This window comes from Bradyrhizobium manausense (assembly GCF_018131105.1).
Classification (GTDB): Bacteria; Pseudomonadota; Alphaproteobacteria; order Rhizobiales; family Xanthobacteraceae; genus Bradyrhizobium; species Bradyrhizobium manausense_B.
In genome coordinates, this window is record NZ_JAFCJI010000001.1 from 55764 (window position 1) to 508053 (window position 452290).

Sequence of the window (452290 nt, forward strand, 5' to 3'; positions counted from 1 at the left end):
GCCGAAGATGAACCGTGTGCTGCTGATCGCGGTGCTGCTGCGCTTCATGGACAGCTTCATGATCTATACCGAGCCGTTCGTCGTGACCGGCGGCGGACCCGGCAACTCGACCACCTTCGTGTCGATCGAGCTGGTCAAGATCGCGCTCGGCCAGTTCGACCTCGGCAAGGCCGCAGCCCTCTCGCTGGTCTACAATCTGATCATCCTGATCGTCTGCTGGATCTTCTACACCGTCATGACTAATGCCGGCAACGAACGCAAACCCCAGGAAGGAGCCGCGTGATGCACTCGATCCCCGGCCGCCGCTTCATCATGGGGCTGTTCCTGATCTTCCTGCTGTTGCCGATCTATTGGCTCGTCAACATGAGCTTCAAGACCAACGGCGAGATCGTCTCGACGATGACCTTGTGGCCGCATACCCCGACGCTTCAGCACTACAGGCGCATCTTCACCGATGAGAGCTGGTATTCCGGCTATATCAACTCGCTGGAATACGTCATCCTCAATACCTTGATCTCGATCTCGGTGGCGCTGCCCGCGGCCTACGCGTTCTCGCGCTACCGTTTCCTCGGCGACAAGCACCTGTTCTTCTGGCTGCTGTCGAACCGCATGGCGCCGGCGGCGGTCTACGCGCTGCCGTTCTTCAACCTCTATTCGGCGATCGGCCTGTTCGATACGCCGTGGGCGGTCGCGCTCGCGCATTGCATCTTCAACGTGCCGCTGGCGGTGTGGATTCTCGAAGGCTTCGTCTCCGGCGTGCCGCGCGAGATCGACGAGACCGCCTTCCTCGACGGTTATTCGTTCCCGCGCTTCTTCGTCCGAATCCTGGTGCCGCTGATCGCGAGCGGCATCGGCGTCGCCGCCTTCTTCTGCTTCATGTTCTCCTGGGTCGAGCTGCTGCTGGCGCGGACCCTGACCTCGGTGCAGACCAAGCCGATCGCGGCGATCATGACGCGCACGGTGTCGGCGGCCGGCATGGATTGGGGCCTGCTGGCGGCCGCGGGTGTGCTCACCATCATTCCGGGCGCGCTGGTGATCTGGTTCGTCCGCAACTACATCGCGCGCGGTTTCGCGCTCGGCCGGGTCTGAGGCTCGCATGATCCCGAAAAGTGGAAACCGGTTTTCGGACCGGATCATGCGAAAGGAGTAAGAGCTTATGGAATCCATTGCATGGATGGCCTGGACGCTGCCGACGGCGATCTTCTTCGCCGCGCTCGCCTGCACGCTCGCAACGATGACGTGGCTCGCGGCGACCTATCCCGAGACCGAGCGCGTCGGGATCCTGCGCATTCCGACCACGCGCGGCGATCGCCTGTTCATTTCGCTGATCGTGGCTGCCGTCATCCACCTCGTGTGGATCGGCCTCGTCGGCACCAATCCGATCGCTTCACTGCCGATTGGCGAGGAAGGGATCGAGATATCGAGCCTGTGGCTCGCAAGTGGAATTTCGCTGGTCACGGCCGCGCTTATTTTTCGCACGGTCTGAAGCTTGCGAAGGGACGGCCAGATCCGGGGGCAACCCGGGCCTGTATAAAAGTTTGTCGCTGCAACGGAGGAACAACATGCGACAGTTTAGGAGAAGGAAAGGTCCATTGACCAAGAATAGCTTTCTGACCATGTCCAGCGCCGCTGCAATTGTTGCAGTGTCGTTCGCCGTCTCGGCGCCGGTCCGCGCCGCCGACGATGCCGCTATCCAGAAGTGGATTGCGGAATTCCAGCCTTCGACCCTTTCGAAGGACGACCAGAAGAAGGAGCTGGAGTGGTTCGCCAAGGCGGCCGAGCCCTTCAAGGGCATGGAGATCAACGTCGTCTCGGAGACCATCGCGACCCACGAATATGAGTCGCAGACGCTCGCCAAGGCGTTCACCGAGCTGACCGGCATCAAGCTCAAGCACGACATCATCCAGGAAGGTGACGTCGTCGAGAAGCTGCAGACCCAGATGCAGTCCGGCAAGAATGTCTATGACGGCTGGATCAACGACTCCGACCTGATCGGTACGCACTTCCGCTACGGCCAGACCATCGCGCTGTCGGATTACATGACCGGCGAGGGCAAGGACGTCACCGATCCCATGCTCGACGTCAACGACTTCATCGGCAAGTCGTTCGGCACCGCGCCGGATGGCAAGCTCTACCAGCTGCCCGACCAGCAGTTCGCGAACCTTTACTGGTTCCGGTACGACTGGTTCACCAATCCGGAATACAAGGCCAAGTTCAAGGCCAAGTATGGCTACGATCTCGGCGTGCCCGTGAACTGGTCGGCGTATGAAGACATCGCCGAGTTCTTCACGAACGACATCAAGGAGATCAACGGCGTCAAGGTCTATGGCCATATGGACTATGGCAAGAAGGACCCGTCGCTCGGATGGCGTTTCACCGACGCCTGGCTCTCGATGGCCGGCAACGGTGACAAGGGCATTCCGAACGGCCTGCCGGTCGATGAGTGGGGCATCCGCATGGAAGGCTGCCGCCCGGTCGGTTCGTCGATCGAGCGTGGTGGCGACACCAACGGTCCCGCGGCGGTCTACTCGATCACCAAGTACCTCGAGTGGATGAAGAAGTACGCTCCGCCGCAGGCGCAGGGCATGACGTTCTCTGAGTCCGGTCCGGTCCCGGCACAGGGCAACATCGCCCAGCAGATGTTCTGGTACACCGCCTTCACCGCCGACATGGTGAAGCCGGGCATCGCCGTGATGAACGCGGACGGTACGCCGAAGTGGCGTATGGCTCCGTCGCCGCACGGTTCGTACTGGAAGGAAGGCATGAAGCTCGGCTACCAGGACGCGGGTTCGCTCACGCTTCTGAAGTCGACCCCGGCGGATCGCCGCAAGGCAGCCTGGCTCTATCTCCAGTTCATCGTCTCCAAGACGGTGTCGCTGAAGAAGAGCCATGTCGGTCTCACCTTCATCCGTGAATCCGACATCTGGGACAAGTCGTTCACCGAGCGCGCGCCGAAGCTCGGCGGCCTGATCGAGTTCTACCGTTCGCCCGCGCGCGTGCAGTGGACCCCGACCGGCAACAACGTGCCTGACTATCCGAAGCTTGCGCAGCTGTGGTGGCAGAACATCGGCGATGCGTCGTCCGGTGCGAAGACGCCGCAGGCCGCGATGGATGCTCTTGCCGCCGCGCAGGACTCCGTCATGGAGCGTATCGAGAAGTCGGGCGTGCAGGGCGCCTGCGGTCCGAAGCTGCACAAGAAGGAGTCGGCCGAGTTCTGGTTCGCCAAGGCCCAGAAGGACGGCACCATCGCGCCGCAGCGCAAGCTCGCCAACGAGAAGCCGAAGGGCGAAACGATCGACTACGACACGCTGATCAAGTCGTGGCCGGCCACCCCACCCAAGCGCGCCTCGCTGCAGTAAGCAACGTCTCATAACGACGAAAGGCCGGGAGCAATCCCGGCCTTTTTTGTTCTCGTGAGTTCGGAGTACTGCCTCTACGCCGTCATTGCAAACGGAGCGAAGCAATCCAGGATATTTCCGCGGCGGCAGTCTGGATTGCTTCGTCGCTTCTCGCAATGACGGAGGATGACGCAGCAAACTGGAAGACTTACTCCGCCGGCTCGGCCGCCAGCGCCGGATAATCCGTGTACCCCTTCGCGCTGCCGCCGTAGAACGTGTTCTTGTCCCAATCGTTCAGCGGTGCGCCCTTCTTCAGCCGCTCGACCAGGTCGGGGTTGGAGATGAACGGCTTGCCAAAGGCGATCAGGTCGGCCGCGTTCGCGTCGAGCACCTTGGTCGCGAGATCGAAGTCGTAACCATTGTTGGCCATGTAGGCGCCCGAGAAACGCTTGCGCAGGCTCGCATAGTCGAACGGCGCGATATCGCGCGGGCCGCCGGTGGCGCCTTCGACCACATGGAGATAGACCAGCTTCAGCGCGCTGAGGCCGTCGACGATGTGATCGAACAGGGCCTGCGGATTGGAGTCGGAGAGATCGTTGGCAGGTGTTACCGGCGAGATGCGGATTCCGGTGCGGTCCGCGCCGGCCTCGGCGGCGACGGCCTTGGAGACCTCCAGCATCAGCCTGGCGCGGTTCTCGATGGAGCCGCCATAGGCATCCACGCGCTTGTTGGCGCCATCCCTTGCGAACTGGTCGAGCAGATAGCCGTTGGCGCCGTGGATCTCGACGCCGTCGAAGCCGGCCCCCAGCGCATTCCTGGTGGCGCGCTTGAAATCGTCGATGATCCCGGGAATTTCGGAGAGCTCGAGCGCGCGCGGCTCGGAGACGTCGGCGAAGCCGCCGTTCACAAAGGTCTTGCCCTTCGCGCGGATCGCGCTCGGGGCCACCGGGGCTGCGCCGCCCGCCTGGAGGTCGACATGCGAGATGCGGCCGACATGCCAGATCTGGATGAAGATCTTGCCGCCGCGCTCATGCACCTTGTCTGTGACCTTGCGCCAGCCCGCGACCTGGTCCTTGGAGTAGATGCCGGGAGTGTCCTGGTAGCCCTGGCCCTGCTGCGAGATCTGGCTTGCTTCGGTGATCAGGAGGCCTGCGGAAGCGCGCTGGCCATAGTAATTCGCGGCGAGCGCGCCGGGTACGAACGTGCCCGGAACGGCGCGGTTGCGCGTCAGCGGGGCCATCACGAAGCGATTGGCCAGCGTGGTCGGGCCGAGCTTGTAGGTCTCAAACAATTTGGTCGGACGGCTCATTGGGGGGTGTTTCCAGGCGGTGAAAGGTCAGGGACACTTGTGCATCGCGACCTCAGGCGCAAGGGATGAGCCATACGGAAAGTGCAGGCGAGCTGCGCGGCGGGGTCCGCGCAGCATGATTCATGCGCAATTCTGGTCACGGCAGCGGATTCTCGCTGCCGTGGCCGTGCGAACATGCAAATCAGCTCACGCCAAGGAAATCGCGCTTGCCGATCTCAATGCCGTTGTGGCGCAGAATGCCGTGCGCGGTGGCGGCATGGAAATAGAAGTTCGGCAGCGACACCGCGCTGAAGAATTGCTGGCCCTTCAACGTCACGGTCCGATCGGGACCAGCGGGGAAGGTGACATCCTTGGCGTCGGCGCCCTCGAACTGCTCCGGCTTGAACGCTTTCACGAAGTCGATCGTCTTCGCGAGCCGCTGCTTCAGTTCCGCGAAGCTGGTTTCGGTGTCGGGCATGGACGGCACGTCGGTGTGCGTGAGCCGTGCACAGCCCTTGGCCGAAAAGTCGCTGACGAGCTGGATCTGCTTCGACAGCGGCAGCATGTCCGGGAAGAGGCGGGAGCCGAGCAGCACGCCCGGATCGATTTTTTTGGCCGCGCAATGTGCCTCAGCCTTGGTGAGCAGGCCGGTCAGGCTGTTCAGCATTTGCAGATAAGCGGGGACGACGGCGTCGTAGAAGGACATGTGATGCTCGCTTCAATGGTGGGAGTTCCAGGAGAAAACCTGAGCCACTCACATGGGAACCTCATGGAATAATACAATCGCCAAAGCCGCTTGTGCGGTGCGAAAATTCTACCGCACCGTCGCCTGGGGCTGCGCCTGGGCCGTGCCGCCGCGCATGCGCGCCAGCAGCTCGGCAGTTGGCCAGGAATCGGCCGGCAGGCCGTATTTGATCTGCATCGCCTTCACGGCGGCGCGGCTCTGCTGGCCCAGCACGCCGTCGACCTTGCCGACGTTGAAACCGGCCTGGACCAGAAGCTGCTGCAAATGCTTGAGCTCGTTGAACGGCAACTGCGCAACTGGCTGGGCCGGCTTGCGCATCGGCGCTGCGCCCGCGATGCGGGAGGCGAGATAGCCCGCGGTCGTCGAATAGATCAGCGAGTTATTCCACTCGGTATAAGCCGCGAAATTCTGGTAGGCCATGAAGGCCGGCCCAAAGCGTCCCATAGGCAGCAGCACCGACGCCGCGAGGTTGTCATTCGGCAGCGGACGACCGTCGGGATAGGTGACACCGAACTGCGCCCATTTCGCGCGCGGCAGCTGCACGCTGAGATCGGTCTGATCCCAAGGCAGGTTCTGCGGCACCTTGATCTCCTCCAGCCACGGCTCGCCGCGCCGCCATTTCAAGCCTTTGGCAATGTAGTTCGCGGTCGAGCCGATCACATCGTCCTCGCTGCGCAGAAGATCGCGCCGCCCGTCGCCGTCATAATCGACGGCGTAATTGACGTAATGCGTCGGCAGGAATTGCGTCTGGCCGAGCTCACCCGCCCAGGAGCCGATCATCTCGTCGGGCGTGAGATCGCCGCGATCGATGATCTTCAGCGCGGCAATGGTCTCGTTCACGAACATTTCCGAGCGGCGGCAGTCATAGGCCAGCGACACCAGCGATTTCAGCGTCGGCAGATTGCCCATGTTGACGCCGAAATCACTCTCCAGTCCCCAGAACGCGGCGATCACCGCCGGCGGCACGCCATACTCCTTCTCGGCGCGCGCGAACGCCGCCGCGTGCTTTTTGATGTGCTGCTGGCCGTTCTGCATGCGATAGGGCGCGGCCATGCGACCGGCAAATTCGGTGAAGAGCTGGCCGAACACGCGCTGGCCACGGTCGCGGTTGACGATGCCCTGGTCGTAGACGAGGTAGGGCGAAGCCTCCGATATCGTTCGCTGCGAGACGCCCGCGGCCACCGCCTGCTGCTTCACGTCGGCAAGAAAGCGATCGAAGTTCGCCCCGTTGTGGCACGACGCCGCGCGCGGCGAAGGCGCAGTGGCCTTGGGCGCAGTGGGCCTTGCGGGCGGTTGCGCAAACTGGGCTGAGGCGGGAAAGGAGCACGCTGCGAGGGTAACGGCCGCGATCGCGAATCGGGTCAGGAGCATAGGGATTCCAGCGGGGAGGGGAGGCGTGGGTTCGCCCGAAGTCTAGGGGAAGTGACGGCCTCAGGCCATCCCCTCAGGGCACGCCGGTTCTTCAGTTGAAGACGGAGGACGGAAGATTGAGTTACTGGGCCTCGGCGACCTTCGGTCCAGATGACGTCATCTGCGCGTTGGCTGCCGAGGAGCCGGCCGAGGCCGGAAGCACGATCACTTTCGCTCCGACTTTCACCCGCTCATAAAGGTCCGTAACGTCCTCATTGGTCAGCCGGATACAGCCCGACGAAACCCGCTTCCCGATCGTATCGGGCTTGTTGGTGCCGTGAATTCTAAATTCGGTTTCGCCCAGATACATCGCCCGGGCGCCGAGCGGGTTGCCGGGACCGCCTGCCATGAACCGCGGCAGATAAGGCTGACGCACAAGCATCTCCGTAGGCGGACGCCAATCCGGCCATTCTGCTTTGCGAGCCACAGTCTGTTCGCCGGACCATGCGAAACCTTCGCGGCCAACGCCGATGCCGTAGCGCATCGCTTGCGCGTCGTTCAGAACGAAATAGAGGAATGTGTTCCTGGTATCGATGATCACGGTGCCTGGCGCCTGGTGGCTGGCGTAGTCAACCACCTGCCGAACAAATGCTCCGGGACCGTCAGCGGCTTTCGGTGGTTCGACCAGGGGCGCCGGGGCCGGATTCGGAGCTGCAGTCGGAACTGGCACTGATGCATGGGCTGATGTTGCCACGTAAACCGGAGACGACGATGCCTGGGCCTCGTGCACGGACGGCTTCCGCGTCGATTGCACGCTCGCCGGCTGAGACAGCAAACCGTACCCCACTGCCGCGAGGGCCAAGGCGCCGATCGCAACTCTCCCGGCCATTGGCAGTGCAAGCGTCTCTGCCTTTCCACGTTTGGCCCGCTTACCCATATCGCTCCCCAGGTCGCTATGCCTGGAAGAGTTACCCAGCAAAATTTAACAAACTTCGAAGCGATTTCGCTCGGAATGGAACCCCAAGCACCCAGAACCGCCACGTGCACGTGCACACCCTAGCCAAACAGCCGCATTAGCAGCGCTTTTCCGACCGGAAGTGCTCGGATACCCCGATAGGCCCGCACATATTCGCCGGCATAGAACGCCCTGATGGCATGCACGCGCGTGTCCATGCCTTCCTCGAAACGCACCGCGAAGCCATCGGCGGTCCGTCGCACCACGACGGCCGCGATCGATCGGCCGTAGATGCGGCATTCGATCGTGCTGCCGGGGAGCGGCGGATCGGGATCGATCAGCCGCGCGCCGGTGATGGAGATGTCGGCAAGCCGCGCCAGATGCGACTTGCCGTCCTGGCGCAGCAGGACAGCTTCGTTGCGATCGAAGCGCTCGGCCTTTCGTTTGCGCGGCTGCTCGATGCAGACGAAGCAGACCACGGCGAGGATAAATGCGTTGTAGAGGCTCCAGGCCAGTGCCAGTCCGCCATAGGCGATGTTCTCGCCCCGCAGATGCAGAATGAAAGCATAGGCAATGGCTGCGAGCGTGATGGCGAGCGCGCTGCCATAGAGCCGCAGCAGCGGCCATTCGACAAATCGCTTGTCGCGGTCGCCGCCTTTCGCCGTGACTTTGAATTTGTGTCCCTTCGGCTGCAGCAGGCCCGCTGCTACGGCCTTGAGCACGGCGGGAGCGGCGATCAGTTGCGAGACGTCCGTCATCATCGCGAGCGAGCGGCCGCGCGACAGCCAGGCCATGGTCAGCCCGTGCCATACATAGAACGGCAGGAAGAAGTGCAATAGCTCGGTGAGATCCGCCTGCACCGCCTTGATGCCAAACAGCAGGAAGAGCCAGGGCACGACGAGGCCCGCGACTTTCGACGTGTAGACGGCGGACCAGCTCATGAACGCGTCGACCAGCGAAAGCCGGTCGATGAAGGAGAGTTTTGACGTTTGCGACAACGGTCCGCTGCGGCCGCGTATGATCTGCATGAAGCCAAGGCACCAGCGGGCGCGCTGGGTAATGTATTCCTTCAGCCCCTCCGGCGCGAGCCCGATCGTCAAGCGTTCATTGAGATAGATCGTGCTGAGGCCGTATTCCTTCAGGCGCAGCGTGACGAGATAGTCTTCGGTGACGGAGTCGGTCGGGAAGCCGCCGATCTGCATCAGCCCTTCACGACGAATGAGAGAGGATGTGCCGCAGCAAAAAGCGACGCCCCAGGCATCCTTGGCCGGCATCAGGATGTCAAAGAAGAAGCGCTGCTCGTCGGGCCAGACATCGGTCGCGGCGAGGTTGGTCTGGATCGGGTCGGGATTGATGAAATGCTGCGGCGTCTGCACCACGCCAACCGACGTATCGTCCATCAGCGAGATGGTACGTGCGAGGAAGTCGGGCCGAGGCACGAAATCGGCGTCGAGGATGGCGATGAACACCGGCGGCTCCGGCAGCTCGCCGACATGCCTGAGCGCATGATTGATGTTGCCGGCCTTGGCATGATGGTTGTCGGACCGCGTCAGATAATGGCAACCGAGCTCGCCCGCGAGCCGCCGCAGCCACGGGCGGCGACCGTCATCGAGCAACCAGACGCGGTAATTGCCGTACTCCATCCCGGTCGCGCCGATGATGGTGCGCTCGAGGATCGACCGCTCCTCGTTGTAGGTGCAGATGAAGACGTCGATCATCGGCGCGTGCGGATCGGTGGCGCGGCCGTCGATCCTGGCTATGCCGGTGCGGTCGATTGTTCGGCTGAGGAACAGAAGCGATAGAGTGACAGCAACGAGTGAAGCGGCCTCCAGCAGCATGAAAGGATAGCCGATCACGGCATCCGCGGTCAGGTGCGGCGTCGGCAGCGTCGACGTCACGCGCCAGTGGAGGTAGCGAAGCAGGAAGACCACCGACACGAAGGCCAGGAATGAACGCGCCATCGTACTGTCACGCCGGAGCAGCGGCACGATCGCCATGAATGCGCCGAGCGTGATCAGGCCGGGCGTGAGCGCCATCATCACGACGCGGACTCTTGCCTGGTAAAGACCACGCGGCCGGTGCGACCCACCGTGCAATCGCGGGCGGCGGGGTCGCGCGAGGCCACAGTCACGCGATAGGGCTCCTTGCTCAGCGCATCCGGATTGATGGCGAGATTGGCCGGCGCGCCGGCCGCGCCGGTCAGGTTGACCACGGTGCCGGAAATCGCCGCACCGCCGTCGTTCGGCTCGAAGCTGGCGCGGTCGCCGAGCTGCAGGCGATTGTAGACGCTCTCGGTGACGTTGGCAGTGATGACGGCGCCGCTGCAATCGAGCACCTTGAGCAGAGGCTGGCCGGCCTGCACGTCTTCGCCGGGCGAGGTCATCATCTCCCAGACGCGACCTGCGACAGGCGTGGTGATGTTGGCCTCGGAGAGATCGGCGAAGCGCACCTCTTCGACGATGATCTCGTTGGCGAGCCAGGCGATCTCCGTGTCGGTGCGCGCGAGATCGGCCTTGAGATCGCCGGCGCGCTGACGCATCTCCTCCTCGCGCTGCACCGAACTCGGACGATCGTTGTAGCTGTCGCCGAGGAACGAGCCGTTCTGGGCCGCGGCCAGCTCGACCTTGGCCGCGTCCAGACGCTTGCGCGCGCCGAGCTCGGTCTGCTGCGACACAGAAAGTTCGCGTGTCAGCCGCGCCAGTTCGACGGTCGAGACGTTCCCTGACTTCGCCAGCGAGGATGCGCGCTCGACCGCGGCGCTGGCTTCGTCGCGCCGTGCGGCCGCGGCCTCGATCGAGGTCTGGATCTCGGCGATGCGGGCTTCGAGCTGGAGCACGCGCCCGTCGCGGAATTGCGAGGCCTGCCGCGCCAGATCCTTCTGCGCAGCCTGGGCCGAGGTGAGTTTTGCGGCAAGGCTCGGCCGCTCGTTCTCCAGCCGCGATTTCTGCCGCCGGAGATCGTCGAGCCGGGTGCGATCGCCGCGGGAGTTGACGACACGCAGGACCACGGTTCCGGCTTCCAGCTTGGCCTGGTCGGTGATGTGTCGGGCAGCCGACACGCGTCCGCCGATCGGCGTGCGGAGCGTGACGAGGCGGGAATTGAGCACCGCCTCGACGCTCGAATTCTCCCAGACTGCGCGCAGCGGCAGCCAGCCGAAAACGGCGATGATGGCAAGCCCGATCGCAATCTTGGCGCCGCGACGCAGGCGCGGCCAGAGCCGGGCAGGCTCCGGCGCTGCCTGCGCTTCGTGTTCATGACTGGACTCGTCATGGGCGAACAGCTGCTCGTGCAGCGTGTCCTGCAAGCCTTTCGCGTCACTCTTGGTGTCTTGCGCGGAGGAAGCGGATCCTGGGTCGACGGAAGCGGCGCGCGCGCGGTCTGCCATGACGGTCACCTTGTGAGGCCAACGGAACCGGTCAATGCGCAAGGGTCGCGCAGCGTACCCGGGGACCGTGGATTAAGCCGAAACTGCGCTTTCCAGGTCGCTAAGCGTCCGCCCGCGTTTTTGCGCAAATCCCCTTCAAGCTTTAGCTAGGTGTGAGAGGCTGACGGATGGCCCATTATCTGCGGCCCGGCGACGCACGAGCCTTGCAGCGGCCCGCCGCGTTCATACGTCGAGGACGCCGGCCAGAGGCTCGCCCGCGGCCGCTCCGGGAGACGGCCATGAACTATCTGCGTACCGCAATGCTTCTTGCAGGCCTCACCGCCCTGTTCATGGGCGTGGGCTATCTGATCGGCGGCGCGAGCGGTGCCATGATCGCGCTCGTCATCGCCGCTGCGACCAATCTCTTCACCTACTGGAACTCCGACCGCGCGGTGCTCTCGATGTACGGCGCCCATGAGGTCGACCGTCACAGCGCGCCTGAGCTGGTCGGGCTCGTCGCCGAGCTTGCGGGCCGCGCCGGGCTGCCGATGCCTCGCGTGTTCGTGATGGACGAGGCGCAGCCCAACGCGTTCGCGACAGGCCGTAATCCCGAGAACGCCGCGGTCGCCGTCACCGTCGGCCTGATGAATCAGCTTAGCCGCGAGGAGCTCGCCGGCGTGATCGCGCATGAGCTCGCGCACATCAAGAATCACGACACGCTGCTGATGACCGTGACCGCGACCATCGCGGGCGCGATCTCGATGCTGGCGCAGTTCGGCATGTTCTTCGGCGGCAACCGTGACAACAATGGCCCCGGCATCGTCGGCTCGATCCTGATGATGATCCTGGCGCCACTCGGCGCCATGCTGGTGCAGATGGCGATCAGCCGCACGCGCGAATATGCGGCCGACAATCTCGGCGCGCGCATCGCCGGCCAGCCGATGTGGTTGGCGTCTGCGCTGGTGAAGATCGAAGGCGCTGCGCATCAGGTGCCGAACTTCGATGCTGAACGAAATCCCGCGACCGCGCATATGTTCATCATCAACCCGCTGTCCGGCCATGGCGTCGACAATCTCTTCGCCACCCACCCCTCGACACAGAACCGCATCGCGGCGCTCCAGCAGCTCGCGGCCGAACTCGGCACGCAGGCCGCGCCGTCGGTCGGTGCCAACGAGAACTATCCGCCGCAGGGCCCGTGGGGCCGCTCGTCCTCGCGCGGTCCTTCTCGTGGTCCTTGGGGCTGATCCGACCGGATTTTGCCCGGCTTTGTGACCTGGCGCACAGAGGGCTGGCCCGGCCGGTGTTAACACCCAACGAAAGTTTTCCTTCGAAAGGGGATGCGTGGCCGGCCCTCTGCCCGCCACCGTCGAAGATGACCAGAGCTGCGGTGCCATTGTTGATCGTCCTGGGCGTGGCCATTGGCCTGTCCACGCATACGGTCGTGAATTGCGGCGACGAGGACGAGCCGGACATCTGCTCGGCCGTGATCGGCTTCTCGCCGCTTCGTGGCTCCCTGATCGCCTTTGCCTATGAAGGGCGCGGCCGGATCGCGCTGCGCCACGGCGCCAACGTCCGGGCGATCACCGATTTCAACGAGGCCATCCATCTCAATCCCAACCGCGCTTCGCTCTATCGCGACCGCGCGCAGGCGTACCGGCAGAACGGCGATCTGGACCTTGCAATTGCCGACTACGACGAGGCGATCGCGCTCGATCCCAAGCCCGCCATGCCCTATCACGAGCGCGGCATTGCGCTCGCTGCCAAGGGCGATCTCGATCGCGCGATCCTGAGCTACAGCACGGCGGTCCGCCTCGATCCCGCCGACGCGCAGGCGCGCCTCGATCGCGGCCTTGCATTCCTCGCCCGCGGCCAGGCCATTGATGCCCGCGCCGATTTCGAAGCAGCGCTTGCGCTGCCGCCCGGCAAGGACGCCCGGACACGCGACGCCGCGCGTGCAAAACTCGCCGAGCTGACCCAGGTCTCGATGCCGCGGCGGTGAACTCTCTTTCCCTCTTCCACGCGGAGAAGGAAGAAGCCGCTACTTCGCCTTCTTGGCTTTGGCTTTCTTCGCCTTCGCAGCCTTCTTCGCCGGCTTGTCCTTGACCGGCTTCTCCGCCTTCACCGCAACAGGCGTGCTGGCGGCAATCCGCATGGCGCGGGCGTAGCTGTCGGCGACGTTGTCTGCGGACATCTGCAGGCGCCTTGCGGCGGCGGTGGCCTGCTCCATGGTGGCCTTGGCCATCATCTTGAAGCGGGTGCCGGTCTCCTTGCTCTTGGCCTTGGCCGCGAGGCCGCTGAAGCGGTCCCGCCGCTCCTTGGCGCGGGACATCAGGCCCGTCTGCAGCTGTCTGGCCAGTTGCCGGATCACGACATCCAGGTCGGCGTCCGCCATGTCTTCTATCCTCTTCGAAACAGTCTCAATCGATGCGGCGGGACTATGCAGATCGGGCCCCTGCTTGGCAATTCCCGCCGGGCCGTCATCCGCAGCTTCCGGCGCCCAAACAAAAAAGCCGCGCTTTTCGCGCGGCTTTTGAGGGCTTGGTGCCTGCCCTATTTCAGCGAGGCAACCGGTCCGCTCGAATTTGCCGCCGGATCGGGATCGAAACCGAACACGCCGACCAGATATTTGTAATAGTCGGGCATCTTGTCCTTGAGCACTTCGCGGGTCTTGGGATCCTGGAAATCGCTCTTTCCGGCCAGGAAGATGCTGGCGGTCACGGCGAAGAATTCCATGTGATTCTTCATCGCGTAGGACTCCTTGGGCAGGAGATCCTTGGACTTGGCATAGGCGTAATAGCTGATCACGCCCTTGTTGGCGTAGCCGTCGGGCAGCAGCCGCGCGTGATAGGCGTGCAGCATCTCGTGCAGCAGCACGGCCTCCTTCTCGTAACGCATCATGTCCGGCCGGACCATGATCACGCCGAGCCCGGAATCGACCGCAAGATCGACCGCATTCGGATTGGTCCAGCGCTGCTTGTCGTGGTCCCACACCGTCAGCGTCCGCGGTGTGGTGCGCTGGATGTCCGGCGTGACCCGGCCGTAGCACGCGGTCGCGGCGCCCTCGTCGAGGCAGGCGAGCTCACTCGCGATGATCGGAACGGTGCGGAAGAAGCGCATCACGCGCGGTGAGAGGCCGGCAGCCTCGACGACGTCGATCTGCTTCTTCAGATTGTCCGTGAGCTTGTCGATATCCTTGCGATCGGACGCCTCCGACACGTCGAACATGTAGCCGCGATAGCTCTGGAAGCCGGGCGGCAGCTTGGCGGCATCGGCGGACGCGACGTCGAGCGAGCCGGCGTAGGACGGATTGGCGAACAGCGCGCCGACAATGGTCGCGGTCAGCAGCAACGCAATGCGCATGATGAACCCCCTGATGTCACTTCACGCGGCAGGATAGGCCTGCCGTTGTTTGCGAAAAGTGAGTGGGGCGAGACTAAGGCACCGATGTTGAGGCGTGCTTAATCGTTGGTTGCAGAACGCTGAGGCGGGTTAGGCCCGGGTTAACCAAGCCATGGATCGGCTGCCCGCTTCGGCGTAACATGCCGCCGGGCACGATGCCTCACATCAGCAGCCGATAGGAGGATGCCATGTATGCCGCCATCCGTCAGGCCAAGGCGAAGAGCGGGAGCGCCGAGGAGCTGGCGCGCCGCATCAAGGACGGTGCCGTTCCGATCATCAGCGACGTCGACGGTTTCAGAGCCTATTACGTGGTCTATGCCGGCGACGACACGGTGACCGCGATCTCCATCTTCGACAAGTTCGAGCAGGCCGAGGAAGCGAACAAGCGCGCCATCGCCTGGATTGAAAAGGACCTGGGGCCGCTGCTGGCAGGACATGCAAGTGCTGCCGCGGGCCCGGTGATCGTGCATACGCTGGCATAGGTTGCTCGTCGTTGCGAGAAGCGAAGCGACGAAGCAATCCAGGCTGTTACTTCGAAAACGGCCTGGATTTGCTTCGCTTTGCTCGCAATGGCGGGATGGACGCAGATGCGTGCCTCACAGCTCCCGCGCATTCGAGAACGCGAAGCTCGACACCCGCCGCGTCGTCTCGTCCAGGATCAGCGTGCGCGTGATCGGCGGCTCGGCGCGCTGGGCGCAGTTTTCGCGCTCGCAGAGGCGGCAGTTGACGCCGATCGGCGTGCCCTCGGTCTTCTCGAGATCGATGCCGGCGGCGTAGGTCAGGCGCGCGGCGTGGCGGATCTCGCAGCCGAGGCCGATGGCGAAGCGCGGCTGCGGCAGCGGGTGCGGCGCCACGGGCCGGCGCACCATCTGCGCGATCGAGAAATAGCGTGTGCCGTCGGAGAGTTCGATCACCTGCTTCAGCAGCCGATCCGGCGTGTCGAAGGTCGAGTGCACGTTCCAGAGTGGACAGGTGCCGCCGAATTTCGAGAACGGGAACGTGCCGGAGGAAAAGCGCTTCGACACGTTGCCGGCATTGTCGACGCGGAGCAGGAAGAACGGAATGCCGCGCGCGTTCGGCCGTTGCAGCGTGGTGAGGCGATGGCAGACCTGCTCGAAGCCGGAATTGAAGCGCTGCGCCAGCACGTGAATGTCGTAGTTGAGCGCTTCGGCCGCCGCGAGGAAGGCCGGGTAGGGCATCATCACCGCAGCCGCAAAATAATTGCCGAGCGTGATGCGGAACAGCCGGCGCGGCGCGTCGTCGAGCGGACCGGCGCGGCCGATGATGGTTTCCAGGGCTTGCGCGCATTCCGCGAGGCCCAGCTGGAACGCGAGCTGGAAGGCGCGGCCGGCCGGATCGACCAGCTCCGAGATCAGGAGCTGGCGGCGATGGCGGTCGAAGCGCCGCAGCGTTTCGCGCATCACGTCGACAGGCATGATCCGGGTCTGGATCGAATGCTTTTCGCGCAGGCGCGTTGTGAGCGCCGCATAGAGCCCCTCGGCCGGCACGTCCAGCTCGTCGCGCAGGTTTTCCGCGGCCTGCTCGAGCTCCGGGAAATAATTGCGGTTGGCCTCGATCAGCTCGCGCACGCGCTCGACCGGATTGGCCTCGTAGCGCGTGCCGACATCGCGGTCGGCCATTTGGGCTGCCGCCAGCGTCTCGCCCTGGCGGGCCTCGGCATAGGCTGCATAGAGCCGTTGCAGCGCATGGGTGACGCCGGGACAGAGCTCGGCGAGGTCGCGCAGCTCCTGCTTGGGAACGTCGATCTGGCGGAACAGCGGATCAGAGAAGATCTCGTTCAGCTCGGCAAAGAATCGGTCTTCATCGGCGGTGGCGAGATCGCGCAAATCGAGGTCATAGGTCTCGGCAAGCCGCAGCAGGATCTGGGCTGTCACCGGGCGCTGGTTCCGCTCGATCAGGTTGACATAGCTCGGGGAGATCCCGAGCCCCTCGGCGATCTGGGTTTGCGACAGCCCCAATTGCTGACGGATGCGCCGGAAACGCGGGCCGACGAACAGTTTCTTCCCGGATTCGGCAGGCATCGTCACGTCTCCAGCAGCATCAAGGTCAGTAATTCTGACCTATAATTTACAAGATTTACAAAATAACATCTATTACATGTTCTGATGTTACATGACATCACCATTCAAATACAAGCACTCTGTACGAACTTATCTTTCTCGCGTTTATCTCACGACACGCATTTCGCAATGCATTGTCAAAAATGTCGATGACGGGGCGGATTGCATCGTCATCATCGAGAAGGATAAGGCACATGAACTACCAGCCCCGCGGCATCAGCACCCTCCAGGGCCCGGCCTCGTATCAGAACGAGGTCGAAGCGGCCCAGGCGCTCCTTCAGACCCAGCCGACCTGGAACGGGGTGTCAGCCGAGGCCGTCGCGCGCATGCGCCTGCAGAACCGTTTCAAGACCGGCCTGGACGTCGCTCGCTACACCGCGGCGCTGATGCGGGCCGATATGGCGGCCTATGACAAGGATCCGACCAAGTACACCCAGTCGCTCGGTTGCTGGCACGGCTTCATCGCCCAGCAGAAGCTGATCTCGGTCAAGAAGCATTTCGGCGGCAAGACCGATCGCACCTATCTGTACCTGTCCGGCTGGATGATCGCGGCGCTGCGCTCCGAGTTCGGCCCTCTGCCCGACCAGTCGATGCACGAGAAGACCTCCGTGCCGGCGCTGATCGAGGAGCTCTACACTTTCCTCCGTCAGGCGGATTCGCGTGAGCTCAACGACATCTTCCGCGCGCTCGACAAGGCGCGCAAGGAAGGTGACGCGACCCGCGAGAGGGAGCTGATCGCGAAGATCGACAACTTCCAGACCCATGTCGTGCCCGTCATCGCCGACATCGACGCCGGCTTCGGCAATGCCGAGGCGACCTATCTGCTCGCCAAGAAGATGATCGAAGCGGGCGCCTGCGCGCTCCAGATCGAGAACCAGGTCTCGGACGAGAAGCAGTGCGGTCACCAGGACGGCAAGGTCACTGTGCCGCACGAGGTGTTCATCGCGAAGATTCGTGCCTGCCGCCACGCCTTCCTCGAACTCGGCGTCGAAGACGGCGTCATCGTCACCCGCACCGACTCGCTCGGCGCCGGCCTGACGCAGCAGATCGCCGTCAGCCACAAGCCCGGTGACATCGGCGACCAGTACAACAGCTTCCTCGATTGCGAGGAAATCACCGCGGCGAACGCCCGCAACGGCGACGTCATCATCAACCGCAACGGCAAGATGATGCGTCCGAAGCGGCTGCCCTCGAACCTCTACCAGTTCCGTCCCGGCACCGGCGAGGACCGCTGCGTGCTCGACAGCATCACCTCGCTGCAGAACGGCGCGGACCTCTTGTGGATCGAGACCGAGAAGCCGCATATCGAGCAGATCGCCAAGATGGTCGACCGCATCCGTGAGGTCATCCCGAACGCGAAGCTCGCCTACAACAACTCGCCCTCGTTCAACTGGACCATCAATTTCCGTTGGCAGGTCTACGATGCGATGAAGGAAGCCGGCAAGGATGTGTCCAGGTACAACCGCGCCGAACTGATGAAGCCGGAATACGACGATACGCCGCTGGCGATTGAAGCCGACGAGCGCATCCGGACCTTCCAGGCGGATTCGGCCAAGCGTGCCGGCATCTTCCACCATTTGATCACGCTGCCGACCTACCACACGGCCGCGCTGTCCACCGACAACCTCGCACGCGAGTATTTCGGCGAGCAGGGCATGCTCGGCTACGTCAAGAACGTGCAGCGCCAGGAGATCCGCCAGGGCATCGCCTGCGCCAAGCATCAGAACATGGCCGGCTCCGATATCGGCGACGACCACAAGGAGTACTTCGCAGGTGAAGCGGCCCTGAAGGCGGGCGGCGCCCACAACACGATGAACCAGTTCGGCTAACGCACCTCGACAGGAGACTGACAATGACCAAAGGCAGCAATTTCTGGGTGATCGGCGGCGAGTTCGGCTCGATGAACTTCCACAAGCTCGTCGAAGGCTCCGCCCAGGTGCAGGGTCCGTTCAAGACCCGCAAGGAAGCCGAGGACGCCTGGCGCTCGGTTTCGGAAGAGAACCGCCATAAGGCCGGCGTCCGCTTCTCGATCGTGGAAGAGCCGTCGCGGGTCTCAGCCTGACGGCTGCCTGACAAACACAAAAAGACGTCCAAGGACGGAGGGTCCCATCCGGCGCAAGCCGGGTGGGATCGTCTGTTTTTGGCACACATCAGCAGCCTGTGGGCGCCGTAAGTATCTGGAATGATGGACCCTTTGCGGGCGCCGTGGTTGCTGATAGGTTAATGGGGAGAGTTGAGGACGAGGCCGACAATGTCAGAGCCCGAGACGAGCGGGACCCATCCCAGCCAGCCGCGCCCGGTGCGGCTGCGCGACGCGCTGTTGCGCGCGCGGATCGAGGCCGCCGACCGGACCGGCGTGGTCGTCGATCTCAGGGACGCCGAGGTGGCGCGGCTCGAGATCCTCAACGACGCGCTCGATCCGCTGTTCGCGCAGGTGCCCGACCAGATCGATTTATTCGACCGCGGCATCAGCCAGGGCGATACGCCCAGGCTCTGGATCGACGTCGTCGCCCACATCCTGATGGGACGCGACAAGCGCCAGTACCGCTTCGTCCAGGACACCCGCTTCGGCCGCATCGTGCTCGCCGAATCGCACGACACTGCTGTCATCGTCGAGGCGGTGACCGACTACGTCGCCCGCCGCATGATTGAGCGCGAACGCGCGATGGTGGTGTTGCCGGAGCCGAAGGAAGAGGTCGCCGCACAGCCGCCGCGCCGCTCGCGCGTCTGGCCGTTCCTGCTCGGCTTCATTCTCGGTGCCGCCGCGCTGTTCGGTGTCGCCGTGCTTGCGGCGTTGCGGAGCTGGTGAAGACTGCCTCGTCATTGCCAGCGAAGCGAAGCAATCCAGGACCATCTCCGCGAAGGGATTCTGGATTGCTTCGCTTCGCTCGCAATGAGGGCCGATTAGAGCAGCCGCGCGCGCTTGATCTCCCGGATCTGCAAGCCGTGATCGATGCTCCGCACGATCTGCTCGCAGCGCCAGCCGTCATTGTCCTTCTCAATCGCGAACAGATTGTACGCCGCTGCCGGATAGTGCCCATGCGCGAGTGCGGAGGCCGACGGCACGCCGATCGCTGGAATTTTGCCGATGGGGCCTTCGAACCACATCGTCGAATGAATGTGGTCGTGCCCGTGCAGGACCAGCTCGACGCCCCAGCGCTTGAGCAGCGCGAGCAGCGCAGCGGAATCCGTCAGCCGCTTCTGGCGCGCGTCGGATTTCAGCGGATGATGCACCAGCAGCACGCGGAACACATCCTCGGACGCCAGTTGTTCGAGTACGCGTTCGAGATCAGCGAGCTGATCGCGTCCGAGCGTGCCCGTTGCCATCAAGGGCGGCGTCGGCACGGCGCTGGAGAGACTGATCAGCGCAGCCGGTCCACGGCGGCGTATCCCGGGAAAGCCGACATTGCCGTCGTCGCCGGCAAGATAGGGCGCAAAGGCCTCGCCGAAGCGATGAAATGTAGCGCGGACATAGGCGTCATGATTGCCGGGGATCGTAGTGACGCGGTCGGGCGGGCCGACCCCGTCGAGCCAGGCACGCGCCGGCGCGAACTCCGCCTCCATCGCCAGGTTGACGAGATCGCCCGTCACCGCGATGTGGTCCGGCGCTTGCGCCTGCACGTCGGCCACCAGTGCGTCGAGCACCTCGCGGCGCTGATATTTGTGCCGGTTGCGCGTCCAGTTGACGTAGCCGAACGCGCGCTTGCCCGCGAGTTCGATCAGCCGCGGCTTCGGCAGCGGCGGCAGATGCGGGTCGGACAGATGGGCGAGCGTGAAAGGTGCCAAGAAAGATGTCATCGCGCGCGATTGCCTCGCTATTCCCCTGCTGTAATGGCAAGGTCGCCGGCAACGCGCAAGCGGAGCCTGCAAGCGCCTGAAGTGGCGTGCATCACGAGAGGCTAATGGGAAAGCGCCTGGACGAGATCCGACGAAGATTCGAGCCGCTGCTGCGGCGAATCTTCCACGCCTATTTCCTGGTGGTTCGCGGCATGACCCTGGGCGTCCGCGCCGTGGTGCTCGATGCCGACAACAAGGTGTTCCTGGTCAAGCACAGCTACGTCTCGGGCTGGTATCTGCCCGGCGGCGGCGTCGACTTCGGTGAGACCATGGAGCAGGCGATGCGCCGCGAACTCAAGGAGGAGGGCGATATCGACCTGACCGGGGAGGCGGTGCTGCATGGCATCTTCCTGAACAGCCACGTCTCCCGCCGCGACCATGTCGCGGTCTATGTCGTCAGGCATTTCCGCCAGGACCGCCTGCCGGAGCCCAACCGCGAGATCATCGAATGCGGCTTCTTCGATGCCGCCGCATTGCCGGAGGGCGCGACATCAGGTACGCGGCTGCGGATCGCCGAAGTGCTCGATGGCAGGCCCGCGACGGCGACGTGGCGTTGAGGGCCGGCCATGCTAGTAACCCGTCCGAATGGGCGCCGCGGAAACCTGATGAAAGCTGCAAAACTTGCCTTCGGCCTGATCTGCCTTGCGATCCTCGCCAGCAACATTTGGACAATGTCGCGCTGGAGCGAGGCGCGCGGGGTCTATGATGACATCTGCTATCTCAGGCAGGCGCATCTGTTCCAGCGCTTCGGCGCCGGCGGGCTCGATACCAATGCGGTCGGGGACGACGATCGCTATTTCGAAGGCAAGATGAAGGAGATCGGCTTCGCCGAGTGGAAGGATCCGATCCGCTGGCCGTGCCATAATCCGATGCCTGACGGCAAGGTCGTGATGCAATATCCGCCGGGCACCGGCTTTCTGCTGGCGCTGTTTCCCGAGGGGCATCAGGTGGTGCCGCTTTATATTGCCGCGAGCCTGATCGTCTGCGGCCTCGCGCTATCGGGCATTTTCCTGGCGCGGACGCTGCCTTCGGTCGTTGGAGCAGGCGCGTTCGGCGCGCTTGCGATCTATCTCATGATTAACCCGGCCAAGGCGAGCTATTCGGTCGCACCGACCATGGCGCTGTGCGCCGTGGCGGGCTTCCTCACCGCGCTGTGGCTGAGCAGGGACAAGCGCAGCGTCTTGCTGATTGCGCTGATCGGTCTCCTGCTCGGCGCGTCGGTCAATTTCAGACTGCCGAACGCGCTGCTCGCGGCCGGCTATTTCCTGTTCCTCGGCATTCCCTTTTTGTGGACGCGTTCGCTCGCGATCTTCGTGCAGGGCCTCGCCTTCGGTGCCGGTGTGCTGGTCGGCATGGCGCCGACGCTCGCCGCCCAGGCCATCAATGCCGGCAGCGCGCTGGCGACGACCTATGGCAGCGCCGACGTGGTGGCGCCGGCGTTCGATCTTGCGGTGTTTGGCCAGTATCTGCGCGACATGCAGTTCGTGCTGATCGTGCTCGCGATCGGCGCGACGCTCTGGCTGTTGCGGGCCGGCGAGGCGCATGTGCGGCAGGCAGCGTTCGTCGTCGTCGGCAACCTCGTCGTCAATCTCGGCTTCTTCATGAGCCACCCGATCTTCACGCCGTACTACGTCGTGCCGATCGCGATGCTGTCGCTGTGGACGCTGTCGTTCGCCCGGCTCCTGCAACCTGCCGAGGTGCGAGAGGCTGTGCCGGTCCGGAGCGAACCGGCCAACTTCGGAACGTCGTCGCGATGATTTCCGTGCAACCCCGCATCGCTGTGCTGGTGCCCTGCTACAACGAGGAGGCGGCGGTTGCGACCGTCGTCGCCAATTTCCGCAGCGCGTTGCCAGCGGCCGAGATCTATGTCTACGACAACAATTCGCGCGACCGCACTGCTGCCGTTGCGCGCGAGGCCGGCGCGATCGTGCGCAGCGAGCGGCGGCAGGGCAAGGGTAACGTCGTTCGCCGCATGTTCGCCGATGTCGAGGCCGACATCTACGTGCTGGTCGACGGCGATGCCACCTACGACGCACCTAGCGCCCCTGACATGATCGACAAGCTGCTCGACGAGCATCTCGACATGGTGGTGGGCTTGCGCATCGACCAGTCGCAGGCTGCCTACCGTCTCGGCCATCGCACCGGCAATCGCATGTTAACCGGGTTTCTGGCCTGGACCTTCGGTCGCGATTTCCAGGACATCCTGTCCGGCTACCGGGTGTTCTCGCGCCGCTTCGTCAAATCGTTCCCGGTGTTGTCGGACGGTTTCGAGATCGAGACCGAACTCGCCGTCTACGCGCTGGAACTGTCGCTGCCGGTCGCGGAAGTCGAGACGCCCTATTACGCGCGGCCCGAGGGCTCGTTCTCGAAGCTCAACACCTGGCGCGATGGTTTTCGCATTCTCGGCACCATGCTGAAGCTCTACCGCGCCGAAAAGCCGCTGCGCTTCTTCGGTGCCATCGGCATCCTGCTGGCGGTCGTGTCGGTGCTGCTCTCGATCCCGATCGTGATCACCTTCGTCGAGACCGGGCTCGTGCCGCGGCTGCCGACCGCGGTGCTGTCGATGGGACTGATGATCATGGCGATGCTGTCGGTCTCGTCAGGCCTCGTGCTCGACACCGTGACGCGGGGGCGGCGGGAGATGAAGATGCTGGCCTATCTGTCCCAGCCCGCGCCGAAAAGGAACTGACGTAGATCGGTCCCATGGACGACGGCACGTCCTGATGCTACTCCGATTCCTCTATTGACGCGTTTTTGGCAACATGACCGATCTCTCAATCACCATCCGCCCCGAAGCTCCAGGCGACGCCCAGGCGATCGAGCGGCTGCATGAGCGCACGTTCGGCCCCGGCCGTTTCGTGCTCAGCGCCTATCGCATCCGCGAGCACGTCGACCATCTGCTCGACGTTTCCTTCACTGCCCGCATCGGCACGCTGCTGGTCGGTTCGGTCAGGCAATTGCCTGTCATGATCGGCGAGACGCCGGCGCTGTTGCTCGGGCCGCTCACGGTCGAGCCGCCATTCCGCAGCCGCGGCATCGGCCGCATGCTGATGGAGCGGGCCCTGAAGGATGCCAAGGACAAGGGGCATCGCCTCGTGCTGCTGGTCGGCGACGAGCCGTATTACAGCCGCGTCGGCTTCAAGCTCGTGCCGAAGGGCCGCATCACCATGCCGGGTCCGGTCGATGCCGCCCGTGTCCTGGTGTACGAACTCGCCGACGGCGCGTTTGAGGGCGTCTCGGGCACAGTTGCCCCGGACTGGAGCAAGGCGCGCGGGTAACGCACCACCGACCGGTCGAGGCTCACATGTTCCGCGTCGTCGCTGATACATTGCAGGCCTACCTCGATTTCGATCCGGAACGAAAGCGCGACCTGACCGAGTTGAACGAGCTGGTCGTCTCGGCCGCGCCAACCCTCAAGCGCTATTTCCATGGTGGAACGCCCGCGGGAGAAGCGGGAATGCGCATGAAGATGATCGGCTACGGAAAGTTTCGCTATGCCGTCACATCGGGGAAAAGCACGGAGTGGCCGGTGATCGGTGTTGCGCTCCAGAAAAATTACATCAGCGTGTACGTGGCGGTCACCCGGCAAGGTGCGCCCGTCGTATCCAATTATGCCGGCAAACTTGGCGAATTGCGCATGGGGCGCAACAACTTCAGTTTCGAACGGTTCGACGACCTCAACCACGCTGCGGTATCGGCCCTCGTTGCAGAGGTTGCCGCCATCTTCAAAGCGGATCCTGAAAATCCCGTTCGCTACATGCAGGGCACCTGATCTGCCGGCACTGGGCCCAAGCGCGCGCCCCTGTGCGCGTGTCGCGCGGTCCTGTTGATCCGATGAAGTCGGAAATATTCCAGGCGGACGGACGATCATGATTGCAGCGACGCCCCCGACCGATGTCGGGCCGTCGAGTCCAAGCTCAGATCGTCCACCGCATGAGAACGCCAAATGCCCGTCAATCGTCGCCAGCTTCTCGCGATCGCGTCGTTGACGGTCGCAACCTCGATTGCGAGCGACTCCCGGGGAGCAAGCGCGCGGATCAAGGCGATCGCGTTCGACGGCTTTCCGATCTTCGATCCGCGTCCGATCTTCGCTCTTGCCGAGAACCTGTTTCCCGGGCACGGGGCCGAACTGTCAAATGTCTGGCGAACCAAGCAGTTCGAGTACACATGGCTCCGCACGATGACGGGACAATATCGCGACTTTCTCGACATCATTGACGATGCCCTGGTGTTCGCCTGCAAGTCGCTCGATCTTGAACTGACCGGCGTCAAGCGAAGTATGCTTGTCGAGAGCTACCTCAAAATGCGGACCTGGCCCGACGTATTGCCCGCCTTGTCCATGTTGAAGGAAAGCGGATTGCGGCTGGCGTTTCTGAGCAATTTCTCGTCCGCCATGTTCAACGGCAATATCAGCGGGACCGAGCTCGAGGGCATGTTCGAATTTCAGCTGAGCACGGATGCCGTCAGGGCCTACAAGCCCGATCCGCGCGCGTATCAAATGGGCGTCGATGCACTCGGGCTTAAGCGAGAGGAAATTCTGTTTGCCGCCTTCGCCGGCTGGGACGCGTCCGGCGCCAGGCTGTTCGGCTATCCCACGTTCTGGGTCAACCGGCAGAAACAACCGCGCGAGCCACTGGAGGCCGCTCCTGACGGTGAGGGGCAGGGCATGGCCGACCTGGTGCACTTTCTTTCGGCCTGACACGCTATACCGTCGGCGCGGTTTATGCCAAAACCGGTGGGCGAAGCTGTTGAAGGATATGCGAAGTTTGGCCGCACCCAGGAAGGGCACATCGCCCGCGGAACGCCAGAACGGGATTGATCGGACCATCGATCTCCTGGAAGCACTGCTGCATTTGCGCGAGCCCTCCAAGCTCAGCGATCTCGCCAAGCAGATGGGCGCGCCCCGATCGACGGTCTATGCCATCGCCAACCGCCTCATCGAGGCGGATCTGCTGGAGAGCGTCGGCGATGGCGGTCAGGTCTATTTCGGCAAGGCCGTGCATCTCTACGGGCGGGCCTATGCGGAGGCCAATCCGCTGCATCGCCGGTGTCGCGAAGCGCTCGACCGGCTGGCGACCCAGCATAGCGCCACCGCGCAACTCTGCGCGCTGCGCGGCCGCAAATACGTGGTGGTCGATACCAGGGACGGGTCGGGCCTGTTCCGGATCACGACGGATGTCGGCATCGAAGTGCCGCTGCCGTGGACCGCGTCCGGCCGGTTGCTGCTGGACCATATGAGCGCGGCGGATATCCGCGCGTTCGTTCCGAAGGAGGATTTTCGCCTTCCGGACGGCCGCGTGCTCGACGTTGATGATTTCGTCAAGGACGTCGCACGCGCGCGGCGCGACGGCAAATGCGTGACAACGGCGCTGTCCGATCGCTTCACGTCGTGTCTTGCAGCGCCGATCCGTGACAAAAAGGGTGTCGCGGTCGCGACGCTTTGCTTCGTCGTTCCCGCGGATTCGGTGAAGGAGCGCAGGACCGCGCTCCTCGACGATTTGGTCGCCACCGCAACCGAACTCTCGGATCGCTCCTGAACTGAGCCAAGCCGACCCGAAACGCTGCAACCGATGTTCCCGCATCGGTCGTCGCGCCGTCTTCGCGCGCAGATGTTCGCGCAGCACGCAACGCACAACGCTCAATCAATGCACGTCGGGGCGAGCAGGACTAGAATGTCCGGGCTTGACATCACGCCGCTGTAATCTCTAACGTGTCGCTATAAGATAATATTGTCCACTATAAGAGACAATATGATTGCAGGCACAGCGAGGTCCTCTCCGTCTCATGCCGGGGCGGGAGACGCGTCCCTGCGTTTTCAGGCGAGGATTCAACATGGCGAATGCAGCACAACAGGTACCCGGACGACGCTGGCTGATCGGTTGCCTGCTCGGCGTCGGAATTCTCATCAATTACATTGATCGTGTCGGTCTCTCTGCCGCGACGCCGGAGCTCACCAAGGAGCTCGGCCTCACCGCCACCGACATCGGGCTGCTCGGCAGCGCGTTCTTCTGGACCTATTCGCTGCTGCAAGTCCCCGGCGGCATGGTGCTCGATCGCTTCGGTGTCACCATGGTCGGCCGTGCCAGCACCTTCCTGTGGTCAGTGGCCGCCACCATCACCGCGCTCGCGAGCGGACTTTACGGAATCTTCGCCGCGCGTCTGCTGCTCGGCGTGGCGGAAGCACCGGCCTTTCCGGCAAGCCAAAAGGCGACCGGCCACTGGTTTCCGCTCGACGAACGCGCGCGTTCGACCGCGATCTTCGATTCCGCCGCCAAGTTCTCCAACGTGATCGGCGTGCCGCTGGTCGCCTATGTGATCTTTCTCTACGGCTGGCGCTGGGGCTTTGGCATCACCGCGCTGCTGAGCTTCCTGTATTTCGTCGCCTACTACCTCATCTATCGCAATCCGAGCGAGGATCCGAAGCTCTCCAAGGCGGAGCATGACTACATCATCGCAGGCGGCGGCACGCCGGAAGGCCCGGCGACAGCGGGGCAGAGCCGCATGCTCGGCTACCTCCTGCGCAACCGCAAGGTCTGGGGCCTGACCATCGGCTTCTCCGCCTATGGTTACACCTTCTATCTCTTCCTCACCTGGCTGCCGGGCTATCTCGCCCAGACCATGCATATGAACCTGATGTCGGCCGCGGGCTATTCGACCATTCCATGGATCTTCGCGACGTTGTCGGATCTCCTGATCGGCGGCTTCCTGGTGGATCATCTGATCGCGCGCGGCTACGACAGCACGCGGGTGCGCCAGTCCGTGATCATTGTCGGCATGCTGATGGGGCTCGCCGTCATCGGCGCCGCCTTCACCGTGAAGCCGGGTTGGGCTCTGCTGTGGCTGTCGATCGCAATCTCGGGGCTGTCAGCCGCCGCGCCGGTCGGGTCCTCGATCGTGTCGCTGATCGCGCCGAAGGGCGGCGCGGGAACCGTCGGCGGCATCCTGAATTTCACCAACAACATGATGGGCGTGCTCGCGCCGATCGTGACCGGGGTCGTGGTCGACTGGACACAATCCTTTGCCGGTGCCTTCATGATCGCTGGCGCGGTGCTGCTGATCGGCATCTTCTTCTATGTCGTGGTGCTCGGCCGGATCGAGTCGATTCCCGATTACGCCGAGGCCGCGCCACCAGACGCCGTGCCTGTTCACTGAGGAGAGGAGGGGCATATGCCCCAGAATTCCGAAAGCAAGGACACCCTCATCCGAAATGCGCGGCTGATCGACGGCACCGGCGCGCCGTGGTTCGAGGCCGACCTGCGCATCAGCGGCGGCCGCATCGCGGCGATCGGTGCCGCCTTGCCGGCTGAAGGGGCCGACATCGTCGACGCGCGCGGCTGCTACCTCGCGCCGGGCTTTATCGATGCCCACTGCCATGACGATTTGATCTGTCTGCGCGAGCCTGACAGGCCCGAGAAGGTGCTGCAAGGCGTGACCACGCTCGTGGTCGGCAATTGCTGCTTCTCGCTCTATCCTGCGACCGCGGCCTCCGCCGAGATGCTCCGGCTCCACTTCTCCGGGCTCGCGGGTGAAACGCAGGCCAGCGAAGTGTTCGGCAGTTTCGACGGCTATCGGCAGGCGCTGGAAGGGCCGGGCGTGGCGCTCAACCTCGTCTCGCTGGTCGGACATGCCGCTGTCAGGCTCGCCGTGCTCGGCTACGAGCGCCGCGCGGCGAGCGGAGAGGAGATCGCAGCGATGCAGGCGCTGCTGGCGCAGCAACTCGCCCAAGGCGCCGCCGGTCTGTCGCTCGGCCTCGTCTATCCGCCGAGTGCTTTCGCCGACAGTAACGAGCTCTGCGCGCTGGCAGAGACGGTCAAGGCGCACGGCAAGCTGCTCACCGCCCATATCCGCAGCTACGAAGCGGGCCTGCTGCAATCCATCGACGAGTTCATCGCGATCCTGCGCGCCTCGGGCGCGGCGGGGTTGCTGTCGCATCTGCAATCGGCGGGCAAGCCGAACTGGGGCGCCATCCCCAAGGCGCTCGACCGGCTCGAGGCCGCGCGCGCGGAGGGCATCGATATCTCCTTCGACATGTATCCGTATCCTGCCGGCAGCTCCTACATGCTGCAATTGCTGCCGCCGGCCGCGCTCGAAGGCGGCATCGATGCGTTGCGCGAACGGCTGCGTGATCCCGTCAAGCGCGAGGCGCTGCGCGTGCTGGTGGAGGAGGGCGATCCAGATCCGCATGCCGCCCAGTCCAAGATCGTGCTGATCGGGTGGCACAATGTGCGCATTTCCGGCACCGGCAATCCCGCGCTGAAGCCGCTCGAGGGCAAGTCCATGGTCGATGCCGCGCGCGAACTCGGCATCTCCGCGTTCGATCTCATGGTCCGCTGCATCGAGGAGGACCAGGGCCAGACCGGCATCATCATGTTCCAGCTCGACGAGGCCGATCTGCGCGCGGCCTTCACCCATCGCCTGCACATGGTCGGCTCCGACGGCATTCCGCGTCCGGGCACCAAGCCGCACCCGCGAGCCTACGGCAGTTTCCCGCGCGTCGCCGGCCGGCTGACGCGCGAGCAGGGCTGGTTCACGCTGGAAGATGCCGTGCGGCGGATGACCGCGATGCCCGCCCAGCGCTTCGGCCTGTCCGACCGCGGCATCCTTCGCCCCGGCATGATCGCGGATCTCACGCTGTTCGACGAAACCATCATGGACAAGGCGACGTTCGAGACGCCGACGGAAATGCCCGCAGGCATCCGTTCCGTGTTCGTCGCAGGCGAGGCCGTGGTGGCGGACGGACGCAGCACCTTCGCGCGGCCGGGCAAGGCCTTGATCGCGGGATGACGAGCCCGCAATCTTGGCCATCACACACAGGACGATTCGCAATGACGCTGAAACGATACGGCGCGGCCGGCGGCACCGGCACGGGCGGCCAGCACCTTCCTTTTTCCCGAGCGGTCGCGGCCGATGGCTGGCTCTACGTCTCCGGCCAGACGCCGATGGAAAACGGCGAGGTGATCGAGGGCGGCATCATCCCGCAATCGCACAAGGCGATCCGTAACATGCTCGCCATCCTGACGGAGGCCGGTTACGAGCCGAACGATGTCGTGCGTTGCGGCGTCTGGCTCGATGATCCCCGCGACTTTCAAAGCTTCAACAAGGTCTTCGCCGAATATTTCGGCGCCAATCCGCCGGCGCGGGCCTGCGTGGTGTCGAGCATGGTGGTCGACTGCAAGGTGGAAATCGACTGCGTCGCCTATCGCAAGTGAGCAGCCTCCTGCTGTGCCGGGGCCCGCTGGGCCCCGACGCACGCAAGTTGCGCAACTAGAAGCGCTGCGACATGCCGATATAGAAGCCGCGCCGCGGTCCGTATTGCGGGGCGAACACACCGATGCCGGAGCCGTCGCGGATCTGGTAGATCGTGTCGAACGCATTGACCACGTCGAACCGCACCGTCGTCGGCTTGTTCGGCCCGACGATGTTGAAGTCGTGCGACAGGCCGAAATTCACCTGCGTATAACCCGGCAGGTGATCGGTGTTGGCAAAGCCCGAGCGCAGGCCGCTGCCGTAGACCATCGACACGCTGTAGCGCGTGCCCTCCCAGAGATAGGAGGCGCCGGCCGACCCCGACAGCATCTGCGCGTGGTCGGTGTAGACGTAATGGCCGGAGATATAGGCAAGCTCGTCCGCGCCGAACAGATACTGGTTCGAGACCACATTGCTCGCGATCTGCTTGGCCCAGGCGACATTGGCATAGGCGCTGAAATTGCCGTTGCGATAGGTCGATTTCAGCTCGACGCCGACGTTCTCGGCGTGATCGTAGTTGAAGCCGCTCAGCACATAGGCCGCGCCGAACTGACCGTCATCGAGCAGGTCGCGCGCCTTCTTGTAATAGGCGTCGGCGCCGACCTCGAGACCGGGGATCGGATAGATCTTCTGCGTCACGCCGACGTCGAACACGTGCGACCGCTCCGGCAGCACCGGGCTGTTCTGCCCGACCTCCGGCGTTTGCGTGTTGGCCGGCGCGCCCGGCGGGGTCACCAGCGCGAGATTGACGGGTGCTGCGATCACCTGCGAGGGCGGCGTGAAGTTGCGCGCATAGCCGGCGTGGAACGTGGTGCCGTCGAAGGGCTTCCAGGTCAGGCTGACGCGCGGGCTGAGCTGGTTCGCATCGACATATTGAACCATCTGGTCGAAGCGCAGGCCGGCGTTCAGGGTCAGGTTGTTGGTGATTTTCCATTCGTCCTGGACGTAGGTCCCGATCAGCCAGCCGGTCTTGGCGCTGGAATCGAACACCGAGAACGGCGCGTCGATCGTGCCGGCCGAAGGATCGGCGGGATCGACCAGCGGCAGCACGGTGCTGCCGCTGTTGACCAGCGTCCGCTCCGCGCTCACCGACAGGCCGAAGCGCAGCGTGTGCGCATAGCCGATGCGCCATGCGGTGTCCTGCTGGATGCCGTTGACCACGCTCTGGCGATAGACGTCCGACGACACGCCGTTGAAGACGAGATCGCCGATCGGGTCAGGGTAGAAGTGCAGCAGGCTGGTGCGATTGAAGTAGGAGGTCTGCGTGTCGAACTCGCCGTTCGAGGTCTGGTAGGAGACGACGTTGAACTGGTTGAACTCGTTCTGATGCTCGTTCAGCCTGGACGAGTCGAAATTCGAGACGCCGAACGCCGTGTTGGCAGGCGCCTGACCGGGATTGTTCGGAATCTGGAACGTCGCATTCGACACGCCGCTCATGAAGGTGAGGCGGCTGGTCGGATCGATCATCGTCGACAGATAGAGAAAGCCCTTTTCCTGGTTGGTGCGGTCGTGAATCGCATTGACCGACGGCGTCGGGTTCTCGATGCCGAGATTGTTCTGGAGAAAACGTCCGGACAGGAAGTACTGGGTCTGTCCCACCGTCCCGCCATATTCGACGTTGGTCGAGATGGTGCCGTTGCTGCCGCCGTAGACGCCGACCACGCCGGAATTGTTGAAGGCGTCGGCCTTCGTCGTGATGTCGAGCACGCCGGCGGTCCGCTGGCCATATTGCGCCGGCAAGGCGCCGGTGAGCAGGCTGAGGCTGCCGACGATGCCGGTGTCGAGGATCTGCCCGAACGCGCCGACGCCGTCGGGAAGCATCACGCCGTTGATGCGATATTGCAGGTTGGCGTGCTCGTTGCGGATATGCAGGTCGCCGCTCGCCGCCGAATCCTGGGTGACGCCGGGAAATTGCAGCAGCACCTTGTCCAGCGAGGCGTTGCTACCCTGCGGCAGCGCCTCGATCGCCTGGCGCGTGAGCGTGTGGGTCGTGGCCCCGCCCGGCGGCAGAACGCTTTGGCGCGCGGCATCTAACCGGTCGCTCTGGCCTTCGACGGCGGCCGGCGCCTCGGTCTGGGGACGCGCCTGCGACGTCGAACGCCGCCTGTCGACGGCGACGCGAACCTTTGGGCGACGCTGTGCCTGCGTCCGCTTCGGTGCATCGACTTCGACGCTGGGCAGTGTCGTGACGGGGGCTGTCGTCTGGGCCACGGCATTGCCGGTGGGATAAAACAGCGTGAGTGCGGCAAGGCTCGAGCCCGCCAATATTGCTTTTGAAGACAGCATTGTCCTGATTTCCGATCGCGCGCCGTCGCGCTCGTTCAGAGCACTTGCAGGCGGCACGCGCCGTCGACACGCGACGGATCATCTTCGATAGCCTCGCGGAATCGGCGCAATGCGCGGCCGATGCCGAAGGCAGCTCAATCGATGGGGATCAGGAGGCAGGAGGGGCGCGCGGCTGGAACGCAGAGCCGGCCGATTCCAGATGGAGGAATTCGACATCGGTGGTGCGGTAGAGCAGTTCGACCGCGTGCGGCAAATGCAGCAGCGGCGGCGTCGCGAACACGACCGTGCCCGCCATCGCGACCAAAGCGCAGATCGCGCAATTGTCGTCGGCCGGCTGGTCGCGATCGGGATTGGTCGGCGATTGCTTCTGCACCGCCGCGCTGTCGGGCGACGCGATGCTCTTGGCAGTCCCCTTGGCGCTGTCCGCCAACTGCGATTGGGCGAGGGGCGCTGCCTGCGCGAACCAGTGGCTATGGCCGAACGTCAGCGCGAACTGCACCAGCATCGCGAACATTGCGAGCCGGGCGCCGTGCCTGATATTCGACCGAAACCACTTCATCTCAAAACGCCACCTCGCATCGCGAGGCGCCGACCGGGCGTCGCGATGTTATATTGTAACATCGCCCGATCGATCAGCGGATGTCAACCGGGAGAGGATCGGGCGCGCTCAGGCAGCCGATCCCATGTGTCGTTCGGGCAACTAGCGTCCCTCGCGCAACCAGGTCGCGGCAAACGCACCGAGCAGCAGCAAGAGCCCGATCAGGCCGGCGAAGATCGGCAGCACGCCGACGCCCTTGACCACGCTGGCGTCGCGCATCCGCACGCCCATCCAGCCGTCGCCGGAAAAGACGCTGGTCGAGCGGACCGGGACGATGCGCGGCAGTTCGACGCTCCCGCCGTCCGCGATCCGCACCGCGCTGCCGCCGGTCGCCTGCGTCAGCGGCTTCAGCGTGTCGGTGGTCGAGGTGACTTCCGAAAATTCCTTCGGATTGGTCGGGCCGACATTGATCAGCGCTTTCAGCGTGCCGTCGGTCGCCTGCCAAAGGCCGAGCTCGTTGGCCGGCAGGCTGGCGCGCCACTCGCCGGGGTCGCCGGGGCTGAGCGTCAAATCACGAGAGACGCCGGAGGGCGAGGTCACGCTCACCGGCTGTACGCTGTCAGCCATGGTCTGACGCACCACGACGAGATCCTTGCCATGCACCTGCAGGCGCAGCGCCTCTTCATCGAGGTCCGGCTGCTTCATCAGCCAGTGCGACATCCGCCTGAGCAGGTCGAGATGCGGCCCTCCGCCCTCATAGCCGCGCGCCCACAGCCAGATGTGGTCGGACAGCAGCAATGCGACACGGCCCTCGCCGAAGCGCGACAGGAACAGCAGCGGCTTGCCGTCCGCGCCCGTCATCACCGGCGGGTTGACCGAGTTGCGGGTGTCGACGGTGCGGAAGAACCGGCTCCAGTGCGGCGGCTCGAACGCCGAGCCTTCGAGTCCACGCGTCACGGGATGGCGTTTGCCGATGTCCGAGAGATGCGCATAGAACGGCTTCTCGGTGACGCCGACCGGCTCGGCCGGCAGCACCGTGTCGAGCGGCGTGCGCCAGATGCTGGTGTTGGAGGCATAATCGGGACCGGCCGAGACCAGCACCGCGCCGCCGCCGCGCACATAGCGCGCGATGTTGTCGAAATAGGCGATCGGCAGCACGCCCTGGCGGGCGTAGCGATCGAAGATGATCAGCTGGAATTCGTTGATGTGCTGCTGGAACAGCTCGCGGGTCGGAAACGCGATCAGCGACAATTCGTTGATCGGCGTGCCGTCCTGCTTCTCCGGCGGACGCAGAATGGTGAAATGCACGAGATCGACGCTGGCGTCGGACTTGAGCAGGTTACGCCAGGTGCGTTCGCCGGAGTGCGGCTCGCCCGAGACCAGGAGCACGCGCAGCTTGTCGCGCACGCCGTCGATGGCGACGACGGCGCGGTTGTTCACGGGCGTCAGCTCGCGCTCGAGCGGCGAGGCCTCGATCTCGACGATGTTCGGGCCGGCATGCTTGATCTCGACGTCGACGCTCGCGCTCTGGCCGCTGGAGAGCGTCCGCTCGTTGATGACCTCGCCGTCACGGCGGACCGTCACCTTGGCGCGCTCGCCGGAGACGCCCTGGTCGTCGAGCTTGTAGGTGATGGTCTGGTTCTGGCCGACGATGCCGAAGCGTGGCGCCGCCGTGATCGCGATGCGGCGATCGCGCTCGTCCTTCTGACCGGTGATCAGCGCCTGCACCGGCGCCTGGAAGCCGAGCGCGGCGGCGTTGGCCGGAATGTCGTGAACGCGGCCGTCGGTGATCAGGAACGCGCCGGCGACGCGGTCGACCGGCACGTCCGACAGCGCGGAGGCCAGCGCGCCGAACAGTTTCGTGCCGTCGGTCTCACCGTCGGCCTGTCCGGCATCGACGACGCGCACCTCCAGCCCCTTGATCTTCTTCAGGCTGTCGACCAGCGCCTCCTGCGCCTTCGCGGCCTCCTGGTTGCGCTTGCCGAAATTCTGGCTCGGGCTCTTGTCGACGATGACGGCGGCGACCGAGGTGAGGGGATCGCGGTCCTCGCGCGTGAAGGAAGGATTGGCGAGCGCCAGCAGGAACAGCGCCAGCGCAGCGACGCGCACGGCTGCACCGCGCGCCCGTGCAAGCAGCAGCACGATCGCGATGACCACGATCGCAGCGAGCGCGATCCACAGGACGATCGCGGGGACCAGCGGCGTAAAGGCGATGCCGTAGTTCATGGCGTCACTCTCTCGGCATCGTCATGCCCGGGCTTGTCCCGGGCATCCACGTTCTCCGTGCCTTGTGGCAAGGCGTGGATGGCCGGGACAAGCCCGGCCATGACGGCTTCATTCGCGCGGGCATCCAGCTTCAAGACCCGCATTATTGCCCCAGCCGTTCGATCAAAGCCGGTGCGTGCACCTGGTCGGCCTTGTAGTTGCCGGTCAGCGTGTACATCACGATGTTGACGCCGGCGCGGTAGGCGAATTCACGCTGGCGCGGCTCGCCCGGAGTCAGCGGCAGCATCGGCTGGCCGTCGGGGCGGAGCGCCCAGGCGCCCGCGAGGTCGTTGGAGGTGATGATGATCGGCGAGACGCCGTCGCCGCCGCGCGCGGGCCGCTGCGCGCTCTCGTCGTCGTCTTCGCGCGGCAGCGCCTCGACCCAGGTCTGGCCGGTGTTGAAGCGGCCGGGGAAGTCGCGCAGCAGGTAGAAGGTCTTGGTCAGCACGTGCTCGCGCGGCACCGGCTCGAGCTCGGGCACGTCGAGCGAGGACAGGATCTCGCGCAGGGTCTGCATGCCCGGCGTCTGCGATGCGCCGTTCTCGCCGGGCGGCGCTTCGACGGCGTCGCGGGTGTCGAAGATCACGGTGCCGCCCTGCTTCATATAGGCGTCGATCTTGTTGATGGCGTCCTGCGGCGGCTTCGGCGTGCCCGGCACGATCGGCCAGTAGATCAGCGGGAAGAAGGCGAGCTCGTCATGCGCGGGATCGACGCCGACAGGATCGCCGGCCTCGAGCGCGGTCCGCTGCGCCAGGAACAGGGTCAGACCGGTCAGGCCGGCCTTGACGATGGAATCGACGTCGGCATTGCCGGTGACGACATAGGCGAGGCGGGTCTGCGACGTCGACTTCATCGCGAATTCGTCCGATGCGCTGTCGGCGCGCGACGGCGTCGGCGAGAGAACCGCGACGCCTGCAAGGAAGAGCCCAAGCAGGATCATGGCGGGCGCAGCGCGGCGACGCAGCAGCGCGGCGAGACCGCCGCCGAGCAACGCGACGATGATGGCATCGACGAGGAACAGCGCGAGCGCGGTCGACAGCAGCCAGCCGCGCAGGTCCCGCGGCTCGGCATTGGTGTAGGTGGCGCGCCGGGCGTGCAGGGGCGCGGTGTTGAGAGCTGCGATGCGGTCGGCGCTGGCGAGCGTGTTCACGGCGAGCGGTCCTTCTGCCGGACCGTAGAAGCCGGGCGGATGGTCCGGCGTGGCGCGGTCACGATAATCAGCCGTCAGCGGCTTGGCGGTGGCCGGCGGCGGGCCAAAGGCACCGAAGCCGTCGAGCATGTGCAGCGGCGCGAGCGTCTCGGTGCTGGCTTCGCCGGCAACGCCGGCGCCGGGCTTGGCCGTGTAGCCGGACATGTCGACGACGCGCCTCAGCATCTCGACGAAGGTGCCGGACATCGGCAGATCCGACCAGCGCATGTCGGCGCTGACATGGAAAAGACTGACGATGCCCTTGCCGCGATGCTCGCCGGTCACGAGCGGCGTGCCGTCTTCGAGCGAGGCCCAGCTCTTGGTGGCGAGCACCGCATCGGGCTCGGCCAGCACCTGCCGGTTCACGGTGACGTCCTTGGGAACGGCGACGCCGGCAAACGGACCGTCGGCGGCGAAAGATGCGAGATGCTGCGGCTTCTCCCAGGTCAGGCTGCCGCCGAGCGTGCGGCCGCCCTTGCGCAGCTTCACCGGAACGAGATCGTCTTCAGCTTGCGCGAGCCGGGGGCCTGCGAAACGCACCAGCACGCCGCCCTGGTCGATCCAGGCGTTGAGCCGCTCGCGCAATTCGGGCGCGACGGTGCCGACATCGGCCAGGATGATCATCGGCAGCTTCTGGTCCAGGAATTGTGTGATGCCCTGCTGTGGCGAGCCCTTGTCGGCGAGCCGCACGTCGGCGAATGGCGCCAGCGCCCGCGTCAGGTAGAAGGTCGGTGCCAGCAGCGGCTGCGCGGTCTCGCTGCTTGCGCCTGAGACGATGCCGATGGCGCGTCGCCGCCAGCGCTTGTCGAGCAACTGCACCGCGCCGGCCGAACGCTCGCCTGATATCTCGAGCCGCGAGATGTCGTTGCGCAGTTCGACCGGCAGGTCGAACGCCGCTTCGACTTCCTTGTCCTGCGGTCCAAATGTGAAGCGCGCCTCGCCGATCGGCGAGGCCTTCTGGTCCAGCGCCCGCACGGTGCCGGCGAGAAGGCCGCCGTCGGTGCGCAGCACCTTCACCGTCATCTTCGCAGCCGCGTTTTCGGCCGCGACCAGCGCCAGCGGGGAGGAGGTGCCGCCTTCGAACACGGTCAAGCTGCGATCCCCTAAGGTCTTGCCGAGCCCAGCCACGAACTCTTCGCCGCGGCCGGTGTCGACACCGTCGGACAGCCAGGCGATCTCGCAGTCGCCGGTCGCCTTCAGGAAACGATTGATCGCGGTGAGGGTTTCAACGCGTTCGATCGAATAGGGCTTTGGCACGATCTGCCGCAGCGCAACCCGCGCGGCGCCCGCCGGCATCAGCGTGATGTCGCGGTTCGGCTCGGACAGCGGCACCAGCGCGATCGCGCGGCGGTCGTTGTCGGCGTTGGCAATCAGCTCGTCGGCGGCCCTGATCCTGGTGTCCCAGTTCGACGCGGCGCTCCAGCCGTCGTCGAACATGATCATCAGCGGCGCCTTGCTGCCGGCAAGCCCGGTTTGCGGATTCCAGATCGGGCCGGCGGCGGCGAAGATCACCAGCGCTGCGGCGAGCAGCCGCAGTGCCGTCAGCCACCACGGCGTCCGCGCAGGCGTCTCTTCGCGGGGCGCGATGTCGAACAGCAGGCGGGTCGGCGGAAACTCGATGCGGCGCGGCCGCGGCGGCATGACCCGCAAAAGCCACCACAGCGCCGGCAGGCTGATGAGGCCGATCAGGAGCAGCGGTTCGGTGAATGCGAGCGGCAATCCCATCATGCGGCCGGCCCCGCCTTGATCGAGGAGGTCCGGGCGCCCGACTTGCTCACCTGCATGCCGGCATGGAGGAACAGCAGCAGTTCAGCCGCCGAGCGGTCGGTCGCATGCGTCGTGAACAGCCAGTCGAGCTTGTTGGTTTCGGCGCGGATCTGGTCGCGGTGCAGTGCAAGACGCGCGGTGTAATCCTGTGCCCAGCTCTCGGCGCGGCCGGCGGTGATTACGCCAAAGCCCTCGGGCTCGACGAACTCGACGCGGCCCGAATAGGGGAAGCTCTCTTCGGCGGGATCGACGACCTGCACCAGCGTGCCATGCGCGCCGGAGCCGGAGAGCCCCGCGAGCGTGCTCCTGATTTCCGCGATCGGGGACCAGAAATCCGACAGCACGATGGTTTCGGCCAGCGCCGCAGGAACGAAGGACGGCGGCAGGCTCAGCCTGATGGCATCGTCATGCAGCATCGCCTGCGCCATCTTGTCGATGACGCTGCGGCTCGCGGTCGGTGCCATCAATCCGGGAATGCCGACGCGCTCGCCGCCCGCGACCAGCAGTTCGGCCAGCGCAAAAGCGACGATCAGCGTACGCTCCAGCTTGGACTCGCGCGCGGTCTTCGAGGCGAACGCCATCGACGGCGAACGATCGGGCCAGATCCAGACCGTATGCGAAGCTTCCCACTCGAGCTCGCGGACATAGAGATGGTCGTCGCGCGCCGAGCGGCGCCAGTCGACATTCTGCGAGGGCTCGCCCGACACGAAGCGACGGTATTGCCAGAAATTTTCGCCGGAGCCGGCACGGCGCCGGCCGTGCAGGCCGTGGATGACGTTGGCGGCGATGCGGCGGGCTTCGAGCACCAGGCGCGGTAGCGAAGCGGCGAGCGTACGGCTTTCGCCATCGGCACGTCGGATCGCGATGATCTCCTTCGCTGTGTGCCCGTTGTCTGCCGCCATCAACCGATCCGCGTCTTCAATTGCTTGATCACGTCCGAAATCGTGCGGCCTTCGGCACGTGCCTGGAACGTCAATGCCATGCGGTGCTTCAGCACGGGCTCGGCGAGGTCGAGCACGTCGTCGATCGAGGGCGCGAGGCGTCCGTCGATCAGCGCGCGCGCGCGCACTGCCAGCATCAGGGATTGGCTGGCGCGCGGGCCGGGGCCCCAGGCGATGAACTTGCCGGCCTCGCCGCTGTCGGCGCCCGGACGGGCCGAGCGCACCAGCGACAAAATGGCTTCAACCACGGAATCGCCGACCGGCAGTCGGCGGACCAGCCGTTGTGCGCTGATCAGCGCATCCGCGCTCATCGAGCCCTTCGCCAGCGTCTCTTCGGCGCCGGTGGTCTCGAACAGGATGCGGCGCTCGGCGTCGCGATCGGGATAGTCGACGTCGATCTCCATCAGGAAGCGGTCGAGCTGGGCTTCGGGCAGCGGATAGGTGCCTTCCTGCTCCAGCGGGTTTTGCGTCGCGAGCACGTGGAATGGTTTCGGCAGATCGTGGCGCGCGCCGGCGACGGTGATGTGCTGCTCCTGCATCGCCTGCAACAATGCCGATTGCGTGCGCGGGCTGGCGCGGTTGATCTCGTCGGCCATCAACAGCTGTGCGAACACCGGACCCGAGATGAAACGGAAGGAGCGCTTTCCCGCGGTGCTCTCATCCAGCACTTCGGCGCCGAGAATATCTGACGGCATCAAATCGGGTGTGAACTGGATGCGCTTGGCATCGAGACCGAGCGTGACACCGAGCGTCTCGACCAGCTTGGTCTTGGCAAGGCCGGGCACGCCGATCAGCAGCGCATGGCCGCCGGAGAGGATGGTGACCAGCGAATTCTCGACCACACGATCCTGGCCGAAGATCACGGAGCCGATCGCATCCTTCGCCGCGCGAATCTGCTCGGACACCTGCTCGGCCGAACGGACGATGCCGTCTTCGAGTTTCTCGACACTTTCCGCCATCCGTTAGCTCCTTAAGCCTGCCACGCGGCCTTCTTGCGTCGGTGAATTTATCGCATCAAATTGCGTCATGGGCCCTATGCTAGACTTGCAGGAACGCCATGTATTCGTTGAATTAACCTATCCCCACCTTATCGGCTTCGGGTTATGTACGGCATCACGAAGTGGAGACCTCCACACCGGACTTATCCGGGGTGGAACCGTACAGTTACGTACAACGTAGACCTGCACCAATCGTGCCAAAGACAGAGTCAGGGCAAACCATGGCGAACCAAGGGCAGAGCACACACGGTCTCGAGGGACTGACTGCCGCCGCCAACAACGCTGCCAGGGCCGAAGGCGCCAAAAAGGGCCTGCCTCCGGTGCATCTGTGGAATCCGCCGTTCTGCGGCGATCTCGACATCCGAATCGCCTCTGATGGTACTTGGTTCTACATGGGCACACCAATCGGCCGTCACGCGCTGGTCCGCCTGTTCTCGACCATTCTCAAGCGCGAGGGCGACAAGCATTTCCTCGTCACGCCCGTGGAGAAGGTCGGTATCCGCGTCGATGATGCGCCGTTCATGGCGGTCGAGATGCTGAAGCACGGCGAGGGCAACCAGCGCGTGTTGAGCTTCCGCACCAACGTCGACGATTGGGTCACCTGCGACGCCGCGCACCGGCTGCGTTTCGAGCAGGCCAGGGACGGCGGGCTGACGCCGTACCTGCATGTCCGCGCCGACCTCTGGGCCAAGGTCACCCGCGCGCTCTATTACGATCTGGTTGACATGGGTGAGGAGCGGATGGTCGATGGCCAGCCGATGTTTGGCGTCGAGTCGGCCGGCGAGTTCTTCGCCATGGCCGACGCGGAGCAGGTGAGGGCCGCGCTTTGAACAAGCCTATCCCGAGGAGCGAGTCGAAGAGTGAGCCCGTCGCGTTCCGCGCGGCGGATTTCTTCGCCCGCTCAAAGGCCAGGCTCGGCTTCGACGTTCCGCCCGGGCTGTTCGATCCCAACATCATCCCGGCCTCCGGCGATCCCGGCACCGACAAGATGCTCGAGATCGTCGCGCGCGAGCAGCCGGTGCGTCCCGCAGCGGTCCTGATCGCGGTGGTCGACCATCCCGAGCCGACGATCCTGCTGACGCAGCGCTCGGCCAATCTCAACGATCATGCCGGCCAGATCGCATTTCCCGGCGGCAAGATCGACGCGACCGATTCCTCGCCGCTCGCCGCCGCGTTGCGCGAGGCCGAGGAGGAGGTCGGGCTATCCAGGGATTTCGTCGAGCCGATCGGCTATCTCGATCTCTATGGCACCGCGTTCGGCTTCCGCATCCTGCCGACCGTAGCGAGGGTCCGCCCGGGCTTTCAGCTCACCATCAACCATTCCGAGGTTGATGACGCGTTCGAAGTGCCGCTATCCTTCCTGATGGATCCGGCCAACCACCAGGTGCATAGCAAGGAATTCCGCGGCATGGAGCGGTTCTATTACGCGATGCCGTTTGCGGAGCGCTACATCTGGGGCGCGACGGCCGGAATGCTGCGAGTGCTGTATGAGCGGATCTATTCGTCATGATCCGGCCGATTCTGACCGAGATCGGAATCTTCCTCATACCCTTTGCCGTCTATGCGCTGTTCCTGGCCGCCACGCGGTCCGGCCTGTTCGTGCAATCGTCATGGCGGATCACCGTCGTCGCGCGGCTGGCCCTGGCGGCGCTGGTGCTGGTGATCGCGGGATTGATCGGGTTCGCGCATTTCTCCGGCGCCGCGCCGAACTCGACCTACATTCCCGCCCATGTCGTGAACGGCAAGCTTGTGCCGGGCTCGGAAAAATAGGGGCCGGACGATGAGCGCGGAGCCAATTCTCGCCGGTGCGCCCTGGCTGACCGCAGGCGGGACGGCGCGCGTCCTGCAATTGCTCAACGCCGACGGCGAGGAGGCGCGCGTGGTCGGCGGCACCGTCCGCAACGCGCTGCTCGGCCTGCCGCCTGGCGACACCGACATCGCGACCACGGCGTTGCCGGAAGACGTGGTGCGGCGTGCGAAAAGCGCCGGCATCAAGAGCGTGCCGACCGGCATCGAGCACGGCACCATCACGCTGGTCATCGACGGCACACCATACGAAGTCACGACCCTGCGCGAGGACACCGAGACTTTCGGCCGCAAGGCCAAGGTCGCCTTCGGCCGTGATTGGGTGAAGGACGCCGAGCGGCGCGACTTCACCATGAACGGGCTGTCGGTCGACGCGAACGGCGTCGTCTACGATTATGTCGGCGGGATTGCGGATGCGCGGGCGAGGCGCGTGCGCTTCATCGGCGCGCCCGACCAGCGTATCGCCGAGGATTACCTGCGCATCCTGCGCTTCTTTCGCATCCATGCCGCCTTCGGCGTCGGCGAGCCCGATTCCGATGGCACTCTTGCCTGCATCCGCGGACGTGCCGGCCTTGCCACCCTCTCGGCCGAGCGGGTGCGCATGGAGATGTTGAAATTGCTGGTGGCATCAGGCGCATCCGCAGCCGCGCTTGCCATGGCCGATGCCGGTTTGCTGCAAGCGCTGATCGGCGGCGTCGCCTATACCGGGCCGCTCTCGGCGATGATCGCGGTCGAGCGCACGCTCGGCCTGCCCGCAAGCAGCACGCGCCGTCTCGCGGCGCTGACGGTCGCCGTCACCGAAGACGCCAAACGTGTCGCGACGCGTTTGAGGCTGTCCAACGCGGAAGCCAAGGCGCTGGATTCGATGGGCCATCGCTGGTGGCGCCAGCCCGCCAGGGACGAGGCCAGTGCGCGGCGGCTGGTGTATCGGCTGGGGGCCGAGCGCTTTCACGATCGCGTGTTGCTGGCCTGGGCGCGCAGCGGCGCCGACGCTGCCTCGTCGCGCTGGCGCGCGCTCGCCGAGCTGCCGCAGCGCTGGACCGCGCCGAAATTTCCGCTGAAGGCCGCCGACTTCATCGCGCGCGGCCTGGCGGAAGGGCCTGCGCTCGGACATGTGTTGACACTCGCCGAGGACGCTTGGCTTGCGGCGGATTTTCCCCTAGACGAGGCCGCGCTCGCTGCCATCGCCGATCAAGCTGCGGCACGCATCAGCCGCGATGAGAGAACGTGACGATCGTCTCAGGCTTCGCCGACATCTCGATTTTCCAGCTGCTGCTGGTCGCAATGATGGCGTTGTTTGCTTCGATCATCGGTGGTCTCGCCGGCTACGGCACCGGCGCCTTGATGCCGCTGGTGCTGGTGCCCCTGGTCGGCGCCGAGCCGGTGGTGCCGATCATCGCGATCTCCGCGCTCTTCACCAATTCCAGCCGCGCCATTGCCTATCTCCGCTATGCTGATCGCCGTCGTGCGCTGATCGTGCTCGCCTGCGCGGCGGTGACCACCGCGCTCGGCGCCTACGGTTACACGCGTCTCACCAATGCCGGCGCGGCACTCGTGATCGGCACCATGCTGATCCTGAGCGTGCCGCTGCGGCGCGTGCTTCGGCGCCGCCAGGTCAGGATCGGCGACACCGGCCTCGCGGCGGGCTCTGTCGGCTACGGCGTTCTCGTCGGCGGCACGTCGGGCTCGGGCGTGATCCTGCTTTCGCTGCTGATGGCCGCGGGCCTCGAAGGCGCCGCCGTGATCGCGACCGATGCGATGATCTCGCTCGGCACCGGCCTCATCAAGATCTCGGTGTTCGGTCTCGCCGGCGCCGTCACCGCACAGGTCCTCGCCCTGGCGCTCCTGATCGGCGGCATCGCCATCCCCGGCGCGTTCCTGGCAAAAGCCTTCGTCGAGCGGATGCCGGTGCACATCCACACCGCCATCCTCGATGTTGCCGTGATCACCGGCGGGCTGGTGATGATCTCGGCGGCGGCGAGGCAGCTTGTTGCCTAGATGATGCCGAACCAATGGCATGGGCGCCTGAGTCCAGAGCACCTTGAGTTCTCGTAGCGCCATCCCTGCGAGGAGCTTATAGGAAATCCCTCTTCTCTCGTTCTCTCGTTCGCTACTGGCCGATCCATGTCTAAGATCCTCGACAATCGCCGCCTTCGCTTCATTCGGGTCGTTTCGGTCCGGTGGCGGAGACGTATGACCTTTCTGCTCGGCGGCATCGCGGTGGGCGCCTCGGCCGTGGCGCTGGCCAAGCTCGCGGATTGGGCGCAACTGGCGTTCGCATTCCTGCTTTCGGAATCGCGATATGCTGCACTTTTGGTGACGCCCCTCGGGTTTACCTTGTCGGTCTATCTGACCAGCCGCTTCTTTCCGAATTCGCAAGGAAGCGGCATCCCGCAAGCGATCGCCGCACGTCAGCTCACCGGCCACGCGGCCCGTCAGAGGCTTGTCTCGATCCGCATCGCCGTCGGAAAGGTGTTGCTCACGCTGCTCGGGCTGCTTTGCGGTGCTTCGGCAGGTCGGGAGGGGCCGACCGTGCAGGTCGGAGCTTCAGTCATGTTCGCGCTCGGGCGAATGTCGCCACGCCATCAGCCCGGCCTGATCCTGGCTGGAGCTGCCGCGGGCGTCGCCGCCGCGTTCAACACGCCACTGGCAGGCATCGTGTTCGGTATCGAGGAGATGAGCAGAGCCTATGAGACCAGGACAAGCAGCCTGGTCATCGGCGCCGTGATAGCGGCAGGCCTGACATCCCTGGCTCTGGTCGGAAACTACGACTATTTCGGCAGCAGTTCGACGATGCTGCGGAACGGCACTGACTGGCTTGCGATTCCGTTGTGCGGCATCGCCGGCGGATTGGCCGGTGGCGCGTTCAGCAGGCTTCTCATCGAGGTCGCGCGCGGGCTGCCCGGTCGGCTGGGACCATTGACCAAGCAATTTCCTCTGGCATTTGCCGCGATATGCGGCCTTGGTGTTGCGCTTTGCGGCCTCGCATCCGGCGATATGATCTACGGCACCGGATATGCGCAAGTGAAGTCGGCGCTGGAGACCGACATTCCACTTCACTGGGATTTTGGCCTGCTGAAGCTCGCCGCGACCGCGCTCTCCGCGATCAGCGGCATTCCAGGCGGGATTTTCTCGCCATCGCTCGCCGTTGGCGCCGGCATCGGTGCCAACATTGCGCATCTGTTTTCGGGCGCTCCGCTCGGCGCGTTCATGCTTCTTGGGATGGTTTCCTATTTCGCCGGCGTCGTGCAGGCTCCCATCACGGCCTTCGTCATCGTGACCGAGATGACCAACAACCACGCCATGGTTGTGCCCTTGATGGCCTCCGCGCTGATCGCCCAGGCAACATCGCGCCTCCTGTGTCCCGAAGGAATCTACCACGCGCTGGCCAAGGGCTTCCTGCGTGCAAGCACGGCAGAAGCGTCTGGGCCGCGAGCGCCTGACGGCGCAGCCGCGCGATGACTTGCGGCAGCGACGCCGACATTGACCCCAACCCGCCGCGCCGATGAACCAATGGCCTTGCTGCCCCGACCAAGAGGACGGGATCGGCGCCCACGGGGATAGCGCATCGGCTGTCTCCTCCCGCGCATTGCGGAGACCACACAGGATGCGAATGCGTTCGTCCGCATACCGGCTGTTTCCATGGCTGACCGTGGCGGCTCTCGCAGGGGCGCCTACGATCGCTGTCGCCGACGATCTGGAGGCCTGCGCAAGGCAATCAGGCGACTCCGCCATCGTGGCGTGTTCGCGCGCCCTTGCGTCGGGCGAGTTCAGGGGCGAGGTGCTTGCGCAGATCTACCTGAACCGCGGCGTTGAATACAAACACAAGGGCGATTTCGATCGCGCCATCGCTGACGACAGCGAGGCGATCAAGCTCGACCCCAGGCGCGTCGCGGCCTACTTCAACCGCGGCAACGCCTGGCAGGCCAAGGGTGATCTCGATCGCGCCGCCGCCGACTACAGCGAGGCTATCAGGCTCGACCCTGGCTACGCCAAGGCCTACAGCAATCGCGGCGTGATCTGGTCGGTGAAGGGAGCGCCCGACCGCGCCATCGCCGACTACAATGAGGCCATCAGGCTCGATCCGAACTACGTCATGGCCTACAGCAACCGCGGCAATGCCTGGATCACCAAGGGCGACCGCGATCGCGCCATCGGCGATTACGATGCCGCGCTCCGCCTCGATCCGAAATATGTCGAGGCCTACGACAATCGCGGCGACGCCTTCCTTGCCAAGGGCGACCTCGACAGCGCCATCGCGGACTACAATGAAGCGATCCGGCTCAATCCGAAATTTGCCAAATCCTATTACAACCGCGGCGTGGCGCGGGAGAAGAAGGGCAGTCTGCAAGACGCGTTGCCCGACTTCGAAGCGTATGGGCAACTCGTTCCGTCTGATCCCGACGGCCCGAAATCCGTCGCGCGCGTCAAGGCGGAAATGAGTGCGATGACGGGGCGGCGCTGAGCGCTTGACAGCAAGCTGCGCCTCGATCGCTGGATGGCAATCGAGCGTTGAGCCGGACCGCACGGCTCGAAACCTTCAAGCCATGCGATCCCTTGTCTCTGATTCAGCCGGCGGGCGGCGTGGACTAGTGGCGGGCCGATTGCTTGATTTCGGCGACTCGCCTTTCGCCGGGCAAGTTGCCTCCGGCCTGCAGGCTGCTGCAGATCCACCTGGACTCCTTGGGCGTCGCACCGAGCAAGGTCTTGGTTTCGATGCACTGCGCGTAGGTGTTGTAGCTGAGCGTGTCCCGGCAGGTTGACGAGAAGTTTCCGATATAGATTTCCGTACTATGACTGCATCCGACCCAGGGGGCGTTGCCGACCCTGTAACTCGTTTCGCAGCCCCCGTTGCAACTGCTGGCAGATTTCTCCAGCCTGGCAATTTTCCCCAGGACTGTGTTCGGCCCGAATACCGGATTTTGAGCGGTCGGCGAGCCTGATGTCCGGTGGTGGGATGTTGCGATCGTTGGCCCCTGCCGCGGCACGACCGCCGGTCTTGCCTTCGGCGCCTCGACCGAGACGGCGGGCAGCGAGGAGCTTGGTGTGGGTTGCGACAGTGCCGTGCCTGACGTGCTGCACAGCAAAACAGCTGACAAGGTAACGATGAGTGACGGCACGGCGAAGTCTGACGACATTCTCATGAGGTGCCTCCCAAAATGGACGGAAATATTATCCCAACAGCCAAGGGTTGTATCATAAGGCTCCGATGCCGGCAATTTGGATGGCGCAGGACTGTCCGACGATTCGTTGTCATCATCGCCGGGACGGGAGCGCTCGATTGCCGCCGTCACGGATGACAGGTCCGGGCGAGGCGTCGTCCGACGTCGAAGCGCATGCGCAGCCCGACCTGTGTGACCTGCAACACGGTCATCCGAACCATCTTTGCGGCAGGCCTATGCCATGCTTGAATAGGTCGATCCGTATCGAAAGGGGAACGCGGAAATTCCTTTCAGCAGTCTTTTTGAATCAGGGATGTTCAGCAGGATGGCGAATACATTCGACCTCGACGCGTATCTCGGCCGTATCGGCTATGCTGGCCCGCGCACGCCGACCTACGAAACCCTGGCGGGCATCGTCGCCGGCCACGTCGCGACCATCCCCTTTGAAATCTTCGACGTCCTGCTCGGCCGTCCCATCAGGCTGGATCCCGAAGGACTTCACGCCAAGCTCATCAATGCCCGGCGCGGCGGACATTGCGTCGAACATGCAACGCTCATGTACAACGCCCTGCACGCGATCGGCTTCAGCCCCGTCAGGCACTCATCCCGCGTCGTCTTCTTCAAGCCGCGTCATGAGAGCGTGCGGGAGCACATGTTTCTCTCGGTCACGGTTGATGGCGCCGCCTACGTCGTCGATCCCGGCTTCGGTCCCTTTGCCTGTCCTCACCCGATACCCCTCGACGGCACTCCCGTGCCGGCCGGCGCCCCGACCCACAGGCTTGCCCACGAAGGTACCGATTGGATTCTCTGCCTGATGCGTAACGGCGGAGAGACGCGAGGATGGATATCCAAGATGGAAGAGGAGTATCCGGTCGATTTCGAGATGATGCACTACTATCTCGTCAGTCACCCGAATTCCTTCTACACCCACAACCTCGTTGCCAGCGCCATCACGAAGGAAGGCCGCATCAACATCACGAACCAGGACGTCAACTTCATTCGTGATGGTGCCGCTCAACCTGTTCAACTACCCGACCGGAAAGCGTTGCGCCGGCTGGTCGCACAGCATTTCGGGTTCGACCTCCCGGAACTCGAAACGATGAAAGTCGATGGCGTGCCAGGCTGGCAATAGCCGCTTGCACCGCGCGCGCCGTAGACGCGTCGCCCATGCATTTGCCTTGGTTGCTAGAAGGCGGTGGGCACAATATCGTCGATCGTCCAACACGAATCTCTTCAGGAGCCATCATGATGAATGCCGTCTCGGCGCCCGGGATCAATCGCCCTCCCGGCAAGGTCGACATCCCATCGGCCTGGCGAGGCGCCGAGATGAAGGCCAATCCTGACCGGTGGTTGACATCGCTTTCTGCCGGCGAGATCGCGGAACTCGAGAATGCGGCTGAAGCCTATCTTGGTCGGAGCAAGAAGATCGCCGAGATCACGAAGGAGAGCTTTCCGCTGCCGCATTTCGGCGCTCACCTGGCAGAACTCAGGACGACGCTGCTGGCCGGCCTGGGCTTCGAAGTGATCCGCGGCCTTCCGGTGGCGAACTACAGCCAGGAGTTTGCCGCCACGATATTTTGCGGCGTGGGCGCGCATCTCGGATCGGCGCGGTCGCAGAATGCAGCGGGTCACATTCTCGGTCACGTCCGCGACGTCGGCGCCGATGCGAAGGATCCGAACGTCAGGATTTATCAGACCTCGGAACGACAGACATTCCACACGGATTCGTCGGACGTGGTTGGATTGCTATGCATTCGCGAGGCGATGGAGGGAGGGGATTCCCTTCTCGTCAGCACGTCGACCATCTACAACGAGATGTTCGACAGGCGTCCCGACCTTGCCGCCCTGTTGTTCGACTCCATCGCGACCGACCGCCGCGGCGAAGTGCCGGAGAACGAAAAGCCATATCTCGAAATCCCGGTGCTGAACTGGCACGCGGGATTCCTGACCGGGTTCTATCAGCGTCAGTATATCGATAGCGCGCAGCGCTTTCCCGACGCGCTCAGACTGACACCGGCCCACGTCGAGGCGCTCGATCTGTTCGATACGCTAGCAAACGATCCCGCGCTGCATTTCGGCATGCGGCTGCAGCCGGGGGACATGCAGTTCGTCTACAATCATGCTCTGTTGCACGACCGGACCGGATTCCGCGATTGGCCGAATGCAAACCAGAAGCGTCATTTGCTGCGGCTTTGGCTCAGCATGGAAGGTGACCGGCCGCTGCCCGATTGCTTCAGGCAGCGCTATGGCTCGATCGAGATCGGCAACCGGGGCGGCATCATTGTCAAAGGGACCAGCCTGAACGTTCCGCTGGATTGACTGTCGTCGTGTTGCTTGCCAGTGCATCGATCGGCTGATGCGAGGAAAAATCCCGTGATCGTCGAACCAATGTTCCCTTCGGAAACTCGCTGACCAAATTGTTCAAGGCTGCACTACTGAAACGGTTGGAACGGGATCGGCAGCGATTCATTGGTTTCGATCCAACGACAGGAGAAGCCTATGACGATTGCAAAGACTCTGGGATTCGTCGCGATTGTGATTGCGGCAGTCGGAACATCCAGTGCGAGTTTCGCGGGGCCCGGACCCTGCACGCCCGGTGGCATGGCGGTTGGTGCGGCAGGCCCGGCCATGAGCGGCGGCCAGCGCATGGCAGGCGTCGGTAACTGCAGTTACGGCAGGTGGGGGAACAGCTACGGCTACTATCGTGGGCCGGTCGACAGCTCGTACGGCTATTACGACCGCGGTTACGGCTATGGGTATGAGCAACCCCGCGTCAGCGTCGACGTTGATGCGGACAACTGGTAGCGAAACAACGCGTGTAACGATCAAGGACCGCCGGCTGGCGGTCCTTGTCTTTTGAGGGGACGTTCGGCAGCCCCGAACTTCACATTCGCTTGCGCCGTTCGCGCGGACGCGAGTGGCGTCCTTCCCGCACTGTCGTCGTAACGGAAGCCTTTATGGGCCGTGCAGACTGTTGAGAAATCGCTCCTTCTCGCCGGGTGCATAACCCTGACAAGCGCCGTAATACGCTTCATGGTCACAGGATGACGTAGAGCGGAATTGCGCCGGCGGCTCAGATGGCGCGTAGGCAAAGCTCGAAGCAGAACCTGGTGCGCCCTGATGGGAGGGAACGGCAGCGTGCCGGTGGGTGTGGTGCGCCGGGGCCGCGTTCGCGGCGCCGCTCAGGGCAATCAAAAGGCTCAAAGCCAAAACAGAACGCATCGTTTTTCTCCCCGGATGCCGTGGTCTCCTTTAGTTAGCGCTCGACCGCAAACTCCCAACAGGTACCAGCGTCACGACTGGTCACATCCCCGGCATTACGTGAGCGCATCGAGCGAGCAATCGTGCGATTTGGCAAATGCTGCCTGGCTCCAGAAAGGGGCCGGTCCCCGAAGTGCTACTGAACCATAAAGCGAGAGTGGTAAGGCAAGCTGGCCGCGCCAACCGCCTTGGGTGCGGTCGAGTTGGGGCCGAGCAGAAACGCGATATCCGGCAACTCCCTGTGAAGCCTCTCGCACAAATCGTGTGCAAGCACAGCCGGCGCATAGCTGGACAAAACGACAGACTTGAAATTCACAAAGCTCAGAAGCGCGTGCGCCGAGTCTAAAATCTGGCGGCAGCAGGCGTCCTGCCACCGTTGATAGAACTCGCCGGCTGCGTCGGGGAGCTTCGCCGATCCGATATCGGACAGAGCGAGGCCATGCTTGTCCAGTCCCTGGAGCAGCGCCAGCAGCCCGACGTCGTGGCTGAGGTCGGATCTGCCGCTGTGGATCTGGTAGTTCAGGACCAAGCGGCTGTGCAGCCGCGACCCGAGATAAAAGAACAGGAAATCGGACAGCGACCGCGCCACGCCGAACAGGCTTTCGCCGCCGGCGGCGGCGGTGATCTCGTTCTGGATGTAGACGGACAGGCCGAGCTTGCGTTCGATGTTGGCCTGCACCTCCGCGAGATCGCGTCCCAACAGCTTCCTGATCTGACCGCTTGTGTTCGCGTCGTCGGGCACCGCCAGACCGATACCGGCAACCCGGGTTCGGCTGGCTGGAGGCAGCGCCAGCAATCCCTCCTCGATCTTTGCCGCGATTGCCACCGGCGAGTCCTGCAAGGTCGAATAGGGATGTGCCGCGTGATAGCGAACTTTTCCGACGAAATCGATCAGCGCGACGTCTGCGGCGTCGTTGCCAAAGCTCACCCCGACCGAGAAAGCGCCTTCCGGATTGAGCGAGAGCGGGATGGTCGGCGGTCCCACGCGTCCGCGCTGGGCTTCGCCCTTGGAAACCAGGGCCTCCTGTTCGAGCGAACGCACTATGACGGAGACGGTCTGTGCCGAGAGCCCGGTCTTCTCGCCGATTTCGAGGCGGGAAATGCCCGAGCTCTGCAGCAGCAGCGACAGCACCAGGCGCTCGTTATAGCTCCGCACCGTAGGCGCGTTGAGGCCGCTGGCGCGATCCGCGATCCGCAGCGGGTTCGGGGGCGCAAATCGCATGTCAGGCAAGGGAGGTGCTCCTCATATCGGCAGGCCGTCGCGCGGGACCGGTGTCAGCTCTTGCGCTCTTGTGTCGGCCAGCCGATTGCCTCGATCTCCTGCGCGAGCGCGGCGCCCAGCGCCCGGTGTGATTCCGCATTCAGATGAAATCCGTCGGCCGCGTCGCAACTGCAGACGGAGCCTGCGTTGAAGAAGTGCACGCCGAGCGAGTCGGCCATGATTTCGAATTCGAGCGCCAGTTGCCGCGATTTCTCCGGCGCGCCGGCGAAGATCGATTTCCATTCCTTGACGTCGTCAAGAATGGGAGGAGGGGCGACGATCATGATCTCGGGTACCCGGCCGTCGGGGCCCGGTGCCAGTTCGCGCAGATCGTAGATCAGGCAGCCGATGCCCATCGCCACTTCCGAGGCCGGCTTGTTGAAGCGGATCTTGAGGTCGTTGGTTCCGAGCATGATGATGACGAGATCGAGCACGGTATGACTCTGCGCGCAGGGGCGCAGGTAGGTCCGCCCGTTCTTGTGCGCGCCTTCGATCGGATCGTCGTGCACCGTCGTCCGTCCGCTCAGGCCTTCCTCGATGACATACCAGGACGGTCCGAGCTCGGATTGGAGCACGCCCGGCCAGCGGGTATTCCGGTCGTAACGCTCCAGGGGACCACGGCCCGGAATCTGGCCGTGCGTGTTGGAGTCTCCGAAACATAGAACGGAGCGCATCGGCATCGCTCTGAATCCTCATGCTTTTTAGCTGCCGCATCTTTGGTCGGGCCTCGCGCCGGTCGCAAGGCCTAATTGATCATTCAAGATGAATAATTATTGACAGCTTGCTTTGGCTATGTGCAACTAGCTCGTGCTGGTTTGCTGCTCGCAGCGCGCCGGCCTGGGAGATAGGGACGCCGTTGGCGCAAGCTCTTCGCGAAGAAGAGCTGCTCACCTTTTGAACTGCATCACCCCACGTACGTCGCGTGTCCGCGGCGGGCGCGCGGCGACCTGCGTCCTTCTCTCCAGCAAAGCAAAAGAACGCTGCACGTCATGTGCGATGAAGGAGGAGGATTTGATGCACCAGGGAATGAGGGCCCTCGGCCTCGGTTTGATGGCGACGATCTGGCTCGGCGTTGGCGTGGTCCAGGCCGAAGAGGTCAATCTCATGCAGGGCGTGACGCCGCGCCCGGGCGATGAGCGCATGACGGCGCCCAACCAGTTCAAGAAGAACGGTCCGTGGAAGATCGGCATGAGCCATTTCGGCGTCAACGCCAACACCTGGACCGTCGAGATGGCGCATGATGCGGAAGCGGCTGCGAAGCTCGACAAGAGAGTCGGCCAGTTCATTCTGCTCGACGCCAATATCAGTCAGGCCAAGCAGGTCGCCGACATCGAGGACCTGATCGCGCAGAAGGTCGATGCGATCATCGTGACGCCGCTGACGCCGACCTCGGCCGACGCCGGCATTGAAAAGGCCGTTGCCGCCGGCATCCCCGTCATCGTTCACACCGGCCTGACCGAGACCGACAAATACACCGTCGATATCCAGGGCGGCGGCGTCCATTTCGGCAAGGTGATGGGCGACTTCCTCGTCAAGCAGCTCAAAGGCAAGGGCAACATCTGGGTGCTGCGCGGCCTTCCGGCGCATCCCGAAGACATCAACCGCTACAAGGGCCTGCTCGAAGCGCTCAAGGGCACCGACATCAAGATCATCGCGGAAGATGCCGGCAAATGGCAGTACGACGTCGGCAAGCAGGTCTGCGAAACCTTCTACCTCAACAATCCCAAGGTCGATGGAATCTGGTCGTCGGGCGCCGACATGACACGGGCCTGCGTCGACGTCTTCCAGCAATATGGCGCGAAGATTCCGCCCATCACCGGCGAAGGCAATAATGGCTTCTTCGCCCGCTGGATCGAGCTCGGCTTCCCCTCGATCTCGCCGGAATACGGCCCCGAGCAAGGCGCCGCCGGCGTGCGCGCGGCCATCGCGCTCCTCGAAGGCAAGCCGCTCCACAAGCGTTACATCTACGAGCCGGAAGGCTGGGATCTCGAAAAGGCGAAGAAGTACTATCGCAAGGATCTCTCCGCCAACGCCTGGTTTCCGTCCAGCCTGACCGAGCAGGACCTCCAGAAGTATTACGGCAAGCATTGATCGCGGCAGCGCCGGCGGCAGGGTCATGCCGCCGGCGCTGCGTCTTTCTGCACTTCCTTGCGTCGGATCGAGACGATGACGATTGAGCCACTGGTCCGGATGACGTCGATTTCGAAGTCGTTTGGCGGCATTGCAGCGCTTGAAAACGTCGATTTTCAACTGCTCCCCGGCACCGTGCACGCCCTCATGGGCGAGAATGGCGCGGGCAAGTCGACGCTCATGAAGATATTGGCCGGCGTCGTTCAGCCGGATGACGGCATGATCAGGAAGGGCGGCCGCACGGTCCAATTCGCGTCGCCGCGCGAAGCGCTCAACGCCGGCATCTCGACTGTCTTCCAGGAGCACTCCCTGCTCGCCAATCTTTCGATCGCCGAGAACATGTATCTCGGCAAGGAGCCGCTGACGGTGCTCGGATCGGTCGACGTTGCACGGATGGAGCGCAACGCCCGCGATACGCTTCGCGGCCTCGGCCTGAACCTCGATCCTGCAACGCTTGTCGGCAACCTCACGATTGCCGAACGGCAGCTCGTCGAGATCGCGCGCGGAATCTCCGCCAACGCCGACGTCATCATCCTCGACGAGCCGTCGGCCGCCCTCAACGCAGCCGACGTCGAGATACTCAACGCGCAAATCCTCAGCCTGAAGCAGCAGAACAAGGCCGTCGTCTACATCTCGCACCGGATGGAGGAGATCTTCAAGATCTGCGACACCATCACCGTGCTGAAGGATGGGCGGAACGTCGACACCGTTCCCGTCGCCACGATCGCGCCGAAGCGCTTGATCGCGATGATGGTCGGACGCGAACTCGCCGAGCTGTTTCCGCCGAAGCCGGCCCGCACGGAAAGCGAAATTGTTCTCTCCATCGAAGGCCTTCGCCTGACGCCGGATTCGCCACCTTGCTCAATCCACTTGCGTCGCGGCGAGATCGTCGCGCTGGCCGGGCTCGAGGGGCAGGGGCAACGCGAACTGGTCCGGTCGCTCGTCGGCCAGCACGCGGCGCATGAGGGCCGGGTGCGGATCGGTAGCCGCGAACTCGCTCTGCCGTTGCCGGAAGACCATGGTATCCGCATGTTGCAGGCGCTGGGCGTCGGCTTCGTGCCTGAAGACAGGAAGCTCGAAGGCCTCTTCCTCGATCTGTCGCTCGCACATAATCTGACCATCGGCCTGCACAGTCGGCATTTCGAGCTGACGCCCGCAGGCAGCCATCGCGATGTCATCGCGAACTCGATCAGGAATTTATCGATCAAGGCGGCGACCCCCTCCACGCCGGTCGGCACGCTCTCCGGCGGAAACCAGCAAAAAGTGCTGCTTGGACGGTATCTGGCGCTCGGCGCCGACATCCTGTTGATCGAGGAGCCGACGCGCGGCGTCGACGTCGGCGCCAAGGCGGAAATCTACAAGCTGCTGCGGGCTTACACGAATGCCGGCGGGGCGGTGGTCGTGCTCTCGCGCGAGACCCTGGAGCTGATCGGCCTCTGCGATCGGCTCTATGTCATCCACGACAAGCATGTCGTCGCCGAGATGCCTGCCGGGCAGGCCACCGAGCACGCCATCCTCGAAGCCGCATTGCATCGCTGAGGGATCGGGAGAGATGTCGAAAGTCGGACGGATATTCTTCCCCGCCAATTCACGCCACGGCCTCTGGACGATTCCGCTGCTGGTCGCGATCTGCTGCTGTGTCGGCCTTGCGATATCGACGGCCGATTTCGTCAGCAGGCAGAATGTCCTTAACCTGTTTGCGCAGGCCGCCCCGCTGATTCTGGTCAGCATCGGCCAGATGATCGTCATCCTGGTGAAAGGTCTCGATCTCTCCGTCGGCTCGGTTGTCAGCCTCACCACCGGGATCCTGTCCCTGAACGCGCCCTTCTACGTGACGGTGCCCGCGGCGATGCTGACTGCCGCAGTGGTCGGGCTTCTCAACGGCGTCGCGGTGACGCGCTTTCGGGTGCATCCGATCATTGCGACGCTCTCGATCATGGGCATCACACAAGGCGCGGCCATGTTCGTGCGGCCGTCCGCCGGCGGCACGGTCGCATCCGAGATCGTTGCCCTCGTCAGCGGCGAGCTGTTCGGCATCTACATGCCGGTGATCTGGACCATCGCCGCGATTCTGGTCGGCTGGAGGATCGTGCATGGCTCGCGTTTCGGCCTGCACCTGTTCGCGATCGGCGGCGGCGAGACGGCCGCCACGTTCGGCATCGCCGAGCAGCGCAATGAGGTTGCCGCCTACGTGCTCAGCTCCTGCTTCGCGGCGGCGGCCGGCATCTTCCTTGCGGGCCGGATCGCCTCGGGCGATCCGAACATCGGCACGCAATATGCGGTGGATTCGATCACGGCGGTGGCGCTCGGCGGCACGCAGCTCGCCGGCGGCATCGGAAGCCTCCACGGCACCCTGATCGGCTGCGGACTTCTCGCCTTGATCGCGAACGGCATGAATCTCCTGAACGTGTCGGCCTTCGTCCAGACGATCGTGAAGGGGGCGATCCTGCTTCTCGTCATCGCACTCCAGCCACGCAAGAGCATCGGCCTGTAGATCATGACCTCCCGTTCGAGTCTGCTCCGCGCCGCGCTCCGGATCCCGCCGTCCTGCGTCGTATTTGCCGTGCTGCTGATCACCCTCTGGGTGCTGCGGCCGAACATGATGAATCCCGCGATCCTGGGAACGTTTGCTCGTCAGGTCGTGCCGCTCGGCATCGTCGTGCTCGGCCAGCTATTGGTGATCTCGTCGCGTTCAATCGATCTGTCGGCCGGCGGGATCATTCTGCTCGTCAATTATCTGATCTCGTCCGGGCTGCTCTACAGCTGGCCCCTGCTGCCAATCATTCTGCTTTGCCTCGGCGTCGGACTCGCGGTCGGTCTCGTCAACGGGCTGCTCGTCGGCAAGCGGCGCGCATCGGCCGTCATCGTCACGCTCGCGATCAACATCGTGCTGATCGGCCTCGTAGAATATCTCGCCAACGGCAAGCCGCCGGGCGACGTGCCGGCGGAATTCCGTGCGCTCTACAATCTGCGGTTCTGGACGATCCCGGCGCCCGTGATGTTCTGGATCGCGCTCGCCGGCATCATGAGCGCGTTCCTCGGCGCCTCCGTATTCGGACGCTTCGTGTGGTCGATCGGCAGCAATCCGACGTCGGCGTATTTCTCGGGCGTGCCGGTCGAGCGGACCGTTGTCGCTGCGCACGTGATCGCGGGCCTGATGTCCGCGGTCGCAGCCCTGGTGCAGACCTCATCGATTGCGGTCGGCAGCGTGCGGTTCGGTCCCGAGCTCGTGATGAACTCGATCGCCGCGACGATTCTCGGCGGCGTGGTTTTCGGCCGGCCTGCCGAGGTGTGGGGCCCGTTCGTTGGCGTCCTCTGCTTCGCGCTGCTGTTCGTCGTCATGACGACGATGGGCGTGCAGGAGCCGGGCAAGCTGATCGTCCAGGGCCTGATCATCCTGCTTGCCGCGATCTTCTACGGTCTACGATCCAAATCCAACTGAGTGAGGTCACGATGACGCGACGTATCCTGTGCTTTGGCGATTCCCTGACCTGGGGATGGATTGCCGTCCCGGAAGGGTCGCCGACGACTCGTTTTCCGTTCCACGAGCGCTGGACCGGCGCAATGGCCGCAGCGCTCGGCAAGGGCTACGAGATCATCGAGGAAGGCCTCAGCGCGCGCACAACGTCGATCGACGATCCCGTCGATCCGCGGCTCAACGGCTCGACCTATCTTCCCGCTGCGCTCGCAAGCCACATCCCGCTCGATCTCGTGATCCTGATGCTCGGCACCAACGACACCAAGAGCTACTACCACCGCACGTCCTATGAAATCGCGGTCGGCATGTCGAAGCTGGTTGCACAGGTCCTCACTTCGGCCGGCGGGGTAGGAACGATCTATCCGGCGCCGAAAGTCCTCGTCGTGGCGCCGCCGCCGCTCGCCGATCTGCCGGATCCCTGGTTTCAAGGCATGTTCGAGGGTGGTCGCGAGAAGACGGTTCAGCTCGCGGCACAATACAAGGCGCTGGCCAATTTCATGAAGGTCGAGTTCTTTGATGCCGGAAGTGTGGTGTCGACGGCGGGAGTGGATGGCATCCATTTTACCGCGAAGAACAACGCAGACCTGGGGACAGCCCTTGCGGCAAAGGTCGCCGCGCTCTTGCCTGGCTGATCGAGGCGACGCGCCGTGCGCCAGAAGTCGGCCTTATCATCCAGCGATGTCCGCTATTCGCCGTTCTCGGCGGAGAAGCGGACATCAGGTGCGCCGGAGCTGAGCGCGCCCGGTCCGATCAGGATGCGGACTCACTCGTCCTCGTCGTCTTCTTCCTCGTCGTCCTCGTCCTCATCCTCATCCTCGTCTTCTTCCACCTGGATGAGGGTGGCGAGTGGAAGCGTCTCGCGGAAGAGATCGCCTTCCATGCCCATCCAGAGGCAGAGCACGTCGTCGCCCTTGACCTCCGCGACGGTCAGCGGCTGGCCGCCCGACTTCAGCATGACGATATCGCCGGCTTTCAATTCCATGGATTGTCCTTTCGAGTTGATCGATCCGGACCACAGCTAGCAAGTTGTCATGACACGCCGAACACGGGCGATGATGGTCTGACGTTGCGCCGGAAAACAAGTCCTCGTGCCGAGGAGCCCGCGCGAGCGAGCGCCTCGAGGGATGGCCGCAAGCGAGCTGCTTGTCAGGGGACCGCGCTTCCATCGCCAGCATCCCGACGATGGCATCATGCGCCTGTGTTGCCCGACGGGTCAACGTGTTTTCGAAAAATCCGCAAGCCCTTGATCTTGCAGCAGCGCCTACTGTGCATGGGGTTGTTTTCGAGATTCAGCCCGGCACGAGTTCAGTCAGCGAGCGGATGATGCGATCGGGCTTGACCGTGGAGCCTTCGGGCAAGCCGTCGCCATGCACATCGATCCAGATCGCATAGATGCCGAGGCGCTGCGGCGTCACGACTTCCCATTCGAGATTGTCGCCGATCATCCAGGTGTCCGCAGGTGTGACGCCGAGCGCTTCCATCGCGTGCAGATAGGCGCGCTCCTCGGGCTTGCCGAAGCCGTGCTCGCCCTCGATCTGGATGTGGTCGAAGCGATGGGTCAGCTCGAAGCGCTCGACCTTGGCGCGCTGCATGTCGGCGGCGCCGTTGGTGACCAGCGCGAGCTTGACGCCGCGCGCCTTGAGCGCGTCGATCGCGTCATGGGCGCCGGGGAAGACGAAGATCGCTTCCTCGCGATAGGTGGTGAAGCGGTCGGCGAGACGCGCGGCGAGATCGTCGGAGAGCGCGCGATGCCCATTTGCGGCGAGCGCGGCAAAGCCGCCGCGCACCGTGAGCCGGCGTGCCTCGCCGAGCTTCATGCGCCACGCGGCTTCCGCAGTCGACCAGAACTGCCGCGCATAGGCCAGTACGGCCGTTGCGACCTGCGCCGGCGGCAGCGGTGCGAGTTCCTCTGCGAATTCTTCGGCGATCGTGTTCCAGGCGATCTCGGGCCGGCCATAGGCCGACAGGATGGTATCGTCCATGTCGATCAGCATGGCGCGGGGGAGGGGCTTCACTGCGGGCTTGGTCACGCTCATGGCCATTTCACCTCCGGCGGCAGCGACGACAGGATGGAGTCCACATTGCCGCCGGTCTTGAGCCCGAAGATGGTGCCGCGGTCGTAGAGCAGATTGAATTCGACATAGCGGCCGCGACGGATCAACTGCTCCTCACGGTCTTCAGCGGTCCAGGCGCTCGCGAAATTGCGTCTGACAAGATCGGGATAGATGTTGAGGAAGGCGCGGCCGACATCCTGAGTGAAGGCGAGATCGGCATCCCAGTCGCCGCTGTCGTGCCAGTCGTAGAAGATGCCGCCGATGCCGCGCGCCTCTTTCCGGTGCGGCAGATAGAAATACTCGTCGCACCATTTCTTGTACTTGTCGTAGTCGGCGACGCCGTTCGGACCGGTGCAGGCCTCCTTCATCGCGGCGTGGAAGGCGAGCGTGTCGGCGTCCTCCTGCGTGCGACGGCGGTCGAGCACCGGCGTCAGATCGGCGCCGCCGCCGAACCATGCCTTGGTGGTGACGACGAAGCGCGTGTTCATGTGCACGGCCGGCACGTGCGGATTGCGCAAGTGCGCGATCAGCGAGATGCCGGAGGCCCAGAACCGCGGGTCTTCGGCCGCGCCCGGAATCTGCGCGCGAAACTCCGGCGCGAACTCGCCATGCACGGTCGAGCAGTGCACGCCGACCTTCTCGAACAGGCGGCCCGACATCATCGACATCACGCCGCCGCCGCCTTTAGCTCCGCTGTGATCGGTGCGCTGCCACGGCGTCCGCCCGAAGCGGCCGGCGTCGCCTGGATAGAGGCCTTGCGGCGCGTCGTCTTCCAACTGCTCGAAGCTCGCGCAGATGTCGTCGCGCAGATGCTCGAACCAGGCGCGGGCGCGCGTCTTGCGGTCTTCAATCAGCTTGGGATCCAAGGTGGATGTCATGTGGTCACGCCTGCGGACCGTAATAGGTGCAGCTCTCGTAGCAACTGTCGCGGTGGATGCTGACGCGGGTCAGCTTGCCGACATGCGCCAGCCGCTCCCAGACGAAGCGCGACAGGTTTTCAAGCGTCGGGGTGCCCAGCGCCTCGATCTTGTTGAGGAACTTGTGGTCGAGCGTCAGCCTGACATCTTCGATCGCGCGCTGCAGCAGGCCGAGATCGATCACCATGCCGGTCGCAGGATCCGGCATCCCGCGCACCGTCACCTCGGCGCGGAAGGAGTGGCCGTGGATCTCTTCGCTCGCCTCACCAAAGGTCGTCCCCTTCAGCGTATGCGCCGCCTCGAAGCGGAACTGTTTCGTCAATTCCCACATCTGTCCGTTCAGTCCTATCTGATGCCGAGCGATTTATGCGTCTGCACGCTCAGCCGCCATTGCGGATGGCGCAGGCAATAATCGATCGCGCGCGCGGTGTTCTCGATGACCTCGGGCCCATCCATCGGCTGCAGCGAGAAGCGCTCGAAGGCGAGGCCCTCGAAAGTCTCGGGCACAGCGAGGGCCTGCGGATAGACCAGCTTCAGCTCGTGCCCCTGGCGCAGAACCAGTTCGCTGCCGCCCTTGGGGCTGACGCAGATCCAGTCGAGTCCCTCGGGCGGAGCCACCGTACCGTTGGTCTCGACGCCGATCTCGAAGCCGCGGGCATGGAGCGCGTCGACCAGGGCGTCATCGACCTGGAGCAGCGGCTCGCCGCCGGTCAGTACCACATAGCGGTTTTCGGCAGCGGCCGTCCATTGCGCAGCAATGGTGTCGGCAAGTTCCACGGCCGTAGCGTAGCGGCCGCCGAGCGTGCCGTCGGTGCCGACGAAATCCGTGTCGCAGAACTGACAAGTCGCGGCGGCGCGATCAGCCTCGCGGCCGCTCCAGAGGTTGCAGCCGGCAAAACGGCAGAACACGGATGCGCGTCCGGCATGGGCGCCTTCGCCTTGCAGGGTCAGGAAGATTTCCTTGACCGCGTAGCTCACTGGTCTCTCCTCAACAGTTCAATCTTGCGGGTTCCGGACCTGCCGGAGCGCTTCGCCTGCGGCCATCGCCGCGGTCATCGCCACATTCAGCGACCGCAGCCCCGGTGCAATCGGGATCACCAGCCGCGCATCCGCGGCCTCGACCACTGCGTCGGTGACGCCGGCGCTCTCGCGCCCGAATAGCAGGATGTCCGACGTCTGGTAATGGAAATCGCGGTAGTCGGTGGCGCCTTTGGTGGTGAACAGCAACAGGCGGTAGCCTTGTGCCGCCCGCCATTCCTCGAATTTCGACCAGGAATCGTGCCTGAGGATGCTGACGTGGTCGAGATAGTCCATTCCCGCCCGGCGGAAATGCCGGTCGGAGACCGGGAAGCCGGCCGGCTCGATGATGTGGGCGGCGATTCCCAGACAAGCGCACAGGCGGAGAATCGTGCCTGTGTTCTGGGGGATGTCAGGTTGGAAAAGTGCGATCTGCATGGGCGTCACAGGGGCGGTTGTGGGCCGGAAATGTCTCAATAAAACATCGCTGGCCGCGGAATTCGTGCATTGCACGCTCCCGCGCCGTTAGCGGGCTTGCGCTCGCCCGGCAAGGGTGCCAATAGAACGATTCTGGACTGCTGTTTTCGCCTTGTTTTGGCGAGGACGAGTGAAGTTCTGCCGCCGCGGGGGGCCGCGGGCGCCGGCAGCACTGTTCCGGGGACCTTGGGGGCTCCTGGAGCGGTTCCACCGGCCGCATAAGAAGAAAGGGTTGGAATCGTGACGACAGCGTCTTCGGCGGACCATCCGACACGCCGTGATTTCTTATTCGTTGCAACGGGGGCAGCTGCAGCAGTAGGGGGCGCGGCTGCGCTCTGGCCCTTTATCTCTCAAATGAATCCGGACGCCTCGACCATCGCCGCCGGTGCGCCGATCGAGGTTGATCTGAGCCCGGTTGCCGAGGGGCAGGACATCAAGGTGTTCTGGCGCGGCAAGCCGATCTACATCAGCCACCGCACCAAGAAGCAGATCGACGAGGCGCGCGCCGTTCCTGTGGCGAGCCTTCCCGATCCGCAGGCCGACGAAGCCCGGGTCAAGGCGGGCCACGACCAGTGGCTGGTCGTGATCGGCATCTGCACGCATCTCGGCTGCATCCCGATCGCCCATGAAGGCAATTACGACGGGTTCTTCTGCCCCTGCCATGGTTCGCAGTACGATTCGTCCGGTCGCATCCGTCAGGGGCCCGCGCCCGCGAACCTGCCGGTTCCGCCGTACCAGTTCGTTTCCGACACCAAAATCCAGATCGGCTGAGTTTCGGACCCGCGTCCGAAGCCTCCCGCCGTCTCGTCGTTTTATTTCCTCAGGATCGCATCATGAGCGGACCATCCGACTACCAGCCGAGCAATCCGGCACTGCAATGGATCGAGCGGCGCCTGCCGATCTTGGGCCTCGTCCATTCCTCCTTCGTCGTCTATCCCACCCCGCGCAATCTGAACTACTGGTGGACCTTCGGCGCGATCCTCTCCTTCATGCTGGGGATTCAGATCCTGACCGGCGTGATTCTGGCGATGCACTACACGCCGCATGCCGACCTCGCCTTCAAGTCGGTCGAGCTGCTCGTTCGCGATGTCAATTACGGCTGGCTGCTGCGCAACATGCACGCCTGCGGCGCGTCGATGTTCTTCTTCGCGGTCTACGTCCACATGCTGCGCGGCCTCTATTACGGCTCCTACAAGGAGCCGCGCGAGGTGCTCTGGATCCTCGGCGTCATCATCTATCTCTTGATGATGGCGACGGGCTTCATGGGGTACGTGCTGCCGTGGGGCCAGATGAGCTTCTGGGGCGCCACCGTCATCACCAATCTGTTCTCCGCCATTCCCTATGTCGGCGAGAGCATCGTGACCTTGCTGTGGGGCGGTTATTCGGTCGGCAATCCGACGCTGAACCGGTTCTTCTCGCTGCATTACCTGCTGCCGTTCCTGATCGCGGGCGTCGTCGTGCTCCACGTCTGGGCGCTGCACGTCGCCGGCCAGAACAATCCTGACGGCGTCGAGCCGAAGACGGAAAAGGACACGGTGCCGTTCACGCCGCATGCGACCATCAAGGATGGCTTCGGCGTCGCCTGCTTCCTGCTGCTCTACGCCTGGTTCATCTTCTACATGCCGAACTATCTCGGCGACGCCGACAACTACATTCCGGCGAACCCGGGCGTGACGCCGCCGCACATCGTGCCGGAATGGTATTACCTGCCGTTCTACGCGATCCTGCGCTCGATCCCGAACAAGCTCGCGGGCGTGATCGGGATGTTCTCGGCGATCATCATCCTGTGCTTCCTGCCCTGGCTCGATGCCGCCAAGACCAGGTCGTCGAAGTACCGTCCGCTGGCGAAACAGTTCTTCTGGATCTTCGTCGCGGTCTGCATCCTGCTCGGCTATCTCGGCGCGCAGCCGCCGGAAGGCATCTACGTGATCGCCGGCCGGGTCCTGACGGTTTGCTACTTCGCCTACTTCCTGATCGTGCTGCCACTGCTCTCGCGCATCGAGACGCCGCGGCCGGTGCCGAACTCGATCTCGGAAGCGATCCTCGCCAAGAGCGGCAAGGCGGTCGCCTCGATTGCGGTTGCGCTCGTTGCGGCGGGTGCGCTGTTCGTCGGCACCTTGCAGGATGCTCGCGCCGAGGAAGGCGGCACCAAGCCGCCCGGCAACAGCTGGTCCTTCGCGGGCCCTTTCGGCAAGTATGATCGCGGTGCGCTCCAGCGCGGCCTGAAGGTCTACAAGGAAGTCTGCTCGAACTGCCACGGCCTGTCCTTGGTCGCCTTCCGCAATCTCGGCGACCCCGGTGGTCCAGGCTATTCGGCGGCACAGGCCGCCGCCTTTGCCGCCGACTACAAGATCAAGGATGGTCCGAACGATACGGGCGACATGTTCGAGCGACCGGGCCGGCCGGCTGACTACTTCCCCTCGCCATTCCCGAACGAGCAGGCGGCTCGTGCGGCGAACGGCGGTGCGGCGCCGCCCGATCTGTCGCTGATCACCAAGGCGCGCTCCTATGGCCGCGGTTTCCCGATGTTCCTGGTCGACTTCTTCAGCCAGTATCAGGAGCAGGGCCCGGACTATGTCGACGCTGTGCTTCAGGGCTTCGAGGATAAGGTGCCGGCAGGCGTGACCATCCCGGAGGGCTCGTACTACAACAAGTACTTCCCGGGCCACGCCATCAAGATGCCGAAGCCGCTCAGCGATGGCCAGGTGACTTATGACGACGGCTCGCCGGCGACGGTCGCGCAGTACGCCCACGACGTCACCACATTCCTGATGTGGACCGCCGAACCGCACATGGAAGCGCGCAAGCGCCTCGGTCTCCAGGTCTTCGTGTTCCTGATCCTCTTCGCGTTCCTGATGTACTTCACCAAGAAGAAGGTCTGGGCCGACTCGCACTGAGCGGCCCATGCGAAACGAAACTGAAGAAGCCCCCGCAAGGGGGCTTTTTTGTTGATTTCTATTTGCCGTCATTCCGGGTTCGGCGCTGCGCCCCGTTCCGAATGACGGGAGTGTGGATTGCGCTACGCGCGTCCAGCGGCCAGAATGTGCGCAACCGCTCCCCCAAGAAACATCGTCGGAGGACACTATGGGAACCAGCATCACTTTCAAGCGTCCGGATGGCAAGGACGCCTCGGGCTATCTCGCCAATGCCGCTCGCGGCAATGCGCCGGGCGTGGTCGTGATCCAGGAATGGTGGGGCCTGTCGGACCAGATCAAGGGCCTGTGCGACCGCTTTGCGCTCGCCGGTTTCGATGCGCTGGCGCCCGATCTCTACAAGGGCAAGGTGGTGCCGTATCACGACACGGACGCGGCCGGCAAAGAGATGAACTCGCTCGACTTCATGGACGCCACCACGCAGACCGTGCGCGGCGCGACACAATATCTGTCGCGCAACGGCGCCAAGGTTGGCCTGACAGGCTTCTGCCTCGGCGGCGCTGTCACCATCATCGGCTCGGTGCATGTGCCGGAGCTCACCGCCGGTGTCGTGTTCTACGGCATTCCGCCGGAGCAGGCCGCCAAGCCCGCCGACGTCAAGATTCCGCTCCAAGCCCATTTCGCTAACAAGGACGATTGGTGCACGCCGGATCTGGTCAACGGGTTCGAGAAGGCCATGAAGGCTGCCGGCAAGTCGCTCGAACTGTTCCGCTATGACGCCGAGCACGCCTTCGTCAACGAGCAGCGCCAGGCCGTGCACGACCGTGAAGCCGCCGAGCTCGCCTGGGGCCGCGCGACGGAGTTTTTCAGGAAGCATCTGGGGTAATCGCCCGTAGCCCATAGTGCGGGGCGGCACCCTTGACGCCGTCCCCGGGCCATGGTGAGTATCCGGCCCATGAGCACCGCAGCCCGCCCATCCCGTCGTTGGTGGCGCACCTCCTAAGAGGTGGCCGGTGCGATTTATTTTCCAAAAATCGTCTGAGGTCGCCTGCACAGCGCGGCGGCCTGATCGTTTGTCCTGTGTGGCGTTCCCTCGGCAAGTTTCGTAAGAGGACGACATGAACAGGACAGTCTTTGCCCTTCCGGCACGAAGCGATTACGTCACCCGCGGCGGGCTTGCGATCACGCGCGTGGCCGAGCAATTCACCGGCGGCGCCAGCCGGCTCGACGATCTCGTCAACCTGCTCGATCGCCGCCGTGGCGTCGTGCTCTCCTCCGGCACGACCGTGCCGGGCCGCTACGAGAGCTTTGACCTCGGCTTCTCCGATCCGCCGCTCAAGCTCGAGACCACTGGCTTCAACTTCAAGCTGGAAGCGCTGAATGAGCGCGGGCAGGTGCTGATCGCCTTCCTCACTGAGGTCCTGCGCGAGCCCTGCGTCGTGATTTCCGAGAAGACCGCTTCGCGACTGTCAGGCCACATCATCCGCGGCGACGCGCCCGTTGAGGAAGACCAGCGTACACGACGCGCCAGCGTGATGTCGCTGGTGCGGGACCTCGTCGCCAGCTTCTCTTCCAATGACGACGGGTTGCTCGGTCTGTTCGGCGCCTTCGCTTACGACCTCGTGTTCCAGATCGAAGATCTGGTGCAGAAGCGTCGGCGCGAGGATGATCAGCGCGACATCGTGCTTTACGTCCCCGATCGCCTGCTCGCCTATGACCGCGCCACCGGCCGCGGCGCGATGCTCTCGTACGACTTCGCGTGGAAGGGAAAATCCACGGAAGGCCTGCCGCGCGAGACAGCCGAAAGCCCGTATCAGAAGACCCCGCGCCAGGGCTTTGCCGATCACGCGCCCGGCGAATATCAGGCCACCGTCGAGACCGCGCGCGCGGCCTTTGCCCGCGGTGATCTGTTCGAAGCCGTGCCCGGCCAGCTCTTCGCCGAGCCCTGCGGGCGCTCGCCAGCCGAAGTGTTCCAGCGCCTCTGCGTCATCAACCCGTCGCCCTACGGCGCGCTGATGAATCTCGGCGATGGCGAATTTCTCGTGTCGGCGTCGCCGGAAATGTTCGTGCGCTCCGATGGACGCCGGGTCGAGACCTGCCCGATCTCAGGTACCATCGCGCGCGGCACGGATGCGATCGGCGATGCCGAGCAGATCCGCCAGCTCCTGAATTCGGAGAAGGATGAGTTCGAGCTCAACATGTGCACCGACGTCGACCGCAACGACAAGGCGCGCGTCTGCGTGCCCGGCACGATCAAGGTGCTGGCGCGGCGTCAGATCGAGACCTATTCAAAACTGTTCCACACCGTCGACCATGTCGAGGGCATGTTGCGTCCCGGCTTCGACGCGCTCGATGCCTTCCTCACCCATGCCTGGGCCGTCACCGTGACAGGCGCGCCGAAGCTGTGGGCGATGCAGTTCGTCGAGGATCACGAGCGCTCGCCGCGCCGCTGGTATGCCGGCGCGATCGGCGCTGTGAACTTTGACGGCAGCATCAACACCGGCCTCACCATCCGCACCATCCGCATGAAAGACGGGCTCGCCGAGGTCCGCGTCGGCGCCACCTGCCTGTTCGACTCTGATCCCGCCGCTGAAGATCGCGAATGCCAGGTCAAGGCCGCGGCGCTGTTCCAGGCGTTGCGCGGCGATCCGCCGAAGCCGCTGTCGGCGTTTGCGCCTGATGCCACGGGTTCGGGCAAGCGCGTGCTGCTGATCGACCACGACGACAGCTTTGTGCACATGCTGGCCGATTATTTCCGCCAGGTCGGCGCCAGCGTCACCGTGGTCCGGTATGTGCACGCGCTCGACATGCTCAAGCAGAAGCGGTGGGATTTGCTGGTGCTGTCGCCCGGTCCCGGCCGCCCTGAGGATTTCGGGATCAAGACAACCATCGACGCGGCGCTGGAGAACAAGCTGCCGGTGTTCGGCGTCTGCCTCGGCGTGCAGGCAATCGGCGAATATTTCGGCGGCGAACTCGGCCAGCTCACCCATCCCGCACACGGCCGGCCTTCGCGGGTGCAGGTGCGCGGCGGGCGCCTGATGCGCAATCTGCCGAACGAGATCGTGATCGGCCGCTATCATTCGCTCTTCGTCGAGCGCGACAGCATGCCCGAAGTTCTGAGCGTAACTGCCAGCACCGAGGACGGCGTCGCCATGGCGCTGGAGCACAAGACGCTGCCGGTCGCCGGCGTGCAATTCCACCCGGAGTCGCTGATGTCGCTCGGCAACGAGGTGGGCTTGAAGATTGTCGAGAATGCGTTCCGGCTGGATGCGCCGGTCAATTGAGAGGCACCAATGACCTTTGACCACGATTTGAAGGCGAGCGTCCGCACCATCGTCGACTATCCCAAGCCGGGGATCATGTTCCGCGACATCACCACGCTGCTCGCGGATGCGCGCGCCTTCCGCCGGGCGGTCGACGAGCTGGTCAATCCCTGGGCCGGCAACAAGATCGACAAGGTCGCGGGCATGGAGGCGCGCGGCTTCATCATCGGCGGCGCGGTGGCGCATCAGCTCTCGGCCGGCTTCGTTCCGATCCGCAAGAAAGGCAAGCTGCCGCACACGACCGTGCGCATCGCCTATTCGCTGGAATATGGCATCGACGAGATGGAGATGCACGTCGATGCGATCCAGCCCGGCGAGCGCGTCATTCTGGTCGACGATCTCATCGCCACCGGCGGCACCGCGGAAGGCGCGGTGAAGCTGCTGCGCCAGATCGGCGCCAATGTCGTTGCCGCCTGCTTCATCATCGACCTGCCGGATCTCGGCGGCGCCGCCAAGCTGCGCGCCATGGACGTGCCGGTGCGCACGCTGATGACGTTCGAGGGGCACTGAAGGTCGACGCGATCGTCAGATCGCTTCCGCCTTCAGCTCGGCTCGCCAATGTGCCGCGCGCTCGTTCAGCAGCGCGTTCCTGACATAGGCGCTCTCCTCATCCTCCAGCCGCTCGCATTCGCCAAACGTCAGGCCGGCCTCACCGTGCGCGTTCCAGGCGGCCTGGAGGCTGCGGCAGGGGTGGTTGCCGTGGCGCAGGGTGAACCAGATGCGGTTCTGGATGGTCTCGACGTTCGGGGCCTGGCCGACCCAGGCTTCGCCTGAGGGCGTGCAGCGGACGACGAAAATGCCCGCAATGGTCTTCCGCTCCTTGTAGGCGGCGGTGGCTGCTTTCCGGTCGATGCTCACGAGGGGGCCTTGCTGAGGACGCTGTTGCGCCAACTCAGTACCTGCCGATCAGCCGCGCGTCAATATTACCCGGATAAATATTCAAGACCGCTGCAGGATCAGGCTGAGCTCGAGCTCGCGGAAGGCGAGGTAATTCCGCCGGACCCACTGGTGCAACTCGGTCGAGGAATCCTTCTCCTGGCGCAGATAGCCGGTGAAGGAGAAGTTCAGCCGGTCGATATAGGTCTTGAGGAAGCCGGGCAGCGCCGGCAGGCGGAACAGCCGGCCGCCGGCCATCGCGGGCGGCAGCTCGCCGCGGATGATGAATTCATTGTCGACGGTGATCAGGTTTACCCGCGGGATCTGCTGGCGCAGCATCTCATGAGCGCGAGCCGAGACGCGATCGGTGTCGGCGACGAACAGGATCATCGGCGCCACGTGCCGGCGTGCCGCTTCCTTCAGCAGGCCGATCTCGTCGGTCATCTTGAAGAACTCGTCGAAGGCGTGGAATCCGAGGTCGATCACCTTGGCGAGCCCGTCGTCGATGATGACGCGGTCCATCAGCTGCATCTTGCCGTAGGTGTCGACGACGTCAGCGGTCTCGGTCACCTTCGGCAGGTAATCGAGCAGCGACGGCTCTTTCAGATTGACGTCGAACGCCGTCACGTTGCCGTTCTTGAGCAGCAGGAATTCGGCGAGCAGCCGCGCCAGCAGGGTCTTGCCGACCTGCGGGCGGGGCGAGCAGATGATGTAAAGGGGCGTCGCGGACATCGACAGCTATATCAGGCCAACTGACCGCCCAATCCAGCCGTATCAGGCCGGCCTTCGCAACTATTTTTCGCTGTTGCGGGTCACGGGTTTCGAACCGACGATGTCGGTCAGCCGGATGCGGTCGAATTCGCTCCAGACGTTGGCCAGCCAGTGCCGGACATAGCCGCGCAGCACGAACGAATAATTCGCGGCCTCGTCGTTGACGCCCTTGTTGGCGACGAATTTCAGGAACGGAACGGACGACACCTCGACCTGCTCATAGGCCATTTCGTTGAGCTTCGGGATGGTCAGCTCTGTCGCGTCCTTGATGCGGTGGAAGTAGGAATTGTAGGTCGCCTGGTCCCACTGGAAGAACTGGGTGTCGTTGATGAAGTTCTTCACCAGGAAATATTTTGCGCCGGTCATGAAGCCCGCGGTTTCGGCGATCTCCTCGAGCGAGGCGATTGAGGGTCCGAGGATGTGGAACACCGCGAAGGTGATCTGGCCGGCCTTGGCGGCGTCGAGGAAGCCGATGTCGCGCAGCGAGGCCAGTGCGGGCGAGAGCAGGCCGGCGCGAACGTCGATCACGGTCACTGACGGGCTCACCGCATTGAGCGTATCGAAGATCTTCATCTGGTCCGACGTCGTCGTCATGTCGACGATTTCGGTGATGTCAGGGTGGAAGCGCTTCAGCGTTCCCCGCGGCGACTCCGTGTCGAACGCGCGGGTCGGCACGTTGTTGGCGGAAAAATAATCGAGCAAGGTACGCGACACCGTGGTCTTGCCGACCCCGCCCTTGTCCGCGCCCACCACAACCACTGCCGGCTTTGCCATTGCTGTCCCCTAACGCGCCCCCGATCGCGAGGTCGCAATCGGCCGGGCCCCAAATCGATGTCCCGAGTCTGCTGTTGGGCGCGAACATGGCAGAAACAAGGGAGAATTCAAATCTCAGGCCGTCCGTTGCGGCAATTCCCGGAGTTTTTCCCAAGGGCAGTGAAACCGGCTTGCGGTGCCGCAGATTGCACGCTCAGTGGCGGCCCCAAGGACCCATCGAGTTGCCCATGGGGTTGCCGATCGGATTGCCCAAGGGATTGCCGGCCGCGGTTCCGGACGCGCCCGGTGCGGGGATGGGCGGTGGCGCGGCCCGTCCGGCTGCGCCGTTCCACGGGCCCTGCGGCAGCGGAGGGTCCGGCTGATCGGCCTGCGCCTCGGGTTCGTCCGCGCTGGACTGTTCCGTCTCATCGGACGGCGGCGGCAGCGGACCGGGATCATGGCCGCCGGCGAACTTGACCAGCGCGTCGACGCGGGATTGCACGGAAGGGTGGGTCGCGAACAGATCGGAAAAGCCTTCGCGCGGATTGTCCAGGCACAGCTCCATCACCGCGGAGGTCGCGCCCGGCAACTCGCCGCGGCCTTCGATCTTGCGTAGCGCCGAGATCATGGCGTCGGGATTTTTCGTCAGCTCGACCGAGCCGGCATCGGCCAGATATTCGCGCGAGCGCGACAGCGCGAGCTTGACCACCTGCGACACCAGCCAGGCCACCACGATCAGCACCACGGCGATGATGATGACCACGATGGCGCCGCCGCCCGAGCTCTTGCTGTCGCTCGACGACGAGGACGACCGCGACGACGAGGAAGAGGAACCTGACGACCACGAGCCGCCGGAGCTCCAGCTCAAATTCGTGAACAGGCGGAAGAACAATTCGCCGAAGAAGCCGACCACGCCTGCGATGATCACGGCGACCACCATCAGCTGCACGTCGCCGTTCTTGATGTGGGTCAACTCGTGGCCCAGCACCGCCTCGATCTCCTGGTCGTTCAGCGCCTTCAGGAGACCCGTGGTGACGGTGACAGCGTATTGCCGCGGATTGAGGCCGGTCGCGAACGCGTTCAGCGCCGGACTGTCCATGATCTTCAGCTTCGGCATGGTGATGCCGCGCGAGATGCAGAGATTTTCGAGCAGATTGTAGAGCCGCGGCTCTTCCTGCCTGCTAACGTCGTGGCCGCCGGTGACCGCGTCGATCATCGACTGGTGGAAGAAATAGGCGATGATGATCCAGGCCACGGCCGCGATCGTCGCAAAGGGAAAGGCGACGATGAGATCGTGGAGGGCACGGTTCAGATAATAGGCAACGGTCCCATTGCCGTTGGTGACGACTTCGGCAACCAGCGCGCCGGCAAAGACCAGCACATAGACCAGCGCGAACAGGCCGCCGAGCAGCAGCATCGAACGAAATTTGTTCGAGGCGATGTGCGTGTAGAGACCATACGCGGCCATGACGCGTTGCCCTGCCGGCCTGTCGGCTCAGATCAGAATTTCACCTGAGGCGCGGCCTCGACCTCGGTGCGGCTGGCGCCGAGATCGAAGAAGTCCTTCCTGGTGAAGCCGAACATGCCGGCGAACAACGCGGCGGGCATCTGCTGGATGCCGGTGTTGTATTCCTGGACCGCGTTGTTGAAGAAACGGCGGCTCGCGGCGATCTTGTTCTCGAGATCGGAGAGCTCGGATGCGAGCTGCTGGAAATTGGCGTTGGCCTTGAGGTCGGGATAGGCCTCCGACAGCGCGATCAGCCGGCCGAGCGCGCCGGACAGCTGGTTCTCGGCGGCGGACACCTGCGAAGGTCCTTGCGCCGACATCGCCGAATTGCGGGCCTTGATGACGTCGTCGAGCGTGCCGCGCTCGTGCGAGGCATAACCCTTCACCGTCTCGACCAGGTTCGGAATCAGGTCGTGACGCTGCTTGAGCTGGACGTCGACGTCGGCAAAGGCCTGGCCGACACGCTGGCCCAGCGCCACCAGCCGGTTGTAGGCGCTGAAGGCGAACAGCACGAGGACGACGATGACGCCGAGAACGATCCAGCCGGTCGACATGGAAAACTCCTGAAGGGAAATTAGGGCGGACAGCGTAACCCAAATAGGGCCGGGGGGAGAGCCCCGCGCGGAGGGAAGGTAAGACTTGGTCGGATCGGGAGCCATCCGAGTTCAAGGGAAAGGCGCCGAAAGAGGTTAACTCTTGGACAGAACGGCATCACCCCAGCGCCAGCGACGGGCGCCTGCGTAAGCGGCCTTGTCGCGCCGAGGGACCTTGGCGAGTTCGACGCCGTCCTCGGTGCAGAGCTTTGCCGCGATCTCGGCCTTGCCGACGTCGGGCGGCGCCAGCACGCGCGCGGCGCGTGTCGTCGGCGGCGTGCGGATCAGCGCGACGTAGATGAAGCGCTCGTCCTCGAACGGCACATCGGCGCCTTTGATCTGGCGGTGCGCTTGCGAGCGCGGCAGGCGCTGGTTGAAATGGCACCAGTCGGGCGCCATGAGCGGACAGGCCTTTTCGTGCGGACAGGGGGCGGCGACATAAGCGCCCAGTCCGATCAACTGCTGGCGTAGCGCGAGGATGCGGGCATAGCCGGCGGGCGTGCCGGGCTCGATCACGACCAGCGCCTGGCGCGCTTTGGTCCACATTGTCTCGGCGAGCTTGCGCTGATCGCTCTCACCGAGCTCGCCGATGATGTAGCTCGCGACGACGAGATCGGCTTGCGAAGCTTCGGCGAGGTTCGTGGCGGCATCGCCGGGCAGATAACGGCACTCCGAGAGGCGTGAGCTGTCGCGCGCCAGTTCGAGTGCGAGCCGGCTCAGCGTCGCGTTGGCGTCGAGCAGCGTGAAATCCTGCAGTGACGAAAACGCTTCCGCTGCGGCCCAGCTTGCGGTGCCCGGGCCAGCGCCGACGTCGAGCAGCGTTTCCGGGGCGAGATCGGGTGCGATCTCGGTGAGTGCGTTCAGACTAGCGGCGACGGCGGCGTAAGTGGCCGGCATGCGCGCGAGCGCATAGGCGAGCGCATCGGCGTCCGACTTGATCGTGCCGGAGCCGCCGCCGGCGCGATAGGTGGTGGAGATTTTCTGCGAGCGCTGCGCGGCGTCGGTACGGGAAAAGCCCTGCAGCCTCGCGTCGAGCGCGGCCTTGAGTTCGGCGGGGAGGGTGGGTGAGATCATGTTGGCCTACCGTCATTCCGGATTCGACTGCGCGAGGTCCGGAATGACGGCAGAGATATCACGCCACGTTCTGGTCGAGAATGTCCACTGCCTCGGACAGGCTTACCGAGACGAGCTGGGAGACACCGCGCTCGGCCATGGTGACGCCGAACAAGCGGTTCATCCGCGCCATCGTGATCGGATTGTGCGTGATGATGACGAAGCGCGTGTCGGTCGAGCTGGTCATCTCGTGCAGCAGGTTGCAGTACCGTTCGACGTTGTGGTCGTCGAGCGGCGCGTCGACTTCGTCCAGCACGCAGATCGGCGAGGGGTTGGTCAGGAACACCGCGAAGATCAGCGCCATCGCGGTCAACGCCTGCTCACCGCCCGAGAGCAGCGACAGGGTCTGCGGCTTCTTGCCCGGCGGCTTGGCGATGATTTCGAGGCCGGCTTCCAGCGGGTCGTCGCTCTCGATCAGATGCAGCGCGGCCTCGCCGCCGCCGAACAGCTCGACGAACAGGCGCTTGAAGTGGTTGTTGACGACCTCGAACGAGGTCAAGAGGCGCTCGCGGGCTTCCTTGTTGAGGCTCTGGATACCCTGGCGCAGACGCTTGATGGCTTCCACGAGGTCATCGCGCTCGGTGACGAGGCCGGTGTGCTGGGTTTCGACCTCGCGCAGCTCTTCCTCGGCGCGGAGGTTGACGGCGCCCAGACGCTCGCGGTCGCGGCGCATCTTTTCGAGGTCTTCCTCGATGTCGTGCAGCGGCGGCAGCTCGGCACCGGGCTCGAGCTCGGCGAGGCCGGCAACGGCCTGCGGCTCGACTTCGAGCATGTCGCGGATCTCGCGCTCGATGTCTTCCAGACGACGCCGCGAACCTTCCATGCGCTCCTCGGCGCGGGCGGTGGCCTCGCGCGAGCTAGAGAGGGCTTCGAGGGTCAGCTTGGCGACGCGATCGGTTTCGGCCATCGCGGTCTCGGCGGTCGCGAGCGCGTCGGCCGCCATGCGGCGGTCGTTCTCGGCGTACTCGATCTCGGTGATCAGCGCGCTGCGCTTCTCCGCGAACACGGCGGGCGCGTTTTCGAGATCGCTGCGCTCGATGGTGAGTTCGGCGATACGGGCCTGAATGGTGTCGATATGGGAGGCCGCGCTCTCCTTGCGGTTCTGCCATTCAGTGCGCTCGGCGAGGATCGCCTGGACGCGGCGGTCGGCCAGCTCAGCCTCGCGCGCCAGCGCCTGCGCCTCGGCACGAACCTGCGCGGCGATGCGGCGCTGGCCTTCGATATCGCTGCGGACGGCGGCGAGACGGGTCTCGGTGTCCTCGCTCGACGGCAGCTCGCTGATGCCGGCCTCGGCATATTCGTAGGCGGCCTCGGCCTCGGCGCGGTCGGCGGCGAGACGGCTGTGGGCTTCCGACAGCGTCGCCTTGCGCGCGGCGTGACGGCTGATCTCGCGCTCGGCGGCCGCGTGGCGCTCACGCGCGATGTTCAGCTCGCGCTGCGCGGCGCGCCAGGCTTCGCGGCTGGCACCTTCAGTGCTGGCCGCCATCTGCAGCTCGGACTCGGCATTCTCCAGCGCCTGGCGCTTGATCTGCGCGTCGATGCGGGCCTGCTCCAGCTCGTTCTCGATGTCGACGAGGCGGGCGCGCTCGGCAAGGCGGCGTGCGGCGCCGGTCGGGGCGTGGGCGGCGGCGACAAAGCCGTCCCAGCGCCAGACGTCGCCTTCCGGCGAAACCAGCCGCTGGCCGGTCTTGAGCTGCGAGACCAGCTCGGCACCGCGCTCGCGGGGCACCACGCCGATTTGCGCCAGGCGGCGCGTCAGTTCGGCCGGGGCCTGAACGTGGTTGGCGAGCGGAGTGACGCCTTCGGGCAGCTCCGGATCGCCGTCGGTGACGCCGGCATTGGTCCAGCGCATCGGCGCGGAGGGATCGACCGGCGCATCGAGATCGTCGCCGAGTGCGGCGCCGATGGCCTTTTCAAAGCCCTTGTCGACGGTAATGCCGTCGATGATCGGCGGCCACAGATTCTTGGTCTCGCCGTTGACGATCTTCGAGATCGTGCGCGCCTCGGTGTCGAGCCGCTGCACGCGCTTGTCGGCTTCGACCAGCGGCGAGCGCGAGGCTTCCAGCGTCTGGCGGGCGGCGACATGAGCGGCTTCGCTCGCCTGGGCCGCGGCTTCCGATGCTGCCAGCGTCTGCTCGGCGGTCTCGACCGTTGCAGTCAGCTCGTCGAGATCGCCGAAGCCGCCGGTGTCTGCGGCAAGCTTCTGCTCTTCCGCGGTGACATTGCCGATCTCCTGGTCGAGCCGCGCGAGCTTGTCGCGATGGGTGCGGACGTTGGCTTCGAGTTGGTTGCGCTTTGCGGTGAGGTCGGCGAGCGCGGTAGTGAGTTCGGAGAATTGCTGCTCGGTCTCGGTCAGCACCGCCTCGGCTTCGCCGACCCGCTCGTCGACGCCGGAGCGCTTCTCGACGCGTGACTTGATCTCTTCCTTCAGCTCGGAATCTTCACTGTCGAGCCGCTGCAGGGCGACGTCGGCGTCCATGGTTTGCTGCTGAGCACGGGAAATGTCGCCTTCGAACTGGGCAAGGCGGCGCTCGAGCTCGGCGACGCGCTCCTTGGCACGCTCTTCCTCGCGGTCGAGCAGCTCGCGAGCATTGGTCAGGCGCTGAAGGCCTGCCGCGGCGCGCGCTTCGGCATCGCGCAGCGCCGGCATTTCAGCAGCGCGGATCGCCTGGATGCGGGCAGCTTCAGCCTGGTGCTGGGTGCGTTCGGCCATCTCTCGCACGGCGAGATCATGGGTCTGGCCGGATTCGTTGACGTCGGCATGGGCGCCGATCCAGCGCAGATGGAACAGCGTGGCTTCGGCCTTGCGAACCTTGGCGGCAACCTCGCGATAGCGCACGGCCTGGCGGGCCTGCTTCTTCAGGCCTTCCATCTGGCCGGAGAGCTGGCCGATCACGTCCTCGACGCGGGTAAGGTTGGTTTCGGCCGCCTTCAGCCGCAGCTCGGCTTCGTGGCGGCGGGCGTGCAGACCGGCAACGCCGGCGGCGTCTTCCAGCACGCGGCGGCGCTGCTCGGGCTTGGCCTGAATGATCTCGCCGATCTTGCCCTGGTGGACGAGAGCCGGCGAGCGCGCGCCGGTGGCAGCATCCGCGAACAGGATCTGCACGTCACGTGCGCGCACGTCGCGGCCGTTGATGCGATAGACCGAGCCCGCTTCGCGCTCGATACGGCGGGAGATTTCGAGCAGCTGACTGTCGTTCATCGCCGCCGGCGCAGTGCGATCGGCATTGTCGATCGTCATCGTCACTTCGGCGTGGTTGCGCGCGGGACGATTGCCCGAGCCTGCGAAGATCACCGCGTCCATGTCGGCGGCGCGCAAGCTTTTGTAAGACGTTTCGCCCATCGCCCAGCGCAGCGCCTCGACGAGGTTCGACTTGCCGCAACCGTTGGGTCCGACCACGCCGGTCAAGCCGGGCTCGATGACGAAGTCCGTGGGCTCAACGAAGGACTTGAAGCCGTGAAGGCGCAGGCGGGTGATTTTCATAAGCACGCATCTCTGTTGGCAGGCGCGAATCTCCCTGCCGTGACAATACCATGGAAGGCAATGTCGCTGTTGGGGCGAGTCGCGCGGGGCGCCTCATGCGGCGGACAATGGCCGCGGTGCGCCGCGAGGGCAACCTGCCAAAGCCGCTTTTCCCAAGGGATTTATGCCGGGAAAGCTACGGCTTTTGAGATGCGAATCAGAGTCTTGACGAGCGAATCAGCTCTTCAGCAGCGGATTGATCTTCTTGGCGAACTCCTCGAACGAGGTCTCGCCCTTGATCTTCTCGCCGTTGATGAAGAAGGTCGGCGTGGAATCGACCTTCAGCACCTCGCTCGCATATTTCTGGTCGGCGGCGATCTTGTCGAGCAGCGCCTGGTCCTTCAGGCAGGTCTCGACCTGCTGCTGGGTCAGGCCGGCCTGCTTGCCGATCCGCGTCAGGGTCTCCGTGGTGTTCTTCACCACCCAGTCGTTCTGCTGGCGGAACAGCATGTCGGTGACGGCGAAATATTTCCCCGCGTCGTCCTTGGCGATGCAGCGCGACAGCATCGAGCCGGCCGCGGCTTTGATGTCGAGCGGGAACTCGCGGAAGATGTAACGGATCTTGCCGGTGTCGATGTATTCCGATTTGATCTTGGGGAACACCTGCTCGTTGAAAGCCGCGCAGTGCGGGCAGGTCATCGAGGCGTATTCGGTGATGGTGACGGCGGCGTCCTTCGGGCCGAGCGCCATGTCGGGCAGCGACACCGGCTTGGCAACGTCGGCGGCGGACTGCGCCATGGCTTCAGAAATGAACCGCAGCGGCGAGAGCCCGGCGATCGCGGCAAGACCGGTCAGCGACAGCATCGTGGTGAAGGCGCGGCGGGTGATGATCAAGGTCGGCTCCCGAATTGGCGTGGTCTCGCCCCAAGCACGGGATCAAGTTCCCGCCCGGGCGGCCTGTCGCTAGCTTGAAACGTGGTTTGAGGCAATGGCGAGCGGCAAGGACGGGTCCAGATTGGCGTCAGAATAAGGCTCAATTTCGCTTGATGGCGGCCCCGAGCCGCGCCAGCGCCGACTTCAGTTCTTCATCCTCGATGTCCACCAGGCCCTCCGCCACCTTGGCGACGGCCTTGGGGTCGGGCGGACCGGGCCGCACCGGGCGCCGCGGGCGCGACAGGGGAGCCTGGCGAAAGGCGAGCTTGCCGACGGCGCTCCAGCCGAAGAAGCGGTTGACCCGCTCCAGGATCACGTCGGCGGAGTGCTGGATCTCCAGCGCCATCGGGCCCTCGACCCGCAGCACCAGCGTTGCCGGCTCCTGCGGCTGGCCCTCGACCGGCCGGGGCCATTGCATCTTCAGCGGCTCGGCATGCGCGGCAATCTCGGGCCCGGCGATCTGCGCCCAGCGCGTCACCAGTTCGCGCACCGCAAAGCCCTGCTTGGCATAGGCCTCGGCAAAGACGTCGTTGAGGAGGATCCCGAGCGGCTTGGCGCTGATGGGGCCGGGCTTGGGTGGGAATTTGGCCATGGGCCCCTATAGCACTTTGGCCCTTCGGCCGCATGCGCTTCGCCGTCATGGACGAGCTTTGTCCCAGCCATCCACTCTTTGGTGAAGAAAGGCGTGGATGCCCGCGACAAGCGCGGGCATGACGTGGAGAGGTCGGGGCGTTGTCGCTACAGTGAGAGCATGAGCCCGAAATCCGCCCTCAAGGCCAAGTCGGAACCGCCGCAGCCAGCAGCATCGTCGCGCCCGATCGCACTTCTGCAGTGGTACGACCGCTACCGCCGTCGTCTGCCCTGGCGCGCTGCACCCGGCGAGACGTCGGATCCCTATCGGGTCTGGCTGTCGGAGATCATGTTGCAGCAGACCACGGTGAAGGCGGTCGGGCCTTATTTCGAAAAATTCGTGGCGCGCTGGCCCGACGTCACGGCGCTCGGGAATGCCTCGCAGGATGACGTGCTGCGGATGTGGGCCGGGCTCGGCTATTATTCGCGTGCGCGCAATCTCTATGCCTGCGCCGTCGCCGTGACGCGCGAACATGGTGGCGTCTTCCCCGACACGGAGGAGGGCCTGCGTGCGTTGCCGGGGATAGGTCCCTACACGGCGGCGGCGATTGCGGCGATTGCGTTCGATCGTCACACCATGCCCGTCGACGGGAATATCGAGCGCGTGGTGTCGCGCCTGTACGCGGTCGAGGAGGAACTGCCGCAGGCAAGACCGCTCATCCAGCAACTGGCAGCAACGCTGCTTGCCAACTCCCGTGCGGGCGACAGTGCGCAGGCGCTGATGGATCTGGGCGCCTCCATCTGCACGCCGAAGAAGCCGGCCTGCTCGCTCTGTCCGTTCACCGAGGATTGCACGGCACGGGTGCTGGGTACGCAGGAGACGTTTCCGCGCAAGGCGCCAAAGAAGAGCGGGACGTTGCGGCGTGGCGCTGCCTTCGTCGTCACGCGTGGCAACGAACTGCTGGTCCGCTCGAGGCCCGAGAAAGGCCTGCTTGGCGGCATGACCGAAGTGCCGGGTTCTGACTGGCTCGCCGGCCAGGAGGATACGACTGCGAAGCAGCAGGCGCCGGACCTGAAGGGACTATCGCGCTGGCAGCGGAAGGTGGGCGTGGTCACCCACGTCTTCACCCATTTCCCGCTGGAGCTCGTGGTCTACACCGCGAAAGCCGAAGCCCGCACGCGTGCGCCCGAGGGCATGCGCTGGGTGCCGATCGCGACGCTGGCCGACGAGGCGCTGCCCAACGTCATGCGCAAGGTGATTGCGCACGCACTGGACTGACCGCTCAGGCGGCGCGCGCGGCGCGCTCGTCGCCCGCCGGCATCAGGAAGGTGCGGTTGCGCCCGGTTTTCTTGGCGACATAGAGGCCCTGGTCGGCGCGCTCGATGACGTCCTGCACGTCGCGGTCGCTTTCGTCGAACAAAGCGAGCCCGACCGAGACGGTGAGGCGGATGACGGTGTCGCCATGGCGCACCGTCGCGCTCTCGATCGAGGACCTGATGCGGTCGGCGAGCAGCACGGCGGTTTCCTGGTCGATCTCGCGCAGCAGCACCACGAATTCCTCGCCGCCGAAGCGGGCCGCCTTGTCGGTGGTCCGGATCGACTGGCTGACGATCTCGGCGACATGCCTGATCGCGCCGTCACCGGCCGCGTGTCCATAAGTGTCGTTGATCTTCTTGAAGTGATCGATGTCGATCATCAAGGTCGCCATGTTGCGCTTGTAGCGGCGGCTGAACGCGACGGCATCGTCGGCGACGGCGAGGAAGGAGCGACGGTTCATCAGGCCGGTCATGAAGTCGGTGTCGGCGAGCTCGCGCAGCTTCAGCATGTCTTCCTGGAGCTGCATCGCGTTTTCGCTTGCGCGCAGTTCTGCCTCCCTGGTGCGTTCCTCGGCATGGCCGATGCGCCGCAGCAGCGAACGCAGCGCGCGCGAGAGCTGCACGACTTCGACCGAGCCGCTCTGCCGCGCCAGCATGGTCGGGCCATGGGCACGCCCGATCCGGTCGGCTTCCTGCGTAAGGGCGATGAGCGGGCCCGCGATCCGGCGCGAGACCAGCACGGCCAGCGACAGAGCGATCAGCGCGGTCGCGGCACCGATCATCAGGATCAACTGCGCCGACGAGATCGCCGCCTTCAGCGCCACGCTTGCCGGCTGGCTCGCGGTGACGATCCAGTTCAGGCCCTGATAGTCGCGGTGACCGTTGCCGACGTGGAATGCGGTCAGCATCTGCTGCCCGTCCCGCGTTTCGCGAAAGCTGCCATCGCGGGCATTCAGGATGCCGGCGAGATCGTCGCCGCTGTAGCGGATGGTTTCTTTCTGCGGCCCGAGCAAGACCATGCCGCCCTTGCTGAGGATCGACAGCGTCGAGTCGGCGTTGTTGTCGGTGGCCTCCACGTCCTTGATCAGATTGCTGGCCCAATCCCAATTCAGATGCCCGCCGAGCACGCCGAGCAGCTTTCCGGCGGAATCGCGCACAGGCAGCGCGATGTCGACGAAGCGATAGGGCTCGTTGTTGGCACGCTGCGTCAGCAGCGACGACAGCAGCACGGCCTCATGCACATCGCCGACCGCGACCTTCTCGAGACCCTGCTTGAACCAGGGGCGTGCAGCAACGGACTTGCCTTGCAGCAAACCTCCGGTCGAGGCGACGACGTTGCCGTTGAGGTCGGCGAAACCGATCCAGGCGAATTCGGAGAACGTGCGCTGGAAATCCTCCAGCGAGCTGCGCAGCGTGTCCGCATTACCCTGCCACAACGTCTGCATCGGTTGCAGGTCGGCGAACAGCTTCATCTCCTGCTGGCGCGCCGCCATGAAGCGATCGAGCCGGCCGGAAGCCAGGGACGCGGTCCCGGCGAGGCTGCTCTCGATGAGCGCCGCGGTGTTTCTGTAGCTGATCATCGCGGCGCCGGCCGCGAGCGTGCCCACGAGCACGATGGACATGGCTGCCACGGCCGCAGCGATCTGCGTCCGCACCGTCAGATGATCTTCGATCGCGTGCAGGCGGTTGGCGACCTGCCGGAAGAGGGCTCGCATGGAAAGGCTCCGGTGTCACCGTCGCTCATGCCATGTCGTAACTTCCAACCGCTTACCGGCTGATTTCCGATTTGGATCGTATTGAATCGGTCGTGAAGCCGGTTGGTTGAAGGGAGCTTAATCGGACGCGCAATGTCTTGAATTCGTACAGTTTTCCGTAAGTCCCCGGGCTTTTGCGCGTCGACGGATCGCCTGCTGCCATGAGGGTGTCAGCAGGCCCGGACTATTGATCGACGGCAATGGAGGTTCGCATGGTCAAGACCGCGCTCGACAACTTCACGAGGCCGCCCTGCGCCGAGCTGCTCGGATGGCGCCTGCTCGAGGCCCGCCCCGAAGACGGCTGGATCAAGCTCGGCTTCGAGGGCAAGCCGGAGTTCTGCAACCCGGCGGGCTTCATCCAGGGCGGCATGCTCTCCGCCATGCTCGACGACACGATGGGCCCCGCGGTGCTGGTGATGAGCGAGGGCCGGCTCTACACGACGACCATCAGCATGACGGTGAATTTTCTCAGCCCCGCAAGGCCAGGGCCGATCATTGGTGAAGCCAAGGTGACGCAGCTCGGCAAGACGATTGCGTTCGTGGAGGCGAAGCTGATGACGGAGGACGGCGCGGTGCTGGCGACCGCGAGCGCGAGTGAACGCTTGCTGGAGGCAGCGAGGGCGGTGAAGTGAGGTCGATGGCTCGTTGATCAGCCCGCTCGCTTCGCGTCCTTGCTCACGATCGGCGGCTTCGCGTTCAGCGCTTCGACCTGGAATCCCGCGACGCGCTTGTAGTTCGCGGCGATGTCTTCCAGCTCCTTCTGCGACAGCACGTCGGTGACGACGCCATAGCCATCGGGTGCACGCTCCTCGACAAGCTGCATCACCTGCTCGGGGCCGTTCTTGCGGTTGAGCAGGACGAGATCGGTGGTCGCGGGGCGCCGTTCGGCTTCATAGGCGAGCAGCGCAGCCTGCGTGGGGCCGTGCGCCAGGATCTCGCGCGTGATGGTGCGGGCATCGAGGATCGCCTGCGAGGCGCCGTTCGAGCCGATAGGATACATCGGATGCGCGGCATCGCCCATCAGCGTGACCTTGCCGAAGGTCCACTGCGAGACGGGATCGCGGTCGACCAGCGGATATTCATAAGCGTGCGGGCAGTTCCTGATCAGGCCAGGCACGTCGAGCCAGTCGAACTGCCAGCTCTCGAACCACGGCAGAAACTCCTCCAGCCGCGCGGTGCGGTTGTAGTCCTCGCGCCGCCACTGATAGGTCGGTGGCATGTGCCGCTCGGCGACCCAGTTGATCAAATGATTTCCCGATGCGTCCGGCTCCTTCGAGATCGGATAGCAGACGAATTTCAGGATCTCGTGCCCGGCCATGATCATGGTGCGGCCGGTGAGGAACGCCTTTGACGGCGTCACGCCACGCCAGAGGATGCGGCCGTTCCAGATCGGCGGGCCCTCGTTGGGATAGAGCTTTTCTCTGGCGGCGGAATGGATACCGTCGGCGGCGATCATGATCGCGCCTTCGTGCGTTCCGGCGGCCTTGCCGGTCGCGCGGTCGATGAAGTCGGCGCGCACGCCGCCGGCCGTCTCGGTCCAGCCGGTCAGATGATGGCTGGTCAGGATGTTGTCGCGGCCGAGACGCTCGACCGCGGTGTCGAGCAGCAGTTGCTGGAGCGTGCCGCGATGGATCGAGAACTGCGGCCATTTGTAGCCGGCTTCCAGCCCGCGCGGCTCGCTCCAGATCGGCTTGCCGTGTTTGGAGAAATAGGCGAGCTCGCGGGTGCGCACGCCGCTGGCATCGAGCTTGTCCATCAGCCCGAGCTCGATCAGCTCGCGCACCGCATGCGGCAGCACGTTGATGCCGACGCCGAGCGGCTTCAGTTCCGCGACGCTCTCGAACACTTTTACGGGAATGCCGATCTGGTGCAGGCTGAGCGCGAGCGTCAGCCCGCCGATGCCGCCGCCGGCGATGAGTACCGTCATGACAAAACCCCTCCGATTGCAGGCGTCTTGGCACAGCCGGGCGGCGGTGGGCAACTGCGAAGAGCAAAGGCTCTGAGGGGCGTGCTATGGACCTGGCGCGCGGCAGCCGTTAACTTCCAGCTTTCGCATGAGGTTCGACATGATCAAGCTCTACTACGCCACCGGCACTTGCGCGCTCGCCACCTACATCACCCTGGAAGAGGCCGGCGCCGACTACACGGCTGAACGGCTGAGCTTCAAGGACAACCAGCAGAACAGCCCGGCCTATCTCGCGATCAACCCGAAGGGGCGCGTCCCGGCGCTGGTGACGGATCGTGGCGTCCTCACCGAGACGCCGGCGATGCTGGCCTATATCGCGCAGACCTTCCCGAAGGCGAAACTCGCACCGCTCGATGATCCCTTCGACTTCGCGCAAGTGCAGTCGTTCAACTCCTATCTCTGCTCGACCGTGCACATCAACCATGCCCACAAGATGCGCGGCGCGCGCTGGGCCGCGCAGGAGAGTTCGTTCGCCGACATGAAGGGGATGGTGCCGAAGACCATGGGCGCCTGCTTCTCGCTGATCGAGCAGAAGATGATGAAGGGGCCGTGGGTGATGGGCGATCAGTTCACCGTCTGCGATCCCTATCTCTACACGCTCTCGACCTGGCTCGAGGGCGACAGTGTCGACATCAACGCCACGCCGAAGATCGCCGATCATTTCAAGCGCATGTCGGATCGCTCCGCCGTGCGCAAGGTGATGGACGCGCAGAAGGCGTAAGGGTCTTGTCGCGCTTGGCGGGTGGGCGAAGGCGCATGGCGCCGTGCCCACGCTCTTTTGCCGTAACGATCAGGGGGTGGGTACGCTTCGCTTTGCCCACCCTACGATAGCTTGCGCTTGGCTTGCTCCAACTCTCGTCCCGTGTCCAGCATCAGCCGCCGCAGCCAGATCGAGCCCGGGTCCATCTGCGCCCGCGTCGGATAGAACAGGAACTGCTCATCAATCCCTGGGTCGAGCGGCGGCGTCACGGTGGCGAGCCCGAACTGCTTTGACAGCGCCGCGATCAGCCGGCGCGGCACGAAGGCGACGAGGTCGGTGCGTGCCGCGACGTGCAGGGCTTCGAGATAGCCCGACACCACCAGCGAAATGTGCCGCTCGATACCTTTGGAGCGCAGCCAGGTGTCGATGAGGTCTTCGGGCTGGCCGCGGATGATCACGCCGACATGCCGTGCGGCCAAAAATGCGTCGCGCCGCTTCAGCTTGGCACCCATGGGATGACCGCGCCGCACCGCCAGCGCGTCGCTGTCGGTGTAGAGCAGCTGGCGATGAAAGCCCTTGAAGGCGTTGCCGATCGAGATCACGAGGTCGATGGTGCGGGCGAATTCGGCGTGGAAGATCGCCGGCCCCCGCCACGGCACCACATCGATGCGGACGTTGGGCGCAAGGCGCGTCACTTTCTCCATCAGCGGCGGCATCAACAGCTCGACCGCGAGATCCGGCATCATCAGCCGGAATTGCCGCTCGCTGCGTGCTGCGTCGAACTCGTCCGGAACGAACAGCCCACGCACCTGGTCCAGCGCCTGTGCCAGCGGTGTGCGCAAGGCTTGCGCCCGCGGCGTCAGCTCCATCCGCGCGCCGGTGCGCACCAGCAGCGGATCGCCGAAGATGTCGCGTAGGCGCTGCAGGGCGTGGCTCGCGGCCGGCTGCGACAGCCCGATGCGCAGCGCGGCGCGGCTGACATTGGCTTCCCGCAGCAGCGCGTCGAGCGCGGTCAATAGATTGAGGTCGAGCGAATTCAAATTCATGGGGTGAATAGATATCATATTCACTATCGATTTGAAGAATTCTCGTCAGGCAGCGATGTTCTCCGTATCGCCACCAAAAGGAGATGCCGCCATGAGCGCGAGCGCCAACAAGAAACTGATGCAGGATATTTTCGCCGCTGCCGCCAGCCCCGATCCTGTTGTCCGCGACCGGTCGCTGTTCGCCGCAAGCCTGGCCGACGACGCCAAATGGATCGTCACCGGCCAGTATTCCTGGTCGCGGACCTTCACCGGGAAAGACGCGATCCTCAACGACCTGCACGGCTATGTGCGAACGCGCCTGCGCGACCGGACGCGCACGGTCGCCGAGCGCTTCATCGCCGACGGCGACATCGTCGTGGTGGAGGCCAAGGGCGACAACGTCACCCCTGAGGGTGTGCGCTACGACAACGACTATTGCCTGGTGTTCCGGCTCGAGGACGGCAAGATCAAGGAGATCCGCGAGTACTGCGACTCCGTCCTGACCGAAAAGGCGCTCGGGCCCTTCCAGCAACCGGCCCGGCGCGCCGCCGCCGGATAGGCGAAGTCCCGTCGGCAGGCCGGGAACGCGGCGGGAACCTTTTGATCCCGCCTGCGTTCCCTCGCTTCCGGGACAATTATGCCCCCGGCTTTGCACGCGTTTAGGAATTTCATGCTGGCGGGGGCTTCGGACGTTTCGATACAGGTGGGCCGCAGCTTTCCCGGACTCCGCGAACGATTGAGAGACGCGACCGCGGCCGCGCACCGCGAACTCGATGCGCAGATGTCCGCCTTCGATCTTGCGGTCCTGCCAGGCTATCGTCGCTTCCTTGAGGCCAGTGCAGGTGCGCTGCTGCCGCTCGAAGCGGCGCTCGTGGACGCTAACGTCGCCAAGATGTTTCCGGACTGGCCGGAGCGGACACGTCGTGACGCGATCACATCAGACCTCGCACGGCTCGGCAGGGACGCGCACGGCACCGTGTCGGTGCCGCCGCTGACGCCCAGCGGCATGATCGGCACGATGTACGTGCTGGAGGGCTCCCGGCTCGGCGCCAAATTTCTGCTGAAGGCTGTCGCGGATGCGGGCGATCCGCGCCTCGGCGAGGCCACAGCCTATCTCCGCCATGGCGCGGGAAAACGTCTCTGGCAGGGCTTTCTGGCAAGACTGGCCGATGAAGAGGCCTGCGACGAAGACGAGGCGATCGAGGCGGCGCGCAGCGCGTTTGCGGCGTTCGAGCAGGCGGCGGATCGGGCATGAACGAGGCGGTCAATCTCACCAATTGCGATCGCGAGCCGATCCACATTCCCGGCAATGTGCAGCCGTTCGGCTTTCTGCTGACGCTGCTATCGGACTTCACGATCTGCATGACGTCGGACAATGCCGCCGGCTTCCTCGGCGGCGACGTCGCCGATCTCCTGCAACGGCCGCTCGCCGAGGTGTTCTCTGCAACCGCGATCGAGACCATTCGCAGCCGCGTCGACCAGCTCGGCGGCCCTGACTCGACGGAGCGCGTGTTCGGCGTCGAACTCCAGCCCGGCAAGCCGCTTTACGATCTCTCGATCCATTTCTCCGGTGCCTATCTTGTCGTGGAGGCCGAGCCCAGCGTCATCGAGGCGGGAGTCAATTCCGGCGAGCTGGTGCGGCTGATGCTGGAACGCATCCGCAAGACCCGCGGCATGACCGACCTCGCCCGCGAGGCGGCGCGCCAGCTCAAGGTGCTGACCGGCTTCGATCGCGTCATGGTCTACCAGTTTCATCCTGACGGGTCGGGCGAGGTGATCGCGGAAGCTGCGGAGACAGGCCTCGAAAAGTTTCTCGGGCTGCACTATCCGGCCTCCGACATCCCAAAGCAGGCCCGCATCCTCTATCAACGCAACTGGCTGCGTATCATCGCCGATATCAACGCCAGGCCGGCCGCGCTGCTGTCGACAGCCACGCACAATGCGGGGCTGCTTGATTTGTCGATGAGCATGCTGCGCTCGGTGTCGCCGATCCATATCGAGTATCTGCGCAACATGGGCGTCGGCGCATCGATGTCGGTGTCGATCCTGCGCGATGGCAAGCTGTGGGGGCTGTTCGCCTGCCATCATTATTCGCCGCGCTACATCTCGTTCGAGAAGCGCACGGCGTCCGAATTGTTCGGGCAGATGTTCTCCTGGATCGTGGAGGGGCGCGAGCGCGAGGGCGACGTCGCCTATGAGGCCAGTGCCCATAAGATCCAGGAACGGTTGATCGAGACCGCAGGCACCCACGAACACAGCCGGCGCGCGATCGTCGACTTCGTCGGTGACTACCGCCGGATGATCGCCTGCGACGGCGTGGCGATCTGGTCCGACAACAACATCACGCTCGATGGCGAGACGCCGACCGAGGACGAAGTGAAGGAGCTCGTTGCCTTCATCAACCGGACGTCGCCGGGCCGCATCTGCGCCAGCGCGGAGATCGCAAAGCTCTATGCGGCCGGCGAGGTGTTTCGCGATCGCGCCGCCGGCTTCCTCGCCATTCCGATCTCGCGCACCCCGCGCGACTGCCTGATCTTCTTCCGGCGCGAGGTGGTGCGCTCGGTGAACTGGGCAGGCGCGCCCGAGAAGGTCTACGAGGAAGGCCCGAACGGGCCGCGCCTGACGCCGCGCAAGAGTTTCGAGCTCTGGCGGGAGACGGTCGCGGGCCAGTCCAAGCCGTGGTCGGCGGCGGACATCCGCATCGCCGAGAGCCTGCGCGTCACGCTGCTCGAGGTGATCCTGCAATTGTCCGATCTTGCCGCGCGCGAGCGCCGCGGCGCGCAGGAGCGGCAGGAGCTGATGATCGCCGAGCTCAATCATCGCGTCCGCAACATCCTGAGCCTGGTCCGCGCGCTGGTGGCGCAGAGCAAGGACACCGCCAGGAGCGTCGACGAATTTGCCAATGTGCTCGGTGGCCGCATCCAGGCATTGGCGCGCGCCCACGATCAGATCACCAATCTGAACTGGGCACCGGTGGCTCTGCGCACGCTGCTCGAATCCGAGGCCGGCGCCTATCTCGGCGCGCGCGCGGACCGCGTGAAGATCGGCGGACCGGACGTGGCGCTCGATCCCAAGGCGTTCGCGACGCTGGCGCTCGTCGTCCACGAGATGATGACCAATTCCGCCAAATACGGCGCGCTCGCCGATTCCACCGGCCAGGTCGAGGTGGTGTGGCGGGTCGATTCGAATTCGAGTCTCGAGATCGAGTGGAAGGAGAGCGGCGGCCCCCCGGTGCAGCCGCCGTCGCGCCGTGGCTTCGGCACCACCATCATCGAGCGTTCCGTCCCCTTCGACCTCAAGGGCGAAGCCGAAATCCGTTTCGATCTGCTGGGTGTGCAGGCAAGGTTCGTGATCCCGCCGAACTTCGTCGACCTGGTGCCGTCAATCGCAGGAGCCGCCATGCGCGTCGAGGAACAGCAACCCGCCAGCCCCCGCATTTCCGACACGGCGCTGATCGTCGAGGACAATCTCATCATCGCGATGGCGGCGGAGGTCATTCTGCTCGATCTCGGAGCCCGTCATGTCGACACCGCGGCGAACGTCGATCAGGCGCTGCGCGCGATCGAGCGCACGCGGCCGAGCTTTGCGCTGCTCGACCTCAACCTCGGCAATGAGAACAGCATTAAGGTGGCGATGAAGCTGAAGGAAATCGGCGTGCCCTTCATCTTCGCGACCGGCTATGGCGAACGCGCGCCGATTCCCGTCGATCTGGCCTCGGCGCCTGTGGTGCAGAAGCCGTACACGCTGGAAGTGGTCGAACACGCGCTCGGCAAACTGCAGCAGGCGACGGCCCAATAAAGCTTCATCCCGACAACAAGAGAAAAGGCCACGCGCATGCGCGTGGCCTTTAATGGCAGTGAAGTGTGATCAGGCCACTTTCGTCGACATGTGCCTGAACATGTTGGCGCGCGCCTCGTCGTCCATCTCGGCCTTGAAGGTGAACTTGTCCTTCAGCGCGATCGCGCGCGCCGCTGCCGGTCGCGCCGAGACCTCGTCGACCAGTCGCTTGACGTTCGGATAGCGCGCAAAGGCGTCGTCGCCGAGCTTGAACGGCACCATCCGCGCCCAGCCCCACAGCGCCATGTCGACGATCGAATAGGCATCGCCGACCATGTAGCTGCGGCCTTTGAGGCGACCGTCGAGGATCTGGTAGTGGCGGTCAGTCTCGTACTGGTAGCGGTTATGGGCGTAATCGTGGTTCTGGTCCTTCGGCGCGAAATGCTTGAAGTGCACGGCCTGACCTGAATACGGCCCGACGCCCGTCGCCACGAACATCAGCCAGGACAGCAATTCGGCGCGGTTCGCAGGCAGGAATTGTCCGGTCTTCTCGGCGAGATAGAGCAGGATGGCGTTGCTGTCGAACACGATGGTGCCGTTGTCGTCGATCGCCGGCACCTTCGCGTTCGGATTGATCTTCAGATAATCCGGCGCGAACTGGTCGCCCTTGCGGGTGTCGATCTTGACCGGCTCGTAAGCCAGGCCGGCCTCTTCGAGGAACAGCGCGACCTTGGTCGGGTTCGGCGATCCGTTGAAATAGAATTTGAGCATCTGGAATCTCCCAGGAGTGGTGCAAGTGTTGGTGGCCAACAGCGAACGCGGTTCGTCGTCGAGAGCGGACACAGCATCATAGCCGCGCGGCGGCTTCTCTTGCCTGAAGTGACGCTGGTCGCACAAGGGACGAGATTGACGGGTGGTGCCTGCGCCAGGCGCAGAGCCGCAGGGTGGGCAAAGCGACGGCGTGCCCACGAATTCCATCGATTTCCTGGAGACATGGTGGGCACGGCGCGTTGCGCCTTTGCCCACCCTACGAGATCATAACCATGGTCGGAGCGATTTATTCCGCCGCCATGCCGGCGCGGATCTCGGCGCGGAGCTCGTCGATCAGCTTGAGACCCTTCTTGGTCTCGACGTGCCAGAACGTCCAGCCGTTGCAGGCCTGCGCGCCTTGAGCGACGGCGCCCATGCGGTGGATCGAGCCGACCTTGTCGCCGAACATGATGGCGCCGTCGGCACGGACCAGCGCGCCGAGCTTCTTCTTGGCGTCGAACAGTTTTGCGCCGGGCATGATCATGCCGCGCTCGATCAGTTCTGAGAACGCCACCCGCGGTGCTTCGCGCGCCGTCATGAACGGGGCGAGGCTTTCTTCCGGCAGCGGTTCGACCGCGGCGATGCGCGCCTCGGCGGCTTTCGCGTAAGTTTTGTCGCGCTCGAAGCCGATATAGGAGCGGCCGAGGCGCTTGGCGACGGCGCCGGTGGTGCCGGTGCCGTTGAAGGGATCGATCACGAGATCGCCGGGCTTCGACGACGACAGCAGCACGCGCGCGAGCAGGCCTTCCGGCTTCTGCGTCGGGTGCACTTTCTTGCCGTCGGCGCCCTTGAGGCGCTCCTCGCCGGTGCAGAGCGGGATCAGCCAGTCGGAACGTGCCTGCACGTCCTCGTTGGCCGCCTTCAGCGCTTCATAGTTGAACGTATAGCCCTTGGCTTTCTCGTCGCGCGCGGCCCAGATCATGGTCTCGTGCGCGTTGGTGAAGCGGCGGCCGCGAAAATTCGGCATCGGATTGGTCTTGCGCCAGACGATGTCGTTCAGGAGCCAGAAGCCGAGGTCCTGCATGATCGCGCCGACGCGGAAGATGTTGTGATAGGAGCCGATCACCCAGATCGTCGCAGAAGGCTTCATCGCGCGGCGCGCGGCCAGCAGCCAGGCGCGGGTGAAGTCGTCATAGGCGGAGAATGAATCGAACTTGTCCCAATCATCGTTGACGGCGTCAACGTGGGACTCGTCGGGGCGCTTGAGATCGCCCTTGAGCTGTAGATTGTAGGGCGGATCGGCGAACACGAGGTCGACCGAACCAGCCTGGAGCTTCGACATCTCGGCGACGCAATCACCGAGGATGATGCTGTGCGAAGCGGACTCAAAGTTTGTGCGGGGCGCCCTTGCAGACGCCCCGCGACGCGACACTACCATGACTCAAGAACTCTGACTCAGGCGACGCTGTCGGCGACGCGGGACCAAACAACCGACTGACCGTTACAATGAAGCGGCAAAGTAAAAATCGACTTAACCCGCCGCTTTCGTGAGCAGATCTCGCATCGTGCGTTGCGCATGAGTCGCTGCACGCATTTGCCGTGTTTTGCAGTGTGTTTCGCATTTCTTCGCGTTGCGGGAGTGGCTGGAGCTGCAAAAGACTCCAAATTTCTCTCGGAAAAAAATGCATGGCCCTCGGAAAAAATTGCTGGCGTCGCACGCTGTCGCACTAGGCAATAATTGCCGAGCGGGATATTGATTAACGCAATGGAAATTTTAGGTATGTGGCGCGTTGAGGTTTTCGCGTGCCCACGCCATGCAATCGCCGACCTGAGGAAAGCCGCCATGCGCTACGATGATTTTCGCCGCAGCGACGATGTCGAGGACCGTCGCGACGACAGTGGCGGTGGGGGCGGAGGCGGCGGGTTCGGCCTCCCGATGGGTGGCGGCGGCCTTGGCATCGGCACCGTCATCGTGCTCGGGCTGGTCGGCTACGCCTTCGGCATCGATCCGCGCATCCTGATCGGCGGCGCCGAAATTCTCACCGGCGGCGGCCAGGCACCGAGCTACCAGAGCGATCGGCCGTCGTCCCAGGCCAAGCGCGGTGCGCCGACCGACGAGATGGGCAGCATGATCTCCGGTATCCTTGGCGAGATCGACGATCGCTGGAGCGAGATCTTCCAGGCCAGCGGCCAGTCCTACACCGGTCCGAAGGTCGTGCTGTTCCGTAACGCCACTAATGGTGGCCGCTGCGGCCGGGCCGAGTCGGCCATGGGGCCGTTCTACTGTCCGCCGGACCGCACCATCTTCCTCGACACCGGTTTCTTCCGCGAGGTCGAGACGCGCTTCCGCGGCTGCTCCGGCAAGTCGGCGTGCAATTTCACCACCGCCTACATCATCGCGCATGAGGCCGGCCATCACATCCAGAACCTGCTCGGCATCATTCCGAAGGTGACGCGGCTGCAGCAGCAGGCCGGCAGCAAGGCCGAAGCCAATGCACTCCAGGTCAAGGTCGAATTGCAGGCCGACTGTCTGTCCGGCGTCTGGGTCAATCGCGAGGCGAAGAAGCGTCCGAACTTCCTCGAACAGGGCGACATCGATGCCGCGCTGACCACCGCAAGCGCGATCGGCGACGACACGCTGCAGCGCCAGGCCACGGGGCGCGTCGTGCCCGACTCCTTCACCCACGGCTCGGCCGCGCAGCGCAAGCAGTGGTTCATGACCGGCTATCAGCAGGGCAGTCTGCAGGCCTGCAACACGTTCGGCGGCGGCGGGCCGTAGCGAAGGTCTCGTGCCCCGGACGCAGCACAGCACGAAGTGATGCGCTGCTGAGCCGGGGCCCATCTTGCCGGTCTCATGCAACTGGGGTCCCGGCTCTGCGCTGCACCGCCCACGCGTCGCATCGCGTCCGGGACACGAGAGGAAGCGAAATGGCCTCCATCGACGAATCCAAACAGTTCATCCCGCTCAACATCGCGGTGCTCACGGTTTCCGACACGCGTGCGCTCGCGGATGACAAATCAGGGCAGACGCTCGCCGATCGGCTCACCGCAGCCGGCCATCATCTCGCCGCGCGGGAGATCGTCACCGATGATGTCGAGGCGATCCGCGCCGTGATCCGCCGCTGGGTCGCGGACGCCGGCGTCGATGTCGTCATCACCACAGGCGGCACGGGCTTCACGGGGCGCGACGTCACGCCGGAGGCGATCGAGCCCTTGTTCGAGAAACGCATGGACGGCTTCTCCATCGCCTTTCACATGCTGAGCCATGCCAAGATCGGCGCATCGACGATCCAGAGCCGCGCCACCGCAGGCGTGACAGGCGCGACCTACATCTTCTGCCTGCCGGGTTCGCCCGGCGCCTGCCGCGATGGCTGGGACGGCATCCTCGCAGCCCAGCTCGACTACCGCACACGTCCCTGCAATTTCGTCGAGATCATGCCGCGGCTCGACGAGCACCTGCGCCGGCCGAAGGCGCAGGGCGCGACGGTGTGAGCTTCTTCCTTCTCCCCTTGTGGGAGAAGGCGGCGCGAAGCGCCGGATGAGGGGTATCTATCATCCGCACGGAATGCGCGGAGAAATACCCCTCACGCTGGTGAGATTGTGTCTACCTGCGGCGCAGCCCTCTCCCGCAAGGGGAGAGGGCGCAGTCATGCGCATCGCGCTCGTTGCGGAACAATCAGAGATCCCGCTCCCAGGTCTCGCCAACCAGATCATGCCCGAAGCTGTGATGTGGCTGCGTTGCGACCAGTTCGAAGCCGGCGCTCTTGTAGATGCCGCGGGCGGCCACCAGGATGCTCTGCGTCCACAGCGTCATCCTGTTATAGCCTCGCTCGCGCGCGCCCTGGATGCATTGCTCGACCAGCGCGCGGCCGACACCGAGGCCGCGTGCTTTCTTCTCAACCTGCAGCAGGCGAAGCTTGGCGATCTCGTCGGTCGCCTTCACCAGAAAGATCGAGCCAACCGGCTCACCGCCGACTTCCGCGATCCAGCAGTGCTCGCGTGCGGCATCGTAGTCCTTGATGAACTGCGCGCAGATCTCGGCGACCAGCGCCTCGTAGCTGATGTCCCAATTGTAGTCAGCGGCATAGGCAGCGCCTTGCTTTGAGATGACCCAGCCCATGTCACCGACGCGATGGCTGCGCAGCACCACAGAGGCGGGCTGGCTTCGACGCTGCTCCAGCACGGTCTCAATGGTTGCCATCGCCTGCGTGAGCCGCGCTGCATCGTCGGCCGGAAGCTGGGCCAGCATTGCTGCGACCTCATTTTGCGAGCTCAGGTTCAGCTTGGCGAAGGTCTGGCGGCCCTTGGCGGTGAGGCTGAGCTGGTACTGCCTGCGATCCGTGGGCAAGGGCGTTCGGGTGATCAGCCCTTTTTCGTCGAAGCTTTGGACGATGCGGCTGAGATAGCCGGGGTCGAGACCAAGCTCGTTGCCGATCTCTTTCGCCGAAACGTCGTCGCGATGCGCGAGTTCATAGATCACGCGGGCCTCGCTGAGCGAAAACGGGCTCCTTCCCAGGTGCTGGTCGAGCACGCCAAGCTTGCGGGTATAGAAGCGGTTGAAGGCGCGAACCGCGGCGATCTGTTCGTTGGTAGCGTTGTCGGGCATGGGACACCTCAATACTTGCCATTGTCAAGCAATCATTTGACTTTGGCAAGTATTAGATGCGCTCAACCGACCATGACAATCCGGCTGCGCAGCAGCGTCCGGGATGAACGGCCAAGACGCCTGAGCAGGCGCGCCTCGGAACGACGGGCCTGGGGCGGGTAGCCGCCAATCCGGTCGTAATGGTCACGCGCGATCAACAGCCCCTGATCGGCGAGAGGGCCGACCAGCTTGCGCGCCATCGACCACAGGACATCGCGAAGGCCGGTATCGGCGTAAGGGGAACGGGCATAATGGAACACGGCTGCACGATCCCGCCCGCTCGCCGCGACGGCCTGGATGAATTGGGTGGTTTCGTCGATCCAGCCAGTTTCCAGTACGGCCCCGGCGGGAAGGAACATCAGCCAGGGCGAACGGGCCTGGAGCGCGCCGGCGGCGAGCGCCGCACCTTGCGAAGATCCCTCGTAACCGATGAAACGGCAGCCGGCGACGTCCGCTACGCGCTCGATGACGCCGTTGCGGGTGCCGTCGACCAGCAGAACTTCCTTGATGATGCCCGCAGCGGCACCGGGTACCAACGGGGCCAGAGTTGCGACCGCCGTCTGTTCGACGCCTTCGGTCGGTATGATGACGCTCAGCATGATTGAGGCTTCAATATCCGCACTTCGGGAGAAGCGTAGCTCGTTATGATCTTGTCATAAACACGCGGCGCTGCCGAGCGCAACTTTCGCGCGGCGTTTCGGCGTGCGATGGTAAATCGCCGCCCGTCCATCGCAGCCAAATATGTCGTGCGCGGGTCCGTCGCGTTGCCGAATGTTTCGGCGAATCTCGGTTTCGTGAGCTGCAAATTGTCCGCCGACATTGCGCAGAACGAGATGTGTCCAATGAATGCCGATCAACATCCCATTGGTGTGACACCAGCAGCGCCGAAGCCGGACGCCACGCCGATCTTGCGGATCCGCGCCGTGATGCTGGGCGAACGCATCAATCCGTCGGGGCTCGAGATCGGTGCGGCCGTGTCCTCGACGCCCGCTGCCTTTCGCGTCCACGCCGGCCTCGCGGTGATCTTCCGCTATGGCGTCGTGGTGCTGATCGGCCTGCTTCCTTCGGAAGAGAAGGTGCTGCTCGACAGCCTCAAGTCCCGCGTGACCGGCGAGCTCAGCCCGATCGAGGAGGAGACCGCGCAGGCGCAGCTCTGCAAGGATGAAAACGCCGAGGCGATCCAGCCGGGCGGGCCGATCTGCCTCGCCAGGTTTTCCGACGAGCGGCTGCTGCTGATTGCGGACGCGCTCGCCAAGAGCACGTCGCTGGCGCGCGACGAACGGCGTGTTGCTGCGGTTTTCGATGTCATCGAGCCCTTCGCGCGGGAGCTCGCCGAAAAGGGTCGGACCTCGCGGCGGCGCAAGGGCATCTTGCAGCTGATCGGCAACGCGCTGCTGGTGCAGCAGCGCGTCGCCGGCCGCGTTGCCGTCGCCGAGAAGCCCGACGCGCTCTGGGAGAAGCCGCAGCTCGACCGCCTCTATGCGCGTCTCGAAGACGAATATGAGCTGAAGGAGCGCCTCGACACGCTCGAGCGCAAGCTCACCGTCATCGCGGAGACGGCCGATGCGCTGACCGACATCATCGACACCCAGCGCTCGCTGCGGCTCGAGATCGCCGTGGTGGTGCTGATCGTGATCGAAGTCGCGATCGGATGTTTCCAGATTTTTACGGGGACGCACTGAGCGCCGAGGAAATTGAAGCGCGTTGCGTGCGGCGGTCGATTGTTGTCGAGTTGTCCTGGGCTTGCCGAACTTCACCCCCGATCGCCATCGATCGTGTTCCCGCGCCGACGGCTACTGTGCATGGGGTTGTTTTCGCGTTTTTCATTCTTGTTCTTGATTTGTTCCTTTCTCGTGCTATCTTGCTGGCATGAGTCCAGCTTCTTCTTCTGCTCTCAAGCACCCGCCGGTCACGGCGCCCTCCGAGCCGGCGGGTGCGCCTTCCGATTTCCCCGAGCTTGGCGTCGCCATCGACCGTGCGCGCCGGCGCGGGCGGGGCGCGCAGTCCAATGCCAGCGGCCGTTACGAGGCCGAGGCACGCGTCGCCTTCGACGATGGCTGGCAGAGCCTGGAAGAGCTGCCGCCGTTCAGGACGACGGTGGCGGTGGACACATCGCGCAAGGTGATCACCCGCAACGACTCGCCCGATATCGGTTTCGACCGCTCGATCAATCCCTATCGCGGCTGTGAGCACGGCTGCGTCTATTGCTTCGCGCGACCGACGCATGCCTATCTCGGTCTGTCGCCGGGGCTCGACTTCGAGTCGAAGCTGTTCGTGAAGCCCGAGGCACCGGCGCTGCTCGAGAAGGAACTCGCCGCGTCAGGCTACGAGCCGCGGATGATCGCGATCGGCACCAACACCGATCCCTACCAGCCGATCGAGCGCGAGCGCAAAATCATGCGCGGCATTCTGGAGGTGCTGGAGCGCACCGGCCATCCCGTCGGCATCGTCACCAAATCCGCGCTTGTGACCCGTGACATCGACATTCTCGCGCGCATGGCCAAGCGCAACCTCGCCAAGGTCGCGATCTCGGTGACCTCGCTCGACCCGAAACTCGCGCGCACCATGGAGCCGCGCGCCTCGACGCCACCGAAGCGGCTGGAGGCGTTGAAGCAGCTTTCGGACGCCGGCATCCCGACTACCGTCATGGTGGCGCCCGTCATCCCCGCGCTGAACGATTCCGAGATCGAGCGCATCCTGGATGCCGCGACCCATGCGGGCGTCAAGGAAGCTTCCTACGTGCTGCTGCGGCTGCCGCTGGAAGTGCGCGATCTCTTCCGCGAATGGCTGATGGCGAATTATCCGGACCGCTATCGCCACGTCTTCACGCTGATCCGCGACATGCGCGGTGGCCGCGACTACGACGCGAAATGGGGCGAGCGCATGAAGGGCACGGGACCGATGGCCTGGACCATCGGGCGTCGCTTCGAGATCGCCTGCGACAGGCTCGGGCTCAACAAGCGCCGCTCGAAGCTGACCACGGATCATTTTGCACGGCCGAAGCAGAACGGCGAGCAGCTCAGCCTGTTCTAGGGTGCGGAGCGAACGAGGTGTGTGATGAGTAAGGAACTGCCGGCTCCGGTGCCCCGACTGACGGTGATCACGCTCGGCGTCCGCGACATCCGCGCCAGCATCGCCTTCTACGCCGCGCTCGGGTTTTCGCGCCGGTTGAAAGCGACGGGCGAGGCCGTTGCGTTCTTCGACACCGGTGGTCCGGTGCTGGGCCTGTTCCCCTGGGATCAGCTTGCCGATGACGCGAAGCTGCCGGACCAGCCGAGGCCGACGACCTTCCGCGGCGTCACGCTGGCCTGGAACTGCGCGACACGCGAGGAGGTCGATACGGTGCTGGCGTTCGCGCTCGGCAAAGGCGGAACATTGTTGAGGGCCGCGCACGAGACCGATTACAGCGGCTATTCCGGCTATTTTGCCGATCCCGACGGCCATCCCTGGGAGGTCGTCGTCGCGCCCGGCATCGAGGTCGGCGACGACAGGCGGGTGCATCTGGCGGAGTAGGGCGGTTCGTCTGAATAACGGGAATTGCGAGGGGTTCCCGGTTGCGCTGGCCGGGCGGCTTGCGCACGATCCCGGCCATGATTCGGGACAAGTCCGCCAAAAAGCCGGCCAAAGATGCGCCGGAGAAGGTCGCTGCGAAGAAGGCGGTACCCGCCAAGGCGAGCTTCCGCCGTGAGCGCGCGCTGATCAAGCGCGGCATCTGGCCCGTGGCTGGCTGCGACGAGGCCGGTCGAGGGCCGCTCGCGGGCCCCGTGGTCGCGGCCGCCGTGATTCTCGATCCCGACCGCATCCCGCGCGGTATCGACGATTCGAAGCGGCTGACTGCCGAAGAGCGCGAAAGGCTGTTCGACAAGATCTGCGCCACCGCGCAGGTCTCGGTCGCCGTCGCCTCGCCCGCCCGCATCGACCGCGACAACATCCTGCGCGCCTCGCTGTGGGCGCTGAAGCGCGCGGTGGTGGCGTTGCCCGAAGCGCCCAGGCACGTCTTTGTCGACGGCCGCGATCGCCTCGACACCGCCTGCGACTGCGAGGCCGTGATCGGCGGCGACGGCATCGTGCTTTCGATTGCGGCGGCCTCGATCGTCGCCAAGGTGACACGCGATCGGTTGATGTGTGCGCTGGCGCAGGACTGCCCGGGCTACGGCTTCGAGCAGCACAAGGGCTATGGCGTGCCCGAGCATCTCGACGCGCTCAGTCGTCTCGGCCCAACCATCCACCACCGCAGCTTCTTCGCTCCCGTCGCCGCCGCCCGCGCCAAGCACATGCCCTGGACCGTCGAGCCGGTGCAGGATCTGTTCGAGGTCGCCGAGGTCGAGGTGCAGGTGGAGACGACGGTTGAAATCGACGCTTCGGCGGGCCCCTAGCGTAGACTGTCGTTGCCACGACGCGTGGCGGCCTTTATCAAAACAGGCGTGAGCGAATAGGGCCGGCTGGACGGGTTGGCTGCATCTTGCGGGCGTTGCATGCGGTTTACCTCCCTGGTCATCGAGCTCATTCGCGCCCGGCCGCGGCTGATCGTCTGGATTGCCGTGCTGCTCCAGGCCGCGATGTGGCTGGTGGTGGCGCTCCTGTTCTACCGCAGCCCGCCCGGCAGCCTCGCGACCCTGCTGGCCTTCGGCCGCGAGTACCAGGTCGGCACCGATCTCGGCCCGCCGCTGTCGGTCTGGCTTGCCGATATCGCCTATCGCGCTGCCGGCGGCCACATGTTCGGCGTCTACGTCCTCGCCGAGCTCTGCGAGATCGCGACCTTCATCACGCTCTATCATCTGGCGCGCGCCGTGGTCGGCACCCAGCAGGCAGTGCTCGCCGTGCTCCTGACCATGACGGTGCTGGCGTTCTCCTCGTCTGCGCTCGATTTCGGCCCGCTGATTCTCGCACGGCCGCTCTGGGCGCTGTTGCTGCTCCATTCCTGGCAGATCATCGGGCAGCGCCGGGGCAACGCCTGGTTCGCCTGGTCGATTGAAGCGGGCCTCCTGCTCCTGACCACGCCGGCCGCGATCTTGCTGCTCGCACTGCTCGTCATCTTCGCACTCTCCACCGCCGGCGGGCGGCGGACATTGCGCGCGCTCGATCCGCTGTTCGCACTCGTCGTCGTCGCCGTGCTGGCGTTGCCTTATGCCGTCTGGCTGATGCGCGCCGAGACCCTTGTGCTGCCGCCCCTGCCGCAAGTGACTGATCTTGGCGCCCGCGCGATCCACGGCGCCTGGCTGCTCGGCGGGCTCGTGCTCGGCGCGATCGCAGTTCCGGTGCTGAGCTTCCTCAACACATCCCTGTTCGCGGGCAAGAGCGAGGAGGCGCCGATCATCTACCGGCCGCCGGTCGAGCCGCTCGCACGCAACTTCGTCTATTTCTTCGCGCTAGCACCGGCGATCGGCGCGGTCCTGATCTCCGGCCTGTTCGGGTTCGAGGCCGTCGTCGGCGGCGCCGGCGTTGTGCTGGTCATGTCGGGCCTCGCCATGGTCGTGGCAGCAGGCGATCTCATCGCCATGCGCGGCGCGCGGATGCTGCGCTCGGTGTGGGCGGCGGCCGTCGTGGCCCCCGCCGCCGGTGTCATGCTGGCCGTATTGTTCATGCCCTGGAGCGGCACCGGCGAGATCGCGACCTCGATGCCGGCGCGCGCGATCTCGGATTTCTTCGACGAGAGCTTTGCCCGCCGCACCAACCACCGCCTGCGCGCGGTCGCAGGTGAAACCCAGCTTGCCAGCCTGATCACGCTGCATTCCGGCCGGCCGCACCTCTTCATCGATGCCAATCCGGCGCGCACACCATGGATGTCGCAGGCCAAGTTCAGCGAGAGCGGCGGCGTCGTGGTGTGGCGCGCTTCCGATACTGCGGGGACCCCTCCGCCCGAAATCCTCGCGCGCTTCCCCGGCATCGTGCCCGAAGTGCCGCGCGCCTTCGAATGGCTGGTGACGGGACGCCAGCAATTGTTGCGCATCGGCTGGGCCATCGTGCGGCCGAAGGGAAGCTAGACCGCAGACATTGGCAGTCATTTGGGGGCTCGTGATGGATTTGAATCCGCCGACTGGCTCAGAGATTTCGATCAGGCGAGGTGACCAGGGCCCGCTTATCATCATTCCGGCGAAGGGAAGTCCGGCGCGCTATTTCGGCGGCTTGTTCCTGCTGTTCTGGCTGGGCGGTTGGGCGTTCGGCTTCAAATCGGTCCTGACGAAGCTGCTATCCGGAAACGGCAACGCCTTTGAAGTCTTTTGGCTCGGCGGCTGGACGGTTGGCGGCGTGCTTGCAGCCTACACGGCGTTTCGGATCTTTCGCCCCGGCGTGCCGGAGACGCTCCTGCTCAAGCGTGCCAGCATCGACTACGATGCCGGAATTCCGCCGCTGGAGCTGAACACCTATCAGAAACGAAGGAACTTCTGGAGCTCGCTCTTCGTGAAGCGGCTTCGCGCTGAGCTCGGTCGCCAGGAACTCATATCGCTCCGCCTACGCGAAACGGAGGAGGGCAATCGGCTGACCGTCGACATCGGTGCCAAGCGTGTCGAACTCGCAGCGCGGGCGAGCGAGGTTGAACGGGAATGGCTGGGCCGCCTGCTGGCGGACCGCTACGCGCTTCCTCAAATCATGTTGGGCACAGTAGGCAAGACCTGACAGAGCTCAGGCCGCCAGCGCCTTTGCGATCGAGCGCAGATCCTGCCAGGCCAGCCTCTTGTACGACGGCGAGCGCAAGAGATAGGCCGGGTGGAAAGTCGGCAGCGCGCGGATGGTACGTTGGCCGGTCTCGTATTCGAACCAGCGCCCGCGCGTGCGCATGATACCTTCGCGAGTCGAGAGCAGTGTCTGCGTCGAAGGATTGCCGAGCGTTACCAGCACATCGGGGTTCACCAGCTCGATATGACGCTGGATGAAGGGCAGGCAGATCTGCGTTTCCTGCGGCGTCGGCGTACGATTGCCGGGCGGCCGCCAGGGGATCACGTTGGTGATGTAAGCCGTAGCCCGGTTAAGCCCGATCGCGCCGATCATGAGATCGAGCAGCTTGCCGCTGCGTCCGACGAAGGGTAGCCCCTCGATGTCCTCGTCGCGGCCCGGCGCCTCGCCGACGAACATGATGCGCGCCTGCGGATTGCCGTCGGCAAATACCAGTCGTGTCGCGGTGTGCTTGAGCGCGCAGCCTTCGAAGTTTTGCATGAGCTCGCGCAAGGCCTCGAGCGTCGGTGCCGTGCGCGCGGCCTCGCGCGCCGAGGCGATCGCGATGTCGGGGGCCGGAGCTGCCTCGCCGCGCATCACCGCAGGCGCGGCGACAGGCCGCGGTGCTTCGACCGGCGCCACGCGCGGCGCCGGCGGCGGGGCGTCTAATTCCGCGAGGCGGTCGACCGGCTCCTCCGCGAGCGCGCAGTCGACTCCAGCCTCCAGATAGAAGGCGAGAAGCTCTCGGACGGTGGGGGCGGGCTCAGGGATCATTTTGGAAAGTCAGACTATTAGTTCATCTTAGGGCGCCTTGCATCCCAGCGGAACGCATTTCCGTAGTTGTCCTACCCGGAAAAATCGGAAACAAGGGAGCGCAAATGGCAAGGAACCGTCTCAAGGGCTGAGATCAGATGAGCACCGAAGAACTTCCCCCGCGCGAATCCATGGAATTCGACGTCGTCATCGTCGGCGCCGGCCCCTCGGGCCTGGCCGCGGCGATCCGGCTGAAGCAGATCAATGCCGATCTCAACGTCGTCGTGGTGGAGAAGGGGTCCGAGGTCGGTGCGCATATTCTCTCCGGCGCCGTGATCGATCCTGCTGGACTCGACAAGCTGATCCCGGACTGGCGCGAGGATTCTGATTGTCCGCTGAAGACGCAGGTCAAGGACGATCGCTTCTACTGGATGACCGGTGGCGGCGCGATCAAGCTGCCGAACTTCATCATGCCGCCGCTGATGAACAACCATCACTGCTATATCGGCTCGCTCGGCAATGTCTGCCGCTGGCTCGCGCGCAAGGCCGAGGCGCTCGGCGTCGAGATCTATCCGGGCTTTGCGGCCGCCGAAGTGCTCTACGACGAGCAGGGCGCGGTGAAGGGCATCGCTACCGGCGACATGGGCATCGGCCGCGATGGCAAGCCGAAGGACTCCTTCACCCGCGGTATGGAATTGCTCGGCAAGTACACGCTGTTCGCCGAAGGCGCGCGCGGCAGCCTGACCAAGCAGCTGATCGCGAAGTTCGCGCTCGACTCCAAGAGCGAGCCGGCGAAGTTCGGCATCGGCCTCAAGGAAGTCTGGCAGATTGATCCCGCCAAGCACCAGAAGGGCATGATCCAGCATTCGTTCGGCTGGCCGCTCGACCTCAAGACGGGCGGTGGTTCGTTCCTCTATCATTACGACGACAATCTCGTCGCTGTCGGCTTCGTCGTGCATCTGAACTACGACGATCCGTATCTGTCGCCATTCGATGAATTCCAGCGCTTCAAGACCCATCCCTCGATCCGCGGCACCTTCGAAGGCGCCAAGCGCCTTGCCTATGGCGCGCGCGCCATCACCGAGGGCGGCTACCAGTCGGTGCCGAAGCTGACTTTCCCCGGCGGCGCGCTGGTGGGTTGTGCGGCCGGATTCGTCAACGTGCCGCGCATCAAGGGCGTGCACAATGCGATGGGCACCGGCATGCTGGCGGCCGAACATGTCGCAGCCGCGCTCGCGGCCGATCGCGCCAATGATGAGATCGTCGACTACGAGAACGCCTGGCGGTCCTCGTCGGTCGGCAAGGATTTGTTCCTGGTCCGTAACGTCAAGCCGCTGTGGTCGAAGTTCGGCACCGTCCTGGGCGTCGCGCTCGGCGGCTTCGACATGTGGTTCAACACGCTGTTCGGCACCTCGCTGTTCGGCACGCAGTCGCACGCCAAAGCCGATCGCTCGACGCTCGACCCGGCCAAGCAGCACGCGCCGAAGAACTACCCGAAGCCGGACGGCAAGATCTCGTTCGACAAGCTGTCCTCGGTGTTCCTGTCCAACACCAATCACGAAGAGGACCAGCCCGTCCATCTCCGGGTCGCCGACATGAATCTCCAGAAGATGTCCGAGCATGACGTCTTTGCCGGTCCCTCGAACCGCTATTGCCCGGCCGGCGTCTATGAATGGGTCGAGGAGGGCGCTGCGCCGCGCTACCAGATCAACGCCCAGAACTGCGTCCACTGCAAAACCTGCGACGTGAAGGATCCCAACGGCAACATTACCTGGGTTCCTCCGGAGGGCGGCGGCGGCCCGAACTACGAGGCGATGTAAGGACGCGTCAGGCGACCAAATAGGTCCGAAGAGTGATGTAGCGCACGTTCGCGTGAGACCGGAAGCACCACGGGTGCCCGCGGCCACGATAAGGCCATAGTAGCGGCGTCTTGGGGCGCTCCTGACCGTCACTTGAACGGTTACTAGGCCGATTTGGGGCGTGCGAAGGGGATCGCCCGGTCCGAATCCTTGCGGTGAAGCGCCAAAAGCGGCATTGTCCCGACCCGACGGTTCCGGGTCCCTGTCGCCGGCGGCGTTCGCGTGCGAGACGGCCTTTTGCTTCAAACCCAGGCACTACCAACTCAAGGCGAGCCCTGATGTTTTCAAATCGTTTCAACCGCTGGACTGCTGCTGCCATCGCCCTTGCCGGCTCTGCGATCGTGGCGGTCCCCGGCGCGGTGCTGGCGCAGACGCCGGACCATCCGGCCGACACGGCGGCGCAGTTTCCGACCCGGAACGATCTGAAGTCGCTCACCACCGCCGGCAGTTATCTCGCCGCGCGTCACGCCAGTGTCGAGCGCGATGCGACCTCCGCCTCCGCCTTCTACCGGTCCGCGCTGCGCACCGATCCCAAGAACAACGAGTTGCTCGACCGCGCCTTCATCTCCTCGGTTGACGATGGCGACATTGACGAAGCGGTCAAGCTCGCCGAGCGCATCCTCACCATCGACAAGACCAATCGCGTCGCGCGCCTCGTGGTTGGCGTGCATGATCTGAAGCTGAAGAAATATTCGAGCGCGCAAAGCAACATCAACCAGTCGATTCGCGGACCGATCACCGACCTCGTCGCCACGCTGCTGTCCGGTTGGGCCGCCTATGGCGCTGGCGATGCCAAGGGCGCGGTTGCGTCCATCGACAAGCTGGCCGGTCCCGAATGGTATCCGCTGTTCAAGGACCTGCACGCCGGCATGATTCTCGAAAACGCCGGCAAGGAGAAGGACGCCGGCGTCCGTTTCGAGCGCGCTTACAAGCTCGACGATTCCATGCTGCGCGTCAGCGAAGCCTATGCGCGCTGGCTGTCGCGTAACAAGGACGCGGCCTCGGCGACGGCGGTTTATGAAGCCTTCGACAAGAAACTCGCCCGCCATCCGCTGATCGTGGAAGGTCTGCGTGAGACCAAGGCCGGCAAGAAGATGCCGCCGCTGGTCGATTCCGCGCAGGCCGGTGCAGCCGAGGCGCTCTACGGCATCGGCGCGACGCTGACCCGCCGCGGTGGCGAGGATCTCGCGCTGGTCTATCTCCAGCTCGCGCTCTATCTCCAGCCCGCGCATCCGCTGGCCTTGCTCTCGCTCGCCGACCTCTATGAATCGGTGAAGCGGCCGCAGATGGCGATCAAGATCTATGAGCGCGTGCCGTCGTCCTCGCCCCTGAAGCGCAACGCGCAGATCCAGCTCGCCATTGACCTGGATTCCGCCGACCGCACCGACGAGGCGATCAAGATCCTCAAGGGCGTGACCGCCGAGGATTCCAAGGATCTCGAAGCCATCATGGCGCTCGGCAATCTCGAACGCGGCCGCAAGAAGTTCGGCGACTGCGGTGCGACCTATTCGCAAGGTATCGCCGTGCTGCCGGCCGGCAACGACAAGGCCAACAGCGTCTGGTACTATTATCGCGGCATTTGCGAGGAGCGCTCCAAGGAGTGGGCCAAGGCCGAAGCCGACATGAAGAAGGCGCTCGAGCTCCAGCCCGACCAGCCCCATGTCCTGAACTATCTCGGCTATTCCTGGATTGACCAGGGCGTGAATCTCGACGAAGGCATGAAGATGATCAAGCGTGCCGTCGAGCAGCGTCCCGACGACGGCTACATCGTCGACTCCCTCGGCTGGGCCTATTACCGCATTGGCAATTATGAAGAGGCCGTCAAGAACCTCGAGCGCGCGATCGATCTGAAGCCCGAGGATCCCACCATCAACGATCATCTCGGCGACGCCTACTGGCGCGTCGGCCGCACGCTGGAAGCCAAATTCCAGTGGGCGCATGCCCGCGATCTCAAGCCCGAGGCGGAAGAGCTTCCGAAGATCGAGGCCAAGATCGCCAACGGCATGACGGATGACGCCTCGAATTCTTCGGCCGCGCAGGCGGACAAGAAGAAAGACGACGGCAAGGGCGGCTGATCCAAGTAACTGGATAGGTAACTGGGGGCGTATCGCCGATGCCGGCGTTGGTTGAAGAAGGGCGCGCGAAGGTCAATCTGAGCCTTCGCGTGGTCGGCCGTCGTGCCGACGGCTATCATGATCTCGAAAGCGTCGTTGCGTTTGCCGACTGCGCCGACCGGCTCACACTGGAGCCGGGGGGCGAGCTCAGGCTTGCGACCACGGGGCCGCTTGCGGCGGCCTGCGGCGAGACGTCGGACAATCTCGTGTTCAAGGCCGCGAAACTGCTGGCTGATGCGGTGCCGAATCTGAAGCTCGGCGCTTTCGCGCTCGAGAAGGTCTTGCCGGTGGCAGCCGGCATCGGCGGCGGCTCGGCCGATGCGGCCGCGGCGCTGCGTCTGCTCGCGCGCCTCAACGATCTGTCGCTCGATGATTCCAGGCTTCGGGAAGTCGCGCTCGCGACGGGCGCAGACGTGCCGGTGTGCCTGTTTTCGCGTGCCTGCGACATGACCGGCGTCGGTGAGCAATTGCTGCCGCTGGCGCTGCCGAGCATGCCCTGCGTGATGGTCAATCCGCGGGTGCCGGTTGCGACCAAGGATGTGTTCAGGGAGTTGGGCCTGCGCAACGGCGAGTTGCTGGTCGGCGCGACCGATGTACTTGAGGCTCCGGCCTGGCCGGAGCTGGGCGGGTCGATTTCCGATTGGGTCGAGGTTCTCGAAACCGTCGCCAACGATCTCGAGGCCCCTGCGCTACGCATCGAGCCCGTGATCGGTGACGTGCTGAGCGCCTTGCGCGACTCCGCCGGCGTCAAGCTGGCGCGCATGTCCGGTTCGGGCGCGACGTGCTTTGCGATCCATGGCACGGCTAACGATGCGAACGCCTCCGCGGAGAAGATTCGGCGCGACCACCCCGGCTGGTGGGTGCATGCGGGGACGTTGAGCTAAACGCCCTCTTCCTCGGCCAGCCCGAGAAACTGGCGGATCTCATCCAGCACCTCTTGTGGCTTGTCGTGTTGCAGCCAGTGTCCGGCGCCGGCGATGGTCTCGATGCGTGCCTGCTGGAAGTAACGCTCCAGGCCCGCTGACCGGGCGCCGGCGAGAAAGCTTTCGCCGGCATTGAGCAGCAGCGTCGGGCAGGCGATACGCGACCACAGCGCAACGTGATCGTCCGGCCAGAGCCGGTGCGGCGCTGAGGCGCGCTGATAGGGATCGAACTTCCAGCTATAGGTGCCGTCCTCGTTCTGCCGCGCACCGTGCGTGGCGAGGTGCAGCGCGAGGTCGCGGGTGAGGCGCTTGTTGTGAAGCACCATCTGCGCGGCTGCCTCCGCGAGGGTTGCGTACCGGCGCGGCGTGCGGTCGTGCAGCCGGTCGAGCTGGCTGACCCATTTGCCGATGCGTTCGTGCGTCGGTGGCTTCGGCGAATCCGGTAGCATCGTCACGCCGTCGAGCACGACAAGCTTCGAGACCTGCTCGGGGAATGACCCGGAAAAGATCAGGCTGACCATGCCGCCCATCGAATGGCCGATGAGAGTCACCTGGGGCGCTGCGATGCTGCGGACGAGCTGGGCGAGATCGTAGACATACTCGGTCAGCGCGTAGCTGCCGCCCTTGGTCCAGTCGGAATCGCCGTGGCCGCGCAAATCGGGCGCGATCACATGAAAATGCGGTTGCAGCGAGCCGGCGATGGCATCCCAGCTCCGGCAATGATCGCGACCGCCGTGGACCAGGAGAAGCGGCGGCGCTCCTTCATTACCCCAGTCGGCATAATGCAGCCGCAGGCCGTGGGACTCGTAATAGCGACTTTGCGGGGCAAGCATCGGGCCGCGATCCTTCGAATTGCCGGACATGACGACGGCAGGACTGAAGTAGCCTGCTGCCGGCCATTCCACAAGCAAGCGCGGAGATCAAGGGCGCCCCGGCGAGCTGGTGCTGGCTGCAGGGCGGCGCATGGCGACGCGCCGGCGCTTTCGGGTCTTGCGCGTCTTCATGTCGTGACGGCGATGCGCCGTGCGCGACAACGATCTTGCCAGGAGGTGATAACGCGACCAGGACATCATCCGCATTGGACTCTCCATCGCAATGTCAATGGGTGAGCCGCGAGCGATGAGCCGTTCGAATTACGCGCCTTACATCTTGGTCATGACGGCTCGGAAAGTTTTCCGGGGCGACCGCGACAATGTCGCGCCTACGCCGTCATTGCGCGCGATCGACTCATCGACATCGTTCATCGGTATTAAAACTGCGTAAGGCGCCGAACGCGTTTCGCTCCCATCGCCTCCAACTGATGCTAGGAGGTGAACATCATGAAGCTTGTATCTGCACTGATCGGCGTTGCCACACTTGGCGGCGTCGCACTCTCGAACGGGGCTGCGTCAGCAGCGCCGATCGAGGTGCCGGCCGGCTATGTCTGCAATGAATGGGGCCATTGCTGGCAGCGCCATTACGCCGGCGGCTACTACCACCCGCATTATTGGGGTGGTTACGGCTGGCACCATCATTGGGACGACGGCTGGCGCTGGCGCCGTTGGCATCACTGGCGCCACTGGTGAAATCAAGGAAAGGGGCTTCGGCCCCTTTTTTGACATGAACGACGCGCGCTACCCCTGCACCGGCCGCCGCGCCAGCGCGAGCGAGAGGCCGAGGCCTGCGATGAAGACACCGGAGCCTTGCGTGAGGCGGCGCATCAGAAGCGGTCGTCCGATCAGCTGCGTCCGCGTTGCCGACGCCATCAGCACCACCGCGACATCGGCCAGCGTGTTCAGCGTCACGGAGATGGCGCCAAAGAGCATGAATTGCAGCGTAGGGCTCGCCCCCGCAGGATCGAGGAATTGCGGAATGAAGGCGAGGAAGAATGCCGCAGTCTTCGGGTTCAACGCCTCGACCAGCACGCCGTCGCGGAATGCGCTGGCGTCGCCGACGGGTTCGCTCTCGAGTGATAGCGTCCGGCCGGCACTGCGAAAGGTCTTGATGCCGAGCCAGACGAGATACAGCGCGCCGACGAATTTGACGGCCGCAAACAGTTCCGCACTAGCCAGGATGATCGCGGAGATGCCGAGGCTGCCCGCGACCACGTGGACCAAGCCGCCCAGCGCCGTTCCCGCGGTCGATGCAAAGCCGCTGGCGCGCCCCTCCGACAAGGTTCGCGCCGCGACGTAGAAGATGCCGGGGCCGGGGACGGTGGCAATGATGAGAGCTGCGCCGAGGAACAGCCAGAAATTCGTGTCCATCATCCTGTTTTCGTAGCGCGGTGCGCCGCGATTGCAAGGCCGGTCGTTCAGCCCATGCGGCGGAAGATCGCACTGGCATTCACGCCACCGAAGCCGAAGCCGTTCGAGATCGCATGCTGCATCGGCATGGGCCGCGCGCTGCCTGCGACAATGTCGATACCATCGGCGCTCGCGTCTGGGTTTTCGAAGTTGAGCGTCGGCGGCGCGACCTGGTCGCGCAGCGCGAGCACCGTGAAGATCGCTTCCAGCCCGCCGGCAGCGCCAAGCAGATGCCCGGTGGCCGATTTGGTCGCGCTGACCGCGATGGACTTGTTGCGGCCGAACAGCGCTCCGATGGCGCCGAGCTCGCTCTCGTCGCCAGCCGGAGTCGAGGTTGCATGCGCGTTGAGGTGCTGCAAATCAGCGGGAGCAAGGTTCGCCTGTCGTAACGCGATCTCCATGGCGCGGCGGGCACCATCGCCGTCGGGCGGTCCCGACGTCATGTGATAGGCATCCGCCGTCGTGCCGTAACCAACGATCTCTGCGATCGGAGTCGCGCCACGCGCGAGCGCATGTTCCAACTCCTCGACTACCAGAATGCCGGCGCCTTCGCCCATGACAAAGCCGTCGCGGTGGCGATCGAACGGGCGAGAGGCGCGGGCGGGTTCGTCGTTGAAGCCGCTCGACAGCGCCCGCGCCGCGGCAAAGCCGCCGAGGCTGACGAGATCGATGCACGCCTCGGCGCCGCCGCAGATCGCGACGTCGGCCTCGCTCGCGCGGATCATGCGCGCGGCGTCGCCAATCGCCTGTACGCCGGCGGCACAGGCCGTGACCGGCGTGCCCAGTGCGCCCTTGTAACCGTATTTGATGGAGACGTGGCCGGCCGCAAGATTGGCGAGGAACGAGGGGATCGTGAACGGCGACAGCCGGCGCGGTCCGCGCTGCTCGGTGATGCGCACGGCCTCCGCCATGGCCGGGAAACCACCGACGCCGGAGCCGATGATCGTCGCGGTCCGTTCCTGCGATGCCGCATCCTGGGGCGCCCATTTAGCCTGTGCGACGGCCTCTGCGGTGGCGAGCAATGCGAACAGGATGAAGCGGTCCATCTTGCGCTGATCTTTTGGCGCAGCGGCCTCCGCCGGGTCGAAGCCGCCATCGGCGTCATCGGCCTTGTCCGGCACGAGGCCGGCGATACGCGCAGGCAAGGCCTGCGCCCATTGGGGCAGTGGGCGCAGTCCGCTTTGACCGAAGAGCAGCCGGCGCCAGGACGTCTCGACACCACAGCCGAGCGGCGACACCGCGCCCATTCCCGTCACGACGATACGACGCATGTCAGTCTCCCGCCGGCGCGACGGCCGGGTTCATGGCTTTGAGCGAGGTCAGGCGCCGCCGCATCAGACGGCTCGCGCCGGGGCCGGCGATCACCACCGCATTGGCGAGCGTGATCGGCTGCCGATCGGAGGCATCGACCACGACCGGATCGAGCGGACGACGATCGTCCCGGTTCGCCAGCAGGATGGCTTCGCCCTTCGGTGCGAGATGCTTGTTGCCCCAGGCGAGCAGCGTGGCGATCACGGGGAAGAAGTCGCGTGCCTTGTCCGTCAGCACATATTCGAAGCGCGGCGGCCGCTCGTTGTAGCGACGCCGAATGAACATGCCGGACTTGGTGAGATGGGCCAGGCGGCGCGAGAGGATGTTCGGCGCAATGGAGAGATTGCGCTCGAACTCGTCAAACCGGCTCGAGCCCTGAAACGCATCGCGCAGAATCAATATGCTCCACCACTCGCCGACGGTCTCTACGGCGCGGCCGACCGGGCATTCCAGGATCGAGGGAGATTTGGGCTGCATGGAGCAAAGGTAGGAGAGTAACTTGCAAAATGCAAGCTACTAGGCGGATGGGGCTGATGTGGGTGGGAGAGTTAGTGAAGAGTCCGAGGCTGGAGTTATGACGAGAGTTGTGGCGGTGATCAAAGCCGCCGCAGCTATTTCAAATGTGAGCCTTTGAATGATGTCGGCGCGTCACACTCGGTCATTGCGAGCGCGGCGAAGCAATCCAAACTGTTTCGCGGAGGGATGCTGGATTGCTTCGCTGCGCTCGCAATGACGATGAGGAGGCAGTTGGGACCTAACTCACCGCTGTCGTCCCGGCGAAGGCCGGGACCCATAACCATAGGGATTAGATTGGCGAAGATTGGTCGCTATCAGTCTTCCCACGATACTGACAGCGTCGCCTCTCGACGGATCAAGCACTATCGGTCCCGGCCTTCGCCTGGACGACACCGAGTAATCGGTATGGCAGCGCACGCGAACCGCGAAAGCCTTAATGCGACCGTGCCAGGCAGAACGCCACCACCTGCTCCAGCGCGCTCTTCATCGGCGAGGACGGGAACAGCGCCAGCGCGTCGACCGCCATGGCGCCGTAGTGCTGGGCGCGGCTCAGCGTGTCCTCGAGTGCGCGGTGCTTGTTCATCAGGCCGATGGCGTGATCGAGGTCGGTGTCGTCGATCTCGCCGCGCTCGAGTGCGCGGATCCAGAAGGCGCGTTCGGTGTCGTTGCCGCGGCGAAACGCGAGCACGACTGGCAGCGTGATCTTGCCCTCGCGGAAATCGTCGCCGGTGTTCTTGCCGAGCTTTGCGCTCTTGCCGCCATAGTCGAGCACGTCGTCGACGAGCTGGAAGGCGATGCCGAGATTCATGCCGACCGAACGGCAGGCGGTCTGCTCCGCCTTCGGGCGGTTGGCGATCACGGGGCCGACCTCGCAGGCGGCCGCGAACAGCTCGGCGGTCTTGCCGCGGATCACGGCGAGATATTCGTCCTCGGTGGTTGCGGTGTTCTTGGCAGCGGCAAGTTGCATCACCTCGCCTTCGGCGATGGTGGCGGCGGCCGCGGAGAGGATGTCGAGCGCGCGCAGCGAGCCGACCTCGACCATCATGCGGAAGGCCTGGCCCAGCAGGAAGTCGCCGACCAGCACGCTGGCCTCATTGCCCCAGAGCATGCGCGCCGACAGCTTGCCGCGACGCATCTCGCTCTCGTCGACGACGTCGTCGTGCAGGAGCGTAGCAGTATGCATGAACTCGACCGAGGCAGCCAGCTTGATGTGGCCGTCGCCGGTGTAGCCCGCCAGGTTGGCCATCGCGAGCGTCAGCATCGGCCGCAGCCGCTTGCCGCCTGAGGAGATCAGATGGTTGGCGACCTCCGGGATCATGGTCACATCGGATCCGGTCCGCGACAGGATCGTGGCGTTGACGCGCTCCATGTCACCGGCGACAAGGGCAACCAGCTGTTCGATCGACGCGCCGGGGGTTTCGAAAGGTACGATGACGGCCACGCCGGTCTCCAATATTTGCCCCGGAGGGGCTATTCTGATGGGAAGACAATAGAAACTGGACGGGGATGCGGCAAGGCCTGTGGAACCATTGACATTTGCCCTTAATCCCTTTCAGGCGGGAGGCTCGTTTGCGTGAACTGGTTCGGACCAACGATATCGTGCTGGTGTCGGCGATCGGCGCGCTGCTCGACGGCGCCAACATCCACCATCTGGTGCTGGACCAGAACATGAGCATCATCGAAGGCTCGCTTGGCGTCCTGCCGCGGCGAATCCTGGTCCACGAGGACGACGCCATCGAGGCGAGGGCGCTCCTGACCGAGGCTGGTCTCAGCCACGAATTGCGCGGCGATGATTGACGTCGTCACAGATCTCACCGAGGACGCCTTTCTCGGCGGGCAACTGCGCCTGAGACAGAAGCGATCCGGCCACCGCGCCGGGCACGACGCCATCCTGCTCGCGGCAGCCACGGACGCTCGCGCAGGTGACCGCGTGGTCGATTTTGGTGCCGGTATCGGTACCGCCGGCCTGGCGCTCGCCCGGCGTGTTACCGGCATCAACCTCAGCATGGTCGAGATCGATCCGGAACTGGCCGACCTCGCGCGCGCCAATGCGGCGGCGAATGCGATCGCGGCCGACGCCATCGTGCTGGACGTCACGGCGGACGCGCAGGCTTTTGCGGCATATGGGCTCGTGCCCGACAGCGCGGACTGCGTGTTGATGAACCCGCCCTTCAACGACCCCGCGCGACACCGCGGCTCGCCGGATCAGGCGCGCCACACCGCGCACGTGGCGACCGGGGAGACGCTGCATGCCTGGGTGCATGCCGCGCGGCGCATTCTTCGATCGAACGGCGTGCTGACGTTGATCTGGCGCGCGGATGGCATTGCGGACGTCCTGGCAGCGCTGTCGCGTGGCTTCGGCAGCGTGTCGGTCCTGCCGGTTCATGGCGAGGCGGGACGGCCTGCGATCCGTGTGCTGGTGCGCGCCATCAAAGGCGGGCGGGCGCCGCTGCGATTGCTGCCGTGCCTCATGCTCAACGATGAGGCACGCGCGCCCAAAAAAGAGGTCAGGAATATTCTGGAGGGGAGAGCGGTCTTGCCGCTGGCGGAGCCGTGACAGCTTACTGGGGAAGCGATTCCGACTGCTGCTCCGGCTGGGACGTAAAGCGAATCGCCGTGAAGAGCGCGCCGATCAGCATCAACAGCAGATAGATCTTCATGGCATTTCCTCCGCTGCCCTATTGCAATCTCCCGGCTGGGATTCTGCAAAACACGTTCCAGGCACCAGCAATGACAGTCGCGTGATAAAGAATGATTAACCAGAGGTAAGGTCATGGCCGAACAATTGAACGATCGCGAAAATTCCGGCCTGGCCGACAAGCTCTTGCAATATCTGCCAGCACGTTTCCGGCCGGGCACGGCGGTCGTGCCGGTTGTGCGGCTGTCAGGCGTCATCGGCGCGGTGACGCCGCTGCGTCCGGGCATGTCGCTCGCGGGCGTCGCGCGGGTGCTGGAGCGGGCGTTCGCATACCGGAACGCCAAGGCGGTGGCGTTGGTGATCAATTCGCCCGGCGGCTCGCCGGTGCAGTCGCGCCAGATCTATCTGCGCATCAAGCAACTCGCGGCCGAGAAGAAGCTGCCGGTGCTGGTGTTCGTCGAGGACGTTGCGGCCTCCGGCGGCTACATGATCGCCTGCGCCGGCGACGAGATCTTTTGCGATCCGTCCTCGATCCTCGGCTCGATCGGCGTGGTCGGCGGCAGCTTCGGCTTCCAGGAGGCGATCAAGCGGCTCGGCATCGAGCGGCGGCTGTATACGGCCGGTGCGCACAAGGCGATGCTCGATCCGTTCCTGCCGGAAAACCCTGACGACGTTGCCAAGCTGAAGGCGCTTCAGCGCGAGATCCACCAGATCTTCATCGGGCTGGTGAAGGAGAGCCGGGGCGCGCGGCTCAAGGGCGCCGACGAGACCCTGTTCACCGGCGAGTACTGGGCCGGCGAGACGTCGATCGCACTCGGGCTCGCCGACGGCATTGGCGATATCCGCTCAACTCTTCGTGCCCGCTATGGCGAGAAGGTTCTCACCCCCGTGATTGCGCAGCCGACCGGGCTGCTGTCCGGCCTGTTGGGGCGGAAATCGCCTGGCGCGAGCCAGCTTTCGGCCATGGAATCAATGGCCAGCCTGCCGGATGAGCTGATCTCGGCGGTTGAAACGCGGGCGATTTGGGCGAAATTCGGGTTCTAGGCGGAGGCCCTCCCGCGCCATTTGGTCCGGACTGAGCCAATTGCAGCGCAGCCCGGACTGCGCGAATATGCACGTGGGGGCTGAGCATGAGACAAGGATCGACCGATGCCGCCGTTCGTTGCATTCGCGGGCGTCTTGGGCGGGCTTGCTGTGGTCCGCTGGGCGTACAAAACCGCACTCCGGGTCAACCAGGAGCTGGAGGAGATGCGCCTGTCGCGCGTCGCCGAGGCCGCCCCGATGGGGACCATCCAGACGCTGAAGCGTGACCCCGTGACGGGGGCGTATAAGCCGGGATAGCCGCCGCTATTCGTCATGGCCGGGCTTGTCCCGGCCACCCACGCGTTGCCGCATGAAGAACGTGGATGCCCGGGACAAGCCCGGGCATGACGGAGACCAGCCCGAAACCGCCCCCTTTACCTTGATTCCCACCCCCGCCGTCGATACGGTCCCGCGCGATTCAAAACCCCCCGCGAGAGCCTGATCTGACGATGGACGCCTCATTGCCCGCCCATATGCGCCCGGAACGCTCGTTCCAGGGCTTCATCCTCGCGCTCCAGCGGTTCTGGGCCGAGCAGGGCTGCGTGATCCTGCAGCCCTACGACATGGAGATGGGCGCGGGCACCTTCCATCCGGCGACCACGCTGCGCGCGCTTGGGCCCAAGCCCTGGAACGCCGCCTATGTGCAGCCCTCGCGCCGGCCCAAGGACGGCCGCTACGGCGAGAATCCGAACCGGATGCAGCACTACTACCAGTTCCAGGTGATCATGAAGCCGTCGCCGCCGAACCTTCAGGAACTGTACCTGAAGTCGCTCGCCGCGATCGGAATCGATGCCGCCGTACACGACATCCGTTTCGTCGAGGACGACTGGGAGAGCCCGACGCTGGGCGCCTGGGGCCTCGGCTGGGAGTGCTGGTGCGACGGCATGGAAGTCAGCCAGTTCACCTATTTCCAGCAGGTCGCCGGCGTCGAGTGCGCGCCGGTTGCAGGCGAGCTCACCTACGGGCTCGAGCGGCTCGCGATGTATGTGCAGGGCGTCGATCGCGTCTACGACCTCAACTTCAACGGCCGCGACGGCGATGCCAAGGTCACGTATGGCGACGTCTTCCTGCAGGCCGAGCGGGAATATTCGAAGCACAATTTCGAAGTCGCCGACACCGCGATGCTGTTCGAGCAATTCAAGATGGCTGAAGCGGCCTGCCGGAAATATCTCGACGCGGGCTGGAAGGATGACAAGCGCGAGGCGCATCTGATGGCGCTGCCGGCTTACGACCAGTGCATCAAGGCGAGCCACGTCTTCAACCTGCTCGACGCGCGCGGCGTGATCTCGGTGACCGAGCGGCAGAGCTACATTCTTCGCGTGCGCGAGCTGGCCAAGGCCTGCGGCGATGCCTGGATCCATACCGAAGCGGGCGGAGCGGCCTAATGCCCGATCTTTTGCTTGAACTGTTCTCGGAAGAAATTCCCGCGCGGATGCAGGCCAAGGCGGCCGACGATCTGCGCCGTCTCGTCACCGAGAAGCTCGTTGCCGAAGGCCTGGTCTACGAAGGTGCGAAAGCCTTCGCGACGCCGCGCCGTCTTGCGCTCACCGTGCACGGCATTCCCGCGCGCCAGCCTGACCTGAAGACCGAACGTCGCGGACCGAAAGTCGGCGGGCCCGATGCGGCCGTGCAGGGCTTCCTGAAAGCGACCGGGTTAAAGTCGCTGGATGAGGCAAAGATCCAGCGCGACCCGAAGGGCGATTTCTATATCGCGCTGATCGAGAAGGCCGGACGTGACGCGATCGACGTGCTCGCGGAAATCCTGCCCGTCATCATCCGCACCTTCCCCTGGCCGAAATCGATGCGTTGGGGCGCGCGCTCCGGCAAGCCCGGCTCGTTGAGCTGGGTGCGTCCGTTGCATGCGATCATCGCGACTTTCGGGCCGGAGACCGAAGAGCCCGATGTCGTGAAATTCGAGGTCGACGGCATCGAGACCGGACAGACCACTTACGGCCATCGGTTCATGGCACCGAGCGCGATCAGCGTGCGCCGCTTCGAGGATTACGAAGCGAAGCTGAAGGCTGCAAAAGTCATCCTCGATCCGCAAGCGCGCAAGGACATCATCTTCGCCGACGCCAAGGAATTGACGTTTGCGCAAGGTTTTGAGCTGGTCGAGGATCAGGTGCTGCTGGACGAGGTCTCGGACCTCGTCGAATGGCCCGTCGTCATGATGGGATCGTTCGAAGCGGAATATCTCAAGATCCCGGACGAAGTGATCCGCGCCACCATCCGCAACAACCAGAAATGTTTTGTGGTCAGGGATCCCAAGACTGGCAAGCTGACCAACAAGTTCGTTCTCACTGCCAATATCGAGGCGACCGACGGCGGCAAGGTCATCGTGTCAGGCAACGAGCGGGTGATCCGTCCGCGGCTGTCGGATGCAAAGTTCTTCTATGAGACCGATCTCAAGACGAAGCTCGAGGATCGTTTGCCGAAGTTCGAGCAGATCGTGTTCCACGAGAAACTCGGCACCCAGGCCGCGCGCATCAAGCGCATCGAACGCCTAGCCGCGGAGATCGCGCCATTGGTCGGCGCCGACGTCACCAAGGCAACGCGCGCCGCGCATCTGGCGAAGGCTGATCTGCTGACCGAAGTCGTCGGCGAATTCCCTGAAGTACAGGGACTGATGGGCAAGTACTACGCGCTGGCCCAAGGCGAGGACGCTTCCGTCGCCGCAGCCTGCGAGGAGCACTACAAGCCGCAGGGGCCTGCCGATCGCGTGCCGACCGATCCGGTCAGCGTTGCGGTGGCACTTGCCGACAAGCTCGATACGCTTGTCGGCTTCTGGGCCATCGACGAGAAGCCGACAGGCAGCAAGGATCCGTATGCGCTGCGCCGCGCGGCGCTGGGTGTCATTCGTTTGATCGCCGAGAATGCGCTACGTCTGTCGCTGATGAAGGTGGCTGCGTCCGCGCTTTCAGGTCTGTCGGTGAAGGCTGCCGATGCGCAGAAGCTTCCGAGCGATCTGCTCGCCTTCTTCGCGGATCGCCTCAAGGTGCAACTCCGGGAACAGGGCGCGCGCCACGATCTCGTCGATGCCGTGTTCGCGCTCGGCGGCCAGGATGATCTGTTGATGATCGTTCGTCGCGTTGAGGCGCTGGGCAAATTCCTTGAGAGCGACGATGGCAAGAACCTGCTCGCCGGCACCAAGCGCGCCAGCAACATCCTCGCGATCGAAGAGAAGAAGGACAAACGCACCTTCGATGGTGCGCCGGATGCTGCGCTCTACAACCTCGACGAAGAGAAAGCGCTGGCCAAGGCGATCGGCGAGGTGAAGGCGGAAGCAGGCGCTGCCGTCGCCAAGGAAGACTTCGCTGCTGCCATGAGTGCGATGGCAAAGCTGCGTCCGCCGGTCGATGCGTTCTTCGACAAGGTCCGCGTCAACGACGACGATGCCAAGGTGCGCGAGAACCGGTTGAAGCTGCTGAGCGAAATACGCAACGCGACGCGTGCGGTCGCGGACTTCTCGAAGATCCAGGATTGATCGCGCGGTCGCTGCCTTACCCAACGCCGTCATGCCCGGGCTCGTCCCGGGCATCCACGTTCTTGGCGCGGCGTAGATGGCCGGGACAAGCTCGGCCATGACGATGTTGAGAGAGCTCAACAAAAAAGCCCCGCCCGGCGGGGGGAAGACCGGGCAGGGCCTGATGTCCGATTACACTGCTCGCGCCAGCCTGATTGAAATGGCGCGACGGACATCCAGTCGAGAGCTCTAGTTCATCACCTCGACGATGCGCCGCGAGCGCGGCTCGACCAGCACCGTTTCGCCGTTCACGACGGTGTAGCGATAGGTCGTGGCGCCGAAACGTTGCGGCACGTCATAATAGGTGATGCCGGTTTCAGGTAACGTGCTGCCGACGACGACCCTGTCCGGGACATGGAAGGCCGGCACCCGCTGCTCGATGACATAGTCACGAAAAGCCGGCCGCTGCTCGACCGCAATCGTCGGGCCGCTATCGACCACGACGGGCGCGCGTCCCACCGTGATCCCGGTTTGCGCCTGCGCTGCGACGGGCGAGCCGATCGCGGCCGCGAGCGCTGCTAGGGCAAGAATCCTGTTCCGCATGGGCAACTCCTTCGACGTGCTTTTGCGACGTGGTTTTACGGGACGCGCCAGTGGCGCGACCGGTTGCCAATGCTGCGTCGCGTGCGATGTTCCGAAAAAAGCCCTGCCGCATACGCGGCAATTTCGGGCAGTTTTCGCGAAGCGGGGAACTCGCGCGATCCTAGCGCGTCTCTACCCGCGGAACCCGGTCCGCTATGATCCGCCGGCGATTCGCCTCAACGCTCGGAAAGACAATCCATGCACATCACCGTCGCCCACATCTCGCCGATCCTGTCCTTGCTCGCGGGTGTGCTCATTCTGATCATGCCGCGCCTGCTGAATCTGATCGTGGCGATCTTTCTCATCGTCAATGGAGCGATCGGGCTCGGTTTGTTGAAGTGGCTCCATCTCTAGGCCTTCATTTTCCGGAACTCTTCGACTTGCGCGGGCCCGCCCAAAATGGTGTAAGGCCCGCAATTTCCCGTTCCTCTCGCAGGTTGTGTGCAAGCTATGGCCAAAGCCGCCTCGAAGCCTAATAAAACTGCAGCGAAATCAAAGTCCTCCGCCAAGGCGAAAGCCGCGCCGGCGGCCCGGAAAGCGCTTCCCAAAAGCGCCGTGAAGAGCGCGCCTAAGCCGGTCGCCAAAGCCCTTGCGAAGCCCGCAGCCAAGGCCGCTGCCAAGCCAGTCTCGAAGCCGGCTGCGAAGGCCGCGACCAAGCAGGCCGCGCCGAAGGTCGCCGCGAAGGCTGCGCCGGCCAAGAGCGCTCCCGCCAAGATCCCGGCCGGCAAATGGGTCTTCACCTTCGGCGACGGCAAGGCCGAGGGCCGCTCGGAAATGCGCGACCTGCTCGGCGGCAAGGGCGCGAACCTTGCCGAGATGGCCAATCTCGGCCTGCCGGTGCCTCCGGGCTTCACCATCCCGACCTCGGTTTGCACGTATTTCTACGCCCACGACAAATCCTATCCGAAGGAATTGCAGTCGCAGGTTGAGAAAGCGCTGCAGTATGTCGGCAAGTTGACCGGCAAGGTGTTCGGCGACACCAAGAATCCGCTGCTCGTCTCCGTTCGCTCCGGCGCGCGCGCTTCGATGCCGGGCATGATGGACACCGTGCTCAATCTCGGTCTCAACGACCAGACCGTGGAAGCGCTGTCGGAGCTCTCGGGCGATCGTCGCTTCGCCTATGACAGCTATCGTCGCTTCATCACCATGTACTCCGACGTGGTGCTCGGCTTCGAGCATCATCATTTCGAGGAAATCCTCGACACCTTCAAGGACGGCCAGGGCTACACCCTCGACACCGACCTCACCGCCGAGGATTGGGTCGATCTGGTCGGCAAGTACAAGGACGCGGTCGCCCGCGAGACCGGCAAGGATTTTCCGCAGGATCCGCATGACCAGCTCTGGGGCGCGGTCGGCGCTGTGTTTTCGTCCTGGATGAACGCGCGCGCGATGACGTACCGCAAGCTGCACGACATTCCGGAATCCTGGGGCACCGCGGTCAACGTGCAGGCCATGGTGTTCGGCAACATGGGCGAGACCTCGGCGACCGGCGTTGCCTTCACCCGCAACCCCTCGACCGGTGAGAGCAAGCTCTACGGCGAATTCCTGATCAACGCGCAAGGTGAGGACGTGGTGGCGGGCATTCGCACGCCGCAGGACATCACCGAGGAGGCGCGCAAGGAATCGGGCTCCGACAAGGCATCGATGGAAGCGGCGATGCCGGAGGCCTTCAAGGAGCTGACGCGAATCTACACGCAGCTCGAGAAGCACTACCGCGACATGCAGGACATGGAGTTCACGGTCGAGCAGGGCAAGCTTTGGATGCTCCAGACCCGCGGCGGCAAGCGCACCGCGAAGGCGGCGCTGCGTATCGCGGTCGAGCTCGCCAATGAGGGCCTGATCACCAAGAAGGAAGCGGTGACGCGGATCGATCCCGCCTCGCTCGACCAGCTCCTGCATCCGACCATCGATCCCGACGCCAAGCGCGACGTGATCGCGACCGGCCTGCCGGCTTCGCCCGGCGCCGCCTCCGGCGAGATCGTGTTCTCCTCGGATGAAGCGGCCAAGCTCCAGGGCGACGGACGCAAGGTCATTCTGGTCCGCATCGAGACCAGCCCCGAGGACATCCATGGCATGCACGCCGCCGAAGGCATCCTGACCACGCGCGGCGGCATGACCTCGCACGCCGCTGTTGTCGCGCGCGGCATGGGCAAGCCCTGCGTCTCCGGCTGCGGCACCATCCGTGTCGATTACGGCCGCGGTACCATGAGCATCGGCTCGCGCACCTTCAAGGCCGGTGACGTCATCACCATCGACGGCTCGCTCGGCCAGGTGCTGGCCGGCCGCATGCCGATGATCGAGCCGGAGCTCTCCGGCGAGTTCGGCACGCTGATGAACTGGGCCGACCAGGTCCGCAAGATCGGTGTACGCGTCAACGGCGACACGCCGGACGATGCCCGCACCGCCATCAAGTTCGGCGCCGAGGGCATCGGTCTCTGCCGCACCGAGCACATGTTCTTCGAGGAGACGCGCATCCGCACGGTGCGCGAGATGATCCTCTCCGAGGACGAACAGTCGCGTCGTGCGGCGCTCGCCAAGCTGCTGCCGATGCAGCGCGCCGACTTCGTCGAGCTGTTCGAGATCATGAAGGGCCTGCCCGTCACGATCCGCCTGCTCGATCCGCCGCTGCACGAGTTCCTGCCGCACACCCATGCCGAGGTCGAGGAAGTGGCGCGCGCCATGAACACCGATCCGCGGCGTCTGGCCGATCGTGCGCGCGAGCTGTCGGAGTTCAATCCGATGCTCGGCTTCCGTGGCTGCCGCATCGCGATCGCCTATCCTGAAATCGCCGAGATGCAGGCCCGCGCGATCTTCGAGGCTGCCGTAGAGGCCGAGAAGCGCACCGGCAAGGCCGTCGGCCTCGAGGTGATGGTGCCGCTGATCGCGACCAAGGCCGAGCTTGATCTCGTCAAGGCACGCATCGACTCCACCGCCAAGGCGGTGATGCGCGACACCAACACCAAGCTTGTCTATCAGGTCGGCACCATGATCGAGCTGCCGCGCGCCTGTCTGCTCGCGGAGGAGATCGCCGAGAGTGCCGAATTCTTCTCGTTCGGCACCAACGATCTGACCCAGACGACCTACGGCATCAGCCGCGACGACGCGGCGAGCTTCCTCGGTCCCTACGTGACGAAGGGCATTCTCTCGATCGATCCCTTCATCTCGCTCGACCAGGAAGGCGTCGGCGAACTCGTCAAGATCGGCGTCACGCGCGGTCGCAAGGCTCGCCCGAAGCTCAAGATGGGCATCTGCGGCGAGCACGGCGGCGACCCGGCCTCCGTCGCCTTCTGCCACAATGTCGGTCTCGACTATGTCTCGTGCTCGCCCTACCGCGTGCCGATCGCGCGGCTCGCCGCCGCGCAAGCCGCGCTCGGCAAGGCGATTGCGAGCCAGGCATAAGACGAAATGCACGATTGAATTGAGAGAGGCGGGGGCAAGCCCCGCCTCTTTTCATTTGGGAGGATGCTCTCTCCGCTCGTCATTGCGAGGAGCCCTTGCGAAGCAATCCAGACTGTCGCCGCGGACAGAACCTGGATTGCTTCGTTGCGCTCGCAATGACGGGATCTTGGAAGTGCGTCCCCATAACACTGGAACCGCGCGCGTCCCGTAATGATACGCACGTGCAAGAGTTTCTTCACCATTCGCATTGACCGATTGTTTACCGCTTCACATGAGCCGGCATTTACCAACGCGCAGCATTGCCCTGTGAAAACACCTGACACCGCTTGTGTGTGTCGGCAGCGCAACGCCGATTAACGCCCCGGCAACCTAAATTAGATACTCACGATAAAGATCGAATTGCACGGATGTACTGGGTTCGATCGAGGACTGGCGTAAGCGTAGCGTGAGCGTATCGATGTCAGTGTTGCGTAACCATCCGAAGGGCGCGCGGTTCGCGTCCTTCGGAATCGGTCTCCTGGTCTTCGCATTGATGCCACGAGAGACCGGATATCAGGACATAGGCTCGCTGCTGGCGCGTCAGCCCGGCGTCGCCGAGCGCTGGCAGAAGCAGGTGTTCTCTGCCGCTTCGTCCATTCAGCTCGCTACCTACAGTTTCTCGCGCCCGATCGGGACCTCCGTGCCGCAGAGCGCGATGGTTCGCCTCGCAAGCCTCGATGGCCGCGACGTCACCGGCTCTATCCCGCGTAACCATGTGCTCCAGGCGCCGACGCGTTACCAGGCCTCCGATTTTCCCAAGGTCGATCGCGCGCTGAAGGGCGACCGTCTTGCCACCGTGACGCCCGCGCCGACGCCTGAGACGGGTGCGCCGGCTGCCGCGCCCCCGCAGCGAGATCCCGCGACCTCCAACAGCTCCGTATTTGGCGCCAAAACTGCCGAGCTGCCTGTCGCGCAGCCGCAGGCGATGTCGCCGGAGTCCGCCGCAGCGCTCGATCCCGAGCTTCAGGAAGCGATGCGTGCGCCGCCATTGGCTCAATATACAAATCCGCCGAAAGCCGACGACAACGCGCTGTCCTTGGCCGCGCAGCCGCTCAACGCGCTGAAGCAGGCGACGGTCGCGGCCCCGCCGCGCGATCCTTTCAGCGTGAAGACTTCGAACCTGTTTTTCGGCAGTTCCTCCCTCGGCGGCGCCGCCGAGAGCATCGAGAGCTGGCAGCCCGGTGCCGAACCGCTGATCGTGATGCCCGATCCCGACATGAAGCTGGCCTCGCTGTCACCGCCGAGTGAGGACGTCGGAAACGCGACCGAGAGCGGCGAGAGCGTGGCGCCGAAGGGCGAGGTCAACGCCGACAACCAGCGCTCCAAATCGCCGGCCGAGCGGCTGGCGCTCGACGAGAAGTCACGCGCGAAGTCAGAAAAGTGCCTCGCCGAGGCCGTCTATTTCGAGTCCCGCGGCGAGGCCGTGCGTGGCCAGATTGCGGTCGCGCAGGTCGTGATGAATCGCGTGTTTTCGGGCAAATATCCCGACACCGTGTGCGGCGTGGTCTACCAGAACAAGTACCGGCACTTTGCTTGCCAGTTCACCTTCGCCTGCGACAACAATCCGGACGTGATCCGCGAGCCCGAGATGTGGGACCGCGCCAAAAAAATCTCGAAGGCGATGCTCGACGGCCAGATCTGGCTGCCCGAGGTCGGCAAGTCGACGCACTACCATGCCTATTGGGTGCGTCCGTCCTGGGTCGCCGAGATGAAGAAGATGTACAAGACCGGCGTGCACACCTTCTACCGGCCGCGCAACTGGGGCGACGGCAGCGAGGAGCCGAGCTGGGGCACACCGGCGCAGACCGCCGCGCTCTCGGCCGAACTCGTCCAAGAGGCCAAGAGCTCCGCCGAGATGGGCGTGACCGAGCGGCGGTAGTCCGCATCAAGCCGCGATATCCAGCGCACAGTCGAAGTTCGGCGCCGAATGCGTCAGCGCGCCTGACGAGGCGTAGTCGACGCCCGTCGCCGCGATCGCGGCAATCGAGTCCGGCGTGACACCGCCGGAGGCTTCCAGTTTCAAGCGACCTTCCGTCATTCTGACGGCCTCGCGCAGCGTCGCGATGTCCATGTTGTCGAGCAGCACTGCTTCGGCGAGGCCGGTGGCGAGTACCTCGCGCAGCTGTGCCAGCGTATCGACCTCGATCTCGATCTTGACGAGGTGGCCGGCATGCGCGCGGGCACGCTCCAGCACGGGGCGAATGCCGCCAGCGACTGCGATGTGGTTGTCCTTGATCAGGATCGCGTCGTCGAGGCCGAAGCGGTGGTTGAAACCGCCGCCGCAACGCACCGCATATTTCTCCAGCGCGCGCAGTCCCGGCGTGGTCTTCCGCGTGCAGCAGATCCGCATCTTGGTGCCGTCGGTGCGCGCGACATAGTCGGCGGTGAGCGTGGCGATGCCGGACAACCGGCCGATGAAATTCAGTGCGGTTCGCTCTGCCGTGAGAATGGCACGCGCCGGTCCTGAGATCGTCAACACCTGTTGCCCGCGAACCACGCGTGCGGCATCGCGGATGGATGCGCGCACCTCGATGTCGGGCGAGAGCTTTTGCAGCGTCGCCAGCGCCAGCGGTAGGCCGGCGATGACACCAGACTGGCGCGCAACCAGGATGGCCTGCGCCTTGGTCGCTTCCGGGATCGTCGCAAACGAGGTGATATCACCGGCACGGCCGAGATCCTCGTCGAGTGCGCGATGCACGGCATCATTGATGGCCAGCTGGGAAAGGAAGGCGTCGGGATAGAGCAGGGAGGTCGGGGTGATCATGAGAAGCTCCGTTCAGGCGATCATGGATTGCGCGGGGCGCGGTGTTGAATGCTCAGTGAGGCCGTGCGCAATCTCGTGCGCTTCGGCGAGTGTCGTCATCGTTCGCTGCGCGGGCGCGGGAACCTCCGACGGATAGTCGGTGCGGCAATGAGCGCCGCGGCTCTCGCGCCGGCTCCAGGCGGAGGCCGCCAGGAGCAGCGCCGCTGTTGCCATGTTGCGAACCGCAGTGTTTGTGGCCGTGTGCTCGATCGCAGCAAAGCTGCGAACGGCTTCCGCAAGCCCGTCGCGCTCGCGGATCACACCGACATTTGCGCTCGTCATCGCCCGCAGCCGCTTCACCACGCTCGCATCCGGCGCGCCGTTGCGCGGTGTCACCAGCGCCTCGGGGAGATGGGCAGGCGAGGGGATCGCGCGACCTGCGATGTCGTCGGCGATACGCGCGGCATAGACCACGGCTTCCAGCAGCGAGTTCGAGGCGAGCCGGTTCGCGCCATGCATGCCGGTCGACGACACCTCGCCGCCGGCCCAAAGCCCGTCGATCGAGCTGCGCCCCCCTGCGTCCACGGCAATGCCGCCCATGTGATAGTGCACGGCCGGCGCGATTGGGATGGCTTGCGTCGCCGGATCGATGCCGGCGGCGATGCAGCTTGCATACACCGTCGGGAATTTGTCCGCGAAGCGCGCCCCCAGCGCTTGCCGCGCATCGAGGAAGGCACCGCGCCCTGCCGTGATCTCGGCGAAGACGCCGCGAGCCACGATGTCGCGGGGTGCCAGCTCGGCGAGCGGATGAAGCGCCGTCATGAAGCGCTCGCCTCTCGCGTTGAGCAGCGTCGCGCCTTCGCCGCGCAGCGCCTCGGTTGCGAGCGGTGAGGGATCGCGACCGACCATCATCGCAGTCGGGTGGAACTGCACGAACTCCGGATCGGCAATCACGGCACCGGCGCGCGCGGCGATCGCAAGGCCCGATCCGTTAGCCTCGGCCGGATTGGTGGTGACTGCATAGAGACGGCCGATGCCGCCGGTCGCAAACACGATCGCGCGCGAGGCGATCATCACTGGGCGCGCCGCAAAGTTTCCGGCCTCGCGCAGTTGAAGGCCGGTAACCGCACCGTCCTCGGTCAGTAGCGCTTCGGCAACAAAGCCTTCGACCAGCCGGATCGACGGCGTGCGGCGTACGGCCTCGCTGAGGGCGGCGATGATCGCCGCGCCCGCGCCGTCGCCGCGAACGTGGACGATCCGCCGGGCGGAATGCGCCGCTTCGCGGCCCACCGCAAGTCGCCCTTCGAGATCGCGGTCGAACGGCACGCCATAGGCGAGCAGATCGTGAATCCGAAGGCCAGCCTCGCGCGCGATCCCGAGTGCAACGGCCTCATCGACGATGCCGCCGCCGACCGCGATGGTATCGGCCGCGTGGGCTTCGGGACTGTCGCCTTCGGCGACTGCGGCGGCGATGCCGCCTTGCGCCCACGCGGACGAAGCGCCCTGTCCGAGCGGCGCGGCCGAGATCAGCGTCACCGGTCGCGGCGCGAGTTTCAACGCGCAGAACAATCCGGCAAGGCCGCCGCCGACGATGACGACGTCGTCGGTGGAGCGGGTGAGGTTGTGGATGTTGTCTGTCATGTCACGCTCTCAGTTCTTCAAATTGATCATCCGCTCGACCGATCGTCGCGCGCGCTCCGCAAGCGTCGGATCGATCGTGACTTCCTCACTGAGCGTCAGCAGGCTTTCCAGGATATTGGACAGCGTGATGCGCTTCATGTGCGGGCAGAGATTGCAGGGACGCAGCATCTCGACGTCAGGCAGCTCGGCGCGCACATTATCGGCCATCGAGCATTCCGTGATCATCACCAGCCGACGTGGTCGCTTCTCACGCACCCAGTTGATCATGTGCGCGGTCGAACCGGTGAAATCCGCCTCGGCCAGCACGTCGGGCGGACATTCGGGATGCGCGATGATCTGCACGGAAGGATCGGCGTCGCGGAAGGCGCGCAGCTCCTCGCCGGTGAAGCGCTCGTGCACTTCGCAGGCGCCCTTCCAGGCGATGATCTTCACATCTGTCTTCGAGGCGACGTAGGTCGCAAGGTAACGGTCGGGCAGGAAGATCACGCTTGGCGCGCCAAGGCTCTCCACCACCTGCACCGCATTCGACGAGGTGCAGCAGATGTCGACCTCGGCCTTCACCTCCGCCGAGGTGTTGACATAGGCCACCACAGGCACGCCGGGAAATTTCTCGCGGAGCAGGCGCACATCGGCTCCCGTGATGCTGGCGGCGAGCGAGCAGCCGGCGCGCGAGTCCGGGATCAGCACCGTCTTGTCGGGATTGAGCAGCTTCGACGTCTCCGCCATGAAGTGCACGCCGCACTGAACGATGATGTCGGCCTTCACCTTGGTGGCCTCGACGGCGAGCTGGAGCGAATCGCCGCCAATGTCGGCGACGCCGTGAAAGATTTCGGGCGCCTGATAGTTGTGCGCGAGGATCACCGCGTTGCGCGCCCGCTTCAGCTGGTTGATCGCGTGAATGGTCGGCGCCATCAGTGGCCACTCGACCGGCGGGATCACGTGCTTGACGCGGTCGTAGATCGGAGCGGTGTCGCGCTCGACCTCGCTGCTCCATTCCAGGGATGGCCGCGTGAGCACGGAGCCGGCCCGCGCCGGCGCTGATCGGGCGGGGATGGTTTGGCCTTGCGGCCGGTTGGCAAAATCGTCAGGGCCGTAAATTCCAGCGATCGGCATCGAAGCCTCCCATGCAAACTACATATGCTCAATTTGAGTATATATGGAGCCTGAGAAATCCGGCCGAGTGGCCGGGTGAATTTCGTCAGCCCTATATGCTCAGTCTGAGTAGATCGAAGATATCACGGCATTGAGGGGACCGCTAGGGCCCCTTGCACACATTCCCGTCAAGTCAGCCGCCCGCGTGAGGGCGCCGCGATGAAACGCAATGCTCCCGCGCCAGCTCCTCGTGGAACGCAATCACTTTTGGCTTTGGATTTTCATGCATCTGCATTAAACGCCTAGGCTGCGGTCGAGGATTTGAAGGGACCGCCAGCGACGGATGAGGAACACCATGTCGATCCCAGCGGGCGAATTCGCGCCGTCACGTTCGTCCAATTGGCGAACGCCGGCCGTCATTATCCTCTGCGGCTGTGCGATCGGTATGCTCGGCTTTGGCCCGCGCTCTGCGCTGGGCTTCTTCGTGCAGCCGATGAGCCACGAATTCGCCTGGGGTCGCGACGTGTTTGGCCTCGCCATCGCCTTTCAGAATCTGTTGTGGGGATTGGGCCAGCCTTTCGCCGGCGCGGTCGCAGATCGCTTCGGCCTGTACCGGGTGATGTGCGTCGGTGCGCTGCTCTACGCCGGCGGTCTCCTGCTGATGCGCTACTCCTCGACGCCGCTGTCGCTCAACATCGGCGCCGGCGTGATGGTCGGCTTCGGTCTAGCCGGCTGTTCGTTCAACCTGGTGCTGTCGGCGTTCACGAAACTTCTGCCGGCCGAGAAGCGTGGCCTCGCGCTGGGCGCGGGCACCGCGGCGGGCTCGCTCGGCCAATTTCTGTTCGCGCCGATCGGCGTGGCCCTGATCGACAATTTTGGTTGGCAGCAGACGCTCACTGTGTTCGGCTTCCTGATGCTGCTCATCATCCCACTCGCGCTGGCGATCTCCACGCCGCCGGTGACGAGCACCGCCAGCGCAGCGCCTGCCGATGAGCAAACCATCACCAAGGCGCTCGCCGAAGCCTTCGGCCATCGCTCCTATGTGCTGCTGGTGCTGGGCTTCTTCACCTGCGGCTTCCAGCTTGCTTTCATCACCGTGCATCTGCCGGCGTTCCTGGTGGACCGCGGCATTTCGGCGCAAACCGGCGGCTGGGTGATTGCGGCGATCGGCCTGTTCAACATCATGGGCTCGCTCAGCGTCGGATATCTCCAGAACTCGCTGCCGAAGCGCTACATCCTCTCCACCATCTATTTCACACGTGCGCTGACGACGTTGGCCTTCATCTCGTTCCCGATTACGCCGTTCTCGGCAATCGCATTCGGTGCGGTGTCGGGCCTGACCTGGTTGTCGACCGTGCCGCCGACCTCGTCGCTGGTGGCCCTGATGTTCGGCACGCGCTGGCTGGCCACGCTCTATGGCTTCGCGTTCGTCAGCCATCAGGTCGGGGGCTTCCTTGGCGTCTGGCTCGGTGGCATCGTGTTCGAGAAGTTCGGTTCCTATACGCCGATCTGGTGGCTCTCGATCCTGTTCGGCGTGCTCTCGGCGTTGATCAATCTCCCGATCGTGGAGAAGCCGGTCGCACGGGCGGTTGCGCAGCCTGCCTGATCGGCTAAACATCCCTGTCAAACAAGTCAGGGAGTTTGCTGTGGCCACGTTCAAGGCGATCCGGATCGACAAGGCCGACAAGGGCACCACCGTTGCGCTTACGCAGCTCGACGAAGCCGAACTGATGGATGGCGACGTCACCGTGCGCGTGGAATGGTCGACGCTGAATTACAAGGACGGCCTCGCGCTGACCGGCAAGGCTCCCGTGGTGCGCCGCTTCCCGATGATCGCCGGCATCGATTTCGCCGGCACGGTCGAAGCCTCATCACACCCGCAATGGAAGGCGGGCGACAAGGTCGTTTGCACCGGTTGGGGCATGGGCGAGACCCATCTCGGCGCCTACGCCGAGAAGGCGCGGGTGAAGGGCGACTGGCTGGTCGCGCTGCCGCAGGGCCTGTCGGCGCGCGATGCCATGGCGATCGGCACCGCCGGGTTTACCGCGATGCTCTCCGTGCTGGCGCTGGAGAAGCAGGGCGTCTCGCCGAAGAGCGGCCCGGTGGTCGTGACCGGCGCAGCCGGCGGCGTCGGCTCGGTCGCAACCGCCGTGCTGTCCCGGCTCGGTTACCACGTCATCGCCTCGACCGGCCGCACCTCCGAGGCCGACTACTTGAAGAGCCTTGGCGCCACCGAGGTGATCGACCGCAACGAATTGTCGGCGCCGGCCAAGCCTCTGGCCAAGGAGCGTTGGGCGGGCGGCGTCGACAGCGTCGGCTCGACCACGCTCGCGAATCTGCTGTCGATGACCAGGTACGGCGGCGCCATCGCCGCCTGCGGTCTCGCCGCCGGCATGGACCTGCCGTCTTCTGTCGCACCCTTCATTTTGCGTGGGGTGTGCCTTCTCGGCATCGATTCCGTGATGTGTCCGATCGAGCCGCGAAAAGCCGCCTGGCAGCGCCTGGCCTCCGATCTGGATCGGACGAAACTATCTGAAATCATTACGGAAATTTCGCTCGACCAAGTTCCGGAATGGGGTGCGAAAATCCTCGCCGGCCAGGTCCGAGGCCGCATCGTGGTAAAAATTGTCTAACGGCGTTCAGACTTTACCAACCAAGCTGCTTCAATGTCGCCTTGGTTAGTATGGTAAGCAGCGGGTAAAGAGATAAGGCATCGCCCGCTGCGGGGTTGGTTCGGAGTTGAACATGCTTGCGCGTATTGTGTTGGGGGCTGTTACGGCGGCAGCGACGTTGGCGCCGGCCATTGCAGGAAGCATGAACGCCGACGAGGCGCGGCGCTTCGTGGCGGGCAAGGTGTTCGCGTTCACCTGTTTCGACGGCACCCGCGGTGCGGGCCGTATCCTCGATGATCTCGGCGCAGCCGGCGCGGTGCAATTCTCGGGTTCAGGTCCGGTCAAACACCTCCGCCTGCCTGGCAACACCCTCCAGATCCGCGGCCAGAGCGTGTGCGCCTCGATCAAGGGCATTCCGTTCGAGCCTTGTTTCAACCTGGAAAAGACCGACGACCGCAGCTTCCGCGGTTCGGTCTCGGGCATGGGCTTTGCCTATTGCGACTTCCACCATCAGGGGGGCAATCAGATGCTGATGGCGCGCGCCGTTGCACGGCCGCGTTCGCTGCGGGCACCTCAGCAGACCGGTTCGGTCAATACTTCGAGCACCGAGGTCGCCGCGCGCGTCGAGACGCCGCGGGTCGAGAGCAGCCAGATCGAGCCGGTGAAGTCGGTAGTCAGGTCCGAACCCAAATCCGAATCGAAGAACGAAGGTCCGCTCGAGCTGCGTCGCTCGACCGAGTGATTTCGGGCGCAAGGCTGGGCGCGTAATTTACCCGCCTTTGACGAATGCATCGGACGCGAAGCCGCACTGCCGTATTCATACGGCGTGCGGTTTTTATGCCTTGGTAGCGACTGGCGCCCCAGCCTTGGGTACGGCCGGGGGGCGGCCCTATGCAAGGGTTCAAAAATGTCGCTGTATTTCTTCCGCATCAGCACTGGCCGTTATTCCGGCGCTGCCGATCAGCCGTACGAATTCGAGGATCGCGCCGCCGCGTGGACCGAGATGACCGAGGTCTGCGCCAATCTGCTCGGCAGCATCGCGCGCAACCTGAAGCCGAATGCGAATTGGAGCATGGAGCTGCTCGACGACGACAAGAAGCCGGTCTTTCGCATCAGTCTTGTCGGAGAGACCCTGTGTTGCGCCGACTCAAGCGCAGATGCGGACGAGTGTTGAGGAAGGCGGCCCCGCGGCCTGACCGCGCCATTCCCCAGAACGACATCAGCATGTAACCGCCGCGCGGCAGCTGCGCCAGCATATTGCGGCGCCGCAACGAATGCGGCGCAAGGTTAACCTTCCGGAAAAGCGACGCAGGCATGATCCCGCAATATTTCGGGGCGTTGAATCGCCCCTCTGTATTGCGTCTTGAACGTTTTGGAGCACATGCATGAGCGGCCTTCCTATCCGCCTGACCCACAAGGTGATGGCGATCGGGCTCTTCGGTCTCGTCGGCTTGGTGGCCTTCGGCGCAATCTATGAAATCGGCAGCCTCTCCCAGGACGCCTCCCGTGAGGTGGCCAACCGCGCCCGCGCGATCGCCGACCTCAACAAGCAGCTCTCGATCGAGATGCTGGAAGCCCGCCGCAACGAGAAGAATTTTCAGCAGCGCCACAACGAGAGTTACGCCAAGGCGCATGCCGAGTTGATCGGGCCGATCAATCGCGATTTCGATGAGATCGAACGGCTGATGGCGGGCGGCGGTATGGTCGCCCTGTCCGACAAGACCAGGCAGGCCCAGGAGAGCTTTAGGCGTTACACCGCGGATTTCAACGCGCTGGTTGCTGCTGAAAAGAAGCTCGGGCTGAATGAGACGCTCGGCCTCTCCGACTCGCTCCGCACTGCTGTGCATGACATCGAAGCGAAGCTGAAGGAGGTCGACGATCCCAGGTCGACGAGCTGGATGCTGATGATGCGCCGGTACGAAATGAACTTCATGCTGCAGCGCGATCCCAAATACATAGTCGAGGTGAAGAAGGCGGCCGAAGAATTCGCCAACGCGATCGAGGTCGTCGCAGTCCCGACGGCGGTGATGAACGACATTACGGCCAAGCTCCAGAAATACCAGTCCGAGTTCGCCGCCTGGGCCGAGACCGCACAACAAAGTTCCGCGCTCGACGCCGCCATGATGAAGACGTTTCGCGAGCTTGAGCCTGTGATGGTCGACGTGCGGACCACCGTCGATGCCATGTACAGGCGGGCCGACGCCGCCGAAGCTGCGACCCGCGAAGCCGTCCGGTTCTGGATGATGATGGCCTTCGGCATAACCGTCGTCGTTCTCGCCGCGGTCGGCTTTCTGCTCGGACGCTCGATCTCCAAGGCGCTGTCCGGCATGGTCGATGCCATGACGCGGCTTGCGCGCGGCGAGCTCTCGATTGCCGTTCCTGGCATAGGACGCAAGGACGAGATCGGCGAGATGGCGGCCGCGGTCGAGGTGTTCCGGACCAACATGACGGAGGCCGACAGGCTTCGGGCCGAGCAGGCGGAGGCCGACACGCGACGTCGTGCCCAACGCAAATCGGACATGAAACGGCTCGCAGATGATTTCGAAGGCGCAGTCGGCGAGATCATCGAGACCGTCTCGTCGGCGGCAACCGAACTCGAAGCCTCGTCCAACACGCTGACGCACGCGGCCGAGCGCTCCAAGGGGCTCGCCACTTCCGTTGCGTCGGCTTCGGGGGAAGCCTCCGCCAACGTGCAGTCGGTGTCGTCAGCGAGCGAGGAGATGACGTCGTCGATCTCCGAGATCAGTCGTCAGGTGCAGGAATCGGCGCGCGTTGCCGATATCGCGGTCGAGCAGGCGCAGCGCACCAACGCGCGCGTCGGCGAGTTGACCAAGGCTGCCGGACGCATCGGCGACGTCGTTGATCTCATCAACACCATCGCCGGCCAGACCAATCTCCTTGCGCTCAACGCCACGATCGAAGCCGCGCGCGCCGGTGAGGCGGGCAGGGGCTTTGCCGTGGTCGCGAGTGAGGTGAAGGCGCTGGCCGAGCAGACCGCGAAGGCAACCGGCGAGATCAGCCAGCACATCGGCGCGATCCAGACCGCGACGCAGGACTCCGTCGGCGCGATCAAGGAGATCGGCGACACCATCGCACGGATGTCGGAGATTTCCTCGACCATTGCCGCCGCAGTCGAGGAGCAGGGCGCCGCCACCCAGGAAATCTCGCGTAACATCCAGCATGCCGCGCAGGGCACCTCGGACGTGTCGGCCAATATCGGCGAAGTCCAGCGCGGTGCGGGCGAGACCGGAGCCGCCTCGGCGCAGGTGCATTCGGCCGCGCAGTCGCTGTCGCAGGAGAGCAACCGTCTGAAGAGCGAGGTCGCGCGTTTCCTGGATTCGGTGCGCGCCGCCTGAGCCGGTCAGCCGCTCCAAAGGGAAGCCAAATGCGGCGGTGCCCTGGTGCGGCGCCGCGCGATATCAGTCGCGCTGCAATAGATGGTTGCGGAACCGACAACACCGGCGACAGCGAATTCAGTAGTTCCACGTAGGTTCCTGTTAACGCCTGTTTGCAACTATGGGCGCAATCTTACGGGATAAGAACCAGCCAGCATCGTTGGAATGATTTCCGCCCCATCGTCGATTGTGACGGTCGCGGCGCGGATGATTTTGTGCGTTTAGGTATCATCGGGATTTGTCGTAATGTCGAAATTGTCGATCGTCTTCAAGCTTCTGACCGTGTTGTCGGTCCTTGTGCTCTCGCTCGCCGGTGTTGGCGTGGTGGCGATCGGCACCATGCAAAGCATCAACTCCCACACGGTCGAGATAGCAGAGAGCTGGCTGCCGAGTGTGCGTGCGCTGGGCTCGCTTCGGGCCGACATCAATGAACTTCGCGTCGCGCTGCGCCTGCACCTGATGCAGGAGACGCCCGAGGGCAAGCAGGCCGCCGAGAAGCGCCTCGCCTCGCTGCAGGCCCGCATCGAACAGACCCGCAAGGTCTACGAGCCGTTGATCACCTCGGCGGAGGAGCGTGCGCTCCATGAACAATGGGCCAAGGCTTGGGCCGAATATCTGAACGGCGTGCAGGACGTGATGGCGCTGTCGCGCAAGAGTCCCGGCAAGTTCCCGGCCGACGCCAACGAACTGTTGCAGACCAAGGTCGCGAAGATGGCTCAGGCGGCAGATCCCCTGCTCCTGAAGGGCATCGAGATGAACAATCGGGGCGCGGAGCTGGAGACGAAACAGGCTGCCGACAGCTACGCCATGATCTTCCGTGTGCTGGTCGGCATCATCGTGCTCTCGGTCGTGATCGCGATCGGTGCGGCCTACTATCTCGTGCGCGACGTGTCGCGTGGTATTGCCTCGATCATCAAGCCGATGCAATCGCTCGGCGAAGGCGATCTCTCGGCCGAGGTGCCCCATCGTGGCGAGCGGACCGAGATCGGCTCGATGGCGGATGCGCTCCAGATCTTCAAGGAGGCGCTGATCGCGAAGAGGGCGGCTGATGAAGCGGCTGCACGCGACGCCGAAGCCAAGATCGAACGCGGTCGTCGCGTCGATGCCATCACCAGCAAGTTCGAAGCCATGATCGGCGAAGTCGTCGGCACCGTCTCGTCGGCCTCGACCGAGCTCGAGGCGTCCGCGTCGACGCTGACCAGCACCGCGCAGCGCGGACAGGAGCTGGCCACTGTCGTTGCTGCGGCCTCCGAAGAAGCCTCGACCAACGTGCAGGCGGTGGCCTCCGCCTCGGAAGAGTTGTCGTCCTCGATCACCGAGATCAGCCGCCGCGTGCAGGATTCGGCGCGGATGGCGGCGGAAGCCGTCGAGCAGGCCACGCGCACCAATGAGCGCGTCAACGCGCTGTCGCAGGCGGCCTCGCGCATCGGCGATGTCGTCGAGCTGATCAACACCATTGCCGGCCAGACCAATCTGCTCGCGCTGAACGCGACCATCGAGGCTGCGCGCGCGGGCGAGGCCGGCCGCGGCTTCGCGGTCGTCGCATCCGAGGTCAAGGCGCTGGCCGAGCAGACCGCGAAGGCGACTGGCGAGATCGGGGCGCAGGTCTCGGGCATCCAGGCCGCGACACAGGAATCCGTCAGCGCCATCCAGGAGATCGGCGGCACCATCGAGCGGCTGTCGGAGGTGTCCGCAGCGATTGCGGCCGCCGTCGAGGAGCAGGGCGCAGCGACGCAGGAAATCTCGCGCAACGTACAGCAGGCGTCGATCGGTACGCAGGAAGTCTCGTCCAACATCACCGACGTGCAGCGCGGTGCGGTCGAGACCGGCGAGGCCTCGACCGAGGTGCTGTCGGCGGCGAAGTCGCTGGCGACCGACAGCACCCGCCTCAAGGTCGAGGTTGCGCAGTTCCTTGAATCGGTCCGCGCGGCCTGATTCTCAACCGCTCGTCTGCGGAGCCGGCGGCGGCGCGATCTGCCGCCGGAACAGGATACGCTGGTAGAGCCAGCCGATCGCGACCAGCACGATGCCGAGGCACATGAACGACAGTGCGCGGTAGACGCCTGTCAGCGTCGACATGTCGATCACGAAGGCCTTCAGGATCGTCAGCGCGATGACGGCGGCAGACGCCAGCCGCGCCCGTTCGGAGTTGACGGCTATACCGATGCCGAGCAGGACGACGCCGAAGGCAAGCCAGCCGATCGAATAGGTGTATTGCTCGGCGCCCGTGGTCTCGCCGCTGGTGAGGAACGGGCCGTGGTAGAAGCGGCGGATCTCCAGCGTCAGATACGACAGCGCAAACACCAGCGCGGCGCCCGCAATCGTATTCGCATAGACCTTGCCGCGCGCACCGACGACGGCATAGGCGAGCAGCAGCATCAGCACGGCCGGCAGCGCGTAGCCGAGCAGCAGCAGGTTGAAGAACGCGCCGCCGACATCGATACGCCAGATCAGCGGGTTCTCCAGGAACAGCAGGCCGAACACGCTGATGCAGCCGGCGATTGCGGTCAGCACGATTGCACCGACATTGTGCACGATGGAGTGGCTGCGCAGCCGCAACCGCTCCAGCCCGATCGTCATCGCCAATGACACGCAGACCTGCAAGGCGGCCTCGAGCAGTGACGGCGGGGAAATCATGTCGCCACCGGTTGCGAGGTGGCGGACCTCCATGAAGGCGAGCAGCGCAGTAAACAGGATCGCGGCCGCCTCCACCATGCGCAGCGGCGGGTCGTCGCCCCTGCGACGAAGGAACAGGGTCGCTGCCCAGAAGGAGACGGCCGGCAGACCATAACCCCACAACAGCCAATTGAAGATCGGCGTGGTGCCGACCGCATCGCCGACGATGCGCGGGTCATAGCCCACGCGCGCGGTGACGATGCCGGCGAAGATCGCGGCGAGCCAGCGCAGGAATGGGATCGGCCGCTGCATCGCAATCCAGGCGGTGCCAAGCGACATCAGCGCCAGCGCAATGGTGAGCCAACCCTTTTCCAGCGCAAATGTCAGCGCCAGCGCCAGCGCGCCGAGCGTGCCGGTTGCAAACAGGGCCGTCGAGATCGCAAGGCCCGGCCGGCTTTCGCGGCGGGTCAGAGTTTCGGTCGCGGCACCAAAGGCGGTGGCCAGCAGCACCGCGAGGATAGCAAACGGGATCGAGCGATCGAGATGGGCGATGCGCGCGTAGAGCGCGACCAGGATAGCGATCGGCGTGATGACACCCGCCGCCGACCACACCACGGGAATAATCGCCGAATTCGAGCGCCCTTGCGCGAAGAAGCCGGCGAGACCGAAGCCGGCAGCGAAGATCGCCGCCATCAGCAGATGCAGCGTCACCGCGCTGTCGATGGCGGTCGGCGTGATGCCGGGCATCGGGCCACCGGGCAGCACCAGCATATCGGGATTGGCGCGCACGGCCCATTCGGCGAACACGATGAACACGGTTGCGGCAGCCGCACCCAGCGCGCCGACGGCAGCCTCCGCGCGCCAGGCGACGAACAGCGTCGCCGCAACGAGCACGGTGAAGGCGATCAGCGAGAGATCGGCATGCGCGCTCGACAGCACGATCAGCATCGCACCGAACAGATAAGCGCCGAGCGAACTCGACGAGACCGGCTCGATCTGCCCGTCCTCGATATCAGGGCCGAACATGAAGCCGCAGACCACGAGCAGCGCGGCGAGCACAAAGCCTGCGATCGCATGGAAGGCGTGCGGCGCGACCTGCAATTCGCCGGTGTCGAGACCCGGAAAGATCCAGAGCACGGCGAAGAAGATCGTCGTCACGGCCAGCCAGCGCCACAGCCGGATCCGCGCGAGGCCAAAGCTCGCCGCCGTGACGATCGCAAGATAGACGTACAGCGCCCAATAGTCCGGCTTGCCGCTGGAGACGAGCACCGGCGTCGCGAAGGCGCCGACCACGCCGAGGCCCGCAAGCGCCGGCCCATGCAGCAGCGCTGCCGCGAGTGTCCCCATTGCGACGATGCCGAGCAGCACAAAGGCCGTGGCAGGTACCAGGAAGTCATAGAGCGCGTAGGCCGCGTACACCGTCGCGAACGCGACGGCCGTACCGGCAGCGGTGAGGATCGCGGGGATGTTGGCGATCGGCAAGGCCTGGATCGTGGAGATGCTCTCCCTGCGCCGCGACCATTCGCCGGCGCCCAGCAGCGCGGCTGCAAACAGGCCGCCGAGGAACACGCGCACGCCGGGGCCGACAAGACCGGCCTCGATCGAATAGCGAACCATGAAGAAGCCGCCGAGCGCGAGCGCCAGCCCACCGATCCACACCACCCAGCGGGTGCCGAGCCGTTCCTCGAAACCGGGAGCAGGCGCCGGCAGCGACGGCGGCGCATCGACTGAAGCGGTTGCTTCGAGCGGGGGCGGCGAAGCCTCTTCGGTGACGAGCGGAGGCGGTGCGGCCTCGACTTCCGGCGCGAGCGGGGGCGGCTCTGCTGCACTGGTCGCGGGCGTGCTTGCCGGCTCCTGCACAGGCAGCGGTGGCGGCGCTTGCACCTGCCGTTGCGCGTTCAGCATCGCTTCGAGCGAGCTCAGTCGTCGGCGCAGCTCGGTCGCCTGGTTGGAGGCCTTGATCGCGATCAGGAAGGCGACGATCGCAAGGATCACCGCAAGGTCGTTGAACCAGTCGTCGAACATGAAGCCTCCAGGCAACCGGCGCGCGGGGGCCGATCACGCAAGTCCCTTGATCTAGCGCCGGGAGCGAACGCGCAAGCCCGGGGCGGGCCGCTCCTGGAGCACGTCGCGGCGGAAGCGATAGAGCGCCGCCGGTCTCCCGCCCGTCTGTGTCGACATCACGCCGGTCGGTTCGACCAAGGCTTCGGTTTCGACCAGGCGGCGGAAATTCTGCTTGTGCAGATGACGGCCGGAGATCGCCTCCACCGTGTACTGCAACTCAGTGAGTGTGAACTCGGGGGGCAAAAGTTCAAACACCACAGGACGATACTTCAGTTTCGCGCGCAGCCGGGCGATCGCGGTGGCCAGGATCCGGCGATGATCGAACCGCATGGAGGTGCCGAGCGCGGGCAGCGCCTTGCGCGCCAGTGCCGCAGGCCGGCCGTCGCGCCGGGCCTCCTCGACGAGGCCGGCCTCGTACAGCAGCTCGTAGCGGTCGAGCACGCGTTCCTCGTCCCAGGCCGCGCCGTCGAGGCCGAAATAGAACCGGACGCGGTCTTTTCGCGGCAATGCGCGTGTCGTCTCCGGCGGCTCCTGCTCGGCCCATGCGGTCAGTGCCGGGATGATGTCGCGCGCGATGATCGCGGGCGGCGCCTCGCGCCGGTCTTCCCAGGGAAAGAAACGATACCAGGGCTCGAAGCTCGCCGCATTTGCCGCACCCTCGGCGGCGCGCGTCAGCGCGAGATAACCGATCGACACCATATGCGCGCCGGTGTCGGCGGCCTCCGCATGACGCCCGCGATCGCCGAACGTGTAGAGCTGCTCGACATAGCCGAGCCGCAGCCCAGCCTGTTCCTCGACCCAGGCGCGCAGGCCAATCTCGAAGGTGCGATGGCTCGGCGCATCGAACGGGCCGAACGGCAGGCCAGCCAGGGCGTCGGCGCCGCGCGCGGTGAGCACCAGCGGCTCGTGATCCTCGATCGCGACGATCGCAGCAGTCAGGCCGATCTCGATCGGCGTCAGCAGCTTGTCGCTCATCCCACGATCGCTGATGTCATTCGAGCTCGATCACGAAGGGGCGGCCCTCGACCAGCATTTCGCCGGGGCCCATCTCGTCGAGCGCACGCAGCATGCGGCCGTTGCGCGCCAGCGCGCGGTCGGCAAGGTCGACAATGCGCCGGTTCGGCGAGGCGATCGGAGAGGCCGCACGGATCTTCTTCGCGATCTCGACCTCGTCGCGATCAGGATTGAGCGCGCAGACGGCGGCGAATGCGCTCGCCGTGGAGCGGCTGATGCCGGCATAGCAATGCACCACCAGCGGCGCGCTGCGATCCCAGCCGCGGACGAAATTCAGCACCCGGTCGATATGGGCTTGGGAGGGCGCGACAAAACCGTCCATCTCCTCGGTGATGTCGTCCATCGACACCTTGAGATGATTGGCCGGCAGCACCGAGACCGGTCGCGCCACCTGCTCGACATTGGCCATCACGGTCAGCACATGGCTGGCCTTGGTGCGGCGGACGGTTTCGGGGAGGGCGGCGAGTGAACAGACGTGAATCATGGCGGACCTTTTTGCCGGCAATTATAACCGCGGCCGTAGGGTGGGCAAAGCGAAGCGTCCCACCACTTTTGTCGCAAGCGCGAAGGGACGGTGGGCCCGGCGCAGTGCGCCTTTGCCTGCTCCTACGCAAACACGGCGCCGAACCGCTCCAGGAACTGCTTCTCGGCCCGTGCCGCCGTCCAGGGCGTCAAATAGTCGCGGCGGACACTGTCGGAGAGGCCCGGGTCCTTGCCGAACAGCCGCTTCGCCTCGCTCTCGCTGAAACCTGCGAGCTCGGTCGCCTCCAGATAGGCCGCGCCGCGATCGGCGGCCTTGATCGCCAGTGTGATTTCCTCCGGCAGCACCGGCGGCAGGCCGAAGCGGATGTGGATGGCGCCGAGCAGGCGCTTCTCCACGGCCTTGTAATTTCCGGCGAGCACCGCCTTGAACGGCGAGATCATGTCGCCGATCACATATTCAGGCGCATCGTGCAGCAGCGCGGCAAGCCGCATGCGGTCGTCGGAGCGCGGCATCTCGTGCCGCAGCACGGTCTCCACCAGCAACGTATGCTGTGCGACCGAGAAAATGTGTGCGCCAACGGTCTGCCCGTTCCAGCGCGCGACGCGCGCCAGCCCATGTGCGATGTCGGCGATCTCGACGTCGAGCGGCGAGGGATCGAGCAGATCGAGCCGCCGGCCCGACAGCATGCGCTGCCAGGCGCGGGATTCCGTTGTACGCGCGGTCTTCTTGGCCGTCATTTGGCCTTGAGACGCGGCTTGCGCTGCGCCTTGCCGCAGGTTGCGTGGCAGTGGCAGTCGACGAGATGATCGTTGACCATGCCGGTCGCTTCCATGAAAGCGTAGACGATGGTCGGACCGACGAATTTGAAGCCGCGCGAAGACAGCTCCTTGGAAATTTGCGTCGACAGCGGCGTCGAAGCCGGCACGCTCGCCGTGGTCTTGAAATTGTTGACCTTGGGCCGGCCGTCCATGAAGTCCCACAGCAGCTTCGAGAAGCCCGGCCCCTTCTCCATGATATCGAGGTAGGACTTTGCGCTGAGGATCGCGCCGTCGATCTTGGCGCGGTTGCGCACGATGCCGACATCGTTCATCAGCGCGTGCACCTTCTTGTCCGTGTAGCGCGCGATCTTCTCCGGCCGGAAATCGTCGAACGCTTTGCGGAAATTGTCGCGCTTGCGCAAAATCGTGATCCAGGACAGGCCGGCCTGAAAGCCGTCGAGGATCAGCTTTTCGTAGAGCGCGCGGTCGTCGTATTCAGGCACGCCCCATTCGGTGTCGTGATAGGTGACATAGAGCGAATCTTCGCCCGGCCAGGGGCAACGGGTTTTTCCGTCGGGATGCAGGCGGGGAGCACGGCTCATGCGATGGGCTGCTTTGCGGGAATGCGGACAATTTCGGGTTCTGCCAGCTTTAACGCGAGTCCGCCAGCGGTGAGCTGCTGGCCGGCATCGAGCGCGTCGGCAACGCGGTCGATACGCACCAGCGCGATGCCCCTGCCTTTCGCCGATGAGCCCATGGTGCCGACGGACTTGTCGCCGGCCATGACGCTGACGCCGGCCTCGGGCGAGGAGTCCTCGAGCAGCACCTTCACACTGCGGGTGCGCGCGGTGCCGCGATGCTGCATGCGCGAGACGACCTCCTGGCCGACATAGCAGCCCTTGTCGAAATCGACGCCGGCGAGGCGGTCCATATTGGTCTCGTGCGGAAACGCATCGCTGTACATGAAATCAAGCCCGCCGCGCGGCACGCCGAGCGCGATGCGGTGCGCCTCGTAGTCGGCGGCATCCACCAACTTGGCGCCGATCAGGTCGGACAGTTTTTGCTTGAGATCTTCGGGGATCAGGATGCGCGTGCCGAGCTCGTCATTGCGCGGATCGACAAAGGCGAGGTCGGGCTGCGCCGCAGGCTGGCCGTCCCACGCCGCGAGCACGCCGAGATCGTCGGAGAGGTTGTCCACCGTCACCTTGGCACGCAGCTTGTAGAATTTCAACTTGGTGGCAAGCCCATCGGCCAGCGCTTTCGGGCAGTCGATCAGGAACCCGCCGCCATGGCCGGCGGGCGCTTCCGTGATCAGGAAATCCACGATGATCTTGCCCTGCGGCGTCAGCAGCGCACCGAATCGCCCCAGGCCCGGCTTGAGCCTGTCGACATCGGTGGTGATGAGGCCGTTGAGGAAGTTGCGCGCATCCTCGCCCGCGACTTTGATCACGCCCCGGTCAGGAAGAAACGCTGATTTCATGCGAAAATCTCTTGCGACATGGTGCTCCGGAACGTAAGCCCGCAAGGCATAAACGACAAGACCTCGAGCCCTGCGCTTGGGGATGAGAGAGGCCTCCAGCCATGACCCAGCGTTTCGATGTGATCCTCAAGGGCGGCACCGTCGTCAACCAGGATGGCGAGGTCGTTCGCGACATCGGCATCGCCAACGGCCGCATCACCGAACTGGGGCCGCTGTCGCAAGGCTCCGCCGCCGAGGTGATCGACTGCAAGGGTCTCCACATCCTGCCCGGCGTGATGGACACGCAGGTGCATTTCCGCGAGCCCGGGCTGGAGCACAAGGAAGATCTCGAGACCGGCTCGCGCAGCGCCGTGATGGGCGGCGTCACTGCCGTGTTCGAGATGCCGAACACATCGCCGCTCACGGTGACCGAAGCCACCTTCACCGACAAGGTGAAGCGCGCCCATCACCGCATGCATTGCGATTTCGCCTTCTTCATCGGCGGCACCCGCGAGAACGTGCAGGACCTTCCGGTGCTGGAGCGCGCACCGGGCTGCGCCGGTGTGAAGGTGTTCATCGGCTCCTCGACCGGCGCGTTGCTGGTGGAGGACGACGAGAGCCTGCGTCGCATTTTTCAGGTCATCCAGCGCCGCGCCGCGTTCCATGCCGAAGACGAGTATCGTCTCAACGACCGCAAGTCGCTGCGCATCGAGGGCGATGCGCGCTCGCATCCGGTCTGGCGCGACGAGACCGCGGCGCTGATGGCGACGCAGCGCCTGGTCAAGCTCGCGCACGAGACCGGCAAGCGCATCCACGTGCTGCACATCTCGACCAAGGAAGAAATCGAATATTTGCGCGACCACAAGGACGTCGCCTCCTGCGAGGCGACCCCGCATCATCTCACGCTGGTTGCGCCCGAATGCTACGAGCGGCTCGGCACGCTGGCGCAGATGAACCCGCCGGTGCGCGGCGCCGATCATCGCGCAGGAATCTGGCGCGGCATCGAGCAGGGCATCATCGACGTGCTCGGCTCGGACCATGCGCCGCACACGCTGGAAGAAAAGCAGAAGACCTATCCTGCCTCTCCCTCCGGCATGACCGGCGTGCAGACGCTGGTGCCGCTGATGCTCGATCACGTCAATGCCGGCAGGTTGTCGCTGGCAAGGTTCGTTGATCTCACCAGCGCCGGCCCGGCACGCCTCTACAACATGTCCTGCAAGGGCCGCATCGCAGCCGGCTACGATGCCGACTTCACGGTGGTCGACTTGAAGCGCAGCGAAACCATCACCAACAAATGGGTGGCGTCCAAGGCCGGCTGGACGCCGTATGACGGCCTTCGTGTCACGGGCTGGCCCGTCGGCACCTTCGTCCGCGGCCGCCGCGTGATGTGGCAGGGCGAACTGGTAACACCGTCGCAGGGCGAGCCGGTGCGGTTTCTGGAGACGCTGAGGCAGTAGGGCGCGCTTCGCAGTTAGACGGCACGAACGTGCCACACACTGTGTCGTCCCGGCGAAGGCCGGGACCCATACCGCGTGATCTTTCCGTGATCGACGGTCGCAGTACCGGCAAATCGTTTAACTGCTAATCTTCGCCAAACGTCTCCCTGTGGTTATGGGTCCCGGCTTTCGCCGGGACGACATCGGGGAGGGATGGGAGTGCACTCAATGGCCCAACCCCTCATCACCACCGAACAGCTCGCCGCCATCCTCGGCGATCCCAATCTCCGCCTCTACGACTGCACGACCTACAACGAGCCGGTGCCACCCGGCAGCGACGTACCCTATCGCGCCGTGCCCGGCGACAAGACCTTTGCGGCCGGCCACATCCCGGGTGCCGATTTCCTCGACCTGCAAGGCGAATTCTCGGACACTTCCGCACAACAATTTTTCATGATGCCAGGCGTCGCACAACTCGAGGTCGCCTTCGGCCGCCACGGTCTCGACGCAACCAAGACCATCGTGCTCTACAGCATCGGCACCATAATGTGGTCGACGCGGTTCTGGTGGATGCTGCGCTCGCTCGGCGTCGACGCGCGGGTGCTCGACGGCGGCTTCGACAAATGGAAGGGCGAGGGGCGGCCGGTCGAGACCGGCGCGCCGAAGGGCTATCCGGCGACGACCTTCAGGGCCGCGCCGCGCGCGGGCTTCTTCGTCGACAAGACCTTTGTGAAGGCGCGCATCGGCGATCCCTCGACCGTCACCGTCAACGCGCTCGGGCCTCAATTTCATAGAGGGCTCGAGCCCAGCCGTTACGGCCGGCCGGGCCGCGTGCCCGGCAGCGTCAACGTATCGGCTGCAACCCTTACCAACCCCGACAAGACGCTGACCACGCTTGCGGACGCCGAAGCGAAATTCGCCGCGGCAGGGGTGACACGCGACAAGAACGTGATCCTCTATTGCGGCGGCGGTATCTCGGCGACGATCGACCTGCTGATGCTGGCGCAACTCGGCTATGACAAGCTGACGCTGTATGATGCCTCCATGGGCGAGTGGGCGAGGGACCCGGCGCTGCCGATCGAGACGGATGAGGCGGAGAATCCTGCCTTTCAGAGGACATAAGAAAAGTTGGGAACCTTTTCTGCCGGCCTGCATCCAATGTCTGGAACCAACGGAGACAGGTGACCGCCATGCAACGGACCGCAGCCGGCCTGTCCGCCGGCGCAAAGACCCCGGAAATCCGGGCATCGGAAGCCGAGTTGATCGACCGTGCGCGGAGCCGGGACGAAGCCGCGCTTCGCGAGATCATGCAGGCCAACAACCGCCGGCTCTACCGCCTCGCGCGCGGCATTTTGCGCAGCGACAGTGAAGCCGAGGACGTAGTGCAGGAAACCTACGTCCGCGCCTTTACTCATCTCGACGGCTTTCGCGGCGAGTCCGGTCTGTCGACCTGGCTGTCGCGGATTGCCATCAACGAGGCGCTCGGCCGGGCGCGAAGTGCCAGGCCGCATGTCGAGCTCGGCGCGGTTCCGGAAGAGGCGCTCGAGGCGCAGATCATCAAGTTTCCCGTTTCTCCCGCAGGCGATCCGGAAAGGACCATGGCCCAACGTGAAATCCAGCGCGTCGTCGAACGCGCCATCGACGAGTTGCCGGATGTGTTTCGCATGGTCTTCGTCGCACGCGTCATGGAGGGCATGAACATCGAGGAGACCGCTGATCTCCTCGGCGTGAAGCCGGAGACAGTGAAGACGCGGCTGCACCGCGCGCGTAACATGCTGCGCGAAAATGTGGAGAAGGAGATCGGTCCGGTGATGATGGATGCGTTTCCGTTCGCCGGCTGGCGCTGCGAGCGACTGACGGAGGCGGTGCTGAAGCGCCTCGGAATCGAAAGATAAATTATTCGGGAACGTTTGCGCGAAACGCCCATCCAATTCCTGTGAAGCAACGCCGGCAAAACATCCGGCAGCACAGGAGTGTCAAACCATGTTCGTTCGTTGGAGCGCGGCGATCGCCGCTGCCATTCTGTTGTCCAGCCCCGTGCTGCTGCAAGGCGCGCGCGCTGCCGACAAGCTTACCGATCCGCAGATCGCCCACATCGCCTACACCGCCGGCGTGATCGACATCAACGCGGCCAAGCAGGCACAGAAGAAGGCCAAGAACAAGGACGTCAAGGCGTTCGCCGATGACATGCTGCGCGACCACGAGGCGGTCAACAAGCAGGCTCTCGCGCTGGTCAAGAAGCTCAACGTCACGCCTGAAGACAACGACACGAGCAAGGCGCTGTCGAAGCAGGCGAGCGACAAGCTGGCCGAGCTCGACAAGCTCAACGGCGCGGCGTTCGACAAGGCCTATGTCGCCAACGAGGTCGCCTATCACAAGACGGTCAACGGCGCGCTGGAGACCCAGCTCATCCCGTCCGCCAGCAATGCGGAGCTGAAGAGCCTGTTGCAGACCGGGCTGAAAATCTTTCAGGGACATCAGCAACACGCCGAACACGTCGCGGCCGAGCTGAAGTAAGGAGCGTGTGATGAGGTTGGGACGGCTGTCTTCGATCGCCCTTGTCTTCGCAACGATAGCCGTCCCGGCGCACGCCGCGACCATTGAGATCACGATGGAGAACCTCGTGATCTCGCCGGCTGAGGTGTCGGCGAAGGTCGGCGACACCATTACGTGGGTCAACAAGGACGTCCTCGCCCACACGGCCACCGCGAAGAATGGCGATTTCGACGTGACGCTGCCGCCGAAGAAATCGGCGACATCAGTTCTGAAGAAGGCGGGAACGGTCGACTATTACTGCCGCTATCATCCCAACATGAAAGCGACGCTCAAGATCGAGCCTTGATGGCCCCCATGTGGCGGGGGCCTTTTCGAAAGGCTTACTGCCTTGCGAGCATGACTGAGAATTCGCCGTTGCGGATGCGGGCGGGAAAACCCTCGACGAATTTCGCCACCGCGTCCTCGCCATAAGTGCCGACGAGCTCGGCGAGTGCCGCAAACAGGCTCGCCTGCGCCAGGCAGTCACCGTCGACGCCATCATGGCGCGCTTCGGCCCAAGCCTCGTTCAGATAGCTCAAGGCGGCCTGTTTCTGCTCGTGATCGGGCAGTGGCGCGCGGGCGGGGGCGTAGGAAATCGGCTGGCTCATGAAACTCAATCAGGGCTGGGGCGCGATCCACGGCGATGCGCTGTGCAAGAGGTGTAGCACGCGCATTAACGACCGCTAGGCCACATCTTTAAGAACGGTTAACGGCTGTGAACAAAGTCGATGACAGAGTTCCGCTGCTCGTCATTCCGGAGCGCGACGAAGTCGCGAGCCCGGAATGACGGAGCAAGTTCAGTTTGCGTAACGCGCCGTCAGATCCCGCGAAATCTTCGAGCCTTCCTCGATGTAGCGGCGGATCGCCACCGTCGCGGCCGGCGTGCAGCTCCGGTAGGTCTGCTGGAAGCCGTTATAGCCGCGGTTGAAGCCCGCGATCATGCGGGTGCGGCGCTCGCCGGAGGGCGTCTCGGCATCGATCAGCGCCTGCATCTCGGTGCGCCATTTATTGCCCTCGTTGGCACCGCAGATGCCGCGCAGATAGTGCAGGCCGCCGAGGATCTCGGCCAGTCGCTGCAAATCGGCGTCGAACGGCGCCGCGACGTCCTGGGCCCGGGCGGGCGCAGAAGCGCAGGCAACGATCAGGGCAAAAATGGCCAGAAATCGCGTCGACATCGGCGGGCTGTATGCCCCCTCAGGGCTGATGACGCAAGGCGGGCGGTCAGGGGCCGATCAGCCGGTGGGCCGACTGGATGATCTCCTCCAGCCCCCCGGTCATTTTGAGGTCGCCGAGGCTGCCCAGGGCGTCCGGCGCGATCCAGCGGTAATCGTCGAGTTCGTCGTTCAGGGCCGGTTCCCGGGCCATCCAGCGGGCGGCAAAGGACATGATCAGGTAATGGCCGGCGCCGGGCGCGGCGGGCAGCACTTCACGCCAGCCGGCAAGGCTGGCGATTTCGATCTCGAGCCCGGTCTCCTCGTCGACCTCGCGCTTGAGTGCCTGATGCAGCGATTCGCCGAATTCGACCCGGCCGCCCGGCAGCGAGTAGAAGCCCTTGGCGGGCGAGCGGGCACGGCGGGTCAGCAGCACCTTGCCATCGCGGAAAATCGCGGCACTGACCGCGATCTGGGGATGGGTGGGCTGGACGACGGACGCCACGGCTCAGTTCGCCATAATGGTGTCGACGTCGGCTTCCGCGCCGCCATTGATGATGCCACCGCAGGCCGCGATCAGCGGCTTGACCCAGAGGGTGGCCTGCTCTGCCAGCCTGACGCGGGTCGTGTCCTTCTCGACCTCCCGCATGGCCGAACCGACGGCGGTCAGGATCGAGGTCATGGTGTCGGTGATGTGGTCGAACTGGGTTCGCACTTTGGGCTCGGCCTTCTCGTAGGCTTCGATGGCCAGATCCCGCGCCTTGAAGTTCGAGGCCGTAAAATGCTCGGCATAGGACAGCGGCGACCAGGTCAGAAAATCCTCGGCGCATTCCGGCATGTCCGGGACCATCTCAAGGAGCATCACGGCTTCATTGAAATGGTTGAGATAGTCAGTGGCAAGGCCGGTCCGCGGGTTGATGTTGGCCACGCGCAGTCGTTCGGCCCAGGCTTGCGCCTCGGAGGCCGTCTGTGCATGCGTCCGCGCGGATTGCGAGGCCATTGAGCTCATCCGCCGCAGTGTTAACGTTCGGGGTTAAAAGGACCTGAACGGACCCTATAGAGACGCCTTAAGATGTGTGGACGCTTCGTCATAACTTCTGCCCCCGCGGCTTTGCGGCAACTGTTCGGCTATATCGAGCAGCCGAATTTCCCGCCCCGGTACAATGTCGCCCCGACACAACCGATTCCGGTCGTGCTGGTCGAGAATGGCGCGCGCCATTTTCGTCTGATGCGCTGGGGCTTGTTGCCGAGCTGGGTCAAGGACCCCAAGGGCTTTACGCTGCTGATCAACGCTCGCTCCGAGACCGTGCTGGAGAAACCCGCGTTTAAAAAGGCGATTCGCCGGCGGCGTGGGTTGATTCCGACCGATGGCTATTATGAATGGAAGTCCATCGACGGCCGCAAGCAGCCATTCTTCATCCATCACGCCGATGGTGCGCCGCTCGGCTTCGCCGCAGTGTTCGAAACCTGGATTGGACCGAATGGCGAGGAGGTCGATACGGTCGCAATCGTCACTGCGGCTGCGGGCGAGGATCTCGCCACGCTGCATGATCGCGTGCCCGTCACCATCAGCCCGCGCGATTTCGAGCGCTGGCTCGATTGCCGCGGTGACGGGATCGATGCGATCCTGCCGCTGATGACGGCGCCGCGCGTCGGCGAATTCGCGTGGCATCCGGTGTCGACCCGCGTCAACCGTGTCACCAATGACGACGAGCAATTGCTGTTGCCGATCAGCGCGGAAGAGATGGAAGCGGAGGTCGAGGCTACGAAGCCTCGGAAGGCGGTGAGGAAAGTTGCCGCTGCGTCATCAGATGACGGGCAGGGATCGTTGTTCTAGCCCAGGCGCCGTAGGGAGGAAGGCGCAGCGCGCCATGCCCGGCATAGGTGAAACGATGCGCGATGGTCGGAACGCTTCGCCTTGCCCACCCTACGGCAGTGGTGATTCAAACAATCTGCCTTGCCCTTAGTGCCGCAATCTCGGCCGTGTCGAACCCGAGCTCGCCCAACACCGCATCCGTATCGGCACCAAGCTCCGGAGCCATCCGGTCAAGCCGGCCACCGCCATGTGCAAGCCTGAAGCCGCTGCCGGCGAAGCGCAGGCGGCCATAGGGCGTGTCGAGCTCCTGGATCGCGCCGCGCGCCTTGATCTGCGGATGGTCGATGACCTCCTCGACCTTCCAGATGCTGGCGCAGGGCGCGCCGGCGTCCTCGAGGATTTTCTCCCACTCGCGCGCCGGCCTTGCCGCAAGCGCTTCCTCGATAATGGCGCGCAGGGCGGGTTCGTTCTCGTTGCGGCAAAACCAGTCGGCGAAGCGCGGATCGGCGAGCGTGTCCTCGCGGCCGAGCGCAGTCATCAGCGCGCGATATTGCTTCTCATTGTTGACGGCGAGCAGGATGTGGCCGTCGCCGCATCTGAACAAATTCGCGGTGGTCCTGCGGCTCACGGCCTGATTGCCCGAGAGTTGCTGCCGATGGCCGGCGACGGACCAGTCCGCGATTTGCCCGGAGAGAAACGCCATCGTCGCCTCCAGCATGGAGACGTCGACGAGCTGCCCCTTGCCGGTGCGGTCGCGCTGGTAGAGCGCGCTCGACACGCCGAACGCGGCCGTCGCACCCGAGAGCACGTCGCACACCGCAAAGCCCGCGCGTGTCGGCCCCGTCTCGGGATGTCCGGTGATCGCCATGATGCCGGACAGCGCCTGCATCTTGCCGTCATAGCCGGGCCGCAAACGATCAGGCCCGGTCTGGCCGAAGCCCGACACCGCGCAATAGATCAGCTTTGGGTTGATCGCCGACAGCGCCTCATAGCCGATGCCAAGCTTGTCCATCACGCCGGGGCGGAAGTTTTCCATCACGATATCGACTTGGCTCGCGAGCTTCTTCACGATCTCGATCGCGTCAGGTTTCTGCAGATCGAGCGTCAGGCTGCGCTTGTTGCCGTTGATGGCCTGAAACGCGGGCGCAAGCCCACGCTCAGCCCATTCGCGGCTGAGCGGCGTACGGCGCATGTCCTCGCCCTCGCGCCGCTCGACCTTGATGACGTCGGCGCCCAGCAGCGCGAGCTGGTAGCTCGCATAGGGTCCGGCCAGCACTTGCGTGAAGTCCAGGATCTTCACGCCCTCGAACGGTCGCGTCACGTCGCTCTCCCCATTTGCTTCGTTTGTCGGAGGACGTCAGGCGGCGCGATTACCGCGCGCGATCTCCTTCTGCTTGTCGAATTCGGCGCGGCGACGGGCGAGCTCTTCCGGCGAGAGCTGCGCGACATTGTTGTAGTCAAGCTTCCAGGACGCATCCTCGCTCCAGCGCAGCGGCGACTGCATGGTCGTCTGCGGCCCGCTTGCGCTCTCAAGCAACTCGAGCGCCAGCTCCAGCGTCTGGGCCTGCGACGCGACGTCATGCGGCTTGCCGGCAGAATTGCCGAGCGGGAAATCCGAGAACAAGAACCGAGGCACGGCGGCGTGCTCTATGATGTCCTTGGCGCAGCCCATCACCACGGTCGGAATGCCGTTGGCCTCGAGATGCCGCGCCACCAGCGCGGTGGTCTGGTGGCAGACCGGACAATTCGGCACCAGCACGGCGACGTCGACCTTGTCGGCAAGGCAGCGTGCCAGAATCTCCGGCGCATCGGTGTCGAGCGTGACGCGATGGCTGCGGTTGGTCGGCGCGCCGAAGAAGCGCGGCGCGACCTCGCCGATGCGCCCCGAAGCGCGCGCCTTCAAGAGCTGCGGCAGCGGAAACCAGGTCCCGTTGTCGGTCGCCGTCGTGTGCTTGCGGTCGTAGCCGATGTGGGAGATGCGCAGATCATGCTGCTGCGATGTGTCGCCGTCGTAGACCTGATAGAATTTTGCGCTGCCATTATACACCGCGCCCGGCCCCTGGTCGCCCTTGTCGGGATCATATGGCGCGGCCGTGGTGATGATCGTGACGCGCGACTGCGAAAGCGGCTTCTTCAGCGGCTGGAACGGTGCCTCGGTGTAATGGGCCCAGCGATACGCCGTGGTGTAGCCGATCGCGGCGTAATAATCCCGCGTGCGCTGCATGTAGGGGATGGGGGAATCATAGTCGGGCGCAAAGCCGAATTCGTCGTCGCGCGGGGCGGACATGGGCGCGTCTCCTGGTTCTTGTTGAGGCCAGACTAGAGATAGTCGGACGTTTGCTCAACAGGCGCCACGGCTGCGCAGGTCAGAATTGCCGCCCCGGCGGGGCTACCTGAAAATATGCAGCGCCGCATATTGCAGCAGCATGATCGCCTTGGCGTCGATGATGCGGCCGTCGGCGATCATCGCCAGCGCCTCGTCGATACCGAGCTCCAGCACCTCGATGTCCTCGCCCTCATGTTCAAGGCCGCCGCCGGCGCTGACGCGCATCGAAGGCTCGTACTCGGCGACGAAGAAATGCAGCTTCTCGGTGATGGCGCCGGGGCTCATGAAGGCCTCGAACACCTTTTCCACGTGGTGCAGGCGATAGCCGGTCTCTTCCTCGGCCTCGGCGCGGATGCGCGCCTCGGGTTCGGCGTCGTCCAGCACCCCGGCGGCCGCTTCGATCAGCAGGTCGTCATAGCCGCGGATGAAGGCCGGCAGGCGGAACTGGCGCACCAGGATCACGCTGCGCCCCGCGCGATTGTACGGCAGCACGGCGGCGGCGTTGTCGCGCTCGTAGGTCTCGCGCGTCTGCGTCTGCCACTCGCCATTGCCGCGCCGGTACTCGAACGTGGTGCTCTTCAGCGTGGTCCAGCCGTTCGAGAGCACGCGGACGTCCTTGATGCGGACGCGATCGGAGATGGTCATTGCTGTCTTCCGGGTGAGAGCTGGAGCATGATCCGGAAAAGTGTGAAGCGGTTTTCCGAAAAGATCATCCTCAAAAATTAAGATGCCTGCTCGCGGCCGTCCAGCCACTTCTGGAACATCACCGAGGTCGATTCCTCGAAGCCGAGCGACTGGTAGAACGCATTGGCCTGCGCATTTTCGCGGCGGACCAGCAGTTGAAGTTTTGCGATACCGGCCGCGCGCAGCCAGTCTTCGGCCGCCGCCATGACGGCCCGGCCGTAGCCGCGCTTGCGGCCATCGGGATCGACCGCGACGTAATAGACCCAGCCGCGATGGCCGTCATGGCCGACCATGACGGTGGCGACGATCGAGCCGCCGTCGCGGCCGATCAGCACGGTGGAATTATCCCGCCGCCGCGCCAGCGCGATGTCGGCATGCGGATCGTTCCAGGGCCGTGTCAGGCCGCAGCGCTGCCACAACGCCACCACCGGCTCGACATCGGCATCTCCAATCGCGTCAATCGCAACAGCGCTCACAGCACCTTCCCCGGATTCATGATGCCGTGGGGATCGAGCATCGCCTTGATGGCGCGCATCAGCTCGATCGCGGTCTTGTCTTTCACATCCGGCAGCTCGTCGCGCTTGAGCACACCGATGCCGTGCTCGGCCGAGATCGAACCGCCCATGCGCAGCACGATCTCGAACACGACGGCGTTCATCTCGTGCCAGCGCGCCAGATAATCCGCGGTGTCGGCGCCGATGGGCTGGCTGACATTGTAATGCAGATTGCCGTCGCCGAGATGGCCGAACGGCACCGGCCGCGCGCCGGGGATCAGCTTCACCACGGCGGCATTGGCCTCCTCGATGAATTCTGGCACGGCGGCGATCGGCACGGAGATGTCGTGCTTGATCGAACCGCCCTCGGGCTTCTGCGCCGCAGACATTTCTTCGCGCAGCTTCCAGAAATTGTTGCGCTGGGTGAGGTTGGCCGCGATCACGGCGTCGTCGACGATCTCCTCTTCCATGGCGCGGCCAAGGATCGTCTCCAGTGGCGTACGGGCATCGTCGCCGGGGGATGACAATTCCATCAGCACGTACCAGGGATGCTTCTCGGCAAGCGGATCCCGCACATCGATCCCATGGCGGACCGAGAAGTCCACCGCCATTTCCGAGAGCAGCTCGAAGCTCGTCAGCGCATTCGCGGCTTCGCCCTGCGCGATCGTCAGCAGCTTGAGCGCCGCGGCCGGCGACTTCAGCCCGACATAGGCGGTCTCGATCGCCCGCGGCTTCGGAAACAGTTTGAGCGTCGCCGCGGTGATGATGCCGAGCGTGCCTTCGGCGCCGATGAAGAGATTGTGCAGATTGTAGCCGGTATTGTCCTTCTTCAGCTTCGACAGCACGTTGAGTACGCGCCCGTCGGCGAGCACGACCTCGAGCCCCAGCGCCATCTCGCGCGCGACGCCATAGGCGAGCGCCCCTGTGCCGCCGGCATTGGTCGAGAGATTGCCGCCGATGGTGCAGCTGCCTTCCGCACCTAACGACAGCGGAAACAGCCGGTCGGCGTCGGAAGCCTTCTGCTGCGCGATCTGCAGCACCACGCCGGCCTCGACCGTCATGGTGTTGGAGGCGGTGTCGATCTCGCGGATCTTGTCCAGGCGTCGCAGCGACACCACGACTTCGCCATTGTGCGGCGTCTGCCCGCCGACGAGCCCGGTGTTGCCGCCCTGCGGCACCAGCGCGATTTTGTGCTCGGAGGCGAGCTTGCAGATCGCGGAGACTTCCGCCGTCGAGCCCGGGCGCAGCACCAGCGGCGAGCGGCCGTGGAACAGATTGCGCTCCTCGGTGACGTAAGCCTCGATGTCGGCCGCATCGGTGATCGCCTGCTTGTTGCCGACGATCTTGCGGAACTGGTCGATCAGTTCGGGCGCAAGCGGCGGGACGGCGGATTGATTGATGTTCATTATCTCGTCTCTACTTCGCTCTTATGTCTTGCGCGTGATCTTATCGGAAAACCGCCGCACACTTTTCCGGATCATGCGCTATCGTGCAACCGCGGCCCGGCGCAGCCGGTCATTGATCGCTTCGCCCAAGCCTTCTTCGGGGATCGTCATCACGGCGATCGCCTTCGGTGCTTTCGCATCGAGGCTGCGAAGATAGCCGAACAGATTGGCGGCAGCTTCATCGAGATCAGCCGCGGGCGACAAATTCATGACGGCGCCGGCGTCCTGGCCGGGCAGGCGATCGGGGCCGAACGCCAGCAGCGCTTCGCCGGGCGCAACGTCCCGCGCGTGCAGCCGCACGGGCGCGCGTGGCGCGTAATGCGAGGCCATCATGCCCGGCGCCAGCGGCTGGCTGTCGTCGCTCTCGGCCTCAACGGGCGGCCGCGCCAAGGGCGTGCCCAGCACCGTTTCGATCCGTTCGCGCGAAAGGCCGCCCGGCCGAAGCAGCATCGGCGCCTCGAAACAGCCGACGATGGTCGATTCGACGCCGACCGTAACAGGCCCGCCGTCAACGATCAGATCGATCCGCCCGGCAAGATCGCTCTCGACATGAGCGGCCCGCGTCGGCGAGACATGGCCGGAGAGGTTTGCGGATGGCGCCACCACAGCCCCGCCAAAGGCGCGCAAAATCGCCTCCGCGACGGGGTGGGCAGGAATGCGGATCGCGACGGTGTCGAGGCCGGCCGTGGCGAGATCCGCCACCGGGCAATCGTCCGCTTTCGGCACCACCAGCGTCAGCGGCCCGGGCCAGAACGCTTCGGCGAGCTTCAGGGCGCGCGCATCGAACCGCCCGATCCGCCGTGCGGCGGCGAGGTCGGGAACATGCGCGATCAGCGGATTGAAGGCCGGCCGGCCCTTGGCGTTGTAGATGTGGGCGACCGCTGTGGCATTGGCGGCATCCGCCCCGAGCCCGTAGACCGTCTCGGTCGGAAACGCGACCAGGCCACCGGCTGCCAAAGTCCGGGCGGCGGCCTCGGCGGCGGCTCGGCCTGCCGGTAAAATCGACGTTTCAAGACCCGTTTTCACAGGGACAAAATTCCTCATCTCGGCCGCTTGCAGTGCGCCAAACCCGACGCTATAAGCCGGCCTCTTGTCGGAGTGTGGCTCAGCCCGGTAGAGCACTGCGTTCGGGACGCAGGGGTCGCAGGTTCGAATCCTGCCACTCCGACCAGATTTCATTAGGTTTTTCCTTCTGATCGCTGGTCTTTCCCGAGTCAACCATCGTTTCAACCACCGAAACATATCGGCGCTTTCGGCCGATGGCTGTGGCGGCCCCCGGAGAAAATCGGGGTGGTGATGGCCGTAGGTGTTGTGCAGGACCTCGGGGACATACCCCAGGAACACTGCCGCCTCCCAGAGTGGCACGCCGCGTTGCACGAGCCATGTCGGAGCCGTCTGGCGCGGGGTGTGGGATGTCAACTTCCCAGGCAGGCCGGCAAGCCCCACGGCCGTGTTGAGGCCCTTTTTTATCGAGGCACGGCGCGTGCCATCATGGAGACATTGCTGCAGCAGAACCCTGATCTTTGTGGCGTGATCGACGCCTGGGATGGACAGAGCGTCGGCACTTTTCCAACGGTATCGCACCCATAGCCGAGTTCCAGCGCGGCACGCGGACCGTCAGCTTTTGACCCTGAAGTAAGCACTTCCACAGGGAACCATACCGACGCTAAGCTTACCGATCGATGCCGGGAATGGCATCGAGTGTGTCTTGTATGCGCACTCTAAGCTCGGAAATGCTCTCTACGATGCAGCTCGCGCCTGTCGCCCTCAATTGCTCGACTTGATGATACCCCCAGCCAACACCAATCGAACGGACGCCGGCGGCACGGGCCATTATCATGTCGAAGCTGGTATCACCGACGAAAATTGCGTCCTCTGCCTGCACGCCGGTCGCTTGAAGTGCTTGATGCAGCATGGCGGGATGTGGCTTCGAAGGGGCAGTATCGGCGGCTTGAATCGTCGAAAAGTAATGTGTCCAACATAGCGCGTCCAGCGCGGGACCAATCGTGTCCGAACGATGTCCGGTTGCGATCCCGAGAGCGAGACCCGGCCGGGAATGCAGTTCACCGAGAAGCTCCGACACTCCGGCGAAGGGGCTTTCGGCAAACGCGGGATCGGCGCGAAGTTGCGGAAGCAGCAGATCGTAGGCCCTGACCATTTCCGCTATTGGAGCGGCTGAACCCACCAGTTGCGCCAGGATTGCCGCGAGCGATTTGCCAACAAGCGCGAGGCTATCGGCCGGATCGGGAATCGGTAGTCGAAACCGGGGAAATACCAGGCGGTGGCTCTCCAGGATCAGCGACCGGCTGTCGACAAGAGTGCCGTCGAAGTCAAAGATAATCAACTTCACATCGCTCACCGATGCAGACACGAATAGATGCGGACCAATTCACGGGCATGCTCCGGAACAGCAAGCTTTGCGTCTCTGGTCCGCGTCGCCGTTTCGCAGGATAGCCAAAAATAGTTTCCCTGGGGATCGATAACCAGCCTCTCGGGAGAAAAGTTGGAAAGTATCACCGACAGATATGGAACGGTCGAGAACCACGCCAAAGGCGCCAGGGTCGGAGGGAGCCGCTGCGACGACACGAATTGCGGATTGCCGAGCGCGGGATCGGACTCGTTGCTCGCCGCGAGCGACGTAACTGCTGCGCGATAGTCGGACCACCGCGAGAGGAATTTACCGGTCTCCACGAGGTGGATTGCAAGCACGATGACGAACATCGAGGCGACGGCGCATGAAAGCTGATGCGACGGGGACACCAGAGTACGTTGCAACCAAGCCAGTCGTCCATCGGTGAGCCCCTCGCTGGTCAAGGCAGCGATTGCGGCCAGTCCGCCCAACAGCGGAGTGACAATCACCAGCACGGTTCTTAGATAGTAGCGGCTGCTGGCATGGATGGATTTGTCACAACAAAGATAGTACCCGACGACGAGCACGAGCATGAACGCCAAGGCGACAATGCAGGCATGGCGCAGTCCTGCCAGCGACAGCGTTGTCCCGAGGACGGCATAAGCCGCGACCGCGCCCATCAGCAAGATAACCACTTCGACCTTGAAGAGTTCGGGGTCGAAGAAATGCAACGCGGCCCGGACAAATGCGTCTGCATAGTAAGCATCAGGTGGAAAGAAGACCTTTGCCACCACTGCGGCCGCCAGAATGAGGATCAGGCTGACAGCCCCCCTCAAAAATGGCGCGCTGCGAAAGCCACGCAATGCGAGCGTGAACAGAAGTCCCAGCAGCAATACGAAGGCACCTTCGTGCGAGAAGGCCAGTAATAGCCAGGACACGAAGACAGACGCGCCTCCTGCGACGGTTCGTCGCGCATAGTGGCTGAGCGCGAGAGCGGGCCAGAAGATGGTGTGCGCGAGCCACATCTCCGTCGGAAAGCCGAAGACGAGCGGGCAAAGCAGTGCCGTGGAGCCGCACGCGTAGACGAAAATGACGCGACCTCGTGACTGGTCCGCGGCGTAGGTCAACCATAGTCCGAGCAATGGGAGAGCGTTGAACAGGAATCCATAGGCAGTAATCCCAATCCACGGGCTCGCGGTCATTCTGACGAGCGTCTCTGCAGGCAACAGGGTGAGCAGATAGACCGACGTGCGGCCGGAAATATTATGCCAATGGTAGGCCCACACATCCCTTACGGCCACCGCATAGGAGAACATCGCCCCATCGCCGTAGAGCTCGAGCTGATTCAAAGGGGCGAGCACGGCAAATGCGAGCGACCACCCCAGGCCGCCCACGACGACGAGGCGCGGCAGGACATTGTCGCTAAGGATTTGAGATCGGCTGCGCATCTCGGCGGCGCCCGTCAAAGGGCCGAGGCGGCGCACGACCAGGTACGCATGGTCATGCTATGCATCATTCACGGTCGGAATTGCCAAGCCATTCAGCTGGTGCCCCGAGCGCCTTGCCTTCGTCGTGAGATAGCGCAAATTGTGGGAATTGACCGGAGCCTCGAGTGGAATGCGGCCGCAGACTTCGACTCCTGCATTCGACAAGCCGTCGAGCTTCGAGGGATTGTTGGTCAGCAAAACGATCCGCGTACAGTCGAGAGCGTGTAACATAGCCGCCGCGACATCATAGCTACGCTCATCGTCCTCGAAGCCCAGCATCGTGTTTGCGTCGTGCGTGTCAAAGCCTTGGTCCTGCAATCGGTATGCACGCATCTTGTTCGCAAGACCGATGCCGCGGCCCTCCTGAGCCAGATACAGGATGATCCCGCCGCCGAGACCTTCCAGGCGATTGAGCGCCAGTTGCAACTGATCGCCACAGTCGCATCGTCGCGAACCGAAGACATCTCCGGTCAGGCATGCGGAATGAAGCCGCACTGGAACGGGCGCTGAGAGATCCAGTTTTCCGACAATTACGGCGACCTGGTCGGCGCCAAGGGCGTCCCGAAAGACAACGAAGCGCGCGGAAACACCTGATGATAGGGGGATGGACGCGTCGCTCGCGATCATCAAGGCGTGCGCTGAGGACCCCGCAAAATCGTCGACGGCCGCGACATCGACGCCAACGACTGACTGCATGACGTCGTCCTTGCCCGGCTGCATGCGAGCCGCAAGTACTGCCGGCAAGTTACGGCTCAGCTTCATCAGCCTGATGGCGGCTGCGGCGACACAACCGGCCGGTCGCGCCTCCCAGGAAGCATGTCGCCGTGCGTCAGTTGCGAGCGCCACGATACGTTCGGCGCTCGTACCCGAGGGAATGGCAAGCGCCATGGGTGTCGATGTGTCGATCCCCATCGCCCGCGAACGCTGGGGCGGAAGAAGCATGCACGGGATACCCGGACTGCACAGCGAGCGGAATTCATTGAACCTTCGATCATTCAGGCCGTCGACCGGAAGCACAACCCAGTCTCCATCGCCGTCCTGAAGGCGGACGGGACGCCGCGCCTGCAACTCGCTCAGCGCACGACTGACGCCACGATGCATCGCACTACCGAGGAGGGTGGAATGTTCTGATAGCGCGCTCATCCGGGGGACCTTCTTTGGCTGGGCCCGTTACGTACAACACCTAAAGTCCTCGACCATTCCAAAACAAATCAGATGGATTTTCCGGGACATCTGGCCAATAGTAGCATCGATAACGCTCCATCTTCGGAAATTTGTTTTGGCCGTGCTATTCACCAAACCCTCAACGCGCAAGTTTGCCTCTCCCGATGCGTGGGAAGCCTTCGTGGAGCTGTTTCGCAGCGAACGACCCCGTGCGTCTCAGGCCTGGGACGATGTGTTTGGTCCGCTGTGGAGCGGAGACATCGACGATCTGGTGATCGTCGGGCAAGTCGGACAATCGCTCGATGGCCATGTGGCGACGGCGACGGGTCATTCCAAATATGTCAACTGCCCCGCCGGCATCGATCACTTGCATCGGTTGCGCGCACTGGTGGATATCGTTGTTGTCGGAGTCGGGACCGCATTGGCTGACAACCCGCAATTGACGGTCAGGCAAGTCTTTGGTCCGCAGCCAGCCCGCGCCGTGATCGATCCAAAGGGACGGCTCGGAAAGGATGCCCGGCTGTTTGCCGACGATGGCGTTCGACGCCTGCTGATTACAGCCGAGGGTTCCAATACGATTGCGCCCGCGGGCGTCGAGATCGTTGCTCTACCCTCGGAAAACGGAAACATCGCACCGTCTGCCATCGCGGCTTACCTGAGGCGAGCGGGAATGCGGCGGATACTGATCGAGGGCGGCGCCGATACGGTCTCGCGCTTTCTCGCCGCTCGTTGCCTTGACCGGTTGCATGTGACGGTCGCCCCACTGATGTTGGGCGCAGGAGGACCTGGTATCGCACTGCCGCCGCTCGAGCGTGCCGATCAGGCGCACCGGATGCCGACGCGCATTCATAAGATCGGCGATGACGTGCTGTTCGATTGTGACTTGTCGGCTCAGCGCTTTGTGATCGGCGAGGCGAAGAAGTCAACGTGACCGACCCGCATCGTTGAGATGCCGTCGCTTAGGGCGTTCTTTCGATCATTGAGCCAGTGGTCCAGGTCGGCGCGTGATAGCGCCCGAATTTCACTTGCGGCCGCGGCCCAGCCGTCGAGCAATTCGGCCTGCATGTTCTGATCGCCGGGCCCGATTGCCCAGTCCGAAATGCCTGAGGTTACCGAGTACCCGATTTCTTCAAACCTTGAGATCGCGACCGCAGCACCCGACGGGCCCAGTGCGGGCCCGAATCCCTTGTCGGTCTGCTGGTGTGCGTTGACGGCCGAGACGACCGCCGCATCGAGTGGATGGGATGGCGATAGCGTGATGCGCCCGTCATAGCTCAGCGCCGCGTAAACCGGCAATGCGTTCGCTCTTGTGCAATGGACCAGCCGGGCCAGCCACTCATCGGATACGAGGTCGAGCAGAGCCGAGGTCGTGACGAGATCGATCCTGCCGTTTAGCACTCCCTCGAATCCTGTGGTGAGATCCAGTTCGATCGGATTCAGGTCGATGCGCCCAGGTGACGATCCGCTCCCGGCAGTCGCCAGCAGAAGCGGGTCATTGTCCACCAGGTCCCAACGTTGCTGTGCCGGCAAGCGCCCCGCGAGCGCGCGCAATGTCGCCCCCGTGCCGCAAGCAAGATCAACGATCCCGAGAGAAGGATGCGAACGGAACCTCGCGGACACGGCATCGAGTACGATCGGGTTTCTCGCTCGCACGTCGTGCGGCTCTCGCAGGCTCAGCCACTCTATTGAAAAGCCGCTCATGCGAAGCGTTCGAGTACGCGTGCGAAGGCGGCACCGGAGCTGCGCCAGGACGGTAGCGTCTTCGCCGCGGCCCATGCAGTCGACGACATCCGGTCTCGTAGTTCCGGATCGGTCATGACGGCTCTTAGTGCACCGGCCAGGGCGATTTTGTCGTCGGCTGTCACAAGCAAGCCCGCGCCGTCGGGAACTGTCCGCGATATCGCTCCCGCAGTCGTCCCGACAATGGGAAGCCCTCGCGACAATGCCTCCGCATAAGCCATGCCATATCCTTCGAACCGGGACGCAAGCACGAATACATCGGCCGTATGATACAACTCTTCAAGTCGTTCGGGCTGTACGGCACCGACCATCGCTATTCGATCGCTCAATCCGAGGCTGTCGATACAGCTGCGCACATGAGCGGTCTCGACTGAGTCCCTGGTCAGGTCGCCGACGATCGTGAGCCGCCACGGAAGGTCCGTCAGCGTGCCGAAGGCGGCAGTCAGCATGCCGAAGCCTTTGCGGGGCACAACCGCTCCGACGGACAGCAAATGAAGGGCGTCGCTTTGACTCCCGCGCGCCCGCGACACGGGATCGTTGCCCGGGTTGATCACCGTGACTCTCGCCGACGGAACGCCATAGTCGGATAAGACGAGCTGTGAAGTCGTCGTGCTGGTCACGACGACTTCACGCATGTGAGCGAGCGCCGCCCGCTCGCTCTGGCGAAGTGAGCTTATCTGTTCGCTGGACAGACCCCATTCCAGCGCGAGGGGATGATGCACCAGCCCGAGCAGGGGATTTCGCTTGGCCAGTCTTGCTGCGACGTCAGGCAAGACACCGAGAGCGAGTCCGTCGAGCACAAGAGGGACACCGGCAGGCACCTCGAGCAACCGAGACTCCGCCCGGTCGCGGGCCGCACCGTCGGCGAAGGGAAATCCCGCCCCCAGATCCAGGTATTCGGCGCTCCAGCCGAGTTCGCGAAGTTCGGAGATGATCCGACGGTCATACGCGAAGCCGCCCGTGGGCGTATCGAGGCTGCCTGGGGCGGCAAGGACGACACGTCTCACCACAAGGGAGCCTCGTATTGCGCGCGTGCGACGTGCGACTCCGAGATCGTGATACGAAGTCCTTTCAGCTCGCGGCCCGGACGACCAAGCGCGCCATCGCGAGCCGGCTTTGCGAGCGCGTCATGGATATGCTTGGACAAGAATTCTGTCGTTGTGTTTATCCCTCTGAACTCCGGTACCTCGTCGAGATTCCGGTAGTTGAGCGGAGTAAGCACCGCCTTCAACGCATCATGTGCCCGACCGATATCGATCACGATGCCATTGGCATCGAGTGCCTCGGACATGAACGCCGCATCGACCACGAACGTTGCGCCATGCAACCGCTGCGCGGGCCCAAAGACCTCACCGTGGAAGGAATGGGCGATCATGATGTGATCGCGGACTTCAACTGTAAACACTGACGCACCTCATTGATAGGCGATGGGCTGACAAAGTACCCCGCTTCGAGCGGCCAGGACCTCAGGCAGCAATTTCGGCAGATCCTTGAAGGGAATCGGCGGGGCAAGCAATTCATCGAGGCGCGGATCGACCAACAATGCGGCGGCCGCTGCCAGGCGGCGCCCATAAGTCCAACGCGGACGGTGGGACGCTGCCACTTGGCCCACCTGACTGGACACCAATCGAAGCCGGCGGCTGTGAAACGGCCCTCCCAGCAGGGTTGTGACCGGAGTGTCGCCATACCAGCTCATCTCAAGTACCGTCGCCTCATCTCCAGCCAATTCGAGCGCTGTGCGTAGACCGTCAGGAGAGCCGCTCGCGTGAACGACGAGGTCGCAATCGCGGGGAGCGCTTCCAGGCTCTCTGAAGTGAACCCCGAGCTTTGTGGCCAATTCCTCGCGATCCGGATTTATATCGACCAGCGTAACATCCGTGCCGGGAATCCGGCCGCAGAGGTAGGCAACCAATGATCCCACGACACCGGCCCCGACGACCGCGATGCGGTCGGCGGGGCCTGGTGCCGCATCCCAAACTCCGTTGAGAGCGGTCTCCATATTGGCAGTCAGCACCGCACGTTTCGGCGGCACATCCTCGGGCAGCACAAGAACTGCCGTCGACCGCACGTTGAAGAGGGTCTGATGAGGGAAGAGCGCAAAGACGTTCTTGCCTTGCAAACGTCCTTCGGCGTGCTCGACTTGCCCGACGGCGGAATAGCCATACTTGACTGGAAAAGGAAACCGGCCCGTCATGAACGGAGCCCGCATTCTTTCGAATTCGGACGCAGGAATCCGTCCTCCAAATACAAGCGACTCTGTCCCACGGCTGACGGCGCTATAGAGCGTCCTGACCCGAACCTCGTCGGCTTCCGGCGCGGCTATTGGCTCCTGGCGAAGCTCGATCCGTCCGGATTCGCAGTACCAGAGAGCGGATGCAACATCGACGGATGGGTCAACAGCCATTTTTGCGGTCTCATGGTGGAATTCCTGCCCTCACGGCGTGTTATAGACGAGTGCCCGGGCTGGTCCAAGCGAGCGGTGCCGCAGCGGGAAACTCGCGACGAAAAGCCGCTTGCTGCAAGGGCACTCTTGAAGCTGACCAGATGATGATTTTTGCGAGGCGAGTTGCGTTCGCCATCCTGTGTTTGGGCACGATGGCATGGACGCTTTGGTTGGCCGTGCTTGCATTGATGCCGGGCGGATTTGGACTGCTTGACGCGGCGGCTCTCGGCCTGTTCGCGATCATTCTGCCCTGGATGGTGGTCGGATTTTGGAATGCAGTCATCGGGTTCGTCATTCTGCGATTCTCCAGCGATCCGGTCGCAGCGGTTCTGCCGATCGCCGGAGCTGTACGAGGCGACGAGCCTGTCGTGGCGGCGACCGCCATCCTCATGTGCGTACGCAACGAGCAGCCTGCTCGCATCATCAGAAATATCGAGCCGGTGCTGGAAGGGCTCCATGCGTCCGGCTTTGGCGCTCGCTTTCATCTCTACATCCTCAGCGATACCGATGATTCCGAGACGGCAGTTCTGGAAGAGCACCGCTTTTCGGAATTGGTGACCGCCTGGCGCGGCCGGATGGCGATCACTTATCGCCGGCGCGCGTCGAATACCGGCTTCAAGGCCGGAAATATCCGGGAGTTTTGCGAGCAGTGGGGAGCGCGCCACGAATTGGCAGTCACGCTCGATGCGGACAGCTACATGCCGTCCGATGCAATTCTTCGGCTCGTTCGCATCATGCAGCTCGATGCCAGAATCGGAATCCTCCAGGGCCTGATTGTCGGCCTGCCGTCGACGAGCCTGTTTGCACGTGTCTTCCAGTTCGGAATGCGGCTTGGAATGCGTTCCTACACGATTGGAAGTGCCTGGTGGCAGTCCGACTGCGGCCCCTATTGGGGACACAATGCAGTGTTGCGGCTCGAGCCGTTTATCAGACATTGCCACCTTCCGCCGCTAACGACGGCAAGCGGGGAGGAGGTCCACATTCTCAGCCACGATCAGATCGAGGCTGTCATGATGCGTGCTGCCGGCTACCATGTGAGAGTGCTTCCGCGAGAAGACCTTGGTTGGGAAGAGAACCCGCCAACCCTGCTGGAATTCATGCAGCGCGACCTGCGTTGGTGCCAGGGAAACATGCAATACTGGCGCTTTCTGCTGCGTCCCGGACTCAATCTCGTCAGTCGATATCAACTGGCCTTGGCCATTCTGATGTTCATCGGCTCGCCGGCCTGGATCGGGTTGCTTGCACTGACGACCGGCATGCTCGTGCTATGCGATACCCCCGCGAACATTGTTCGACCGGACGCGGGAGAGGCATTGCTGGTCTGGTTGCTCGTGATGTGGTTCTCGCCCAAGATCGCACGTGCCCTCGATGTGCTGTTTTCATCACGCGAGCGTCAGGCGTTCGGGGGCGCAAGCCGGTTCATTCTGAATTTCGCGATCGAGACTGTTTTCTCGATTCTCCTGTCCCCCATTCTCTGGATCAGCCATACGATCTTTCTGGCAGGTCAACTGTTGAACCGCGAAATCCGGTGGTCGGGCCAGATTCGTGACGATCACGTCGTGCCGTGGAAGCTGGCTTGGCTCCGGCTGTGGCCGCAGACTCTGGTAGGCTGCCTCTCGCTAGGGCTCGTATTGATGACTCAGTCGTGGGCATTCCCTTACATGCTCCTGCTTGCTGCCGGTCCGGCTGTGGCGGTGCCGCTTGCTGTCCTCACGGCGCAGCCTGTTTTGGGAGAACTGTCTGCCCGCTTGGGCATCGCTCGCCTTCCGGAAGAAACGGCGACGCCGGAAGATCTGCTGGATCTGGCACTGCCGGCGATCGAGTCGGCAAACCGACAGCCGTTGGCGACATCGAGCTAGTCGTCGTGTTCACCTTCCTCAGAACTGCACGGGCTACAGCGAGATCTCTCCGGATCTACTATGGCGACCGCAGACGTGCGGAGGCGATGGATCGCCTGTATGGCAACTTCGTTCGACCTGGCGATCTGGTCTTCGATGTCGGCGCCCATGTCGGCGACCGCGTGGCCTCGTTTTGCCGTCTGGGTGCCCGCGTCGTGGCGGTCGAGCCGCAACAACCCATGCTGAAAACGCTGCGATTGCTGTATGGCCGCCGGCTATCGGTGGCTATCGAGCCAGTGGCCGTGGGGGCAGCCGCGAGCAAGAGCCGGATGCTCATCAATCCAGAGAACCCCACGGTGTCGACGTTATCTCCCGCGTTCGTTGCTGCCGCGCAGGGAGCACCCGGCTGGGAAGCCCAGTCCTGGAGTGAGAATGCCATCGTCGAGATCACCACGTTGGATGCACTCGTGGCGAAGCACGGCGGTCCCGCGTTCATCAAGATCGATGTGGAGGGCCTCGAGGCCGAAGCACTGGCCGGGCTGTCCAGCGCGGTGCCAGCGCTCTCATTCGAGTTCACCACAATTCAGCGGGATGTCGCCCTTCTGTGCATCGAACGATGCGCTGCAATGGGCTTTACGCGCTTCAACGCAGCGCTTGGCGAAAGCCAGGAACTTGTCGGCGATTGGAGGACTGCCAACGAGATCACCCATTGGCTCAACCAGCTACCGCAGTCCGCCAATTCCGGAGACATTTACGCCGTCCTGCACTGACCATGGCATCCTATTGCTTCAGCTGCGCCCCGCTGCTCCAGCTCTTGTAATCGGCCTCCGAAGTCCCCGGGAGTTTCTTGACGAACGCCACAATCGACCAGATCTCGTCGTCGGACGCGCCAGCTTGAGCGAAGCTCGGCATTCCCGTCATGTTGATGCCGTTCTTGACCACCCAGAACAACTCGGCTGGCGACAATTCGCCGGCGACGTCCTTGAGGTCCGGTGGATCCGGGTGAAGTCCTTCCGAGTATTTGAGCCATTTGACGCCCGGCGCGCCGTGGCAATTTGCGCATCCGTAGGACGCATAAGTCATTGCGCCTTTGCGAACCATTGCGTCATCGCCGAACGAGGCGGGGGGCTTGTCGTTGGCGTGACGCTCGATGGACGCCGCTCTCACGCGCGTCAATGCCCACGTCACGGCAGCGGGGTCGTCGCTCGTGCCCGCCACAGAGTAGAAGCCGCCGAAGAAAAAGGCCGCACACCCTAAGCCAACAATGATTGCGAGTGCCCCAATCGCCGCGAGGAAGAAGCGCATAGAACTCTCCGAGAGATCAACGTGCCCAGACATCGAATTATCGCCCAGAACTGGAATAATTACCAATGCGAAAGGTTGCAGATCTTACGGTACATGAGAGACGGCTGACGCCGGCTGGAGGGGATGTACATGGCTGGGGAACCGGCTCTTCAGGCCGGACAAGGCGCTTCGGCTGCTGCTTCGAAGCGGGGCACGTCATTGGCCGCGCTCAAGGAACGCGCCGACTTCTGGCTCGCAGCGCTGTTGCACCTGGCGGCGCTCGCTTTGTCGATCGCCACCGAGGTCAATCCGCTCGGCCTTTTTGTTTGTCTGCTCACCTGGATCGTCCTGAATAGCGTCTGGTTGACCGTTGTCCGGCGGCCGATAGTAGCAGCGCTTGTATCTCTCGAGATGTTTGTTGTTCTCATCCTGCTGTCGAAGTTCAAGTTCGACAAGCTGTGGATGACGCTCGATTTCATCGATGTGTTGATCGTGGACCGCGACACGACGACATTCCTGTTGGCGACCTTTCCGGCCCTGCGCTGGTGGATCGTGCTGGGTGCAGCAGCTACGGCGATCGCCATAGTGGTCGCGTGGCGATTGGATCGGGCGCGTGTCGGCCTTCTCGCGAGTCTCCTGGGGCTCGCCGTATCCGCAACTGGGCTGGTGGTTACTGGCATTCTCTGTCCAACCGGGCTTGACGAGGACTTTGAGGGCAAGAGCTATGTCTCAAAGTTCGCACGCACCGGCATCGAGGCAGTGCAGGAACTCTCCTCGCAAGGATTCATCCAGGCGGCAAACGCCGTCGAGGGGGGCGATGCTCCTGTGAGCACGCCCTGTCGTCCATCCCGCAAGCTTCCCCATATCCTTCTGGTGCATGACGAATCCAGCTTCGAGATCACGTCCGCTCCCGGAATCAAGGTGCCCGCAGGTTACGATCGGCATTTCAAGTCGTTCGACGGAAAGGCGCGCAAACTTCTGGTGGAGGGCGTCGGTGGCCCCAGTTGGTTTGCCGAATTCAACGTGCTGACGGGTCTCTCGGTCCGGTCGTTCGGTCGATTTGCGACTTCGGTCACGCGAATTGCTTCGGGTCACGTCTTTCGTGGACTTGCGCACACCTTGCGGGATTGCGGCTATCAGACCTTCAGCCTGTACCCGTTCTACGGCTCCTTCCTTGGATCTCGCGCCTTTCAAACAAGCGTCGGTATCGATCATTACCTTGACATGCGAGACCTGGGCACAACCAACTTTGAAGCTGACAGCTTCTACTTCCAAAAGGCCATCGACCTGATCGATCGCGAAGGAGGGGCTCGACCACTCTTTCTGTATGTCTATACGGTCGCCAACCATTTTCCATGGAATGAGCGGCTACGCCGTGAGCTGACACCGGATTGGCGCGATTTGGGAAATGCGCCGGAGGTCGACGAATACATTCGACGACAGGGCATGTCAGCGAGCGACTATCAGGAATTCCTGGCGAAGCTGAAGAGATCGTTCCCGACTGAGCAATTCCTCATCGTCCGATATGGAGATCATCAGCCGCAGTTCGGGGCGCGCCTGCTGGACCCTGGTCTTTCCAAAGACGAAATCGCACGGCGAGCGCGCCAATTGGATCCCCGTTACCTGACGACGTACTACGCGATCGATGCGTTGAACTTTACGCCGCGTGACATCTCATCCGCGCTGGATACGGTGGATGCGCCGTATCTGCCTCTGATTATCCTTGAAGCCGCGGGAGTTCCGCTGGACGCGACCTTCTCGATGCAAAGGCAAATATTGCAGGACTGCGGAGGCCTCTTTTATCGGTGTCAGCAAAGCATCCCGTCTCGTCGGCTAAATCGGCAATTGATGGATCTCGGTCTGATCAAAGGCTTCTAGATGACGGAATGGGATTCGTACTGCGTGGCCAGGTGAGAATATCGAACGCCGTGCCGAACTAGCTTTCTGCATCTGCGGGAAACAACGTGAAGCGGAAAACGCTCCAGGATGCCGGCAGGACCGTCAGTTGCCATGCTCCATCGCGGACGACTGCATCGGAGCCTGGTGCGGGCTTTATCCGTTCTGGATCGTCTGCGGTATTGGCCGCATCCAGATTCTCCGACGTCATGACGTGACTTTCGAGCAATTCGCCAAGCTTGATTCCGCGCAGGTCCAGCGTCAGATCGACCGGTTGATCGAAGTTCCGGTTGACGCAAAAGAGTGACAGGCTCTTTCCATCCTCGGCGAGAACGGCAGCGCTGACGATGTCGGGAAATTGCTCGCCGTTGCCGGACGCGAAGGTGCCGCAGGTCACGCGCAGGTCGAGAACTGATCCCCGGGCCCAATCCGATGCGTGCTTGAACGGGTAGAAGATCGTTTGCCGCCAGGCGCGCCCTCCCGTCTCGGTCATGATCAGCCCTATGACGTTGACGAGTTGGGCCACGCATGCAGCCTTGACCCGGTCGCAGCGGTTGATGAGCGTCAGAAGGGCGGCGCCGAAGACGAGAGCGTCCTCCATGGTGAACAGCTCTTCGAGAATGGCCGGTGCCTCGGGCCAGCCGGGTTTGGTGCGGGTTGCGCGATCGCGGGTGCGATACCAGACATTCCATTCATCGAAGGACAGCATGATCCGCTTGGACGATCGCCGTCGGGCTGCGACCCCATCTGCGACAGCGACGATCTCGTCGATATAGCGCCCGACCATATCGGCTTCGGCCATGAAATCTCGCGACCTGTCACCGTACTTCGAAAAATAGCCGTGGAGCGAAATGTACTCGACCACGTCGAAAGTCTCTTCCAGAACGACGCGTTCCCATTCGGCGAAGGTCGCCATGCTGCGGCTGGATGAGCCACATGCCACCAACTCGATATCGGGTTGAAGCCAGCGCATGAGCTTGGCGGACTCGCGCGCCAGTGTGCCGTATTCGACGGCGGTCTTGGCGCCGATCTGCCATGGGGCGTCCATTTCGTTGCCCAGGCACCAAAGCTTGACGGCGTGAGGGGATGGATGGCCGTGCCGATGTCGCAGGTCACTCAGCGCAGTGCCGCCTTCCACGTTGCAATATTCAAGCAGCTCTCTCGCTTCGTCAGCGCCCCTTGTGCCGAGATTTACGGCCATCATCGGTTCGAGTCTGGCCTTGGCGCACCAGCGCATGAACTCGTTTGTCCCGAACGCATTGGTTTCGGTGCTGAACCAGGCCAGTTCGCGCCGCCGTGGTCGCTGATCGGTCGGCCCAACGCCATCCTCCCAATTATAGCCTGATACAAAATTCCCGCCGGGATACCTGACGACAGTGACCCCAAGTTCGCGTACCAGCTCCATGACGTCCTGTCGGAACCCTTCAGCGTCGGCGGTCGGATGTCCCGGCTCGAATATGCCGCCATAGACGCATCGTCCGAGATGCTCGACGAAACTGCCGAACAGACGAGGGTCCGTCGTGCCGATGACAAAGGCGGGATCGAGGACAATGGTAGCTTTGGCCATGGAGTTCCTGCTGAAATTAAAGCGACGCGTCAGCCTTTAACGGCTCCGATTGTGAGCCCGCGCACGAGATGGCGCTGAACGAAGATCATGATCAGAACGATCGGCATCATGATGCCGATAGCACCGGCGGCAGAAATCGACCAGTCGCTCACATCCTCGCCGCCAAAGGATGCGATGGCGACAGGGAGGGTCTTGGTTCGAATGCCCGTCAACACGAGAGCGAAGAGAAACTCGTTGTATGACAGGAGCAGACTGAACAGTGCCGCGACGGTCAGGCCGGGGCGCGCCAGCGGCAAGATGACGATCCGGAACGTCTGCCACGGACTGCATCCGTCGATGGCTGCCGCCTCGTCGAGCTCACGGGGAATGTCCAGGAAGAAGCTGTACATGAGCCAGATCGTGAAGGGCTGGTTGATCGCGACCAGCGCCATGATCAGAAGGGGGTAAGTGTCGATCATGTTCAGGAAGCTGCCCATCACGAAAAACGGGATGGCCAGCAGCATGTGAGGAAACATGCGGATCGTGAACAGGGCGAAAAGGATAGGCGAAGCGCGGCGCTGTGGCATGCGCGATAGCGCGTAGGCTGCGAGACTGCCGATCGGGACCGAAATCAGGACTGTTCCAGCCGAAACGATCAGGCTGTTGATGAGATAGTGGACGAATCCGCGTTCGAGCCAGACCTGCCGATGATACTCGAACGTCGGTTCGAAAATGATCGTGGGAGGGACCGTGAACGCGTCGGCCGGGTTCTTGAATGACGTCAGGGCAGCCCAGATCAGCGGGACAAGATTCAAGAGGGTGAACACCGCCAGCCCGATGAAGAGCAGCGTCTGGTTGCGCACCTGGCTCATGCGGTCCGTGTTCATCAATTTCGTCCGTAACCGCGTTGCAGGACGCTGCTGAACGTCGCGATGATCGCGGCGACGATGACGAGCGTAATGATCCCGAGAGCCGATGCCTTTCCCACCTGCAGCAGCTGGAAGCCGAGCTGGTAGGTGTACATCGTGATCGTCTCCGTTGCCGTGCCGGGGCCGCCGCCGGTGAGGACGTAGATGGTGTCAAAGAAGCGGAAGACGTCCATGAGCCTGACGGACACTGTGAACACGATGACCGGTACGAGCGATGGAAGAACGACATGGCGGATAATGCGCCAACTGCCGGCCCCATCGATCTTGGCCGCCTCTATTTGCGCCTGGTCGAGCGTCTGCAGGGCAGCGTAGAGCACCAGCATGACGAAGGGCGTGAAGATCCAGGCGTCGGCGAGCACGACGCAGACTCGCGCCCACATAGGATTTCCGAGCCAGTCGGGCGGATTGATGTTGAAGGTCGCCAGCGTTGCGTCGATGAGACCCCAGTTGGATGTCAGAATCCACTTCAGGAACAGCGTCGCCACCACAGGTGTGATGATGTGCGGCAGGAAGAGGAGGATCATGAATACGCGCGTGCTGAAGGTCAGCCGATAGAGCGCGAGCGCGAGAGCAAAGCCGAGCCCGAATTCGACGGCGACCGATCCGAAGGCGATGCCGATCGTGGTCCATAGCGACTGCCAGAAACGCGCTTCACTCAGCAATTGCGCGTAGTTCGCCAGACCAACGAATCGCATTCCCGGAGAGCCGAGATGGTAATCGAACGTGCTGAGATAGACCGCGTATCCGAGCGGCCACAGAAGAACGACTGCCATCAGTCCAAAGCTCGGGACCAAAAACAGCCATATGCCGCGCTGCGGACGCATGGCGTCAAATCTCTCGGGAGGGAAGCGGGATCAAGGTGGCGGGCATCGCAGCCCGCCGGAGAGCAGGTGGTTACTTGTAGTAGCCGCGGGTTTGCAGCAACTCGGTCGTCTCTTGCGCAGCCTGATCCAAGGCGGCCTTGACTTCCTTCTCGTTGGTCACCGCCTGCAGGATGTATCGTGTGACGATTGCCCCCACATCGAGGAAGTCGGGCATTGACGGAAACGGCTTTCCGACCTCCAGAGAGGCTCGGGCACCGGGATACCATCGATACTTCTTGGCAAGCCCGGGATCTCCGAGAACGGAAAGGCGGGGCGGCATTGCGAATTCCGCACCCCTTTGCATGCTCTCCTGACTGGCTGCCGTCGCAACCATCTTGAAGATGGCATCCTTGTCCTTGGACGAGTATTTCGAGATGGCAAAGCCGTCATTGGCGATACGTTGGCCGCCGCCCGGTGGCGCGATCCAGTTTATCTTGCCGACAAAGCGTGATTTCTTCTCGTCGTCCATTGACGCCGCGCGTGTGAACCATTGCAGTCCCATTGCAGCGAGGCCCTGCTGCAGATTGATGGTCGATTCGTCGTTGGCTGCGGAAGTGAAGCCGCGAGGCGCGAATGCGGTCATCTGCTTCATCGTGCTGATGGCGTTCACGCCGGCTGGCTGATTGAAGATTGGTTTCCAGCTCTTGTCGAACCAGCCTTCCCCTAGGGCGTTCAGGTACCAGTGCGCCTCGTTCAGGCAGCCGTCGACCGGCTTCAATGTCATGACCGTTCCGGAGACGCGCCCCTGATGGAGCTTCTTGGCGGCTTCCATGTAATCTTGCATGGTCTTTGGAAGAGCCACGCCATTATCCTTGAACAGGTCCTCACGGTAAAAGAACATCTCCGTGTTGGTCAGGATCGGCATCGAATAGATATGGCCGTTGTAACTGATCGACTCGATGACCGATTTCGGAAAGTCATCGAGCTTGAATTCATCCTTGTACTTTGCCCAGAGGTCGTCTAGCGGCTCCAGCCAACCGCTCGCCGCGAATTTCTGCATCGTCGTGTCGTTGAGATAGGCGACATCGATTGCGTCGGAGCGGGACGACATCGTAATCGATGCCAGCTCGACCTCCTTGTCGATCGGCATGAGTTCGACCGAGACCTGCCCTTCTGGGAGGGCCTTCTTCATCTGGTCAGTGTAGTATTCCAGGGCTGGCTGACGGTGGCTGATGACCCGGATCGGTCCTGCCGCTTTCGCAGGTGTGATGCAGGGCGCGAGGGTCGCTACGGCGGCCGCTCCCACAAATGATCTGCGGGTGATCGAGTTCCGGCTCATGTGGTGTTCTCCCTGTGAGGCTGCACTGAGTCCGTTATTTTCTTGAAAACGTACGGCAGCGGCAGCAGCGAGTCAAAAGAGATCGGGCGCTAGCTCGGAATGCCAAATCCGCCCCTCCGCGCGTGGCTCGGGTCCGCCGACGTCCCGAAACGCTGCAGGCCGCTGGAGCCCCAGCATGAAACCCGTCATCTCCCTAAACCATCCGATGAGGAGATCGCGGCCTGATCCGGTCTAGCCGGTCGCGCGCGGGAGCATGCCCTTTGCGGTGATCTCCGCGGAAAGCTCCTCGATCGTCTTGCGCTGCTCCATGGCTGATCTTCGGATCAGCGCAAAGGCGGCCGGCTCGGCCAGCGCGTGCGAATGCATCACCTGGAGAACGGCGGCCAGAACGACGCGGCGGGACCGCAGACGTTGCTCGAGCTTGCGCACCTGTTGTTTCAATTCAATGGTGCGTTCGTTGCGCTCGAACGCCATGACGAGCGCCGCGTAGATGCCAGCCGAACGCAGCGGTTTGATCAGGAACGAGGCCGGGTCGAGCTCGAACACCAGCTTCAGGCGGCTCGGCGTCTCGGTGCCGAGCAGGGCGATGACCGGGCAGCGCGCCAGGAACGCGCGTTGCACCGGGTGCAGCAAGGGCAGGAACTCGTCGTCGATCAGCGCCAGGTCCGGCGTAAGATCGACCGGTTCGCCTGGCGTCCACGCGATGCCTTCGATGCCGAGACGTTCGAACTGACGCCGCACGATGGTCGCGTCGCGTTCATCCTTGATGGCGACGAGCGCCTTGCGTCCGCGCAGCGAAAATGAAGACGGTCTGCTCATTTGACAACCCGCAGATGCGGCGCGTTCGGCGATACGCTGCCCGCCGAGGTTTCCCTCGAAGGGCTGGCGGCAACGTCGAGCTGCGTCAAGTAAGGATCAGGCTTAACAGGCGCGTCGGCTTCCCAGAAGATATCAAACTGTCCCTGCGGATTGGATACGGCAAGCCGCGGTGTAAGGACGCAATGGTTGTTGCCGCCGTCGATCCAGACTGGTCCTTGCGGCGAATTGTATCGATAGCCGGCTGCGGCGCGTCGCACCTCGGCGATGTCGGACGTGCCCGCGCGTTGCAATGCACGCGCCAGCAAGTAGACCGCGACATAAGCGGACTGCCCATCGACGGAGGGGCTGCCGTCGCCGCCATAGCGCGCCTTCCAGCGCGCCACAAAGGAGCGGTTCTCGGCCAGATGTATGCTTTCGAAGTAAGCCGACGACGTGATGCAGCCGGCCGATGCCGGTCCGACGATCGCGAGTTCCGGCTCGCAGATGCTGCAACTCAACATCGGGATGTCCAGCCCTGCAGCCTTGGTGCCGGCGTGGAAGGCGCGGATGAAATCGTAACTGGAGCTTCCGACCAGCGTGTTGAACACGATCGGCGGCTTCTTGCGGACGATCTCGTCGACGATGTGTCCGACGGCGCTTTCGCCGAGTTCGAGCAGCCGTTCGGCGATGATGTGGCCATCTGCTGCGCTCACCAATTCCCGCGTGACGCGGTTGGTTTCCCACGTCCAGACGTAGTTGGAGCCGACGCAGAATATTTCCCGCGACAGATTGTCGAGGACATAACGGATGAGCGGCAGGACATTGTGATTGGGCGATGCGCCGACATAGATGACGTTGTCCGAGCACTCGAAGCCTTCGTAGCGGGCGGGATACCAGAGCAGTCGATCGGTGCGCTCCACGATCGGCAGCACTTGTTTGCGCGATGCTGACGTGTAGCAGCCGATGATGTGCTCGACGCCCACGTTGCGGATGAGGTCGTCACAGACGGTGTGATATTCGGACACGATGCCGCGGGGGTCGCGGACGTGAGCAGTGATCGAAAATTCGAACTCGGCCTGGTTGTTGATCTCGTCGACCGCCATCATGGCGCTCTTGAGAATTTCCCGGCCCATGGCTTGATAAGGCCCGGACTGAGAACAGATAATGCCAACGGGAACAGACGGTTTTGTCATCGACGACTTTCGGCAGCACAACACTGAGATGAAATCATCATCGCCAATGATAGCGCAAGTGGCTTGCCGATTTGCTGCGCAGCACTCTCGAAATTTAGGCAGACAGCATCGTTGACAACGGGATAGGCAGTTACTTAGACTTTTCTCCTACGGGGACTCCTATCGAACCTCGCGTGCGTCGATCTGGCCGATGACGTCCAGCTCTTTGTACTAAGTGCTTCGTTCGATTTCGGACCCTAAGCGACAGATCATAGCCGCGGCATTTGAGCCATTCGTCACCTCATTCGGGAGGGACGGGTGGCTTTTTTCGTTTGCCGCCAGAGACAAGCTTGCGATGCGTCCGCGTCGCCAGATCGGTGACGCATGCGCGGGGACGAGTGTGTCGCATCGCGCGGGAGGATAAGAACGATGGTGGCAACAGATCTTCATTATCTCGGACTCGTCGATGTCGGACGGAAGATCCAGGCCAAGGAGCTGTCGCCGGTCGAAGCGACCAAGGCGATGCTCGGGCGGATCGAGAAGCTCGACGGCAAACTCAAGAGCTTTGCTTGCGTGATGGCCGACTCGGCGCTCGCGGAAGCGGCGGCGGCTGAGAAGGAGATCGCGTCCGGCAAGATCAGGGGCCCGCTGCACGGCGTGCCGGTGGCGGTGAAGGATCTCTGCTGGGCCAAGGGCGCGCCTGCCGCGCACGGCATGACGATCCATCGCGATTTCCGCCCGGCCGAAGACGCCACGGTGGTCGCACGGCTGAAGGATGCCGGCGCGGTCATCCTCGGCAAGCTGCAGCAGACCGAAGGCGCCTACGCCGATCATCATCCGAAGATCGATCCGCCGAAGAATCCGTGGAACGCGGATCTCTGGCCCGGCGCATCCTCCAGCGGCTCGGGCGTCGCGACCGCCGCTGGCCTCTGCTTCGGCTCGCTCGGCACCGACACGGGCGGATCAATCCGGTTTCCGTCCGCGGCCAACGGAGTCACCGGGCTCAAACCGACCTGGGGACGCGTGAGCCGTTACGGCGCATTCGAACTTGCTGCGACGCTGGACCACATCGGCCCGATGGCGCGAAGCGCGGTCGATTGCGGCGCCATCCTCGGTGTGATCGCGGGGCAGGATCCCAAGGACACGACATCGGTTCCGTTGACCGTGCCCAATTATCTCGCGGGCCTGACCGGCGATCTGCGTGGCGTCACGGTCGGCGTCGACCGGCGCTGGACCAGTGAAGGCACTGACGGTGATGCGGCGAGGGTGCTGAGCGAGGGATTGCGTGTTGCGGCGGATCTCGGCGCGAAGATCAAGGAAGTCAATTTCCCCGATCCCAAGGCGGTCATCGACGACTGGTTTCCGCTCTGCGGCATCGAGGTCGCTGTCGCGCATGAGGAGACTTATCCGGCACGCAAGGACGAATATGGTCCTGCGCTCGCGGGCCTGCTCGACCTCGGCCGGCAGCAATCCGGCATGGACTATCAGAAGATCGTGCTCCGGCGCGAAGCGTTTCGCGGAGCAGTGCGTGTGCTGCTCGAGTCGGTCGATCTCCTCGCGGTTCCTGCGCAGGCCTTTGCAGCGCCGACCCTCGCCAAGATGGCGGCGCTCGGCGAGGACGCCTCGCTGATCGCAGGCCTGCTTCGCTTCACGTGCCCGTTCGACATGACGGGAAGTCCGACCGTGACGTTGCCGGGTGGCTTCGCGGCGAATGGCGGTCCGGTCGGCTTCCAGTTCGTCGGCCGTCATTTCGACGAAGCCGGCCTCGTGCGCGCGGGCGATGCGTTCCAGCGCGTCACCGACTGGCACAAGCGTCATCCCGGGATCTGAGTTGAGGAGCTGTTCATATGTCAGCAGAAGACTGGTTGAAGACATCCATCATGGCCAAGCGCGCGGTCTCCAAAGGGGCGACCGGCACGACCCATAGTCTGACGATCGAACAGCAGGGCGGCTTCCATTACGTCTACGGTCCCTATGCCAAGCCGACCCTATCGATCGACCCCGGCGGGGTGGTCGTGGTCGAGACAGAAGACGCCTTCGGCGGCGTGCTCACCAAGGAGAGCGACAGCCCCACCGCCAAATTGAATTTTCCCTTTCTCAATCCGCAATGCGGGCCGATCGCGGTGAAGGGCGCCAAGAAAGGCGATTGCCTTGCGGTCTACATACGCGACGTCGAAACCCGTGGCGAGCAGCCGGCCGGCACGACCTGCATCATTCCGGAGTTCGGCGGGCTAGTCGGAACAAGCTCGACGGCGCTTCTCAACCCGCCGCTGCGGGAGCGCGTGAAGAAGCTGCATGTCGACAGGAACGGTATCCGCTGGAACGACAAGCTCACGCTGCCCTACGAACCGTTCATCGGCACCATCGGTGTCTCGCCGGAGATCGAGGCGATCTCCTCACTGCAGCCGGACTATCACGGCGGCAACATGGATCTGCCCGACGTCGCGCCCGGCGCGATCATCTATTTCCCGGTGCATACCGATGGCGGGATGCTCTACGTCGGTGACTGCCACGCAACGCAAGGCGACGGCGAGCTTTCCGGCGTAGCGCTGGAGCAGCGCGCGACCGTCACACTGCAGGTCGACCTGATCAAGAACTGGAGCTTCGCCTGGCCCCGGCTCGAGACCAAGGACTTCATCATGACGATCGGTAGCGCGCGTCCGCTCGAGGACGCTGCCCGCATCGCCTATCGCGAACTCGTGCGGTGGATGGCGGCCGATTACGGCTTCGACGAGATCGACGCCTACATGCTGCTCAGCCAGGCCGGCCGCATGCGTCTCGGCAACATGGTCGACCCCAAATACACGATGGGAGCATCGATCCTGAAGAACTACCTCAAGCCATGACATCCAGCCGTTTTCAATAACAAGGAACATCACCATGAATTCGAGACGAAAGTTAGGAATGGTTTTGCTCGGCGCCATGCTCGGTACGGCGGCGGCGGTGAGCGTTGCACGGGCCGCGGAGCCTCAGTTGAAGGTGGGGCTGCTCGAGGACGTGTCCGGCGACCTCGCCTTCATGGGCATGCCGAAGCTGCACGGCTCGCAGCTGGCCGTCGAGGAGATCAACAAGAGTGGCGGCATTCTGGGGCGGCAGATCGAGTTGATCCATCTCGATCCGCAGGGCGATAATGCCCGTTACCAGGAGTTCGGCCGGCGTCTGCTCAATCGCGACAAGGTGGATGTGCTGATCGGCGGCATCACCTCGGCCTCGCGCGAGGCGCTGCGCCCGATCGTCGACCGCACCTCGACGCCGTACTTCTACACCAACCAGTACGAGGGCGGCGTCTGCGACGCCAGCATGATCAGCATGGGCGCGGTGCCCGAACAGCAGTTCTCGACGCTGATTCCCTGGATGGTCGAAAAGTTCGGCAAGAAGGTCTATGTCATCGCCGCCGATTACAATTTCGGCCAGATCTCGGCGGAGTGGAATCGCAAGATCATGAAGGATCTCGGCGGCGAGGTCGTCGGCGAGGAGTTCATCCCGCTCGGTGTGTCGCAGTTCGCGCAGACCATCCAGAACATCCAGAAGGCGAAGCCGGACTGGTTGCTGACGATCAACGTCGGTGCCGCCCAGGATTCGTTCTTCGAGCAGGCGGCCGCCGCCAACCTCAACCTGCCGATGGGCTCGTCGATCAAGATCATGCTCGGTTTCGAGCACAAGCGGTTCAAGCCGCCGGCGCTCAACAACATGCACGCGACCGCCAACTGGTTCGAGGAAATCGATACGCCGGAAGCGAATGACTTCAAGAAGCGCTGGCACGCAAAGTTCCCGGATGAGCTCTATATCAATGACATGGGCTACAATGCCTATAACGCGCTCTACATGTACAAGGCGCTGGTCGAGAAGGCGAAGTCGACCAAGCTCGAGGACATGCGCAAGGTGATCGCGACCGGCGATGCCTGCATCGACGCTCCCGAAGGCAAGGTCTGCATCGACCCGAAGAGCCAGCACACGTCGCACCGCATGCGCCTGATCTCGGTCGGACCCAAGCACGAGGTGACTGTGGAGAAGGACTACGGGGTGATCCAGCCATACTGGCTCGGCCAGATCGGCTGCGACCTCACCAAGAAGAACGACAAGGATCAGTACACGCCGAGTCATCTCCCTAACAAGTCATGACGTCTGGCGGGTACGGATCTTGCTCGTCTTTGATGTCACGATCTTGAACAAGGCCGGCGCCGCAACGATGCGGCGTCGGGATCGGCAAGGGGATCAAGATGTCGGCTGAAGTCTTCTCGGTATTCTATCAGTTCGCCGACGTGTTTGCGTTCCTCATTCTCTCGGCCGCAGGCCTCGCCATCGTGTTCGGCATGATGGGCGTCATCAACATGGCGCATGGTGAGTTCATCATGTGCGGCGCCTATGTCACGGTCGGCCTGGTGAACCTGGGCGTGCCGCTCGCGATTGCCCAGATCGTGGCTGCTGTGACAGCGGGACTCATTGGTGTCGTCGTCGAGTTCCTGGTCGTGCGACGCTTCTACAAGCGGCCGCTGGATTCACTGCTCGCGACCTGGGGCCTGAGCCTCATCGTGACGCAGTCGATGCTCCTGATCGTCGGCTCCGCTGTGCGAGGCATCGGGACACCGGAGGGAAGCTTTGCAATCGGCGGCTATACGTTCTCGACCTATCGCCTGGTGCTGTTCGGTTGCGCGGTGGCCGTGCTGGCCGGCCTCTACATCATCTTCATGAAGACACGGTTCGGCGTGATCGCCCGCGCGACCATGCAGAACGCCGCGATGGCGAAGGCGCTCGGCGCGCGCACCGGCCGCATCTATGCCATCAGCTTCGGGATCGGCACCGGCCTCGCCGGTCTCTGCGGGGCGCTGTACGCGCCGACCATGACGCTGATTCCGACCATGGGAGCGACCTTCGTGGTCGAGAGCTTCGTGACCGTCGTGATCGGAGGAGCGAACGTGCTGCTTGGAACGGCGCCGGCTGCGGTGTTCCTGGCGATGATCCGAATGGCGCTGAATGCGAGCTACGGCCAGATTATCGGGCAGATCGGCATGCTGGTGGCCGTCATCCTGATCATCCGCGTCCTGCCCGAAGGGCTCTCCAGCGTGCTGGTTCGGCGTGGGCGCTAAGGGGAATCCGTGATGTTCAAGCTGCTGGAAGGCCCACAGACGCTCGGACGCGGCAAGATATTCTGGTCGTGCTTCCTGATCGTGCTGGTAGGGGCGCTGACCTATCCATTGTTCGCGGACTCTTACGACGTCGGCAATTTCGCCTATTTCCTGATCTGGATCTTCATGGCGCTCGGCCTCTGCCTGATGTGGGGCTATGGCGGCATGCTGTCGTTCGGCCAGACCTTGTTCTTCGGCATTGCCGGTTACGGCTATGGCGTGCTCGCGATCAACATGGGCGGTGGCACGGCAACGATCGCGGCGCTCGTGCTGTCCGTCGTTTTCGCGATGATCGCGGCGGCCATCCTCGGCTATTTCATGATCTGGGGCGGCATCAACGGCATCTTCTTCGGCATCGTGACGCTGTCCGCGACGTTGGTTCTGGCCTTCTTCCTCGGCCAGACGGCCGGACCGGAATGGCATATCGGCCCGGCACGGCTGAACGGTTTCAACGGCATGAAGGGTATGGACCCGTTGACCGTGGGCGACTTCTATATCGAGGGGTCAGCGCTCTACTACGTCATGGTCGCGCTGATCGTGATCGTCTATCTGGCGCTGCGCATGCTGGTGAATTCGGGCATCGGCAACGTCATCGTGGCGACGCGCGAGAATCCGCAGCGGGCGGAGATGCTGGGCTATGATGTCCGAAAATATCAGTTGCTGACCTTCGTGATCGGCAGCGGCCTCGCTGGCTTGAGCGGCGCGCTGTACACGTCCTGGGGGCAGTTCATCACGCCGTCCAGCGTCGGCTTGCCGGCGGCTGCGATGCCGATCGTATGGGTGGCCTTCTCCGGCCGCAGCGATCTGACCGCGACGCTGGTCGGGTCGTTCCTGCTGCTGTTCGGCTTCCAGACCATTACGGTCTATAGCCAGCAGGCCGCGCTGGTGCTGATGGGCGGGCTGCTGCTCGCCACGGTGATGCTGGCACCGCAGGGCTTTGTGCTCGGCATCGGCAAGTTCGTCGCGGACCGATGGCACGGACGACGCCGGAATAACGTTGCCATCATGGCGGAAGCCGGCCGCCTGCAGTCGGAAAAGTCCTGATCATGGCGCTGGTCGAAGTCAAAGGCGTCTCCAAGCGGTTCGGTGGATTGACCGCCGTCTCCGGTGTCGACCTTACGGTCAACGCCGGCGAGGTTCATTGCCTGATCGGGCCAAATGGCGCCGGCAAGAGCACGCTGTTCAAGCTGATCGTGGGTCTCTATCCCCCGACCGAGGGCAGCATCCTGTTCGGCACTGTCGATATCACCAAGGAGCGTCCCTACGCGCGCGTGCAGCGAGGCATGAGCATCAAGATGCAGGCGCCGAGCGTGTTCAAGGAGCTCCCGGTCCGGCAGAACATCCAGACGGCGCTGCAGGATCGCGTGTCGGGCGCGGAACGCGTCGCCGAGGAAGATCGCCTGCTGACGCTGCTCAATCTCGCGGCGGAGAGCGGCAAGCTCGCGGGCGCGCTGTCGCACGGCCAGCAGCAATGGCTCGAGATCGGGATGGCGCTGGCGTTGAAGCCGCAACTCCTGCTGCTGGACGAACCGACGGCCGGAATGTCGCCTGAGGAAACCTTCAAGACCGGCGAACTGATCAAGTCGTTCAATGCCGATGGTATGACGGTGCTGGTCGTCGAGCACGACATGGCTTTCGTCCGTCAGGTCGCCCAGCGCGTCACGGTGCTGCATCTCGGCAAGATCTTCGCGCGCGGCGATCTCGGAAGCATCCTGCAGGACGAGAAGGTCGCGGAAATCTATCTCGGTAAAACCCATGCTCACTAAACCCAATCCCGCCGGTCGGATTCTGGACGTCTCGGAATTGTGGGCCGGATATGGCGCGACGCCGATCCTGCAGGGTGTCACCATGTCGGTCTCGCGCGGCGAGATCGTCGGCGTGATCGGCCGCAACGGCGTCGGCAAGTCGACCCTGATGCGCTGCCTGATCGGCCTGCTGCAGACATGGCGCGGCACAATCAGCTTCATGGAGCAGGACGTCACGAAGCTCGAGGCCGATGCGCGGGCGAGGGCGGGATTCGGCTACATCCCGCAAGGGCGTGACGTGTTTCCGCAGATGACCGTTGAAGAGAACCTTCAGGTCGGGGAGCTGATCGGCGGTCCCGGCGGCAAGAAGCTGCCGGAGCTCGTCTATGAGTATTTCCCGCGGCTGAAGGAACGCCGCCGGCAGGCGGCAGGCACCATGTCGGGCGGCGAGCAGCAACAGCTTGCCATCGGCCGCGCGCTGGTCGGCAATCCATCCCTGATGATTCTGGACGAGCCGTCCGAAGGCATCCAGCCCTCGATCGTCCAACACATCTGCGAGGCGCTGAGATCGTTCCGCAACGAGCTCGGAACCACGATCATCTTCGTCGAGCAGAACCTCGATACGATCCTGGCGATCGCCGAGCGCTGTTACATCATGGAGAAGGGCAAGATCACGCAGTCGCTGGCGGGCGACGAAGTCAACGAGGACAATGTTCGCGAGCAGCTCCTGCTCTGAGCGGTCGCTCGCGTTTTCAAGTCGTCAAAAGGGAGGGAATGGACATGGATCTGGGACTCAAGGGAGCAAAGGTTCTCGTCACGGGTAGCACCAAGGGCATCGGCAGGGCAATCGCCGACACTTTCGCGGCGGAAGGCGCCAATGTCGGCATCTGTGCGCGCAACCAGGCCGACGTCGACAGCGCTGTCGCCGCGATCAAGATGAAAGGCGTCGCTGCGTTCGGCAGTTCGGTCGACGTCTCCAATGGCCCGGCACTCAAGGCCTGGGTCGAGGACATGGCCTCGAAGCTCGGTGGTATCGACATTGTCGTCGCCAATGTCAGCGCGTTGTCGATCGGACAGGATGAGGAGAGTTGGGAGAAGGAGTTCTCCACCGACATGATGGGCACGGTCCGGCTGGTCAATGCGGCGATGCCGTATCTGGAGAAGAGCAGGGCCGCCGCAATCGTCACCATCTCCAGCGTGTCGGGTCGCGAGGTCGATTTCGCCAGCGGTCCCTACGGCACGTTCAAGGCGGCGATCATCCACTACACGCAAGGACTCGCCTTCCAGCTTGCCGGCAAGGGCATCCGCGCCAACTCCGTGTCGCCGGGCAACACTTATTTCGAGGGCGGTGTCTGGAACCAGATCAAGGACGGCAATCCCGAGCTGTACAAGACCGCGCTGGCGCTGAATCCGACCGGCCGCATGGGCACACCGCAGGAGATGGCGAACGGCGCGGTGTTCCTCGCCAGCAAGGCGGCGAGCTTTATCACCGGGACCAATCTCGTGGTCGATGGTGCGCTCACCCGCGGGGTGCAATTCTAGGGGCATCCCGAGTCGCGTTTTCACAAGGCCCGGCCGTCCATGGCGCCGGTGGGCGAAGCCGTTTCCGACAACAGCAGGGCTTTCAGATGTCAGCCGATCCAATTCACTACAAGTCGATCACCGAGCTATCCGAGCTGTTCCGCCGGGGCGAACTGCTGCCCTCGAAAGTGACCGAGGCCATGCTGAGCCGGATAGCGAAGCTCGACGGAAAATTTCATGGTTACGCACTCGTCCTCGCCGAGCGCGCCATGGCGCAGGCGAAGCGCTGCGACGCCGAGCTTGCAAAAGGCATCTGGCGCGGGCCGCTGCACGGGGTGCCGATCGGACTGAAGGATCTCTGTTACACCACCTTCGCGCCGACGGCCGGCGGCACCACGATCCACGCCAAGTTCGTCCCGTCCTTCAACGCGACGATCGTGGACCGGCTCGAGCAAGCTGGTGCCGTCACGCTCGGGAAGCTGAAGATGACCGAGGGCGCCTACACCAGCCATCATCCGGACGACCAGGCGCCACTCAATCCCTGGGGCGTCGACTACTGGGTCGGATCATCGTCAAGCGGATCGGGCGTGGCGACCTCGGCGGGGCTCTGCTTCGGCTCGATCGGCAGCGATACCGGCGGCTCGATCCGGTTTCCATCGGCAACTTGCGGGCTGACAGGGATCAAGCCGACCTGGGGACGTGTCAGCCGGCACGGCGTCTTTCCGCTGGCGGATTCGCTCGACCATGTCGGGCCGATGTGCCGGAGCGCGGCCGATGCGGCCGCCATGCTCGGCGTCATCGCGGGCGCCGATGTGAATGATCCGACGGCTCTGCGGGCGCCGGTGCCGAATTATCTGGCCAGGATTGGCGACGGTATCCGGGGCCTGCGGATCGGCGTCGACCGCAGCTACACCCAAAACGGAATCGATCCGCAGGTGGTCGCGGCGTTGCTCGAAGCCGAATGCACCCTTGCGGCGCTCGGAGCCGATATCCGCGAGGTCAAGTTCCCGGCCTACGAGGTGCTCGTCAGCATGTGGATTCCGATGTGCTCGATCGAGACCGCGGAGGCGCATCTTGAGACCTATCCGTCGCGGAAGTCGGAATACGGCCCGGATCTGGCGCAACTGATCGAGCAGGGCAGGTCGGTGAGCGGCGTCGACACCGCGCAGATCCACCATGAGCGGCTGAAGTTCTGCGGTCGCCTCGCCGCGCTGTTCGACGACATCGACCTGCTTCTTATCCCTACCATGCCCGTGCCGATCCCGACGCTCACCAAAATGGGCGAATACGGCGCTGATCCAAATGTGCTGCTCAGCATTCTGCGCTTCACCGCGGTGTTCGACTTCTCGGGCAGTCCGACCATCACGCTGCCGAACGGCGTCGCGTCTGACGGCTTGCCGCTCAGCATGCAACTCGTGGGGCCGCATCTGTCCGAGGATACGCTTGCTCGCGCCGGCTACGCCTTCCAATCAGTGACGGATTGGCACACGCGGCGTGCCCCCATTGAATAAGCGATTCCTGGAAAGATGTTGAAGCTCTCGCTTAGTGCCCCCCTCGCTCGCAGTACCGGCAGTTGCTTGACGGATAAGGAAAGCCGACGAACGGAGTCAATTGACCAACCGATAAGGAAAATGCGGAAACCTTTTCAGTCTTGCGAAAAGCTTATCAGCTTCGCAGTTTACTCGGGCTCCTCTGCGGCGAACACGGCGCTTCCTAGATCCGGACCAGCTACTACAGGACCATGGTTTGCGAGCAGAACCGTACTCACCGCTCCCTTCAACGCACGGATCATGACGCCCTTGGCGTGGGATCTCCGGGCTCCACATAGGGCAAGCGTTTCACGCGGCGTCGCCGTGCAATCTGGCGATAAATGGAATGACGGCTTCGCGACGATTTTAGTACTGAGTTTCGTCGCTGATGCTCGCTTGAACAATGAAACATGCGTCATGATGACTCTGTTGCTAGTCCTGTCCGCTCCATCCTATGCCGGATCCCGCAGCGGCTCGGTGCGCACGACGCGAAAGCCGATATTGCTCGACGACGAATCGGGCGTGTTGGAGCTCCGCGCCGCGACGCGGTAGCGATTGCAATAGGACTCGTGGCAGAGGAAGGATCCACCACGCATGGATCGGTTGGCAGCTAGTTCGCTGTTCAAGGGGTCTCGTGCCAGCGTGAGGCGGTGATAGTTCGGTGAGAAATAATCCTCGCACCATTCCCAGACATTTCCGGCGACATTGTGCAGGCCAAATCCGTTTGGCGCGAACGTGTGAACGGGAGCCGTACCGAAATAGCCATCATCCACGGTGTTGCGGTCGGGAAAGTTGCCCTGCCAGATATTGCAGCGATGCTCGCCGCCGGGCTGCAGCTCGTTGCCCCAGGGATAGGTGGCCTGGTCCAATCCGCCGCGCGCGGCCATCTCCCATTCCGCTTCGGTAGGAAGGCGAGTGCCGGACCATTGGCTGTAAGCCTGTGCGTCGTTCCAGGAGACGTGGACGACGGGATGATCGAGCCTTGCGAGAATGCTGCTCGCCGGTCCCTCCGGCTGCGCCCAATAGGCATGCCGCACGGGTATCCACCACGGCGTTTCCCGGGCGCGCGCCGTATGCGCACTGCGCATCTCGTCGGGCAGCAAGCCTTCGAAGACAAAGCTCCAGCCGTAGCGTTCGGCTTCCGTCGTGTAGCCTGTGGCACGGACGAAATCGCCGAACTGCAGATTGCTCACGGCATGACATGCGATCGCAAACGGTGACAACGTAACCGGCCGCACCGGGCCTTCGCCATCTTCAACAAAGCCCCTGTCGGGAGATCCCATGTGAAAGGTGCCGCCGATCGGCGAGCTCCAGCGGCGCGGGATCGGGGTTTGACTGAGAGGGATCGCTGCTTGCGCACCGCTGTCCGTCGCCGGCTCTTTGCCGACGACGCCTTGGGGGCAGCAATGCGAACGATCCCCAGTCATGTCCTATTTCTGCTTCTCTTCCTCCCAGAAGGCGGTGCCGCCTTCAGCCTTCATCAGCTCGAGAATCTTTTCGCGCGGAATCACGCCGCAACGGTCGGCCCATTGCTGATACTCCGCCGTCATCTCGCGGACGCGATCCGGGTGCTGCGCGGCCAGATCGTTCATCTCGGTGCGGTCGGTCTCCATGTCGTAGAGCTCCCACGGCCCCGGATATTTCCGCACCAGTTTCCACTTGCCGACGCGCACGGCCGCATTGCCCTCGTGCTCCCAGAACAGCGGACCGCGGCCGCCATAAGCCGATGCGAAAGACGGCACGAGGCTCTCGCCCTCGCAGGGCAGGATGGCGTTGCCGTTATATTCCTTCGGATAGGTCGCGCCGGTGACGTCGAGAATGGTCGCCATCACGTCGGTGAGTTGGCTCGGATTGTGCCGCAAGCCGCCCTTCTCGGAGATGCCGCGCGGCCAGTGCACGATGAATGGTGTCGCGATGCCGCCTTCGTGGATCCAGTGCTTGTAGAGCCGGAATGGTGTGTTGGAGAGATTGGCCCAGGCCGTGCCGTAGCTCTGGTAGGTATCCTCGGCGCCGGGCATCAGGGTTGGATCGTTGCCGAAGCGCACCGGCTTGCCATCGCGGGTCTTGGCTTGCGCGATCATGAGTTGATCGACCAGCTCCTTTGCCGTGACGCCTTCCGGAATGTCCTCAGCGCACGCGCCGTTGTCGGACAGGAAGATGATCAGCGTGTTGTCCGTCTGGCCGGTTTCTTCGAGCGCCTTCAGGATACGGCCGATGCCCTGGTCCATGCGGTCGATCTGGGCCGCGTAGACCTCCATACAGCGCAGCGTCCATTCGCGCTGTTCTGCGTCGGTCCACGGCGGTTGGGTGGGATCGCGATCGGTCAGGCGCCAGTTCGGATGGATGATGCCGTCGTCGACGAGCCGCTTGAGGCGCTCCTCGCGCAGTTTGTCCCAGCCCGCATCGAAGCGGCCCTTGTATTTGGCGATATCTTCATCATGGGCATGAAGCGGCCAGTGCGGCGCCGTGTAGGCGACATACTGGAAGAAGGGCGCGTCGGGCTTTTCCGCCTTGTGCTGGCGGATGAAGGCGGCCGCCTGGTCGCTGATCGCGTCCGTGTAGAAGAACGAGGGGTCCTTGACGGCCTCGTGCTCGATATTGTCGTTGCCGCGCGTGAGCGTGTTCGGATGATAGAAGCTGCCGGCACCGATAATGGTGCCGTAGAAGTGGTCGAAGCCGCGCTGCATCGGCCAGGCGTCCGTCGGCGAGGTCAGGCTGCTGGCGATATGCCATTTGCCGCTGAGATAGGACGTGTAGTTCTTGCTCTTCAGCGCCTCGGCAATCGTCACGCAGCTCTTGTTCAGATTGCCGGCATAGCCCTCCGGCCCGTTGCTATAGGTGAGAATACCGATGCCGGTCTGGTGCGGATGCAGGCCGGTCAGGAGCGATGCGCGCGAGGGACTGCAGCGCGCTGTATTGTAGAATTGCGAATAGCGCAGGCCGTTGGCCGCGAGCAGATCGAGGTTTGGCGTCTGAATCTCGCCACCGTAACAGCCGATGTCCGAAAAGCCCATGTCGTCGTTGAGGATGAGCAGGATGTTGGGCCTGTCGGGGGTTTTTGCGCCATTCGGCATGTTTGTGTCCTCGTTATCGACGTGTGGTGGTGTTAGTGGCGGCGCGTCAGGCTGATGCTGAGGCGGAAGTATTTCGGCAGATAGACGGCGCGCAGCAGCTCCAGCGCCCGCCCGTCCTTGCCGAAAGTGACGCGCTCGATGGAGAGCAGCGGCGAACCGATCTTCACGCCCAGCAGCTTGGCGCTGCTCGCGTCGGCGAGATCGGCGCTGATGGTCTGCTGCGCGTCCTTGATGGCGAGGCCGAGCTCGTCCTCGAAGACGCGGTACATGATGATCGAGATGAGGTCGCGCTTCTCGAGCTCGAGGCCGATGTCCGGCGGGTAGAGGGCGTGCTCGATCGCAATTGGCGTATCGTCCGCGAGCCGGAGACGTCGAAGCTGCCAGACGGCGCGTTCGCGAAGCTGCTCGCGAGCGGCGGCGTCGTGCCGATTGGTCATGCCCTGTTGCAGTATCTTTGCACCGGCCTGGTAGCCAGCGTCGCGGATCGTTTCCGAAAAGCCCATGAGATGGCCGACCCAGTTTTCAGGCTGGTTCGAGCGCAGGAAGGTGCCGCGGCCGCGCGAGCGGTCGAACATGCCTTCGTTGACCAGGGGCGCGATGGCGTTGCGAATGGTGATGCGGCTGACGCCGAAATGACGGCCGAGTTCGGCTTCGGTCATCAGGCGGCCGGTCCCGTCGATCAGCTTGCCGTTGCGTACCTGGCTGCGAATGGATTCGCGGATCTGGATATGCAGGGGCGTCGAGCCCTCCGTAACCACATCACTGCCGAGCGGAGCGGGTTTCTTCTTGCGCGTTTGAACAGCCATGGTCAGAGCCGCATGCGTGTCGCTGGGTCGAACAAATGAACGTCCTGGGGACGGGCGGTGATCGAGATCGTGTCGCCTTCGCCGGGAATGTTGCCGTCGGCGACGCGCATGCGGATCATGGTGCCGGTGCAGTCGAGATCGAGCACGGCGGTATCGCCGAGGTCTTCGATCAGGTCGACGCGCGCACCAAGTCCGCCCTGCGTCATGCGCACGGCGCCGGGGCGAATTCCAACCACCACATCGCGCTCACCTGCGGTCGTGGTCGTCGTCTTCAGACGATGACCGGCGACGATCACGTCGCCGTCCACGTAACGGGCGGGAACGAGATTCATCGGGGGATTGCCGATGAAGCCGGCGATGTCGATCGAGTTCGGTCGTGCGAACACCTCCGCGGGCGTCCCGACCTGCTGGATCTCGCCGGACATGAACACTGCCATGCGATCCGCGAGCGTCATCGCTTCTTCCTGGTCGTGCGTGACATAAACGGCAGTGACGCCCAGCGAGCGCTGCAGCTTCTTCAACTCGGCGCGTGTTTCCAGCCGCAGTTTGGCGTCGAGGTTCGATAGCGGCTCGTCGAGCAAAAACAGTCGCGCCTTGCGCACGATGGCGCGAGCCAGCGCGCAGCGCTGCTGCTGTCCGCCCGAAAGCTGGCCCGGCTTGCGGTCGAGCAGATGGTCGATCTTCACCTTGCGTGCCGCGTCCTTCACGGCGGGCGCGATCTCTGACTTCGGCAGCTTGGCCATCTCGAGTGGGAAAGCGATGTTTTCGGCCACCGTCATGTGCGGGTAGAGCGCATAGCTCTGGAACACCATGGCGATGTCGCGGTCGCGTGCGTCGGTCGAGGTGACGTCCTTGTCGTCGATCAGCACGCGGCCGGCTGTCGGCGCGTCGAGGCCGGCGAGAATGCGCAGCGTCGTGCTCTTGCCCGAGCCGGAGGGACCGAGCAGGGCGAAGAATTCGCCCGGCCTGATGTCGAAATTGACGCCCCTGAGCGCGGCGAACTCGCCGTGCATCTTGACGATGTTGCGAAAACTGACCTGACCCTGGCCGCTCATCGGCGCCCTCCGCCTTTGACTGCACCGACCGTCAGGCCCTTCACGATATGCTTCTGCGCGACCACGCCGAGAACGACGACAGGCAGCATGGCAAGGACCGAGACCGCTGCGAGCTTGGCCCACAGCGTCTGTTCGACGGAGACGAAATTGAACATGGCGACCGTGACCGGCCGCACCGTGTTGCCGCTGAGCACGACGGCGAACAGGAATTCGTTCCACGCATTGAGGAACACGAACACGACGGTGACAGCAATGCCGCCGCGAACCTGCGGAATGATGATCCGCCACAGCGTCTTCAGTCGGCTCGCACCGTCGAGGTAGGCGGCCTCCTCCATCTCGAAGGGAATGTCCTCGAAATAAGAGACCAGCAGCCAGATCGCGAAGGGCAGGGAGAACGACAGATAGATCAGGATGATGCCTTGATAGGTGTCGATCCAGCCGATATTCCGCAGCACCAGGAAGTAGGGAATGATGATGCCGACCGGCGGCAGCATTTGGGTCGCCAGCACGTAGAAGCCCGCGAACCTCTTGCCGCGAAAGCGCAGGCGCGCCAGTGCGTAGGCCGCCGGCACCGCCATCAGCATCGTGACCACGGTGGTGCCGACCGAGATGATGACGCTGGAGAGCAGGTTCGGCAGGATCGATCCCGAACCGAACAGCACGTCGCGATAAGCGTCGAGCGTTGGCGCGAATACCAGCTTGGGCGGATAGGCCAGCACGTCGGAATCGGTCTTGAGCGAGTTCAGCACGCTCCAGATGATCGGAAACGCCCAAGCCAGCAGGAAGACGACGGAGATCGCGAGCAGAGCGAAGACGCGAAGGCGCTTTGCGGTCATCTCGCCCTCCGCATCGCAAACAGGATGCCGGAGATGATGATGGTCACGATCAAGAGCGCGACCGCGAGCGCAGAACCGTAACCGATCGACAGCTCGGTGAAGGATTTCCGATAAGCATAGAGATTGAGGATCTCGGTCGCGGTGCCCGGACCGCCGGCGGTGACCGTGAAGATCGCCGCGAACGCGGTCAGCGCCACCATGGTCCGCATGATGATGACCATCACGATCGCGGGGCGCAGCAACGGCAGAGTGATGCGGCGGAAGCGTTGCCAGGCGGAGGCGCGGTCGAGCCGCGCGGCTTCGTAGATGTCTTCGGGCAAGGAGGCCAGGGACGCCAGCAACACCATGAACGCGAACGGAGTCCACTGCCAGGTGTGGATCGCGATCACCGAGACCATCGCGAGCGTGGGATCGCCGAGCCAGTTCTTGCTGCCGAGCCCCGCATTGATCGCGAGGAAGTCGACGATGCCGAATTCCGGCGCCAGCATGAAGGTGCGCCAGATCATGCCGACCACGGCCGGCGACAGCACAACCGGCAGGATGGCGATGACCCGGAACCAGCCCTGGCCGCGCTTCATGTCCATGACGAGCAAGGCGAGCGCCAGCCCAATGATGACCTGAAGCGCCACGGTCGACCCGGTATAGACGAGGCTCACCAGCAGCGAGGTCCAGAAGCGCTCGTCGGAGAGCAGCACCTGGTAGTTCTCGAACCCGACGAAGCCGTTGGTGAACGGCATCGCCAGATCCGTCCGGAACGCGCTGGTATAGATCAGAAACAGCAGCGGAAATGTCGTCGTGGCGAGCAGCGCAAGAAACGCCGGTGCAAGCAGCGCTGCTGCAAACCGGCGCTCGCGCTGCGCCAAGACACGGCCGAAATCGCTGCGAGGCGCCTCGCTCGCAATGTCGGCCGATGTCACCACTGTCGTCGCCATGGCTTAGCCGCGCATCATCGGTTCGATGCGGCGCTGTGCGTCGTCCAGTGCGGCCTTGATCGTGGCCTGGCCGGAGAGGGCTGACTGGATCGCGGTCGCCATGGTATCGCCGATGGCAGGCCATTGCGGCACGCGCGGACGCCAGTCGACATCGGTGTCGTCCTGGAGTGCGCCCATCGCAGCCTCGACGAAGTTTTCGCCAAAGCCGTTCATCAGCTTGATATAGTCGGGATCCTTCCAGACCGAAGTGCGGTTGACGCCGGAGCGCTTGGTGGGACCGGCGAAACGATGCGCGGTGCGCGCCTGGGTCTCGGCGCTCGCAGCCCACTGGATGAACAGCCAGGTCGCTTTCCGCTTCTTCTCCGGCAGCGCGGAATTGATCGGGAAGCCCCAGTTCCAGATCGAGGTGGTGCGCTTGCCCGAGGGACCTTTCGGCCAGCGTGCATAGGCAACCTTGCCGATCACTTTCGACTTCTCGGGATTGTTGATCACCGAGGCCGACGAATGCGCGTCGATGTAGCTCGCGACGGTGCCTTGCGAGAAAGCGTCGGCGATATCGGGCCAATTCCAGTTGGCCGCCGCCGTCGGCGCATACTTCTTCATGATGTCGACGTACCAGGCGAGCGCCGCTTCGGCCTCGGGGCCGTTGACGGTGAGCTTGCCGCCCTTCATCCAGTCGCCGCCGAACTCGCGGAAGATCGACGGATAAATGTACATGTTCTGGCCGGCACCGGCGACGCCGCGCAGCGCTGCGCCCCAGACTCGATCGTTCGGCGTGTTCAGCGCCGCCGCGTTCGACATGTAGGCTTCGAGCGTGTCGGCCGGCTTGAGGCCCTTCGCGTCGTAGAGGTCCTTGCGATAGACCTGAATGGTGACCTCGCCGTCATAGGGCATGCCGTAGAGCTTGCCGTCGATGCCATTGGCGCTGCGCCAGGCCGGGATGATGTCGTCGAGCTTGAACCAGGCCTGATCCGTCAGCGACTTGTCGTTCAAATAGGTGTCAAGCGGTTCGACCCATTTGTTCGCGGCGTAGAGCGCGTAATACATGGGGTCCGCGGCGTGGGTCGCGTAGGTGCCGGTCTTCGAGGTCAGGTCGATGACGCTCTTCTGCCGGATCTGCGCAGGTGGAATTTTTTCGAACCGGACGTCGATGCCCGTGAGCGCCTTGAACTGCGGCGCCAGCGTGATCAGGTTTTCGAAATAGCTCGCCGGGATCACGGCGACCGTGATGGTCTCGCCGGAAACCTGCTGCCAGTCGATTTGTGCGGATTTGTACGGCGCGAGGTCGGCGTCCTGTGCGGATGCGTGCCGCAGGATGCCAGGCCCAAACGTCGCCAGAGCCGCAGCCGCGGTTCCGGTTTTGAGTAGCGTTCGTCGCGTCGGCTTGAATGACGTCATGCTGTCCTCCCGAAAATCCGGATTTTTTGCTTCCGGTTAGTTAGGACATTTGCCCAAATGTTATAACAAGTCAACCGCGACAAGATGGCCCGAGGCCGGGGCCGGTTCCACGCGGTGTTCGGACGCAAATCGCGCGCATGCGCGATCGCGTGCGAATAGGGATGATGTGCTGGCAACAGCCCGGGCGCGTTCGGATTTCTATCGGCGCTGGCTAGTTCCGTGCGCGCTGCACGGCCAAGGGGCGGACGGCATCCGACGTGTGAATGCGATCGGCATAACCAGCGCTGATCGGCGCGAAAGCCGCCGGCAACGGCCCGTCGGTGAAGAGATGGTGGCAGTCGTCGAGACGGCCGCCGCGCACCGTCGCGTTGCGGCCAAATTTCGTGGTGTCGGCGACGAGCACGGCGACGCGGGAATTGGCGACGATAGCCTGGCGCGCCAACACCTCGCCGGCGTGAAAATCCAGGAGCGTGCCGTCCTGGTCGACACCGCCGACACCGAAGATGCCGTAGTCGGCGCGGAAGTCCGCGAAGAAACGCGCGGCCGGCTCGCCGACGATGTCACGGTCGAGCGGGCGGAGGGTGCCGCCGGCGATCGAGATCTCGACGTCCGGGTTTTGCGCGAACGCCGCAGCGACGTTCAGATTGTTGGTGATCACGCGCAGGTCCTGGCGGTGCGACAGCGCCCGCGCGACATATTCCGGCGTCGTGCCGAGCCCGATCATCAACGACGCGCCATCGGGAATGAATTTTGCGGTCGCGTGCGCAATACGCTGCTTGGCGTTGGCGTTGAGGCCTTGCCGGCTGCCGTATGCGAGGTTCTGGTTCTGCACCGGCAGGCTGACGCCGCCATGGATGCGCCGAAGCAGACCCTGATCGCAGAGCGCATTGACGAGACGGCGAATGGTTTGCTGCGTGACGTCGAAGCGCGTCGACAGGTGCTCGATCGAGGCGAAACCTTCCTCGCGCACAATCTCCAGAATGTGGGCCTGACGTTCGGTCGGGGTGTTGAGCATGGGCTCTCCGTGCCGACCAAAGTATCATTCGAACAGGGGAGGCGCAAATTCCTGTTTCATATGCTGTCATGTTATGTTCATATGAACACAATAATCGCTATGCCGATGAATGTTGCGTGGCCATAGGGGAGGGACGGATGGTTCGGTCTGCGCGTCGTGACCGACCTTGTGCGGCTCCGCGTGAGCAACGCACGCCCTTGCGTGGCGGCATCTGCGCTGTGCTTGGATCATCGCAATCGAGAGCGAACCGGCCATGTCAGCGATCACGCTGAGCCGCATCTCGAAGTCCTGGGGCGTGATGCGCGCGGTCGATGACGTCAGCCTGACGGCGGACGAAGGCTCGTTGCTGGTCCTGCTCGGGCCGTCCGGATGCGGCAAGTCCACCACGCTCCGCCTGATCGCTGGTCTCGAGGAAGCCGATGCCGGCACGATCAGCATCGGCGGCGTTGACGTCACGCGCCTCACTCCGGCGCAGCGGAAGATCTCGATGGTCTTCCAGTCATACGCGTTGTTTCCGCATTTGAGCGTGGCTGAGAACATCGTATTCGGTTTGCGCGTGCGCCGCGTTTCGCGCGCCGAGCGCGATGGGCGGCTCAAGCGCGTTGCCGACATCGTCGGTCTTGGTCATCTCCTTGAACGCAAACCGTCGCAATTGTCCGGCGGTCAGCGCCAGCGCGTCGCATTGGGGCGAGCCATCATCGCGGAAGCTCGCGTCTGCCTGATGGACGAGCCGCTCTCGAATCTGGATGCCAAGCTTCGGCATGAGATGCGTACCGAGATCCGCGCGCTGCAGCAGCGCCTGGGCATGACGATGGTCTATGTGACCCACGATCAGACCGAGGCCATGACGATGGCCGACCGCGTCGTGCTGATGCGGGACGGGCGCATCGAGCAGAACGGCTCGCCCGAAGAACTCTATAACCGCCCGGCCACGGCGTTCACGGCGCGCTTCATCGGCACGCCGCCCATGAATCTCGTGCGCCAGGGCAACCGTCTCATCGGCGTGCGGCCGGAGCATGTTCGCATCGCCGCCGACGGCGACCATGTCGCACGCGTCAAGGCCGTGGAGCATCTCGGCGCCGACAGCATCGTTCTCTGCGAGATCGACGGGCAGCCGATCTCAGTGCGGCTGGAGGGATTCAGCAAGGTTCAGCCGGGCGACGACGTCAGGATCGCCTGGAACGCCGCGCACGAACACCGTTTCGATTCGAAATCGGAAGTCAGGCTCGACAACATCGCGAACGAGGACCGGCTGGCCGCATCCTCTCAATGAGGGGCACCGCGCCAGAGCGGTCGGACAAGACACGAAGGAGACCAAAATGTTTGCTCGACGAACACTGTTGATGGCCGCGGCGTTCACTGCGCTCTCCCTTGGTGCGGCCCGTCCGGCGGCTGCGGTGGATCTCACCATGTATTATCCCGTCGCGGTCGGCGGTCCCGTCACCAAGATCGTCGACGACATGGTCGCGCGCTTCGAGAAGGAGAACGCGGACATCAAGGTGACCGCGGTGTACGCCGGCAACTACACCGACACGATGACCAAGGCGATGACTGCGATGAAAGGCGGCCAGCCGCCGCAGCTGTCGGTATTGCTATCCACTGACGTCTTCACGCTGATGGACGAAAACGCCATCGTGCCGTTCGACGATCTCGTCAGCGACAAGGCGTGGTTCAAGGAATTCTATCCGGCGTTCATGGCCAACGGGCAGGTCGACGGCAAGACCTGGAGCATCCCGTTCCAGCGTTCGACGATCGTGCTGTACTGGAACAAGGAGGCCTTCAAGGAGGCCGGTCTTGATCCCGAGAAGGCGCCGGCGTCCTGGGACGAGATGACCGAAATGTCGAAGAAGCTGATCAAGAAGGACAGCTCCGGCAACACCACACGCTGGGGCGTCGAGATCCCCACGACCGGCTACGGCTACTGGATGCTGCAGGCGCTGGCGATCGAAAACGGCCAGAAGATGATGAACGAGGCCGGCACCGAAGTCCACCTGACCGCGCCGAAGACGGTGGCTGCGCTCGACTATTGGGTCGACCTGTCCCGCAAGCACAATGTCATGCCGTCCGGCAGCATCGACTGGGCGACGCTGCGCACCGACTTCCTCGAAGGCAAGACGGCGATGATGTGGCATACGACCGGAAACCTCACGGCCGTCAAGGACGCCGCTAAATTCCCGTTCGGCGTCGCCATGCTCCCGGCCAAGGAGCGGAGGGGATCGCCGACCGGTGGCGGCAGCTTCTATGTCTTCAAGAGCGCTTCTCCCGATCAGCAAAAGGCGGCCGTCAAATTCATCCAGTGGATGACGGCGCCCGAGCGCGCGGCGGAATGGAGCATGAAGACAGGCTATGTCGCCGTGTCGCCTGCCGCCTACAAGACCAAGGCGATGGAAGAGTACGCCAAGGGCTTCCCGCAGGCGACCGTTGCGCGTGACCAGCTCGAGCATGCGGTGCCAGAGCTCTCGGTTCACGAGAACGGCCGCATCTACAAGTTCGTCAATGACGCTGTTCAGGCCGCCGTCACGGGGACGCAAAAGCCGCAGGAGGCGCTGGCTGCCGCGCAAGCGCAGTCCGACCGCGTACTGCGCGCCTCGAAGTAAGGAAAAAAGGCGGGATGGTGGTACGCCGCCATCCCGCTCCTCAGAAATGACCGACACCACAGCCGCATCGTCAATTCCCGAACGCCGCGCCGGATCGCAGGCGTGGTGGAATGCCGTGAACGCGTGGCTGCTGTTGTTGCCGGCGGCGGTGCTGCTGGTTGCGTTCACCCATTACCCCATCCTGGCGACGATCCGGCATTCGCTGTTCATCACCAAACGGAACGGCACCGAGGTGTTTGTTGGCCTCGACAGCTATCAGGCGATGGCGGCCGATCCGATCTTCTGGAAGGCGCTGGTCAACAATTTCTGGTTTGCGCTCGGCACCATCCCGACGTCGATCGCGCTCGCACTCGTCATGGCGGTCTGGGTCAATCGCAACATGCGCGGGCGCGGCTTCCTGCGTCTGGCTTATTTCACTCCGACGGTGCTGCCGATGATCGCCGTCGCCAACATCTGGCTGTTCTTCTACACGCCGGACTATGGCCTGCTCGATCAATTGCGCGGATTGCTCGGTCTCGGCGGCTGGAACTGGCTCGGCGATCCCTCCACGGTGATGGGCTGCCTGATCGTGATGGTGATCTGGAAGGAGGCCGGATTCTTCATGATCTTCTATCTCGCCGCGCTTCAGCAGCTCTCGCCGGATCTCGAGGAAGCTGCGTCGATCGAGGGCGCGAGCCGCTGGTACACATTCCGCCGGATTACGTTCCCGCTGCTGATGCCGACCACGCTGTTCGTCGCCATCAACGCCGTGATCAACTCGTTCAAGCTGGTGGACCACCTCGTCATCATGACCAAGGGCGGTCCGAACAACGCCAGCACGTTGCTGCTCTATTACATCTACGAAGTCGCCTTCACTTTCCAGGATTCGTCCTACGCCGCGACGCTGACGGTCGTGCTTCTGCTGCTGTTGAGCGCCGTGGCGCTGGTCAAATTCGGCTATCTCGATCGCAGGATCCACTATCAATGAGGGACCGGACGCATCCTGTCGAAGCGGTCGCTGCATGGGTCCTGGCTTTGGTCTGGCTCGCGCCGCTCGCCTATGCGTTCTGGAGCGCGCTGCATCCGGCCGCCTATGCGACGTCGTTCAGTCTCTCGGCGCCCTGGACGCTGGAGAACTTTGAGCGGGCCTGGAAGCAAGCGCCGTTCGCGCGCTACTACCTCAATACGATCGTTCTGGTGACGCTGGTGCTGGTCGGGCAACTCGTCCTGTCGACGCTGGCGGCATATGCCTTCGCGCGTTTCAAGTTCAGGGGCAGCACCATCGCCTTTGCGCTGGTTCTGCTGCAGCTGATGATTATGCCCGATGTGCTGATCGTCGAGAACTACCGCGCCATCGCCAGGCTCGGTCTGCTCGACACCATCCCTGCGATTGCACTGCCTTATCTCGCCAGCGCCTTCGGTATCTTCCTGTTGCGGCAGACGTTCAAGAGCGTGCCCCAGGAACTGGTCGAGGCCGCCCGGGTCGAGGGGGCAGGGCCTTTGGGAATTCTGTGGCGGGTTTATGTCCCGCTGGCGCGCCCGACCTACATCGCTTTCGGTCTCGTTTCGGTCAGCTACCATTGGAACAATTTTTTGTGGCCGCTGATCGTCACCAATTCGGTGGAGGCGCGGCCGCTGACCGTCGGCCTCGCAGTATTCGGCGCGCCAGAGACCGGAGTGGACTGGTCAGTCATCACGGCGGCAACCGTGATGACCATGGCGCCGCTGCTGATCGCGTTCCTGCTGTTCCAGCGGCAGTTTGTCCAATCCTTCATGCGCGCGGGTATTCGCTGATGCGGCTTCTGACGTGGAATATTCAGTGCGGCAAGGGCTGCGACGGCGTCACCGATCTGGCGAGGATCGTCAGGATCGCCAGGGAGACGTGCGATGCGGATGTCTTCTGCTTCCAGGAGGTAAGCTCGAACTTCTCAAGGCACGATCGCGGAGGCGATCAGAGCGCAGAACTCGCTGCGTTGCTGCCGGGCTATTTGGCAATATTCCGGCCGGCGATCGAAACGGTCGATCAGGCAGGTGGGCTGCATCGCTTCGGCAACATGACCCTGTCGCGCATCCCGGTCGTTCAGATCAACAATCACATCCTGCCCTGGCCGGGTGCCGGCACGGGACGCAGCATGCGGCGCCACGCGCTGGAGGTGACGGTCGAAGCGGCCTTCGGCCCCGTGCGCATCGTCAATACGCATCTTGAATATCATTCGGTTGCTCAGCGCAAAGCGCAGGTCATGCGCCTGCTCGATTTGCAGGAGGACGCCTCGACAAGCCCCAGGGCACCGACCAGTCAGCCCGATGAGCCTTATGAAAGCCAGACGGTGGCGCGAACGAGCCTGATGTGCGGCGACTTCAATTTCGACGTCACCGATCCGCAGCATGCGATGATCGACCGCTCTGACCGATCTGGCCTCAACTATCGCGATGCCTGGACCGCCAACGGCCCGGACGGGCAGCGGTCACCAACTTGCGGACTATATGACCATGTGCAGTGGACCGCGGGACCTGATTGCCGTGACTTCATTTTCGCGACGGAGGATCTAATCGGTCGGATCACCCACGTTGATGTCAATGGGAAAACTGACGCGTCCGATCATCAACCGGTCTTCATCGAACTCGCGGATCGTGAAATGACGGTCGGGCCGACCTGAATCAATGGATGTTGAGAAATCGTCAGGGCTCGTTGCCATGAAAGCGGGCCGGCGGCGACCTCACCGCCGCGTCACCAGCACGCCCAGCATGAACGCCACCATCAGCGACGGCAGCGGGGCCTCGCGAACCATGCCGCGGACGATGTCGGACCAGTGCTGATCCGGGGCCAGTCTTGGTGACCAGACTTCAGCCACCGGCGCGATGCCCCATTCCGATGCGAGCTCAGCGATCTCGCTGGCGGCCAGACGCACGCCATCACGGACCCGGAAGATCGTGGCCTCCGCGCGTTCGCCCGGCGCCAGCAGCATCACCGTCGTGATCGCCGTGCGCAGCGTCATTTCGCCGTAACCTTGCAGCCGCACCGATTCTTCGGGCTCGGACGTCATGCCAATGTCCCCTCACAGCGCGAAGTGGCGCGCGATGGTGAATGCCGCCGTCGCGCACAGGACCAGCGTGGAAACCGCGCCGGCCACACCGCGTGCGAGATGCGCTCGCGTCAGGTGCCTGGTCATGATTTTGCTCCATGCTCACCATGGAAATGGCAAGGCCCGAAGTTGGTTCCTCGGTCTTCGCCGAATCACGCGCGACGATCCGCGTGATGTCGTTCCGCCCGCTCCGTAGAAACCCGGTGGCGTCACGATCGAAAACGTCGACGACGCGACGTCGCGGGCTGGGCCGACGTGGAACTGCTCATGATTTAGTCAGCGAAGGACGACGCGCGTTCTTGGCGTCAGTTGTTGAGCAACGCGAAGCCGGCCGCGCGCTTGCGCTGCAAAATGCCGCGGCATTGTCACGAGTTTTGAAGATGAGGGTGCACAGAAGAAGGGCAGCTTCTGTCGATCATCACTCCGTCGTCGCGGCACTCACCTTATTTCCGCAACAGTTCCGGCAACGCCGCCGTGTTTTCGTTCCTCCTGCGTCTTGATGAGGACGACATCCTCAACGATGAGGAATGATCGGCGAAGATCATGGGGAAGCCACACAATTTTAGCTTTCTTGCAGCGAGTTTTTTAGAACTGGCTGCCAGTCTAAGCCCAATGGCCAATGGGACTCTCTACGCATGTCAACTGTTACCACTGCATCGAGCTTCTTGAACTCTCTCGGTATCAACACCAACGCAGGCAGTTATATCGACACATACACGAACTCCAGCTTGATCATCAGCAGTCTCGACTATCTGGGCATCAGTCACGTTCGCGACTCCTACAGCGCATTCGGGCATGGAAATGCAGTCATCGACGCGCTTGCCAATGCGGGTGTCTCTTTCGATTTTCGCGTCAGCTATACCCTTCCCGCGGCGGGCAGCAGCGGGCTGGCCAGCTATGTCAGTGCTCTCGCGGAGTTCAAGACGGAACACCCGGGCCTTCTGTTGTCCATCGAAGGCATCAACGAAGCCAATCTCAATTCCTTCTCCTACAACGGAATGACGTCGCTCGAAGGCGCAGCGGCATTTCAGGAGGCTCTCTACGCCGCTGTGAAGGCCAACGCCGTCCTCAGCGACGTCACCGTCGTCAACTTCAGTATCGGAAACCAGACCGATGCGATGAATGCGACGGTCAGCGACATGAGCGCCTATTCGGATGCGGCGAATGCACACGTCTATGTGCAGACCGGGGCGCTTGCCGACGGCCAGATCGAGCAAGACCTCGCTCTGGCGAAGGATATTTCGACAAACGATCCGGTCATCGTGACCGAGACCGGCTATACGACATTGTCCAGCACCGCCGGAATCGGCGTCAATGAAGATGCGCAGGCGAAGCTTGTGCTCTCCAATCTGCTGTTGGCATATGAAAACGGATCTTCCGCCACATATCTTTACGAGCTGTTTGACTCGCCTTCCTCGGTCTCTCGTGGCGACAAGGAGGCCCACTTCGGTCTTTTCAATACTGACGGGACGCCGAAGGAAGCCGCCGTCGCAGTCCACAATCTGACGACCATTCTGAGTCACGGTGACGACGGCAGCGCTCATACCGGCGCGGATATCAGCTACTCGCTGTCCAATGCGCCCAGCTACACGCATACGATGCTGATGAACAAGTCCGGCGCCGTCAGCGACCTCGTGGTATGGGCCGACACGCTCAAATGGGACAATACCACTCAGACCGAAATCGATACGCCGCCAACGACCGTTACCGTTCAGTTCGGGCAGGTGGAAAGCGCCATATACGTCTATGACCCGCTGAAGGGGACGGCGCCGGTCGCGGTGTATTACAATACGAGCGCGATCCAGATCGATCTCAGCGATCGCCCGCTGGTCATCGAAGTCGGCGCGACCGCCGCTGCGGACGAAGGCACGACGACGGTGGACTCCGCTCTCACCATGACATCGGCCGACTTCGTCGCCCAGATGGACACTCTGGCGCGCGTCGCCGGACTCGAGAAGGTGACCTTGAGCGACTCGCATGTTCTGGCGGTCTCGTCGCCTGAAACCATGCGATATGTCATTTCCCATTATGGCGGTCTGCTCGCGAAGGTCGACGGCGGCTATTCCTTCTCCATCACCTGGGGCGGAGCGGGCTGGACCCAGGAACAGGATTTCGACGCCAGCGGTACGCTTACCGAGACCACCGTTTGGGGTGTCAGCAGGAGTGGCGCCATTGTCTCGAAAAGCATCACACTGGCCGACGGGCGGGTCGACTATTATCACTACGGCGTTGCGGGCCAATCCTACACGTCGGATCACACCGCTTACGACACGAGCGGCAAGGTGACGCTGATCGAGCGCTTCCACGCCGACGGGAGCCATCAATACAAGGCCGCGTACAACACCGACGGTTCCAAGGTTTATGATTACTACAGCAGCACCGGTGCGTTAGCCACGGAAGTCGTGGTGACGTCCACCGGCACGGTCACGGCGACCTATGATACCGCGACCGGCGACAAGCTCCGGGTCTATACCAGCAATTCGGACGGCAGCGCCGACAACAAGGTCTATGCGAATGGCGCACTGATGAAGAACAACGTCCTTCACAAGGACGGCTCGTCCGAGGTTTACGTCTACAACATCGCCGGGCAGTCCTACACCTCGACGCACCAGGTCGCCGACGCGAACGGCAAGGTGACGCTGGTCGAGCGCTTCCATGCCGACGGCAGCTATCAGTACAAGGTGGCCTACAACGCGGACGGCTCCAAGGTCTACGACTACTATTCGACCGCGGGCGCTCACAGCTCCGAAATAGCCGTCACGTCGACCGCCACCGCGACAACGACCTATGACACGGCGACCGGCGACAGGGTGAACGTCTATACGGCCAATGCGGATGGAAGCGCCGACAACAAGGCCTATGCCAACGGCGTGCTGATGAAGGACAACGTCCTGAACAAGGACGGCTCTTCCGAGGTCTATGTCTACAATGTTCCCGGGCAGTCCTACACCTCGATGCACCAGGTGGGCGACGCGAGCGGCAAGGTGACGCTGATCGAGCGCTTCCATGCCGACGGCAGCTATCAGTACAAGGTGGCCTATAACGCGGACGGTTCCAAAGTCTACGACTACTACACGACCACCGGCGTTCACAGCTCCGAAATAGCCGTTACGTCGACCGCCACCACGACAACGACCTACGACACGACGACGGGCAACAAGGTCAACGTTTATACGGCCAGTGCGGATGGCAGCGCCGACAACAAGGCCTATGCCAACGGCGTGCTGATGAAGGACAACGTTCTGAACAAGGACGGCTCGTCAGAGGTCTATGTCTACAATATCGCCGGCCAGTCCTACACCTCGACGCACCAGATGGGTGACGCGAGGGGGGTGACGCTGATCGAGCGCTTCCATGACGACGGAAGCTATCAGTACAAGGCGGCCTATGGCGCGGACGGTTCCAAGGTCTACGACTACTACACGACCATGGGGGCTCACAGCTCCGAAATAGCCGTCACGTCGACCGGCACCACGACAACGACCTACGACACGACGACTGGTTACAAGCTCAGCGTTTATACAGCCAATGTGGATGGCAGTGCCGACAACAAGACCTATGCCGGCGACGTGCTGATGAAGGACAATGTCCTGCACAAGGACGGCTCGTCCGAGGTCTACACCTACAATATCACCGGCCAGTCCTATGCCTCGACGCATCAGGCCAACGACGCCAGCGGTAACGTCACGCTGGTCGAACGTTTCCACTCCGACGGCACTTACGATTACACGGCGGCCTACCACTCGGATGGTTCGAAGCTCTACGACTATTATACCAGCGCCGGCAAATTGAGCACGGAGGTCTCGGCCACCTCGACCGGTACGACCACCGCCACCTACGACACCCTGGCCGGCAACAAGTTGACCGAATATACGGCCAATTTGGACGGTAGTGCAGAGAACAAGTCCTACACGAACGGCGTGCTGGCAAAGGACAGCATCCTTCACAAGGACGGCTCGTCGGACGTCTATGCCTATCAGATCACCGGCCAGTCATACACGTCGACGCATCAGACCAGTGACGCCGGCGGCAATGTCACGCTTGCCGAACGCTTCCATTCCGATGGCAGCTACGACTATCTCGAAAAGCACAATGCGGATGGCAGCAAGGAGATCTCCAACTACTCCAGCACTGGCGCGATCCTGAATCACACGCTCATCAGTGCTGACGGCTCCCGTGCCGTGGACTACTACAGCCAGGATGGGACCGGTGATATCCGCACCGACACGACGGACGCCAGCAGCAATCTGACGATGCGCGAATATACCCACACCAGCGGGGCGCACGAAGTCTACGCCTATGCCGACAATCTGAAGCTTGCTGGCGGCACGAGCGATGATACTTTCTACTTCCGCTCCACCAACGGCGCAACCGTCACCTATCAGGGCGGCAATGACACGGTCTACAGCTTCAACACCGGCAGCACTTCAGCCGGCACGGACAAGATCTCGGTCAGCTCAGCGCTTGCCGCAAGCTTCAACGATCTTCACATGGCCCAGCAGGGTTCGGATGTCCTGATCACGCTGGACAGCCACGATACGATGCTGATCAAGGCGGCCACGGTCGCGAGCCTTCACAGCGAATACTTCGTGTTTACGTAGACAAAACCAGCCTGGAAACAGCACCGGCCGCCTCGCGCGAGATGAAGCTCGCCTGGGGCGGCCGGTCTTGCTTTTGCTGCACGCTCGCCATTGGTATGGCAGGGCGGGCGGCGGATCACTTCGCCACCGCCGATTCGTCGAGCCGGCTACTTCCGCAGCAATTCGCGCAATGCGGCGGTCGCCTCGGCGCAGCGGATGTCGTCGATCTCCCGCGACAGGCCGAGTGCGCTCGATTTCAGTTCATCGATCCTCCAGCTCTCGGGATGCTGGCTCTCGAGCTGGCTGAGCCGCTTGTTCAAATCGTCTAATCTGGACTGAAGCTGCCCGATGCTGGCGGCTCCCGTCACGTTCCAAACGCGCTGTGCACGCATCGTCGTTCCCCTGACTTGTCTCACGGCGTTGTGAGCAGGGTTCGTGGCCGCAATGGGCGTTTCTTTTGTCCGGTCTTAGATTGTCCGGAACCGTTGCAGATCGGCAACGAAAGTTCCCTGGTCGGCGCTTGAGCGCGAAGGCGTGTCTGCGTCTACACGCTGGGTGTCTTGGAGCGAAACTGTTGACTCATGCTCCGTCATTGCGAGCGCAGCGAAGCAATCCAGGATCTCACCCCGGAAAGACTCTGGATTGTTTCGCTGCGTTCGCAACGACGCCGGGGAAAGAGCCCGGCGCCAAACTCCGCGCTCGTGCCCCGGACGCAGCGCGTCCGGGACAAGAGGATGAGTCCCAATCACAACCACGTGTCTTTATTTGGGAATGATCATTCCCTATTATGCCGCAATGCAAAAAGCCGTCCGAAAATCCGAGCCGTCGGCCCACCCGCCCGGGCGTCCCCGGGAGTTTGACATGGATACCGCGCTGGACGGCGCGATCCGCGTGTTTTGCGAGCGCGGCTATCATGCCACCTCGATCGGAGAGCTCACGGCGGCCATGCGGCTTGCTACCGGCAGCGTCTACAAGGCGTTTCGCGACAAGCACGCTGTCTTCCTCGCCGCGTTCGAGCGCTACGTCGCGGTCCGCGGGGAGCAGACCCGCAGCGCGGCCGCGCGCGGCGCGAACGGCCGCGAGCGGGTGAGCCATGTGCTCCAGTCTTATGTCGAGCACTCCCAGGGCAGCGAGGGGCGGCGCGGCTGCATCGTGGTCGGCAGCGCGGTCGAGTTGTCGGCGGTCGATCCGGTGATGCGTGCGCGCGTCACCGCGCAGCTCAAGACCAATGAAGCCTTCATTGCAGGCCTCATTCGCGAAGGGCAGGCCGATCGCTCGATTCCGGACCATGTCGAGGCCGACGACACCGCCCGGCTGATGATTTGCATGACGCAAGGCCTGCGCGTCGTCGGCAAGGCACGCCTGCCGCTGGACGGCGAGCGCCTGGTCGGCGTCGCGATGAAGCTGCTCGCTTGAATTCTTGCCGGATTAGGAAATGAACGTTTCCTATACGTGGAAACGTCGAAAAAGGTGTCGGAGAGTTTGGAATGACCATGAATGCCACCATCGAGACCGCGCCCGAGACGGATGCGGTGTCGCAACGCCTAACTTTCGTGCTTGCCGCGGCCTGTGGCATGGTCGCTGCCAACATCTACTATGCCCAGCCGCTGATCGCCCCGATCAGCGCCGCGCTCGGCCTGTCGCACGCTGCTGCGGGCCTGATCGTGACGATGACGCAGATCGGCTACGGCACGGGATTGCTGTTCATCGTGCCGCTCGGCGATCTCGTCGAGAACCGCACGCTGATCTGCACCGTCATCACGCTCGGAGCGGCGTCGCTGCTTGCCGCCGCCTTTGCCACCCATGCGATGCCGTTCCTGATTGCGGCGCTGTTCATCGGTCTCGGCTCGGTTGCGGTGCAGATCATCATTCCCTACGCCGCTCATCTCGCGCCGGAAGCCGTTCGTGGCCGCGTGGTCGGCAACGTCTCGACCGGATTGATGCTCGGCATCATGCTGGCGCGCCCGGTCTCGAGCTTCGTTACCGCGGCATTGTCGTGGCACGCGGTGTTCTTCTGCTCGGCGGCCTTGATGATCGCGCTTGCGATCGTGCTTCGCATCACGCTGCCGAAGCGCAAGCCGGTTGTGCGGATGCATTACGGCACGCTTCTGTTGTCGATGCCGCATCTGGTGCGCACGACGCCGCTGTTGCGTCGGCGCGCGCTCTACCAGGCCGGCCTGTTCGGCGCCTTTACCCTGTTCTGGACGGTGGTGCCGCTCCAACTGGCGAGCGAATTCGGCTTCACCCAGCGCGGCATTGCGCTATTTGCGCTCGCCGGCGTCTCCGGCGTGTTCGCGGCGCCGATCGCAGGCCGGCTCGCCGACAGCGGCCACAGCCGAATCGCCACGATCGCCGCGATGCTGTTCGTTGCGCTGGGTTTCCTGGCGACGCATGTCGGCGCAGCCGGATCGGCGATCAACCTCGCCTGCCTCGTCGTGGCGGCGATCGCCATCGATTTTGGCGTGCAGGGCAACGTCGTGCTGGGCTTTCGTGCCATCTTCGTGCTCGGGCATGAGCATCGCAGCCGCCTCAATGGGCTCTATATGGCGACATTCTTCGCGGCCGGCGCAGCCGGATCAGGGCTCGGAGCCTGGGCGTTCGCGCAAGGCGGCTGGACGCTGGCCTCGGCCATTGGCCTTGCGCTGCCCGTCGCCAGCCTGCTCTACGCGGTGACCGAATAGCGGTACAATTGTGTGCCTGCCGTTTACCAAGCCCCCGATCGGGGGGCCCTGAGCGGGCAATTTCCGGCTCGCGAATTCCCTGCAGCTGTAGTACTTTGGTCGCAAGCGGCCTGATTAATGGCGGCAGGGGGAGGCCTTATGAGGCGTGCGGAACTGTATGGCGTACCGCGAGTACGGCCATGGTCGTGGCAGGCATTTCTGCTCGGATTTGTCGTGGTTGCGGCGTCGGCTGCGCTTGAGGGCGTCTGCATCGCACTTGGCGTAAAGTTCTATTTCGCGGCGTTCCTGCCCAGCCTGTTCGTGCTCGGCATTGTCGCGGGCGCGCCCGCGGCGGTGTTCGCCGCATTGCTCACCGTGCCGCTGGTGTGGTGGGCGTTCATGCCGCCCGTCTTCGAGTTCATGCCGCTGTCGAGCGCCGGCGCGGATTCGATCAATTTGTTCTGCCTGTTCGCTGTGCTTTTGATCGGCCTTGCCGATCTCTGCCGCGCGAGCATGATCATCAACAGAAGCAGTGGATTGAAATCGTCGGGCGAGAGCGCGGCAACGAATTCGCAATGAACGGGTGCGGGCGCGGACAGGGCGCGTTGCGCTTGTGCAACAGTCCGGCAACCATCCGCGCGGCTGGCTCGCGCCGCTAACTTTTCAAAAAAGATTTGGCTGCAGTTTCTCCCGCGGGAATACGAGGGAGTTTTCGTCATGAACGGACACGCCATTTTTGAGAACGTGCGCCGCTACCGGGGCATCGCGTCGCTCTATCGCCAGACTGCGGCGTTTCGGCCGAGCCAGCGCTGGTCGCTGCTGGAGCAGGCCGGCGAATGGGAAGCCCGTGCGCTGTCGGAGCTGGAAGCCTATTTCGCTGCGCCCACGGACTCCGCGGCGCCGATCGCTGCCTGAGCGTTAACCATCAGACAGCGAACGTCAGCGAAGGGATCGCCGACGTTCGCTGCGATACGAGATCAGAATCTGTAGCTTGCCTGGACCCTCACCGTGCGCCCCTGGCCGGGTGAGATGTTGTTGTTGCCGTCGGCCGAGGCCCAATAGCCGCGATTGAAGATATTCTCGACCGTCAACTGCGCCCGCCAATTGGCATCGATCGTCGCGTAGACGCCGGCATCGAAGCGCACGAAGCTCGGCAGCCTCACCGTATCGTCGGACGACGCAAACGAATCGCCGAAATAGATGATGCCGAGCGCCGCCGCCCATGTCGGGTTGAACTGATACTTGTTCCACCAGGCGAACTGATTGTACGGCACGAGTTGCACGCGGTTGCCCGGCACGACCGTCGCGGACGTCGCGCTGGTGATCTTCGCGTCGGTATAGGCGTAGCCGAGCGAGGACTGCCATTGGTCGGTGACATAGCCGACGAGGCTTGCCTCGAAGCCGCGGGTCAGCGTGCTGCCCGAGGGCAGGAAGAAGCCGGGATTGTTGCCGTCGGCGATCGGCTGGTTGGTGCGGTTGAGATTGTAGATCGCGGTTGAGAACAGGAGTTTCGGGTTGATATTCCACTTCATCCCGACCTCGGTATTCTCGAACTTCTGCGGCTGGAGGATCAGCGTGCCGTCGTTGAGCGAGGAGAACTGGTCGCCGGAGGCCGGCAGATAGGAGATGCTGTAGACGGTGTAGACCGACATCGTCTCCATCGGCTTGACGATCAGGGCCGCCTGCGGCGACACCAGATTGTCGGTGCGGTTGCGGTTGATGTTGGTGTTCATGTCCAGCGCCGACATCTCGAAGCGATCGAACCGCGTGCCCACGATAAGCTGGAGCGCGCGAGAGAACTCGATCGTGTCGCGCAAATAGCCGGACTCGACGTTCAGCCCGTATTTGCTGTTGGAATCAGGTGTGGTGACGCCGTCCGCATTCACGCCCGTGAAGTGATGGACGAAATTGACCGGCCCGAAATAGGTCGGCGCGAACGGATTCTGCACGATGGTGTTGGTGCCGTTCGGGAACACACCGGTGTTGCGGATGTCGACTCCGGTCTGGCGGCCGAACTCGGTGCCGAAGCCCACCGTGTGTGCGATCGGACCGGTCCAGCCCTTGTAGGTGAAGTCGGTCTGGTTGAAGACGTTGTCGCGATTGGTCGTGTGCTGGTAGGCGCCGAGATTGACGGCTGTGTCGGCCGGATTGACCGCGCCGGCCAGCGGCCCGCCGGTCGGATAGACGTTCTGATAGAATTTCTTGTAGTCGGCCGCGATCGTGCCGTTGCGCACCGTCAATCCGTTCTGGAAATCGTGCTCGATGATCGCCATGCCGGTCTGCACCGTCGCCTGCGCGGTGTTGAGGCTCGGGCTGCCGAAGAAGACTTGCAGATTCCCGTTCGGCGCGAACGGCGTGGTCGGATTGAACCGCGTGACGCCGCCGGGCAGGCTCTGCGAGGGGTTGCCGCGATCGGCGGTGCGGCCGTCGTGGTAATATTCGTAGGAGAGCTTGACCTTGGTGAAGTCGTCGGGCTTCAGCGTGACGGTCGGATTGATGCCGTAGCGTTCGAGATGGTTGAAGTCGCGGAACGCATCGCTGCCCTCGTAGAATACGTTCAACCGCGCCGCGACGTTCTCGTTGATCGCTTGTCCCGCATCCAGCGAGACGCGGCGGTCGCCCCAGGACCCTGTCTGTGCGGTCGCCTCGTAGATGCGCCTGCCGTCGGCCTCCTTGAGCGTGCGGTTGAGCAGGCCGCCGCCGGCGCCGCGGCCGAAGGTCAGCGCGCTCGGACCCTTCAGCACCTCGATGCTCTGGGCGTTGTACATGTCGCGAAAATACTGGACGTCGTCGCGAAAGCCGTTGACGAAGAAATTCGCGCTGGAATCGACGCCGCGAATGACGAGCTCGTCGCGATTGCCTTCACCCTGGTGGACGGCGACGCTGGGCACGTAGCGCGTCACGTCGGTCAGGCCCTGGTAATTCTGGTCGCGGATCTGCTCGTGGGTGATGACGGCGAGCGATTGCGGAATGTTGACGATCGGCGTGTTGCTCTTGGTGGCAACGGAAGTGCTGTTGGTGAAATAGCCGACCGTGCCGGTGCGGGCGTCCTGCGATTGTGCAAACGCTTTCGGCTCGGCAGCCGGCTCCGGCCGGCGCGCCGTCTGCGTCCGGCGCGACCGCGCGCCGCCTGACCGTCGCGAGGTCGTGGATGAATTGGAGTGGCGCTGCGCCTCGGGGGCCGTGACATTGACGGGAGGAAGCGTTGCGCCGGGTGCCGGCGCGGATTGTGCGAGGGCCTGTGGAGCGGCGAGGAAGGCTGCCGAGCCCATCAATGCGGCCAGCACGCTGCTCGCGATCTTGCGCCTGGAGACGCTGCCAGCGCCAGACAATGTTTCTCCGTCGGCTGCGATGCTGTTCATCGCGCCCTCCCTGCACTTCAAGCTCGCCCGGATTCCCCAAGGACGCGGCCGGATGCGGGGCAAGGAGCATCCGTGCGCGCGAAGTCACTGCGTGCATGAACACGCATGGTGCTCGGCAATTCCGAGACATCAGATTTGAATCGTTCGAAAGCATCCGGGTTCCGGCGACCCGGCAGCGCGCAGGGACCGTGGCTACTACGGAGTTACCCCGCTCGCTCCGCGTGCTAGCAATCCGCCCGGATCTCCTTCACGATGGCTAGGCGCGCGATGACCACCTTCAACCGCATCTTCACGACAGAGCGCCTGCTCCAGATCATCGTCATCCTGGCGGCGACGGTCGCGATGAAGCTGATGGCCTGAGCGCCGAGGCGCTATCGCTCTCCGAAATCGGGAACTTCGGGCAGATAGTTCGAGCCTTCCGAGCCGAGAAAGTCGAACATCGCCTGCGCCGGCGGCAACAGCACCTTGTCGCTGCGGCGGATCACATACCATTGCCGGACGATCGGAAGACCCGCGACATCGAGCACGATGAGGCGGCCCTCGGCGAGCTCATGCGCCACCGTGTGCGCCGAGATGAAGGCGATGCCGAGCCCGGCGATCACCGCCTGCTTGATGGTCTCGTTGCTGCTCATCTCCATGCCGATGATCGGCTCGAGATCGGACTTCTGGAACATCCCTTCCATCAGCGTCCGCGTGCCCGAGCCGGGCTCGCGGGTGAGGAAGGTCTCGTGCACGAGATCGGTCAGGCTGAGGCCTGAATCCTTCTCCAGCCAGTGCCCCTTGCGCGCGACGATGATGTGCGGATTGCGGCCGAGCTGACGCACGTCGACGCTGACGTCGGCTGGTGGCCGGCCCATCACGGCGAAATCGAGGTCGTAGCCGTGCATGGCCTCGCGGATCTCTTCGCGGTTGCCGATGGTCAGCTTGATCTCGATCTTCGGCGAGCGCCTGGAGAAGGCCGCGATTGCGTGCGGCACGAAATATTTCGCGGTCGAGACCGCGCCGAGATGCACCGTGCCCCCGGTCTTGCCGGCAAGAAGGTCGAGCGCGCCCTGGCAGTCCATGATCGCGGCTTCGACACGTTCGGCGAGCGTCAGAACTTCCCGGCCGGCCTCCGTCAGCAGCATGCCGTCGCCCGTCCGCTGCACCAGCGGCAAGCCTGCAAGGTCCTGAAGCTGCCGCAACTGCTGGGTCACGGCCGGCTGGGTTAGCCCGAGCTGGGTCGAGGCGGCGGTGACGCTGCCCTTGGCCGAAAGCGCCGCAAGCGAGCGCAACTGCCGGATCGTCAGATGCCGAAGCTGGGTCGCCGCATGGCCGGGGCCATTATAAGAAAAATCTTTAGTGCTCATTATGAATAGAAATTTTCCTTATTAAGCCGGCCCTGTCAATCTCCTCGTGCTGGGACCGACCGCTACCTGCCTCCATCAGGGAGGGAACTGGATGCGGCGCCCACAAGGGGATGGACGCAGATGACCGGGCAACTCAGGTTGGACGACCACCTTCAACGCTATTCCGAGACGGCGCCGCATGCCTTGGCCGTCGCCGCCGCAGTCGATGCCATCGCGGCAGCGGCGATCGAGATCGCCGACCTCATCGCGACAGGCGATCTCGCCGACGCCTCCGGCCTCACGACCGGTCGCAACAGCGACGGCGACATCCAGCGTAACCTCGACGTCCAGGCCGATGCGATCCTGCGTCGCTGCCTCGGCAGGCTGCCGATCGCAGCCCTGGCCTCGGAGGAGATGCGCGAGCCGCAGATCGGCGACCGCGAGGCAAGCATCTGCGTCGCGATCGATCCGCTCGACGGTTCCTCCAACATCGATCTCAACATGACGGTCGGCACGATCTTCTCGATCCTGCCGGCGCCGGATGATCTCGGTCTCGCCTTCCATCAGCGCGGGTCCGCGCAACTCGCGGCGGGGTTCGTCACCTACGGGCCGCAGACCTCGCTGGTGCTGACGCTCGGCGACGGCGTCGACATCTTCACCCTCGATCGCAAGGCCGGCTGCTTCCGCCTCGCGCGCAACGCCGTGCAGATCTCCGAGGCTTGCGAGGAATTCGCGATCAACGTCTCCAATCGCCGCCATTGGGATCCGCCGGTGCGCGCCTTCATCGATGAATGCCTCGCCGGCGTCGATGGAGCCGCGAACCACAATTTCAATATGCGCTGGATCGGCTCGCTGGTTGCCGAAGCCTATCGCATCCTGACCCGCGGCGGCGTGTTCCTCTACCCCTCCGACGCGCGCCCCGGCTATGGCGACGGCCGTCTGCGCCTCGTCTACGAGGCGCACCCGATGGCCATGATTGTCGAGCAGGCCGGCGGTTCGGCCTCGACCGGCCGCGAACGTATCCTCGATCTCTCCGCGCAAAGCCTGCACCAGCGCGTGCCGCTGGTCATGGGCTCCAGCAACGAGGTAGCGCGCATCGCCGAACTGCACTGCGATCCGCTGCTGGTCGCCAGCGTCTCCGCACCGCTGTTCGCGCGGCGCGGCTTCTTCCGGCTCTGAGCGAGGTGGCCCATGTCCAGGAAGCATCCGATCATCTCCATCACGGGCTCGTCCGGCGCCGGCACCACATCGGTCAAGAAGACGTTTGAGCAGATTTTCTTCCGCGAGAAGGTCGACGCCGTCTACATCGAGGGTGACGCCTTTCATCGCTACGATCGCGCCGAGATGCGCGCGCAGATGGCGACGGAGGCCGAGCGCGGCAACAAGCATTTCAGCCATTTCAGCCCCGAGACCAATCTGTTCGAGGAGCTGGAGCGTGCGTTCCGCGACTATGGCGAGACCGGCACGGCGACGACGCGACATTATGTGCACGACGCCGAGGAATCCGCGCTGCATGGCGCCGCCCCTGGCACTTTCACCGAATGGGAACGGCTGCCGGAGAACTCAGACCTGTTGTTCTACGAAGGCCTTCACGGTGCCGTCGTCACCGACAGAGTGAATGTCGCGCGCTACGCGGATCTCAAGATCGGCGTCGTGCCGGTGATCAATCTCGAATGGATCCAGAAGCTGCATCGCGACCGCAGCGCGCGGGGCTATTCGACCGAGGCCGTTACCGACACCATCCTGCGGCGGATGCCGGATTACATCCACTACATCTGTCCGCAGTTCACCGAGACCGACATCAATTTCCAGCGGGTGCCGACGGTGGACACGTCGAATCCGTTCATCGCGCGCTGGATCCCGACCCCGGATGAATCGATGGTCGTGATCCGCTTCAAGAACCCGCGTGGCATCGACTTCCCCTATCTGTTGTCGATGCTGCCGCACAGCTGGATGTCGCGCGCGAATTCGATCGTATGTCCGGGTGCGAAGCTCGATCTCGCAATGCAGCTCATCCTGACGCCGCTGATCATGCAGCTCATCGAGCGCAAGCGCAGCCTGAAGTGAAAAGGAGGGTTTGATGAACATCTCGGTTCACGCCGATGCCGATCTCACGGCCGTCGCACATTGCGATCTCGCCAACGCTGTCCGCTTTCTTGCGGTCGACGCCATCGAGACCTCGCAGTCCGGTCATCCCGGCCTGCCCATGGGCATGGCCGACGTCGCGACCGTCCTGTTCTCGCGCTTTCTCAAATTCGACTCGGCGCATCCGAACTGGCCGGACCGCGACCGTTTTGTTCTTTCGGCAGGCCACGGCTCGATGCTGCTCTATGCGCTGCTGCACCTGACCGGCGGTGACGTCAGCCTCGACGACATCAAGGCCTTCAGGCAATGGGGCTCGAAGACGCCGGGCCACCCTGAATATGGCCACACGCCTGGCGTTGAGACCACGACGGGTCCGCTGGGGCAGGGGATCGCCACCGCGGTCGGCATGGCGCTCGCCGAGCGCATGGCCAATGCGCGGCACGGTGATGGCCTCGTCGATCACTTCACCTACGTGATATCAGGCGACGGCTGCCTGATGGAGGGGATCAGCCAGGAGGCGATCTCGCTCGCCGGCCATCTTGGGCTCGGCCGCCTGATCGTGCTGTTCGACGACAACGGCATCTCGATCGACGGCCCGACCTCGCTCGCGACCTCGGACGATCAACTGGCGCGCTTCGCGGCGTCCGGCTGGTCGGTCCGCCGCGTCGACGGCCACGATCCCGAGGCGGTTGCGCAGGCGATTGCGGAGGAGCGCGAAACCGCAAGGCCGTCCCTGATCGCCTGCCGCACCATCATCGGCTACGGCGCGCCGGACCGGCAGGGCACCGAGAAGGCGCATGGCGCGCCGCTCGGCAGCGAGCAGGCGGCTTTGGCGCGGCGGACGCTCGGCTGGGACTATCAGCCATTCGTTGTGCCGATGCCCGTCGCGAAGGCGTGGCGGATGATCGGCCAGCGCGGCCAGGTCGAACGCCTCGCCTGGCTCGACCGCTACGAATGCGCGACGCCGGAGCAGCGTGATCTCTTCATTGAGGGCAAAGCCGTTGCCCTGCCGAACGCCTATGCCCAGGCCTCGGCGAAATTGCGTGAACGCTTTGCCGCCGAGCGCCCGAAGCTCGCGACGCGGCAGGCCTCACAGCAGGTGCTCGACGGCATCGCCGGGACGATACCCGGCTTCGTCGGCGGCTCCGCGGACCTGACCCATTCGAACCTGACGCATGCCAAGGCGCAGGTTGCGGTCAAACGCGACGCATTCGCCGGCGACTACATCCATTACGGCATTCGCGAGCACGGCATGGCTGCTGCGATGAACGGCCTGGCGCTTCATGGTGGCTTCATTCCCTACGGCGGCACCTTCCTGGCCTTCTCCGACTACAGCCGGCCGGCAATCCGCCTTGCGGCGTTGATGCGACTGCGTGTCATCCATGTGATGACTCACGACTCCATCGGGCTTGGCGAGGATGGGCCGACGCATCAGCCGGTCGAGCATCTCGCGGCGCTCCGCGTCATTCCGAACCTGCTGGTGTTCCGCCCCGCTGATGCGGTCGAAACCCTGGAGGCCTGGGAATGCGCACTCGAAGCGGAGAATCGTCCCTCCGTGCTTTGCCTGTCGCGCCAGGCGTTGCCGACCTTCCGCAGCGATGTTCGCGGCCGGAACCGGGTCGCGCGCGGCGCCTATGTCATCGTCTCGCCGGATGGTGGTCGCGACGTGACGCTGATGGCCACCGGCTCGGAAGTGTCGATTGCGCTCGAAGCTGCCCGCCTGCTTGCAACAGAGCATGTCCGCGCCGCTGTCGTGTCCGCGCCGTGCTTCGCCCTGTTCGACGAACAGCCGGATGACTATCGCGCCGCGGTTCTAGGCAGCGCGCCGCGTGTCGGCATCGAGGCGGCGGTCGCCGGCGACTGGCATCGCTGGATCGGCACGGAGGGTGAATTCGTCGGCATGCGGGGCTTCGGTGCTTCGGCGCCAGCGCCGGTGCTCTATCGCGAATTCGGCATCACGCCGCAAGGCGTTGCCGAAGCCGCCCGGCGGGCAGTCGCCCGCGCCCGCAAGCCTTAACAGGAGGATTCTTCGTGGCCCGTATCACCCTTCGCCAACTGCTCGACCACGCCGCCAGCCACGGCTACGCGGTGCCGGCGTTCAACATCAACAACATGGAGCAGGGCATTGCGATCATGCAGGCGGCGGCCGAGGTCGACGCGCCCGTCATCATCCAGGCTTCGCGCGGTGCCCGCAGCTATGCCGGCGATCTCATGCTCTCGCACATGATCGACGCACTGGAGCGGACCTATCCCGACGTTCCGCTCTGCATGCACCAGGACCACGGCAATGACGAGGCGACCTGTGCCTCCGCCATCGCCCATGGCTTCACCTCGGTGATGATGGATGGCTCGCTCAAGGCCGACGCCAAGACGGCGGCTGACTACGATTACAACGTCGCGATCACGCGCCGCGTCGTCGATCTCGCGCATTGGACCGGCGCTTCCGTCGAAGGCGAGCTCGGCGTGCTCGGCTCGCTCGAGCATGGCGGCGGCGAGCAGGAGGATGGCCACGGCGTCGAAGGCAAGGTCAGCCACGACCAACTGCTGACCGACCCTGATCAGGCCGTCGACTTCGTCCGCGCCACCAAGGTCGATGCGCTCGCCATCGCGATGGGTACCTCGCACGGTGCCTACAAGTTCAGCCGCAAGCCTGACGGTGATATCCTGGCGATGCGGGTGGTCGAGGAGATCCACCGCCGGCTGCCGAATACGCATCTGGTGATGCACGGCTCGTCGTCGGTGCCGCAGCCGCTCCAGGACATGTTCAACCAGTTCGGCGGCGAGATGCCGCAGACCTGGGGCGTGCCGGTGGAGGAAATCGTCCGCGGCATCAAGAGCGGCGTGCGCAAGGTCAATATCGACACCGACTGCCGTCTCGCGATGACCGCGGTGTTCCGGAAGGTGGCTGCGGAAAGCCGCAATGAATTCGACCCGCGCAAATTCCTCAAGCCCGCGATGGATGCGATGCGTGAGCTCTGCCGCGACCGTTTCGAGCAGTTCGGCACCGCGGGCCACGCCAGCAAGATCAAGGTCATTCCCCTCAGCGAGATGGCGCGGCGCTACCGCGCCGGCGAGCTCGATCCGCGCATCGGCGCCCGCGAGCCGGTCGCAGCCTAATCATTCAGAGAGAGAAGAGCAGGAGAGAGCCATGAATGCACATGCAGGAACGGTCCGCGGCAAGGAGCGCTATCGCTCGGGCACTATGGAATACGCGCGCATGGGCTATTGGGAGCCCGAATACACGCCGAAAGATACCGACGTCATCGCGCTGTTCCGCGTCACGCCGCAAGAAGGCGTCGATCCGATCGAGGCCTCCGCCGCCGTCGCCGGCGAATCCTCGACTGCGACCTGGACGGTGGTGTGGACCGATCGCCTGACCGCCGCCGAGAAATATCGCGCAAAGTGCTACCGCGTCGACCCGGTGCCGGGCACGCCGGGCTCGTATTTCGCCTACATTGCCTATGATCTCGACCTGTTCGAGCCAGGTTCGATTGCCAACCTGTCGGCCTCGATCATCGGCAACGTGTTCGGCTTCAAGCCGCTGAAGGCGCTGCGCCTGGAGGACATGCGCTTCCCGGTCGCCTACGTAAAGACGTTTCAGGGACCCGCGACCGGCATCGTGGTCGAGCGCGAGCGGCTCGACAAGTTCGGACGGCCGCTGCTCGGCGCAACGGTGAAGCCGAAGCTCGGTCTTTCCGGACGCAACTACGGTCGCGTGGTCTACGAGGCGCTGAAGGGCGGGCTCGACTTCACCAAGGACGACGAGAACATCAATTCGCAGCCCTTCATGCATTGGCGCGACCGCTTTCTCTATTGCATGGAGGCAGTGAACCGCGCGCAGGCCGCCTCGGGCGAAGTCAAGGGCACCTATCTGAACGTCACTGCGGGCACGATGGAGGATATGTACGAGCGCGCGGAGTTCGCGAAGGAACTCGGGTCGTGCATCGTCATGATCGACCTCGTGATCGGCTACACCGCGATCCAGTCGATGGCGAAATGGGCGCGGCGCAACGACATGATCCTGCATCTCCACCGCGCCGGTCACTCGACCTACACGCGGCAGAAGAGCCACGGCGTTTCGTTCCGCGTCATTGCCAAGTGGATGCGGCTTGCCGGCGTCGACCATATCCATGCCGGCACGGTTGTCGGCAAGCTCGAAGGCGATCCCAACACCACGCGCGGCTATTACGATGTCTGCCGCGAGGAGTTCAATCCGACCAAGCTCGAGCACGGCATCTTCTTCGACCAGTCCTGGGCGAGCCTGAACAAGATGATGCCGGTCGCCTCCGGCGGCATCCATGCCGGCCAGATGCACCAGCTGCTCGACCTGCTCGGCGAAGACGTCGTGCTGCAATTCGGCGGCGGCACCATCGGCCATCCCATGGGCATTGGAGCCGGCGCGATCGCGAACCGCGTGGCGCTGGAAGCCATGATCCTCGCCCGCAACGAGGGACGCGACTACGTCCACGAGGGACCGGAGATCCTGGCTAAGGCCGCGCAGACCTGCACGCCGCTGAAATCGGCGCTCGAGGTCTGGAAGGACGTCACCTTCAACTATCAATCCACCGACACGCCGGACTTCGTGCCGACGGCGCTCGAGACCGTCTAAGGAGCTTTGACATGAAACTGACCCAGGGCTGCTTCTCGTTCCTGCCTGATCTGACCGACGAACAGATCTACAAGCAGGTGCAATATTGTCTCGCCAACGGCTGGGCGGTGAACATCGAGTTCACCGAGGATCCGCATCCCCGCAGCACCTATTGGGAGATGTGGGGCCTGCCGATGTTCGATCTCCAGGATGCCGCCGGCGTCATGTTGGAGCTCGCCGAATGTCGTCGGGTGTATGGCGACCGCTACATCCGGGTCAGCGGCTTCGACTCCAGCCATGGTTGGGAGTCTGTGCGGATCTCCTTCATCGTCAACCGTCCGCCGCAGGAGGCCGAGTTCGAGCTGGTGCGGCAGGAGGTCGGCGGCCGCGCGATCCGCTACACCACCGTACGCAAGCAGCCTGCGCACGCCTCAACCTAAGTCGTTCTCCTCCGCGCGGAGCGCTCCCTGCTCCGTATCTTTGGCGGACCACTGCTTCGCCGCTTCCCCCGCGGCGAAGCTCTTTTCTTCGAGGTACCCATGCTCGACGTTCCCCACACCACGACATCGGAGCCCGGCGAGACCCATTTCGATCTCCGCAAGGAGGCCGAGGCGGCCGGGATCACCGACACACTGCAACAGCTCGAGCAGGAGCTGATCGGCCTGAAGCCCGTCAAGAGCCGCGTGCGCCAGATCGCTTCGCTCCTGCTGATCGAGCGCATCCGCCAGCGTGCCGGTCTCGCATCAGCACCACCGACGTTGCACATGTCGTTCACCGGCAATCCCGGCACCGGCAAGACCACGGTGGCGCTGCGCATGGCGAAAATCCTGCACGGTCTCGGCTTTGTACGCCGAGGGCAGGTGATCTCGGTGACGCGCGACGATCTCGTCGGGCAATATATCGGCCACACCGCGCCGAAGACCAAGGAGATCCTGAAGAAGGCGATGGGTGGCGTGCTGTTCATCGACGAGGCCTATTACCTGCATCGGCCCGACAACGAGCGCGATTACGGCCAGGAGGCGATCGAAATCCTGCTCCAGGTGATGGAGAACCAGCGCGAAGATCTGGTCGTGATCCTGGCCGGCTATGGCGAGCGCATGACGAGCTTCTTCGCGTCCAATCCCGGCTTCCGCTCACGCATTGCCCACCACATCGAATTTCCCGATTATGCGGAAGCCGAGCTGCTGGTCATTGCGGAACTGATGCTGAGGGAACGCGGCTATTGCCTCTCGGCAGCTGCGCGCGAGGCGTTCGAGAAGTACATTGCGTTGCGCCGGACCCAGCCTTTCTTCTCCAACGCGCGCTCGATCCGCAACGCCGTCGACCGTATCCGCCTGCGGCAGGCCGACCGCCTGGTGTCGGACCTCGACCGCATGCTCGATGTTGCCGATCTCGAAACGATCGATCCCATCGACGTCCTGGCCAGCCGTGTCTTTAGCGGCGGGGCGGACGCGCGGAGTGTAACGCCATGACCAGGGAGATCCTTATTGCGCCTTCAATCCTGGCGGCCGACTTTGCACGTCTCGGCGAGGAAATCGCGGCGATCGATGCGGCTGGCGCCGATTGGATCCATTGCGACGTCATGGATGGCCACTTCGTGCCGAACATCAGTTTCGGCGCTGATATCATCAAAGCGATCCGTCCGGTTACAAAGAAGATCTTCGATGTGCATCTGATGATCGCGCCTGTCGATTCCTATCTGGAGGCGTTCGCGAAGGCGGGTGCCGACGTCATTACCGTTCATGCCGAAGCGGGGCCGCATCTGGATCGTTCACTTCAGGCGATCCGCGCGCTCGGCAAGAAAGCCGGCGTCAGCCTGTGCCCGGCGACGCCCGAGAGCGCGATCGAATATGTGCTCGATCGTCTGGATCTCATTCTGGTGATGACGGTCAATCCGGGCTTCGGCGGCCAGTCCTTTCTCGAATCGCAGCTGGAGAAGATCGCGCGGATCCGGGCCATCATCGGCGAGCGGCCGATCCGGCTCGAGGTCGATGGCGGCGTCACGCGCGACAATGCTGCCGCAATTGCCGCCGCCGGCGCCGATACGCTTGTCGCGGGTTCCGCCGTGTTCCGGGGCAACAGCAGTTCCGCTTATGCCGCGAATATCGCGACCATTCGTTTTGCTGCGGAAGCCGGGCGGGTTCCGAAACCGCCTGATGGTTCCACCAGGCCGATGCGTGCCGGGGAACGCGTGCTCGTCCGGTAGATTACGGAGGCGTCGCAGCCGACCGCGATGTTTTCCCCGGAGAGCTACGGAGAAACGATTGCGAATCCGCAACGCCTTTCATGCCGGGGTAACCAACGGTGGTAAAGCAGGCGCTGGATTAACGGCGGCGCAATGCGCTGCGCCGCAATCTGTGGTTCAAGGACTGCAGAGAGTGTGGGATGCAAATTCAATATCGCCACTGGAATGCTGCTCATGGCTGGCGCGGAGCGTCTGCCCTGCGCGAGCGGCCTCAGCTCGTCCTCTATTTCGGCAGCCGTGAGGGACTTGCGGGTGGCGAGCGCTATCGCGAGCTGCGCGGCTTCTATCCCGACAGCCACATCGTCGGTTGCAGCACTGGCGGTCAGATCCACGGCGACGACATCGCCGACGACGTCATCGTCGCCGTCGCCCTGCATTTCGCTCAAGCGCAAGTGCGGGTCGTGAATGAAACCATCGAGTCCCGTGAGGCCTCGCGCCTCTGCGGCATGCGTTTCGCCCGTCAACTGGCGGCGCCTGATTTGGCCGGTGTCTTCGTCCTCTCCGAAGGATTAACCGTCAACGGCAACGAATTGATTGCCGGGATCACCGAGGTGCTGGGGCCCGATGTGCTGGTAACGGGCGGTCTGGCCGGCGACGGTATCAAACTCGAGCAGACATTGGTCGGCGCCGACGGCGAGCCGGAGCCGAACCGCATCGCCGCGATCGGCTTCTATGGCGCGTCCCTCCGCTTCACGCATGGTTGCGCCGGCGGCTGGGACGTGTTCGGCCCGCGGCGCAAGGTGACGAAGTCCGACGGCCCGGTTGTCGTGGAACTCGATGGCGAGCCTCCGCTTGATCTCTACACCCGCTATCTCGGCGAGGAAGAAGCCGCGGCCATGCCGGGCTCGGGTATCGCCTTTCCCTTGCGCATTCACGACGAAGCCGCGCCTGATCGACAGATCGTGCGCTCGGTGTTCGCGGTCGATCGCGATGCCCGCACCCTGACCTATGCCGCGGATATTCCGGAGGGATGCACCGCGCAGCTGATGCGCGCCAATTTCGACAGCCTGGCCGCCGGCGCAGGCGAGGCGGGCCGGCAGGCGCGCAGCGCGCTTGCAGACGAGATCGTCGGCGACAAGCTTGCGATCCTGGTGAGCTGCACCGGTCGCCGCCGGGTGATGGGGCAGCGCACGCAGGATGAGCTCGATGCGGTCGCTGCCGAGCTTGGCGACGACGTCACCCGCATTGGTTTCTATTCCTATGGCGAGATCGCGCCGCCGGCCGCTACCGGCCGCTGCGAGCTGCACAACCAGACCATGACCGTCACGATGATCGCGGAGGCGGCCGCGTGACGATGCATCGCCTGCTGGCAAGGCAGATCAGGCAATCGACGGACGAATCCGGGCAGGTCGACATGACCAGGCTCGTCGAGCTCGTCAGCGCGGCTTACGCGGAAAGCGACGGCGACCGCCGCCGCACCGATCGCGCCATCAAGCTGATGATCGAGGAACTCGAGCAAACGCACAAGCGCGCCGAGCAGGACCTGTTGCACGCGCGGGAATTTCTCGACAGCATCATCGAAAACATCCCGATCGCGGTGTTTGCCAAGGACGCGGCGGATTCCCGCTACATCCTGCTCAATCGGGCCGGCGAGGAGTATTACGGCTTGCCCCGCGAGGAGATGCTGGGCAGGACCCCGGAGCAGATTTTTCCCGACGATATCGCCCATGTCGTCAACGAGCAGGACCGTCGTGTCGTCGAGACCGGCTCGCCGATGGTTCTGGACGGACATCTGCTGAAAGTCGGTGTCAACGGCCATGACCGCGTCGTCAATTCGCGCAAGCTGCTGGTCAGGGACGGGAACGGCGCGCCGCAATATTTGGTCGGCGTGATTGAGGACGTCACGGAGCGGATCACCAACGAGGCGCGGATCAGCCATCTCGCGCACCACGATGCGCTCACAGATCTGCCGAACCGCAGCGCCTTCAATGCCGCGCTGGGAGAACGACTGGAGCGGGCGCAGGAGAGGTCGACCAGCTTTGCGGTCCTTAGCCTCGATCTCGACCGGTTCAAGGATGTGAACGACGTGTTCGGTCATCCCGTCGGCGACATGATGATGCGGGCCGCCGCCGAGCGCCTTGACGCAGAGGCCGACGGCGCCTTCGTCGCCCGCATTGGTGGCGACGAGTTCATGATCCTGATGTCCGACGACATCAGGCGCGATGATGTGCTGTCGCTGGCCGAGCGCATGGTCGAGGCCATCGGCAAGGAGCTCGAGGTGGACGACTACCTCTCCCATGTGGGCCTGAGTATCGGCATCGCGGTCTATCCGGATGACGGCGTCGATGCGGCAACGCTGCTTGCGAATGCCGATTCCGCGCTTTATCGCGCCAAGCGCGAGGGCCGCGGCAGGGTCTGCTTCTTTGAAACCGAGATGGACCGGGAGCTGCGCGACCGCAGGCTGTTGCAGCACGATCTGCGTCATGCTCTCGAGCAGAACGAGCTTCTGGTCTACTTCCAGCCGCAGGCGCGGATGGATGGCGAGATCATCGGCTTCGAGGCGCTGGTGCGCTGGAACCATCCGACGCGCGGCTTCGTGCCGCCCGATCAGTTCATTCCGCTCGCCGAGGAGAACGGGCTGATCATCGAGATCGGCGAATGGGTGCTGCGGGAGGCGTGTCGCGAGGCGGCGTCCTGGCCGCGGCCGTTGCAGGTCGCGGTCAATCTGTCGCCGATCCAGTTCCAGGCCGGTGATCTCGAGCGGTCAATCCACCAGATCCTGCTGGAGACGGGGCTTGCGCCGACGCGGCTCGAAGTCGAGATCACCGAGGGCGTGCTGATCGGCGATTTTACCCGCGCGCTCAATCTGCTGCGGCGGCTGAAGGCGCTCGGCATTCGCATTGCGATGGACGATTTCGGCACCGGGTATTCATCGCTGTCCTATCTGCAGTCTTTCCCGTTCGACAAGATCAAGATCGACCGCAGCTTCATCTCCAACCTTGGGGCAACACCACAATCGGCCGAAATCGTCCGCGCAGTCCTGAGTCTCGCGCACGCCCTGCACATTCCGGTCGTAGCGGAAGGGGTGGAGACGGAGGCGCAGCGCGCCTTCCTGGAGGACGAGGCCTGCGAGGAGATGCAGGGCTATCTCATCGGGCGACCCGAACCGATCAAACAGTATTTTGATTTGATCGGCATCAACGTGGAACGTCGCCGCTACGCGTAGTATACGTGAGGTCGGAGCTCGGTTGGCCTGATAGGAACCAATCCGCGTCTGCGTGTTTCCTAAAAGTTAACCTGGGTTAGGCGAGCCGTGCGAACAAAAAATGTTTTGCACAACCGCCATCGGCGTGACGTAAATCAGCGCAATAAGCCTGTGTGAATGCGAGGGAGGGTCTCATGGAGAACGTACGTCGCTACCGCGCGCTGGCGTCCCTCTGTCGCCAGCAGGCGGCCTACCGGCCGCTCCAGAACTGGCAATTGCTGGGCCAGGCCGAGCATTTCGAGCATCTCGCCGAGATCGCGCTGAAGGCGCATTTCGACGCGTGCAATGGGCAAGGCGAAGAGGACGCCATCGCAGGCGCGGCATGGGAGCGACCTGCCGCCGCGTGAGGCCCGTCCGTTCCGCCGCCGCTAATGCGACATCAGCGTCGGGACGGTCATGGCTTCCAGCATGGCGCGGGTGACGCCGCCGAGAAAGCGTTCCTGCAGGCGGGAATGGCCATAGCCGCCCATCACCAGGACATCGAGGCTCTCGTCGGCGGCCAGCGACAGGATGGTAGGCTGGATGTCGGCGCGCGCGGCCGACAGGCTGACCGTGCGCGTCGACAGGCCGCGCCGGCCCAGGTGCCTCACCAGATTGTTGGCGGAAGCTTCCTCGGGGGCAGTATCGGCCTCGTTGATCGCAATGATCACGATCTCCTCGGCGCGGGCCATGAACGGTGCTGCGTCGCGCATCGCGCGGCCCGCGAGGCGGCTGCCGTCCCAGCAGATGCCGATCCGCTTCGCCCTGAATGTCCCGCGGAAGGTGTGGGGAAGGAACAACACCGGGCCGCCCGCCTGGAACAGGATCTCGCCGGGCACGTCGTTGTCGAATGAGCTCAGCGTCGGATCGGGCTGCAGCACGACACTGAGATCATGCAGCCGCGCCATCTCGCCGAGCGAGGCGGCCGCATCGGCCGGCATCGCACCGAGCGGGTGGCAGGTGTAGGAAATGCCGGCGTTGGCGGCCCCGCTGCCGAACAGCGCGAGCGCGGCTTCGGCCCGTTCCAGCGCACGCTCTCGTTCCATCTCGAGCACGGCCGCCACGGCGGCGCCGCCCTCCATGACGTAAGCCGCAGTGCTCGCGACATAGCCGACGGCGACCGCATCGACATGGGCGTTGAGCTTGGCTGCGAGCGAGATGGAGCCGTCGATCAGGGCACGCATCGGGCGTTCGGTCGGGATGTGGACGAGAATGTCTTTGTACATGGCGCGCCTCCGATGGACATCATCCAGTGCCCGGAGTTTTTCACTGTGCGGAGGAGCTCACGTTGAGCTGTATCAAATGTGCAGTGAGGATTTTTCCCTGCGGCCGCCCGCCGCACTTTCTTTGCCAAGAATTAATCGCGCGGACGGGACGTCGTAAGGTGGCAATGACCATGTTGGGTGCAAGGCGACTAACCCAACATGGACATTTCGACATGAAAGATCCCGTCAATTCCGGCAACCCCAAGACCCGCACAATCCTGAAGCCGCGCCGCCTGGCGCTGCTCGGCACCGTGGCCGCGCTCGGCTTGGCCGTGTTCGCTGCTTCTCCCATTTCGGCGCCTTTCGGCGTGAGTTCCCTGATTTCGCCTGCGCAGGCCGCTGAAAGCGCCACGACGCCGCCGGGCTTCGGTGACCTCGTCAGCAAGGTCAAGCCCGCCGTCATCTCGGTGCGGGTGAAGATCGACCGGGACAATGACAAGAGCGCGATGCTGCAACAGAACCGGATGGATCAGGACGAGGATTCCCCGTACGACCAGTTTTCGCGGCAGTTCGGCTTCCGCTTCCCGGGTGGCATGAACGGCATGCCGCATCAGCGTCACCAGGTGATCACGGGCGAGGGGTCCGGCTTCTTCATTTCGGCCGACGGCTATGCCGTGACCAACAATCACGTCGTCGATCACGCCGAGTCCGTGCAGGTGACGATGGATGACGGCACCATCTACTCCGCGAAGGTCGTCGGCACCGATCCGAAGACCGACCTCGCGCTGATCAAGGTGGACGGCAAGAAGGACTTTCCGTTCGTGAAATTCTCCGACCAGAAGCCGCGGATCGGCGACTGGGTGGTCGCGGTCGGCAATCCCTTCGGCCTTGGTGGCACCGTGACCGCCGGCATCGTCTCGGCCAGCGGCCGCGACATCGGCAACGGTCCTTACGACGACTTCATCCAGATCGATGCACCCATCAACAAGGGCAATTCCGGCGGTCCGGCGTTCGACATGAACGGCAACGTGATCGGCGTGAACACCGCGATCTACTCGCCCTCCGGCGGCTCGGTCGGCATCGGTTTCGACATTCCGTCCTCGACGGCCAAGCTCGTCGTCGCGCAGCTGAAGGACAAGGGCGCCGTCACCCGCGGCTGGCTCGGCGTGCAGGTGCAGCCGGTGACCGCAGAGATCGCCGATAGTCTCGGCCTGAAGGCGGCCCGCGGCGCGATCGTCGACAACCCGCAGGACGGTAGCCCGGCGGCGAAGGCCGGCATCGAGGCGGGTGACGTCATCACCGCCGTCAACGGCACCGCGATCAAGGACTCTCGCGATCTCGCCCGCACCATTGCCGGGCTGGCGCCGGGGTCGTCCGTGAAGCTCGACGTCGTTCACGGGGGTGACGCCAAGACAGTGACGCTGGCGCTCGGCGAACTGCCGAACGAGCGCCAGGCCAAGGCTGATGATGGCAAGATGCAGCAGGCTCCCGGCACGCCGCGCCTCGGCCTTGCCCTCGCGCCGGCCGGCGACGTCCAGGGCGCAGGCCAGAAAGGTGTCGTGGTCACCGAGGTCGATCCGCAGGGCCCGGCGGCACAGCGCGGGATCCAGACCGGCGACGTCATCCTCAATGTCGGCGGCAAGGCCGTCGCCAATGTCGGCGACGTCCGCTCCGAGCTGGCGCAGGCCAAATCGTCAGGCAAGAACAGCGTGCTGTTACAGGTGAAGAATGCGGAGGCGACCCGGTTCGTCGCGGTGCCGCTCGCCTGAGCTCTTGGTCGCGACGGCAAATTCAAAAGGCGGCCTGCGGGCCGCCTTTTTCGTGCGCGCTTGCGAGATACCCACAGGCACCGATAACATTCTCGTTAACGGCAGCAATGGTGACGGGTTCGCTCGAAAAAGCCGCGTTCGCTCGTCAGACTTCGGAGTCGCGTGTTGTGCCTTGGCGGCAATGAAGGCGCCAAGGCAAATTGCAGGAGTGGAACTTCGGACGTCCGGCTGCTTCCGTGAAACCGGCCGGCGGTTCGCATTTGATCGGTGCCGACATGGATCGATTGAAGCTCTCGCTGAAGATTGCGCTGCTCGCGGCGCCGCTCGTGTTGTCGACCGGAAGCGCCATGGGGCGCGATGACGGCCGCTTCACAGACTCACCGCTGAAACCCTGGTTCGACAGTTTGCGCAGCCATCTCGGTCCGTGCTGCTCGGATGCCGACGGTGTGGCCGTGGCCGATCCCGACTGGGATTCGCACAACGGGCACTATCGGGTCCGTCTTGACGGGGAGTGGGTCGACGTCCCCGACGACGCCGTGATCACGGAGCCGAACCGCGCCGGCCGCACCATGGTCTGGCCGGTCAAGACCGTATTCGGCGTTTCGATTCGCTGCTTCATGCCCGGCAGCATGATCTGACGCCGGTCATCGTCAACGCTTGGCGGATTTGCGCTTCGAGCTCTTCTTGGTCGTCTTCTTCTTGGACGTCTTTTTCTTGGACGTCTTTCGCTTCGATGCCTTCTTCGGCACCTTCTTGCCCTTCGCGCGCGCTTCCGACAGGCCGATCGCGATCGCCTGCTTGCGGCTCTTCACGCGTCCGCCGCGACCGCCGGGTCCGCTCTTCGCCGTGCCCTTCTTGTAACGGCGCATCTCGCGCTCGACATCGTTGCCGGCGCTGCGCGCGTAGCGGCGCTTCTTTGCCTTGCGTGCCATCAACTCTCTCCCTTGACCTCGGGAGAGAACAGGAGTGCTGACGCAACGTTCCAAAGGCGCCGGCCGCGGCTCTCAGAAGGAGTTTGCGAGTTCGATCTCCGCTTCAAGCACCTGGATGCGGCGCGCGGCTTCGGCAGAGGAGAGGGCGCGATCATATTGCGCGGGCTGGTAGGCCTCTTCGCTCAGCCGCTTCAGTCGCAGCCCCTGCGCCCGGGTCATCTGCTCCATGAGAAAAGCCTTGGCGTCGTATTTACCCTGAACCTGCATGTCCGCTCTCCATCGTGAATTCGTGGCTTGACTATATGTTCTTATTTTGTTCTAACAAGCCATGGACAACAGAATTAATGAAATTCGACGTAAAATCAGCGCCTTGAGGCTGGAAATGGCCGATGTTGAGGCGTCCGTGCGCGATCTCGTCAATCGCGATCGGGACTGCACCGAACGGGCCCAGGCGCAGATGGATCTGCGCCGGAAAATCAATCTGCTGATCGGCGAATGGAAGACGGCCGGGGGCGGCGAAGTTTTGCCCGACATCCGCGACCGGGTGCGTCTTCGTTTGTTGAAGAGCGAAAGCAGGCCGACGCGCCGTTGAGACAGGCCATGTCGGTGGCAGATGGAGGCAGGCGGTGGAAGAAGACCCGGACACCTACCGGATTCTGAAACTGCGCGCCGAGATCCTCGAACTGGGCTCCGCCATCAGGCAGTTGCAGCGTGAGGGCCTCGACGATGCCGCGGCTCAGCTCCTGATCGCGCGTAAGCGGGCACAGCTCGACCATTTGGTGAAGACAGACACCTCAAGTCGCCGCCTTAACATCACTGACATCCGACGCAGCTAAAGCGGTCGCGCAACGCGACATGCCGGAGCTCGTCGATGCCGGATGCCGAAATGACCGCCCTGCTGCAGGCGGTGCTCGAAGAAGTCTGTGCCGGCCTTGCCCCGCCCCAAATGGCGACGCGCGAACGCGTTGCGGCACGACTGAATGATCTTGTTCGATCGGGACACTGCTCGGCCGACGAGTTAAGGCAAGCCGGCCGGGATGTGCTGATCCGCGCGCCGACGATGTGGCGCTGATATGACTGCCGGACGCGAGCGCTGTTTCAGCAACGACAGCATCGCGCTTGCTGGCGTCTGCTTGGCCGCTGATCGAGACCGGCATCGCAACAGCAAATGAAAAGCCCCGCGTCGCCGCGGGGCTTCTGGGTGAGTTCGTACCTACTTGCTCATTCCGTTCTGGGGCTTGGTCATGCTGCCGCCGTGATCGCTGCCGGGACCAGCACCACCCTGGCCGGACGCATCGGGAGGAACGGTTTTCTTCATGTTGGCGCCCGTCGTCGTCTGCGACATCGAGGAGTGATGCTTCTTGTGCGATTTCGCTTGAGCCGCGAACGGCGCGGCGGCGAGGCCGGTTACCAACATCACCGCGAGAGCGAGCCTGGTCGTCTTCATGTGAGGGAACTCCCTGAGTTAAATTGACGCAGGCAGCCAACCGTCATTTGCTGCAGGAGTTCCGAATAAAGCGTCGCACGCGTTTCACGCGCGCTTCAAGATTCCTTGTCCTCGTTGAGGATGAACACAACTCCCGTCAGCGCGGCACCGATGGCAAACGTCGTTACAAAGGTAGCGGCAAAGACGAAGACGGCCGCTCTCCCGCCATGATTCAGCAACTCCGCGACCGCAGGATTGGCCAGGATCAGCGCAAGCGTGAAGCCAAGACCCAGCGCCGCGCCCATCATCGCATGCGTCATCAGTTTGATGATTCCGGTTGGGGAGACCAGGCTTGACGACTTATTGGGCGACTTGTTCGTGCGCATGACTCTGCCGCTCGATCTGGCAGGCAAACGCGAGCTCTCTTCGCGAGTTCCATCGCACGTCAAGGAATTGTCATCACCCGCTTCATCCGGCGTTCATGACGACCTTGCGAAGATGAACGCCATCAACACGGGAACATTCGATATGGGTAAGGTGGTCTTTCTCTATCGCTCGCTGGCCTACCGGAATGCGGCGGCCGACATGCTGCGCAAGGCGCGCAAGCTGCCGCGCGGCGCGGAGCGTAGCGCAGCCTGCCGCTATGCAACGGCGTTGCGCGATCTCTCACAAACGGAAGCCTGGCTTGAAGGGCGTGTCGCCGATGAGCCGTCGCCGGTGATGCCACGATTGAAAGTGGTTGCGTCGCGCTAGCCCGACGCGCGCTGGAGTTCGGGAGAGCTGGCCTCGAACTTCTCCTGCGCCGCTGCCGTTTCCGCACTCTTGCGAGTCAACGGCACCTCGAGACGGCACAGCAGGCCCTCCGAACGCCAATCGAACTGCGCCTGTCCGCCGAGCTGGGATTCGACGCTGGCCAGCAGGCTTCTCGTTCCGAAGCCACGCGATTTCGGCGTCCTCACCAGCGGCCCGCCTGTTTCCTCCCAAGTCAAGGTCAGAAGATCGTTCTCGGCCTGCCAGCCGATCGCGAGCCGTCCTGACCGGGTCGAGAGCGCGCCATACTTCGCTGAATTGGTGAAGAGCTCGTGCAACGCCAGCGCCAATGTCTGGGCGGTCGCCGGCAGCAATTGCACTTCGGGGCCCGCAAGCTTGATCTGTCCGCCGAGCGAATAGGGCGCAAGCTCTTCCTCGATCAGTTTGGAGAGTTCGGCGCCCTGCCAGCTCGACAGCGACAGGATGGTGTGCACGCGCGCCAGTGCATTGATGCGACCCTCGACCGCGTTGACGTAGGCCTTGACCTCGTCGGCGCGGGTCAGGCGCACGATCGACTGTGCCAGCGCCAGCGCGTTCTTGGCCCGGTGATCGACTTCGCGCGCCAGCAGATTCTGCCGTTCCTCGGCGCGTTTGCGCTCGGTGATGTCGACGGTCACGCCGCTCACCTGCACGACACGACCGCCCGGATCCACCGTCGCAGCCGCCGTGCCGACGCACCAGCGCACCTCGCCATCGGGCCGGCGGATCCGAAATTCGCCTTCATAGGCATGGGAGCCGGTGTTGAACGCGGCGATTGCCTGGCTGAACTGGTCGGCGTCATCAGGATGCAGCAGCGCCTGGACGTTGGCCGAGGTCACATTGAAGGTCTCCGGCGTCACGCCAAAAATGCGGTACTGGCCTTCGTCCCACATCCAGTCGCCGTTGACCCAGTCCCAGTCCCATGATCCCATCTTGCCGGCGGCGATCGCCATGCTGCGTCGTTCTTCGCTCTCACGCAGCTTCGCGGTGGAGTTCTCGAGCTCAGCCGTGCGGGCCCGGACGCGATCCTCGAGATCCTGGTTCAGCCGTTCGAGCTCGCGGGTCTTGCGGTAGAGCTCGGCAAACACCTTGACCTTGGCGCGCAGCACTTCCGGCACCACGGGTACCGGCACGTAATCCACCGCGCCCATCTCGTAGCCGCGCAACCGGTCGATGTCGCTGACCTGGATGGCCGAAATGAAGATCATCGCCGTTTTCTGGAAGCGCGGATGCTCGCGGATCATCGCCGCGAGCTCGAAGCCGTCGAGCTCGGGCATGCAGACGTCGACCAGGATCACCGCGATTTCGGTCTTGAGCAGAATCTCGAGCGCCTCGCGGCCGGACGAGGCGATCACGAGGTTCTCGCCGAGATCCTTCAAGATCACCTCATAGGCGAGCAGCTTGGCCGGCTGGTCGTCGACGAGGAGGATGTTGACCTTTTCGTGGTCCATTCTCGGATCCAAACTCAACGGTGCAGCCACATGCGGATCGCAAGCAGCAATTGATCGGTGTTGACAGGTTTTGCGAGATAATCGGAGGCACCTGCCTCCAGGCATTTCTCGCGGTCGCCCTTCATTGCCTTCGCCGTCAACGCGATGATCGGCAGGCGCAGGAAGGCCGGGTTCTCCCGGATGACGCCGATGGTCTGATAGCCATCCATCTGCGGCATCATGATGTCCATCAGCACGATGGCAATTTCCGGGTTGGATTCGACCAGCGTCACCGCCTCGCGGCCGGTGGTGGCCGTCAGCACCTTCATGCCACGCCGTTCCAGCACGCTCGACAGCGCAAAGATGTTGCGGGCGTCGTCATCAACGAGCAGCGCGGTCTTGCCGATCAGATCCTCGTCGGAACTGTTCAGCTTCTCCAGCATGCGCTGCTTCTCGACCGGCAATTCCGTGATCACGCGATGCAGGAACAGCGCGGTCTCATCGAGCAGGCGTTCGGGCGATTCGACGCCCTTGACCACGATGCTGCGCGCCATGGTGTGGAGCTCGGCATCTTCTTCGGCCGAGAGCTCGCGGCCGGTGAACACCACCACGGGAATGTTCGACAACGTGTCGTCGCGCCGGATCTGGTCCAGCACCTCGAAGCCGCTCATGTCGGGCAGCCGCAGATCGAGCACGACGCAATCGCATGGCGCCTCGCGCAGTGTCGAGAGCGCGCCGGCGCCGGTGTCGGTGGTGACGATCTCGATGTCGTCGTGATGCAGCAGCTCACGGATCGACAGCTGCTCGGCCTCGTTGTCCTCGACGATCAGGAGCCGCTTGCGCCGCGGTCGCGCATATTCCTTGATCTGCATCAGGGCTGCGGCAACGCCCTCGGTCGTCGTCGGCTTGTTGACGAAGGAGAAGGCGCCGCGGGCGAGCGCGTGCTGGCGATCCTCGTCGAGCGTGATGATCTGCACCGGGATGTGGCGCGTCAGCGGATTGTGCTTGAGCTGGCTCAGCACCGTCCAGCCGAGCATGTCGGGCAGGAAAACGTCGAGCGATACCGCGCGCGGCTGATACTGCTTGGCAAGCTCGAGTGCCTCCGCGCCGCGCGCAGCGACGAGCACCTTGAAGCCCTTGTCGCGCGCAAGGTCGACCAGAATGCGGGCATAATGCGGATCGTCCTCGACGATCAGCAGGATGCTGTCGCCGGGCTCGATATTGAGCCGGTCATCGGGCAATTGCTCGATGATGCGTTGCTGTTCGGGTGCGGCCGGCTGGAGTGCCGGCGGCTGGTTGTGTTGCAGCGGAGCCGGCGCAGCGCGCGGCGCCAGCGTCGGGCCGGAATATTTCAGCGGCAGATACAGCGTGAAGTTCGAGCCCTTGCCGGGCGAGCTGCGCAGGTGGATTTCGCCGCCGAGCAGGCTCGCCAGTTCGCGGCTGATGGCAAGGCCAAGGCCGGTGCCGCCGTACTTGCGGCTGGTGCCGGCGTCGGCCTGCTGGAACGCTTCGAAGATCAGCTTCTGCTTCTCCAGGGGAATGCCGATACCTGTATCGGACACCTCGAAGGCGATTACGGCCGGCGCGGAGTTCAGCACCGGATGATCCGTGCTCCAGCCGCCAAGCGCACCGGCAACCTTCAGCCGCACTTCGCCTTCGCCGGTGAACTTGAAGGCGTTGGAGAGCAGGTTCTTCAGCACCTGCTGCAAGCGCTTGGAGTCGGTGACGATGCTGCGGGCGAGGTTCGGATCGACGTCGATCTTGAACGACAGATTGCGGTTCTCCGCCTCATGCCGGAACGGCCGTCCGACCGTTTCGAGCAGATTGGCGGTGAGGATTTCCTCGGCATCGACCGTCACCGTGCCGGACTCGATCTTGGAGAGATCGAGAATGTCGCTGATGAGGTTCAGGAGGTCCGTGCCGGCGCCGTGGATGGTGCGGGCGAATTCGACCTGCTTTCCCGTGAGGTTGCCGTCCGGATTGTCGGTGAGCTGCTGTCCCAGGATCAGGATCGAGTTCAGCGGCGTGCGCAGCTCGTGGCTCATATTGGCCAGGAATTCCGACTTGTACTTCGAGGTCAGCGCGAGCTCGGTTGCCTTTTCCTCGAGCGCGCGGCGGGCCTGCTCGATTTCCTGGTTCTTGCGTTCGACCTCGACGTTGCGTTCGGCGAGCTGCTGGGCTTTCTGCTCGAGCTGGTCGTTGGTTTGCTGCAATTCGCGCTGCTGCGTCTGGAGCTCGCCGGCCAGCTGCTGCGACTGCTTGAGCAGGCCCTCGGTCTGCATCGTCGCTTCGATGGAGTTGAGCACGATGCCGATGGAGTCCGTGAGCTGCTCCAGGAACGTCATCTGCGAGGTCGTGAACGAGGTCAGCGAGGCGAGCTCGATCACTGCCTTGACCTGGCCCTCGAACAGCACCGGCAGCACCACGAGGTTCTTCGGTGCGACGCGGAGCAGTGCCGAGTTGATCGGTACCACGTCGGCGGGAATGTCGGAAACCACGCGCGGGCGCCGGTCGAGGGCGCACTGGCCGATCAGGCCGTCGCCGAACGGCAGCACGCGTTGATAGGGATAGACGCCGTCGCCGGCATAGGAGGCGAGCAGCAGGAGCTGCGGATTGTCCTCGTTCTCCACCTGGTAGATCACGCCGGTATGAGCGTTGACCAGTGGCGATAGTTCGGTGAGCAGCAGCCGGCCGACGGTGGTGAGATCGCGCTGGCCCTGGAGCATGTTGGTGAATTTGGCAAGGTTGGTCTTCAGCCAGTCCTGCTCGGTGTTCACGTCCGTCGTCAGACGGAGATTCGTGATCATCGTGTTGATGTTGTCCTTCAGCTCGGCGACCTCGCCGCGCGCATCAACCTGGATCGATCGCGTCAAATCGCCCTTGGTCACGGCGGTCGCGACTTCCGCGATCGCGCGCACCTGCGAGGTGAGGTTAGCCGCGAGGAGATTGACGTTGCCGGTGAGATCCTTCCAGGTGCCGGCCGCGCCGGGCACGTCGGCCTGGCCTCCCAATCGGCCTTCGACGCCGACTTCGCGTGCCACCGACGTCACCTGGTCGGCGAAGGTCGCGAGCGTCTCGGTCATGTTGTTGATGGTGTCGGCGAGCGCCGCGACCTCGCCCTTCGATTTCACGGTGAGATTCTGTTTCAAATCGCCGTTGGCGACCGCAGTCACCACCTTGACGATACCGCGGACCTGCTCGGTGAGGTTCGCCGCCATGAAGTTGACGGTGTCGGTAAGATCCTTCCAGGTGCCGGCCACGCCGGGCACCTGGGCCTGACCGCCGAGCTCGCCCTCGGTTCCGACTTCGCGGGCCACGCGCGTGACTTCGCCGGCGAACGCGTTGAGCTGGTCCACCATCGTGTTGATGGTGTTCTTGAGCTCGAGAATTTCGCCCTTCACGTCGACGGTGATCTTGCGGGACAAGTCGCCGCGCGCCACGGCCGTGGTGACTTCCGCGATGTTGCGGACCTGTGTGGTGAGGTTCGCCGCGAGCAGGTTGACGTTGTCGGTGAGGTCCTTCCAGGTGCCGCCGACGCCGGGCACAACGGCCTGACCGCCAAGCCGGCCTTCGGTACCGACCTCGCGTGCCACGCGCGTCACTTCGGCGGCGAAGGAGCGAAGCTGCTCCACCATGGTGTTCAGGGTGTCCTTGAGCAGCAGAATCTCGCCGCGCACGTCCACCGTGATCTTCTTCGAGAGGTCGCCGCCGGCAATCGCAGTCGCGACCTCGGCGATGTTGCGGACCTGGGCCGTCAGGTTCGAGGCCATGAAGTTGACGTTGTCGGTCAGGTCCTTCCAGGTGCCGGCGACGCCGGACACTTCGGCCTGACCGCCGAGCTTGCCTTCGGTGCCGACCTCGCGCGCGACGCGCGTGACTTCGCCGGCGAAGGCGTTGAGCTGGTCCACCATGGTGTTGATGGTGTTCTTGAGCTCGAGGATTTCGCCCTTCACGTCCACGGTGATCTTGCGGGACAAGTCGCCGCGGGCCACGGCGGTGGTCACCTCGGCGATGTTGCGGACCTGGGCAGTAAGGTTGCCCGCCATCGAGTTCACGCTGTCGGTCAAGTCCTTCCAGGTGCCGGCGACGCCGGGCACGTTGGCCTGGCCGCCGAGGCGGCCTTCGGTGCCGACCTCGCGCGCCACGCGTGTCACCTCGCCCGCGAAGCGGTTGAGCTGGTCGACCATCGTGTTCAGCGTGTCTTTCAGCTGAAGGATCTCGCCGCGCACGTCCACCGTGATCTTGCGCGAAAGGTCGCCGCCGGCAATCGCGGTCGCAACTTCGGCGATGTTGCGGACCTGGGCGGTGAGGTTGCCCGCCATCGAGTTGACGGAGTCCGTCAAGTCCTTCCAGGTGCCGGCGACGCCCGGCACGCCAGCCTGGCCGCCCAGCTTGCCGTCGGTGCCGACCTCGCGCGCGACGCGCGTGACTTCGCCGGCAAAGGCGTTGAGCTGATCCACCATGGTGTTGAGCGTTTCCTTCAGCTGAAGGATTTCGCCCGAGACGTTCACCGTAATCTTCTTCGACAAGTCGCCCTTGGCGACCGCGGTCGCGACTTCCGCGATGTTACGGACCTGACCGGTGAGGTTCGAGGCCATCGAGTTGACGGAGTCCGTCAAGTCCTTCCAGGTGCCGCCGACGCCGCGCACGACGGCCTGGCCGCCCAGCTTGCCTTCAGTGCCGACCTCGCGCGCCACGCGCGTGACTTCGCCGGCGAAGGCGTTGAGCTGGTCCACCATGGTGTTGATGGTGTCCTTCAGCTCCAGAATTTCGCCGCGCACGTCCACGGTGATCTTCTTCGACAAGTCGCCGCCGGCGACCGCCGTCGTCACCTCGGCGATGTTGCGGACCTGTGCGGTCAGGTTCGACGCCATCGAGTTGACGCTTTCGGTGAGGTCCTTCCAGGTGCCGGCAACGCCGAGCACGTTGGCCTGGCCGCCCAGTCGTCCTTCGGTGCCGACCTCGCGCGCGACGCGCGTGACTTCGCCGGCGAAGGCGTTGAGCTGGTCCACCATAGTGTTGAGCGTTTCCTTCAGCTGAAGGATTTCGCCCGACACGTTCACGGTGATCTTCTTCGACAAGTCGCCGCCGGCGATGGCGGTCGCGACGTCGGCGATGTTGCGGACCTGCGCGGTCAGGTTCGACGCCATGAAGTTGACGTTGTCGGTGAGGTCCTTCCAGGTGCCGGCCACGCCGGGCACCTGCGCCTGGCCGCCGAGCTTGCCTTCGGTACCGACTTCGCGCGCGACACGCGTCACTTCGGAGGCAAAGGAGTTGAGCTGGTCCACCATGGTGTTGATGGTGTCTTTCAGCTCCAGGATTTCGCCGCGCACGTCCACGGTGATCTTGCGGGACAAGTCGCCGCGCGCCACGGCGGTCGTCACGTTGGCGATGTTGCGGACCTGTGCGGTCAGGTTGCCGCACATCGCGTTCACGGAGTCGGTCAAGTCCTTCCAGGTGCCGGCGACGCCGGGCACGATGGCCTGGCCGCCAAGCTTGCCGTCGGTGCCGACTTCGCGCGCCACGCGCGTCACTTCCGAGGCGAAGGAGCGCAGCTGGTCCACCATCGTGTTGATGGCTTCCTTGAGCTGAAGGATCTCGCCGCGGACGTCGACCGTGATCTTCTTGGACAAGTCGCCGTTGGCCACCGCGATCGTCACCTCGGCGATGTTGCGAACCTGGTTGGTCAGGTTGTTCGCCATCGAGTTGACGCTCTCGGTGAGGTCCTTCCAGACGCCAGTCACTTCAGGCACCTGGGCCTGGCCGCCGAGCTTGCCCTCGGTGCCGACCTCGCGCGCCACGCGCGTCACTTCGGAGGTGAACACGCCGAGCTGCTTGATCATCGTGTTGACGATGGTCGCCGATTGGAGGAATTCGCCGCGCAGCGGACGTCCCTCGACGTCGAGCTTGACGGTCTCGAGCAGGTCGCCCTGCGCGACGGCCGCGACCGCACGCGTCACCTCGCGCGTCGGCCACAAGAGATCGTCGATCAGGGTGTTGACCGAGCCTTCCATGTCGGCCCAGGAGCCGGAGGCGAGGCCGAACTTGACGCGCTGGCGGGTCTTGCCTTCACGTCCCACCACCTGGCCGACCAGCTCGAGCTGCTGTGCCATGCGCTGGTTGGCGGCGATGATTTCGTTGAACGTGTCGGCGATCTTGCCGTCGATGCCGAGATAATCGCCGCTCATGCGCACGGAGAAATCGCCGCTGCGCATGGCCTGGAGCGTGAGCAGCAGTTCCTGCCGGGAATCCGGTTCGGACGTGCCGTTCGGTTTGGGTTTCGGGATGCGACGACCGGAGCGTGATGCTGTTCCGGAATCGAGGTCGCTCATACTAATTCCCCCGCAGGCGTCGGCCGAATCCTAGGCGTGACGCGACTAGCCAAAATAGAGCGTCAGCCAAATTCGAAATCAAGCGCCAAGGTTGCGACGCGAGGAATTGGAACTTGCCGTGCTCAGCCCGGCCAAACCAACGAGGAAGATTGTCGGGAGTTCCATCCGATTCCCTAAAAATTCTCACTGGTTAGAAAGGGGGGCAGGGTGTTCCAGTTTCGAAACTTCCGGCCATCGGCTTGGAACGCCGGGACAGCCCCTGGGGTTAGCCCACAAACAGGGAGTCCCCACATGAAAGCCGGATTGGCCGTCGTTATCGCCGCGTTATTTGCCACCGGATCGGCGCTGGCGCAGGCCGGCGCGCCCAGCGGACGGGGGGCCGTAACCGGCGATCCCGCTGCAAGCTCCGCCACCCCGCATGCGGACTCGCAGACCACGGGGACTGCCACCAAGTCGAACCCCAGCGGTAGCGGCACGTCGACCTCGGGCGGCAAGGATGCCAACGGCGATGCCGGCCGGGACAAGATGCCCGACAGCGATCGTACCGTGCGCCCAATGGACCAGCAGCATCATCCGGAGGACAAGTAGCGCTGCTACTTGTCAGCCATCGTACGCTCGGCGTCCTTCATCTGGGCGCGCAGCACCGGCAGGTGCTCGCGCGCGAAGGCGGCGAGCGCGGGATTGTCAGGCGTCCTCAGATAGCGCTCGAGCAGGGTGATCGTGGATTCATATTCCGGGATCTGGGCGGCATAGAAGGTCCTGACATAGGCCGGCCCCTCGGCATCGTCGGGTTGTGCGAGGGTGATGCCGGCTGACGTCGTCTTGTTCACGCGCGGCTCGGTCCCGATCGTGTCCTGAATCTGCTTCAGGGCCTTGTCGCGCTTAGCCGCCTCTTCGGCGCGCAGGGCGGCGAGGTTCTTGACCTCCGCATTGCCTTTCAAGTCGGTGCTCTCCAGCAGGCCTTGCTGGAAACGGCTGAAGGCGTAGAGGCCACTGATGACGTCCGTTGCGTCAGGCACGCGATCACTGCGCATCGGCTCGCCCCTGCTGTCGGCAAGCGCCGCAGTGCTGATGAAGCCCAGGATGATCGCGACCACTATCCGCATGGATATTCAATGAGCTGTTGTCCGCGAAGTTCCGCCGGACCTTACGATCCCGTAAGAGCGGTTGCAGTGGCGAGGTTCCGTCCCCACGTCTTGTTCATGAAACAGTCAGACATATTCAGGGATAACGCCGAGAACTGCCTGCAGCTCGCTGAGCGGTCGGACGGACAACCCGCCTATAAGCGTTTCTCGCGGATGGCGGATGCCTGGACGGCGTTGGCGCAGGAGCAGGACTGGCTCGATGGCGAAGTCCCGCCCGTCAGGGTTAGCGTCGTGCAAAACCCGAGCGCCTGACCGCTCGCTTTTTCGTGAATCTGTGTGTGAGACCGCTCACGGAATGAGCGGGACCAATCAGCAATCATCCGGGAATAGTCGATCGCGTCGATTTCATGATTCCAGAAGGAGGTTTTGCGATGGCTCCACGTCTGGCACTTCTCTCACTCGTTCTCGCCTTTGGCGTCTCGGTCGCGTTCGCGACGGTCACGACGGTCCGGCAGGTGCATCACGAAAATACATCGGTGATGGTCCACGCGGCGCACAGCTAGCGCCGCGAACCTCTCGCGCTCGCAGGAACATTCGACGCAGCGGGGCGTAGGCGCTTCGAAGCATCGGATGAGGCGAGAGGACATCATGGCACATTCCGACCACGGCATCGTCAAGGACAAGCGCGCGGAGGACCAGCCGCGCGACAAGCAACGTGCGCAGACCGTGCACAAGACGAACCAGGATAACTCGCCGTCGCGTGAGGCGACGCGCGATCCCAAGCTCAACGACGACAGCAAGACGCCAGGCTCCGGCATGACGCCGGATGATTCCGGCGCTGCTCCGAGCGGCTAACCGCGCGAGGAACGAATCCTCCGACGAGGAGTCGACAGGTTGCTTTCGGTGACATGCCCCCGGTGCTCCGGAAGCAATCTCCAAGGACGGCCCTGGCACCCACCGTGCCGGGGTCGTTTTGCTCTATGGGGTTCAGTCTTCGGGGCCGCCTTCCGTGTGCCCATCCGGTCCGCGGCCGAACACGCCGAAATTGCTCGACTTCACGCCGGCGCCCGCGTCGACGACGCCCACGGCGGCCAGTCCGAACTTGAGCAGTTCGCGGACCGCGGCCGCGCGTGTCGGCATGCGATGTTTGAACCGGAAATCATCAACGGCGGCCAACTCTTCCGGCGAGAGCATGACCTGGAGGCGCTCGGCGCGAAGGTCGTTCATGGTCAATCACGCAATTTGAGCTGGTTGAGTAGTTTACTCAACGAGCGAACTTGACGACGGTTCCACAAGCGGCGGCAAATTCGCCAAATGAGTAAAAATCTTCAATAAAATCAATAAGTTATTATTGAAACGACTCCCCTGCTGGCGCATTCTCCTTGAAAGGGAGATTGGCCATGACGGATGAGGTCAGGTTACCCCGCAAGCTTTCCGATGAGCCCGAAGGACCAAAGCCGGTGCGTCCGAGCCACCAGAAGGTCATCGATCAGGTCGAACGCTGGGCCAACAGCCCGGGCCTGCAACCACCAAGGAGAGACGATGCGAAAACGATCTGAGCCCCACACTTTCGAGCAACGTCTCGACGCACAGAGGCTGCGGCTCGAGGACCAGATGTCGTGCCTGCCCGACGGCAGCGAACGCGATGCCGTTGCGACGCGTATCGAGCAGCTTCAGACCGCTGCCGAGATGCATGGTTTCCTGATGCTGCGGCAAGGGGCCGTTTCTTCCCGCTGATCGCGCTCGGCGTGCAGTGTGCGTTCTGGCGCGAAAAAGGTCGCGGCGAAGTCCGCAAGGCCAATGCTCCCCAGTCCGGCACTCATCAATCCGTGGCCCGTCTTGCGAACGCCCGGGGCCTCAGCATCCGCTCGATGACGATGCCCAGGGTGAAGCCGGCGACGACATCGCTGGCCCAATGCGCGAGCAGCGCGACGGTCTTGTAAGGCTGAACGCCCAGCGATCGTTTCCTGAACCGAGGGCTGGCGGGATCTGGAGATGCCGTCCAGGGCGAGGGGACGCCGGTGAGGCCGGCGTCCTCCCAAAAATCTATTTCGACTGTCCGACGCTCGGCGCCCTGCCGAGCTCCTTGGCCATGTCGAGATGATGCCTGAGGGCCGGCAGCGTCTTGTCGGCCCAATCCTTCAGCGTGGAATTGTCGCCGCCCTTGGCGTAGCGATCGAACAGGGAGATCGCGTCCTCGTGCGCGCTGACCTGGTAGGAGTTGTAGTCCGTGCTGAAATCCTTGCCGGAGGCAGCCTTGAGCTTGTCGAGCTTGCTCTGGTGCGAACTGTCGAGCGCCGTCGGTAACGTAGCCTGCACCTTGCCGTCCCCGACGAGAGCCTTGAGCTCGCCGCTGGTCTTGGTGTGGTCGGTGACCATCTGCTGCGCGAAGCTCTTCTCCTGGGCGTTGCCCTTCTGCTCGGCGAGCTTGCTCGATTCGATCTCGAACATGTCGCTGACAGCGACCTCCTTGACGAAGTCGGCGGTGGCCGGTGCGACACCCAATGCCGAATTGACGCCGGTCTTTTCACCGAGCGACTGGGCGAGAGCTGGGCCTGCGAGAAGTACGCAGGCAAAGGCGATGACGGTACGTTTCATGGTTCGATCCCTCTCAATGACCGCGTGATCTTTGCGGCGACCAACACAACCTCGGGACCGGGGTTCCTAATCCGTCGGATGGCGGCCGGTGCGCGGATTGATCGGATCCGTCGGCTTCCGTCGCAGCCGTTCCGGCAGGAAGGGCTCGGATGGGGAGGCCGTTGGGTCGGCGCGCACATCGGCGTGGCGCTGCGCCCGCTCGTGCGGCGTCTGGTTGGTGTTGATCTGGCGCTTCACGTCGACGCCATCGACGGGATCGTTGACGCCATGCTGAATGTCGCGGAAATCGCTCATGGTTCACCTCGCTCGGGTTTCCTTGTGCGCAACACTGAGGACAGCCGCGGTGTTCCTGTTCGGTCGCGAGATGCCGCACCCGCAGTCTGGAACGATCGCCCACTCACGCCAGTTGATTCACACATCGGCTGAGTGGACTGAGTGGAGAACAGACATGTTGAATCAAGGCGAACTGGACCGCAGCGAGATGGGCCGGTTGATCGGCAGCGACAAGGTCGAGGGAACATCGGTCTACGGTGCCGACCGCAACAAGATTGGCTCGATCGAACGCGTGATGATCGACAAGGTCAGCGGCAAGGTATCCTACGCCGTGCTCGGCTTCGGCGGATTTTTGGGCCTCGGCAACGACCACTATCCCTTGCCGTGGCAATCGCTGAAATATGACACCGGGCTCGGTGGCTATGTCACCGGGATCACGGCCAAGTCGCTCGAAGGCGCGCCGAAATACGCCGAGCGCAGCGATTGGAACTGGGGTGATGACGCCGCCATGCGCGGCATCAACGCCTATTACGGCGTTCCCTTCGCTTGACACCTGACAGACAGAGGGAATGCGATGAGCCAGGAAAAGCCCACCGACGATCCTCGAAATCAGAATGATTGGGGATCGCACGCCCAGACGGACAAGCCCTGGAAGGGCAATCCGGAGAAGGAGCAGAAGTCCGGCGACAAAAAGCCGGATCTGGAGAAATGGCACGAGACCAAGACGCACTGAGCGAGTGCGCAGCAATGGAGCGCGGCACAGAGCGTGTGCCGCGCTTTTTTTTGCGCAATGCAATCACGAATGACAGGGGTGATCCCGCAACCCGGAACCATGCCATGGCCCTGCGGTTAGGCTCCCGGCATGCGTGCATGGGTCGAGCCGTTCGCCGCAGCCATAGTCCCGATCGAGGTGTTCGCAGTGGATGCTCAAACCCGGGAGCGTGGGCCATCCGCGGAGCAGCCGCAGAAGGCGGAAGCTCCAAAGAATTCGTCCGATCCCAAGCAACAGACGAAGGACCAGTCCGGGAAGCCGGACAAAACCCCGTCGTTCCGCGAGCGGCTTGCGGAGCACTGGCTGCTTGCGACCGTCGCCGTCATTGTGCTGATCGCAGCGCTGGTCGGCGGTCTGCTGTATTGGCTCGAGGTCCGCCACTATGAGTCCACTGACGATGCCTTCGTCGCTGCGCGCAGCTTCTCGGTGGCTTCGAAGGTCGGCGGCTACGTGACCGACATTGCGGTCACGGACAACCAGCATGTCAAGGCCGGCGATCTCCTCGCCAGGATCGACGAGCGCGACTATCGCATCGCCGTTGATCAGGCTGCGGCGCAGGTCGAGGTCTCCAGGGCCAACATCGCCAATGTCGAGGCGCAGATCGATTCCCAGCAGGAGCAGATCAAGCAGGCCCAGGCCCAGCTCGAGCAGGCACAGGCCCAGCTCCAGTTCTCGCAGGAAGAATTCAAACGCGCGGAAGATCTGGTCGAGAAGGGCGCCGGTACCGTGCAGCGTCAACAGCAGACCCGCTCCGATCTCCAGGCCCAGCAAGCCAACACGGATCGTAACAGGACCGCGGTGGCCGTTGCACAAGTCGGCATCAAGACGCTGCAAGCCCAGCTCGAAGGTGCCAAGGCGCAGCTTCAGCAGTCGCAGGCACAGCTCGACCAGGCCAGGCTGAACCTGCAATACACCAGCGTCGTCGCTGCGCAGTCCGGCCGCGTCGTCAAGCTCTCCGGCGCCAAGGGCACGTACGTTACGGCTGGGCAGAGCCTGATGATGTTCGTGCCCGACGATGTCTGGATCGTCGCCAACTACAAGGAGACCCAGCTTGCCGACATGCGGCCGGGACAGCCGGTCGAGATTCGCATCGACGCCTATCCCGGGCTCAAATTGACCGGCCATGTCGATTCCGTGCAGCCGGGCTCCGGCACCGCCTTCAGCCTGCTGCCGGCGGAGAACGCCACCGGCAACTACGTCAAGGTGGTGCAGCGCGTGCCGGTGAAGATCCTGGTCGACAATTGGCCGGCTGATCTGCCTGTCGGTCCCGGCATGTCGGTCGTGCCCTGGACCAGGGTGCGATGACCGACGCCACGCAAGACGGCGCATCCGCCGGAGGCTGGTCGCCGGAGCGCTCGGCGGCCGGCGGGCATAATCCGTATCTCATCGCTTTCGTCGTCTCGATCGCGACCTTCATGGAGGTGCTCGACACCACCATCGCCAATGTCGCGCTGCGCCACATCGCGGGCGGGCTCGCGATCGGCCTCGACGAAAGCACCTACGTCATCACCAGCTACCTCGTCGCCAACGCCATCGTGCTGTCGATCTCCGGCTGGCTGTCGACGGTGATCGGGCGCAAGCGCTTCTACATGATGTGCGTGGCGACGTTCTCGGTGGCTTCGCTGTTATGTGGTCTCGCCTGGAATCTCGAGGCGCTGGTGCTGTTCCGGATCATTCAGGGCCTCGGCGGCGGCGGCATGGCCACCAGCGAGCAGGCGATCCTTGCCGACTCCTTTCCACCGCAGAAGCGGGGACAGGCCTTTGCCATCTACGGCGTCGCCGTGGTGGTCGCGCCTGTGATTGGTCCGACGCTTGGCGGCTGGATCACTGATACCTACAGCTGGCACTGGGTGTTCCTGATCAACGTGCCCATGGGAATGCTTTCGCTGTTCCTGGTCGGCACGCTGGTCAAGGAGCCGTCGGGCGCGGAGGAGGAGCGGGAGAAGCTGCTGAGCAAGGGTCTGCGCGTCGACTATGTCGGGTTCGTGCTCGTCGCGATCGGCCTCGGCTCACTCGAATACGTCCTCGATGAAGGCCAGCGCAACGACTGGTTCGGCTCCAACATGATCATCATCTTCGCGGTGCTGTCGGCTGTGTCGCTGCTCGCGCTGATCCCGTGGGAGCTGACGCGCGAGGATCCCATCGTTGATCTTCGCCTGCTTGGCCGGCGTCAGTTCGGTGCCTGCTTTCTCGTCATGCTCGGCACCGGCGCAGTGCTGATTTCGACCACGCAGCTTCTGCCGCAGCTCCTTCAGACCGAGCTGAGCTACACGGCGTTGTTGGCCGGCCTCGCTCTGTCGCCTGGCGGCGTCGCAACTCTGGTGCTGATGCCCGTGGTCGGCCGCCTCGTCGCCACGGTACAGCCGAAATACCTCATCATGACGGGCGCCGCCATTGTCGCGCTGTCGATGTGGCATCTGACCGGGATCAACGGCGACATCACCTACGGCTATGCGGCGTTGTCGCGCATCTTCCTGGCACTCGGTCTGCCCTTCCTGTTCCTGCCGGTGACGACGGCGTCGTATGACGGCGTGCCGCCTGACAAGACCAACCAGGCTTCGGCGCTGATCAATGTCGCCCGCAATATCGGGGGCTCCATGGGCGTGGCGCTGGCGCAGACCATTCTGGCGCAACGTCAGCAATTCCATCAGAGCCGGCTGATCGAGCACGCCGCGCCGTCCGACCTCGGCTACCAGCAGACCATCGATGCGGTGACGCGCTACTTCCAGGCCCAGGGCTCGAATGCGAGCGACGCGGCATCGCAGGCCGTCGCCTGGGTCGGCCACACTTTGCAGCAGCAGGTCGATTTCCTCGCCTATATCGACGTTTTCTGGATACTCGCGATCATCGCCGTGCTGATGATTCCCACGGCGGCCGTGTTGCGCCCCATCGATCTCGGCGCGCCCGCCCGGGGGCATTGACTCCTTCCGTCATTGCGAGCGCAGCGAAGCAATCCAGACTGTTCCCGCGGAGGGATTCCGGATTGCTTCGTCGCTTCGCTCCTCGCAATGACGAGGGTGAGACAGAGCTCACCCCACCGCTTCCGTCCGTCCCGGTCCCGCATGCACATGCACCTGTTTCGCATGCAACGGCTCGCCGCATTCGGAACACACCATCACCGGGTCGAACTGCTTGCCGCAAGTCTTGTGCTCGTGCAGCAGCGGCCGGCCGCGCTCGTCGCCCATGTGGGTGTCGCCCCAATGCACCATCGCCATGATGACAGGATAGAGGTCGAGGCCCTTTTGGGTGAGGATGTATTCGTAGCGCTTGGGCGACTCGGAATAGGGGACGCGGCGCAGGATGCCGAAGCGCACCAGCTTCTTCAGCCGCTCCGACAGCAGATGTCGCGTGATCTGGAGCGAGGATTGAAACGCTTCGAAGCGGCGCACCCGCAGAAAACATTCGCGCAGGATGAGAAGCGTCCAGCGATCGCCGACCACGGCGACGGTGCGGGAGAGCGAGCAGGGCTCCTCGTCCAGCGTATCCCACCTCATGATCCATCTCCGGCTTAAGTCTGAAAAAGGAACTGACTTGAACGATCAGCGATATTTCCATGAAAACTTAGCATGTCACTGCAATATTTGACAGTTCTATTTTAGAACTATAGCCTCGACCTCAATCGGATGCTCTCACCGGAGGAGGCGACCTTGCCCAAGCGAAACGCGACCGTGGCCGTGATCGGGGCTGGTGATTACATCGGCGCCGAGATTGCCAGGAAATTCGCCGCCGAAGGCTTTTCGATCTATGCGGGCCGTCGCAACGGCGACAAGCTCGCGCCGCTCGTGAAGGACATCGAGGCCGCCGGCGGCGAGATCCACGCGCGCTCGCTCGACGCGCGCAAGGAGGAAGAGGTGATCTCCTTCCTTAGCGATGCCGACAAGCATGCGCCGCTGGAGGTTTGCATCTTCAATGTCGGCGCCAACGTCAACTTCCCGATCCTCGACACCACCGAGCGCGTGTTCCGCAAGGTCTGGGAGATGGCCTGCTATTCCGGCTTCCTCGCCGGGCGCGAGGCGGCGCGGCTGATGCTGCCGCGCGGCGGCGGCAACATCTTCTTCACCGGCGCGACCGCGTCCTTGCGCGGCGGCAGTGGCTTTGCGGCGTTCGCCAGCGCCAAGTTCGGCCTCCGCGCCGTGGGACAGGCAATGGCGCGCGAACTCGGGCCGAAGAACATCCACGTCGCCCATCTCATCATCGATTCCGGCGTCGACACGGCCTGGGTGCGGGAGCGCCGGGAGCAGCTCTGGGGCAAGGAAGCGCTCGAAAACCCTGATCTCTTGATGCCGCCATCATCGGTGGCGGATGCCTATTGGCAACTCTATCAGCAGCCGAGGAGTGCCTGGACCTTCGAGATGGAAATCCGCCCGTTCGGCGAGAAATGGTGACAGCAAGCGCAAAAGTCCGGCTAGACTGAACCAAACATAAACAGCATTCCGGGAGGTATTTTAGTGAAGACCGCGATCACCGAACTGTTCGGCATCGAGCATCCCATCATCCAGGGCGGCATGCATTTCGTCGGCTTTGCCGAGCTGGCCGCCGCTGTCTCCAATGCCGGTGGGCTCGGCATCATCACCGGTCTCACGCAGAAGACGCCGGAGCTGCTTGCGAAGGAGATCGCGCGCTGCCGTGACATGACCGACAAGCCGTTCGGTGTGAACCTCACCTTCCTGCCGACCTTCGCGGCGCCGCCCTATCCGGAATATATCGCGGCGATCGTCGAGGGCGGCATCAAGGCGGTGGAGACCGCGGGTCGCAGTCCGGAGCAATACATGCCGGCGCTGAAGGCGGCCGGCATCAAGGTGATCCACAAATGCACCTCGGTGCGGCACTCGCTGAAGGCCGAGCGGATCGGCTGCGATGCCGTCAGCGTCGACGGCTTCGAGTGCGGCGGCCATCCCGGCGAGGACGACATTCCCAACATGATCCTGCTGCCTCGCGCGGCGGAGGAGTTGAAGATTCCGTTCGTGGCCTCCGGCGGCATGGCCGACGGGCGCAGCCTCGTTGCGGCGCTGTCGCTCGGCGCGGCCGGTATGAACATGGGCACGCGCTTCATCGCCACCAGGGAAGCGCCGGTCCATCAGAACGTGAAGAACGCGCTCGTCGCGGCGACCGAGCTCGACACCCGCCTGATCATGCGCGCGCTGCGCAACACCGAGCGTGTATTGAAGAACGCCAATGTCGACCGTCTGCTCGAGATCGAGCGCGAGAAGGGCGCCAAGCTGACCATCGACGACATTCACGACCAGGTCGCCGGCGTTTATCCCAGGATCATGCTGGACGGGCAGATGGATGCAGGCGCCTGGAGCTGCGGCATGGTCGCAGGCCTCATTCACGACATCCCCTCCTGCAAGGAACTCGTGGATCGGATCATGGTCGAGGCGGAACAAATCATCCGCAACAGGCTGATTGGGTTCCTGGATGGGACGGGTGCGACGCGAAAAGTCGCCTGACACCGCCAAACTTCTTAACCACGGCTGCAATCGGCCGCTGGAATTGCGCGCGACGCCTCCTAAATAGGTGTAAATTACTCCTTAACCAATCAATTTCAGGAGGCGTCCGTGGTCCTGAAAAGCGTTCCTTTTGCGGTGGCGATTGCCCTCCTGCTTGCGGTGGGCGGCATCGCGCACGCTGACGACTACAAGCCTGACGAATATCTCGGTCTCGATCTCTCCAAGGCGGTCCTGTCGCCGAAGCGGCTCGGGCCCGAGACGCAGTTCGCACCGGTTGCGATGGAGGCGAAGGACGGCAACGAGGCTCAGGCCCAAGCTGAGCCTATGGATGTACCGAAGAAGGTTGCTGCCGAACGCGTGCATGTGTCCGAGCCGAAGGTCGCTCACGCGAAGAGAGTCCAGCCACGCGGTGCAGCCCGCACCAGGCTTGCGCATCGTCACGGCAATCCGCTGGACGCGCAGGCGATGGACACGCGCATCCAGACCTGGCCGTGCCGTTCCGGCGGCATCTGCAACTGGAAGCATTAGACGCGTCGTTCTTTCTTGACCGCGCCCGCAAGCGGCAGAGCAATCGCATTTGAGATTTGAACCAGGTCGTCATGCCCGGGCTTGTCCCGGGCATCCACGTTCTCTGTCCCGGGCAGCAAGGCGTGGTTGGCCGGGACAAGCCCGGCCATGACGTCGGGGAGGCATCGTATGCTCCAACGCTAACCCGATCTTGATTGGCCGCCCCGCGCCTGCCGCGCTATAGTCACCGCTCCCGCCACCTCTTTTCCATCACCGAAGAGTCTGCTCATGCGGCGTCGCCGCGTGCATCCGGCGGGCTGAAATGCCTCAGGAGCCCGTTCCATGGACAATTTGAAAACGCAGGGCATCAGCATGCCCAAGCTCGGCCTCGGCACTTTTCGCATGCAGGGCGACGTCTGCCGCGATGCGGTCGAGAGCGCGCTGTCGATCGGCTATCGCCATATCGACACAGCCGAAATGTATGCCAACGAGGAGGCCATCGGTGCAGCGCTCGCGGCGGCCTCGGTGCCGCGTGGCGAGCTGCACGTCACGACAAAGGTCTGGCACGAGAACCTGGCGCCGGACGCGATCCGCCGCGCCTTCGACGCCAGCCTGAAGAAGCTCAGGCTCGACCATGTCGATCTCTATCTCGTGCACTGGCCGTCGAAGTCGGCGAACTGGGGTGCGGTGTTCGAGACCTTGATGAAGCTCAAGGAGGAGGGGCATACGCGCGCAATCGGCGTTGCCAATTTCACCACGGCGCTGCTCAAGATCGCGGTCGAGGACGTCAAGGCGCCGATCGCCTGCAACCAGGTCGAATATCACGCGATGCTGGATCAGTCGAAGCTGCTGGCCTATCTGAACGCCAGGTCGATCCCGCTCGTCGCCTATTGCCCGCTCGCGCAGGGGCGCTTTGCGTCGGACCCGGTGCTCGCCGAGATCGGCGCGAAGCACAATGCAAGCGCTGCGCAAGTGGCGTTGAAATGGCTGCTCGATCAGGACGGCGTGGCCGCGATCCCGAAGGCGTCACGCCGCGAGAGCCAGCAGGCCAATCTGGATGCGCTGAAAGTCACGCTTGACGATGCCGATCGCAAGAAGATCGCGGCGCTGCCCAAGGACAAGCGATGCGTCAATCCTGGCTTCGCGCCGGCCTGGGACTAGTCAGCTCTTTACCCTCTTCCACAAGGGGAGAAGGAAGAAAGTACGCGCACAGAAATGGCCCCGCGAGGGGGCCATTTCCAGTTTTGCGCTGCGCATTAGTCCCAATGACGATGATGGCGCTTGATCACCACGACACGGTCGTGATTGTGCCAGCCACGATGCCAGCCATGGTCGCGATGCTCGCGGAATTCGGCGCGGGCGCCGTAGGGGCCGTGATGGCCATGCTTGACGATCACAGTCTCAGCACTTGCCAGCGTCGGCGCCGCAACCGCGAGCGCACCGAGAGCGGCAACGACATAACCAAGCTTCTTCATGATGTCCTCCTCCAATCGAATGCAAATTTAAACGGCGCATTCGCACGAACGTTCCGGAGGGGCGGCAAGAGATTTCTGAATGGATGTTCAGGATCAGAGCATGATCCGGAAAAGCGTGTAGCGGCTTTCCGGACAAGATCATGCCCAGACGTAATGGTTAATCGCAGCGTTGCTGGAGAGGTGTCGGCGCGCCGGTCTTGACGTATCTGCCGTCCCTGATCGTGTACTCGCCGCGCTCGCTGCGATTGTAGATCGCGCGCAAGCTACCTTCATTTGAAAGCAGCAACCCGAACTCGCGCGTCTGCTGAAGCGAGGGAAAGTACACCATCACATTGAGCAGGCCTTCGGCGTTGACGGTGGCGGACACCACTTCATTCTCGTCTTTGGCGTCGCCGAAATTGCGCCGGTAAATCACCCGGCCGTCCTTGCGGATTTCGTACGTGAGGAGTGCACCCTTGTCGCGGTCGGGCCTGACAGTGCAGTCGACCGCCCACGAGCCGAGCAAGCCCCATTGCTCGATCGTCGCTGCGAGCGTCTCGGCGTGCCCCGTGGACGCGAACGCAATCCAAAGCGCCGCCGCCGTGGTCCAGCGGCTCAAACAACGCATCATGTCCTGAAAGGTCCCGCCTTGAAGAATTCCAAGTGTAGCATTCCCGTTGCGATCGTCCACGGCAGCGCTTCATCGCGCGCGAATTTGATCCGCGTCAATGAGGCCGTAGCTGTCCGGGCTAGGATGGCGCTCCCGAAGGCGAAGGTGGGGAGAGCGATGCTGAACCAGTTGATGGATTTCGCGGGCGAGGTGCTGCCGGGAAGCTGTGCCGTGCCGCCTTATTCCGAGACTGCATTTCTGGCCGAGCTCGGCGAGCGCTTGAAATCTTCACGCGCCCGCTGCGAGCTGTCCCGCCGGGAGCTGGCGCGTCGCTCCGGGATTTCGGCGCGTTACATCGCGCAGATCGAGGCCGGCAAGGGTAACGTCTCGATCGTCCTGCTGCTGCGGCTGGCCTCCGCGATCCATGGTAGCCGGCCCCGGGCGCCCTAAGCGAGCATGATCCGGACCCGAAGGCCCGCGTTAGCGCAAAGCATGAAGCGGTTTTCCCTCGCGACAAACGCGGAACGCGTTTGCGCGGAGATCATGCTCAAGCCTTTAGGCTCTCTTCTCCACGTTGGCGCTGCGAGCGGGCACGCCGAACTCCTTGCGGCAGACCTCGGCCAGCACGGCGACGCCCTCGCGGATCTGCTGATGCGAAGGGCTCGCAAAGCATAGCCGCAGGCGCGAGCTGGAATGACCCTTGTTGGTCGACCATTCCGGTCCTGGATTGATCGAGACGCCGGCGGCCAGCGCGGCCTGGTAGAGTTTGAGCGTATCGACCTGGTCGGGCAGCTTCACCCACAGGAAGATGCCGCCCTTGGGTTCCTCGAACTCGGCCGCGGTCCCGAACTGCTCGTTGAGGGCCTCCATCAGCGTGTCGAGCTTGGTGCGCAGCGCTTTCGTCAGCGCCGGTACGTGGCTTGCGAAATGCGGCCGGCAATAATTGGCGAGCACCATCTGCTCCAGCGCGCCGGAGCCCGCATCCGTTTTCAGCGCCAGCATCCGCGACATCACATCCCAGGGCGCCACGATGAAGCCGACGCGCAGTGCCGGTGCGATCGATTTCGAGAACGAGCCGATATGGATCACGCCGCCGTTCGGGCTCATGGCGTAGATCGCCGGCGGCCGTTGTCCCGACCAGACGAGGTCGGCATAGCAATCATCCTCGAAGACAGGCACGCCGTATTCGGCCGACAACCGCACCAATTCGGCGCGGCGGCTTTCCGGCATAATGCTGCCGGTCGGATTCTGCACGGTCGGAATCGTGTAGATGTACTTTGGACGGATGCCGCGGCTCTTCAGATCGGCCAGCGTCGAGGCCAGCACGTCCATCCGCATGCCGTCCTGGTCGAGCGGGACGCCGACCACATTGACGCCGAGCCGCGCGAGGCGGGTCAGCGAGCCCTGATAGCTTTCCTGCTCGAAGATCACGGTGTCGCCGCGGGTCAGCAGCGTCGCGTTGACGAGATCGAGCGCCTGCAGCGAGCCGGACACGATCATGAGGTCGTCGACCGTGCAGCTGATGCCGGCATCGCGCTTCAGTTTTGCCACCAGGAATTCGCGCAGGGGCAAATAGCCCTGCGGGCCGTGTGCCAACCCGTAGGTGGCGAGCGACCGGCCCTCGCGTTGCAGGGCGTGATTGGCGGCCTCGATCAGTTCGTCGAGCGGCAGCTGCTCGGAATCGTTGTTGCCGCCGACGAAGCTGTATTTGGCAAGGCCCGTCCAGCGCGCAGAAGGGGCCGGCAGCCCTGCGGGAAACAGGGGCGCGAAATCGAAGCTGGACGTCATGGGGAGCGTTCCTCGTTAGTGTTCTTGTTGAGCGGCCGGCCTGGTGCCGACCGGACGCTGCGATTTTGATGATGTCATCATGCCAGTGTTTTGCCCGACGCGTCAAATAAAATTCGTAAAATCCGCATCCGTGTCGCGGCGGTCCGACAAGCCGTTGATTCTGCGGATGGGGCTACTGTGCATGGGGTTGTTTTCGGCTTTTTCAATCTGCGGACGCTTCGACCTGCTTTACTTCTTGCCGGCCGTCCTGGTCGGACGACCCTGGCTGATGAAAGCGTAGTGCGCATTGGCGACGCCGCCAACCATCAGGGCCTCGACCACCGGCTCGGCGATTTCGCCCGTGGCCGCCCAATCGACGATGAAGTTGGCCCCGGTCCCGCCGCGCACGTCGTCGGTCGGAATGAAGATCGAGACGGTGGCGAGCGGCTTCACGGCGACCGGCGCCTTCAGATAGCTCTCGACCTGCTTGCCGGCGGTGTCGAAATAGGCGATGCGCCGGACCACCAGCGGCTGCGTCTCGGAGGCATTGTGGACGCTCAGCGTCACCGAAAAATCGACCCGCAGCCTGCCCTGGCTCATCGCGACGCTGGAATAGGCCGGCACGTAGAAGCCGCCGGAAACGGCGAGTTCCTCCTTCGGCATCGCGGTGAGCGAATCGGCGAAGGTCTGTTCGAGGTTCACCTTGGGCTGGGCGGCCGCAGTCCCGGCGGCGAAGAGGCATAGCAGCATTGCAATGGCGAGACCGGTCAGCCTGTGACGAATTGCTCGCTTGCCGCGCTGCAGTCGGTCTCTAGGGTGCGGCAAAACGGACCCATCTGGCATGCACGAGCTCATTCGCGACATTTCTCTCTGTATTCTGTTTGCCTGGATGCTGGGCCTGCTCGCCCATTTTTCCCGGCAACCGCTGATCCTGGCCTACCTTATCGCCGGCTTCTGCATAGGTCCATTCGGCGCCGGTTGGGTCAAATCGCAGGAATCGATCAGCGTCATCTCCGAACTCGGCCTGATCTTCATGCTGTTCATGATCGGGCTCGAGATCGACCTGAAGAAGATCGTGCGGGCGGGCAAGGTGATCCTGTTCGCAGCCGGCGGCCAGCTTATCGGCGGCTGCCTGCTCGGCATCCTGTTCTTTGCAGGGCTGGGCTTGTCGCTCGGCGGCGGCCATTTCGACGCCCTCTATCTCTGCATCGCCTGCGCGCTGTCCTCGACCGTCATCATCGTCAAGGTGCTCTACGAGAAGCGCGAGCTCGACACTCTACCTGGCCGCATCACGCTCGGCGTGCTGGTACTTCAGGACATCTTCGCCATCCTGTTCCTGGCGGTGCAGCCAAGCCTTGCGAACCTGCAAGTCGGCGTCATCCTGCTGTCGATCGGTCGCGTCGCGGTGCTCGTCACAGCCGCGCTGCTGATCAGCCGCTACGTGCTGCCGCGCCTGTTCCACCAGATCGCCCGCCGTCCGGAGTTGATCCTGCTCGGGGCTCTCGCCTGGTGCTTCCTCGTCGCCGAGACCGCCGAGCAGCTTTCGCTTTCGCGCGAGATGGGCGCCCTGATCGCCGGCGTCTCGCTCTCGACGTTTCCCTACGCGCTCGACGTCACGGCCAAGGTTACGACTCTCCGCGACTTCTTCATCACGCTGTTCTTCGTCGCGCTGGGCATGACCATTCCGGTCCCGGGCGTGTCGGTGATCGGGCTGGCCCTGATGATTGCCGCGTTCACGGTGGTGAGCCGCCTCGTCACCACCTTCACGCCGCTCTATCTGATGAAGCAGGGCCTGCGCGCGAGTCTGCTGCCTGCGATCAATCTGGCGCAGATCTCCGAGTTCTCGCTGGTGGTGATCCAGACCGGCGTCGCGGACAATCACATCGCGCCGGAGACGGCGAATGCGGCTTCGTTCGCCTTCGTCGTGCTGGCGGTCCTCTCGACCTTCGTCATGACCCGCAGCGACGAGATCACCCGCTGGGCCATCGGCCCGCTCAAGCGGCTTGGCCTGCGCGATCTCGACCATGGCAACGGCCATGCTGATGAGGGGCACGGGGGTGGCCATGGCGAGGCGCGCCGCATCGTCATCCTCGGCTTTTTCCGTGCGGCGAGCGCACTGCTGGCAGAAATCGAACGGCAGGCGCCGGTGCTGCTGGAGCAGATCACGGTGATCGACTTCAACCCCAATGTGTACCAGACCCTGCTTTCGCGCGGTCTGCACGTGGTCTATGGCGACATCAGCAGCGCCGACACGCTGCTCCATGCCGGGATCGGCAAATCCGAGATGATCATCCTCAGCGTGCCGGATGCGCTGTTGAAGGGCGCGAGCAACGAGAAGCTGGTCCGCCACGTCCGCACCCTCAACCCAAATGCCCTGATCGTCGCCACGGCCGATCTCCTCTCCGATGTCGGCGAGCTCTACGCGGCCGGCGCCAGCTACGTCACCGTGACCCGGCTCAGCGACGCCCATGAATTGTTTACGGTGATCGAGGCCGCCCAGGCCGGCCTGCTGGCTGACAAGCGCACCGAGCTCGACCAGCGGCTCGACGAGCGGCGCGAAGTGTTGCCCTGAGGGCGGTACGGCCGTCTTCCGCCCGGGCCTTGCGCGCCTATATCGCTGGTATCTTCGGTGCAAGCCTGAAAGCCTGCCTCGAAAGCAGCCTCCGGGCATATGCGGTTGCATCCAGGACACTAGCGCTTGGGTTCAAGTCCGGCTAAGGCGATCCCGGCCAAGGCGTCCGTGAGCCTACGGCCCATAACCAATAGAGATTGGGAAATGCCCGATACCGTTCAGGAAGTTTTGCAGGCCTTTGCCCGGGGCGAGCTCGTCGTCGTGACCGATGACGATGATCGCGAGGGTGAGGGCGATCTGATCGTTGCCGCCTCATTCTGCACGGCGGAAAAGATGGCCTTCATCATCCGCCACACCTCCGGCATTGTCTGCGCGCCTATCACCACCGAGGACGCGCGCCGGCTGCGGCTCGATCCGATGGTCGCCCACAACGATTCCGCCCACACCACCGCCTTCACGGTCTCGATCGACTACAAGCCCGATGGCGGCACCGGTATCTCGGCCGAAGAGCGCGCCTCCTGCTGCCGCGCGCTGTCCAATCCCAATGCCGGCGCCAACGACTTCGCCCGGCCCGGCCACATCTTCCCGCTGATCGCCAAGGATGGCGGCGTGCTGCTGCGCTCCGGCCACACCGAGGCCGCGGTCGATCTCTGCAAGCTCTCCGGCCTGCCGCCGGTCGGCGTCATCAGCGAGCTGATGAACGACGACGGCAGCGTGATGAAGGGCGAGCAGGTCGCCCGCTTCGCCGCCCAGCACAGGCTGAAGCACGTCACCATCGCCGACATGATCGCCTATCGCCAGGCGCGCGAAAAGCTGATCGAGCGCGTCTCGACCTTCACGACCGAAAGCCCGATCGGGCCGCTTCAGGGCTATGCCTACCGCTCGCCGTTCGATTCCATCGCCCACGTCGCGTTCGTCTACAACGGCGTCGGCGACGGCAAGAACGTGCTGACGCGCTTCCACAAGCCGAACATCGTCAAGGACACCTTTACCGGCCACAAGCGCATGGCGGCCGTGCTCGAGCAGTTCAAGAAGTCCGGGCGCGGTGTGCTGGTTTATTTGCGCGATGGCGCGGCCGGCGTTCCGGTGTCGCCGCTGCCGGAAGAGACGCAGACCGAGGCCGACCGCAACCGCCAGTGGCGCGAGGTCGGTGTCGGAGCGCAGATCCTGCGCGATCTCGGCGTCACTTCGATCCGCCATCTCACCTCGTCGGTGCACGACTACAAGGGCCTGTCGGGCTTCGGCATCGAGATCGTCGCCAACGAACAGCTCGAAAGCTAGCGCTGTCATTCCGGGGGCGCGCTCGCGTGCTCCGGGGTGCGCGAGGCGCATCCCCGGGATTCACGCAGACCCGATCATCTGCAACGCAATTGCACTTGTTGCCGCGGCGCTTTAATTTGTCGGGCAAATTTTGACGGAACCAGACGAAAGGACGTTTCATGAGCGTGCGCCCTCAGACCAAGGACAAGCCGGCTGCGGCTTCCTTCCAGTGGGACGATCCGTTCCTGCTCGACGAGCAGCTGACCGAAGACGAGCGCATGGTGCGCGACACCGCCCGCGCCTACGCCCAGGACAAGCTGCTGCCGCGCGTCACCAAGGCCTATCTCGAAGAGAAGACCGACCGCGAGATCTTCAACGAGATGGGCGAGCTCGGCCTGATCGGCATCACGCTGCCTGAGGAATATGGCTGCGCCAACGCCAGCTACGTCGCCTATGGCCTCGTCGCGCGCGAGATCGAGCGGGTGGATTCAGGCTATCGCTCGATGAACTCGGTGCAGTCCTCGCTGGTGATGTATCCGATCTACGCCTACGGCGACGAGAACCAGCGCAAGAAGTATCTGCCGAAGCTCGCCAGCGGCGAGTGGGTCGGCTGCTTCGGCCTGACCGAGCCCGACGCCGGCTCCGACCCGGCCGGCATGAAGACCCGCGCCGAGAAGGTCTCCGACGGTTATCGCCTGACCGGCAGCAAGATGTGGATCTCGAACGCGCCGATCGCCGATGTGTTCGTGATCTGGGCCAAGTCGGCCGAGCACGACAACCAGATCCGCGGCTTCGTGCTGGAGAAAGGCATGAAGGGTCTCTCCGCACCGAAGATCGGCAGCAAGCTCTCGCTTCGCGCCTCCATCACCGGTGAGGTCGTGATGGACGGCGTCGTGGTCCCCGAAAGCGCGCTGCTGCCTAACGTCTCCGGCCTCAAGGGCCCGTTCGGCTGCCTCAACCGCGCCCGCTACGGCATCTCCTGGGGCGCGCTCGGCGCCGCCGAGGACTGCATGCATCGCGCCCGCCAGTACACGCTCGACCGCAAGCAGTTCGGCAAGCCGCTCGCCGCGACCCAGCTGGTGCAGAAGAAGCTCGCCGATATGGAAACCGAGATCGCGCTCGGTCTGCAGGGTTCGTTGCGCGTCGGCCGCCTGATGGACGAGGGCAAGTTCGCCCCCGAGATGATCTCGATCATGAAGCGCAACAATTGCGGCAAGGCGCTCGACATCGCCCGCGTCGCCCGCGACATGCATGGTGGCAACGGCATCTCGGCCGAGTACCACGTGATGCGACACGTCCATAACCTCGAGACGGTCAACACCTACGAGGGCACCCACGATGTGCACGCCCTGATCCTGGGCCGCGCGATCACGGGCATTCAGGCGTTTTTCTGAGCAAGCCGCCCGAGCGTGGGATGCGACTGAACCTTCAAATTGCGTCATGGCCGGCCTTGTGCCGGCCATCCACGTCTTAGACCACGCGAAGAACGTGGATGCCCGGCACAAGGCCGGGCACGACGAAGCCAGCAAGGTATGAGCAGCCATGTCCGACAACGACGACGTCCCGTTCAACCGCAACTTTCCGCTCAAAGCAGGCGTCGTCGAGGAAGTCCGCCCCGGCGTGCGCCGGGTGCTCTGCAACAATCCGAGCCCGTTCACCTTCACCGGCACCGTTAGCTACATCGTCGGCACCGGCAACGTCGCGATCATCGATCCTGGTCCGGACGATGAGGCTCATGCGGCCGCGCTGCTCGACGCCGTGCGCGGCGAGACCGTGAGCCATATCTTCGTCACCCACACGCATCGCGATCACTCGCCCAACACGCCCCGGATCAAGCAGGCGACCGGCGCGCCTGTTTATGCCGAGGGTCCGCACCGCGCCTCGCGTCCGCGCTTCGAGAGCGAGAAGCACAATCCGGAATCTGGCGCCGATCGCGACTTCTTGCCCGATATCAGGATCGCCCATGGTGACATCGTCGAAGGCGCCGGCTGGCGGCTGGAAGCCGTGGCGACGCCCGGCCACACCGCCAATCACCTTGCCTTCGCCTGGCCCGAGCGGAAGTTCAATTTCGTCGGCGACCACGTGATGGGATGGTCGACCTCGATCGTGGCGCCGCCCGACGGCTCGATGATCGATTACATGGAATCGCTCGACCGGCTCGCTGCGCGCGAGGAGGATCTCTATTTCTCCGGCCACGGCCCGGAGATCCCGGAAGGCCAGCGCTTTGTGCGTTTCCTGATCCGGCACCGCAAGGCGCGCGAAGCCTCGATCCTGCACCGTCTCGCCAAGGGCGAGACTGACATCCCGACCATGGTCCGCGCGATCTATATCGGCATCGATCCCCGGCTGATGACGGCCGCCGGCTATTCCGTGTTGGCGCATCTGGAAGACCTCGTCGCGCGCGGCGTTGTCGCGACGAACGGCGATCCCGTGATCGGCGGGACCTACCGGATGGCCTAGCGGTCATTCCGGGGCGCCGCGGAGCGGCGAGCCCGGAATCCATTCATCCGCTCATTCTGCGGCTCGATGGATTCCGGGTTCGGTCCTACGGACCGTCCCGGAATGACCGGGAGAGCTATTTCTTCACCGTCTTCGCGGGCGCCTTCGGTGGCGTCACCGGGGTCTTCTTCACCGGCTTCAGCGCATCGGCATCGGCCGCGGTGTTGAGATCGTCGATGAATTTCGTCACGCGCGCGGCGTTGCTGCCGAGGTCGCTGTCGAAATAGCGCGAGGCCGAGCGGATATCGACGCGGGAATCGTCACCGTCTGGCACGACCCTGATCGAGATGTCCTCGCGAAAGCCCATGATCGGCGTGCGCGCCACCGCCTCGATGCGGCCCATGCGGCGCGGCGGCTGCGGCTCGCGTTCGTCGATGACAGTCCATTTGCGCTTGATGACGAGCTGGCGCGCGATCGCATAGGCGCGGTCGACGGGAATCTCGAGTTCGATCGGCTCGATATCAGGATAGAACTGGCGCTGCTGCTCGGCCGAGTAGAGACCGGCATAAACGGCGGTGTTGGTGCCGTCCCCGGTGCGCAGGCGCGACAGCGCGTCGAAGCGCGGCGGGTCGATCGGATCGGTGGTGATGTCGTAGATATGAGGCAGCTTGCGATACAGCAGGGCCTGATAGGCTGGATACGCGAGAATAGCTCCGTCGATCAGGAACGCGAGCAGGATGCGCGCCATGCCGCGCGAGCCGTTCTGCCAGATCGCGGCAAAGCCGGCGAGGCCGAACAGGATGGACAGTCCAGCGATCGCAAGCCCGCCGAAGAAGGTGGCCAGCGCCGGCTTCATCTCCAGGAAGTCGAAACGGACGATGATGACCGACACCACCACCGCCACCACCGCGAACACGGCCAGATTGCGCGCCCAGGTCGCGAGGCCGGACACGGGCTCCGACTGATAGGGAGCGGAAAACCTGCGGGCCATGCTGTTCCATCACCGATGTGAGTCGCCGGGCGAGGCCACGGGCGACGGGAGCAAGCTGACCTAGCGCATTTCCCGCAGGGCTGTGAAGCGATTTATCCCCTGTTCTGGACCGGTGAAAGACGGGCCATGGCGATCGAACCAACGCCCCGCGACGAGCCACATAGATTTATAGGGTGGTTCGCGGGAGGGGCCATGGGGAGGCTGGGGCTATCGAAGCAAGGCAACGCGGAGGTTTGCGGCTTGGCTCTGCCGCGGCGCCTGTTTCTGCTGCGGCTGACGATCCTCGTCGCATTTTGCATCGGGTTGGCGATGTCCCCGGGGCTATGGATGGGGCCACGGTCCTATCCACAGGTGCCGGTCTGGTCGCTGCTGCCGCCGATCGAGGGTGTCGTGGCGGTGACACTCTATGGCGTGCTGTTCGTGCTGGCGGGGCTTGCCGTGATCGCCCCTCGCGCTCGCTGGCCGATCGCGGGCTTCCTCGTCGTCATTGTCGTGTTCTGTCTTGCCGACCAGACGCGGTGGCAGCCGTGGGTGTTTCAGTACAGCTTCCTGCTGGCGGTCGTCGGCGTCGCCGACGGCAGCAGCGTGGCGCCGGTCGATGATCTCCAGACGCTGAACCTGGCCCGTCTGGTCATCGTCTTCACCTACGTCTTCTCTGGACTCCAGAAGATCAACCTCAACTTCATGGAGAACGAGTTTTCCTGGATCATCACGCCGGTGACCAGCCTGGTTCCGACGATGGCCACGCCGCTTGATGCCCTCGGCTTTTTAGTCCCCTTCGTTCAGGTGGCGTTCGGCGTCGGTCTTCTGACCCGGCGTTTCCGTCGCGTTTCGCTCGCCGTTGCAGTCGGCATGCACGTCTTCATTCTGGCCATGTTCGGTCCCCTGGGATTGAACTGGAACGACATCGTCTGGCCATGGACCGCGGCCATGGCGGTGTTCGACGTGCTGCTGTTTTCAAGCCCCGACGACTTCACCTGGCGCGACATCGTCTGGAACGTGCGGGACCTTCGCCATGGCGCGACCGTGGCGCTGTTCGTGGTCCTGCCAGCCCTGAGCTTCTTCAATCTCTGGGATTCCTATCTGTCGTCGGCGCTCTATTCCGGCAATCTCACCGAAGCGCAGATCTATCTCAGCGACCTCGGCGCGGCTTCGACGCCGGGCAACATCCGCCCGTATTTGGTCCACACCTCGGAGAATACCAACGTGCTCAATCTCCAGCGCTGGGCGATCGAGGATCTCAACGTGACGCCCTATGCGGAAACACGCGTTTTCAAGACCATTGCCGGCGATCTGTGCCACGCCTTGCGTGACCGCAACCAGCTCGTGCTCGTGGTCAAGGAGCAGCGTCTGTTCTTCAGCCGCCCGGAGGTCGGCTTTCGCTGCGCGCAATTATGAGCGGCCCGAAAACAAATGCGGCCCTCGAGGGGCCGCATTGGAGAGGCGCGCCACAGGTGCGCCTCTCACGTCGCTCGTGATCTTTGAGAGGCGTTAGTGCGTGACCAGCGGGCAGGCCGAGTCCGACAGCTTGCCGAATGCCTCTTCGCCGGACATGGTCTGCACCAGCTTGTAGTAGTCCCAAGGCTGCTTGGATTCGTCGGGCTTCTTCACCTGCATGATGTACATCTCGTGCTCCATCAGCCCGTCGGCGCGGATCTTGCCGTTGCTGGTGAACATGTCGTCGATCTTCATCTTCTTGAGCTCGGCCATCACCTTGTCGGAATTGGTGGTTCCGGCAGCCTTGACCGCGTTGAGGTAGGTCATCGTGGCCGAATAGTAGCCGGCCTGGTTCATGGTGGGCTCGCGCTTGGTCTTCTCATAGTAGCGCTTCGAGAAGGCGCGCGTCTTGTCGTTGAGATCCCAGTACCATCCGGTCGTCAGATAGAGCCCCTGTGCGGTCTTGAGCCCGAGACTGTGGATGTCGCTGATGAAGGCGAGCAACGCGGCCGGCTTCATCGTCTTGCCGATGCCGAACTCGTCGGCGGACTTGATCGAGTTGGTGAAATCGTTGCCGGCATTGGCGAGGCCCAGCACCTGCGCACCCGAGTTTTGGGCCTGAAGCAGATAGCTGGAGAAGTCGGAGGTCGAGAGCGGTACGCGCACCGCGCCGACCACCTTGCCGCCATTGGCTTCGACGACCTTGGAGGCGGATTCCTGCAACTGCGTGCCGAAGGCATAGTCTGCCGTCAGGAAGAACCAGGTCTTGCCACCCTGCTTCACCATGGTCTTGGCGGTACCGTTGCCGAGCGACGTGGTGTCGTAGACGTAGTGCACGGTGTAGGGCGTGCAGTCCTTGCCGGTCAGTGATGCACCGGCGGCGCCGATCGCGATGAAGGGGATTTTCTTCTCCTTGGCAACATTGCTCATCGCCAGGCTGACGCCGGTGTTCGAGCCGCCGAGGATCATGGTGACGCCATCGCGGTCAGCCCATTCGCGGAATTTCTGCGCGCCGAGATCAGGCTTGTTCTGATGGTCCGAAACCATGAACTCGATCTTGTTGCCGAGGACGCTGCCGCCAAAATCTTCGATCGCCATCTTGGCCGCCTCGACGCCGCCGGGGCCGATCACGTCGGCGTAGAGACCCGACATATCGTCGATATCGCCGATCACGACCTTGTTATCAGCTGCCTGTGCGGCGGTGATGGTTGCCATCGACGCGGCCAGCAGCCACGGCAGCATTCGCAGCGAAGTCAATTTCATCTTGAGCGTTCCTCTTATTGGCTTGAAGTGCGGCGCGACGTTAGGGAGCCGCCGGGGCGGCTCCAATTCGTCTTTGGTCGCGTAACCGCAAACAAAAAAAGGCCCCTGCGCCGGCAGGGGCCGCATTCGATCTTGGCCGTTCGGTGGGCGTTAGGCCGCCGCGTTCGGGAAGCGATATTCCTTGAACTGATCGCGCAGTGCAGTCTTCAGGATCTTGCCGGTCGCGGTATGCGGGATGCCGTCGACGAAGGCGACATCGTCCGGCATCCACCACTTGGCGATCTTGCCGTCCATGTACTTCAGGATGTCTTCGCGCGTGGCCTGCTGGCCCTGCTTGAGCTGCACGATCAGCAGCGGCCGTTCATCCCATTTGGGGTGGAACACGCCGATCACGGCGGCCTCCGCCACGGCCGGATGGCCGACTGCGAGGTTTTCGAGGTCGATCGAGGAGATCCACTCGCCGCCGGACTTGATCACGTCCTTGGAGCGATCGGTGATCCGCATATAACCGCCCTCGTCGATGGTCGCGACGTCACCGGTGTCGAAGAAGCCGTCCTCATCGAGGATGTTGGCGTCGAGACGGAAATAGGCCTTGGCCACTGCGGGACCGGAGACCTTGAGACGGCCAAAGGTCTTGCCGTCCCAGGGCAGTTCCTTGCCGGCGTCGTCGGTGATCTTCATTTCGACCGCGAAGGGCGCGTAACCCTGCATCTGGAGAACGTCGAGCCGCGCATCGCCGGTCGCGTCCTGGAACGGAGGCTTCAGCGCCGAGACGCTGCCGATCGGGCTCATCTCGGTCATGCCCCAGGCGTGGCGGACATTCGAGCCCATGTCGAGGAAGGCCTTGATCATGGAGCGCGGCATCGCCGAGCCGCCGCAGATCACCATCTTCAGGTGTGGCAGCTTCAGATTGTTGGCGGTCATGTGCTGGAGCAGCATCAGCCACACCGTCGGCACGCCTGCAGTGTGCGTCACGTTTTCGGTGGAGAGCAACTCGTAGACTGAAGCACCGTCGAGCTTGGGGCCGGGCATCACCAGCTTGGTGCCCTGCGAGGGTGCGGAGAAGGCGATGCCCCAGCTGTTGGCATGGAACAGCGGAACCACCGGCAGCATTGTCTCCGAGGCGCTGGTGCCGAGCGCGTCGACATTGTTGGCCATCAGCGCGTGCAGCACGTTGGAACGATGCGAATACAGCACACCCTTCGGATCGCCGGTCGTGCCCGACGTGTAGCACATTGCGGCCGCCGTGTTCTCGTCAAAGTCCTTCCATTTGAATTTGCCGTCGGCCTCGGCGATCCAGTCCTCGTAGGCCACGACGTTCTTCAACGTGGTCTCGGGCATATGCGCCTTGTCGGTGAGGATGACGTACCGTTCGACGCTCGGCAGCTTGTCGGCGAGCTTCTCCAGCACGGGGACGAAGGTGAGATCGACCATCACGATGCGGTCCTGCGCATGGTTGATGATCCAGGCGATCTGCTCCGGGAAAAGCCGGGGATTGACGGTATGGCAGATGGCGCCGATGCCCATGATGCCGTACCAGACTTCGAGATGGCGCCAGGTGTTCCAGGCGATCGTGGCGATGCGGTCACCGAGCTTGATGCCGTCGCGCTCCAGCATCTGCGAAACCTTGAGCGCGCGCTGGTGGATTTCGGCGTAAGTGGTGCGATGGATCGGTCCCTCGACCGATCGCGTGACAACCTCCTGATTGCCGTGGATCTTGGCGGCGTGTTCGATGATCCGGTGGCAGAGCAGGGGCCAATCTTGCATCAAACCGAGCATTCAGACGTTCCTCCGAGAAGTCGCTGGGCGCATTATCGCTCTCAGCTCAGGGCCAAAGAATTGTCATGAGTTTTAGCCTGCCGGACTTTCGCCGCAAATGGTCTTGTCGCGGCAATATGTCCGCTGGCGCGGCAATGGTTACCGCTGTGGTAGGGCTGGCGCTTGTGCTCGCGGATCGGGCGGAGGCAAGAAATCATGCTGCGCCGCTCGATATCTTTGGTTTTGGTACGCCACGACCGCGCAAGAGCGTTCACGCCACCAAGATACCGCTACCAAAGCCTCGCCCCGAGGGGGCTCCGAAGGCGGACGCGGCTGCACCGGAGGCCGACGACAAGGCCTCTGCGGATAAGCCCGCCAACAAGCCGGCCGAGGCTGCGCCGCCTCCCGAGAAGCAACTCTCGGCCTGCCGGCTTGCGCTGACCGAGGAGATCGCGGTTGCGCCGTCCATTCCCGATATCCGCGGCCCCGGCGCGTGCGGTGGTGTGGATCTGGTGCGGCTGGAAGCGATCGTGCTGCCGGACAAGCGCAAGGTTGCGGTCAAGCCAGCGGCGATCCTTCGCTGCACCATGGCGACTGCGATCGCGGATTGGGTGCGCACCGACATGGTGCCGCTGGCCGCGAGCCTCGGCTCGACCATCACCGATCTCGACAATTTCGACAGCTTCGAGTGCCGCGGCCGCAACCGTGTTGTGGGCGCGATGCTGTCCGAGCACGGCAAGGCCAATGCGCTCGACGTCCGCTCGCTCAAGCTCGCCAACGGGCAGTCGATCGGATTGACCGACCGCACCCTATCCCGCGACGTACGCGAGCGCGTGTTGCATTCGGTCTGCTCGCGCTTTTCCACCGTGCTCGGCCCGGGCTCGGACTGGTACCACGAGGACCACATCCATCTCGATCTCGCGCAGCGGCGCAACGACTACCGGATCTGCCAATGGAACGTCTGGGACCCCTTGCCCCAAATTGCTCCCCTGCTGCCGGCCGAGCGTCCCGAGGAGGCGCCGCCACGTGAGGTCGCGGCCAAGTCAGAGGGCGCCAAGGATGGCGCTAAGGATGGTGGCAAGGAGCAGGCTGACGATCAGGAAAGCGCGAAACCTGCCGCACCGGCGGACAAATCCACGGCCGATACGGGCAGGAGCAAGCCAACAAAAAAGCGCCGGTGAGACCGGCGCTTTTCAAAAGCCTCAAGCAAGGCCCGCTCAGTAGGCGCTGGTATTGCCGCCGCCGCCCTGGAGCGCGAGGCGCGAATTGTAGGGCGAGTCGCCGTGCTTCGGCTCGAGCACCACGACGATGGTGCCGACCTTGACGCGGCTGTAGAGGTCGATTGCGTCCTCGTTGGTCAGGCGGATGCAGCCCGACGAGATCGAAGCGCCGATATATTCAGGCTGGTTGGTGCCGTGAATGCGGAACAGCGTGTCCTTGCCGCCCGAATAGAGATACATCGCGCGCGAGCCCATCGGATTGTCCGGACCGGGCGCCACGTAGGTCGGCACGCCAAGGCGCGAAATCTCGCCCGGGGTCGGGTGCCAGGCCGGCCACTCGGTCATGCTGCCGACCTTGGCAATGCCGGACCAGGCCATGGCCTCTTCGCCGACGGTGATGCCGTAGCGGATCGCCTTGCCGCCATCCATCACGTAGTAGAGGTAGTGATTGTCGGAATCGACCACGATCGAGCCCGGCGATTCCTTGCGGTGATAGTCGACGATGGCGCGACGGAACGGCTCGGCCACCGGTGTATTTTCGTACCGGATCTTGGCAAGGAGTTCCTTGTCCTTCGGCTTGAAATTCTGGGTGTTGGTGGCTTCGTAATGCGTGGCCTGCATGCAGCCCGACAGCATGAAGCCGGCAGCCAACACTCCCAACATAACTTTCAGCGACGACATGGTTTGGTTCCAATCAAAACAATACCGCGCAGGTCCTGAGCGTAGCACCCACGGCCTTCGACTCCGTTGCTTTCATTATCGTTGAAATCTGCCACAATTCCAGCGTTTAGGGGCTTATCCCGCGCTGCGAGACCCAACCTGTGGCTTTTTTGCCGCAAGTTTTGTGTCCCTAGGCCGGCTTTCTGGCGCGAAAAGCACAGCTGTCGATTTCATGACACGGTTGAGACACGCCGCCGCCACAAATGCAAACCTTCCGTTAATGTGGTTGTCATCATGAACTTGTCAGAATCGCGCTAAGGGCTGTCATTCTGTCGCAGGCCCTTCCCCCGGAGCTGTTCATGTTTTCTGTGTTCGTTCCCTCCGACTCCTCCCTGAAGAAGGCCGTCGTCGACGATCTCGAGGCGGTGCCCGACCACGCCGTGTGGGTTGATCTGGTCAACCCGACCGCGGCCGAGGACAAGGCGGTAGAGCGCCTGCTGGGGATCGCGATCCCGACCCGGGAGGACATGCAGGAGATCGAGATCTCCAGCCGTCTCTATATCGAGAACAGCGCGCGTTACATGACCGCGACGCTGATGTGCCAATCCGACACCGACATGCCGCGGACCACGGCCGTGACCTTCATCCTCGGCGACCACCGGCTGGTGACGGTGCGCTACGACCAGCCGAAGCCGTTCGCCCTGGTCGAGGCCAAGCTGGCCCGGGCCTGCGCCCCCGCGATAACCGGCGAAATGGTGCTGATGGAACTCCTGGACGCCGTGATCGACCGTTGCGCCGACATTCTGGAACGCTGCGGCATGGAGATCGACCAGGTCTCGCACGACATCTTCGAGCCCGAGAGCGAGCGCCACGGCCACGCCAAGCAATATTCGCAAATCCTGATCTCGATCGGCCGCAAGGGCGATTTGACCTCCAAGGTTCGCGAGAGCCTGGTGTCGATCGGTCGCGTCGTCACGTTCCTGTCGGCGGTGGTCGAGGGCGTGAAATGGTCCAAGGACATGCGCGAACAGCTCAAGACCATGCAGCGCGACGTCGCCTCGCTGACCGACCACGCCTCCTATCTTTCCAGCAAGATCACCTTCGTGCTCGACGCCATGCTCGGCGTCGTCAATCTCGAGCAGAACAACATCATCAAGCTGTTTTCGGTCATGGCCGTTGTCCTGATGCCGCCGACGCTGATCGCCTCGATCTACGGCATGAACTTCAAGTCGATGCCGGAGCTCGAATGGACGCATGGCTATCCGTTCGCGCTGGTACTGATGGTGATCGCGGCGATCGTGCCGTACTGGATCTTCAAGTGGAAGAAGTGGCTCTGAGCTTGCGGCGCTTCCGAAAATAGTGACCGAGACCTTACGCCGGTTGCACAGACAAGGCCGATGGTGTCGCAGAATAGATCGTCATTGCGGCTGCGCCGTGATGTGTGTGCCGTGCCCCAATTCCTCCGGTAAAATTTGAGCGGTGGGCTGAACGTTTGCGCGAAACTTGTCTGCGATAAGCAACGGGTTAGCCGCGAGGAACAACCATGGTTGAAAAACACATAACGACGCCCCGCAACGTCATCGACCTGACGAGCTATCGTCAGAGCATGGCGAGCGGCAAGGCGCCGTCGTTGTCGGCGCGCATGTGCCGGCACTGTGGTGCTCCGCTGCTCGATGGCGAGAACGACGACGACTGCTCGACTGCTTTCAACGCAGCCGCAGCTCCAAATGCTGCAACGTTGAGGCTGCGCGAACGGTCGCGTCGAATTCGCCTGGATTGAGGAGCGGAAGGAAGGGCGGGCGATCCAGTCTTGCGGCGGCGTTGTCTGGATCGCCTTGCTTTCCGCCTTCCGCGGCAAATCCCCTCGACCTATGCGTCACCACGCCTAGACGTGCTGGCCGCCATTGATGTGGATCTCGGCGCCATTGACGTAGGACGAGGTGTCCGTGCACAGCACGTAGATGATCTTGGCGACCTCGTCCGGCGTGCCGAGGCGGTGCATCGGAATCTGCTGATCGACGATCTTTTCGGTGCCCGGCGACAGGATCGAGGTGTCGATCTCGCCCGGCGCGATCGCGTTGACGCGCACGCCCACACGGCCGAAGTCCGACGCCATCTCGCGCGTCAGCGATGCAAGCGCGGCTTTCGAGGTCGCATACGCCGCGCCTGCGAAGGGATGCACGCGCGAGCCTGCGATCGAGGTGACGTTCACGACCGAGCCCTTGGCCGCCTTCAATTCCTCGATCAATCCGCGCGCGATCATGATCGGCGCGAAGAAGTTGACGTGGAAGACGTGGGTCCAGGTGTCGAGGTCGGTATCGACCGAGCCGAGGCGGGAGCCGCCCGGGCCCTTCGGCGAGATCGCGGCGTTGTTCACCAGCGCGTGCAGCATGCCGCCCTCCAGGCGGTTGCGGATGTCGGAGATCGCCCGCGCGGTGTCCTGGGGATCGCCGAGGTCGACCTGGATGTGATCCTCGGGACCTGCGTCCCACGGGCAATCCTCGGGGAAGGGATGCCGCGAGCAGGTGATGACGCGCCAGCCCGCCGACGAGAAGCGGATCACCGTGGCGTGGCCGATGCCGCGGCTTGCTCCGGTCAGGAGCAGCGTGCGGCGCGGCGCATTGGACGAATGCGGCATGGACATCTTTCAGGTCGGCCCAAGGATCGAGAGAAGGCTCTAGGGATACATCCGCGTCTTGGACCATGGCTGGCCGGCCGCGTCACGGCGAAATTCGATGCGATCGTGCAGACGGAATGGGCGGTCGTGCCAGAACTCGATGCGCTCAGGCGTGATGCGCCAGCCGCTCCAGCCCGGCGGCCGCGGCACCTCGCCGATGATGTGCTTGGCCGCGACCTTGGCGATGGCCTGCTCGAACGCGAAGCGGCTCTCCAGCTCTTGCGACTGCTTGCTGGCCCAGGCACCGATCTGCGCCTGCTTTGGTCGCGTCGCGAAATAGGCGTCGGCTTCGGCATCGGTCACCGGCGTCACGTTGCCGCGGATGCGGACCTGACGGCGCAGCGACTTCCAGTGAAAGAGTAAAGCCGCCTTAGGATTTGCGGCGAGTTCGCGGCCCTTTTGGCTTGCGATGTGGCTGTAGAAGACAAAACCCTCGGTATCGAAGCCTTTCATCAGCACCATGCGCACGTCGGGCAGGCCGTCCTGATCGACGGTCGCGAGCGCCATGGCGTTCGGATCGTTCGGTTCGCTCTTGATCGCCTCGTTGAGCCATGCCTCGAACAGCGCAAATGGCTCGTCGGCGGCCGTGAAATCACCGGATGTTAAGGGTGTCTGGTGTTTCATCGAGGTCGTGTCGGTCATGTCTGGAGTCCGAATTGCGTCCCGCGGCCCAAAGCGCGCTGTTGTCTGCTACGGCCCTATATAGGGCATGGGGACGCGTTGGCCTATCGGCGATGCGGGCGTCGGGCTTCGTCGTGACGATGATTTTGATCGGGCTCGGCGCCGGCGGTTGCAGCCTGTCCCGCACCGACACCAACGCCTATGCCAAGGCCGACGACAGTGATCTCACTGGATCGATCGCGCGGCCGGCGAAGGACGCGCCGCCGACCGAGACCGATCTCGCCTTCGCCCGCAATGCCGCCTCCGACGTGCTGAGCAAGGGTGACAAGGACGCCAGTCAGCACTGGGAGAATCCGGAAACCGGCGCCCGCGGCTCGGTGACACCGATCGCGCAATCCTATGCTGCCGAGGATGGCCGCAAGTGCCGCGACTTCCTGGCGAGCTATGTCAACGGCACCACCGAAAGCTGGCTCCAGGGCGCCGGCTGCCAAAGCAGCCGTGGCCGTTGGGAGATTCATACGCTAAAGCCGTGGCGGAGCTAGGATTCGGCTCGACTGACTAGTTGCAAAAATGCCACTCGCTCCCCACATGAGGCTCAGGTGGGGGCGAGCTGGCCCCTTTAGACATTTCGATTTCCCAAGAGGAGACGTGACGGATGCGCGACCCCTATGAGGTCTTGGGGGTGCCGCGGAGCGCGAACGCTGCCGCGATCAAGAGCGCCTATCGCAAGCTGGCCAAGAAGCATCATCCCGACAGCAACAAGGATGATCCGAAGGCGGCCGAGCGCTTCTCCGAGATCAATTCGGCCAACGAGATCATCGGCGACGAGGACAAGCGCAAGCAGTTCGATCGCGGCGAGATCGATGCCGACGGCAAGCCGCGCTTTCAGGGCTTTCCGGGGGGCGGCGGGCCGCGCGGTCGCGCAGGTCCCGGCGGGTTCGAGAGCTACAATTTCCGTGGTGGCGGCGCGGGTCCTGGTCAGGGCGGCGGCGCGTTCGAGGACATCCTCAACAGCATGTTCGGCGGCGGGATGCGCGGTGCGCGGCCCGGGGCCGGCGGGGGTGCCCAGTTCGAATTCGACACTGGTGGGATCGGGCTCGATCTCGACGTCAACGTCGCCATGTCCGTCTCGCTGGAGGAATCGGTCAAGGGTAGCGAGAAGCGCGTCCGTTTGCCGAACGGCAAGGAACTCAACGTCAAGATTCCGGCCGGCGTCATCGAGGGCCAGCAGATCCGGCTGCGTGGGCAGGGCGAAACCGCGCAGGGCCATCCGCCCGGCGATCTCCTGATCACCATCAGCATCGCGCCGCATCCGTTCTTCAAGATCGAGGGGGCGGATCTGCGGATCGAGCTGCCGGTCACGCTGTACGAGGCGGTGCTCGGGGCCAAGGTCCGCGTGCCCACGCTCGGCAATGCCGTGGAGCTGTCGGTCCCGAAAAACACCTCCAGCGGTCGGACCTTCCGCCTCAAAGGCAAGGGCTTGCCGAAATCCGGCGGAACCGGGGATCTCTTCGTCACCATCAGGATTATGCTACCGGACGGGAACGACGCCGAGCTTGAAGCATTGATGGTGAAGTGGCGGGACCAACACCCCTACAATCCACGTAGCGGGCTTGGCTGACGCATGATCCGGAAAAAGTGTTCCGAAAAGATCATGCACAAACAGTAGGCTAAAGCGCGAGCCATCGCGCTTTAGGGCGAGATTGGAACTAAAGGGGTTCTCCTAAAGGCCTAGCGCATCTCCCAACGGATGATGCTCATCATACACGCGGAGCGTGGTAGCGCTTCGACGCTCGACGTGTCGGATGTCCGGCGGGGCAGCCGATAAAAAGGTGCGGCCTCGAGAGGGGGACCAGCGCGGTACCAAAAACCCCAATCGAGGCCGCCCGCGTCGATCGGCGGATCGAACGCCACTCATAATCGCGTGAACACCCGGTGCGATAATGAGACGCACACATGTCTTGATTCCAAATTTTCGATGACGGAATCGAGGCACGGCGTCTTGCGCGGTTGTCTAGCCGCCGTTTTTCTCGGCTTGGTCGTACACGGCCTGCGCCACCCTGGTCAGGCGATCGCGGTCGGCGCCGCCCGTGACGACATAGCCGACGCCACGATCGGCCCAGAACAGTGATCCGTTCTTGTCCTCCTTGGCGTAGCGCATCTGGGTGGCCCCGCTCCCGGTCTTGGCGGTGTAGATCGTGAAGCGCTCGCCCGAGGGGCCCTCATACATCAGGAACGACGCCGGGCCGCTCGGCCCCGGCAGCAGCCGGCCGCCGACGAGCTTCAGCCCGCTCGCCTCAAGGTTCGGTGCGAACACGGTCCAGCCGCAGCGCTTGGTGAGCCAGGCCTGAAGATGGTCACGCTCGTTGCCGGGCACCTCGACGGGGTGGCGGACCTCCACGACGTAGAGGCGGTGGGCGTCGAGCGCATCCTCCGTGAAGCTCTGGAAGGTCGACGGAGCGGCCTTTGCCCCATGCGCCACCCAGCCGGCCGTGCCGCCGGCGACGAAAGCGATCAGCACGGCCGCAGCAGCGCCATAGAACCACTGCCGCGGACGGCGCTCGAGCCGTTCGAGCTCCAGCCGGGCCGGTACCGGCTCGTGGGCGACGCCGTCGTAACGGGCGTGCAGCATCTCGGCCATGGTGCGCCATGAGTGCACGCGCTCGGCATCCTCGGGGTGGGCGCCAAGCCAGGCCTCGACATCGGCGCGGCGCTCGGCCGGCAGCTCGCCGTCGACATAGGCGTGAAGTTCGTCCTCGGTCACTGGAATATTGCGGTCGTTCATATCGATCGTCTCTGGCTCTGCGGCCTAAAAAATCTGACGCGGTTCAACTGCACTGCTTCTCTTTCCATGCAATGCGCCACGCGCGGTGCATCAATCCTGCCATCATTTCACCCGCCTGAGCGCGGGGCGCTCGCCCTCCAGCGATGCTTTAACGTGCGCGCGGGCGCGCGCCAGGCGGGACATCACGGTACCGATCGGCACGCCCTGGATGTCGGCGACCTCGCGGTAGCTCATGCCCTCCAGCATCACCAACAGCAGCACCGAGCGTTGCTCCTCGACCAGCGTCGAGAGTGCCCGCTCGATGTCGCGCCCTTCGGCCTCCGTTCCGCTGGCATCCGGATTGTTCTCCGTCAGCTGCATGAATTGCGGCCGTCTAGCCAGCGAGCGCCGGCGGTTCTTGTTGAGGTTGGTCAGGATCGTGTAGAGCCAGCTCCTGACGTCGCCTCCGAGAAACAATCGTTCCGAACGCAATGCACGCACCAGCGTGTCCTGCACCAGATCGTCGGCCGCATCCGCGTCGCGCGTCAGCGCGCGGGCGTAGCGGCGCAACGCGGGGATCATGGCTTCTACACTCTGGCGAAACGCACTCATGCCGTCTTTGATGTCCTGCCGTTCGGCGCGAGCGCCTATAACGATCATAACACCCGAATGGAACGGCTATTCCGGTGCTGGAAACAGCGTTAACGCAGCGTATTAGGACTGTACCGCAGGAAAGCGCTAGTGTACCTCCAGATCTTAACGAGAGCTACAGGACGTTAGCAAATGGCGCAGAATTCAGGTCTGATGCAGGGCAAGCGCGGGGTCATCCTCGGCGTTGCCAACAACCGCTCGATCGCCTGGGGCATCGCCAAGGCATGCCAGGCCGCCGGCGCCGAGATCGCGCTCACCTACCAGGGCGACGCGCTGAAGAAGCGCGTCGAGCCGCTCGCCGCCGAACTCGGCGCACTCATGCTCGGCCATTGCGACGTCACCGACGCCGCGACGATCGATGCGGTCTTCGACGTGCTGAAGGAGAAGTGGGGCAAGATCGATTTCGTCGTGCACGCGATCGCGTTCGCCGACAAGGATCAGCTCGAGGGCCGTTACGTCGACACCACCGCGGACAATTTCTCCAAGTCGATGCTGATCTCCTGCTATTCGCTGACTGCGGTCGCGCAGCGCGCCGAGAAGCTGATGACCGACGGCGGTTCGATCGTCACGCTCAGCTATTACGGCTCCGAGAAGTGGATGCCGAATTACAACGTCATGGGTGTCGCCAAGGCGGCGCTGGAGGCGAGCGTGCGCTATCTGGCCGCCGATCTCGGCGAGAAGGCGATCCGCGTCAACGCGATCTCCGCGGGGCCGATCAAGACGCTGGCATTCGCCGGCATTGCCGATTCACGCCTTCTGCTGAAATACAACGAGGTCAACGCGCCGCTGCGCCGTAACGTGACGATCGAGGAGGTGGGCGACAGCGCGCTGTATTTCCTCTCCGACCTCGCGCGTGGCGTCACCGGCGAAGTGCATCACGTCGATGCCGGCTACCACGTGCTCGGCATGAAGCGCCCCGACGCCCCTGATGTCTCGATCGGCGGCAAGGACTAATCTTCACCCGAAATGCCCGCGCCCACGATCTACTATCTTCGCCACGGCGAGACCGAGTGGAATGCGCTCGGACGGCTCCAGGGCACCAAGGACATTCCGCTGAACGCGCGCGGTCGCGCCCAGGCCATTCAGGCCGGCGCAATCCTGGCCGATCTCTTGAGGCGTGACGGCCGTGACAAGGCGGCGCTGCCCTACGTGTCGAGCCCGCTCGGCCGTGCGCGCCAGACCATGGAACTGGCGCGCGGCAAGCTCGAATTGCCTGTTGCGGATTATGCACTGGACGATCGCCTGCGCGAGATCGGCTACGGCGTCTGGGAAGGGCTGACGCTGGCTGAGAGCGAGGCAAACGACCCCGACATCTATGCCAGGCGTCTCGCCGACAAATGGACGGTGGGGCCTGCGGGCGCGGAGACCTATGCCGATGTGCAGGTGCGCGTGCGCGCCTGGTACGACGAACTCCGGACCGACACCGTTGCGGTCGCCCATGGCGGTACCTGCCGGGCCCTGATGGTGTCGCTCGGCCTGGAGACGCCGGCCAGCGCCGCCGAGCTCTATATCGAGCAGGGCACCGTCTACGTGTTCCGAGACGGCCGGCTGGATAAGTACAGCTAAGCCAATGGGCCGCTCGACCCTCCGCCGTCATGCCCGGGCTCGTGGTTTAGTCCGAAGACGTGGCTGACACCTGTTCGGACACATCACTGACAGGTTGGCCATTGGTCAAGTCGATCGATCCGACCCGCCAGCTGGCGAAGAAGATACCGTGGGAGGCATTTGACCCTCATTTCAGGGCGCGTTACGACACGGGATAGAACTGACTTACAGGCTCACAATGTCCTTCAACACCTTCGGCCACATGTTCCGCGTCACCACCTTTGGCGAGAGCCATGGGGTGGCGATCGGCTGCGTGGTTGACGGCTGCCCGCCGATGATCCCGCTGGTCGAGGCCGACATCCAGCAGGACCTGGATCGCCGCCGGCCCGGCCAGTCGCGTTTCACGACCCAGCGCCAGGAGCCGGATCAGGTCAAAATCCTCTCCGGCGTGATGGCGCATCCCGAGACCGGTGTGCAGGTGACGACGGGCACCCCGATCGGGCTTCTGATCGAGAACACCGACCAGCGTTCCAAGGACTATTCGGAGATCAAGGACAAGTTTCGCCCTGGACATGCCGACTTCACCTATGAGGCGAAATACGGCCTGCGCGACTATCGCGGCGGCGGCCGCTCCTCGGCGCGCGAGACCGCGATGCGCGTCGCCGCCGGTGCGATCGCGCGAAAGGTGCTGCCCGACGTCAAGGTGCGCGGCGCGCTGGTGCAGATCGGTCCGCACAAGATCGACCGCGCGAAATGGGACTGGGACGAGATCGCCAAAAATCCGTTCTTCTGTCCAGACAAGGACAAGGCCGCGTTCTTCGAGACCTATCTCGATGGCATCCGCAAGAGCGGCTCCTCGATCGGCGCTGTCATTGAGGTGGTCGCCGAAGGCGTGCCGGCAGGACTAGGCGCGCCGATCTATGCAAAACTCGATTCCGATCTGGCGGGCGCCATGATGACCATCAACGCGGTGAAGGGCGTCGAGATCGGCGCCGGCTTTGGTGCCGCCGAGCTCACCGGCGAGGAGAACGCCGACGAGATGCGCACCGGCAATGATGGCACGCGCTTCCTGTCCAATCACGCCGGCGGCGTTCTGGGCGGCATCTCCACGGGACAGCCGATCGTGGTGCGCTTCGCGGTGAAACCGACCTCGTCGATCCTCCAGCCGCGCCTCACCGTCGATCGCAAGGGCGCTGATACCGAGATCTTCACCAAGGGCCGCCACGACCCCTGCGTCGGCATCCGCGCCGTCCCGGTCGGTGAAGCCATGATGGCCTGCGTGCTGGCCGACCATTTCCTGCGTGATCGCGGGCAGGTCGGGCGCTAGGTCTTCTTATCGCGGTACCAGCCCACCGCGCGGCTTGACGATTCCGCAACTTCGTCCGCAAATGCCGCCATGGACAGGTCCGGGCTCCAACGTGTCTTGAATTGGTTGATTGACGGGGCGAGGACCTCGGGGACCTCGGCCGACATGGTCGGCGCCGTCTGCGAGCAGCTGGTCGACGCCGGCCTGCCGCTGTCGCGTTTCGGCATCTTCATCCGCACGCTGCATCCGGAAATTTTCGGCCGCAACTTCATCTGGCGGCAAGGCCAGAAGGTCGAAATGGGCACCGTCGATTTCGAGATTCTGGAGTCGCCCGAATTCGCCAAGAGCCCGCTTCGTATCGTGTTCGAGCAGGGGATCGAGGTGCGGGGCCGCATGGACGATCCCGACAGCAGACGGTTCCCGTTCCTCGATGACATGCGCGCCGAAGGCGTCACCGACTACATCGCGGTGCCGATGCCGTTTCTCGACGGCTCGATCCATGCGACGAGCTGGATCACGCAGCAACCCGGCGGCTTCAGCGACGACGACATCGCGGTGATCCGGATGATCATGGCGCCGCTTGCGCGCGTCAGCGAGATCGTCAGCCTGCGCCGCACCGCCGAAATGCTGCTCGACACCTATGTCGGCAACCGCGCCGGTGCGCGCATCCTCGGCGGCCAGATCCGTCGCGGCCACAACGACACCATGCAAGCCGCGATCTGGCTCTCGGATCTGCGCGGTTTCACCGCGCTGTCAGACCGGCTGCCGGCGGAGACCGTGGTCGAGATCCTCAACCACTACTTCGACTGCCAGGTCACGGCGATCCGTGGCCATGGCGGCGAGGTGCTGAAGTTCATGGGCGATGGCCTGCTCGCGGTGTTCCCGATCGACGAATATATCGGCGATACCGAGCATGTCTGTACACGCGTGCTGGAAGCAGCACGCGAATCCCGCGCCAGTGTCGAGGCGCTGGCCTTTCCGGTCGGCGACGTCATCGAGCGCTTCCGCTTCGGCGTCGCGCTGCATGTCGGCAACATTCTCTACGGCAATATCGGCGGCGGCAACCGGCTCGACTTCACCTGCATCGGCCCCGCCGTCAATCTCGCGGCACGGCTGGAGAAGATCGCGGGCCGCCTGGGAAGGACGGTCGTGGTCTCGGAGGGCTTCGCCAAAGTTTGCCGGCACGACTGGCGCAATCTCGGCGATTTTCCGATCGCGGGGTTTTCGAAGGCTCAGCGTGTATACGGGCTGGCTGAGGAGACGCCGGTGGTGATGGCGTGACGCGGCGGCCGATGTCTCTCCGATCATCTGCCGCCGCGCCAACGCGTCTCAATACACGATCTTCATCGCGAGTGTCGCGATCACGATCATGATGGCGCCGCCGACGCGGGTTGCGATCTGGGCGAAGGCCATCAGGCCCATGCGGTCCGCAGCGCCGAGAATGGCGACGTCGCCGGTGCCGCCGAGCCCGGAATGACAGGCGGTGACGATCGCGGCCTCGACCGGATACATGTTGAGCCACTTGCCGACGAAGAAGCCCGAGGTCACCATCGCCAGCACCGTCGTGGTGCAGACCGCGACGTAGCCAGGATTGAATGACGCGACGAGTTGCTGCCACGATACCAGCAGAGCTCCCATCGCCACCAGGATCGCGAAGGTGAGGTTGGTCGACATGAATTTGTTGATCTGGTAGGCGCCGAGCTCCATCTCGGCCGGCAACAACTTCGTCAGCTTCAGCGCGACCGCCGCGATGATCATCAGGATCGGGCCGGGAATGCCGGTATAGGGCGCGAGCACCATGCCGAGCACGAACAGCACGCAGGACAGCACGATGCCGGCGCCCAGGAGACCGAGATCGATCGGGTGGTCGGAGCGCGCAGGGCCAAGAATGTCGTCATCACCGGTCTTCACCAGCATGCCCTGACCGCTGAGGTCGCGCCGCTTTTCGCCGAGACGGGCAAGGAGGCCGGCCGCGACGATGGCGACGACGTTGCCGAGCAGCGCCGCTGGCACCATCTGCGCCACCAGTTCGGCCTGCGACCGGTGCAGCATCTCCGCATAGGCGATCGACAGCGGCAGCACCCCCTCGGCGAGGCCTCCACCGATGATCGGGATGATCACGAAGACGAACGTTTCCTTTGGGTTGTGGCCGAACAGCAATCCGACCGTGATGCCGATGGCGATGGCGCTGAGCGTGCCGACCAGCAGCGGCACGAACATCCTGATGAAGCCCTGCACCAGCACGCGGTGCGGCATGCCGAGGATCGAGCCTGCGACGAGGCAGGCGATGAAGAAATACTGAAAGTTGGCGGTGCGGAACGTCGTCGTGATCGCCTTGACCGCCGTCTCCGGCATCAGGCCGTAGGCGACCATCGCTGATGGCACGAACAGGCACATGATCGCTGTGCCTCCGATCCGCTTCACGACAGGAATGGTCTGGCCGAGCTTGCCGAGCAGGAAGCCCAGCAGCATCAGCACCGAGAGACCGCCGATGACGTCATTCGGCAATCTCCCGGAATAGACCGCGACCGCGCAGACGAGCGCTGCGGGGACATAGACGGTGATCGGCAGCGGGCCGATCTTTGGCGCTGCGAGCGCCGATGATTGCGTCGTTTCCGCCAGCTTCATGGTGGTATCGGTCAAGAATGCCTCCCTCTTTCGATTTGTGTTGTTTGCTTACGCATCCTCAGAACCAGGGATTGTCTGCCCGGTGCCGCGCCTCGAAGGCACGGATGTCATCTGCAAATGCGAGCGTCGAGCTGATGGCGTCGCGTCCCGTGATGAATGCCTCCTTCCGCGCAGGCTCGATCGCGAAGGGGATGGTGCCGCCGCCGTCGATGCGGATGGTCTGCTGCGCGAGGTCGACGGTCAGGCGATTGCTCGCGGGGCTTGCCACGATGGCGGCGAGGGTGCCGACCGTGGCAGCATCGAGGCTGATCGTCAGCAGACCGTTGTTGGCGCAATTGTCGTTGAAGATTCCGGCGAAGGTGGTGCCGATCAGCGCGCGGATGCCGAGTTGCTGAAGCCCCCACACGGCATGCTCGCGGCTGGAGCCGCAGCCGAAGTTCGGGCCGACGACGAGGAAACAGGCGTCGCGATAGCCGCCTTGGTTCAGCACGAAGTCGGGATTGGGCTTGCCGTCGATGAAGCGGAGCAGGTTGAAGGCGCCGTCACCGAGCCCGCTGCGATCAACGCCCTTCAGGAACATCTTTGGCATGATCACGTCGGTGTCGATATTGGGCGTCGTCATCGGCGCGGCCGCGCCGGAGACACGATCAAACGGCGTCATGGCCAATCTCCTCCGATCAAGTCGCGCACATCGGTGATGCGGCCCGTGACCGCAGCAGCCGCGACCATCGCCGGGCTCATCAGATGCGTGCGCGCGCCAGGCCCTTGGCGGCCCTCGAAATTGCGGTTGGTCGAGGAGGCCGATCGTTGTCCGGGCGCGAGGATGTCGTCGTTCATCGCAAGGCACATCGAGCAGCCGGACTGCCGCCACTCCACGCCGGCGTCGATCAGGATCTGGGCGATCCCCTCCGCCTCGGCTTGCGCGCGGACCTGCGTCGAGCCGGGAACGACGATGGCGCGGACGCCCGTCGCGACGTGGCGTCCTCTGAAGACGTGAGCGGCATCACGAAGGTCTTCGATGCGCGAATTGGTGCATGAGCCGATGAAGGCGAAATCGATCGGCACCGACTGGATCGGCATTCCCGGCGTCAGGTCCATATAGGCAAGTGCGCGCATCGCCGCCGTCTTGCGATCGGCGTTGGCGCTGCTGTCGGGATCAGGGACGCGATCCGTCACCGCGATCGCCTGGTCCGGGCTCGTGCCCCAGGTCACCAGCGGTGCGACGTCGCCAGCGTCGATCGTCATCTCACGGTCGAAGCCAGCATCGGGATCGGAACGGAGCTGCAGCCAGGCTTTGGCGGCGCGGTCCCACATCTCGCCCTTCGGCACGCGCGGGCGCGCCCTGAGATAGTTGAGCACTTTCTGGTCGGGCGCGATGACGACACCGCGCGCGCCGGCCTCGACGACCATGATCGACATCACGATTCGTCCTTCGACACTCATCTCCCTGACGGCAGGGCCGGCGAACTCCACCGCATAACCGGTGGCGCCATCGGCGCCGATGCGCCGGATGATCTCCATCACGACGTCCTTCGGCGCGACGCCGAGTGGCGGGCGTCCGGTCACATTGATGCGCATCGTCTTCAGGCGGCGGTACCGCACCGTCGAGGTCGCGAGATAATGCTCGATGTCGGAGGTGCCGATACCGTAGCCCAGTGCACCGAAGGCGCCATAGGCGGTGGTATGGCTGTCGCCGGCGGCGATCACCATGCCCGGCATCACGAGTCCCTGCTCGGGCGCGACGACATGCTCGATGCCCTGGCGCGGATCGAGGATATCGAAATACTCGATGCCGAAGTCGCGCGCGTTGTCGGCGAAATAGTCGACCTGCCGCGCAGCTTCGGCGTCCGGCATCTCGCGCGTGCGATGCGCCGCCGTCGGATTGACATGGTCGACCACCATCAGCGCTGCTGACGGATTCCACACCTTGCGTCCGGCGGCGCGCAGGCCGGCAAAGGCCTGCGGGCTGGTATATTCGTTCAGCACGGTGCGATCGACATAGAGCAGCACCAGCCCGTCATCGTCGAGCTTGCGGACCACATGCGCGTCGATCAGCTTGTCGTAGAGCGTGCGCCCTGACATTCGATCTCTCCAAAGCGGAATCTGACTTTCTTCGAGGGTGCAGGCCGCCCCAGTGGAAATCCAATGTCACCTCATGATATGATTATGCAGAATTTGCATAAGCAGGACTGGGGCCATGGAGATCAACTGGCTGCACGATTTCATTGCGGTGGCGTCGACTCGCAGCTTTTCGCGCGCCGCCGAGCAGCGGAATTCGTCGCAGCCGGCGCTGAGCCGCCGGATCAAGGCGCTGGAAGTCTGGGCTGGCGCCGCGCTGTTCGAGCGCACGACACATATGGTGAGTCTCACGCCTGCGGGTGATGCGTTCCGCCTGACCGCCGAGGACATCATCCGCCGCCTGTCCGCAGGCCGCCTGGAGGCGCAGGAGCTCGCGCGCGGCGCGTCAGACGTGCTGAAATTCGCATCGACCAACGCGCTGTCGCTGACGTTTTTTCCGGATTGGTTGCGGCATGTCGAAGCGACGCTGTCGTTCGTGCCGAACGTTCAGCTCGTCGCCAACCATATGGAAGCGTGCGAGCGCATGCTTCTGGCGGGCGAGGTGCATTTCCTGCTCTGCCACCATCATCCCGCCGTGGTCAGCGCACTCACGACAGCTCAGTTCAAGTCCGTCCACGTCGGTGACGATTGCCTGATTCCGGCGTCCGTGCCGGCTTCGCGATCCGGCAAGGCCCCCCGCTTCAAGCTGCCAGGAACGGAAGCCGCGCCGGTGCAGGTCCTGAATTACCGTGGGGAGTCCGGAATGGGAAAGATTCTCGACGCGGTACGCTCGACCTCGCCGCTCGGAGCGCACCTGAAGCCGGCATTTACGTCACATCTGGCAAAACTTCTCGTCACCATGGTCCAGGCCGGCCGCGGCATGGCCTGGCTTCCGCAAAGCCTGATCGCGGATCAACTCGCATCAGGCGAACTGGTGAGGGCCGGCGGAGAGGGGTGGGAGATTCCGATCGAGATCCACGTGTTCCGTCCGAGATCGCGACTGACGCCGGCGGCCGAAGCGTTCTGGACCCACGTTCGAGAGCATCCGCCCGCGAGCAATGCGCGCAAGGCGGGGCGTTCGCGCCGCAGCCGCAGCTAGCGGCCTATTCCTCCGGCTCCGTCGTGAACAGCAGCGGATAGCCTTTGGTGCGGGCGGCGTCCGTCGCGCGAGTGGCCTTGGTCTCGGCCACGTCCTTGGTGAAGACGGCGACGACGCAGGCGCCCAGCTTGTGCGCAGTGATCATGACTTTGTAAGCCTGATCCTCGGTCATGCGGAATTCGGCCTTGAGGATCATCGTGACGAACTCACGCGGCGTGTAGTCGTCGTTGATCAGGATGACCTTGTGCAGCTTCGGCCGCTCGACCTTGGTCCTGGTCCGCGTCTTCGGTGTGGTGACGGTGTCGTTCATCGTGTCCTGATGCGCCCCGGCCCTGCGAGCTAACAGCAGGTTCATTATACCGCAGGACCGTGTGCGTCTCCAAGCTGGACGGGTCCCTCACGATCATGCTGTCGCGGATGGGCAGGGATGTCCGATCGTACGCCGTTACGGAAGCGTGCGAACGAATTGCATCGCGGCAATGAGGGCGCCCACGGACAGCACCACTGATGCGATCATGTAGATGGCCGAGGCCCATGATTGGCCGCGCTCGACCAGGTACCAGGCGTCCAGCGAGAACGTCGAGAATGTCGTGTATCCGCCGCAAATCCCGACGGTCAGGAAGATCCGTGCGGCTTGCGGCAGGTTCCATCGGGTCGCGAACAACGCGGCGAAAATGCCGATCAGAAACGATCCAGTCACGTTGATGATGAGGGTGCCCCAGGGAAAATCAGTGCCGAACAGCCGGGCCGAGCCGATCCCGACGAGATAGCGCATGACCGACCCGAGCGCGCCGCCGATCGCGACGGCCAGAATGAATTGAATGTTCAACGTCTCGTCCCCCGTTTCGCGCCGTGCATCGTCAGTTCTCCCTTGCCAGCCCGCCGCCGACCGTAAGCAGTCCCGTGAGCGCGACCAGCGCGAAGCCAAGACCGGCGAGGAACGTGCCCGCCGGACCATAGACATCCCACAGTGCGCCGGCGATCACGCTCGCCGCCAGCATCGCAAGACCGGTGAACAGATTGAAATAGCCGAACGCGGTGCCACGCAGGCTGGGTGGTGCAGTATCGGCGACGAGCGCCGAGAGCAAGCCTTGCGTCAATCCCATATGCAGGCCCCACAGCACGACGCCGAGGGCAAGGCCGGTCAGGCTCGGCAGCAGCGCCAGTGCAAGGTCGGCGCCGGCGAGAAAAACGAGGCCGAGCGCGAGCAGGGCAGTGCGGTTGATCCGGTCCGACAGCACGCCGGCCGGATAGGCCGAGAGCGCGTAGGCGATGTTCATCAGCACCAGTACCGCCGGCACCCACATCGCATTGAGGCCGATGTTCTGGGCGCGCAGGATCAGGAAGGCCTCGCTGAAACGGGCGAGCGTGAACACGACGCCGATCGCGACAATGCGCCAGTAGACGGCTCCAAGCTGCCGCATCGCGGCTGTGTTCAGCGGGTTCTTCGCCGGCTCCCGGCTCGCATCAGGTTCCGGTTCGTCGACCGCAAACGCGATCAGGCCAAACGACAAGAACGCCGGCACCACAGCCACCCAGAACACGGCGGCAAAATGATCCGCCGTCCACCACATCAGGCCGATCGCGACGAGCGGCCCGACGAAGGCGCCGACCGTGTCGAGCGATTGCCGCAGGCCGAAGCTGGCGCCGCGCAGACCGGCGGGCGCGATGTCGGCGATGAGCGCATCGCGCGGCGCACCGCGAATGCCCTTGCCGACGCGATCGATGAAACGCGCGGCCACCAGCCAGCCGACGCTGGGGGCGAGCGGGAACAGCGGCTTAGTCAGCGCGGCCAGCCCGTAGCCGAGGGCCGCGAGCAGCTTGCGGCGGCCGAGCCAGTCCGACAATGCGCCGGAGAAGATCTTCGTGATCGAGGCAGTCGCCTCCGCGATGCCCTCGATGAAGCCGATGGTGAGCGTGGAGGCGCCGAGCACGGTGACGAGATAGACTGGCAGCAGCGCGTGGATCATCTCGGAGGAGATGTCCATCAGCATCGAGACGAAGCCGAGCACCCAGATTCCCCTGGGCAGCCTGGTTCGTGCAGCTTTCGGTATGGTCGTCACGTCGTTGCCTTCACGTCATTGCTTTCACGTTCTGGACATCCCCTTGGCCTTCGCTTTCAGGCAACAAAAAACCCGCCACCGGCGGGTCTGTCCATGCTCCCGCCAAAGGCAGAGGCTCATTGCCTCACCTCAAGCAGGAGTCATCAGCCCACTACGGTCGCACGACCGACGGGCGGTTGTCGGGGGACTCCATCCCCATCTGTGATATCAGCCTAGCATGGAAATCGTAGGGGACAAGTGGGGCGGAACGCTCTGTCCCGTAGCGCGAATGCGTGACGGCGCAAGCGTGGCGACATGGCGGCGGTTTCGAGCTGGTTTGTGAAAAGCCTAACTTGAATGTGAAGCACAAGCGATCTTCGCGCTTTGCGGCAAGGCGTTTGCATGTCACCATCGCGTCGTTCGACGGGAGACTGCGATGCGGTTGCTGTTCTCGATCGGGGCTGTGCTGGTGGCCGGTGTGTTTGCCGGAGGGGACGTCGCGGGGATCGCGGCACCAAGTCCCAAATTTGAACCGCCGAAATTCGAACCGTCAAGGCAGCAGCGGCAGGCGGCCGACGGTGATGCGCAGTCGGTCGACGTCGAGTTGATCCTCGCGGTCGACGTCTCCTATTCCATGGATATGGACGAGCTTGCGATCCAGCGCGAAGGCTATGCGCAGGCGATCCAGTCGAAGGAGTTTTTACAAGCGCTGAAGGTCGGCCCGAACGGCAGGATCGCGGTGACCTACTTCGAATGGGCCGCGTCGAGCGATCAGAAGATCATCATCCCCTGGCGCCTCATCGACGGACCGGAGACGGCAGACGCGGTCGCGGCCGAGATCATGAAGACGCCGATCCGTCGCGCCTCGCGTACCTCGATCTCGGGCGCGATCGGATTCGGGATGCCGCTGTTCGACGAGAATCCCTATCACGGGCTCCGCCGCGTCATCGACATTTCCGGCGACGGTCCGAACAACAATGGCGGGCCAGTGACCGTGGCGCGCGATGCTGCGCTCGAGAAGGGCATCATCATCAACGGCCTGCCGATCATGGTGAAGGAGCCGTCCTATTCAACCATGGATATCGACAATCTCGATTACTACTACGAGGATTGTGTCGTCGGCGGTCCCGGCTCCTTCGTGATCGCGATCAAGGATCGCGACAAGTTCAAGGAGGCGATTCGGACCAAATTGCTGATGGAGGTCGCCGGCCGCACGCCCGAGCGTCCGGTGATGCACGTCGCGGAGAAGGCGAAGGAGCCGCGCGTGAATTGCCTGATCGGCGAGAAGATCTGGTCGGACCGCTGGGGCCGCTAAGGCCCATCCGGATGAGATCGTTTGCCTCATCGCGTCAGGTGCATGAAGTTAATCACTCGTTAACCGCGGCATGGTCCTAATCGAATTGTTTCCAAATATTACTGACGCTGCTTCCGCGCAGAAACATGCCCATCGTCACGCAAAGCACCAGCCAGATCTCGCCCGCCAATGAGCGGATGTATCACCAGAGCGCTTTGCTCGGTGACTGGAAGGGCAATTGGGCGGGCAACAACCAGCCCGTTGGCTTCAAGGTCGTGAACATCCGCGGCGCCCGGGCGCAGGTCGAATACACCCATAACGGGCACACTGAGCGCGGCTTTGCCCAGATCAGCGGTTCGCTCATTACCTTCGGCTCGGTCACGGTCGGCACCAAGGACGGCAAGAACCTCGTGCTGTTGTTCTCCGCGGGAGGTGCCGGCAAGCAGACCGCGTCGCTGGAGAAGCAGGCGCCGCCGGCGTCCGACAGCCGGCTGATGGGAAGCTGGGGTGGCTATTCCAGCGACAACGGCAAGAGCGCGAGCTTTCGCGTGCTCGCCGTCAACGGCAACGAAGCCCAGGTCAGCGTCACCACCGACGGCATCACCCGCCAGGGCACCGGCATCGTCTACAAGAACGTCATCATGTTCGGGCAGTCGCAGATCGCCACCGACGACGGGCAGAACGGCAAGATCATCTACCAGGTCGGCAACAAGTCCTTCATGGTCCCGGTGACGAAATACCCGCCGGCGGATTCGTCGTCATCGGTGGACCGGACAGCGTAGCTGACCTCGGCGACGTCCTGCCGGGTCGCGTCGGTGCCTCTACGGCGTCATTGCGAGCGCAGCGAAGCAATCCAGTGTCTTTCCGCAGCGACCGCCTGAGCCCTGCATCGTTGCGGGCGTACGCCGTTGACGACCTCCTTAGCGACTTGCAGCCCGCGCGACATGTGCAAAAAGTTCGATGCGCGTGCTAGCCTGTGCGATCGAGATCGCTTGCCATGCGCGATTTCGACGCAGTCGATGCCGACGGCAATCAGATCACATTCGGGATGGGAACGGACGCCGCAGCCTGACATGGTCGGCCGCGGCGTCCGGTGAAGATCAGATCCGGGCTTCCAGGATCAGGTTGAACGGCGTCTCGGCGGCACGGCGGAAGCGCGACAATCCGCCTTCGCTCGCGACCTTGCGCAGCCTTGCCTCGCCGGCTTGCGCGCCGAGCGCAAGGCCCACCTCCTGGTCGAGCGAAGCCGGGGTGCAGACCATGGTCGACGCCGCGTAGTAGACGCGCCCGACGGGATTGAGATTGTCCTCGAGCCGGTCGCCCGCGAACGGCTCGACCAGCATGCAGGTGCCGTCCTTCGCCATGGTCTGGCGCACGTGGCTGATGGCGCCGACGGGATCGCCCATGTCGTGCAGGCAATCGAAGAAGCAGACGAGATCGTAGCCTTCGGCCGGATAGGACTTGGCCGAGTGAACCGCGAAATTCACGCGATCACTGAGCCCGGCCTCGGCTGCTGCCTTGCGTGCCGCCTCGATCGAGCCCTCGTGATAGTCGAAGCCGTAGAAGCGCGAATTCGGGAAGGCCTCCGCCATTAGCCGCGTCGAGATGCCATGCCCGCAGCCGACATCGGCGACCTTTGCGCCGCGCTTCAGCTTGTCCACGACGCCGTTGAGCGCGGGCAGCCATTCCTGCACCAGATGATGCATGTAACCTGTGCGGAAGAAGCGCGCGGTGCCGCAGAACAGGCACTCGCTGCGCCGGTTCCAGCCAACGCCCTTGCCGGACTTGAATGCGTCCGTGATCTTCGGCTCGTCGAGAAACGCAGCGGCAATGACATTGCCGACCGCGCCCAGGAACACCGGGCTGTCCTGGTCGGCGAGCGCCATCGCCTGCTCGGGCAGCATCGAGAATTTCCCTGAACCGGCATCGTATTCGACGTAGCCGGATGCCGCCTGGCTCGCCAGCCATTCGCGAACGTAGCGCTCCGCCGTTCCTGTCGCCTTTGCGAGTTCGGCGGAGTTCATCGGTCCCTTGGCGAGAGCGCGGTAGAGGCCGAGCTTGTCGCCCAACAGGACGAGCGATGCGTTCATCGCTGCCCCGACCTCGGTGATCATCTTGCCCATAAAGGCATTCAACCTGTCGGAATTGACCTCCATGACGGCCTCCATGCAATGTCAGGCATTTTCTAGGGTCTGCGCAATTGCGCGTGATCGGACGACGCCAAGGCCTGTGCGGTCAAAGCCGCTGCCTGAGCTTGCGCGTCCTTTCAATGGGTCAATCCGGCACCGAGGAGGTTCAACGTCAACAAGCTGATCTGGAACCCGGCGGCGTGATCGGCGGCATTGCGTCGCTGGCCTTCGCACGATGCCGGGCGTATAAATTGCGCATCATTCCGACGGTTACCTGAATGCCCAGCCTTGCTCGTTCCTGCGGCCTTACTCTTCTTGCCGTGCTCTGCTTCAGCGGAGCGCCGGCTCATGCGCAAGTCGCACCCCTGCAATATTGGATACCGGGCGGTGGTTTTGGCTATGGGGGCAGCGCTGACAGCTACGGCAGCTCTCTTGGCTTCAAAACCGCCGATGCCAACGACGGCTACGAGTTTCGCCCCGGTTTCTTTGTCGGAAGCCGAAGCGGCAATCTTGGTCTGAGTGGCTTCACCCAGGCTGGACCCACCAGCAATTTCAGCGCGCTCTCCTATGACAGCACGCAGTTCGGCTACAACATGAAGACCGCTGGCGGCTCGCCCGTGACCTTCTTTGCCGGCTTCGACACGCTGAAATATGGCAACGGCATTGGCAGCTCGGTCGCGCCGCTGACCTCGGCCGCCGGGCCCGGCTACGGCGCATTTGGGGGTGTCGAATTCAAGCCGACCTCCAACCTCAGCCTGTCGTTCGGGGCCGGGTTCATCCAGCGAGACTCCGGCCGCATGGATAGCGATATCAGGTCGAACATGCTGCCCGGCGAGTCGCCGGCATTGGGCGGGCTCCGGCGCTAGCGCTCAAACTACCGCGTGAACTTCGCCACGATCTCGACATGCGGCGTGTGGCGGAACTGATCGACCGGAACGACACTCTCGATCCTGTAACCGCCATCGATCAGCAGCCGCGCGTCGCGGGCAAATGTCGCGACGTTGCAGGAGACCGCGATCACCACAGGCACCTTGCTGGCAGCCAGCTTCAGCACCTGCGCCTGCGCGCCCTGGCGCGGCGGATCGAACACCACGACGTCGAAATCGCGCAGCTCCGGCGGCACCAGCGGGCGGCGGAACAGGTCGCGCGGCTCGGCCTTGATCGGCTTCAGCCCCGGCGTGCGTGCCGCCTTTGCCAGCGCGGCGATCGCACCGGCGTCGTTGTCGTAAGCCGTGACGCGCGCCTTTTCGGCTAGCCTCAGGGCGAACGGGCCGACACCGCAGAAGAGGTCGAGAACTTCCTTGGCCTTGCCGATGCGCTCGATGACGAGAGACGCAAGCGTTTCTTCGCCCGCGACAGTCGCCTGCAAGAACGAGCCCGGAGGCAGTGTTACCTCGGCGCGACCCATCCTGACCGTCGGCGGCAGGTGTTGCAGCACCAGATCGCCATGTCGCGTCAGCCGCGCCAGGCGATGCTGTTCGGCAACGCGCGAGAGCGCCGTGACCAGCGGCGTCGGCAGCGGACCGGAGCCGCGCACGTCGACATCGAGACCATTGGCGGTCGCGGTGACCTGGATGTCGAGCGGCTTCGTCACCGGCATCTTCGACGTCAGCGGCTCGGCGAGCGCCCAGGCGGCATCGAGTGCGCCCTCGAGCGCGGGATCGAGGATCGGGCAGCGATGGATCGGAATGACGTCGTGCGAGCTCGCCGCCGAGAAGCCGACCTTCAGAACATTGTGCGTGCCAAAGCGTCCGTGCAGCGTGACGCGCCGGCGGCCCGCGCCATGGGCATCGACCAGCGGCACGACCTCGCAATCGATGCCGGCCTGCGCCAGCGTCTCGACGACGATATTGCGCTTCCAGGCATGGTATGGTGCGGCCGCCCAGTGCTGGATCGCGCAGCCGCCACAGATGCCGAAATGCGGACAGAACGGCTCGATGCGCTCGGGACTTGCAACGTCGACCGCCAGCAGCTTGCGGCGGTCGGGATGACCAGCGACATGGTCGACCTCGACGGTCTCGCCGCCGAGCGCGTAGGGCACATAGAGCGCATCGCCCGAATTGAGCGAGACGCCGTCGCCGCGATGGCCGACATGATCGATCTTGACGCGTTCAACCACGGCGCGCGCCCAGGAAGAATTCGATGTTGCCGTCGCCGCCCGCGATCGAGGAGGGAAATACCTCGATGTCGGTGCAGCCGAGCGATGCGGCGAAGGCGGCGATGTCGTCGCAGACTTGCCGTTGCACGGCGGCGTCGCGGATGATGCCTTTCTTGTTGTGCTTTCGATCGGCCTCGAATTGCGGCTTGATCAACGCGAGCAGGCTCATCGGCGCAGCCGCGAGCGACAAGGCCACGGGCAAAACGGTCTTGAGCGAGATGAAGCTGACGTCGATGACGACGACATCGGGGCGCGCCGGCAGCCGCTTGCCGTCATAGGCGCGAATGTCGGTCTCCTCCATCGACACGATCTTGGGATGATCGCGCAGCGAGGCGTGCAACTGGCTGGTGCCGACGTCCACTGCGAACACCAGGCTCGCCCCGTTGGCCAGCAGCACCTCGGTAAAGCCCCCTGTGGAGGCGCCGACGTCGAGGCAGACATGGTCCTCGATGTCGATCGGGTAGCGCTCCAGTGCGCCCGCGAGTTTGACGCCGCCGCGCGAGACGTAAGGGTGTGCCGGCTCGGCATTGATCACTGCGTCCTCGGCGATCGTCTCCGATGGCTTTGCGACCTGCTTGTCGTCAGCCGTGACGAGGCCGGCCTCGATCGCCGCCCGCGCCCGCGCACGGCTCTCGAACAGGCCGCGCTCGACCAGCAGAACATCCGCGCGCTTGCGGGCAGGGGACATCGGATCTCCGGGAGACGACTGAAGGGCTTTATGTGGCGATCAATCGCGCGGCTGCCATCCGGACGCAAGTCTCGAACGCAGCGAGATCGCGCCAGACGTCGACCGGCATCGTGGCCGGCGTCACCAGCGGGCAGCCGTGCAGCTCCAACGCGTGGATCATCATGAGGTTGTCGACGAGGCCGAAATCCTCGACCGTCAGCCCCTGCGCGTCGAGCAGCCGCCCGTCCTCGGAGGTCACGTGCATGAAGCGCCCAACGCGGTCGGCATAGCTGGCGGGATCGTTGGAATAAGCGAGGCAGAACTTGCGGCGCCCGGCCATGTAGCCGAGTTCGTAGACCGTGCCGGGATCGGCGCCGGCGCCGCGGAACGGGGTGAGGTTGGCGACGATGGCATCGGCCTCGTCCATCATCGCCTCGTTGCCGCAAAAAATTTGCCGCGAGGCGTCGGGCGTGGCGAGGTCGATGGCGTTGTCGAGGGGATAGAGGCCGGTGAGCCCGTGCGCAGCACAGATCGCCGCCTTGCGGCGGCCGATCTCGACAGCATCCGGCAGGAACACGTCGGGACCTGCCAGATAGATGTTCATGAAGTCGCGCTGCTTCGTGGAGGGGTCGAAGCTCGCCGTCAGGCGAGCTTGACCGTCTCGGTCTTGGCGTCCTTGCCGAGCGCTTCGAACACCTTGGCGACGATGCCCTTGGCGTCGAGGCCGGCACGGCCATACATCGCGGCCGGCGTGTCGTGATCCTGGAACACGTCGGGCAGGACCATCGTACGGAACTTGAGCATGCCGGTGTCGAGCACGCCCTGATCGGTCAGGTACTGTGCGACATGCGAACCGAAGCCGCCGACCGAGCCTTCCTCGACGGTGATCAGCACGTCGTGGTCGCGGGCAAGCTTGAGCACCAGTTCGGTGTCGAGCGGCTTCATGAAGCGCGCGTCGGCAATCGAGGTGGAGAGGCCATGGGCGGCGAGCTCGTCGGCCGCCTTCTCGCATTCGGCCAGACGCGTGCCGAAGGAGAGCAGGGCGATCTTGTTGCCCTGGCGGATCATGCGGCCCTTACCGATCTCGAGGGGAACGCCGACGTCGGGCATCTCGATGCCGCGGCCTTCGCCGCGCGGATAACGCAGCGAACTCGGGCGATCATTGATCGCGACCTGCGTCGCCACCATGTGCACGAGCTCGGCTTCATCCGCCGCCGCCATGATCACCATGTTCGGCAGACAGCCGAGATAGGCGTTGTCGAACGAACCGGCATGGGTCGCGCCGTCGGCGCCGACGAGGCCGGCGCGGTCGATGGCGAAGCGGACGGGCAGGTTCTGGATCGCGACGTCATGGACGATCTGGTCGTAGCCGCGTTGCAGGAAGGTCGAGTAGATCGCGCAGAACGGCTTGTAGCCTTCGGTCGCAAGACCGGCGGCAAACGTCACCGCGTGCTGCTCGGCGATGCCGACGTCAAAGGTGCGGTCCGGAAACGCCTTGTTGAAGATGTCGACGCCGGTGCCGGACGGCATGGCCGCGGTGATGGCGACGATCTTGTCGTCCTTCTGCGCTTCCTTGACGAGGCTCTGGCCGAACACATTCTGGTAGGCCGGCGCATTGGGCTTGGCCTTCGCCTGGGTGCCGGTGGCGACGTCGAACTTGACGACGGCATGATACTTGTCGGCGGAGGCTTCCGCCGGGCCGTAGCCCTTGCCCTTCTGGGTGACGACGTGGACCAGGATCGGGCCGGTCTCCATGTCGCGCACGTTCTTCAGCACGGGCAGGAGATGGTCGAGGTTATGGCCGTCGATCGGGCCGACGTAATAGAAGCCGAGCTCTTCGAACAGCGTGCCGCCGTCCATCATGAAGCCGCGGGAATATTCCTCGACGCGGTTGGCGCGGTTGGCGAGGATCTTCGGCAGGCGCTTGTTGATCTGCTTGGCCGCATCGCGCAGCGTGCGATAGGTCTTGCCCGAGTACAGCCGCGACAGATAGGCGCTCATGGCGCCGACCGGCGGCGCGATCGACATGTCGTTGTCGTTGAGGATCACGATCAGGCGCGAGTTCATGGCGCCGGCGTTGTTCATGGCTTCATAGGCCATGCCTGCCGACATCGCACCGTCACCGATCACGGCGATAACGTTGTTCTTGCCGCCGGAGAGGTCGCGCGCGACCGCCATGCCGAGACCGGCCGAGATCGAGGTCGAGGAATGGGCTGCGCCGAACGGATCGTAATCGCTCTCGCTGCGCTTGGTGAAGCCCGACAAGCCGCCGCCGGTGCGCAGCGTGCGAATGCGGTCGCGGCGTCCGGTGAGGATCTTGTGCGGGTAGGCTTGATGGCCCACGTCCCAGATCAGCCGGTCGCGCGGCGTATCGAAGACGTAGTGGATCGCGGTGGTGAGTTCGACCACGCCGAGGCCCGCGCCGAAGTGACCGCCGGTCACCGAAACGGCATCGATGGTCTCCTGACGCAGCTCGTCGGCGACCTGGCGAACCTGCTCGATCTTGAGCTTGCGCAGGTCATCCGGTGTCCGGATGGTGTCGAGAAGCGGCGTTTTACTGTATGCGTTCACAGCGATTTCCAATTTGTCAGCGCCGGAAGTTCATTCCGGTGCGCGATGGGTTTGCACAATATCGGCGCAGCGCGAGTCCTCAACCGTCGGAGCCACCTGCACGGGGCAAGGCCCCTTGTTCAAGCTTAGGTGAGCTAAAGTGCGCTCCGGTTCAGTCTCCGTGACCCCTGTCACGTGGATCGGCTTCGTCCGTCCCCGCCAATTTCATTAGCAATTTGAATAGCTTGACGTCGAAAATCGGTCCCCACGTCAAAGCTAACAAAAAGCCACACTCCGCGCAGCTTTACACCAAAGCTTGGGCCAAAGCCAACCCGCCCGACCGATTGCGGGTATGCAGGTGCAACCGGCGGGCCAATTTGGTTAATCGCGGCGCCGGTGGGGAGGTTCCAATCCTCACCCGTTCCTTGGCAGGATTCCGGCCTGAAGAATAGCCTTTTCGGCCAAATTCACAGGGCTGAGGGCGCGAGAGCGGAAGTTTCTTCAATCCCGGCGTCGCGACGGCCGGTTCGGGCTGAACACAAAGGCGTGCGATCCTGAAAAATCGCAGGTGGCCGATGCCGAGGACGGGCAGCTCTGGGTCGGCGCGTGCCTTATTGCACGTCGAGCGGCGCCGTGCCGGCGGCCTGTCCGCTGGCATCGGTGGTGATCTTGTCGACGCGGGCCTCGGCCTGGCGCAAAAGCTCCTCGCAGCGCCGCTTCAGGGCTTCGCCGCGCTCGTAGATCGTCACGGATTCCTCGAGCGGCACCTTGCCGTCCTCGAGCCGCTTCACGATCGTTTCGAGTTCTTCGATCGCGCGCTCGAAGGTGAGCCTGCTGACGTCGGCTTGGGTATTTTCGGCCATATCCGTTTCCGATTGCCCGATTCGCTTCTGATGCAAAACAGCAGAGTTTTGCGGGCTTAATGTGGCGAGCTTGTCTAAGCGCCCATCAGGGCGCCGACATGCGCCGTAACAGATTCTTTCAGTCCTTGCAGATCGTAGCCGCCTTCGAGCACGGAAACAACGCGTCCTCCGGCGGACTTGTCGGCGAGATCCATCAGCTTGCGCGTCACCCAGGTATAATCCTCCGCGCGCAAATTCAGCGAAGCCAGCGGATCGCGGTAATGCGCGTCGAAGCCCGCGGAGATGATGAGCAATTCGGGGCTGAATTTCTCGAGCTGCGGCAGGATCAGATTCTCGAACGCGGAGCGGAATTCGGGCCCGCCGTCTTCTGAGGCGAGCGGCGCGTTGACGATGGTATCGTGGTCGCCGCGCTCGCCCTTGGCGCCGGTGCCTGGAAACAGCGGCATCTGATGGGTCGAGCAGTACATCACTGATGGGTCCGACCAGAAGATGTCCTGGGTGCCGTTGCCGTGATGCACGTCGAAATCGACGATGGCGGCACGCTTGATGCCGTATTTGCGCTGCGCATGGCGCGCGGCGATCGCGACATTGTCGAAGAAGCAGAAGCCCATCGGCTTGCCGATCTCGGCATGATGGCCGGGCGGACGCACCGCGACGAAGGCGTTGCGGTGCTCGCCGTTCATCACCGCTTCTGTCGCCGCCACCGCGCCGCCAACGCCGCGCATCACCGCTTCCCACGTGCCCGGAGACATTGAGGTGTCGCCGTCGATATAGACCTGGCCGCTGGTCGGCGCGATGTGGCGGAGCTCGGTGACGTAATGCTCGTTGTGGCAGAGCGTAACGAGATCGAGATCGCCCTCGGGCGCCAGGTCGCGCGCCAGGAACTGGAAGCGCTCATGCGACAGCGCTTCCTCCACCGCGCGCATGCGGTCCGGACGCTCGGGATGGCCCGGCGGCGTGACGTGGTCGAGGCAAGCCTTGTGGGAGAGAAGAAGCGTGCTCATCAGGTCGGCCTCTCGGGGAACGAACTCTCGACGTCGCTTGACGCATCCGGCGCCAAAACGCAATGCAAAACGCAATCTATGCGTTCCCAAGGGATTGGCAAAGGGTCGTCGCGTTTCACCTCGGTTTGATCCGGATCAGTTCACGCGCAGGATGCGGGTCGGCGGCAGCGGGCCGATCGGGCCATGCGCCTTGAAGAAGGCAAACAGCGCATCGACGTCGTAACCAGCATATTGTGGCGACGTGCCCTGTTTCGCGACGGAAAAACCGTCACCGCCGACGGCGAGGTAATCATTGACGGTGACGCGATACCCGGCGGCCGGCTCGAGCGGCCTGCCGTTGAGCATCATCTTGTCAGCCATCACGCGCTCACCGGATGGCCTGGAGGCATCCCAGCTGTAGCTGAATCCGTTCGACACCTGAAGAATCCGCGGCCGTTTCGGATCGAGCCATTGCTGCTCCAGCATGTCCTTCAGCTGGCTGCCGGTCAGCGTCATCGTGACGAGCCGATTGCGGAACGGCTGGCTCGCGAATATCTCGCCATAGGACACCGCGCCGTTCTCCCTGGGAATGATGTCGGTGCGGATGCCGCCGGGATTGGTGAGCGCGATGACAGCGCTGCCATCTTTGGCATCCTTGGTCGCCGCGAGTTGCGCGTCCGCGATGACGTCGCCGAGGGCGCTTTCGCCGGCCTCGTTCGGAACGCGCGACAGCGTCTGCGTCACCGATCCGGCCGGGCGATTGGCGATCGGTGCGGAAAGCTTGTCATAGGCGTCGATCAGCGCGGTTTGCGCCGGATCTTTGGCGAGCGAGGCGTTGGCGACAATGACGTTCTCGGCCCTGGCGCTGACGATGTCGCGGGTTACAGGATCGAGCTTTAGGTCGATTGCGGTCACCAGCGTGCCGTATTTGTCGCCGCTGGTGACGAGCCTGCCGTCGATGTCGCAGACATAGGCACGATGGGTGTGGCCGCTGACCACGACATCGACGGCGCGGTCGAACTTTTTCACGATGTCGACGATCGGCCCCGTGATGCCTGGGCATTCGTTGTAGTCGCCTGCGGGCTCGCCGCCCTGGTGGATCAGCACCACGATCGCCTCGACGCCGCGCGCTTTAAGTTGCGGCACCAGCGCGTTCACGGTCTCGGCTTCGTCGCGGAATTCAAGGCCGGCAATGCCCGATGGAGAGACGATGCCGGCGGTCTCCTTCAAGGTCAGGCCGATGAAGGCGACAGGGATGCCGTCGAATTCTCTGATCTCGTAGGGCGGCAGCACGCTCTTGCCGGTCGAGTTCTCCACGGTGGACGCCGCGAGATAATGGAATTTCGCGCCGGTGAAGGGATGCGGTCCCTGGCAGCCGTCTTCGGGATGACAGCCGCCGTTCTGCATCCTGAGCAGCTCGGTCTTGCCCTCGTCAAATTCGTGATTGCCGACCGAGGTGATCGCAAGCCCCATCATCGAGAGCGACTCGACCGACGGCTCGTCATGAAACATTGCCGACAGAAACGGGCTCGCCCCGATCAGATCGCCGGCAGCGACGAAGATGGTGTTCTTGTGCCCCTCGCTCAATTGCTTGACCAGCGTCGCCATGTATTCGGCGCCGCCGGCCGCCACCATCACCTTCTTGCTCTTGTCTTCGGGATCGCTGATGCGGATGCCGCCCGGCGGCGGACGAAGATTGCCGTGGAAATCGTTGATCGCGAGAATGCGCAGATCGACGGGCGCCGCGGTCTGTGCCGCGGCGGGCAGGGCGCAGAGCGCGAGCGAAAGCGCGGCAGGGATGGGATGGTATCGCATGGAACAAGATTAGTCGTTCCGCGCGAAGATTTCACGAAGCTTCTCGCTCGCTACCGCTTCTTCCTGTTCGCAAACGCATTGAACGCGGCAATCGCTTCGTCCGATTTCAAGCGCTCGCCGAACAAATGGCCTTCCTGATCGATGCGGCGGGTGAGTTCTTCCGGCGGCGCGCGCAGCAATTTGCGCGAGGCTGCGACCGCCTCGGCAGGCAGCCGGCAGATCTCGCGGGCTACTTTGCGGGCTTCAACCTCGGTATGTCCCGGTGACACCACAGTGTTGACGAGGCCGGCGGCCTGGGCCTCGTCGGCGGTGAAGCTGCGCCCCATCACCAGCATGGCGAAGGCGCGCTGATAGCCCATCGTGTTCGGCATCAGGAGGCTGGAGGCGCCGACCGGAACGAGCCCGAGATTGATGTAGGGCGCCGAGAAGGTCGCGGCGTTGGAGGCGAGCACGTAGTCGCAGTGAAACAGCATCACGGTGCCCATGCCGATCGAGGCTCCGTCGACGGCGGCGATGATCGGCTTGGCGTTGAGGGCCAGCGAATAGAGGAACCTGGCGCCATCCGACAATGTCTCGGGGCGCGACGCGTCGGCCTTCATGAAATCGTCGATGTCGTCGCCCGCGGTGAACACGCCGGAACCGCCGGTGATGATCATGCAGCGGATATCAGGGTTGTTCTGCGCAGTATCGATCGCCCGGCTCATCTCGCGATACATGTCCTGGGTGATCGCGTTCTTCTTGCCGGGGCGGCGCAAGGTGATCACGCGCGTGGCGCGCTCCTCCGTGACGATGATGTTGCCGTTCGGCATGAACACTCCCTGCGGTCGCCGCGGCGCCTGCCATCGGCGAGTCTCGGCACAGCGTAGCCTACATGATCCGGCCGACGTGCCAATCCTGCGGCCTGACCATTTCGGCAGTAATGCACGTGGACGGTTGCATGACACCCTCCGGAACTGTGACGCGAAATCTTCATCGTGCCTGCTGCGGCGTTTTGCGCGTTGCAACAATAGGCGATAATGTTTGAATTGAAAAACCGGTGGTTGTGCGCCACGATCGAATTGTCTCGTTTTATTGGGCCTTACTTGATTGATGATCGCCGCAACGGGTGTTGACGAATCCTCGCTGCATTATCGCGGCTGGCGCGTGGTGCTGGCCTGCTTCCTGATGGCGTTCTTCATGTTCGGCTTTGGCCTCTATGGCCAGGGAGTCTATCTCGTCGAGCTCCAGCGCGCCCATGGCTGGCCCGGCACGCTGGTGTCGGCGGCCAGCACCTTCTCGTTCCTGCTGACCTCAATCCTCGTTATCTTCACCGATGATCTGCTTGCCCGCATCGGACTGCGCGCTTTGATCCTGTGCGGCTTGACGGCGCTGGGCGCATCGACGGCGCTGCTGGGAGTGATGCAGTCGCCCTGGCAGCTCTATCTTGCCTATGCGCTGATGTCGGTCGGCTGGACCGGCATGGGGTCCGTAGTGATCGCGACCGTGCTGAACTCCTGGTTCGCGCGGCGCCGCGGGCTCGCGCTCAGTCTTGCCTTCAACGGCGCTACGTTCGGCGGCATCATCCTCGTACCGGTTCTGCTGGCGCTGAGCAGCAGCGTCGGCTTCCGCTCGGCCATGCTGGCGGCCACGATCGTGATGGTGGTGCTGGTGCTGCCGGTGGTCGTCGTGTTCACCGGGTGGCCGGTCGAGGTGTCGCCGAATGCAGCGGCAGGTGTCTCCGGGGGCCCGGCCGCGCGTCATTCGCGCAAAGAGCTGCTCGCCAATGCGTTGTTCTGGACCATGGTGCTGCCGATCGCGATCGCGCTGCTGGCGCAGATGGGATTCATCATCCACCAGGTGACTTTTCTCGAACCGCTGATCGGCCGCGCCAGTGCGGGCCTCGCCGTCACGGTCATGGCGGCAATGGCGGTGGTCGGGCGGCTGACGCTCGGGCTGTTCGTCGACCGGCTCGATCCGCGGATCGCCTGCGCGGCGTCAATGACGAGCCAGGCGGCGGCGCTGCTCGTTCTCCTGCAAAGCCAGAGCCCGGCCGTGCTGCTGATGTGTTGCGCCGTCTACGGCTTCTCCATCGGCAACATGATCACCTTTCCGCCCTTGATCATCCAGCGCGAGATCGGCAGCACGGCTTTCGCGGCGGCGATGGGACTGGGGACGTCGATCAGCGGCATCGTCAGCGCGTTTGGCCCCGGCATCGTCGGCCTCGTGCGCAGCGCGAGCGGCGACTATACGATGGCGTTTGCAATGTGCGTGGCGCTCGATGTCGTCGCGGCCAGCATCGTGCTGTGGCGGCCGGGGAGGCGCGCAGCAATCACCCGGAATCTCGCGCCTGAGCAAGATCGCAAGGTGGGGTAATCCATCCTGCCGGTTATCCCAACAACACCGCATCCGCCGCGGCGACCGACTCCGCGCTCTCCGTCACGGTGCGCTCCAGCGCGCCGGCCTGCACGGTGATGTTCTCGGCGAAGAAGCGCGCCAGCGAGACGTAGCGTGCGGCGTCGGTGTTGCCATCGGCCTTTGCGGCGAGCGCCTCCGAGGCCAGCATGCAGCCACCAAGCGTCGCGCCAAATTGCTGGAGATACGGCGTTGCGCCGGCGAGCGCTTCGTTCGGCGCCGATGTGACGCGTTCGAGCAGCCACTTGCTGGTGCGCGTCAGCGCCTCCAGCGCCTCGCGCAATTTCACGCCCGTGGTGCCGAAGGCGGGGTCGTTGGAGGCCTCGACCTGCTTGACGATGGCAGACAGCTCGTCGAGCAGCGCCCACACCGACGCACCGCCATTGGCTGCAAGCTTCCGCGTGACGAGATCGATCGCCTGGATGCCGTTGGTGCCCTCATAGATCGCGGTGATGCGGGCGTCGCGATAATGCTGCGCGGCGCCGGTCTCCTCGATAAAGCCCATGCCGCCATGTATCTGCACGCCGAGATAGGCGACCTCGTTGCCGATATCGGTTGAATAGCCCTTTGCCATCGGCGTCAGCAGCGCCGCGCGCGCGGCCGCATCGGCGCGCACCTTCGGATCCTTGGCGCGGGTCGATACGTCGATCGCGACAGCCGTGGCATAACAGATGGTGCGCGCGGCCGCGGTCTGCGCGCGCATCCGCATCAGCATGCGCTTGACGTCGGGATGCACGAAGATCGCGTCCGAGCCGTCGCCCTTCTTGCCGATGGCGCGGCCCTGCTTGCGCTCCTGCGCATAGGCCAGCGCCTGCTGATAGGCGCGATCGGCAACGCCGACGCCCTCGAGGCCGACGCCGAGGCGGGCCTGGTTCATCATCGTGAACATGCAGCGCATGCCCTGGTTCTCTTCGCCGATCAGGAAGCCGATCGCGCCGCCATGATCGCCCATGGTCATGGTGCAGGTGGGAGACGCGTGCATGCCGAGCTTGTGCTCGACACCGGAGGCAAAGATGTCGTTGCGCGCACCGAGCGAGCCGTCGGCGTCGACCATGAATTTCGGCACAAGGAACAGCGAGATTCCCTTGGTGCCGGCGGGCGCATCGGGCAGGCGTGCCAGCACGAAGTGCACGATGTTGTCGGTCATGTCGTGCTCGCCATAGGTGATGAAGATCTTCGTCCCCTTGATGCGATAGGTGCCGTCGGCCTGCTTCTCGGCGCGGGTGCGGAGCGCGCCGACGTCGGAGCCGGCCTGGGCCTCGGTGAGCTGCATCGTGCCGGTCCATTCGCCGGAGACGAGCTTTTCGAGATAGATCTTTTTCAGCTCGCTGCTGCCATGCGCATCCAGCGCCTCGATCGCCGATGCCGTCAGTAGCGGGCAGAGGCCGAAGGCGACGTTGGAGGCGCTCCAGATCTCGGTGCAGGCAGCGTTGATTGCGATCGGCAGACCCTGGCCGCCGAAATCCTCCGGTCCCGAGACCGCGTTCCAGCCGCCCTCGGTCCAACGCTTGTAGGCATCCGGCCAGCCCGGCGCTGTCGTGACCTTGCCGTCGTCAAGCTTGATGCCGTGCTCGTCCCCGACCTTGTTGAGCGGCGCCAGCACGTCGGTTGCGAACTTGCCGGCTTCCTCGAGCACCGCCGCGACAATATCGCCGTCGAAATCGCCGTAATGGCCGGCGTCCACGGCAGCCTTGAGACCGGCGCCGTGGTTGAGCGACAGCAGCATGTCAGAGATCGGCGCGCGGTAGGTCATGGCTCACTCCCGTAGACAGGTTGTTGGCGCCGTATTCCCATGAAACGGGGGAGGTCTTCAATGGGCGCGATACGGGACCGCATCGGGCCCTTGCCCCCGGCCTATAATAAGGTGTAGCGCGGCCGCGCGCCCGGGGCGGTGGCATTTTGCCTCTCCAAGCGGTTGAAATGCCGCGCCGCTCCCTATAGACCGGCTGCGACCAGCGGGAATCTGCGGGTGCCGGTTGTTCGGCCCGTTCCCCTGGTCTCCTGATGGGGCGTAGCCAAGCGGTAAGGCAGCGGATTTTGATTCCGCCATTCGGAGGTTCGATCCCTCCCGCCCCAGCCAATTGAAATTACGTTGAAATCTTTCTTTGTTCAGGGGTGCCATTCCGAACGGTTTCCGGTGCCTCATTCCGAATGGAATCCCCCGGTTCGTTCTGCTCTGCCAATCGGTGCGCATGGCGCTTGCGCGTCGCGGACAGCATGCGCTTGGCGGTGCGTTTGGCGTAACCCTCATAGGACTGTTGCGTCTTGTGCGTTGACAGCGCCCGGCCTTGACCGTCCGTCAACTCCGCTTCCTCCAACTCGGTCATCCCTCCATGCCGGCAAGCGTCCATTGTGAAGTGCGCCGGAAGGCCCAGCACCTTGCGCATGCGCTGGACCTTGTGCTGCATCGTTGGGAAAGCGAACGGCTTGGCAATGCCTTCCGACACTTCGCGCAGTATCATCGACACACCGCGTCTCGGCACTGTTGCCAACACTTCCTCGGCATCGGCATAGAATTTGAACACTGTGCCATCAGGTAGCGTTTCCTCCAGAGGGTGAGGGGCGACGGTACCTGTTTTGTGATGAGCTACCCGGACGATCGTCGGCGCGCTCGGAGCGCGGTAATCGCTCCACTTAATATGGCCGGCGATAACGTTCTCCGGGCGCTGTAGCCACTCAAAGCAGATCACGGCGACGGCGGCAATTTCGGGCTCGCCAGCGGCGATGCAGCCGTGTGCAAAGTCGTAGACGTTATCGCGCGTGACTGCCGGCTTCGCTTTCTTCACGCGGCTTTCGAGTGTGACGCCCAACCAGGGGTTCGGCACGTCTTTTGCGAACTCGTCGGGGAACAGCCGATTTACAACACGCCACGCCTTGCGGCATAATTTTACGACCTTCTCGGCCGTACGGTCGCGACGCCCGTTCGGGCCGATGACAATTTTCTGATAGAGCTTATCCGCTCCGCGCGGCGTGATAGTCCTGATCGGCCTAGACCCAACCCTATCACCGGTTTTCGTGAGCGTGTCGCAAAGCAGGGTCATTGCCCATTCGTAGTCCCGTCGCGAGCGGACAGCGACTTTCTTGGTGTATGCCAAGCTTTGCTTGTACTCGCGGAAAAGCCAATCGACAGTCCCGAGCTTCGGCGCGGCCAGGGTCTCTATAGGCTGCCCTTTGCGCTGCCGATCCCATTCATCGAACAGGCCGTTTAGAGTGGCCGCCTTCTCGCAAGCGAGCGCGAAGTCGGAACCCAGGGGCTCGCTCGGGACGGTACACTTCATGTCGCGGTATTTGGTCGGGACCTCGTAGTAAAACGAAGTCGCACCAGATTTCAGCGTCTTGATCCGGACGTGGCGGGGTAGTTGCAACGTCACAAATCCTCGGCGATGTCGCCTGGCACGCCCGGTGCTATCGCCGCGTCCAGATCGTCCCTCAGCCATAGCTTCCGTCGCCCCTCCAAAACGCGCGGCTGGGGATACTCCTTCCCAACCCGCTGCAAGAATGCCTCTATGGTCGACTCGCCGCAATAGCCTGCTGCAAATGCTGCGGGCATGCGGCGCGGCCATGATCCTGGTGGGATAGCGGCGGGTCGGGTGCGGCTCACGTCTGTTCTCCGGTCCGTCAAGAAATCGGGATCGGACCAGTCATGACCAGAGACGGTTGTTTTCTATAATCGCTGCTTGTTCATTCATAGCGATTATAGAAACAACCGTCTCCAGGATATTCGGCACGGGTCTTAACTGCGGAGCCGACACCAATGAGCATTTCACATCAGGCCGCTCGCTATTTTTCGCGCAAGGAGGCGTCCAACTATCTGTTCGAGCGCCATGGCATCAGGCGTTCGTACGAGTATCTCGCAACGCTTGCCTGCAAGGGAGGAGGCCCCGTCTTTCGCAAGGATGGACCTCGCCGCGCTATCTACACGGGTGCTGATCTCGACGCGTACGCTGCGTCGGTTTTGTCAAAGCCCATGCGCTCTACCAGCGAAGCCGCCTAATCCGCCATGCCGGGCAAAAAGAAAACGCCCGGCCCATCTCTGAACCGGGCGGACCAATCGTGTAGGCGTTTCGTGACTGTGCGCTTCATACAACGATCCGGCCGCTCTCGCAACTCTACGAGGGCCGAAAATGAAATCGCTACCTCCGGGCCAGCGCGCCCGCAATGAACCTGTCTATTGCGCTGAAACCGGCGCGCTGATCTCAAGCGATCGACCGCCAAACGTTGTCCCGTTCCCGCGTGAACCGTTCAAGCGTCCGCTGGGCGGCTCGCAGAGCCTTCACCGGCTGTCAGCCGTCGATCCCGGCGATGACATTTAGCGACGGGAGCACTGACATGAATGCGCTCGCTCGCGCCGTCAACGTCAATGACGTTGAAGAGATTGATCCGGGCATCGCCAATCTGTTGCGTGGAATGCAACGCGATCGGCGATGGAGCCCGTTTCCGTACGGGTGGTGGACTGAGGCTGACGGCTCTCACGTTATCTTCGATCGCGGCTATCGGCTGATCTGCCGCAAGCGCGCGAATGGATCAATCGAAATTTTTCCTTTTGCTAGCACAGCAAATTTCGCCCGCATGACCGACGATCTTTGGATCGATTGGATTGATCAGCGCTGGCTTTATCGTGGACCAGCTCATCCTGCGCGCGACGAGTTCTCACGGCTGCGAGTGCTGGGTGTTGTACATCGCCTCGGCCTTCAGGACGAGATTGTGAGAAGGCGTGAGGCTGCGGATCACGAATGGTCGCAGCGCAGAAAATACCTGCGGCGGCGGGTGGCATGAACCAGCATTTTCGCCCTACCGCCAAGCTTTGCGGTCTAGACCAAATTGGCGACGCTCGGCAGGTTATCCTCGTCCGAGACGAAGATTGCCGCGATGCGCTCGCGACCACGACCAAGCGAACTGTCGTGTCCTGGGCCGGCGGAACGCAGGGCGTCGACCGCATCGACTTGTCGTCGTTTGCCGGCCGCAACGTCGTGATCTGGCCGGATGCCGACGCGCTTGGGCTCGGCACTGCGAACGAGATTGCCGCGATCCTCGTCGCGATCGGCTGCACCGTGCGCGTCATGGATGTAATGCGCGACAACCCGCCGAAGGGCTGGGACTGCGCTGACGCGATCCGCGATGGCTGGGACAAGGCGCGCGTAGATCAGTTCATGCGCGAGACCGTCCGCCCGTGGACGCCGCCCAAAGCCGCAGCGCCGGCCATCGAGAAGCTCGCGTCCGCTGCTGGTCTTGCGCCGACTGCTCCCGCGCGAAAGCCAAGCAGCGCCTCCGATTTCGTCGAGTTTAGACGCAGATCGCGCGCTGATGGCGAGGCTCCTGTTCTTGATCCGCGCGATCCGATGCCATCGGCGCGCGCGTTGCTCAAGGACAAGTTCACTGCTTGTGGCTCGCCCACCATGCATCACTATCGCGGCACATTCTGGCGCTGGAACGGTGCATGCTACCGCGACGCTGACAAAGACAGCGTCCAGGCTGAGATTTGGCGCTATCTGGATGGCGCGAAACGGTACGGCAAGGAGGGCGAGAAGATTGATTTTCAACCCAACCGGGGAGAAGTGGAAAACGTTGCCGCCGCCTTCAAGGCTGTGTGTAACCTGCCTGGTTACGTCGAGGCCCCGGCCTGGCTAGAAGATCACGGCGATATGCCCGCTGCCGGTGAATTCCTTGCCGTACAAAATGGGCTATTGCACCTCGCGAGCGGCGATGTTTACCCACCAACGCCGACCTACTTCTGCCTGAACAGTGCCGGCATTGCGTATAGGGCCGACGCGCCAGAGCCCAGCGAGTGGCTGCGCTTCCTGAATCTGATTTGGCCGAATGATCCGAAGTCGATTGAGGCGCTCCAGGACATCTTTGGCTATCTACTCTCGACCGATACGTCACACCAGAAGATCCCGCTTATTGTCGGTCCCAAGCGCTCTGGTAAGGGTACGATCGCGCGCGTGCTGACTGCATTATTGGGTCAGGACAGCGTCACAGCGCCGACGCTCGCCAGCCTATCAACAAATTTCGGTCTGGCCCCTCTGATTGGGAAATCAGTCGCAATCATTGGCGATGCTCGTTTAAGCGGAAAGGCCGATCAGGCCGCGATCGCCGAGAGGCTGTTGTCAATCTCCGGTGAGGATAGCATCACCGTAGACAGGAAGTTTGAGTCCGCGTGGACGGGCAGGTTGGGCGTTCGGTTTGTGATCATGTCGAATGAGCTTCCCAGGCTCTCCGACGCTTCCGGGGCGTTGGCAAGCCGGTTCATCGTCTTGACGATGGAGCGTTCGTTCTACGGCGAGGAGGATCGCGGTCTGGGTAATCGGCTCCTCGCTGATCTATCTGGAATTCTGAATTGGGCACGTGAGGGATATCTGCGGCTGCGCAAACGTGGCTACTTCCTGCAGCCGGACAGCGCTCGCGACGCGATCGAGGAGCTTGAGGAACTAGGCTCGCCGATTGCCGCGTTTATCAAAGCGCGGTGCGTCGTTGCGGCTGGTTTGCGGTCGCCTGCCGACGACATGTTTGTTGCTTGGCGGGGTTGGTGCGAGGCGAACGGCCGGAGGGAAGCAGGGACTGTGCAAAGCTTTGGTCGCGACCTCCGCGCGGCTGTCCCTGGGTTGAGGATCGCGCGCCCCCGTGTAGATGGATCGCAAGTCCGACACTATGAGGGCATTAAGCTGCTGTCTGAGGGGCCATCAGCTCCGGCGCTGACTTGGTAATACGACATGGGTCCCGGAATGTGCGATGGTCACGCGTTGTTCTTATATGGTGCTCTTCGCTAGCCTGTCTTAACCCCGCACCAGAACGCGCGTGGCCGGCTTTTCGCGCCTACATCGGTCATGCCGGTCCTTTGGTTGGCAGCGCAGTCCTCTTGAGATGCTGAGACGCATTGAGACGCGACTTTTCTTACATGCGCCGGCGAGGAAAGAAGGGACATATAGGACTCCATAAACAAGGGCATATTCCACAGGATGCTACAGTGTGGTGTGACGCGTCTCATCGCGCTCACACTCATCCGCCTTATGAAAACTTATGCCTGAGTGGTGGAGACAACTATTCCCCGCCTAGTCATCGGAAATCATGACCGATGCGACGACATCAGCTCTCACGGCCAAACAGGCTCGCTTCATCCAGGAATACTTGCTGGATTTGAATGCGACTAAGGCCGCGATCCGTGCCGGTTACAGCAAGCGCAGCGCTCAGGAGCAGGGCTCGCAGATGTTGGCCCAGACCGCCATCAAGGCGGCGATCGACGCGGCCAAGGTCGCGCGCTCTGAGCGAACCGAGGTCAATGCAGATTGGGTATTGCGCCGCCTCGCCGAAGAGGCTGAGGCCGATCTGGCCGACCTATACGATAGCAACAACGATTTGAAGCCGATCGACGAATGGCCCGAGATTTGGCGGCAAGGCCTCGTTGCCGGCCTCGAAATCGATGCCTTGTACGAAGGGACGGGCGAGGATCGTAGGCAAATCGGTCGCATAAAGAAAATCAAGCTGAGCGATCGACTGCGCCGTCTAGAGCTGATCGGCAAGCACGTCAGCGTGAATGCGTTCCAGGAAAAAGTTGCGATGAGCGGTGTCGAGGGGCTGGCAGATCGGATTGCCCGTGCAAAACTGCGTAACGGAAGCGATGGCTAACGTGATCTAAGAGGGTTGGCGCTGCCTAGGTAAGAGGGTTGGCGCTGCCTAGGGGAGACGAAGAGCGGCCTAAGAGGGGCATGAAAAACAACAACAATTGGCATTGCTGCAAGCTTTAAGCCCTAGTCCATCTCTGCAACCTAGCCGAGATTCGGCTTTGGATTCGAGCCATGCGCGCAGAGAATCCCAGGGATTCCGAAAGACCATTTGTATAAATGCTAAATGGTCAATAAGGTTCTTTACAGACTATCTTGGAGGACCGTTTTGTGTCCACGGCTCGCCTGATCACCTACGTCCGCGTTAGCACGTCAGGCCAAGGACGCTCGGGCCTAGGAATCGAGGCTCAACGGCAGACCCTCGCCAAGTTTGCGGCTACCGAGGGATACGAAATGGCGCGCGAGTTCGTCGAGGTGGAAACGGGCAAAGGCTCCGACGCGCTCGACCGCAGGCCGCAACTCAAAGCCGCTTTGGCAGCCGCTCGGAAGCTGAAGTGTCACGTGGGTGTGGCGAAGCTCGACCGTCTCAGCCGTGACGTCCACTTTATTAGCGGCCTCATGGCTCACAAGGTGCCCTTCGTGGTTGCTGAGCTTGGATCTGACGTAGACCCGTTCGTCCTTCACCTCTTTGCCGCCTTGGCCGAGAAGGAGCGCGCGCTGATCTCCACGCGCACCCGACAAGCGCTGTCGGTCGCTAAGGCTCGCGGGGTTACGTTGGGCAACCCGAGGCTTCATGCGGCCCGCAAGAGCGCAGTGGATGCTGTAAAGGGTGAAGCAAATCGCTACGCGGCCAACGTTCTTCCAATCATCCGAGAGGCACAGAATGCCGGTGCGAACACCCTGCGTCAGATTGCGGAAGCGCTCAATGCTCGCGGCATCCCTACGGCGCGCGGCGGGCAATGGTACGCTCAGAGCGTGGCAAACGTCCTGAGACGCGCCTAACGGAGGCGGTTGAACTAAAATTCGTACTGCCGCTGAAGGGGCAATGCTCCTTCCAGACCTTGCCTCTCGGCGCAAGCTGCGTATTACGGCTCGCCTTTGCACAATGAGTCTGAGCTTGGTTGACTGCGAACTGGCCGCAGGACTCCCCGCTTTTGCAGGAAATAACGATAGTGATCGACGCGGGCGTGCATCACCGGCATCTCGGCGGCGGAAGCCGCACCGCAATCGACTACAAAGCGCTACAAACCAGGTTCAACTGCTTTCATACCGATATGCCGAAATGTTACTTGCTCCGTCGGGCAAAACAGTGGTTCATAGGGTGCTGGCCCTAACCGTTTTGAGAGGATCCAGCATTATGGCGGAGGAAGTCGAAGTCTCTTCCGAGTTGTCGAAAATCGCGAGGCTCAATGGGGATTTTCGCAGGAATTACGGCACGCTGCTCGGCGCATTGCTTTATCTGCGTTCAATTAGTGCCGCGCGGGGCCGCTCTTGGTTTTGGGCTGGCTTACTTTCTGCTGCCTGCTCCGCAGCACTGGCATGGCTAGGAAAGCACGGCCTGTCTTGGTTACCTTCCGGGTAAGCGCGCGGACAAGAGCGTCAGCGGTTTTGAAGCAGGTTATCGAGCGACGTTTCCTAGCTACCTCGGAAAACCTTATAGTCCGCTTCACTTTGCCATCTGTAGGCAGCAACACGTAATCCAGCACAGCCTTGTTGTGCTCAGATAGCCTGATGGCGGCAATCCACCCAGCGGGGACATGCGCATCACATTGAATGGTCCAATGTGGAGAATGGGTCACCAGCTTTCCCGACGTCCAGCGTGCAGCTCTAACTGAAACACAGATGGTGCCATTCACGCGAAGCGAATCTGTCCAGCCCCCAGTGCTCGTGCGACAACCCGTTCTTCTAATGGCGGCTCCAATGCGAGAAGTGAGGTTTGTCTTTTGCACGGACCAAAGAGGCCTCGACTCCAGAAATTCGTAGCTCCGCTTGGGCGTATAGCCGAGCAATCGATATAAGTTCCGCATACTGCCGAAGTGAGTCCGACACGTGGCCGAACAGGGTAGGCCCGACGTGCGGTTTATGATGTTGACACTCAGCTTCCCCTCTTTGTGCAACGTTCGTCGTAGACGGACGAGCATCTCTTCTTCGGTGAGATCAACCCGTCGCTCGGTGATAAACTTGGCGACCTGCGCGAATATGTCTCGGCCAATAATCGGTTCAAGACAGCCCTCAGCCCTGATCCACTGTTCCGGAGGGTTGTACGTGTGAGTTTGCCGCAGCTTCCACGATCGCCGATTGAATATTAAATTTCCGATGTAGCTTTCGTCTCTGAGAATGGCGCCTATCATAACGCGCGTCCATGGCGTCCCAGATCGGCTCGGAACTTTCTTCTTGTTTAGCTCCCAAGCCACGGCCGTTTCACACTTCACCTCAAGAAAGCGTTTGAATATCCACCGGACAGTGGCCACCTCTCGCGGATCACCGGGGCGAACTCGGACGTGATCACTGGCAAGATATTTTCTCTGCCCCCTCTTTAAAACGCCCTTTGATTGCTCTTTCTCATCAACAAGCTCACGCACCAAACCGTAGCCGGGATTGCCACAAGGCTTGTAGCCCAGACGAGCAAAGCGGCATTGACCAGCATAGACCTTCACCGAGAGCTCGCGGCTGTACTCCGCCGCCATTACTCTTTTGATGTTCTTCACGATACTGGCAAGCATAGTGCCGTCATTGTCGAACTGCTCAGCGCAATATGCGACCTTGATACCTACTCGCTTGCACATAAACTCGTAGTGCGCACTCTCGTCTACATCCTGGAAACGACCCCATCGACTTACGTCATAAACCAGGAGGTGACTGAAATCGATTTGCCCTGTCTCAACATCCTCCATCAATTGGAGAAGGCCAGGCCGGTTTTTAATGAGCAACCCGCTTTCACCCTCGTCTTTATAGGTGCGCACAAGGGTGAGATTATGAGCATGTGCGTAAGCGGCGATCACCGCGGCCTGATTTTGAATAGAATAATGCTGTATCTCAGTTGACATTCGAACGTACTGGGCGGCTCGAACGCTTAAGAGTGCTTTCGGCAAATGACCTTTGTGAACGATGAGTTCGTTGCCCATTGACGGCCCTAATAAACAATCATCGGGCCAACATCAGACGCCGACCCCTGTCTCTGTTCAAGTGGCAAACTGCTGAGATTGGCGACTAGACAGCTTTTTGCCTTCATGCGAGCGATCCATTAGAGACCGGATAGCTGCCCCTTTCGCCGCAGCATCTCCAGAACCCCCAGCGACGCGTTCAGGCGTGCGAAACTTGCATGATGATGCTCAGCGAAGCGGTCGTGAAAATCGTGATCCAACGCGTTCGCATGCTCTCCCTAGCTGCATCCAAGCGCAGCGAGGAGAATGATCAATCCGACCTTCGCCGAGCATAGCGGAACCGCAAAATGAACATTGTAACAAAGCGCTTCAGCGTTCCCCAGGCTCCCGGCTGGTCAGGGGCGTCCTGCCATTCTAGCTAGTCACCGCGTGCGTCCTGGTGCACACAACGAGCGTGCTCGCGATTCTACGGTCAAGAAGGCAAGGGGAAGGTACGTTATTCCTGCATCGGCAGAACTGCCTAGTCGATTAGCTAAAAGTCGGGGGTTGTAGATAGTTGAGTGAGCAACTCCGCTATGGTAACTGCCAGTTGCGTTTCGTACTGGAAATAATATGACGTCCTGGAAATGGGCGGTCCTGGCGATATTTCTGTCTGCCGGGCCGTTGACCGTACTGAGCCATGGGGTTTTGGGTTTAGGTGCCATTGCGACCGGGTTGTTGATGGTCCTCTCGCTTGGCCTTCTCCTTGTTCCGAACGTTGCAGTCGAAATTGACGTTGCCGACCTCACCTTTGCCGTTCTTTTGGGAACGATCATCGTCTCGACTTTGATTAACGGAATTACTGCCGACCCTAGAGAGTATGCGTTGCTGTCGCTGTCGCTACTTGCTTTCCCGGCGGGGCGCTTCTTCGCTGATCGTGAGCCTGACCGCGGCTTTCTCTGTGTAATCGGTGCTATTGCGATCGTAGGTACCACGGTCACAGTCCCGGCACTGATCGATCATTACAATCATCCCCACAGCAAGCCGCTGGTGTTCGGCGAATACGATGCCGCGCCCGGTCAGTTTATGGGGTGTGTCTGTCTGATGCTCTTCGCGTCGCTCGGGGCGACGAATTTGTCCCGCCGCGAACGTCTTTCGTCATTGTTGGTGGTGCTAGCGTGCTCGGTCGTTTTTGCGATCTCACAGGTCCGCTCGGCATTCTTGGCTCTCGGTGCCACGATGCTTGTGATGGCCGTGCTCCAGCCGCGGCTACGTCGGTATGCTCTTGCGCTCTTGGGGGCGCTTGCCGTCGTCATCGTGTTAGGATTGGCGCTGCGTCCTTCGTTGAGCCTGATTTATATTCACCAATTGACGATGCCTGGTGTCTGCGGCGAGATTTACAATTCGATCGGAATGCGGCGTCAAATTTTTGCTGATGTCTTCGCGCTGTTTCCGCCGGCGCCATTCGGCATTGGTCTCGATGCTTTCAAGAATCACACCTGCATCGCCGGCGCACATCCGCATAATTCAATCCTGCAGGCGACGATCGAGTTTGGTTGGATCGGCGGCGGCGCACTAGTTGTGATGACTGCTATGGCCGGCTGGCGACTGTTGCGGCGGTCCCTGGATGCGACCTTCGTGGTCTGCCTTTTCGTTTTTGAGCTTGTTCTTTCGCAATTCCATGGCTGGTTGAGTCGGGATGGCGTGATGTTCTTCACGCTCGGATATGCGCTTCGCTCCGCGCAGCAAGGGCATGTTGCCTCTTTCCAAGCCGCTGCAAGAGCGTCCGGTTGAATCGTTCAGGTATTCAATGACTCATCGGGTAGGTTGAAGATATTCGGCGGGGACGGGGGGCTAGGTTGGAAGGTTTACTGAAGAATCGATACTCGGTCGTTGGACTGTTCCTGGCGGTACTTTTCTCGGTCAATACCGTCTTCATTGTCGTCTATCATTTGGCCGGCGTGACCGGCAGTTCGGCATTCAGCGCGGCACTTTTCTTTGTCTGCGAGACCACGATCTTGGTCCTTACTTTTCGTTATGTGAAGGTCATTCCGGCGGACTGGCTGTTCTGCGTGTTCCTCCTCGCAATTGCGGTATCTCTTGCAAGGAACGGGATAACCGCTGGATCCAAGGAGACTGCTATCTTATTTGTTGCAATCGCTGCTTACCCTACTTGCCGCTTTATCTCTGCCGGGGCAATCGGACAGACCAAGCGGGCGTTCGGTCTCACCAGTGCGTTCATTGCGCTCTTTGGTGCGTGTGCGACGGCTTGCGCTCTCTATCAACAGTGGCCAGTACCGGCCGGCAAGCCGGACGTGTTTGGCAATGATGCCGCCGGGACACACTATCTGATGGCGCTGGGATTCTTTGTAAGCTTTGTCGCAACTCAAAAACTTACGCAAAGGCAAGCAGCTATCATATCGGCCGTGTTATTCGTGAGTTGCACAATCTTTGCGGCTGCTCTTGTCAGATTTACGTTCCTTGTCCTTGTTGCATCCATGCTTATCGCTTGGCTCCTGAGCGTTGGTAAGTCACGCCAGCACATCGCGACGTTTATCGGCGTTATCGTTGTCGCCGTCGTTTGTGGGACGCTTGTGCGGTTTGATAAGATTCCGATCTTGATTAGCTTTTTGACGGAGACAAACGCACAGCGAAACGCCTCGACATCGCTTCCACCCCCGGTCGCTGCTACGCCTCAGGCAGTGCTCCCGCCGAAAGTGTCTGATGGCTCGCTGCCAGCGATCTCGCCGTCGCAAGCGATCCCGTCGTCTTCGGCGATCCCACCTTCGCCGGCGACTAATTCTGAGCCTGCGGCAAGCGGCTTACCTTCGGCATCGGTTCCACCGGCGGCGTCGAGATCTCACGACATCTGGCCGCCGAGTTGCGGTCTGGAGGTCAATATCAGAAACTCTTTTGCTGAACGGAAGGCTCTTTGGCAGGATTCCGCTTATCTGATTCCGCGCTCTGGGCTGTTTGGATTTGGGCTCGACGCCTTCATGGAATTGTCCTGTATGAAGGGGTTTCCACCTCACAACTCGATCTTTCAGGCCTTTATCGAGTTCGGATGGATCGGCGGAACTGCTTTGAGCGGTATGATCATCTTTATTTTGTTCAGACTTTTTAGGGTCGCCCGGATCAATGAGGACGCGCGGTTTGTGTTCTGCATGTTGAGCTTCGCGACACTGATCAGCTTGGCTCACGGAAGGCTGAGCAGAGATTGGGTGCTCTTCGGGATGTTAGGCTTGGGTTCAGCGATGGTGGAGCTTATGGGGTCCTATAGAAAGGTCTCCTAGCAGCATAGGGGCGATGTAGATCGTTCCACCGAGCGTTGTTCCTCCCGCGAGCCATCAATACACTAACAATCGATGTCATTATGCTTCGGCATTGAGATATTGATGCCTGAATTCCAACGTATCGGCTACGCCATGCAAAATAAGAAACATCGAATCCTTACAATGCTGGCCGCGATCGTTCTTGGGGGGCTATTCATTTTTCATTTCGGAACGTTTGTTGACCGCGCCCAGCCGGCATTGATCGATGACCATGACATTCTGATGCCTCTTGGTATCGAGGGGCAGCCCACTGCACCGTTGCGCGATATCTGGGCAGATCTTACGAATACCGATGAGTACCGAGAGATTGCCCAGACCGGAAAATCCGGACGGTTTCGTCCCGCCTATTATCCTCTCCGAGCGATCGAGACCTACTTATGGGGCGCTAACATTCGCCTGTGGTCGATCGCTCGATTTGGACTTTACGCCAGCACAACAGTCGTCATCTTTTCGCTCTTCCTGCGGACCTTTGGCTTGGCGAGCGGGTTGGTTTTTGTTGCATTCTACCTGGGGCATAAATCGTGGGCGGATATCTTTCCGCGATTGGGACCGGTCGAAATCCAATGCGTTCTGGTTGGGACATTGCTCGTTTGGTTGCTTTGGCGCTGGATTGAGAAGGGAAGGTCGTTCGCTCTCTATTTCGCCATACCAACAGCGCTCCTGTTCGGAGCGATGAAGGAGCCTGACCCCCTGCTTCTGATCGCGAGTGGCGGCTTACTCCTGGTTTGCGGTTTCTTGTCAGAGACGAAGCGAATGGTCTCCGGCGGAGCGATTTTGCTTGCATCGGGAGCGGTCGTGTTCGTCATATTTCTGCGCATCACATTAGGTGCGACAAGCACAGGCATCGTGTCACCGTCGGGACCCTGGAAGTCGTATCTGGAGCATCGCGGCGAAGACGCCCTTTCATGGGTCGTTCTCGTTCCCGTGCTCGTGGTAGGTCTTGCGATGGTTGCGCGTGCGTTGAACAGGTTCAAGATGAGTTGGGGGGAACTGTTAGCGCTCTTGCTCGCGTTGCTGTCCATCGAAGTGATGAGATTGGCTCTGTACTATATTAGCTTCTCAATGACCTTCGACGGCTATAACGACGCTATCGGGATGCGGTATGGCTACCCCTTGGCGTTGATGCAAAGCCTCGTAGCCGCGGTGGTATTGGGCAGGCTCGCGACGGGCGGAGGCGAGGCGTTTGTATCGCGCACGTCGCGGACAGTTGCATTGTGCTGCTTCCTGGCGGTTCTAATTCTTAACCATGGTCTATTCTCGCCCTATCTGCTCAGGAATCGTGATTGGTGGCTGAAGTTCAATACGGACACAAGCACGGCGATCACTGAGGCGGCTCGGTTGCTTGCCGAAGCCCGCAGAGAAAACAAGAACCCTGTCCTCATTGCGACGGGACCATCGCTTGAGTATGAACCCAAGTTGTCGCTGATTCTTTTCCTAAAGAGGAAGATGCCTGACACAGTGGTGTATTTCGATCCAGACGAAAAGACCATCAACGCTGAGGCCTATCGAGCAAAGTCAATCGAGTGGGGTGGTACGCCGCTGTCGCCCGAAGTCCGAGCGTCTCTAGCCGAGCGGGGATGCGTCGACGTTCACATTGACGACCGCGAATATTCAAACCCCAGTTGCAAGGTGCTGAATATCTTGAACATCGCAAGTCGGCCGGCACCTTAGAACGTCGATGGCGGTTGGCCTGAGCTTCTTGCTTGTCCCTGGGACATTGGTCGAGCTACGAGGGACCACGCGGATTTTCGCGCGCGAGAGCCGAAGGTGCGAATAGCAAATAATGGCGAACTAAAGTGCTTGTGCGCCAACGGGAATGATAGATGAGAATCGTTATCGTAGTGGTAATCATACCCCTCCTGATAATCGTCGGCCTGTATGAGACTGCGCAGGATTGTGGGATCGAGGTGACAGGATTCAGGTCGTCTTTCACTTCGATGTGCAGAAATGGCAACTAGAGTGCGAAAGCGCCGCCCTGTGATGATCGGTGTGACCGGACATTTTTGTTCTTGAATTACCGGCTCAGGACGAGGTGCTTGCGGCTTTAACTTGGTCGTGTTTGGGGCGATCTGTGTGTACAACTACACAGACCTGCAGGTGTGATTGAACTAAGTGCTGACTTTACTCAACTAGCGGTAGTTCAGTAGCCCTTGATCCAAGGCAGGATTTTCAGTCGTGTTGAGGAAGCTCATTCTGCGCTGGCGAACGCGAAATCTGCTTTTGGTTTGTCCCTCTTGCAAAGCGAGAGCTGGCGTTCCCCAATTTCGCAGGGGGCGATACATGATCGGTGAGCAGATCCTTCGCTGCAGCCAATGTGGCTCATTCAGCCCAGTGACTTATTGGCGCTTTGAGGGAGTAGGCAATAAGCGGCCTGAATCCCCTGCGTCTCCTCCTATGGGCGATCCTTCATCCAATGACTTATGACCTGTGTGCGGGTGGTCCGGTCTCCGGTTGGGGTTCCACACAGTCGTCCTTCGTTTTCCGCGCGTCGTGGCTGTGAAAAAACGCCGACGCCGAACACGGCAAGCGCGACCGGCGGCGATTGGATGCCGTCAGGTCGGAAAGGCATCCCTGTCGGCGACCAGTAAAGGCGGGGGCGCAAAGAAAACTTCTGATTGTTTCCGAATGCGTCTACCTGTATCAGATATTCATTGGATACAGGACGATGCGCAATTTTTTCAAATCTGTTCCCCAGCTTCGAAGGCTTCGATATCGCGCCATGCGGCTAAAGCGTGGGGCTAAAGGAGAAGCTGACGAGACCAACATCCTGCGCCAACTCGTTGCCAAGACCCGCGCACCGAAAACGTTTATTGAGTTCGGGTTCCATCCGGTTAAATTCAATTGCGCGGCCTTCGCCTACGACCCGGATTGGCAGGGTCTGCTCATAGACGGTTCGGCCGAGCAGGTTGCAGATGCAAAGATGCTGCTCCCAAGCCGTATCGACATCCGCAACGCCTTTCTCTCACTGGACAACCTCGATTTGATCCGAAGCAAGTTCGAGCGCGTCGGAGTTCTCTCCATCGATGTCGACGGCAATGACTATTGGTTTCTCGAGAAACTGATCGCGATCGAGCCCTCGATCATTTCGGTTGAATACAATGCAAGCCTTGGACAGGCTCCGGTCACTGTGCCGTATGACGCGACCTTCGTCCGCCACCAGAAGCATCCGACTGGCTGGTACCACGGGGCATCGCTGGCTGCGCTTTCCAAACTCTGCAAGCGCTCGGGCTACGGGCTGGCTGAAGTCTCCTCCTATGGAGCCAATGCGTTTTTCACAAAATGCGGCGACCTCGATCCGGCGGCGGCCTGGAAACCGAATCGGGATCGCGACGAGTGGTCAGGAACGACGTCGGCCCAACAATGGGACACCATCAAAGATCTGCCCCTAATTTCTGTTTAAAGGAATTCTGACGAGCTTCGTTCAGGCGCACGTGGCTCCTCTGTTGGGATTTTGTGGAGAAGACGCCGCGGGTTCGGGTTTGACTTTGGTCGTTCGTTACACGAACGCCGATATGCGTTGAGGCCTGTTGAGAGCCCAAGAATGCGCGCTACCTACCTTGCGTCGCTTCCGTCGGTGGGGGGCGGATGCACGTAAAGCCGTGCCGTCTCGACGCCACTTTCGTAGAGAAGCTCCAAAATGACCATAGCGGTCAATGGCCGTCCTGCGGTTCAAGTCCGCGGCAACCGCTGACCCAACTACGAACACAGGCTCTCTCTGAAACCCGAACGCTCTCGTTCCGAACACGGAAATTTCATGAGTAAGATCAACGAATGAACGAAAGCGAAAATTCGGATGGAGTGTTGACATATAATGAGAAATCAGCGGATTTTGATTCCGCCATTCGGAGGTTCGATCCCTCCCGCCCCAGCCAGAAGCTCAACTTCTCCTGAAATTGCTGACGAAACCGGCCTGGCTGGGGCGCTGCTGCACAGCGCTGCGACACATCACTGCCGCACAGGGGGTCGCTCGCAATGGCTTTCCACATCTTTCGCCGCCAAGCGGTCTACCATTGGCGACGTCGTACCCCTCGCGCGCTTGCCAGCGTGCTCGGCCGCCCGCATCTTTCCATGAGCCTGAAGACGACGAACCGTGGGGCGGCTCGCCGACTGGCTACTCAGGTGAACCTGTTCTTGGATGACGTTGCAATGCTTGCCGATGGCGCCGATCCGCATCTGACGCGGTCTCAAATTGAGACAATGCTTCATGCTGTCGTCGAAAAGCAGATGGCCAAGCTTGAGCGGATCGCGCTTGCCGCCAAGTGCGCGCCCGGCTTCGTCGTTGACCAGGCGAAGACAGACGATCTGCGGGCTTTGTGGACCTACACGCTGCTCGACGGTCAAGGGCATAGTGCCTGCGTGCGTCCTGACGATCGCGATCGGATGCTCGCCGAAGGTCTCTCGGAGGTCGACATCGAGGCCGTGAAGGATCACCTGGCGATGCTTCGGGCCAACGACATGGTGCCGACGAAGTACCATGTCCTTCGGCAAATGATCGAGGGCGTGCAGGCCGTGCCCACCGCCATGAACATGGACGTTGCGCAGGGAACATACTTCCGCGGAATGAGGCTTGCTCTTGCTCAGTCGGAACGCCGTTACGGCGGGGAGAACCGCGCAAACCCTGCTCCACTCGGCCAACGCCATGAGCGATCGAGTGGTTGCAGATAATGCGCGAGGCGGCTTCCAAATGCTCGCAATGGGCCCGCACGATCAGTGGTTGTCCGCCCAGAATTTTTGGCGAGATGGCTCCGACGAGAAAAATCGTAGCCCGACCCGAATTCGAACCAGATCTCGTCCACACCGCTATGTCTTCGGAGCGGCTGCAACGCCCGCGCAACTCAGTAGTCTGCCGCAAGCCACGGCAGCTTTCGGGTGGACAACAACAACGTGTCGCGCTTGCGCAATCTCAGCGCCGGATGCGCCGAAGCTTCCACATTATTAGGCGGCGCGTAAGGCCCATTTGACGGGTGGACAATGCGGTATAGTCCCATACGCCATTGCCTTCGGTCGAGCATTAAACAAGCATAGTAATGGACGATCCTACGACTTGTCGACCTACAAAGCGCAGCGCCAACCTACTGCAATCAACCGAAAGTTAGATCCCGATGCTGGTCGCGATTTGCATTCAAGATAGCGCTTCATGCTCCGGCGGCCTAAACTGAGACGCATCGCCCACGGCTCACACAGGGGACAGTCGAGCATACTTGTCACTGCGACCAGCTGAGGTCATAGCACTTAGCTATTCGGCTAAAGCACTATGAGCCCCTCGCCATAATGGCTTGTGAGGACGTGAAGTCCACGCGATAGTTCGGCTCAAACGGGCGACTTTTCATTTGAAGTTGCTCGACACCGTCCTGAGTTGCGCAGACAAAATGTATCTACAGCCGAATTGAACGGTTGAGCACAGGGGGAATATCGATGCCAATCGATGATCGCAAATTCAGTCGGCGCGGCGTTCTTGCGGGCACCGCCGCAGGCACTTTCCTGCTGGCCGCACCGTCCATTGTCCGGGCGCAAGCTCAGTCATTGAAGATCGCGGTGCTTCTGCCACGGTCCGGCTACCTCGCTCAGGCCGGTCAAAGCTGCCATCGCGGCGCGTTGGTTTCGGCTTCGGTGCTCGCCGAACTCGGCTACAAGGTTGATCTCGTGCACATCGACATGGAGTCCAACCCCGACGTTGCGCGCACACAGACCGAACGGGCCATCAACGAAGGCGCACAATGCGTTGTGGGGGCTTTCGACTCCGCAGGTACGCTTGCCATCGCGCAGGTCTGTGAACAGCGGCAGGTACCGCTCATCGTCAACATCGGCGCCGCGCCACAATTGACCGAGCAGGGCTACAAGTTCCTGGTTCGCAATTTTCCGACCGGCGGCATGCTCGTCGTCAATGGCCTAAAGCAAATTCAGGCCTTGATCGATACGACCAAGATTACGCCCAAGACCGCCGTGTTCCTGCATGCCAATGATAATTTCGGAATGGCGCAACGCAAGGGAATGGACGCGGTCTTTCCAAGATCCGGACTTCAGTTCCAGTTGCTGGACTCGATCGCCTATGATCCCAAGGCTCAGGATCTTTCCGTCGAGGTCACCAAGATCCGCGGACTCAATCCGGATCTGCTACTCGTGGTCACGCGCGCCGCGGACGCCATCAAGCTCGTGCGCGACATCGTGCGCCAGAAATTCCAGCCCATGGGCATCATCTCGCCCGGCGCTCCCGGACTTTACGACGAAGAGTTCTACAAGGCGCTCGGACCGCTCGCGGATTACCATATCGACGCGATACCGTGGGCCAACCCCAAGTCGAAGGTCACCCAGACCCTCGAAGCCGCCTTCAAGAAAGAGCAGCCGAACTACCGCTTCGCGGTGGAGTGCTTCAACGTCGGCTTTACATTTGACGCGCTGCTGGTCGCAGCCGACGCCTTCAGGCGCGCCGGCACCGCAAATGGCGTGGAATTGATGAAGGCGCTCAAGGCCACCAATCTCGCCGATCACGCCATGATCGGACCACCGATCAAGTTCGACGAAAAGGGACAGAACAACGATATTCCGTCGAGCTGCGTTCAGAACCGGAGCCAGACACCTACCGTCGTGCTACCTGCAGACGTCGCTACGATGACGCCGGTACTGCCGGAGCCTCCCTGGCAAGGCCGCACCTGATCTGACCCTATCCGGTTCGGGAGCATCGCATTACGCTACGATGCTCCCTGTTCGTTAAACGCTCACGACATCACCAGGCTGGAGTTGGGAATGGCAATAACCTTGAATGTCATCGTTCAAGGCGTGCTCACCGGCCTCGTTTATGGATTAATGGCTTTGGGCCTATCGGTGATCTTCGGCGTGATGCGCGTCGTCAACTTTGCGCATGGCGAGTTCACTGTCATCGGGATGTATGCGGCCTTTATCCTGTTCGAGGTGCTGCATCTGGATCCACTCTACGCATTGCTGCCGATCGGAGCGGTCTTCTTTGCGGTCGGCTACCTGCTACAGCGGACGCTGATCAATCCTTTTGTCGGACGAGCCGAGCACGAGCAGTTCATCCTTTTGGTGGGGCTCGCCACCGTGATCGTCAACGGGCTTCTCATGATCTTCGGTCCCGATGCGCGACCGATCAACCTCCCCTACAGCTTCGATAGCTATGCGATCGGTCCGCTATTCCTCGACAAGGTCAGGGTGCTTGCTGCGCTTGCTGCCGTGGCGGTCGCGACCGCTTTGTTACTGTTCTTCCGCTACACTCGCACCGGCACCGCGATCCGTGCCTGCGCTGATAACCTCACAGGCGCGGGGGTGGTCGGCCTCAACGTCAAGCAACTTTATGCCGTCACGTTCGGGCTGGGCCTGGCTTGCGTCGGCGCGGCCGGCACGCTGATGGCGACAATCGCTGACGCTTCGCCCAGCCTCGCACAGGCCTATACTTTGCTCGCCTTCACGATCGTGATCATCGGCGGCTTGGGATCGATGGTCGGCGCGCTGATTGGCGGCATTCTGATCGGCGTCTCGGAAGCGCTTGCCGGGTTCTATATCCAGCCCTCGATGAAAAGCATGTTCTCTTTCGCGCTGCTGATCATCGTTCTGGTGCTGCGCCCGCAGGGATTATTGGGACGCCGCCTGTGAACGAAATCTGGCGGCAGACCTCAACGCGCGGCAAGACGCTCAGTCTGTTGCTGCTCGCGGCATTCCTGCTGGTACCTGTCGTGGCCGACCGCTATCTGCTGTCCGTCCTGATCCTCGTGTTCTATTTTGCCTATCTCGGCCAGGCCTGGAATCTGCTGATGGGCTTTGCCGGACAGTTGTCGCTCGGTCATGCACTTTATCTCGGGCTTGGAGCCTATACGGCGACAGCGCTGTGGACGCTATTCGGCATCGGCCCGTGGATCGGTGTCTTCATCGCCATTCCGGTCGCTGCCGCCGCCGGAATGTTCATCGGCTGGCTGGGCTGGCGTTTTTCAATCGAAGGCGTCTATTTCGCCCTGCTCACGATTGCATTCGCCGAATTCACGCGCATCGGCTTCGATCACCTGCAAATCACGGGCGCCGCCGGCGGGCTGTTCCTGCCCATCACGGGCGAGGCCGCTGGCAAATGGTGGAACCTCGGGGGCGGACCGCTACTCTATTATTACCTTGCACTAGCGCTGGCCGTGGCTGCCACCATTCTCGTCGCACGTCTGCGGCAATCTCCGCTTGGCTATCGCTGGCTGGCGGTGCGAGAGGATCCGCAAGCAGCGCTGGCGGCCGGCATCAATGTCTTTCGCGCCCGCATGATGGCGATGCTTATCTCCTCCGGCATGACCGGGGTCGGCGGCGTATTCTACGGGTTCTACTATCGCAACCTGTTTCCGTCGCAAGTGTTCGATATCAGCCGCTCGATCGAACTCATCCTGGCGCCGATCATCGGCGGGCTGGGCACGGTATTCGGCCCGATTGTAGGCGCGATCGTCCTGACGCCGCTCGGCGAAGCTCTCACCGACCTGGTGCAGCGACTCGGTCTCAATGCACCGGGCACCAAGGCGATCTTCTACGGCATTACCTTGATGATCATCATTTCGCTCAAGCCCAACGGGCTATGGCCGTGGCTGGCGCGTCATCTCAAGCTCGACAGAGACGCCGGATGACCGCGCTCCTCTCCGTCGCCGGCGTCAGCAAGAACTTTCGCGGTGTTGCCGCGATCTCCGGCGTCAGCTTTGACGTCCAGCCCGGCGAGATCTTTGCCGTGATCGGCCCGAACGGGGCCGGCAAGACAACATTGTTCAACATGATCGCCGGTGCCACGGCGCCGAACGAGGGAACGATCAGTTTCGCCGGCGAGCGGATCGAAGGAATGCGCGCGGACAAGATTGCGCAACGCGGCATCGGCCGAACCTTTCAGGTCGTGAAGCCGTTTCCCGCACTTACCGTCGAGGACAACGTCGTGATCGGAGCGCTGCTGCACACCTCGACGCTGTCCGGGGCCCGCGGCATCGCGCGCGATATCCTGTCGCAACTCGACCTGATCTCGAAACGCACGCAGATCGCCTCGAGCCTCACTTTGCCCGACCGCAAGCGGCTCGAAGTGGCACGCGCGTTGGCGACACGACCAAAATTGCTGTTGCTCGACGAAGTCATGGCCGGCCTGCGGCCGACCGAGACCGATCGCATGGTCGCGATCCTGCACGATCTTAACCGCACCGGGCTGACGATCCTGCTGATCGAGCATGTCATGCGAGCGGTGACGGCCCTGGCCTCAAAGATCATGGTGCTGCACCACGGCACGACGATCGCGGAAGGGACGGCCGAGCACGTGCTGCGCCAACCCGCAGTCATCGAGTCCTATCTCGGCGCGGAGTCGCTGTGATGCTCGAGGTCCGGAACGTCAACGTATTCCACGGCGATGCGCAGGCACTTGAAGATATCTCGCTGAGCGTCGAAGCCGGCACGATCGTGGCGATTGTCGGAGCGAACGGCGCCGGCAAGACCTCGCTGATCCGCACCATCGGGGGAATGCATCGGCCGGCTTCCGGCCGGATCCTGTTCGAAGGAGCCGACATAGCCGGTCTGCCGAGCCACCTCGTTTGCGACCTCGGCGTAGGACAGGTCGCGGAAGGCCGGCAGATATTTCCGGCACTTTCGGTTGCCGAAAATCTGGACATGGGCGCCATGCTGCCGCGGGCGCGCCGGAAACGAGTTCAGAACCGCGAGCGGGTTCAGGCGATGTTTCCGAAGCTGAGGGAACGGCTTTGGCAGGCCGCCGGAACACTGTCAGGCGGCGAGCAGCAGATGCTTGCGATCGCCCGCTGCCTGATGGGCGAGCCGAAGCTCATCATGTTTGATGAGCCTTCGTTGGGGCTTGCGCCGACCATTGTGCATGACGTGCTGCAGACGATACGGGACTTGAATGCCGCAGGAACAACATGCGTATTGGTCGAGCAGAACGTCGCGGTCTCGCTCAAAATCGCTCACAAGGCGTACGTCCTCGAAAACGGCCGTGTCACCATCACCGGCACTGGTGAGGCTCTACTTTCCGATGAACGTGTCCGACGGGCCTATCTCGGCGTCTGACGAGCAGCAGTAATTAATATCGGCCGATTCCACTGGTGGGCCGAGAAGGTCGACATCGCCGCATCGAAGGACGCGTCCTCGAACGGAAAGTTTTCGGCGACGGCGTCGATGGCTGCTGGCAGATGCACGGGCCGCTGGCTGCGCATCGATTGCGAAGGCTCGACGGCGGTGACCTGCCTGCCGGTCGGTTCATACGAGCCCGCGCCGGCGCCGACATTGAGCTTCGCGTCTCCCAATGCCAATTCGATCAGCGTCGCGATCCGCGGAGCGGGCCGGGCGGTGCCCGCATAGGAACGGTACCAAGTGCGTCACTGTTGATAGCTTGGAGAACCTTCATCGATGCGCCGCACCAGAACCAGGCTCAAAGACCAGGCCTCCGGCCAAGGTCATCGGCGCGATCGGCGGCTTGGCGCTAAGGAGGCCGGCGCTTTCATCCGCCACAACATGGGCGCCGCCTATCTCTCCGGCGCATTGGCCTATAGCTGGCAGGACATCACCACCAACCGTACGCTGACGGTCGCAGGCATTGACCAGTTGCGCGCGCAGTTCAACGCCAACGCTTGGTCGGGCCGCGTCGAAGGCGGCTATCGCTTCGTTTCACAGGGCTTTGGCTGGGCGCCCTATGCGGCAGGTCAGTTCACGACCTTCGACCTGCCGAACTACGCCGAACAGGCCATCGTCGGCGCCAATACCTTTGCGTTGGCCTACCGCGCCAAGAGCGTGACCGATACTCGCAGCGAACTCGGCGTCCGCTCCGACAAGTCCTTTGCGGCCGCGGACGGCATCTTCACGCTGCGAGGCCGTCTCGCCTGGGCGCACGACTACAACCCCGACCGGGCGATCGGCGCCACCTTCCAGACGCTGCCCGGCGCATCGTTCATAGTGAACGGCGCAAAGCAGGCCGCCGACTCCGCGTTGGTGACGGCCTCGGCCGAGAAGAAATGGCTCAACGGCTGGTCGGCCGCCGCCACATTCGAGGGCGAATTTTCCAACGTCACCACCAGCTACGCGGGCAAGGGTGTGGTGCGCTACGCTTGGTAACCTTAGGTGCGGAGCCTGATTAGTGACAACAACTCCTGGGCAGCCACTAGATGGATTTTCAAAAGAAAGATCGTCAGTGCGCGATGAAAACGCCTCAGAGCGCTCGTTGACCTGCTGTTCTCGATCTAGCTTTTCAGATCGACGGAGAAATCGAGACGGACAAGGTCGCCACGGAAGAAGAGGTGACCAAAATAGATAATCGTGCCGGCCCTATTGCGGATGATGCGACGCAGCTCGGCTATCGGTGCTGCTTCATGGATGCCAAGGTTTCGTGCAAGTTCGAGGTCCGCCTCGCCAATCGTCAGTGTCTGCTGAATCTGCCCGAGATCGGCGTGGCGCGCAGCTAGGCGCTCCAGAATCGGCCGCTTTTCGTTCGTTTTGTTTTTTAGGCCGGCGTAGATCGCGCTGTCGATCAGGATCTCGGTCATGGCAACCGGAAGGGGAAAATGCGAATGATGATGCAAGTGGACGACGCGGTGATAGCCGTCGCTTTGCCTTCCTTCTGCGGGCGATACCGGCAGCGGCCGCTCCCACGGGCCGCTTTCGAGCTGGGTCACCACGATGGACTTGGAATGTGTTTCAAGCTCGGCCAGGTTGAGGGCCAGGGTAAACCAGCTACGATCCAGCGGTTGCGCCGTGACCGAGCTGCCACGCCTGTCCCGATGGCGGGCGATCAATCCCTCATCTGCCAGCAGGTCGAGCGCATGCCTGACGGTGACGCGCCCCACCTTGAATTCCTCTACCAGAGCATCTAGCGCAGGCAGGCGATCACCCGGCTGCCACTCGCCGATCGAGATGCGTCGGCGCAGGACCGACGCGACCCGCCGATAGGTCGAGATGCCGAGGCGCTGCGGACGCTCTCCCGACTTTCTGGACGGGACCTGTCTCATCGACGATTTGGTGGTCCGCTTCAAATATTTCTCCCGCCTGCTGCGATGTGATTCCGACGGCTTCCTATCGGACTTCGAACCTTTCGAAAACCTCATGGCGGATGATGTCTCCGAGCCCGGGCTGGTCTTCAAACCGCAACTTACCATCATCGATCGACGGAGCCTGATGAAGCAGCATCTCGAATAAGGGGTTGGGCAAGGAATCCATCTCCACCCAGGACATGCCGTCGATCGCGGCGCTAAGATGCGAGCTGGCATAGAGGCCGACAGGACCGCCATACATGTGGAGGCAGGCGCGCCGGCCGTCTGCAAGGATTTCGCGGCAGATTTCGCGACCCTCGCTGATGCCGCCGGTTTTCGTGATGTCGGGTTGGGCGACTTCGGGCCTGACGATATCGAGGATCCGCCGAAACCCGGCACGGCGGTATACATTCTCGCCAAGCGCCACCGGTGGCCTGACCGTCTCGTCGCGCCACGCGATATAGGCTCTCTCGTCGTCGACCAGGAACGGCTCTTCCAGCCAATCCAAAGAGAGCGCGTCGAGTGCGTCGGCAAGCGGGCGCAACGTCTCCAGCCGGAAGGACTGCGTCGCATCGGCCATCATAGGACGCGTGCCCGCGACCGAGCGGGCTTCGCGAAGCCGGTCGATGAGTAGCGGGTCGTCGCCGGAAACGCGAAACTTGAAGCGGGTGTGGCCCTTCGACGCCATTTCCTCAATCGCGGCGGGACGCTGGATGGGAAGGTTCGTCGCATAGACATCCGCGTGCCGTGGCGACGGTCCGCCACGAACGAAATCGGCTAGTGGTCGGCCGGCGCGGCGGGCCGCCGCATCCCACAATGCAATGTCTGCGCCACAGAGCGCCTGCTGGAAGGGGCCGGGCGCACCGAGCTGGTTGGCGAGCGCTCGCATCGCCTGTGTCAGCGTGCCGTAGAGGCGCGTGGGATCGTCGAGCGTTTGACCGACCAGAGCAGGTCGGACGACGTTGGTCAGGATGTCGACACGCTCCCGGCAGCCCCAGGGCGGAAAATTCCCCCAGGCTTCGCCGATCCCCCAGCAGCCGTCGCTGGTCTCAACGCGCACCAGGATGTTGTGGCGTGTCGTCACCGTGCCGAATGGCGCAACGATCGGTGTTTCCAGTGGAGCGGCCACTAGGGCGACGCGTAACCTGTCAATTGTGCATCCGCTCAACGGCGTCTCCAGCGAACGGGCCATGGCTCATTTGACGGCTCCCGCGATCCGTCCGGGCGATATCCATCCCTGGATCGGCAGGAAAAGAAGAAAGACCGGCAGCGTCGTGACGACAGAAGCCGCCATGACCGCGCCCCAGTCGACATAGTCGTCGCCGAAGAACTGGTAGAGGCCCAGCGGCAGGGTTTTGAGGTCGGTCTGCGTCAGGAAGGCGAGCGCAAACAGATATTCCGTCCAGCACAGCAGGAAGGCATAGGTGGCGGTCGCCACGAAGCCCGGCAGCATGACCGGGCAGATGATCAGCCAGATAACCTGCCACCGCGAGGCACCATCAATGATGGCGGCTTCGTCGAGGCTCTTCGGTACAGTCACCAGATAGCCAACGAGCATGTAGACCGAGAACGGGATCGTGAAGGCGGTATAGGTGAGAATCATGCCGAAATAGCTGTTGATGAGATGCATGGTGGCGAATGCCACGAACAGGGGATTGATCAGAACGATCCAGGGAAAGACCTGGCCGAACAAGATGCCCATGAAGAGCGCGCGCTTGAAGCGAAATGTGAAGCGCGAGAATACATAGGCCGCCATTATCGACAGCACCGTGGAAACTACGGTCGCGGCCACGCAGATGACGACGCTGTTGATGATGAAGCGTCCGAAACCGGCCTGGAAAATGCGGACGTAGTTGCGGATCGTGAAAGTCTCCGCCGCCGACAGCAGGCCGCCAGCGGGCCGGAATGAACCGAAGAAAACGTATATTGCTGGGTAAACCAGGACGAACAGCGTGACGATCGCCAGCACCAGGACGACGACGAGTTGCCAAGCACCGGGCTCGCGCCAGTGGCGAGAGGAAGCCGGCACCGTCACAGTGTCTCCTCCAATTGCTGCCGTGCCACGAGCCGCAGATAGAGGATTCCAAAGGCCCCCATAATGATTGCCATCATCATGCCGATCGCGGAGCTGTAACCGAGTCGGAAATCCACGAACCCTTTGAGATAAACTTCAGTCGCAAGCACGTTTGTGAATGTGCCCGGCCCGGCGCCGGTCGCGAGCCAAACATAGACGAAGTTGTTGAACGACCAGAACACCGACATCAGTCCGAGTACCAGAATAGCGGGCATCAGGAACGGCAGCGTCACGAAACGAAACACTTGCCAGTTGGTGGCGCCGTCGAGCTCCGCCGCCTCGTAGTATTCCTCCGGCACCGTTTGCAGACTGGACAACAGCGAAAGCGCGATAAGCGGTACGGTGTTCCACAACATGATGGCCACTATCGAGGGCCAGACCGCGCGCATGTCGGCGAGGAAGGCGATCGGCTGACTGATGATGTTCAGCCGCATCAAGGTTTCGTTGACGACGCCGTTGCGCTCAAGCAGGAAGCGCCAGATCACCACTGCGACGATTGGGGGCGTTGCCCAGGGGATGAGCAGGGCGAAGCGCGCGACCGAGGCCAACCTGAGCTTCTTCATGGCCCTGGTGTTCAGCAACACGGCGATGCCAAGGCCCATCAGTAGCCTAAGTAGGACAGATGTTGCCGTCAGCCAGACGAAGGTATTGAACAGGATGTGGCCAAAATCACCGCGATGGAATAGCTCGCGGTAGTTCGCCAGACCCACCCAATTCCCGCCCTTTTTCATGCCGAGCAGCGAGAGGTCGGTGAAACTGATGCGTAGGTTGTCGAAGATCGGATAGCCATAAAACAGAACCAAGAGGACCATTGCGGGCAGTAGCATCGTGACGATGAAAAGCCTTTCGCGCATGGCTGTCCCTGGATCCGAGTTCTCACCAGCCGGCCTTACGGCATCTGCTTTCCGATTTCCGCCAGCAGTTCCTTGGCGGCATTTTCCGTCGATTGCTGTCCCGATAGAGCCTTTCCGAAGGCGCGCTGTGTAACGTTCCACAGGGTGCCAATCGGAACCGGGCCGCTGGCGTAGGCACCCCACGTGCGAGCATAGGGGAATTGGTCCGCAAAGCCCTTGAGCGGCGCGCCGAAATCGATCTGCTTCAGCAGCGAGGTCTGCGCCGGAAACTGAGTACGGTAGTAGTCGGCGAAGACCGACTGGGAGGCCATGAACTTGACGAACTTCCAGGCCGCGTCGGGATGCTTGCTGTTGGCGTTGATGACAAGCATACGCCCGCCGATCATAGAGCTTTTGGTGTTGTTCTGGTGCGGGAAGGGCCCGGAGGCGAAGGGGGCGGGCTTTCCGGGATTCGCGTCCTCGTACGCCTTTAAGGCCTCCTTAAAGGTATTCGGCGGCATCGCGCCCATCGCCTGGTTACCGGTTATTAGCGCCTGCATGATCGCAGGGTCGTGCGCATCACTGGCGGCAAGATTCGGCCGCGGGTTGTCGCCTTCGTCCATGAACTTCTTGTAGTAGTTCATGCTTTCTGTGACGTCCTCCAGCGTGAGCCCGATCGCGTAGGAGCCATCCGGCTTCTGGACGATCAATTCTTTGCCATGTGACCACCAGTAGAAATTGGCAAGAAACCACATAGCCCCCGAAGCCGAGCTGCCGGCCGGGAAGCCAAAGCCGGTCTTGCCGGTCTTCTTGTAGACCGCTTCGCTATCCTTGCGGATGTCTTCCCATGTCGTGGGCAGGCTTTCTATGCCGGCCTCCTTGAGCAGGTCGGTCCGGTAAACCATGGCCCAGGTATCGGTCGTCCACGGCAGGCCGTAGATATGACCGTCCTTGCCCTTGGCCAGGTCCTGCGCGGCGAAATCGGCAAAGCCGTTTGGCGGCGGATCCTTCCGGATGAGGTCATCGAGCGCCAGCGTCGCGCCGGCATCACCCATTTCGGTAACCCAGACCTGCGCGACATGCGCCACGTCGGGTCCTTGTCCAACAGCGGCCTCGCGCAGGAACTGGTTGCGGGCGTCCTTCCAGCCGATCCGCTGAAGGTCGACCTTGATGTTCGGATTCTGTTTCTCGAACGCGTCGATTGCTCCCCGCACCTCTTGTTCGGTGTCGTTGAAGCGGAACGTGATCGTCACCGGATCTGCATCGGCGAAGCGGATTGTCCCGATCATGGCAGCGCTTGTGATGAGAGCAGCGGCAAGCAGTTTGAGCATGGCTTTCCTCCTATCTGCCTCAAAACGGCCAGCGCGGATCTGAAGCTGCCTCCAGTCCGCATTCTTATGAACAGAACCATATATAATCCTGTTAATTTCGTCAAATCAAGGCGCATCGGCGGCCCGTATTGACGCTGTTGAAAAACAGAACTATCAATGGGTCTGTTCTAGGCAGATTGAAAGACGGCTCGGTGCGACAAAGGATCGACGCTCATCATCATCTGTGGCAACTCGGTCGCTTTCCCTATGCATGGCTTGCGCCGGGCTCGCCACCACGCCCGTTCGGTGACCACACGGCGCTCAAGAAGGACTACCTCGTCGCCGACTATGCTCGCGACATGGCCGGCATCGGCGTTGTCGCGTCCGTCTTCGTCGAGGCAAGCGCGGGAGGGCCCGGAGCATCGGAGCTCGACTGGGTCGATGCCGTGGCCGGCGACCGCAGCCTGCCTGCCGTCTCGGTAGGCCATGCCGACTTGCGCCGCCCGGATATCGGCGCAGTTCTTTCGGTCTTCCAGCGCTCCGCACGCATGCGCGGAATACGCATGTCGCTGGCTTGGGACGGGCGGCCGTGGTGGCGCTTCGTGGAATCTCCGGACATCATGCTTGCCCCGGAATTCCTGCATGGCCTGTCGGAATTGACGCGTCGAGAGCTGGCCTTCGACACGCTCGTCGTGCCCGGGCAGCTCTCGCAATTGGCCAATGTCGCACGCGCCAATCCGGACTTGCAAATCGTCATCAATCACCTCGGTACGCCGCTGCGCGAGACGGTCGAGGACATCGCCCAGTGGACGGAGGGGATGCGCGACTGCGCAAGGTGCGCGAACATGTCGATCAAGCTTTCGGGTCTCTGGGTTCTCGATCGTGGTTGGGCGCCCGAGCACATCGCCGCTCCCGTCCGGATGGTCATCGACCTGTTCGGGCCGCACCGGTGCATGTGGGCCACCAATTATCCGGTCGAGAAATTGATGTGCCCAGTGGTCGACCAGATCCGCAACCTGGACACGGTGCTGGACGACTTGTCGGAAGACGAGAAAGATACGATCTTCCGGCGCACAGCCGCCCGCGTCTATCGAATTCCGCTTCCGGATAGGACGATTGCCGTCGACGGTTCGCGGCGAACCGTTGCGGGTTAGAACACGTGGGGAATGGCGAGCATTTCGATTGAAATCTGTAAGGCGCGGTTGAAATATCAGCGGGGGGCGATCGACATTGCCGTTGGCGAATTCGTCGACCTCGTTGATCCTTCCGGATGCGGCAAGTCGACCTCCCTTGGGGATGGTGACGGGGCCGGGAGTCATCAGCAATGGCGACATTCGCAACCGTGCCAAGCCCGACGACCGCATGAACCGTTTCATAGAAGACGACCAGATTCTCCTCTTTGATGGCGCGACGGGAGGACATTTCGCGCCATGACGAGTATCTCCCGGCGAGTAGACAGACAGCGGAGGGCGCCATGGAAACTGCGCAACACGAACTGGAGAACAACCGCCGCGTGGGGGCGCGCTTTTCGATGGCGGGCCGCAAGGCGCTCGTCACGGGGGGGAGCGTCAGCATCGGCCGCGAGATCGCGCTTGCTTTCGCAGAGGCCGGCGCGGATGTCGCCATCCAGTACGCGCGCCAAGCCGACATCGGGTTCGGTCGCGGCGACGCGGCCGAGGAGATGTTGGCAGCGATAGCCGGCTGTGGCCGCGCGGGCATCGCAATCGACGCGGATTTCGCGAGACCGGGCGAGCCGACCCGATGCGTGGAGGAAGCGCGGCACAAGCTTGGCGATATCGACGTTCTGGTCGTGGGCGCGTCGATCCAATACCGGACGCCATTCGAGGAGGTGACAGCGGCTCAACTCGAGCGCCAGCTTCAAGTGAACTTCAAGGCGACGATCGAATTGCTCCAGGCCGTCCTGCCGCAGATGCGCCGCAACCGTTTCGGCCGCATCCTTACCATCGGCAGCGTCAACCAGATTGCGCCGGAGTCCGTGCTCTCGGTCTATGCGGCACTCAAGAGTGCGCAACACAATCTCTCATTCAACCTGGCGCGCGAATACGCACCTTACGGTATCACCATCAACAACCTGTCCCCGGGCCTCATCGCCACAGAGCGCAACAAGTGGCGCCGCGAGGATGCAGCCGCTTGGAAAGCGATCGAAGCGGATTGCAGTCCGATGCAGCGCGCCGGGATGCCCGCGGAAATGTCCGGCGCGGCGCTTCTGTTCTGTTCGGACGCAGGGAGCTACATTACCGGCGCCGACCTGCAGGCGACCGGCGGCCGCCACCTCGCCTGGAGCGCTCCTGCTACGGGCAGGTGATCTGAACATGGGCAAGGACATACGCGAGCGGAGAGGTGGGGCTGATGGCAGAAAAGGTATTTCTCGGATTTCCGCGCCAGTCGGACCGTGCGGGAGTACGCAATCATCTCCTCGTTCTCTGCATCAATGGCCTCGTCGCGGCGACGGCGATCCAGATTGGCTCGTCGCTTTCGCATTGCAAGGTTGTCGCTACGCCATACGGGCGTGGCCAGTATGGGCCTGACAAGGAATGTCACTTCCGACAATTGGTCGGCGTCGGAGCCAGTCCAAACAATGGTGCGGTTCTGGTCATCGGAGCCGACCGCAAGTCGGCGGACGATGTCGCTGCCGCGATTGCCGTAGTCTCGCACTCTCCGATCGAGGTGCTGACACTGGACGACACGCATCAGGACGCGCTGGAATTGACTGCACGGGCGATTCGAAAGGGTGCCACGATGATCCGCGAGCTTTCGCGGGCTCGTCGCGAACCGGTGAGCGTCTCGCAGCTCTATCTGGGCCTGGAATGCGGCCAGTCCGATGCCAGTTCTGGCCTCGCCGCCAACCCTCTGGCGGGCGCGGTGGCAGACCGGTTGGTCGATGCGGGCGCGACGGCCGTGGTCGGCGAAACTCTCGAATGGCTCGGCGCCGAACATGCCTTGCTCCATCGCTGCGTCAGCGTCGAGGTCGGCCGGAAGGTCGTTCAGGTCGTCGCCGCCCGGGAAGGCGCGGTGACCGCCGCTGGCGTCGATCTCATCGGCAACAACCCCGGACAGGAGAACATAGCCGGCGGCCTGTCGACCATCGAAGAGAAGTCGCTAGGGGCCGTCGCCAAGACAGGCACCCGTCCGATCGTCGATATGCTGGATTTTGGCCAACGCCCGGGCCCGGCAGGCCTCTATCTGATGGATGGTCCAAGCTTCTCGCCGGAATCGATGACCGGCTTCGTCGCCTCGGGAACGCAGTTGATCCTGTTCACGACGGGGCCTGGAAACAGCTACTGCAGCCTGCTTGCCCCAACGATCAAGATCGGCGCGAATCCGGCTTCATGCGCGTACTTGACGGAGCAGCTCGACTTCAATGGCAGCAACGTGCTTCAGGGGCTACAATCGCTGGACGAAGCGGCCGATGCCTTGTTCGCCGCGGTTATCGATTTTGCCTCCGGAACGCTCACCTTGGGTGAAGCCACCGGTCAAGGCTCGGAATGTTTCACGCGTATCGGAGCATCACTTTGAGCAGTCTCCAAACTAAGATCGGCTGGGACGCTGTGCAGATTGCGCCCGACGATGATGTTGCCGTGGCCCTCCGCGATCTATCAGGTATCGTTCGCGTCCGTTGCAGCGATCGGATCGAAAAGATCGCCCTTCTTGAACTTATACCCTTTGGCCACAAATTTGCATTTTCCGATCTTGCGGCCGGCCAGGAAGTCCGGAAATACGGCGCGCCAATCGGCAGGCTGACGCGCAGCGTGTTGGCTGGCCAGCATGTCCATGTCCACAACCTAAAAAGCCAGCGCGCGAAGATCCGAGGCGGATGAGATCGGTAGCCGATGAAGCTTTCGTGCAAACCGGAGTCGGTTTGCAGACTGATAAGGACACTAACAAAACGGAATCAGTTGGCTGACTGATAAGGCAAGCCGCTAATTCGAGATGCCCAGCCGGATCCGCCCGTAGGTAAACCGAATAGCGGCAGTCTTTTCTTCGGGTTTGCTTGCGCAATTTGATAAAACGCGTTGGCCTGAATGATGCGCTCAGTCCTTAGCGTGGGTTTGCGGCGCTGCCAGTGGTTTTGCGGATTACGAGCTTGGTGCCGAGAACGTAGCGTATATCCCTAACAGCGCGCGTTTTCAGGGTGTCCATTAGCAGCGAAATGGCGACCCGGCCTGCTTCCGCGCAGGCATTCGAGACACTGGACAGCGGCGGGTAGGTCATCGCGCCGAGCACGTCGTCGCAGCCAACGATGCTGAAATCTGCCGGCACTGCGACGCCGCGTGCGGCGAGGCCCGCGAGCGTGCCCTGCGCCATCAGATCATCGAAGGCGACGGCCGCGGTGGCGCGGTAGTCGAGGATCGCGGGTGCTGCTGCGTAGCCGGTTTCGAACGAGGCCATCTGCGCCGGCACGATCAGGACCTGCAGCTTGTGGAGCTTGGCTCTGCGCTGCACGGCGGCCCGTCGCTGCGCGTTCGACCACGAATTCTTGGGACCGCTGACATAGGCGATGCGCTCGTGGCCGAGCGAGGCCAGATGATCGACGGCCTCGGCGACTCCCGTGCCGCTGTCCATCAGCACGCGTGGGATACCCGCAATGTCGCGATTGATCAGCACCAGCGGCCGCCGTGCGGCGCGGATGCGTTCGTCGGACAACCGCGTCGATGCGAGGATGAATCCCTCCACCTGCGTCGAGAAGCGGCTCACCAGCTTTTCTTCCTGTTCCGGATTTTCGTCGGAATTGCCCAGGAACACGCAGAAGTCGAGCTTCTCCGCCTCGACTTGCGCGGCGCGGATCAGCGGCGGGAAAAACGGGTTGGCCACATCAGGCACGATCAGCGCGACGTTGCCGTAGCGACCGGTCGAAAGCGCTCGCGCCGTATGGTTCGGCACGTAACCGATCTTCTTGGCGATCGCCATCACGCGACGCACGGTGTCCGCGCCCAGCATATCGGGGCGGGTGAAGGCGCGCGATACGGTGGCGCGTGAGACGCCGGCGGCCTCCGCCACCTGGCTGATCGTCGGCGCTCCCGGGCGGCTCGTGCGGTCGTCCATCATCGTCCTGTTCGGCGGCCTGCTTGACGCGCAACCGGTTGCATAGAATAGTACGACTTGCACGCTGCAGGCAATCCCGGCGGCGCACGGCAAATCCACGTTCACTCTTGAAGACATTCGCAATGGAATCGACTGCCGCTTCAATTGAGCAAGTGCGTCACCGCACGGTCGAACGCCTGGGTGTGAATTCCTTCGCGACCCGCCGGGAGATGGGCAAGCGGGCGGCGCACGACATTGCTGTGGCGATCCGGGCAGGGCTCGCCGTCGCCGCGGGTGTGCGGATGATTTTCGCGGCGGCGCCGAGCCAGGCCGAGATGATCGAAGCGCTGATCGTCGAGCCGGATATCGACTGGCGCCGTATCACGGCGTTCCATATGGACGAGTATATCGGCCTGCCCTCAGGCGCGCCGCAACGGTTCGCAGTCTGGCTTCGCGAACGCCTGTTCGATCGCGTGCCGTTCGGCGCGGTCCATCCGATCCGCCCCGAGGGCGATCCGCAGGCCGACGCGGCGCGCTATGCCGCGTTGTTGGATGCGGCGCCGATCGACATCGTATGCCTCGGCATCGGCGTCAACGGCCACATCGCCTTCAACGACCCGCCGGTTGCCGATTTCGCCGATCCGCAAGACGTCAAGATCGTCGAGCTCGACGACGTCTGTCGTCAGCAACAGGTGGATGACGACTGCTTTCCGAATCTTGCGGCCGTGCCCGAACAGGCGCTGACGCTGACCATACCGCGGCTGCTGCGGGCCGAACGCCTGTTTTGCGTCGTGCCGGGAGCGCACAAGCGCTTGGCCGTCGCCGGCGCGCTGCACGGACCGGTCACGACCGATTGCCCGGCCAGCATTCTGCGCCGGCACCCCGACTGCGCGCTCTATCTCGACGCGGAGTCCGATCCCGATGCCTGAGCCGACAACCACGCGCGTCGTCGGCCGCGATGTCGGCAACGGGCAGGGCGTTGCCGTCACGATTGCCGACGGCCGCATCGCGGCGATCGAGCCGACCGCTCCTGAGCCTGCGGCTCCTTATGTCGCCGCGGGCCTGATTGACCTGCAAGTCAACGGTTATGGCGGCCTAGACTTCAATGACGGGATGCTGACGGCGGAACGCGTGTCCGCGCTGACGTTGATGATGACCGGCCTCGGCGTCACCACCTATTTGCCAACGCTGATCACCGCGTCGCGCGCCTCGCTGGTCTCTGCACTATCAGCCATCGCCGCGGCGCGGCGCCAGGATTCGCTTTGCGCCCGGATGATTCCCTTCGTCCATGTCGAAGGTCCCTATCTCGCCCCAGAAGATGGCCCGCGTGGCGCGCATCCGCGCGAACATGTCCGCGCGCCTGATCTCGACGAGGTCGCCGAATGGCAGCGCGTCAGTGGCGGTCTGGTCGGCAAGATCACGCTATCGCCGCATCACGATCAGGTCTCGAGCTTCATCCGCGCGGCGGTCGGCCAGGGCATTCTGGTCGCGATCGGCCATACTTCGGCAACATCAGACCAGATTCATGAAGCCGCCTTGGCCGGGGCGCGGCTGTCCACCCATCTCGGCAATGGTGCTTCGGCGATGTTGCCGCGGCACCCGAACTTCATCTGGGCGCAATTGGCCAACGAGCGGCTCGACGCCGGTTTCATCGCCGACGGTTTCCATCTCCCGGCGGATACGTTCAAGGCCATGCTGCGCGCCAAGGGACTGGACCGCGCCTATCTCGTCTCGGATACCGCAGCGGTCGCCGGCATGCCGCCGGGGATCTATGACCAGCCGATCGGCGGCCGCGTCGAGCTCGCAAGCGACGGGCGTCTCAGCGTGGCCGGAACGCCATATCTGGCGGGCGCAAGCCGGCCTCTGTGCCAGGATGTGGCGCTGGCCGTCCGCATGGCCGACCTGACGCTTGCAGATGGAATGCGGCTTGCGACCATCAATCCCGGCAGCTTTGCCGGTGGCCGTGGGCGGCTTGCCGTCGGCGAAGTGGCCGACCTGATCCTGTTCGACTGGGAGCAGGGTGCCGCTTCGCTGGCGATCCGGGAGACCTATGTGGCGGGGCAAAGGTTCGTTGCCCAATGATGACGCTCGCCTGCTGCGATCGGCAGCATCGGCGTCGCTTGACGCGCAACCGGTTGCATAGCAGATTATTGAACAAGCGCAGTCGCAATCGCACGGAGGGGGATCACGATGTCTGAAGCTAGTCTCGAGCAACCCGTCATCAGGCATCGCCGCGCCGATCGTCGCTCCGGCCTTGTCGCCGCGTCGATCATCGGCGCCGCACTGCTTGCCGGTATCTCCACGGCACAGGCACAGAAGCTGACGGTGTGGAGCGGCTATCCCGAGATGGAGCCGTTCTACCGCCACGTCGCCGATGGCATGAAGGCCAAATTTCCAAAACTCGACGTCTCGATCGAGGCGATCCCGCTGCGCGAACACGAAAAGCGCGTCGCGCTCGCGCTCGCCTCGGGCGGCAACAACAGTGCCCTGGTGATCGAATTGAATGCCGCCAGCGCCGCGCGCTACGCCAACAACGATTTGCTGCCGAAGGCGCCGGCCAATGTCGCGGCTTTCGTCTCTGACACGGCGAACTTCAGCGACTTCTTCCGTGACCGCGCCAGCGTTGGTGGCACTGTTTACGGCGTGCCGCTGTTCCGCGGCCAGGTGTCGTTGTTCTACAACCTCGACATGTTCAAGGCTGCGGGCCTCTCCAAGCCGCCCGCGACCATGGATGAGTACAATACCTATGCCGAGAAGCTGACGCAGCGCGACGCCTCGGGCAAAGCCACCGTATCCGGCTGGAGCCTGCGCCTCTCGGGCGGCGGCCAGGGCGTCGCCGAAAAATTCTGGATCAACCTGTTCCAGTTCGGCGGCAGTATCCTCACGCAAACGGCCGACGGCAAATGGAAGTCGACGCTTGCCAATGAAGCCGGACGGAAGGCGCTGAAGCAATATCTCATCAACATCCACAAGACGAAAACCGTGACGCCAGAGATGCCGGCCGACGCCGAAGCTTTTGAGCGTGGCCAGACCGCGATGTTCATCCGCGAGTCCTGGGTGATCGGCGACATCGCCAAGAAGGCGCCCACCCTCGCCTACGCCACCGCGCCGCTGCCGCGCGGCTCGATGAGCGTGCCGGTCAATCTTTATGTCAGCGCCAAGGGCGCTGAAGCCGACGCCGCCTGGGCCTTCGCGCTTGCCGCCGACGAGCCGGAAAATCAACTCTGGATGCTTAAGAACGTGGGCTGGCTGCCGAACCGTGCTGGCCTCGACACGACGGCGATCACCTCATCGGTGCCGGCCTTCAGCGCCTTCGTCAGCAACCCGAAGGGCTATGAGCTGTTCGCTGTGCCGGCGATCGACGTCAGCGACGAAGTCTTGACCAGGGTCGCCGCCAAACTGGTCGCAGCCTTCGCCGACGCCAAGCTCGCCGATGACGACAAGGCGATCGACGCGCTGCTGCTGGCCTCCGAGACCGAAATCAACGAGATCCTGAAGCGCGAAGGCATGCTCGGCAAGTGATGCGTCAAAAGTGATGCGCCCGAGCGTGCGACGTCGCGTGTGAGAGCCAGATGCTGGAGCGAAAAAAATGGATCTTTGCGATCCTCGCGCTCCTGCCGATCCTGGCCATCTACGCCGTGGTCAGGCTGTATCCGATCGCTGAGACGCTCCGTCTCAGCCTCTACCGATGGAATATCCTGTCGAAGAACAAGCCGTTTATTGGTCTCGACAATTTCGCCGAGCTGATCGGCGATCCCCTGTTTCGCGAGGCCTTGCTCAACACCACCATCATCGCCTTCGGGGTGTTGATCGTCACGATCCCGACCGCATTGTTTCTCGCCGCGTTGATCTACCATCGGACGCGGTCGCGCTTCGCCGGCTTCTATGAAACCGCGGTGTTCCTGCCTCACGTGGTGTCGCTGGTGCCGGCCGCATTGGCCTGGAAGTGGATTTTTGATGCGAGGCTCGGTCCGCTCAACGCTTTGCTCGGCTGGTTTGGCGTCGAGCCGAAAGCGTGGCTGTTCGACCCTGCGTTGTCGGTGGTCTGCATCATCGTGCTCTGCGCATGGCAGGCGCTCGGCTATGCGGTGCTGATCTATCTGGTCGGCTTCAAGAATCTGCCGCAGTCGCTGTACGAGGCCGCGCGCCTCGATGGCGCCTCACCGGTGCAATCCTTCTGGTATCTGTCGATCCCGCTGCTCAAGCCGATCACGCTGTATGTTTCGGTCGTCACCCTGGTGTCCGGCTTCAACGTCTATGCGCAGGCCTTCATCCTCGCCTCGGACGTGCAGGGAGCGCCAGGCCGCCAGGTGCGCGTGCTGGTGCTCGACATGCTCGAAAACAGTTTTCGCAATTACCGCGTCGGCTACGCGGCTTCTGAAGCCGTGGTGTTGCTGGTGATGGTGCTGATCCTGACGCTGATCCAGTTCACCCTGTTGCGCGAGAAGGGCGGCCGGACATGACCATGGCCTCGCATGTGCCAGACAATGTCGTCGGCGACGATAGTCGCCGCCTGAAGGCACGGCTGGCCAATCTCGCCATCGATGCCTTCCTGATCGCCTTTGGTCTGACGATGCTGCTGCCGCTGGTGTTCCTGGTCGCCAACGCCTTCAAGACGCCGCAGGAAATCCTGGTCTGGCCGCCGACCATTGTTCCGCACGACCCGACCCTGGACAATTTCAAGTCCGTTCTGGCCGAGACGCCGCTCCTGATCTGGATATGGAACAGTCTGTTGTTCGCGTGCCTCTCGACCGCGTCGATCATGACGACGTCGGCGATCTCCGGCTACATCTTGGGCAAGTTTTCGTCCAAAATTCTCACCGCAGTTTTTGCCACCATCCTGGCGACCGCGATCGTTCCGTTCGAGGTTTACATGATCCCGCTGTACTTTCAGGTGAAGGCGCTCGGCGCGTTGAATTCTGTCTGGGGACTGCTGGTCGGCTATCTCGTGATGAGCTTTGGCATCTTCTTGATTCGGCAGAACGTCATTCACTCGATCCCCGACGAACTGCTCGAAGCTGCGCGCATCGATGGTGCTGGCGAATTCTGGGTGTTCTTCTATATCGTGCTGCCGCTATTGCGGGCGCCGCTTGCGGCGCTTGGCGTTCTCGCGTTTTTTCAGGCTTGGACCGCCTTTACCTGGCCGCTGATTGTCAGCTCGAGCAAGACGTCCTACCCCATCGAGGTGGGGCTTGCGCTGTTTCAGACCGGCTTTACCGTGGATGTCGGTCGCCTTAGTGCTGCGTCAGCCGTCGTATTGATCCCCAGTGTCACGCTGTTCGTGTTCTTGCGCCGCCACTTCGTGCAGGGCGTCGCAAGCACGGGCCTGAAGGAATGAGCATGAACGCCCCGTTGATCACAAAGTCGAAGCAGCGCGTCGCGTTGATCGGTCTCGGCATGGCTGTCACCCCGCACGCCCGAGCGCTCCGGGATCTGTCCGCTAGGGTCGATGTCGTCTACGCCTACAGTCCGACGCCGGCGCGACGCGAGGCTTTCGGTCGTGACTTCGATTTTCCGCAGACCGACCGACTCGAAACCATTTTGGAGGATCGCTCGGTCGAAGCGGTCTTGGTCCTGACGCCGCCCAACACCCATCTTGATATCGTCCGCCGTTGCGCCGCCGCAAGCAAGCACGTCCTGTTGGAAAAGCCCGTCGAGATAAGCACGGCGCGCGCCCAAGCCCTGGTCGCTGTGACCCGCGCTGCCGGAGTTCGGCTCGGCGTCGTCTTGCAGAACCGCTACCGTCCAGCTTGCCTTACGTTGAAGGCGGTTGTGGACCAAGGCCGGCTCGGGCGCCTCGTCGGTGTCTCCGCCGTCACCAATAACTGGCGGCCGCAATCCTATTATGACCAGCCCGGCCGCGGCACGCTTGCCCGCGACGGCGGTGGCGTGCTGCTGACTCAGGCCATTCACACACTCGATTTGATGCTGTCCTTTGCTGGCGTCCCGCAACAGGTCACCGGCTTTGTCGCGACCAGCCCGATCCACCGTATGGAAACCGAAGACATCGCGGTCGCCGCGATCCGCTACGCCGACGGCGCCATCGGCGCGGTCAGCGCCACGACGTGCGCCTTTCCCGGTTTGCCGGAACGCATCGAACTAATCGGCGCGGCCGGCGTCGCCGTTCTTGATGGCACCAAGCTGAAGATCGCGTTCCACTCCGGCGAGGTGCTTGAAGCCGGAGATGCCACCGCCGGCGGCGGTAACGGCGCCGATCCTATGGCCTTCCCTCACGCCTACCATCGGGCGCTGATCTCTGATTTTCTCGACGCCATCCGTGACGGCCGCGATCCGGTAATCTCAGGCGAAGAGGCACTCAAAGTGCATCGCTTCATCGATGCGCTGATGGCCTCCAACAGCAACAGTTGAAATGATCACTGTGGCATCGGCTCGCTCGAACTGCCAGTGGACCAGCAACTCAGTGACCTGAGCATTGTTGAGGGGGGAACTCTCAACTTTCTTCCTCTTGTCGCGGTCGACATCGCCCTAAGGTGTTCTCCAGAGTCGGTCCGGATTCTGCGATGGCCCCTGCCATTGAAACAATGGGCGGGAGCCTATTGGGAGGCCTTCCATGCGTTCAAAATTCCCGGCGCCTATGATGACTGATAAGGTTTGGTCGCAAACCTTATCAGTGGCCTCCTGAGAGGAGGCTAGGCTTTCGCGGCTTGCTCCGGTGAGGGAGCAGGCGAGCGCGATGCCGCGATGGATACAATATGCCCTCGCATTCCAGAAACGATCCATTCTGCTGGCGAAACTGGAATTTGACGTACCGTTCGTGGCCAATTGACAGCTGCTGGCCCATTGCTGATCGTTGCTCGAAGCACCCGCGTAACGGCGGCCAAGTCTTCGTTCGCAACGTAGATGCAAAGATACGCCCGGGCAGTCACAGTTCGTGAAGTCTCCGACCGGCGCCGCCTCACTTGTCCTTTTCGCTGGTTACCACCGCGCGCAAGGACGCAGGCTTACTTCCTTTCGGAAGGGGCGCGTCAACGACCAGGCTGTCAAGCTCCATGTTGGGCGCGGCCTTGATCACTACGTCCTCCGGCACGCTGTCGCTGGGGCCGTACCAAGGCGATTTCTCGATAGCGCCGCCCTCGAGCGCTTGCGCCATCAACTGCCCGATTTCCGGTCCCGTTAGCGGGACCAGGCTTCCGCTTTCGTTCTTGTAGAGCTGGGGACAAAAATAGAGTGCGTGTATCCTTGGATCGTATCCATCTATGACAAGGAAATACTGCGGCTTGCCGAATAGTCTGCGCTTCTTTACGAGCTTTCGCTCCTGCGTAGTCAATGCGACCCGGAGCTTGTCGCGTTGCTGGCCGACAATGGTCGCCGCTTCCAAGAGCACAAGCCAATCTCTCGTTTCAGCGTTGTCCGCGTGAACGGGAACTAGAGTGCCGCGCTGTCCACCAAAGATGCCCATACAGCCAGACTACCAAGGCGCCACGTGACGTCAACTGGGCGAGCGGACACGGGCCGAAACGGCTTTCAGCAAGCCCACTGCTTGCATTTTCCAGGAAAAAGCTGCGCTCCGGCGCCTTCCTTGGTCGATAGCCCTCGGTACGAAGGACCAGCGCGGTGCGTGGAGGGCACGCTCATCGTCGAAAGAGAGACGTCGCCGGCAGCGCATCGCGAAGCAGATTCGCGCAATGTCGTTGTTTCACCTGTTGAAATCGCGTTTCATTTATTGTACGACGAACGTTCAATCGAGGAAACGTGGACGCAAATGCCTAAGCGGGTCTTGACCAGCGCTCAATCTGAGAAAGAAGAGAATGATAGCCCGGTCGGCTCGGTTCGCGTGCTTGATCGCGCCATGCGTATTCTGAAGCACTTGGCGCAGCAGCCTGGTGGATTGAACCTGACGAAGCTGAGCTCGGAAATTGATCTCCACAAAGCGACCGTTCTCAGGTTCTTGCGCACGATGGAGCAGGGCGGGTTTGTCGCTTCCGGAAGCGACGGAAAAAGCTGGCGTCTTGGCCCGGCCTTTCTCGACATCAACATGCGCATGTTGGTTCGCCACGACATACGCGAGATCGCTCGGCCCGAGATGGAGGCCTTATCCGCCCGGACCGGTCAGACAGTTCAGCTTGCTCTCATGTCAGAGGGCGCTGTTGTCTACATCGGCAAGGTCGAGCCCGCTGAACTTCCGTTGAAAATTAATACCCAGATTGGCACGCGTCGGCCCATTCATTGCACGAGCCTCGGCAAGGTAATGGCTGCATTTGGTGACCAGACAGAGATGGAGCGAGCTGTAAGAGCGTCCGGAATGCAGCGCTTCACGTCGCAAACCATCACGTCGTTGCCGCAGTTGCGCGAAGAATTTTCCGGCATTCGAGCCCGAGGCTACGCAATTGATGACCGGGAGTACAACGATCTTGTTGCTTGCGTGGCGGCACCCATTCGTGACGCCAGTGGCGACGTGATCGCGGCGTTGAGCGTCTCGACCTTCGGGATGTCAGTCGGCAGCGCGTCCTTTCGCAGGCTCATTCCGAGCTCCGTTGATGCAGCCAAGCGAATTTCCGCAATGGTGGGTTGGAAGGAAAGTGCTGCATCGAGAGGTCGAGAGACCACGCACAAAGCGTAAAGGACAGGCAAGTCGGCGCTTTGTTTCATCAGATGAAACCAGATTTTAATTGATGAAATCCGGGGCAGATGATAGCCAGTTTGAAGGTGCGCCAGCCTGGTCAAGGGACGTATGTGCGGATCTCGGGCAACTCGTTGTGCCTGCGACCGCGGTTGCGGCTCCGGACAGGCGGCAATGAATTTCAGGCTCGCGCTGTTTCGAGCCGGGGCTGCAGGATTCGCTCATGTCGGTTGAAGGGCGTTTTTGTAACCATCGAATAGTTTTGGTTGAGGTTTCGAGCTTCGCGAGCCTTGGTCGTGGCGCCGTACGCGGGAAAGTCGCGGCTTCGTTGTCGAGCAGGAAAGCGCTGCGTGCCGGACATGGGCCATGTGGAGCAACGCGCCTGAATCATCAGTGGATGCCGACGCCGGCGTCGGCAATGCGGGCGACACGAACAGTCCTCGTGGCCGCAGCATGACGAAGCTGTCGGTTGTGGTGGAGAATGCTGATCTCCTCGGCGAGGCGCCCTGCTGGCGCGCACTGGACCAGCGCCTCTATTGGGTCGACGCGTTTGCGCCGGCTATTCGACGCCTTGATCCTGGCTCCGGAGTCGTAACGAGTGTCAGCCTCCCGGTCGAGATTGGATCTTTCGTCTTCGCGGAGGACGGAGGGGTTGTTGCGGGCTTGCGCACCGGCTTTCACCGGATTGCTTTGGAAACCGGCGCTATCGAGCTGATTGCCAATCCGCTTCCTCCAGATCCGCGGCTTATGCTCAATGACGGGAAGTGCGACCAGCGCGGTCGATATTGGTGTGCGAGTGTGCATTCCGACTTCATCGGTCGGCAGGCAGAGTTATTTCGCCTGGATCCCGATCTTTCCGTGCACAGGATCGACGGGGGATTCATCATCGGTAACGGCATCGCGTTCTCGCCGGATGGTCAGCGAATGTATTTTGCGGATAGCCGAGATGAAATCGTCTGGGTCTACGATTTCGACGTTGACACTGGCTCCGTTTCGAACCGCAGGGTTTTTTTCTCCACGGCCGGGATCGAAGGGCGCGTCGATGGCGCTACTTGCGATACAGAAGGAAATTACTGGTGCGCGCTTGTCCATGGCGGAGCCATCGCGTGCATCTCGCCGAGCGGGCGCATGGTCGAACGCATTGCCGTTCCGGCCCGCCACCCCACGATGGTCGCGTTCGGGGGCCCAGAGCTCAAAGATCTCTACGTCACCAGCGCGACGGCACTCCTGAGACCGGAAGAAAGAGACAACTTTCCGGACGCCGGTAAGCTACTCCGCATTGAAGGACTGGGCGCTCGCGGTCTGCCGGAGCCGCTCTTCGGCGCACGCTCGTCAAACATGGGATGAGACCTTGGCGATGAGATCAGCAGTACTTGTAACCGGATGCGATAGCGGTATTGGCAAGGAATTTGCGCTGCAATATGCAGCTGAGGGTCGATCGGTTGTCGCGACCTTTCGCGACCTCGCCAACTCGGAAGGGTTCCCTGAAGGTATTCGCTGTTACCTTCTCGACGTTACCGAACCGTCTCACTTCGTGGCTCTCAAGGAGGAGATCGGCGATTTGCCGATCGATGTCCTGCTGTCCAATGCTGGCGTCGGTCTCGATATTCGCAAGCTGGGGGACCTGGACTTTTCTTATGTTCATAGGATGTTCGAGGTGAATACCGCCGGGCCGCTACGACTGGTCGAGACGTTCGTCGAGAACGTCGCCGCCAGCCGGCAGCGCCGGATCGTATCAATCACCAGCCGCATGGGATCAATCTCGCTCAACCTTTCCGGCGGTCACTACGGTTATCGCGCCAGCAAGGCTGGCCTCAACGCGATCATGCGCAGCTTGGCAATCGACCTCTTTCCGCGAGGAATTACGGTCGCCTCAATCCATCCGGGTTGGGTGGATACCGCGGGGGGCGGTGCGGATGGAGGGGCGATAGCGGTGGGCGATAGCGTCGCGGCGATGCGTCGAACCATTGCGGGGCTCGGCAATCACGAGACCGGACAGATTTTCGACTACAGGGGCACACCGATCCCATGCTGACGCAATCCGGCCACTACGATCTTCTTCTCCTCGGGGGGCACGTCGTAGATCCGCGGAACGGCATTGATGGCCGACGCGATATTGCAATCCAGGGAGGGCGAATCGTTGCCGTCGGCGAGAACCTGCAGCGTAGTCACGCGACGGAGGTGCTGGATGTCAGCAAGCTCATTGTCGCGCCCGGGTTGATCGATATCCACACGCACATCTATCACAAGGCAACGTTCTATGGCGTTGATCCGGATCTGATCGCGGCGCGATCGGTAGTTGCCACGATGGTCGACGCCGGCAGCGCCGGCGCCGGTAATTTCGCCGGCTTGCGTGACTTCATCTTCGCTCGCTCGCCGTTCCGATTGCTTGCTTATCTCAATATCTCGTATCCGGGCATTTTTGCATTTGATCGTGATTTCGTAGTGGGAGAGGCTGCTATCCGCGAGCTCCTGTCGATCGATCGCTGTGTCGAGGTCGCAGCCGAAAACCGCGACGTCATCGTTGGCGTGAAGGTCAGGTTGGGGAGCAACACATCTGGCTCAGTCGGGCTTGAGGCACTCGATCGCGCCGTAAGCGCGGCTGAAAGACTTTCCCTGCCTGTGATGTCGCATATCGGACGTCCCCCTCCCAGCTATGCCGAGCTTCTGGCAAGATTGCGCCGGGGCGATATTCTTACCCATTGCTATCGACCTCAGCCGAATGCTCCGGTTGACGATCAGGGCCGGATTCTCGACGCTCTCCTGGAGGCACGAGAGCGGGGGGTGCTATTCGACATCGGCCACGGCATGGGTGCATTCGGGTTCAGAAGCGCCGAGCAGGCGCTCGCTGCAGGATTTGCTCCCGACATCATTTCCAGCGACGTGCATTCAATGTCGGTCAATGGGCCCGCGTATGATCTGCTGCATGCAATGAGCAAGCTCCTTTCATGTGGGCTCGCGGCCAAGGACGTCGTGAGCATGGCAACCGATGCTCCCGCTCGTGCGCTGGGCCGCGCGGATCTCGGGCATCTTTCCGTGGGCGCCTTGGCCGACATCAGCCTTATCGAGCCAATGGAAGCCAGCTATCCGTTTGTCGATGTGACTGGCGCAGAGCGAAAAGGAAAAGTGCTGCTGCGCCCGCATGGATTGCTTTTATCCGGCCGGTTCATGCCGGCCCCGGCGCGTCAGTGGGAGGCGGAATACTATCGGCAATAGTTTCATTAGATGAAACAAAATCTCATCTAATGAAATAGCTGTTGTGCGTCTTGGGATTTCAGCTATCCTTCACGGCAAAGATGCCAATCCGCCAGCAGTCGATCGCCCGCGGCGGGTCAGTGGAGGAAACGAGCGATGCGCTCCTTGACCGAGGTGCAGAATAATCCATTTCGCGATGCGATTTCGGCGAGCCGCCCGCTCATCGGTGTCTGGTCGATGCTCAATTCGACCAATGCGGTTGAAGGCCTTGCTTGGTCGGGCTTCGACTGGCTGCTCATCGACGGGGAGCACTCCCCCGTTACGTTAGCGGACGCCATGTCTCACTTGCGCACTTTGGCGGCAACGCCGACAATTCCGATTGTGCGGCTGGCCTGGAACGATCCGGTCCTGCTCAAGCAATACCTCGATGCCGGTGCCACGACGCTTATGTTGCCTTACGTGCAGGATCAACATGAGGCGGCAAGTGCCGTTCGCGCAATGCGTTACCCTCCAAATGGCCGACGCGGCGTCGCTGCCATGCATCGAGCCAGTCGGTATGGGCGGGTTCGCGACTACCTCCAGCGTGCAGACCAAGAGCTATTCCTGATCGTTCAGATTGAAACGCTGGACGCGCTATCTCAACTCGATGCGATCCTCGCCGTTGACGGTGTGGACGCGGTATTCTTTGGTCCTGGGGATCTCGCAGCAAGCATGGGCCTGACGGGACGAGCCGATCATCCCGACGTGACGGCCGCGATCGATGCCGGACTGATCAGGGTACGCCAGACGACAAAAGCGGCCGGGGTCCTGGCGCCAAATCCAACGATCGCCGAGCATCATATTCGCGCTGGCTTCGACTTCGTTTCCGTGGCCAACGATTTTGCGCTTCTCCTCAATGCTGCGGATACAGCGGCCGCGCGCTTCCACTCGTTCGCAGGGGACCGCCTGGCCGTTGCGGCCTCATAAGGAGAGCGCATATGGCGACGGTCGAGTTCAGAAAGCTGGTCAAGCGTTACGGGACGATCGAGGTCGTGCACGGCATTGATCTTGCCGTCGCGGACGGCGAATTCGTAGTTCTTGTCGGCCCTTCGGGTTGCGGCAAGAGCACCAGCTTGCGCATGCTTGCCGGGCTCGAAGAGATCAGCGGCGGGGAAATCCTCATCAACGGTCGCGTGGTCAACGAGGTGGAGCCGCGCGATCGTGACATCGCCATGGTGTTTCAAGACTACGCGCTCTATCCGCATTTGTCGGTGTATGAGAACATGGCATTCTCGCTGCAATATCGCGACGTGCCCAGGAAGGAAATACGCCAACGGGTCTCCGAAGCCGCCGAGACCCTGGGCTTGACCGAGCTGCTGCAGCGAAAGCCCAAGGAACTTTCCGGCGGGCAACGACAACGCGTCGCCATGGGAAGAGCGATCGTTCGCAAACCCGAAGTGTTCCTTTTCGACGAACCTCTCTCCAACCTTGACGCCAAACTGCGCGCCTCCATGCGGGTCGAGATCCGGAAGCTTCACAATCGCCTGGGCGTGACCACGGTGTATGTCACCCATGACCAGGTTGAGGCGATGACCCTGGCGGACCGGGTAGTAGTCATGAACGGAGGTCACATCGAACAGATTGGAACGCCTGAAGAGGTGTATCATCGTCCACGCAGTCTCTTCGTTGCGAGCTTTATTGGTTCGCCCACCATGAACCTCTTGCCTGCAAGGGTCGAGGACACGACCGCGTTTCTTGGTGACGGAAGCGCCCAGATCGATGTCAGGCACCTCAACCGAGTCGTGCGCAACGGCCATCGTTTCGGCGTCCGCGCAGAGGATGTTTCGATTGCCGAAGGGCCGCTTCTGGAGGGCTATAGCGAGGTGAAGGCTACCGTCGAGCTGGTCGAAGCCCTCGGAGCCGACACTCTGGTTCTGACCGGTTTGGCCGGGTCATCCTTTGTTGCCCGCGTGAAGCCGGAGATGAAGCCGAAAGCAGGGGAGGTCATTGCATTGCGGTTCCGTAACGACAAGACGCATCTTTTCGACGCGCAGACCGGAGAAGCCGTGCGATGACTTCGGGACCGTCACGTGTTGGGCTTGCCGGGTTCGGCGCTTGGGGCCAAATGCACGCCCGCGCGATCGCCACCATTCCCGATGCAGAGATCGTTTCGGTCTATTGCCATAGCGAAGCCTCTGAGAAGGCCGCCGAGAATCTCCTGCCCTACGCACGTCGATTCCGCGACTACCAGGAAATGCTTGCCAGCGGCGGGATTGACGTGGTCGACGTCACGGTACCCAATCATGTGCATTCGCGCTTCGCAGTTGCCGCTCTGGAGGCAGGCGCGCACGTTTTCCTCGAAAAGCCCCTGGGTCTATCGCTTGCCGAGTGCGACGCAGTCGTGAGCGCATCGCGTCGGACGAAGCGGCTCGTTACGCTGAACCATGAGTTGCGTGTGTCCCGACAATGGGGCGCGGTACGCGAAATCGTCGCCAAGGGTGAGTTGGGTCGTATTCGATACCAGCATTTTTCGCTCTTCCGGCACCAATTTCGGCAAGGGTCGGGGGGGTGGCGCTACGACCCGGCGAAGGTGGGGTCGTGGACCCTTGAAGAGCTGGTGCACTTCTTCGATCTCGTGCTGTGGTATGCGTCAGAAAACGGCAAGCCCTCCGCCGTTCGCGCATTCGGAAACGGCGGCAGGGACGCCCTGACGGACAATTTCTCCGCGATACTGGAGTGGTCAGATGGCTCATTGGCCGTACTCAGCCAATGTCTTGCCGGCTTCGAGCATCACACCCTGCTGGAGGTCGCTGGCGACAAGGGCGCTGTACGCACCTGGTGGTCGGGCGCGCTGGACCGAACTTTACATCCCGATTTCTCGTTGAAAGTACAGCGCGCCGGGTGCGAGCCGGAGATGGTCGAGATTCCGAGATCAGGTGAAGTGTTTGAGCTCGAGGAGAACTTGCGACTTGCCTTCGCCGGCTTTCGGGAAGGACGAGCGCTGCTTCCTCCCGAGGAGGCCCGCAATTCGATCGAAGTCTGTATTGCCGCGGTCGAAGCGCACAAGACAAACAGTCGAATTGAACTTCAGTCCGTGTAGCAAAGATAATCTGAAATGAAGCGGAGGGCGTCATGTTGAGGAAACTGGTCACCGGTTTATTGAGCGCTGCGATCGGAATCGCGATGGTCAGTGGGGCGGGAGCGGCAGAGAAAATCACCGTGCTCACCTGGAACCTGCCGGTGTATGGCGAGAAGATCGACGGCTGGATCAAGGAGTTCAAGCAGAAGCACCCCGATATCGACGTCGAATGGATCGACAAAAAGGGCACCGAGTGGCCGACTTTCTACCAGACCCAACTCGCGGCAGGTACGCCGCCGGACGTCGTCAATATCCAGGGAGCGCTTTGGGCCGAGTATGCGGCGAATGGCCAGCTGCTCGACCTCACCCCCTATCTCCAGAAGGATGCAGACTTCGCGGGTCGCTTCGCCGACGGAGCGCTCGATCTATGGAAGACCGCCGATGGCAAGACCTGGATGGTCCCCTGGTATTTCAATCGAACCTTGCTGTATCTGAACAAGAAGATGCTGAGCGCGGCCGGCATCGCCGCCGCGCCGGCCTCGTTTGCAGAACTCATGGCGGATGCCCGGAAGATGACGGGCGAAGGCAAGTCCGGCTTTCTCACCACCAATTTCGATTGGCTCTATTGGCCGCTGTTCAAGATGAACGGCGTCGACATCCTGAGTGGCGATCTGAGCAAGGCAGCTTTCAACACGCCCGAAGCGCGATCAACACTCGTAGCCCTCGCCGAGGCAACCAAGTCCGGAGCAATCAACAATATCTCGTGGACGGGACGGTGGGTCGAGCCAAACACCGCCTTCGCCGCAGGCAATGTTGGCATGTATCTGGCTCCCAATTCCGCACTGTTCTGGGCAGCCAGCAAGGCCGACTGGATCAACGAGAAGAACGTAGATGTCGTGGACCCACCGGGCGACTGGTCGGTGCCCAACCACCATGGCTGGGGCGTTTCGAAAGCGAGCAAGCACGCGGATGCCGCCGTTGATCTCATCAAGATCGCGACCTCGGATAAGTGGCAGCGGACCATGGCCGAAACGTTCTCTGTGCTGACCCTCAACAAGCGCGTCGACGAGAGTGTGATTGCGTCACTGAAGACTGACGCCCCGCTGAAAGCGAAGGTCCTCGAACTCGCAGGCTCCAAGTTGGACAAGATCGTCGGCTACCTGAAGACTCCCAAGGAACAGCGCGTGAAAGATGCGTTCTGGTCTTCCGTCCAACCCGCGCTGCTGGGCCAGGCCGATCCGAACACCGCACTTGGTCAGGCGGAAGGAAAGGTCAACCGCGTCTTGACGAGCCGCTGAAGATGTCCACGACCGAGTGCTCGGCGGTGTCCCAGCGTCGCGATGGGAGCGAGAATAGAAAGACACTCTCGTATCTCTTCAAGCGGAAGCAGAGCAGGGAGCTGACATTCATATGGCTGCTCCTGCTGCCGGCACTTGCACTCTATTTCTTCTATAGAGCGGTGCCGCTCATCTGGAACCTCGTTCTGTCGTTTTGTTTTTGGGCGCCGGGCAAGCCGCTCGAGTTTGCCGGTCTCTACCACTATGAAGAGCTGTGGTATTACGACGACGCCTTCTGGACCGCGCTGCAAAACACCGCAATCTTCATGCTGGCCACGCCGATCTCGATCGCATTGGCAGTCGGGTTGGCGCTGCTCGTGGATCAGAAGGTCGCGGGGCGTGGTATCTATCGGACGATCATCTTTCTTCCCTATCCGATGATGGTCGTCGCCGTTGGCATCGTGTGGCGCTGGCTCTACAACGACAGTGTCGGGCTTATCAACTACGTGCTGCGCTCGATCGGGGTCATTGATCGTCCCATTGCGTTTCTTGAATCCTATGACTTCGCCATGGCAGCAGTGATCGTCGCCGCCATATGGCAGATCGTGGGGTTTTTTACGATCATCATTCTAACTGGCTTGCAGAATATCCCAGGTCATCTCTACGAGGCGGCTCGTATTGACGGAGCGCGGGCGCACAATCGATTCTTCCGCATCACTTTGCCGCTTCTGCGTCCTTCGCTCTTCCTTTGCGTGATCCTCGGCGTCATCGCTTCTTTTACGAGTTTTGATCTGATCTATACGATGACCGGGGGCGGACCGGGGCGGAGGACAGAGCTGCTGATCACCTACATCTACAAGGCATCCTTCACCCTGAGCAAATTCGATTATGCCGCGGCCATGACCGTCATTATGTTCGTGATATTCATGGTGATTGCATCGCTCGCCAACCGATTGGCAGGCGGTGACGCTGGCAAGGTCGATATCGCGGATTGATTGACATGACGATGCGCGCCAGAGTTCTCGTTCATACCGTTTTGATCCTGGTATCGGTCGTTATGCTCATGCCGATCTACTGGGTGGTGAAGACCAGCGTCTCCGGAGAGAATCTATTCAGCTATCCGCCATCGATTGTGCCACGTGATCCGAACCTCTTTTATTACGTGGAAGCCTGGTACACGGTGAAATTCGTGCGCCTCTTCACCAACAGTCTTGCCGTTTCTGCGCTGGTGGTGGTCGCCAACCTTGTCTTGAATTCCATGGCTGGCTATGCCCTGACGAAGCACTTCCCTGGCAAGGGCCTCGTTGTGGCTTTCCTGCTCGCATCCATGATGATTCCGTTTCACGCGACGATCATCCCGGCCTACCTCTTGACATCCGAGCTTGGGTTGCTCGACTCGAAGCTCGGCATTGCCCTTCCGGCATTCAGCCACATTGTTTGCATCTTTCTCTTCAAGTCGAATTTCGAAGCGATCCCGAAGTCTCTGATCCAGGCTGCGCGGCTTGACGGTCTGTCGGAGTTGCAGATTCTGACGCGGGTCATGCTGCCCCTGTCGAAGCCGGCGGTTGCGACAAACATCATTCTGTCGTTCGTCTGGTCCTGGAATGACTTCCTGTGGCCGCTTATCGTCGTGCGTAGTCCGGACCAACAGACGATGCCGCTCGGCCTGGTCTCCTTCCTCGCGTCGTTCGAGGACACGACGGGCTCGCTGTATGCCTTCTGTGTCCTTGTCGCATTGCCGAGCATGCTGGTGTTTCTTCTTGCCCAGAAAGATTTCATTCGCGGCCTGACTTCCGGCGCGACCAAGGGTTAGGCCGATGCTGCGCAATCCCTGGATTCGAAACCGCTTCACGGTCACCTTCGGTTCAATCGCGGCCGCCATTTTGGTTTGGAACCTTTATGTCGCCGTGAACGCAGGCGGACATATTCATGGGCTCGTCATGAATGGTGATGGGCAGCCGGTCGCGGGGGCTTCTGTTGTGCTGTCGCGCAAGACCGTTGCCTCAGTGGAAAAGTTGGCCGAGACGAATACCGACGCGAACGGCCGCTATACGTTCGATAAACACGGCCAATATGCGATTGTGGTCACAGCGACAGCCAACAGGGAAGCCGCCCGGCGAACCATCCCGCTTTGGTTTCGCAACCAGGACATCGATGTCGCACCGCTTGTCCTGGGTCAGTAGTCACGACAGCAGGGCACGGGTCCGGCATTTTCTCGCGTCTATGCGATATTCGTCGTGACCACGCCCAGGTCACGGCGAAATGCGTCAAGGGCTGACCACCAACGTCATGTTTCGACCGCGGCGGTACGACGTCGTCGGAAGCGATCCTTCGGAGCGGCCGCGAAAGCCCACCACGATCGTTGCCCATGCGGCACGCAGCTGCTACACAGGGGCGGTGTTGCCCGGATTTTTGCGAGGCATTTCAGGTAGGTAGCTGCGAAGGCCGTGAGGCCGAGATCTGGGTGTGGACCCTCCCGCCCCAGCCAGGAATCCTTCCACATTCCGGCACGGCCGCGCTCAGCTTCCCGCCATCGCATCCCGAACGAGTGCGATCACTTCGTCGGCTTCCTGTTCGGTGCTGTCGAAGCGGGTCACGAAGCGGACGACGTCCTGGCCGCGTCGCGCGAATGGCAGGCCGGTTGCAGCGAGACGGTTGATCGCTGGCACGGGGAGGCTGGCGAACACCAGATTGGCCTCGACCGGTGCGACGAGGCGGATGTCGGGCAGGGCGGACAATCCTGCGCCGAGACGGGCGGCCACCGCGTTGGCCTTGGTCGCCAGGCGGAGATAAAGGCCGTCCTCGACGTAAGCGAGGAGTTGCGCGGAGAGATAGCGCATCTTCGACCAGGTCAGGCCGGCGCGGCGCAGCCGATAGGATAGCGACTCGACGAGATCCTGATCGAACACCACGATGGCATCCGCCGACATGGCGCCGTTCTTGGTCGCGCCAAAAGACAGGATGTCGACACCGGCGCGCCAGGTCATGTCGGCCGGTCGACAGCCGAGCCGTGCCAGCGCATTGGCGAAGCGGGCGCCGTCCATGTGCAGCGAGAGATTCCGCTCATGCGCAATGGCGCCGATCTCGGTGATCTCGGCAAGCGAATAGACGGTGCCGTATTCACTGGCCTGGGTAATCGAGACGGCATCGGGCTGGGCGCGATTGCGGATGCCCCAGCCGGCCGCGGCCAGCGCCGCGCGCAGCATCGGCGGCTCGAGCCGGAAATGCCGACCCGGCATGGCGATCAGCTTCGCGCCGCCGGTGAAGGCTTCCGTGGCACCGCCTTCGGCCGTGTGGATGTGCGCCTCTTCGTGGCAATAGACGGCGCCATAGGGCCGCACGCAGCTCGCAAGCGACAAGGCGTTGGCCGCCGTGCCGGTCGGGACCGGAAACACGGTGACATCGGTCTCGAACAGCGTCGAGAAGCGGCGATTCAACAGCGCCGAATAATCGTCGTCGCCATAGGAGGCCGCCGCTCCGCTATTGGCCTCGGTGATCGCCTGGAGAATCTCGGGCGCGACCGGCGCGACATTGTCGCTGCGAAAGTTCGGCAGCTTCCGGGTGGCTTGGTTCATGACGTCCTGTCCTGCCGTCAGATGACGGTCGTTTCCTGCTTGTTGATCCGCCGGTTGATGAGAAGCAACGGAACTGCGGTGACGAGAATGAGGACCGCGGCTGCGGCGGCAGCAAGGCCCGCGCCGGTGCCTTCGATCGCATGGTACATCACGACGGTCGTCGTCACCCAGCGGCTCGAATAGAGCACGACGGTCGAGCTCAGTTCGGATGCGGCCGTGATCCAGACCAGCACCAGGCCGCCGACAAGACCGCTCGCCATCAGCGGCACCGTCAGGGTCGCGAATGTTTTTGATGGCGAAACCCCGAGATTGATCGAGGCTTCCTCAAGCGAAGGATCGAGCTGATGCACGATCGCCGATGAGGAGCGGATGGCAAAAGGCAGCTTGCGGACGACATAGGCGATCACAAGGATCAGCCAGCCGCCGGTCAGTACGAGCGGTCCGCTGTTGAAGGCGACGATGAGACCGATCGCGAGGATCGTGCCCGAGACCGCAAACGGCACCATGCCGACAAAGTCGAGCAGCCCCGACAGGCGCGAGCGATGCCGGGCGACGACATAGCCGATCGGCGCACCGATCAGCATCGTCGCAACCGCGGCGACGCTCGCAAGCGTCAGCGTGTTGAGCAGCGGTCGATAGGAGCCGGACAAGAGCGTGGCGTAATTGTCCAGCCCCAGCTCCCAGGTCAGGACCGGGCCGCGGAAGCGCAGGACCGAGACCATCAGCACGGCGGCGAAGGGCAGCAGCGAGGCGATCACGATGCCCCAGCTCATGATCGCCGCGAGCAGCCGAAGTCCCGGGCTCAGCGCCAGTTTTGCCGGCGCGCTGCGCGCATTGGTCGAGAACCGGCGCTTGCCGAGATAGTGACGTTGAACGAGCAGCGCGAGCGCGGTGCAGGCGATCAGCAGCACGCTGAGCGCGCCCGCCGCGGCCGGGTTGGCGTCGGATTCGCCGGCGAACAGCTTGAAGATGTCGACGGCCAAAAATGGCCGGTCTTCGGCCAGCACCGCCGGCACGCCGAAATTCTCAAGTGCCTCGATGAAGACGAGGAGGCCGCCCGCGAGAATTGCCGGCATCACGATCGGCAGCAGCACGGTGCGCACGACGTAAGACTGCGAGCCACCGAGATTGCGCGCGGCTTCTTCCATCGAGGCGTCGACGGCCTGAAAGCCGGCCAGCACCGGCATCACCACGTAGGGATAGAGCGTCAGCGTGAACACGATGACGATACCGGGCATGCCGTAGATCGAGCCGATCGGGATGCCGATTCCGCGTAACGCCGTGGTGACGACGCCGGCATGGCCGAACAGCAGCACCAGAGCATAGGCGCTGACGAAGGAGGGAAGCACCAACGGCAGCGACGCCAGCGTCAGCAGCAGCGCGCGGCCCGGCAAGTCAATCCGCGCGAGACAGAAGGCCAGCGGGATGCCGATGCCGCACGCGAGGCCTGTCGCGAAAGTTGCCGCGAGCAAACTGTTGCCGATCGAACCGAGATAGTAGCGGCTCTTCACGATCGCCGCGTAATTCCCGAAGGTGAAGGCGCCGGTGCCGTCGATCCGGATGCTCGCATCGAGCACGAGCGCCAGCGGGTAAAGCAGGAAAACCGCGAGCAGCACCAGGGCCACCAGGGCCACGATGGTGGCGAAGCGTTTCATGGCGCGGGAAACGCAATGATCTGGGATGGGTCGTAGGCAAGAATGAGCGCCGCGCCGGGCAAAGCGTCGACCGCCACGCCGCCGAGCGCCGCGACACGAAGCTGGGTGCCATCAGGCAACGTTGCGTGAAGACGCTGCACAGGACCGAGAAACTCGCGCAACGCCAGGCGCGCATGAACGCGTGGACCGTCGGAGCCGTCCGCAATTCGCAAGGCTTCTGGCCTGAGGGACAGCAGAACCTTTGCGCCTGGCTTTGCGACCTCGCCCCTGACCGAAAACTCCGTTCCGGCTGCGGCGACCTGGGTGTTGCTTCCGTCGAAGGCCTTTGCGACGCCCGGCACCATGTTGGTCGAGCCGAGGAACTCGGCCACGAAGGCGGTCTGCGGCTTCCGGTAGATGCGTTCGGGCGTGTCGATCTGCTCCACCTTGCCCTGCCGCAAGACCGCAATGCGGTCGGAAATCGCGAGCGCCTCCTCCTGATCATGCGTCACGTAGATCGCCGTTATGCCGAGCGCCTGCTGCAATTGTCGGATCTCGATCCGCATCTCGGTCCGCAGCTGCGCGTCGAGATTGGACAGCGGCTCGTCGAAAAGCAGAACCGCGGGCTCGATGACGAGCGCGCGGGCGATCGCCACCCGTTGCAACTGACCGCCGGAGAGCTGGTGCGGTGAGCGCGAACCATAGCCGGCGAGACGCACCCGCTCGAGCGCCTTGTCGACGCGCGATTCGATCTCGGCAGCCGGGACTTTTCTCGCCTTCAGTCCATAGGCGACGTTTTCGGCCACGGTATGGTTCGGAAAGATGGCGTAGTTCTGAAACACCATGCCGGTGTCGCGGTGATGCGCGGGCAGACCGTCGATGCGCCTGTCGCCGAACGAAATCGATCCGGATCCGACCTCGACGAAGCCGGCGATCATGCGCAGCAGCGTGGTCTTGCCGCAACCCGACGGCCCGAGCAGTGTGAACAGCTCGCCATGTTCGATGACGAGCGAGATGTCGTCCACCGCGCGCACCGGACCGAAGGTGCGGGTCAGGTTTTCGATCCGGATCGTCGTCATGAAATCAGCGTGTATCCTGGATCGTCGTCTTCAGCCTTGCGAGTGTGTCGCGCCGCGCCGCCTCCCATTTGGCATCGTCGTAGGGCAGCACCTTGATCGCCGAGAACGGCTGCATGCCGGGCGCGACGGTACCGAGCTCGATATCCTGGCGCGCAGGCCGCCGGAACGTCGCTTTCAGCAGCGTCTCCTGCACATCCCTGCTGGCGAGATAATCGATCAGCTGTTTGGCCGCTTCAGTGTTTGGTCCGCCCTTCAGAATGGCCGCGCCCTCGACGACGGCGTGCGTTCCTTCGGCCGGATAGATGACGCTCACCGGCGCGCCATTGTGGGCCCAGAGGAAGCCGGCATATTCGAGGGTGATGCCGAGCGGATACTCGCCGCTGCCGACGCCTTCGAACACCTGTGTCGAGCGATTGAGCACCTTCGCATTCGCAAGCAGCTGACTCATCTTGGCCCAGCCTGCGTCTCCTTCGCCCCATTGCGAGAGCAACAGGGTGGCTGCCGCATAAGAGAACCCGGAATTGCTGGGGTCGGTGAAGGCGAGCTTGCCCTTCCATTTGGGGTCGAGCAGGTCGGCCCAGGATTTGGGTCCACTGGCCTTGTCGATCGCCTTGGTGTTCTGACCGATCACGACCACCTGGATGTTGGTGCCGAGCCAGAGATCTTTGGGATCGCGAAACTGCGCCGGCACGGCTTCGCGGTCCTTGGCCGGGTAGGGCTGAAGATAGGGGCTCGCCAGCCGCAGGATCGTCGCGCTGACGCCCCAGATCACGTCGCCTTGCGGATTGGTGGCCTCGGACGTGATGCGGCGGACGAGCACGCCCGACCCGGTCGAGACCACGTCGACCTTGATTCCGGTCGCCTTGGCGAAGCCGTCGGCGACGAGCTTGTTCACTGTGTCGTCGTTGGCCGAATAAAGCACGACATGCTGCTCGGCCCAGGCCGATCCCGCCGCCAGGAGCGAGACGGCGAGCGCGACGCCGCGAGCGAGGATTGAGGCTGGATATCTCATCGTGTTCGCCTTCTCCGGTTCTGTTGTTGCTTATTTGCTTTGAGCGAGATGTTCGGTCGCGGCCTTGAGCCCGGCACCAGGTTCGACGGGAAGGCCCAGCTTCGTCAATACGTCTTCCAGATGAAGAAGGTCGGTCAGAATGGTTGCAGCGCTGAAGGCACCCATCGTGCCGAAGCGGATGACGCGGCCGGAAAGACGATTGCGCGCACCTGCGATGACCGTGCGATGATCCTGATAGAGCCGCCGCACGATCGTTCCGCCCTCGAGTCCATCGGGGACCTTGAAGACGACGACGGTGTTCGAGCGCGGTTCACCGCTGCAGAAGTCCGCGAGCCCGAGCGCCGCGCCGCCGGCGCGCAGCGCGCCGGACAGCTGCGCATGGCGAGCGAGCACATTCGGGAGGCCTTCCTCGTGCATCATGGACAGGGATTCACGCAGGCCGTAGAGAAGGCTGACCGGCGCCGTGAACGGGGTCTCGCTCAGCTCAATCGATTTCAGCGCGCGGCGGAAATCCCAGAAGAAAACCGATCGTCGCTCGTCCTGCTCGATCACGCGCCACGCCTTCGGGCTGACGCTGGCAAGCGCGAGGCCCGGCGGGCACATCAGCGCCTTCTGCGAGGCCGAGACGACGATGTCGACGCCCCATTCGTCCTGCCGCATCGCGATGCCGCCGAGGCCGCTGACGGAATCCGCGATCAGCAGCGTGGGCCGGTCGCGAACCAGCGCGCCGAGGGCGGCAAGGTCGGCCACCATTCCGGTCGAGCTCTCGTTGTGGACGACGACGACAGCGCGGTAGCTGCGCTCGCGGAGGCGCGCCTCCACCGCCGCAACGTCGATCGCCTGGCCCCACTCGGTTGCAACAGTGTCGACCGCGATGTTCATGGCCCTGGCGATCGACGTGAAGCGTTCGCCGAACTGGCCATGCTCGATCACGAGGATCCGGCTGTCAGGCCCGACCACATTGACGAGCGCGGCTTCCATCACGCCCGTTCCGGAGCTTGCAAAGAACATGACGCGGTTCGTCGTGCCCAGCACGGGACGGATCATCTCCTCGGTCTCGCCGATCGCGGTTTTGCACTCGGGGCCGCGATGGTTGACGATCACCCGCGCCGTGGCCTGCCGCACCCTCTCAGGGACTTCGGTGGGGCCGGGAAGCCGAAGACGATATCCTGTCGCGGGAATCGCGGATGGTTCGTTTGTCGTCATAGCTTGAAGTCACCGTTCTGACGCATGTAGGGAACGAGGCCGCCCGCACCGAGGATCGCCTTCATGATCTCAGGCAGTGGCTCCGGCCGCAGCGTGTCGCCGCTGCGCTCGTTGCGGATTGCGCCTGTCTCGTCGGAGGCGAGGATGTCGCCATCCCTGATGAGGCTGGTGTCGCAGATCAGAGGCAGCAGGCCGTTGTTGATCGCATTGCGGTAGTAGGTGCGCGAGAAGCTCTTGGCGATCACGGCTGGAATGCCGGCCCCGAGCACAGTGGTCACAGCGACTTCCATCGCCGAGCCGCAACCGAAATTCTTGCCCGCCACCAGAATATCGCCTGAAAGCACCGAGGCTGCGAAGCCGGGATCGACATGCTCGAACAGGAATTGCTTGAGCACGGCAGGATCGAGGCTCTCGCGCTTGCGGGTCGAACTGATGATCGCATCGGTATTGACGTCATCGCCGACCATTCGTGCGCGCCCTCGCAAGACGGTCATCGCGTTACCTCGTCCGGATCGGTGACGACGCCGCGCGTCGCGGCGGCCGCACAGGCGGCGGGGGAGGCGAGGTAGATCGACGCCTTTGCGTTACCCATGCGTCCTTTGAAATTGCGGTTGGCGGTCGAGATCACCGAGATCCCGTCGCCGGGGATTACGCCGCAGGTGCCACAGCAGGAGCCGCAACCCGGCTCGACGACGGTCGCGCCGAAGCCGATCAACGCGTCCAGCGTTCCGTCCGCCGCCATGGCGTCGCGAACCTCGCGCGAGGCGGGCGTGACCACCAGCTGCACACCGGGTGCAACGCCGCCGCCGGCTTGCAGCACCTCAACGGCCTGGTGAAAATCGCGCAATCGGCCGCCGGTGCAGGTGCCGAGATAGACCATCTGGATCGGCGTGCCGCTCGCGTTGGCGAGTGGAACGACCTGATCCACCAGATGCGGCAGCGCGATCTGCGGCGCGAGTCGATCGAGCGCGATCTCCACGGTCCGGCTGTAATGTGCATCCGGATCGGGAGCGACCGCTTCGAAAGTCTGTTCGGTGCGTCCGTGCAAATAGGCGGCAGTTTCCGCATCAGCCGGAAAGATGCCGTTCTTCGCGCCCATCTCGACCGCGAGATTGCTCAGGACGAGCCGGTCTTCCAGCGCGAGCGTGGCAACGCCGGGGCCTGCAAATTCGAGCGCCTGGTAGGCGGCTCCGTCCGCGCCGAGCTGGCCTGCGAGCGCCAATGCAATGTCCTTGGCATAGACGCCGCGCGGCAGCCGGCCAGTCAGGACGACGCGGATGGTTTGGGGCACGCGCAGCCAGATCCGGCCGCACAACATGATAGCGGCGAGATCGGACGAGCCGATCCCGGTCGCAAAGCAATTCAGTGCCCCGTACGTGACAGCATGGCTGTCGGCGCCAACCACCAATCCGCCCGGTCGTGCACGGCCTGTTTCGACGATGAGCTGGTGACCGATGCCTGCGCCGGCCTCATGCAGCGTGACACCGTGGCTTTCAGCGAAATCGCGCATCACACGATGCAGACCGATCGTCTGCGCACTCGTCGGTGGCACGTAATGGTCGAGTGCAAAGACCAGTCGGCCAGGATCGCGTACGCGCTCACCGCCCATGGCCTTGAAATAATCGAGCGCCATGGGGACGGAGCCGTCGGTGCCGAGCGCGCAATCGACCTCGCAGACGACGAGATCGCCGGCACGCACGTTCTGCCCTGACTTTCGAGCGAGGATCTTCTCCGAGATCGTACGCCCGGCCATCGCTAAACCTCAGACGGCTCGCGACCCGCGTCCGCAAAGGCGCGCGTCCATTCGCCCGCGGCAGCACGCCTGCGGGAAGGGATCCTGAAGCCTGTGGCCATGCAGAACCTCATTGAAAATGGAATGCCATTCCGTCTAGTGTAACGGTGAGGACACCGAGGTCAACCGAAATCGGCGAGACAGGAGCTTCGATGCTCAAGACGCAAGGCGTCGCCACCGTGCAGCGCACACTGGCGATCCTCGACAGCTTCATCGGATCCGGACCGCAAACCCTGGCCGATATCGCCAGGATCACGGGCCTGGCGAAGCCGACGGTGATGCGCTCGCTGGTGTCGCTGGACGAAGCGGGCTACGTCGTCCGCCTCAGCGATGGCCGCTACGCGCTAGGCGCCAAGACCTTTCAACTCGGCAGCACCTATCGGGCGAATTTCAATCTCGAGCATCATGTGCTGCCGGTGCTTCAGCAACTCAGTCAGCAGACGCTGGAGAGCAGCGCGTTTCACGTCCGCGAACGCGATCAGCGGCTCTGCCTGTTTCGCGTGGACTCACCGCAACTCGTTCGCGATGTCGCGCGCCCCACGAGCCTCGCGCCGCTCGATCTGACGTCGACAGGGCACGTGCTGAGCACGGCCAGCTGGAGCGATCACGTTGATGACGGCGCGCAAATCTTTGTCAGTTCCGGAGTCTACGACACCGTCACGGCCTCGCTTTCCACCGCTGTGTTCGGTCATGAAGGCGCTTTGGTCGGTGCGATGACCGTCAGCGGCCCGATCGAACGCATCCGTCAGGCCGACCTCAAGGCGCTCGCGTCGCGGCTGACCGATGCGTCGCATCGGCTCTCGCTTGTCTTGGGTGCGCGGCTGCCCCGCGAAGCCGGTAGCTTGCGGATCATCAACCTGCCGTCGGCAGAAACCGGCTCGCTCTGACCTCGATCGAACGAGCGGACGTGGGCCCAAGGTCGCGTCTTCCAGTGCGTGTCCCCTGTGTGACTGACCTCACAGCTTCGACGAATGCCGGACTTTATACCTGTGACCACTGGCCGAGAGGGGCAGTCCCTCCCAACGCAAACAGGAGATGGCAATGACCAAATTCAAGACGTCTGAAGACGAACGTTCTGCGGTTCTGCTCGATGATGCGGCGCTGGAGAAGGTGGTGGGTGGTTCCGCCGACAATGGCTTCCAGAGCTATCTGGATGCGCACTCGGTCGGCGGTTGGACGATGCGAGACGTTTTCGCCAGGCCGGTGCTCGGACGCTACACTCCGCAATAATCCCGGGCCGGGCTGGCCATACTCCGGAAAACTGCGAAGAGGTCATCCGATGGGGTGACCTTTTTCGATCCACCATCCGGTCACTTTCGCCGACGACGTTCGTGACGCTGCCCGGCCGCAAAGGACTGTCCGAACATCCCGACCGGCAACCGACTCCCTCAAAGTCGAGAGCGAATGGAACTCAGAATTCCGGTCGTCGTGTCGACGACTTGCAGGGCCTGCTGAGCCTTGGCCAAGCCGAGAGGCGATCTTGCGCACTGCTCGGGCAACAGGGCGATCTTCTTGCGCTGGCTGGTCAGGATTTTGGTCGACTGCTCGACGGCAAATTTCACCACGTCGCGAGTCGGGTCATTCTCACCGACATTGGTCAGCTCTTTCTCGATCGTTATCAGATATTCGAAACTGGACAGCTCTTGAGACATCTCGACAAGATTCTGGATCGTGAACTTCACGCAATCCGCGTCGACAGCGGAGATGTCCGGTCGCTTCGAGGTCTGCACCAGGTCGCCCATCAGGTTCGCGAACAACGGCCTGAGATCATCGACCTTCTTCAGGTCGGTTGGGCTCAGGACGCCGGCGAGAGACGTATTCGTGGCGACGAGCAATCCGAGGCATGGCCACGCCAGCCGGGCGATCAAGGTGCGGGCTGTTGCGACGAGCGCGATGCGATCCGCTTGCCAATTCATCTGATGTGTCCGATGCTCTCCGCCTCGACAGGTTCAATTCGACTTCGTTGCGAACTTAGCTCCGCTCACAATTTCGCTCAATCCCATTCTCGGCCTCGTCCAAGCGGACGATCGCACCGAAATGTTTTGCGACGGAGTACGGTGTGACTGAGGGCACTGACAAAATCTTCCGCGCCAGCGCGCTACAGCGTGCGGCCTCGCCGGAGGAGCTTGATCATCTCGTTGCGATCACCAAGCCCGCGGACTGGATCCTGGCCGTGATCGTGACAATCGCGCTGGTCGCCGCGCTGGTCTGGGGCGTTTACGGCCGGATCCCGTCGCGCGTGTCGGGGCAGGGGATTCTGGTCGGCAGCGGTCGTGTCGTCGATGCGGTCTCTGCTGCGGAAGGACGGCTCGCCTCGCTCAGCGTTTCCGTCGGCGACCATGTCGAGCGCGGGCAGGTGATCGCGCAGATCTCGCAGACCGAGACCGAGCAGAAATACAGCAACGCTTTCGAAACCTACAAGGAGCGTCAGCGCGAGCATGACGACATGGCGGCAAAAGTCGCGGCGGAACTTGCCGCCAAGGCCGCCAATTTTGACAAGCTCGAAGCGGCCTTCAACAAGGTCATCGAGGCGACGGGCCAGCGCGTGCAGTCTCTCGATGTCGACGTGAGGAATCTCGAACAGCTGTTGGCGAAGGGCCTGACGACGCGGAAGACGCTCGAGGATCGCCGTCTCGAACTGACGGAGGCGCAGCAGCGCCGGACGGATTCACAGAACGAAATCCTCAAGCTCCACGCGCAGAAGACCGACCTCGAAACCCAGCGCGAGCATGAGTTGCAGCAGGCCGAGTTCGCCTCGAACGCTGCGCGCCGAGAGATGCAGGCGCTCGCGGGAACGCTGGGACGCAATTCGCAGGTTCTCAGTCCCATTGCCGGACGTGTGCTGGAGATCAAGATATCGTCAGGCTCGGTTCTCGCCGTGGGCACGCCGGTCGTTCTCATCGAAGACGAGGGCGCCCGTCTCGAAGCGGTGATCTACATCCCGGCGGAGCAGGGCAAGAGCGTCAAGCCGGGTTATCAGGTGCGCGTCGCCCCCAGCACGGTGAAGCGCGAGGAATTCGGCACCATGATCGGTGTGGTCTCGAGCGTCTCGGAATTTCCGGTGACGCCGCAGGGCATGACCGCCGTGCTGCACAATGATCAGCTCGTCAAGGTATTCTCCCATGACGGCGCGCCTTATGCGGTGTCGGTGTCGCTGGACCAGGACCCGTCGACCGCAAGCGGCTATCGCTGGGCGGTGGGCAAGGGGCCGCAGGTTCATCTCACCAGCGGCACGCTGGCGCAGGCCGAGATCACCACGCGAAACAGGCGCCCGATCGATCTCGTTGTTCCCCTGCTGCGGAAGTGGACGGGGATCGATGGATAGTCCGGCCTCGACCGCAGGAATCAAGCGGACGCCGACCATTCTGCAAATGGAAGCGGCGGAGTGCGGCGCCGCCTGCCTTGCCATGGTGCTGGCGCATTACGGATCCTGGGTGCCGCTCGAGCGGCTTCGCGTCGAATGCGGTGTCTCCCGCGACGGCAGCAAGGCCAGCAACGTCGTCCGGGCGGCGAAGCGCTTCGGGCTCTCGGCGAAAGGATTTCGGCTGGACCTTGCTGCGCTCGGCGCGGCGCCGACGCCGTGCATCATCCACTGGAACTTCAACCATTTCGTCGTCCTGGAAGGCATCAAGGGCAAGTCCGCCTCCATCAACGATCCTGCCTTCGGGCGCCGGCAGATCGGCATCGACGAGCTCGACCGGAGCTTCACCGGCGTCGTCCTGACCATGGAGCCGGCACCCGGGTTCACGCCGACCGGTGGCAAGCCGGCCGGGTTGCGGCTGCTGCTGCGGGAATTGCGCGGCTCAAAAGCGGCGGTCGGTCTGCTGATCCTGCTCAGCCTCGTCATGGTCGTCCCCGGCCTCGTGGCCGCGAGCTTTTCGAAGATCTTCATCGACGACATCCTGATTCAGCACCTGAACGGATGGTTGCGCCCGCTGCTGGTCGGCATGGCCGCAACTGCGCTGATCCGCACCATCCTGACGCTGCTGCAACAGTCGCTGCTGCTGCGGCTGCAGACGAAGCTCTCGGTCGTGATGATCAGCCGCTTTCTCTGGCGCGTGATGGCACTGCCGATCGAGTTCTTCACCCAGCGCCATGCCGGCGACATCGCGGCGCGGGTCGGAGCCAATGACCAGATTGCGCGCCTGCTCGCCGGCGGCATTGCCGCCAATGCGCTCAGTCTGACCTCGGTCGTGTTCTTCGCCTTCGCGATGATCGTCTACGATCACTGGCTGGCCCTGGTCTGCATCGGCCTGTCGCTGTTCAACGTTCTCACCCTGCGGCTGTCGATGCGGCGCAGGGAGGATTTGAGCCGCGGGCTCTCGCTGGAGCGCGGCAAGCTCCTGGGCGCCGTCGTCAGCATCGTCAGGTCGATCGAGACCATCAAGGCGAGCGGGCTCGAGGACGAAGCCTTTGGGCAATGGTCCGGCATCCAGGCCAAGGTGCTGAACGCCGAGCGCGATCTGGCGTCCTCGTCGATCCTCCTCGACATGATCCCGACCCTGATCGCCGGCCTGACCATGACCGCGATCCTGATCCTCGGCGGCTTGCGGGTGATCGAAGGCTCGCTCACGCTCGGCAGCCTCGTCGCCTTCCAGGCGTTGATGGCGAGTTTTTCCGAACCGGTGGCGACGCTGGTCAATCAGGCCGGCAGCTTTCAACTGATCAAGGGCGCGCTCGACCGCCTTGAAGACGTCTACAATTATCCGCTCGGTGATCCCGGGCGTGCATCAGACAAGATGTTTCCTGCGAGACTGGACGGGCGCATCGAGTTCCGGGACGTGCAGTTCGGCTATTCGCTGCTTGAGCCGCCGCTCATTTCCAGCCTCTCGATCACAGTGGCTCCGGGATCGCGCGTGGCGCTGGTCGGCGCCTCCGGCAGCGGAAAATCCACCCTCGGCCGCCTCGTCTGCGGGCTCTACAAGCCCTGGGCCGGCGAAATCCTGGTTGACGGGACGCCGCTCCAGGAGGTCCCGCCCGAGATCCTCGCCAACTCCATCGCCTATGTCGACCAGGACATCTTCCTGTTCGAGGGCACGATCCGCGACAATCTCACGCTCTGGGACCGCACCACGGCGGACATCGACCTCACCCGCGCGCTCAAGGACGGCGAGATCCAGGACGATATCGCGATCCGCGCCGGCAATTACGATTCCTATGTCAACGAGGGCGGGACGAATTTCAGCGGCGGCCAGCGCCAGCGCATCGAGATCGCCCGCGCGCTGGTCGGGCGTCCCTCCATCGTCGTGCTCGACGAGGCGACCGCGGCGCTCGACCCTGTCACGGAGAAGGCCATCGACGACAATCTGCGCCGTTGCGGATGCACCTGCATCATCATCGCGCATCGTCTCAGCACGATCAGGGATTGCGACGAGATCGTCGTGTTGCGGCAGGGCAAGGTCGTCGAGCGCGGCACGCACGAGTCTCTTCTCGCCCTGAACGGCGAATATGCCCGCCTGGTGTCGCAGGAATGACCGATAGCATCGACCATATCGTCTCAGCTGCGGGCCTCGTCGCAGCGGTGGAATCGCCGGGCGAGATCGCGCTCGATGGCCGCCGGCCGATTCTGCTCGATCACCACGGCCAGGTGCTTGAAATCGTTGCCGGTCACGCGGACGTCTTTGCCATCGATGTCACAGACGGCAAATCCGGCAGCCGGCATCATCTGTTCCGAATCGCGCGGGGGGATGTCATTCCCGATCTCCCGGGTTATCCTGCGTCATCTCCGGACGGGCTGCGCTTCATTGCGGTCGGCGCGCAGGACACGCGCGTGTCCGTCGTGGCCAGGACCGATCTGGCGTCCGAACAGGCCCTGCGTTGGATTGAGCGGCTTGCGCGCTTCATCGCAGGACCGGCGCCGCAGTGGCACCTGGCTGAGTTGTCGGAGGGCGAGGTGGTGCTGGCCGCAGGCGAGCCGCGTCGCGGTCCGATGCGCGGCCTGCTCTGGCTCAATGTCGAGCGCGGTGCGCTGAGCCTGATCGGGCGAGGCGCGGCTTACGACGCTGGAAGTCCGCCGCTGCCGTTGACGTCAGGCTTATGGGTCGAGGCGGGCGCAGGTGGATGTGCCGTCGGCGCTGCCGGCGACGCCCCGGCGGGCGATCTGATCTGGCCGGCGATCGATCGGTTTCATCAAAACTTCGTCGCATGCGTTCGGGACATGCTTGACCGCGACGCGCAGAATGAGAACGCGCGGCTGGCGAGCCGGAGCGGGCTCGCCGCGACGCAAGCGGTGGAGGCTTTTGACCGCCTCTCCGGCATCATCGTGCGGCGCTTCGATCACGAAGCCGTCGATGCGTCCTGGTCCGACAGGCTGGCCGGCGTCTGCCAGATCGTCGGCAACGCGATGCGCGCGCCGATCGCGATCAGCAGTCGCGGCGACGGCAGCGCGCAGGATCTTTCCGGCCTTTCCCAGATCGCGCAGACCGCACGTCTGCGGCTGCGCGAGGTCCTGCTTCGGCAGGACTGGTGGCGACTGGATGCTGGCCCGATGGTCGGCTGGCATGGCGAGGGACGTGATCCAGTCGCACTCGTCTACGAGCCGCGCCGCGGATACATCATGGTCGACCCGCTCACGAAGGCGCGCCGGCCGGTTGACCGGGCCATCGCGGCGCAGATCGCCCCGGAAGCGGCCACGTTCTATCCGCCGCTGCCGTCGCGCGCCCTGAAATTCAGGGACCTCCTGCAATTCTCCCTCCGCCATATCCGCGGTTCCGGGCTGCGCATCGCGCTGTCGGTCGCGATGATCGGGCTGTTGTCGCTGGTGACGCCGTTCATCACCAATCTGCTGATCAGCTCGATCATCCCGCGCTCGGAGCTGGACCAGCTCGCCTTCTGTGCGCTTGCGCTGATTCTGGCGGGGCTGTCGGTGGCCGGCGTCCAGCTCATGCAGGGCTTCGTCATGCTGCGGATGGAGGCGACGATCGACTGGCGGTTGCAGTCGGCGATGATCGATCGCCTGCTCCGCTTGCCGACCGCCATCTTCCGCGAGTACACCGCCGGCGAACTGGTCGACCGCGCCATGGGCATCGATGCCGCACGGCGGGCCCTGACCGGCCACGCGCTGCGCGGCGTGATCGCCGGCCTGTTCTGTGTCTTTAGCCTCGGCCTGATGCTCTACTACAGTCCCAAGCTGGCGCTGCTCGCCATTGCGCTGACATTGGTTCGGGCCGCGGTCATCATCGGCACCAATCTTGTGCGGTTGAATTTCGAGAGCAAGCACTTCAACCAGCAGGGCAAGGTCAGCGGCTTCGTCCTCCAGCTCCTCACCGGCGTCGGCAAATTGCGCGTCTCCGCGGCGACGTCGCGTGCGCTCGCCATCTGGTCGAAGCAGTTCGCGACGCAGAAGCAGTACTTCGTGTCGTCGCAGATGGCGGGCAACGGCCTTGGTGCGTTCGAGACGGCGTTTCCTACCATCGCGACGCTGATCATCTACGCTTACGCAACCTATTCGAGCAGCGGCTTGCTCACTGACATCGGCACGTTCTTCGCGTTCTTTTCCGCCTTTGGCCAATCCATGGGCTCGGTCGGCTCCTGGGCGGCCGGCGTGAGCGAGGCGCTCATCGCTATCCCGCCGCTGCTTCGGCTGCGGCCGCTGATCGCGAGCCCGACGGAAATTCCTGATGACCGGAAGCCGCCAGGGGAACTGTCCGGATCGGTCGAGCTCGCGCGCGTGTCGTTCCGGTATCTCCAGAACGGCCCGCTGGTGCTCGACAACATCTCCCTGAAGATCACGCCTGGCGAATATGTCGCGGTGGTAGGTCCGTCCGGAAGCGGGAAATCGTCCTTGTTCCGGCTGCTGCTGGGGTTCGAACGCCCGGAATTCGGCGCGGTGTTCTACGACGGCAAGTCGATCGAGACGCTGGATGCGAGCGCACTGCGCCGCCAGCTCGGCGTTGTCTTGCAGAACGCCAGGCTCGCCAACGGAAACCTCTACGAGAATATCTGCGGCGGCATCCGGTTGCCGCTCGACCAGGCCTGGGAGGCCGCACGTCTCGCGGGCATCGCAGACGACATCAAGGCGATGCCGATGGGCATGCTCACCCAGGTGTCCGAGGGTGTCAGCACGCTTTCCGGCGGGCAGCGCCAGCGCATCATGATTGCGCGGGCGATCGCGCGGCGCCCGCGCATCCTCTTGTTCGACGAGGCGACGAGCTCGCTGGACAATCAATCACAGGCCATCGTCAGCGACGCACTGGAGAATCTGAACGTCACCCGTATCGTGATCGCGCACCGGCTGAGCACCGTGCAGCGTGCCGACCGGATCATCGTGCTGGTCGACGGCAAGATCGTCGAAACAGGGACGTTCGCCGAGCTGAACGCCGCCTCCGGCATGTTCGCCTCGTTCGCGCGGCGCCAGATGCTCTGAGCGACGCGGTGCTCACGCGAGCGCCGTGACCGGTTTCACGTTGGCTCCCTGTCGCGGGAGTCCTATCCCTCGTATTGATCCGGCCCCATCGCCCACGACGCCTGATCGTGGCTATAGGCGTAGTTGCGGTTGTTGACCACGGGGTTGCGGTTGACCATCGGCCGCATGAACATCGGATGCGTCGCGCTGCGCACCTCGTGCTCGACGGTGAAGAGGGGCTTGCCACTGTCGAGATCGACGATGTCGCAGAAGCGATACTGGTACTGGTTGTCCTCGCGCGAGACCAGGTCGCGCGCCAGCAGCTTGCGGTAGGGGCCTGAGAAATCCGTGATGTACATCTGCACATGGTGACCGTCATAGCCGGGCTGTGGCCGATCGGTCTCGCGGAACAGCAGGTGCTGGTCGCGACCCGTCTTCACCGCGGCAACCTTGCCGTCGCCGTTGCGCAAGGCCGCCGGCATACCCATGATTTCGGGATAGAACGCGCAGATGGCCTGCGCCGATCCGGTCGGCACGTCGAACTCGACATAGGGGATGCCGAGCGTGATGCGCCCGAAGCGGGCGGCGTCCGGCTCGTGGACGCGGATGCGATTGCCCCACGGGCAGGTCGCTTCGACATAGTCGTTGTGCTCGGCGTACTTGAAGGCCGTGCCTTCGAGCTTGCTCTTGACCGAAGCCAATCGCGCCAGCAGCGCCTCACGTCCTTCGATGACCAATCCAGTGTGGCCGCGCAGCACCTGAGGCTTGCCGCTGGGCAGGTGAAACTGGCTCCGTCCGGCGTTGATCCACATGTTGGTGTCCGACACCATCAGATAGGGATCGCGGGTCAGCCCGAGCCCGGTGACGTAGAACAGCGTGGCGAGACGCTGGTCCGGGACCTGGATGTTGACGTGCTCGAAATGGACGGCGTTGCCGAGATCTTCTGTGGATCGATCGAATTGTTGCGGCATGGATGTGCGCTTCTCGCTGGAGGGACGGACAAGACCATACTAGAGCAGAATTTCCGCCAGCCGAAACACCTGGCCGATCACATCTTGAGGGCAGGGCACCATGTGCGCTTGCCACCTTGCCGGGACAGGCATTCCCTGTAATCTGACTGGAAATAACCAAGGATTGAGGTCGATGGGGGGAGTTCTGGAAGGCGTGCGCGTGCTCGATTTCGGGCGCTATATCGCCGGGCCGTATTGCGCGACATTGCTGGCCGAGTTCGGTGCCGAGGTCATTAGGGTCGAAAAGCGCGACGGCAGCGAGGATCGCTTCGTGGCACCGGTCGGCGAAGGCGGCGAGGGCGCCCTGTTCCTCCAGGTCAACCGTAACAAGAAGTGCATCACGCTAGATCCGATGACGGCGGAGGGGCAGGAGGTGATGCGCAAGCTGGTGGCGACCGCCGACGTGGTCGTCGCCAATCTGCCACCGCAGACATTGCGCGCGATGAAGCTCGACTACGACTCGCTCAAGGCGATCAAATCGGACATCATCCTGACGACGGCCACCGCGTTCGGCGGGCCGGGCCCCTGGTCCGACCGCGTCGGCTTTGACGGCGTCGGGCAGGTCATGTCGGGTTCGGTCTACATGACCGGCGCCGGCAATCCGCCTTATCGCGCGGCGGTGAACTGGGTCGATTTCGGCACGGCTTTGCACTGCGCGTTCGGCACCCTCGCAGCGCTGATCGAGCGCGGCAAATCCGGGCGCGGGCAGATCGTCGAGGGCGCATTGCTGGCGACCGCCTTGTCTTTCACCAACGCGACACTGATCGAGCAGGCGGTCATCAATGTGAACCGCGTTCCGACCGGCAATCTCGGTCAGACGGCGGCGCCGGCGGATATCTATCGCACCAGGGATGGCTGGGTGTTGTGCCAGGTCACTGGCCATCCGCTGTTCAAGCGCTGGGCGAAGCTGATGGGCGAAGAAGACCACTGGCTGAACGATCCGCGCTTTGCCGACGACATCAGCCGCGGCAACAACGGTCCTGTTATCAGCGAGCGCATGGCGCGCTGGTGCGCCGAGCGCACCACGCAGGAGGCCGTCGATACCCTCGGCAAGGCGATGATCCCCACCGGGCCTGTGCTGAGCCCGCAGCAAGCGCTGGATCATCCGCACATTCGCGCCGCCGGCTTTCTCCAGGACGTCGACTATCCCGGCCTGCCGAAACAGGCACCGGTCGCCCGCGCCGCCATCCGGCTGTCGGAAACGCCGGGTGAGATCGCCGCGCGTCCGCCGACGCTCGGAGAACATACTGATTCTGTGTTGGCGGAACTCGGCTACGACAAGGCTGCGATTGCAGCGCTACGCCAGAGCGGCATCATTTAAAGGCGGCATCCTTTAGTCGCGACGCAACGACAAGAGTGGAAATGGGCCAGCGCGTCTGCTAGACGACTGGCGGCTTGTCCTCGCGCAATTTGCGTTGGCCGACGACCTCCGCGTCGTATGAGGTTGAGGGGAGGTGCATGTTCGTGCACCTCATCCCATATGCATGACCATTCGCGACCGAGCCGACCTGAGCTCGGCGACGTGTGGCATTGATGACTGCTTACGACGAGAAACGGATTCACGTGCGTCATTCCAAGAAAGTGCGGCCGACCAAGAGCTCTCCGAAGAAGAGCCCGGCCGTCAAAAACTTGCCCAGGAAGAGCCTGAAGAAGAGCTCGTCCAAAAGGCGCTCGCCCGACAAAGGCCCGCAGACAAGGAGCAAGGGCGCGCAGCGCGCCACGATCTCGTCCTCGTCGCCTCTGGGCATGATGGCGCTGCATCTGCTGACGCAGTGGAGGGAGTCCGGTCGCAACGGTCTCGTGTTCCTCGCCGAAAGCGAGAACAGGGCGGAGCGGCTCGGCAGCGTCATTTACGCGCTCGACCCGTCCTGCGAAGTGCTGGTGTTTCCGCGGCTGAACACCCTGCCGTTCGATCAGCTGGAACCATCGCGCGAGATCGCCGGCCGCAGAGCCTCGGTGCTGCGGCGCCTCGCGAAATCCAGACAGCCGATGTTTCTGATCGCGACGGCGGAGGCCGTGATGGAGCGCCTGCCGGCGCCGGCGAGCCTGTTGCGCATGAGCACGGCCTTGAAGGTCGGCGGCACCTTCTCCGAGAGTGAGCTGCGCGCCCGCCTTGAGGAGCTGGGCTATGATCTCGACGACGAGCCGGATTATCCCGGCGGCGCCCTGTTTCACGGCCAGACGTTCGAAATCTTTCCTGCAGGCGCACTCGGTCCGTTCCGGGTGGAGCATTCCGGGCGCGCCATCAAGCGGATCGTGGCGTTCGACCCGAAAGAGCACGACATCATCTTCGAGACCAGGGAGCTTCTCGTCGATCCCATGTCGGAGCGAACAGCCATGTCAGGCGCGCGGGCCAAGCGTGCGACGCTGTTCGACTATTGCGGCAAGGCCAAGTGGATCGCTGATGCGGGCGTCGCCTTGCATGCTGATGCCTGGCTGAGCACGATCGAGGAGGCCGCCGGCCGCGCGGACAGGGAGCGCGAATATCTGGCACGTGCCGACTGGAAGCAGGCGACCCGCGGCATGAAGGTGATGCCGCGAACCTCTCCGTTCCAGCCGACGCCGGAATTCTCCAAGCTGACATCAGCCAGGAAAGCCCTGCGCGCCTTCGTCGAGGACGTCAGGCACGACGGTTCGCGGTTCATCCTCGTCGCAGCGATTGAGGAGGATCTGCGCGCAATCGAGCGGATGAGCGGCGTGCGCGCGGAGCGCGTCGCGAACTGGGCGGAGGTGGAGAGCGCCGGTCACCGCGACGTGGCGCTGCTCGCCGATCTCGATACAGGCTTCGTCATTGCGGGCAAGAAGTCTTCCGTCGTCCTGACCGCGACCGATGTGCTCGGCAGCCGTGCGCATCATCCGCAGCCGATGGCGCGAAGCTGGAGCGCGGCCTTCGATCATGCCGACGTGCCGGAGCAGGGCACGGTGGTCGTGCATCTCCAGCGCGGCATCGGCGTGCTCGATGGCCTGCAGACCGTCAACACCGGCGGCGGCGCGATGCGCGAGATGGTCCGGCTGTCCTTCGCCGGCGACAATGCGGTTCTCGTGCCGCCGCCGGATCTGGCGCTGATGTGGCCCTATGCGACTGAGCAAGGCAAGCTCGCGCTGGACAAGGCGGATGGCAGTACGTGGTGGGCCCGCCGCAGCGAGGCGGAGCAGGAGATCCAGGTCGCCGGCAAGGTGCTTGCCAGGCACATCAACCAGCGCAAGCGACGCAAGGCGGCCAGGCTGGTCCCGCCGGGCGCGCCTTACGAGAAATTCGTCGCGCGCTTTCCCTATTTCACGACGATCGATCAGGCCAAGGCCATCCACGACGTGCTCGACGATCTCGCGTCCGGCCATCCCATGGACCGCGTGATCTGCGGCGACGTCGGATTCGGCAAGACCGAGGTGGCGCTGCGCGCGGCGGCGGCCGTGGTGCTCTCGGGCAAGCAGGTGGCGATCGCGGTGCCGACGACCGTGCTGGCCCGGCAGCACGTCGCGACTTTCCGCAAGCGCTTTGCGCCGTTGGACATCGAAGTCGGAAGCCTCTCGCGCGCCACATCGGGCGCGGAGACGCGGGAGACCAAGGAAGGCCTTCGCAGCGGTCGGACCAAGGTCGTGGTCGGAACGCAGGCGCTTGCGTCGAAGGACGTCAAGTTCGACGATCTCGGCCTCGTCATCATCGACGAGGAGCAGCATTTTGGCGCCGCCGAGAAGGCCAGGCTGTCCGGGCTTGCGAAGAATGTCCATACGCTCTGGATGAGCGCCACGCCGATCCCGCGCACGCTGGCTGCGGGGCTCGCCGGCTTCAGGGATCTCAGCCTGATCGCCTCGCCGCCGGTGCACCGGTTGCCGGTCGCGACCAAGATCGCGCCCCTGTCCGATGCAGCGATCGCCTCGGCCTTGCTGCGCGAGCAGCGGCGGCACGGCCAGAGCTTCCTGATCTGCCCGCGCATCCAGGATCTCGAGCCGATGCTGGCGCGCGTGCAGGCGGTGGCGCCCGATCTCAAGATCGTCTGTCTGCACGGTAAATTGCCGGCCGACGAGATCGACGAGCGCATGATGACCTTCGTCGAAGGCAAGGCCGACGTGCTGCTGGCCACCAACATCGTCGAGAGCGGGCTGGACATCCCGCGCGCCAACACCATCGTGGTGTGCTGGCCGGAAAATTTCGGTCTTGCCCAGTTGCACCAGCTGCGCGGACGCGTCGGCCGCGGCGGCATCCGCGCCTTCGCCTATCTCCTGACCGAGTCGGCTTCGGTGCAATCAGAGAAGCGGCTCGCCGTGCTGGAAGAGTTCAGTCGGCCGGGGGCGGGCTTCGCCATCAGCGAGCGCGACCTCGATCTCCGCGGCGCGGGCGATCTGTTCTCGGAGCAGCAATCCGGCCACGTCCAGGTGTTCGGCCCGGTGCTCTACAGCCATTTGCTCAAGATGGCGTCCGAAAAGGTCGACGACGGCATGTCCGTGGTGTGGGTGCCCGACCTCAATCTGCCGGTCGCCGACATGCTGCCGGCGAGCTACGTGCAATCCGCGCCGGTGCGGCTTGAGCTCTATGCCCGTGCCGCACGCTGCGCCAGCGAAGACGATCTCGACGATCTTGAGGAAGAAACCTCGCGCCGCTTCGGGCCCTTGCCGCAAGCCGCTCGCGACTTCTTCGCCGCGGCGCGGCTGCGGCTCGACTGCAAGCGCAGAGGCATCATCCGCCTCGATGTCGGGCAGGCGGCGGTGGCCGCGACGTTCCTGCCGGGGCGATTGCGGAAGTCCAAGGGCAAGTCGCTGCAGCGCGATGGCGATCGCGTCGTCTACCACGGCCCGATGCGCGATGCCCCGTTCGAGCGGATCGAGGAATTGCTGGAGCTTCTCGACGAGTCGTGAACGAGAGCGTGCTCGTAATGATCTCCAAAAAAATTGTCTGAACCGGCGATCGGTCGCTTCCCTGCATTTGCCAAACACACTTCTCGCCCGTGCGGACGAAGTGATCGAATGAGGTGCGATTTCTTCGCATTTTGCCCCCTCTCGACCATTCTTCCTTGAAGGCCGCCCCCGGGGCAACAGGCTCGCTAAATTGCCGCACAGACCGCTGCAAAGGTGCTAACCTCGCGACCAGTAGCGTGGCCCGTACGGGGGACACATGCGACGGCGGGACTTCATCGGCGAACTCGGCGCTATTGGCGCTGCAGCAGGATCGACACCGGCCGTGAATGACGGTTGGAGAATGTGGCGCGCGCCGTGCCCTCCGGCCTCTTTCTTTCCCTTTGTCCGCCATAGAGCGAGCTTAACACGCGAAACGAGTTGAGGAAGCGCAGCGCGCCGCGCTGCAAGGAGGTCCTTTGCGTCGGGTGGAGCAAGGTATCCAGTGGTCCTTTCAGCGCAAGCTTCGCCGCCTGCTTGCTGCTTCCATCATCGTTGGCCCCGTCGTGCTGACGCCGGAGATGAGTTCGGCTGAGGGGCTGCTTGATTTCTTTTTCGGTGGCGGCCGGAAGCAGCAGCAAGCCCCGTCTCTCGGCAATGACAATAATGCGCAATCGCCGACGCCGCGGCCGGTTGTCGGAAGCGCGGGACCTGCCTTCTGCGTGCGCAGCTGCGACGGCAAATACTTTCCGCTGATGCGCGGCGCGGCCTCGCCGACGCAGATGTGCCAGGCTTTCTGTCCGACAAGCCCGACCAAAGTGTTCTTCGGCGCCAGCATCGACAGCGCTTATGCCGCAACTGGCGAACGCTATGCGGACAGCGAGAACGCCTTTGCCTATCGGAAGGCGCTGCGCGCCGACTGCACCTGCAATGGCCACAGTCCCGGCGGCCTGGCACCCATTGATCTCGCGCTGGACGGCTCGCTGCGCCGTGGCGACGCGGTGGCCACCACCGACGGGCTCGTCGCCTATAGCGGCATACGGCTCGGCAATGACCAAACCCCGGATTTCACCCCCGTGGCCGCGCCGGCGCGAACCGGCTTGACGGCAAACAGCGCGTCGAACCCGAGGTGACCCGCGCACGGTTGCCGGCGAAAAGAGGTCGACCGTAGGTGAATTCAACGGCGGATGCTTTGAGAAGATTGGAGACGTACTTGGGTCCAATTTGAGTGAAGCAGGCACGCCTTTGACCCGAAGCAGACGTGGCCAGGCTAAAGCTCGCTCGAAATGAACTGCTTGAATTCGGCCGTCTGCGGCCGAGCGAATAGTTCCGAAGTCGGACCGCTTTCCCAGATCTTTCCCCGGTGCATGAAAACGACCTGGTTCGCGACCTTGCGCGCGAAACCCATCTCATGTGTCACGGTGATCATCGTCATGCCGCGTTTTGCAAGATCTTCCATTACGGCGAGCACTTCTGCGGTCAGTTCCGGATCAAGCGCCGAAGTCACCTCGTCGAAGAGCATGACCTGGGGAGACAGAGCGAGGGAACGGGCGATCGCGACCCTCTGCTGCTGTCCGCCGGACAACTGCTCTGGATAGGAACTGACCTTGTCGCTCAGCCCGACGAGGCGCAGCACCTCGGACGCCCTCCGCTGCGCTGCGTCCCTCTGCTCCTTCTTCACCAGTGTCAGCGCCAAGGTGATGTTCCGCTCGACCGTGAGATGCGGAAACAGGTTGTAGCCCTGAAAGACCATGCCGACGTCATGGCGCAACTGCGCGCGCGCGGCCTTGCCGGGTCTGCCGACTTCGTAACCGCAAACCTCGATCTTGCCGCCCTGGGTCTTCTCGAGCCCGGCGATGCAGCGCAGCAGTGTGCTCTTGCCGGATCCGCTCCGGCCGACGATGGCCACGGTCTCGCCGCGCGCCACGTCAAGGCTCACCCCGTCGAGAACGCGCAGCGGTCCAAACTCCTTGACCAAGCTCGTGACCCGCACGACGGCGGCGCTAGTGGCTGGCGCGGCCTGCATTGGCACTCCTTTCCAGGAAACGGCTGGCCAGCGATAGCGGGTAGCACATCGCAAAGTAAATGGTGGCCACGACACAGAAGATGATGAAGGGCTCGAAGGTCGAGTTGTTGACGATCTGGCCTGCGCGCGTGAGCTCGACAAAGCCGACCACGGAGGCCAGCGACGTGTTCTTCACGATCTGCACCATGAAGCCTACCGTCGGCGGAATGGCCATTCGGACGGCTTGCGGCAATATGACGTAGGCGTATTGCTGGAAGCGATCGAGGCCGAGGCAATCGGACGCTTCCCACTGCGTGCGCGGCACTGCCTCGATACAGCCGCGCCAGATCTCACCGAGGAAAGCGGCGGCATACAAGGTCAGCGCCAAGCCCGCGGCCACCAACGGCGCCAGTTTGTAGCCGAGGATGCCGAGGCCAAAATAGGTCAGGAACAGCAGGATTAGAAGCGGCGTCCCCTGGATGAGTTGGATGTAGCCGCCGGCAGCTATGCGCAGCGCCCGGTTCGGCGACACCCGCATCAGCGCGATCGGCAGGCCGACCAGCGCGCCGCCCGCGAACGCAAGCAACGACAGCAGCACCGTCCATTGTGCGGCCGTGATGAGGTACCAGATATGGTGCGGGTTGAGCTGGATCATAGGGCGGTGCCCAGCCGCCGGCGGCGCGCAAAGACCATGAGGCCGATGGCCTTGAACGCCAGTCTGTAAAGCAGGGAAAGTGCGAGATAGATCGCCGCAACGATGATGTACACCTCGAAGCTGCGGTACGTGTCGGATTGGATGTTGTTGGCGACGGCAGTCAGCTCCTCGGCCGAGATTTGTGAGGTGATCGACGAAGCCAGCATGAGGAGCACAAACTGGCTGGTGAGCGCGGGATAGACTCGCTCGACGGCCGGCAGCAGCACGACGTGCAGGATCGTCTGAACCCGCGTAAGGCCGAGGCAATCCGCCGCCTCTAGCTGGGTACGGTGGATGGACTGGATGCCCGCCCGCATGATCTCTGTCGTGTAGGCCCCCATATTGACCACGAGCGCAATTACGGCGGACACCTCGGCAGAGAGCTTGAGACCCATGCTCGACAGGCCGAAGTAGACGATGAAAATCTGCACCAGCAGAGGTGTATTGCGGATCAGCTCGACGTAGCCCCCGACCGAAAGCCGCAAGATGCGCGGGCCGTAAAGCCGGGCGACCGCGCACAGCGTGCCGACAACGAAGCCGATGGCGATCGACAATACGGTAAGCTGAACCGTGAGCCAGGCGCCCGTAAGGAACGCCGGCCACCTTTCGAGCAGGAACGAGAAGTCAAACTTGTAGAGCATACTCGTCCGGCCTGCTCAGTTGCCTGCCTTCAGCAACTGCTCCACCGGAATGTCGACGCCGTGATACTTCTTGTAGATCGCACCGAGCTTCCCGTTCTGAAGGTTGCTCTTCACCCAGCCGTTCACCCATTCCTTGAGCTTCGGCTCGTCTTTGCGCATGCCGATAGCGAGGTAGAACGTCTGCATGGTAATGCGCGACTCTGCCGTTCGTGCCGGGTTTTTCTTGCTGATTGCCGGCAGCAACGAGCGTGCTGTCGCGAGAATGTCCACTTGGCCCGACGCGAATGCGAGCGCCATCGTGGCGTCGTCCTCGTATCGCACAAGCTGGGCGCCTTTTGCCTGCTGGGTGAGATCGGTGTCCTGCGTCGTGCCGCGCACGACGGCAACCTTCTTGCCGGCGAGGTCGGCCATCTCCTTGAGCGGGACCGTGCTCAACGAGGCGACAACCGACGGGTGATCGGCATACGGAATCGAGAAATCGATCACTTTCGCGCGCTCGGGCGTGATCGACAGCGTGGAGATGACGAGGTCCGCCTTGTCGGTTTGCAGCATCGGAATACGCGTGGGACCCGTGGTGGTCACGATTTCCAGGGTAACTCCGAGATCCTTGGCGAGCAACTGCGCGGTGTCTACATCCGATCCGGTCGGCTGCAGCTTGTCATCGGTCATGCCGAAGGGAGGGATGGCCGTATCAATGGCGATCCGGACCTTGCCCGCCTTCTTGATGCCGTCGAGCGTATCGGCCTGAGCCGGTGCAAACGACAGCGACAGGGCCGCGAGCGCCAGACCTGCAATCAGCCGGCGGGAGATCGTATTGGTCATGGCTGGTCCTATTGCTTCAGAATGAGATCGGGCAGGTTGTCGCCGAAGTACTTCTTGTTTAGTTCATTGAGCCGCCCGTTCTTGAGATTGGCGGATACCCACGCGTTGACCTCGGCCAGAAGGCGCTTCTCGTCCTTCTTCACCCCGACGGCGAGCTTGAAGTTGTCGAGCACGAACTTCATCTCCACCTGCCGCGCCGGATTCTTCTTGTCGACCTGCGGGACGATCATTTCCGCCGTCGAGAAGATGTCGACCTGCCCGCTGAGGAAGGCCTGCGCCTCGGTGGCATCATCCTCGTAACGGACCAGCTTCATCCCTTTCGGTCCCTCCCTGGTCAGCTGCGTGTCGTGCGTCGTGCCGCGCACCGTGGCGACGGTCTTGCCATCGAGATCAGCCATCGATTTGAGAGCCACGGACTTCGGGGCGGCGATGACCGTTCGCAGCACGGCATAGCCCAACGAGAAATCGATGACCTTCGCGCGCTCCGCCGTGTAGGAGAGGCTCGAGATCACGAGGTCGGCCTTGCCGGTCTGCAGCGCAGGAATCCGGGAGGCGCCGGTGGTCGGCACGTGCTCGAATTCGAGCCCCCAATCCTTGGCGAGAAGCCGGGCAGCCTCGACGTCGAGCCCGGTCGGTTGCAACTTGTCATCCGTCATGCCGTAGGGCGGCACGCCGAGATCGATGGCGATGCGGATCTTGCCGGCTTTCTTGATATCGTCCAGTGCGTCGGCGTGTGCGAGGGACATCGCGGCCAGCAAGGCCGTGATGGCGAACGCCATCGACGTTGCTATCTTCTTCAACATTGCCTCCTCCCGTTTGGTCTGTTTTTGATGTTCGTTGTTTTTCCCGTTTCCTAGCGTTCGGCATCCATGATCGCGAGCTTGGCGACCCGCCGCCGGAACTCCTCGGCGGTGGAGAACGTGGCGCCGAGGTAGGCGGCGATCAGGTCCTTGGCGAGCCAGGCACCCACGATCTGCGCGCCAATGCACATGACGTTGACGTCGTCGTGCTCGACGCACTGGTGGGCGGAGTGGACGTCGTGACATACCGCGGCCCGGATGCCCTTCATCTTGTTGGCGCCGATCGAGGCGCCGACGCCCGTGCCGCACACCATGAGGCCGCGCTCCACCTGACCCGAGGTGATCGCGGCTGCGACCTTGCGCGCGATATCCGGGAAATCGACCGGAGCGGGATCAAAGCTGCCCACATCCAGCACCTCGTGCCCGCTCTCCTTCAGGAAGGCCAGCACTTCCGCTTTCATGGGAAAACCTGCGTGGTCCGAGCCTACGACAATCTTCATGTGTTCTTCCTGCTGTTCGTCGTTGTTGGCTTGTGGCGTCAGCGCGAGGCCTTGCGTTTGTCGTGCTCGCCGACGAGCGCCCGCCTTCTGTACTCATTGCCGATTTCGAAGTGTTTGCGCAGCGCCGCATCGGCCCGATCCGGGTTGCGTGCGACGACCGCTTCAAAGACGCGTCTATGATCCTCGATCAGATATTTCTTCATCGAGGGAAACGCCTGAACCAGCTCGCGACGGCTGCGATGCGAATGCGTCAGCAGGCCTTTCATCGAATTGTGCAGGACGGCCAGCGTCTCCGAATGCGACGCCAGCACGATGCTGCGGTGGAATTCGAAGTCGGCCATGCCGCCGGCATCCGCCTCGTCAATCGTGTCCGCGATCTTCGCAAGCGCAGCCCGAAGACGTTCGAAGTCGGCGATGTCGGCACGCTCGCAGGCGAGCCTGATCGCCTGGCATTCGATCGCGACACGCGCCTGCATGACATCGTCCAGCATGTCCGCCTGCTGGGCGAGCGCGAAGGTGAAGAAGTCATTCAAGACCGAGACGTCCGGTCGCGTGACGATGGTGCCGATGCGATCCCGGATCTCGACGATGCCGAGCATCGAGAGCGCTCGCAGCGCTTCGCGGACAAGCGGCCGGCTGACGCCCAACTGGATTGCCAGATCGCGCTCGGAAATCAGACGGTCGCCGGGTTTCAACGAGCCGGCGAGCAGGCGGTCGCGCAAGAAGGCGAACACCTTCTCGAATCCCTTCTCGCCCTCGTCCGGCCGCTTCAGTTCCACGCGGGGTCCTCCAACTGATCTAACCGTGGTAAGACCAGTAGGCAGACCAGACGACGGCGTCAAGCTCTTGAAGAGGTTATGCGACTTTTTGTTCTGGCGTCGTTACGGCGGCACGAGCGTTCAATCGGCGTGGGCCGGCGCCCGGTCATTTTCGTTCGTGCGATAGACTTGGCGCGCCGTTTCGCAAAAGAGCCGCGCCTGTTCGGCTTCCGAATAGCGTGCGGCGATCCGCTTGAAGCCCGAAAGGATCGTGTCGAACGATCCGCACAGGCTGTCGACCGGAAAGTTGCTGGCGAACATCGCGCGATCAGCGCCGAACATGGCGACGACCTGCTCGACGATCCAGCGATTGTCGCCGACGCTCCACGGACGGTTGCGCAAGCCAATGCCGGAGATCTTGACGCGGACGTTTGGCTCCTCGGCAAGTCGCGCCATTGCAGCGCGCCAACCGGCGAGCCCTTCCGAACTGCGATCGGCCGGCAGGCCCGCATGATTGAGGATGATCAACGTAAGCGGAAAATCGCGCGCCAACGCGATCGCTTCGTCCAGATTCCACCACGGCGTCTGCAGGTCGAAGTGCAGGCCATGCTTTTCCAGCAGGGCGAAACCGCGCCGCCATCTCTCGTCGGACATCAGTGTCCGAGTCCGACCGACATCCTTGGGCGACACCGGCCCTTCCGGCTTGTGCCGGATACTCCGCACCAACGGAAATGCAGCCTGCCCGGCGATGACGGTGGCCGCGTCGTCGCGATCGAGCCATGCTTGGGCCACGACCGCGTTGGGCAGGCGACAGTGGGCGTTCAGTCCGGATGCGTAGCGCGTCTCGTCGAGCGGCGTATTCGGATCCCACTCGGTTTCGACATAGACTGTCTCGCAGACGGCGTGACCGGCGGCGTCCTTGCGATAATCGTCGGGCAGATAGGGTCGTTTGATGGCGGAATAGTCGCCGTAACGAAACGGGATCATGACGTCCGGACGCAACCATGGATGATCGTTGGTGATCGGGTCCCAGAAATGCTGGTGGGCGTCCACGATCGGACCTTTCCAGGTTTTCTCGTCGCTCATGACTGCACCTTGTAGGAAATCAACCAGTAAGGGCGACGATATAGAGGGCAGTCCGGCCAGCAAAGAAGAGTTCGTGAGGCGAGAGCTGGTCGGCCGCAGGAACTAGCGCTTCTGGCCCATTTGCGACCTCGGAGAATGTCCGGTCTTGGTCCGGTGTTGAATGTTGACCGGATATCAGTCGGCCTGCCGCTTCACGAGGACCACGCCCTGTTTCAAAGCGAGCTGCCGCCGCAGATCACGAGCTGCTGCCCGGTGATGGCGGCCGCATCAGTCGAGAGCAGGAAGGCCACGGCGGCGGCGACTTCAGCCGGCTGAATGAAGCGGCCGATCGGCGGCAGTTTTGGCACGACATTGGCGCGCGTCGGGTCCTTCAGCATCGGCGTCTCCGTCGCGGCGGGCGCAACGACGTTGACCGTGATACCCCGCGGCGCGAGTTCGCTGGCCCAGGACCGCGCCAGTGCGACCAGCGCCGCCTTGGTCGCGGCATATTGCCCCCGGCCGGCCGCGCCGGATGCGGTGCGGCTGCCGATCAGGACGATGCGGCCTCCCTGCGGCAGGCGCGGCGCCAGCGCATCGGCGAGGCGCTCGGCGACGTCGACATGCAGACGCCACATCGCAGCGCCGTCGTCATGGTCGAGCGATCCGAGCGGACCGACCTTGAGCATGCCGGCGGCATGAACCAGCGCCGTCGGCGCGACGGCCGCGACAGCGCCCTCGATCGTGTCGACGTCGCTGAGGTCAAGCGACAGATGATCGAACGCCGGATGGTCGAAGGACCCAGCGCGGCGGCTGATCCCGGTGACGCGCCAGCCGTCGCGCAACAGGCGCTCGACGATCGCCGCGCCGATTCCCGAACTGGCGCCTGTGACGAGCGCGTGCGGCCGCTTGTCCATCACCTCAATCCTGCTTCACCCAGGGCTCGGTCACGCGGACATATTTGATCGCGCGGCGATGGAAGGTAAAGGCCATATGGATCGCACCATCGGCGGTCTGCTTGACCGAGGGATAGGACAGCTCGCGATTGGTCTGGTCGCGCGAATTATTGGTCATGCAGTAACCGTCGCCGGTCTCGACATCGCGCTTGGCCCACGAGCGTCCTCCATCGGCGGAGATCGCCAGCGTCATCGGCGCCCGCGGTGCGCCCCAGAACGCGGCGCGGCCGTCCGCTTTGCTGCCATCGCCGGAGAGCACGGGCGGAAGGTCGTCCTCGATCTCGTCATAGAGCGAGAGGCGGCGCCCGGTCGCGTCCCTGGCACTGGAATCGTTGAAGACCAGCGCGAGGTGGCCGTTATCGAGCCGCGTCAGCTGGATCGAGGAGTTGTTGTTGGGGAGCGAAGTCGGTTCCGGCACCGACCAGGTCCGGCCGTGATCGGTGGACCGGCTCTGATAGATATTGTCGGCCCAGCGGCTGCGATACATCGCGAGCAGCGAACCGTCGTCGAGGCGCACGATGCTCATATGCACGCAACCGCGGCTGTCCGGCACGTCGATGTCGCGCCAGGTCCGGCCGGCATCGGACGAGATTTTTACCGCGCTGGTGTCCTCGTCGCCGTTCCATTTCCGGCCCGGCGTGCTGTGGCAATAAAACACGGGCAGCAGCCAGTCGCCATTGCCGAGCACGACGATCGGCTGGCGGATGAAGGTGCCGCGGCCGCGGTGCTCCGGAAACAGCGTCTCGATCGGACCCCAGCTCTGGCCGTTGTCGCGCGAGAGGCGGCGGCGGATGATGGCGGTATCCTGATTGCCCGCCAGCTGCGCCGTCCACATCAGCCAAAGCGTGCCGTCAGGGGCAGGGAACAGCACCGGGTTCTGCTCCGAGCGGCCGGAATCGTCAGACAGTTTTTCCGCAGCCGACCATTGCGTCGCGCCGTGAGGCAGCCGCGAGAAATACACCGAGATGTCGGACATGCCCTCCTGCGTGCCGCCGAACCAGACGCAGGCGAGATCGCCATTGGCGAGCGGCATCAAATTGGCGGCGTGGTTCTGCACGCAAGGCGAGGGAATGAAGGCGTCGAACCTGTCAGCGTCGCCGGTCGCCGCACGAACGGCGCCGTCGGCCGTGATCTCGCGTTCGGTGGTCACGACCTCGGTAACGATGGTCATGTCGAGGTCCTTTCCACCAAGCCATTGGGTTGCGCGGCCTGCGTCGCGACGGGCGCGTGGCCCATTACCAGGCGCTCGATCGCCATCACGACGAGCGGCGTCGCGGCGGCGATGTACATGTTGTCGATGCCGAAGGGGTTGCCGAGCAGGTACCAGACCGTGGTCGAGACGGCGGCGCCGATCAGGCCGGCGGTAGCGCCGCGGTTGCTGGCAAACAGCGGCAGATAGAATCCCATCATCGCCACCATCGTGATCGACAGACGCAACGCCCGCGTGAAGAACGACAGTTTCAGGATCTCCGGAATGAAGAACACGAAGAACAGCGGCACGATCGCGATCACGATCGAGAACACGCGCGTCATCTTCAATTCGCGTTCCGGCGTCGGCTGCCAATAGGGCACGTAGAAATCGCGTACCACCAGCGAAGCGATCGCGAGCGCCACCGTGCAGACGCTGACGAAGATCGAGGCGACCAGTGAGGTCGTCACGAAAGCCGAGGCCAGCGGCGGCATCTTCTCCAGGAACACCGGCAGCGCGTAGAGGCTGTTCATGTCGGGGTAGAGGAATTTCGCCGCGACGCCGATCAGGGCGAGCAGGAAGCCGAGCGGCAGGCAGAACGCGGCGGCATAAAAGGTCGCCTTGCGGGCGTCATTGGCGCTCGGCGTCGAGGCGACCGCCTGCACGATGAACTGGGTCGAGAAGATCGCGCCGACGGTGCCGAAGGTCCAGGCAAAGATGGTCGTAAAGCCGATCTTGCCGTCCCAGCTGAAATAATAGGCCGGCAACTTGGCCTGCATCGGCGCGATGCCGCCGGTCAGCGACATCGCGACCGCGAAGATGATGATGACGCCGACGACCTTGAAGGCGCTGTGCAGGATCGTCACCCAGGCGACGCCCTTCAATCCGCCGAACACGTAGTAGAAGGTCGAGACGGCGGCGATGATGCACATCGCAACGGGCATGCTGACATGCAGCGCGGTGGCGATCGCAGCGGCGCCGCTGACGTAATTGCCGACATTCACCAGCAGCAGCGCGTAGATCATGATCACGGAGACGGTGAGCATGGTCGACTTGCCGTATTTCTGCGCGATCGCCGCCGAGATGGTGTATTCGCCGGAATTGTAAAGCTTCTTCACCATCAAGAGGCCGAACAGCAGGAAGCCGATCGAGGCGCCGAGCACGGCCCATCCCGCCGCCATGCCTGATTGAAACGCTTCCTGCGCGGTGCCGACGGTCGATTTGGCGCCGACGAATTCGGACATCATCAGCACGCCGACGACGATGGCCGGCATCGCGCGCGAGGCGGTCATGAACTGATCGCTGGTCCGGCTGCGCAGCTTCAGTGTGAGCCAGGAAGTGAAGGCGATGTAGGCCACGATCATCGTGACGATGAGCGTGCTTTCGCCGTTGAGCAGGGCTTGCATCTCTGACGTTTCCTCTGGTGGCGCGGGACGCGGTGTTGGAGCCCGCTCATGTCCGGCAAAATGTTCGGAATGCGAACAATTGTTCTTTAAATCCATTAAACCTGCCCGAACGCGGTGCGTCAAGCGCGCGCGTCGAGGCACCGGGGAAATCCGGGGTCCGGAGAGCGGGTGGAGTCATGACGCGACCGCGGTCGCGGCGCTCTAGCGGGGCGGCATCTTCTTGCGTTTGCGCATCTATTCGGCGCTGCGTTTCCAGGCGCCGGTGCCCAGCTTGCCTGTGATGACAGCCAGCGCATCGTGGATTTCGTAGGCGCCGCCGTCGCTGTAGCCCGACAGGCCTCTGGTCGCGTGCAGGGTCCAGCGGCCGTTCGCGGCGGTGATCGTGCCTTCGTGTGGACGCGCCGAGCGCTGCGGCTCGGCGTGAAATCGGTAGGTGCCGTCGCCCGTGATCTGCCAGATCCAGCGCGACTGCCCGCGGCCGCTCGGCATCATGATCTCCCAGGTGCCGACCAGCGCGGGATCGATCGTTGGCGTCTGCGCGGGAGCAGGGGAAACGACGGCCGGAAGCGGGCTGGCCTCGGCGCCGGCGGTCGGCCGGCCGGCGAGATAGATCGCCTTGCGCGACAGCGAACCGTAGACAAATGGCTGCTGCTCGTTGCGCGTCGCCTCCATCACGTCGTCGCGCACATTGCGGAACATGAACGTCACCTCGACGCCAGGCGTCTCGATGTTGCGCAGGAGGGCCGCTGCAAACGGGCTGTTGCGCGCGTCGCCGTCGAGCGCCGTGGTGCCGTCGCGTGCGGCATAGGCGACGAGAACGTTGCCGACGGGCTCGATGCGGCCGAGCCCGTTCGCGGGGGCCGCACGCGTGGCGATCGATCTTTTCATCTTTGCGGCAAACGGATTGTTGCGGCAGGCGTCGAGAATGACGAGACCAAGGCTCGTTGTGTTGGACACCTGCAACATCACGCTTTGCAGATTGATGGCTTCGTTCGCCGCGTCGGTGTCCCGCTTCATCTCGGCATCAACGGGAATCAGCCAGTTCTCGCCATTGATCTCCATGCCATGGCCGGCGAAATAAACCGCCGCCATGTCGGCGCCGGCGGCGTCGCGCCCCAATGCGATCAGGCCGCGGCGCATGTCGTCGAAGCCGGCGTTGGTCGCCAGCGTGACAGTGAAGCCAAGCCGCTTCAGCGCCGCGGCGATGTCGCTGGCGTCGTTCGGCGGGTTGAGCAGCGCGGGCACGTTCCTGTAGGCGCCGTTGCCGATGACGAGCGCGACCCGCCGGCCTTCCGCAGCAACAGCCGCGGGCGCCACGCCCGCCAACGCGGTTGCCGCCGCCAACCTTGACACGAATTCGCGCCGGTTCATCCTGAACTCGCTGGCTCGAACGAGGCTTGATCCTAGCGCAACCGGTCGGGCGGAGCCACGGGGCCTTCCTCAGTTCGCCGACAGCGCCGTCTTGGCGACTTCCGCCATCCAGCCCGATGCCACCGGGAGGATCGCGTCGTTGAAATCGTAGCGTGGGCCGTGCAGCTCGGCGCCGTCGCGCAAGGGGCCGTTGCCGATCCAGACGAACGCGCCCGGGCGCTTCTGGAGATAGAACGCGAAATCCTCGCCCGCCATGCTGGGTGCGAGGTCGCGCCGCACCGGTGCATGCACCTTGTCCGCGGCCGTGCGGGCGAAGCCGGCTTCCTCCGGCGCGTTGGTCGTCACGCCGACGCCCATGACGATATCGGGCGTGACCTTGACGTCGAAGCTGGTGGCGATGCCGGCGCAGACCTCGCCGATCCGCGCGAGGATGATGTCCTTCACGTCGTTGCGATGATGCCGCAGCGTGCCGCGGATCACGACCTTGCCCGCGACCTGGTTCGACGCGGTGCCGCCCTCGATCGTGCACAGCGAGAGCACGGCGGTGTCGAGCGGATCGACGCTGCGCGAAACGATTCCCTGCATCGCCACGATCAGATGGCCCGCCGCCATCACGGGATCGCGGGTCAGATGCGGCATGCCGGCATGCCCCGCATGGCCCTCGATGGTGATGGTGACGCGTCCGCCGGAGGCCATCACCACGCCGTCATGGACCGCGATGGTTCCGGCCTCGAGGCCCGGCCAGTTGTGGAAGCCGAACACGCGATCCATCGGGAAGCGCTCGAACAGCCCGGCGGCGACCATCGCGCGCGAGCCGCCAAAACCTTCCTCGGCCGGCTGGAAGATGAAGTCGACGGTGCCGCTCCAGTCGGTGTCCGCGGCAAGCAGCGCGGCGGCGCCAAGCAGCGAGGCGGTGTGCCCGTCATGGCCGCAGGCGTGCATCACGCCCGGGTTTTTCGAGGCATAGGCAAGCCCGGTATCCTCGGTGATCGGCAGCGCGTCCATGTCGGCGCGCAAGCCGACGCGTCCCTCGGCCGATCCGCGCGTCAGCGTCGCGACCACGCCGTGGCCGCCGATGCCTGACACAAAGGGAATGCCGAGCTCGGTGAGCCGCTCCTGCACGAAAGCGGCGGTCGCCTTTTCCTGCAGGGACAGCTCGGGGTGGGCATGCAGATGCTGGCGCCACGCGGTCAGTTTCTTGTGCAGTTCGGGGGTCAAGGCGCGGCTCTCTCGAATGGTGACGACTGCCGCCACTCTAGCCGATTATCCGCGCCCTGCATCAAGCCCCCTGGAATGCCTCGCGTGCAGCAACGCGTCCCTACGCCGCAAGCTTCGCCAGCCCCTTCCAGTCAAAGCCGATGCCATGACCCGGCCGGTTCGGCGCGACCGCGTGGCCGTCCTCGAGCACCAGTGGGTGCTCGATATATTTGTCGAGCCCAAAGCCGTGCGCCTCGAGGTAGGAGCGGTTCGGGCAGGCCGCGAGCAGATGCACGGTGATGTCGTGCGCGCCGTGGCTGGTGACCGGCAGGTTGAAGGCCTCCGCCAGCCGCGCGATCTTCATGAAGGCGCTGACGCCGCCGCAATTGGTGACATCGGGCTCGGGATAGGACACCGCGCCTGATACGATGTAGTTCTTGAACTCCCACAGCGAGCGGAGATTTTCACCCGCCGCGATGGGCACGCCGCCGGCCTGCATGATGCGGGCATGGCCCGCGACATCGTCGGGGATGATCGGCTCCTCCAGCCAGGTCAGATCATGAGGCACGAAGGCACGCGCGGCGCGGATCGCTTCCTCGACCGTCCATTTCATGTTGGCATCCGCCATCAGCGGAAAGCCGTCGCCGAGATGCTGTCGCATCGCCGCGACGCGCGCGACGTCGGATTTGAGATCGGGCCGCCCGACCTTCATCTTGATGGCGCGAAAGCCTTTCGCGAGATTGCCGTCGGTCTGCTTCAAGAGCGCCTCGACCGAGAGATCGAGGTCGATGCCGCCGGCATAGCACGGTACGTGGTGATCAAAGCCGCCAAGCAGCCGGAACAGCGGCAATTTGGCGCGTCGGGCCTTCAGATCCCACAGCGCGATATCAAAGGCGGAGAGCGCGAGCACTGCCGGCCCACCGCGGCCGCCATAATGTAACCCCCACCAGACGTCGTGCCAGAGCGCTTCCGTATCGTCGGCCTCGCGGCCCTCGATGATGTCGGGAATCTCGCGGGCAAGGATGTCGGCGACAGCGCCGCCATTGCGCCCGACAGTGTAGGTGTAACCGACACCTTCGGCTCCATCGACATCGCGGATCCGGCAGGTGATCAGCTCGAATGCCGCGATCTTGCCATGGGTGGAGTCGGACAGCGTGACGGGCAGGGGGATCCGGTAGAGGGCGGATTCGACGGTTGAAATGCGCGGCATGCGGCCTCCCTGCGTTTTCTTTGCAGGCTAGGTCGACGCATCCCGCCAGGCAAGCTCGGCCGGTGCAAGGCAGCAATTCGTCACGCGAAGAAGCGGCGCAACTCGGCGGCGACACGGGCCGGATCGCCCTCGTTGTCGGCCGCGATATGGCCGGCGCCTTTCAATTCAACGCGCGTCGCGTTCGGCAGAACCTCGACGAGCGCATCGAGCGCAGCCGTGAGATAGGCCTGGCTGCGGTCGCCGCCAAGCAGCAGCGTCGTCGTGCTCAAGCGGCAAAAGCGAGCGAGATCGCCGGCCGTCTCGGCGATCAGCTCGATGTCGTAATGAACCGTCGGAATGAGCGTCGCCAGAGGCGGCCCAGTGCCCACGCTCGCGTTCGGGCGGAGCCGCATCATCATGGCGAAGAACGATCGCAGGAGAGAGGCAGGGAGCTTCGTCATCACCTCGTCGTCGCCGGTGCCCATGAGCACGGCAACAAAGGCCGCCGGCAGATCTCCCTTCGCCAGGGCCGCTTCATAGGGCGCACCCCAATAGCGCGGCTGGACGGCCCCGAATTCGAGCGGCGGCTCGTAGAGAGCGAGGCGCGCGATCGCCGGATTGACCAGCGCGGTGTGCAGGGCCACCACCGCGCCCGCGCTCAAGGCAAACACATCGCGCGCGCCCGTCTCGGCGAGCAGCCGGCCGAGATCGTCGACCTCGGTCGCCATGCAGTGATCGGGCCGGAACGGTCCGCTCAGGCCTCGTCCCCGACGATCCGGGATGAGAACGGTGAAGCGGTCGGCGAGCGCTGCGCCAAGGTCGGTGAAGCTCGCTGCGCTCTGCATCGCGCCATGAAGCAGCACCAGCCCGGGGCCTGCGCCGAGTTGCCGATAGCCAATGACGGTGCCGTCACCGGCGACAAACGACCGCTCCGAGCTCACGCGATCCGCTTACCGCATCGTCGCAAGCTGCACGGCCAGCGCGCAGGCGCGGTCGTATTCGTCGAGATTGATCCACTCGTCGATCGTGTGCGCCTCGTTCTGGCCGGCGCCGAAGGTCACGGTCGGAACGCCGTGGCGAACCATCCAGTTGGCGTCGAGGCCGCCATTGGCGGTGCGCACGTTCGGGGTGCCGCCGACCGCGGACACCGCTTCGACCGCGCGCTTGATGACGGGTTGGTTGTCCTTCATGCGGAACGGATAATAGTCGGTCTCGGCCTTGAACTTGACCTTGCCGGACTTGCCCTGCGCATTCGTCACCTTCTTCGCCGCTTTCTCGAACGCGGCCTTGTAGGCCTTGGTGATCTCCTTGAAGAACTTTCCGTCATGGCTGCGGCTTTCGCCGCGCACATGCACGTAGTCGGTGACCACGTTGGTGGCATCCCCGGCGGGGCGGCCCTCGCCGCCGGTGACGGGGCCGACATTGCTGGTGCCCTGCCGCGCGCTCGCGCCCTTGCCCTTCACCACCTTGCCGAACCAGCCGCCGGCCTTCACGTCGGCCAGCGCGAGCGCCATGATCATGGTCGAGGAGATGCCGCGCTCCGGGGCGACGCCGGCATGCGAGGCGCGGCCCATGATCTCGACGGTCCAGCGATCCGCGCCGACCGCGCCGATCACGACATTGGAGGCCGAGCCGCCGTCATAGTTGAACGCCATCACCGGTGATCCCAGCTCGTCCAGCTTGACGTGGCGCGCGCCGTAGAGCCCGCTCTCCTCGCGCACGCAGAACAAGAGCGTGATCGGCGGGTGGTCGAGCTTCTGCTTTTCAAGTTCGGCCGCCAGCGTCACCAGCACGCCGCAGCCGCAGCGGTTGTCGCCGCCGAGTGCGGTCTTGGCCTCGTTGACGATCTTGCGGCCCGATTTTTTCGGCTTGGCGCCGGCGCAGAGCGGCACGGTATCCATGTGGGTCATGAACATGATGCGCGGCTGGTTGTGCAGCGCGCCGCGGCCGGGGAGGTCGACGATGAGATTGCCGGTCTCGGTCGGCACGGGAATGCGGGTGTTGGCGTCGTCGAGCCGGATCGCCTTGTCGGGCACGCCGCTCTCCTTCAGCGCGGCGGTGAGCTCACGCCCGATCGCCGCCTCCTGTCCGGTGACGCCTTCGATGGCGAGGAAGCGCATGAGGCGGTCGGTGGCGGCTTTGGTGTCGACAGGCATGAACGTCATTCCCTTGCTGCAATGTGAGCGCCAGCATCCCCTGCGGCGCGCACTTGTGCAAGGGCCTCAGACGCTCCGCGTATATGCAAGGAAGGTCATCGCGCCGAGCAGCAGCGCCGCCGCCATGAACAGCAGCACGGCCGGCAGCCCGGCGAAGGCGGCGACAGCGCCGGTGATCGACTGCATCAGCGCCGCGCCGAGGAAGAAGGCCAGGTTGATCGCCGCGAGCGCCTTGCCCGCGGTCTGCGCGTCGACCAGCTGCCGCGACATGCCGAACAGCAGCGGCTGGGCTGAGGTGGCAAGGCCGATGAGCACGAACAGTACCAGGTCATAGAGCGGCGGCATCACCGGCACGCCGAACAGCATCGAGACCAGATAGTGCGGCGCGCCGAGTGCCATCAGCGCCAGCAGCAGGCCGCCGACCATATGCGTGCCCGCCACCAGTTCGCGGCGGCGGCTGAGCTTGCGGTCGATCATGCCGACGCAGAGGGGGCCTGCGATCATCGCCAGCGTGAAGGCGCCGAGCTGGTTGCCGGCCTCCACCCGCGACAATCCCTTGATCTCCATCAGCCACGGCCCGCCCCACAGCCCGCGCAGCACCAGCGAGGTCGCAAGCGACACCAGCGCCAGCGCGATCAGGCCGCGCAGAGGCCGTGAGAAGCCGAGCCTGAGCACCTCGATCATCTGCGACAGCGGCGAGGAATCGTCCTTGTGCTCGGCCGGCTGGCTCGGCACCAGCAGGAACACGGCAAGCGCCACCAGCACGCCACCGAGCGCCGAAATCCAGAACCCGGCGCGCCAGCCGTAATGGTCGACCACGAAGGCGAGCGGGCTGGACGACAGCAGCATGCCGATATTGCCGATCGAGAGGATCGCGCCCGACCACAGTCCGAACCGCGCCGCCGACAGCTGCTTCGCCGCCAGTGTCATCGGGCACATCAGCATGCCTGATGTGGCGATGCCGAGCAGCACCTGCCCGATGGCAAAGCTCGCAGGCCCCGTCGCAAAACCCGATGCGATCGCGCCGATCACGGTGCCCGCGAGCAGGCTGAGCGACACCGGCCGCACACCGAAGCGATCCATCGCGGCGCCGACCGGGATCTGCGCAGCCGCAAAGGCGAAGGGATAGACCGAGGTGAGGCTCGCCAGTGCCTGCGGTTCGATGTGGAAATCCGCCGCCATCACATCGAGGCTGACCGCCGGGATGGTGCGCAGCAAGGTCGAGAGCATGTGCCCGCAGGCGAGCGCCAACAGCGCAAAGATCAGCGCGCGGGTGCCATCGCCCGCTTCTTCCGTGGCAACCGCAGTCATCAGCGTCCCGTCCCGGCAAGGGATTTAACAAGGGTTTGGGCCGGGTTACATGATTGCGGAGGGCGTGCCAATGGCGGGAGAGGGCTGCTTATCGCATGGCCCGCCAGCCGTGGCAGCACAGCGTGACGTGGCGTCAGGCCGCGGCCTTTGAATGCTTGCGGCCGACCAGCACATGCGCGCCGTCGGCCTCGATCCATTCATCGTGCAGTTCGCCCTCGGCGACGGAGAAGATCTGCCCCGCGCGGTAGCTGATGGGCTCGCCGGTCTGTCTGACGACGAATGTACCTGATATCACCAGCCCGCGGACCTCGAAATGATGCCGGTGCCGCCCCTTGCCCGGGCGGGGATCGAGCTTCTGGTATTCGATCTCCTGAAAGCCGTCGTTCTTGAGCTGCTGTTCGAAATCGCGTTCGTTCATGCACCCCTCCCGCCGGGCGGCCGCGCCGATGGCGGACGGCCGAACGGGTCGAGGATAACGGCTTCGCGCTACGGCAGCAAACCTACCGCTTCGTCGCTGCCAGAAGTGCCGTCGGGTAGACCGGCTTGGTGAAGAACTGCGCACCGGGCGGCAGCGGCCGGGGTAGCGGACGACCTGATATCACGATGATCCGCATGTCGGCGTTCTGCTGCTGCGCGTAATGCGCGAGATCGACGCCATCCATTTTCCCGACCAGATTGATGTCGGTGACCATCAATGTCGGGTGTTTCATCTTGAGCGCCAGCGCGGCGGTCTCACCGTCCTCACACTGCAGCACCTCGAAGTTCCGATCCTCTAACATCAGCGAGAGCATCTCTCGCTGAATGTCGTCGTCTTCGACGACGAGCGCGGTGGGACGATGCGGTTTCGAATGACCCATGATTGCACCTCACTTCCCAGCATATGTTAAGTTCGAAGGTGACGATTCCGTTCCCGGTGTGGTGCGCTGGGTTCCGCTCTCGCTGGAGTTGCACAGCGGCTCGAAATGTCGGCCCTCTGCAGGGGCCAGCGGTGCTCGCAAGCCCGCCGGCGTTGGTTGCGCAGCTGCAAGTACGGCTGCTAAGATCAAAGTGTCACACCCGGGTATCCCGATGCTGCGGTCCTTCGAAAAGCTCTGTCAGACAGCCAATGCCGATCTGTTGATCGCGGCTGACAGCGAGCATGCCGCGGTGGTTGGTGGCAACGATTACTCGATGCCGTGGCACTGGCATGATTGCCTGATGTTCATCTTGCCAAGCCGTGGAGCGATCGAGCTCAAGCATGAGAGCCGGCGCGAAGGCACCTGGCTGTCGCAGGACCGGTTTGCAGTTGTGCCGGCCGATCGGGCTCATGCGACCCAGGCCGGCATCGGTTCGCACAGCCACGTCGCCATGTACGTCACGCATCCGGCCATGCAGAGGCTCGACAAGGAGATCGGCTCCCTGAAGGAATTCCGGCGGCGCACGCAGGCGACGACGCTGTTTCGCCGGACTTCCCGGCTGCGCGCGTTGCAGGAGCTTTCAGGCCCGGTCGAGGCCAGCGGTTATGGCAACGCCCGGGTTCGCCAGGGCCTGTCGTCGGCCCTGCTCATTCAATGCATTGCCGAGGTCATGGCCGGAGAGGCCGTATCGGGCGCCTCGCATCGCGAGCACGCGGTGGCGCTGGTCGACGACCTCAAGGACTATCTCACCCAGCACGTCGATCAGACCGTTCCGCTTGATACGCTCGAGGAACGCTTCGGCGTCTCGCGGCGCCACATGACCCGGCTGTTCCGCGAACTGACCGGCTCGTCCATCGGTGAATTCCAGCAGAAAGTCCGGCTCGAGGCCGCCTGCGAACTGCTGAACACGACCGACCTTCCGATCGGCGAAATCGCCTTCCGCGTCGGTTTCGAAAGCGGCGCGGCGCTCGCCCACGCCATGCGCCGGGAAAACGGGCAGTCGCCGAGCGAGATCCGCAAGCGCGTGGCCCGCTCGATCAAGAATTAGGGCCCGACCGACCGCGCAGCCGTCGCGCCGCGGTCATACCCTCCATCTCGTGAATTCTGCGTGACGGTTTTGGGCGGCCGTGTTGCTGGACCTGGTCTGGCGTTGCGACCATCGAACCTCTCGCATCTCGATAAGGCTCCCTCACGCGCTTGATCATCTTTGGTCCGGCGTCGATGCGCCATGCGCGTCGGCGACCGGGGCGATGTGCGAATGCGCATGAGGCAACGGGGATTGCGTGATCAAGGTGACGACCACAAGGGAACGAGACGTTCGATTTGTCAGCGTGTTTGCCGCGGGGCCTGGCGGCGGCAATCCCGCCCCGATCGTCATCGACGCGGCCGGCATGTCGGATGCCGAGATGCAGAACGTGGCCCGAACCTATGGCCACGAAAGCGGCTTCGTCCTGCCGCCGCCGCAAGGGTCCGGGTGCGATTTCGAATTTCGCTTCTGGGTCCCCAACCATGAAATGTCGATGTGCGGGCATGCGACGGTCGGCGCGGTGTGGCTCCTCGCAAGGCTTGCCAGGCTGCGCAGAGACAATGTCGCGATCTCGACCAAAAGCGGCCGGGTCGAGGCGCGTGTCGAAAAGTCCGGACAGGACACTCTGGTCGAGGTGTCGCAGCCCGCAGGCTATGTCGAATCGCTGCCGAACGCGCCCGGAATCGAAGCCGACATTCTCGAAATCCTCGGTATCGACGCCGGCGACCTTGCGCCGCTTCCGATCCAGAACGCGCGCACCAGCCGGGTGAAGACCCTCATCCCGCTGAAGAGCGTCTCGATCCTCGATAGCCTGAAGCCGGATTTCGCTGGGATCGAGCAGCTCTGCGCCCGGATCGGATCGACCGGGCTTTATCCCTACGCGGTGTCCGACCGTGACGCACAAATCGTCGATGCCCGCCAGTTCCCGCGCTCGTCCGGTTACCCTGAAGATGCTGCGACAGGCATCGCGGCGGCCGCCTTGTCGTTCGGCCTGCTGGAGAACGGGCTCGTCGAACCATCGGCCCGCCGGATCACAATCCGTCAGGGTCGCGCGATGAAGCGGCCCTCCGAAATCTCGGTCCGTTTCAATCTCGAAGGCGGGCGAGCCAATGGCTGCTGGCTCGGTGGAATCGTGCAGCCGACCGATTGCGACAAGATCCTGTGAGCCAACCGTGGAGGCGGAGATGAAACGTCGAGACTTTATCAAGCTTGGGTTGATTGCAGCACCCGCGATATCGCTGTCGTATTCGCTGCGTGCCGAAGAGGCCGAACTCATCGTTGGTTCCAACGTCGGTAGTCCACCCTTCGCATTCAAGGACGGCGATCACTATTCCGGCTTCGATGTCGAGGTCTGGGCAGAGGTAGCAAAAGGCCTCAATCGCAAATGGCGCGTGCAGCCGATGGAATTTGGTGCGCTGATCCCGGCCTTGCAGACCCACAACATCGACGCGATCGTCTCGCAATTGTTCATCAAGCCGGAACGCCAGAAGGTGATCGATTTCTCCGATCCCTATTATCTGAGCGGGCTGATCGCCATCACGGGTTCCGGGAATACCGAGATCAGGACGCCCGATGATCTCGCTGGGAAAACCATCGGCACCGAAACCGGAACGGTCGCCGTCGAATTCATCAAGGATCACATCAAGGGCGCGACGGTCGCGCAGCTGCCGAGCATCAACAACGCCCTGCTGGCGCTCGAAGCCGGTCGCACGGACGCGGTCGTCTACGACATGCCGGCGCTGATGTACTACGCCAACAACGCCGGAAAGGGCAAAGTCCGGGTGATCCGCCCGGCGCTTGAAGGTCGCGAAGTCGGGATCGGCTTCCAGAAAGGCAGCCCGCTGGTCGCGACCGCGAACGTCACGCTGTCAGCCATGAAGGCCGACGGGCGGTTGAAGGCACTTCGGGAGAAATGGTTCGGCACGGAGCCCGCGTAAATCGCACGCGATCGATGGCGAATGAGAGCCGATCGCGGTGCTCATTCGCCTGTGACCTCCAACCTGATCCGCCCCATGAACTTCGACTGGACTGCAGCCACCGCGGCTTTGCCGGAACTGCTGCAAGGCCTAGAGCTCACCATCTTCATCGCGGTCGCCGGCCTCATCGGCGGCACCGTGCTCGGTATCCTCACTGCCGTCGCGCTCAACTACGGCGGCTGGTTGCTGCAGGCCCCGGCGCAGGCCTATGTCGCCCTGATCCGCGGCACGCCGATCGTAGTGCAGGTGATGTTCATTTATTTCGCGCTGCCGATCATGCTGGGCATTCGGCTGAGCGCGACGAGCGCGGCGATCATCACGCTGATCGTGAATTCGGGGGCCTATACGGCCGAGATCGTGCGCGGCGCGCTCGACAGCGTGCCTTCGGGCTTGCGGGAGGCGGGGCTCGCCATGGGGCTGAGCTTCAGGACGGTTCTCGCCTACGTCATCGCGCCGATTGCGTTCCGCCGCGCGCTTCCCGCCATGGGCAATCAGGTCGTCGCGGTGGTCAAGGACACCTCGATCTTCCTGGTGATCGGCGTCGGCGAGCTGACACGTCGCGGCCAGGAGATCATGTCGCAGAACTTTCGCGCCGTGGAGATCTGGACCGCGGTGGCGCTGATCTACCTGATCCTGATCAGCGTGCTCACCTTCAGCCTCCGCTTTGTCGAACGGAAGTCGCGCCTGCCATGAGCATGATCGAATTCAAGCAGGCCACGAAGCGGTTTGGCGGCCATCTCGTGCTGCATCCGCTCGACCTTGCCATCGGGAGTGGCGAGGTCGCGGTCGTGGTCGGTCCATCCGGCTCCGGCAAATCGACCATGCTTCGCTGCATCAACGTGCTCGAAACCATCAGCGAGGGCGACCTTCGGGTGGACAATATCAGCGTGCGGGGACCTTCGCGCGATGTCAGGCGCATCCGGCTCGAAGCCGGCATGGTGTTCCAGCAGTTCAACCTGTTTCCGCATTTGACCGCGCTGGAGAACGTGATGTTTGGTCCCATCCGCGCGCGGGGGCGCTCGAAGGTCGAGGCCCGCGAGATCGCGGCAGCCTTGCTGGAGAAGGTCGGTCTTGCCGAGCGCATGAGCCACTATCCCTCGCAGCTTTCCGGCGGCCAGCAGCAGCGCGTGGCAATTGCGCGTGCACTCGCCGTCGAACCGAAACTGATGCTGTTCGACGAGCCGACTTCGGCGCTGGACCCCGAGCTGCGGCAGGAGGTCCTCAAGGTCATGCAGACGCTGGCCATGGAGGGGATGACCATGGTGGTCGTGACCCATGAGATGAGCTTTGCGCGGCGCGTCGGTTCGCGGCTGTTGTTTCTCGACAAGGGCCATCTCGTCCACGACGGCAATCCGGTCGACTTGCTGTCTGCGCCACCGAGCGAGCGGTTTCGCGACTTCCTGCAACATGTGAACTGACGGCGCGTGCCGGGCATTTGAACTTCGGAGCTTTGTGATTGATGTCATCAGCGTTTGAGGCGAACTACGGCTTTCGCCGCAGCGACGTCCGTCTTGGCAATTGGCGCGATGCGCCCTGGAATGTCTGGGCCTTCCGCCATGTCTCCGAACTCATCCCGACCGCGCGGATTGCGGCTTCGGCGGGATTGGTCGAAGAGGCGCTTGTAAACGCCGAAGGCCTGACCCGCGAGACCCTCTTCATCGATGGGGTGAAGACCATCATGGCCGACATTCTGGCGAAGACCTCGACCGATGCGATGGTCGTCATGAAGTCCGGCCGTATCGTTGCGGACTTTCATGCCGCGAATTTCGATCTGGAGACGCGGCACATCCTGTTCTCCGCCAGCAAATCGGTGACCGCAATTATGGCGGGCATCCTGCAGGGCGACGGCGCGATCGATGTCGAGCAGGTCGTGGCGCACTACGTGCCGGAGCTGGAATCGTCCGCTTATGCGGATGCGCGGATCCGCGACCTTTTCGACATGCAGATCAGCCTGGATTTCGAGGAAACATACCTCGACCCCCGGGGTGATTTCGCTCGCTATCGACGCGCAGGTCTGCTCGAGCCATCTGTCGCGGGCGACACGCCGGATACGCTGTTGGCATTCCTGTCCTCGCTGAGGAGGGGCGCCAACGAGCACGGTAACGGCCCGTTCCGCTACGCATCGCCGAATTCTGACGTGCTCGGCCTGGTCATTGAGCGAGCCTCGGGCCAGCGGTTCGCGGACTTCGTCACCACCAGGCTCTGGCAGCCCCTTGGCGCGAAGCGCGATGCCTATGTCACGGTCGATGCGGCAGGGTCGGCGCGAACCGGCGGAGGCATCTGCATGACGCCGCGCGATCTCGCCCGCGTCGGCGAGATGATGCGGCTGGGCGGCATTGCCAACGGGCGGCGCATTCTCTCACAGGATTGGGTTGCCGACACCGTCAACAACGGTTCGGCCGAAGCATGGGCACAGAGCAAATCCGTGGAGTGGCTGCCGAACGGCCGCTACCGCAGCAAATGGTATCAGACCGGCGAAGCAAGCAAGGCCTTCTTCGCCCTGGGCATCCACGGCCAATGGCTGTACGTCGATCCCACTGCCGAGATGGTTATCGCAAAATTCTCCTCGCAACCGGTGCCCGTCAGCAACGACATGAAGCGGCTCAATCTCGCGCTGTTCGATGCGCTGGCAAGCATAGTCTGAAGGTTTTTACTTCAGCGTCGAAAGGAAGGCGCGTGACTCCTTCAGCAGGGCACGAATCTGCTTTCGCTCGGCGATGCCTTCCTGCGAGAACAGGCCGTGCTTGCACGCATTCCGGTTTCCGCGTGGTGCCCCCGTTCGCCGGGCCCCGCCGTGCATACGGCAGCGGCGCTTGCCGCGCACGGAAGGTGCCTGGCAGGGAGCGCCGCCGCGTGTCGTGGCGCCGCAGCGCGGGCTTGCCTGCATCGAGCCGGTGTTGCGGGTGTGGCTCATGCGGGGATGGCATCTGCCAGACCCGGCTGCGTAGCTATCAAGTTTGCGTGCTGCGTGAAATGGCCGACCACGGCCTTGCCGCCATCCTGGACCGACAAATTCTGCACCGTGATCGCACACGCGCCATTGCTGCGATGACGATTCAGGGCCTCCATCTGGGCGGCGAAGGTGCGCGACAGTCGCGTCACTGCGCGGGTCAGGCTCTCCTGCTGCGGCACGTCGTCGGTGCAGGCGAGGCGGCAGGCGCAGCGCATCGAGGCGACGTGGATGCTCACCATCTGCGCCGCCAGCATGGCCTCGAGCGAGTCCTTCGGGGCGATGCTCTTCAGCATCGAGACCATGAAGGACAGATTGCCTTGCTCGGGCTTGCACGCGACAGCGCTCGCCTTCACCAACTGGCTCAACAGGCCGTGCAGCGCGTCGCTGTCGGCGGCGCCGAGCGCGTCGGCCAGCAGCTTTTCGCCGGCGTGAGGATCCGGATGGTCGATCACGATGCGCCGGCGGCGGAGTTTGACCTTTGGGCTTGCGATGATCGCGGCACGATCGTTGACCGCGATGGGTAGCGTTTCGCTGGGCGCCAGGGATGTCGTCATGCGTTGTGTCCTTGGCCGACGCAGGCACGAGGGCTCGCGGCGAGCGAAGCGATCATGCGCTGCCGTGCGGCGGTTGAGATTTTTCAGATGTCGATGAGACGTTTTCGCGTGGCCAGGTCGGAGCACCGTGATCGGGCGCGGGCACAGGCTGAAAATGCGATAATGCCATCATGCGCCTGTTTTGCCCGACGCGTCAAACGAAATTTCCGGAATTCCGCAGTCGCGTCGTGCAAGCCCCGGTTCTGACAGGGCCGGTTACGGTGCATGGGGTTGTTTTGGCGTTTTTTGTCTGCAGCTGCGGCGGTCGCGACCGCAAGCATCAAGGCGGAGCGGGGAGGCTAGCCTGAAGAGCGTTCGCGCGCCGCCACGCGGATGACGTGGACCTTCGCCCCCTTGGCGCGGGCCGCGATCATGTTGCGCGCCTTGCCATGGGCTGCGCCGTTCTTGCGGAGCAGGGACACGAAGTGCTTGCGGGCGCGATTTGCGGCGAGCCGTGCCGCCAATTGCTCGGCCTTGCGGATGATGGTGGTGGTCGACGGCGTGAGGTTCACGGGGACCCAGGCGACGTCCTTGCTCTTGGACAGACTGCCGACGCCTTCGCACGGCGCCTCGCGCGGCAGGTCGATCCGGATCGCCAGCGCGTCCGAACGCTCGGTCCAGTCTTCGGCCTTGGTGCCGGTGATGATGCGGACATAGTCGCGCGTCTCGCGCGGCAGCTCGCTCTCCCTGGCGAGCCATTTCTGGATACGGCCGGGGCCCGCGTTGTAGGCGGCAGCCGCGAGGCCGAGATTGCCGAAATCGTCGCGGAGCTTGCGCAGGAACTTTGCCGATGCCGGCAGCGCCTTCATGGGGTCGAAGGGATCATCGAGCCCGACTTCGGCGGCGGTCTCCGGCATGAACTGCGCAACGCCCTGGGCGCCGGCCTGGCTGACCTCGTTGGACTTGAAGCGGCTCTCCTGCCAGAGCAGGCGCGCGAAGAACGGCACGGGAATGCCGCTCTCCTCGGCCGCTTCCTTCAGCGCGCGGCAGAATTGTTCGGTCGGCGACGGCGTAGCCTGCACGGCCGTTTCAACCGCCGGCGTCGGTTCGATCGTCTGCTCGTAGGACGCGCGGGCGTTGGCGAGCTCGATGGCCTGCACGCTTGCAAGGAAGATCTCGACGAGGGGAACCAGCGAGGGCGCGCGATCGGCCTTGACTGCTGCATTGTCGAAGCTGGCGGCTTGCCAGGTCGGCGGCGTGCTGACGTCGCACATCAGAATCAGGAACGCAGCGCAAGCCGCGACGACAAATCGCATCTCGGAAAGAGTCCTCGAACTGTGGGGAACGACCAGCGGCGCGCCGGTGACAAGGACTTCTTAACCGTAATTGCGGCGAAGCTGCGATTCAGCGATATGGCCGGTGTTAGTACGGTGTTCCCGCCGGAGGAATGCAGCGTTGCTCCCGCGGTTCTACGGGAACCGCAGGGAAACTCGGTGCTGAAAGAGATATTCAGGCCTGTGGCCGTTACGCCTTGGGAAAATCATCAGGCAATGAAGGCGAGCAGGGTGCCGTTGGCCTTGGCCGGGGGCACCACGATCGCGGCTCCGCTGCGGACGGCCACTGAACCCAGCGCCTTCTCGGTCGCCGCGAGATCGCCGCTGACGAGCACCAGCGCCGCGCCGCCGCGCTCGGAGAGGCCCGCGAGCGGCACACCGGGATAACGTTTGCCGAGCTGGTCCAGCGTCAGATAGACGAAGTCGGCTCGGTCGCCGCCTGAAGGCACACTCGCCGCGCCATCGGCCTCAGTCTTCGCTTCGCGATCGATCAGGCGAGCGAGATGCGCGGCTTCCTTCGCGGGCTCCGGTGTTGCGATCAACACCTGGCTGATCCGCCTGGCCGCATTGGCGTGCGTCATCAGTTCGGGGATCCACACGGTCTCGCGGGTCTTGTGCTGGCAGGCGAAGATGCGCACGCCGCCGGGTGCTTCCGCGGTCGGCCACATGAAGGTGCGGAATTTGGCGGCCGACACCGTGCCATCGGGCAGCGTGACCGGCCGCTCGAAATCGGTCGGGCCGATCGGCGTGAGGCCGCGCGCGCGGATTTCTTCGGCGCCGGCGGCGGAGTCGATTGCGGTGAAGGCAATGCGCTCGATGCCTTCGCCGCGATTGTCGAGGAAGGCGCGCGCCGGCGCATTGTGCTCGGTCGCGGCGAGTACGCCAAGCAGCTCCATGTAATCAGGGTCGAACATGATGGTGTAGTTGCCGGTGCCCATATGCGCGCTGTGGGTGCCGCGCGGCGAGAGGGTGAAGCCGAGCTGCCGGTAGTTTTCGGCGGCGCTGTCGAGGTCTTTCACCATGACCACGGCGTGGTCGATACCGATGACGTTCTTGAGGGCCACTGTGATTTCCCCGAATGCAAAATGACTTTGGACGGCTTGAGCAGCCGCTATCCCTGTCTACGCCGGATGGGCGATCAAGTCATTTTCAAATCGGCGGGTGATCAGGAATTTCATTCCGCGAAATGCGGCTGCGACGCGTGATGGCGTCAGCGATCCTGCCCGCTGATATAGGCGGCGAGGACGGCGCGTTCCTCGCTGGTCATCTCGGTGATGTTGCCCGGCGGCATCGCGTTGGACCACGCAGCCACGCGGCCGATCAGGCGGATGTTGCGGTGGATGTGCTCGGGAGCATCCAGCAAGATGCCCTTCGGCGCGGTCACGATGCCGGCCCAGACCGGCTCGGCCGCGTGGCACATGCTGCAGCGGGACGTCACGATCTCCTCGACATTGGCAAGCGTCGGCTGCGCCGAGAGCGCGCCAGTCTTGACCTCACGCGGGCCGGCTGCAGAGAGAAAGAGGATCGCGATAGCGCCCGCTGCCGCGACGCCCCACACCCACCATGGCGATTTGCGCCCGGCGTGGCCCTCGTTGAAGAAGTGGCGGATCACCGGCCCCAGCGCCAGCACGATCGCCACGATGATCCAGTTGAAGCGTGTCGCGTAGAGCAGGGGATAGTGGTTGCTGATCATCAGCACGACGACCGGCAGCGTCAGATAATTGTTGTGAACCGAGCGTTCCTTGCTGGCCTTGCCGAGCTTTGGATCTGGCGCCTCGCCCGCGATCAGGCTGGCCACGATCTTCTTCTGGTTCGGGATGATCAGGGTAAAGACATTGGCGACCATGATAGTGCCGATGATCGCCGCGATCTGGTTGAAGGCGCCGCGCCCGCTCAAGACGTGGGTGAAAGCGTAGGTCAGCGCGACCAGGAACAAATAGCCGCCGACGGCAAAGGGCAGCTCGCGCTGCGCCAGCCCGGTGCGGCAGGCGGTCTCATAGAGCAGCCACGCCAGCGCGAGACTCAAGAGGCTGAACAGCCCAGCCTGGACCGGTGTCAGATCAAGGATCGATTTGTCGATGAGGAACAGATCGGCGTCGAGATAGTACACCACCACCATCAGCGCGAAGCCCGACAGCCACGTGGTGTAGGCCTCCCATTTGAACCAGGTGAGCTCGTCCGGCATCTGGCTTGGCGCCACCAGATATTTCATGATCCGATAGAAGCCGCCGCCATGAACCTGCCAGGCCTCGCCCTGTACGCCACCAGGTAGATCGCTCTTGGGTTTAAGGCTCAGGTCGAGGGCGATGAAATAGAACGAGCTGCCGATCCAGGCGATCGCGGCCACCACGTGCAGCCAGCGCAGCAGCACGCTCGCCCATTCCGATACGATGGATCCCCACATGATCACCCCATCAGTCGCGATGCCGATGCCGCAGCTTTGATGACCGCCACCGGCGGCCCTGCCCTTACAATGTGTCGCACCGATCCGCGCCGTTTTCCAGTACGATGGGTCACGCCATCTGCATATCGTGCGGGCATGAGCTGACGTGGTTTTTGGCAGACGAAGTCCGGGAGGAAGCTGACGTGATATCTCGTATTTCGCACTTGATGCTGCCCGCATGGCTGTTGTTGGCCTGCGCCGGCGTACAAGCCGAGCCCGTGCTGCAAGGCAAGGACGCCTATGGCAACTGGCAGGCCGACAAGCCCGGCACTGTCAGGCTGATCCGCCCGCAGGATCTGGCCAGGCCCGGCGCCACGCCGTCGGTCTCCAATCCCACGCGCGTGACGGCACGCGGCAGCGCTACGCCGCAAGTACCTGACGGATTCAAGATCGAGCTTTTGGCCGATGGCCTGTCCGATGCGCGGGTGCTGCGCGTTGCGCCGAACGGCGACGTCTTCGTTGCCGAGACCGGGCCGGGACGCATTCGCGTGCTGCGTCTCGGGGAGGGCGGCGCCAAGGTTGCGACCAACGAGGTCTTTGCCAGCGGGCTCACTCGTCCTTTTGGAATCGCCTTCTTCCCGAACGGCGACAATCCGCAATGGGTCTATGTCGCCAATGCCGGCAACGTCGTCCGCTTTCCCTATCACGCCGGTGACCTGAAGGCGTCCGGCAAGGCCGACGTGGTGGTGGCGAACCTTGCACAGGGATCTGGCCATTCCACCCGCGACATCGTGTTCACGCCCGACGGGAAGAGGATGCTGGTGTCCGTCGGCTCCGCCAGTAATGTCGCCGAAGGCATGGGGAGCCCGCCCGGCGGGCTCGAGGCCTGGTCGCGCACGCAGGCGCTCGGCGCGCCCTGGGGCTATGAGGCCGAGCGAGCGGCGGTGCTCTCCTTCACTCCCGAAGGCAAGGATCGCAAGCTCTATGCAACCGGTATCCGCAACTGCGTCGGCCTCGCGATCCAGCCGCAGACCGGTTTGCCCTGGTGTTCGACCAACGAGCGCGACGGCCTCGGCGACGATCTCGTGCCCGACTACGTTACCAGCGTGAAGGAGGGCGCCTTCTATGGTTGGCCGTGGTTCTACATCGGCAACAACGAAGACCCGCGCCACGTCGGCGCGCGGCCGGATCTCAAGGACAAGGTGACGGTGCCCGACGTGCTGGTGCAGCCGCATTCGGCTTCGCTCGGCCTGACCTTTTATCAGGGCACGCAGTTTCCGTCTGAGTACCAGGGTGACGCCTTTGCCGCCGAGCATGGTTCCTGGAACCGCTCGAAGCGCACCGGCTACAAGGTGATCCGTATCAAGATGAAGGAAGGCAAGCCGACTGGAGAGTACGAGGATTTTGTGACGGGCTTCGTCGTGAACGACTCGCAGGTGTGGGGACGGCCGGTCGGAATTGCGGTCGCAAAGGATGGCGCGCTGCTGGTCTCGGAAGATACCGGCGGCACGATCTGGCGGGTGACGCATTGATTTACGAGCGAACGAGGAGAGGGAAAGACCTACCCCCGCCGTACGCTCGCCCCGCCATCCACCGGCAGTGTCACGCCCGTGATGAAACTCGCTTCATCCGACGCGAGGAATAGCGCGGCATTCGCGACGTCCCACGCCGTGCCCATCTTCTTGCGCAGCGGTACCTTGCTGTCGCGCTCGGCTTCGACTTCGGCGCGGGTCTTGGACCATTCGCGGGCGCGGGTATCAACGGCCATCGGCGTGTTCATCAGGCCAGGCAGGATGACGTTCGCGCGGATGCCGTACTCGGCATTCTGATAGGCGAGCTGTTCGGTGAACGCGATCATCGCCGACTTCGTCGCCTTGTAGGCGACGTAGGGATAGGTGGTGATTGCGGCCATGGAGGAGATGTTGATGATGGCGCCGCTCTTCTGCGCGCGCATGATCGGAATGACTTCCTTCGCTGCGAGAATGCAGCTCTTGAGGTTGATGGCGACGACGCGGTCGAACGCCTCTTCGGTGATTTGAAGCAGCTCGGCATCGCCGCCGGACAGGCTGACGCCGACATTGTTGTGCAGCACGTCGATGCGGCCCCAGCGCGATTTGGCATCCGCCACCATCGCCTTGATATCGGCCGACTTGGTCACGTCGGCCTTGAAGGCTGCAGCGGTACCGCGATTCGCAGCAATAATGTCGACGGTCTCCTGCGCGGACTCCAGATGATGATCCACGCACAGCACCTTCGCTCCTTCGCGCGCGAAGGTCAGCGCGGTGGCGCGGCCGTTGCCCATGCCTTCGCCGGGGCTCTGGCCGGCGCCGACGACGATCGCAACCTTGTCCTTCATGCGCATGTCAGTTCACTCCCGGGATCGGGTACTGCTGGAGCACCTCTTTGTAATAGGGCTCGTTGTCCATCTTCATGGTGGCGAGAACGCGCACGACGCCGCAATAGAAGGCAATCGTGAGCACGAGATCGACCATGTGCTCGTCGGAGAGATGTGTCTTGATCTCGGCGAAGGTCGCATCCGACATCGCGAGCTCCCGCACCATCTCGCGGGCACCTTTCAGGATGGCCTTGGCGAGCGGCTCCAGTTTCGACGGCTTGCCTTCCGTCTCTGCCATCAGGCCGACGATATCCTCGTCGGTGACCCCGAACTCCCTGCCGATCTTCACGTGATGGGTGAATTCGTATTCCGATTTCTCCATCCAGCCGACCTGGAGGATGGCGAGCTCGCGCAGGCGCGGGTCGAGCTTGCTCTTGAAACGGATGTAGCCGCCGATGCCGTTGAAGGCGCGCGCCATCTCCGGCGAGTTGACCAAGAGCTTGTGCAGATTGGTATTGCGCTTGAGCATGTCGCGATATTCGGGCGCGACCTGGTCGGCCTCGAGATAGGGCAGGCGGGCCATTTTTCGTGTTTCCTCTAGTGTTCTTGTGATTCGCGTTCGGGGGCTTGCAGCGTGACGCCGCCGTCGACCACCAGCACCTGGCCGGTGATGTAGCGGGCAAAATTGCTGAGCAGGAATTTGACGGCGTGGCCGACATCCCAGCCAGTGCCTTCAGTCTTGAGCACGGACGCCCGGGCGCGCTGGGCGCGGGCCTGCTCGCTCATGCCGCGGGCATACACCATCGGTGTGTACATCGGTCCGGGGCAGATGCAATTGACGCGGATATTGTCGCGGCCGTGGTCGACCGCCATCGCGCGCGTCAGGCCGATGATCGCGGCCTTCGAGGTCGTGTAGGTCGTCAGCCCACGCGGCCGCAACGCCGAGATCGAGGAGATGTTGACGATCGCGCCACCTTTGGCGGTCTTGATCATCGCGGGAATCGCGTGCTTCGACAGCAGGAACATGGTCTCGACATTGACCTGCATGACACGGCGATATTGCTCGGGCGCCTCGTCGACCACGCTACCGCGGCTGCCAATGCCGACATTGTTGTCGAGGAAATCAAGCCGGCCCCAGTGGTCGAGCGCAGCTTCGACAAGTTGTTTGCAATCGGCTTCGCTGGTGACGTCGCCGCCATGGGCCGCGGCCGTGCCGCCTTCGACGGTGATCATCTGGACAGTGTGTTGGGCGAGCTTGAGGTCGCGATCGGCGACCAGCACCTTTGCGCCGGCGCGGGCTAGCAGAATTGCTGCAGCGCGGCCGTTGCCGATGCCGTCGCCTGCCGCGCCTCCGCCACTGATCAGCGCCACCTTGCCGGCGAGGCCGGCATCGTCTTCAGGGCCCTGCATCTCGTTCCATCCGATATTTTCGTGCAAGTTAGCAATGCGGTGCGGAGGTGAGAAGGCCGGCGGTCCCGCGCCGATGTCATTGACATCGCACGGAATTGCATGCCGCGGGGCGAGATTGCGCGCGCTCCGGCGCGCGGCTCGAGGAACCGACCTCACGCGATCGCGTTTCCTGCGGAGCCTTTCCCGCGCTAGGCTCTCTCCCGGGGACTCCCAACCACCAGTGGCTTGCCGATGAATCTGCTTGATCCACAAGGGCCCGTGGCTGCGGCCAACAGCACCATTTTGATCGATTCCGTCGTCATCATGCTCGCGATCGTGGTGCCGACCATCATCGCGATCCTGGCTTTTGCATTCTGGTTTCGCGCGTCGAACACCAAAGCACGATACCAGCCTGACTTTGTTTATTCCGGCCGCGTGGAGATGGTGGTGTGGGCGATTCCTGCGCTCACCGTCATCTTGCTTGGCGGCGTCGCCTGGATCGGCTCGCACCAGCTCGATCCCGCGGCGCCCGTGCCGGGAACGGGCAGCCCGGTGCGCATCCAGGCCGTTTCGCTCGACTGGAAATGGCTCTTCATCTATCCGGACCAGCGCATCGCCACGGTCAATTCGCTGACGGTGCCGGCCGGCGCCGAGCTGAACATTCAGCTGACATCGTCGAGCGTGATGAACGTGTTCTTCATCCCGCAGCTCGGCAGCATGATCTACACCATGAACGGCATGGTGACGAAGCTGAACCTGCGTGCCGACAATGAGGGCAAGCTGCAGGGCCTCTCGGCGCACTTCTCCGGCGACGGCTTTCCGGACATGATGTTCGACGTCAACGTGATCTCGCCGCTGTCATTTCCGGATTGGGTGGCAACCACGGCGAAGACCGACGCCGTGCTGAACGAGGATAGCTACAAGAAGCTGATGCAGCAGGGCATCGAGAAGGGCAGGCCGACCTATCGCCTGGAAGACCCGCGCCTGTTCGATCTGATTGCGACCCAGCACATTCCGCCGGGCCCAGGGCCGGAGCTCGTCTCCGATGCCGGCCGCCCGCACAGTGGAGGCCACGATGCTCGGTAAGCTCGACTGGTCGGCAATTCCGTTCGATCAGCCCATTCCGCTCATCGCAGGGGCTATCGTGCTGGTCGGGATCCTCGCGGTTCTGACGTGGGTCGTCGTAAAGGGCCACCTGCCCTATCTCTGGCACGAATGGATCACCAGCGTCGATCACAAGCGCATCGGCGTCATGTACATCCTGCTGGCCTCGGTGATGCTGCTGCGCGGCGGCAGCGACGCCATCATGATGCGAATCCAGCAGGCGATCGCCTATCAGTCGCAGGGCTATCTGCCGCCGGAGCACTACAACCAGATCTTCTCGGCGCACGGCACCATCATGATCTTCTTCGTGGCGATGCCGTTCGTGATCGGGCTGATGAACCTGGTCGTGCCGCTCCAGCTGGGCGTGCGCGACGTGGCTTTCCCGACACTGAACTCCGTTGGCTTCTGGCTGACCGCGACCGGCGCCCTGTTGGTCAATCTCTCGCTGGTGATCGGCGAGTTCGCCCGCACCGGCTGGCTTGCCTTTCCGCCGCTGTCGGAGCTGTCATATTCACCCGGTGTCGGCGTCGACTATTACGCCTGGTCGCTCCAGATCTCGGGCGTCGGCACGCTGGTCGCCGGCATCAACCTCGTCACGACCGTGCTGAAGCTGCGCACCAAGGGCATGAACTATCTGCGCATGCCGATGTTCTGCTGGACCACGCTGGCCTCGAACCTGCTGATCGTCGCAGCCTTCCCGATCCTCACTGCGACGCTGGCGATGCTGCTGCTCGACCGCTATCTCGGCTTCCACTTCTTCACCAATGAAGCCGGCGGCAATGTCATGATGTTCATGAACCTGATCTGGGCCTGGGGGCATCCGGAGGTCTACATTCTCGTGCTGCCGGCCTTCGGCATCTACTCCGAGGTGGTGTCGACCTTCTCCGGGAAGCCGTTGTTCGGTTACCGCTCCATGGTGCTCGCCACCATGGCAATCTGCATCATCTCCTTCATGGTCTGGCTGCACCACTTCTTCACCATGGGAGCAGGCCCCGACGTCAACGCCATCTTCGGCATCGCCAGCATGATCATCGCAGTTCCGACAGGGGTGAAGATCTACAACTGGCTGTTCACGATGTACGGCGGCCGCATCCGCTTCGCGACGCCGATGCTCTGGTCCGTCGGCTTCATGGTGACGTTCATCATCGGTGGCCTGACCGGCGTGCTCGTCGCGGTGCCTCCGGCGGACTTCATGCTCCACAACAGCATGTTCCTGGTTGCGCATTTCCACAATGTCATCATCGGAGGCGTGCTGTTCGGCGCCTTCGCAGGCTTCGAATACTGGTTTCCGAAGGCGTTCGGATTTCGTCTCGACGAACGCTGGGGGAAGATCGCGTTCTGGTTCACCTTCATCGGTTTCTACGTCACCTTCATGCCGCTCTATGTCGCGGGCATGCTGGGCATGACGCGACGCATGCAGCACTACGATGTTGCCGAATGGCGGCCGTGGATGATCATCGCCGCGTTCGGCATGTTGCTGCTCTCGATCGGCGTCCTGGCGCAGGTCTTTCAGCTCGTGACCAGCATCCGCAATCGCGAAACCTTGCGTGACCGTACCGGCGATCCCTGGGACGGCCGCTCGCTGGAATGGGCGACGTCGTCGCCCCCGCCGGTGTTCAATTTCGCGTTCTCCCCCGACGTGCGCGGCGAGGATGCCTATTGGGCGATGAAACGACATGCCAAGGAGCAGCAGCTCGAGGATCATCCAGGCCCCGAATATCAGGATATCGAGATGCCCAAGAACTCGCCGACCGGGTTCGTCTGTGCGTTCTTCGCCACCGTGATGGGCTTTGCGCTGATCTGGCACATCTGGTGGATGGTGATTTTGGGCGGCATCGGCGCGTTCGCGACCTTCGTCGTTTTCGCCTGGCGCGATCACGATGAATACGTCATTCCGGCCGCCGAGGTCGAACGGATCGACCGCATCAACATCGAGGAACGGCGCAGCCTCGTCAGCATGGCCGGAGCAGTCTGATGTCGATGACCGCAGCCCTCGGCCATGCGCATGCCGATCCCCACCATATCGGCGTCGTCGTCGAGCATCCGGGACCTGCGCCGAAGCGGATCGTCACCGCCTACGGCTTCTGGGTGTTCCTGCTCTCCGACATCGTGATGTTCTCCTGCTTCTTTGCGGCCTATGCGGTGCTGGTCGACCAGACCGCGGGCGGCCCCAAGGGCTCGGAGATATTTGAGCAGCGCAATGTCGCGATCGAGACGGTCTGCCTGCTGCTCTCGAGTTTTACCTGCGGCATGGCCAGTATCGCCGCCGACGTCCGCAACCGGTTCTGGTTCTATCTCGGCATGGCCGTGACCTGCGTGCTCGGGCTGATCTTCCTCGCGATCGAGTTCAACGAGTTCGCCGATCTGGTGTCCCGTGGCTATGGCCCGTCGCGCAGTGCGTTCCTGACGGCGTTCTTCTCGCTGGTCGGATGCCACGGCCTGCACGTCACAGCCGGCGTGCTGTGGCTGCTCACCATGATGGCCCAGGTCTTTGCAAAGGGCTTTCGCGCCGACGTGCTGCGCCGGATGATGTGCTTTGCCCTGTTCTGGCACGCGCTCGACATCATCTGGGTCGGGGTGTTTTCCGTCGTCTACCTGCTTGGAGGTGGCGCATGAGCGATCAGACGCATCTGCATGCCGAGCACGACATCGCGCCGGGCGATGAGGAGCAACACGGCGTCCGCGAACGCATCATCGGTTATGTCGTCGGTCTCGGCTTGGCGTTGCTGCTCACGGCAACTTCGTTTTTCATCGCCGGTACGAATCTCGTCTGGCAGCCCTCGATTCCGATTGCATTGATCGTGCTGGCGATCGCGCAGATGGGCGTGCATCTGGTGTTCTTCCTCCACATCACGACGGGCCCCGACAACACCAACAACGTGCTGGCGTTGGCCTTCGGCCTTCTGGTCGTCTTCCTGGTGGTCGGTGGAACCGTCTGGATCATGGCGCATCTCAACCAGAATATGCCGCCGATGGATCAGTTCATTAAGATGCACAGCTAGCGCTGCACAAAAAAGAAGAGCCGCTTGCATGTGACAAGCGGCCCAAGTCTAGGGAGGAAACGCCCGAGCAAAGCAATCGGACCGAAGCCGGATTGCCGCCAAGGAAACGCTCGCGCAAAGCGCTTGCGTACACATATAGGTGCAGCAACTCCCGTTTCAGTTCAATTCCGGATCAATACTGTCTCGGGTTACCACTCACGGCTGCGTGAACCGATTGTTCACTTTGGCCGGCGGCAATTATAGGCCTTGCGGAAGCCGGAAGCCTGCGCGTCGTCCTCCGAACAGAACCAGCGGTCGGGCTTGGTGGTCGCGGCGTAGCTCGGGCAGCCCCGCAGATGGTAGATGCCGATGTTGCCGGTGACGTGGGCGCGAACCGCAAGCTTGCCCTTGATGGCACAGCTTGGCGGCGCCGTCGGATCCTCCGGAAACAGTGCCGCGCGAATCTCCTTGTCGCGGTCGGAGCGGCAGGCGGCGCCGAGCAGTGCGCCGTCCTTCTTGCCGATACGGAATTCTTGCGGTGCAACAAAGCAGCCTTTCCAGATGCCGGCCGATGCGGCCTTGGCCTCGGCCGCTGCCGGCTTGACGTTGGCCTTGAGAGGCTCGCGCGCGATGGCAAAGCCGAGCTTGAGCAGTTGCTCGTTCAACGAAACCTTGTCGCCCTCGACCGTGCAGATTGCCCGGTGGCGCTTGCCGAAGTTCTTCTCGGGACCGACATCGTCGCAGCGCACCGGCTTTCCGCCGATCAGCCTGGTGAGCCGGTCGCGGGCCTCGATGCCGCAGGTCCAGGGGTCGGCGTGGTCGTCGATGCAGACCTGGTCGAGCTCGGGCGCATCGACGCCGTCGAGCCGATAGGTGACATCGCCGAGCTGGATCGAATTGGCGTCCCGGACAGTCGCAGCCGCCGTCAGCGCGGCGGCGGGGCTGGAGGCCCCGAGAAATCCGGACAGAGCGAGAAATAAGACGAGGGCGAAGGCGCGGGCGGCGGCCAATGAATTCTCGAGGGACATAATTTCTCGCTATCGATTGCTCTTTCTCCTCGTTCCTAGCATCCGGCCGTCGCGAGACCAATGGTCTGCGCTGTGCGAAGTGCGACATTCGCCCGCCAGCCTTTACTCGCCGCCCGGTCTGCCCCTATCGTTTGCCGGCCTTGCGAGCCGTGATGGCCGAATCGCCCCTGAAGCGGCGAGGGCGGGAGGAAGATGTTTTGACGAAAGACCCCGTAGACGTCCTGATCATCGGCGCCGGCGCATCAGGCGCGGCGGTGGCATGGTCGCTGGCCGAGACCAAGATGCACATTCTCTGCCTGGAGCAAGGCGGCTGGATGAATCCGGCGGAATATCCAAGTACAGGCCGGGACTGGGAAGCCAAGTTCTACGGGGAATGGTCGTCGAGCCCGAACGTCCGCGGTCGGCCCGAGGACTATCCGATCAACGATGACAATTCGCCGATCAAGGTCGTCAACTACAACGCGGTCGGCGGCTCGACCGTGATGTACACCGCGCACTGGCCGAGGCTGCACCCGTCTGATTTCAAGGTGAAGACGCTGGATGGCGTCGCCGACGACTGGCCGGTCGATTACGACGCGCTGACGCCGTTCTTCGAGGAGAACGACCGCATGATGGGCACGTCCGGCTTGTCGGGCGATCCGCTGTCGCCGCTGACGCATCCGCCGATGCCGCAGCAGCCGATGGGATTGTCGGGCGCCATCATCGGCAAGACCATGAACAAGCTCGGCTGGCACTGGTGGCCGTCGGACACCACCGTCGCGACCATGGACTATGAGGGCCGGGCGCGCTGCATCAATCTCGGCCATTGCACGCCGGCCTGCGCGCAGGGCGCAAAATCCTCGACCGACATCACCTATTGGCCGCATGCGGTGCGGGCCGGTGTCGAGCTGCGCACGCATTGCCGGGTGCGCGAGATCACCACTGACGAGAGCGGCATGGCCACCGGCGTGATCTACTACGACAAGGAGGGCATCGAGCAGTTCCAGCCGGCGCATGTCGTGATCATCGCGTGCAACGGCGTCGGCACGCCGCGCCTGCTGCTGAACTCGAAATCCGATCGCTTTCCGAATGGTCTGGCCAATTCGTCGGGACTCGTCGGCAAGAACCTGATGTTCCATCCCTATGCGCAGATCTACGGCTATGTGAAGGAGCCGACGGACAGCAACCGTGCGCCGCCGACCTGCCTGTGGAGCAAGGAGTGGTATGACACGGACCTCTCGCGCGGCTTCGTGCGCGGCTATGGCGTGCAGTTCGTGCGCGGTGCAGGTCCGGTGTTCGAGGCTGTCGTCAGCGAGCAGAAGGGTATTTTGCCGTGGGGGGCCGATCATCACCGCGTCTTCCGCAAGCTCAACGGACATCGGCTCGGTTTCTCCGCGATCTGCGAGGACCTGCCGGAGGAGCACAACCAGGTCACGCTTGATCCGGTGCTGAAGGACAGTCACGGCATTCCGGCACCGAAGATCAACTACACGATCAGCGAGAACAGCCGGAAGATGATGGATCATGCGCTCGCCCGCGGCCGGGAGATCCTCGAGACGGCAGGCGCAACCGACATCTGTGTCAACTCGCCGATCCCCTGGGGCGGCTGGCACCTGCTCGGCACCGCGCGCATGGGCACCGATCCCCAAAAATCCGTCGTCAACGAATGGGGGCGCACGCATGACGTGAAGAACCTCTTCATCGTCGATGGCAGCATCTTCGTCACCTCGGGCGGTGTGAACCCGACGTCCACCATCCAGGCCCTCGCGCTCTACATCGCCGACCAGATGAAGCAGCGCCTTGCCAATCTGTTTGATTGAGGCCGTCATGACCACAGACAATCAACTCACGCGCGCCCAGCGCGACGACCTCCGCACCGTCGCCGCAATGATCGTTCCCGCCAGCGACGAGTACAAGGTGCCCGGCGCCGACGACGCCGCGATCCAGGCAGACATGCTGGCGACGCTCGGCCGAGACACCAAAATGGTGGCGGCAGCGCTGGATCATCTGGCGCGGCTGGCGGGCCAGCCGCTCGCAGAGCTCGGTGTCGCGAAGCGCGATGCGGTGGCGCAGGAGTTTCGCAGGAGTGGTGGCGCAGCCGCCGCAACGCTCACCCGCGTCGTCCTGCAATGCTACTACCGTGATGACCGCGTGCTGCACTCGCTCGGACTCGAGCTGCGCGCGCCGTTCCCTAAGGGCCATGTGCTCCCTGATGGCGACTGGTCGCTGCTCGATCCGGTCAAGGCCAGGTCCGGTACGTTGCGGCGGGCGACCTAGCCACCTTGGCAGTCCAGCCGTGCGCTCCGGGCGGGCACCTTGCGCCCGACGGAACAGGCCACCATCTGTGTGAGCCTCAAGGACTTTTGCCATGCTGGATTTCACTTCTGATATCGTCGATGACGCACCGTCATCGCGAACGACGGATTCTGCCCCGGTCGATGACCGGGCCCTGCTGGACGCCTATTCGACGGCCGTGATCGACGTGACCGACCGTGTCGGCCCGGCCGTCGTGCGCGTCGAGACCGGGCCAAAGGTGCCGAACGGCCGCGAGCGCGGCGGGCTCGGTTCGGGCATCGTGATCTCGCCTGATGGCCTCGTCCTCACCAACAGCCATGTGGTTGGCTCGTCCAAGGAGATCCGGCTGCGGGACGTCGAGGGTAATTTCGGCGATGCCCGGGTGCTCGGTGTCGATCCCGACACCGATCTTGCGCTGCTGCGCGCCAATGGCGTGCGCGATTTGCCTTACGCAGCGCTCGGCAACTCCAAGACCTTACGGCGCGGCCAGCTCGTGATCGCGATCGGCAATCCGCTCGGCTTTGAATCAACCGTCACCGCCGGCGTGGTGTCCGCGCTGGGGCGCTCGATCCGCTCAGTGAGCGGGCGCATCATCGAGGACGTGATCCAGACCGATGCCGCGCTCAATCCCGGCAATTCCGGCGGGCCCCTTGTGTCGTCGAACGCGCAGGTGATCGGCATCAACACCGCCATCATCAACGGCGCGCAGGGCATCTGCTTCGCGGTTGCCAGCAACACCGCGCAATTCGTGCTGTCGGAGATCATCCGCCACGGCTACGTCCGCCGCGCCTTTATCGGCGTCGCCGGGCAGACCGCCCCGGTGCCGCGGCGGCATGCGGTACTGGCCGGGGTCGAGAACAAGATGGGTGCGCTGCTGATGCAGATCGAGCAGGACGGCCCGGCGGCGAAGGCGGGTCTGCTGCCCGGTGACGTCGTCATCAAGCTCGACGGCGTCGACATCAACGGCGTCGACGATCTCATCCGCGTGCTCGATCGCGACCGGATCGGGCGGCGGCTCGCCATGGACTTGCTGCGGCGTGGCCAGCTGAGGGCGTTCGATATCGATCCGATCGAGCGCAAGCCGCAGCGCTAGCTGCGGGACGGCGGGCGAGGTATGACGGTGTCATGCCTCGCTTCCGGACCCTTGCCGCATGATGCCGGCGCATGAGAGCTACGACGTCATTGTCATCGGCGCCGGTGCCGGCGGCATGACGGCAGCGGCAGTCGCTGCTGCCGAAGGGCTGCGCGTGCTGGTGATCGAGAAGACTGCCTTCGTCGGCGGCACCACCGCCTGGTCCGACGGCCTGGTCTGGATCCCCGCCAATGCCAAAATGACGGAGGCGGGGCTCTCCGACAGCATCACGGACGCTGTCCAATATCTGTCGAGCACGGTGCCTGAGCCCGCCAATGCGGGATTGCGCGCGGCATTTCTCGCGCGCGGGCCGGAGATGGTGGCTTATCTCGAAGCCAACACCGAAGTGCGCCTGCAAGCGGTGAAGGCCTGTCCGGACTATTATCCGGAGCGGCTGGGCGCGACATCGGGCGGACGCGTGCTGGAGTCTGTTTCGTTCGAGGGCACGCGATTGGGCGCCCATTTCGCGCGACTGCGCCCGCCGTTGCCAGAGTTCACGCTGTTTGGCGGGATGATGGTCAGCCGGCTCGACATCCCGCATCTGCGCCGCATCGGAAAATCATTGCGCTCGACCTTGCGTGCGGCGCGGCTCGTTTGCGAGTATGCCTTGCAGCGCCTGCGCAGCCCGCGTGGTACGACGCTGCATCTTGGAAATGCGCTCGCGGCGCGGCTTTATGCTTCACTGTTGGCGCGGCGGGTCGAGATCCTCTTCAGCGCTGACGTCGAAGATCTGTCGATGCAGGGCGATCGCGTCGTTGGCGTGGTCATACGGCATGGCTCCCGCGATCGTTCGATTGCCGCGCGCCGCGGCGTGGTGGTCGCGACCGGGGGCTTTTCGCATGATGCTGCTTTGCGCAAACGTTTTTTCCCGGCCGCAGCTGGATTTGTCTCAGCAACGAATATGTCCGGCACAGGAGATGGTCTTCGTCTTGCGACCGCAAGCGGTGCTGCACTCAACACGGGCGTGACGAGCCCGGCCTACTGGGTGCCGGCGTCGGTCTTCCGGCGCGCCGATGGCAGTCGCGGTGTGTTTCCGCATACGGTAACTGATCGCGCCAAGCCCGGCGTCATCGCTGTCAACGCAGCAGGCATGCGTTTCGTCAATGAAGCGCTGTCCTACCACGAGTTCGTGCTCGCCATGCTGCGTGATGGCAATGGTGAGCCGGACCGGCCGTTTTATCTGGTTTGTGATCGCTCGTTCCTGTGGAAATATGGGCTGGGTCGCATCAAGCCATCCACGCGCAACGTGCGACGCCATGTGGCGAGCGGCGAGTTGATCGAGGCGCCCGACATCGCGCAGCTCGCGACGAAAATCGGTTTCAAGCCATCTGCGCTCACGGCGACGATCGCCAGCTACAATTCCGATGCGAAGGAGGGCCGCGATCCCGAATTCGGCCGCGGCAGTACGATCTACCAGCGGCACCTCGGTGATATCAGCCACAAGCCCAACCCGTGCGTCGCGCCGATCCTTCATGCGCCGTTCTTTGCGATGCGGATCTACCCGGCTGATCTCGGCACCGCGATCGGGGTGAAGGTCGATGCTCAGGCGCGTGTGCTGCGCGAGGATGGAACGCCGATCGCGGGGCTCTATGCCTGCGGCAATGACATGGGCTCGATCATGAACGGGAATTGTCCGGGGCCCGGCATCGCGCTCGGGCCGGCGCTGACGTTCGGGTACGTCGCGGGGAGGCATCTGGCGGAGGGCGCGACGGTGAGCACGACGAGCGCTAGAGACGCCTCTGCCTGACTGTCGGCTCCGCTATATCCACGTCATTGCGAGCGCAGCGAAGCAATCCAGAAAAAGCTGGATTGCTTCGTCGCTGCGCCCCTCGCAATGACGGCGTGGAGAGAGCGCGCGCTTTAAACCGCTACTCAGCAGCCGCTGCGAACCGGCTGTTCTCCAGCTCTGCCTCCAGCCGCGCTTTTTCGGCGGTCGCCAGCTTGATATTAGCTTCCTTGACGTGGCCGAAACCGCGGATCGTCTCGGGCACGCGCGCAAGCCGTGCCAGCAGCGGGATCTGCTCCGCCTTCAGCCCGGCCATCCGCTGATCGATCATCGCCAGATAATCCTCAACCAACTTCCGTTCCATCCGGCGTTCCCCGGTGCGGCCGAACGGATCGAGCGCGCCCCCGCGCAAGAATTTCAGCTTCGCCAGCACGCGGAAGGCGTGAAGCATCCAGCCGCCAAATTCCTGCTTCTGAAGCCGCCCTGTCGTTTTGTCGCGCTTTGCGAAGATCGGCGGAGCGAGATGGTACTTCAGCGTGAAATCGCCGTCGAACTTCTCCGACACCTTCTTGGCAAAGCTGCCATCGGTGTAGAGCCGCGCGACCTCGTACTCGTCCTTGTACGACATCAGCTTGAACAGGTTTTTCGCGACCGCCTCAGTCAGCTCCGTGGACGCGGGTGAGGCGGAATTCTCGGCTTTGCGCACCTTGGCAACGGCGGCGATATAGCGGTCAGCGTAGGCCTTGTCCTGATAGCCGGTCAGGAACTCCGCGCGCGTCGCGACGATGTCGTCGAGTGACTTGGTCGGCGCGGATGCGCGGCTCTTGAACTGCAACACGCTGCGCACGCGCGACATGTCGTGGGCGGCGAGGCGGCCCCAGGTGAAGGCGAGCTTGTTCATCTCGATCGCGGCGCCGTTGATCTCGATGGCACGCAGCAGCGCCTCCAGCGACAGCGGAATTGCGCCCTTCTGGAAGGCGAAGCCGAGCATGAAGGGATTGGTCGCGATGCTGTCGCCCATCAACGCCGCGGCAATGCCGGTGGCATCGATGATGTCGAGGTTCTTGTCGCCGACAGCGTCGCGCAACACGGTCTGCATCGTGCCCATCTCGAAATCGATATCGGGATTTTGCACGAAGCTCGCGGTCGGCTGCAGGTCGGCGTTGATAAAGGCCTTGGTCACGCCGCGCTCGGCGCGGCTTAGCGCGGTTGGGCCGGCCGATACGATCATGTCGCAGCCGAGGATGACGTTGGCTCCGCCAGTGGTGATGCGGACCGCCGAGATGTCCTCCGGCTTCGGAGCGATGCGGACATGGCTCATCACGGCGCCGTTCTTCTGCGACAGGCCTGTGAAGTCCAACGCCGAGCAGCCGCGGCCATCGACATGGGCGGCCATGCCGAGCAGGGCGCCGATCGTGATGACGCCGGTGCCGCCGATGCCGGTGACGAGGATGTTGTAGGGTCCATCAAGCTCACGCGTGGGCGGCAGCGGCAAATCGGCGAACAGCTGGCCGGAGTCGACCGCCGAGGTTTTCATCCGTTTCAGCGAACCGCCATGCACGGTGACAAAGCTCGGGCAGAATCCTTCGACGCAGGAAAAGTCCTTGTTGCAGTTGGACTGGTCGATCTGGCGCTTGCGGCCGAACTCGGTCTCCAGCGGCTGCACCGAGACGCAGTTGGAGGCCTGCGAGCAATCGCCGCAGCCTTCGCAGACGAGTTCGTTGATGAAGGCGCGCTTGGCCGGATCGGGATACAGTCCGCGCTTGCGGCGGCGGCGCTTTTCGGCAGCGCAGGTCTGGTCGTAGATCAGGACCGTGAGGCCCTTGATGTCGCGCAGTTCGCGCTGCACCGCATCGAGCTCGCGGCGGTGGTGAATGGTCGCACCTTGCGGGAAGTAATTGCCTTCAGGGTATTTGGTAGGATCGTCCGAGACGATCGCGAGCCGCTTGACGCCCTCGGCCCAGACCTGATGCGCGATCTGCGCGACGTTAAAGGCGCCTTCAGCCGGCTGCCCGCCGGTCATCGCGACAGCATCATTGTAGAGGATTTTGTAGGTGATGTTGATGCCCGCGGCGGAAGCGGCGCGGAGGGCGAGCAGACCCGAATGCGTGTAGGTGCCGTCGCCAAGATTCTGAAAGATGTGCTGTTCGGTGGTGAAAGGCGACTGGCCGATCCAGTTCACGCCCTCGGCTCCCATATGCGAGATCAGGTCGGTGCGGCGCGTCGGCATGCTCAGGGCCATGCCGTGGCAGCCAATGCCGGCCATGGCGCGGCTGCCTTCGGGCACGCGCGTCGAGGAATTATGCGGACAGCCCGAGCAGAAGAACGGCGTGCGCGCGAGCTTGATCTGCGTGGTGGCGGTGACGGGATTGTCGAAGGCCTCGAGCCGCGCGAGGCGCTGCTCCAGCACCGGGCTGTGATGCCCGAGCTTGCGCAGCCGCGCCACCAGCGCGCCCGCGACGATAGTCGGCGTCAGCTCGCCCTCGCTCGGTAGCAGCGGCGCGCCGCTCTCGTCGCGCTTGCCCGTGACCGTCGGGCGCCGGGACGCGTCGATATTGTAGAGGATGCGCATCAGCTGATCTTCGATGAAGCCGCGCTTCTCCTCGACCACGAGCACGTCCTGAAGGCCTTCAGCGAAGCGCTTCGCACCGCTTTCCTCCAGCGGCCAGGTCAGCGCGACCTTGTAGATGCGCAGGCCCAGGTCTTGCGCGTCCTTGTCGGTAATGCCGAGGTCGGCCAGCGCCTGGCGCAAATCGAGATAGGCCTTGCCGGTGGCGACGATGCCGAGCCGGGCCGGTTTTGAATCGAGCACGATGCGGTCGAGCTGGTTGGCGCGGGCGAAGGCCTGCACCGCTGCCATCTTCGGGCCGAACAGGCGCCGCTCGGCGTCCAGAGGCGGATCGGGCCAGCGGATGTTGAGGCCGCCGGGCGGCATCTCGAAATCATCGGGGAGGACGATCTTGATACGCTCTGGGTCGCTGTCGATCGAAGCCGAGCTCTCGACCGTCTCGCTGATCGCCTTGAAGCCGACCCAGCAGCCGGAGAAGCGCGACAGCGCAAAGCCGTAGAGACCGAGATCGAGATAATCCTGCAGCGTTGCCGGATTGATCACGGGGATCAGCGCCGCCGCGAACACCTGCTCGCTCTGATGCGCCAGCGTCGAGGATTGGCAACCATGGTCGTCACCGGCGAGCGCGAGCACACCGCCGTTGAGCGAAGTGCCGGCCGCATTCGCGTGTTTGAGCGCATCGACCGAACGGTCGACGCCGGGTCCCTTGCCGTACCAGATGCCGAACACGCCATCGACCTTGGCGCCCGGAAAAAGGCCGACCTGCTGACTGCCCCAGACGGCGGTTGCCGCGAGGTCCTCGTTCAGGCCAGGGACGAAGGCTATGTCGTGCTCCTGGAGGTGCGACTTCGCACGCCACAGCGCGTGGTCGTACATGCCGAGCGGGGAACCGCGATAACCGGAGATGAAGCCGCCGGTGTTGAGTCCCTGGAGCCGGTCGCGCTCGCGCTGCAACATGGGCAAGCGGACCAGGGCCTGGGTGCCGGACAGGAAGATCCGCTTCGATTCGAGCCGGTATTTGTCGTCCAGCTCGACCTGCAACAGCGTCATTTCGGAAGTCCTCGTCTTTTACTCGGCGGGGTTTGCGCTGCGGGAAGGATTTGCGGCTGCGCGTCGCGAATTGTGACAGTCAAGGGCATGGGCCTGCGAAGTCAATACGGCTAGCCGCATCCGTGGCGCTCCTGCTAGTCATGGCTGCTTGTGGAGAACATCATGGCTGCCAACGCATTCGACACCGAGATCACCGAGACGGCCGAGGTCCTGATCGGGCCATGGCGCCAGCCGCGCCAGATGCTGCATGCGCAGGTTTACGACGCGCACGCCTCCATCCACGACGATGCCACCGCGCAGAAGCTCGGCTTCAAGGGCGGTACCATCGAGGGGCCGACGCATTTCAGCCAGTTCGCGCCGCTTGGTGCGCGCCACTGGGGGCAGGCGTGGTTCGAAAGCGGCTGTCTCTCCGCGCATTATCGCAGCGTCTGCTACGAGGGCGAGGAGGTGCAGGCGATCCTGTCGAAGCCGCTGCCGGGGACGAGCCAGTGCCAGATCCAGATGGTGAAGCGTGACGGTACCGAGGTGCTACGCGGGACGGCCTCGGTCGGCGATACGCAAGCCGCGACCGCGCTGGAGACGCGCCTCGGCGAACTGAAGCCGCTGGCAGATCCCGTGATCCTGCGCGACGTGAAGGTAGGGCAGACCAGCAAGCGGCAGACGGTGCGGATGGCGATCGACCAGAACATGGGCGACCTCTATCCGTTCTCGCTGCGGCAGAAGCTCGCAGTGATCACCGAGAACTCGACGTACTATTCCGGCGAGGACAATCCCTGGGGACGGGCCATCATCCCGATGGAGATGCTCAGCGTGCTGTTCCAGTACCGATGGAAGGACGCTCCGCTGCCGGCCAGGGGGCCGGCCGTCGGCCTGTTCGCTGATCAGGAAATCCGCCTGGTGAAGGGACCGCTCTTCGTTGGCGAGGAGTATGAGGTCGAGCGCGAGGTCGTCGCTCTGTCCGGCAGCCGTCGTACGGAAAGCGCGTGGGCGAAGACGCGCGTGTTCGACAAGGCGGGCGCGATGGTCGCGACGATGCTGCTCAACATGGCGACACTCAAGGATTCCTACGCGCCTTATGAGAATGAGCATCGGCAGCTATATGGGGCTGCACGGTAGCTGTAACTTCGCCGCTCATCCTTTAAGCAAATGCACGTTGTAAAGCCGTCGCAAGGGAATAAGCAGACGTCGACCTCTGGCGTAACCTTCTGATTACGCGACGATTCCCGTTGCGGCGCGTACGCTTCGCAATTGTACACAATGGCACGGCGCTTGCAGAACTTCTGGCAAAGGGATGTCTCGCGGGGGCCTGTGTCATGTCGAACTCAACCAAGCCGAGACAGGGTGTCATCAGCGCCGAGCCCGGGCCGATCAAGCTCAACTGGTCGGCGACCGCGCTCGTGATCATCGACATGCAGCGCGACTTCATGGAGCCCGGCGGCTTTGGCGAGACCCTCGGCAATGATGTCAGTCAGCTCGCGCACGCGGTGAAGCCGATCGGTGCGGTGCTGAAGGCCGCGCGCGATACCGGCATGCTCGTCGTCCACACCCGTGAGGGCCATCTGCCCGATCTCTCCGATGCGCCTCCTGCGAAGGTCGAACGCGGCGCACCGAGCCTTCGCATCGGCGATCCTGGCCCGATGGGACGCATTCTCATTCGCGGCGAGGCGGGCCACGATATCATTCCCGAGCTTTATCCGCTCGACAGCGAGGTGGTGATCGACAAACCGGGCAAGGGTGCGTTCTACGCCACCGTGCTCACCGACGTGCTGGAGAAACACGGCATCGCGAATCTGCTGGTGTGCGGCGTCACGACCGAAGTGTGCGTCAACACCACCGTGCGCGAGGCCAACGATCGCGGCTATCGCTGCGTCGTCATCTCGGATGGCTGCGCATCCTACTTCCCCGAATTTCACGAGATGGGCCTGAAGATGATCAAGGCCCAGGGCGGCATCTTCGGCTGGGTCGCGGACTCGGCCGCAGTCCTCGAGGCGATGAAGACCGCAAGACGGGACGTGACTACCCACCCTTGACGGCTCCCGCCGTGAGCCCGGCGACGATCTGCCTCTGCGCGAACACCGTCAGCAGCAATACCGGAAGGGTGACAATCAGCGCGGCAGCGGCGAGCGGGCCCCAGCTCAACTGGTCGAACGAGATCATGTTGTAGACGGCGACGGGCAGGGTGCGCGTCTCCCGTCCTGCCAGCACGATACCGAACACAAAATTGTTCCAGGAAAAGATCACCGCGAGAATGAAAGCGACCGCGATGCCGGGCTTGGCGATCGGCAACGCGACGTGGCGGAATACCTGCCAGCGGTCCGCACCGTCGATCAGCGCGGCCTCTTCCAACTCCATCGGCGTCGTCTCGAAATAGCCGATCATGATCCAGATCACGATCGGCACCGTCACCACGAGATGGATGATGATCTGCGGGACCAGCGTGCCGAGCAGGCCGAGCCACTGGAACAGCAGGAACAGCGGGATCAGATAGGACAGGCCGGGCGTGATGCGGGCGATCAGGATCACGATCGCGGATTTGTGCGCGGCCATGCGCGCGATGCCGTAGCCGGCGGGGACACCGACGATCAGCGCGAGCGCCGTCGCGCCGCCTGTCACGATCAGGCTGTTGAAGAAATAGGTGACGAAGCGGTTGGAGGCGAGCACGTCGGCATAGTTCTTCCAGGCGAAATGCTCCGGGATGAACACTGGCGGATAGGAGGCATTGTCGACCTCGAATTTGAGCGAGAGCGACAGCATCCAGAGGAAGAACAGGATGGCCGGCGACACGATGACGAGCACCGAGAACCACAGGCCGATCTTGCCGAGGATTTGCTTCGGGGTCATGCGTCGCTCGCGATTTCTGTCCACAGCATGCGCTGGCGAGCGTAAAGCATGACCGCCGCGAGCAGGATGATCAGCAGGAAGAACACCACTGCGATCGCCGAGCCGTAGCCGAGATCGTAATAAACGAAAGCGACGCTGTAGAGATAGATGTTGATCGTCTCCGACGCCGAGCCGGGGCCGCCCTGCGTAATCGCGAAGATGACGTCAAAGCTCTTCACCGCATCGATCATGCGGATCATGCCGGCGATGAACAGGAACGGCATGATCAGCGGCAGGGTGATGAAGCGAAACACCTGCCAGAGACTGGCGCCATCGATCTGTGCGCTCTCGTAGGGCTCGGTCGGAATCGCGGCGAGGCCACCCAGCACGATCAGCATGACCAATGGCGTCCATTGCCAGGTCTCGACCATCACCAACGAGGGAATAACGGTTGCCGGATGAAACACCCAGAGCTGCGGGGGGATTCCGACGAGCGACAGCAAATAGTTGAGCACGCCGAGCTGCGGGTGAAACATCATGGTCCAGACCAGCGCGATCGCCACAGGCGTCGCCATCATCGGCATGATGAAGATGCCACGCAGAAAGCCGCGTCCGGCAAATTTCTGGTGAAACACCACGGCCGCGAACGTGCCGAACACGAGCGGCAGCACCACGGACAGTACGGTGTAGATCAGCGTATGCCCGACCGCTTCCATGAAGCGAGGATCGCTGGTCAGGCGCAAATAGTTGGCGAATCCGACGAAGGCGGTCGGCGAGCCGACCTTCCACTCGTTCAGGCTCATCCAGATCGTGAACACCCACGGGAAGATAATGATCGCGAGCACGACGACCAGCGCCGGCACCACGAACGGCCAATAGGATGGCGGCCGCAACTCCTTCTCCGGCGCGGCATCAGACTGTGCCGCGCGCGGAGTCGATTGTGTCAACGCACTCACGCCTTTTCGCTACGCTCCAGAATCGGCCGGAACTGGTCGTGCGCCTTCTTCAGCTCCGCCGCGGGATCGGAGCCGGCCAGGGTCGATGTGATAGCGGCGCCGACGAGATCGCGGAATTCGGCGACCGGGATGATCACCGGCAGGCCGAGCTTGCTGATCTTGGCGGAGTCAATGACCGACTGCAGCCACTCCTTGGGCATCTTCACGCCTTTCTGGACTTCAGCATCGTTCAGGATCGAGTTGCGGAACGGCACGCCGCCGCCGGCCTGCAACAGTCGGGCGCCTTGCGTCTTTGAAACCACCCACTGGCACAGCAGGTAAGCGGCTTCCTTGTTCTTGCTCGCAGCGGCGACGCCGATACCGTCGCCATAAGTCGCCGAATATTGTCCCTTCGGACCGGCAGGAACGACGGTGTAGCCAACCTTGCCGACGACGCGCGAGGCAGCCGGATCCTCCAGCGGCGGCGCCCAGCCGACGCCGTCGATCCACATCGCCGATTTGCCTTGCGTGAACGAGGCCATCGACTCCATCCAGTTGAAGCCGGCGACGCCGGGTGGGGCCACCTTCGTCAGCAGCGTTTGATAGAGCTTTGTCGCGGCGATCGCTTCGGGACCATCGGTCAGGATGTTGCCCTTTGCATCGAGGAATTCGCCACCGTAGTCGAGGAAGAAGTTGGTCCACAACGTCATGTTGGCGTTGCGCAAGCCGCGCCCGACGAAGCCGAAGGTGCCTTCCTTGGTGTCGGTGAGCTTTTCCGCAGCCGCAACCATCTCGTCGAGGGTCTTGGGGACGGCGACGCCCTTTTTCTGGAACAGCTCCTTGTTGTAGTACAGGATGAAATAATCAACCGACCAGGGCAGCGACAGCATCTGGCCCTTGTCGTTCTTGGCGTATTGCAGGCCGGCGGCCGAAAAATCGCTGTCGACGAGATCAGGCGCGGTCAGCGTCGGATCCTTCATGTAGGGCGTGAGGTCGGCGAGCCAGCCGGCCTTCTCGAACTGCCGCTTCTGCACGTGATAGCTGAGATGGACAACGTCGAAGCTCGGCCGGCCCGAGGTGAGCTCGATAACGCACTTCTGGCGCTGCTGCTGCTCGGGAATTTGCTCGGATTCGACCTGGATGCCGGTGAGGTCGGTGAATTCCTTGACGTATTTCTGCAAATTGTCGCCGCGCGGTCCCTTGGCGAGGATCACCTCCAGCTTGGTCCCGGCATATTTCTTCCAGTTCACCTCGGCGCGCGCCGGCAATCCGGTCAGGCTGAGCGCGCCAGCTGCGGCAGTGCCGGTCAAAAGCGTACGGCGCGAGATTTTGTGGTTGGCCACTTTAATTCCTCCCTGTGACTCAATTTGGGGGGATACTAGCGACCGTTCCACGCCTGCCTAGCCCTAATTTGGGCGTTACGGTCGCACCGCCGGCGTTTCCATTGGCATTCCGCGGGCCCGCGCCATCAGATAGAGCTCGAGCGCGACCATTTCGGGCGCGCCATACTCATAAGCTTGGGCACGCACGCCAGTCATGCAACTGCGCAAGCGCCGCTCCAGCGATCCCAGCGTCTGCCATTCCAGCCGATAAAGTGGATAGCCGGTCGGCTGCGCTTGCGTGATCGGCGAGCCCGCAAGGCGCTTCTCAAAGTTGTCGTCATGGCAATTTGTGCAGGACAGGTTGAGCTGTCCCTCGCGCTGCATGAAGAGATTGCGGCCCTGTTCGACGAAAGGTCTTAGCTGTGGATCGTCGCCTGCGGTGATCGCGATGCCGCGCGATTGGTGGGCAACGAAGGCAGACAGTGCGAGGATGTCGCGGCTCTCGTAAGGCAGCGGGCTCGCCTGCTGGTGATTGGCGCGGCAAAGGTTGATGCGCTGGTCGAGCGTGACAGGGCGCGCGAGCGCCTTGTCGAAGGCCGGATAGCGCGCCGCGACGCCCTTCATGCTGCTCCTGGCATCGCCATGGCAGTCCGCGCACGCCTTGTCGGCGCTGCCCGCTTTTTTCGACCACAGCGCCTCGCCGTCGAGCACGAAAAGCATGCCCGGATTGGATGTGTCATCATCCTGCATGGCGCGGGTGTCAGGGCCCATGAAGGAATAGCCCGAGCGGCGCGCATCGGGCGGGATTTCACCGGCGAGCAGGGCCGGCGCCGTGGCGGCAAGCGCCGCCAGCACTATGGCGCGCCAAAAAATCATTCGACCGTGATCGTTGCCGATGCGGTGGACGAATAGCCGTTGTCGCCGATCCATTCGAACTCGAACTTGCCGCTCTCCTTGGCGACCGTAAAGAAGGACAGATAAGGATTCGCCGCGATTGCCGGAAACAGATCGGCGCGGAAGATCTCGGTGCCGTTGTAACGGCAGGTGAAACTCGTGATGATATCGCGCGGCACCAGCACGCCATCCATGGTGTGGCGGAAGCCGGTTTCCATGATGTGCGAGGTCAGGGTGCGAATCTCGATGGTGTCGCCGCGCCTGGCCTTCGCGGGCACGTTGATGAGGGCGGCCATCAGTTCATCTCCTCGGTGCAAGCGGCCAGCGTCACCACGACGTCGGCGGCGACCTGCCAGAACGAGTCGTCCGAGAGGCGGGCGATCGCGACCACCTTCTGGGTGTCGGCAAGCCGAATCCGCGTCGAGACCTGGGCGCGACCGGACGATGGATTCATATAAAAGTTGCCGATGTTCGGCTGCGGGTTCTTCTCGTTGAAGACGTGGATGCTCTTGACGTAATCGTCCGCTGTCATCGGGCTTGCGACGCTCACTGTCATCGGCACCGTGTTGCCGTTCTCGACCAGTGGCGGAATGTCGAGCTTGACCTTGCCTGTGCGAATGGCGGCTTCGCCAACGACGTTGCGGATCGCGGCGTTGAGCATCGTCGGCGTTGCTTCGACTGGCCGCAGTGTAACGATGGGAAACACCGTAACGCTGCCAGCCAAGCCCAGGAATTCTCGTCGCGTCGTTGGCATGACCAGTCCTAGTCCCGAAGCGTTGCAAGATAGGCCACGATGTCCTCGATCTCCGCAGCGGACAATATCGGCTTGCCCGTGAAATTGCGTCCGACGCGGACGAAACCGTCCATACGATAATAGGGCGGCATGATGGTGTCCGGGTTGAAGCGCGAGGCGTCAACCAGCCGAAGGCGCAACTGGCTCGTTGTCCAGCGGTTCCCCGCACCGGAGAGATCAGGCGCGAGGTCGCCCTGAAACCGCGTTTCCGGAAAAGGGCCTGAATGGCAGAGGACACAGGTCGTCGAGCGTGCGAGCACCAGCGCGCGGCCACGCGCGGCATCACCGAGGGTACCCGTCAGTGATTTCGTGATGCCATCGCCGGTGATCTCGTAAGGCGCGAGTCCCTCGGCGCGTACGTTGGCGATCAGTGCGAGAGCGGTGATCAGCGCAGCGATGTGGACGATCGATCTAGCCAAAGGTGTCCGCCGTGATGGTTTGAAACCAGCGCTCGGCCTCGGCCGCCTCGTGGACGCGCAGTTCGCGCGGTGCATCGACCGGGCTTGTCGCGCCGCCCTCGACCTCGGCAAAGATGTCGCCTTTGGGCTGGTAATTGCCGGAGAGCGAAAAGCCGTAGCCGGGCGCGACGGTGTTGTAGCAGACGCCGGTCAGGCGCGGCGCTTCCGGCGCGCGGTCAGCTAGCAGATTGACGAGGGCGGCGGCGCAAGCCTTGCCTTGCGCGCTCGCTGCCGATGCTGATTTCGGAATGCCGCCGCCGAGACAGGCATCGCCGATGACATGGAGGTTCCTGACGAGTTTCGACTCGAAGGTGATGGGATCGATGGGGCACCAGCCGGTGGCGTCAGTTGCGCCGGCGATCGCGGCAATGTGCCCGGCGCGCTGCGGCGGGATGACATTGGCAACATCAGGGGTGTAGTTGCCGAACTCGGTGACGATGGTCCTGGTCGACGGATCCACGGATGTCACCCGGCCGCCTTGCGACAGGCCTATGCGCTCGATCATGTCGCCGTAGAGCTCCTTCCACGCCTTCTCGAACAAACGTTGCTGCGAGAAATTGTCCTTGGCGTCGAGGATCAGAACTTTCGAACGCGGCTTCCTTGTCTTCAAATAATGCGCGATCAGGCTGGCGCGCTCGTAGGGCGCGGGAGGGCAACGCGAGGGATTGGCAGGGATCGCGATGGCGACGGTGCCGCCATCGTCCATCGCCTCCAGCTGTCTACGTAGCAGCAGCGTCTGCGCGCCGGCCTTCCAGGCGTGCGGCATCTTTTCGGATGCGGCATCGTCATAGCCGGGCAGCGCCTCGAAGTGGAAGTCGATTCCGGGTGAGAGCACGAGACGGTCGTACGGCAGTGCGACACCATCGGCGGTCATGACGCTGCGCTGCTGTGGCGCGATGGTGGTCACGGTCTGGCCGATCACGGTGATGCCCTCGGCTACGAGCTTGTCATGGCTAAATTGCTGCGCTTCGATCTCGCGCAGGCCGGCGATCACCTCGTTGCTGAAGGGACAGGAGGTGAAGACCGCATTGGGTTCGATCAGGATGACTTGCAAATCTCCCTGCGCGTGCTTGAGCGCGCGGGCGCAGGCGGCTCCGCCGAAGCCGCCACCGACCACGACGACGCGGCCAGTCGATTGCGCGCGCAAGACTGATGGCCGCGCCAACGTCGCGGTCGCGGCGGTGATGCCGAGCACGGCAGTTCGCCGTGTCATCGGTCGCGTGGTCATCAAGGTCATCCAGGCAAATGCCGCGGCGGCCGTTACGACCGCCGCGGCGTTTCTTTAAGCGAAAGTGATATTCTGGTCGCGCAACGGCACCGAGCGGATGCGCTTGCCGGTCGCGGCGAAATAGGCGTTGAGCACCGCCGGCGCCGCAACGCCGATGGTGGGTTCGCCGACGCCGCCCCAGAATCCGCCGCTCGGAACCATCACCGCTTCCACCTTCGGCATCTCGTTGATGCGCATCGAGTTGTAGGTGTCGAAGTTGGTTTGTTCGATCTTGCCATCCTTCACGGTGCAGCCACCATAGAACAGCGCGGAGAGGCCATAGACGAAGGAGCCCGCGATCTGCCGTTCCACTTGCGCCGGATTGACGACGTAGCCGGGATCGGTGGAGGCGACGATGCGATGCACCTTGATCTTGCTGCCGTCGGTCACAGAGATCTCGGCGGCTCCGGCGACATAACTGCCATAGCCCATCACCTGCGCGATGCCGCGATAGACGCCTCGCGGCGCCGGCGTGGTCCAGCCGATCTTCTCGGCCACGGCATTGAGCACCGCCAGATTCTTGGGGTGATTGCTCATCAGCTTGCGGCGGAATTCGAGCGGGTCCTGGCCTGCGGCATGGGCAAGCTCGTCCATGAAGCATTCCATGTAAATGGCGTTGTGATTGACGTTCACGCCACGCCAGAAGCCGGGCGGAACGTGCGGGTTGCGCATCGAGTGCTCGATCAGCAGGTTCGGTACCGAGTAGCCGAACGCGGCCTCGCCGGATTGGGCGACGCCCTGGAATGCCGCCGGATCCATGCCGTTCTGCAGCGCTTCAGGGCGGAGCGAGAACAGGATCGACTGCCCGGACAGGCGATAGTGCAACGCGACCAGATTATTGTTGGCATCGAACGCGCCGGTCATCTTGCACTGGGTGATCGGGTGATACCGACCGTGCGCCATGTCCTCCTCGCGCGACCACAACAGCTTGATCGGTGTGCCCGGCATCTGCTTGGCGATCATGACGGCCTGACGGACATAGTCGGTCTGGCCGCGCCGGCCGAAGCCGCCGCCAGGCATCACCTTGTGCACGTCGCACTTGTCCGCAGGCAGGCCGGAAGCCTCCAGCACCGCGGCGAAGGCCGCCTCGCCATTCTGGGTACCGCACCAGACCTCGCATTTGTCCGCCGTATAGAGCGCGGTCGCATTCATCGGCTCCATCGTGGCGTGGTTCTGGTAGGGATAGTTGTAGACGGCCTCGATCTTCTTGGCCGCGCCGGCAATCGCCGCCTTCACGTCGCCGTTCTTGTTGCCGACATAGGCCGGCTGCCCGTCGTCGAGCCCTTCGGCCAGCCATTTCGCAATCGTCTCGCTCGAGACTTTGGCGTTGTCGCCCTCGTCCCAGACGATCGGCAGCGCTTCCAGCGCGGTCTTGGCGTGCCACCAGGTGTCGGCAATGACCGCGACTGCAGTATCGCCGACCTTGACGACCTTCTTGACGCCTTTCATGCCTGCAATTTTGGCCTCGTCGAAACTCTTCACCTTGCCACCGAACACCGGGCAGTCCTTGATCGCGGCGTTCAGCATGCCCGGCAGCTTGACGTCGATGCCGTAGGTCATCGTGCCGGTGGTCTTGTCGGCGGTGTCGAGCCGCAACAGGCCTTTGCCTGCGATGGTCCAGTCCTTCGGATCCTTGAGCTTCACCTCGGTCGGCGGTGTCAGCTTCGCGGCGGCCTCGGCGACCTTGCCGTAAGTCGTGGTCTTGCCCGATGCCTTGTGGGTAATGACGCCCTTGGCGACGGTGCATTCGGAGGCCGGCACTTTCCATTCATCGGCGGCGGCCTGGATCAGCATCATGCGCGCGGTAGCGCCGCCCTTGCGGACGTAATCCTGCGAGCCGCGGATGCCGCGGCTGCCACCGGTCGAGAAATCGCCCCAGACGCGTTTGCGGGCGACGCTCTGGCCGGGTGTCGGATATTCGGTCGTGACCTTGGTCCAGTCGCACTCCAGCTCCTCGGCGACGAGCTGGGCGAGGCCGGTCAGCGAGCCCTGGCCCATCTCGGAGCGGGCGATGCGGATCACCACGGTGTCGTCGGGCCTGACCACAACCCAGGCGTTGACTTCGGGCGAGCCATCGGCGGCGCGCACCACGGCCGGCCCGCCGAAGGGGAGATCGAGGCCGATGGCAAGGCCCGCGCCGACAGCGGCGGTGCCGATGACGAAGGCGCGGCGGTTCATCTTGGGGGAAACGTGCTTGTTCATGTGCGGGCTCCTTTAGGCGCTTGCGATCGTGTGGATCGCTTCGCGCACCTGCTGGAAGGTGCCGCAGCGGCAGATATTGGTGATGGCCTCGTCGATGTCGGCATCGGTCGGCTTCGGCTTTTCGGTGAGCAGCGCCGCCACGGCCATGATCATTCCGCTCTGGCAATAGCCGCATTGCGGGACGTCCTTGGCGATCCAGGCCTGTTGCACCTTGTGCAGTGTGCTTCCTGAGGCCAGCCCCTCGATCGTCGTGATTTTTTTGCCCTCGGCTTCGGCGACCGAGATTCCGCAGGAGCGGGTGGCGACACCGTCCATGTGAACGGTACAGGCGCCGCATTGTGCAATGCCGCAGCCATATTTGGTGCCGGTCAGCCCGGCATTCTCGCGAATCGCCCAGAGCAGCGGCGTATCCGGCTCGACGTCGAGCGTGAAGGTTTTTCCATTGATTGTTAGATTTGCCATCGCAAGTCCCCTGATTGGCCCATCCACCGATGGACTCAGGCGCGCAATGTGTCGGGCAAACTGGAACCTTTCAAATCAAGAGTCTGAGGGGCAGCTATCGAAGATTCTCGCATCTCGGGGAAGATTATGGATGGCGCGGTGTTGGGCGGGCCCCGAGAATGTCTGGCCGGGCTCGCACCGCGTCATCTCCCTGAACGCCAGTGGCGCGGCCTGCGGCGACGCCGTGTCCGATGGTCCGCGACGGATTGTCCCTTTTGCCGGGGTGCAAGACCATGATGCTTTGCTACACTGAGTCAAAGCATTCAAGATTTCCTTGGGAGTTCCATGAAGGTACCGAGCCCCTGCAACGTGCTGATGCTCTATCCGTTGTTCACGGCGGAATCGTTCTGGAGTTTTGGCGAGTCTTGCAAGCTGATGGGTGTGCGGCGCCCTGCCGCGCCGCTGGGCCTGATCACCGTTGCGGCTATGTTGCCGGAGAGCTGGACGGTCAAGTTGATCGACTGCAACACGGAGCCTTTCGGGGCTGAAGATCTGGCCTGGGCCGACGTGGTCTTCACCGGCGGCATGCTGCCGCAGCAGGCCGATACGTTGCTTCTGATCGACAAGTGCCGCGCAGCAGGCAAGCCGGTCGTAGTCGGCGGTCCCGATCCGACCTCGAGCCCGCACATCTACGCCAGCGCGGATTTTCAGGTGCTCGGCGAGGCGGAAGGCGTCATCGAGGAGTTCATCGCGGCCTGGGACAGTGGCGCGCGCTCGGGCATCTTCACCGCGCCGAAATTCCAGGCCGACGTCACCAAAACGCCGGTGCCGCGCTTCGACCTGCTCAAGTTCGAGGACTATCTCTATCTCGGTGTCCAATACTCGCGCGGCTGTCCGTTCACTTGCGAGTTCTGCGACATCATCGAGCTCTACGGCCGTGTGCCGCGCACCAAGACGACCGAGCAAATGTTCGTCGAGCTCGAGCGGCTCTATCAGATGGGTTATCGCGGCCACCTCGACTTCGTCGACGACAACTTTATCGGCAACAAGAAGTCGTTGCGCCAGTTCCTGCCTCAGCTCGCCGAATGGCAGCGCGCGCACGGCTATCCTTTCGAATTGTCCACGGAAGCCTCGGTCAATCTGGCTGACGATCCTGAATTGCTGGACCTGATGGGGGCGGCGAATTTCTTCGCAATCTTCGTCGGCATCGAAAGTCCTGATCCCGCAACGCTGGTGGCGATGCGGAAGAAGCAGAACACAAGGCGCAACATCGCCGAGAGCATCCACAAGATCTACGGCGCCGGCATGCTCGTCACTGCCGGCTTCATCGTCGGCTTCGATAACGAGAAGGTCTCGATGGCGGATGCGATGGTGGACTTCATCGAGGAAGCCGCCATTCCGGTCGCCATGGTCGGTCTGCTCTACGCGCTGCCGAACACGCAGCTCACGCGGCGCCTTGCAAAGGAAGGCCGCCTGCATGCCGACCACGACTTGGCGTCGACGACCGGCGGCGACCAGTGCACCGGCGGCATCAATTTTGATCCGGTTCGGCCGCTGCGCGACATCCTCATCGACTACAAGACGGTGCTCGAGCGGGTCTATAGCCCCGCCGCCTATGCCCGTCGTGTCGACAGGTTGATGACGCTGCTCGACCGGTCGCGACAGCGCCACGAACTCGCCGAAGGTGATATCCGTTCGCGGGTCGCGGCGATGGAGACTGTGCATCGCGTGGTGTCTGCCACTCCGGACGGGCGCCCGCTCTGGCAGACCTTCATGAACTGCGCCAAGCGCGACACGTCATCGGCACGCATCGCCGTGCAGATGATCGCGGCCTATGCCCATCTTGGGCCGTTCTCGCGCAAGGTCATCGACGCCATCGACGCGCGCCTCGCGGCGCTGGGCGACGAGACGGTGATGCCCGCGGCTATCGACGCGACGGCGGCACACCACCTGGCTTGAGGGCCTACTTCACCGCCAGTCGCAAAAAGCTCATCACGCTGCCGAGCGCGGCAAAGCCCGTTCCCAACGCCAGTGCGACGGTCGCGCCGTTGTGACCGGCCATGGCGAAACACGCCGCGGCAAGCGCCGCACCGGTTGTCTGTCCAATCAGGCGTGCGGTGGCGACGATGCCGGAAGCGCTGCCGCCGCGGTGTGGCGGGGCGCTTCCCATGATCGCCTTCATGTTCGGCGCCTGGAAAAAGCCGAAGCCCATGCCGCAGATCATGATCCGCCAGACGATATCGGGGATGCTCGGGTTCGCCGGGAGTAGCGCGAGCAGAGCCATGCCGAGGCCGAGCAGGATGAGGCCGATGCCGCCCAGCAGGCCGACCGGATGGCGATCGGAAAGGCGCCCGGCAATCGGCGCCATGATGCCGACCACCAGTGGCCACGGCGTCATGAAGAAGCCGGTCTCGACCTGCGAGCGCCCGAGCACGTCCTCGAAGTAGAACGGTAGCGAGACGAAGGCGAGGCCCTGAACGGCGAAGGAACAGACCGCGGTCGCTGCCGACAGCGCGAACATCGGCCGGCTGAACAAGTCGATCGGCAGCATCGGCGCGGGGTGGTCGGCGTGACGCCGTGTCAGGGTGATGCCGAGCACGAGCGCCGTGACCAGTTCGACGGCCACGATGACAGGCGACAGATTATGCGCGGCACTGCCGATGCCGGTGATGAACAGGCCGAGGCAGATGGCCGCGAGAAGCGCGCCGAGAAAATCGAAGCCGTGATCGGCGCGCGGCGTCTTCGGCAGCATTGCAAGGCCGATGCCGATCGCCACGAGGCCGAACGGGATGTTGACGGCGAACAGCCACGGCCAGGGGCCGACCGCGAGGATGGCGGAGGCGATCGAGGGCCCGAACGTAAAGGCGGTGGCCACCACCAGTGCGTTGTGGCCGAAGCCACGGCCCTGCATCCGGCCGGGATAGACGAAGCGCACCAGCGCAGTGTTGACGCTCATGATGCCGCTGGCGCCCAGGCCTTGCAGCGTGCGTGCGACCAGCAGACTGTCGAGCGACCAGGCGACCGCGCAGAACAATGAGGCGATCGTGAACAGCACGAGTCCGCCGAGATAGATGCGCTGGTGCCCGACGATCTCGCCCAGCGCGCCGAGCGGCAGCAGCGTCGCCACCAGCGCGATCTGGTAGACGTTGACCACCCAGACCGATTGCTCCGGGCTGACATGCAGATCGGCGGCGATGGCGGGCAGTGCGATGTTGGCGATCGCGGTGTCGAGCGAGGCCATCGCCAGTGCGGTGAAGATCGCGGCAATCGCCCAGCGGCGCTGCTCCGCCGGCAGGCCGTCGGCTTTGGCATGATCGGGCTCGCGCGCAGCGGCAGGTAACGTGATTGTCATTGCCTTGCGCTGTGCTCCGGCGATCTGGCGTCGATGATCTCCGGCATGTACTACGCTTGAGGCTGCTTCCACAGGCATATGCTTGCATGCATTGTATGCGCGACGATCAGGCGCCGATGCGATGGTGACGGCGTATGTTCACGCCAGCTGCCGCTCTCACAGGGGATCATTATGCACATCGTCGTTCTGCCGGGAGACGGCATCGGACCGGAGATCACCGCCGCGACATCAGGGGTGCTGCGTGCGGCGTCCGAGCGCTTTCAGCTCAATCTGCGGCTGGAGGAGCATGCGGTCGGGCACGCGAGCCTGAAGCTATCGGGCACCACGGTGCGCCCCGAACTGCTCGACATCGTCCGCGCCGCCGACGGCCTGATCCTCGGGCCGACCGCGACCTTCGACTTCAAGGACGAGGCGCATGGCGAGATCAATCCGTCCAGGCATTTCCGCAAGAACCTCGACCTCTACGCCAACATCAGGCCGGCGCGCACTTATGCCGGGCGGTCCGGTCGGTGTGGGGATTTCGACCTCGTCGTCGTGCGCGAGAACACCGAAGGCTTTTACGCCGATCGCAACATGGAGCAGGGCAATGGCGAACTGCTGGTCACGCCGGATGTCGTCATCTCGTTGCGCCGGATCACGCGGCTCTGCTGCGAGCGCATCGCGCACGCCGCCTGCCGTCTGGCGATGAAGCGGCGCAAGCATCTCACCATCGTGCACAAGGCCAACGTGCTGAAGATCGGCGACGGCATGTTTCTCGACATCTGCCGCGAGGCGGCGAAGGCTTATCCCGGCCTTGTGGTCGACGACATCCTGGTCGACGCCATGATGGCGCATGTGGTGCGCAACCCCGATCGCTTCGACGTGATCGTCTCGACCAACATGTTCGGCGATATCCTGTCCGATCTCACCGCGGAGCTCTCGGGCAGCCTCGGCCTCGGCGGCTCGCTCAATGTCGGTGACAGCTACGCCATGGCGCAGGCCGCGCACGGCTCGGCGCCCGACATTGCAGGCCAGGACGTCGCTAACCCGGTGTCGCTGATCCTCTCGACCGCGCTGCTGCTCGGCTGGCATGGCGAGAGAAGCGGCGCAGTCCGTTACGAGGAAGCCGCGCGTGCGATCGAGGCGGCGGTGGCGACGGCGCTTCGTGAGGGCAGGGCGACGCGCGATGTCGGCGGCAGGCTCGGCACGATCGCCGCGGGCGCAGCGATCGCGGAGATATTGCAGGCGGAGTGAGCTTTCGCCCCGCGCTTTTCTTTCAACCTCGAACCAAAAGCGCGAAAACAACCCCATGCACCGTAGAAGGCGCCTTGAAAGACAAGGTTTTTTCCAGCCGGCTCCGTGGCGACCTCTGGCGCGTCGGATAAGTTGACACGTCGGGCAAAACACCGGCACGATGACATCATGGCAGCGGTGCGCAAGCCGGCCGCGACCAGCTTCCGAACTTCATCCTTCTCGATGCACTTTGTCTTGCCTGAGCGCGCAGACGCCGCTTGGGAGCTCTAGAACTGATACCGCCGCAAGCCGCCATCCACGGGGATCACCGTCCCCGTGATGTACCGCGCCACCGGGGAGGCCAGGAACACCGCGAGTGCGGCGAGGTCTTCGGGCTCGCCCCAATAGCCGACCGGAATTTCCTCCTCGGCAAAGCGCTCGCGATAGTCAGGCGCGTAGTTGCGGCGGATCTGCTCGCTCATGATGCGGCCGGGCGGAATGCAGTTGATGGTGATGCCGTGCTCGCCGATCTCGCGCGAGAGGCCCTTGGCCCAGGCATGTACGGCGGCCTTGGCGGCGAACGCGGCGTTGAGGCCTTCCGGCTCGGACTTGCCGGTGATGTTGATGATGCGGCCCCATTTGCGCTCGATCATCTGCGGCAGCAGCGCATGTGCGATTCGGCGGTAGCTGGTGAAGTTGAGCGCGATCGCCTCGTCCCATTTGCTGTCGGGCGCATCGACCGGCAGGGGGCGGCTGCCGCCGGCATTGTTGATGAGGATGTCGACATGACCGAGTTCCTTCAACGCGAAGGCCGAGATCTTCTCAGCGGCGTCCTTGGCCATCACGTCCTGCTCGAACGGGGTGATCAGGCCGCCGCCGACTTCCTTCACCAGTTCGGCGAGCAGGTCGGTACGGCGCGCCACGCCGACGATGCGCACGCCTTCGGCCGCCAGGCCCTTGGCGATGGCGCGGCCGATGCCGATGCTCGCGCCGGTGACGATTGCGGTTTTCGATTTGAGGCCAAGGTCCATGGTCACACGCTCTCTTGATCGGTTCTTGCTTTTTGCTTTCGTTTCCAGCCGGTCCCGCAGGCTTTGCGAATTGCCTGAGCGGGACGAGCAGTGGTAACCAAGAGCGAACGTGAAAGAAACATCAAAAAGAAAAGGCTCGACCAATGGTCTGGGATCCGCAGCAATATCTGAAATTCTCCGGCCATCGGCTCCGGCCCGCGGTCGATCTGTTGATGCGCGTTCCCGACGTCGGCCCGCGCACGGTCGCTGACCTCGGCGCCGGCGCCGGCAACGTCACCAGGCTGATCAAGGAGCGCTGGCCGTCCGCCGCGGTCACAGGCGTCGAGGGCTCGGCCGAGATGGTGGCCGCAGGCCGCAAGGCCGCGCCTGACGTGGAATGGTCACATGAGGACCTCGGCCATTGGCGTCCCGCGAAACAATATGACGTGGTCTATTCCAATGCCGCACTGCACTGGTTGCCGAATCACGCGGCACTCTTCCCCTCGGTGATGGAGAAGGTGGCGCCCGGCGGCATGCTTGCAGTGCAGATGCCGCGCAACTTCCTGGCGCAATCGCATGTGCTGATTGGCGAGACCGCCCTGAACGGGCCCTGGCGATCCAAGGTCGAGCACCTCGTCACCCCGCCGCCGGTGGAAGGGCCGGCCTTCTATCACGATGTGCTCGCGCCCCTGTCGCAAAACATCGACATCTGGGAGACCGAATATCTCCAGGTCCTCGACGGCGAAAATCCCGTGAAGGAATGGACCAAGGGCACCTGGCTGACGCGGTACCTCGACGTATTGCAGGGCGACGAGAAGGCCGCATTCGAAGCCGCCTACGGGGAGCGGGTCGCAAAGGCCTACCCGAAGAATGGCGCGGGGCAGACGCTGTTCCCCTTCCGTCGGCTGTTCATGGTTGCCCAGCGCAAGGGTTAATTGCCCTTCGGCAATGCGACATAAGCGCTCGCTCCCGGTGGGCGGGGGCGGGGGACGGGTTGCACATGCGACCGCGAGCAAGCTAGCTTGCCTGCGGCATAGCCTCGCTGCGGCAAATTGGGCTTAGGTCTAGTTGTTCGGGGTGAGGATTGCTGCCACTACTGAAACCGTAAAACAAAAAAGAACCCGGTTTCCGAGGTTGTTGGGGAGGTCCTTCATGCGCAAATTTCTCTTTGCGGTCGCCGCTGCCGCGTTCGCTTTCGCTCCTGCGGTTGCCGAGGCGCAGAGCCCGATCATCATCAAGTTCAGCCATGTCGTGGCCAACGATACGCCGAAGGGCAAGGGCGCCCTGAAGTTCAAGGAACTTGCCGAGAAGTACACCGACGGCAAGGTCAAGATCGAAGTCTATCCGAACTCCTCTCTCTATAAGGACAAGGAGGAGATCGAGGCGCTCCAGCTCGGCTCGGTGCAGATGCTCGCGCCCTCGACCGCGAAATTCGCGCCGCTCGGCATCAAGGAATTCGAGGCGCTCGATCTGCCCTGGCTGTTCAAGGATGAAGCGACCTATTCGAAGGCGATGAAGGGCACGGTCGGCAAGTGGCTGTTCCAGAAGCTGGAGACCAAGGGAATCACCGGTCTCGCTTATTGGGACAACGGCTTCCACATGGTGTCGTCGAACCGTCCGCTGATGAAGCCGGAGGATTTCAAGGGCCTGAAGTTCCGCATCTCCGGATCGAAGATCGCAGACCAGTATTTCCGCCTGATGGGTTCGATCCCGCAGATCATGGCGTTCTCGGAAGTCTACCAGGCGCTGCAGACCGGCGTGGTCGACGGCTGCGAGAACACCGCGTCGAACTATCTGACGCAGAAGTTCTACGAGGTGCAGAAGGACATCACCGTGTCCTATCACGCGCATCTGCAATATGCGGTCATCGTCAATTCGAAATTCTGGTCCGGCCTGCCGCCTGACATCCGCACCCAGCTCGAGAAGGCGATGGCGGATGCAACCGACTACACCAACCAGATCGCGCACCAGGAAAACGAGGACGCGCTGGCCGAGATCAAGAAGACCGGCAAGACCACGCTGCATTATCTGACGGACGCCGACCGCAAGGCATGGCAGGAAGCAATGCAGCCGACTTATAAATGGGCCAAGGGCCGTGTCGGGCAGGAAGTGCTCGATCTCGTTTCCAAGGAACTCGACGTCAAGATGAACTGACGCGTTTTTCCGGAGAATAATACCAACGGTCGGGAGTGAGTGCACTCCCGGCCGTTTCGTATCGATTGGGGGGATTCTGATTTGCTGCGCGTGCTCAACCAGGTGCTCAATCATCTCGAAGAATGGTTGATCGCGACGCTCATTGCGGCTGCAACCGGACTGATCTTCATCGCCGTCGTGCACCGTTACGGTGCGGGCGAATCGATCAATCTGGCGCGATGGGCCACCGCGCACGGGATGACCTGGCTGGCATCGGCCTCGATGGCCGTGTTCACCTTCATGTCCGAGCTCGACCTCTCCTGGGCGCAGGAACTCTGCATCTACATGTTCATCTGGATGGCGAAGTTCGGCGCGGCCTATGGCGTGCGCACCGGCATCCATGTCGGCGTCGACCTGCTCGTCAACCGGCTGCCCGAGCATTCCCGCAAGCATGTCATCATGTTCGCGATGCTGTGCGGCGCGCTGTTCACCGGCATGATCGCCGCCTTCGGCGCCTCCTTTGTCACCGAGATGTTCAAGACCGGCCAGCAATCCAACGATCTGGAAGCGCCGATGTGGTTCGTCTATCTGGCGATCCCGCTCGGCTCCGGCCTGATGTGCTTCCGCTTCCTCCAGGTCTCCTGGTCCTATTACTGGACCGGCGAGCTGCCGCATCATGACGAGACCCATGTCGACGGCGTCGAGGCCGACGGCTCGCCGGCGCTTCATCCGCAGCCCGCCGGCGCCGCCACCAGGGCCGCCTCGCGCAAGGTCTCGCCGCTCGGCGTGATCCTGATCATGGCGCCGATCCTGATCTTCGCGCTCTGCCTCGCCGAGAAGACCGGCTTCATCGTGCTGCCGCACTGGATGCGTGCGGCCACGGTCTTCGCACTGCTAATCGCGCTGATGCTCACGGGCATTCCCGTTTCGATTGCGCTCGGCCTCACCGTGATGACGTTCCTGTTCACGCTGACCGCCGTGCCGATCGAAGCCGTCTCGATGAAGCTCTTCACGGGCATCGAGGGCTTCGAGATCATGGCGATCCCGTTCTTCATCCTCGCCGGCAATTTCCTCACCCACGGCGGCGTCGCGCGACGCATGATCAACTTCGCGACCTCGCTGATCGGGCACTGGCACGGCGGCCTTGGCCTTGCCGGCATCGTCGCCTGCGCGATGTTCGCCCTGGTGTGCGGATCGAGCGTCGCGACGGTCGCGGCGATCGGCGCCATCGTGCTGCCCGAGATGGTCCGCCACGGCTATCCCATGCGCTTCGGCGCCGGCATCATCACGGTTGCCGGCTCGCTCGGCATCTTGATGCTGCCGTCGATCCCGAAGATCGTCTATGCGGTCTCCACCAATACCTCGATCGGCGCGCTGTTCGTCGCCGGCCTGCTGCCCGGCATTCTCCTGACCACGATGCTCTGTATCGTCACCTGGTGGCTGGCGCGCAGTCGCGACTATCCGCGGCTGCCGAAGGCGACCTGGGGCGAGACCGTCCACGCCTTCCGCGAGAGCGTCTGGGGATTGATGCTGGTCGTCATCATCATCGGCGGCATCTATAGCGGGCTGTTCACCGCCACCGAGGCGGCCGCGATGGCTGCGGTCTACTCCTTCATCATCGCGGTGTTCGTCTACAAGGCGATCGGCATGAAGGACGTGCCGCGGGTGCTGCTGCGCGCGGCCAACACCAGCGCGATGTTGCTCTACATCGTCACCAACGCCGTGCTGTTTTCCTTCGTGCTTGCCAATGAGAACCTGCCGACGATCCTTGCGGACTGGATCGCGGCGCAGAACCTCGGCTGGGTCGGCTTCCTGCTGGTCGTCAACGTGCTGCTGCTGCTCGCCGGCAACTTCATGGAGCCGAACTCGATCATCCTGATCATGGCACCGATCCTGGCGCCGGCGGCGAAGAAACTCGGCATCGACCTCGTCCATTTCGGTATCGTCATGGACGTCAACATGGAGGTCGGCCTCTGCCATCCGCCTGTCGGCTTGAACCTCTACGTCGCATCGATGATCGCGCGAATGCGCATCACCGATCTCGCCGGCGCCGTGATGCCGTGGCTGCTCACCATGCTCGGCTTCCTCATCATCGTGACCTATTGGCCCGATCTGACGCTGTGGCTGCCGCGGGTGCTGGGGATGCACTAGAACCGGCTCCATGAGTTCAGCGACCGGCGCGGCCGGTCGCTGGCTGTTGGAACCGATGCGTGAATGGGATTAGATGGCTCCAACCAGAGCAGGGGAGGAGCCAGCCCATGACCGAGATCTCCAGCAACGAGCCGAAGGACGCCGCACCGTCCGTGATCGCGCAGCATCAGGCGATGCTGAACGCGCTGCCGTTTTCCGACACGCGGGATTTCGACGACGCTGCGCGCGGCTTCCTCGGCACCATCGAGAACGCGAAGATTGCCAATGCGCAGGGGCGGACGGTCTGGAGCCTCGAGCCCTATGGCTTTCTGTCCACCGAGCAGGCCCCGCCGACGGTCAATCCGAGCCTGTGGCGGCAGTCGCGGCTCAACATGCAGCACGGCCTGTTCGAGGTCGTGCCCGGCGTCTATCAGGTGCGCGGACTCGACATCGCCAACATGACGCTGATCGAGGGCGACAGCGGCGTCATCGTGGTGGACACCCTGACCTCGATCGAAGGGGCGCGCGCGGCGCTCGATCTCTACTACAGGCATCGCGGCCAGAAGCCGGTTGCGGCGGTGATCTTTACCCACACCCACACCGATCACTGGGGCGGGGCGCGCGGCGTGTTGGAAGAGGATGCGCTTGCCACCGGCCGCGTGCCGGTCATCGCGCCGAACCTGTTCATGGAGCACGCGGTCTCCGAGAACATCATCGCGGGTCCGGCGATGCTGCGCCGGGCGCAGTACCAGTTCGGCCCGTTCCTGGCCAAGGGCGTGCGCGGACAGGTCGATTGCGGACTTGGAAAGACCATGGCGGCCGGCGCGGTCGCATTGCTGCGGCCGACCGACCTGATCATGGCGACCGGCGACAGGCGCGTCATCGACGGCATCGAATTCGAATTCCAGATGGCGCCGAACAGCGAAGCGCCGGCGGAGATGCACTTCTTCCTGCCGCGCTACAAGCTCTTGAACCTCGCCGAGAACTGCACGCATAATTTTCACAATCTGCTGCCGTTCCGCGGCGCCGACGTGCGCGATGCGCTGGCCTGGTCGAAGTACCTCAACGAGGCACTGCATCTGTGGGGCGGCAAGGCGGAAGCGATGTGCGGTCAGCATCACTGGCCGGTGTGGGGACGTGAGCGCATCGACACGATGATCCGCGAGCAGCGCGACCTCTACAAGTTCGCGCACGACCAAACCATCCGCCTGATGAACCACGGCCTGAATGCGGTCGAGATCGCCGAGACGATCCAGCTGCCGAAGAGCCTGGAGGGGGCCTGGCACGGCCGCGGCTATTACGGTCATGTCAGGCACAACGTGAAGGCGATCTATCAGAAATATCTCGGCTGGTACGACGCCAACCCGGTCAATCTCGATCCGCTGCCGCCGGTGGCGTCGGGCAAGAAATACGTCGAGTACATGGGTGGCGCCGATGCGATCCTGTTGCGGGCGCGCGCGGATTTTGACAAGGGCGAATTCCGCTTCGTGGCTCAGGCACTCGGCCATCTCGTTTTTGCCGAGCCGGACAACCAGGCCGCGCGCGCATTGCTGGCCGATACGCTGGAGCAGCTCGGCTACGCCGCCGAGAGCTCGACCTGGCGCAACGCCTACCTATTCGGCGCACAGGAGCTTCGGCAAGGCATGCCGAAGACGCCGCCGCGCGCGCCGATGCCGCGCGAGACGCTGGCGGCGCTGCGCACCGAGCAGCTCTGGGACGTGCTCGGCATTCGCCTCAACGGCCCCAAGGCGGAAGGAAAGCATATCGTGCTGAACTGGAGCTTTTCCGACACCGGCGAAAAATTCGTGCTCAATCTCGAGAACTGCGCGCTCACCTATACCGAAGGCGTGCAGGCCGAGCATGCCGACGCCAGCTTCACGCTGGCGCGCGCGACGCTGGACGAGGTGATTGCGAAGCTGACAAGCTTTCCGGAAGCCGTCGCCGCCGGCAAGGTCAAGCTGTCGGGCAACCCGATGCGGCTCGCCGAGCTGATGGGCTTGATGGATGAGTTTCCGCGGATGTTCGAGATTGTCGAGCCGAAGCGGGCGGTGGTGGTGTAGGGGCTCGTGCCCCGGACGCTGCGCAGCGCTTCTTCAGCGGTGCGCTGCAGAGCCGGGGCCCATGTTTCCGAGTTGTTCCTGTCGCGTGGGTCCCGGCTCTGCGCCGCAACGCCAAGAGCGTTGCAGCGCGTCCGGGACACGAGAGTGGTGAGGGCGCTGTCTACTCCGCGCTGCTCACCAGCTTGATCCGCGGCGCGGTGGCCTCGGTCAGGCTGCGATAGGCGGCGAGATAGTCGAGCGCCATCCGTCGCGCAGTGAAGCGCTTCTCGAACTGCTTGCGGATGGCGGAGCGGTCGAGCTGCGCGAGGCGGTTGACCACGCCGGCCGCGCTGAGGATGTCCTCGACCACGAAGCCGGTGAGGCCCTCGTCGATGATCTCGGGCACCGAGCCGCGGTTGAAGGCGATGACCGGTGTGCCGCAAGCCATGGCTTCGATCATCACGAGGCCAAACGGCTCCGGCCAGTCGATCGGCAGCAATAGCCCGAGCGCGCCACTCAAGAAGTCGGACTTCTCGTGGTCGCTGATCTCGCCGATGAAATCGACCAGCGGGTTGTTCACGATCATCGGCTTGATCAGCTCGTCGTAATAGTCCTGGTCGGCGCGATCGACCTTGGCCGCGATCTTCAGCGGGATGCCGCAGTGCATCGCGATCTTGATGGCGCGGTCGACGCCCTTCTCGGGCGCGATGCGGCCGAGCACGGCGAGGTACTCTTGTTTGGCCGGCTTCGGCGTCAGCAAGTTCTCCGGCAAGCCGTGGTGGATCGTCGTCACCCAGTTCGCCTGCGGCACCGGCCGCCGCTGCGCATTCGAGATCGAGATCACGGGCATCTTGGAGAAGGTATTGAAGACGGGTTGATGCTCCGGCAGGTCGAGCCGGCCATGCAACGTCGTGAGGAACGGCGTCGGCTGCCGGTAGAACAGCGACCATGGATAATAGTCGAGATGGAAGTGAGCGAAGTCGAACTCTTCGTCGTCACATTTCTGCCGCACGCGCTCCAGGAGCACCATGTGCAAAGCGTTGGGATCGCGCACGGATCCGTCGAGGCGAAGCGCTCGTGGCCATAATGCGTCCAGCTTCGCCGAGGTCTGCGAGTCGCCGCTGGCGAACAGCGTGACGTCGTGTCCAAGAGCCACCAACTCTTCCGTCAACCAATGCACCACCCGCTCGGTGCCGCCATACAGCTTGGGTGGAACAGCCTCCGTCAACGGAGCTACCTGCGCGATGCGCATCTCACCTTCTCCTCTGCGATCATGGGAACGTTGAAACCCCCGCCGTGTATCGGCACCGGCATGCCAGCAGGGGAACGTTTTCGCACTTGCGAGGTTCCCTACCTCGAACGTTACTTCTTCGACACACTGCGGCGTTGTCGCGATGCTGCCATTACCTCTTCTCACATCGTCCGCATCCGCATGTCGTGATGCGTTGCCCGGGAACCGAGGCGAGTTGGTCGATGTTCAGTCGATCAGCAGAACAATTTGAATCATCACGACGGGGTCGAGTGCATATGGATCATCTTTCGAGATACGCCCACAGGCCGTTTGCCTTTGTCTTGCGCTATCTGCGGCGCAGGCTGGCGTCGCATCTGGTGATCTTGAGCGCCGTCGTTGGCGCGGTTGCCTGTTCGGTAGGCACGCAGTACGGCGTCAAATCTCTGGTCGACAGCTTGTCGGCGGGAACTTCGCATGGTGGCAACGTATGGCTGGCATTCATTCTGCTCATGTCGCTGATTGCCGCAGACAACTTTCTGTGGCGGATCGCGAGCTGGACGGCGAGCTTCACCTTCGTACGTGTCACGGGTGATTTACGGCGTGACATATTTCGTCATCTGACCGGCCACGCGCCAAGTTATTTCTCGGACCGGATGCCGGGCATGCTGACCAGCCGCATCACGGCCACATCCAATGCAGTGTTCACGGTCGAGAACATGTTCGTCTGGAATGTGTTGCCGCCGTGCATCGCCACGGTTGCGGCAATCATGCTGATAGGAACCGTGAGCCCTTACATGGCCGCGGGCCTGATCGTGATCGCCGGTGGCATGGTGATCGCAATGTTTCGTCTGGCTGCTGCCGGCAAGCCGCTGCATGACGATTTCGCCGACAAGGCGGCCGTCGTGGACGGCGAAATGATCGATGTCATCAGCAACATGCCGCTGGTCCGTGCCTTCTGCGGTATTGGTCATGAACACGAACGTTTCGACGCGACGGTGAACCGGGAACTCACCGCGCGAGGGCGCAGTCTGCGCTATCTGGAAAAGCTGCGGATCACTCACGCCGGCGTGACCGTCGTCCTGACGGTGGCGCTGATGGCCTGGGCGATCACGCTGTGGCAGCAGGGCGAGGCAACCACCGGCGACGTCGTGCTGGTCTGTACGCTCGGCCTCTCCATTCTCAGTGCGACGCGCGACCTCGCGGTAGCGCTGGTGGACGTCACCCAGCATGTGGCGCGTCTGACCGAGGCGGTCGCGACGCTGCTGGTGCCGCATGAGCTGCGCGATCACCCCGAGGCCGAACCGCTGGTGAAACACGGCGCCGCCATCGCGTATAACAACGTCACCTTCGGCTATCCCGAGGCCGAGAAGATATTTGAGCGCTTCAGCCTGCGACTCCAGCCCGGCCAGCGCGTCGGCCTGGTCGGCCAGTCCGGCGGCGGCAAGTCGACCCTGTTCACGCTGCTCCAGCGCTTCTACGACGTGGACGAGGGCAGCGTGACCGTCGACGGCCAGGACATTTCCAGGGTGACGCAACAGAGCCTGCGCGAAGCGATCTCCGTGGTGCCGCAGGACATTTCCCTGTTCCACCGCTCCATCAGGGAGAACATCCGCTACGGCCGGCCCAATGCCACCGACGACGAGGTGCTGCGCGCGGCCATCGCGGCACGCTGTGACTTCATCGACAGCCTGCCGGAAGGTTTGGACACGATGGTCGGCGACCGCGGCGTGAAAATGTCCGGCGGCCAGCGCCAGCGCATTGCGATCGCGCGCGCCTTCCTGAAGGATGCGCCGATCCTGCTGCTCGACGAGGCCACCGCCGCGCTCGACAGCGAATCCGAGGAGGCGATCCGCGAGGCGTTGACGCGGCTGATGCGTGGCCGCACCGTCATCGCGATCGCGCATCGCCTTGCAACGCTACGCAATTTCGACCGGGTGGTCGTGCTCAGGGACGGCAAGATCATCGAGGACGGCGCGCCCGACCGGCTGATGCAGGGCCACGGTCCGTACCGTGAGCTGGTGACGCAGGAAATGAGCCGGCTCGCGAAGGTCGCCGCGTAAACCCGACAGTTGCGTTTGCGTTGGCCGCATTTTCGAAACAAGACGCAGGGGAACAGCTCATGGCAGCCGAAGCCGCCACCAAGATCAAATCGGTGCCGCAGACGATAGAAGCCGTCGCGGAGCAGGCGTTCTACATTCCGATGACGGGTCCCGCCGCGCGGCCGCGGCGGTCGCTCAAGCACGACGACACCTTTATCGTGCTGGACAGCCATGGCGACATCGGTGCCTCCGCCGGCGGGCCGGATGGCCTGTTCAACCATGACACGCGCTATCTGGCGCGGCTGGAGCTCGTGCTCGACGACCTCCAGCCGTTGTTGCTTGGCTCGAACTTGCGCGATGACAATTCGGGATTGACGGTCGACCTGACAAATCCCGACATCTATCGTGAGGGGCGGATCGTCCTGCAAAAGGACCTGCTGCACATCGTGCGGACGATCTTCCTGTGGCGCGGCACGGCGTATCAGCGCATCGGGTTGCAGAACCATGGCGAGCAACGCGCCAGCTTCGAGCTGACGCTGCTGTTCGACAATGATTTTGCCGATCTGTTCGAAGTGCGCGGTGAGCGGCGGCCGCGCCGCGGCACCGGTACCAGCAAGTTGCTCGGGCCGACCGACGTGCTGTTCGAATATCACGGCCTCGATGACGCCGAGCGAACCACCGGGCTGCATTTCGATCCGCGTCCGACGCGGCTCTCGGTGAATGCCGCGACCTGGCAGCTCGAACTTGATCCGCATGAATCGAAATCGCTGTTCGTGGCCGCGTCCTGCAACCGGCCGGTCGGGGAGAAGCCGGCGCGCTTCTTCCGGGGCTTGCTGGCGCACCGTCGTGAAATGCGGCAGTCGTCGATCGGCACCGCCAGCATCGAGACCTCCAATAACATCTTCAATGAGGTGCTGTGCCAGGCCATGGCCGACCTCAACATGCTGATGACCGAGACGCCGCAGGGGCGCTATCCCTATGCCGGCATTCCCTGGTACTCGACGACGTTCGGCCGCGACGGGTTGATTACGGCGCTGCAGATGCTGTGGGTCGATCCGCGGGTCGCCAAAGGCGTGCTGCGGCGGCTGGCGCATTTTCAGGCCCAGGCGGTCGATCCGCGAGCCGATGCTGCGCCGGGAAAGATCCTGCACGAGATGCGCGGCGGCGAGATGGCGGCGCTGGGCGAAGTGCCGTTCTCGCAATATTACGGCAGCGTGGACTCGACCGCACTGTTCGTCCTGCTCGCCGGCCGTTATTTCGAGCGCACGGGTGACGAGAAGACGCTGGTCGAGCTGTGGCCCGCGATCGAGGCGGGGCTTGCCTGGATCGACGGCCCTGGCGATCCCGACAATGACGGCTTTGTCGAATATCAGCGCGCCACCGAAAAGGGGCTCGCCAACCAGGGTTGGAAGGATTCCTACGACGCCATCTTCCACGCCGATGGCAAGCTTGCGGAGGGCAATATCGCGCTTGCCGAGGTTCAGGGCTATGTCTACGCCGCCAAGCAGCTCGCCGCGCGATGTGCGCTGCGGCTCGGCAAGCCCGATACCGCGAAAAAGCTCGAGGCGGAGGCCAGGACGCTGGCGGAGCGCTTCGAGCAGGCGTTCTGGTGCGAGGATCTCGGCACCTATGCGGTTGCGCTCGACGGCAAGAAGCGGCGGTGCGAAGTGCGCACCTCGAATGCCGGGCAGGTGCTGTTCAGCGGCATGATCCGGGAAGACCGCGCCCGTCTTGTGGCGGCGGACCTGATGCGCCCGCACTTCTTCTCGGGCTGGGGCATCCGCACCGTCGCACGCGGCGAGGTACGCTACAATCCGATGTCGTATCATGACGGATCGATCTGGCCGCACGATAACGCGCTGATCGCCCTCGGGCTTGCGCAATACGGCCTGAAGCATTCGGTCGCGCATGTGTTCAAGGGCCTGTTCGAGGCCGCAACCTACATGGACCTGCGCCGGCTGCCGGAATTGTTCTGCGGTTTCCGCCGCGAGAAGCGGCGCGGTCCGACGCTCTATCCGGTCGCCTGCGCGCCGCAAGCCTGGGCCAGCGCGACGCCGTTCACGCTGCTGGAGGCCGCGCTCGGCATCGAGTTCGACGTCGCGCGCTGCGAGATCCGCTTGCGCAATCCGCATCTGCCGGCATTTCTGAACGAGGTCATCTTGCACGATCTGAGCTTGGGCGAATCCAGCGTCGACCTGCGCGTCAGCCGCCATGGCCATGACGTGGCGCTGGAGGTGCTGCGGACGCGCGGCCAGATCCAGGTGTCGATCGTGCTGGCGCGCTAGCCGCGCGAAGGAGGGGTCATGCGTACCGCCGGATGGTTGGTCCTGAGCGTGGCGATCGTCGCGGGACTGACGGTTGCCGTATCGCGTGCCGCGGAAGAATTGCCCGCGGCCGCAACCCAAGCAAACGCACCGCCGACGGTACAGCCGCCGACGTCGGTGGTACCCGTCACGCCGAAGGATGCCGCGCCGCCGCCGTCGGTGACCATCATCGGCGCCAGTGACGCCCATGGCGTGCTCGGACGCGACGTGCGCAGCGCGGCCGATGAGGACATGGGTCATATCGTCGACGTCATCGTCGATCTCACCGGCCATGTGCGCGCCGCCGTGATCGATTTCGGCGGCTTCCTCGGCGTCGGCAGCCGCAAGATCGTGGTCGACTGGAACGCGCTCCGTTTCGGCAAGATCACCAACAAGAAGGACAGCATCACGCTGGAATTGACCAAGGCGCAGGTCGCGGCCGCCCCGGAATACAAGGAAGACACGCCGATGGTCGTGCTCGGCGCGTCCGGCAGTCTTCAACCGCTGCAAGCCATCCAGTGAGGAGGGGGGAGGGCTGACCAGCTGTGCTCTTGTCGAGGAAGCCAGACCATGCAGATCGCGATGGACGCGTTGAACCGGACAACGGCGGCGCCGCCGTCCTTGCGGGCATCCCGGCGCCGTCGCGGCGGAGCCTGCGCGGCCTCGACTGGTTCATCTTCTTCCTCGCCGACGTGCAGACCGGCTTCGGTCCCTTCATCGCCGTCTATCTGACAACGCAGAAATGGACCCAGGTCGAGATCGGCTTCGTGCTGTCGATCGGCGGCATTGTCGCCCTGATCGGGCAGATGCCGGGTGGCGCCATCATCGATGCCGCGAAGTCCGAGCGGCTGGTCGCAGGACTGGCGATCGCCACCATCGGCTGCTGTGCGCTCGCCTATGCGGCAATGCCGATCTTCCCCGTCGTGGTGGCCGCCGCCACGCTGCATGCGGCGGCGAGCTGTGTGCTGGGGCCGGCGATTGCGGCCATCAGCCTGGGCCTGGTCGGTCCGCTCAAGATCGGCGAACGGCTCGGCCGCAACGCGCGCTTTGCCTCGCTCGGCAACGGTGTTGCCGCAGCGGTCATGGGCACGGCCGGATATCTTCTTTCCAGCCGCTCGGTGTTTCTCGTCACCTTCCTGCTCGCGATCCCGACCCTGCTCGCACTGTCGCGCATCCGTGAAGAGGAGGTCGATATCGCGCGCTGTCACGGCGAGATGCCGCGCGAGGCGCCTGAGCCCGGTGATACCAATATCTGGCACCTGATCCGGCAGCGGCCGCTGATCGTGTTTGCGCTGAGCGTATTGCTGTTGCAACTCGCCAACGCCTCGATGATGCCGTTGATGGCAAGCGCGGTGACGGCGCGATCGAGCCAGTGGGCGACGGTGCTGGTCGCCTTTTGCATCGTGGTGCCGCAGGCGATCGTCGCGCTGCTGTCGCCGACGGTCGGGCGCAAGGCGCAGCTCTGGGGCCGGCGTCCGCTGCTGCTGATCGGGTTCGGCGCGCTGACGATCCGCGGCCTGCTGTTCGCGACCGTGCGCGATCCCTATCTGCTGGTGCTGGTGCAGGTGTTCGACGGCTTTACGGCTGCGGTGTTCGCGGTGATGATTCCGCTGATCGTGGCCGACGTCGCCTTCGGCAGCGGGCATTTCAATCTGGCACAGGGCATCGTCGGCACTGCGACCGGCATCGGCGCGTCCTTGAGCACCGCGCTTGGCGGTTATGTCAGCGACAAGTTCGGCAATGCCACCGCCTTCGTCGGGCTGGCGAGCATCGCCGCGACCGGGCTGCTGCTGATCCTGTTCGTGATGCCGGAAACCCGGCGCACGGGCGTCGCGGCAAAGGAAATGGCCGGCTGAGCGAAGTCCCGGACGATGGTTGCTGGACGAGGGCTGTTCCTCGGGCGTAACAATGCCGGAGGATCTTGCGTATGGCTCTCTGAAGCAGGAGTTCAACGGGCATGCAGGGAAATGCCGGGGTGTGCAGGCCCGACAACCTGCCGGGACAGGTCGTGCTGGTGCTGCAAGGCGGCGGCGCGCTCGGCGCCTATCAGGCGGGTGTCTACCAGGCCCTGCACGAGGCGGGCATCGAGCCGGATTGGGTGATCGGCACCTCGATCGGCGCGATCAATGCTGGCCTGATCGCCGGCAACGCGCCGGAGAAGCGGCTCGCGCGCCTGAACGAATTCTGGAAGCGGATGGAGCAGAGGCCGGTCTGGCCTCTGCCGTTTGGCATTCCCGGCGTCGACGATACGCTCGCATATTGGTCGACCGTTGCCCACGGCATTGCCGGCTTCTTCCAGCCCAATCCGCTGGCGCATGCCGGCGAATCCTTTCCGCTCGGCGCCGATCGTGCCGGCTATTATTCGACCGCGCCGCTGGAGAGCACGCTGCGCGAGCTCGTCGATTTCGGTCTCGCCAATCGCGGCGCGCCGCGGCTCACGGTTGGTGCGGCGCATGTCGGCTCCAGCCAGATGCGCTATTTCGACAGCCGCGACGGCGAACTTACCGTGAAGCACATCATGGCCTCGGGCGCGCTGCCGCCGGCCTTTCCGGCGGTGCGCATCGACGGCGAGCTCTATTGGGACGGCGGCATTCTCTCGAACTCGCCGACGGAGGCCGTGTTCGACGACAATCCGCGCCGCAACTCGCTGATTTTCTCCGTGCATCTGTGGAATCCCGCGGGTGCCGAGCCGGCGACGATGGGGCAGGTGCTGACCCGGCACAAGGACGTGCAATATTCCAGCCGGATCGCGAGCCAGATCGAGCGCCAGCAGCAGGCTCATCGACTGCGCCACGTCATCAGCCAGCTTGCGACCCGGTTGCCCGAGAGCGAGCGCGATGATCCCGCGGTGAGGGAGTTGATCGGCTATGGCTGCTCGACGCGGATGCACGTGGTCCGCTTGCTGGCGCCGCAGCTCGATCGCGAAACCCATACCAAGGACATCGACTTCAGTCCGTCCGGCATCCAGCAGCGCTGGGACGCCGGTTATGCCCATACGCGCTCGGTGCTGGCGCGGGCGCCGTGGAATGGCGAGTTTGATCCGCTGTCGGGCGTGGTGCTGCACGAGCAGGTCGACGAGATGCCGCTGGCCGCGGAATAGCGGCTGTTTCATGGAATTGCCACAGGCCTTGTGAATCGTCGGCTCCCGACCCGCCGTCGAAAGGCTCTGCAAGTGGTGTCCGGAAACGATCTCGAATTGGCCCTCGATCAGGTCCGCGCTGACGCGGCTGGACCGGTCGCCGGCGTGTTCGGCCCCGGCTCGGTGACGTGGCGGATTGACCGCGAGGCTGTCATCTTTCTCGGCGCTGGCCGCGCGCTGCTGCTTCAGCTCGCGCACCCCTGGGTCGCTGCCGCCATCGCCGAGCATTCCAGGACTTTTGCCGATCCGATCGGCCGCTTCCATCGCACCTTCGACATCGTCTTTGCCATGGTGTTCGGCTCGCTCGACCGGGCCATGCTGTCGTCGCGACAGCTGCACCGGCGTCACGGCATGATCGTCGGCGAGATGCCTGATACCGTCGGCCCCTTCGCGGCCGGCTCACGCTATTGCGCCAACGACATCCCGTCGCTGCGCTGGGTTCATGCCACGCTGGTCGAGACCGCGCTGATGGCGCACGATCTGGTTCTGCCGCCGCTCTCGGCAGAGGAGCGCGAACGCTACTGGACCGAGAGCCGGACGTTTGGCGCGTTGTTCGGACTGACGGGCGATGATCTCCCCTCGGACTGGGCTGGCTTTGCGGCGTACACGACGGAGATGACGCAGTCGGAGACGCTGACCGTGAGCCCGGCCGCGCGCGAGATCGCCGCGCAGATCTTTGGTGGCGCTCGTCCGTGGCTGCGTCCGCCGCGATGGTATCGCGCGCTCACGGCGAGCCTGCTGCCGGACCGCTTGCGCGCGGGCTTCGGCTTTGAGCTCGACACGCGCGACAAGAGGGCTGCCGACAACGCGCTGCGATGGATCAGGCGCGTCTATCCGAAATTGCCCGATCGCCTGCGCTACGTCGGTCCCTATCAGGAATCGCAGGCGCGGTTGCGAGGCGAACCGCAGCCCGACTGGATGACCCGCTGCCTTAACCGCGCCTGGATCGGCCGGCCGC

General features: G+C 63.4%; 422 protein-coding genes, 3 tRNA genes, 3 pseudogenes and 1 riboswitch (2 of these 429 only partly in view). Of the genes and pseudogenes, 233 read left to right on the plus strand and 195 right to left on the minus strand.

Annotated features, from left to right (window positions below):
* The 4 genes from JQ631_RS00280 to JQ631_RS00295 all read left to right on the plus strand — a co-directional run.
* On the plus strand, positions 1 to 283 hold the 3' portion of the coding sequence (locus JQ631_RS00280) for a carbohydrate ABC transporter permease (RefSeq protein WP_212322586.1). The gene continues 620 nt to the left of window position 1, outside the view; only the last 283 of its 903 coding nucleotides appear in the window; the start codon falls outside the window, past its left edge; its stop codon occupies positions 281 to 283.
* Positions 283 to 1089 (plus strand): carbohydrate ABC transporter permease, encoded by an 807-nt coding sequence (locus JQ631_RS00285; protein WP_212322588.1) that lies wholly within the window; start codon positions 283 to 285, stop codon positions 1087 to 1089. Before JQ631_RS00280 ends, JQ631_RS00285 begins: the two co-directional genes overlap by 1 nt.
* A gap of 67 nt (positions 1090 to 1156) precedes the next feature.
* Positions 1157 to 1486: a DUF2160 domain-containing protein gene (locus tag JQ631_RS00290; protein ID WP_212322591.1), complete on the plus strand. Its 330-nt coding sequence runs from the start codon at positions 1157 to 1159 to the stop codon at positions 1484 to 1486.
* 130 nt (positions 1487 to 1616) lie between these two features.
* Entirely contained in the window at positions 1617 to 3359 is a 1743-nt protein-coding gene (locus JQ631_RS00295; protein WP_212328433.1) for an ABC transporter substrate-binding protein, read from the plus strand.
* Positions 3360 to 3546: 187 nt separating this feature from the next.
* Here the strand turns inward: JQ631_RS00295 and JQ631_RS00300 are convergent, their stop codons facing one another.
* The 6 genes from JQ631_RS00300 to JQ631_RS00325 form a co-directional block, all read right to left on the minus strand.
* On the minus strand, positions 3547 to 4647 hold the full coding sequence (locus JQ631_RS00300; RefSeq protein WP_212322592.1) for an alkene reductase: 1101 nt from the start codon (positions 4645 to 4647) through the stop codon (positions 3547 to 3549).
* Positions 4648 to 4828: 181 nt separating this feature from the next.
* Positions 4829 to 5332 carry a DUF1993 domain-containing protein gene (locus tag JQ631_RS00305; RefSeq protein ID WP_212322594.1) on the minus strand — a complete coding sequence of 168 codons (504 nt, stop codon included), beginning with the start codon at positions 5330 to 5332 and terminating at the stop codon, positions 4829 to 4831.
* 108 nt (positions 5333 to 5440) lie between these two features.
* On the minus strand, positions 5441 to 6742 hold the full coding sequence (locus tag JQ631_RS00310; RefSeq protein ID WP_212322596.1) for a lytic murein transglycosylase: 1302 nt from the start codon (positions 6740 to 6742) through the stop codon (positions 5441 to 5443).
* A gap of 121 nt (positions 6743 to 6863) precedes the next feature.
* Entirely contained in the window at positions 6864 to 7658 is a 795-nt protein-coding gene (locus JQ631_RS00315) for a L,D-transpeptidase (protein WP_212322598.1), read from the minus strand.
* A 119-nt stretch (positions 7659 to 7777) separates the two neighbouring features.
* The gene (locus JQ631_RS00320; protein ID WP_249160057.1) at positions 7778 to 9715 is read right to left on the minus strand and encodes a glycosyltransferase; all 1938 of its coding nucleotides are present in this window, start codon (positions 9713 to 9715) and stop codon (positions 7778 to 7780) included.
* Positions 9715 to 11061: an HlyD family secretion protein gene (locus JQ631_RS00325; protein WP_212322613.1), complete on the minus strand. Its 1347-nt coding sequence runs from the start codon at positions 11059 to 11061 to the stop codon at positions 9715 to 9717. The genes JQ631_RS00320 and JQ631_RS00325 overlap by 1 nt, the downstream gene beginning before the upstream one ends.
* Positions 11062 to 11339: 278 nt before the next feature.
* Between JQ631_RS00325 and htpX the strand changes: the two genes are divergently transcribed.
* The gene (gene htpX / locus JQ631_RS00330) at positions 11340 to 12284 is read left to right on the plus strand and encodes a zinc metalloprotease HtpX (RefSeq protein ID WP_212322615.1); all 945 of its coding nucleotides are present in this window, start codon (positions 11340 to 11342) and stop codon (positions 12282 to 12284) included.
* Between the two features lie 128 nt (positions 12285 to 12412).
* Positions 12413 to 13039 carry a tetratricopeptide repeat protein gene (locus JQ631_RS00335; RefSeq protein WP_212322617.1) on the plus strand — a complete coding sequence of 209 codons (627 nt, stop codon included), beginning with the start codon at positions 12413 to 12415 and terminating at the stop codon, positions 13037 to 13039.
* Positions 13040 to 13078: 39 nt separating this feature from the next.
* Here the strand turns inward: JQ631_RS00335 and JQ631_RS00340 are convergent, their stop codons facing one another.
* Both JQ631_RS00340 and JQ631_RS00345 read right to left on the minus strand, forming a co-directional pair.
* A complete protein-coding gene (locus JQ631_RS00340) occupies positions 13079 to 13432 on the minus strand; it encodes a hypothetical protein (protein WP_212322619.1) in 354 nt (117 codons plus the stop codon).
* 158 nt (positions 13433 to 13590) lie between these two features.
* Complete coding sequence (locus tag JQ631_RS00345; protein WP_212322621.1) at positions 13591 to 14400, minus strand: M90 metallopeptidase family protein; 810 nt, start codon at positions 14398 to 14400, stop codon at positions 13591 to 13593.
* 227 nt (positions 14401 to 14627) lie between these two features.
* On the opposite strand from JQ631_RS00345, the gene JQ631_RS00350 reads away from it, so the two are divergent.
* Positions 14628 to 14921: an antibiotic biosynthesis monooxygenase gene (locus JQ631_RS00350; RefSeq protein WP_027575542.1), complete on the plus strand. Its 294-nt coding sequence runs from the start codon at positions 14628 to 14630 to the stop codon at positions 14919 to 14921.
* 114 nt (positions 14922 to 15035) lie between these two features.
* Here the strand turns inward: JQ631_RS00350 and JQ631_RS00355 are convergent, their stop codons facing one another.
* Positions 15036 to 16481, minus strand: a complete 1446-nt coding sequence (locus JQ631_RS00355; protein ID WP_212322623.1) for a helix-turn-helix domain-containing protein — start codon at positions 16479 to 16481, stop codon at positions 15036 to 15038.
* Between the two features lie 233 nt (positions 16482 to 16714).
* On the opposite strand from JQ631_RS00355, the gene JQ631_RS00360 reads away from it, so the two are divergent.
* From JQ631_RS00360 to JQ631_RS00370, 3 genes are all read left to right on the plus strand, one after another.
* Positions 16715 to 18349 (plus strand): isocitrate lyase, encoded by a 1635-nt coding sequence (locus JQ631_RS00360; RefSeq protein WP_212322625.1) that lies wholly within the window; start codon positions 16715 to 16717, stop codon positions 18347 to 18349.
* Positions 18350 to 18372: 23 nt separating this feature from the next.
* A complete protein-coding gene (locus JQ631_RS00365; protein WP_008137787.1) occupies positions 18373 to 18582 on the plus strand; it encodes a DUF4170 domain-containing protein in 210 nt (69 codons plus the stop codon).
* Positions 18583 to 18771: 189 nt separating this feature from the next.
* A complete protein-coding gene (locus tag JQ631_RS00370) occupies positions 18772 to 19329 on the plus strand; it encodes a hypothetical protein (protein ID WP_212322628.1) in 558 nt (185 codons plus the stop codon).
* Between the two features lie 95 nt (positions 19330 to 19424).
* Here JQ631_RS00370 and JQ631_RS00375 read toward each other — a convergent pair whose 3' ends face one another.
* Positions 19425 to 20306 carry a metallophosphoesterase family protein gene (locus JQ631_RS00375; protein ID WP_212328434.1) on the minus strand — a complete coding sequence of 294 codons (882 nt, stop codon included), beginning with the start codon at positions 20304 to 20306 and terminating at the stop codon, positions 19425 to 19427.
* Positions 20307 to 20422: 116 nt separating this feature from the next.
* On the opposite strand from JQ631_RS00375, the gene JQ631_RS00380 reads away from it, so the two are divergent.
* The 10 genes from JQ631_RS00380 to JQ631_RS00425 all read left to right on the plus strand — a co-directional run bounded on the left by JQ631_RS00380 (position 20423) and on the right by JQ631_RS00425 (position 29566).
* Positions 20423 to 20914, plus strand: coding sequence for an NUDIX domain-containing protein (locus tag JQ631_RS00380; RefSeq protein ID WP_212322630.1), 492 nt, complete (start codon positions 20423 to 20425; stop codon positions 20912 to 20914).
* A gap of 48 nt (positions 20915 to 20962) precedes the next feature.
* A complete protein-coding gene (locus tag JQ631_RS00385; protein WP_212322635.1) occupies positions 20963 to 22114 on the plus strand; it encodes a hypothetical protein in 1152 nt (383 codons plus the stop codon).
* Positions 22111 to 23046, plus strand: coding sequence for a glycosyltransferase family 2 protein (locus JQ631_RS00390; protein WP_212322640.1), 936 nt, complete (start codon positions 22111 to 22113; stop codon positions 23044 to 23046). Before JQ631_RS00385 ends, JQ631_RS00390 begins: the two co-directional genes overlap by 4 nt.
* A gap of 73 nt (positions 23047 to 23119) precedes the next feature.
* Positions 23120 to 23635, plus strand: a complete 516-nt coding sequence (locus JQ631_RS00395) for a GNAT family N-acetyltransferase (RefSeq protein ID WP_212322643.1) — start codon at positions 23120 to 23122, stop codon at positions 23633 to 23635.
* Positions 23636 to 23661: 26 nt separating this feature from the next.
* A complete protein-coding gene (locus JQ631_RS00400; RefSeq protein ID WP_212322647.1) occupies positions 23662 to 24129 on the plus strand; it encodes a hypothetical protein in 468 nt (155 codons plus the stop codon).
* Between the two features lie 174 nt (positions 24130 to 24303).
* Complete coding sequence (locus JQ631_RS00405) at positions 24304 to 25056, plus strand: haloacid dehalogenase type II (RefSeq protein ID WP_212322674.1); 753 nt, start codon at positions 24304 to 24306, stop codon at positions 25054 to 25056.
* Positions 25057 to 25114: 58 nt separating this feature from the next.
* Positions 25115 to 25894, plus strand: a complete 780-nt coding sequence (locus JQ631_RS00410; protein WP_212328435.1) for an IclR family transcriptional regulator — start codon at positions 25115 to 25117, stop codon at positions 25892 to 25894.
* Positions 25895 to 26189: 295 nt separating this feature from the next.
* Positions 26190 to 27509, plus strand: coding sequence for an MFS transporter (locus JQ631_RS00415; protein ID WP_212322677.1), 1320 nt, complete (start codon positions 26190 to 26192; stop codon positions 27507 to 27509).
* 15 nt (positions 27510 to 27524) lie between these two features.
* Positions 27525 to 29141, plus strand: coding sequence for an N-acyl-D-amino-acid deacylase family protein (locus JQ631_RS00420; protein ID WP_212322679.1), 1617 nt, complete (start codon positions 27525 to 27527; stop codon positions 29139 to 29141).
* A 41-nt stretch (positions 29142 to 29182) separates the two neighbouring features.
* Positions 29183 to 29566: a RidA family protein gene (locus JQ631_RS00425; RefSeq protein ID WP_212322682.1), complete on the plus strand. Its 384-nt coding sequence runs from the start codon at positions 29183 to 29185 to the stop codon at positions 29564 to 29566.
* Between the two features lie 55 nt (positions 29567 to 29621).
* On the opposite strand, the gene JQ631_RS00430 is transcribed toward JQ631_RS00425, so the two are convergent.
* The 6 genes from JQ631_RS00430 to JQ631_RS00455 all read right to left on the minus strand — a co-directional run bounded on the left by JQ631_RS00430 (position 29622) and on the right by JQ631_RS00455 (position 39548).
* On the minus strand, positions 29622 to 31889 hold the full coding sequence (locus JQ631_RS00430; protein ID WP_212322685.1) for a TonB-dependent receptor: 2268 nt from the start codon (positions 31887 to 31889) through the stop codon (positions 29622 to 29624).
* A gap of 148 nt (positions 31890 to 32037) precedes the next feature.
* Positions 32038 to 32448 (minus strand): DUF2946 family protein, encoded by a 411-nt coding sequence (locus JQ631_RS00435; RefSeq protein ID WP_212322700.1) that lies wholly within the window; start codon positions 32446 to 32448, stop codon positions 32038 to 32040.
* A 141-nt stretch (positions 32449 to 32589) separates the two neighbouring features.
* Entirely contained in the window at positions 32590 to 34653 is a 2064-nt protein-coding gene (locus JQ631_RS00440; RefSeq protein WP_212322703.1) for a hypothetical protein, read from the minus strand.
* A 142-nt stretch (positions 34654 to 34795) separates the two neighbouring features.
* Entirely contained in the window at positions 34796 to 37609 is a 2814-nt protein-coding gene (locus JQ631_RS00445) for a DUF4159 domain-containing protein (protein WP_212322706.1), read from the minus strand.
* Positions 37606 to 38550 (minus strand): DUF58 domain-containing protein, encoded by a 945-nt coding sequence (locus JQ631_RS00450; RefSeq protein WP_212322709.1) that lies wholly within the window; start codon positions 38548 to 38550, stop codon positions 37606 to 37608. The genes JQ631_RS00445 and JQ631_RS00450 overlap by 4 nt, the downstream gene beginning before the upstream one ends.
* Entirely contained in the window at positions 38550 to 39548 is a 999-nt protein-coding gene (locus tag JQ631_RS00455; protein ID WP_212322710.1) for an AAA family ATPase, read from the minus strand. Before JQ631_RS00455 ends, JQ631_RS00450 begins: the two co-directional genes overlap by 1 nt.
* A 260-nt stretch (positions 39549 to 39808) precedes the next feature.
* Between JQ631_RS00455 and JQ631_RS00460 the strand changes: the two genes are divergently transcribed.
* The 7 genes from JQ631_RS00460 to JQ631_RS00490 all read left to right on the plus strand — a co-directional run bounded on the left by JQ631_RS00460 (position 39809) and on the right by JQ631_RS00490 (position 45858).
* Positions 39809 to 40417: a DUF1285 domain-containing protein gene (locus tag JQ631_RS00460; RefSeq protein ID WP_212322712.1), complete on the plus strand. Its 609-nt coding sequence runs from the start codon at positions 39809 to 39811 to the stop codon at positions 40415 to 40417.
* Entirely contained in the window at positions 40414 to 41097 is a 684-nt protein-coding gene (locus JQ631_RS00465) for a CoA pyrophosphatase (RefSeq protein WP_212322714.1), read from the plus strand. The genes JQ631_RS00460 and JQ631_RS00465 overlap by 4 nt, the downstream gene beginning before the upstream one ends.
* Positions 41094 to 41357, plus strand: a complete 264-nt coding sequence (locus JQ631_RS00470; RefSeq protein WP_212322716.1) for a DUF6111 family protein — start codon at positions 41094 to 41096, stop codon at positions 41355 to 41357. The genes JQ631_RS00465 and JQ631_RS00470 overlap by 4 nt, the downstream gene beginning before the upstream one ends.
* 10 nt (positions 41358 to 41367) lie before the next feature.
* Entirely contained in the window at positions 41368 to 42624 is a 1257-nt protein-coding gene (locus tag JQ631_RS00475) for a CCA tRNA nucleotidyltransferase (RefSeq protein WP_212322718.1), read from the plus strand.
* Positions 42621 to 43391 carry a TSUP family transporter gene (locus tag JQ631_RS00480; RefSeq protein ID WP_212322721.1) on the plus strand — a complete coding sequence of 257 codons (771 nt, stop codon included), beginning with the start codon at positions 42621 to 42623 and terminating at the stop codon, positions 43389 to 43391. The genes JQ631_RS00475 and JQ631_RS00480 overlap by 4 nt, the downstream gene beginning before the upstream one ends.
* 195 nt (positions 43392 to 43586) lie before the next feature.
* The gene (locus JQ631_RS00485; RefSeq protein WP_433995489.1) at positions 43587 to 44855 is read left to right on the plus strand and encodes a chloride channel protein; all 1269 of its coding nucleotides are present in this window, start codon (positions 43587 to 43589) and stop codon (positions 44853 to 44855) included.
* 151 nt (positions 44856 to 45006) lie between these two features.
* Positions 45007 to 45858: a tetratricopeptide repeat protein gene (locus JQ631_RS00490; protein ID WP_212322726.1), complete on the plus strand. Its 852-nt coding sequence runs from the start codon at positions 45007 to 45009 to the stop codon at positions 45856 to 45858.
* A 124-nt stretch (positions 45859 to 45982) separates the two neighbouring features.
* Here JQ631_RS00490 and JQ631_RS00495 read toward each other — a convergent pair whose 3' ends face one another.
* Entirely contained in the window at positions 45983 to 46537 is a 555-nt protein-coding gene (locus tag JQ631_RS00495) for a hypothetical protein (protein WP_212322729.1), read from the minus strand.
* Positions 46538 to 46880: 343 nt separating this feature from the next.
* Here JQ631_RS00495 and JQ631_RS00500 point away from each other — a divergent pair, with 343 nt between their 5' ends.
* From JQ631_RS00500 to JQ631_RS00510, 3 genes are all read left to right on the plus strand, one after another.
* Positions 46881 to 47687 carry an arylamine N-acetyltransferase family protein gene (locus tag JQ631_RS00500; protein ID WP_212322731.1) on the plus strand — a complete coding sequence of 269 codons (807 nt, stop codon included), beginning with the start codon at positions 46881 to 46883 and terminating at the stop codon, positions 47685 to 47687.
* 116 nt (positions 47688 to 47803) lie between these two features.
* Positions 47804 to 48874: a TauD/TfdA family dioxygenase gene (locus JQ631_RS00505; protein ID WP_212328436.1), complete on the plus strand. Its 1071-nt coding sequence runs from the start codon at positions 47804 to 47806 to the stop codon at positions 48872 to 48874.
* A gap of 180 nt (positions 48875 to 49054) precedes the next feature.
* Positions 49055 to 49360, plus strand: a complete 306-nt coding sequence (locus JQ631_RS00510; RefSeq protein WP_212322733.1) for a hypothetical protein — start codon at positions 49055 to 49057, stop codon at positions 49358 to 49360.
* Positions 49361 to 49952: 592 nt separating this feature from the next.
* On the opposite strand, the gene JQ631_RS00515 is transcribed toward JQ631_RS00510, so the two are convergent.
* Both JQ631_RS00515 and JQ631_RS00520 read right to left on the minus strand, forming a co-directional pair.
* The gene (locus tag JQ631_RS00515) at positions 49953 to 51038 is read right to left on the minus strand and encodes an ROK family transcriptional regulator (RefSeq protein WP_212328437.1); all 1086 of its coding nucleotides are present in this window, start codon (positions 51036 to 51038) and stop codon (positions 49953 to 49955) included.
* A gap of 53 nt (positions 51039 to 51091) precedes the next feature.
* Positions 51092 to 51751, minus strand: a complete 660-nt coding sequence (locus JQ631_RS00520) for an SGNH/GDSL hydrolase family protein (RefSeq protein WP_212328438.1) — start codon at positions 51749 to 51751, stop codon at positions 51092 to 51094.
* A gap of 340 nt (positions 51752 to 52091) precedes the next feature.
* Here JQ631_RS00520 and JQ631_RS00525 point away from each other — a divergent pair, with 340 nt between their 5' ends.
* The 5 genes from JQ631_RS00525 to JQ631_RS00545 all read left to right on the plus strand — a co-directional run bounded on the left by JQ631_RS00525 (position 52092) and on the right by JQ631_RS00545 (position 57317).
* Entirely contained in the window at positions 52092 to 53168 is a 1077-nt protein-coding gene (locus JQ631_RS00525; protein WP_212322735.1) for an ABC transporter substrate-binding protein, read from the plus strand.
* A gap of 81 nt (positions 53169 to 53249) precedes the next feature.
* The gene (locus tag JQ631_RS00530; RefSeq protein WP_212328439.1) at positions 53250 to 54746 is read left to right on the plus strand and encodes a sugar ABC transporter ATP-binding protein; all 1497 of its coding nucleotides are present in this window, start codon (positions 53250 to 53252) and stop codon (positions 54744 to 54746) included.
* Positions 54747 to 54759: 13 nt separating this feature from the next.
* Positions 54760 to 55701, plus strand: coding sequence for an ABC transporter permease (locus JQ631_RS00535; RefSeq protein ID WP_212322737.1), 942 nt, complete (start codon positions 54760 to 54762; stop codon positions 55699 to 55701).
* 3 nt (positions 55702 to 55704) lie between these two features.
* On the plus strand, positions 55705 to 56649 hold the full coding sequence (locus JQ631_RS00540; RefSeq protein WP_212322739.1) for an ABC transporter permease: 945 nt from the start codon (positions 55705 to 55707) through the stop codon (positions 56647 to 56649).
* Between the two features lie 11 nt (positions 56650 to 56660).
* Entirely contained in the window at positions 56661 to 57317 is a 657-nt protein-coding gene (locus tag JQ631_RS00545) for an SGNH/GDSL hydrolase family protein (protein WP_212322741.1), read from the plus strand.
* Positions 57318 to 57448: 131 nt separating this feature from the next.
* Here JQ631_RS00545 and JQ631_RS00550 read toward each other — a convergent pair whose 3' ends face one another.
* The 6 genes from JQ631_RS00550 to JQ631_RS00575 all read right to left on the minus strand — a co-directional run bounded on the left by JQ631_RS00550 (position 57449) and on the right by JQ631_RS00575 (position 61111).
* Entirely contained in the window at positions 57449 to 57667 is a 219-nt protein-coding gene (locus JQ631_RS00550) for a YodC family protein (RefSeq protein ID WP_212322743.1), read from the minus strand.
* A 307-nt stretch (positions 57668 to 57974) separates the two neighbouring features.
* On the minus strand, positions 57975 to 58721 hold the full coding sequence (locus tag JQ631_RS00555) for an HAD family hydrolase (protein ID WP_433995490.1): 747 nt from the start codon (positions 58719 to 58721) through the stop codon (positions 57975 to 57977).
* Complete coding sequence (gene hemF, locus JQ631_RS00560) at positions 58718 to 59617, minus strand: oxygen-dependent coproporphyrinogen oxidase (RefSeq protein ID WP_212322749.1); 900 nt, start codon at positions 59615 to 59617, stop codon at positions 58718 to 58720. The genes JQ631_RS00555 and hemF overlap by 4 nt, the downstream gene beginning before the upstream one ends.
* 4 nt (positions 59618 to 59621) lie before the next feature.
* Positions 59622 to 59987 carry a 6-pyruvoyl trahydropterin synthase family protein gene (locus JQ631_RS00565; protein ID WP_212322752.1) on the minus strand — a complete coding sequence of 122 codons (366 nt, stop codon included), beginning with the start codon at positions 59985 to 59987 and terminating at the stop codon, positions 59622 to 59624.
* A 14-nt stretch (positions 59988 to 60001) separates the two neighbouring features.
* A complete protein-coding gene (gene queE / locus JQ631_RS00570; protein WP_212322755.1) occupies positions 60002 to 60634 on the minus strand; it encodes a 7-carboxy-7-deazaguanine synthase in 633 nt (210 codons plus the stop codon).
* A gap of 18 nt (positions 60635 to 60652) precedes the next feature.
* Entirely contained in the window at positions 60653 to 61111 is a 459-nt protein-coding gene (locus tag JQ631_RS00575) for a tRNA (cytidine(34)-2'-O)-methyltransferase (RefSeq protein ID WP_212322758.1), read from the minus strand.
* Positions 61112 to 61390: 279 nt separating this feature from the next.
* On the opposite strand from JQ631_RS00575, the gene petA reads away from it, so the two are divergent.
* The 5 genes from petA (at position 61391) to JQ631_RS00600 (ending at position 67856) form a co-directional block, all read left to right on the plus strand.
* Positions 61391 to 61921 carry a ubiquinol-cytochrome c reductase iron-sulfur subunit gene (petA, locus tag JQ631_RS00580; RefSeq protein ID WP_212322761.1) on the plus strand — a complete coding sequence of 177 codons (531 nt, stop codon included), beginning with the start codon at positions 61391 to 61393 and terminating at the stop codon, positions 61919 to 61921.
* Between the two features lie 62 nt (positions 61922 to 61983).
* Positions 61984 to 64047, plus strand: a complete 2064-nt coding sequence (fbcH, locus tag JQ631_RS00585; RefSeq protein ID WP_212322764.1) for a cytochrome b/c1 — start codon at positions 61984 to 61986, stop codon at positions 64045 to 64047.
* 187 nt (positions 64048 to 64234) lie between these two features.
* A complete protein-coding gene (locus JQ631_RS00590) occupies positions 64235 to 64909 on the plus strand; it encodes a dienelactone hydrolase family protein (protein WP_212322769.1) in 675 nt (224 codons plus the stop codon).
* 232 nt (positions 64910 to 65141) lie between these two features.
* Positions 65142 to 67307: an anthranilate synthase component I gene (locus JQ631_RS00595; protein WP_212322781.1), complete on the plus strand. Its 2166-nt coding sequence runs from the start codon at positions 65142 to 65144 to the stop codon at positions 67305 to 67307.
* Positions 67308 to 67316: 9 nt separating this feature from the next.
* Positions 67317 to 67856: an adenine phosphoribosyltransferase gene (locus JQ631_RS00600; RefSeq protein ID WP_212322784.1), complete on the plus strand. Its 540-nt coding sequence runs from the start codon at positions 67317 to 67319 to the stop codon at positions 67854 to 67856.
* Between the two features lie 15 nt (positions 67857 to 67871).
* Here the strand turns inward: JQ631_RS00600 and JQ631_RS00605 are convergent, their stop codons facing one another.
* The 9 genes from JQ631_RS00605 to JQ631_RS00645 all read right to left on the minus strand — a co-directional run bounded on the left by JQ631_RS00605 (position 67872) and on the right by JQ631_RS00645 (position 77947).
* The gene (locus JQ631_RS00605; protein WP_212322787.1) at positions 67872 to 68204 is read right to left on the minus strand and encodes a GIY-YIG nuclease family protein; all 333 of its coding nucleotides are present in this window, start codon (positions 68202 to 68204) and stop codon (positions 67872 to 67874) included.
* Between the two features lie 81 nt (positions 68205 to 68285).
* Entirely contained in the window at positions 68286 to 68954 is a 669-nt protein-coding gene (locus tag JQ631_RS00610; protein ID WP_212322790.1) for a P-loop NTPase family protein, read from the minus strand.
* A 60-nt stretch (positions 68955 to 69014) separates the two neighbouring features.
* Complete coding sequence (locus JQ631_RS00615) at positions 69015 to 69767, minus strand: P-loop NTPase family protein (protein WP_212322792.1); 753 nt, start codon at positions 69765 to 69767, stop codon at positions 69015 to 69017.
* 193 nt (positions 69768 to 69960) lie between these two features.
* Complete coding sequence (locus JQ631_RS00620) at positions 69961 to 71214, minus strand: M48 family metallopeptidase (protein WP_212322795.1); 1254 nt, start codon at positions 71212 to 71214, stop codon at positions 69961 to 69963.
* Between the two features lie 32 nt (positions 71215 to 71246).
* Complete coding sequence (locus JQ631_RS00625) at positions 71247 to 71807, minus strand: LemA family protein (RefSeq protein WP_212322797.1); 561 nt, start codon at positions 71805 to 71807, stop codon at positions 71247 to 71249.
* A gap of 135 nt (positions 71808 to 71942) precedes the next feature.
* A complete protein-coding gene (locus JQ631_RS00630) occupies positions 71943 to 72920 on the minus strand; it encodes a small ribosomal subunit Rsm22 family protein (protein ID WP_212322799.1) in 978 nt (325 codons plus the stop codon).
* A 58-nt stretch (positions 72921 to 72978) separates the two neighbouring features.
* Complete coding sequence (gene smc, locus JQ631_RS00635; protein WP_212322801.1) at positions 72979 to 76443, minus strand: chromosome segregation protein SMC; 3465 nt, start codon at positions 76441 to 76443, stop codon at positions 72979 to 72981.
* 216 nt (positions 76444 to 76659) lie between these two features.
* A complete protein-coding gene (locus JQ631_RS00640) occupies positions 76660 to 77316 on the minus strand; it encodes a DsbA family protein (RefSeq protein ID WP_212322802.1) in 657 nt (218 codons plus the stop codon).
* Positions 77317 to 77455: 139 nt separating this feature from the next.
* The gene (locus tag JQ631_RS00645; protein WP_212322804.1) at positions 77456 to 77947 is read right to left on the minus strand and encodes a DUF721 domain-containing protein; all 492 of its coding nucleotides are present in this window, start codon (positions 77945 to 77947) and stop codon (positions 77456 to 77458) included.
* A gap of 159 nt (positions 77948 to 78106) precedes the next feature.
* Between JQ631_RS00645 and mutY the strand changes: the two genes are divergently transcribed.
* A complete protein-coding gene (mutY, locus tag JQ631_RS00650) occupies positions 78107 to 79204 on the plus strand; it encodes an A/G-specific adenine glycosylase (protein ID WP_212322807.1) in 1098 nt (365 codons plus the stop codon).
* A 4-nt stretch (positions 79205 to 79208) separates the two neighbouring features.
* Here mutY and JQ631_RS00655 read toward each other — a convergent pair whose 3' ends face one another.
* A complete protein-coding gene (locus JQ631_RS00655; RefSeq protein ID WP_212322810.1) occupies positions 79209 to 80957 on the minus strand; it encodes a sensor domain-containing diguanylate cyclase in 1749 nt (582 codons plus the stop codon).
* Between the two features lie 251 nt (positions 80958 to 81208).
* Here JQ631_RS00655 and JQ631_RS00660 point away from each other — a divergent pair, with 251 nt between their 5' ends.
* On the plus strand, positions 81209 to 81628 hold the full coding sequence (locus JQ631_RS00660) for a PaaI family thioesterase (RefSeq protein ID WP_212322814.1): 420 nt from the start codon (positions 81209 to 81211) through the stop codon (positions 81626 to 81628).
* Positions 81629 to 81645: 17 nt separating this feature from the next.
* Here JQ631_RS00660 and JQ631_RS00665 read toward each other — a convergent pair whose 3' ends face one another.
* Positions 81646 to 82923 carry a flavin-dependent oxidoreductase gene (locus tag JQ631_RS00665; protein WP_212322817.1) on the minus strand — a complete coding sequence of 426 codons (1278 nt, stop codon included), beginning with the start codon at positions 82921 to 82923 and terminating at the stop codon, positions 81646 to 81648.
* A 139-nt stretch (positions 82924 to 83062) separates the two neighbouring features.
* Here JQ631_RS00665 and JQ631_RS00670 point away from each other — a divergent pair, with 139 nt between their 5' ends.
* On the plus strand, positions 83063 to 83683 hold the full coding sequence (locus tag JQ631_RS00670; RefSeq protein WP_212322819.1) for a glutathione S-transferase family protein: 621 nt from the start codon (positions 83063 to 83065) through the stop codon (positions 83681 to 83683).
* A 101-nt stretch (positions 83684 to 83784) separates the two neighbouring features.
* Here the strand turns inward: JQ631_RS00670 and JQ631_RS00675 are convergent, their stop codons facing one another.
* Positions 83785 to 84708: a LysR family transcriptional regulator gene (locus JQ631_RS00675; protein WP_212322822.1), complete on the minus strand. Its 924-nt coding sequence runs from the start codon at positions 84706 to 84708 to the stop codon at positions 83785 to 83787.
* Between the two features lie 91 nt (positions 84709 to 84799).
* Here JQ631_RS00675 and JQ631_RS00680 point away from each other — a divergent pair, with 91 nt between their 5' ends.
* The 3 genes from JQ631_RS00680 to JQ631_RS00690 all read left to right on the plus strand — a co-directional run bounded on the left by JQ631_RS00680 (position 84800) and on the right by JQ631_RS00690 (position 88485).
* Positions 84800 to 85246, plus strand: a complete 447-nt coding sequence (locus tag JQ631_RS00680; RefSeq protein WP_212322825.1) for a nuclear transport factor 2 family protein — start codon at positions 84800 to 84802, stop codon at positions 85244 to 85246.
* 177 nt (positions 85247 to 85423) lie between these two features.
* The gene (locus JQ631_RS00685; protein ID WP_349644949.1) at positions 85424 to 85942 is read left to right on the plus strand and encodes a biliverdin-producing heme oxygenase; all 519 of its coding nucleotides are present in this window, start codon (positions 85424 to 85426) and stop codon (positions 85940 to 85942) included.
* Positions 85939 to 88485 carry an HWE histidine kinase domain-containing protein gene (locus JQ631_RS00690; protein ID WP_212322829.1) on the plus strand — a complete coding sequence of 849 codons (2547 nt, stop codon included), beginning with the start codon at positions 85939 to 85941 and terminating at the stop codon, positions 88483 to 88485. The genes JQ631_RS00685 and JQ631_RS00690 overlap by 4 nt, the downstream gene beginning before the upstream one ends.
* A 69-nt stretch (positions 88486 to 88554) precedes the next feature.
* Here the strand turns inward: JQ631_RS00690 and JQ631_RS00695 are convergent, their stop codons facing one another.
* Together JQ631_RS00695 and JQ631_RS00700 are read right to left on the minus strand one after the other, a co-directional pair.
* Positions 88555 to 89235 carry a glutathione S-transferase family protein gene (locus JQ631_RS00695; protein WP_212322831.1) on the minus strand — a complete coding sequence of 227 codons (681 nt, stop codon included), beginning with the start codon at positions 89233 to 89235 and terminating at the stop codon, positions 88555 to 88557.
* 286 nt (positions 89236 to 89521) lie between these two features.
* On the minus strand, positions 89522 to 90652 hold the full coding sequence (locus tag JQ631_RS00700; protein ID WP_283841742.1) for a site-specific DNA-methyltransferase: 1131 nt from the start codon (positions 90650 to 90652) through the stop codon (positions 89522 to 89524).
* A 405-nt stretch (positions 90653 to 91057) separates the two neighbouring features.
* Between JQ631_RS00700 and ypfJ the strand changes: the two genes are divergently transcribed.
* Positions 91058 to 91993, plus strand: a complete 936-nt coding sequence (gene ypfJ / locus JQ631_RS00705; protein WP_212322835.1) for a KPN_02809 family neutral zinc metallopeptidase — start codon at positions 91058 to 91060, stop codon at positions 91991 to 91993.
* A 149-nt stretch (positions 91994 to 92142) separates the two neighbouring features.
* On the plus strand, positions 92143 to 92706 hold the full coding sequence (moaB, locus tag JQ631_RS00710; protein ID WP_212322837.1) for a molybdenum cofactor biosynthesis protein B: 564 nt from the start codon (positions 92143 to 92145) through the stop codon (positions 92704 to 92706).
* A gap of 184 nt (positions 92707 to 92890) precedes the next feature.
* Here moaB and JQ631_RS00715 read toward each other — a convergent pair whose 3' ends face one another.
* A complete protein-coding gene (locus JQ631_RS00715) occupies positions 92891 to 93820 on the minus strand; it encodes a bifunctional helix-turn-helix transcriptional regulator/GNAT family N-acetyltransferase (protein ID WP_212322839.1) in 930 nt (309 codons plus the stop codon).
* Positions 93821 to 93882: 62 nt separating this feature from the next.
* Entirely contained in the window at positions 93883 to 94458 is a 576-nt protein-coding gene (locus JQ631_RS00720; protein WP_212322841.1) for a glycosyltransferase family protein, read from the minus strand.
* Positions 94459 to 94701: 243 nt separating this feature from the next.
* Between JQ631_RS00720 and JQ631_RS00725 the strand changes: the two genes are divergently transcribed.
* The 6 genes from JQ631_RS00725 to JQ631_RS00750 all read left to right on the plus strand — a co-directional run bounded on the left by JQ631_RS00725 (position 94702) and on the right by JQ631_RS00750 (position 100477).
* A complete protein-coding gene (locus JQ631_RS00725) occupies positions 94702 to 95541 on the plus strand; it encodes an RMD1 family protein (RefSeq protein WP_212322843.1) in 840 nt (279 codons plus the stop codon).
* Positions 95542 to 95728: 187 nt separating this feature from the next.
* Entirely contained in the window at positions 95729 to 96892 is a 1164-nt protein-coding gene (locus JQ631_RS00730) for a PA0069 family radical SAM protein (protein ID WP_212322845.1), read from the plus strand.
* Positions 96893 to 96916: 24 nt separating this feature from the next.
* A complete protein-coding gene (locus JQ631_RS00735) occupies positions 96917 to 97372 on the plus strand; it encodes a VOC family protein (protein WP_212322847.1) in 456 nt (151 codons plus the stop codon).
* A gap of 77 nt (positions 97373 to 97449) precedes the next feature.
* On the plus strand, positions 97450 to 98235 hold the full coding sequence (rnhB, locus tag JQ631_RS00740) for a ribonuclease HII (RefSeq protein WP_212322848.1): 786 nt from the start codon (positions 97450 to 97452) through the stop codon (positions 98233 to 98235).
* Between the two features lie 99 nt (positions 98236 to 98334).
* The gene (locus JQ631_RS00745) at positions 98335 to 99843 is read left to right on the plus strand and encodes a glycosyltransferase family 39 protein (RefSeq protein ID WP_212322850.1); all 1509 of its coding nucleotides are present in this window, start codon (positions 98335 to 98337) and stop codon (positions 99841 to 99843) included.
* Positions 99844 to 99877: 34 nt separating this feature from the next.
* Complete coding sequence (locus JQ631_RS00750) at positions 99878 to 100477, plus strand: hypothetical protein (RefSeq protein WP_212322852.1); 600 nt, start codon at positions 99878 to 99880, stop codon at positions 100475 to 100477.
* A gap of 6 nt (positions 100478 to 100483) precedes the next feature.
* On the opposite strand, the gene JQ631_RS00755 is transcribed toward JQ631_RS00750, so the two are convergent.
* Positions 100484 to 101287 (minus strand): uracil-DNA glycosylase, encoded by an 804-nt coding sequence (locus JQ631_RS00755; protein WP_212322853.1) that lies wholly within the window; start codon positions 101285 to 101287, stop codon positions 100484 to 100486.
* Positions 101288 to 101424: 137 nt separating this feature from the next.
* Here JQ631_RS00755 and JQ631_RS00760 point away from each other — a divergent pair, with 137 nt between their 5' ends.
* The 3 genes from JQ631_RS00760 to JQ631_RS00770 all read left to right on the plus strand — a co-directional run bounded on the left by JQ631_RS00760 (position 101425) and on the right by JQ631_RS00770 (position 106123).
* Positions 101425 to 103086: an electron transfer flavoprotein-ubiquinone oxidoreductase gene (locus JQ631_RS00760; RefSeq protein WP_212322856.1), complete on the plus strand. Its 1662-nt coding sequence runs from the start codon at positions 101425 to 101427 to the stop codon at positions 103084 to 103086.
* 317 nt (positions 103087 to 103403) lie between these two features.
* A complete protein-coding gene (locus JQ631_RS00765; RefSeq protein ID WP_212322883.1) occupies positions 103404 to 105200 on the plus strand; it encodes a tetratricopeptide repeat protein in 1797 nt (598 codons plus the stop codon).
* Positions 105201 to 105238: 38 nt separating this feature from the next.
* The gene (locus tag JQ631_RS00770) at positions 105239 to 106123 is read left to right on the plus strand and encodes a 4-(cytidine 5'-diphospho)-2-C-methyl-D-erythritol kinase (protein WP_212322885.1); all 885 of its coding nucleotides are present in this window, start codon (positions 105239 to 105241) and stop codon (positions 106121 to 106123) included.
* Here JQ631_RS00770 and JQ631_RS00775 read toward each other — a convergent pair.
* A complete protein-coding gene (locus JQ631_RS00775; protein ID WP_212322888.1) occupies positions 106120 to 106995 on the minus strand; it encodes an alpha/beta fold hydrolase in 876 nt (291 codons plus the stop codon). The genes JQ631_RS00770 and JQ631_RS00775 overlap by 4 nt on opposite strands.
* A 486-nt stretch (positions 106996 to 107481) precedes the next feature.
* Between JQ631_RS00775 and JQ631_RS00780 the strand changes: the two genes are divergently transcribed.
* Positions 107482 to 107727 carry a hypothetical protein gene (locus JQ631_RS00780; protein WP_212322891.1) on the plus strand — a complete coding sequence of 82 codons (246 nt, stop codon included), beginning with the start codon at positions 107482 to 107484 and terminating at the stop codon, positions 107725 to 107727.
* A 48-nt stretch (positions 107728 to 107775) separates the two neighbouring features.
* Here JQ631_RS00780 and JQ631_RS00785 read toward each other — a convergent pair whose 3' ends face one another.
* The 4 genes from JQ631_RS00785 to JQ631_RS00800 all read right to left on the minus strand — a co-directional run bounded on the left by JQ631_RS00785 (position 107776) and on the right by JQ631_RS00800 (position 111712).
* Entirely contained in the window at positions 107776 to 108408 is a 633-nt protein-coding gene (locus JQ631_RS00785; RefSeq protein ID WP_212322894.1) for a LysE family translocator, read from the minus strand.
* Between the two features lie 44 nt (positions 108409 to 108452).
* Positions 108453 to 109715, minus strand: coding sequence for a beta-ketoacyl-ACP synthase II (fabF, locus tag JQ631_RS00790; protein WP_212322897.1), 1263 nt, complete (start codon positions 109713 to 109715; stop codon positions 108453 to 108455).
* A 1-nt stretch (position 109716) separates the two neighbouring features.
* Positions 109717 to 110232: a winged helix-turn-helix transcriptional regulator gene (locus tag JQ631_RS00795; protein ID WP_212322900.1), complete on the minus strand. Its 516-nt coding sequence runs from the start codon at positions 110230 to 110232 to the stop codon at positions 109717 to 109719.
* 472 nt (positions 110233 to 110704) lie between these two features.
* Positions 110705 to 111712: a polyprenyl synthetase family protein gene (locus JQ631_RS00800; protein ID WP_212322902.1), complete on the minus strand. Its 1008-nt coding sequence runs from the start codon at positions 111710 to 111712 to the stop codon at positions 110705 to 110707.
* Positions 111713 to 111840: 128 nt separating this feature from the next.
* On the opposite strand from JQ631_RS00800, the gene JQ631_RS00805 reads away from it, so the two are divergent.
* The 6 genes from JQ631_RS00805 (at position 111841) to glyS (ending at position 117476) form a co-directional block, all read left to right on the plus strand.
* Positions 111841 to 112068: a putative signal transducing protein gene (locus tag JQ631_RS00805; RefSeq protein ID WP_209966631.1), complete on the plus strand. Its 228-nt coding sequence runs from the start codon at positions 111841 to 111843 to the stop codon at positions 112066 to 112068.
* Entirely contained in the window at positions 112061 to 112828 is a 768-nt protein-coding gene (locus tag JQ631_RS00810; protein WP_212322905.1) for a tRNA1(Val) (adenine(37)-N6)-methyltransferase, read from the plus strand. The genes JQ631_RS00805 and JQ631_RS00810 overlap by 8 nt, the downstream gene beginning before the upstream one ends.
* 216 nt (positions 112829 to 113044) lie before the next feature.
* The gene (locus JQ631_RS00815) at positions 113045 to 113953 is read left to right on the plus strand and encodes a S49 family peptidase (protein ID WP_212322908.1); all 909 of its coding nucleotides are present in this window, start codon (positions 113045 to 113047) and stop codon (positions 113951 to 113953) included.
* Positions 113954 to 114058: 105 nt separating this feature from the next.
* Complete coding sequence (locus JQ631_RS00820) at positions 114059 to 114250, plus strand: hypothetical protein (RefSeq protein WP_212322911.1); 192 nt, start codon at positions 114059 to 114061, stop codon at positions 114248 to 114250.
* Between the two features lie 191 nt (positions 114251 to 114441).
* Entirely contained in the window at positions 114442 to 115377 is a 936-nt protein-coding gene (locus JQ631_RS00825) for a glycine--tRNA ligase subunit alpha (RefSeq protein WP_212322914.1), read from the plus strand.
* A complete protein-coding gene (gene glyS / locus JQ631_RS00830; RefSeq protein ID WP_212322917.1) occupies positions 115377 to 117476 on the plus strand; it encodes a glycine--tRNA ligase subunit beta in 2100 nt (699 codons plus the stop codon). Before JQ631_RS00825 ends, glyS begins: the two co-directional genes overlap by 1 nt.
* A gap of 228 nt (positions 117477 to 117704) precedes the next feature.
* Here the strand turns inward: glyS and JQ631_RS00835 are convergent, their stop codons facing one another.
* Positions 117705 to 118058 carry a DUF1236 domain-containing protein gene (locus tag JQ631_RS00835; RefSeq protein ID WP_212322919.1) on the minus strand — a complete coding sequence of 118 codons (354 nt, stop codon included), beginning with the start codon at positions 118056 to 118058 and terminating at the stop codon, positions 117705 to 117707.
* Positions 118059 to 118295: 237 nt separating this feature from the next.
* Here JQ631_RS00835 and JQ631_RS00840 point away from each other — a divergent pair, with 237 nt between their 5' ends.
* From JQ631_RS00840 to JQ631_RS00850, 3 genes are all read left to right on the plus strand, one after another.
* Positions 118296 to 118451, plus strand: a complete 156-nt coding sequence (locus tag JQ631_RS00840) for a DUF3096 domain-containing protein (protein WP_007607177.1) — start codon at positions 118296 to 118298, stop codon at positions 118449 to 118451.
* A 96-nt stretch (positions 118452 to 118547) separates the two neighbouring features.
* Positions 118548 to 121496 carry a pyruvate, phosphate dikinase gene (ppdK, locus tag JQ631_RS00845; protein ID WP_212322934.1) on the plus strand — a complete coding sequence of 983 codons (2949 nt, stop codon included), beginning with the start codon at positions 118548 to 118550 and terminating at the stop codon, positions 121494 to 121496.
* Between the two features lie 457 nt (positions 121497 to 121953).
* A complete protein-coding gene (locus tag JQ631_RS00850) occupies positions 121954 to 123414 on the plus strand; it encodes a cell wall hydrolase (RefSeq protein WP_212322937.1) in 1461 nt (486 codons plus the stop codon).
* A gap of 6 nt (positions 123415 to 123420) precedes the next feature.
* Here the strand turns inward: JQ631_RS00850 and nadC are convergent, their stop codons facing one another.
* From nadC to nadA, 3 genes are read right to left on the minus strand one after another with little or no spacing between them, the layout of a single operon-like run.
* On the minus strand, positions 123421 to 124299 hold the full coding sequence (nadC, locus tag JQ631_RS00855) for a carboxylating nicotinate-nucleotide diphosphorylase (protein WP_212322947.1): 879 nt from the start codon (positions 124297 to 124299) through the stop codon (positions 123421 to 123423).
* A 12-nt stretch (positions 124300 to 124311) separates the two neighbouring features.
* Positions 124312 to 125919, minus strand: a complete 1608-nt coding sequence (locus tag JQ631_RS00860) for an L-aspartate oxidase (protein WP_212322949.1) — start codon at positions 125917 to 125919, stop codon at positions 124312 to 124314.
* Positions 125920 to 125928: 9 nt separating this feature from the next.
* Positions 125929 to 127032 (minus strand): quinolinate synthase NadA, encoded by a 1104-nt coding sequence (gene nadA / locus JQ631_RS00865; protein ID WP_212322951.1) that lies wholly within the window; start codon positions 127030 to 127032, stop codon positions 125929 to 125931.
* A 334-nt stretch (positions 127033 to 127366) separates the two neighbouring features.
* On the opposite strand from nadA, the gene JQ631_RS00870 reads away from it, so the two are divergent.
* The 6 genes from JQ631_RS00870 (at position 127367) to JQ631_RS00895 (ending at position 134953) form a co-directional block, all read left to right on the plus strand.
* Entirely contained in the window at positions 127367 to 128617 is a 1251-nt protein-coding gene (locus JQ631_RS00870; RefSeq protein ID WP_212322954.1) for an MFS transporter, read from the plus strand.
* Between the two features lie 40 nt (positions 128618 to 128657).
* A complete protein-coding gene (acuI, locus tag JQ631_RS00875) occupies positions 128658 to 129644 on the plus strand; it encodes an acrylyl-CoA reductase (NADPH) (RefSeq protein WP_212322957.1) in 987 nt (328 codons plus the stop codon).
* Positions 129645 to 129756: 112 nt separating this feature from the next.
* The gene (locus JQ631_RS00880) at positions 129757 to 130365 is read left to right on the plus strand and encodes a hypothetical protein (protein ID WP_212322959.1); all 609 of its coding nucleotides are present in this window, start codon (positions 129757 to 129759) and stop codon (positions 130363 to 130365) included.
* Positions 130366 to 130530: 165 nt separating this feature from the next.
* On the plus strand, positions 130531 to 130797 hold the full coding sequence (locus JQ631_RS00885) for a DUF6894 family protein (RefSeq protein WP_212322961.1): 267 nt from the start codon (positions 130531 to 130533) through the stop codon (positions 130795 to 130797).
* A gap of 211 nt (positions 130798 to 131008) precedes the next feature.
* A complete protein-coding gene (locus JQ631_RS00890) occupies positions 131009 to 132979 on the plus strand; it encodes a methyl-accepting chemotaxis protein (protein WP_212322963.1) in 1971 nt (656 codons plus the stop codon).
* A 285-nt stretch (positions 132980 to 133264) separates the two neighbouring features.
* A complete protein-coding gene (locus JQ631_RS00895; RefSeq protein ID WP_212322971.1) occupies positions 133265 to 134953 on the plus strand; it encodes a methyl-accepting chemotaxis protein in 1689 nt (562 codons plus the stop codon).
* Positions 134954 to 134956: 3 nt separating this feature from the next.
* Here JQ631_RS00895 and JQ631_RS00900 read toward each other — a convergent pair whose 3' ends face one another.
* The 6 genes from JQ631_RS00900 to ygfZ form a co-directional block, all read right to left on the minus strand.
* Complete coding sequence (locus JQ631_RS00900; protein ID WP_212322973.1) at positions 134957 to 137659, minus strand: DUF2339 domain-containing protein; 2703 nt, start codon at positions 137657 to 137659, stop codon at positions 134957 to 134959.
* A 51-nt stretch (positions 137660 to 137710) separates the two neighbouring features.
* Positions 137711 to 138673: an NUDIX hydrolase gene (locus JQ631_RS00905; protein ID WP_212322975.1), complete on the minus strand. Its 963-nt coding sequence runs from the start codon at positions 138671 to 138673 to the stop codon at positions 137711 to 137713.
* A gap of 16 nt (positions 138674 to 138689) precedes the next feature.
* Positions 138690 to 139196 (minus strand): tyrosine phosphatase family protein, encoded by a 507-nt coding sequence (locus tag JQ631_RS00910; RefSeq protein WP_212322977.1) that lies wholly within the window; start codon positions 139194 to 139196, stop codon positions 138690 to 138692.
* Positions 139197 to 139318: 122 nt separating this feature from the next.
* Complete coding sequence (locus JQ631_RS00915; RefSeq protein WP_212322979.1) at positions 139319 to 139933, minus strand: YfbR-like 5'-deoxynucleotidase; 615 nt, start codon at positions 139931 to 139933, stop codon at positions 139319 to 139321.
* Positions 139930 to 140556 carry a DNA-3-methyladenine glycosylase I gene (locus JQ631_RS00920; RefSeq protein WP_212322983.1) on the minus strand — a complete coding sequence of 209 codons (627 nt, stop codon included), beginning with the start codon at positions 140554 to 140556 and terminating at the stop codon, positions 139930 to 139932. Before JQ631_RS00920 ends, JQ631_RS00915 begins: the two co-directional genes overlap by 4 nt.
* Positions 140553 to 141434, minus strand: coding sequence for a CAF17-like 4Fe-4S cluster assembly/insertion protein YgfZ (gene ygfZ / locus JQ631_RS00925; protein WP_212322986.1), 882 nt, complete (start codon positions 141432 to 141434; stop codon positions 140553 to 140555). The genes JQ631_RS00920 and ygfZ overlap by 4 nt, the downstream gene beginning before the upstream one ends.
* A 101-nt stretch (positions 141435 to 141535) precedes the next feature.
* On the opposite strand from ygfZ, the gene JQ631_RS00930 reads away from it, so the two are divergent.
* The 5 genes from JQ631_RS00930 to JQ631_RS00950 all read left to right on the plus strand — a co-directional run bounded on the left by JQ631_RS00930 (position 141536) and on the right by JQ631_RS00950 (position 145691).
* Positions 141536 to 142870: a dihydroorotase gene (locus JQ631_RS00930; RefSeq protein ID WP_212322989.1), complete on the plus strand. Its 1335-nt coding sequence runs from the start codon at positions 141536 to 141538 to the stop codon at positions 142868 to 142870.
* Between the two features lie 207 nt (positions 142871 to 143077).
* Positions 143078 to 143971, plus strand: a complete 894-nt coding sequence (locus tag JQ631_RS00935) for a sulfurtransferase (RefSeq protein ID WP_212322992.1) — start codon at positions 143078 to 143080, stop codon at positions 143969 to 143971.
* 68 nt (positions 143972 to 144039) lie between these two features.
* Complete coding sequence (locus tag JQ631_RS00940) at positions 144040 to 144744, plus strand: RNA polymerase sigma factor (protein ID WP_212322994.1); 705 nt, start codon at positions 144040 to 144042, stop codon at positions 144742 to 144744.
* Between the two features lie 88 nt (positions 144745 to 144832).
* The gene (locus JQ631_RS00945; RefSeq protein ID WP_212322997.1) at positions 144833 to 145366 is read left to right on the plus strand and encodes a DUF4142 domain-containing protein; all 534 of its coding nucleotides are present in this window, start codon (positions 144833 to 144835) and stop codon (positions 145364 to 145366) included.
* A 10-nt stretch (positions 145367 to 145376) separates the two neighbouring features.
* The gene (locus JQ631_RS00950) at positions 145377 to 145691 is read left to right on the plus strand and encodes a cupredoxin domain-containing protein (RefSeq protein ID WP_212323000.1); all 315 of its coding nucleotides are present in this window, start codon (positions 145377 to 145379) and stop codon (positions 145689 to 145691) included.
* A gap of 34 nt (positions 145692 to 145725) precedes the next feature.
* On the opposite strand, the gene JQ631_RS00955 is transcribed toward JQ631_RS00950, so the two are convergent.
* The 4 genes from JQ631_RS00955 to JQ631_RS00970 form a co-directional block, all read right to left on the minus strand.
* Entirely contained in the window at positions 145726 to 145992 is a 267-nt protein-coding gene (locus JQ631_RS00955) for a hypothetical protein (RefSeq protein WP_212323002.1), read from the minus strand.
* A 189-nt stretch (positions 145993 to 146181) separates the two neighbouring features.
* Complete coding sequence (locus JQ631_RS00960) at positions 146182 to 146559, minus strand: TIGR02301 family protein (RefSeq protein ID WP_212323010.1); 378 nt, start codon at positions 146557 to 146559, stop codon at positions 146182 to 146184.
* Between the two features lie 46 nt (positions 146560 to 146605).
* Entirely contained in the window at positions 146606 to 147040 is a 435-nt protein-coding gene (locus JQ631_RS00965) for an NUDIX hydrolase (RefSeq protein ID WP_212323013.1), read from the minus strand.
* A 3-nt stretch (positions 147041 to 147043) separates the two neighbouring features.
* Complete coding sequence (locus JQ631_RS00970; RefSeq protein ID WP_212323015.1) at positions 147044 to 147544, minus strand: hypothetical protein; 501 nt, start codon at positions 147542 to 147544, stop codon at positions 147044 to 147046.
* A 63-nt stretch (positions 147545 to 147607) separates the two neighbouring features.
* On the opposite strand from JQ631_RS00970, the gene JQ631_RS00975 reads away from it, so the two are divergent.
* Positions 147608 to 148372: an SOS response-associated peptidase gene (locus tag JQ631_RS00975; RefSeq protein ID WP_212323017.1), complete on the plus strand. Its 765-nt coding sequence runs from the start codon at positions 147608 to 147610 to the stop codon at positions 148370 to 148372.
* Positions 148373 to 148478: 106 nt separating this feature from the next.
* On the opposite strand, the gene JQ631_RS00980 is transcribed toward JQ631_RS00975, so the two are convergent.
* From JQ631_RS00980 to JQ631_RS01005, 6 genes are all read right to left on the minus strand, one after another.
* Positions 148479 to 149672, minus strand: a complete 1194-nt coding sequence (locus JQ631_RS00980; protein ID WP_212323019.1) for a CaiB/BaiF CoA transferase family protein — start codon at positions 149670 to 149672, stop codon at positions 148479 to 148481.
* Positions 149673 to 149708: 36 nt separating this feature from the next.
* Positions 149709 to 150638 (minus strand): glycine/sarcosine/betaine reductase selenoprotein B family protein, encoded by a 930-nt coding sequence (locus JQ631_RS00985; protein ID WP_212323021.1) that lies wholly within the window; start codon positions 150636 to 150638, stop codon positions 149709 to 149711.
* 102 nt (positions 150639 to 150740) lie between these two features.
* A complete protein-coding gene (locus JQ631_RS00990; RefSeq protein ID WP_212323024.1) occupies positions 150741 to 151322 on the minus strand; it encodes an NUDIX hydrolase in 582 nt (193 codons plus the stop codon).
* A 77-nt stretch (positions 151323 to 151399) separates the two neighbouring features.
* The gene (locus JQ631_RS00995; RefSeq protein WP_212323026.1) at positions 151400 to 151837 is read right to left on the minus strand and encodes a GNAT family acetyltransferase; all 438 of its coding nucleotides are present in this window, start codon (positions 151835 to 151837) and stop codon (positions 151400 to 151402) included.
* Entirely contained in the window at positions 151834 to 153261 is a 1428-nt protein-coding gene (locus JQ631_RS01000) for an FAD-binding oxidoreductase (RefSeq protein WP_212323030.1), read from the minus strand. The genes JQ631_RS00995 and JQ631_RS01000 overlap by 4 nt, the downstream gene beginning before the upstream one ends.
* Positions 153262 to 153339: 78 nt before the next feature.
* Positions 153340 to 154326, minus strand: a complete 987-nt coding sequence (locus JQ631_RS01005) for an L-threonylcarbamoyladenylate synthase (RefSeq protein WP_212323036.1) — start codon at positions 154324 to 154326, stop codon at positions 153340 to 153342.
* A gap of 68 nt (positions 154327 to 154394) precedes the next feature.
* Between JQ631_RS01005 and JQ631_RS01010 the strand changes: the two genes are divergently transcribed.
* A tRNA-Pro gene (locus JQ631_RS01010) sits at positions 154395 to 154471 on the plus strand.
* Positions 154472 to 154972: 501 nt separating this feature from the next.
* On the opposite strand, the gene JQ631_RS01015 is transcribed toward JQ631_RS01010, so the two are convergent.
* From JQ631_RS01015 to ribA, 3 genes are read right to left on the minus strand one after another with little or no spacing between them, the layout of a single operon-like run.
* On the minus strand, positions 154973 to 155650 hold the full coding sequence (locus tag JQ631_RS01015; RefSeq protein WP_212323039.1) for an HAD family hydrolase: 678 nt from the start codon (positions 155648 to 155650) through the stop codon (positions 154973 to 154975).
* Positions 155651 to 155655: 5 nt separating this feature from the next.
* Positions 155656 to 157098, minus strand: coding sequence for a hypothetical protein (locus JQ631_RS01020; RefSeq protein WP_212323042.1), 1443 nt, complete (start codon positions 157096 to 157098; stop codon positions 155656 to 155658).
* A gap of 57 nt (positions 157099 to 157155) precedes the next feature.
* A complete protein-coding gene (ribA, locus tag JQ631_RS01025; protein ID WP_212323045.1) occupies positions 157156 to 158280 on the minus strand; it encodes a GTP cyclohydrolase II RibA in 1125 nt (374 codons plus the stop codon).
* Between the two features lie 142 nt (positions 158281 to 158422).
* Between ribA and JQ631_RS01030 the strand changes: the two genes are divergently transcribed.
* On the plus strand, positions 158423 to 159232 hold the full coding sequence (locus JQ631_RS01030; protein WP_349644994.1) for a RibD family protein: 810 nt from the start codon (positions 158423 to 158425) through the stop codon (positions 159230 to 159232).
* On the opposite strand, the gene JQ631_RS01035 is transcribed toward JQ631_RS01030, so the two are convergent.
* The 4 genes from JQ631_RS01035 to JQ631_RS01050 are packed head-to-tail and all read right to left on the minus strand — an operon-like array spanning position 159193 to position 162445.
* Positions 159193 to 160002 (minus strand): class I SAM-dependent methyltransferase, encoded by an 810-nt coding sequence (locus JQ631_RS01035; protein ID WP_212323047.1) that lies wholly within the window; start codon positions 160000 to 160002, stop codon positions 159193 to 159195. The two genes, JQ631_RS01030 and JQ631_RS01035, sit on opposite strands and share 40 nt — an antisense overlap.
* A complete protein-coding gene (locus tag JQ631_RS32550; protein ID WP_349644950.1) occupies positions 159999 to 161048 on the minus strand; it encodes a glycosyltransferase family 4 protein in 1050 nt (349 codons plus the stop codon). Before JQ631_RS32550 ends, JQ631_RS01035 begins: the two co-directional genes overlap by 4 nt.
* Positions 161045 to 161446 (minus strand): 6-pyruvoyl trahydropterin synthase family protein, encoded by a 402-nt coding sequence (locus tag JQ631_RS01045; RefSeq protein WP_212323048.1) that lies wholly within the window; start codon positions 161444 to 161446, stop codon positions 161045 to 161047. Before JQ631_RS01045 ends, JQ631_RS32550 begins: the two co-directional genes overlap by 4 nt.
* 9 nt (positions 161447 to 161455) lie before the next feature.
* Positions 161456 to 162445: a zinc-dependent alcohol dehydrogenase gene (locus JQ631_RS01050; protein ID WP_212323050.1), complete on the minus strand. Its 990-nt coding sequence runs from the start codon at positions 162443 to 162445 to the stop codon at positions 161456 to 161458.
* A 140-nt stretch (positions 162446 to 162585) separates the two neighbouring features.
* On the opposite strand from JQ631_RS01050, the gene mdoH reads away from it, so the two are divergent.
* Positions 162586 to 164343 carry a glucans biosynthesis glucosyltransferase MdoH gene (mdoH, locus tag JQ631_RS01055; RefSeq protein ID WP_212323052.1) on the plus strand — a complete coding sequence of 586 codons (1758 nt, stop codon included), beginning with the start codon at positions 162586 to 162588 and terminating at the stop codon, positions 164341 to 164343.
* A gap of 86 nt (positions 164344 to 164429) precedes the next feature.
* Complete coding sequence (locus JQ631_RS01060; RefSeq protein WP_212323054.1) at positions 164430 to 165092, plus strand: FkbM family methyltransferase; 663 nt, start codon at positions 164430 to 164432, stop codon at positions 165090 to 165092.
* A gap of 10 nt (positions 165093 to 165102) precedes the next feature.
* Here the strand turns inward: JQ631_RS01060 and JQ631_RS01065 are convergent, their stop codons facing one another.
* The gene (locus JQ631_RS01065; RefSeq protein WP_212323056.1) at positions 165103 to 165627 is read right to left on the minus strand and encodes a c-type cytochrome; all 525 of its coding nucleotides are present in this window, start codon (positions 165625 to 165627) and stop codon (positions 165103 to 165105) included.
* A 129-nt stretch (positions 165628 to 165756) separates the two neighbouring features.
* Here JQ631_RS01065 and JQ631_RS01070 point away from each other — a divergent pair, with 129 nt between their 5' ends.
* Positions 165757 to 167484, plus strand: a complete 1728-nt coding sequence (locus JQ631_RS01070) for a sulfatase-like hydrolase/transferase (protein WP_212323070.1) — start codon at positions 165757 to 165759, stop codon at positions 167482 to 167484.
* Between the two features lie 58 nt (positions 167485 to 167542).
* On the opposite strand, the gene arfA is transcribed toward JQ631_RS01070, so the two are convergent.
* The 6 genes from arfA to JQ631_RS01100 form a co-directional block, all read right to left on the minus strand.
* Positions 167543 to 169069 (minus strand): arabinosylfuranosidase ArfA, encoded by a 1527-nt coding sequence (arfA, locus tag JQ631_RS01075; protein ID WP_212323073.1) that lies wholly within the window; start codon positions 169067 to 169069, stop codon positions 167543 to 167545.
* Between the two features lie 29 nt (positions 169070 to 169098).
* The gene (locus JQ631_RS01080; protein WP_212323076.1) at positions 169099 to 169935 is read right to left on the minus strand and encodes a carbohydrate ABC transporter permease; all 837 of its coding nucleotides are present in this window, start codon (positions 169933 to 169935) and stop codon (positions 169099 to 169101) included.
* Entirely contained in the window at positions 169935 to 170750 is an 816-nt protein-coding gene (locus JQ631_RS01085) for a carbohydrate ABC transporter permease (RefSeq protein ID WP_212323079.1), read from the minus strand. The genes JQ631_RS01080 and JQ631_RS01085 overlap by 1 nt, the downstream gene beginning before the upstream one ends.
* 121 nt (positions 170751 to 170871) lie before the next feature.
* Positions 170872 to 172119: an extracellular solute-binding protein gene (locus JQ631_RS01090; RefSeq protein WP_212323082.1), complete on the minus strand. Its 1248-nt coding sequence runs from the start codon at positions 172117 to 172119 to the stop codon at positions 170872 to 170874.
* 231 nt (positions 172120 to 172350) lie between these two features.
* Positions 172351 to 172860 carry an ANTAR domain-containing response regulator gene (locus JQ631_RS01095; protein WP_433995491.1) on the minus strand — a complete coding sequence of 170 codons (510 nt, stop codon included), beginning with the start codon at positions 172858 to 172860 and terminating at the stop codon, positions 172351 to 172353.
* Positions 172861 to 172934: 74 nt separating this feature from the next.
* Entirely contained in the window at positions 172935 to 174110 is a 1176-nt protein-coding gene (locus tag JQ631_RS01100) for a transporter substrate-binding domain-containing protein (RefSeq protein WP_212323088.1), read from the minus strand.
* A gap of 408 nt (positions 174111 to 174518) precedes the next feature.
* Between JQ631_RS01100 and JQ631_RS01105 the strand changes: the two genes are divergently transcribed.
* The 9 genes from JQ631_RS01105 to JQ631_RS01145 all read left to right on the plus strand — a co-directional run bounded on the left by JQ631_RS01105 (position 174519) and on the right by JQ631_RS01145 (position 183992).
* Positions 174519 to 175919, plus strand: a complete 1401-nt coding sequence (locus JQ631_RS01105; protein ID WP_212323091.1) for an amidase — start codon at positions 174519 to 174521, stop codon at positions 175917 to 175919.
* Positions 175920 to 175936: 17 nt separating this feature from the next.
* Positions 175937 to 176935, plus strand: coding sequence for an acetamidase/formamidase family protein (locus tag JQ631_RS01110; RefSeq protein ID WP_212323094.1), 999 nt, complete (start codon positions 175937 to 175939; stop codon positions 176933 to 176935).
* Between the two features lie 58 nt (positions 176936 to 176993).
* The gene (locus tag JQ631_RS01115) at positions 176994 to 178211 is read left to right on the plus strand and encodes an urea ABC transporter substrate-binding protein (RefSeq protein ID WP_212323097.1); all 1218 of its coding nucleotides are present in this window, start codon (positions 176994 to 176996) and stop codon (positions 178209 to 178211) included.
* Between the two features lie 98 nt (positions 178212 to 178309).
* Positions 178310 to 179176 (plus strand): ABC transporter permease subunit, encoded by an 867-nt coding sequence (locus tag JQ631_RS01120; protein WP_212323100.1) that lies wholly within the window; start codon positions 178310 to 178312, stop codon positions 179174 to 179176.
* A gap of 12 nt (positions 179177 to 179188) precedes the next feature.
* On the plus strand, positions 179189 to 180259 hold the full coding sequence (locus JQ631_RS01125; RefSeq protein WP_212323104.1) for a branched-chain amino acid ABC transporter permease: 1071 nt from the start codon (positions 179189 to 179191) through the stop codon (positions 180257 to 180259).
* 2 nt (positions 180260 to 180261) lie between these two features.
* Complete coding sequence (locus JQ631_RS01130) at positions 180262 to 180981, plus strand: ABC transporter ATP-binding protein (protein WP_212323107.1); 720 nt, start codon at positions 180262 to 180264, stop codon at positions 180979 to 180981.
* Complete coding sequence (locus JQ631_RS01135; RefSeq protein WP_212323110.1) at positions 180971 to 181696, plus strand: ABC transporter ATP-binding protein; 726 nt, start codon at positions 180971 to 180973, stop codon at positions 181694 to 181696. The genes JQ631_RS01130 and JQ631_RS01135 overlap by 11 nt, the downstream gene beginning before the upstream one ends.
* A 44-nt stretch (positions 181697 to 181740) precedes the next feature.
* Entirely contained in the window at positions 181741 to 182502 is a 762-nt protein-coding gene (locus JQ631_RS01140) for an SDR family NAD(P)-dependent oxidoreductase (protein ID WP_212323113.1), read from the plus strand.
* A gap of 86 nt (positions 182503 to 182588) precedes the next feature.
* A complete protein-coding gene (locus JQ631_RS01145; RefSeq protein WP_212323116.1) occupies positions 182589 to 183992 on the plus strand; it encodes an amidase in 1404 nt (467 codons plus the stop codon).
* Positions 183993 to 184162: 170 nt separating this feature from the next.
* Here the strand turns inward: JQ631_RS01145 and JQ631_RS32225 are convergent.
* The 9 genes and pseudogenes from JQ631_RS32225 to JQ631_RS01185 form a co-directional block, all read right to left on the minus strand.
* A pseudogene (locus JQ631_RS32225) lies at positions 184163 to 184314 on the minus strand (class II aldolase/adducin family protein); the annotation flags it as partial.
* A gap of 148 nt (positions 184315 to 184462) precedes the next feature.
* Positions 184463 to 185356 carry a formylglycine-generating enzyme family protein gene (locus JQ631_RS01150; protein WP_433995512.1) on the minus strand — a complete coding sequence of 298 codons (894 nt, stop codon included), beginning with the start codon at positions 185354 to 185356 and terminating at the stop codon, positions 184463 to 184465.
* An 84-nt stretch (positions 185357 to 185440) separates the two neighbouring features.
* Positions 185441 to 187084, minus strand: coding sequence for an arylsulfatase (locus JQ631_RS01155; protein WP_212323118.1), 1644 nt, complete (start codon positions 187082 to 187084; stop codon positions 185441 to 185443).
* Between the two features lie 32 nt (positions 187085 to 187116).
* Positions 187117 to 187890 carry a GntR family transcriptional regulator gene (locus JQ631_RS01160; RefSeq protein ID WP_212323120.1) on the minus strand — a complete coding sequence of 258 codons (774 nt, stop codon included), beginning with the start codon at positions 187888 to 187890 and terminating at the stop codon, positions 187117 to 187119.
* A gap of 2 nt (positions 187891 to 187892) precedes the next feature.
* Positions 187893 to 188945, minus strand: a complete 1053-nt coding sequence (locus JQ631_RS01165) for an ABC transporter ATP-binding protein (RefSeq protein WP_212323122.1) — start codon at positions 188943 to 188945, stop codon at positions 187893 to 187895.
* Positions 188942 to 189781, minus strand: coding sequence for a carbohydrate ABC transporter permease (locus JQ631_RS01170; protein WP_212323124.1), 840 nt, complete (start codon positions 189779 to 189781; stop codon positions 188942 to 188944). Before JQ631_RS01170 ends, JQ631_RS01165 begins: the two co-directional genes overlap by 4 nt.
* Positions 189778 to 190713, minus strand: coding sequence for a carbohydrate ABC transporter permease (locus tag JQ631_RS01175; RefSeq protein WP_212323127.1), 936 nt, complete (start codon positions 190711 to 190713; stop codon positions 189778 to 189780). Before JQ631_RS01175 ends, JQ631_RS01170 begins: the two co-directional genes overlap by 4 nt.
* Before the next feature lie 3 nt (positions 190714 to 190716).
* The gene (locus JQ631_RS01180; RefSeq protein ID WP_212323130.1) at positions 190717 to 192111 is read right to left on the minus strand and encodes an ABC transporter substrate-binding protein; all 1395 of its coding nucleotides are present in this window, start codon (positions 192109 to 192111) and stop codon (positions 190717 to 190719) included.
* Positions 192112 to 192322: 211 nt separating this feature from the next.
* Positions 192323 to 193126, minus strand: a complete 804-nt coding sequence (locus tag JQ631_RS01185; protein ID WP_212323133.1) for a DeoR/GlpR family DNA-binding transcription regulator — start codon at positions 193124 to 193126, stop codon at positions 192323 to 192325.
* A gap of 253 nt (positions 193127 to 193379) precedes the next feature.
* Here JQ631_RS01185 and JQ631_RS01190 point away from each other — a divergent pair, with 253 nt between their 5' ends.
* The 5 genes from JQ631_RS01190 to JQ631_RS01210 are packed head-to-tail and all read left to right on the plus strand — an operon-like array spanning position 193380 to position 198359.
* Positions 193380 to 194399, plus strand: coding sequence for an ABC transporter ATP-binding protein (locus JQ631_RS01190; RefSeq protein WP_212323135.1), 1020 nt, complete (start codon positions 193380 to 193382; stop codon positions 194397 to 194399).
* Positions 194400 to 194445: 46 nt separating this feature from the next.
* Positions 194446 to 195723: an ABC transporter substrate-binding protein gene (locus JQ631_RS01195; RefSeq protein ID WP_249160076.1), complete on the plus strand. Its 1278-nt coding sequence runs from the start codon at positions 194446 to 194448 to the stop codon at positions 195721 to 195723.
* A gap of 46 nt (positions 195724 to 195769) precedes the next feature.
* A complete protein-coding gene (locus JQ631_RS01200; protein ID WP_212323138.1) occupies positions 195770 to 196690 on the plus strand; it encodes a carbohydrate ABC transporter permease in 921 nt (306 codons plus the stop codon).
* Complete coding sequence (locus tag JQ631_RS01205) at positions 196687 to 197496, plus strand: carbohydrate ABC transporter permease (protein ID WP_212323141.1); 810 nt, start codon at positions 196687 to 196689, stop codon at positions 197494 to 197496. The genes JQ631_RS01200 and JQ631_RS01205 overlap by 4 nt, the downstream gene beginning before the upstream one ends.
* Complete coding sequence (locus tag JQ631_RS01210; RefSeq protein ID WP_212323145.1) at positions 197496 to 198359, plus strand: endonuclease/exonuclease/phosphatase family protein; 864 nt, start codon at positions 197496 to 197498, stop codon at positions 198357 to 198359. The genes JQ631_RS01205 and JQ631_RS01210 overlap by 1 nt, the downstream gene beginning before the upstream one ends.
* Positions 198360 to 198419: 60 nt before the next feature.
* On the opposite strand, the gene JQ631_RS01215 is transcribed toward JQ631_RS01210, so the two are convergent.
* Positions 198420 to 198746, minus strand: a complete 327-nt coding sequence (locus JQ631_RS01215) for a hypothetical protein (protein WP_212323148.1) — start codon at positions 198744 to 198746, stop codon at positions 198420 to 198422.
* A 674-nt stretch (positions 198747 to 199420) separates the two neighbouring features.
* Between JQ631_RS01215 and JQ631_RS01220 the strand changes: the two genes are divergently transcribed.
* Positions 199421 to 203386, plus strand: a complete 3966-nt coding sequence (locus tag JQ631_RS01220) for a hypothetical protein (protein ID WP_212323149.1) — start codon at positions 199421 to 199423, stop codon at positions 203384 to 203386.
* 146 nt (positions 203387 to 203532) lie between these two features.
* Here JQ631_RS01220 and JQ631_RS01225 read toward each other — a convergent pair whose 3' ends face one another.
* Positions 203533 to 203757 (minus strand): hypothetical protein, encoded by a 225-nt coding sequence (locus JQ631_RS01225; protein WP_212323151.1) that lies wholly within the window; start codon positions 203755 to 203757, stop codon positions 203533 to 203535.
* 403 nt (positions 203758 to 204160) lie between these two features.
* On the opposite strand from JQ631_RS01225, the gene JQ631_RS01230 reads away from it, so the two are divergent.
* The 4 genes from JQ631_RS01230 (at position 204161) to JQ631_RS01245 (ending at position 206940) form a co-directional block, all read left to right on the plus strand.
* On the plus strand, positions 204161 to 204781 hold the full coding sequence (locus JQ631_RS01230; RefSeq protein ID WP_212323153.1) for a TetR/AcrR family transcriptional regulator: 621 nt from the start codon (positions 204161 to 204163) through the stop codon (positions 204779 to 204781).
* 71 nt (positions 204782 to 204852) lie between these two features.
* On the plus strand, positions 204853 to 206046 hold the full coding sequence (locus tag JQ631_RS01235; protein ID WP_212323155.1) for an MFS transporter: 1194 nt from the start codon (positions 204853 to 204855) through the stop codon (positions 206044 to 206046).
* A gap of 138 nt (positions 206047 to 206184) precedes the next feature.
* Positions 206185 to 206604 carry a DUF4118 domain-containing protein gene (locus JQ631_RS01240; RefSeq protein WP_212323157.1) on the plus strand — a complete coding sequence of 140 codons (420 nt, stop codon included), beginning with the start codon at positions 206185 to 206187 and terminating at the stop codon, positions 206602 to 206604.
* 138 nt (positions 206605 to 206742) lie between these two features.
* On the plus strand, positions 206743 to 206940 hold the full coding sequence (locus JQ631_RS01245; RefSeq protein ID WP_212323159.1) for a hypothetical protein: 198 nt from the start codon (positions 206743 to 206745) through the stop codon (positions 206938 to 206940).
* Between the two features lie 62 nt (positions 206941 to 207002).
* Here the strand turns inward: JQ631_RS01245 and JQ631_RS01250 are convergent, their stop codons facing one another.
* Both JQ631_RS01250 and JQ631_RS01255 read right to left on the minus strand, forming a co-directional pair.
* Entirely contained in the window at positions 207003 to 209387 is a 2385-nt protein-coding gene (locus JQ631_RS01250; RefSeq protein WP_212323162.1) for a TonB-dependent receptor, read from the minus strand.
* A 371-nt stretch (positions 209388 to 209758) separates the two neighbouring features.
* Complete coding sequence (locus JQ631_RS01255; protein ID WP_212323165.1) at positions 209759 to 210736, minus strand: LysR family transcriptional regulator; 978 nt, start codon at positions 210734 to 210736, stop codon at positions 209759 to 209761.
* A gap of 120 nt (positions 210737 to 210856) precedes the next feature.
* Between JQ631_RS01255 and JQ631_RS01260 the strand changes: the two genes are divergently transcribed.
* The 11 genes from JQ631_RS01260 to JQ631_RS01310 all read left to right on the plus strand — a co-directional run bounded on the left by JQ631_RS01260 (position 210857) and on the right by JQ631_RS01310 (position 223185).
* Entirely contained in the window at positions 210857 to 211894 is a 1038-nt protein-coding gene (locus tag JQ631_RS01260; protein ID WP_212323168.1) for a class 1 fructose-bisphosphatase, read from the plus strand.
* A gap of 12 nt (positions 211895 to 211906) precedes the next feature.
* Complete coding sequence (locus JQ631_RS01265; RefSeq protein WP_212323171.1) at positions 211907 to 212782, plus strand: phosphoribulokinase; 876 nt, start codon at positions 211907 to 211909, stop codon at positions 212780 to 212782.
* A gap of 13 nt (positions 212783 to 212795) precedes the next feature.
* The gene (gene tkt / locus JQ631_RS01270; RefSeq protein WP_212323175.1) at positions 212796 to 214817 is read left to right on the plus strand and encodes a transketolase; all 2022 of its coding nucleotides are present in this window, start codon (positions 212796 to 212798) and stop codon (positions 214815 to 214817) included.
* Between the two features lie 14 nt (positions 214818 to 214831).
* On the plus strand, positions 214832 to 215917 hold the full coding sequence (fba, locus tag JQ631_RS01275; protein WP_212323178.1) for a class II fructose-bisphosphate aldolase: 1086 nt from the start codon (positions 214832 to 214834) through the stop codon (positions 215915 to 215917).
* A 31-nt stretch (positions 215918 to 215948) separates the two neighbouring features.
* Positions 215949 to 217409 (plus strand): form I ribulose bisphosphate carboxylase large subunit, encoded by a 1461-nt coding sequence (locus tag JQ631_RS01280; protein WP_212323181.1) that lies wholly within the window; start codon positions 215949 to 215951, stop codon positions 217407 to 217409.
* Positions 217410 to 217420: 11 nt separating this feature from the next.
* Positions 217421 to 217828 (plus strand): ribulose bisphosphate carboxylase small subunit, encoded by a 408-nt coding sequence (locus tag JQ631_RS01285; RefSeq protein ID WP_212323183.1) that lies wholly within the window; start codon positions 217421 to 217423, stop codon positions 217826 to 217828.
* 99 nt (positions 217829 to 217927) lie between these two features.
* A complete protein-coding gene (gene cbbX, locus JQ631_RS01290; RefSeq protein WP_212323186.1) occupies positions 217928 to 218860 on the plus strand; it encodes a CbbX protein in 933 nt (310 codons plus the stop codon).
* A complete protein-coding gene (gene rpe, locus JQ631_RS01295) occupies positions 218857 to 219594 on the plus strand; it encodes a ribulose-phosphate 3-epimerase (protein WP_212323188.1) in 738 nt (245 codons plus the stop codon). Before cbbX ends, rpe begins: the two co-directional genes overlap by 4 nt.
* A gap of 179 nt (positions 219595 to 219773) precedes the next feature.
* Positions 219774 to 220925, plus strand: coding sequence for an FIST signal transduction protein (locus JQ631_RS01300; RefSeq protein WP_212323191.1), 1152 nt, complete (start codon positions 219774 to 219776; stop codon positions 220923 to 220925).
* 2 nt (positions 220926 to 220927) lie between these two features.
* Entirely contained in the window at positions 220928 to 222799 is a 1872-nt protein-coding gene (locus JQ631_RS01305) for a putative bifunctional diguanylate cyclase/phosphodiesterase (protein WP_249160375.1), read from the plus strand.
* 173 nt (positions 222800 to 222972) lie between these two features.
* A complete protein-coding gene (locus JQ631_RS01310; protein ID WP_212323211.1) occupies positions 222973 to 223185 on the plus strand; it encodes a hypothetical protein in 213 nt (70 codons plus the stop codon).
* Between the two features lie 21 nt (positions 223186 to 223206).
* Here the strand turns inward: JQ631_RS01310 and JQ631_RS01315 are convergent, their stop codons facing one another.
* A complete protein-coding gene (locus JQ631_RS01315) occupies positions 223207 to 224043 on the minus strand; it encodes a universal stress protein (protein WP_212323214.1) in 837 nt (278 codons plus the stop codon).
* A 212-nt stretch (positions 224044 to 224255) separates the two neighbouring features.
* Here JQ631_RS01315 and JQ631_RS01320 point away from each other — a divergent pair, with 212 nt between their 5' ends.
* Both JQ631_RS01320 and JQ631_RS01325 read left to right on the plus strand, forming a co-directional pair.
* Positions 224256 to 225791 carry a Do family serine endopeptidase gene (locus tag JQ631_RS01320; protein WP_212323217.1) on the plus strand — a complete coding sequence of 512 codons (1536 nt, stop codon included), beginning with the start codon at positions 224256 to 224258 and terminating at the stop codon, positions 225789 to 225791.
* Between the two features lie 275 nt (positions 225792 to 226066).
* Positions 226067 to 226429, plus strand: a complete 363-nt coding sequence (locus tag JQ631_RS01325) for a hypothetical protein (RefSeq protein ID WP_212323220.1) — start codon at positions 226067 to 226069, stop codon at positions 226427 to 226429.
* A 12-nt stretch (positions 226430 to 226441) separates the two neighbouring features.
* Here the strand turns inward: JQ631_RS01325 and JQ631_RS01330 are convergent, their stop codons facing one another.
* Positions 226442 to 226723, minus strand: coding sequence for a DUF6496 domain-containing protein (locus JQ631_RS01330; RefSeq protein ID WP_212323223.1), 282 nt, complete (start codon positions 226721 to 226723; stop codon positions 226442 to 226444).
* Between the two features lie 72 nt (positions 226724 to 226795).
* Positions 226796 to 226990, minus strand: coding sequence for a DUF3072 domain-containing protein (locus JQ631_RS01335; RefSeq protein WP_212323226.1), 195 nt, complete (start codon positions 226988 to 226990; stop codon positions 226796 to 226798).
* A 115-nt stretch (positions 226991 to 227105) separates the two neighbouring features.
* Between JQ631_RS01335 and JQ631_RS01340 the strand changes: the two genes are divergently transcribed.
* Genes JQ631_RS01340 through JQ631_RS01350 form a run of 3 tightly spaced genes read left to right on the plus strand, consistent with a single transcriptional unit; the run spans position 227106 to position 227795 of the window.
* Positions 227106 to 227315 carry a hypothetical protein gene (locus JQ631_RS01340; RefSeq protein WP_212328444.1) on the plus strand — a complete coding sequence of 70 codons (210 nt, stop codon included), beginning with the start codon at positions 227106 to 227108 and terminating at the stop codon, positions 227313 to 227315.
* Between the two features lie 34 nt (positions 227316 to 227349).
* Positions 227350 to 227559, plus strand: a complete 210-nt coding sequence (locus JQ631_RS01345) for a hypothetical protein (protein WP_212323229.1) — start codon at positions 227350 to 227352, stop codon at positions 227557 to 227559.
* Positions 227560 to 227594: 35 nt separating this feature from the next.
* Entirely contained in the window at positions 227595 to 227795 is a 201-nt protein-coding gene (locus tag JQ631_RS01350) for a hypothetical protein (protein ID WP_212323232.1), read from the plus strand.
* 141 nt (positions 227796 to 227936) lie between these two features.
* Here JQ631_RS01350 and JQ631_RS01355 read toward each other — a convergent pair whose 3' ends face one another.
* Both JQ631_RS01355 and JQ631_RS01360 read right to left on the minus strand, forming a co-directional pair.
* Positions 227937 to 228170, minus strand: a complete 234-nt coding sequence (locus JQ631_RS01355; protein ID WP_212323235.1) for a hypothetical protein — start codon at positions 228168 to 228170, stop codon at positions 227937 to 227939.
* Positions 228171 to 228265: 95 nt separating this feature from the next.
* The gene (locus JQ631_RS01360; protein WP_212323238.1) at positions 228266 to 228535 is read right to left on the minus strand and encodes a hypothetical protein; all 270 of its coding nucleotides are present in this window, start codon (positions 228533 to 228535) and stop codon (positions 228266 to 228268) included.
* Here JQ631_RS01360 and JQ631_RS32230 point away from each other — a divergent pair.
* Positions 228534 to 228902 (plus strand): hypothetical protein, encoded by a 369-nt coding sequence (locus JQ631_RS32230; RefSeq protein ID WP_249160379.1) that lies wholly within the window; start codon positions 228534 to 228536, stop codon positions 228900 to 228902. The two genes, JQ631_RS01360 and JQ631_RS32230, sit on opposite strands and share 2 nt — an antisense overlap.
* On the opposite strand, the gene JQ631_RS01370 is transcribed toward JQ631_RS32230, so the two are convergent.
* Entirely contained in the window at positions 228899 to 230389 is a 1491-nt protein-coding gene (locus JQ631_RS01370) for a sensor histidine kinase (protein WP_212323252.1), read from the minus strand. The genes JQ631_RS32230 and JQ631_RS01370 overlap by 4 nt on opposite strands.
* Positions 230390 to 230403: 14 nt before the next feature.
* Positions 230404 to 236700, minus strand: coding sequence for a HAMP domain-containing protein (locus tag JQ631_RS01375; RefSeq protein WP_212323254.1), 6297 nt, complete (start codon positions 236698 to 236700; stop codon positions 230404 to 230406).
* 291 nt (positions 236701 to 236991) lie between these two features.
* Between JQ631_RS01375 and JQ631_RS01380 the strand changes: the two genes are divergently transcribed.
* Positions 236992 to 237288: a hypothetical protein gene (locus tag JQ631_RS01380; protein WP_212323256.1), complete on the plus strand. Its 297-nt coding sequence runs from the start codon at positions 236992 to 236994 to the stop codon at positions 237286 to 237288.
* 5 nt (positions 237289 to 237293) lie between these two features.
* Here JQ631_RS01380 and JQ631_RS01385 read toward each other — a convergent pair whose 3' ends face one another.
* The gene (locus JQ631_RS01385) at positions 237294 to 237806 is read right to left on the minus strand and encodes a DUF4142 domain-containing protein (protein WP_212323257.1); all 513 of its coding nucleotides are present in this window, start codon (positions 237804 to 237806) and stop codon (positions 237294 to 237296) included.
* Positions 237807 to 237902: 96 nt separating this feature from the next.
* On the opposite strand from JQ631_RS01385, the gene JQ631_RS01390 reads away from it, so the two are divergent.
* The 3 genes from JQ631_RS01390 (at position 237903) to JQ631_RS01395 (ending at position 238640) form a co-directional block, all read left to right on the plus strand.
* Positions 237903 to 238097, plus strand: a complete 195-nt coding sequence (locus JQ631_RS01390; protein WP_212323266.1) for a hypothetical protein — start codon at positions 237903 to 237905, stop codon at positions 238095 to 238097.
* 119 nt (positions 238098 to 238216) lie between these two features.
* Positions 238217 to 238348, plus strand: a complete 132-nt coding sequence (locus JQ631_RS32450) for a hypothetical protein (RefSeq protein ID WP_283841744.1) — start codon at positions 238217 to 238219, stop codon at positions 238346 to 238348.
* Positions 238349 to 238433: 85 nt separating this feature from the next.
* Positions 238434 to 238640, plus strand: a complete 207-nt coding sequence (locus tag JQ631_RS01395) for a hypothetical protein (RefSeq protein ID WP_212323270.1) — start codon at positions 238434 to 238436, stop codon at positions 238638 to 238640.
* Positions 238641 to 238772: 132 nt separating this feature from the next.
* Here the strand turns inward: JQ631_RS01395 and JQ631_RS01400 are convergent, their stop codons facing one another.
* Complete coding sequence (locus tag JQ631_RS01400; RefSeq protein WP_212323273.1) at positions 238773 to 239012, minus strand: hypothetical protein; 240 nt, start codon at positions 239010 to 239012, stop codon at positions 238773 to 238775.
* Between the two features lie 173 nt (positions 239013 to 239185).
* On the opposite strand from JQ631_RS01400, the gene JQ631_RS01405 reads away from it, so the two are divergent.
* On the plus strand, positions 239186 to 239344 hold the full coding sequence (locus JQ631_RS01405) for a hypothetical protein (RefSeq protein WP_212323289.1): 159 nt from the start codon (positions 239186 to 239188) through the stop codon (positions 239342 to 239344).
* Positions 239328 to 239522: a hypothetical protein gene (locus JQ631_RS01410; protein ID WP_212323300.1), complete on the plus strand. Its 195-nt coding sequence runs from the start codon at positions 239328 to 239330 to the stop codon at positions 239520 to 239522. The genes JQ631_RS01405 and JQ631_RS01410 overlap by 17 nt, the downstream gene beginning before the upstream one ends.
* A gap of 309 nt (positions 239523 to 239831) precedes the next feature.
* On the opposite strand, the gene JQ631_RS01415 is transcribed toward JQ631_RS01410, so the two are convergent.
* Together JQ631_RS01415 and JQ631_RS01420 are read right to left on the minus strand one after the other, a co-directional pair.
* A complete protein-coding gene (locus tag JQ631_RS01415) occupies positions 239832 to 240383 on the minus strand; it encodes a DUF4142 domain-containing protein (RefSeq protein WP_212323302.1) in 552 nt (183 codons plus the stop codon).
* A 66-nt stretch (positions 240384 to 240449) separates the two neighbouring features.
* Complete coding sequence (locus JQ631_RS01420; protein WP_212323304.1) at positions 240450 to 240677, minus strand: hypothetical protein; 228 nt, start codon at positions 240675 to 240677, stop codon at positions 240450 to 240452.
* Between the two features lie 154 nt (positions 240678 to 240831).
* Here JQ631_RS01420 and JQ631_RS01425 point away from each other — a divergent pair, with 154 nt between their 5' ends.
* The 4 genes from JQ631_RS01425 (at position 240832) to JQ631_RS01440 (ending at position 244349) form a co-directional block, all read left to right on the plus strand.
* The gene (locus JQ631_RS01425) at positions 240832 to 241206 is read left to right on the plus strand and encodes a PRC-barrel domain-containing protein (RefSeq protein WP_212323307.1); all 375 of its coding nucleotides are present in this window, start codon (positions 240832 to 240834) and stop codon (positions 241204 to 241206) included.
* Positions 241207 to 241230: 24 nt separating this feature from the next.
* Complete coding sequence (locus JQ631_RS01430) at positions 241231 to 241389, plus strand: hypothetical protein (RefSeq protein ID WP_212323319.1); 159 nt, start codon at positions 241231 to 241233, stop codon at positions 241387 to 241389.
* Between the two features lie 186 nt (positions 241390 to 241575).
* Entirely contained in the window at positions 241576 to 242733 is a 1158-nt protein-coding gene (locus tag JQ631_RS01435; RefSeq protein WP_212328446.1) for an HlyD family secretion protein, read from the plus strand.
* The gene (locus JQ631_RS01440; protein WP_212323322.1) at positions 242730 to 244349 is read left to right on the plus strand and encodes a DHA2 family efflux MFS transporter permease subunit; all 1620 of its coding nucleotides are present in this window, start codon (positions 242730 to 242732) and stop codon (positions 244347 to 244349) included. The genes JQ631_RS01435 and JQ631_RS01440 overlap by 4 nt, the downstream gene beginning before the upstream one ends.
* 108 nt (positions 244350 to 244457) lie before the next feature.
* Here the strand turns inward: JQ631_RS01440 and JQ631_RS01445 are convergent, their stop codons facing one another.
* Positions 244458 to 244922, minus strand: a complete 465-nt coding sequence (locus JQ631_RS01445) for a winged helix-turn-helix transcriptional regulator (RefSeq protein ID WP_212323332.1) — start codon at positions 244920 to 244922, stop codon at positions 244458 to 244460.
* 153 nt (positions 244923 to 245075) lie between these two features.
* Here JQ631_RS01445 and JQ631_RS01450 point away from each other — a divergent pair, with 153 nt between their 5' ends.
* The 4 genes from JQ631_RS01450 to JQ631_RS01465 all read left to right on the plus strand — a co-directional run bounded on the left by JQ631_RS01450 (position 245076) and on the right by JQ631_RS01465 (position 248546).
* A complete protein-coding gene (locus JQ631_RS01450) occupies positions 245076 to 245813 on the plus strand; it encodes an SDR family oxidoreductase (RefSeq protein WP_212323334.1) in 738 nt (245 codons plus the stop codon).
* A gap of 63 nt (positions 245814 to 245876) precedes the next feature.
* The gene (locus tag JQ631_RS01455) at positions 245877 to 246878 is read left to right on the plus strand and encodes an NAD(P)H-dependent flavin oxidoreductase (RefSeq protein WP_212323336.1); all 1002 of its coding nucleotides are present in this window, start codon (positions 245877 to 245879) and stop codon (positions 246876 to 246878) included.
* A 108-nt stretch (positions 246879 to 246986) separates the two neighbouring features.
* On the plus strand, positions 246987 to 247406 hold the full coding sequence (locus JQ631_RS01460) for a hypothetical protein (protein WP_212323343.1): 420 nt from the start codon (positions 246987 to 246989) through the stop codon (positions 247404 to 247406).
* Positions 247407 to 247727: 321 nt separating this feature from the next.
* Positions 247728 to 248546 carry an aldo/keto reductase gene (locus JQ631_RS01465; protein WP_212323345.1) on the plus strand — a complete coding sequence of 273 codons (819 nt, stop codon included), beginning with the start codon at positions 247728 to 247730 and terminating at the stop codon, positions 248544 to 248546.
* Between the two features lie 95 nt (positions 248547 to 248641).
* On the opposite strand, the gene JQ631_RS01470 is transcribed toward JQ631_RS01465, so the two are convergent.
* Both JQ631_RS01470 and JQ631_RS01475 read right to left on the minus strand, forming a co-directional pair.
* Positions 248642 to 248860, minus strand: coding sequence for a hypothetical protein (locus tag JQ631_RS01470; RefSeq protein WP_212323347.1), 219 nt, complete (start codon positions 248858 to 248860; stop codon positions 248642 to 248644).
* Between the two features lie 157 nt (positions 248861 to 249017).
* Complete coding sequence (locus tag JQ631_RS01475; RefSeq protein WP_249160385.1) at positions 249018 to 249470, minus strand: hypothetical protein; 453 nt, start codon at positions 249468 to 249470, stop codon at positions 249018 to 249020.
* 156 nt (positions 249471 to 249626) lie between these two features.
* Between JQ631_RS01475 and JQ631_RS01480 the strand changes: the two genes are divergently transcribed.
* On the plus strand, positions 249627 to 249899 hold the full coding sequence (locus JQ631_RS01480; protein WP_212323349.1) for a helix-turn-helix domain-containing protein: 273 nt from the start codon (positions 249627 to 249629) through the stop codon (positions 249897 to 249899).
* Between the two features lie 105 nt (positions 249900 to 250004).
* Here JQ631_RS01480 and JQ631_RS01485 read toward each other — a convergent pair whose 3' ends face one another.
* Positions 250005 to 251237 (minus strand): aminotransferase-like domain-containing protein, encoded by a 1233-nt coding sequence (locus tag JQ631_RS01485; RefSeq protein ID WP_212323350.1) that lies wholly within the window; start codon positions 251235 to 251237, stop codon positions 250005 to 250007.
* A gap of 228 nt (positions 251238 to 251465) precedes the next feature.
* Positions 251466 to 251966, minus strand: coding sequence for a DUF3124 domain-containing protein (locus JQ631_RS01490; protein WP_212323351.1), 501 nt, complete (start codon positions 251964 to 251966; stop codon positions 251466 to 251468).
* 91 nt (positions 251967 to 252057) lie between these two features.
* Here JQ631_RS01490 and JQ631_RS01495 point away from each other — a divergent pair, with 91 nt between their 5' ends.
* The 4 genes from JQ631_RS01495 to JQ631_RS01510 all read left to right on the plus strand — a co-directional run bounded on the left by JQ631_RS01495 (position 252058) and on the right by JQ631_RS01510 (position 257508).
* Complete coding sequence (locus JQ631_RS01495; protein WP_212323356.1) at positions 252058 to 253788, plus strand: cation:proton antiporter; 1731 nt, start codon at positions 252058 to 252060, stop codon at positions 253786 to 253788.
* A gap of 204 nt (positions 253789 to 253992) precedes the next feature.
* Positions 253993 to 255069 carry a 3,4-dihydroxy-2-butanone-4-phosphate synthase gene (gene ribB, locus JQ631_RS01500; protein ID WP_212323358.1) on the plus strand — a complete coding sequence of 359 codons (1077 nt, stop codon included), beginning with the start codon at positions 253993 to 253995 and terminating at the stop codon, positions 255067 to 255069.
* Between the two features lie 158 nt (positions 255070 to 255227).
* A complete protein-coding gene (locus tag JQ631_RS01505; protein WP_212323360.1) occupies positions 255228 to 256442 on the plus strand; it encodes an acyl-CoA dehydrogenase in 1215 nt (404 codons plus the stop codon).
* A gap of 148 nt (positions 256443 to 256590) precedes the next feature.
* Complete coding sequence (locus JQ631_RS01510; protein WP_212323361.1) at positions 256591 to 257508, plus strand: MBL fold metallo-hydrolase; 918 nt, start codon at positions 256591 to 256593, stop codon at positions 257506 to 257508.
* 115 nt (positions 257509 to 257623) lie between these two features.
* On the opposite strand, the gene JQ631_RS01515 is transcribed toward JQ631_RS01510, so the two are convergent.
* Entirely contained in the window at positions 257624 to 258478 is an 855-nt protein-coding gene (locus JQ631_RS01515) for a DUF1499 domain-containing protein (RefSeq protein WP_212323362.1), read from the minus strand.
* A 240-nt stretch (positions 258479 to 258718) separates the two neighbouring features.
* Here JQ631_RS01515 and JQ631_RS01520 point away from each other — a divergent pair, with 240 nt between their 5' ends.
* Positions 258719 to 259876 (plus strand): HTTM domain-containing protein, encoded by a 1158-nt coding sequence (locus tag JQ631_RS01520; RefSeq protein WP_212323365.1) that lies wholly within the window; start codon positions 258719 to 258721, stop codon positions 259874 to 259876.
* A 93-nt stretch (positions 259877 to 259969) separates the two neighbouring features.
* On the opposite strand, the gene JQ631_RS01525 is transcribed toward JQ631_RS01520, so the two are convergent.
* Both JQ631_RS01525 and JQ631_RS01530 read right to left on the minus strand, forming a co-directional pair.
* Positions 259970 to 261157, minus strand: coding sequence for an ABC transporter substrate-binding protein (locus tag JQ631_RS01525; RefSeq protein WP_433995513.1), 1188 nt, complete (start codon positions 261155 to 261157; stop codon positions 259970 to 259972).
* Between the two features lie 171 nt (positions 261158 to 261328).
* A complete protein-coding gene (locus JQ631_RS01530; RefSeq protein WP_212323367.1) occupies positions 261329 to 262957 on the minus strand; it encodes a fatty-acid--CoA ligase in 1629 nt (542 codons plus the stop codon).
* A gap of 65 nt (positions 262958 to 263022) precedes the next feature.
* On the opposite strand from JQ631_RS01530, the gene JQ631_RS01535 reads away from it, so the two are divergent.
* On the plus strand, positions 263023 to 264117 hold the full coding sequence (locus tag JQ631_RS01535) for an extensin family protein (protein WP_212323368.1): 1095 nt from the start codon (positions 263023 to 263025) through the stop codon (positions 264115 to 264117).
* A 36-nt stretch (positions 264118 to 264153) separates the two neighbouring features.
* Here JQ631_RS01535 and JQ631_RS01540 read toward each other — a convergent pair whose 3' ends face one another.
* A complete protein-coding gene (locus tag JQ631_RS01540) occupies positions 264154 to 264837 on the minus strand; it encodes a L,D-transpeptidase (RefSeq protein ID WP_212323371.1) in 684 nt (227 codons plus the stop codon).
* Positions 264838 to 265175: 338 nt separating this feature from the next.
* On the opposite strand from JQ631_RS01540, the gene JQ631_RS01545 reads away from it, so the two are divergent.
* Entirely contained in the window at positions 265176 to 266153 is a 978-nt protein-coding gene (locus JQ631_RS01545) for a magnesium transporter CorA family protein (protein ID WP_212323372.1), read from the plus strand.
* A gap of 206 nt (positions 266154 to 266359) precedes the next feature.
* Positions 266360 to 266596: a hypothetical protein gene (locus JQ631_RS01550; protein ID WP_212323379.1), complete on the plus strand. Its 237-nt coding sequence runs from the start codon at positions 266360 to 266362 to the stop codon at positions 266594 to 266596.
* A 105-nt stretch (positions 266597 to 266701) separates the two neighbouring features.
* Here JQ631_RS01550 and JQ631_RS01555 read toward each other — a convergent pair whose 3' ends face one another.
* Both JQ631_RS01555 and pdxH read right to left on the minus strand, forming a co-directional pair.
* Positions 266702 to 267454, minus strand: a complete 753-nt coding sequence (locus JQ631_RS01555; RefSeq protein ID WP_212323381.1) for an SDR family NAD(P)-dependent oxidoreductase — start codon at positions 267452 to 267454, stop codon at positions 266702 to 266704.
* Positions 267455 to 267493: 39 nt separating this feature from the next.
* On the minus strand, positions 267494 to 268135 hold the full coding sequence (gene pdxH, locus JQ631_RS01560; protein WP_212323382.1) for a pyridoxamine 5'-phosphate oxidase: 642 nt from the start codon (positions 268133 to 268135) through the stop codon (positions 267494 to 267496).
* Between the two features lie 119 nt (positions 268136 to 268254).
* Here pdxH and JQ631_RS01565 point away from each other — a divergent pair, with 119 nt between their 5' ends.
* Together JQ631_RS01565 and JQ631_RS01570 are read left to right on the plus strand one after the other, a co-directional pair.
* Positions 268255 to 268656 carry an RT0821/Lpp0805 family surface protein gene (locus JQ631_RS01565; RefSeq protein ID WP_349644995.1) on the plus strand — a complete coding sequence of 134 codons (402 nt, stop codon included), beginning with the start codon at positions 268255 to 268257 and terminating at the stop codon, positions 268654 to 268656.
* 113 nt (positions 268657 to 268769) lie between these two features.
* Positions 268770 to 269735: a DnaJ C-terminal domain-containing protein gene (locus JQ631_RS01570; protein ID WP_212323384.1), complete on the plus strand. Its 966-nt coding sequence runs from the start codon at positions 268770 to 268772 to the stop codon at positions 269733 to 269735.
* Positions 269736 to 270128: 393 nt separating this feature from the next.
* Here JQ631_RS01570 and JQ631_RS01575 read toward each other — a convergent pair whose 3' ends face one another.
* On the minus strand, positions 270129 to 270899 hold the full coding sequence (locus JQ631_RS01575) for an anti-sigma factor family protein (RefSeq protein ID WP_212323388.1): 771 nt from the start codon (positions 270897 to 270899) through the stop codon (positions 270129 to 270131).
* A gap of 102 nt (positions 270900 to 271001) precedes the next feature.
* A complete protein-coding gene (locus tag JQ631_RS01580; RefSeq protein ID WP_128953175.1) occupies positions 271002 to 271490 on the minus strand; it encodes a sigma-70 family RNA polymerase sigma factor in 489 nt (162 codons plus the stop codon).
* Between the two features lie 171 nt (positions 271491 to 271661).
* On the opposite strand from JQ631_RS01580, the gene fabI reads away from it, so the two are divergent.
* The 4 genes from fabI (at position 271662) to JQ631_RS01600 (ending at position 275661) form a co-directional block, all read left to right on the plus strand.
* Positions 271662 to 272483, plus strand: a complete 822-nt coding sequence (gene fabI / locus JQ631_RS01585; protein ID WP_212323390.1) for an enoyl-ACP reductase FabI — start codon at positions 271662 to 271664, stop codon at positions 272481 to 272483.
* A gap of 12 nt (positions 272484 to 272495) precedes the next feature.
* On the plus strand, positions 272496 to 273095 hold the full coding sequence (locus JQ631_RS01590; protein ID WP_212323392.1) for a histidine phosphatase family protein: 600 nt from the start codon (positions 272496 to 272498) through the stop codon (positions 273093 to 273095).
* Positions 273096 to 273312: 217 nt separating this feature from the next.
* A complete protein-coding gene (aroC, locus tag JQ631_RS01595) occupies positions 273313 to 274401 on the plus strand; it encodes a chorismate synthase (protein ID WP_212323393.1) in 1089 nt (362 codons plus the stop codon).
* 69 nt (positions 274402 to 274470) lie between these two features.
* Positions 274471 to 275661, plus strand: coding sequence for an adenylate/guanylate cyclase domain-containing protein (locus JQ631_RS01600; protein WP_212323394.1), 1191 nt, complete (start codon positions 274471 to 274473; stop codon positions 275659 to 275661).
* 48 nt (positions 275662 to 275709) lie between these two features.
* Here the strand turns inward: JQ631_RS01600 and JQ631_RS01605 are convergent, their stop codons facing one another.
* The 3 genes from JQ631_RS01605 to leuC are packed head-to-tail and all read right to left on the minus strand — an operon-like array spanning position 275710 to position 279090.
* The gene (locus JQ631_RS01605; protein WP_212323397.1) at positions 275710 to 277023 is read right to left on the minus strand and encodes a 2-hydroxycarboxylate transporter family protein; all 1314 of its coding nucleotides are present in this window, start codon (positions 277021 to 277023) and stop codon (positions 275710 to 275712) included.
* A gap of 43 nt (positions 277024 to 277066) precedes the next feature.
* Positions 277067 to 277669 (minus strand): 3-isopropylmalate dehydratase small subunit, encoded by a 603-nt coding sequence (gene leuD, locus JQ631_RS01610; protein ID WP_212323398.1) that lies wholly within the window; start codon positions 277667 to 277669, stop codon positions 277067 to 277069.
* Positions 277666 to 279090: a 3-isopropylmalate dehydratase large subunit gene (gene leuC / locus JQ631_RS01615; protein ID WP_212323400.1), complete on the minus strand. Its 1425-nt coding sequence runs from the start codon at positions 279088 to 279090 to the stop codon at positions 277666 to 277668. Before leuC ends, leuD begins: the two co-directional genes overlap by 4 nt.
* Positions 279091 to 279205: 115 nt before the next feature.
* On the opposite strand from leuC, the gene JQ631_RS01620 reads away from it, so the two are divergent.
* The gene (locus JQ631_RS01620) at positions 279206 to 280165 is read left to right on the plus strand and encodes a LysR family transcriptional regulator (RefSeq protein WP_212323402.1); all 960 of its coding nucleotides are present in this window, start codon (positions 279206 to 279208) and stop codon (positions 280163 to 280165) included.
* Positions 280166 to 280169: 4 nt separating this feature from the next.
* Here the strand turns inward: JQ631_RS01620 and clpS are convergent, their stop codons facing one another.
* The 3 genes from clpS to JQ631_RS01635 form a co-directional block, all read right to left on the minus strand.
* Positions 280170 to 280475 (minus strand): ATP-dependent Clp protease adapter ClpS, encoded by a 306-nt coding sequence (gene clpS, locus JQ631_RS01625; RefSeq protein ID WP_148752581.1) that lies wholly within the window; start codon positions 280473 to 280475, stop codon positions 280170 to 280172.
* A gap of 135 nt (positions 280476 to 280610) precedes the next feature.
* On the minus strand, positions 280611 to 280994 hold the full coding sequence (gene crcB / locus JQ631_RS01630) for a fluoride efflux transporter CrcB (protein WP_212323403.1): 384 nt from the start codon (positions 280992 to 280994) through the stop codon (positions 280611 to 280613).
* Between the two features lie 31 nt (positions 280995 to 281025).
* Positions 281026 to 282228, minus strand: coding sequence for an MFS transporter (locus JQ631_RS01635; protein WP_212323404.1), 1203 nt, complete (start codon positions 282226 to 282228; stop codon positions 281026 to 281028).
* Between the two features lie 127 nt (positions 282229 to 282355).
* Positions 282356 to 282434, minus strand: a riboswitch (Fluoride riboswitch).
* A gap of 209 nt (positions 282435 to 282643) precedes the next feature.
* On the opposite strand from JQ631_RS01635, the gene JQ631_RS01640 reads away from it, so the two are divergent.
* Both JQ631_RS01640 and JQ631_RS01645 read left to right on the plus strand, forming a co-directional pair.
* Complete coding sequence (locus JQ631_RS01640) at positions 282644 to 283522, plus strand: DUF1194 domain-containing protein (protein WP_212323405.1); 879 nt, start codon at positions 282644 to 282646, stop codon at positions 283520 to 283522.
* A 125-nt stretch (positions 283523 to 283647) separates the two neighbouring features.
* Entirely contained in the window at positions 283648 to 284283 is a 636-nt protein-coding gene (locus tag JQ631_RS01645) for a hypothetical protein (protein WP_212323406.1), read from the plus strand.
* Between the two features lie 318 nt (positions 284284 to 284601).
* Here the strand turns inward: JQ631_RS01645 and JQ631_RS01650 are convergent, their stop codons facing one another.
* Complete coding sequence (locus JQ631_RS01650; protein ID WP_212323407.1) at positions 284602 to 285657, minus strand: class I SAM-dependent methyltransferase; 1056 nt, start codon at positions 285655 to 285657, stop codon at positions 284602 to 284604.
* A gap of 44 nt (positions 285658 to 285701) precedes the next feature.
* Between JQ631_RS01650 and JQ631_RS01655 the strand changes: the two genes are divergently transcribed.
* Both JQ631_RS01655 and JQ631_RS01660 read left to right on the plus strand, forming a co-directional pair.
* Positions 285702 to 285908: a hypothetical protein gene (locus JQ631_RS01655; RefSeq protein WP_212323409.1), complete on the plus strand. Its 207-nt coding sequence runs from the start codon at positions 285702 to 285704 to the stop codon at positions 285906 to 285908.
* On the plus strand, positions 285909 to 286496 hold the full coding sequence (locus JQ631_RS01660; protein ID WP_212323411.1) for a hypothetical protein: 588 nt from the start codon (positions 285909 to 285911) through the stop codon (positions 286494 to 286496).
* Positions 286497 to 286504: 8 nt separating this feature from the next.
* Here JQ631_RS01660 and JQ631_RS01665 read toward each other — a convergent pair whose 3' ends face one another.
* The 8 genes from JQ631_RS01665 to JQ631_RS01700 all read right to left on the minus strand — a co-directional run bounded on the left by JQ631_RS01665 (position 286505) and on the right by JQ631_RS01700 (position 295475).
* Positions 286505 to 287749 (minus strand): class I SAM-dependent RNA methyltransferase, encoded by a 1245-nt coding sequence (locus JQ631_RS01665; protein WP_212323412.1) that lies wholly within the window; start codon positions 287747 to 287749, stop codon positions 286505 to 286507.
* Complete coding sequence (locus tag JQ631_RS01670) at positions 287742 to 288476, minus strand: TlyA family RNA methyltransferase (protein WP_212323413.1); 735 nt, start codon at positions 288474 to 288476, stop codon at positions 287742 to 287744. Before JQ631_RS01670 ends, JQ631_RS01665 begins: the two co-directional genes overlap by 8 nt.
* A gap of 28 nt (positions 288477 to 288504) precedes the next feature.
* Entirely contained in the window at positions 288505 to 289059 is a 555-nt protein-coding gene (locus JQ631_RS01675) for a nucleoside 2-deoxyribosyltransferase (protein ID WP_212323415.1), read from the minus strand.
* A 38-nt stretch (positions 289060 to 289097) separates the two neighbouring features.
* Positions 289098 to 291026 (minus strand): 1-deoxy-D-xylulose-5-phosphate synthase, encoded by a 1929-nt coding sequence (gene dxs, locus JQ631_RS01680; RefSeq protein WP_212323417.1) that lies wholly within the window; start codon positions 291024 to 291026, stop codon positions 289098 to 289100.
* Between the two features lie 590 nt (positions 291027 to 291616).
* The gene (locus JQ631_RS01685) at positions 291617 to 291868 is read right to left on the minus strand and encodes an exodeoxyribonuclease VII small subunit (RefSeq protein ID WP_212323419.1); all 252 of its coding nucleotides are present in this window, start codon (positions 291866 to 291868) and stop codon (positions 291617 to 291619) included.
* A 74-nt stretch (positions 291869 to 291942) separates the two neighbouring features.
* Entirely contained in the window at positions 291943 to 292872 is a 930-nt protein-coding gene (locus tag JQ631_RS01690; RefSeq protein ID WP_212323421.1) for a histone deacetylase family protein, read from the minus strand.
* 135 nt (positions 292873 to 293007) lie between these two features.
* Entirely contained in the window at positions 293008 to 294666 is a 1659-nt protein-coding gene (locus JQ631_RS01695; protein WP_212323423.1) for a bifunctional metallophosphatase/5'-nucleotidase, read from the minus strand.
* Between the two features lie 50 nt (positions 294667 to 294716).
* Positions 294717 to 295475, minus strand: coding sequence for an enoyl-CoA hydratase-related protein (locus tag JQ631_RS01700; RefSeq protein ID WP_212323425.1), 759 nt, complete (start codon positions 295473 to 295475; stop codon positions 294717 to 294719).
* Positions 295476 to 295755: 280 nt separating this feature from the next.
* On the opposite strand from JQ631_RS01700, the gene JQ631_RS01705 reads away from it, so the two are divergent.
* On the plus strand, positions 295756 to 297018 hold the full coding sequence (locus JQ631_RS01705; protein WP_212323427.1) for an MFS transporter: 1263 nt from the start codon (positions 295756 to 295758) through the stop codon (positions 297016 to 297018).
* 13 nt (positions 297019 to 297031) lie between these two features.
* On the opposite strand, the gene JQ631_RS01710 is transcribed toward JQ631_RS01705, so the two are convergent.
* Positions 297032 to 298810, minus strand: coding sequence for an acyl-CoA dehydrogenase family protein (locus JQ631_RS01710; protein WP_212323429.1), 1779 nt, complete (start codon positions 298808 to 298810; stop codon positions 297032 to 297034).
* 252 nt (positions 298811 to 299062) lie between these two features.
* Here JQ631_RS01710 and JQ631_RS01715 point away from each other — a divergent pair.
* A tRNA-Gln gene (locus JQ631_RS01715) sits at positions 299063 to 299137 on the plus strand.
* A 7-nt stretch (positions 299138 to 299144) separates the two neighbouring features.
* Here the strand turns inward: JQ631_RS01715 and JQ631_RS01720 are convergent.
* The gene (locus tag JQ631_RS01720; protein WP_212323431.1) at positions 299145 to 300422 is read right to left on the minus strand and encodes a hypothetical protein; all 1278 of its coding nucleotides are present in this window, start codon (positions 300420 to 300422) and stop codon (positions 299145 to 299147) included.
* Between the two features lie 389 nt (positions 300423 to 300811).
* Here JQ631_RS01720 and JQ631_RS01725 point away from each other — a divergent pair, with 389 nt between their 5' ends.
* The 5 genes from JQ631_RS01725 to JQ631_RS01745 all read left to right on the plus strand — a co-directional run bounded on the left by JQ631_RS01725 (position 300812) and on the right by JQ631_RS01745 (position 305618).
* Complete coding sequence (locus JQ631_RS01725; protein ID WP_212323433.1) at positions 300812 to 301051, plus strand: DNA-binding protein; 240 nt, start codon at positions 300812 to 300814, stop codon at positions 301049 to 301051.
* 335 nt (positions 301052 to 301386) lie between these two features.
* Complete coding sequence (locus tag JQ631_RS01730) at positions 301387 to 301833, plus strand: hypothetical protein (RefSeq protein WP_212323435.1); 447 nt, start codon at positions 301387 to 301389, stop codon at positions 301831 to 301833.
* Positions 301830 to 303761, plus strand: a complete 1932-nt coding sequence (locus tag JQ631_RS01735; protein WP_212323437.1) for a DNA primase family protein — start codon at positions 301830 to 301832, stop codon at positions 303759 to 303761. The genes JQ631_RS01730 and JQ631_RS01735 overlap by 4 nt, the downstream gene beginning before the upstream one ends.
* A 361-nt stretch (positions 303762 to 304122) precedes the next feature.
* Positions 304123 to 304680, plus strand: coding sequence for a terminase small subunit (locus JQ631_RS01740; RefSeq protein WP_212323439.1), 558 nt, complete (start codon positions 304123 to 304125; stop codon positions 304678 to 304680).
* 266 nt (positions 304681 to 304946) lie between these two features.
* Positions 304947 to 305618, plus strand: a complete 672-nt coding sequence (locus JQ631_RS01745; protein ID WP_212323441.1) for a recombinase family protein — start codon at positions 304947 to 304949, stop codon at positions 305616 to 305618.
* A gap of 467 nt (positions 305619 to 306085) precedes the next feature.
* Here the strand turns inward: JQ631_RS01745 and JQ631_RS01750 are convergent, their stop codons facing one another.
* Complete coding sequence (locus JQ631_RS01750; protein ID WP_212323442.1) at positions 306086 to 307741, minus strand: recombinase family protein; 1656 nt, start codon at positions 307739 to 307741, stop codon at positions 306086 to 306088.
* Between the two features lie 591 nt (positions 307742 to 308332).
* Here JQ631_RS01750 and JQ631_RS01755 point away from each other — a divergent pair.
* From JQ631_RS01755 to JQ631_RS01805, 11 genes are all read left to right on the plus strand, one after another.
* Positions 308333 to 309493: an O-antigen ligase family protein gene (locus JQ631_RS01755; protein WP_212323443.1), complete on the plus strand. Its 1161-nt coding sequence runs from the start codon at positions 308333 to 308335 to the stop codon at positions 309491 to 309493.
* A gap of 65 nt (positions 309494 to 309558) precedes the next feature.
* On the plus strand, positions 309559 to 310992 hold the full coding sequence (locus JQ631_RS01760; protein WP_212323444.1) for an O-antigen ligase family protein: 1434 nt from the start codon (positions 309559 to 309561) through the stop codon (positions 310990 to 310992).
* 102 nt (positions 310993 to 311094) lie between these two features.
* Complete coding sequence (locus tag JQ631_RS01765; protein WP_212323445.1) at positions 311095 to 312702, plus strand: hypothetical protein; 1608 nt, start codon at positions 311095 to 311097, stop codon at positions 312700 to 312702.
* Between the two features lie 994 nt (positions 312703 to 313696).
* Positions 313697 to 314431: a hypothetical protein gene (locus tag JQ631_RS01770; protein ID WP_212323446.1), complete on the plus strand. Its 735-nt coding sequence runs from the start codon at positions 313697 to 313699 to the stop codon at positions 314429 to 314431.
* A gap of 394 nt (positions 314432 to 314825) precedes the next feature.
* Positions 314826 to 314903: transfer RNA gene (locus JQ631_RS01775), tRNA-Gln, on the plus strand.
* Positions 314904 to 315003: 100 nt separating this feature from the next.
* Entirely contained in the window at positions 315004 to 315696 is a 693-nt protein-coding gene (locus tag JQ631_RS01780; protein ID WP_212323447.1) for a DUF6538 domain-containing protein, read from the plus strand.
* 750 nt (positions 315697 to 316446) lie between these two features.
* Positions 316447 to 317685 carry an ABC transporter substrate-binding protein gene (locus tag JQ631_RS01785; protein ID WP_212323449.1) on the plus strand — a complete coding sequence of 413 codons (1239 nt, stop codon included), beginning with the start codon at positions 316447 to 316449 and terminating at the stop codon, positions 317683 to 317685.
* A 123-nt stretch (positions 317686 to 317808) separates the two neighbouring features.
* Entirely contained in the window at positions 317809 to 318639 is an 831-nt protein-coding gene (locus JQ631_RS01790) for a branched-chain amino acid ABC transporter permease (protein WP_212323453.1), read from the plus strand.
* Complete coding sequence (locus JQ631_RS01795) at positions 318636 to 319637, plus strand: branched-chain amino acid ABC transporter permease (RefSeq protein WP_212323455.1); 1002 nt, start codon at positions 318636 to 318638, stop codon at positions 319635 to 319637. Before JQ631_RS01790 ends, JQ631_RS01795 begins: the two co-directional genes overlap by 4 nt.
* Positions 319634 to 320356 (plus strand): ABC transporter ATP-binding protein, encoded by a 723-nt coding sequence (locus JQ631_RS01800; protein WP_212323456.1) that lies wholly within the window; start codon positions 319634 to 319636, stop codon positions 320354 to 320356. Before JQ631_RS01795 ends, JQ631_RS01800 begins: the two co-directional genes overlap by 4 nt.
* Positions 320356 to 321060 (plus strand): ABC transporter ATP-binding protein, encoded by a 705-nt coding sequence (locus tag JQ631_RS01805; RefSeq protein ID WP_212323457.1) that lies wholly within the window; start codon positions 320356 to 320358, stop codon positions 321058 to 321060. The genes JQ631_RS01800 and JQ631_RS01805 overlap by 1 nt, the downstream gene beginning before the upstream one ends.
* On the opposite strand, the gene JQ631_RS01810 is transcribed toward JQ631_RS01805, so the two are convergent.
* Positions 321045 to 321296: a methyltransferase domain-containing protein gene (locus JQ631_RS01810; protein WP_249160087.1), complete on the minus strand. Its 252-nt coding sequence runs from the start codon at positions 321294 to 321296 to the stop codon at positions 321045 to 321047. The genes JQ631_RS01805 and JQ631_RS01810 overlap by 16 nt on opposite strands.
* Before the next feature lie 181 nt (positions 321297 to 321477).
* Here JQ631_RS01810 and JQ631_RS01815 point away from each other — a divergent pair.
* Positions 321478 to 322101, plus strand: a pseudogene (locus tag JQ631_RS01815) (autotransporter outer membrane beta-barrel domain-containing protein); the annotation flags it as partial.
* Between the two features lie 125 nt (positions 322102 to 322226).
* Here JQ631_RS01815 and JQ631_RS01820 read toward each other — a convergent pair.
* Genes JQ631_RS01820 through JQ631_RS01840 form a run of 5 tightly spaced genes read right to left on the minus strand, consistent with a single transcriptional unit; the run spans position 322227 to position 327250 of the window.
* Positions 322227 to 323015, minus strand: a complete 789-nt coding sequence (locus JQ631_RS01820; RefSeq protein WP_212323458.1) for a GntR family transcriptional regulator — start codon at positions 323013 to 323015, stop codon at positions 322227 to 322229.
* A 40-nt stretch (positions 323016 to 323055) separates the two neighbouring features.
* Entirely contained in the window at positions 323056 to 324204 is a 1149-nt protein-coding gene (locus tag JQ631_RS01825; RefSeq protein ID WP_212323459.1) for a mandelate racemase/muconate lactonizing enzyme family protein, read from the minus strand.
* A 3-nt stretch (positions 324205 to 324207) separates the two neighbouring features.
* On the minus strand, positions 324208 to 325041 hold the full coding sequence (locus tag JQ631_RS01830; protein WP_212323463.1) for a carbohydrate ABC transporter permease: 834 nt from the start codon (positions 325039 to 325041) through the stop codon (positions 324208 to 324210).
* A 2-nt stretch (positions 325042 to 325043) separates the two neighbouring features.
* Positions 325044 to 325940 carry a carbohydrate ABC transporter permease gene (locus JQ631_RS01835; RefSeq protein ID WP_212323465.1) on the minus strand — a complete coding sequence of 299 codons (897 nt, stop codon included), beginning with the start codon at positions 325938 to 325940 and terminating at the stop codon, positions 325044 to 325046.
* Between the two features lie 35 nt (positions 325941 to 325975).
* On the minus strand, positions 325976 to 327250 hold the full coding sequence (locus JQ631_RS01840) for an ABC transporter substrate-binding protein (RefSeq protein WP_212323467.1): 1275 nt from the start codon (positions 327248 to 327250) through the stop codon (positions 325976 to 325978).
* A gap of 128 nt (positions 327251 to 327378) precedes the next feature.
* Here JQ631_RS01840 and JQ631_RS01845 point away from each other — a divergent pair, with 128 nt between their 5' ends.
* The 4 genes from JQ631_RS01845 to JQ631_RS32600 all read left to right on the plus strand — a co-directional run bounded on the left by JQ631_RS01845 (position 327379) and on the right by JQ631_RS32600 (position 331068).
* Positions 327379 to 328383, plus strand: a complete 1005-nt coding sequence (locus JQ631_RS01845; protein ID WP_212323471.1) for an amidohydrolase family protein — start codon at positions 327379 to 327381, stop codon at positions 328381 to 328383.
* Positions 328384 to 328703: 320 nt separating this feature from the next.
* Complete coding sequence (locus JQ631_RS01850) at positions 328704 to 329555, plus strand: SDR family NAD(P)-dependent oxidoreductase (protein WP_212323473.1); 852 nt, start codon at positions 328704 to 328706, stop codon at positions 329553 to 329555.
* A 44-nt stretch (positions 329556 to 329599) separates the two neighbouring features.
* Positions 329600 to 330766: a UxaA family hydrolase gene (locus tag JQ631_RS01855; RefSeq protein ID WP_212323475.1), complete on the plus strand. Its 1167-nt coding sequence runs from the start codon at positions 329600 to 329602 to the stop codon at positions 330764 to 330766.
* The gene (locus JQ631_RS32600) at positions 330736 to 331068 is read left to right on the plus strand and encodes a UxaA family hydrolase (RefSeq protein ID WP_433995492.1); all 333 of its coding nucleotides are present in this window, start codon (positions 330736 to 330738) and stop codon (positions 331066 to 331068) included. Before JQ631_RS01855 ends, JQ631_RS32600 begins: the two co-directional genes overlap by 31 nt.
* Before the next feature lie 220 nt (positions 331069 to 331288).
* On the opposite strand, the gene JQ631_RS01865 is transcribed toward JQ631_RS32600, so the two are convergent.
* Positions 331289 to 332296, minus strand: coding sequence for a LacI family DNA-binding transcriptional regulator (locus tag JQ631_RS01865; RefSeq protein WP_249160091.1), 1008 nt, complete (start codon positions 332294 to 332296; stop codon positions 331289 to 331291).
* Between the two features lie 20 nt (positions 332297 to 332316).
* Between JQ631_RS01865 and JQ631_RS01870 the strand changes: the two genes are divergently transcribed.
* The 6 genes from JQ631_RS01870 to JQ631_RS01895 all read left to right on the plus strand — a co-directional run bounded on the left by JQ631_RS01870 (position 332317) and on the right by JQ631_RS01895 (position 338641).
* Positions 332317 to 333201, plus strand: coding sequence for a glucosamine-6-phosphate deaminase (locus JQ631_RS01870; protein ID WP_349644951.1), 885 nt, complete (start codon positions 332317 to 332319; stop codon positions 333199 to 333201).
* On the plus strand, positions 333194 to 334354 hold the full coding sequence (locus JQ631_RS01875) for an N-acetylglucosamine-6-phosphate deacetylase (RefSeq protein WP_212323484.1): 1161 nt from the start codon (positions 333194 to 333196) through the stop codon (positions 334352 to 334354). The genes JQ631_RS01870 and JQ631_RS01875 overlap by 8 nt, the downstream gene beginning before the upstream one ends.
* A gap of 108 nt (positions 334355 to 334462) precedes the next feature.
* Positions 334463 to 335794: an ABC transporter substrate-binding protein gene (locus JQ631_RS01880; protein WP_212323485.1), complete on the plus strand. Its 1332-nt coding sequence runs from the start codon at positions 334463 to 334465 to the stop codon at positions 335792 to 335794.
* 50 nt (positions 335795 to 335844) lie between these two features.
* Complete coding sequence (locus JQ631_RS01885) at positions 335845 to 336735, plus strand: carbohydrate ABC transporter permease (RefSeq protein ID WP_212323486.1); 891 nt, start codon at positions 335845 to 335847, stop codon at positions 336733 to 336735.
* The gene (locus JQ631_RS01890; protein WP_433995493.1) at positions 336732 to 337610 is read left to right on the plus strand and encodes a carbohydrate ABC transporter permease; all 879 of its coding nucleotides are present in this window, start codon (positions 336732 to 336734) and stop codon (positions 337608 to 337610) included. The genes JQ631_RS01885 and JQ631_RS01890 overlap by 4 nt, the downstream gene beginning before the upstream one ends.
* A 2-nt stretch (positions 337611 to 337612) precedes the next feature.
* The gene (locus JQ631_RS01895) at positions 337613 to 338641 is read left to right on the plus strand and encodes a Gfo/Idh/MocA family protein (RefSeq protein WP_212323487.1); all 1029 of its coding nucleotides are present in this window, start codon (positions 337613 to 337615) and stop codon (positions 338639 to 338641) included.
* 547 nt (positions 338642 to 339188) lie between these two features.
* Here the strand turns inward: JQ631_RS01895 and JQ631_RS01900 are convergent.
* Complete coding sequence (locus JQ631_RS01900) at positions 339189 to 339611, minus strand: hypothetical protein (protein WP_212323488.1); 423 nt, start codon at positions 339609 to 339611, stop codon at positions 339189 to 339191.
* Between the two features lie 240 nt (positions 339612 to 339851).
* Between JQ631_RS01900 and JQ631_RS01905 the strand changes: the two genes are divergently transcribed.
* The 11 genes from JQ631_RS01905 (at position 339852) to JQ631_RS01955 (ending at position 350566) form a co-directional block, all read left to right on the plus strand.
* Positions 339852 to 340853: an IclR family transcriptional regulator gene (locus JQ631_RS01905; RefSeq protein ID WP_212323490.1), complete on the plus strand. Its 1002-nt coding sequence runs from the start codon at positions 339852 to 339854 to the stop codon at positions 340851 to 340853.
* A 366-nt stretch (positions 340854 to 341219) separates the two neighbouring features.
* Positions 341220 to 342200 (plus strand): SMP-30/gluconolactonase/LRE family protein, encoded by a 981-nt coding sequence (locus tag JQ631_RS01910; RefSeq protein WP_212323493.1) that lies wholly within the window; start codon positions 341220 to 341222, stop codon positions 342198 to 342200.
* Between the two features lie 10 nt (positions 342201 to 342210).
* Positions 342211 to 342888 carry an SDR family oxidoreductase gene (locus tag JQ631_RS01915; protein ID WP_249160396.1) on the plus strand — a complete coding sequence of 226 codons (678 nt, stop codon included), beginning with the start codon at positions 342211 to 342213 and terminating at the stop codon, positions 342886 to 342888.
* Positions 342882 to 344069 (plus strand): amidohydrolase/deacetylase family metallohydrolase, encoded by a 1188-nt coding sequence (locus JQ631_RS01920; RefSeq protein ID WP_212323497.1) that lies wholly within the window; start codon positions 342882 to 342884, stop codon positions 344067 to 344069. The genes JQ631_RS01915 and JQ631_RS01920 overlap by 7 nt, the downstream gene beginning before the upstream one ends.
* A gap of 135 nt (positions 344070 to 344204) precedes the next feature.
* The gene (locus JQ631_RS01925; RefSeq protein WP_212323499.1) at positions 344205 to 345014 is read left to right on the plus strand and encodes an HpcH/HpaI aldolase family protein; all 810 of its coding nucleotides are present in this window, start codon (positions 344205 to 344207) and stop codon (positions 345012 to 345014) included.
* Positions 345015 to 345025: 11 nt separating this feature from the next.
* Positions 345026 to 346102, plus strand: a complete 1077-nt coding sequence (locus JQ631_RS01930; RefSeq protein WP_212323501.1) for an ABC transporter ATP-binding protein — start codon at positions 345026 to 345028, stop codon at positions 346100 to 346102.
* Positions 346099 to 347127, plus strand: coding sequence for a Gfo/Idh/MocA family protein (locus JQ631_RS01935; protein ID WP_212323503.1), 1029 nt, complete (start codon positions 346099 to 346101; stop codon positions 347125 to 347127). Before JQ631_RS01930 ends, JQ631_RS01935 begins: the two co-directional genes overlap by 4 nt.
* Before the next feature lie 32 nt (positions 347128 to 347159).
* Positions 347160 to 348404, plus strand: a complete 1245-nt coding sequence (locus JQ631_RS01940; protein ID WP_212323505.1) for an ABC transporter substrate-binding protein — start codon at positions 347160 to 347162, stop codon at positions 348402 to 348404.
* Between the two features lie 2 nt (positions 348405 to 348406).
* The gene (locus JQ631_RS01945; protein WP_212323507.1) at positions 348407 to 349378 is read left to right on the plus strand and encodes a carbohydrate ABC transporter permease; all 972 of its coding nucleotides are present in this window, start codon (positions 348407 to 348409) and stop codon (positions 349376 to 349378) included.
* Positions 349379 to 349383: 5 nt separating this feature from the next.
* A complete protein-coding gene (locus JQ631_RS01950) occupies positions 349384 to 350196 on the plus strand; it encodes a carbohydrate ABC transporter permease (RefSeq protein WP_212323509.1) in 813 nt (270 codons plus the stop codon).
* A 4-nt stretch (positions 350197 to 350200) separates the two neighbouring features.
* The gene (locus tag JQ631_RS01955; protein WP_212323511.1) at positions 350201 to 350566 is read left to right on the plus strand and encodes a carboxypeptidase-like regulatory domain-containing protein; all 366 of its coding nucleotides are present in this window, start codon (positions 350201 to 350203) and stop codon (positions 350564 to 350566) included.
* 336 nt (positions 350567 to 350902) lie between these two features.
* On the opposite strand, the gene JQ631_RS01960 is transcribed toward JQ631_RS01955, so the two are convergent.
* From JQ631_RS01960 to JQ631_RS01990, 7 genes are all read right to left on the minus strand, one after another.
* A complete protein-coding gene (locus JQ631_RS01960; protein ID WP_212323513.1) occupies positions 350903 to 351958 on the minus strand; it encodes a threonine aldolase family protein in 1056 nt (351 codons plus the stop codon).
* 17 nt (positions 351959 to 351975) lie between these two features.
* On the minus strand, positions 351976 to 353613 hold the full coding sequence (locus tag JQ631_RS01965) for an ABC transporter permease (RefSeq protein WP_212323515.1): 1638 nt from the start codon (positions 353611 to 353613) through the stop codon (positions 351976 to 351978).
* Positions 353610 to 354671 carry an ABC transporter ATP-binding protein gene (locus JQ631_RS01970; RefSeq protein WP_212323516.1) on the minus strand — a complete coding sequence of 354 codons (1062 nt, stop codon included), beginning with the start codon at positions 354669 to 354671 and terminating at the stop codon, positions 353610 to 353612. Before JQ631_RS01970 ends, JQ631_RS01965 begins: the two co-directional genes overlap by 4 nt.
* A gap of 4 nt (positions 354672 to 354675) precedes the next feature.
* A complete protein-coding gene (locus JQ631_RS01975) occupies positions 354676 to 355683 on the minus strand; it encodes an extracellular solute-binding protein (protein ID WP_212323517.1) in 1008 nt (335 codons plus the stop codon).
* A gap of 30 nt (positions 355684 to 355713) precedes the next feature.
* The gene (locus JQ631_RS01980; protein WP_212323518.1) at positions 355714 to 356808 is read right to left on the minus strand and encodes a pyridoxal-phosphate-dependent aminotransferase family protein; all 1095 of its coding nucleotides are present in this window, start codon (positions 356806 to 356808) and stop codon (positions 355714 to 355716) included.
* A gap of 77 nt (positions 356809 to 356885) precedes the next feature.
* Positions 356886 to 357383 (minus strand): LeuD/DmdB family oxidoreductase small subunit, encoded by a 498-nt coding sequence (locus JQ631_RS01985; RefSeq protein WP_212323519.1) that lies wholly within the window; start codon positions 357381 to 357383, stop codon positions 356886 to 356888.
* Positions 357380 to 358642, minus strand: a complete 1263-nt coding sequence (locus JQ631_RS01990; RefSeq protein WP_212323520.1) for a 3-isopropylmalate dehydratase large subunit — start codon at positions 358640 to 358642, stop codon at positions 357380 to 357382. The genes JQ631_RS01985 and JQ631_RS01990 overlap by 4 nt, the downstream gene beginning before the upstream one ends.
* Before the next feature lie 191 nt (positions 358643 to 358833).
* Here JQ631_RS01990 and JQ631_RS01995 point away from each other — a divergent pair, with 191 nt between their 5' ends.
* Positions 358834 to 359568, plus strand: a complete 735-nt coding sequence (locus JQ631_RS01995) for an IclR family transcriptional regulator (protein ID WP_212323522.1) — start codon at positions 358834 to 358836, stop codon at positions 359566 to 359568.
* Positions 359569 to 359722: 154 nt separating this feature from the next.
* Positions 359723 to 359911: a hypothetical protein gene (locus tag JQ631_RS02000; protein WP_212323524.1), complete on the plus strand. Its 189-nt coding sequence runs from the start codon at positions 359723 to 359725 to the stop codon at positions 359909 to 359911.
* 158 nt (positions 359912 to 360069) lie between these two features.
* On the opposite strand, the gene JQ631_RS02005 is transcribed toward JQ631_RS02000, so the two are convergent.
* Positions 360070 to 360549 carry a hypothetical protein gene (locus tag JQ631_RS02005; RefSeq protein WP_249160092.1) on the minus strand — a complete coding sequence of 160 codons (480 nt, stop codon included), beginning with the start codon at positions 360547 to 360549 and terminating at the stop codon, positions 360070 to 360072.
* A gap of 191 nt (positions 360550 to 360740) precedes the next feature.
* Between JQ631_RS02005 and JQ631_RS02010 the strand changes: the two genes are divergently transcribed.
* Genes JQ631_RS02010 through JQ631_RS02020 form a run of 3 tightly spaced genes read left to right on the plus strand, consistent with a single transcriptional unit; the run spans position 360741 to position 367046 of the window.
* Positions 360741 to 362006 carry an NHLP bacteriocin system secretion protein gene (locus tag JQ631_RS02010; protein WP_212323526.1) on the plus strand — a complete coding sequence of 422 codons (1266 nt, stop codon included), beginning with the start codon at positions 360741 to 360743 and terminating at the stop codon, positions 362004 to 362006.
* Positions 361999 to 364155: an NHLP family bacteriocin export ABC transporter peptidase/permease/ATPase subunit gene (locus JQ631_RS02015; RefSeq protein ID WP_212323527.1), complete on the plus strand. Its 2157-nt coding sequence runs from the start codon at positions 361999 to 362001 to the stop codon at positions 364153 to 364155. The genes JQ631_RS02010 and JQ631_RS02015 overlap by 8 nt, the downstream gene beginning before the upstream one ends.
* Positions 364152 to 367046, plus strand: a complete 2895-nt coding sequence (locus JQ631_RS02020; protein ID WP_212323528.1) for an NHLP bacteriocin export ABC transporter permease/ATPase subunit — start codon at positions 364152 to 364154, stop codon at positions 367044 to 367046. The genes JQ631_RS02015 and JQ631_RS02020 overlap by 4 nt, the downstream gene beginning before the upstream one ends.
* A 62-nt stretch (positions 367047 to 367108) precedes the next feature.
* Here the strand turns inward: JQ631_RS02020 and JQ631_RS02025 are convergent, their stop codons facing one another.
* Positions 367109 to 367996 carry a VOC family protein gene (locus JQ631_RS02025; RefSeq protein WP_212323530.1) on the minus strand — a complete coding sequence of 296 codons (888 nt, stop codon included), beginning with the start codon at positions 367994 to 367996 and terminating at the stop codon, positions 367109 to 367111.
* A gap of 172 nt (positions 367997 to 368168) precedes the next feature.
* On the opposite strand from JQ631_RS02025, the gene JQ631_RS02030 reads away from it, so the two are divergent.
* The 4 genes from JQ631_RS02030 (at position 368169) to JQ631_RS02045 (ending at position 373998) form a co-directional block, all read left to right on the plus strand.
* Positions 368169 to 369356 (plus strand): CaiB/BaiF CoA transferase family protein, encoded by a 1188-nt coding sequence (locus JQ631_RS02030; protein ID WP_212323531.1) that lies wholly within the window; start codon positions 368169 to 368171, stop codon positions 369354 to 369356.
* Positions 369357 to 369781: 425 nt separating this feature from the next.
* Entirely contained in the window at positions 369782 to 372889 is a 3108-nt protein-coding gene (locus tag JQ631_RS02035; RefSeq protein WP_212328453.1) for a DEAD/DEAH box helicase, read from the plus strand.
* A 256-nt stretch (positions 372890 to 373145) separates the two neighbouring features.
* A complete protein-coding gene (locus JQ631_RS32605; RefSeq protein ID WP_212323532.1) occupies positions 373146 to 373310 on the plus strand; it encodes a twin-arginine translocation signal domain-containing protein in 165 nt (54 codons plus the stop codon).
* Between the two features lie 88 nt (positions 373311 to 373398).
* Positions 373399 to 373998 (plus strand): DUF2865 domain-containing protein, encoded by a 600-nt coding sequence (locus JQ631_RS02045; protein WP_212328454.1) that lies wholly within the window; start codon positions 373399 to 373401, stop codon positions 373996 to 373998.
* A 137-nt stretch (positions 373999 to 374135) separates the two neighbouring features.
* Here JQ631_RS02045 and JQ631_RS02050 read toward each other — a convergent pair whose 3' ends face one another.
* From JQ631_RS02050 to JQ631_RS02140, 19 genes are all read right to left on the minus strand, one after another.
* Complete coding sequence (locus tag JQ631_RS02050; protein ID WP_212323533.1) at positions 374136 to 374891, minus strand: amino acid ABC transporter ATP-binding protein; 756 nt, start codon at positions 374889 to 374891, stop codon at positions 374136 to 374138.
* Positions 374869 to 375525, minus strand: coding sequence for an amino acid ABC transporter permease (locus JQ631_RS02055; RefSeq protein WP_212323534.1), 657 nt, complete (start codon positions 375523 to 375525; stop codon positions 374869 to 374871). The genes JQ631_RS02050 and JQ631_RS02055 overlap by 23 nt, the downstream gene beginning before the upstream one ends.
* Positions 375522 to 376205, minus strand: a complete 684-nt coding sequence (locus JQ631_RS02060) for an amino acid ABC transporter permease (RefSeq protein WP_212323535.1) — start codon at positions 376203 to 376205, stop codon at positions 375522 to 375524. Before JQ631_RS02060 ends, JQ631_RS02055 begins: the two co-directional genes overlap by 4 nt.
* A 15-nt stretch (positions 376206 to 376220) precedes the next feature.
* On the minus strand, positions 376221 to 377027 hold the full coding sequence (locus tag JQ631_RS02065; RefSeq protein WP_212323536.1) for a transporter substrate-binding domain-containing protein: 807 nt from the start codon (positions 377025 to 377027) through the stop codon (positions 376221 to 376223).
* A gap of 8 nt (positions 377028 to 377035) precedes the next feature.
* Complete coding sequence (locus JQ631_RS02070) at positions 377036 to 377830, minus strand: transporter substrate-binding domain-containing protein (RefSeq protein WP_212323537.1); 795 nt, start codon at positions 377828 to 377830, stop codon at positions 377036 to 377038.
* A gap of 50 nt (positions 377831 to 377880) precedes the next feature.
* Positions 377881 to 378327 carry a ribose 5-phosphate isomerase B gene (gene rpiB / locus JQ631_RS02075; RefSeq protein WP_212323539.1) on the minus strand — a complete coding sequence of 149 codons (447 nt, stop codon included), beginning with the start codon at positions 378325 to 378327 and terminating at the stop codon, positions 377881 to 377883.
* Positions 378328 to 378365: 38 nt separating this feature from the next.
* Complete coding sequence (locus JQ631_RS02080) at positions 378366 to 379106, minus strand: FadR/GntR family transcriptional regulator (RefSeq protein WP_212323541.1); 741 nt, start codon at positions 379104 to 379106, stop codon at positions 378366 to 378368.
* Positions 379107 to 379226: 120 nt separating this feature from the next.
* Entirely contained in the window at positions 379227 to 380234 is a 1008-nt protein-coding gene (locus tag JQ631_RS02085; protein ID WP_249160094.1) for an amidohydrolase family protein, read from the minus strand.
* Positions 380235 to 380383: 149 nt separating this feature from the next.
* Complete coding sequence (locus JQ631_RS02090; RefSeq protein WP_212323543.1) at positions 380384 to 381064, minus strand: SDR family NAD(P)-dependent oxidoreductase; 681 nt, start codon at positions 381062 to 381064, stop codon at positions 380384 to 380386.
* Between the two features lie 4 nt (positions 381065 to 381068).
* Positions 381069 to 382274 carry a sialidase family protein gene (locus JQ631_RS02095; protein ID WP_212323544.1) on the minus strand — a complete coding sequence of 402 codons (1206 nt, stop codon included), beginning with the start codon at positions 382272 to 382274 and terminating at the stop codon, positions 381069 to 381071.
* Entirely contained in the window at positions 382271 to 383698 is a 1428-nt protein-coding gene (locus JQ631_RS02100; protein WP_212323545.1) for a sodium:solute symporter family protein, read from the minus strand. The genes JQ631_RS02095 and JQ631_RS02100 overlap by 4 nt, the downstream gene beginning before the upstream one ends.
* 234 nt (positions 383699 to 383932) lie before the next feature.
* The gene (locus JQ631_RS02105; protein ID WP_212323549.1) at positions 383933 to 385069 is read right to left on the minus strand and encodes a caspase family protein; all 1137 of its coding nucleotides are present in this window, start codon (positions 385067 to 385069) and stop codon (positions 383933 to 383935) included.
* A 69-nt stretch (positions 385070 to 385138) separates the two neighbouring features.
* Entirely contained in the window at positions 385139 to 386287 is a 1149-nt protein-coding gene (locus JQ631_RS02110; protein WP_212323551.1) for an amidohydrolase, read from the minus strand.
* 100 nt (positions 386288 to 386387) lie between these two features.
* Positions 386388 to 387476 (minus strand): mandelate racemase/muconate lactonizing enzyme family protein, encoded by a 1089-nt coding sequence (locus JQ631_RS02115; protein WP_212323553.1) that lies wholly within the window; start codon positions 387474 to 387476, stop codon positions 386388 to 386390.
* Positions 387477 to 387556: 80 nt separating this feature from the next.
* Positions 387557 to 388396, minus strand: coding sequence for an alpha/beta fold hydrolase (locus tag JQ631_RS02120; RefSeq protein WP_212323555.1), 840 nt, complete (start codon positions 388394 to 388396; stop codon positions 387557 to 387559).
* Positions 388397 to 388405: 9 nt separating this feature from the next.
* Positions 388406 to 389611 carry a M20/M25/M40 family metallo-hydrolase gene (locus JQ631_RS02125; protein ID WP_212323557.1) on the minus strand — a complete coding sequence of 402 codons (1206 nt, stop codon included), beginning with the start codon at positions 389609 to 389611 and terminating at the stop codon, positions 388406 to 388408.
* Between the two features lie 66 nt (positions 389612 to 389677).
* Entirely contained in the window at positions 389678 to 390922 is a 1245-nt protein-coding gene (locus tag JQ631_RS02130; RefSeq protein ID WP_212323559.1) for an MFS transporter, read from the minus strand.
* A 133-nt stretch (positions 390923 to 391055) separates the two neighbouring features.
* Positions 391056 to 391340 carry a cupin domain-containing protein gene (locus tag JQ631_RS02135; protein ID WP_212323561.1) on the minus strand — a complete coding sequence of 95 codons (285 nt, stop codon included), beginning with the start codon at positions 391338 to 391340 and terminating at the stop codon, positions 391056 to 391058.
* Positions 391341 to 391422: 82 nt separating this feature from the next.
* The gene (locus JQ631_RS02140) at positions 391423 to 391779 is read right to left on the minus strand and encodes a response regulator (RefSeq protein ID WP_212323563.1); all 357 of its coding nucleotides are present in this window, start codon (positions 391777 to 391779) and stop codon (positions 391423 to 391425) included.
* 259 nt (positions 391780 to 392038) lie between these two features.
* Here JQ631_RS02140 and JQ631_RS02145 point away from each other — a divergent pair, with 259 nt between their 5' ends.
* The 6 genes from JQ631_RS02145 (at position 392039) to JQ631_RS02170 (ending at position 397465) form a co-directional block, all read left to right on the plus strand.
* On the plus strand, positions 392039 to 392866 hold the full coding sequence (locus tag JQ631_RS02145) for a helix-turn-helix domain-containing protein (protein WP_212323565.1): 828 nt from the start codon (positions 392039 to 392041) through the stop codon (positions 392864 to 392866).
* 244 nt (positions 392867 to 393110) lie between these two features.
* Positions 393111 to 394010, plus strand: coding sequence for a PhzF family phenazine biosynthesis protein (locus JQ631_RS02150; RefSeq protein WP_212323573.1), 900 nt, complete (start codon positions 393111 to 393113; stop codon positions 394008 to 394010).
* A 19-nt stretch (positions 394011 to 394029) separates the two neighbouring features.
* Complete coding sequence (locus JQ631_RS02155; RefSeq protein WP_212323575.1) at positions 394030 to 394782, plus strand: transporter substrate-binding domain-containing protein; 753 nt, start codon at positions 394030 to 394032, stop codon at positions 394780 to 394782.
* 21 nt (positions 394783 to 394803) lie between these two features.
* Complete coding sequence (gene glnP / locus JQ631_RS02160; protein ID WP_433995494.1) at positions 394804 to 395514, plus strand: glutamine ABC transporter permease GlnP; 711 nt, start codon at positions 394804 to 394806, stop codon at positions 395512 to 395514.
* On the plus strand, positions 395511 to 396239 hold the full coding sequence (glnQ, locus tag JQ631_RS02165) for a glutamine ABC transporter ATP-binding protein GlnQ (RefSeq protein ID WP_283841747.1): 729 nt from the start codon (positions 395511 to 395513) through the stop codon (positions 396237 to 396239). The genes glnP and glnQ overlap by 4 nt, the downstream gene beginning before the upstream one ends.
* Positions 396240 to 396280: 41 nt before the next feature.
* Positions 396281 to 397465 (plus strand): serine hydrolase domain-containing protein, encoded by a 1185-nt coding sequence (locus JQ631_RS02170; protein WP_212323578.1) that lies wholly within the window; start codon positions 396281 to 396283, stop codon positions 397463 to 397465.
* Between the two features lie 6 nt (positions 397466 to 397471).
* Here JQ631_RS02170 and JQ631_RS02175 read toward each other — a convergent pair whose 3' ends face one another.
* The 5 genes from JQ631_RS02175 to JQ631_RS02195 form a co-directional block, all read right to left on the minus strand.
* Complete coding sequence (locus JQ631_RS02175) at positions 397472 to 397735, minus strand: HGGxSTG domain-containing protein (RefSeq protein ID WP_212323580.1); 264 nt, start codon at positions 397733 to 397735, stop codon at positions 397472 to 397474.
* On the minus strand, positions 397732 to 398328 hold the full coding sequence (locus JQ631_RS02180) for a hypothetical protein (protein WP_212323582.1): 597 nt from the start codon (positions 398326 to 398328) through the stop codon (positions 397732 to 397734). Before JQ631_RS02180 ends, JQ631_RS02175 begins: the two co-directional genes overlap by 4 nt.
* A 338-nt stretch (positions 398329 to 398666) precedes the next feature.
* The gene (locus tag JQ631_RS02185; protein ID WP_212323584.1) at positions 398667 to 399623 is read right to left on the minus strand and encodes a lytic transglycosylase domain-containing protein; all 957 of its coding nucleotides are present in this window, start codon (positions 399621 to 399623) and stop codon (positions 398667 to 398669) included.
* Positions 399624 to 399850: 227 nt separating this feature from the next.
* Positions 399851 to 400705, minus strand: coding sequence for a VOC family protein (locus JQ631_RS02190; RefSeq protein ID WP_212323586.1), 855 nt, complete (start codon positions 400703 to 400705; stop codon positions 399851 to 399853).
* Positions 400706 to 400851: 146 nt separating this feature from the next.
* Complete coding sequence (locus JQ631_RS02195; protein ID WP_212323587.1) at positions 400852 to 402045, minus strand: urate hydroxylase PuuD; 1194 nt, start codon at positions 402043 to 402045, stop codon at positions 400852 to 400854.
* Positions 402046 to 402227: 182 nt separating this feature from the next.
* Between JQ631_RS02195 and JQ631_RS02200 the strand changes: the two genes are divergently transcribed.
* Positions 402228 to 403556: a PQQ-dependent sugar dehydrogenase gene (locus JQ631_RS02200; protein ID WP_433995495.1), complete on the plus strand. Its 1329-nt coding sequence runs from the start codon at positions 402228 to 402230 to the stop codon at positions 403554 to 403556.
* 29 nt (positions 403557 to 403585) lie between these two features.
* On the opposite strand, the gene JQ631_RS02205 is transcribed toward JQ631_RS02200, so the two are convergent.
* Genes JQ631_RS02205 through JQ631_RS02215 form a run of 3 tightly spaced genes read right to left on the minus strand, consistent with a single transcriptional unit; the run spans position 403586 to position 405769 of the window.
* Positions 403586 to 404386, minus strand: coding sequence for an SDR family NAD(P)-dependent oxidoreductase (locus tag JQ631_RS02205; protein ID WP_212323588.1), 801 nt, complete (start codon positions 404384 to 404386; stop codon positions 403586 to 403588).
* A gap of 1 nt (position 404387) precedes the next feature.
* On the minus strand, positions 404388 to 404942 hold the full coding sequence (locus JQ631_RS02210; RefSeq protein ID WP_212323592.1) for a carboxymuconolactone decarboxylase family protein: 555 nt from the start codon (positions 404940 to 404942) through the stop codon (positions 404388 to 404390).
* Between the two features lie 14 nt (positions 404943 to 404956).
* Positions 404957 to 405769: an SDR family NAD(P)-dependent oxidoreductase gene (locus JQ631_RS02215; RefSeq protein ID WP_212323594.1), complete on the minus strand. Its 813-nt coding sequence runs from the start codon at positions 405767 to 405769 to the stop codon at positions 404957 to 404959.
* 231 nt (positions 405770 to 406000) lie between these two features.
* Between JQ631_RS02215 and JQ631_RS02220 the strand changes: the two genes are divergently transcribed.
* Genes JQ631_RS02220 through cyoD form a run of 4 tightly spaced genes read left to right on the plus strand, consistent with a single transcriptional unit; the run spans position 406001 to position 409854 of the window.
* The gene (locus JQ631_RS02220; protein WP_212323596.1) at positions 406001 to 406834 is read left to right on the plus strand and encodes a cytochrome ubiquinol oxidase subunit II family protein; all 834 of its coding nucleotides are present in this window, start codon (positions 406001 to 406003) and stop codon (positions 406832 to 406834) included.
* Entirely contained in the window at positions 406824 to 408827 is a 2004-nt protein-coding gene (cyoB, locus tag JQ631_RS02225; RefSeq protein ID WP_212323602.1) for a cytochrome o ubiquinol oxidase subunit I, read from the plus strand. Before JQ631_RS02220 ends, cyoB begins: the two co-directional genes overlap by 11 nt.
* Positions 408827 to 409468 (plus strand): cytochrome (ubi)quinol oxidase subunit III, encoded by a 642-nt coding sequence (locus tag JQ631_RS02230; protein ID WP_212323604.1) that lies wholly within the window; start codon positions 408827 to 408829, stop codon positions 409466 to 409468. Before cyoB ends, JQ631_RS02230 begins: the two co-directional genes overlap by 1 nt.
* Positions 409465 to 409854, plus strand: a complete 390-nt coding sequence (gene cyoD / locus JQ631_RS02235; RefSeq protein WP_212323606.1) for a cytochrome o ubiquinol oxidase subunit IV — start codon at positions 409465 to 409467, stop codon at positions 409852 to 409854. Before JQ631_RS02230 ends, cyoD begins: the two co-directional genes overlap by 4 nt.
* A 218-nt stretch (positions 409855 to 410072) precedes the next feature.
* On the opposite strand, the gene JQ631_RS02240 is transcribed toward cyoD, so the two are convergent.
* Positions 410073 to 410861, minus strand: coding sequence for a thermonuclease family protein (locus tag JQ631_RS02240; RefSeq protein WP_212323608.1), 789 nt, complete (start codon positions 410859 to 410861; stop codon positions 410073 to 410075).
* A 152-nt stretch (positions 410862 to 411013) separates the two neighbouring features.
* On the opposite strand from JQ631_RS02240, the gene JQ631_RS02245 reads away from it, so the two are divergent.
* The 4 genes from JQ631_RS02245 (at position 411014) to JQ631_RS02260 (ending at position 416014) form a co-directional block, all read left to right on the plus strand.
* Positions 411014 to 412660 carry a GMC family oxidoreductase gene (locus tag JQ631_RS02245; protein ID WP_212323610.1) on the plus strand — a complete coding sequence of 549 codons (1647 nt, stop codon included), beginning with the start codon at positions 411014 to 411016 and terminating at the stop codon, positions 412658 to 412660.
* Positions 412661 to 412667: 7 nt separating this feature from the next.
* Entirely contained in the window at positions 412668 to 413117 is a 450-nt protein-coding gene (locus JQ631_RS02250) for a hypothetical protein (RefSeq protein WP_212323612.1), read from the plus strand.
* Between the two features lie 91 nt (positions 413118 to 413208).
* Positions 413209 to 414228 (plus strand): S1C family serine protease, encoded by a 1020-nt coding sequence (locus JQ631_RS02255; RefSeq protein WP_212323614.1) that lies wholly within the window; start codon positions 413209 to 413211, stop codon positions 414226 to 414228.
* Between the two features lie 58 nt (positions 414229 to 414286).
* Complete coding sequence (locus JQ631_RS02260) at positions 414287 to 416014, plus strand: FAD-dependent oxidoreductase (protein ID WP_212323616.1); 1728 nt, start codon at positions 414287 to 414289, stop codon at positions 416012 to 416014.
* Between the two features lie 121 nt (positions 416015 to 416135).
* On the opposite strand, the gene JQ631_RS02265 is transcribed toward JQ631_RS02260, so the two are convergent.
* Positions 416136 to 419612, minus strand: coding sequence for an indolepyruvate ferredoxin oxidoreductase family protein (locus JQ631_RS02265; RefSeq protein ID WP_212323617.1), 3477 nt, complete (start codon positions 419610 to 419612; stop codon positions 416136 to 416138).
* Between the two features lie 162 nt (positions 419613 to 419774).
* On the opposite strand from JQ631_RS02265, the gene JQ631_RS02270 reads away from it, so the two are divergent.
* Both JQ631_RS02270 and JQ631_RS02275 read left to right on the plus strand, forming a co-directional pair.
* Positions 419775 to 420728, plus strand: a complete 954-nt coding sequence (locus JQ631_RS02270; protein WP_212323619.1) for a hypothetical protein — start codon at positions 419775 to 419777, stop codon at positions 420726 to 420728.
* Positions 420729 to 420925: 197 nt separating this feature from the next.
* A complete protein-coding gene (locus tag JQ631_RS02275; protein ID WP_212323621.1) occupies positions 420926 to 421642 on the plus strand; it encodes a cysteine hydrolase family protein in 717 nt (238 codons plus the stop codon).
* Here JQ631_RS02275 and JQ631_RS02280 read toward each other — a convergent pair.
* From JQ631_RS02280 to JQ631_RS02325, 10 genes are all read right to left on the minus strand, one after another.
* Positions 421629 to 422453: a carbohydrate ABC transporter permease gene (locus JQ631_RS02280; protein WP_212323623.1), complete on the minus strand. Its 825-nt coding sequence runs from the start codon at positions 422451 to 422453 to the stop codon at positions 421629 to 421631. The genes JQ631_RS02275 and JQ631_RS02280 overlap by 14 nt on opposite strands.
* Positions 422450 to 423388, minus strand: a complete 939-nt coding sequence (locus tag JQ631_RS02285) for a carbohydrate ABC transporter permease (RefSeq protein WP_212323625.1) — start codon at positions 423386 to 423388, stop codon at positions 422450 to 422452. Before JQ631_RS02285 ends, JQ631_RS02280 begins: the two co-directional genes overlap by 4 nt.
* Positions 423385 to 424710, minus strand: a complete 1326-nt coding sequence (locus JQ631_RS02290; RefSeq protein WP_212323628.1) for an ABC transporter substrate-binding protein — start codon at positions 424708 to 424710, stop codon at positions 423385 to 423387. The genes JQ631_RS02285 and JQ631_RS02290 overlap by 4 nt, the downstream gene beginning before the upstream one ends.
* Positions 424711 to 424785: 75 nt before the next feature.
* Positions 424786 to 425565: a sulfur oxidation c-type cytochrome SoxA gene (gene soxA / locus JQ631_RS02295; RefSeq protein WP_212323630.1), complete on the minus strand. Its 780-nt coding sequence runs from the start codon at positions 425563 to 425565 to the stop codon at positions 424786 to 424788.
* On the minus strand, positions 425562 to 425879 hold the full coding sequence (gene soxZ, locus JQ631_RS02300; protein ID WP_212323631.1) for a thiosulfate oxidation carrier complex protein SoxZ: 318 nt from the start codon (positions 425877 to 425879) through the stop codon (positions 425562 to 425564). The genes soxA and soxZ overlap by 4 nt, the downstream gene beginning before the upstream one ends.
* Positions 425879 to 426337, minus strand: a complete 459-nt coding sequence (locus JQ631_RS02305; RefSeq protein ID WP_212323633.1) for a SoxY-related AACIE arm protein — start codon at positions 426335 to 426337, stop codon at positions 425879 to 425881. The genes soxZ and JQ631_RS02305 overlap by 1 nt, the downstream gene beginning before the upstream one ends.
* Positions 426338 to 426345: 8 nt before the next feature.
* Positions 426346 to 426795 carry a sulfur oxidation c-type cytochrome SoxX gene (gene soxX, locus JQ631_RS02310; protein ID WP_212323635.1) on the minus strand — a complete coding sequence of 150 codons (450 nt, stop codon included), beginning with the start codon at positions 426793 to 426795 and terminating at the stop codon, positions 426346 to 426348.
* The gene (locus JQ631_RS02315) at positions 426788 to 428071 is read right to left on the minus strand and encodes an NAD(P)/FAD-dependent oxidoreductase (RefSeq protein WP_212323637.1); all 1284 of its coding nucleotides are present in this window, start codon (positions 428069 to 428071) and stop codon (positions 426788 to 426790) included. Before JQ631_RS02315 ends, soxX begins: the two co-directional genes overlap by 8 nt.
* Before the next feature lie 45 nt (positions 428072 to 428116).
* Entirely contained in the window at positions 428117 to 430303 is a 2187-nt protein-coding gene (locus JQ631_RS02320; protein WP_212323639.1) for a xanthine dehydrogenase family protein molybdopterin-binding subunit, read from the minus strand.
* A gap of 12 nt (positions 430304 to 430315) precedes the next feature.
* On the minus strand, positions 430316 to 430765 hold the full coding sequence (locus tag JQ631_RS02325) for a (2Fe-2S)-binding protein (RefSeq protein ID WP_212323641.1): 450 nt from the start codon (positions 430763 to 430765) through the stop codon (positions 430316 to 430318).
* 324 nt (positions 430766 to 431089) lie between these two features.
* Between JQ631_RS02325 and JQ631_RS02330 the strand changes: the two genes are divergently transcribed.
* Positions 431090 to 432703, plus strand: coding sequence for a B12-binding domain-containing radical SAM protein (locus JQ631_RS02330; protein WP_212323643.1), 1614 nt, complete (start codon positions 431090 to 431092; stop codon positions 432701 to 432703).
* A gap of 4 nt (positions 432704 to 432707) precedes the next feature.
* On the opposite strand, the gene JQ631_RS02335 is transcribed toward JQ631_RS02330, so the two are convergent.
* Entirely contained in the window at positions 432708 to 434096 is a 1389-nt protein-coding gene (locus JQ631_RS02335; RefSeq protein WP_212323644.1) for an MFS transporter, read from the minus strand.
* Between the two features lie 171 nt (positions 434097 to 434267).
* Here JQ631_RS02335 and JQ631_RS02340 point away from each other — a divergent pair, with 171 nt between their 5' ends.
* The gene (locus JQ631_RS02340) at positions 434268 to 435329 is read left to right on the plus strand and encodes an isocitrate/isopropylmalate dehydrogenase family protein (RefSeq protein ID WP_212323645.1); all 1062 of its coding nucleotides are present in this window, start codon (positions 434268 to 434270) and stop codon (positions 435327 to 435329) included.
* 266 nt (positions 435330 to 435595) lie between these two features.
* On the opposite strand, the gene JQ631_RS02345 is transcribed toward JQ631_RS02340, so the two are convergent.
* Entirely contained in the window at positions 435596 to 436339 is a 744-nt protein-coding gene (locus tag JQ631_RS02345) for an SDR family NAD(P)-dependent oxidoreductase (RefSeq protein ID WP_212328459.1), read from the minus strand.
* A gap of 143 nt (positions 436340 to 436482) precedes the next feature.
* On the opposite strand from JQ631_RS02345, the gene JQ631_RS02350 reads away from it, so the two are divergent.
* The 5 genes and pseudogenes from JQ631_RS02350 (at position 436483) to JQ631_RS02365 (ending at position 442641) form a co-directional block, all read left to right on the plus strand.
* Positions 436483 to 437253 carry a methyltransferase domain-containing protein gene (locus tag JQ631_RS02350; protein ID WP_212323646.1) on the plus strand — a complete coding sequence of 257 codons (771 nt, stop codon included), beginning with the start codon at positions 436483 to 436485 and terminating at the stop codon, positions 437251 to 437253.
* 217 nt (positions 437254 to 437470) lie between these two features.
* Positions 437471 to 438472, plus strand: a complete 1002-nt coding sequence (locus JQ631_RS02355) for a DctP family TRAP transporter solute-binding subunit (protein WP_212323647.1) — start codon at positions 437471 to 437473, stop codon at positions 438470 to 438472.
* Positions 438473 to 438751: 279 nt separating this feature from the next.
* A pseudogene (locus JQ631_RS32555) lies at positions 438752 to 439081 on the plus strand (TRAP transporter small permease); the annotation flags it as partial.
* Positions 439082 to 439318: 237 nt separating this feature from the next.
* Complete coding sequence (locus JQ631_RS32560; protein ID WP_349644996.1) at positions 439319 to 440602, plus strand: TRAP transporter large permease; 1284 nt, start codon at positions 439319 to 439321, stop codon at positions 440600 to 440602.
* Between the two features lie 107 nt (positions 440603 to 440709).
* A complete protein-coding gene (locus tag JQ631_RS02365) occupies positions 440710 to 442641 on the plus strand; it encodes an alkyl/aryl-sulfatase (RefSeq protein ID WP_212323650.1) in 1932 nt (643 codons plus the stop codon).
* A gap of 160 nt (positions 442642 to 442801) precedes the next feature.
* On the opposite strand, the gene JQ631_RS02370 is transcribed toward JQ631_RS02365, so the two are convergent.
* Positions 442802 to 443872, minus strand: a complete 1071-nt coding sequence (locus JQ631_RS02370; protein ID WP_212323652.1) for a glycosyltransferase family 4 protein — start codon at positions 443870 to 443872, stop codon at positions 442802 to 442804.
* Between the two features lie 275 nt (positions 443873 to 444147).
* On the opposite strand from JQ631_RS02370, the gene JQ631_RS02375 reads away from it, so the two are divergent.
* The 6 genes from JQ631_RS02375 to JQ631_RS02400 all read left to right on the plus strand — a co-directional run.
* The gene (locus JQ631_RS02375) at positions 444148 to 445911 is read left to right on the plus strand and encodes an ABC transporter ATP-binding protein (protein ID WP_212328460.1); all 1764 of its coding nucleotides are present in this window, start codon (positions 444148 to 444150) and stop codon (positions 445909 to 445911) included.
* A 59-nt stretch (positions 445912 to 445970) separates the two neighbouring features.
* Positions 445971 to 448175, plus strand: coding sequence for an amylo-alpha-1,6-glucosidase (locus JQ631_RS02380; protein WP_212323654.1), 2205 nt, complete (start codon positions 445971 to 445973; stop codon positions 448173 to 448175).
* An 18-nt stretch (positions 448176 to 448193) separates the two neighbouring features.
* On the plus strand, positions 448194 to 448715 hold the full coding sequence (locus JQ631_RS02385) for a PRC-barrel domain-containing protein (RefSeq protein ID WP_212323656.1): 522 nt from the start codon (positions 448194 to 448196) through the stop codon (positions 448713 to 448715).
* A 23-nt stretch (positions 448716 to 448738) separates the two neighbouring features.
* Entirely contained in the window at positions 448739 to 450049 is a 1311-nt protein-coding gene (locus JQ631_RS02390) for an MFS transporter (protein ID WP_212323658.1), read from the plus strand.
* A 101-nt stretch (positions 450050 to 450150) separates the two neighbouring features.
* Positions 450151 to 451293 carry a patatin-like phospholipase family protein gene (locus tag JQ631_RS02395; RefSeq protein WP_212323660.1) on the plus strand — a complete coding sequence of 381 codons (1143 nt, stop codon included), beginning with the start codon at positions 450151 to 450153 and terminating at the stop codon, positions 451291 to 451293.
* A gap of 72 nt (positions 451294 to 451365) precedes the next feature.
* Positions 451366 to 452290, plus strand: partial view of an oxygenase MpaB family protein gene (locus JQ631_RS02400; protein WP_212323662.1) — the 5' portion only. Its footprint extends 26 nt past the window's final position; only the first 925 of its 951 coding nucleotides appear in the window; its start codon is at positions 451366 to 451368; the stop codon falls past the right edge of the window.

What these genes read in the sequence shown, in the direction of transcription:
- JQ631_RS00455 (WP_212322710.1), bottom strand. Translation starts at nt 39,548, where the DNA reads ATGGCGGAAAGTGTCGAGAAACTCGAAGACGGCATCGTCCGTTCGGCC.
- JQ631_RS01130 (WP_212323107.1), top strand. Translation starts at nt 180,262, where the DNA reads ATGGCGCTGGTCGAAGTCAAAGGCGTCTCCAAGCGGTTCGGTGGATTG.
- JQ631_RS01915 (WP_249160396.1), top strand. Translation starts at nt 342,211, where the DNA reads ATGAGATCAGCAGTACTTGTAACCGGATGCGATAGCGGTATTGGCAAG.
- JQ631_RS01085 (WP_212323079.1), bottom strand. Translation starts at nt 170,750, where the DNA reads ATGGCAGTCGTTCTTCTGTGGCCGCTCGGATACGCGGTCTATCTCAGC.
- JQ631_RS00335 (WP_212322617.1), top strand. Translation starts at nt 12,413, where the DNA reads ATGACCAGAGCTGCGGTGCCATTGTTGATCGTCCTGGGCGTGGCCATT.
- soxZ (WP_212323631.1), bottom strand. Translation starts at nt 425,879, where the DNA reads ATGGCCGCCCTCATCAACGTGCCCGCGAAGGCCAGGCGCGGCGACACC.
- aroC (WP_212323393.1), top strand. Translation starts at nt 273,313, where the DNA reads ATGTCCTTCAACACCTTCGGCCACATGTTCCGCGTCACCACCTTTGGC.
- JQ631_RS02055 (WP_212323534.1), bottom strand. Translation starts at nt 375,525, where the DNA reads ATGATCCAGCTCAACCCGCACCATATCTGGTACCTCATCACGGCCGCA.
- clpS (WP_148752581.1), bottom strand. Translation starts at nt 280,475, where the DNA reads ATGAACGACACCGTCACCACACCGAAGACGCGGACCAGGACCAAGGTC.
- JQ631_RS01580 (WP_128953175.1), bottom strand. Translation starts at nt 271,490, where the DNA reads ATGAGTGCGTTTCGCCAGAGTGTAGAAGCCATGATCCCCGCGTTGCGC.
- JQ631_RS01730 (WP_212323435.1), top strand. Translation starts at nt 301,387, where the DNA reads ATGAATGCGCTCGCTCGCGCCGTCAACGTCAATGACGTTGAAGAGATT.
- JQ631_RS00785 (WP_212322894.1), bottom strand. Translation starts at nt 108,408, where the DNA reads ATGATGGACACGAATTTCTGGCTGTTCCTCGGCGCAGCTCTCATCATT.
- JQ631_RS02030 (WP_212323531.1), top strand. Translation starts at nt 368,169, where the DNA reads ATGGGGGGAGTTCTGGAAGGCGTGCGCGTGCTCGATTTCGGGCGCTAT.
- JQ631_RS01100 (WP_212323088.1), bottom strand. Translation starts at nt 174,110, where the DNA reads ATGACAAAACCGTCTGTTCCCGTTGGCATTATCTGTTCTCAGTCCGGG.
- JQ631_RS02105 (WP_212323549.1), bottom strand. Translation starts at nt 385,069, where the DNA reads ATGAACCGGCGCGAATTCGTGTCAAGGTTGGCGGCGGCAACCGCGTTG.
- JQ631_RS02210 (WP_212323592.1), bottom strand. Translation starts at nt 404,942, where the DNA reads ATGGCCCGCCTGCCCTATCTCGAGGCCGACCAGGTCGCGCCCGAATAT.
- JQ631_RS00675 (WP_212322822.1), bottom strand. Translation starts at nt 84,708, where the DNA reads ATGAATTTGAATTCGCTCGACCTCAATCTATTGACCGCGCTCGACGCG.
- JQ631_RS01105 (WP_212323091.1), top strand. Translation starts at nt 174,519, where the DNA reads ATGGTGGCAACAGATCTTCATTATCTCGGACTCGTCGATGTCGGACGG.
- JQ631_RS00645 (WP_212322804.1), bottom strand. Translation starts at nt 77,947, where the DNA reads ATGGCCAAATTCCCACCCAAGCCCGGCCCCATCAGCGCCAAGCCGCTC.
- JQ631_RS00430 (WP_212322685.1), bottom strand. Translation starts at nt 31,889, where the DNA reads ATGCTGTCTTCAAAAGCAATATTGGCGGGCTCGAGCCTTGCCGCACTC.
- JQ631_RS01065 (WP_212323056.1), bottom strand. Translation starts at nt 165,627, where the DNA reads ATGCGCTTCTTCCTCGCGGCGATTGGGGCACTCGCAATCATTGTTGGC.
- JQ631_RS01205 (WP_212323141.1), top strand. Translation starts at nt 196,687, where the DNA reads ATGAGGGACCGGACGCATCCTGTCGAAGCGGTCGCTGCATGGGTCCTG.
- JQ631_RS00850 (WP_212322937.1), top strand. Translation starts at nt 121,954, where the DNA reads ATGTCAGTGTTGCGTAACCATCCGAAGGGCGCGCGGTTCGCGTCCTTC.
- JQ631_RS01850 (WP_212323473.1), top strand. Translation starts at nt 328,704, where the DNA reads ATGGAAACTGCGCAACACGAACTGGAGAACAACCGCCGCGTGGGGGCG.
- JQ631_RS01670 (WP_212323413.1), bottom strand. Translation starts at nt 288,476, where the DNA reads ATGTCCCCTGCCCGCAAGCGCGCGGATGTTCTGCTGGTCGAGCGCGGC.
- htpX (WP_212322615.1), top strand. Translation starts at nt 11,340, where the DNA reads ATGAACTATCTGCGTACCGCAATGCTTCTTGCAGGCCTCACCGCCCTG.
- JQ631_RS01535 (WP_212323368.1), top strand. Translation starts at nt 263,023, where the DNA reads ATGAGTTTTAGCCTGCCGGACTTTCGCCGCAAATGGTCTTGTCGCGGC.
- JQ631_RS00390 (WP_212322640.1), top strand. Translation starts at nt 22,111, where the DNA reads ATGATTTCCGTGCAACCCCGCATCGCTGTGCTGGTGCCCTGCTACAAC.
- arfA (WP_212323073.1), bottom strand. Translation starts at nt 169,069, where the DNA reads ATGGCCAAAGCTACCATTGTCCTCGATCCCGCCTTTGTCATCGGCACG.
- moaB (WP_212322837.1), top strand. Translation starts at nt 92,143, where the DNA reads ATGGCCTCCATCGACGAATCCAAACAGTTCATCCCGCTCAACATCGCG.
- JQ631_RS01490 (WP_212323351.1), bottom strand. Translation starts at nt 251,966, where the DNA reads ATGCTGCTATGCCTCTTCGCCGCCGGGACTGCGGCCGCCCAGCCCAAG.
- JQ631_RS01840 (WP_212323467.1), bottom strand. Translation starts at nt 327,250, where the DNA reads ATGCTCAAACTGCTTGCCGCTGCTCTCATCACAAGCGCTGCCATGATC.
- JQ631_RS01170 (WP_212323124.1), bottom strand. Translation starts at nt 189,781, where the DNA reads ATGACCGCAAAGCGCCTTCGCGTCTTCGCTCTGCTCGCGATCTCCGTC.
- JQ631_RS02000 (WP_212323524.1), top strand. Translation starts at nt 359,723, where the DNA reads ATGACCAAATTCAAGACGTCTGAAGACGAACGTTCTGCGGTTCTGCTC.
- JQ631_RS01975 (WP_212323517.1), bottom strand. Translation starts at nt 355,683, where the DNA reads ATGAGATATCCAGCCTCAATCCTCGCTCGCGGCGTCGCGCTCGCCGTC.
- JQ631_RS00380 (WP_212322630.1), top strand. Translation starts at nt 20,423, where the DNA reads ATGGGAAAGCGCCTGGACGAGATCCGACGAAGATTCGAGCCGCTGCTG.
- JQ631_RS01000 (WP_212323030.1), bottom strand. Translation starts at nt 153,261, where the DNA reads ATGAACATCAATCAATCCGCCGTCCCGCCGCTTGCGCCCGAACTGATC.
- JQ631_RS01930 (WP_212323501.1), top strand. Translation starts at nt 345,026, where the DNA reads ATGGCGACGGTCGAGTTCAGAAAGCTGGTCAAGCGTTACGGGACGATC.
- JQ631_RS01340 (WP_212328444.1), top strand. Translation starts at nt 227,106, where the DNA reads ATGGCCGATGTTGAGGCGTCCGTGCGCGATCTCGTCAATCGCGATCGG.
- JQ631_RS01785 (WP_212323449.1), top strand. Translation starts at nt 316,447, where the DNA reads ATGCCAATCGATGATCGCAAATTCAGTCGGCGCGGCGTTCTTGCGGGC.
- JQ631_RS02065 (WP_212323536.1), bottom strand. Translation starts at nt 377,027, where the DNA reads ATGACCAATACGATCTCCCGCCGGCTGATTGCAGGTCTGGCGCTCGCG.
- JQ631_RS01035 (WP_212323047.1), bottom strand. Translation starts at nt 160,002, where the DNA reads ATGAGCGGCTTTTCAATAGAGTGGCTGAGCCTGCGAGAGCCGCACGAC.
- JQ631_RS01195 (WP_249160076.1), top strand. Translation starts at nt 194,446, where the DNA reads ATGTTTGCTCGACGAACACTGTTGATGGCCGCGGCGTTCACTGCGCTC.
- JQ631_RS01685 (WP_212323419.1), bottom strand. Translation starts at nt 291,868, where the DNA reads ATGGCCGAAAATACCCAAGCCGACGTCAGCAGGCTCACCTTCGAGCGC.
- JQ631_RS01650 (WP_212323407.1), bottom strand. Translation starts at nt 285,657, where the DNA reads ATGGAGGTCAATTCCGACAGGTTGAATGCCTTTATGGGCAAGATGATC.
- JQ631_RS01240 (WP_212323157.1), top strand. Translation starts at nt 206,185, where the DNA reads ATGAGGCGTGCGGAACTGTATGGCGTACCGCGAGTACGGCCATGGTCG.
- JQ631_RS01590 (WP_212323392.1), top strand. Translation starts at nt 272,496, where the DNA reads ATGCCCGCGCCCACGATCTACTATCTTCGCCACGGCGAGACCGAGTGG.
- ribA (WP_212323045.1), bottom strand. Translation starts at nt 158,280, where the DNA reads ATGAGCGCGCTATCAGAACATTCCACCCTCCTCGGTAGTGCGATGCAT.
- ygfZ (WP_212322986.1), bottom strand. Translation starts at nt 141,434, where the DNA reads ATGAAATCAGCGTTTCTTCCTGACCGGGGCGTGATCAAAGTCGCGGGC.
- JQ631_RS01645 (WP_212323406.1), top strand. Translation starts at nt 283,648, where the DNA reads ATGCCCATCGTCACGCAAAGCACCAGCCAGATCTCGCCCGCCAATGAG.
- JQ631_RS00715 (WP_212322839.1), bottom strand. Translation starts at nt 93,820, where the DNA reads ATGCCCGACAACGCTACCAACGAACAGATCGCCGCGGTTCGCGCCTTC.
- JQ631_RS01020 (WP_212323042.1), bottom strand. Translation starts at nt 157,098, where the DNA reads ATGCGCAGCCGATCTCAAATCCTTAGCGACAATGTCCTGCCGCGCCTC.
- JQ631_RS01320 (WP_212323217.1), top strand. Translation starts at nt 224,256, where the DNA reads ATGAAAGATCCCGTCAATTCCGGCAACCCCAAGACCCGCACAATCCTG.
- JQ631_RS01895 (WP_212323487.1), top strand. Translation starts at nt 337,613, where the DNA reads ATGAACGCCCCGTTGATCACAAAGTCGAAGCAGCGCGTCGCGTTGATC.
- JQ631_RS01690 (WP_212323421.1), bottom strand. Translation starts at nt 292,872, where the DNA reads ATGAGCACGCTTCTTCTCTCCCACAAGGCTTGCCTCGACCACGTCACG.
- nadA (WP_212322951.1), bottom strand. Translation starts at nt 127,032, where the DNA reads ATGCCGATCGCTGGAATTTACGGCCCTGACGATTTTGCCAACCGGCCG.
- JQ631_RS02115 (WP_212323553.1), bottom strand. Translation starts at nt 387,476, where the DNA reads ATGCCGCGCATTTCAACCGTCGAATCCGCCCTCTACCGGATCCCCCTG.
- JQ631_RS00760 (WP_212322856.1), top strand. Translation starts at nt 101,425, where the DNA reads ATGAGCACCGAAGAACTTCCCCCGCGCGAATCCATGGAATTCGACGTC.
- JQ631_RS01135 (WP_212323110.1), top strand. Translation starts at nt 180,971, where the DNA reads ATGCTCACTAAACCCAATCCCGCCGGTCGGATTCTGGACGTCTCGGAA.
- JQ631_RS00435 (WP_212322700.1), bottom strand. Translation starts at nt 32,448, where the DNA reads ATGAAGTGGTTTCGGTCGAATATCAGGCACGGCGCCCGGCTCGCAATG.
- JQ631_RS00990 (WP_212323024.1), bottom strand. Translation starts at nt 151,322, where the DNA reads ATGACCATCTCCGATCGCGTCCGCATCAAGGACGTCCGCGTGCTCTCG.
- JQ631_RS00405 (WP_212322674.1), top strand. Translation starts at nt 24,304, where the DNA reads ATGCCCGTCAATCGTCGCCAGCTTCTCGCGATCGCGTCGTTGACGGTC.
- rpe (WP_212323188.1), top strand. Translation starts at nt 218,857, where the DNA reads ATGACCAGGGAGATCCTTATTGCGCCTTCAATCCTGGCGGCCGACTTT.
- JQ631_RS00985 (WP_212323021.1), bottom strand. Translation starts at nt 150,638, where the DNA reads ATGTCCGCCCCGCGCGACGACGAATTCGGCTTTGCGCCCGACTATGAT.
- JQ631_RS00860 (WP_212322949.1), bottom strand. Translation starts at nt 125,919, where the DNA reads ATGACAGACAACATCCACAACCTCACCCGCTCCACCGACGACGTCGTC.
- JQ631_RS01955 (WP_212323511.1), top strand. Translation starts at nt 350,201, where the DNA reads ATGCTGCGCAATCCCTGGATTCGAAACCGCTTCACGGTCACCTTCGGT.
- JQ631_RS01825 (WP_212323459.1), bottom strand. Translation starts at nt 324,204, where the DNA reads ATGGCCCGTTCGCTGGAGACGCCGTTGAGCGGATGCACAATTGACAGG.
- JQ631_RS01855 (WP_212323475.1), top strand. Translation starts at nt 329,600, where the DNA reads ATGGCAGAAAAGGTATTTCTCGGATTTCCGCGCCAGTCGGACCGTGCG.
- JQ631_RS00450 (WP_212322709.1), bottom strand. Translation starts at nt 38,550, where the DNA reads ATGGCGGCAGACAACGGGCACACAGCGAAGGAGATCATCGCGATCCGA.
- JQ631_RS02335 (WP_212323644.1), bottom strand. Translation starts at nt 434,096, where the DNA reads ATGACAATCACGTTACCTGCCGCTGCGCGCGAGCCCGATCATGCCAAA.
- fabF (WP_212322897.1), bottom strand. Translation starts at nt 109,715, where the DNA reads ATGCGTCGTATCGTCGTGACGGGAATGGGCGCGGTGTCGCCGCTCGGC.
- JQ631_RS01440 (WP_212323322.1), top strand. Translation starts at nt 242,730, where the DNA reads ATGACCGACGCCACGCAAGACGGCGCATCCGCCGGAGGCTGGTCGCCG.
- cyoB (WP_212323602.1), top strand. Translation starts at nt 406,824, where the DNA reads ATGCTCGGTAAGCTCGACTGGTCGGCAATTCCGTTCGATCAGCCCATT.
- JQ631_RS00970 (WP_212323015.1), bottom strand. Translation starts at nt 147,544, where the DNA reads ATGAGCTCAATGGCCTCGCAATCCGCGCGGACGCATGCACAGACGGCC.
- JQ631_RS00620 (WP_212322795.1), bottom strand. Translation starts at nt 71,214, where the DNA reads ATGGCCGCGTATGGTCTCTACACGCACATCGCCTCGAACAAATTTCGT.
- fabI (WP_212323390.1), top strand. Translation starts at nt 271,662, where the DNA reads ATGGCGCAGAATTCAGGTCTGATGCAGGGCAAGCGCGGGGTCATCCTC.
- JQ631_RS02305 (WP_212323633.1), bottom strand. Translation starts at nt 426,337, where the DNA reads ATGCCAACGACGCGACGAGAATTCCTGGGCTTGGCTGGCAGCGTTACG.
- JQ631_RS01770 (WP_212323446.1), top strand. Translation starts at nt 313,697, where the DNA reads ATGCGCAATTTTTTCAAATCTGTTCCCCAGCTTCGAAGGCTTCGATAT.
- JQ631_RS00935 (WP_212322992.1), top strand. Translation starts at nt 143,078, where the DNA reads ATGGCCCAACCCCTCATCACCACCGAACAGCTCGCCGCCATCCTCGGC.
- JQ631_RS01225 (WP_212323151.1), bottom strand. Translation starts at nt 203,757, where the DNA reads ATGCGTGCACAGCGCGTTTGGAACGTGACGGGAGCCGCCAGCATCGGG.
- JQ631_RS00365 (WP_008137787.1), top strand. Translation starts at nt 18,373, where the DNA reads ATGACCAAAGGCAGCAATTTCTGGGTGATCGGCGGCGAGTTCGGCTCG.
- JQ631_RS01525 (WP_433995513.1), bottom strand. Translation starts at nt 261,157, where the DNA reads ATGCTGCCGTGGCTGCTGGCCGCGTCGATGGCAACCATCACCGCCGCA.
- JQ631_RS01390 (WP_212323266.1), top strand. Translation starts at nt 237,903, where the DNA reads ATGAAACAGTCAGACATATTCAGGGATAACGCCGAGAACTGCCTGCAG.
- glnP (WP_433995494.1), top strand. Translation starts at nt 394,804, where the DNA reads ATGAGAGCCGATCGCGGTGCTCATTCGCCTGTGACCTCCAACCTGATC.
- JQ631_RS00370 (WP_212322628.1), top strand. Translation starts at nt 18,772, where the DNA reads ATGTCAGAGCCCGAGACGAGCGGGACCCATCCCAGCCAGCCGCGCCCG.
- glyS (WP_212322917.1), top strand. Translation starts at nt 115,377, where the DNA reads ATGCCCGATCTTTTGCTTGAACTGTTCTCGGAAGAAATTCCCGCGCGG.
- JQ631_RS01740 (WP_212323439.1), top strand. Translation starts at nt 304,123, where the DNA reads ATGACCGATGCGACGACATCAGCTCTCACGGCCAAACAGGCTCGCTTC.
- JQ631_RS00610 (WP_212322790.1), bottom strand. Translation starts at nt 68,954, where the DNA reads ATGTCCGCGACGCCCCTTTACATCATCTGCTCGCCCCGCCCGCAGGTC.
- JQ631_RS02375 (WP_212328460.1), top strand. Translation starts at nt 444,148, where the DNA reads ATGGATCATCTTTCGAGATACGCCCACAGGCCGTTTGCCTTTGTCTTG.
- JQ631_RS00775 (WP_212322888.1), bottom strand. Translation starts at nt 106,995, where the DNA reads ATGCTTGCCCCGCAAAGTCGCTATTACGAGTCCCACGGCCTGCGGCTG.
- JQ631_RS00745 (WP_212322850.1), top strand. Translation starts at nt 98,335, where the DNA reads ATGCGGTTTACCTCCCTGGTCATCGAGCTCATTCGCGCCCGGCCGCGG.
- JQ631_RS01175 (WP_212323127.1), bottom strand. Translation starts at nt 190,713, where the DNA reads ATGGCGACGACAGTGGTGACATCGGCCGACATTGCGAGCGAGGCGCCT.
- JQ631_RS01925 (WP_212323499.1), top strand. Translation starts at nt 344,205, where the DNA reads ATGCGCTCCTTGACCGAGGTGCAGAATAATCCATTTCGCGATGCGATT.
- JQ631_RS00540 (WP_212322739.1), top strand. Translation starts at nt 55,705, where the DNA reads ATGACCTCCCGTTCGAGTCTGCTCCGCGCCGCGCTCCGGATCCCGCCG.
- JQ631_RS00350 (WP_027575542.1), top strand. Translation starts at nt 14,628, where the DNA reads ATGTATGCCGCCATCCGTCAGGCCAAGGCGAAGAGCGGGAGCGCCGAG.
- JQ631_RS02035 (WP_212328453.1), top strand. Translation starts at nt 369,782, where the DNA reads ATGATGGCGCTGCATCTGCTGACGCAGTGGAGGGAGTCCGGTCGCAAC.
- JQ631_RS00825 (WP_212322914.1), top strand. Translation starts at nt 114,442, where the DNA reads ATGGACGCCTCATTGCCCGCCCATATGCGCCCGGAACGCTCGTTCCAG.
- JQ631_RS02230 (WP_212323604.1), top strand. Translation starts at nt 408,827, where the DNA reads ATGTCGATGACCGCAGCCCTCGGCCATGCGCATGCCGATCCCCACCAT.
- JQ631_RS00555 (WP_433995490.1), bottom strand. Translation starts at nt 58,721, where the DNA reads ATGAGCGTGACCAAGCCCGCAGTGAAGCCCCTCCCCCGCGCCATGCTG.
- JQ631_RS01250 (WP_212323162.1), bottom strand. Translation starts at nt 209,387, where the DNA reads ATGAACAGCATCGCAGCCGACGGAGAAACATTGTCTGGCGCTGGCAGC.
- JQ631_RS01575 (WP_212323388.1), bottom strand. Translation starts at nt 270,899, where the DNA reads ATGAACGACCGCAATATTCCAGTGACCGAGGACGAACTTCACGCCTAT.
- JQ631_RS01415 (WP_212323302.1), bottom strand. Translation starts at nt 240,383, where the DNA reads ATGAAACGTACCGTCATCGCCTTTGCCTGCGTACTTCTCGCAGGCCCA.
- JQ631_RS01550 (WP_212323379.1), top strand. Translation starts at nt 266,360, where the DNA reads ATGGTTGAAAAACACATAACGACGCCCCGCAACGTCATCGACCTGACG.
- JQ631_RS01155 (WP_212323118.1), bottom strand. Translation starts at nt 187,084, where the DNA reads ATGCCGAATGGCGCAAAAACCCCCGACAGGCCCAACATCCTGCTCATC.
- JQ631_RS32600 (WP_433995492.1), top strand. Translation starts at nt 330,736, where the DNA reads ATGTTTCACGCGTATCGGAGCATCACTTTGAGCAGTCTCCAAACTAAG.
- JQ631_RS00695 (WP_212322831.1), bottom strand. Translation starts at nt 89,235, where the DNA reads ATGCTCAAATTCTATTTCAACGGATCGCCGAACCCGACCAAGGTCGCG.
- JQ631_RS02385 (WP_212323656.1), top strand. Translation starts at nt 448,194, where the DNA reads ATGCGTACCGCCGGATGGTTGGTCCTGAGCGTGGCGATCGTCGCGGGA.
- JQ631_RS01165 (WP_212323122.1), bottom strand. Translation starts at nt 188,945, where the DNA reads ATGAGCGGCCAGGGTCAGGTCAGTTTTCGCAACATCGTCAAGATGCAC.
- JQ631_RS00880 (WP_212322959.1), top strand. Translation starts at nt 129,757, where the DNA reads ATGCTTGCGCGTATTGTGTTGGGGGCTGTTACGGCGGCAGCGACGTTG.
- JQ631_RS02355 (WP_212323647.1), top strand. Translation starts at nt 437,471, where the DNA reads ATGCGCAAATTTCTCTTTGCGGTCGCCGCTGCCGCGTTCGCTTTCGCT.
- JQ631_RS00810 (WP_212322905.1), top strand. Translation starts at nt 112,061, where the DNA reads ATGATTGACGTCGTCACAGATCTCACCGAGGACGCCTTTCTCGGCGGG.
- JQ631_RS00840 (WP_007607177.1), top strand. Translation starts at nt 118,296, where the DNA reads ATGCACATCACCGTCGCCCACATCTCGCCGATCCTGTCCTTGCTCGCG.
- JQ631_RS01485 (WP_212323350.1), bottom strand. Translation starts at nt 251,237, where the DNA reads ATGACGTCCAGCTTCGATTTCGCGCCCCTGTTTCCCGCAGGGCTGCCG.
- JQ631_RS02140 (WP_212323563.1), bottom strand. Translation starts at nt 391,779, where the DNA reads ATGGGTCATTCGAAACCGCATCGTCCCACCGCGCTCGTCGTCGAAGAC.
- JQ631_RS00820 (WP_212322911.1), top strand. Translation starts at nt 114,059, where the DNA reads ATGCCGCCGTTCGTTGCATTCGCGGGCGTCTTGGGCGGGCTTGCTGTG.
- hemF (WP_212322749.1), bottom strand. Translation starts at nt 59,617, where the DNA reads ATGACATCCACCTTGGATCCCAAGCTGATTGAAGACCGCAAGACGCGC.
- JQ631_RS00425 (WP_212322682.1), top strand. Translation starts at nt 29,183, where the DNA reads ATGACGCTGAAACGATACGGCGCGGCCGGCGGCACCGGCACGGGCGGC.
- JQ631_RS01660 (WP_212323411.1), top strand. Translation starts at nt 285,909, where the DNA reads ATGCCCAGCCTTGCTCGTTCCTGCGGCCTTACTCTTCTTGCCGTGCTC.
- JQ631_RS01260 (WP_212323168.1), top strand. Translation starts at nt 210,857, where the DNA reads ATGACCGGGCAACTCAGGTTGGACGACCACCTTCAACGCTATTCCGAG.
- soxA (WP_212323630.1), bottom strand. Translation starts at nt 425,565, where the DNA reads ATGATTTTTTGGCGCGCCATAGTGCTGGCGGCGCTTGCCGCCACGGCG.
- JQ631_RS01495 (WP_212323356.1), top strand. Translation starts at nt 252,058, where the DNA reads ATGCACGAGCTCATTCGCGACATTTCTCTCTGTATTCTGTTTGCCTGG.
- JQ631_RS00315 (WP_212322598.1), bottom strand. Translation starts at nt 7,658, where the DNA reads ATGGGTAAGCGGGCCAAACGTGGAAAGGCAGAGACGCTTGCACTGCCA.
- JQ631_RS01325 (WP_212323220.1), top strand. Translation starts at nt 226,067, where the DNA reads ATGGATCGATTGAAGCTCTCGCTGAAGATTGCGCTGCTCGCGGCGCCG.
- JQ631_RS01970 (WP_212323516.1), bottom strand. Translation starts at nt 354,671, where the DNA reads ATGACGACGATCCGGATCGAAAACCTGACCCGCACCTTCGGTCCGGTG.
- JQ631_RS01565 (WP_349644995.1), top strand. Translation starts at nt 268,255, where the DNA reads ATGATTTTGATCGGGCTCGGCGCCGGCGGTTGCAGCCTGTCCCGCACC.
- JQ631_RS00495 (WP_212322729.1), bottom strand. Translation starts at nt 46,537, where the DNA reads ATGAGAATGTCGTCAGACTTCGCCGTGCCGTCACTCATCGTTACCTTG.
- JQ631_RS01505 (WP_212323360.1), top strand. Translation starts at nt 255,228, where the DNA reads ATGAGCGTGCGCCCTCAGACCAAGGACAAGCCGGCTGCGGCTTCCTTC.
- JQ631_RS01920 (WP_212323497.1), top strand. Translation starts at nt 342,882, where the DNA reads ATGCTGACGCAATCCGGCCACTACGATCTTCTTCTCCTCGGGGGGCAC.
- JQ631_RS01210 (WP_212323145.1), top strand. Translation starts at nt 197,496, where the DNA reads ATGCGGCTTCTGACGTGGAATATTCAGTGCGGCAAGGGCTGCGACGGC.
- JQ631_RS01285 (WP_212323183.1), top strand. Translation starts at nt 217,421, where the DNA reads ATGAAACTGACCCAGGGCTGCTTCTCGTTCCTGCCTGATCTGACCGAC.
- JQ631_RS00905 (WP_212322975.1), bottom strand. Translation starts at nt 138,673, where the DNA reads ATGAGCGACAAGCTGCTGACGCCGATCGAGATCGGCCTGACTGCTGCG.
- JQ631_RS01110 (WP_212323094.1), top strand. Translation starts at nt 175,937, where the DNA reads ATGTCAGCAGAAGACTGGTTGAAGACATCCATCATGGCCAAGCGCGCG.
- ppdK (WP_212322934.1), top strand. Translation starts at nt 118,548, where the DNA reads ATGGCCAAAGCCGCCTCGAAGCCTAATAAAACTGCAGCGAAATCAAAG.
- JQ631_RS00515 (WP_212328437.1), bottom strand. Translation starts at nt 51,038, where the DNA reads ATGCGATTTGCGCCCCCGAACCCGCTGCGGATCGCGGATCGCGCCAGC.
- JQ631_RS00485 (WP_433995489.1), top strand. Translation starts at nt 43,587, where the DNA reads ATGACCTTTCTGCTCGGCGGCATCGCGGTGGGCGCCTCGGCCGTGGCG.
- glnQ (WP_283841747.1), top strand. Translation starts at nt 395,511, where the DNA reads ATGAGCATGATCGAATTCAAGCAGGCCACGAAGCGGTTTGGCGGCCAT.
- JQ631_RS01080 (WP_212323076.1), bottom strand. Translation starts at nt 169,935, where the DNA reads ATGAACACGGACCGCATGAGCCAGGTGCGCAACCAGACGCTGCTCTTC.
- JQ631_RS01215 (WP_212323148.1), bottom strand. Translation starts at nt 198,746, where the DNA reads ATGACGTCCGAGCCCGAAGAATCGGTGCGGCTGCAAGGTTACGGCGAA.
- JQ631_RS02325 (WP_212323641.1), bottom strand. Translation starts at nt 430,765, where the DNA reads ATGGCAAATCTAACAATCAATGGAAAAACCTTCACGCTCGACGTCGAG.
- JQ631_RS01700 (WP_212323425.1), bottom strand. Translation starts at nt 295,475, where the DNA reads ATGCCGAACGGCAACATCATCGTCACGGAGGAGCGCGCCACGCGCGTG.
- JQ631_RS01425 (WP_212323307.1), top strand. Translation starts at nt 240,832, where the DNA reads ATGTTGAATCAAGGCGAACTGGACCGCAGCGAGATGGGCCGGTTGATC.
- JQ631_RS00420 (WP_212322679.1), top strand. Translation starts at nt 27,525, where the DNA reads ATGCCCCAGAATTCCGAAAGCAAGGACACCCTCATCCGAAATGCGCGG.
- JQ631_RS02070 (WP_212323537.1), bottom strand. Translation starts at nt 377,830, where the DNA reads ATGTTGAAGAAGATAGCAACGTCGATGGCGTTCGCCATCACGGCCTTG.
- JQ631_RS00600 (WP_212322784.1), top strand. Translation starts at nt 67,317, where the DNA reads ATGACCTTTGACCACGATTTGAAGGCGAGCGTCCGCACCATCGTCGAC.
- JQ631_RS02180 (WP_212323582.1), bottom strand. Translation starts at nt 398,328, where the DNA reads ATGACGACATCCCTGGCGCCCAGCGAAACGCTACCCATCGCGGTCAAC.
- JQ631_RS01935 (WP_212323503.1), top strand. Translation starts at nt 346,099, where the DNA reads ATGACTTCGGGACCGTCACGTGTTGGGCTTGCCGGGTTCGGCGCTTGG.
- JQ631_RS02220 (WP_212323596.1), top strand. Translation starts at nt 406,001, where the DNA reads ATGAATCTGCTTGATCCACAAGGGCCCGTGGCTGCGGCCAACAGCACC.
- JQ631_RS02315 (WP_212323637.1), bottom strand. Translation starts at nt 428,071, where the DNA reads ATGACCTTGATGACCACGCGACCGATGACACGGCGAACTGCCGTGCTC.
- JQ631_RS00565 (WP_212322752.1), bottom strand. Translation starts at nt 59,987, where the DNA reads ATGTGGGAATTGACGAAACAGTTCCGCTTCGAGGCGGCGCATACGCTG.
- JQ631_RS00285 (WP_212322588.1), top strand. Translation starts at nt 283, where the DNA reads ATGCACTCGATCCCCGGCCGCCGCTTCATCATGGGGCTGTTCCTGATC.
- JQ631_RS00295 (WP_212328433.1), top strand. Translation starts at nt 1,617, where the DNA reads ATGTCCAGCGCCGCTGCAATTGTTGCAGTGTCGTTCGCCGTCTCGGCG.
- JQ631_RS02365 (WP_212323650.1), top strand. Translation starts at nt 440,710, where the DNA reads ATGACCGAGATCTCCAGCAACGAGCCGAAGGACGCCGCACCGTCCGTG.
- JQ631_RS00345 (WP_212322621.1), bottom strand. Translation starts at nt 14,400, where the DNA reads ATGCGCATTGCGTTGCTGCTGACCGCGACCATTGTCGGCGCGCTGTTC.
- JQ631_RS00920 (WP_212322983.1), bottom strand. Translation starts at nt 140,556, where the DNA reads ATGAGCCGTGCTCCCCGCCTGCATCCCGACGGAAAAACCCGTTGCCCC.
- JQ631_RS00655 (WP_212322810.1), bottom strand. Translation starts at nt 80,957, where the DNA reads ATGCGAGCCCTCTTCCGGCAGGTCGCCAACCGCCTGCACGCGATCGAA.
- JQ631_RS01090 (WP_212323082.1), bottom strand. Translation starts at nt 172,119, where the DNA reads ATGAGCCGGAACTCGATCACCCGCAGATCATTTGTGGGAGCGGCCGCC.
- JQ631_RS01675 (WP_212323415.1), bottom strand. Translation starts at nt 289,059, where the DNA reads ATGAACATCTATCTGGCAGGTCCCGACGTGTTCCTGCCGGATGCTGTC.
- JQ631_RS00730 (WP_212322845.1), top strand. Translation starts at nt 95,729, where the DNA reads ATGAGTCCAGCTTCTTCTTCTGCTCTCAAGCACCCGCCGGTCACGGCG.
- JQ631_RS00670 (WP_212322819.1), top strand. Translation starts at nt 83,063, where the DNA reads ATGATCAAGCTCTACTACGCCACCGGCACTTGCGCGCTCGCCACCTAC.
- JQ631_RS02170 (WP_212323578.1), top strand. Translation starts at nt 396,281, where the DNA reads ATGTCATCAGCGTTTGAGGCGAACTACGGCTTTCGCCGCAGCGACGTC.
- JQ631_RS02155 (WP_212323575.1), top strand. Translation starts at nt 394,030, where the DNA reads ATGAAACGTCGAGACTTTATCAAGCTTGGGTTGATTGCAGCACCCGCG.
- JQ631_RS01315 (WP_212323214.1), bottom strand. Translation starts at nt 224,043, where the DNA reads ATGTACAAAGACATTCTCGTCCACATCCCGACCGAACGCCCGATGCGT.
- JQ631_RS00625 (WP_212322797.1), bottom strand. Translation starts at nt 71,807, where the DNA reads ATGTCGACCGGCTGGATCGTTCTCGGCGTCATCGTCGTCCTCGTGCTG.
- JQ631_RS01145 (WP_212323116.1), top strand. Translation starts at nt 182,589, where the DNA reads ATGTCAGCCGATCCAATTCACTACAAGTCGATCACCGAGCTATCCGAG.
- JQ631_RS00895 (WP_212322971.1), top strand. Translation starts at nt 133,265, where the DNA reads ATGTCGAAATTGTCGATCGTCTTCAAGCTTCTGACCGTGTTGTCGGTC.
- JQ631_RS01360 (WP_212323238.1), bottom strand. Translation starts at nt 228,535, where the DNA reads ATGCGCACGAACAAGTCGCCCAATAAGTCGTCAAGCCTGGTCTCCCCA.
- JQ631_RS02270 (WP_212323619.1), top strand. Translation starts at nt 419,775, where the DNA reads ATGGCTGCCAACGCATTCGACACCGAGATCACCGAGACGGCCGAGGTC.
- JQ631_RS02370 (WP_212323652.1), bottom strand. Translation starts at nt 443,872, where the DNA reads ATGCGCATCGCGCAGGTAGCTCCGTTGACGGAGGCTGTTCCACCCAAG.
- JQ631_RS01515 (WP_212323362.1), bottom strand. Translation starts at nt 258,478, where the DNA reads ATGGCCCGCAGGTTTTCCGCTCCCTATCAGTCGGAGCCCGTGTCCGGC.
- JQ631_RS01885 (WP_212323486.1), top strand. Translation starts at nt 335,845, where the DNA reads ATGCTGGAGCGAAAAAAATGGATCTTTGCGATCCTCGCGCTCCTGCCG.
- JQ631_RS00930 (WP_212322989.1), top strand. Translation starts at nt 141,536, where the DNA reads ATGACCCAGCGTTTCGATGTGATCCTCAAGGGCGGCACCGTCGTCAAC.
- JQ631_RS02380 (WP_212323654.1), top strand. Translation starts at nt 445,971, where the DNA reads ATGGCAGCCGAAGCCGCCACCAAGATCAAATCGGTGCCGCAGACGATA.
- JQ631_RS00475 (WP_212322718.1), top strand. Translation starts at nt 41,368, where the DNA reads ATGAGCGCGGAGCCAATTCTCGCCGGTGCGCCCTGGCTGACCGCAGGC.
- JQ631_RS00400 (WP_212322647.1), top strand. Translation starts at nt 23,662, where the DNA reads ATGTTCCGCGTCGTCGCTGATACATTGCAGGCCTACCTCGATTTCGAT.
- JQ631_RS02240 (WP_212323608.1), bottom strand. Translation starts at nt 410,861, where the DNA reads ATGTCCCTCGAGAATTCATTGGCCGCCGCCCGCGCCTTCGCCCTCGTC.
- JQ631_RS00750 (WP_212322852.1), top strand. Translation starts at nt 99,878, where the DNA reads ATGGATTTGAATCCGCCGACTGGCTCAGAGATTTCGATCAGGCGAGGT.
- JQ631_RS01235 (WP_212323155.1), top strand. Translation starts at nt 204,853, where the DNA reads ATGACCATGAATGCCACCATCGAGACCGCGCCCGAGACGGATGCGGTG.
- JQ631_RS00575 (WP_212322758.1), bottom strand. Translation starts at nt 61,111, where the DNA reads ATGCAGATCGCACTTTTCCAACCTGACATCCCCCAGAACACAGGCACG.
- JQ631_RS00700 (WP_283841742.1), bottom strand. Translation starts at nt 90,652, where the DNA reads ATGGTAGTGTCGCGTCGCGGGGCGTCTGCAAGGGCGCCCCGCACAAAC.
- smc (WP_212322801.1), bottom strand. Translation starts at nt 76,443, where the DNA reads ATGAAAATCACCCGCCTGCGCCTTCACGGCTTCAAGTCCTTCGTTGAG.
- JQ631_RS01335 (WP_212323226.1), bottom strand. Translation starts at nt 226,990, where the DNA reads ATGCAGGTTCAGGGTAAATACGACGCCAAGGCTTTTCTCATGGAGCAG.
- JQ631_RS01465 (WP_212323345.1), top strand. Translation starts at nt 247,728, where the DNA reads ATGGACAATTTGAAAACGCAGGGCATCAGCATGCCCAAGCTCGGCCTC.
- JQ631_RS00950 (WP_212323000.1), top strand. Translation starts at nt 145,377, where the DNA reads ATGAGGTTGGGACGGCTGTCTTCGATCGCCCTTGTCTTCGCAACGATA.
- JQ631_RS00735 (WP_212322847.1), top strand. Translation starts at nt 96,917, where the DNA reads ATGAGTAAGGAACTGCCGGCTCCGGTGCCCCGACTGACGGTGATCACG.
- JQ631_RS01890 (WP_433995493.1), top strand. Translation starts at nt 336,732, where the DNA reads ATGACCATGGCCTCGCATGTGCCAGACAATGTCGTCGGCGACGATAGT.
- JQ631_RS01640 (WP_212323405.1), top strand. Translation starts at nt 282,644, where the DNA reads ATGCGGTTGCTGTTCTCGATCGGGGCTGTGCTGGTGGCCGGTGTGTTT.
- rnhB (WP_212322848.1), top strand. Translation starts at nt 97,450, where the DNA reads ATGATTCGGGACAAGTCCGCCAAAAAGCCGGCCAAAGATGCGCCGGAG.
- JQ631_RS01875 (WP_212323484.1), top strand. Translation starts at nt 333,194, where the DNA reads ATGCCTGAGCCGACAACCACGCGCGTCGTCGGCCGCGATGTCGGCAAC.
- JQ631_RS01990 (WP_212323520.1), bottom strand. Translation starts at nt 358,642, where the DNA reads ATGGCCGGGCGTACGATCTCGGAGAAGATCCTCGCTCGAAAGTCAGGG.
- JQ631_RS01405 (WP_212323289.1), top strand. Translation starts at nt 239,186, where the DNA reads ATGACGGATGAGGTCAGGTTACCCCGCAAGCTTTCCGATGAGCCCGAA.
- JQ631_RS01985 (WP_212323519.1), bottom strand. Translation starts at nt 357,383, where the DNA reads ATGACCGTCTTGCGAGGGCGCGCACGAATGGTCGGCGATGACGTCAAT.
- JQ631_RS00890 (WP_212322963.1), top strand. Translation starts at nt 131,009, where the DNA reads ATGAGCGGCCTTCCTATCCGCCTGACCCACAAGGTGATGGCGATCGGG.
- JQ631_RS01835 (WP_212323465.1), bottom strand. Translation starts at nt 325,940, where the DNA reads ATGCGCGAAAGGCTTTTCATCGTCACGATGCTACTGCCCGCAATGGTC.
- JQ631_RS00725 (WP_212322843.1), top strand. Translation starts at nt 94,702, where the DNA reads ATGAATGCCGATCAACATCCCATTGGTGTGACACCAGCAGCGCCGAAG.
- JQ631_RS00320 (WP_249160057.1), bottom strand. Translation starts at nt 9,715, where the DNA reads ATGATGGCGCTCACGCCCGGCCTGATCACGCTCGGCGCATTCATGGCG.
- JQ631_RS01735 (WP_212323437.1), top strand. Translation starts at nt 301,830, where the DNA reads ATGAACCAGCATTTTCGCCCTACCGCCAAGCTTTGCGGTCTAGACCAA.
- JQ631_RS01600 (WP_212323394.1), top strand. Translation starts at nt 274,471, where the DNA reads ATGGACAGGTCCGGGCTCCAACGTGTCTTGAATTGGTTGATTGACGGG.
- JQ631_RS01200 (WP_212323138.1), top strand. Translation starts at nt 195,770, where the DNA reads ATGACCGACACCACAGCCGCATCGTCAATTCCCGAACGCCGCGCCGGA.
- JQ631_RS01470 (WP_212323347.1), bottom strand. Translation starts at nt 248,860, where the DNA reads ATGAAGAAGCTTGGTTATGTCGTTGCCGCTCTCGGTGCGCTCGCGGTT.
- JQ631_RS01725 (WP_212323433.1), top strand. Translation starts at nt 300,812, where the DNA reads ATGAGCATTTCACATCAGGCCGCTCGCTATTTTTCGCGCAAGGAGGCG.
- JQ631_RS01190 (WP_212323135.1), top strand. Translation starts at nt 193,380, where the DNA reads ATGTCAGCGATCACGCTGAGCCGCATCTCGAAGTCCTGGGGCGTGATG.
- rpiB (WP_212323539.1), bottom strand. Translation starts at nt 378,327, where the DNA reads ATGAAGATTGTCGTAGGCTCGGACCACGCAGGTTTTCCCATGAAAGCG.
- JQ631_RS01070 (WP_212323070.1), top strand. Translation starts at nt 165,757, where the DNA reads ATGGCTGGGGAACCGGCTCTTCAGGCCGGACAAGGCGCTTCGGCTGCT.
- leuC (WP_212323400.1), bottom strand. Translation starts at nt 279,090, where the DNA reads ATGTCAGGGCGCACGCTCTACGACAAGCTGATCGACGCGCATGTGGTC.
- ypfJ (WP_212322835.1), top strand. Translation starts at nt 91,058, where the DNA reads ATGCGCTACGATGATTTTCGCCGCAGCGACGATGTCGAGGACCGTCGC.
- JQ631_RS01540 (WP_212323371.1), bottom strand. Translation starts at nt 264,837, where the DNA reads ATGTCGTCGCTGAAAGTTATGTTGGGAGTGTTGGCTGCCGGCTTCATG.
- leuD (WP_212323398.1), bottom strand. Translation starts at nt 277,669, where the DNA reads ATGACGCCGTTTGATCGTGTCTCCGGCGCGGCCGCGCCGATGACGACG.
- JQ631_RS32450 (WP_283841744.1), top strand. Translation starts at nt 238,217, where the DNA reads ATGGCTCCACGTCTGGCACTTCTCTCACTCGTTCTCGCCTTTGGCGTC.
- JQ631_RS01220 (WP_212323149.1), top strand. Translation starts at nt 199,421, where the DNA reads ATGTCAACTGTTACCACTGCATCGAGCTTCTTGAACTCTCTCGGTATC.
- JQ631_RS00505 (WP_212328436.1), top strand. Translation starts at nt 47,804, where the DNA reads ATGAATGCCGTCTCGGCGCCCGGGATCAATCGCCCTCCCGGCAAGGTC.
- JQ631_RS02060 (WP_212323535.1), bottom strand. Translation starts at nt 376,205, where the DNA reads ATGCTCTACAAGTTTGACTTCTCGTTCCTGCTCGAAAGGTGGCCGGCG.
- cbbX (WP_212323186.1), top strand. Translation starts at nt 217,928, where the DNA reads ATGCTCGACGTTCCCCACACCACGACATCGGAGCCCGGCGAGACCCAT.
- JQ631_RS01350 (WP_212323232.1), top strand. Translation starts at nt 227,595, where the DNA reads ATGCCGGATGCCGAAATGACCGCCCTGCTGCAGGCGGTGCTCGAAGAA.
- JQ631_RS02275 (WP_212323621.1), top strand. Translation starts at nt 420,926, where the DNA reads ATGTCGAACTCAACCAAGCCGAGACAGGGTGTCATCAGCGCCGAGCCC.
- JQ631_RS00900 (WP_212322973.1), bottom strand. Translation starts at nt 137,659, where the DNA reads ATGTTCGACGACTGGTTCAACGACCTTGCGGTGATCCTTGCGATCGTC.
- JQ631_RS01245 (WP_212323159.1), top strand. Translation starts at nt 206,743, where the DNA reads ATGAACGGACACGCCATTTTTGAGAACGTGCGCCGCTACCGGGGCATC.
- JQ631_RS01960 (WP_212323513.1), bottom strand. Translation starts at nt 351,958, where the DNA reads ATGAACCAAGCCACCCGGAAGCTGCCGAACTTTCGCAGCGACAATGTC.
- JQ631_RS00660 (WP_212322814.1), top strand. Translation starts at nt 81,209, where the DNA reads ATGGTCAAGACCGCGCTCGACAACTTCACGAGGCCGCCCTGCGCCGAG.
- JQ631_RS01445 (WP_212323332.1), bottom strand. Translation starts at nt 244,922, where the DNA reads ATGAGGTGGGATACGCTGGACGAGGAGCCCTGCTCGCTCTCCCGCACC.
- JQ631_RS02205 (WP_212323588.1), bottom strand. Translation starts at nt 404,386, where the DNA reads ATGCGCATGAAGGACAAGGTTGCGATCGTCGTCGGCGCCGGCCAGAGC.
- JQ631_RS01310 (WP_212323211.1), top strand. Translation starts at nt 222,973, where the DNA reads ATGGAGAACGTACGTCGCTACCGCGCGCTGGCGTCCCTCTGTCGCCAG.
- JQ631_RS01050 (WP_212323050.1), bottom strand. Translation starts at nt 162,445, where the DNA reads ATGGCTGTTGACCCATCCGTCGATGTTGCATCCGCTCTCTGGTACTGC.
- JQ631_RS00870 (WP_212322954.1), top strand. Translation starts at nt 127,367, where the DNA reads ATGTCGATCCCAGCGGGCGAATTCGCGCCGTCACGTTCGTCCAATTGG.
- JQ631_RS02015 (WP_212323527.1), top strand. Translation starts at nt 361,999, where the DNA reads ATGGATAGTCCGGCCTCGACCGCAGGAATCAAGCGGACGCCGACCATT.
- JQ631_RS00595 (WP_212322781.1), top strand. Translation starts at nt 65,142, where the DNA reads ATGAACAGGACAGTCTTTGCCCTTCCGGCACGAAGCGATTACGTCACC.
- JQ631_RS00305 (WP_212322594.1), bottom strand. Translation starts at nt 5,332, where the DNA reads ATGTCCTTCTACGACGCCGTCGTCCCCGCTTATCTGCAAATGCTGAAC.
- JQ631_RS01480 (WP_212323349.1), top strand. Translation starts at nt 249,627, where the DNA reads ATGCTGAACCAGTTGATGGATTTCGCGGGCGAGGTGCTGCCGGGAAGC.
- JQ631_RS01945 (WP_212323507.1), top strand. Translation starts at nt 348,407, where the DNA reads ATGTCCACGACCGAGTGCTCGGCGGTGTCCCAGCGTCGCGATGGGAGC.
- JQ631_RS00720 (WP_212322841.1), bottom strand. Translation starts at nt 94,458, where the DNA reads ATGCTGAGCGTCATCATACCGACCGAAGGCGTCGAACAGACGGCGGTC.
- JQ631_RS01765 (WP_212323445.1), top strand. Translation starts at nt 311,095, where the DNA reads ATGCCTGAATTCCAACGTATCGGCTACGCCATGCAAAATAAGAAACAT.
- JQ631_RS01705 (WP_212323427.1), top strand. Translation starts at nt 295,756, where the DNA reads ATGATCGCCGCAACGGGTGTTGACGAATCCTCGCTGCATTATCGCGGC.
- fbcH (WP_212322764.1), top strand. Translation starts at nt 61,984, where the DNA reads ATGAGCGGACCATCCGACTACCAGCCGAGCAATCCGGCACTGCAATGG.
- JQ631_RS00590 (WP_212322769.1), top strand. Translation starts at nt 64,235, where the DNA reads ATGGGAACCAGCATCACTTTCAAGCGTCCGGATGGCAAGGACGCCTCG.
- JQ631_RS00815 (WP_212322908.1), top strand. Translation starts at nt 113,045, where the DNA reads ATGGCCGAACAATTGAACGATCGCGAAAATTCCGGCCTGGCCGACAAG.
- JQ631_RS02135 (WP_212323561.1), bottom strand. Translation starts at nt 391,340, where the DNA reads ATGAACGAACGCGATTTCGAACAGCAGCTCAAGAACGACGGCTTTCAG.
- JQ631_RS00780 (WP_212322891.1), top strand. Translation starts at nt 107,482, where the DNA reads ATGAAGCTTGTATCTGCACTGATCGGCGTTGCCACACTTGGCGGCGTC.
- JQ631_RS00945 (WP_212322997.1), top strand. Translation starts at nt 144,833, where the DNA reads ATGTTCGTTCGTTGGAGCGCGGCGATCGCCGCTGCCATTCTGTTGTCC.
- JQ631_RS01420 (WP_212323304.1), bottom strand. Translation starts at nt 240,677, where the DNA reads ATGAGCGATTTCCGCGACATTCAGCATGGCGTCAACGATCCCGTCGAT.
- JQ631_RS00885 (WP_212322961.1), top strand. Translation starts at nt 130,531, where the DNA reads ATGTCGCTGTATTTCTTCCGCATCAGCACTGGCCGTTATTCCGGCGCT.
- JQ631_RS02260 (WP_212323616.1), top strand. Translation starts at nt 414,287, where the DNA reads ATGATGCCGGCGCATGAGAGCTACGACGTCATTGTCATCGGCGCCGGT.
- JQ631_RS00360 (WP_212322625.1), top strand. Translation starts at nt 16,715, where the DNA reads ATGAACTACCAGCCCCGCGGCATCAGCACCCTCCAGGGCCCGGCCTCG.
- JQ631_RS01475 (WP_249160385.1), bottom strand. Translation starts at nt 249,470, where the DNA reads ATGATGCGTTGTTTGAGCCGCTGGACCACGGCGGCGGCGCTTTGGATT.
- JQ631_RS00500 (WP_212322731.1), top strand. Translation starts at nt 46,881, where the DNA reads ATGGCGAATACATTCGACCTCGACGCGTATCTCGGCCGTATCGGCTAT.
- JQ631_RS00835 (WP_212322919.1), bottom strand. Translation starts at nt 118,058, where the DNA reads ATGCGGAACAGGATTCTTGCCCTAGCAGCGCTCGCGGCCGCGATCGGC.
- JQ631_RS02090 (WP_212323543.1), bottom strand. Translation starts at nt 381,064, where the DNA reads ATGGACAAGCGGCCGCACGCGCTCGTCACAGGCGCCAGTTCGGGAATC.
- JQ631_RS00755 (WP_212322853.1), bottom strand. Translation starts at nt 101,287, where the DNA reads ATGATCCCTGAGCCCGCCCCCACCGTCCGAGAGCTTCTCGCCTTCTAT.
- JQ631_RS01300 (WP_212323191.1), top strand. Translation starts at nt 219,774, where the DNA reads ATGCAAATTCAATATCGCCACTGGAATGCTGCTCATGGCTGGCGCGGA.
- JQ631_RS01510 (WP_212323361.1), top strand. Translation starts at nt 256,591, where the DNA reads ATGTCCGACAACGACGACGTCCCGTTCAACCGCAACTTTCCGCTCAAA.
- JQ631_RS32605 (WP_212323532.1), top strand. Translation starts at nt 373,146, where the DNA reads ATGCGACGGCGGGACTTCATCGGCGAACTCGGCGCTATTGGCGCTGCA.
- JQ631_RS01375 (WP_212323254.1), bottom strand. Translation starts at nt 236,700, where the DNA reads ATGAGCGACCTCGATTCCGGAACAGCATCACGCTCCGGTCGTCGCATC.
- JQ631_RS00510 (WP_212322733.1), top strand. Translation starts at nt 49,055, where the DNA reads ATGACGATTGCAAAGACTCTGGGATTCGTCGCGATTGTGATTGCGGCA.
- mdoH (WP_212323052.1), top strand. Translation starts at nt 162,586, where the DNA reads ATGATGATTTTTGCGAGGCGAGTTGCGTTCGCCATCCTGTGTTTGGGC.
- JQ631_RS00340 (WP_212322619.1), bottom strand. Translation starts at nt 13,432, where the DNA reads ATGGCGGACGCCGACCTGGATGTCGTGATCCGGCAACTGGCCAGACAG.
- JQ631_RS32560 (WP_349644996.1), top strand. Translation starts at nt 439,319, where the DNA reads ATGCGTGCGGCCACGGTCTTCGCACTGCTAATCGCGCTGATGCTCACG.
- JQ631_RS01255 (WP_212323165.1), bottom strand. Translation starts at nt 210,736, where the DNA reads ATGAGCACTAAAGATTTTTCTTATAATGGCCCCGGCCATGCGGCGACC.
- JQ631_RS01385 (WP_212323257.1), bottom strand. Translation starts at nt 237,806, where the DNA reads ATGCGGATAGTGGTCGCGATCATCCTGGGCTTCATCAGCACTGCGGCG.
- JQ631_RS00910 (WP_212322977.1), bottom strand. Translation starts at nt 139,196, where the DNA reads ATGATTCACGTCTGTTCACTCGCCGCCCTCCCCGAAACCGTCCGCCGC.
- JQ631_RS01355 (WP_212323235.1), bottom strand. Translation starts at nt 228,170, where the DNA reads ATGAAGACGACCAGGCTCGCTCTCGCGGTGATGTTGGTAACCGGCCTC.
- JQ631_RS02280 (WP_212323623.1), bottom strand. Translation starts at nt 422,453, where the DNA reads ATGACCCCGAAGCAAATCCTCGGCAAGATCGGCCTGTGGTTCTCGGTG.
- JQ631_RS01265 (WP_212323171.1), top strand. Translation starts at nt 211,907, where the DNA reads ATGTCCAGGAAGCATCCGATCATCTCCATCACGGGCTCGTCCGGCGCC.
- cyoD (WP_212323606.1), top strand. Translation starts at nt 409,465, where the DNA reads ATGAGCGATCAGACGCATCTGCATGCCGAGCACGACATCGCGCCGGGC.
- JQ631_RS00940 (WP_212322994.1), top strand. Translation starts at nt 144,040, where the DNA reads ATGCAACGGACCGCAGCCGGCCTGTCCGCCGGCGCAAAGACCCCGGAA.
- JQ631_RS02250 (WP_212323612.1), top strand. Translation starts at nt 412,668, where the DNA reads ATGACCACAGACAATCAACTCACGCGCGCCCAGCGCGACGACCTCCGC.
- JQ631_RS32230 (WP_249160379.1), top strand. Translation starts at nt 228,534, where the DNA reads ATGACTCTGCCGCTCGATCTGGCAGGCAAACGCGAGCTCTCTTCGCGA.
- JQ631_RS00665 (WP_212322817.1), bottom strand. Translation starts at nt 82,923, where the DNA reads ATGACGGTACTCATCGCCGGCGGCGGCATCGGCGGGCTGACGCTCGCG.
- JQ631_RS00615 (WP_212322792.1), bottom strand. Translation starts at nt 69,767, where the DNA reads ATGGCAAAGCCGGCAGTGGTTGTGGTGGGCGCGGACAAGGGCGGGGTC.
- JQ631_RS02340 (WP_212323645.1), top strand. Translation starts at nt 434,268, where the DNA reads ATGCACATCGTCGTTCTGCCGGGAGACGGCATCGGACCGGAGATCACC.
- JQ631_RS02050 (WP_212323533.1), bottom strand. Translation starts at nt 374,891, where the DNA reads ATGCAGGCCGCGCCAGCCACTAGCGCCGCCGTCGTGCGGGTCACGAGC.
- JQ631_RS01060 (WP_212323054.1), top strand. Translation starts at nt 164,430, where the DNA reads ATGGATCGCCTGTATGGCAACTTCGTTCGACCTGGCGATCTGGTCTTC.
- JQ631_RS01330 (WP_212323223.1), bottom strand. Translation starts at nt 226,723, where the DNA reads ATGGCACGCAAGGCAAAGAAGCGCCGCTACGCGCGCAGCGCCGGCAAC.
- JQ631_RS01530 (WP_212323367.1), bottom strand. Translation starts at nt 262,957, where the DNA reads ATGCTCGGTTTGATGCAAGATTGGCCCCTGCTCTGCCACCGGATCATC.
- mutY (WP_212322807.1), top strand. Translation starts at nt 78,107, where the DNA reads ATGAGCCCGAAATCCGCCCTCAAGGCCAAGTCGGAACCGCCGCAGCCA.
- JQ631_RS00535 (WP_212322737.1), top strand. Translation starts at nt 54,760, where the DNA reads ATGTCGAAAGTCGGACGGATATTCTTCCCCGCCAATTCACGCCACGGC.
- JQ631_RS00955 (WP_212323002.1), bottom strand. Translation starts at nt 145,992, where the DNA reads ATGAGCCAGCCGATTTCCTACGCCCCCGCCCGCGCGCCACTGCCCGAT.
- JQ631_RS00770 (WP_212322885.1), top strand. Translation starts at nt 105,239, where the DNA reads ATGCCGGCGTTGGTTGAAGAAGGGCGCGCGAAGGTCAATCTGAGCCTT.
- JQ631_RS02395 (WP_212323660.1), top strand. Translation starts at nt 450,151, where the DNA reads ATGCAGGGAAATGCCGGGGTGTGCAGGCCCGACAACCTGCCGGGACAG.
- JQ631_RS01710 (WP_212323429.1), bottom strand. Translation starts at nt 298,810, where the DNA reads ATGACCTACCGCGCGCCGATCTCTGACATGCTGCTGTCGCTCAACCAC.
- JQ631_RS00445 (WP_212322706.1), bottom strand. Translation starts at nt 37,609, where the DNA reads ATGATGGGATTGCCGCTCGCATTCACCGAACCGCTGCTCCTGATCGGC.
- JQ631_RS00325 (WP_212322613.1), bottom strand. Translation starts at nt 11,061, where the DNA reads ATGGCAGACCGCGCGCGCGCCGCTTCCGTCGACCCAGGATCCGCTTCC.
- JQ631_RS02095 (WP_212323544.1), bottom strand. Translation starts at nt 382,274, where the DNA reads ATGACCATCGTTACCGAGGTCGTGACCACCGAACGCGAGATCACGGCC.
- JQ631_RS00385 (WP_212322635.1), top strand. Translation starts at nt 20,963, where the DNA reads ATGAAAGCTGCAAAACTTGCCTTCGGCCTGATCTGCCTTGCGATCCTC.
- JQ631_RS02255 (WP_212323614.1), top strand. Translation starts at nt 413,209, where the DNA reads ATGCTGGATTTCACTTCTGATATCGTCGATGACGCACCGTCATCGCGA.
- JQ631_RS01185 (WP_212323133.1), bottom strand. Translation starts at nt 193,126, where the DNA reads ATGCTCAACACCCCGACCGAACGTCAGGCCCACATTCTGGAGATTGTG.
- JQ631_RS00310 (WP_212322596.1), bottom strand. Translation starts at nt 6,742, where the DNA reads ATGCTCCTGACCCGATTCGCGATCGCGGCCGTTACCCTCGCAGCGTGC.
- JQ631_RS02330 (WP_212323643.1), top strand. Translation starts at nt 431,090, where the DNA reads ATGAAGGTACCGAGCCCCTGCAACGTGCTGATGCTCTATCCGTTGTTC.
- JQ631_RS01805 (WP_212323457.1), top strand. Translation starts at nt 320,356, where the DNA reads ATGCTCGAGGTCCGGAACGTCAACGTATTCCACGGCGATGCGCAGGCA.
- JQ631_RS00520 (WP_212328438.1), bottom strand. Translation starts at nt 51,751, where the DNA reads ATGCGCTCCGTTCTATGTTTCGGAGACTCCAACACGCACGGCCAGATT.
- JQ631_RS00395 (WP_212322643.1), top strand. Translation starts at nt 23,120, where the DNA reads ATGACCGATCTCTCAATCACCATCCGCCCCGAAGCTCCAGGCGACGCC.
- JQ631_RS02215 (WP_212323594.1), bottom strand. Translation starts at nt 405,769, where the DNA reads ATGCAGGGCCCTGAAGACGATGCCGGCCTCGCCGGCAAGGTGGCGCTG.
- JQ631_RS01555 (WP_212323381.1), bottom strand. Translation starts at nt 267,454, where the DNA reads ATGCCGCATTCGTCCAATGCGCCGCGCCGCACGCTGCTCCTGACCGGA.
- JQ631_RS00410 (WP_212328435.1), top strand. Translation starts at nt 25,115, where the DNA reads ATGCGAAGTTTGGCCGCACCCAGGAAGGGCACATCGCCCGCGGAACGC.
- JQ631_RS01280 (WP_212323181.1), top strand. Translation starts at nt 215,949, where the DNA reads ATGAATGCACATGCAGGAACGGTCCGCGGCAAGGAGCGCTATCGCTCG.
- JQ631_RS00690 (WP_212322829.1), top strand. Translation starts at nt 85,939, where the DNA reads ATGAACGAGGCGGTCAATCTCACCAATTGCGATCGCGAGCCGATCCAC.
- JQ631_RS02020 (WP_212323528.1), top strand. Translation starts at nt 364,152, where the DNA reads ATGACCGATAGCATCGACCATATCGTCTCAGCTGCGGGCCTCGTCGCA.
- JQ631_RS01570 (WP_212323384.1), top strand. Translation starts at nt 268,770, where the DNA reads ATGCGCGACCCCTATGAGGTCTTGGGGGTGCCGCGGAGCGCGAACGCT.
- JQ631_RS01865 (WP_249160091.1), bottom strand. Translation starts at nt 332,296, where the DNA reads ATGATGGACGACCGCACGAGCCGCCCGGGAGCGCCGACGATCAGCCAG.
- JQ631_RS01380 (WP_212323256.1), top strand. Translation starts at nt 236,992, where the DNA reads ATGAAAGCCGGATTGGCCGTCGTTATCGCCGCGTTATTTGCCACCGGA.
- JQ631_RS02025 (WP_212323530.1), bottom strand. Translation starts at nt 367,996, where the DNA reads ATGCCGCAACAATTCGATCGATCCACAGAAGATCTCGGCAACGCCGTC.
- pdxH (WP_212323382.1), bottom strand. Translation starts at nt 268,135, where the DNA reads ATGACCGACACGACCTCGATGAAACACCAGACACCCTTAACATCCGGT.
- JQ631_RS01800 (WP_212323456.1), top strand. Translation starts at nt 319,634, where the DNA reads ATGACCGCGCTCCTCTCCGTCGCCGGCGTCAGCAAGAACTTTCGCGGT.
- JQ631_RS02320 (WP_212323639.1), bottom strand. Translation starts at nt 430,303, where the DNA reads ATGAACAAGCACGTTTCCCCCAAGATGAACCGCCGCGCCTTCGTCATC.
- JQ631_RS00290 (WP_212322591.1), top strand. Translation starts at nt 1,157, where the DNA reads ATGGAATCCATTGCATGGATGGCCTGGACGCTGCCGACGGCGATCTTC.
- JQ631_RS00680 (WP_212322825.1), top strand. Translation starts at nt 84,800, where the DNA reads ATGAGCGCGAGCGCCAACAAGAAACTGATGCAGGATATTTTCGCCGCT.
- JQ631_RS01545 (WP_212323372.1), top strand. Translation starts at nt 265,176, where the DNA reads ATGTTTTCTGTGTTCGTTCCCTCCGACTCCTCCCTGAAGAAGGCCGTC.
- JQ631_RS01880 (WP_212323485.1), top strand. Translation starts at nt 334,463, where the DNA reads ATGTCTGAAGCTAGTCTCGAGCAACCCGTCATCAGGCATCGCCGCGCC.
- JQ631_RS01695 (WP_212323423.1), bottom strand. Translation starts at nt 294,666, where the DNA reads ATGCGATACCATCCCATCCCTGCCGCGCTTTCGCTCGCGCTCTGCGCC.
- JQ631_RS01750 (WP_212323442.1), bottom strand. Translation starts at nt 307,741, where the DNA reads ATGGGCAACGAACTCATCGTTCACAAAGGTCATTTGCCGAAAGCACTC.
- JQ631_RS00630 (WP_212322799.1), bottom strand. Translation starts at nt 72,920, where the DNA reads ATGATCTCACCCACCCTCCCCGCCGAACTCAAGGCCGCGCTCGACGCG.
- JQ631_RS02345 (WP_212328459.1), bottom strand. Translation starts at nt 436,339, where the DNA reads ATGGACCTTGGCCTCAAATCGAAAACCGCAATCGTCACCGGCGCGAGC.
- JQ631_RS00460 (WP_212322712.1), top strand. Translation starts at nt 39,809, where the DNA reads ATGGCGAACCAAGGGCAGAGCACACACGGTCTCGAGGGACTGACTGCC.
- tkt (WP_212323175.1), top strand. Translation starts at nt 212,796, where the DNA reads ATGAACATCTCGGTTCACGCCGATGCCGATCTCACGGCCGTCGCACAT.
- JQ631_RS01305 (WP_249160375.1), top strand. Translation starts at nt 220,928, where the DNA reads ATGCATCGCCTGCTGGCAAGGCAGATCAGGCAATCGACGGACGAATCC.
- JQ631_RS01780 (WP_212323447.1), top strand. Translation starts at nt 315,004, where the DNA reads ATGGCTTTCCACATCTTTCGCCGCCAAGCGGTCTACCATTGGCGACGT.
- JQ631_RS00975 (WP_212323017.1), top strand. Translation starts at nt 147,608, where the DNA reads ATGTGTGGACGCTTCGTCATAACTTCTGCCCCCGCGGCTTTGCGGCAA.
- JQ631_RS00795 (WP_212322900.1), bottom strand. Translation starts at nt 110,232, where the DNA reads ATGCAGCCCAAATCTCCCTCGATCCTGGAATGCCCGGTCGGCCGCGCC.
- JQ631_RS02100 (WP_212323545.1), bottom strand. Translation starts at nt 383,698, where the DNA reads ATGCAAGCCCTGCTCAACGGCGAAAGCACGCTCATCGTCACGATGATC.
- JQ631_RS01950 (WP_212323509.1), top strand. Translation starts at nt 349,384, where the DNA reads ATGACGATGCGCGCCAGAGTTCTCGTTCATACCGTTTTGATCCTGGTA.
- JQ631_RS01910 (WP_212323493.1), top strand. Translation starts at nt 341,220, where the DNA reads ATGTGGAGCAACGCGCCTGAATCATCAGTGGATGCCGACGCCGGCGTC.
- JQ631_RS02125 (WP_212323557.1), bottom strand. Translation starts at nt 389,611, where the DNA reads ATGCCTGTCGACACCAAAGCCGCCACCGACCGCCTCATGCGCTTCCTC.
- JQ631_RS01395 (WP_212323270.1), top strand. Translation starts at nt 238,434, where the DNA reads ATGGCACATTCCGACCACGGCATCGTCAAGGACAAGCGCGCGGAGGAC.
- JQ631_RS01180 (WP_212323130.1), bottom strand. Translation starts at nt 192,111, where the DNA reads ATGACGTCATTCAAGCCGACGCGACGAACGCTACTCAAAACCGGAACC.
- JQ631_RS00545 (WP_212322741.1), top strand. Translation starts at nt 56,661, where the DNA reads ATGACGCGACGTATCCTGTGCTTTGGCGATTCCCTGACCTGGGGATGG.
- JQ631_RS01230 (WP_212323153.1), top strand. Translation starts at nt 204,161, where the DNA reads ATGCAAAAAGCCGTCCGAAAATCCGAGCCGTCGGCCCACCCGCCCGGG.
- JQ631_RS01160 (WP_212323120.1), bottom strand. Translation starts at nt 187,890, where the DNA reads ATGGCTGTTCAAACGCGCAAGAAGAAACCCGCTCCGCTCGGCAGTGAT.
- JQ631_RS01140 (WP_212323113.1), top strand. Translation starts at nt 181,741, where the DNA reads ATGGATCTGGGACTCAAGGGAGCAAAGGTTCTCGTCACGGGTAGCACC.
- JQ631_RS00915 (WP_212322979.1), bottom strand. Translation starts at nt 139,933, where the DNA reads ATGACGGCCAAGAAGACCGCGCGTACAACGGAATCCCGCGCCTGGCAG.
- JQ631_RS01755 (WP_212323443.1), top strand. Translation starts at nt 308,333, where the DNA reads ATGACGTCCTGGAAATGGGCGGTCCTGGCGATATTTCTGTCTGCCGGG.
- JQ631_RS01995 (WP_212323522.1), top strand. Translation starts at nt 358,834, where the DNA reads ATGCTCAAGACGCAAGGCGTCGCCACCGTGCAGCGCACACTGGCGATC.
- JQ631_RS01400 (WP_212323273.1), bottom strand. Translation starts at nt 239,012, where the DNA reads ATGAACGACCTTCGCGCCGAGCGCCTCCAGGTCATGCTCTCGCCGGAA.
- JQ631_RS00470 (WP_212322716.1), top strand. Translation starts at nt 41,094, where the DNA reads ATGATCCGGCCGATTCTGACCGAGATCGGAATCTTCCTCATACCCTTT.
- JQ631_RS01940 (WP_212323505.1), top strand. Translation starts at nt 347,160, where the DNA reads ATGTTGAGGAAACTGGTCACCGGTTTATTGAGCGCTGCGATCGGAATC.
- JQ631_RS02265 (WP_212323617.1), bottom strand. Translation starts at nt 419,612, where the DNA reads ATGACGCTGTTGCAGGTCGAGCTGGACGACAAATACCGGCTCGAATCG.
- JQ631_RS00440 (WP_212322703.1), bottom strand. Translation starts at nt 34,653, where the DNA reads ATGAACTACGGCATCGCCTTTACGCCGCTGGTCCCCGCGATCGTCCTG.
- JQ631_RS00490 (WP_212322726.1), top strand. Translation starts at nt 45,007, where the DNA reads ATGCGTTCGTCCGCATACCGGCTGTTTCCATGGCTGACCGTGGCGGCT.
- JQ631_RS00300 (WP_212322592.1), bottom strand. Translation starts at nt 4,647, where the DNA reads ATGAGCCGTCCGACCAAATTGTTTGAGACCTACAAGCTCGGCCCGACC.
- JQ631_RS01115 (WP_212323097.1), top strand. Translation starts at nt 176,994, where the DNA reads ATGGTTTTGCTCGGCGCCATGCTCGGTACGGCGGCGGCGGTGAGCGTT.
- JQ631_RS00765 (WP_212322883.1), top strand. Translation starts at nt 103,404, where the DNA reads ATGTTTTCAAATCGTTTCAACCGCTGGACTGCTGCTGCCATCGCCCTT.
- JQ631_RS02195 (WP_212323587.1), bottom strand. Translation starts at nt 402,045, where the DNA reads ATGTGGGGATCCATCGTATCGGAATGGGCGAGCGTGCTGCTGCGCTGG.
- JQ631_RS02185 (WP_212323584.1), bottom strand. Translation starts at nt 399,623, where the DNA reads ATGCGATTTGTCGTCGCGGCTTGCGCTGCGTTCCTGATTCTGATGTGC.
- JQ631_RS01965 (WP_212323515.1), bottom strand. Translation starts at nt 353,613, where the DNA reads ATGAAACGCTTCGCCACCATCGTGGCCCTGGTGGCCCTGGTGCTGCTC.
- ribB (WP_212323358.1), top strand. Translation starts at nt 253,993, where the DNA reads ATGCCCGATACCGTTCAGGAAGTTTTGCAGGCCTTTGCCCGGGGCGAG.
- JQ631_RS00525 (WP_212322735.1), top strand. Translation starts at nt 52,092, where the DNA reads ATGCACCAGGGAATGAGGGCCCTCGGCCTCGGTTTGATGGCGACGATC.
- JQ631_RS00960 (WP_212323010.1), bottom strand. Translation starts at nt 146,559, where the DNA reads ATGTCGACGCGATTTCTGGCCATTTTTGCCCTGATCGTTGCCTGCGCT.
- JQ631_RS02245 (WP_212323610.1), top strand. Translation starts at nt 411,014, where the DNA reads ATGGCCGAATCGCCCCTGAAGCGGCGAGGGCGGGAGGAAGATGTTTTG.
- JQ631_RS02350 (WP_212323646.1), top strand. Translation starts at nt 436,483, where the DNA reads ATGGTCTGGGATCCGCAGCAATATCTGAAATTCTCCGGCCATCGGCTC.
- JQ631_RS01620 (WP_212323402.1), top strand. Translation starts at nt 279,206, where the DNA reads ATGGAGATCAACTGGCTGCACGATTTCATTGCGGTGGCGTCGACTCGC.
- JQ631_RS00355 (WP_212322623.1), bottom strand. Translation starts at nt 16,481, where the DNA reads ATGCCTGCCGAATCCGGGAAGAAACTGTTCGTCGGCCCGCGTTTCCGG.
- JQ631_RS01120 (WP_212323100.1), top strand. Translation starts at nt 178,310, where the DNA reads ATGTCGGCTGAAGTCTTCTCGGTATTCTATCAGTTCGCCGACGTGTTT.
- JQ631_RS01125 (WP_212323104.1), top strand. Translation starts at nt 179,189, where the DNA reads ATGTTCAAGCTGCTGGAAGGCCCACAGACGCTCGGACGCGGCAAGATA.
- JQ631_RS02130 (WP_212323559.1), bottom strand. Translation starts at nt 390,922, where the DNA reads ATGACTGCGGTTGCCACGGAAGAAGCGGGCGATGGCACCCGCGCGCTG.
- nadC (WP_212322947.1), bottom strand. Translation starts at nt 124,299, where the DNA reads ATGATCACCCCGACCTCCCTGCTCTATCCCGACGCCTTCCTTTCCCAG.
- JQ631_RS01430 (WP_212323319.1), top strand. Translation starts at nt 241,231, where the DNA reads ATGAGCCAGGAAAAGCCCACCGACGATCCTCGAAATCAGAATGATTGG.
- JQ631_RS01410 (WP_212323300.1), top strand. Translation starts at nt 239,328, where the DNA reads ATGCGAAAACGATCTGAGCCCCACACTTTCGAGCAACGTCTCGACGCA.
- JQ631_RS00415 (WP_212322677.1), top strand. Translation starts at nt 26,190, where the DNA reads ATGGCGAATGCAGCACAACAGGTACCCGGACGACGCTGGCTGATCGGT.
- JQ631_RS02175 (WP_212323580.1), bottom strand. Translation starts at nt 397,735, where the DNA reads ATGAGCCACACCCGCAACACCGGCTCGATGCAGGCAAGCCCGCGCTGC.
- JQ631_RS01370 (WP_212323252.1), bottom strand. Translation starts at nt 230,389, where the DNA reads ATGGACCACGAAAAGGTCAACATCCTCCTCGTCGACGACCAGCCGGCC.
- JQ631_RS00550 (WP_212322743.1), bottom strand. Translation starts at nt 57,667, where the DNA reads ATGGAATTGAAAGCCGGCGATATCGTCATGCTGAAGTCGGGCGGCCAG.